Source organism: Streptomyces akebiae (genome assembly GCF_019599145.1).
Classification (GTDB): domain Bacteria; phylum Actinomycetota; class Actinomycetes; order Streptomycetales; family Streptomycetaceae; genus Streptomyces; species Streptomyces akebiae.
Genome location: NZ_CP080647.1, coordinates 5,966,331 through 6,427,703, shown reverse-complemented (window position 1 = coordinate 6,427,703; position 461,373 = coordinate 5,966,331). Strand labels below are relative to the sequence as shown.

Sequence of the window (461,373 nt, the reverse complement as noted above, 5' to 3'; positions counted from 1 at the left end):
GTGTCGGTCATGGGCATGGGCGACCTGGCGTTCAGCGGCAGCCTGGTGCGGCTGGCGCTCCAGGAGAGCGTGGAGATCTACGCGTATCTGCTGCTCATCTACTTCGTGATCGCCTTCCTGCTGACGCGGGCCATGCGGCTGCTGGAGCGGCGGCTGAAGGCCGGGGTGGGCAAGGCCCCGGCGCGGAAGGCGGCGGTGCCGTCGGCGCGTGTCCCCGAGGGCGCGGGCGCGGGAGGTGGTGCCTGATGAACTGGGACTGGAACGCGGTCACCGACTTCCTGCCGCACTTCCGGGACGGCCTGCTGGTCACCCTGCAGGCGCTGGCCCTGGGGTCGGTCGTCTCCTTCCTGCTCGGGCTGGTGTGGGCGCTGCTGGTGCGGACGCCGACCCGCTGGGTGAGCTGGCCGGTGGGCGTGGTCACGGAGTTCATCCGGAACACCCCCCTGCTGGTCCAGTTGTTCTTCCTCTTCTACGTGCTGCCGGAGTGGGGGCTGACCTTCTCGGCGCTGACCACGGGCGTCTTCGCGATCGGGCTGCACTACTCGACGTACACGATGCAGGTCTACCGGGCCGGTATCGAGGCGGTGCCGGTGGGCCAGTGGGAGGCGGCGACGGCGTTGAACCTGCCGGTGCGGCGCACCTGGACGGTGGTGATCCTGCCGCAGGCGGTCCGCCGGGTGGTGCCCGCGCTGGGCAACTACGTGATCTCGATGCTCAAGGACACACCGATCCTGATGGTCATCACGGTCCCGGAGATGCTGAGCGAGGCACGGCTCTACGCCCAGGAGACCTTCCGTTTCACCGAGCCCCTGACCGTCATCGGGGTGGCCTTCATCCTCATCTCCTATCTGGCCTCCCTGCTTCTGCGAACCCTGGAGCGACGCCTTGTCCGCTGACACCCCGCTGATGAAAGAACCCGAGTCGCCCGGCAAGCCTGTGGCGGACACGGGTGAACTGATCCGCTTCGAGAACGTGACCAAACGATTCGGCAGCAACACCGTCCTCGACCGGCTGGACTTCTCGGTCGACGCGGGCAAGCACGTCACGCTGATCGGCCCGTCCGGCTCCGGCAAGACGACGATCCTGCGGCTGCTGATGACCCTGACCAAGCCCGACGAGGGGACGATCACGGTCGGCGGGCAGCGGCTGTTCCCGGCGAGCGACAAGCAGTGCCGTGAGGTCCGCAAGAACATCGGGATGGTGTTCCAGCAGTTCAACCTCTTCCCCAACATGAAGGTGCTGCGCAACATCACCGAGGCGCCCGTCACCGTCCTCGGTCTCTCCAAGGACGAGGCCGAGGCGCGGGCCCGCGAACTGCTCGACATGGTCGGGCTCGCCGACAAGTGCGACGCCTATCCGACCCAGCTCTCCGGCGGACAGCAGCAGCGGGTGGCCATCGCGCGGGCGCTGGCGATGCGTCCGCAGGTGCTGCTGCTCGACGAGGTGACGTCCGCGCTCGACCCCGAGCTGGTCGCGGGCGTGCTCGACCTGCTCAGGGACATCGCCCGCACCACCGACATCACGATGCTCTGCGTGACCCACGAGATGAACTTCGCCCGGGACATCTCGGACCAAGTTCTGATGTTCGATTCTGGCCAGGTGATCGAGTCGGGCAGCCCCGAGAAGATCTTCGGCGACCCGTCGCACGAACGTACGCGGGAGTTCCTCGGCGCGGTCATCTGACTACACCTGGTGAGCGCCTGAACGCGTGGGAACATCCGAGGTCCATCGGCCGGGCCATACCTCTGGCATATGCCAGAGTGCTGGTCCGGCAGTTGGGAGGCCCGGAGGCACGGGGAAATTCTCGCGAACAACCCCTCCACGTACGACGCTTGGGCCGTATCGTGGGACACGGCAAGCTGTCCGAAAAACGGCCCGAGAAGCGCAGGGGGAAACCGTGGCGCTCAAGCACGAGCCGACCGCGCCGTACCACTCGGCCCAGGACGCCCTGCGCGTCCTGGAGACGGTGGCGCGGCACGCAGGTGGCGTCACCGACGCCGAGATCGCCCGTCGCACCGGCGTCGACAGTGAGCGGTTGACCGCGCTCCTGCGGATGCTGCGTCGCGAGGGGTATGTGGAACAGACCACCGACGGCGCCTACGTCAGTGGTGCCGCACTCGCCCGGCTGGGCTCCGCCCAGGGTCATGACCAGGCCCTGCGCGAGCAGCTCCAGCACACCCTCGACCGGCTCCGCGACTCCGTGGGCGCCGCCGTCTACGTCACCCGCTATCTGGACGGGGAGATCCAGGTCACCGGCTGGGCCGACAGCCCGGCCATGCCCGCGGTCCACGAGTGGGTCGACTTCCGCTCCTGCGCCCATGCCACCGCGTTCGGCAAGGGCCTGCTGGGCCAGCTCGACCTCAACGGCCGCCGCGACCACCTCTCGCGGCACCGCCCGGCCCGGCTCACCGCCCGCACGATCACCAACGAGAAGGTGCTGCTGAGCAAACTCGACGCCCAGACACCCACGGTCCCGGTCCTCGACCTCCAGGAGTACGCGCCCGGCACGGTCTGCGCGGCCGTCCCCATCACCGCGGGCTCCGCCGTCGGCTGCCTCGCGCTGTCGCTGCCGCTGAGGCACGCGCACCGGCTGCGGGCGGCGGCGAACACGCTGAACCGGGGAGCGGCGCCGGTCCTGCTGTCGTTGGCGATCTAGACATCCGGTGGACACCCCGCATCCCGCAGAGATCCAGCTCACGTTTAACCGGTCGAAGGCACCCGTCCGGACCAGGTAGTATTTTCTCTGTCGCCAGCCGCGAAAGCGGAAGAGCGACAGAGTCTGCGCCGCTAGCTCAGTTGGTTAGAGCAGCTGACTCTTAATCAGCGGGTCCGGGGTTCGAGTCCCTGGCGGCGCACATGGAGAAGGCCCCTCGCTTCGGCGGGGGGCCTTCCGCGTGCGCGGGCGCCGTCACGCCCGCAGGTACGCCAGCACCGCCAGCACCCTCCGATGGGTGTCCTCCGCCGGGGGCAGGTCCAGCTTTCCCAGGATGTTGCCGATGTGCTTGCCGACGGCCGCCTCGGTGACGACCAGCTCCCGGGCGACGGCCCCGTTCGACTTCCCCTCGGCGACCAGCGCGAGCACCTCCCGCTCGCGCGGGGTGAGCGCCGCCAGCGGATCGCGACGGCGCCGCAGCAGCTGCCGTACGACCTCGGGGTCGACGACCGTGCCCCCGGCCGCGACCCGCTCCACGGCCTCCGCGAACTGTTCGACCTGGCCGATGCGGTCCTTGAGCAGATAGCCGACGCCGGTGCCGTCGCCGGTGTCCAGCAGATCGGCGGCGTAGGCCCGTTGGACGTACTGGCTGAGGACGAGGACGGGCAGGGCGGGGTTCGCCGCGCGGAGTTCGAGCGCGGCGCGCAGTCCCTCGTCGGTGAGGCCGGGCGGCATGCGGACGTCGGTGACGACGAGGTCGGGGGCGTACGAGGACACGGCCGTGATCAGTGCGTCCGCGTCGCCGACCGCCGCGACGACCTCGTGTCCGAAGCGGGTCAGGACGCCGACGAGCCCTTCCCGCAGCAGCACGCTGTCCTCGGCGAGCACGATCTTCAGCGCTGCGGGCACGGGATCTCCAGGGACAGGACGGTCGGGCCGCCGGCCGGGCTGTGGACGGACAGTGTCCCATCGAGCACCGCGAGCCGGTCGGCGAGCCCCGTGAGGCCCGTGCCCCGCGCGGGGTCGGCGCCGCCCGTGCCGTCGTCCCGCACCTCCACCCGCAGCCGCCCGCCGGTGTACCGGCCGGCGATCCACGCCCGCCGGGCCCCGCTGTGCCTGCCGATGTTGGCGAGCGCCTCCCGGACCGCGAAGTAGGCCGCCGCTTCCACGGACTCGGCGAACCGGGGAAGGTCCACGTCCAGCTCCACGGGAACGACGGACCGGTCGGCCGCGTCGGCGAGGGCGTCCGGAAGACCGTAGTCGACCAGGACCTGGGGATGGATGCCGTGGATCAACTCCCGCAGCTCGCCCAGGACCTGATCGGCCTCCCGGTGGGCGGCGGCGAGCCGGTCGGCCAGGTGGGGCGGGGCGTCCAGCCGGGCCAGGCCCAGGGTCATGCTCAGCGACACCAGGCGCTGCTGGGCCCCGTCGTGCAGATCGCGCTCGATCCGCCGCCGCTCCGCCTCGAAGGCCGCCACCAGCCGGGCCCGCGACCGGGTCACCTCGCCCAGACGGCGTTCCGCCTCGGCCTCGCCCGGCGCGAGCAGCAGCCGGGCGAGCACGGCGCGGACCCGCGCGTACCGGACGAGGGGCCACAGCAGCGCGAGCAGGAGGGCGACGCCGGCGGCCGTGCACAGCAGGGCCTGACCGTAGGAGTCGATCAGCCAGAGCTTGACGATCCGCGCGTCACCGCTGGCACTGCTGGTCGTCGCCAGCTGCACGGGTGCCGCGATCATCGCGCCGGGCACGACCAACGCGACGAACAGCACGATCACGTCCAGCGGCCACAGCGCGAACGCGAGCAGGACGGTGTACGCCAGCTCCCGCCAGGTCGCCCGCTCGGTCAGCCGGAGCCGGGCCCACGCGGCGAGACCGGGCTCGGCCGGGGTGGCGTGCGGGTCGGGCGGCGGCGGGGTGCGGGTGAGGGCCAGCCGCCGCCGTTCGAGGGCACCGACGGGGATGCCCGACAGGACGGCCACGGCGAGCAGCGGCAGGCCCACCAGGATCGGGGCCAGGGCGAGTCCGAGGATGCCCAGGACCAGCAGCGCCACCAGCAGCGGGGCGCCGACGAGGACACCGCTCAGCAGGTAGGCCGCCGCGCGCGGCAGCTCCCGTACGACCGTTCGGATCATGGGGTCACGGTAGGCGGGGGCGGTCGGCGGCGGCCATACGCGCAGGTGGTGTCCGGGAGGTAGGCCCAGCCCTACCCCGTCAGCAGTTCCTCCCGTCCGCGCGCCCGGAACTCCGTCACCAGCCGCGCCAGATCCACCGCCGAGAACTTGCGGTACGCCCACTTCCCCGGCGGGCGCCACCAGACCGGGTCCGCGCAGCGGAAGCCCTCGCGGCGGAGGGTGGCGCGCTGGATCTTGTTGGTGGCGGTGACGGGCATGGACCGGACGACCCGTACGAAACGCGGCGTCATCTTCGTGCCCAGGTCGGGCTGGGCCAGCAGGAACTCGGCGAAGCGGCACGGGTCGAAGGTGCCGGCGACGGTCGCCATGACCTGGTCCCCGGCGACCGGGTCGGGGACCGCGTACACGGCGACGGCCTCGGCGCCCTCGTAGCGGGCGAGGATGTTCTCGATGACGGCGGCGGCGAGGTTCTCGCTGTCGACGCGGAGGCGGTCGTCGGTGCGACCGGCGAAGTAGAGGAAGCCGCCGGTGTCGCGGTAGAAGAGGTCGCCGGTCCAGTACCAGCCGTCGCGGCGGCGGGCGGCGTCCGCCTCCGGGTTGCGCCAGTAGCCCTCGAAGGGGTTGGGGCCCCGGTTGACCAACTCCCCTATCGCCTCCGTGCCGTTGAGCAGTCGGCCATCCTCGCCGAAGACGGCCGGCGGGCACTCCTTCCGGGTCTCCGGGTCGACCACCGCGAGGTCGTCGCCGGGTGCCGCCCGCCCGATCGCGCCCGGCGGCGCCCCGGGCGTGCGCTGGATCGCCGCCCCGCCCTCGGACGATCCGTACCCCTCCACGAGCCGCACCCCGAAGCGTTCCTCGAACGCCGCCGCGTCCACCGCGCCCGCCTCCGTGCCGAAGCCCGTGCGCAGCGGGGTGTCCCGGTCGTCGGGGCGGGGCTCGGTGGCGAGGAGGTACTGCACGGCCCGGCCGACATAGGTGAAGTACGTGGCCCGGTACGCCCGTACGTCGTCCAGGAACCCGGAGGCCGAGAACCGGCGGCGCAGGGCGACACCGGCCCCGGCGACCAGGGCGGGGGCCCAGTCGGCGATGACCGCGTTGCCGTGGAACATCGGCATGCAGATGTAGTGCACGTCGTCCCGCCGCACCCCGAAGCGGTCCACCAGGGCCCGCCCGGCCGCCGCGAGCCGTCCCTGGGAGCAGATGGCGGCCTTGGGCGCGCCGGTGGAACCGGAGGTGAAGTAGAGGAGGAGACGGTCGGCGGGAGTGGCCCGGGTGGGGTCGGGCTCGGCGCCCGTGTACGGGGCGAGGAGATCGGCGTACGGCTGGGTGCCGGTGACCAGGACGCGGACGCCGGGGAGTTCGAGGCCGTCGAGGAGCGGGAGGTGGGCCTGTTCGGTGATCAGCACCCGGCACTCGGTGTGCAGGATGTCGCGGGCCAGTTCGGGGCCCCGCCGGGTGGGGTTGACCCCGGCGACGGCCGCGCCCGCGAGGGCCGCCGCACTCAACCACATCGGGAATTCAGGGGTGTTGTCGAGGAGGACGCCCAGATGCGGGTGGGCCTTCGGTGGCAGGAGGTCGGTGAGCAGGGCCGCGCGGGCGGCGGCTGCGGCGGTGACCTCGTGGTGGGTCAGGACCTGCTCCTCGAACCACAGCCCGGGCCGGTGGTCGCCCCACCGGTCGGCGACGAGCTGTGCGACCGTGCGCCTCGTGGACTCCATGTCGGCGCACGGTAGTTGACAGACCGTCAGTTGTGGAGGGTCACGGCGTCGGGTACGAGGTGTCGGTCGAGAACTGGTGGAAGGTGACCATGAAGAAGACGCAGAACGCGAAGGCCACCCCGAGGAAGGCCAGCAGGCCGATGCCCGCCGCGGCCTCCTTGACCCGTCGGCCGGGCTGATGGGCGGTGGCGATCACCTTCGGTCCGTCGGTGTAGTGGACGGTGACGAAGTCGCCCTCGACCGTCGTCATCGGCCCGTCCTCCTCCTCGAAGCGGACGGATCGGCCGTCGTGGGTCCTGAACTCGTAGACGTGGTGGATCGTCGTGCGCACGGCGCTGTGCTCGCCCATGGTCTTGCTGACCGTGGTGAACGCCTTCAGACAGCGCGCCTCGGCCGTCAGGCCGCTGTTCCAGGCACTGCGGATCTGGAGCCAGCGGCGCAGCACGCGGTACGCCATGAAGGCGATGACGGTCATGATGACCACGGGAATGAGGTAGAAGAAGGCGTTCACGGTGTTCCCCCGGGGTTCGGTGTCCGCCCTGGCCGGCGGCGCGTGGGGAACGTACCCATGTGGGGGCCCCGCGCAGCTCAAGAGATGCTCAGAACTGGCGGGGCCGGAAGGGGAGCCGCTCAGAAGGTGACGTCCGAGCAGGCGTAGAACGCGTTGGTGGTGTCGGCGATCGTCCAGACGGCGACGATCACGTGGTGGCCGCTCAGCCCGGACGGCAGGCGTCCCGTGTGGGAGAGCGTGGACGGTGGGCGCTGGCCGTTGTACGGGACCGTGAGGAACGGGGTCAGGTTGAGGTCGGAGCGGGCGAGGGCGTGGTTCTGGTTCCAGCCCGCCTTGGTGACGTAGTACTTGAAGTCGGTGGTGGCGTGCATGGCCGTGAACTGCCAGCGGAACGTGTAGTTCTGACCGCCCGTCACCCTGGTGGTGGGCCAGGCGCCGCCGCCCGGCTTCGTGGACGCGTTGAGCTGGTTGAACCTGCTGTTGCCGCCGGAGCAGATCTGGCCGTCAGCCGGCCCTGAGCCCGGGAAGCCCTTCGGTCCCTCGACGCTCTGCGGTTCCCACTGGATGTCGCCGCAGTTGGTCACGGTGCCGTTCTGACAGAGCTTCTGCCGGCTGACGGGAAGATCGGTGTAGCCGTGGCCGGTGGCGCCACCACTGGAGAGGACGAGCGCTCCGGTGGTGGCCAGGCCGACGCCGGCGGCGTACCACTTGGTCCTGCTACGCGTGTGCTTGCGCATGCTGCCGCTCCCTGGAGTACGTGGGGGTGTTTCCAGGTCTAGACCAAGTCCCAGATTATGGGTGCCGGTTGAACATGTCCATACCAATTTCCGGGTTCACGGGGACACTTCGCGGCGCCCTGTATAGAACGCCACCGTCAGGTCCTTCACCAGCGCCTTGCGCTCGTAGTCGTCGAGTTCGACCAGGCCGCGCACGGTCAGCCGGGTCACCGTGTCCTCGACGGAGTCGACGACGGAGGTGAGCACGGTGTCCCGGTGCTGGGCGTCGAGCGCGGCGATCCGGCGGCGCTGCATCACGGCGGCCACCTCGGGCGCGTACTCGATCCGGATCGGCTGGACCGAGAACACCTCCATCCCGACCGGCGCCGCGTCCGCCGCCACCAGCCGGGTCAGCGCCTCGCCCACCGCCTCCGTGTTGCGCAGCGTCGAGTCCCGCACCAGCGCCCCCGGCGCCACGTCCGCCGGCAGCCGCGACAGCACCCGGGACACCGCCGCCTCCACGCACTCGCGCAGATACCGCTCATGGTCCTCGATCCCGAGCAGGGCCCGCGCGGTGTCCCTGACCCGCCACGCCACGAGGACGACGACCCGCAGCGCCACCCCGTTCGCGTCGACGGCCGCCATCGGCTCGCTCCGCCAGTGCCGCAGCCGTACGTCGACCCGGCGGCGCAGCACGAGCGGGTTCACCCAGAGCAGCCCGGTGCGGCGGACCGTCCCCCGGTAGCGCCCGAACAGCCCCAGCACCCAGGCCCGTCCGGTCCGTCCCCGCGCCAGCCCGCCGAACCCGAACATCGTCAGAGCCCCGGCCCCCGCGTACGCGGCCCACTGCGCCGGTCCGAGCCCGGCGCCCGCGTACGCGGTCGGCAGCCCGAGCGCCCGTACCGCGAGCCCCGGCAACACCCCGGCCCACCAGGAGGTGAGCACGCATCCGGCCACCCCGCACGCCCCGCCCAGCACACCCACCACCCCGGGCATCACCCGGGCCGGGCGCTCGACGAGTTCGGGGTCGACCTCGACCGCGGGGCGCGACTTCACGGAGGCGGGCCCCTGCCGCACCCTCGGCTGCTCGCCGGTGCCGCGCCGCCGGCCCACGACGGCGGGGGTGACCGGGACGGAGACCGGGGCGGGGTCGTCCCGGAACAGCAGATGGACGGGGATCTCGGTGGTCGTCTCGTTCTGGATGAGCCGGGCGGGCCGCGCGGCCCCCTCGGGCTCCGGGGTGTGTGAGGTGGTCGTACTCATACGTGCCTCCATGCCTCCGCGCAGGAAGAACCGTGGTGAGGGTCGGTGAGGGGGCGAGGGGTGAGGGGTGAGGGGTGAGGGGTGAGGGGGAGAGGTGGGGGGGGTGGGGGGGTGGACGGGTGGGGGGGCGAGGGGTGAGGGCGTCAGGAGAACAGGCGGCGCCAGGTCTCCGGGCCCGGGTAGCCGTCCGCCGCGCCGCCGCGCCACCCCTGGGCCCGCTGGAACGCCTCCACGTTCCGCCGGTCCGACTCACCCCAGCGCGGTCCCGGACCCGAGGTGTAGTACTTGCCGAACCCCTTCTCGACCAGCCGCCTCCCCAGACGGGTGACGAACACGTTGTCCGCGCCCGGCCGGAACATGGCGCGCCCCGGGTAGCCGAGGACACCGTGCGAGGCGGGTGTCACGGGGGCTGCCGGGGACTTCGGGGCCTCCGGGGCCTCCGGGGTGCCGGGCCTGACGGGCGAGCCGGTCGAGGCGGACGGGCCCGGGCCTCCCGGCCTCCCCGTCGGCCGGTGCACGACGGGGGGCCTCGGCGGGACCGCCGACGTGCCCTGGGGGCCGGGGCTCCCGCCCGGCGCCGGCGGGATGTCCCTGCCCCTCCCGGTGACCAGGTACGACCAGGTCAACGGGCCCGGAATCCCGTCGGCGTGACGGCCGGACCAGCCCTGCGCCCACTGGAACGCCCGGGTGGCCCTGCGGTCGGCGTCCGACCAGATCGGCCCCGGACCGCCGGTGTAGAAGCGGGCCCCGCCGCGCGCCACCAGCATCTGCCCCAGCCGGGCGACGTGCTTGTTCCGCGCCCCGGGGCCGAAGGCCGCGGCGCCGGGGAAACGGTCACCACCGGACGGCCCGGCGGACCCCTTCGCGCCGACGGTGTCTACCGGGGCGGCGGGTGCGCCGACGCCCTCGAAGCCGCCGGTGGAGCCGTCGGGGTCGTCGGAGCCGTTCGCGGCGTCCGTCCCGTCGCCGGAAGAGCCCGCGCCGTCCGGGATCAGCCCCTTGTAGCGGTACGGCACGTAGCGGGTCGCGTTGTTCCAGTACCCGTAGGGGGTGGCCTGCCTGCGGGCGTACGGGCGGGCCGACTCGTAGGCGATGTAGTGGGTCTCCGTGTGGTCCGTCCAGCCGCCGAAGAGGACGACGTGCGAGCCCCGGTGGGGGTCCTTCGGATTGTGGAAGAGCAGCATGTCTCCGGGTTCCAGCCGGTCCTTGGAAATCCGCTGTGCGAACGTGTCGAGACTTCCCGTCCATTCGTTTCCGGGGAGGTTCCAGGCCATCGACACAAACCCCGAGCAGTCCTGGCGATAACCGTCGGACCAGTACTCGCGCATGCTGTACGGCACCTCGTCGGCAATCCATTTCTCGGCCCGCTCGATGATCTCGGCGCGGGTGGTGGGCGGCGTCGTCACCCCCTTCGGCGGCTTCTCCCCGCCCGCCGGACGGCCGCCCGGGCCGTGCAGCGGAGCCTTCTTCCCCTGCGGGGTTTTCGGCTCCTCACCTGCGGGAACGGCACCGGGACCGGACGGGCCGTGGGCCGCCGCGACCGCGGGTACCGCATGCGCCGCGCCGAGTGCGGCACCGGCGGCGGTGGCCACCACGAGGGCGTTCCTGGCGGTCCTGGCCGCCGGGTGACTCAGATGGGCGTACTGGGTCGAGTACGGCATGACCCGCCGCCAGTGGACACAGCCGGGGCAATCGCAATCGGCCCCCGGATCGATCTCCTCGAATACCGGAGTCTCCATACGATTCCCCTCGCGAACCGACCGAAGAATTCCACGCTTCTGCACGCCCGTCAGTTTCTCAACTGTCATCCGGTGTCGCATGCTGACGGTCCAAATGATGTACCCGGCCCGGCCCGGCCTGGCCAGGCACTGCCCGCCCCGCCCCGCCCCGCCCCGCCCGGAGAGCCTCCCCTCGCCGACGCCGGCCCGGCGGGGTTCGGGCTCACCTCCGTCGGCGTCGATCGCGGGCCCCGCCGCCGACCGTTCGGCCGACGACCGCGGCACGTCGCGAACACCTGTTCCCCCCTCGTGACGGTTCATCAAGGAACGGTCAACTTCCTTTCTGTGGAGTGCAGTTACCGAGCGGTTTACTAATGTCGGTAAGTGACCCGCCGGTAGAGTTTCGTTCATAGAATCCGTTCACGCACGATCTTGACGGCCGGTCCCACCGGCTGCATGATCAGCGCTGAACCAGAGCCGCTTGACCACGAAGAAGTCTCCCCACAGGTCTTGACCAGTCCTGCATGACTTCTTCACACGAAAAAGCGGGGCACGGGGGTTTCGGGCAGGCACTCCAAAAGTGCCACCCGCCTTCGATGTCGCGCTTCTTCCGTCGTTGCCTTCTGCACGTTCACGGAACCATCTCCAAAGACCCCCCACCTTCTTTGGGAGCCGTTCATCACCCCCCATCCACTCCCGCTTCCTTCGCACGCCCAGCTTCCTCTTTCGTGACCCCTTTCCTCGCCTCATGCCGCTTTTCCGCAGGCGCGAAAGGGGCGCTCACGCCTGCCCGAAAAAGGAATGACCTCGGCACCCGGAAAAGCCTCCCGAGAAAAGTTCTTGAAGTCTTGACTTCGCCTCGGGGCGGCTCCATATTGATTGCCGACCACCCCCCACCTCGAATACCGCCCTCCCCGGAGGGCTGTTTTCGGGGACACCAAGGAGAGATCAATGGCGATTGCACTCCCGTTCAAGCGCAAGGCGGTCCTGGCCGCTCTTGTGATCACAGCGGCGGCGGCCACCACCGTCACGCTGCCCGGCACGGCCGAGGCCCAGTCGGGCTCCCGTATCTGCGGGAACTACTGGGAGGCCCGTGCCAACGGAAAGACCGTCGGGATCATGGCGAAGGTCCTGGAGGTGCCCAAGGTCGACTTCGGCATCTGCCTGCGCGTCATCGACAAGACGAACAGCATCAACGGCCGGGAGCTCCCGGGCTACGGCAAGGTGACCTGGAACCCCCGCCAGCCCATCCGGTCCTGGACCTGCGAGGACGCCGGCGATCTGTTCAACGACAAGTACGGCAACGACCCGTGCCTGAACATGAACCGGGTCGACCTGATCGGCCAGGTCGCGAACCGCACCCCCGTCGAGTGGTCGCAGGTCTACTGACCATGCGTCGTAGCGCCATGTGGCAGCGCGTTCTGATGTGCGGGGCGCTCGCCCTCGCGACGGTGGCGACGACCGAAGGTACGGCCAGTGCGGCCACCCAGTGCTTCAGCCAGAGTCATTCCGACGGCGCCCAGATCGTCCCCGGCACGGGCGGCGGCAACGTCACCCGCTCCATCACCCGGCAGCGGGCGGCCAACACCTGGGACGACTGGGTGTGGCGCGGCACGGAATTCCAGTGCCCCCGGGGTCGAACCTGCGAATACTCGTGGGACAGGTCAAAGACGACCACCACGGGCTGGGCGATCGGTGGCGGCACCAATCTGGGTAACACCAGTTCACCTTCCGGAAAGTGGTACAACTTCCTGATCCCGCTGATCGTGGGCTATCAGAAGACCACCCAGATCAACACCACTTTCTCGTGGACCGTCCATCTCAATGGCGGTGACGTGGCCCAGCCCATTCAGGTCGCGGTCCGCCGTTGGACCCAGGGCGATTTCTCCGGCGGCTGGGTCCGGACGAACCGGGGCTGCCAAGGCGGCACCGTCTACGAATGGAACGGGAATCTCAGGTTCGGCAACTGGACCCGGAACGTGTTCGAGAAAGAAAAGGTCGGCTACGCCGTCAACGGCCGTATGTGACCCGCCTGCGACCGATTCCATCTCCCCCAGTTCGCATTCACGCGGTAAATCATCCTCCAGGAAAGGACACGATTATGCCCGGTAAAGTGATGTGGCATCGCATGCTGATGTGCGGGGCTCTCGCCGTCGCCACGGTCGCCACGACCGAGGGCACCGCCAGCGCGGCCACCCAGTGCTTCAGCCAGAGCTACTCCGACGGCGCGCAGATCGTCCCCGGCACCGGCGGCGGCAACGTCACCCGCTCCGTCACCCGGCAGCGGGCCGGCAACACCTGGGACGACTGGGTATGGCGCGGCACCGAGTTCCAGTGCCCCCGGAACCGGACCTGCGACTACGCGTGGTCGAAGTCGAAGACCACGAACACCAGTTGGGCGGTCGGCGGCGGAACCGATCTCGGTAACGCCAGCTCGCCCTCCAAGAAGTGGTACAACGTCGTGATTCCGCTGGTCGGCGGTTATCAGAGGACCACGGAGATCAGCACCAACTTCACCTGGACCGTGCATCTCAACGGCGGTGACGTGGCGCAGCCCATTCAGGTCGCGGTCCGCCGCTGGACCCAGGGCGACTTCTCCGGCGGCTGGGTCCGGACGAACCGGGGCTGCCAAGGCGGCACCACCTACGAATGGAACGGAAACGTCCGCTTCGGCAACTGGACCCGCAACGTGTTCGAGAAGGAAAAGGTCGGCTACGCCGTCAACGGCCGTATGTGATCCGGCAGTTCACCCATCAAGGCACCCGCATCGAGACAAGGAGGCACCATGAGGATCACACGCGTGAAGCGACGCACGGCGAAGCTGGCGGCCGCCGCCGTGGCGGCCGGGGCACTGTTCGCGATCGCCGTCCCCGGCACCGCCGAGGCCCAGTCGGGTTCCCGTATCTGCGGGAACTACTGGAAGGGCTACTACAACAACGGCCAGCAGGAAGTGCTCTGGTCCAGGGTGATCGAGGTACCCAAGAGCGACGGCATAGCCTGCCAGCGCGCCATGGACCGGACCGACAAGGTCGGGAACCCGCCGAGCGAGCTCACCCGGCTCGGTGTGACGTGGGGCGCCAGGCAGCGGCTGCAGAACGTGACCTGTGAGTGGTACTCCCAGGACCTGTTCAACGCCAAGTACGGCGACGACGTCTGCCTGAGCATGCAGCGGGCGGACAACACGTTCCAGGTCAACGGCCGCACGATCAGTCAGTACTGGTACAAGTAGCGGCTCGGCGGGGGTGCTCCGTGGTCGGGAGCACCCCCGCCGCTCCGGTAAAGTTCTTCTCGCGCGCCGCTAGCTCAGTTGGTTAGAGCAGCTGACTCTTAATCAGCGGGTCCGGGGTTCGAGTCCCTGGCGGCGCACCATCCGGAGAGGCCCTTCGCGAGTGAATCGCGAGGGGCCTCTCCGCATGTGCGCAACACCCCACGCGCCCCTCTCGACTCCCCCGCATTCCTCGCGCACTCCCCCTCTCGCTTCCCACAGATCCTCCACCCATGCCCCATTGACCGCGTATGACCGGTAAACGCCGCGTTTCGCATCTTGCGATCAAGATGAACACCATAGAACCCTGGGCCGTAAGAGACTGCGGATACGCGGCAGTTGGGGGGCCTTGGGCGGTTTACGCCCTGGGGATGGGGATCGTGGGCCCTCACCTAAGCACACCATGCACGTATCCATGGAACAAAGATGCCAAGGGGGCATCAATGCAACCGGATGGTCGTCGTCCCGTGTCTCCATGGTGTAGATCACATGGTGACGATGACCCACTGATGCGTCCGTAACGGTCGAGGGGGACCGATTCGGACGAAAGACCGACGAACACACACTCGAAGTGTGTGCGGGGGGATGACTCATGACGTCGACGCCGACGGGCGCCCGGCATAACCACGACCCATCCGAAACGACCCGGCTCAAGGTGCCGTCGCACCGCACCGGAGCCTTTCGCAAACTCAGGAAGACACTTCCGAGATACGACTACGAGCACTACAGCCGCCTCGCCGGCCCGCTCACCCAGCCCGACCCGACCAAGCCGTACACGGTGCAGTACCGGTCGCTGATCTCCCAGGAGCCGCACCGCCTCAGGGTCGCCCTGATGCTGGCCGCCGCGCCGCTGCTCTCCCTGGTCCTGCTGGCCTGGCTGCTGCAGCAGGAGCACTGGACCAAGCGCGACTACGTCGAGTACGAGTTCCTGCCCGCCCTCGACATGGTCATGCTGGTCTCGATCGGCCTGATCGAGTTCTTCCGCTGCATGAACGTGCTGTCGAACGCGCACGCCACCCTGGTCGCCCGCGACCCGATCCCGGTGGTGCCCGAGACCGGCACCAGAGTCGCCTTCCTCACCTCCTTCGTTCCCGGCAAGGAACCGCTGGAGATGGTGACGAAGACCCTGGAGGCCGCCGTGAAGCTCCGCCACCGCGGGCTTCTGCATGTGTGGTTGCTCGACGAGGGCGACGACGCGGACGTGAAGGCGGTCTGCGCGCGCCTGGGTGTGCACCACTTCTCCCGCAAGGGCATCGCGAAGTGGAACCAGCCCACGGGCCCACACCGCGCCAAGACCAAGCACGGCAACTACAACGCCTGGCTCGACGCGCACGGCGACGACTACGACTTCTTCGCCTCGGTCGACACCGACCACATCCCGCTGCCCAACTACCTGGAGCGGATGCTCGGTTTCTTCCGGGACCCGAACATCGGCTTCGTCATCGGCCCGCAGGTGTACGGCAACTACGACAACTTCGTCACCAAGGCCGCCGAGTCCCAGCAGTTCCTGTTCCACGCGCTGATCCAGCGCGCCGGCAACAAGTACGGCGCCCCCATGTTCGTCGGCACCTCCAACGCCGTACGGATCAAGGCGCTCAAGCAGATCGGCGGGCTGTACGACTCGATCACCGAGGACATGGCCACCGGTTTCGAGATCCACCGCCACAAGAACCCGGTGACGGGCCGCAAGTGGCGCTCGGTGTACACCCCGGACGTCCTCGCGGTGGGTGAGGGGCCCAGCGCCTGGACGGACTTCTTCACCCAGCAGATGCGATGGTCGCGCGGTACGTACGAGACGATCCTCAAGCAGTACTGGAAGGGCTGGTACTCGCTGCCGCCGACCAAGCTCTTCAACTACACGATGATGATCATCTTCTACCCGATGTCGGCGCTCAACTGGATCCTGGCGGCGCTGAGTTGTGCCCTGTTCCTGGGTCTCGGCGCGTCGGGTGTGAACATCGACCCGGTGGTGTGGCTGATGCTCTACGGCAATGCCTCGGCACTCCAGATAGGCCTGTACGTCTGGAACCGCCGGCACAACGTCTCCCCGCACGAGCCGGAGGGCTCCGGCGGCGTGGCCGGCATGGTGATGTCCGCGCTGTCGGCGCCGCTCTACGCGAAGGCTCTGATCGACTCGGCGCTGCGCCGCAAGAGCAAGTTCGTGGTCACGCCCAAGGGGGACTCGGCGAGCCCCGACAGGTGGTTCGGCACCTTCCGGTACCACTGGTACTTCATCGGGATCTTCGGTGCCTCCATCGCCGCCGGGTTCGTCTTCGGCAACGCGCACCCCGCGATGATCATCTGGGCCACGTTCGCCATGATGATCACCGCCCTCCCCATCTTCGCCTGGCGCTACATGCTGCGGCAGGACAGGAAGAAGGCCGCCGCCGCGGCCGAACTGCAGGGGTCCATGGTGGCGCCGCCCGAGGCGGCTCCCGCACCGTTCGCGCCACACCCCGCACCGCACGCCCCACACACGCCCCACGCTCCCCGGCACAAGCCGAGTTGGGCGGCGTCCGGGTCGGGCGGCGGGGGTAGCGACCAGACCATGCAGATCGCCCTGGGCGGACTTGGGGGACGTAAGGAATGAAGGACCGTGCAGGCCGCCGCCGCGCCCGTCGCCTGGCGATCGGCGCGGCGGTGGTCCTCGCGCTCGCCGGGATGAACGGGCCGTGGGTGTACCGCTTCAGTACCGAGAAGTACCACGAGTACAAGATCAGCAGACCCGAGTACAAGGCGGACAACGGCCACTGGCAGATCGTGGAGTTCCCGGAGAAGTACCGGCAGAACACCATCCACGCCGCGCTGCTGCACACCGGCAAGATCCTGCTGATCGCGGGCTCGGGGAACGACGCCGAGAACTTCGACAAGAAGAAGTTCGACACCCGTGTCTGGGATCCGGTGAAGCAGACGATCAAGCGGGTGCCGACCCCGGCCGACCTGTTCTGCACGGGGCACACCCAGCTGTCCAACGGCAATCTGCTGATCGCCGGCGGCACCAAGCGCTACGAGAAGCTGAAGGGGGATGTCACCAAGGCCGGCGGCCTGATGATCATCCACAACGAGAACCCCGACAAGGGGATGAAGCTGAAGGCGGGGACCAGGTTCGTCGGCAAGGCGAACGGCAAGACGTTCGTCCTCAAGGACACCGTCGAGCTCAAGAAGGCCGTCAAGACCTTCGACCCCGACACCGGCAGGTTCACCGGCAACAAGCCGGGGATCGCCCGCGCCTATGTCGAGGCCGAGCGCAGCGGCAAGAGGTACGAGACGGGAACGGAGGACAACTACAAGGTCGTCGGCCTGAAGGGCGAGGACGCGCGGAACACGTACGGCATCGCGCAGAAACTCGCCCTCGACAAGAAGGACTTCCAGGGGATCAAGGACGCCTACGAGTTCGATCCGGTCGCCGAGAAGTACATCAAGGTCGACCCGATGAACGAGGCGCGCTGGTACCCGACGCTGACGACCCTGTCGGACGGCACCGTCCTGTCGCTGTCCGGCCTCGACGAGATCGGGCAGCTGGTCCCGGGCAAGAACGAGATCTACGACCCCGAGACCAGGAAGTGGACGTACACCAAGGGCGTCCAGCAGTTCCCGACCTATCCCGCGATCTCCCTGATGCAGAACGGCAAGCTGTTCTACTCGGGCGCCAACGCGGGGTACGGCCCGGACGACATCGGGCGGGACCCCGGGATCTGGGACCTGAGGAGCAACAAGTTCACCAAGGTCCCCGGTATGAGCGACAGCAAGCTGCTGGAGACCGCCGGGACCGTGCTGCTGCCTCCGGCGCAGGACGAGACGTACATGGTCATCGGCGGGGGCGGGGTCGGTGAGTCGGAGCGGTCCAGCAAGCGGACCCGGGTGATCGATCTGCTGGACGACCGGCCGCGGTTCGTGGACGGGCCGCGGCTGGCGAAGGGCACGCGGTACCCGCAGGCCTCGATCCTGCCCGACGACACGGTCCTCATCTCCGGTGGCTCGGAGGACTACCGCGGGCGCGGCGACTCGAACATCCTCGAAGCGCGGCTGTACGACGCGAAGACGGGCGAGATGCGCCGGGTGGCCGACCCCCTGGTGGGCCGGAACTACCACTCCGGGTCGATCCTGCTGCCGGACGGCCGGGTCGTGTTCTTCGGGTCGGACTCCCTGTACTCCGACAAGGCCAACACCAAGCCGGGGGAGTTCGAGCAGCGGATCGAGATCTACACGCCGCCGTATCTCTTCCAGGACGCGCGGCCGACGCTGACCGGAGGGCCGAAGACGGTCGCGCGGGGCGGGAAGACGACGTTCGGTACGCGGCACGGGTCGTCGATCGAGTCGGCGCGGCTGATCCGGCCGAGTGCGTCGACGCATGTGACCGATGTGGACCAGAAGTCGATCGAGGTGGACTTCGAGGTGACCGGGGACGAGATCACGGTGACCGTGCCGAAGAACCGGAATCTGGTGCAGTCGGGCTGGTACATGCTGTTCGTGACGGACGACGCGGGCACGCCGAGCGAGGCACGGTGGGTAAAGGTCCCGTAGGGGTTCGATCTCGGGTGCGGGTGCGTGGGGGCTGGTCGCGCAGTTCCCCGCACCCCTCCAGGGGCGCGGGGAACTGCGCGAGAAGCCCTCACCGGGCCGTCAGCCGGACGCCTTCGCCAGGTCCAGCGCGTACTCCGGCCACCACTGGCCCGCCTTGGGCCCGCCCTTGCACTCACCGTCGGACTCACCCGGACGCTTCACCCACAGATACGCGTCCACCAACGGGTCCGCGGTCTTCGTCGTCGGGGACTCCCCGAGGGCCCGCCCCGGCGGATTGCACCAGCGTTCGTCCTCGTCGCCCTCGTTCCAGGGGCCGTTGCCGTTGCGGCTGGTGTCGATGACGAAGGGCTTGTCCCCGATCTTCGAGGAGAGCTGCTTGCCGTACGCGATGGAGTCCTCGGTGGTGTAGAAGTTCGAGACGTTGACGGCGAATCCGTCGGCCTGTTCGACGCCTGCCCACTTGAGGGGGTCGTAGATCTCCTCGGGGTCGCCCCAGCCCGCGTTGCCCGCGTCCAGGTACACCTTCGTGTTCTCCAGCGCGCCCAGCGTCTCGATCGCGCCCGTCAACAGGTCGTACCGCTCCTCGTGGAACTCCTCGGGCGTACAGCCGTCCACCACGTGGAGCACCGCGTCGGGCTCCAGGACGATCGTGGCCGGACGGTCCCCGATGCCCCGGGCCACGCCGTCGATCCACGCCCGGTACGCGTCCCCGTCGGCCGCGCCGCCGCCGGAGTACTGGCCGCAGTCGCGGTGCGGGATGTTGTAGAGGACGAGGACCGCGTCCCGGTCGGCCTTCTCCGCGGCCTCGGTGAAGCCCTTCGCCTCCTGCTCCGGGTTCTCCGGGCCTATCCACTCGCCGGTCGGCTGCTCGGCGATCCGGCGGATCAGCTTGGCGTCCTTGTCCTTGCCGGCCTTCTCGTAGGCGGCGACCTGCGCCGCCGCGTTCCCCTCCGGATTGACCCAGAACGGGTCCGTGCCGTTCGGCTGTTGGGTGATGCCGGAACCGGAGGCCCGGTCCTTCTCGCCGTCACCGTCGTCCCCCCCGGAACAACCGGCGAGCAGTAACGCCACCCCCACCACCGCCACGGACGCCCGAACCCCGGCCCCCCTACTGCCGTACATCCAACTCCCCCTTGGGTGCACCGTGTCGTAAGCCCCAATCCTGACATAAGTCCCGCCTCACCCACGAGGTCGTCACCACCCGCCGAGCGCCAACACCCAGGGAGACAGGGCCCGGAGCACCCCCGTACCGCCACCACCTGACCCCATGACAGAGAGTGACGGTCTGTCGACTTGGCGTCAAACAACCTCTAGCCGGTGACGCCCCCACGCTCTAGAGTCGCAGTCGAACGGCCCCCGCCACCGGCCCCTCACACCCTTGCGCGGGCTCCTCACCCCCAGACCTCCCGCGTCGGTGCCGGGTTACTCCCGCGGCCCGGGCACCCGCGGTCGAGGACCGGCCCGGTCGGCGACCCCGGGGGGAGCGGGTCGCCGACCGGGCCGGGAGCACGCCGTATACACGGCGCCGCGGTCCTGTACCACCGAGGCCGCCGCGTTGGTCTCTTTCCGGTCAAAGTCCCTTGCGCGCGGACGGAGTTCGGGCTCTCACAGCGCTTTCAAGGCGCTGTGTCGGTCAGGGTCCCGTTCCGCTCAGGTAGGCGTTGACGACGACATTCGCCGTGTAGGTGCGGCTCGCCTTGTCGAAAGTGCCGCCGCAGGTGACGAGTCGGAGCTCGGCGCGCCCGGACTGCCGTACGCCGTAGGCCTGTCGGGCGTCGAACTCGTCGCGGCCCATGACCTGGACGTCGTCCACGGTGAACTCGGCCATCCGGCCGTCGCTGCGGGCCACCCGGATCTTCTCGCCGACGCGCAGCGCGCTCAGTTTGTAGAAGACGGCCGGCCGGGTCTCGGTGTCGACGTGCCCGACGAACAACGCGGCACCCGTCGCACCGGGACGCGCACCGCCCGCGTACCAGCCGACGACGCCCGGCTGGGCGTAGGACGGCGGTTCGACCGCCCCGTCCCGGTCGAGGCCGCGTGCCACCACCGGCGCCTGCACGCCCATCGAGGGGATGTCCAGCCGCTGTGGCCGCGCACCTCTCAACGGCTCGGCGGCGGGCGGCAGTTCGGCCTCGGCGGGCCGCCCCACGGCGGCCACGTCTCCGGTCGTCGGCGCGGAGCTGCCCGGCCGTACGCCGGTGACCTCGCGGCCCCACAGCCACAGCCCGAGCAGCAGTACGGCCCACGCGACACCGGCGATGACGCGACCGGTCCCGCCGCCGGACCCTCCCCCGAACCGGCCTTCGCCACCGTTGCCGTTGCCGCTGGCGCTGCCGTTGTCGGAATAGTCCCGTCCGTACACGGCGACCCCCTACTCCGTGCGGCGATCGCGGCCCCGGCGCGCGCCACGCGCCACGACCGCCACCGCCGCGACCCCGGCGAGGACCAGGCCGACCACCGCGTGGCGGGCGCCGGGACCGGTGTGCCGGGCGTCGTCCATGGAGTTGGCCGGGTCGTCCGAGCCCCGCGCGTCCACCGGATCGGCCGCCGCGAGCTGGGCCGCCGCTCCACCGCCGCCCGCGCGGACGGGGGCGACCGGGGAGGAGGGTGACGAGGGCCGCCGATCGGCCGACCGCTCGCCGGCCGGTCGCTCGCCGGCCGGCCGGTCGGCCGTCGACTGCGGGTCGGTCGAGTGCGGTTCGGTCAGGTGCGGTTCGGTCGACGCCGATTCGGTCGACGCCGGTCCGGGCCGCGCCGGTCCGGACCGCGACGGCTCGGCCGTCGGGGGTCTCGTGCCCGACGTGGGCTTCCCGTCGCCGACCGCGATCGTGCTCGTGATCTTGTCCTGCCTGCCGTCGCAGGTGACCCGCACCTCGTAGGTGCCGGGATCGAGCGAGGAGCGGACGCGGGTCTCCCCGGCGAGCGTGCCGGGGGTCCTGCCGGTGATCTGGGTGAGCCGCGCGTCCGTGACGAACGCGGTCGAGGCGGCCGTTCCCGTCCTCCCGCCGCAGCCCCTGGCCCGCACCTGGATGTCGGTGCCGGGGGCCGGTGAGGACGGCACCACCGACACGTTCCCCGAGACTTTCCGCGAGACTTTCCCCGAGACGTTCCCCGAGTCCGTCGCGTGAGCCGAGGGCGCCCACGCGGCCACCGCCGCCGCGACCACCGCCCCGGCACAGAGAGTGACTCGTACTGAGCCCATGGTGAACCTCCAGACACACCCGAGACTCCCCCGCCGAACGCCGGGACGCATCCGGGGAGGCGCCCCTGCTGCTCCGTACGGGTGTCAGGGGGTTTATGCGGCCGAGCGTCTCAGCGGCCTCGCCCGAGGATCAGACGCGGTCCACGAGATCCGCGATCGAGTTCACGACCGTCGAGGGGCGGTAGGGGAACTTCTCGATCTGCTCGGGGGTCGTCAGACCGGTGAGGACGAGGAAGGTCTCCATCCCGGCCTCGATGCCCGCGAGGACGTCGGTGTCCATCCGGTCGCCGATCATCGCGCTGGTCTCGGAGTGCGCGCCGATCGTGTTGAGGCCGGTGCGCATCATCAGGGGATTGGGCTTGCCCGCGAAGTAGGGCTTCTTCCCGGTCGCCTTGGTGATCAGCGCGGCCACGGCTCCGGTCGCGGGCAGCGCGCCCTCGGCCGAGGGGCCGGTCTCGTCCGGGTTGGTGGCGATGAACCGGGCGCCGTCGTTGATCAGCCGGACCGCCTTCGTCATGGCCTCGAAGGAGTAGGTACGCGTCTCGCCCAGGACGACGTAGTCGGGCTCGTGGTCGGTGAGGACGTACCCGATGTCGTGCAGCGCGGTCGTCAGGCCCGCCTCGCCGATGACGTACGCCGTGCCGCCGGGCCGCTGGTCGTCCAGGAACTGCGCGGTCGCGAGGGCGGAGGTCCAGATGTTCTCCACGGGCACGTCCAGGCCCATGCGGGAGAGGCGGGCGTGCAGGTCGCGCGGGGTGTAGATCGAGTTGTTGGTGAGCACCAGGAAGGGGCGGCCGGAGTCGCGGAGCTTCTTTATGAAGGCGTCGGCGCCGGGGATCGGCACGCCCTCATGGATGAGCACCCCGTCCATGTCGGTGAGCCACGACTCGATGGGCTTGCGCTCTGCCATGTGCGATCTCCTGCCGGCCTCTGTCGATACCTGCCGTACGTCCGTACATCCGTACGTCGGGGTCCGACCCACCCTAGTGAGCCCTGGCCGAAAAGAGGAGGCCGATCTTGGCCGCTGAGATTGGGGTTGCTTCAGGTCAGCGGGGGTGTGGGTGGCGGGCAGGGGGCGGGGCCAGGGGGGCAGGACCAGGGGGCGGGCGTGGCGGTCAACGGGCTCGTCTGCGGACCGTCGCCGTCAGGAGGCCGCCGACGGCCAGGAGCAGGAGTCCGGTCACGTAGGGGAGGGCAGCGCGCATACCCGAGGCGGCCAGTTCGTCGGGGTACGGCCGCCGCTCGGCGGGTACGGCCGCGCCGCCGCCCTCTTTCGCCTCGCGGCCGCCCCCCTCCTTCGCCGCGCCACCGCCCTCTTTCGCCGCGCCACCGCCCTCCTTCGCCGCGCCGCCGCCGTCCTGGTCGGCCTCCGCCCCCTCCTCCTCCCCGTCGGTGATCCGGAAGCGGTAGTCGTTCGACTCCCCCACCCACGTGCCGTCGTCACCGCGTCGCTCGACCACGGCCGCCTTCGCCACGACCTCGTTCGGCACGGCCGCGTCGGAGGTGAGGGAGAGGCGGACTTTGACGGCGAGGGTGCGGCCGGGCGGCACGGCGAAACCGGTTCCGCCGCCGTCCCCGTCCCCGCCGAGAACGCCGACCAGTTCGTCCGCGTCGGTCCGTTCGAAAGTCACCGGCCGGGAGGTGGTGCCCTCGGCGTCGTCGTAGAACTCCAGCTGCGGCTGTGTCCGCTTCAGGGTGCGCGCGTCGTCGACCAGCACGACCACCGGGTGGATGTTCCCGCAGGTCCGGGAGGTGGTGTTGGTGAGCTCCACCGCCCAGGTGTGGAAGCCGCCGCCGGCGACGTAGGTGGCGGGGCCGCCGCGGATCCGGGCCCGGATGGGGAAGGCGCCGCTGTCGTCACCGACGCAGCTGGGCCGCCGCGGGTCCGCCTCGGGCGCGGGCGCCGCCGCCGCGGGACCACTGACGAGCGCGCCTGCGGCGGCTAGGGCAAGGGTCAGGCATGTACACAGTCGCATGAACACATGACCATGCCACTCACCCGCGCGGGGAAGCCCCGCCACGCCCTGGGGCGATGGGATCAGGCCCGAATCTCCGCTCGATCAGCGCAGCGCCGGCTCACTCAGGACACGGGTGACGACCGGTCTCAGGGGCGCGGGAAGCTGGGGCCCGCTTTCAAGGCCGGGGCCCGCCCCGTCTTTCAGGGGCGCGGGGAACTGCGCGAGCAACCCCCCGCAAACCCGCAGCCGCCCACCAACCCGTCCCCCAAGGCGCCCCCGCGCGCACCCGGGCCCCCGCACACCCGGCCCCCCGCACACCGGAGCCCCCCGCGCCCCGCGCCCCGCGCCCCGGCCCCATCTCACCCGTCCTCCCGCCCGAACAACGGCGCGAGCAGCAACTGAGCCGCCCCCTCCGCCACCCCCGACGCCCCGCCCCCGGCAATGCGCACCGGCACAGCCGGATCCTCTCCCTGCAGCCGAGCCCACTCGTCCAGCACGAACCCGACGCCCCGCACGAACACCTCGGGCTGGGCCTCGATCGTGCGCCCGCCCAACAGCACGAGCTCGATGTCGAGGAGCCCCACGAGGTTGGCGACCGCCGTCCCGAGCACGCGCGCCGCCTCCTCCACGTCCCCCCGCGCCACCGCGGCGAGGCACAGCGCCTCGACGCACCCCCGGTTCCCGCACTCGCACATCGGCCCGTCCAGCTGGACGACCTGGTGCCCGAACTCCCCGGCCCGGGTCCGGGCACCCCGGTGGACGGCGCCGTTGATCACGAGCCCGGCGCCCAGTCCCGTACCGAGGTGGAGATAGGCGAAGGACCCGTGCGCCCCGGCGGCCGCCGCGAGCCCCAGGGCCGCCGCGTTGGTGTCCTTGTCCACCACCACCGGCACCCCCAGCCGCCGCGCCAGCGCCGCCCGCAACGGAAACCCGTCCCACTCGGGGAACCCGGTGACCCGGTGCAGCACACCGTGCAGGTGATCGAGAGGCCCGGGCAGGGCGACTCCGACACCGAGGACGGGGAGGAGAGGGGGGCGGCGGGGATCGGGTGCGGATGCCGTGTCGGCGGCGGGATCGGCGGCGGGAGCGGCACCGGACTCGAACGACTCGGCACCGTGCCCTGCCCCGTACCAGGGCTGGGGAACCGCACCGCCCCCGGTACCGCCCCGATAAGCGGCGCTCGCCCCACCCGGCCCTTCACTCGCCCCGGCCAACAGCGCCTCCACCTCGCGCGCCGCGCCCTCGACCACGTTGTCCGCCCCGGCACCCAGGTCCAGCGGGGCCCGTCGCCGGGCGACGACCGCGCCGGTCAGATCGCAGAGCACGGCCCTGAGCTCGTCGCGGTCGAGGTGGAGGCCGACCGCGTGCCCGGCGTCGGGCACGAGCCGCAGTACGGTGCGGGGCTTGCCGCCGGTGGATGCCCGGTACCCCGCCTCCGTCACCAGCCCGTCCGCACGCAGCCGGGCAGTGATCTTGCTGACGGCCTGCGGCGTGAGCCCGGTCCGATCGGCCAGCTCCAGCCGGCTTATCCCGGCCGCCCCGGCCCTGCGCAGCAGATCCAGAACCACCGCCCCGTTGTGACTGCGCAACGCGAGCAGATTCACCCCGGCCACTCCGGCGGTACGCCCGAGACCGACGCCGTTCCCAGCACCATTACCGGCCCCATTACCTGCACCATTACCGACGTCGTTCCCGACGCCGTTCCCGACGTCGTTCCCGTTCCCGTTCGCGCGCCCTCGACCGATGCCGCCGCCGTTGCCGCCGCCGACGCCGCCGAACCCGTCACCGATCCCGTTGCCGTCCACACCCCCATTGTCCCTCGTGCTTGCACTTTGGCAACAGCGTTGCTTAAGTGGGTGTCATGACAGGCACCAGCACAGACAGGCCCCTCCGCGTCGCCCTCGTCGGCTACGGCCTCGCCGGCTCCGTCTTCCACGCCCCGCTGATCGCCGCGACACAGGGCCTGACCCTCGACACGGTCGTCACGTCGAACGCGGAGCGACAGGCACAGGCCCGCGCCGAGTTCCCGGACGTACGGTTCGCAGCCACGGCGGACGAGCTGTGGGCCCGGGCGGACGAGTTGGACCTGGTCGTCGTCGCCTCCCCGAACAAGACGCACGTCCCGATCGCCACCGCCGCCCTGGAGGCGGGCCTCGCGGTCGTCGTCGACAAGCCCGTGGCCGGTACGGCGGCCGAGGCGCGCGAGCTGGCCGCTCTCGCCGACGCGCGCGGCCTGCTCCTGTCCGTCTTCCAGAACCGCCGCTGGGACAACGACTTCCTGACCCTCCGCGGCCTCATCGCCGACGGCGAACTGGGCGAGGTCCGCCGCTTCGAGTCCCGCTTCGAACGCTGGCGGCCCCAACTGAAGGGCGGCTGGCGCGAGTCCGGTGACCCCGCAGAGATCGGAGGTCTCCTCTACGACCTGGGCAGCCACGTCGTGGACCAGGCCCTCACCCTCTTCGGCCCCGCCACCCTGGTGTACGCCGAGTCCGACCTGCGCCGCCCCGGCGCCGAGACGGACGACGACACCTTCATCGCCGTGACGCACACGAACGGCGTCCGCTCCCACTTCTACGCCTCCGCCGTCACCCCCCAACTCGGCCCGCGCTTCCGTGTGCTGGGCTCCGAGGCGGGTTACGTCAAGTACGGCCTCGACCCTCAGGAAGCGGCTCTCCGCGAGGGCGAGCGCCCCACCCCCGGCGCCCCCTGGGGCCAGGAGCCCGAGGACCTCTGGGGCCGTGTCGGCGCCGGCGACTCCCCCCTGACCGGCGGCGGCCGCCCCGTCCCGACCCGCCCCGGCGACTACCCCGCGTACTACACGGCCGTGGCCGCCGCCCTGCACGGCACGGGCGCCAACCCGGTCACGGCGTACGAGGCCGCCGCCGCGCTGGACGTGCTGGAGGCGGCCCGGAAGTCCGCGGCCGAGGGCACGGCGGTGAAGCTGTGACAACCCACGACACCCCGACCATCGAGGAACTGGAAGCGCAGGAGCGCCAGTTGGTGCTCCCCCGCTTCACCCACGAGGACGCCTGGGCCCTGGGCTCCCTGCTGGTGGAGCTGGCCCGCGAGCGGAACGCCCCCGTCGCCATCGACATCCGCCGCGGCCCCCAGCAGCTCTTCCACGCCGCCCTGCCCGGTTCGGCCGCGGACAACGACGCCTGGATCGACCGCAAACGCCGGGTCGTGGAGCGCTACGCCAGCTCCTCCTACCTCGTCGGCGCCCGCTTCCGCGCCAAGGGGACGACCTTCGAGGACTCCTCGCGCCTGGACCCCGACCGGTATGCCGCGCACGGCGGTTCCTTCCCCCTGGCGGTCGAGGGAGCAGGCGTGATCGGCACCGTGACGGTCTCGGGCCTCCCCCAGCTGGAGGACCACATGATGGTGGTGGAGGCCCTGGAGCGCTTCAAGGGCGCCATGTAACCGCCGGTCCCCAAGGGGCGCGGGGAACTGCGCGACAAGCCACACCGCACCCGCGGCCGCCGACAAACCGCGGTCCCCCGCCCCTTACGCGCTTCCGAACTCCTGCCGCTGCCGCCCGAGCCCGTCGATCTCCAGTTCCACCACGTCCCCGGCCTTCAGGAACGGCTTCGGCTCGGGCTCCCCCAGAGCCACGCCCGCCGGCGTCCCCGTATTGATGACGTCCCCGGGGTACAGCGTCATGAACTGGCTGACGTACCGCACGACTTCACTCACCGCGAAGATCTGCTCCCCGGTCGTGCCGTCCTGCTTCAGCTCCCCGTTGACCCACAGCCGAAGCCCCAGCTTCTGCGGGTCCGGCACCTCGTCGGCGGTCACCAGCCACGGGCCCAACGGGTTGAACGTCTCGCAGTTCTTGCCCTTGTCCCACGTCCCCCCGCGTTCCAGCTGGAACTCCCGCTCGGACACGTCGTGCGAGACGGCGTACCCGGCGACGTGCTCCAGGGCCGCCTCACGCGACTCGACGTACCGCGCGGTCCGCCCGATGACGACGGCGAGTTCGACCTCCCAGTCGGTCTTCGCCGACCCGCGCGGCACGAGCACCGTGTCGTGGGGCCCGACGACCGTGTCCGCCGCCTTGAAGAAGATCACCGGCTCGGCGGGCGGCTCGGCACCCGTCTCGCGCGCGTGGTCGTGGTAGTTGAGCCCGATGCAGACGATCTTGCCGATCCGGGCGAGCGGCGGCCCGATCCGCAGCCCCGCCGTGTCCAGGACGGGCAGCGAACCGGCCTCGGCCGCCTCGCGTACCCGCCCGAGCGCCGCCTCGTCCGCGAGCAGCGCGCCGTCGATGTCCGGCACGACCTCCGAGAGGTCCCGCAGGACCCCCTCGGCGTCGAGCAGCGCGGGCCGTTCCGCACCCGCCGTACCGACTCGCAGCAGCTTCATGGTCGTCTCTCCCTCGATCGTCCGCCGCGCCCGACCGATGGGTGCAGCCATCGGAGGACTGATCGATCGTCCAAGGTCACGGTCCACTCCGCAAGAGCCGGTTCACGGACTGGACCGTGAACCGGGCGACCGCGAACCGGGCGACCGCGAACCGAGCGACCATGAACCGGTCGCGCGGCCCTCGACCCGAGCCCCCCGCCGTCGCCGCTGCCATCGCCACAACCACGGCCACCGCCACCGCCACCGCCACCGCCACCGCCACCGCCACCGCCACCGCCACCGGCGTCCAGGCTCGCCGGCCTACCGGGTGGCGGCCGCCGTCGACGTACCGGGGGCGGCCTCGGCGGAAGGCAACGGATAGAGCAGCGCCCGCTCCACCGCGCTCCACGTCGTGCTGGTCACCACGTACAGCGCGGCCGCCAGCGGCACCACCGCCACGCTGACCAGGGTGAAGAAGGACATGAACGGCATGAACTTGCTGACCGCCCCCATCCCCGCCGCCATCCCGGGCAGCTGCTCGTCCGACACGGCGGGCATCCCCGCCGTACCCGCCGCCAACATCCGCTTCGTACGCCAGAAGTTGAAGGTCGCGACAGCGGCGACGATCACGAACAACCCCACGTAGACCAGCCCCTGCGACCCGAACATCCCGCCCTCGCCGAGCGCGTCGAACCAGCGGTCGCCGAGCGGGGCGGCGAAGAGCCGGTGGGTGAGGAGGGCGTTGGCCTCGCCGCCGATCGTGGTGTTGGAGAACAGGTGGTAGAGGAGGAAGAAGGCCGGCAGCTGGCAGAGGCTGGGCAGGCAGCCGGACAGCGGTGACACCTTCTCCTTCGTGTGCAGCTCCAGCAGTGCCTTCTGCAGCTTCTCGGGGTTCTTCGCGTGCTTCTTCCGCAGCTCCGCGATCTGCGGCTGCAACGCGACCCGCGCGCGCTGCCCGCGCGCCGCCGCCCGCGACAGGGGGTGCACGAGCAGTCGTACGAGCGCCGTGAACAGGACGATCGCCACGGCGGTCGCGGAGGCGTGGAACAGGGGGTGCAGCAGATCGGCGAGGTGCGCGACAAGGTCGGCGAAAACGGACATGGGTGTGAGCCCTCCAGGGGTCTCGTCGTGCCGGTGAGCAGGGGTCGGATGACCGGACTCGGCGCGACGGCCCGCGTGCGGAGCACAGGCCTCAGCCGACGGAGAGAGGTCTCAGCCGGAGAAAGTGGAAGTGGAGAAGTGGAGGCGGTGTGCCCTACGCGGTGGCCGTCAGGAGGGCACGTCCAGGCGCGCGGGGGCGCGTACGCCCGCGTGCGTCGGGATCGCGTTGAGGCAGGAACGCCGTACGTCGCTCACGGTCCCGGATGGCCGTACGGACGCGCGTACGCGGCACGACGGGCGCGCAGCGCGAGGCGATCAGCGCGCAGGCGGCGAACGCGGAGCCGGCCGCGGCGGTCGCGGCGAAGGCGACGGCGGCGGAGAGCGTGCCGGTGTCGAGGACGGCGACCTCGAAGAGGAACAGCAGCAGCATCGCGGCGGGGCGAAGGCCGACCCAGCGACGGATCACGGCTTCCCCTCTCGGACGGCTCCGGTGCGTGGCTCCGGGCCCGTCGGACGACGGCGACCTCGGGGCCGGTCGCACACATGCTCTCATCTGAGGCGCACCGAGCGCAGCTTCCCCCAGACCACGAGCCGGTACGTGGAGGTGTACGCGGGCGTGCAGGTGGTGAGCGTGAGGTAGTGGCCGCGCTCGCGATACCCGTACGACGGCCGCACGTCGCTGCGCGGGACGGGCCGCAGGACCCCGCTGTCGCCGGGCGCGGTCTGCGGGAGCGTGCTGTCGACGACGTAGGTGTGGACCGCGTCACGCGTCTCGACGCGGACCTCGTCGCCGGCTTCGAGCCGGTCGAGGTGGCGGAAGGGCTCGCCGTGGGTGGTGCGGTGCCCGGCGAGCGCGAGGTTTCCGGGCCGCCCCGGCCGCGCGGTCCCCGGGTAGTGCCCGACGAACCCCTTGTCGAGGACCTCCGCCCGTCCGACCCCTTCGACGACGGGCGCGCGGAGCCGGAGACGGGGGATGACGAGGACGGCGTGGGCCCGGTCGGGCCCCGGGCCCACGGCGGCTCCCTCCGCCCACGCGCGCTCCAGCGCGGACACCTCCCGGGCCGCTCCCTGCTGGGCCTGCCGGTTGGTCCACCACAGCTGATGGGCGACGAAGAGGAGGAGGACGAGCCCGAGGGTGACGGCGCACTCCGCGGCGACCCAGAGCGGACGAACGCGGCCCGACACCGCCCCGGGGACTTTCATCTCCCCTTCTCACAACCCTTGAAAGAAATAGCAGAAAGCGCTGTCACACCTCTCGACAACCTCACCACTCACCCCTGACTCTTCCGATGTCCCCACTCGGCAGTTCGGAAGGCGACCGCTCCCCGTCCGTCTCCTTCCCCTCCCCGCGGCACCCGCATCCCCCGGAGCTGACATGACTGCATCCCCCGACCCCACGAACGACCGGCCGAGGCCTACGGCGGAGTCCCCGACGCCCGGGAGGGCCTCGGGCCCCCCGGCGGCCTTCGGCCGCAGAGCGCTCCTGGCGGCGGCCGGCGGCGCGGTCGTCGGCACCGCCCTCGGCACGGGCACGGCGAGCGCGGACGCGACGATCGCCATCAACCCGGCCACCAAGTACGGCACCTGGGAGGGCTGGGGCACCTCGCTCGCCTGGTGGGCCAACGTCTTCGGCGCGCGGGACGACTTCGCCGACCTGTGGTTCACCACGAAGACGACGACGTACAACGGCACGGCCCTGCCCGGCCTGGGCATGAACATCGCCCGCTACAACCTCGGCGCCTGCAGCTGGAACTCGATCAACGGCGAGTCGATGGTGAAGTCCCCCAACATCCCCGCCTTCAAGCAGATCGAGGGCTTCTGGCAGGACTACACCAACGAGAACCCGGCCTCCTCGGCCTGGGACTGGACGGCGGACGCGAATCAACGCGCGGCCCTGACTAAGGCGGTGGCCCGAGGCGCCACCACCGAACTCTTCGCGAACTCCCCCATGTGGTGGATGTGCTCCAACCACAACCCCTCGGGCGCCTCCGGCGGCGGCAACAACCTCCAGACCTGGAACTACCGCCAGCACGCCTCGCACCTGGCGGCGACGGCCCTGTACGCGAAGAACAACTGGGGCGTGAACTTCGCGACGGTCGACCCCTTCAACGAGCCGGCGGCCTCCTGGTGGACGGCGACCGGCACCCAGGAGGGCTGCCACATGGACCCGGCGGTCCAGGCGGCCGTACTCCCGTACATGCGCAGCGAGTTGGACGCCCGCGGCCTGACGTCGGTCCGCATCGCGGCCTCCGACGAGACGAACTACGACACGGCCCGCTCCACCTGGAACTCCTTCAACGCCTCCACGAAATCCCTGGTCAGCCAGGTGAACGTGCACGGCTACCAGGGCGCGGGCGGCCGCCGCGACCTCCTCTACACGGACGTGGTGACGACGTCCGGCAAGAAGCTGTGGAACTCGGAGACGGGCGACAGCGACGGCACGGGCTGGACCCTCGCCCGCAACCTCTGTTACGACTTCCGCTGGCTGCACCCCACGGCCTGGGTCTACTGGCAGGTCATGGACCCGACGGCGGGCTGGGCGATGATCGCCTACGACGCGAACACGCTGCAGCCCACCACGGTCCAGACCAAGTACTACGTGATGGCCCAGTTCAGCCGCCACATCCGCCCGGGCATGACGATCCTGGACGCGGGCTCCAGCTACACGGCGGCGGCGTACGACGCGGCGGCGAGGCGCCTGGTGATCGTGGCGATCAACACCGCCACCACCGCCCAGACCTTCACCTTCAACCTCTCGGGCTTCACGACGGTGACCGGCGGCTCGGGGGGCCTGGTCCCCCGCTGGAACACCCACACCTCGGGCGGCACCGACCGCTACCGCGCGTACTCGGACACGCGCCTGAACGGCAAGTCGGTGGCGGTCCCGTTCGCGGCCGGGGCGGTGCAGACGCTGCAGATCGACGGGGTGACGATCTAGAAGCGGTGGAGTCGGGAGGTGGGCGCGCCCCCGGCCCGCCCCCTCCCGCCTCCCCACCTCCACCCGCGCGTCACCTCCGCCCCCCTCGGTCCCCCATCGGCAGTACGGTGTCGTCCATGCGCCCCGACACGCCTGCCGAGAACGTCGACCACAACGCCGAAGCGGCACGCCTGGAGCGGACCGCCGACCTCTACCCGGAGGACGCCGAGCACCTGCTCCTGCAGGCCGCGGCCCACCGGGAACTGGCCGGCGACCGCCCCACCGCGACAGCCCTCTACGACCGCCTGCTGTCGTCGTCCGCCCCTCTCGACAACCCCCACCTCGTACGCGCGCTGAAAGCCGCCAACCTCTGGGAGTACGGCCACGAGGCCGAGGCCCGCGCGATCATCGACGGAGTCCGCGCGGCCGCTCCGCGCGACCCGGCCCCCTGGGTGATCGTGGCGGAGGCCCTGGAGGCCCACGACGAGCTGGAGGCGGCCCAGGACACGTTCACCTCGGCCGTGACCCTCCTCCTGACGGACGTGGCGGAGCCCCCGTACTCCACCCGCCCCCTCCTCTTCGGCCGCCACCGGGTCCGCCGCATGCTGGGCGCGACGCACGACAACTGGGACGCCGTGGCGGACACCCTCCACTCGTCCTCGATCTCCCTGGACGAACTCCACGACCCCAAGCGCGTCTGGTCCCTGGGCTCGGACAACCCGGCGGAACTCCAGGCCGAGATCTCCCGCCTACGAGCGGAACTGGGCGCCTACCGCGAAGCCCTGTCCCGCCCCTTCCCGGTGGCGGTCCTGCACTGGCCGGCGGCCGAGCTGTCGGAACTCGTGTCGGCCTACCCCGGCCTGACCGCCGAGTACCCGTCCCACGAGGAACACCTGGCGACGATAGAGGCCTCGCTCCGGGAGCTGGCGTCTTCGGGCACGCCGAACCTGGGCATCGTGACGGGGACGGTCCCGTCGTACGAGGCGTTCGCGGCATCGGAGGGCGCGTCCCCGGACGACACGACGCTGCTGCCGCAGTACGCCACCACGCTGGCGGCTCGGGGGTTGGCTGTGGAATGGCCGCCGCAGCGGGAGGCTGAGTGTTGGTGTGGATCGGGGCGGGGCTACGGGGAGTGTCACGGAGCCTAGGCACGTGGGGCTCGGTCTGAGGGCCCAGCCCCACCCCTTCCGATGGGTGTTCCGCTGCACTGCGCGATGAAGTCCTTCGGCCAGAGTGTCAGTGGGCTCTGTTACGCATGGGCATAGCCGTCTGAGCGATCGAAGGAGCGTGCGTGTCTGAGTCGGGAGCCCTGTCACAGCCTGTCGCAGGTGTGTACGAGGAACTCATCACGCTGAGGTGCGAGGAGCGACTGAAGGAGCTCGCGAGCCTCGGATGGCGTCCGGTGAGCGACAAGCTGGGAACAGAATCGGTACCCCACGTGTTGGCCAGACACGTCGCAACGACCGTACGACGCGTGCTGCACGGCATTCCTCCCGAAGAGCGAGTACACGCGGCGAACCACATTCTGGAGTCCATCAGCACCCTCAAGGGGGCGCAGGAGTGGGTGGACTTGGTCGCGTCCGGCCCTCGTCAGCTGCTGGCGCTGACGCGGCAGGAGGCCCCCGGCGTCTTCGCCGTACGCCCCGGTATCCCGTTGTCCGACACCGCACTCATCACCAATTCGCCCGAAGACCCGAGCCTCGGCTTCGAGTTGCGTGCCGAGCTCGCCACCGCTGACCACGTCGACCTGCTCTGTGCCTTCGTGAAGTGGCACGGTCTGCGCATCATCGAGCAGTCCCTACAGGCCGCCCGTGAACGGGACGTGCCGATACGGGTCATCACCACGACCTACATCGGGGCGACCGAACGGCGTGCGCTGGACCGGCTGGTGCGAGAGTTCAATGCCGAGGTCAAGGTCAACTACGAGACGAGGTCGACTCGCCTTCACGCCAAGGCATGGTTGTTCCGTCGACAGAGCGGCTACGACACCGCTTACGTCGGCAGCTCCAACCTCTCGAAGGCCGCGCTGCTCGATGGGCTGGAGTGGAACGTCCGGCTTTCCTCCATCGCCACACCCGACGTAATGCGAAAGTTCGGCGCGACCTTCGAGGCCTACTGGAGCGACCCGTCCTTCGAGCTGTACGACCCGGACACCGACGGTGCGCGACTCCAGGAGGCATTGGCGATCGCCGGGGGCTCTTCGAATACCTCGGGCACGGATCGCAGGATCACCCTGTCCGGTCTCGAAGTACGCCCCTATGCCCATCAGCGGGACATGTTGGAGCGCCTGGAAGTCGAACGTGAAGTGCATGACCGGCACCGAAATCTGCTGGTCGCGGCGACAGGCACAGGTAAGACCGTGATGGCGGCACTTGACTACAAGCAGTTGCGCCGGAAGCACGGCCGTGACCTACGCCTGCTGTTCGTCGCTCATCGTAAGGAGATTCTCCAGCAGTCTCTGCGGACCTACCAAGACGTCTTGGTGGACGCGAACTTCGGTGAATCCCTCCACAGCGGGGAGATTCCGGAGCGCTGGACGCATGTCTTCGCCAGCGTGCAGTCACTCAACGCGCGTGCGTTGGACCGGCTTGCCGCTGATCACTTCGATGTGATCGTGATCGACGAGTTCCACCACGGGACCTCCCCGACATACCGGAAGATCCTCGATCACTTCGAGCCGCTGGAACTGCTGGGACTGACCGCGACTCCCGAGCGCATGGACGGCAAGAACATCCAGGACGAGTTCTTCGATGGGCGCATCGCTGCCGAGATGCGGTTGTGGGAGGCCTTGGAGAACGACCTACTCAGCCCCTTCCACTACCTCGGCATCAGCGACAACACCGACCTGAGTGCGGTGAAGTGGCATCGCGGGGCGTACGACGCAAGCGAGCTGAGCGATGTGCTTTCCGCCAACCACGCGCGGGCGCTACTGGTCTTGAAGGCCGTGGAGGAGAAAATCGCCGACCCGAGCGCCATGCGAGCCTTGGGCTTCTGCGTTTCCGTCGCACATGCGCGCTTCATGGCGGAGTCCTTCCGTAAAGCAGGACTCAACGCCGTTGCCCTATCTGCCGGAACCCCTGCCGATGAGCGCAAGCAAGCCCTGGCCGACCTCACCTCTGGCACATTGCAGGTAATTTTCTCGGTCGACCTCTTCAACGAGGGTCTTGATATCCCTGACGTAGACACCCTGCTCTTGCTGCGCCCCACCTCCAGCGCCACGGTGTTCTTGCAGCAGCTCGGACGAGGCCTTCGGCGTACCGACAACAAGGCCGTGCTGACCGTGTTGGACTTCATCGGCCAGCACCGCAAGGAGTTCCGCTTCGAGAACCAGTTCCGTGCCCTCACGAACCTGACTCGCAAGCGGCTCTTGGACAACATCGAGCACGACTTTCCACACCTCCCTTCCGGCTGCCAGATCATCCTTGAGGAGAAGGCGAAGAAAGTAATTATCGCCAACATCAAGGATCAGATCGGCGTCAACGTCACGGCGCTGGCTCGCGAGGTGGCGGGCTACGCAGAGCCGAACCTCAGCCGCTACCTCGACGAGAGCGGACGCGAACTCAAAGAGCTCTATCGGGGCAATGGAAACTCGTGGACGGGCCTACTCCGTCGCTCCGGCCTGCTGAAGGGCGAGGCTCCCGAAGGCGAGGCCGCGCTACTCAAGCGCGTCTCCGCTTTCCTCCACGTGGACGATCCGCTACGAGTCGCTGCGTACACAAGCATGTTGGAAGACGACGCCCCTGCCTACAACGACCTTGACGAGCAGGGACAGGCCTACGCCCGTATGCTCTTCTTCCAGTTGTGGCCACTCGGCGGCATCGTGCGCAAGGGGTATGCCAACTACGACGCCGGATTCGCAACCCTGCGCAAACAACATGCCGTCCGCAGCGAGCTGCGTCAGGTGCTGGAATACAACCTCGCCCACACCGAGCACGTACCGATCCCTCTCTTCGGCTTGGGCGGCCCGCCAGGCGTCCCCCTCACCGTGCATGCCTCATACAGTCGCGAAGAAATCCTGCCCGCTCTGGGACAGTCGTACATCGGCGGCTTCATGCCCGCCGACTTCCGTGAGGGCGTGAAGTGGTGCGACTCGATTAAGACGGACGCGCTCCTCATCACGCTGGAGAAGGACGAGAAGGACTTCTCCCCGCAGACCAGGTACCACGACTACGCGCAGAGCGAGACCCTCTTCCACTGGGAGTCTCAAAACCAGACCTCCGCGACTTCCCCCACCGGCCTGCGCTATCAGAATCATGTCGCCGAGGGCAGCCACGTCTTGCTCTTCGTCCGCCGCTACAAGAACACCGACATAGGCGGCGCACAGCCGTGGATACTGCTCGGCCCGGCGGAGTACGAGGATCACACGGGGAGCAAACCGATGGCGATCACGTGGAAGCTGAGGCAGGAGCTTCCGGCGGACGTCTGGACGTACTCGACTATCAAAGCCGGGTAGCGCCGCGCATCAAGCACCCACCACCCCTGCTTCCACTTCCGCTTCGAAATGCATCTGGGCTCGGTCCAATACGTCATCCGCATTACGACCGTGCACCCGGAGCCAGTGGAGAAGATCAGCAATAGCAATGATCGCCGCCTCTTCTCCCATGACTGCGCTCAGCCGCCCTGAGTTGTGGGCGGACGAGTGCTTCACCTGGCTGTAGAGGTCGAGCACCTCACCCGCCCTTGTTACGTGAGGTCCGCCGCAGTGGCTGTCGGGCGTGGTCGGCGTGGTGAGGAGCTCGCACCACGTCATCTTGCGATCAGCGAGGAGTTGAACGCCCCAGCGGTCGGTAACGGCATCCACGAGCGCCATGCCGCGCCCGCCCTCCGAGTCGGAATCCGCAGCCGTGAGCGTGGGCAGGGCCCGGGTGTCGGGGTCATGCACCTCGATGCGCAGGTACGTGCCGTTCATCGCAACCGCGAGGGTGGCCGGAGTGCCGTGACCGACGTGCGTGATGACGTTCGACACGAGTTCACTGACGCAGAGTTGAGCCTCGTCGACAACATGATGCAGACCCCAAAGTCCCAGGTGAAGCCGCACGATGCGGCGCAGGGCGGCCACTTCCTCGGGCTCTGCCAGAAACCGAAGGTCCCAGGGCTTCCTTGGCATGCAGGTCGCGCAGTCCACGCTCAACTCCTTCTCGCCCACTTCCGGTTACACATGCGAGTTGCTTGCACACCAAGAGTTGCATTGAAACTCTCAAAATGGAACTCTCACCAAAGGGGGCAAGGAGCGCGCTGCCGCATCTCACGCCCCCGGCGCACACCACCTTGCCGACCCACCTGGACAGCCAGGACTATCTGATGGATCAACACGAAGGGCTGCACAGATGCCAATTGGACCCACCACACGAAGGCGCCAACTGGGTGCGGACCTGCGCCGCCTCCGCGAGCTCAAGGGACTGACCCTTGAGGAAGCAGGTGCCCGCGTCGGCATCTCCAAGGCGACCTTGAGTCGCTACGAGACGAAAGAGGGCGCAGTCAAGTGGCCGGCCGTAGATGCCCTCTGCCGCGAGTACGGCGCCGTTGACGAAGAACGTCTAGCCCTGGTCGAGCTTGCAAAAGGGGCGAGGATCCAGGGCTGGTGGCGGTCACTCGCCGACCCGATCCCCGACTCCATGAACCTCATGCTCACACTTGAGGACGAGGTCGTACGTGAAGACCACTACGCCTGCATGTACATCCCCGGCCTACTCCAGACGCGCAAGTACGCGGAGGCCGTTCACCGGGCTTCAGAGGTCGAGTGCACAGAGCGAGAAGTCAAACACATGGTCGACATTCGGATGAAGCGACAGGAACTTCTCGAACGAGATGAGCCACCGCACATCTGGTGCGTGATCGACGAGGCAGCCATCCGACGCAGCGTCGGCGGACGCGAGGTGATGCGCGAGCAACTTACCCACCTGCTCACGATGTGCGAGCGCCGGAACATCACTGTCCAGGTACTGCCCTTCTCAACAGGCGCGCACGCCGCGGCTGTCGGCAGCTTTGCCGTCCTGCGAGGCCCTACACCCGAATTGGACGTGGTCTACGTCGACCTGCTCGGAGGCGGACTCTTCATGGAGAAGCCTCAGGAACTGGACCGGTACAGGTTGGCGTTCCAGTACCTGAGCGCACAGGCCCTCGACCTAGAATCGTCGGCCACCCTGATCAAGCAGCTAAGCAAGGAGCCGCAATGACCCAAATACCCACGCCCTCTTGGTTCAAGTCTTCTCACAGCGGCGGAAGCGGGACAGAATGCGTCGAGTGCGCACACACTGATAACGGCACTCTCATACGCGACTCAAAGTGCCGCGAAGGGGATCTCATCCTTGTTCAAGGGAAAGCGTGGCGCGAATTCACAGAAGCACTAAAAAATGTAGGCCTATAATTCCACGAGAGGGACCCTTAGGATACTTGAACGATCGCTATTTACTCTCCATTATTCTGTCGAGTCCACGAAAGCCGTCCAGCACGTCAGTTACCGCCTTGAGCTCCATCTGCGGATCAGTCCTGACCTGCACCTTGGCCCCTTTGTGGGCAGCGTCACCACGTGCGGTTGCCCAAGCTTCCGTTACGTCTAGCCAAGCAGAGTTTATTTCGGCTTCCTGTAAGCCAACCGACAGTAGCAATCGCAGGAGATTCTTCTCTTTGATCCCATGATTCTGCTTCCACACGTAGCGATGAAAGTCGGTTCGGGCAGCCTCAATCCGGGCTTCTAGAGTGGGATACTTTGCCGGACGCGTCGCCGCTTCGCTCAAGGATTCAGGGATCGACGGGGTATTTGCCCGAGTAGAAGGGACGGTCGGCGGCGATCCGGTCGATCGGCAGAAGCGTCCCGTCCAGAATCAGATACGCCTTCATCGACGCGGCCCGCATGACTTCGGCAGCGTGGGGGCGAGGGCGGCCAGGAGCCCGACGGCCTCGGTGATGTAGCGGTAGACGGTGGTAGTGCCGATCCCGAAACCAGCCGCGAGCTAGGCATACGGCTGGCCGTTGCGGAGGGGGACGAGGGTGAGCAGGGCCTGCCGACCCGCGCTCAGGCGCCGCCATCGGGTGCCGAGGACACGACGGTGTTCCCTCAGTCGGGCAGTGAGGAAGCGCAGGTCAGAGCTGAACACGTCGACGCCGGACGGGTAGACAAGCATACGAAGCCTCTGGTGGAGGCGGTTCTCTTGGTCGAAACCCATCTACCAGGGGCTTCATCCGTCCGTCAGGCCAACTACCCATCCGACAGGTGAGATTGACAATGGCTCACGGTACGGCTGGCCGCAGCCCCGCCCCGGCCGGTGAACCTACGTATGCGACTACGTAATTCTACTGGCGCCTCCGGAAGGCAGCGTTGGGAGACTCGCCCCACGAGCTTCCTGACGGAGCCGTGGTGTCACGCCGGGGAGCTTGCGGCCTCCCTGCTGGGCAACCGTCGCCAGCGGTCCAACAGGGAGCGAACGCTGTCTGGTCAATAGAGCCCAGCTGAACATTGGAGAATCATCCGTTGGTTTCCAAGATTCGTGTCCTTCTGGGCATGCTCGTACTCCTGGCGCTGGCCATCGGCTCCATCGCCCTGCTCGCGGCCATGGAAGCCGATGCCACCTGGTTCACGATCGTTCCTCTCGGCATCCTCTTTATCGGCGCGTCCGTCGTCCAGTCGCTCGGATGGTTCAACAAAAAAGGCCGGTGACTGATCTGGCGGCTCGCAGGGCACACAGTTCTATTACGGCGCCCTGCTCGCGGGGCAACGGCAGGTCCGCCCGCCCTGCTCATCCGGGTGCCGTCGAGCAGTGAGTCTGCATCCTTCCTGCTCAACTGATCGCGGCCATGGCTGACCGCCGCCGCCCATGTCGGACGGCAGTTCATGGGAGGGAGAGGCACGCGCGAGGTGTGCCGGGACGACGAACCGGTGGGGCGGCGCGGTCTCCGCGGCCCCCGGTCATGCGATGTTCCCGGGGTCGGGTACCGGGCCGTAGTCCTCGGAGTGGTGGCGGGTCAGCGCGGCCAGGAGTTCCGGGTCGGAGTAGACCTCGGCGGTGTGCTGCCAGGCGATGAGCAGCTGGGCGACGGAGGCGCTGTTGCCGACCGAGTCGGCGGCCCGCATGGTGTCGACCAGTTCGACGGCGAAAGCGTGAAGATCGGGCTCGGGCAGGAAACGGACCCAGGGGAACGCCTCCGGCAGTATGTCGAGGAGCAGTTCCATGCTGCCGGGCTCCCGGCGAGCCATCGCGACCAGCATCCGAGTGGCTGCGGACACCACCGTCTGGTCCTGCTCGGCCCGCGCCGCGGTCGTGAGAACCAGATCTTCTCCGTCCCGGCGGTGCAGGAGCAGTCTCGGTGATTCCTGGAGCCGGGCGAGTGTCTGCTTGTTCTTGTTCACCAGCTCGGAGAAGTTCACGGCGGCGCTCTCGGTACCCATAACTTTGAAAGTACTTCGAAGTTCGCGCGATCGCCATCACTCGGAGGAGTGGTGGAGCGAGAGACTGCGGGGAGCAGGGCCCCGTCAAGCGGCGGGGAGTACGCGCGTCTCCGACGTGTCCGGGAGTGGCTTGGTCCACCAGTGGTCGTAGCGGCGGTACGGGGTCGGGTCCGATCGGGTGGTGAGGAGGGTCTGTAGGGCCGTGGCCTCCTGCGTGAGGGCTTCCCAGGTGGGGGTGGGGAGCGGGTGGAAGGCTGTGGCCTCGATGGCGTTGCCGAGGGGGCGCCAGATGCCGGCCACGTGGCCGTCCACCAGGAGGGTCGGGAGGACGTCGCCGTTCATGCGGGTGACGTACGTGCGGTACTCGGGCGGGAGGAGGCGGCCCCGGTCGGCGTAGGCCAGGAGCGTGCTGTCCCACATGGCCATGAGGCGAGGTGGGGCCGGGGTGTCCTCCGGGGGGCGTGGGGCGCCCGGGATGTCGTACAGGGTGTGGCCTGTGTCGGTGGCTTGCAGGGTTTCGAGTTCCTCCGACATGGCGGACAGGGCCGTTTTGATGCGGCGCTGTTGGACCAGTGCGAACTGGGACATGTCCGCGACCGTCGCCGGGCCGAAACCCTGGAGGTAGCGGCGGATGAGGGTGCGTAGGCCTTCGGCGGCCGCGTCCGGGTCGGTGAGGGACGGGCGGGGGGACGCCGCGACGTAGCACTGGCGGGTATCGAACGACCAGGGGCCGCCGGTGGGGGCGTGCCACAGGGGCGCGTAGTGGCGGAGCATGCGGTGGGCGCCGGTGTCCGGGGTGGCGGTGTCGCCGAGGTGGTCCTCCAGCCAGGTTCGGAGTTCGGCGGCCGTGCGCACGGTGCGGTCGGCGTGGTCGAGGAGGGGTGGGAGGAAGGCGTCCGCGTCGGCGGCTGTCAGGCCGGAGGCGCGGTAGCGGGGGTCGCCCAGGCGGGAGCCTCGCAGGGTGGGTTCCATCGCCTCGCGGAACGGGGTGTAGTCGTCCGCGTGGACGGTGTGGACGGTGATCCGCATCAAGGTCGCCCGGACGAGGCGGTGGTCGGTGAGCGCCGCGTCCAGGGTGGTGGGGTCGAAGGGGGACAGGCGGTTCCACAGGGCGATGTACGGGGACGCCGGGTGCTGGGCCTGGAGGGCCACGATGCGTCGTATCGCCGTCGGCACGTCCAACTCCGCACGGGTGAGGAGGAGTTGGCGGGCGAGTGTCGCGCGGTTGAGGGCGCGGGCGGTGAGTTTCGTGGTCCCCATGCAGGGGATTCTCTCCCGTCGCCCTTCGCGGTTCCTCAAGCCTTCGAGGTTCCTTCGACTTCACGGTTCCTTCGGCTTCGCGGTTCCTTCGCCCTCCGCGGTTCCTTCGCCCTCCGCGGTTCCTTCGCCCTCCGCGGTTCCTTCGGCCTCCGTAGTTCGAGCCGCAGGCCCTGCCCTGCCTCGCGGGAGGAGGGCAGGGCCTGCGGTGCACGAGGTGGCGGGGTGCGCCCTACGGCGTCTTCGCCTCGCCCTTCGTCAGGAGCCACTCCTCGTGCAGGGCACCCAGCGGGATCTTCTTCTGGAAGATCGGTGTGCCGAAGATGGAGAGCTGGAGGTTCAGGGTTCCGGTGAGGTCGATGCCGCCGTACAGGGCCCAGGAGCCCTGCGCCGAACCCGTGCCGTTCGCCGAACCCTCGGCGGTCGCGTCGGCCTCCGCGCGGAGGTACGGGGCGATGTCGGCGGTGACGCCGACCGTGCCGTAGAGGCCGACCGTCGCCTCCGCGCCCATCGCGGCCTTGACGTCACCGACGGCCGTGACCGTCGTCTTCAGGGGCTCTCCGCTCATGTGGGACTCGCTCACGCCCTGCCAGCCCTTGGCCCAGGTGAAGTTGCCGCCGACGCGGAAGTCCCCCTTGAGGTCCTGCTCGACGTCGACCGTGACGCGGCCGTCGGCATCCACCTGGAAGTAGCAGACGAGGTCCAGGTTGACGACGATCGGGACGGGGCCGACCTGGATGACGGGATCGGCGTGCAGTTCGGCGAAGGGGATACGGATCGGCTTGCCGTCGGTCGAGCCGGCCGCGCGGCCCTTCAGCGACCACTGGGAGGCCCAGTCGCCGGTCAGCCCCAGGAACGCGCCGCCCGGCGACGAGCCCGTGCCGGCGCCTGAGCCGTCGTACGAGAAGGCGACCTCGGGGGCGAGTTGGACGAAGCCCTCGACCGAGGCCGCTGCCGACGCGGGGGCGTCCGGCGCCGCCTCCACGGCCGCGCCCACGTCGATGCGCAGGCTGCCGAGCGGGAGCTTCGCGCCCTCGGGTCCGAAGGTGAGGTCGCCGGTCTTCGCCCAGGAGACCTTCACGCCCTGGACGAGCGGGTCGACGTCCAGGGTGGACGGGTCGACGGGGACCGTGCCGTCCGCCTTGCCCTCACCCAGGACGGAGTTGAGCTCGGCCGGCTCCGTCTCGACGGTCGTGCCGCCGTCCGCCGCCGTGTCGACGATCTCCGTCACCTCGGCCAGCACGCCGTCGGGGGCGCCAGGAGCGGGGGCGCTGGCTATGACGTCGCCGACGGCCACAGCCGGCTTCGGCTTCGGCTTCGGCTTCTCGCCTGTTCCGGTGCCGGTGCCGGTGCCGGTTCCGGTTCCGGAGTCGGCGCCGGTGTCGGTGTCGGAGTCGCTGCCGGTGTCGGCCTCGTCGGGGTCCTGGGAGGCGGAGGCCGTCCTCGACGGAGTCGCGGACGGTTCGGCGTCCGACCCGGACGCCGGTGCCGCGATCACCGCCCGGCCGCTCTTGCTGTCGTACGACGCGACCTTGAGCGCGGACCGCTTGGCCTTGCCCGGGTCGGCCGCGTTCGCGTCGGCCACGGCGGTGGGGGTGGCGTCACCGGTCGGGGCGGACACGACGGCGAGTTGTTCCTCGGCCGCGCCGGACGCGGGCGACTCGGCCGTCGTGGCGGCCGCCTTGTCGGCGGTGGAGGGGGAGTCGGTGGAGCAGCCGGTGACCAGCAGGGTCGCGACGGTGATCGCCGACAGTGCCGACAGCAGGGTGTGTCTTCTGAGCTTGTGCACGCGTGGGTCCTCGGGAGCGGTGACAGGGGGGTGCGCTTCAGGAGGGAGAGAGAACGCGGCTGCGGAGGGCGGGCCATGGCGGCACACCTGCCCTCACGGCAGTGCGCACGCGGTGGTTACCCCCCAGTAGCCATGCATGAGCATGCCAGGCTCGGGGGATGCCGTGGACCACTTCCCCCTCGCCTGACATGTGACGTGACTCACTCCCCCCAGCCCTCGCTGTGCGCCCAACTGCCTTTTCAGGCAATGGAGTTGATGAATTCGGACATCGCCGCGTGCAGGCTGCGCGGCTGGTCCAGATGTACGTCGTGGCCCGCCTCCTCGACGACGGCGAGGTCGGTACGGGTGCCCGGGGAGCGACCGCTCGGCATCCTCGCGGCGTCGGCGGCCGACATGGTGCCGTTGGCCCCACCGACCACCAGGGCGGGGCAGGCGACGGCGGCCCACTCGCGCAGGTACGACGTTTCGGCCACCTCCTCGATCGCGGCGAGCATCGTGGCGCGGTCCACCCGGGGGTACCAGCCGTCGGCACGGCGCTCCAGGTTGCGGGACCAGGCGACGTGACCGAAGAAGTCGGCTGCCCGGGGCGGCGAGTCGAACGGGGTGGGCCAGCTGTCCAGCCAGGCGGCTATGTGGGCGGGCAGGGTGGGGTCGGGGGCGCCGGGGCCCGCCTCGATCAGGATCAGGGAGTCGAGGAGTTCCGGGTGGGCGGACGCGGCGAGGAAGGCCGTGTGACCGCCGAGGGACTGGCCCACGAGGGTCAGAGGGGGATGAAGGGGCTGGGGCGGCTGGGGCGGGTGGGCCGGAGGTGTCTGTCCGGGGCGGGGCGCGGGCGGCTGGTCCGGATGCGCCAGGCCCAGTTCACGGATCACCGTCACCGCGTCCCGTACGCACGCCGCCCGGCTCATGTCCGCCGGGCGCCGCGTGCTCGCGCCGTGGCCCCGGGCGTCGTACGTCACCACGCGGTGACCGTCCGCCAGGAGCAACGGGACGAGATCGTCCCACTCTCCCTGGTGGCCGGCGAGCCCGTGCAGCAGCAGGAGGGTGCGGCCGTGCCCGTGGGGCGGGACGTGTGCGCGGAGGGCGAGGCGGATGCCGTCCGGGGTGGTGAGGTGGGTGACGGTGGGGGTCATCGCACGATGGTGGCGGCTGGTGTGCGGCGGCGTCAGCGGGGTCGCCCCCCTGCTACCTACGTGGGGCGCCACTCGGCGTCGCGGCGTCGCGGGGTCGCGGGGTCGCGGGGTCGCGGGGTGGAGAACACCTTGGAGGAGCCGTACTCCGCCCCGCTCGGCGTCGCCGCACACGGTCGACGCCCGGTGTCACGTCGAGCGTCACGCCGCACGTCACCTCGCGCATCACGCCGCACGTCACCTCGCGCATCACGCCGCACGTCATGTCGCGCGGAACGTCGTCCGGTAGGCGCTCGGGGACGTGCCCAGCGTCTCCTGGAAGTGCCGACGCAGGTTGGCCGCCGTGCCGAGGCCCGTGCGCGCCGCGATCTGGTCGACCGGCAGGTCCGACTCCTCCAGCAACTCCCGTGCCCGCTCCACGCGTTGCTGGGTCAGCCAGTTCATGGGGGTCGTCCCCACCTCGTCGCGGAACCGCCGGTTGAAGTTGCGCACGCTCATCGCCTCCCGGGCCGCCAACTGCCCCAGGGTGACGGGCTCGTGGAGGTGCCGCAGCGCCCATTCCCGGGCGGCGGAGGTGGCGGGCGCCGCGAGGGCGGGCACGGGGCGGCGTACGTACTGGACCTGGCCGCCCTCACGGTGCGGGGGTACGACCGTGCGGCGGGCCACGTCGCCCGCGACGGCCGTACCGTGGTCGCGGCGGATCATGTGCAGGCACAGGTCGATGCCGGAGGCACAGCCGGCCGAGGTCAGGACGTCACCGCCGTCGGTGTAGAGGACGTCCGGGTCCAACTCGACCCGGGGGAACAGCCGGGCGAACAGGTCGGTGTACCGCCAGTGCGTGGTGGCGGTGTGCCCGTCGAGCAGTCCGGCGGAGGCGAGGACGAAGGCGCCGGTGCAGATGGAGGCCATCCGGGTGCCGGGGCGGATCCGGGCGAGGGCGTCCGTGAGCGGGGCGGTGAGGTCGGGGGTGCCCTGGACGTAGTCGTCGTGGGAGGAGAGGACGATGACGGTGTCCGCCTCGGCCAACGCCTCCGGGCCGTAGGGGACGTTGACCGTGAAGTCGCCGTCCGTGCGGGTGACACCGGCGCTCAGCCCACAGGTGACGACCTCGTACAGCGGCTCCCCGTCCGCCGTCGCACCCTCTCTCGCCTGACCGAACAGCTGGTGCACGATTCCCAGTTCGATGGGCAGGAGCATCTGGCGGGCCAGTACGGCGACGCGGTGGCGTCCGGGGTGGGCGAAGACAGGCATGGCCACATTCTTGCGCACATGGTCCATCTGGCCACTCGTGGGGGCGGCTGCCGCCCACAAGGCTGGCCCCATGGCTGAGCTGACGACCCGGACCACGCCCCCCGAGCACGAGCACCCGCACTCCCCGGACTCCCAGAACTCCCCCGGCCCTCGCTTCCACCGCGCCTGGGCCGTGGCAGTCGCCGCCGGGGCGGCCATCGTCACCGCCGGGGCATTCACCACCGTCCCCGGGCTGCTGGTGACCCCGCTGCACGAGAGCTACGCCTGGGACCGGGGCCAGATCGCCCTCGCCGCCTCGGTGAACATGGTGCTGTTCGGTCTCACGGCCCCCTTCGCCGCCGCGTTGATGGACCGTGTCGGCATCCGGCGCGTGGTCGTCGGCGCCCTGCTGCTCGTCACGGCGGGCGCGCTGCTCACCAGCGTGATGGCCCAGCCCTGGCAACTGACCGCGTACTGGGGCGTGTTGATCGGACTCGGCAGCGGATGCCTCACCATGACGTTCGCGGCGAGCATCACGAGCAGCTGGTTCGAGCGGCGGCGCGGACTGGTCACCGGAGTGCTCAGCTCCTCAAGCCACCTGGGCCAGCTTCTCTTCCTGCCGCTGCTCGCCCGGGGCGTCGACCGGCACGGCTGGCGCCCGCCGGTGGTGACGCTGGCGTTCGTCGCCCTCGCGGTGGCCGCCCTCGTCCTCCTGCTGCTGCGCGACCACCCGGCGGACGTGGGCACGAAGCCGTACGGGGCGGAGGAGTTCGTACCGAAGCCGCCGCCCGCGTCGGGGGCGGCGCAGCGTGCCCTGAAGGTGCTGTTCGACGCCGCGCGCACCGGGCCGTTCTGGGTCCTGGCCGGGATGTTCGTCATCTGCGGTGCCTCCACCAACGGGATCATGTGGAGCAACTGGGCGCCGGCCGCCCACGACCACGGCATGCGCGCCACCGCCGCCGCGTCGCTGCTCTCGCTGATCGGCGTGTTCTCCTCGCTGGGCGCGGTCTTCTCCGGCTGGCTGACCGACCGCTTCGACCCGAGCCGGCTGCTGTCCGCGTACTTCGCGGTCCGCGCGCTCACCCTGCTGGCGCTGCCGATGGTGTTCTCGTCCACCGTGACCCCGACGATGATCGCCTTCGTCGTCGTCTACGGCCTCGTCGACGTCGCCACCGTCCCACCGGTCATCGCCCTCATCGACCGCGTCTACGGCGAGGACGGCCCGATCGTCTTCGGCTGGGTCAACTCCGCCCACCAACTGGGCGCGGGAGCCTCCGCGTTCCTCGGCGCCACGGCCCGGGATCTCTTCGGCGCGTACGACGTCGTCTGGACCGGCCTCAGCGTGGTCTGCCTGGCCGCGTCCCTGCTGGCCGTGGCCGTACGGGGGCCTCGGGGAGTCCGGCGGGTGGCGGCGCAGTAGCCTCGGGCGCGACGGACCTGGCGTAGGACGCGGGAGGCAGTGATGGCGAGGGTTCCGACGGCGGCGGTGGCCGCGAGCGGACTCATCGGCGGGTACGGGGTGGCTCGCTGGACGAAGAAGCGGCCCCTGGGCGGGGCGGTGCTCGCGGTGGCGGGCGCCGCGGCGGCCCAGCAGTGGCAGAAGGCGGCGGGCGGCAAGGCCGCGGGGGCGCTGACCGCCGGGTACGTGGCCGCGTTCGCCGGGTCGCATCCGCTGGCGAAGAAGGTGGGGGCCTGGCCGGCGGTGTTCGGGGTCGCCGGGGTGGTGGCGCTGGCGTCCTGGGTGGTGGCCGACCGGAAGGGGTAGCCGCCCCCGGAAGGGGGGTGGGGGTCCGGCCGGTCGGGGGCCGCGGGTCGTGCGTGGTTGCCCGCGCAGTTCCCCGCGCCCCTTACGGCGCGTGGCCCCGAAGCGACGCGGCCATAAAGAACTCCGCCCCCTCTAACGCCCCCGCGCCCCAGCCCTCTCCCCCCGGAACGCCCGCCGGTACGCGTACGGGCTCGTTCCCACCACCTTCTTGAAGCGGTCGCGGAAGGCCGTCGGGGAGCCGAAGCCCGCCTGGGTCGCGATGCGGTCGACGGTGTGGTCGGTGGACTCCAGCAGGTACTGGGCCCGACGGACCCTCGCCCGGTGCAGCCACTGCAAGGGCGTCGTGCCCGTCTGTTCGCGGAAGCGGCGGTTCAGCGTGCGGGTGCTGGTCCCGGCGTGGAGGGCGATGTCGTCCAGGGTCAGATCCCGCTCCACGTTCTGCTCCAGCCAGCGCAGCAGGGGCTCCATGGTGGCGCCGGCGGGCGCCGGGGGCTGGTCCTGCACGATGAACTGTGCCTGCCCGCCCTCCCGTTCGAGGGGCATCACACACATCCGCGCGGTGAACGCGGCGACCGCCGAGCCGTGGTCCTTGCGGATCATGTGCAGGCACATGTCCATGGCCGCGGCTGCGCCCGCCGAGGTCAGGAACTGGCCGTTGTCGACGTAGAGGACGTTCGGGTCGACGGTGACCTCCGGGTGACGGGCCGCCAGGTCGGGGGCCGCGATCCAGTGCGTGGTGGCGCGCAGCCCGTCCAGCAGCCCCGTCGCGGCGAAGAGGAACGCGCCCACGCAGATCGACGCGATCCGCGTCCCGCTCGCCGCCGCGGCGTGCAGCGCTTCCGTGACCCCCGGCGGCAACGGCAGGGTCGGGTCGGCCGTCCCCGGCAGGATGATGGTGTCCGCCTCGGCCAGCGCCTGAAGCCCGTACGGCGCGCGGACGCTGAACGGCCCCGCCTTGACCACCCCGTCCGCCGTCGCCGAGCAGACCCGCACCCGGTACGCCTCCCGCCCGTCCGGCAGCCGCGCCCAGCCGAAGGTGTCGACGGGAGCCGACATGTCGAAGGGGATCACGTCGTCGAGCGCCAGTACGGCCACGGTGTGCATGGCGGGAGCGTAGGCCCACACCGGGATCCGGCCAACGGGAGGCGGGCTTCTCCCACCCTGCCGTGGGGGCGCTGGCGAGAATCCGTTGGGGCATGGCAATCCAGCCGCTCCTCTGTGATCCTCCCCCGCCCTACCGTCCCCCTGTGACCAAGTTCCTTCTCTCCCTCCACGTCCTCGCCGCGATCATCGCCGTCGGGCCCGTCACCGTCGCGGCCAGCATGTTCCCGCCGAGCGCCCGCAAGGCGCTGGCCGAACCCGACAGCGAGCGGGCGGTGTCGGCCGTACGGCTGCTGCACCGGATCTGCCGGGTATACGGCGGCGTGGGCATCGCCGTGCCCGTGCTCGGGTTCGCCACGGCGCTGAGCATGGGGGTGCTGAAGGACGCCTGGCTGATCGTGTCGATGCTGCTGACCGCCCTCGCGGCGATGGTCCTGCTGGCACTGGTGCTGCCCCGGCAGGAGGAGATCCTGGAGGGACTCGGCGGCACCGCCGTCGGCACCGGCACCGGAGCCGCGGCCGGAACCGGCACCGTCACCGTCACCGACGCCGGCACCGCGGCCACCGCCCGACTCGCCATGTTCACCGGTGTGTTCAACCTCCTGTGGGCGACCGTCACGATCCTCATGATCGTGCGACCCGGTTCGACCACCGGAGCCTGACGTCCCGAAGCCTGACGTCCCGAAGCCGCCCCCGGGTTCACACGCGCCCACCGGCGGGTGCATGATCCGGCCATGCATCCTCAGCAGACGCCCGCCCAGACCTACCTCGCCTCCGTGGCCGCCCGTCTCGCCGCCGACGAATGCCGTACCTGGTGGGAGGAGTGGGCCGGGGTGCCCGTGCTCGTCGGGCGCCGGGCCGACTTCCGGTGGAGCTGGATGGGGACGAAGCTGCACCTGTTCACGGTCGCGGCGGCGGTCCAGGAGATAACCATCCCGACCATCGAGACCTTCACCGACCAGGTGCTGACGTACGCGAAGAAGACCAAGGGCGGTCTGCCGGCCGGGATCCAGAACGGCATCGGCGCGTTCCCGGTGCTGGTCAGCGACCGGGTGGACCCGGCGGCCGTCCGCTGGGCGGAGGCCCAGCAGCGCAACAAGTGGGCGTGCATGGCCCGCCCCGTGGTGGTCGACAGCACCCAGCAGTACGTGGGCTCGTACCGCGGCACCCCGGCCATCGGCCTCGCCTACTCGTCGTTCTTCGAGCAGAAGGCCCGGCAGTACTTCTACGGCTGACGGTTCTACGGCTGACGGGCGCCCGCACGGCGGCCCGGCTGCGGCTGCTCGGCGAACCGGGCGGTGACCGAACCGTCCTGGGACCGGCTACCGTCCTGGGACCGGCTGTGGATCAGCCACCGCTCGTCCACCGGATCCGTCCGGAACCGGCGCGCCACCGAGGACACGACCAGCACCCACGCGCCGAGCACCAGCGTGAAGAAGGCCCACGACAGCGGCCATACGTCCGCGTCCGGAGGCTCCGGGGGCGCGTGGAAGGACACGTACATCAGCGCGGACGGCGGCACGGCGACCAGGAGCAGCGGCCAGGCCAGGGCGTCCCGGTGGCCGAAGTAGGCCGCGAGGAGCAGCAGGACGAGGGCGAGGACGACGACGCCCGTGACGGTCACGGGCGTCGTCTCCGTGAGGGAGCCCTCCAACTCGGGGCGGTCGCGAAGATCCCACGGCAGGCACAGACGGTACGCGGCCGCGGCGAGCGCGGCGCCGAGCAGGCGGGTCAGCCAGCGTTCCGGCCAGGGGCACGTGCGCAGGGGGCGGAGCAGCTTCTCGGTCATGCGTACGAGGTTTCCGGCACGGGAGCCGACCCGACAGAGTACGAATACTCAGACCGCCCTACTCCCCCATACCCAGAAGACGCCGACCGGAGCCGCGGCCCAAAGGGGCGCGGGGAACTGCGCGCCCAGCCCTCACTGAGCGCCGGCCGACGAACAACCCCACCCGGCCCCTGGGCGGAGCCCTACGCGGAGCCCTTCGCCGACAACGGCTCCGCGATGTCCTCCAGCGACCGCCGCTCCGCGCGCACCGCGAGGAGCGCCGCCACCAGCCCGGCCGCGCACATCAGGCCCGCGCCGATCCGGAAGGCGAGAACGGTGTCGGAGACGACGCCGGACTTCGTCAGCTCGGCGAAGATCAGCGGCCCGCTGATACCGCCGGCGGCCGTGCCGATGGCGTAGAAGAAGGCGATGGCCATGGCCCTGGTCTCCATGGGGAAGACCTCGGAGACGGTGAGATAGGCGCTGCTCGCCCCGGCCGAGGCGAAGAACAGCACCACGCACCAACAGACCGTCAGGGTCACCTCGTCGAGCGAACCCCGGTCGAACAGCCAGGCCGTACCGAAGAGCAGCAGACCGGAGAGCAGATACGTCCCCGAGATCATGATCCGGCGGCCGACCGTGTCGAACAGCTTGCCGAGCAGCAGCGGGCCGAGGAAGTTGCCGGCGGCGATGAAGGCGAAGTAGTAGCCGGTGTCGGAGGTCGGGACGTCGTAGAACGTGGTGAGGATCGCGCCGAAGCCGAAGGTGATCGCGTTGTAGAGGAACGCCTGGCCGATGAAGAGGGAGAAACCGAGGACGGCACGGCGGCGGTAGCGGGAGAAGACCGTACGGGCGATCAGACCGAAGCCGACGCCGCCGCGCTGATGGATCGTCATCTCCCGGTCGGCCGACGGCAGCGGGCGCCCCTTCTCCTCCTCGACCCGCTCCTCCACCTCCGCCACCAGCCGTTCGGCCTCCTGTTCCCGGCCGTGGATCAGCAGCCAGCGGGGGCTCTCGGGGACGTTCCGGCGCACCAGCAGGATCACCAGGCCCAGCACCACGCCGAGGGCGAAGGTCAGCCGCCAGCCGACGTTCGCCGGGAAGAGGTCGGTGTTCAGGGCGACGATCGACAGCAGCGAGCCGCCGATCGCGCCGAGCCAGAAGCTGCCGTTGATGACGATGTCGACGCGGCCCCGGTACTTGGACGGGATCAGCTCGTCGATCGCGGAGTTGATGGCCGCGTACTCGCCGCCGATGCCGAAGCCGGTGAGGAAGCGGAAGACGAAGAACCACCAGGAGGAGAAGGAGACGGCCGTCAGCGCGGTCGCAGCGAGATAGACCGCCAGCGTCACCATGAACAGCTTCTTGCGCCCGAACCGGTCGGTCATGTGGCCGAAGAAGAGGGCGCCCGCACAGGCGCCCGCCACATACAGGGCGGCCGCTATGCCCGTGACCTGAGCGGACGTGATCGGCAGCCCGCTGCCCTCCTCGGAGAGCCGACCCGCGATGTTGCCGACGACGGTCACTTCCAGACCGTCGAGGATCCACACGGTGCCGAGTCCGATCACGATCGTCCAGTGCCAGCGCGACCAGGGCAGACGGTCCAGGCGCGCCGGCACGGCGGTGGTGATCACACCCGGTGACTTCGGGGTTGTGACGGACATGGGTTCGGGCTCCCTCCACATCGAGCGAACTCGCCCCGAGTGCCCTGCCGAACAGCGGTTACGCCCCCAGCGCCCGCGACACCGTGTAGATGAGCAGCCCGGCCAGCGAACCCACGACCGTGCCGTTGATCCGGATGAACTGCAGGTCACGGCCGATGTTGGCCTCGATCTTCTTCGTGGTGTGCTCGGCGTCCCAGCTCGCGACGGTCTCGGTGATGAGGGAGGTGATCTCGGCGCGGTAGGTGGTGACGACGTGCACGGCGGCGCCCTCGACCCACTTGTCCACCTTGGCCTGCACGCTCGGCTCGGTGGCCATCCGGGCCCCCAGCGACAGCAGCGACGCGCGGACCCGCAGCCGCAGTTCGCTGCGCTCGTCCTCGGCGGCGGACACGATCATCGACCGTACGGCCGTCCAGGCGGAGGCGATCAGGTCCTGGACCTCGCCCCGGCCCAGCACCTCGCCCTTGAGTCGCTCCACCCGCGCCCGGGTGTCCGTGTCGGACTGGAGGTCGGTGGCGAAGTCGGTGAGGAAACGGTCGAGGGCGCCGCGCGCCGGGTGCGTGGGCGAGTCACGCATCTCGGTGGCGAAGCGGAGCAGTTCCTTGTAGACGCGCTCGCCGACCTTGCGGTCCACGAAGCGGGGGGTCCAGCCGGGGGCGCCGCCCTCGACGGCGTCCATGACCTGCGTGTCGTGCAGCACCAGCCAGTCGTGGGCGCGGGTGCAGATCAGGTCGACGACCCGCCGGTGGCCGCCGTCGGTGACGACCTTCTCCAGCATCTTGCCGATACCGGGCGCGATCTCCTGCGCGTTGGCCCGCCGGGTGATCGCCTCCCCCACCACGGCCTGCACGTCCGAGTCGCGCAGCACGGTCAGCGCGCCCCGCAGCGCGGTCGCCAGTTCGGCCGTCACCCGGTCGGCGTGCTGCGGCTCGGCGAGCCACGCGCCGAGCCGGCTGCCGATGCCGACGGCCCGCAGCCGCTGCCGTACGACGTCCTGGGAGAGGAAGTTCTCACCGACGAACTCACCGAGTGTCACGCCCAGTTGGTCCTTCTTGGTGGGGATGATCGCGGTGTGCGGGATGGGCAGCCCGAGCGGATGCCGGAACAACGCGGTCACCGCGAACCAGTCGGCCAGCGCGCCCACCATGCCCGCCTCGGCCGCCGCCGCGACATAGCCCGCCCAGGCACCCGCACCCTCGTGCGAGGCCCACTTGGCCAGCACGTAGACCAGCGCCACGAAGAGCAGCAGCCCGGCCGCGATGAGCTTCATCTGCCGGACGCCGCGCTGCTTCTCCTCGTCGGCGGCGCTGAAGGTGGTCATGGTGCGGTGCGAGGCGCGCGCCCCGGCGCCCACCGCCGCCTCGGGCTGCGCTTCTTCCGCTTTCGTACGGTCCATTCACTCCACCCGTTCCCTGTCCCCCGTACACATTGTCCCGTTCCTCATCTCTTCACCGCTTGGTGACGTGACCTACTCCATGACGTACTCCCGGAACGGAACAGGAGTTCCCCGCGTCTGTCCGGGCGGGGGAACCGATGGGGGTTCTCGCAAGCAACCCCCATCCCATGACGCATCATGGGGTGATCACATCGGAGCCTCGGGGCTCCACAGCCCGAGGAGTAACACACCGCATGACCAAGCAGCACGGTTATGCACTTCTGGCGGCCATGACCGCCCTGATCGTGGCCGTCTCGGCCGCGATATACGTCGGCGTCGGCATCGACGACGGCACCCCGCGGCAGGAGACCTTCGCCCGCGCGCCCCGCAACAGCGCCGCCCCCGCCTCCACGGGCGTCTGGGTCGGCGCCTGGGCCGCCTCGCCGAACGGGTCGGAGCCGGGCACCGAGCGGGACGGCCTCGCCGGCCGCTCGGTGCGCAACGTGGTGCACACGACCGCCGCCGGTACGAGTGCCCGCGTCACCCTGTCCAACCTCTACGGCCAGCAGCCGCTGACCATCACTCACGCCTCGCTCGCCGTCGCCGCCTCGACCGACACCCCGGCCGCGGCGGCCGAGACCATGCGCCGCCTCACCTTCGCCGGCAACCCGACGGTCGTCATCGCGCCGGGTCGGCAGGTGGTGAGCGACGCCGTACGGGTGCCGATCCCGCACGACAGCGACGTACTCATCACCACCTACTCCCCGACCCCCTCCGGCCCGGTGACCTACCACACGCACGCGCGGCAGATCTCCTACACCGCCGAGGGCGACCAGGTCGCGGACGTCACCGGTACGCCGTACACGACGCAGTCACTCCACTGGCGGTACGTCACCGCCCTGGACGTGCTGAGCAACGAGTCCGAGGGCACGGTCGTGGTCCTCGGCGACTCCCTCACCGACGGCGTCTCCTCCACCGTCGGCGAGAACCGGCGCTGGACGGACGTCCTCTCCGGGCGCCTCCGCGCGGCCGCCGGCTCCTCCGACACGCCGCGCTACAGCGTCGTCAACGAAGGCATCAGCGGCAACCGCGTCCTGACCGACGGCAACGGACGGCCCGCCGAGAACCCCAGCGGCCTCTCCCGCTTCCAACGCGACGTACTGGGCCGTACGGGTGTCAAGGCCGTCGTCATCGACCTCGGCGTCAACGACATCCTCAAGAACCCGCGCCGCGCCGACCCCGAGGCCATCACCGAGGGTCTGCGTCGGCTCGTCGACCAGGCCCACGCCCGGGGCCTGCGCGTCGTCGGCGCCACGCTCATGCCCTTCCACGGCCACCGCGGCTACTCCGACCAGCGCGAGTCCGTCCGCCAGGCCGTCAACGCCACCATCCGCTCGGGCAACGTCTTCGACACCTACGTCGACTTCGACAAGGCCCTGCGCGACCCCTACGACCCCCGCAGCCTCCGCCCCGACTACGACTCCGGCGACCACCTGCACCCCAGCGACAAGGGCTACGCCCGCATGGCGGAGGTCTTCGACCTGGAGAAGCTGAAGGGGTCGGCACCGGCGAAGCTGTGAAGGTCACCCCGGTTCAGGGGAGCGGCCCGTAAGGGGCGCGGGGAACCGCGCGAGCAACCACCCGCACCCGCGCCCGCACCCGCGCCCGCACCCGCACCCGCACCCGCACCCGCACCCGGCATGCGACCTACCGCTCCCCACCCCTACGCCGCTCTCTCTCCCTGTCCCGCTCACGCCGCATCCCGTGCACCTGATCACGACGGGAGGCATGCAACTCGCGCCGGGCTTCACGCCGCTCCAACCGCTCCTGCCGCCGCGCCTCCTTCAGCCGCTGCCGCTCGGCCTTGGGCACCTTCCGCTCCACCCCGACCCCGCCCCAGAAGGCGAACCCGGTGAGAACCACCCGCGGGGCGCCCGGCTCCCCCGGCACCCCCTCCTCACTGTGGTCGAACCCGCCCATGACCCCGATGCCCCGGACCACGACCTCGACCCCGGGCGGCACGATCACGTTGATCCCACCCATGATCGCCACGCAGTTGATGGTGACCTCACGCTGCGCGAAGTACGCGTCCCGCAGGTCCAGTTCCCCGCCGCCCCAGAACGCGAAGCAGTCGAACCGCTCGGGAACGGTCCACCGCCCCTTGCGCTCGAACCCGGACATGATCGCCACGCCCCAGGTGGAACTGCCGATGCCGCCGACGATCCGCTCCGGCCAACTCGCCTCCTCCGCAGGTCCCTTGACCAACGACACGGACGGCTGCGGCACGACGGCCGGCGGCGCCACGGCTCCCGCACCGGGCAGGTCCCGGGTGATCGGCGCCAACTCACCGTACGTCCGGGCCTTGTACGTCGCGTCCAGCCGCTCCTCGAACTCCTCCAGGTCGAGCCGCCCCTCCGCGAGCGCGTCCCGCAGCTGCTCGGAGACTCGTTCACGATCGGCGTCGGAGGCACGAAGATCCGCGGCGGCCGGAAGATCCGGCATGTCGTCCGTCATACGAATCAGCGTACGAGGAACCCCGTACGGGGTGCTACGACACGGCCGGGCCCGGCTCCCCCACCTGTCCGCCCACCCGCTCCGCCTGCTGCGCGTACATCTGGGCGATCACGGCCTCGATGTCCGGCTCCCGCACGGAGAGGTCCACCAGCGGATACGCGGACGCGATCCGCGCCACCAGCGGGGCCGCCGACTCCGACGCCGGGAACGCCAGCCACTGCCGGGGCCCCTCCACCCGTACGACCCGGGCGGGCGCGGCCTCGATCGGCGGCAGCTCCCGCTCCAGGTCCACGACGAGCGTCCGCTCGCTCTCACCCACCTCGTGCAGCCCGGCCAGCGGGCCGTCGTACATCAGACGCCCGTGGTCGATGACCATCACCCGGCGGCACAACTGCTCGATGTCCTGGAGGTCGTGCGTGGTGAGCAGCACCGTCGTGCCCCGCTCGGTGTTGAGGTCCTTGAGGAACTCGCGGACCTTGGCCTTGCTGATGACGTCGAGCCCGATCGTCGGCTCATCCAGGTACAGCACCTCCGGGTCGTGCAGCAGAGCCGCCGCGATGTCCCCGCGCATCCGCTGCCCGAGCGACAGCTGCCGCACGGGCACGTCCAACAGCGCTCCCAGGTCGAGGAGTTCGACACACCGGTCGAGGTTCTCGCGGTAACGGGCGGCCGGGATGCGGTACATACGGTGCATCAGCGCGTACGAGTCGATGAGGGGCAGGTCCCACCAGAGGGTCGTCCGCTGGCCGAAGACCACCCCGATCCGCCGGGCCAGCCGCGTCCGTTCACGGGAGGGGTCGATGCCGGCGACCCGCAGCCGGCCCCCGCTCGGTGTCAGGATCCCCGTCAACATCTTGATGGTGGTCGACTTCCCGGCACCGTTCGGCCCGATGTAGCCGACCATCTCGCCGCGCGCCACCGTGAACGAGATCGAGTCGACCGCCCGCACCTCACGCCGCTCCCGGCGCAGGAACCCGGTCTTCCTGCGGACGTCGAAGACCTTCTCGACGTGGTCGAGTTCGATGAACGCGCTGTCTGCCACGCTTAGCTCCCTGTACTCCGATACGAACGCAGCCCCGCCCGCCAGGCCACCCCCGCCAGCGCACAGCACGCCACCCCGACCAGCGGGGGCGCGAAGGCCAGCCAGGTCGGCAGGTCGAGGGGGTAGGGGCGGCCCAGGACGTACAGTCCGGGCACCCAGTTGACGAAGGCGAGCGGCAGGACGAAGGTCACCCCGCGCACCAGGTCCTTGGCGAAGAGGGCCGGCGGGTACTGCAGGAGGGTCGCGCCGCCGTACGTGAAGGCGTTCTGCACCTCGGAGGCGTCCTGCGCGACGAACTGGAAGGCCGCGCCCCCGACGAACACCGCGGCGAAGATCAGCCCGCCGCCGCACACCATCAGCGGGATCATCAGCACCTTGAGCGGGGTCCAGGTGATGTCGAGCGTGACCAGGGCGTATCCGAGGACGGACAGCCCCTGGGTGATCCGGCCGAGGCGGCGCAACGCGAACTTGTCGGCGGCGACCTGGGCGAGCACCGGCACGGGGCGTACGAGGAGGGTGTCCAGCGTGCCGTCGCGGACCCGGCGCCCGAGCCGGTCCATCGAGCCGATCATCAGATCCGCGAGGCCGAAGGCGACGGCTGAGGTGCCGTACAGGAGGGCGATCTCGGACAGGCCGTAACCGCCCAACTCGTCGACCTGGGAGAACATCAGCAGGATCGCGACGAAGTCGAACGAGGTCGCCGCGAAGTTCCCGAAGGTCGTCATGGCGAAGGAGGCGCGATAGGCCATCGTGGAGCGGATCCACATGGCGGCGATCATCCGATAGGCGCGCAGCCCGTCCCGTACGCGGCTGCGCACGCCGTACTCGCCGAAGGGGTGCTGCTCGCCCGCCGTTTCTCCGGCCGTCCCACCGGCCGTCCCACCGGCCGTCCCATCGGCCGTCCCATCGGCCGTCCCATCGGCCGTCCGTCCGGCCGTCCGTCCGGCTCTCGTGACCTGCGGCACTTCGTCGAGGTCAGCCACCCTGGACCACCACCTTCCGTGTGGCCGCCGACTGGATCAGCCGTCCGACCGCGAGCAGGACCGCGGCCCAGGCGAGCTGGAAGGCGTACGTCCCCAGCGGGTCGGCCTCGCCCAGCAGGACGTCCGCCGGGGCCTGGAGCAGCGCGGACCAGGGCAGGACGCGGGCGAGGTCGCCGAGCGCGCCGGGGAAGACGTTCAGCGGGAGGAGCATCCCGGAGAAGAAGACTCCGGTGAGCCAGGTGATCTGCATCGCTCCGGCGCCGTCGAGGAGCCAGAAGGCCCACAGCGCGACGATGTAACGGATCGCGAAGCTGACGAGCGCGCCGAAGGCGACCGCGACGAGACAGGCGATCCACGGCAGCGGGCCGGAGGGCAGGGCCAGGTCGAAGAAGAGGGCACCGCACACCATGGGCACGACACCGCGTCCCAGCAGCTGGAACAGGGCGCGGCCCATGTCCGCGGCGAGCCACCACAGCTGGAGGTCGACGGGCCGGTACAGGTCGACCGCGATGTCCCCCGTCCGGATGCGCTCGATCAACTCCTCCTCGAAGCCGACGCTTCCCAGCACCATGACCGCGAACATGGCCTGGCCGACCCATACATAGGTGAGGGCCTGCGCCTGGTCGTAGCCGCCGAGGTCGGGCTTCTCGTGCCAGAGGGCCAGGTACGTGTATGCGAGGATGAAGCCGAAGACGGTGTTGGTGAACACCCCCGCGGCGGTGGCCACCCGATATGTCGCGTACCGCCTGAAACCACCGGCGGCGACGGCGGCGTACAACCGCCCTGTGCCCACGAGGAAACCCCCATCCGCTGCGAAGAGTTAGGCGAAAGGCCGAGGCCTGGACCGATTCGGGCCGAAGCGAAGAAGCCTAGTCCGCGGCCGGAGTGGCCTGCCACGCGTTTTCGGGGCGGACCGCGGGGCGGACGGTGGCGCTCATGGGGCGCGCGGGGCACGTGCCGTGATCCGGGAACGGATCGCACGGTGCGAGAGTCTTCACTCAGGGGCACAGAACCGGCCCGGAGTGGGCGCAAAGCGTACGAGTCCGTACGGAAATGAACGTACGACGCGGAAACAGGAGCACGGCAGCACGATGAGCGACGAGCCGCAGCCGAAGCGGAACGGCCCGGGCTGGGCACCGAGAGACCCGGAGCCACGCACTCCGGGCACACCTCCGGGGCCCGGCGCCAACGCCGCCAGGAAAACGCCCACCGGCAACCCCGGCCCGGCCTCCGGCAAGGGAGCCGCGTCCGACGGGCAGCCGAACGGAAGGCCTCCGGCGTCCGGCACGCATTCGGGCACGCATTCGGGCACGGCTTCCGGCGACGACGGAAAGCCCGGCGAGGGTACGGGCGGACAATCGGGCCCGGCGCCCGACCGAGAGTCCGGCACGGGCTCCGGCCGACAGTCCGGCGCGGGCTCCGGCGGACGGCCCGGCCCCGCGTCCGGCGCGCGGCCGGACGGCCGTCCCGGAGCGGCGTCCGGCGACCGCTCGGCGGCAGCGCCCGGCGCCCGCCCCGGAGCACCCTCCGACGGCAACCCCGCCCCGGCTCCCGGCGCGCGTTCCGGTACGGCTTCCGGTGGCGGTGGGCGGCCCGACGCCGGTCCCGGTGGGCGGCCCGACTCGGCATCCCCCGGCAAGCCCGGCCCGGCATTCGGCGGAAAGCCCGGCCCCGCGTCCGGCGCGCGGCCGGACGGACGGCACCAAGCGGCATCCGGCGGCGGCCGACCTGAGGCAGCGCCGGGCGGCACGCCCGGTGGGCGGTCCGGCGCCGAGCCCGGCTCCACTCCTCCCGGCTCGGCACCCGGTGGGAAGTCCGGTGCGACGGCCGACCGGGCCCCGCAGGCCGAGTCGGCGGCGCCCGCCGACCGCAAGTCCGCCCAGACTCAGGACGGTCGGACCGGCGGCGTGCGCGGCGGTGACTCCGCCGGAGTCCGTGACGCCGGGCGCGACGGCAAGCCGGCCGGGGTGCCGGACGCCAGGGCTGCGAGGGCGGCCCGCGCGGCCCGCGCCGCCAAGGCCGCCGGGATCACCGGGGCCGCCGGTGCGCAGGGCGGCGACCCGGCCGGACCCCGCGAGGGCAACACCAGCGCGGCCTCCGTCACCAAGGCCACCGGCCCCCACGCCCCCCGTACGCCCGGCGCGGCGTCGGGCGCGGCCGCCGGCGCCGCCGACGACACCCCCACCACCACCCTGGGGATCACACCGGCCCGGAAGCCGGCCCCCGCGCCCACCCGGCCCGCCGCCGACACGCCCACACAGGCACTCGGCGTCATCTCCGCCGAGAAGGCCGCCCCCGGGACGACCCCCACGACCGCTGCCGCGACAGCCTCCGCCGCCGCGCCCGCCGCCGCGCCCGACATCACCCCGGCCCCCGCGGGCGGCGGCAAGGGCAAGAAGCCCAAACGGCCCAAGCGCACCGGCTTCAAGCGGCTGATCCCCACCTGGCGCATGGTGCTCGGCGCCTTCGTGGTCGGCATCATGCTGATCGTCGGCGCCTTCGTGCTGGGCTACAACATGGTCCACATCCCCAAGGCGAACGCGTTCGCGACCAAGCAGAGCAACGTCTACCTGTACGCGGACGGCACCCAGATCGCCCGCGACGGCGAGGTCAACCGCGAGAACGTCCCGCTGTCGAAGGTCTCCAAGGCCGCCCAGCGCGCCGTACTGGCCGCCGAGGACCGCGACTTCTACTCCGAGCCGGCCATCGACCTCAAGGCCATGGTCCGGGCCGGCTGGAACACCGCGACCGGCAAGGGCAAGCAGTCCGGCTCCACCATCACCCAGCAGTACGTGAAGAACTACTACCTGGCCCAGGACCAGACCGTCACCCGCAAGGCCAAGGAGTTCTTCATCGCGATCAAGCTGGACCGCGAGGTCACCAAGGACGAGATCCTGGAGGGCTACCTCAACACCAGCTTCTTCGGCCGCAACGCCTACGGCATCCAGGCCGCCGCCCAGGCCTACTACGGCGTCGACGCCGACAAACTCACCGCCGAACAGGGCGCCTACCTCGCCGCCCTGGTCAACGCGCCGAGCATGTACGACGTCGTCGCCCACCCCGAGAACAAGGCCGCCGCGGTCGCCCGCTGGAACTACGTCCTCGACGGCATGGTCAAGGAGGGCTGGCTCAAGCAGTCCGAGCGGACCGGCGCCAAGTTCCCGATGCCGAAGCAGGCCACCACGTCGACCGCCTTCTCCGGCCAGCGCGGCTACCTCGTCGAGGCCATCAAGTCGTACCTCTACGACCACAAGATCATCGACGAGGAGGCGCTGGAGAACGGCGGTGGCTACCGCATCACCACCACCATCCAGCCCAAGATGCAGGACGCCTTCATCAAGGCCGTCGACGACCAGCTGATGGACAAACTCGACAAGAAGAACCGCAAGGTCGACAACTACGTACGCGCCGGCGGTGTCTCCATCGACCCGAAGACCGGCAAGGTCATCGCGATGTACGGCGGCATCGACTACACCAAGCAGTACGTCAACAACGCGACCCGCCGCGACTTCCAGGTCGGCTCCACCTTCAAGCCGTTCGTGTTCACCTCCGCCGTGGAGAACGCCTCCAACACCCAGAGCGGGCAGGCGATCACCCCGAACACCGTCTACGACGGCACCAACAAGCGCCCCGTGGTGGGCTGGCCCGGCCCGGTGTACGACCCCGAGAACGAGGACTACGTCAACTACGGCAACATCTCCGTCCGCCAGGCCACCCAGAGCTCGGTGAACTCGGTGTACGCGCAGATGGCCGTGGACGTCGGCCCCGAGAAGGTCGAGAAGACCGCGATCGACCTCGGACTGCCCAAGAACACCCCGGACATGAACCCGTACCCGTCCATCGCCCTGGGCACCGCCACCGCGAGCGTCCTCGACATGACGGAGGCGTACGCCACGCTGGCCAACCACGGCAAGCACGGCACGTACACGATGATCGAGAAGATCAGCAAGGACGGCGAGGTCGTCAAGCTCCCGACCACGGAGTCCACGCAGGCCGTCAGCCGCAAGGCCGCCGACACCACCACCTCCATCCTGCAGAGCGTCGTGCAGAGCGGCACCGCCACCGCCGCGCAGGCCTCCGGCCACCCGGTCGCCGGCAAGACCGGCACCGCCGAGGAGGACAAGGCGGCCTGGTTCGCGGGCTACACCCCCGACCTCGCCACCGTCGTCTCCGTGATGGGCCAGGACCCCAAGACCGGCGCCCACAAGCCGCTCTACGGCGCGATGGGCCTGCCCCGCATCAACGGCGGTGGGGCGCCCACCGAGATCTGGGCGCAGTTCACCAAGGCCGCCCTGAAGGGCAAGAAGGTCAAGGAGTTCGACCTCGACCTCCAGGTCGGCGCGGACGTCGTGATCACCCCGCCCAGCACCCCGGCCGAAGAGCCGGGCGCCACCGGCGACGAGGAGACGGGCGGCCCCACGGGCGACGAGGAGACCGGCGGCCCGACGGACGACAGCACCGACAACGGCACCACCGCCGGCGGCGGCACACCCACGACCGACGGCGGCGCGTCCGCCACGGGCGGCACGGCGACGGACGGCGGAGCCACCGCCGACGGAGGAGCCACCGCCGACGGCGGGGCGGCGAACGGCGGCGCCACGGCCGACGGAGGAGCGACGGACGGCGGCGCCACGGCCGACGGAGGAGCGACCGAGGGCGGAGGGACCTCGGAGGGCGACACCTCGGTGGGGCCGTTCGGATAGCCGCGGCTGCTCAGTGACCGGAGGTGGCCTTCAACCCCACCACGGCCACGAGCAGCAGACAGACGAAGAAGATCCGGGCGGCGGTGGCCGGCTCCCCCAGCCACACCATGCCGAACACCGCCGCCCCGGCCGCCCCGATGCCCACCCACACGCCGTACGCGGTACCGATGGGCAGCGTGCGGGCGGCGTGGGACAGCAGCACCATGCTGGCGACGATGCCGACGCCGGTCAGCACACTGGGCAACGGCCGGGTGAACCCGTCGGTGTACTTCATCCCGATCGACCAGCCGACTTCGAGCAGTCCGGCGACGACGAGCAGAACCCAGGCCATGACGGCACCTCCGTGATCCATGCGAAGAATCGGGGGTGCGTCGTCTTTTCCTGGCCCGGTACGGCGCGTCTCGTCGGGTCCCGCAAAGGTAGCAAGCAGAAGGCGGTGGGGGCTGGTGACCATGGTCACCAGCCCCCACCGCCTCTCACCGCCTGCGAATCAGAGATAAAGGCCCGTCGAGTCCTCCGACCCCTCGAACCTGTCCGCAGCCACGGCGTGCAGATCGCGCTCCCGCATCAGGACATACGCCACACCCCGGACCTCCACCTCGGCACGGTCCTCGGGGTCGTAGAGGACCCGGTCACCGGGCTCCACGGTACGGACGTTCTGGCCGACCGCGACGACCTCGGCCCAGGCAAGACGCCGACCGACGGCCGCCGTCGCGGGGATCAGGATGCCGCCGCCGGAACGCCGCTCGCCCTCGGCGGTGTCCTGCCGCACGAGCACACGGTCGTGCAGCATCCGAATGGGCAACTTGTCGTGCTGGGTCTTCTCGCTCACACCCCGAACCTACCTGTCCCCGTCAGACCCGACGACGCCGCGTGCCGAGGGCGAGGAGCCCCACGACCGCGACGACCACGAGGGCGACGGGCACGATGCGCTCGACCCGGGGCGCGCCGTCGTCGTCGACGAACTGGCCCCGGACGTCGCTGACCACACGGTTGACCGAGACGTACGCCGCGCCGAGGGTGTGGTCGATGTTGGAGACGACCTTGGCCTTGGCGTCGCCCACGATGGTCCTGGGGTGTACCCGGACGCCGATCTCGTCGAGCGTCTCGGCGAGGTTGTCGCGGCGGCGCTTGATGTCCGCCTCGATCTCGGCCGGGGTCCTGATGTCCGAGCTCTCCGCCACCGCGGGGCCTCCCGTAGTCGGTTGTCCCTGAAATCCCTTGGTTCCGCACAGTCTGTCAGCTCCACCCGGCACGGCACCGCCAGGGCCCGCCATTACGCTGGACCGATGAGCGAGCGACTCCAGCCCGGCGACGTGGCCCCCGCCTTCACCCTCCCGGACGCCGACGGCAACGAGGTGTCCCTGTCCGCCCACAAGGGCCGCAAGGTCATCGTCTACTTCTACCCGGCCGCCCTGACCCCCGGCTGCACCAAGCAGGCCTGCGACTTCACCGACAACCTGGAGCTCCTCGCGGACGCCGGGTACGACGTCATCGGCATCTCCCCCGACAAGCCCGAGAAACTCGCCAAGTTCCGCGAGAAGGAGTCCCTGAAGGTCACCCTTCTCGGCGACCCCGACAAGACGGTGCTGGACGCCTACGGCGCCTTCGGGGAGAAGAAGAACTACGGCAAGACCTACATGGGCGTCATCCGCTCCACGATCATCGTCGACGAGGAGGGCAAGGTCGAACACGCCCTCTACAACGTCCGCGCGACAGGCCACGTGGCCAAGATCATCAAGGACCTGGGCATCTGAGACCCGTTTGATCGTTTGAGAACGGCTCGTACCGAAGTGATCCGGTACGAGCCGTTCCGCATTTCAGGCGTGACTGTCCGATCAGCGGTTCGTTACTCCATACGAGCCACGAACAGGTGGCCGGGAGGGAGAGGAACCGATGAGAGCCAGTGCGTACCCGAAGGAACGGCTGGAGACAAAGGGGATCCTTCAAGAGGCTGTTGCGGCGTCGACGAACATGTGCGAAGTCCTTCGGCGTCTCGGGCTTGAGGTCGTCGGTGGACACCACACGCACATCAGTCGCCGGATCAGGGCGTACGGCATCGACACCTCGCACTTCCAGGTGCCGACCCAGCGGGGCAAGGCATGGCGTCCCCGAACGCCAGAAGGCCTGCTCGTCGAGCAGCAGACCGGCCAGGCTCGACGCCTCCCGAGCGATCGGCTCAAGTGGGCGATGACGACCACGGGCGTACCGGAGCGATGCGCCATGTGCGGTACGGACGCGGTTTGGCGAGGGCACCCGCTTCCCCTGGAGGTCGACCACATCAACGGCAACTGGCGCGACAACCGCATCGAGAACCTGCGATTCCTGTGCCCCAACTGCCACTCGACGACGGACACTTACCGGGGGCGCGGCAAAGGGCGCACCTCATGAGCAGCGGCGTGCAGTACACCCGGGAGCGGCTGGAAGAAGCAGCAGCGCAGTGCTCCGACATCGAGGAAGTCATCTCCTTCTTCGGCACCCGGCCATACGACCAACTGCGCCGCCATCTCTTTCGGCGCTTCGATCACTTCGGGATCGACGTGTCGCACATGCCCCGTCAGAGGCGAGCGAGGGCAGCGCCGGCCAGACCAGCCGCCGACGAGCTGCGCCGAGCGGTCGAGGGAGCAACCTCCATTGCGGATGCGCTCCGTACGCTGGGGATGGAGCCCTACAACAGCAGGTTGCGCGCCCAGTTCCGCTGCTGGGTGATCGAGGACGGTCTCAACACTTCCCACTTCCTGGGGCAGGCCCATCAACGAGGTGGGCCGGGCACCACACCTCTCAGGCAGGCCGGAGACATCCTGGTCCAGCACGAAGGCACCCGTCGGACGAGAACGCACCTACTACGTAGGGCGCTCTCGGAAGTGGGCGAACCCGAGGAGTGCGCCGAGTGCGGAATCGGACCCACGTGGCTCAGCAAGCCCATGACGCTGGAGGTCGATCACATCAACGGGGACTGGAGCGACGACCGGCGCGAGAACCTGCGGTTACTGTGCCCCACTTGCCACGCGATCACGAGCACGTGGTGCCGGGGTGGACGTCGACAGCGAAGCTAGCCCGCTACGATGGCTGACAGCCAGCGGCCGTTGCTGAATGGTATAAGCAGAGGTTTTAGGTGCCTCGGGGCATTTGCCCATGTGGGTTCGACTCCCATCGGCCGCACCACCAGAGGGGCCGCCTGACGGGGCGGCCCCTCTTCTCTTGGCTCAGCCCAGCAACTCCCGCACCACCGGCACCAACCCCCGGAACGCCTTCCCCCGATGGCTGATCGCGTTCTTCTCCTCCGCCGTCAGCTGGGCGCAGCTCCTCGTGTCGCCCTCCGGCTGCAGGATCGGGTCGTAGCCGAAACCGTTCGTGCCCACCGGCGCATGCCGCAGCGCGCCCCGCAGCTGCCCCTCGACCACCCGCTCCGTGCCGTCCGGCAGGGCCAGGGCCGCCGCGCACGCGAAGTGAGCCCCCCGGTGTTCGTCGGCGATGTCGCCGAGCTGGGCCAGGAGCAGTTCCAGGTTGGCCTTGTCGTCGCCGTGGCGGCCCGCCCAGCGGGCGGAGAAGATGCCGGGGGCGCCGCCCAGGACGTCGACGCAGAGGCCGGAGTCGTCGGCGATGGCGGGCAGGCCGGTGGCGCGGGCGAGGGCGTGGGCCTTCAGCAGGGCGTTCTCGGCGAAGGTGACGCCGGTCTCCTTGACGTCGGGGATGTCCGGGTAGGCGTCCGCCCCGACGAGGTCGTGGCTCAGGCCGGCGTCGGCGAGGATGGCCTTGAGCTCGGTGAGCTTGCCGGCGTTGCGGGTGGCGAGGATCAGGCGGGTCATGCCCACCAGTATCGCGATCCCCGCCGCCCGGTTCGCTCGGGTTACGACGTGCAGACCTTCGTCAGTTCGCCCGCCGCGTCGGTGATGCCGCTGATGTCGGGGGTGGTGTCCCCGTTCTCCACGGCCGTACGCGTGTCGGTGACGGCCTTCTGGAGCGAGTCCACGGCCTTGTTGACGTCGGCGTTGTCGGTCTTGTCGCCGATCTCGTCGAGGTTCTTGTCGATGGAGGTGAGGGACTCCTCCAGCTGCGTGGGGTCGTCCGCCGCGTTCTGCACGGCCTGCTGGAGGTCGTTCACGCTCTGGGCGATGGCATCGGCGGTCTGGACGCAGTCCAGGGCCTTGTTCACGGCGTCGCAGCCGGTGGTGAGCCCGGCCGTCAGGGCGACGGCGGCTACGGCTCCGGCTATGGCGGTCATACGACGTCGGCGGCTCGCGGCCATGGAACGGTCCTCCTGTTGGATGCAGGCCTGACGGCCCCGGGGTACGGCAACTGCCGATGTGGCCGGGTGCCCGGTGGTGTGCCGTGCACCCGTATGTGCAAGGACGCGGGCGGGGCCGCCGTGGTTGCCACCGGCGGGCCGTCGCTCTTGGTGCGTCCTTTACCTTTCGAGGACCGTATCAAGCGCCTTGCGCTGCAGGAGCGCCAGCTCCGTGCAGCCGGAGACGGCGAGGTCCAGCAGGGAGTTGAGCTCCTCGCGGGCGAACGGCTCGGCCTCGGCGGTGCCCTGGACCTCGACGAAGCGGCCGTCGCCGGTGCAGACGACGTTCATGTCGGTGTCGGCCTTCACGTCCTCCTCGTAGCGGAGGTCGAGGAGGGGGACGCCGCCGACGATGCCGACGGAGACCGCCGAGACGGTTCCGGTGAGGGGCTGCCGGTTGGCCTTGATCAGCTTCTTGCCCTGGGCCCAGGAGACGGCGTCGGCCAGCGCGACGTACGCGCCGGTGATGGCTGCCGTACGGGTGCCGCCGTCGGCCTGGAGGACGTCGCAGTCGAGGACGATGGTGTTCTCGCCGAGCGCCTTGTAGTCGATGACGGCGCGCAGGGAACGGCCGATGAGGCGGGAGATCTCGTGGGTGCGGCCGCCGATCCTGCCGCGTACGGACTCCCGGTCGCCGCGGGTGTTGGTGGCGCGGGGGAGCATGGAGTACTCGGCGGTCACCCAGCCTTCGCCGCTGCCCTTGCGCCAGCGCGGGACGCCTTCGGTGACGGAGGCGGTGCAGAAGACCTTCGTGTCGCCGAAGGAGATGAGGACGGAGCCCTCGGCGTGCTTGCTCCACCCGCGTTCGATGGTGACCGGGCGGAGCTGTTCGGGCGTGCGGCCGTCGATTCGAGACATGCCGCTGAGCTTAGGGGGTGTCGCAGGACACCCCCTCACCGCGTTCGGGGCCTCGGGGCCCCGGGGCTCTACATCATGTCCTCGATCTCCGCGGCGATGGGGTCGGCGTCGGTGCCGATGACGACCTGGATCGCGGTGCCCATCCTGACGACGCCGTGGGCGCCGGCGGCCTTGAGGGCGGCCTCGTCGACGAGGGAGGCGTCATGGACCTCGGTGCGCAGCCGGGTGATGCAGCCCTCGACCTCGTCGATGTTGTCGAGGCCGCCGAGCCCGGCGACGATCTTCTCAGCCTTGGTGGCCATGGCGCTTCTCCCTGATGACCGTGTGGAGCGTTCCGAATCGTTCGCGACTGGTCTACACCACGCGGGGGTCGCCCGCCAAGCGGGGGTCTCGCCGGGCGGGGAACGGGAGGCGAAGGCCCGGTGACATCACGAAGGCATAAAACGGGAATCGCGGGTTCCTTGGCCGACCCCTCGCGTGCTACAACAGGTCTACACCACTGAATGGTGTAGACCTCTCCCGTGCTGCCCTCCCCCACACTCCCGTCCCCGGGCGGCGCCCTGCTCTCATGGAGGAAGTTGTGACCACGGCCAGCGCCGCTCCCGCGGCCGCAGACAACAAGGGCCCCGGCTGGGGCTCCCGCACCATGGCTGTGCTGCAGCGCATCGGCCGCAGCCTGATGCTGCCGGTCGCCGTTCTGCCGGCCGCCGCCCTGCTCGTGCGGCTCGGCACCACGGACATGCTGGGCAGCGAGTCGCTCCCCGGCTTCGTCACCAAGTTCGCGGGCTTCATGGCCGCCGGCGGCGGCGCCATCCTCGACAACATGCCACTGCTGTTCGCCGTCGGCATCGCGATCGGCTTCGCGAAGAAGTCGGACGGCTCGACCGCCCTCGCCGCGGTCGTCGGCTACCTCGTCTTCCAGAAGGTCCTCGGCACCTTCACCGACCCGAACCTCCCGCAGGTGGCCACCGCCGTCGACGGCAAGGTCGTGATGGTGGACAAGGCGGTCAACGCCGGTGTCCTCGGCGGTGTGGTGATGGGCCTGGTCGTCGCCCTGCTCTACCAGCGCTTCCACCGCACCAAGCTGCCCGACTGGGCCGGCTTCTTCGGCGGCCGCCGCCTGGTGCCCATCCTGGCCGCCTTCGCGGGCCTGTTCATCGGCATCGTCTTCGGTTACATCTGGCCGGTCCTCGGCGCGGGTCTGCACCACTTCGGCGAGTGGCTGGTCGGTTCCGGTGCGGTCGGCGCGGGCATCTTCGGCATCGCCAACCGCGCGCTGATCCCGGTCGGCATGCACCACCTGCTCAACTCCTTCCCGTGGTTCCAGGCCGGTTCGTACGAGGGCAAGAGCGGTGACATCGCGCGCTTCCTGGCCGGTGACCCGACCGCCGGACAGTTCATGACCGGCTTCTTCCCGATCATGATGTTCGGCCTGCCGGCCGTCTGTCTCGCGATCTACCACACGGCCCGTCCCGAGCGGCGCGCGGTGGTCGGCGGCATGATGTTCTCCATGGCGCTGACCTCGTTCATCACCGGTGTCACCGAGCCGATCGAGTTCACGTTCATGTTCATCGCGCCCGTCCTGTACGCCATCCACGCCGTGCTCACCGGTGTCTCCATGGCCCTGACCTGGGCGCTCGGCATGAAGGACGGCTTCGGCTTCTCGGCCGGCGTGATCGACTTCGGCCTCAACCTGGGCATCGCCACCAAGCCCTGGGCGCTGCTCCTGGTGGGCCTCTGCTTCGGCGTCCTCTACTACGTGATCTTCCGGTTCGCCATCGTCCGCTTCAACCTGCCGACCCCCGGCCGGGAGTCGGACGAGGAGCTGGCGGAGCTGCAGAAGGCGGAGGCCAAGTAGCCGCCACGGCTCCCCCGAGCACGCGGAAGGCCCCCGGAGTCCGCTCCGGGGGCCTTCCGCGTACGTCGTGCTCGGATCACCTACGTCGTGCTCGGACCCGCGTACGCCGTCTCCGATCGCGTACGCCGTCTCCGATCGCGTACGGCGTCTCAGATCTCGTACGACACCCTGGGCACCGCCAGCTCCACCGGGCCGTCGTACACCGCGCGGGCGTCGACGAGGTTGACCTGGGGGTCCGTCCACGGCGGGACGTGGGTGAGGACGAGACGGCGGGCGCCTGCCCGGGCGGCCGTCTCACCGGCCTCGCGACCGTTGAGGTGGAGGTCCGGGATGTTCTCCTTGCCGTGCGTGAAGGCGGCCTCGCACAGGAACAGGTCGGCGTCGCGGGCCAGTTCGTCGAGGGTGGAGGTGACGCCGGTGTCCCCGGAGTACGTCAGGACCCGGCCGCCGTGTTCGATCCGGATGCCGTAGGCCTCGACGGGGTGGGCGACCCGTTCCGTGTGGACGGTGAACGGGCCGATCTCGAACGTGCTCGGCTTGACCGTGTGGAAGTCGAAGACCTCGCTCATGGAGGAGGCGGACGGGGTGTCGGCGTAGGCCGTGGTCAGGCGCTGCTCGGTGCCCTCGGGTCCGTAGACCGGGATGGGGTCGCAGCGGCCGCCGTCGTGGCGGTAGTACCGTGCGACGAAGTACGCGCACATGTCGATGCAGTGGTCGGCGTGCAGATGGCTGAGGAAGATCGCGTCGAGGTCGTAGAGACCGCAGTGGCGCTGCAGCTCGCCCAGGGCACCGTTGCCCATGTCGAGGAGCAGCCGGAAGCCGTCGGCCTCTACGAGGTAGCTCGAGCAGGCCGATTCCGCGGAAGGGAACGACCCCGAGCAGCCGACGACGGTGAGCTTCATGAGAGCTGGAACCTCCGCGCTGGCGTGAAGTCGTGACAGTCGTGTCAGTCGTGACGTGCAGACGGGTTGCGAATTGCAGTTGGCGGGGTTGCGAAGGACGGACATGGGTGCGGCACGAGTGGTGCGGTCCGTTGAGCGTAAGGCGCAAAAGGGTGGGTCGCTCCTCCGCCAGGGGCCGTTGTGGGCGAACTCACCTGTGCTGTCACCGGTTCGGCTGGTGGTGGGGGCGTCGGAGCGCGCGCGAGCCGGGGTGAGGTGGTGCGGGAGGGCGCGGGGGGCGTGCGGGAGGGTGCGTTGTCGGGTGCGGGTGCGTGGGGCTTCTCGCGCAGTTCCCCGCGCGCCTGAAAAAGCTGGGCTGTGCCCCTGCTTTTTCAGGCGCGCAGGGCCTGTCGCAACCGCAGCCGACAACACGGCCGGCAGAGCCCCCGCACTCCAAGCACTACGCCCAGAGCTGGCCCTGCAGCGTCTCGATGGCCTCTTCCGTCGTCGCGGCCGTGTAGACGCCCGTCGAGAGGTACTTCCAGCCGCCGTCGGCGACGACGAAGACGATGTCGGCCGGCTCGCCGGACTTCACGGCCTTGTTGCCGACGCCGATCGCGGCGTGCAGCGCGGCCCCCGTGGAGACGCCCGCGAAGATGCCCTCCTGCTGCAGCAGCTCCCGCGTACGTGTCACCGCGTCGGCCGAGCCGACGGAGAAGCGGGTGGTGAGGACGGACGCGTCGTAGAGCTCCGGCACGAAGCCCTCGTCGAGGTTGCGCAGGCCGTACACGAGGTCGTCGTAGCGCGGCTCGGCCGCGACGATCTTGACGTCCGGCTTCTGCTCGCGAAGGTAGCGACCCACGCCCATCAGGGTGCCGGTGGTACCGAGACCGGCGACGAAGTGCGTGATGGAGGGGAGGTCCGCGAGGATCTCCGGGCCCGTCGTCGCGTAGTGGGCACCCGCGTTGTCCGGGTTGCCGTACTGGTAGAGCATCACCCAGTCGGGGTGCTCGGCGGAGAGTTCCTTGGCGACGCGTACGGCCGTGTTGGAGCCGCCGGCGGCCGGGGACGGGATGATCTCGGCGCCCCACATGGCGAGCAGCTCACGCCGCTCCTGGGAGGTGTTCTCGGGCATGACGCAGACCATGCGGTAGCCCTTGAGCTTGGCCGCCATGGCGAGGGAGATGCCCGTGTTGCCCGAGGTGGGCTCCAGGATCGTGCAGCCGGGGGTCAGCCGGCCGTCCTTCTCCGCCTGTTCGATCATGTGCAGGGCGGGCCGGTCCTTGACCGAACCCGTGGGGTTGCGGTCCTCCAGCTTCGCCCAGATCCGGACGTCGGCGGACGGCGACAGCCGCGGCAGGCACACCAGAGGGGTGTTGCCCACCGCGGCCAGCGGGGAGTCGTAGCGCATGGGTGATCAGGCCATGCCGCCGGCCACGGCCGGCAGGATCGTCACGTTGTCGCCGTCGGACAGCTTGGTGTTGATGCCCTCCAGGAAGCGGACGTCCTCGTCGTTCAGGTAGACGTTGACGAAGCGGCGCAGTTCACCGCCGTCCACGATGCGCGCGTGGATGCCCGTGTGACGGCTCTCCAGGTCGGTGAACAGCTCGGCGAGGGTGGCACCGGCCCCCTCCACCGCCTTCTGACCGTCGGTGTACTGGCGGAGGATGGTGGGGATGCGGACCTCGATGGCCATGGTGTGCGGCTCCTGTCGGGAGTGGTCGGGTCGGTGGGCGCGCGGCGGCGCGACGCGCATGGTGCGTGGTGCGTGGTCACACGGATGAGGGCGCCGCGGCTCACGGCCGTACGGCGGCAGGATCGGCGTCAACAGATGGCGCTGGCAAGCCTGCACAGGTCGACGTGCAGCCGCGCCACGAGCAGTGCGCCCGGCGTCTTCTCGCTCACGTCGTCAAGAACCATGGGCTCATCGTATCGATTCCCGGTCCGGGTCCCGGAATGTGATCCCACATGCCGGACGGTTTCGGGCCGGGGAGTGAGACGGCGCACCTCAGCGGCGGCACGGTCATGTGCTCGACCGCCGCCCGGCTGTGCGACGGTGCCCCCTCGACGCCTGCTTCAGGCGGATCGCCGTACGACGAGCCGGGTCGGGGTGACCACCGACGACCGGGGGCCGGGCGCCGTCGCCCGGCCGTCCGCCGGGCCGTCGTCCGTGTGGCTGAACAGCAGCCGGGCCATCAGCCGGCCCATGCCCTCGATGTCCTGGTGGACGGTGGTCAGCGGCGGGTCGGTGTGTTCGGCGATGGGCGCGAGGTCGTCGAAGCCGACGACGGCGACGTCGTCCGGCACCCGTCGGCCCCGCTCGCGCAGCACCTGGAGCGCGCCGGAGGCCATGAGGTCGGAGGCGACGAAGACGGCGTCCAGGTCGGGGCGGCGGTCGAGGAGCGCGGCCATGGCGTCGACGCCGCCCTGCCGGGTGTAGTCGGAGTGTTCGACGAGGAGGGGCGACGCGTCCGGCAGGACGTCCCGGTAGCCGTCCAGGCGGTCGAGCGCCGAGGCCTCCTGGCTCACGGGTCCGGTGATGGTCGCGACGCGTTCCCGGCCCAGCGCGACCAGGTGGCGGACGGCCTCGCGGGCGCCGCCCCGGTTGTCGGCGTCGACGTACACGCGGTCGTGCGCGGGCTCGCCGTGGCGGACCAGCGGCCGGCCGCCGAAGACGGCGGGCAGGCCGAGCCGGTCGATCATGCCGGGCAGCGGGTCGTCGGCGCGCAGGGAGAACAGCAGGGCGCCGTCGACGTGGCCGCCGCCCAGGAAGTCGCCGACCCGCGGGTACTCCTCGGGCTCCTCCAGGAACAGGAGGACGGGCTGGGCGCCGTGCGCCACCAGTTCCTTGCGGATGCCGCGGAGGTGGAGGTCGAAGAAGGGGTCGATGAAGAGCCGGTTCTGCGGCTGGCTGGCGACGACGGCGATGGCGTTGTTGCGGCGGGTGACCAGCTGGCGGGCGGCGGAGTTCGGTACGTAGCCCAGTTCGGCGATGACCTCCCGGACCCGTTCGACGACCTCCGCGCGCACCTTGTCCTCGCCGTTGATCACCCGCGACACGGTGGACTTCGAGACCCCCGAGCCACGTGCCACGTCGTCGAGGGTGGGGCGCCGGCCGGGCAGTCGTCGCGTCTGTTGTGTCAACACCGTCTCCGTCGCGGGCCGTTGGGTGCGTGCGCGAGCGTACGCGTGGGCACGACCACCGTAGCCGCGAACGTGGCCCGCCGACGGCTCAGTACGCGTCGACGATCTTCACTTCCTCCTCGGTGATCTCGCCCTCGACGATCCGGTACGAGCGGAACTGGAAGTCTCCGAGGCCGTCGGTGTCGGCGGTGGAGACGAGGACGTAGTGGGCGCCGGGCTCGTTGGCGTAGGAGACGTCGGTGCGTGAGGGGTAGGCCTCGGTGGCCGTGTGGGAGTGGTAGATGACCACGGGCTCCTCGTCGCGGTCGTCCATCTCGCGGTAGAGCTTGAGCAGGTCGCCCGAGTCGAATTCGTAGAACGTGGGCGACATGGCCGCGTTCAGCATCGGGATGAAGCGCTCGGGGCGGTCCGAGCCCGCCGGTCCGGCGACGACGCCGCACGCCTCGTCGGGGTGGTCCTTGCGCGCGTGGGCGACGATCTGGTCGACGAGGGCCTGGGTGATGGTCAGCATGTTGGTCAGGATAAGCAGAAGGGCTGTTCCGTACCGGGGGGTGATACGGAACAGCCCACATGCTGGGACCAGGGGCGCGGGGCCCTTGGGGTGTCGGGTCAGCCGACCTTCTCGAACTCCGTGTCGCGGCGCCCGGTGACCTCCGGGTTGCGGGTCTTCAGCACGGCCCAGCCGATGCCGAGGGCCGCGGCCCAGCCCGCCATGACGTAGAGGCAGACGCGGGAGTCGGCGTCGTAGGCGATGAGGCCGGTGACGAAGAGCAGGAAGACGATGGCGACCCAGCTGCACTTCGCGCCGCCCGGGGCCGGGAAGGACGAGGCGGGCAGGCGGCCGGCGTCCACGCCGCGGCGGTAGAGGACGTGGCTGATCAGGATCATCAGCCAGGTCCAGATGCCGGCGGCGGTGGCGACGGAGACGACGTAGCCGAAGGCCTTCTCGGGGACGATGTAGTTCAGGATCACGCCGATGCCCATGAAGAGCACCGAGATGGTGATGCCGAACGCCGGGGTCTTCGTCGACGACAGCTTGCTGAAGACGCGCGGGGCCTCGCCGTTGTCCGCGAGGGTGCGCAGCATGCGGCCGGTGGAGTACATGCCCGAGTTGCAGGAGGACAGGGCCGCCGTCAGCACCACGAAGTTGACGATGGCGGCGCCCGCCGGGATGCCGATCTTGGCGAAGGCCTCGACGAAGGGGCTCACGCCCGGCGCGAACTCGGTCCACTTCACCACGCAGAGGATGACGGTGAGGGCGCCGACGTAGAAGAGCGCGATCCGCCAGGGCAGGGTGTTGATGGCCTTGGGGAGGGTCTTCTCCGGGTTCTCGGACTCACCGGCGGTGACGCCGACCAGCTCGACGGCGAGGTAGGCGAACATCACGCCCTGGAGGGTCATCAGGGAGGAGCCGATGCCCTTGGGGAAGAAGCCGTCGTAGGCCCAGAGGTTGGAGACGGCGGCGGTGTCGCCGGCGGCGCTGAAGCCGAAGGTGAGGACGCCGAGGCCGATCACGATCATGCCGAGCAGGGCGGTGACCTTGACCATCGAGAACCAGAACTCGATCTCGCCGAAGAGCTTCACCGAGATCAGGTTGGCGCCGAAGAGGATCACCAGGAAGACCAGGGCGGTCACCCATTGCGGGATCTGGGGCCACCAGTAGTTGACGTAAATCGCGGCGGCCGTGAGTTCGGCCATGCCGGTGACGACCCACATCAGCCAGTACGTCCAGCCGGTGAAGTAGCCGAAGAACGGGCCGAGGAACTCGCGGGAGTACTCCGCGAAGGAGCCCGACACCGGGCGGTACAGGAGCAGCTCGCCGAGCGCCCGCATGATGAAGAAGATGATGACGCCGGCGAGGGCGTACATGAAGATCAGGCTGGGGCCGGCCTTGGCGATGTTCGCCCCGGCTCCCAGGAAGAGGCCGACGCCGATGGCGCCGCCGATCGCGATCATCTGGACCTGGCGGCTGCCGAGCCCGCGCTCGTACCCCTCTTCGGGTGCGTCGCCGCGCACGGCTTCGTCGCTGCTCTTGTTGACCTGAGCGGAGGTCATGTGTGGTGCGCCTTTCTCCACGCTGGGCCGATCCGAGCCGTTCGTCGACCCCGGATCGGGTTCCGATCCCCCCGGATGTGATGGAGCAGTGCCTGGTCGGCGATGGCCGACTCGGTGGCGCACCCGAGCGGACATGGGTGGCGTCCGTCGGGCGGTCGTGAAGATTTAACACGGCCGCCATAGTGATCGACTGGACGTCGTGTGGCGCACGGCACAGGGAGAAGCGGACAAAGAACACCCGCGAGGGCATCCCTCACGGGTGCGGTGACACGATCGTTATCCGGATTTGAGTGTCCTCTGAGCGAACACGAGACGAATCCGGGAGGGCCCGAAAAGGCGGCAAAGGGGACTTACGGCATCAACGTCGCGACGAGCGAGTCCTGGAGACCGCCCAGCCACAGATAGGCCATCACCATCGGCTTGCGCGGGTCCTCGTCCGGGAGGCGGTAGAGGAGGTCGGTGTCCTCCTCGTCGACGACGTCGAGCCGGGAGCCGATGGCCAGACGCAGGTCGTTGAGGCAGCCGAGCCAGTGCCGGGACTCCTCCGCCGACAGCTTCAGCACGGCCCCGCCCTCGCCGGTCGCGGCCAGCGCGTCCAGGGAGTGGATCACCGCGAGGGCGTTGTCGCGTTTGCCGGCCCGCAGGTCGTTCTCGGTGAAGCGGCGGAACTCCGAGGAGTACGCCCGCTGCTCCTCGGCCTGCTGGGCCGTCGGGGTGCCCTCGGGGTCGCTGTAGGCGTCCGGGAACAGCCGGAGCAGGACGGGGTCCTTGGGCGGTTCGCTCGGGCCCTCGGCGAAGAGTTCGGCGAGCGGATCGTCGGAGGCGTCCTCGGCCGAACCCGGACCGATCAGCTCCAGGAGCTGCACCGCCAGCGAGCGGATGATGGAGATCTCGACCTCGTCGAGCGCGACGGCCGCGCCGCCGCCGGGGAGCGATTCGAATTGTCCTGGCATCAGGTGCGTCGCTACTTCCGGTCCTGCTGGAGGGTGGCCCACAGACCGTAGCCGTGCATGGCCTGCACGTCGCGTTCCATCTCCTCGCGTGTTCCGCTGGAGACGACCGCGCGGCCCTTGTGGTGGACGTCGAGCATGAGCTTGGTGGCCTTGTCCTTCGAGTACCCGAAGTACGTCTGGAAGACATACGTCACATAGCTCATGAGGTTCACCGGGTCGTTGTGGACGATCGTCACCCACGGCACGTCGGGCTCGGGTACGGCGAAGACCTCCTCCGCCGACTCGGTCTTCTCGATCTCCATGGGTACGGCTGCCGTCACACGGCCCATGCTGCCACCACAGGGGGGTGCCCGCACAAATGCGGGCCCGTGACCAGGGCGGACGAGAAACGGTTCATCGGGAGATCACCAGAAATCGTCAGACTGACGAAATGGGAGTACGATCCCTTGCCATGAACACAGCGGACCTTGGTTTGCCGGTCGACGTCCCCTCGACCGCGCTCTTCACGGACCACTACGAACTCACGATGCTGCAGGCCGCGTTGAAGGCGGGCACGGCCGAGCGGCGATCGGTGTTCGAGGTCTTCACCCGGCGACTGCCGGAGGGACGCCGGTACGGCGTGGTCGCCGGCACCGGCCGGGTGCTGGACGCCGTGGAGAACTTCCGTTTCGACCCGGGTGTCCTCGGCTTCCTGCGCGAACACTCCATCGTCGACGCCGAGACCCTCGACTGGCTCGCCGGCTACCGCTTCGGCGGGGACGTGTGGGGCTACCAGGAGGGCGAGGTGTACTTCCCGGGCTCGCCGATCATGCGGGTCGAGGGCACCTTCGCGGAGTGCGTGCTCCTGGAGACCGTGATCCTGTCCATCCTCAACCACGACTCGGCGATCGCGGCCGCCGCCTCCCGGATGTCCAGCGCCGCCGGGGGGCGCCCGCTGATCGAGATGGGCGCCCGGCGCACGCACGAGCTGGCCGCCGTGGCCGCCTCGCGCGCCGCGTACGTCGGCGGCTTCACCTCCACCTCGGACCTGGCCGCCGGCTTCCGCTACGGCATACCGACGGTCGGCACCAGCGCCCACGCCTTCACCCTGCTCCACGACCGCGAGCGGGACGCCTTCCAGGCCCAGGTGGACTCGCTGGGCCGCGACACCACGCTGCTCGTCGACACGTACGACGTCGCCGAGGCCGTACGGACGGCCGTGGAGATCGCCGGGCCCGAGCTCGGCGCCGTGCGCATCGACTCCGGTGATCTGCTCCTCGTCGCCCACCGGGTGCGGCAGCAGCTGGACGAGCTGGGCGCGACGAACACCAGGATCATCGTGACCTCGGACCTCGACGAGTACGCCATCGCCTCGCTGGCGGCGGCGCCCGTGGACGCGTACGGCGTCGGGACGCAGCTGGTGACCGGCTCGGGGCACCCCACCTGCTCGATGGTCTACAAGCTCGTCGCCCGGGCGGAGTCCGCGGACCCCACGGACCCGCTGGTCCCGGTGGCGAAGAAGTCCAGCGGCGGGAAGACGTCCGTCGGGGGCCGCAAGTGGGCGGCCCGGCGGCTGGACGAGCACGGCGTGGCGGAGGCCGAGGTGGTCGGCACCGGGCCGGTGCCGGACGACCTCCGGGAGCGTCAGCTGCTCGTCCCCCTGGTCGAGGACGGCCGGGTGCTCTCCCGGGAGCCGCTGGACGTCGTACGCGAACGGCACGTGCGCGCGCGGGCCAATCTGCCACTGTCGGCGACACAGCTGTCGCGCGGCGAAGCGGTCATTCCGACGGAGTACGTCTGAGCCGCTCGACTCCGCGCGGGCGGGCGGCGGGCGGGGGCACGCTGGGGGTGGGCCGGAGTGAATGTGGCCGGCGCGCTCTGCCGCGAGCCCCCGAGCGCCCGCGTGGTGGGCCTGTGCCCCGGTCCGCGCATCGGGCGAGCGCCGGATGCCCCCTCCCGAACAGGCCTCGAAGTCTCTAGGCTCGGAAGTTCGTAGTTTCGAGTGCCGAGAAGTACCGAGTCGTACCGAGAAGTGCCGAAGTGACGAGTCCTGCCGCCCGTACCCGCACCCCACCCACACCCGAGAACCGAAGAGTCTAAGGACACCGACACCATGCGCCGCGCCTTGATCGTCGTCGACGTGCAGAACGACTTCTGCGAGGGGGGCAGCCTCGCCGTGGCCGGCGGTGCCGATGTGGCCGCCGCCATCACCGAGCTGATCGGCCAGGCGGCCGGCCCCGGCTACCAGCACGTGGTGGCCACCCGTGACCATCACATCGCACCCGGTGGCCACTTCTCCGACAACCCCGACTACGCGCACTCCTGGCCCGCGCACTGTGTCGCCGGCACGGAGGGGGTGGGGTTCCACCCGAACTTCGCCCCGGCGGTCGCCTCCGGCGCGGTGGAGGCCGTGTTCGACAAGGGGGCGTACGCGGCGGCGTACAGCGGCTTCGAGGGGGCCGACGAGAACGGCGTCTCCCTCGCCGACTGGCTCCGCGCCCGTGACATCAGCGAGGTCGACGTCGTCGGCATCGCCACCGACCACTGCGTACGCGCCACCGCCCTGGACGCCGCCCGCGAGGGCTTCCGCACCCAGGTCCTCCTGGACCTCACCGCCGGCGTGGCCGAGGAGACCACCGAGCGGGCCCTGGAGGAGCTGCGCGAGGCGGGCGTGGAACTGTCGGGCAAGCCGGTGGTGTAGGCCAGGACCGCACCCGCCACGGGCCGCACGTCCCGTCCCCGCCCCAAGCGGCGGGCGGGCGGGAGGGTGGGCGCGGGCGGCACCTGACAGGCACCGGCGGTCACTGCGGTCGGCGGTCGGCGGTCGGCGATCAGCGGTCACACCCGCACGGTCGGCCTCCTCAGGAGTGCTCTGATCGGGTGCCACAGTTCCGGCGTCGTCGAGGCCGGGCAGACCGCGGACGTGCGCCATATCAGGCCGTCCGGGTGGTGCAGGACGGCCGTGATCTCGTCCGGGGTCGGGGGCGCCGCGTTGCCGCGGAGGTAGATCGCCCGCATGCCCAGGTTGCGCAGCCGGGTCAGGGCCCGGGCGCGGTTCGCGGCCAGGACGAGAACCCGCACGGAGCCGTCGTCCTGCGGAGCCCACGACGTGCCCGGAGTGGTCGCCCCGGGCAGGTTCAGGGCGACGACGACATTGCCGTCCGGCAGTTTGCAGAAACCTCCAGCGGCCATGCAGGTCACACCCCCGTGAGCGTCAGTGTCAATAAGAAAACCACACCACGCACCTAAACACGTCCGGCCGCGACCCGCCAAGAGGGTCACGGCCGGACATGCTCTGACCTGCATAAATGCTGTTTACTTCACTGCGGGGCCCACCTGGACCGAGATCGTGGAGCCGTCCTTGGCCTCCTTGACGATCTTGATCTTGGTGTTGGTGTCAGTGATCTTGACACCGGCGAGCGGGCTCGCCTCGTCGTAGTAGGTGCTGGTCCGGTCGTTGAACGTGGACACACCCTTCGACGACGGGATCTTCGTCAGGACATCCGCCTTGTGCAGCTTCAGACCGTCCGTGCGGTAGAGACTGAAGGGCGAGTCGTAGGACTGGATCCGGCTGCGCATCACCGTGCCGTCGGCCCACTTCAGCGCCGCCGGGTGCGAGTCGACCGGCAGGACGAGACCCGTACCGGGGTGCACGCTGGTGTTGTTGTCCGCCTGCGAGGTGTCCCACTTCCAGATCAACAGACCGTTCTGGTAGGGGAAGTGCTCCACCCAGGACGGACGCGTGGTCGAGAAGCCGAAGTTGTACGGGCCGACCTTCAGCGTCTTGTCGTACGACACGTACTGACGGTTCTCGGCGATGTAGTACTGCGCGTAGTCGTCCGTGATCGACGCGCCCACCCGGGAGAAGCCCTTGGCGGTCCAGGCCGCGTCCGCGCTCTCCGCGTCGTCCGAGAAGAGGACGGCGCCGTCGGCGGTCACCGCGATCGAGTCGGCCGTGAAGCCCTTCGGGGCCACGCCGCCGTCGGTCTGGTAGCGGAAGCGGAGGTCGAACTTCTGGCCCGCGTAGGCGTCCAGGGAGTACGACAGCTTCTTGTACGCGGCGGAGGAGCCGGTCAGCGCGGGCTTGCCGCTGGCGTCGCGCGGGATCGCCGCGCCGTCCACCGTGCCGTCGATCGCGGTCCAGTTGGCACCGCCGTCGGTCGACACCTCGGTGTAGAGGTAGTCGTACTCGGCCTCGATGTCGTACCAGCCGTCCAGGGTCAGCGCGGCCGAGGACTTGCCCGTGAGGTCCACGGAACGGGTCAGCGTGTTGGCGAGGTTGTCACCGCTGCCGCTCCACCACTGCGTCGAACCCTGCGCCGGCTCGACGATCTCGGTGGTGACCTTCTTCTTCGGCAGCTCGACCACCAGGGCCTGCTTGTCCTTGGTGTTGTACTCCGCGACCCCCAGCTTGTGCTTCGACTTCGTCGCGGCCTTCGCCGTGTCGTAGTCGAGCCAGCCCAGCTGCAGCTTGTCCCAGGCGGTCATGTCCCCGGGCAGGTCGCCGATGGCTTCCTTGCCGGTGCCCAGCCAGGAACCGGAGGACATCAGGGTCCAGAAGCCGGTGGAGTTGTCGCCGCCCTGGGTGTCGTAGTGGTCCGGCAGACCGAGGTCGTGGCCGTACTCGTGGGCGAAGACACCGAGGCCGCCGTTCTCCGGCTGGATGGTGTAGTCGCCGACCCAGATGCCGGTGTCACCGATCTTGGCGCCGCCGAGCTTGTTGCCGGCCGGGCCGGTCGCGCCGGCGTCCGAGCCGAAGGCGTACCAGCGGTGCGCCCAGATGGCGTCCTCGCCCTGCGCGCCGCCGCCCGCGGACTCGTCCTCACCGGCGTGCACGATCTGGAAGTGGTCGATGTAACCGTCGGACTCGTTGAAGTCGCCGTCACCGTCGAAGTCGTAGCGGTCCCACTGGTCGAACTCGGCGACGTCCGCCTTGATCTCCGCGTCGGTGCGCCCCGCTGCCTTCTGCTGGGCGACCCAGGACGTGAGACCGTCGCTGACCACGTTCCACACGCTGGAGCAGGTGGACTGGCCGCAGTAGTTGGAGCCGTAGCGGGCCTCGTTGTAGGGGACCTTGACCCAGTCCGAGACCTCGCCCTCGATCGAGTAGCGGCCCGAGGACTGCTTCTCGTAGTACTTCTTCATCGACTCGGTCTTCTTGCCGGTGCCGAAGTACAGGTCCTGGAAGTGCGCCTGGTCGTAGTCCGCCTGCCAGGCCGTGGAGTTGTCCTGGGTGCGGTCCGGCTCGGCTATCTGGTTGTGCAGCGGGCCGGGGGTGCCGCCGTAACGGCTGTCGATCTCGTCGCCGAACTCGACGAGGATCGTGAAGATCTTGTCGGTCTTCTCTCGGCCGAGCTCGACGTACTTGCTCTTGCCCTTCTTGCTCTGCAGCTGCACGACCTGCGAGCCCTCGCGGTTCTTGACCGTGGCGTCGCCGGATATGACCTGCTGCAGGGCCTCCTCGCGCTGGGCCTCCTGCGTCTTGCTCAGGGGGCCTTCGAGGTCGTGGTCGTCGGCGTGCTCGTGGTCCGCCGGGTCGTGCCGGTCGACGGACGCCGCCGGAGCGGTGTCCGCGGCCTGCGCCACGGTCAGGGCGGACATGGTCGCCGCCGCCGTGGCGAGTGCGACGCCGATCGCCGCCGCTCTGAACGTCCAGGGTCTACTGGTCACTTGAGTTCCTCCCCCGCGTACCGTTCGCGCGGAAGGGGGATGGCCCCGATCGTGGAGGAGTCCGCGCGCGGTATACGCGTGTAGTCAAGTGGCGCCATTCGACCGGAGTTTCGACATAAAAAACAGATCTTGACTTGGACAGGTCAAGTGGATTATCGGCGTCCAGGGGAAGCGCTTGTTCGTTATCCGGTCGTTACGCGCGCGGCACGCCCGCCTCTCGCCCGCCTCTCGAACCGGCGCGCATATGCGTCCACTTGCCGGACCCCATGAATCCGTGCGCCCCCTGTGCACCCGGCACCGTGTGTCAGGTCACGCTTACCCGTCGTTCCACTCGGGCACCCTGGCGAATAGAGTCGATTGGCGGAGCGCCGGAGGTCGGCAGAAGCCAAGCCGACTGCACTGCTTTACCTTTGATTCCCACCCGAGGACACGATTGCCATGCCTCGTCCGACGACCGCACAGCTCGCCTACGGCTCCTGCACCGTGATCTTGTCGACCCTTGCCATGCTGCTGCTGTCACAGACGAGTTCCGGCGCGGGCATCGCGGTGATCGCGCTGTCCGCCCTGGCCCTCGGCCTGCTCGTCGCGCTGACGGTGCCGCTGCCCAAGTCCGCGAGCGGCGCCGCCGCCCGCCCGAGGGCCTCCGCCGCCGCCCCGGCCCGGAGCCGGGTGGCCGCGCGGTCCGAGCCGGTACGGGAACCCGTGCACGAGCGAATGAGTTCCTGACCCTGCACTGGGTGACAGTTTGCTGAAACGCTTCGGCGGGCCCGTGGACCACGGACCCGCCGTCGTCGTGCGCCCCCCGTGCTCGACCGGCCCGCTCGACCGGCCCGCTCAACCGGTGCTGACCACCACCGTCTTGGCCGCCTTGTCGTGCAGACCCTGCTTGTAGGGCTTGTCGAAGAAGCTCCAGCCGCCCGCGATCGCCGTCCAGATGCAGGCACAGCAGAAGGCGAAGGGGATCCACAGCACGGCAGCCCGGATCAGCGCGGTCTGCGCGGAGGGCGTGGAGCCGTCGTTGAGGTTCGCCACCCGCAGTCTCATCAGCTTCTTGCCGAGGGTCTGGCCGTTCCTGACGGTGAGGAACGTGTCGTAGGCGATGTAGAGGACCGCCGCGAGCACCTCCTGGCCCAGGGACTTGCCGAACTCGAAGTCGTCCGAGTCCACCGTGTACTGGCTGATCCTGAACGCCCACGCCAGCAGCACCACCACGATCCCCACCAGGATCATGTCGATGATCCGCGCGAGCACCCGCTTCCCGCTGTCGGCGAGCGGCGGCATGCCGGAGAGCGGGTCGTTGGGGTACGGCCCACCGCCATAGGGGTCACCACCGTAGGGACCGCCGCCATAGGGAGGGGGCTGGTCACCGGGCGGCCGGCCGCCGGGCGGCGGTTGCCCGGCGCCGCCCCCGTACGGCGGTTGCCGGGGCGGCGGGTCGTACGGGGAGCCGCCGTCCTGCCGCGGCGGGGGCTGCTGCTTCCTGAACGGGTCCTCGTCCGGGGACTGACCGGAGCCGAAGGGCGGCGGTTCGGTACTCATGGCCCGAGTCGACCGCGAACCCCCCGGCGCCGCATCCGGCACGGGGCCGTCCGGGGTACGGGGCGTCCGGGGTACGGGACGTCCGGGGTACGGGACGTCCGGGGTACGGGGGCGAGGGCCCTAGTCGCCCGCCACGAACGTGCGGGCCGCCTTGTCGTGCCAGCACTGGCGCCACGGCTTGTCCCACACGCACCACAGGACGCCGATCACACCGATGCCGAGCAGCCCGGAGACGGTGTGGACGAGCCAGCGGCGCAGGGAGCCCGCGAACGACGGGGGTTCCAGGCCCTCGATGTCCCGGACCTCGATGCCGAGCAGCCTCTTGCCGAGGGTGCGGCCCCACCTGGCGGTGGGCAGCACCTCGTAGAGGGCGCTGACGAGGAACAGGACGCCCAGGACGATGCCCAGGTAGACGGAGGTCGTGCCGTCGACCAGCCAGACGGTGACCTTCTCGCCGGAGAGCTTGGCCGCGTCGATCTTCTCGTCGATGTGGTCGACCGCCTTGGTGCCGAACGGCACGGCGGCCACGGCCGTGACGCCGCCGACGACCAGGCTGTCCACCAGCCGGGCGGCCAGCCGTCTGCCGAGCCCCGCGGGCCTGGCCTCGGACTGCCGCCGGGCGGCCGCCTGGAAGGGGTCCTCGACGACCGGCTTCCACGGCGCGACCGGCTGCTCCCCGTCGCCCCCGGCCAGCCGGTGCACCTGCTGGGCCCAGGAGGGCTGCCCGCCGCCGATGCCGACGGCCATCGGGGTGTCGGCGGACTGCGGGGCCGCTGACTGCTGGGGCACGCCCGGAGCGAGTTGCGGGGCGGGCGCGGCCTGCGGGGACTGGGCGGAGTGCGGGGCCGGTGGGAAGCCGCCACCGAACGCGGGCTGTGGCTGCGGGACCGGGACGGCGGGGGTGGCGGGGGCGACCGCCGAGGGGCCGGGGGCCGGAGCGGAGGCCGCTGCGGCCGGGACCGTGCCGCCCGTCTGCGGGCCCTGCTGCGGCACCGAAGGGTCCTGCGCACCGGGCGGAGTCTGCGGGCCCTGCTGAGGGCCGGACGGTGCCGACGCGGGCGCGGAGGACTGCGGGGCGAGGCCCAGGGCCTGCTGGGCCGCGACCTGGGCCGGGGTCAGGGGCACGCCGAAGGGGGCCGGGGCCACGGGGGCGGCCCCGTCCTGCTCCCCCGTGCGCGAGGGCGACGGACGGAACGTCATGGTGCCGTCCGACGGCGGGGTTTCCACGCTGCCGGCCGCCTCCGGGCGCCCGGAGGTGTTCGGGCGCCGGAAGACCACCGTGCCCGGCGTGGCCCCGGCCTCGTCGTCGGAGTCCGCCGGCGGGATGGTCGCCGTGCCGTCCGTGCGCGCCGTACGCCCGGGATCACCGAGGCCCGCGGCACCGGTGGGGCCGGCTGGGACGCTGTCGTCCGCGGTGCCGCCCGTGTCCCCCGTACCACCCGTGCCGGCCGAGAGGGAGAGACGAGGGTCGGCGCCGGGGGCGGAACCCCAGGACACCCGGCGGTCCTTGTCGCCGCCGAACCCGGTCTGGCGGGAGCGGTCGGCGCCCCACGCGGAGGCGGGCTCGGGGCGGGAGCCGTGCAGGGTGTTGTCGGCGGCCGGCCTGGCCGTGTCGCCGTCGCTCGCGGGGTCCTCGTCGAAGAAGTGCGGGCCCGTCTCCTCCACGGCGCCGGGCGGGCCGGAGCCGGGCGGCGGGGCGAGCGGCTCACCGTCGGAGGGCGCCGGACGGCTCGTACCCGGCACCCAGGCGGCGCCGTTCCAGTACCGGACATATCCAGGAATGGACGGGTCCGGGTAATACCCTTCGCGGGGCCTGTCGTCGCCGGGGGCCGGGGTTGGGGCGCTCATGTCCGTCGTCCCGTATCTGCTCGTGGGTTTGGTGGAGGCATCCAGATCTACCAGACGTCGGCACGGTCCATGACCGCTGCCTCCGGACCCGCCCCATTCGCGCACGGATCTGCTACGGGCGGAGCGGGCCGCCTGGTGCCGGTAGCCGGTCGGTGGACTCGCCGGAAAAAAGTTTCGCGAATCCGCGTAATGCTTCGTGGCCCACGCCCCTCTCACTCGTACGGGCCCGCCGACGGGCCCTCCAGGAGAGAGGAACGATCACCATGCGGCACACCGTCGTGGAGCGCGAACTGGAGCTCAGACTCGTCCTGTCGCCCGAGCGCAGCATCCCCGTGCCGGCCAAGCTGGGCTACCGCAGCGACGACCCGTACGCCGTCCACATCACCTTCCACGTCAACTCCGACCGGCCGGTGCACTGGACGTTCGCGCGGGAGCTGCTGGTCGAGGGGGTGTTCCGGCCGTGCGGGCACGGGGACGTGCGGGTGTGGCCGACGAAGGTGTCGGGCCGGAGCGTCGTCCTGATGGCGCTCAGCTCGCCGGACGGGGACGCGCTGCTCGAAGCGCCCGCCGCCGCCGTGTCGGCCTGGCTGGAGCGGACCCTGCGGATGGTCCCGCCGGGCTCGGAGTTCGACATGCTGGGCATCGACGACGGCCTGGCCGAACTCCTCGCCCAGTGAGGCGGGTGCCTCGGGAACGACGGCGTCAGAACAGCTTGCCCGGGTTGAGGATGCCCAGCGGGTCGAAGACGGATTTCACCGCCCGCTGCATCTCCATGCCCACCGGGCCGAGCTCCCGCGCCAGCCACTCCTTCTTCAGGATGCCCACACCGTGCTCGCCGGTGATCGTGCCGCCGAGTTCCAGACCGAGGGCCATGATCTCGTCGAAGGACTCGCGGGCGCGCCGGGACTCGTCGGGGTCTGCCGCGTCGAAGCAGACGGTGGGGTGCGTGTTGCCGTCGCCGGCGTGTGCGCAGACCCCGATGGTCAGGTCGTACTTCTCGGCGATGCGGTCGACGCCGTCGAGCAGCTCGCCGAGCTTCGAGCGCGGCACGCACACGTCGTCGATCATCGTCGTGCCCTTCACCGCCTCCAGCGCGGTGAGCGACAACCGCCGTGCCTGGAGGAGCAGTTCGGACTCCGCCTCGTCGTCCGCCGGAACGACCTGGGTGGCACCCGCGGCCTCGCACAGCGCGCCGACGGCGGCGAGGTCGGCGGCCGGGTCCGGGGTGTCGAAGGCGGCGAGCAGCAGCGACTCGGTGGTCTCCGGCAGTCCCATGTGCGCGAGGTCGTTGACGGCCTTCACCGTCGTACGGTCCATGAGTTCGAGCAGTGACGGGACGTGCCCGCCGGCCATGATCCGGCACACCGCGTCGCAGGCGGCGGCCGCCGAGGCGAACTCCGCCGCCAGCACCAGCTGCCGGGGCGGCCGCGGCTTGAGGGCGAGGGTCGCGCGGACGACGATGCCGAGCGAGCCCTCCGAGCCGACGAAGAGCCGGGTGAGGTCGTAACCGGCGACGCCCTTCGCGGTGCGCCTGCCGGTCGACATCAGCCGGCCGTCGGCGAGCACGACGTCCAGACCGAGGACGTACTCGGCGGTCACCCCGTACTTCACACAGCACAGGCCGCCGGAGGCCGTGCCGATGTTGCCGCCGATCGTGCACATCTCCCAGCTGGAGGGGTCCGGCGGGTAGTGGAGACCATGCTCGTTGACCGCCCGGGAGAGGGCCGCGTTGACGACGCCGGGTTCGACGACGGCGATGCGGTCGACCGGGTTGATCTCAAGGATCCGGTCCATCTTCGTGAGGGACAGCGCGATGCAGCCCTCGGAGGCGTTGGCGCCGCCGGACAGCCCGGTGCGGGCGCCCTGCGGGACCACCGGGACGCGCAGTTCGGTGGCGGTCCGCATGACGTGCTGCACCTGTTCGACGGTTCGGGGCAGGACGACGACCGCCGGGACGGCCGCCTCGCAGAAGCTCGCCATGTCGTTCGCATACGAGGCGGTGACGTCCGGGTCGACGAGGACCGCCTCCGGTGGCAGGCCGCTGAGCAGTCGGTCGACGAGGTTGCCGGTCGTCTCGTCGGACGGGGCTTGGATACGGCTCATGATCACAGGTTCGCACTCGCGGCCATCGGTGTGAACCCGTCGGCGCGAGCGTTCGGGTGCCGGATGTGGTCGTCGTATTGACGCACAGTGACGGCATGTCTGTGGAGAACGAGGAGCGGGCGGCGCGGGCGGTACGGGCGGTGCGGGCGGCACTCGCGGCGCGGTGGCCGGGGCGGGTGTCCGGGTGGGGGCGGTACCGGGGGCGCGGTGGTGGGGTGGCGGGGGCCGTCGTCGGGTGTTTCGTGCTCGGGGGTGTGCTGATGGTGGCGCCGCCGGACGGGGGCGACCGGGGCGGCCCCGGTGAGGCGCGGGTGGTGGGCGCGGCCGGGCCCGGGCGTGAGGGGCGGCGGGCGGCGGTCGTTCCGGGGACCGGGGTGTCCGCCGGAGTGTCCGCCGGGGTGCCGGCCTCGCTGCCCGATGTGGTCGCGACCGTGCGGCAACGGGAGGCCCGGGTGCGGGCCCGTCCGCGTGACCACGTCTCGTGGGCGGTGCTCGGCGTGGCGTACGTCGAGCGGGCCCGCCGGACCGGCGGTGTCACCGACTACCCCCGGGCCGAGCGCGCCCTGCGTACCTCGCTGCGGCTCCGGCCGAGCCGCAACGCGGACGCCCTCGAAGGCCTCACCGCCCTCGCGGTCGCCCGCCGCGACTTCCGGGCGGCGGAACATTGGGGCGAGGAGGCCGTACGGGTGGCGCCGGGCCGCTGGACGTCGTACGCGCTGCTCATCGACGCGTACGACGGGCTCGGCCGGTACAAGGCCGCTCGCGCGACCCTGGGCAGGATGCTCGCCGTCGACTCCGGGCCGGCGGCCAGGGCGCGGGCGGCGCGGGTCCACTGGGACCAGGGGGCGCGCGAGGACGCGGCGGCGGCGCTCTCGGACGCTGCGGCCACCGAGACCTCGGCCACGGGGCCGTCGGCCGCGGGTGCGGCGTGGTGGGTCAGGGCCGGCGAGCTGGCCTGGGAGCGGGGCGAGGCGGAGCAGTCGTTGCGGTACTGCGAGGCCGGGTCCGCCTCCGCCGGTGGTGGTGAGCCGGAGGCCGGGCCGTGCCGGGGGCGGGCGCTGGTCGCGCTGGGGCGGACGGCGGAGGGGGTGCGGGCGTACCGGGTGGCGCTGTCGAAGCGGCCGTCCGCCGAAGTGGCCCTGCGACTGGGTGAGGTGTACGAGTCGCTGGGGCGGGCGAAGGAGGCGCGGAAGCAGTACGGCGTGGCGCGGGCGCTGGTGGCGCGGTCCGCCGCGGCCGGGGTGAACGAGTCGCTGGTCCTCGGGGCGCTGGAGGCGGACCACGGGGATCCGGCGGAGGCGGTGCGGGTGCTCCGTACGGAGTGGGAGCGGCAGCCGGGGTTGCGGGTGGCCGATGCGTTGGGGTGGGCGTTGCATCGGGCCGGGGAGGACCGGGAGGCGCTGGGGTTCGCGCGACGGGCGACGGACCGGGCGCGGGGTGGGGAGGTGCGGAGTGCGGCTTACGCGTATCACCGGGGGGTGATCGAGCGGGCGGTGGGGTTGGAGGCTGCGGGGCGGCGGCATCTGGAGGAGGCGCGGCGGTTGAATCCTTACTTCGCGGGGGGTGGGGGTGGGTGATGCGCGTGAGGGGGGTGGGGGTGGGGGTGCGTTGGCGGGTGCGGGTCCGGTGGGGGTTGCTCGCGCAGTTCCCCACGCCCCTGAAAAGCAGGGGCTGCGCCCCGTGCTTTTCAGGCCCGCAGGGCCTGGGCTTTCAGGGGCGCGGGGAACTGCGCGAGAAGCCCCACCCAGGCCGCACCCGCCGACGCACTCGAACCCCCGAGCTCCAAGGCGCCCTCACAAGTTGCCCCTCTTCTCCTGCTCCCTCTCGATCGCCTCGAACAGCGCCTTGAAGTTGCCCTTGCCGAAGCCCATCGACCCATGCCGCTCGATGATCTCGAAGAAGACCGTCGGCCGGTCCTGGACCGGCTTGGTGAAGATCTGCAGCAGATACCCGTCCTCGTCCCGGTCCGCGAGGATCTTGAGTTCGCGGAGGGTGTCGACGGGGACGCGGGTGTCGCCGGCCCACTCCCCCAACGTGTCGTAGTAGGAGTCGGGCGTGGCGAGGAACTCGACACCGGCCGCCCGCATCGTCCGTACCGTCCTGACGATGTCGTTCGTGTTGAGCGCGATGTGCTGGACGCCCGCGCCGCCGTAGAACTCCAGGTACTCGTCGATCTGGGACTTCTTCTTGGCGATGGCGGGCTCGTTGATGGGGAACTTGACCTTCAGCGTGCCGTCCGCCACGACCTTCGACATCAGCGCGCTGTACTCGGTGGCGATGTCGTCGCCCACGAACTCCTTCATGTTGGTGAAGTCCATGACGCGGTTGTAGAACTCCACCCACTCGTTCATGCGCCCGAGTTCGACGTTGCCCACGCAGTGGTCGATGGCCTGGAACGTGCTCTGGGCGGGCGGCTCGACGAGGGGGTCGGCGGGGACGTAGCCGGGGAGGTACGGGCCGTCGTAGCCGGTGCGTTCGACGAGGGTGTGCCGGGTCGTGCCGTAGGTGGCGATCGCGGCCAGGACGACCGTGCCGTGCTCGTCCTTCAGCTCGTACGGCTCGGTGACGGAACGCGCGCCGTGCTCGACGGCGTAGGCGTACGCGCGGCGGGCGTCCGGGACCTCGATGGCGAGGTCGATCACACCGTCGCCGTGCTCGGCGACGTGCTCGGCGAGGAAGTGGCCCCAGGTGGTGGCGGGTTTGACGACCGAGGTGAGGACGAACCGGGCCGAGCCGTTCTCCAGGACGTAGCTCGCCGTCTCGCGGCTGCCGGTCTCGGGGCCGGCGTAGGCGACGAGGCGCATGCCGAACGCCGTGGAGTAGTAGTGGGCGGCCTGCTTGGCGTTGCCCACGGCGAAGACGACCGCGTCCATTCCCTTGACCGGGAAGGGATCCGCCTGCCGTGCGGTGCCGGGGACGTCGTGCGTGCCGGGTGTGTGCGCGGAGGTGGCTGCCATGACCGCAGAGTCCTCCCGCACCACAAGGTGTGCAACAGTTGGCGTGTCAGCTGGACAATCTGTTCAGCGACATATGCATCATGCGGCTCGTTCTGTGCAGCATAACCAACTCGGGAGGCCTGGTGGCGATCGATCATCTGGACGGGCGGTTGATCGTCCTGCTCGCGCGCGAGCCCCGGATCGGGGTGCTGGAGATGTCCCGGCGGCTGGGGGTCGCGCGGGGCACGGTGCAGGCCCGGCTCGACCGGCTTCAGTCGAGTGGCGTCATCCGCGGGTTCGGTCCCGAGGTGGATCCGGCCGCGCTCGGCTACCCGGTCACGGCGTTCGCGACCCTGCAGATCCGGCAGGGGCAAGGGGCGGACGTACGGGCGCACTTGGCGACCGTGCCGGAGGTGCTGGAACTGCACACGACGACCGGCAGTGGGGACATGCTGTGCCGGCTGGTGGCCCGGTCGAACGCCGATCTCCAGCGGGTGATCGACCGGGTCGTCGGTTTTGACGGCATCGTCCGGGCCGCCACGGCGATCGTCATGGAGAACCCCGTACCGCTGCGGATCATCCCGCTGGTGGAGCAGGAGGCGCTTCGCGAACGTACCGAAGGGCACCGGGAGACGACGGCCTAGCCGACAACCCTGGGGCACGTACCGGTGAGCTTCCGGGAGTACACCGGGAGTAGGCCGGGATTACGCCGGCAATTACCGCGAGAAACCGCTGTTCGGCGCTTTCAGCACGCCGGCGCGGTGTTCCCGTCAGCAGCTCGGTACGGAACCCTTGCCCGTCTCCAGCGCGACGAGGGAGCCGACCGCGCCCTTCAGGGTCGTCACCGGGATGAGACGCAGCCCCTTGGGCAGTTCGGCCTTGGCGTCGGAGCACTCGGCCTTGGGGACCAGGAACACGGTGGCGCCGTCGCGACGGGCGGCCTGGGTCTTGAGGGCGACCCCGCCGACCGCGCCCACCTTGCCCGAGGTGTCGATGGTCCCCGTACCGGCGATGACGCGGCCCCCCGTGAGGTCGCCGCCGCTGCCGTCGCCGTCGAGCTTGTCGATGATGCCGAGGGAGAAGAGCAGGCCCGCGCTGGGGCCGCCGACGTCGGCGAGCCGCAGCGTGACCTCGACGTCACCGGAGTCCTCGCCGAGGTAGGCGAGCGCGGCCTCGGTGGCGGTGTCCTGGGACTGCTTCATCTCGGCCGCGTTGTGCTCCTGGATCTCCTCGGTGGTGTCGCCGCTGGGGTAGACCGCCTCGCGCGGCATGACGGCCTGGTCGGTACGGAACCAGCCGTCGAGCACATCGCCGAGGTGGATACGGGCGTCCGGTCCCGTCGCCTCGATCGTCGTCATCCGCAGCTGGCCGCTGGTCTCGCGGGCCTCCGCGCCGCTGATCGTGATCACCGGCTCGCCCTTGTTCTCGCCGAGCACGTTCGCCGTCATCCCCGGCTGCGCCACGGAGAACGGCAACGGCGCGAACGTCACCGTGGCGAGCAGCCCCACCACCGGCAGCGCGCTTATGGCTACGGCGACGGGACGCGAAAGGCTGGAGAGACGAGAGAGCACGGAGTCAATCTAACGTGAGGGACACTTCCGGCCAGGGGGCGGTGGTGCCCCGGACCGCAGCCGAGGCCGGGGCGGCGCGTCTCAGTTGACGTCCACGTCCTCGAAGAGGGCGAGGAGCTGCGTCAGGACCCGCACACAGGAATCGACGTCGGCCGTCGTCAGATCGCCTCCGGCCTGCTTCAGCAGCGCGCTCTCCCGGGCGACCAGCGCGTCGATGGCCGTACGGCCGGTGTCGGTCAGCCGGATCAGGGAGGAGCGCTGGTGCGCGGGGTTGGGGATGGCCTCGACGAGGTCCCGCCCGGCCGCCTCGTTGACCATCCGCTGCACGAACTGCCTGCTCAAGGCCAGCGTCCGCCCCATCTGCGGCACGGTCATCGGACGCTCGGCCATCCGCAACAGCTCCAGGACGGCGCGTACGCCGACAGGGAACCCCTCCTTCCGTTCCTTCAGCTCCAGCGCGCGGGTCGTCCGCCGGTAGAGGGGCCCCAGGACGGCGAACACCTCGGACAGCCGCCCGGCGAGCGCGTCGGGCGGCAGCGGCTCATTGGTCTCTGTCACCGGCTCATTGTCTGCCACTCCCCCACCGCACCAGAGAATGACAACTGGGTTGTCATCTTTCCCTCAACATGACACCTTGGTTGTCATGACTGATGCCTCGCAGGTCCTCACACGCACTTTCCGGTCCGACGACGGCCCCCTCGCCTACCAGGACGCCGGTTCGGGCACCCCGCTCGTGCTGCTGCACGGTGGCTTCACGGACCACACCATGTGGCGCGACCTGGTGCCCGCCCTGACGGCGGCAGGTCACCGGGTCATCGCCCCGGACGCGCGAGGGCACGGCGCCTCCGCCAACGCGAGCAAACCGTTCCGCTTCACCGACGACCTCGCCGCACTGCTGCGCCACCTGGACACCGGCCCGGCGGTCCTGGTCGGCATGTCGATGGGCGGAGCCACGGCGGTCGACACGGCCCTGGAGCATCCCGACCTCGTACGCGCCCTCGTCGTCAGCGGTGTCGGCACCAGCGAGCCCGAGTACACGGACCCCTGGACCAAGGACAGCGTCGCCCGGTACTACGGCACGCTGATGTCGGGCGACATCGAGGGCTGGCTCGACGTGGTCGGCGAGGCCGTCGCCGGCCCGTACCGCACGGTCGAGGACGTGGACCCCGACGTCGTCCGGCGGGTACGGGAGATGAGCCGCGCCACCGCCCTCAAGCACACCGCCGGCGAGACGGACTGGCACGTCCCGGTCACGGACACCTGGGCCCGCGCCGCCGGCATCACCGCCCCCACCCTCGCCGTCAACGGCGCCCTGGACGCCCCGGACCTCATCGCCATGGCCGAACGCCTGGTCGGCACGGTCGCCACGAAAGGCCACACCCTCACCATCGAGGGCGTCGGCCACTACCCGAACATGGAGCAGCCGGAGACCTTCACCACACACCTGCTGGACTGGCTGGAACTACACCCCTAGCAGGAGGCACCCGTGTCACCGAAGCCGGAGTCCGCGGCACCGCGGCCCGAGTCACCGGGCCCCGCGTCCCAGCCCCTGTGTCACCGGCCCCTGCGTCACCGGAGCGCGTCGGCCACTTCCCGTGCCGCGTCCATCACCCGCGGGCCCACCCTCTCCGGCACCGCGTCGGCCAGCATCACCACGCCCACGCTGCCCTCGACCCCCGTCACCCCGAGCAGCGGCGCGGCGGCTCCACTCGCTCCGGCCTCCAGCTCACCGTGCGTGAGCGCGTACCCCGGCCAGTCCCCCGGCTGCTGCCGCCCCGACAGGATGGCCCGCCCCGCGGCCCCCCGGTCCAGCGAGTGCCGGAACCCGGCCCGGTACGCCACGTGGTAGTCCGTCCACGTCGGCTCGACGACGGCGACGGCCAACGCCTCGGTGCCGTCGACGAGCGTGAGGTGGGCGGTCGCCCCTATGTCCTCGGCCAACGAGCGCAACGCGGGCAACGCGGCCTCCCGCACCAGCGGATGCACCTGCCGCCCGAGCCGCAGCACACCCAGCCCCACCCGGGCACGTCCGCCCAGGTCACGACGGACGAGGGAGTGCTGCTCCAGGGTGGCGAGCAGGCGGTAGACAACAGTCCGGTTGACCCCGAGCTTGTTGGACAGTTCGGTGACGGTCAGCCCGTGGTCGGTATCGGCGAGCAGCTTGAGGACGCGCAGTCCCCGGTCAAGCGTCTGAGAGGTCTCCGCGGTCACGACGCCCACTCCTTCTTGGGTGAGGGCGGCGACCCCTGTCACGGCTGATGCGTCACCGGTCCCGTTCGGCGACGCGCTACAGAGGCCGCCGATCGGCTGAACCCGGATGATCCGGGCGGAGTCGCTTCACGGCTGCGCTCCGCGGCGGCGCTGCCACGGGGCGTGTGCGTAGCGGGACAGTAGACGAGCGGGTTCGCTAAGCGGAAGACTCCGTCCAGAATCCGGGCAGTGTCCGGTACGGACTACTTCGTTTTGTCGCGAAATGTACGAGCGCACCACGCACGGCACACTCCCCGCCACGCTCCCTGGAACACACCCTCACGCACCTGCACGCACCCCCGGAGCGCGCTCTCGGTATGGGCCCACGGAGTGCGCTCCCCCGGCGTCACTTCATCCGGGTCGCCCACTCCTGCACCTTGGCGATCCGCTGGCGCAGCTGCCCCGCCGTGGCCTCGGCGCTCGGCGGTCCGCCGCACACCCGCCGTACCTCGGTGTGGATGACCCCGTGCGGCTTGCCGCTCTGGTGGGAGTACGCGCCGACCATGCCGTTGAGCTGTTTCCGCAGCTCAAGGAGTTCCTTGTGGGTGACCACGGGCCGCCGGTCGGCCGGCAGCTCCACCAGGTCGGCCTCGGCGTCCGGCTTCTTGCGGCTGTGCGCGATCTGCCGCGCCTGCCGCTTCTGCAGCAGCAGCTGCACCTGGTCGGGTTCCAGCAGCCCCGGAATGCCGAGGTAGTCCTGCTCCTCCTCGCTGCCGGGATGGGCCTGCATGCCGAACTCGGCGCCGTTGTACATGACCCGGTCGAACACGGCGTCGGATTCCAGCGCCTCGAACGGCAGCATGTCCTGCTCGCCGGTGTCCTCGTCCTGCTGCTTCTCCGCCTCCGCGAGGAGCTTGTCCTCCTCGGCGTACGGGTCCTCCTCGCCCGCCTTCTTCGGCTTGTCGAGGGCGTGGTCCCGCTCGACCTCCATCTCGTTGGCGAAGGTGAGCAGGTCGGGCACGGTCGGCAGGAACACGGACGCGGTCTCGCCGCGCCGCCGGGACCGTACGAAACGTCCGACAGCCTGGGCGAAGAACAGCGGGGTGGAGATGGTGGTGGCGTAGACCCCGACGGCCAGCCGGGGCACGTCGACCCCTTCGGACACCATGCGCACGGCGACCATCCACCGGTCGGTGTTGCGGCTGAACTCGTCGATACGGTCCGAGGCACCGGAATCGTCGGACAGGACGACCGTCGCGCTGGTCCCCGTGATCTCCCGGATCAGCTTGGCGTAGGCGCGGGCGGAGTCCTGGTCGGTGGCGATGACGAGAGCACCGGCGTCCGGGATGGCCTTGCGGACCTCGGTGAGTCGCTGGTCGGCGGCGCGCAGCACGCTCGGCATCCACTCGCCGCGCGGATCCAGTGCCGTACGCCAGGCCTGGCTGACCGCGTCCTTGGTCATGGGCTCGCCGAGGCGCGCGGCGATCTCGTCCCCCGCCTTGGTCCGCCAGCGCATGTTGCCGCTGTAGGAGAGGAAAATGACGGGCCGCACGACGTTGTCGGCGAGCGCGTTGCCGTAGCCGTAGGTGTAGTCGGCGGAGGACCGCCGGATGCCGTCCGCCCCCTCCTCGTACGTGACGAAGGGGATGGGGTTGGTGTCGGACCGGAAGGGCGTACCGGTGAGCGCGAGCCGGCGGGTGGCGGGCTCGAACGCCTCCAGACAGGCCTCGCCCCAGGACTTGCTGTCACCGGCGTGGTGGATCTCGTCCAGGATCACCAGGGTCTTGCGCTGCTCGCTGCGGTTGCGGTGCAGCATGGGCCGCACACCCACACCCGCGTAGGTGACCGCGACCCCGTCGTACTCCTTGCTGAGCGGTCCCGCGCTGTACTCGGGGTCCAGCTTGATCCCTATCCGCGCCGCGGCCTCCGCCCACTGCTTCTTCAGGTGCTCGGTGGGCGCCACGACCGTCACCTGCTGCACGACATGGTGGTGCAGCAGCCAGGACGCGAGCGTCAGCGCGAAGGTCGTCTTACCGGCGCCCGGGGTCGCGACCGCGAGGAAGTCCCGCGGCTGCTCCTGGATGTACTTCTCCATCGCCCCCTGCTGCCAGGCGCGCAGCTTGCTGGCGGTACCCCAGGGGGCACGGCCGGGGAAGGCGGGCGAGAGGTGGTGGTTCGAGGAGGAGGTGGCGGTGGTAGTCACGGTCTCCGGTCTGGGTGGAATCGAAGGGCCGCGCGTAGCGCGTCGAGTAGGGCGGTGGTGGGCGACGGGCGGGCGGCTCGGCGGGTAGCCCAGGGCGACTCGCGCAGCGACTCGGACACCTCGGCTACGTATGACAACCGGGCCACCCTACCGGCGCCCGGACCGTGTCAACGCGCGTACGACACCCCCTCCCCCGGCGATGGGATCCACCTCACAACCCCCGCAACCGCTCGGCGATCGCACCGACCTCGCTCTCCCCACCGGGCGCCACATCGATGACCAGGTCGTACGCCCGGTCCTGGTCCACCGCCGCGAGGTCCACCCCGTTGACCGCCAGGAAGGTGGCCGCCGCGAGCCAGGCCGTTCGCTTGTTGCCGTCCACGAGGGGGTGGTTGGTGGCGAGAGCGTGGAGCAGGGCGGCGGCCTGCTCGTAGCGGTCGGTGTAGGCGGCGGTGCCGAACATCCGGGCACGCGAACGGTGCACGGCCGACTCCAGCAGCCCCGCCTCGCGCGTCTCGGGCTGCCGCCCGCCGAAGGCGATCCCGGCGATGGCCGTCACCTCGGCCACCGTCAGATGACGGCTCATCTCCCGCACCTCCGCGCTCACTCGCCCAACCTCCGCAGCAACTCGGCATGCTGCGCGGCGAGCCGCTCGGCCCGCGCCCGCACGCTGCCCGCCTCCGTCCGCAAAAGCATGGCCACGGCTTCTTCCGCAACCTCCTCCGGCCGTCGCCCCTGGGCATCGGCGAGGTCGGCGAGGGCACGATGGCCCTCGGGGTCGAGGCGGAGGGTGATCTCGGTCATGGGGCGAGACCAGGGGCAGCGTTCACCCGATAACCACCGGTTTACGAACCTCGCCGAGACCCCGAGCCCCCGCCCCGCCATCCCTCACCGCGCCCGCAACCGCGTAGTCACCCAGGCCCCCACCAACGCCACCCCCGCCATCGGCAGGAACACCGCGACGAAGGCGGCCGGGTGGGAGGCGGCTTGGGCGGTCGTGGTGGCCGTGTGGCCGACCGCGCCTCCGCCCAGCGCGGCGAACGCGGCGCCGCCCGCCGCGAGGAGGAGCGCGTTGGACAGGCCGTCGGAGATCTGCAGGGAAGCGGAGTTGGTGCCGGCCTGCTCGGGGGCGGAGAGCTGGAGCAGGAGGACGCCGGTGGAGGAGATCACGAGCCCCGTCCCGAAGCACCCGTCCCAGGCGACGGCCACGATCCACACCGGGATGGAGTCGACCACCGAACAGGCTCGTCGTCACCTTCTCGGCCGTGAACGGCCGAGCTTGTTGGCTCGGTCGTTCACACCTTGTCGCGCTCCCGACTGCCCCCTACGACAGGACGGTCACGGGTCGCATCTCCCTCTCCGGTCGGACCGGGTGTGGAACGGGCATGGTGACGAATGCCCACGCCGAGCGAGCGCGGTCGCGCACGTTGACCCCGGCGACGACGTCGGCGGGGCCAGCGAGCCCGCACCTACGGCAGCGGAAATGGTCCCGGGTAGGCCGGTTGGCCCGCTCGGTGTGACCGCAGCGCGGGCAGCGCTGCGAGGTATGGCGCGCATCCACTTCCAGGAACGGCACCCCAGCCTTACGCGCTTTGTAGGCGAGGTGGTGTCCGAGCTGGTGGAAGGGCCAGGAGGAGAGGGTGCCCCGCTGGTCGCCGCGTAGCCGTACCCGTTCACGGATCCCGCCGAGGTCCTCGACGGCGATGCCACGACCGGTGCGTTGGGCAACGGACACGATCTCCTTGCTGATCCGATGATTCACCTGGGCGGCATGGCGGCGTTCCTTCTGCGCGCGGCGGGCGAGGCGGCGCGTGGCCGAACGGGTCTGCCTGGTCTGGAGTTCGGCGCGTTTGCGGGCCTGCCAGCGCCGGTAGCGGGACAGGCGGCGGCCCTGGTGGTTGGTGCCGTCGCTGGTGGTGGCCAGGTTCACGATGCCGCGGTCGACCCCGATCCAGTCGGCGGGCTCGTACACCTCCGGGTCGGGGATGTCGCAGGTGGCGATCAGGAACCACTTCCCGCCGCGCTGGACGAGGTCGCTCTCGCCCTTGCGGTACTGCACGAGGGTCTTGAACTGGTCGGAGGAGCAGGCGAAGCGGATGCCCTTCATCCGCCCGGCGGCGGTCCAGACGGACACCGTGCGTGCGTCGTACTGCCACGACAGGCAACGGTCGTCGAACGGCTGGGCCGCCTGCGGGCGGAAGACGATGGGTGAGCCGACCGCCCTGCGGTGCCGCTTGCTGGTGGGCGGGCCCAGATTCCCGGCCCGCAGATTGGCCTTCAGGGCGGCGTAGGCGTCGACGACCTTCTTCACCGCCCGCACCGCCGGCTGCGCCGACAGCCCGAAGGTGGTCTTCAGGTCCGCGTACACCTTCTTCTGCAGACCGTTGCGGTCCTTGAGGTTCTCGGCGAAGGCAACCCGCGAGGCGTAGGTGGCGGCCCGGTTGCAGGCGCGCAGGGTCGCCTCGAGTGCCGACGCCTGCTCGGGCGTCGGCAGCAACTTCACCTGCACGACCAGCTTCATGGCATCGGACCGTAGTACGACCTCCGCACACACAACCGCCATTCGCCCGGCACTCATCACAGCAGGTGACCAGCGGGACGACTGTTCGCATTCACCTGCTTCCGCCGGGCAGCCGCAGGCGCTCCGCGCCGGACGAAGAACTGACGCGGCGACGCTCCCCGTCGCAGCCGGCAGGAGGCAAATCCTCCCCGGCGTGAACGCCGGCGCATCCCCGCCGGAAGCAGGTGAAATACGCCGAGAACGCGAACCCGTACACCGGGATAGACCTTCACCCACCCGAGACCTTGGTCGTACGACCAGCCCCGCACCCACCCCACCCATTCATGAACGGCGTATGGCAGTCCCGTTGCAGCACCCCCACCACCCTTGAGACCCCCACCCGCCCCCGCCTACGGTCGACTCATCGAGTTCGGAGGACCAGCCCCACCGGTCCCCCGCTCCGACCCGGCCGTGTGCCCGAGTGGTTCAGGGACTCGCCTGCAAAGCGAGTTACGCGGGTTCGATTCCCGCCACGGCCTCCGTACGTCGACGGGCCGACCGCCTTCTCAGCGGTCGGCCCGTCGTCATGTGCCGGTGGCCGGGTCCGTGGGGTCCGGCGGGTTGGGGTCCGGCGGGGTCAGAACTCCGCGCACGCCTCGTTGCGCAGGCGGTCCACCCAGCAACCCGTCGCCGTCTTCTCGTGCTTCTCACGGTGGAGGAGCCAGAGGGTGAAGGCGAGGGTGGAGAGGTCGGCGTCGAGGGGGCAGAGGGTCGACTCGGGCTCGCTCCAGTTGAGGATCGCGCCGGTGGTGCCGTCGACGACGAGGCTGTTGCCCTCGACGAAGTGGCCGAGGCGGATCAGGTGGGCCGCTCGGGAGGGGAGTCGGTCGGGGGAGCACGCGCCGGCGTGGATGTGCGCGTAGTACTCGGCGAGGGTCGGCAGCGGGATGTCCGTGTCGAGGTGGAAGAAGCCGTGGTCCTCCGGCAGGCCCATGTCCCGCAGGAAGCGGCGGGTCGGCTCGTGGGTGAGCGTGGCCGGGAAGTCGAAGTCCTCGAAGCGCCACACCCTGCTCGGGCCGAACTCCTCGTCCAGCAGCCGGGGCGGCAGGTCCAGCGCCAGTCCGGAGCGGCTGACCGGTCCTCCGGTCAGCACCGCCAGGTCGTTCAGGTAGGTCGGATCACGCAGGTCGCTCAGGTCCGTCAGGCCCATTGTCCCCATCGTCATTGTGCTCATGGCTCCCCCCGGCACATGGTTCTCAGTGTGCTTCCCCCAGTGGGGTCCCCGCACCGCCGAGCGGTCGTCGTTCCCACTTCCCAGAACCATACGCCGCCCCACTGACAACGCCCGCCGTACGCGCGAACACACACGTCGAAGGCTGTGCCGGAGGCCGCCGCGGGCGCCTCCCCCGGCCCTACGCCCCCGTCACCACCGCCGCCTGCGGACGGATCGGCAGGCGGTTCACCGGGCGGCCCGTGGCCGCCCGCACCGCCGCCGCGATGGCCGCCGGTGAGGTGACCACCGGCACCGCGCTGGCCGCCTTCGCGCCGAAGGGGGCGACGACGTCCCGCTCCTCCACCAGTTTGACGAGCTGGATGTCGGGGGCGTCGAGGGCGGTGGGCAGGGCGTAGCCGGTCAGGTCGGGGTGGCGGACCAGGCCCCGCGGGGTGCGCAGGTTCTCGGTCAGCGCGATGCCCACGCCCTGGGTGACGCCCGCCTCGATACGCGCGGTGAGCTGGTCGGGGTTGAGGATCCGGCCGACGTCCTGGGCGACGGCCAGCTCCACGACCCGGACCGAGCCGAGTTCGATGTCGACGTCGACGACCGCGCGGATCGCGCAGAAGGCGAGGCCCACGAACGCGTCGCCCTGGCCGGCCTCGTCCAGCGGTTCGGTGGGGTGCGGGCGGCACTGGGCGGTGGCCCAGAGTTCCTTGCCGTCCATCGCCTCCGCGACCGTGGTGGACAGCACCCCGTCGTACGACGTGATCTTGCCGTCGGTGATCTGCAGCAGCTCCGTGGACATGCCGAACTTGTGCGCCAGGGGCTGCAGCAGCTGGGTGCGGACCATCTTCGCCGCCCGCTCCACCGCGCCGCCGGAGACCCACGTGTGCCGGCCTCGGCAGCTCGGGCCCGCCGGGGGCTGGTCGGTGTCGACCTGGGCGATGTGGACCTCGTCGATGCCGAGGGTCTCCTGGACGATCTGCCGGGCGAGGGTGGAGAAGCCCTGGCCGGTGTCGACGGCGGCGCACAGGACGGTCGCGATGCCGTCGTGGACCTTCACGGTGGCCGTGGAGACCTCGTCCGCGCCCTCGGCGCCGAGCATGTGGACCATGCCGAGGCCGTAGCCGACGCCGCGCCGCACGGCACCCGGCTCGCCCGCACCCTCGGGACCGCCCGGGAGCAGCCACTCCTCCTCGGGGGTGTCCTTGGGCAGGGCGGGCAGGGGGAACTCCTGGACGGCCTGGAGGAGTTCGGCGACCGGTGCCGGGCAGGTCACCGACTGGCCCGTCGGCAGCACGTCGCCCGTGGACATCACGTTGCGCATGCGCAGTTCCGCCGGGTCGATGCCCAGCTTCTTCGCCAGCTTGTCCATCTGCGCCTCGTAGGCGGCGCAGACCTGCATCGCGCCCTCGCCGCGCACATGGCCGGAGGGCGGGTTGTTGGTGCGGACCGCCCAGCCCTCGATGAAGGCGTTGGGGACCACGTAGGGGCCGCAGGCGAACGAGACGGCGGCGGCCAGCGCCTCCGAGGAGGTGTCGGCGTAGGCGCCCGCGTCGAGCAGGATCTGCGCCTCGACCTTGACCAGCTTGCCCTCGGCGTCCGCGTGGTGGCGGTAGCGCAGCAGGGTGGGGTGGCGGTGGGCGTGGCCGAGGAAGGACTCCTCGCGGGTGGCCGTCAGCTTGACCGGGCAGCCGGTCTTCAGGGCGAGCAGGCCGAGCGGGAGCTGGAAGCCCTGGTCCTCGCGGTCGGCGGTGGCGCCGGGGACACCGGTGACGACGATCTTGACGCGGTCGGGGGCCAGGCCGTAGCAGGCGGCGGCCGCGTCGCGGTCGGTGTGCGGGTCGGTGGAGGCCACGTAGAGCTCGACGCCGCCGTCGGGGCGGGGCACGGCGAGGCCGGCCTCGGCGCCGATGGGGGCCGGGTCCGCGCGGCCGATGCGGTACTGGCCCTCGACGACGATCTCGCCGGCCGCGTTCGGGTCGCCGTGGCGCAGCGGGATGTGCCGGATGAGGTTGCCGTCGGGGTGCAGGGGCTCGGCCTCGAAGGCCTGCTCCGGGTCGATCACCGGGTCGAGCACCTCGTACTCGACGATGACGGCGGCGGCGGCCATCCGCGCGGTGTCGGGGTGGTCGGCGGCGACGGCCGCGATGGGCTCGCCGTGGTGGCGTACGACCTCGGAGGCGAACAGGGGCCGGTCGGCCTTGCCGCGGCCGTGCAGGGCGACGCCCGGCACGTCCTCGTGGGTGACGACGGCCCGTACGCCGGGCATCTCGCGCGCGTGGGACGTGTCGATGGACACGATGCGCGCGTGCGGGTGCGGCGAGCGGAGCACGGCGGCCCACAGCAGGCCCTCGGCCCACAGGTCGGCCGCGTACGGGAAGGTGCCCTCGGACTTGGCCCGGGAGTCGGCGGACGGCAGGGACGCGCCCAGGCCGTGCGGCAACTGCTCGGGAGCGGGCGCGGTCTCGCCGGGGCCCGCGGGCGTCGCGATGACGGTTTCGTTGCTCACGTCTGGCCTCCGTCCTGGCCGAACGACCGGCCCTGACCGCCGTACGAGTCGTCCTGACCGCCGAACGACTGCCCCTGGCCGCCGTACGTGTCACCCTGACCGGCGAAGGACTGGCCCTGGCCGCCGTAGGTGTCTCCCGGACCGCCGCCGAACGACTGGTCCTGCCCCCCGAAGGACTGGTCCTGCCCTCCGAACGACTGGTCCTGCCCTCCGAAGGACTGGTCCTGGCCCCCGAACGACTGGTCCTGACCTCCGAAGGACTGTCCCTGGCCGCCGTACGAGTCGTCCGGGCCGGTGAACGACAGCCCCTGGCCGCCGTAGGACCGGTCGGGGTCGTGCGGGGCGGGTGGGGGTGTCTGCTGGGCGTCGTACGCCGCCGGGTTGACGCCGCCCGCGCCGGGACCGGCCTGGTGCGGGATGCGCGCCTCGTCGGTGTCCGGGGCCTCGTTCTCGGCGGCCGTGTGCGCCTCGCGCTCGGCGACGACGTCACGGACGGCCGCGAGGACGCCCCGGTAGCCGGAGCAGCGGCAGAGGTTGCCGCAGAGCGCCTGGCGGGTCTCCAGGTCGGTGGGGGCGGGGTTGCCCTCCAGGAGGTCGTGCACGGTCATCGCCATGCCGGGCACGCAGAAACCGCACTGCACGGCACCGCACTTGGCGAGGGCCCGCTGCACGTCCGAGGGCTGCCCGTCGGCGGCGAGGCCCTCGACGGTGCGCACCTCGCTGCCGGCGGCGGTGACCCCCGGCACCAGACAGGACGCCACGAGCCGCCCGTCGACCTGCACGTTGCAGGCGCCGCACTCGCCCTGCGAGCAGCCGTCCTTGGCGCCGGCGAGGCCGAGCCGCTCGCGCAGCACGTAGAGCAGCGACTCGCCGATCCAGGCGTCGCTGACGGGCCGCTCGGTTCCGTTGACGCGCAGGACGTAGGAGGCGAGAGGGTGGTCGTCGTGCGGGGGCGGGGTCGGGGCGGACTCCTCGGCCGCGGCCGGGTCGCCCTCGGCCCCGGAGGGCTCGGCGGACTCGCCCGGCTCGGCGGCCCCGGATGCGTCGGCGGCCGTCTCCGGCTCCTCGGTCCGCTCGGGGTCCGTACCGTCCGTGGGCTCCGCATCGGCCCCGCCGACCGGCCCAGCGGGCTCCTGAAGGCCTTCCGTGGCCTCCCCGGCGCTCTCGGGACCCTCACCGGGGTACGCGCCCCCAGAGGCCGCGGAGGGCACGCCGGAGGCGTCCGGGGCCGTGCCCGGCGCACCGTCTCCCGCCGGGCGGCCCGCGGCCGAGTGCTCGTCGCCCGGGCGTTCGTCGGCCGGGTGCTCGTCGGCGGGGTGCTCGTCGGTCCGGGCGGGCGGCGGCGCGGTCCACGCCGTGCCGATCTCCTCCGTCGCCCAGGGCGCGGCGGCTCCGCCGGGGAGCGTGGCGGGCGGGGTGCCGCCCCACTGCTCGACCAGGGCCGAGGTGCTGAACTCACCGGATTCGTCCGGAAGATCACCACCGGCGACCGGAATCGACCACTCGCCGGTCACATCGTGACCGGGAGCGGCGCCTTCCGGTGCGGCCGGCTCCCCGAACGTCCACTGCCCGGTCGAGCCCGGGTTGTACGTGAACCCGTGCTGCGTCGGCGGCGAGGGCTGCCCGGCGTTCGGGTCGTGCCACTCGGCACCCCCGGCCGGCATCGCCCAGGTACCCGGGACGGACGGGTCGGTACCGGCGGTGTGGGCCGTGTCACCGACCTGCCCCGGGTGCGCCGGGGCCGGGTCGGCCGCGTTGACGGAGTTCGTCGCTATCTGCGGCGGCACATAGCCGTGGCCGGGCGCGGCCAGCGGGGTGTCGGCGGCGAGCAGTGCGTCGATGCCCCCCTCGGGGAGCTGGACGAACGTGGTGGCGCCGTCGTCGTAGTCGCCCTGCGGCAGCCGCTCCCAGCCGCCCTGGCCCCCCTGCTGCGGGGTGCCCTCTCCGTGCTGGTCGTCGGTCACGACAGTGCCCTCCCCAGTGCTCGTCGGGCCAGCGCGGCGACGGTGCGCCGCAGGTGCAGTACGGCGGGCGGAAGCGGTGTCACGGAGCCGTCGACCTCGGGGGCCGGGTCCGGGATGCAGGCGGCGGCGACGTACTCGCCGAAGGCCTGGAGCGCCTCGGGCACCAGGGTGCGCTCGCCGTCCCAGTCGATCAACTGACCGACCCACGCCTCGGCGTCCAGCGGGCGCAGCGGCATCGGCGCTATGGCTCCGACGGCGCACCGCACCCCGCGCCGGGCGGGGTCGAGGACGAGGGCGACGGAGGCGACCGCGCGGCCGGGGCCGGTGCGCCCGGTGGCCTTCAGGAAGACCTGGGGGGCGTGCAGCAGCGGCACGCGCACGAAGCCGATGAGTTCACCGGGGCGCAGCATCTCCATGCCGGCCAGCAGGTGGGAGACGGGCATCTCACGGCGGGCCCCGCCCGGGCCCGCGATGATCAGCGTGGCCTCCAGGGCGGCGAGCACGGGCAGCGCGTCCCCGGTGGGGGCGGCCGTCGCGATGTTGCCGCCGAGGGTGCCGGCGTTGCGGATCTGCGGTGGTCCGGCGGCGCGCGCGGCGGCGGCGAGCGCCGGAATGAGCGCCGCGAAGTCCGGGCGCCCCATCCGGGCGTGCGTCAGTCCCGCTCCCAGGAGGGCATGGCCGTCCTGGTACTGCCAGCCGCGGATCTCGCTGATCCGGCCGAGCCCGACCAGCGCGGCGGGCCTGAGCTGCCCGGAGTTGACCGCGGCCATGAGGTCCGTGCCGCCCGCCACCGGAACCGCCCAGGGCATGGCGGCGAGGGCCGCCACGGCCTCGTCCAGCGAGCCGGGCAGGGTCACGGCCTGCGCCGCCTGCGGTGCGTGCGTGGTCAAACCGGCTGCCCCTTCCCGCTGCCCCACCGTAGGGTCTGTCGTTCGGATCACGCCTGGGACGCGGGGCCTGCCGAGCACATCTGCGGCGTTGTCGTCGGTCGCCGACGCTCCGCGTCGACGCCCTCCTCCGCCTTGCAGCTGCACGCAGCAAGTCCCGCTCACCGGCCATCATCCGGCACCGTTGCCCGAAGCCGGCATGATCCGAGCGGCAGACCCTGGTCCGCCTGTGTTGCCGTACCGTACGTGCTGACAGGGCGGACGTGGCAACTCTGGCACATTCTCGCGAGGCCCGAACGCGGGGGTCCGCTAGGAGGCATTCGCCCACCTCACCCGAGAGATGGTCCGTTTTGGCACGACATCTCCCGTAGGCATGGATTGACCTCTTCCGGGGGCTCTCACACCTCTTGTCTCACTCGTGTCCCGTGCGGCCACCGTCGCAGGGCACGCGCTTTCCGTCCTACGCCTTCGCGGCCGCCTCACACGTTCGGGGGCGCCCCCTCGATCGGACGTCCGAGCACACCGGGTCGTCGCTGCCACGGACGGGGGCCCGAAGGCGGCCGATAACCGACCCCCAGGGCGTCAAGTCGCGCGCGGTGGACCGTCATCCGCCGCTCGAAGTCGCCGAAGTCACGTTCGGCGGGGGCCGGCAGCCGACTCCAGGCCACCTCGGCGAAGGCCGCCAGGCGCGGAAACGTCTGGTAGTCCACGCGCGCCTGATCCTCCATCACCTCGGTCCACACATTGGCCTGGGTGCCCAGCACGTGCCGAGCCTCGTCGTGCGTCAACTCCGGTGGAACGGGCTCGAACCGGAAGACGTCCTCCAGGGTGCGCACCCAGCCGATGGGCACCGGCTCGTCGGGGCCGTCGTCCTGCCGGTGGTCCAGATACACCTGCTGCTCGGGACACATGACCACGTCGTGACCCATGCGGGCCGCCGTGACACCGCCCGCGTACCCCCGCCAGGACGACACCGCGGCCCCCGGCGCCAAGCCACCCTCCAGGATCTCGTCCCATCCGATCAGGCGACGCCCGCGCGCGGTCAGCCAGTTGTCGAAGTGCCGGACGAACCAGGACTGCAACGCGTCCTCGTCCGCGAGCCCCAGCTCCCGCATCCGGGCCTGCGCGGCGGCCGACTCCCGCCACTGGTCCTTGGGGCACTCGTCGCCGCCGATGTGCACGAACGCCGAGAACGGGGCGGCATCGGCCGGAAACAGCTCCAGGACCTCCTCGAACACCCCCTCGTAGAAGCGCAGGGTGTGGTCGGTGGGGGCGAGTACGTTCTTGTTGACGCCCCAGGTGTCCCAGACGGCGAGGGAGGCCGTGTCGACGACGTCGGTGTTGCCGAGTTCCGGGTACGCGGCGACGGCGGCCTGGCTGTGTCCCGGGACGTCGATCTCGGGGACCACCGTGATGTGCCGCTCCGCCGCGTAGGCGACGATCTCGCGGAGGTCGTCCTGGGTGTAGTGACCCCCGTGCGGCTTCTCCTCCCACAGGGGTGAGGCGCGGTGGCCGAATTTCGTACGGGCCCGCCAGGAGCCGACCTCGGTCAGCCGGGGGTACCGCTTGATCTCGACCCGCCAGCCCTGGTCGTCGGTCAGGTGCAGGTGGAGGACGTTGAGTTTGTGCGCGGCCATCAGGTCCAGATAGCGCAGGACCCCGTCCTTGGGCATGAAGTGCCGGGCGACGTCGAGCATGAGGCCGCGCCAGCGGAAGCGGGGGGCGTCCTCGACGGTGACGTACGGCACGGTCCAGGCGCGGTCGCGGTGGATCGGGGCCCTGCGGTACGCCTCGGGGCCGAGGAGTTGACGCAGGGTCTGCGCACCCCAGAAGACACCGGCCGCGCCGCCGCCCTCGACGAGGACGCCGGAGGGGTCGCTGACGAGGCGGTACTCCTCGGAACCGAGTCCGGGGTCGAGCCGGAGCCCGATGCCGTCCCCCTCCGTGTCGTCGAGTTCCCGTCCCTCGCGCAGCGGCAGGCCGGTGGCGTCCCGCAGTACGGTGCCCAGCCAGCGGCCGACGCCCTCCGTCCCGTCGCAGGCGAAGAGCCGGGAGTGCGCGGTCAGCCGTACCTCGCCGGCACCGGCGGCGACGCCGCAGGGTGCCGGGATCAGGGGGGAGTTCCTCACATCAGTCCTTCACCGCGCCGCCCAGTCCGGAGACCAGCCGTCGCTGTACGAGTACGAAGAAGATCAGCACCGGGACGGTCATCACGGTGGACGCCGCCATCACGCCGCCCCAGTCCGGCTCTTCCGGCTTGTAGAAGACCAGGAGGGCCATCGGCAGGGTGGACTGGGAGGTGTCGCTGATGATGAACGACTTGGCGAACAGGAAGTCGTTCCACGCCGAGATGAAGGAGAAGACACTGGTGGCGACCAACCCCGGGAAGACGAGGGGGAAAAGGATCTGCCAGAGGAATCGGGAACGGCTCGCCCCGTCGAGTTGGGCGGCCTCCTCCAGCGCCTCCGGTACGGCCTTCACGAAGCCCCGCAGCATCCAGATCGCGAACGGCAGCGAGAAGGCGATGTGGGGCAGGATCAGCGCGCCCAGCGTATTGAGTTGACCGAAGTCCCGCATCTGGAAGAAGAGAGGGATGGTCAGCGCCTCCACCGGAACCATCTGGGCCACCAGGAACATGATCAGCAAGGTGGTCCGGAATCGGAAGCGGAATCGCGTGACCGCCGTCGCGGCGAGAAACGCGATGAGCGCGGAGGCGACGACCACCGTGCAGGCGACGACAAGGCTGTTGGCGAAGTAACGGCCGAATTCCTGCTGCCCGAAGACGCGGCGGAAGGAATCCAGGGTCGGCGCGAGGGTCCACGGCCGGGGCTCGGACGACTCGATCTCACCCGTCGGCTTGAGGGCGCTCAGCACCATCCAGTAGAGCGGGAACGCCACCACGACCGCGATGACCAGGGCGGACGCCTCCGCGGCGAGCCGCCAGGGCCGTCGCGGGAAACCCGGTGAATTCACAGCTCCTCCCCTTGCCCGCGCAGCAGTCGCACATAGACGAGGGTGACCGCCAGCAGAATCACCAGCATCACCACGCCGATCGCCGAGCCGAGGCCGTACTGCGAGGACGCGAACGCCTTCTGGTAGGCGTACACGTTCAGGACGAGGTTCTGGCCCGCTATACCGCCACCACCCGTCATCACATAGATCTGGGTGAAGACCTTGAAGTCCCAGATGATCGACTGAATGGTGACGACGACGAGGATCGGGCGGAGCATCGGCGCGAGAATCGACCGCCAGATCCGCCACTGCGAGGCGCCGTCCAGAGCCGCGGCCTCCAGGACCTCCGCCGGTACGGAGCGGATGCCCGCGTAGACGGTCACCATCACGAACGGGAAAGAACACCAGACCACTTCGAGCAGGACGAGGAAGAAGGCGCTGTACCGCCCGTACGTCCAGGAGTGGTCGCCGAGCCCCAGGACGCGGTTGACCGGCCCGAAGTCCGGGTCGAACAGCAACAGCCAGACCGTGGAGCCGGTGATCGCCGGGGTCGCCCAGGCGCCGAGCGCCGCCAGCATCAGCGCGAGCCGCGGCACGGCCCGTACTCGTGTCAGCAGCACGGCGAGCGCGCATCCGACGGCGAGCGTGGACACCACACACGCCGCCGCGAACACGACGGTGGCGAGCAGCACCTGCCAGAACTGCCCGTCCCCGAACAGCTCGGCGTAGTTCCCCAACCCCTGGAACGTGGCTGGTTCCCCACCACTGACCTGAGCCTGCGTGTACTCGAAGAACGAGATCAGCCCAAGCTGATAGACGGGATAGACGAACAACCCACCGAGGACGACAAGCGCCGGGGCGAGATAGAGCCAAGGGGTCGCGCCCCGAAAGGGGCGCGGGGAACCGCTTGACAAGCCACGACGAACCCGAGGCCGCCCACGCTCAGCACCCCCCCACCCCACTGGGCGCCCCCCGCTCAACCGGCGGAGCCGAACGCATCGTTCATCCGCTTCGCCGCGTCCTTCGACGCCTCCGCCACGTCCTTCTTGCCGCTGACGACCTCCTGGAACATCGTCGGCAGCACCAGCGACGCGTCGATCTGCGCCCACGCCGGGGAGGCGGGCACGAACTTCGTACCGGAGGACAGCGTCTTGACGAAGGGCTCGATGAACGGCTCCTCCTCGGCCGCCTCGGCCCGCACGTCCGTGTACGTCGGCAGGAAGCCCATCGCGTCGAAGAGTTCGCCCTGGGTCTCCTTGGACGCCAGCCGCTTCATCAGGTCGACGGCGAGGGTGCGGTGCGTGGTGCTCTTCAGGACGCCGATGTTGTTGCCGCCCGCGAACGCGGGTGCCACCGAGCCGGACTTCACCCCCGGCAGCGGCACGACCGCGTACTTGCCCTTGACCTTGCCGGCCTCCACCGCCGCGTGACTGAAGTCACCGCCGATCGCCATGCCCGCCTTGCCGGCGGCGAACGCGGTGACCGTGTCGTTGCCGCCCATGCTCGCGCACTTGGCGGCCGGGCAGTTGTCGTCGCCGAACAGCGAGGTGTAGGCCTCGATGCCCTTTTGGGCGGCCGCGCTGTCGATGGTGGAGGCGTACGAGCCGCCCTTGCCCTCGGCGATCTCGCCGCCGTTGGCCCAGACGAAGGGCATGGCGCCGTAGGTGTAGGCGCCGCCGACGACGAGCCCGTACAGGTCCGGCTCGGCGGCGCGGATCCGCTTGGCGGTGGTGGCCAGCTCGTCGAGGGTCTTCGGGGGTTCGAGGCCGAGTTCCTCGAAGACGTCGGTGCGGTAGTACAGGGCGCGCACGCCCACGAAGAACGGCGCCCCGTAGACCTTTCCGTCGACCGTCACGGACGTCTTGGCGGTCGGGTCGGAGTCCTTGGCCTCGGACCAGGCGTTGAACTCCGTGGTGACGTCGGCGAGTCCGCCGTCCTTCACGTAGCCGGCGGTGTCCGTGTTGCCGTACTCGATGACGTCGGGCGCGCTCTCGGGATCGTTGAAGGCGGCCTTGATGCGCTGGGCGCGGGTCTCGACGGGGATGTACTCGACCTTCACCTTCGCGCCGTCGTGCGCCTTCTCGAAGGCGGCGACCACCTTGTCGACGACCTTCTGCTTCGGCTCGTTGCTCACCTCCTGGAAGAGCCACACCCGCAGGGTGCCGGTCTTCTCGTCCTCCCCGGAGGAGGAGTTGTCGGAGGTCTGAGGGGCACAGGCGGTCAGCCCGGCGAGGGCCAGTGCCGCTAGGGGCGCGGCGAGTCGGGCGGCGAGCTTCATCGAGCGAATCCTCCGGAGGGGGGAGCGGAGCGTTGCATTCTCTGCAACGGGCGTTCTGCTCTACACAACACACCGGAGGCTATGGAGTACATGAACATGACCACAAGAGGTCTCAACCACCTTGTGATCCGAAGAAGCGTCCCCTGCAACGAGGTTCAGTACAAAGGGCGCGACAAAGCTCGGGAGCACCCGCCGACAGCGCTCCCGAGCCGATCGCGCCCTGATTACTTCTTGCCGTCGCCCTGGTCGTCGCCGCCCGCGCCGAGGGACTCGAAGATCTCCTTGCACATGGGGCACACGGGGTACTTCTTCGGGTCGCGGCCCGGGACCCACACCTTCCCGCACAACGCCACGACGGGCGTGCCGTCGAGGGCGCTCGCCATGATCTTGTCCTTCTGGACATAGTGGGCGAAGCGCTCGTGGTCACCATCGCCGTGCGACGTCTGCGGCGTCGGCTCGACGAGGGTCCCCGTACCAGTACCGCGCTCGGGCTCAAGAGTGCTCATGACGCCAAGGGTACTGAAGCGCACTCGCATCAGTTGAGCGAAGGGTCGTCCGGGTACGTGGCCACCATCGCGAGTTCGCTGCGCTGGCGGCGCAGGACCTCGCGCCAGAGCCGTTCCGGGCAGGGGGAGGACACGTCGCCGGGTTCGGACTCGACGACGTACCAGGCGCCCTCGGCCAGTTCGTCCTCCAACTGGCCGGGGCCCCAGCCCGCGTACCCGGCGAAGATGCGCAGCGAGCCGAGCGCGGAGGCCAGCAGCTCCGGCGGGGCCTCCAGGTCGACCAGGCCGATCGCGCCGTGCACGCGCCGCCAGCCGAGCGGGGTCCGGTCCACGGAGCCGCCGCCGGGGATCACCGCGACCCCCAGCGCCGCGTCCAGTTGCACCGGGCCGCCCTGGAAGACCACCCCGGGTTCGCCGGCGAGATCCGCCCAGCCCTCCAGGATGTCGCCGACGTCCACCGGGGTGGGCCGGTTGAGGACCACGCCGAGCGAGCCCTTCTCGTCGTGGTCGAGGAGCAGCACGACAGCGCGGTCGAAGTTCGGGTCCGCCAGGGCGGGCGTGGCCACGAGCAGCCGCCCTGTGAGCGAGGACACCTCGGTCATGCCAGACATGATCCCGCATCCCGCCCGCGTACGGGGAGTCAATGCCCCTAGCGGTGTGCGCGCGGCCATGAATCCAGGCCAGCGGCCCGCGGCAGCTCCGGCGGGGCGGTGAGGGGAGACCGGCGGGCGCCGGGGTCGCACGGGTCCGCGCGGTGACCCCCCGTGGCCGGTGGTGAACGGTTCGTGTTGTGGCGAATCCATGACGTGGCTGAGAAGCACTTGGGCTTACGGAAGGGGGGTGGGCGGCGATTACGCTAGCTCTCCGGCTCGCGCCGCGCCGGCCCCCGCACAACGGGTCCGTCGGCCGTCCGCCCACGCCGCACACGCCTCTGCCCAACTCCACGGAACGCGAGATCCATGACCGTCAACGGCTCTGACGACGTACTGCTTGTACACGGCGGCACCCCGCTCAGTGGCGAGATCCGTGTCCGCGGTGCGAAGAACCTCGTACCCAAGGCCATGGTCGCCGCGCTGCTCGGCAGCGGTCCGAGCCGGCTGCGCAACGTGCCCGACATCCGCGACGTACGGGTCGTGCGCGGACTGCTGCAGCTGCATGGCGTAACGGTCCGCCCCGGCGACGAGCCGGGCGAGCTGGTGATGGACCCGACGAACGTGGAGAGCGCGAACGTCGCCGACATCGACGCCCACGCGGGCTCGTCGCGCATCCCGATCCTCTTCTGCGGCCCCCTCCTGCACCGCCTCGGCCACGCGTTCATCCCCGGCCTCGGCGGCTGCGACATCGGCGGCCGGCCGATCGACTTCCACTTCGAGGTGCTGCGGCAGTTCGGCGCGAAGATCGAGAAGCGGGAGGACGGCCAGTACCTGGAGGCGCCGCGACGGCTGCGGGGCACCAAGATCCAGCTGCCGTACCCGTCGGTGGGCGCGACCGAGCAGGTGCTGCTCACGGCCGTCCTCGCGGAGGGCGTGACGGAACTCTCGAACGCGGCGATCGAGCCGGAGATCGAGGACCTCATCTGCGTCCTGCAGAAGATGGGCGCCATCATCGCGATGGACACCGACCGCACGATCCGCATCACCGGTGTGGACTCGCTCGGCGGCTACAACCACAAGGCGCTCCCGGACCGCCTGGAGGCCGCCTCCTGGGCGTCCGCCGCGCTGGCGACCGAAGGCGACATCTATGTCCGGGGCGCCCAGCAGCGCTCGATGATGACGTTCCTGAACACCTACCGGAAGGTGGGCGGTGCCTTCGAGATCGACGACGAGGGCATCCGCTTCTGGCACCCGGGCGGCCAGCTGAAGTCGATCGCGCTGGAGACGGACGTCCACCCGGGCTTCCAGACCGACTGGCAGCAGCCCCTGGTCGTCGCGCTGACGCAGGCCACCGGCCTCTCGATCGTCCACGAGACGGTCTACGAGTCCCGGCTCGGGTTCACCTCGGCGCTGAACCAGATGGGTGCGCACATCCAGCTCTACCGCGAGTGCCTCGGCGGCTCCCACTGCCGCTTCGGCCAGCGCAACTTCCTGCACTCGGCGGTCGTCTCCGGCCCCACCCGCCTCCAGGGCGCCGACCTGGTCATCCCCGACCTGCGCGGCGGCTTCTCGTACCTCATCGCCGCCCTCGCGGCCCAGGGCACCTCCCGGGTCCACGGCATCGAGCTGATCAACCGCGGCTACGAGAACTTCATGGAGAAGCTCATGGAGCTCGGCGCGAAGGTCGAGCTGCCGGGCAAGGCGCTGGGCTAGGGGCCCGCGCCCCGTAAGGGGCGCGGGGCTGTGACATATGCGGGTCCGGTGGGGCGCGACCAGCCCCCCCACCGGACCCGCACCCGAAATCCCTACGACGATGGGGGCGGCACCTGGAAGACCAGGTGCCGCCCCCATCAGGCGTTCTACGCGCCGCGCACCATCCCGTGCGAGACAGCCGGCAAGGTTACTTGCCCTTGGCCGCTTCCTTGAGCTTGCTGCCCGCGGAGACCTTCACGCTGTAGCCGGCCGGGATCTGGATCGGGTCGCCGGTCTGCGGGTTACGAGCGGTGCGAGCGGCACGGTGGGTGCGCTCGAAGGTCAGGAAGCCGGGGATGGTGACCTTCTCGTCGCCCTTGGCGACGATGTCGCCGACGACCTCGGCGAACGCGGCCAGCACGGCGTCGGCGTCCTTACGGGTCACCTCGGCGCGGTCGGCCAGGGCGGCCACCAGCTCACTGCGGTTCATGTTGTTACTCCCGTGTTCTTCTTGCCGTTGAGGCGGACCCGGGTCCGTCGTCAGACCCTCGCGCCCAGAAACGCATCCTGCACTCACCTGCGGCGGGAAAGCCAATCCGGCACCCCTGGGGAGTCACACGAACACCCTTGGGAGTCACACGAGCGCCCATGGGGCGTCGCGGCAGGCCTGAGCTTGGCCGCCACACTAAAGGGCGGCGCAAGCCCTCCGGCCCCGCGACGCGCCGAGGGCGCGGGGCCGTGGCCACCGTCACAGCAAGGGCTCAGGCCGTGGCCGCCGCCTTCGCGGCCTCGCGGACCGCCCCGGCGACCGCGCCCGCGACCTTGTCGTTGAAGACGCTCGGGATGATGTAGTTCGGGTTCAGCTCGTCCTCGGTGACGACGTCCGCCAGGGCGGTCGCGGCAGCCAGCATCATCTCGGTGTTGACGGTGCGGGACTGGGCGTCGAGGAGACCGCGGAAGACACCCGGGAAGACCAGCACGTTGTTGATCTGGTTCGGGAAGTCGGAGCGGCCGGTGGCCACGACGGCCGCCGTCAGCCGGGCGACCGCGGGGTCGACCTCGGGGTCCGGGTTCGCGAGCGCGAACACAATGGCGTTGTCCGCCATGGCGGCCACGTCGTCGCCGTCGAGGACGTTCGGAGCCGAGACGCCGATGAAGACGTCGGCGCCGCGCACGGCCTCCTTGAGGGTGCCGGTGAGGCCCTCGGGGTTGGTGTTGTCCGCGATCCAGCGCAGCGGCGAGTCGGTGGCGGCGTCCACCAGGTCGTCGCGGTCGCAGTGCACGACACCGTGGATGTCGGCCACGACGGCGTTCTTCACACCGGCGGCGAGGAGCAGCTTGAGGATGGCCGTACCGGCCGCGCCGGCGCCCGACATGACGACGCGGATGTCCCCTATCCCCTTGCCCGCGACGCGAAGTGCGTTGGTGAGGGCGGCGAGGACGACGATCGCGGTGCCGTGCTGGTCGTCGTGGAAGACGGGGATGTCGAGGGCCTCGCGCAGGCGGGCCTCGATCTCGAAGCAGCGGGGCGCGGAGATGTCCTCCAGGTTGATGCCCGCGAAGCCGGGGGCGATGGCCTTGACGATCTCGACGATCGCGTCGGTGTCCTGGGTGTCCAGGCAGATCGGCCAGGCGTCGATGCCGGCGAACCGCTTGAAGAGGGCCGCCTTGCCCTCCATGACGGGCAGCGCGGCCTTGGGGCCGATGTTGCCGAGGCCCAGCACGGCGGAGCCGTCCGTCACGACCGCAACGGAGTTGCGCTTGATGGTGAGGCGGCGGGCGTCCTCGGGGTTCTCGGCGATCGCCATGCAGACGCGGGCCACACCGGGGGTGTAGATCATCGAGAGGTCGTCACGGTTGCGGATGGGGTGCTTCGACGCCATCTCGATCTTGCCGCCGAGGTGCATCAGGAACGTACGGTCGGAGACCTTGCCGAGCGTCACGCCCTCGATGTGGCGCAGCTGCTCGACGATCTCGTCGGCGTGCGCGGTGGAGGTGGCGGCGATGGTGACGTCGATGCGGAGCTTCTCGTGGCCGGACGCGGTCACGTCGAGGCCGGTCACCGAGCCTCCGTGGGACTCGACGGCTCCGGTGAGCTGGGAGACCGCGGTTCCGCTCGCGGGCACCTCCAGCCGGACCGTCATCGAGTAGGAGACGCTGGGCGCCGTTGCCATGGCCGACTTCCTCTGCTTTCGCGTACTTCTGCTACTGCGTTTGCTGCGTTTTGCCGTCCGATCGTCGCACCTACCGCCGGGTAGGCGTTAGCCGTCCGGGGTTGAGAACGTTTTGTTCTCAACAAGAAGAGGTCCACGTCACATTCGACGTGGACCTCTTCCTACGTTCAGTGGCACCGACCCGCCATGCTCGCCTCGCGGCAAGTGGTCGCTCTGAGCGACGAAGGTTGGGCCCGGGGGCTTGGATCGGGCCGGTGCCACACCCAGGCTAACAAACAGATCCCGTAAGGCCATTCCCGTACGGGAGTTGTTTTTGGGGCGCCTTGGAGCTCGGGGGGTCGGGGGTGCGCCGGCGGTGCGGTCCGGTGGACTCCTCGCGTCAGTCCCGCAACAGGTCGGGGACTCCGTTCGCGTCGGGGTCGTCCCTCTCCGCCGACACGACCGTCAGCTGCTGTGTCGCCCGGGTCAGGGCCACGTACAGCACGCGCAGCCCCGCCGGGGACTCGTCCGCGATCTCCGCCGGGGAGACCACCACCGTGGCGTCGTACTCCAGGCCCTTCGCCTCCAGGCTGCCGAGGGCCACCACACGGTCACCGAGGCCGGCCAGCCAGCGGGCGGCCTCCTCCCGGCGGTTCATGGCGACCACCACGCCCACCGTGCCGTCGACGAGGTCCAGCAGGCGGGCGGCCTCCGCGCGGGCCGTGCGGGCGAGGGTGTCTCGGGCGGCCGTGACGAAGCGGGGCTCCACCCCGGTGGAGCGGACCGCCGAAGGGGACTCGGAGCCCGGCATGGCCAGGGCCAGCACCTTCGCCGCCAGTTCGGCGATCTCGGCCGGGTTGCGGTAGTTGACGGTGAGGGTGAAGCGGCGGCGGGGGCGGGTGCCCAGGGCCTCGTCCCTGGCCTCGGCCGCCTCGTCGGGGTCGGACCAGGAGGACTGGGCGGGGTCGCCCACGACCGTCCAGGTGGCGTGGCGGCCGCGGCGGCCCACCATCCGCCACTGCATCGGCGTCAGGTCCTGCGCCTCGTCGACGATGACGTGCGCGTACTCGGTGCGCTCCTGCGCCAGCCGCTCGGCCCGTTCCCGCTGGGTCTCCTCGCGTACGGGCATGAGTTCCTCCAGGCCCGTGAGCTGGTCCAGCGGGTCGAGTTCGCGCTTCTTCCTGGGGCGGGCCGGGAGGCCGAGGATCGCCTGGAGTTCGTCGAGCACGGCGACGTCGTGCACGGACAGACCGTCCCTTTTCAGGGAGCGGGCGACGCGGCGGACCTCACCCGGGTTGAGGATGCGGCGGGCCCAGCGGCCGAGGCGGCGCTCGTCCGCCATGGCGGCGAGCACGCCGCGCGGGGTCAGTTCGGGCCACCAGGCGTCGAGGAAGGCGATGAACGCGTCCTCGCTCGTGATGTCCTCGTCGAAGGAGGAGCGCAGTTCGGCGGCCAGCTCCGGATCGGTGTGGCGGCCGGCCGCGCCCGACCGGGACCACAGGGCGTCCAGGAGCAGCTTGCGCGCCCGGGGGCGCAGCAGGTTGACCGGGGCCGTGCCGCTGAGCGCGTTGCGGCGGATGCGGTCCAGTTCGGGGGCCTCCAGTTCGAGGCGCCGGCCGAAGGCGACGACCCGGAGGCGGGTGGGCGCGTCGCTCGACTCCAGGGCGCCCCGGGCGGCCTTCCGCAACACCTTGAGCATGCGGTGAGAGCCCTTGGCGCGGGCCACGGCCGGGGAGTCGTACAGCGTGGCCTCGGCGCCGTCGACCAGGGAGCCGATGGCGCGGATGGCGACCTGGCCCTCCTCGCCGAGGGAGGGCAGGACGCCTTCGGTGTAGGCGACCAGCAGCGGGGTCGGGGAGACGATCAGGATGCCGCCCGCGTACCGGCGCCGGTCCTGGTAGAGGAGGTAGGCGGCACGGTGCAGGGCGACGGCCGTCTTGCCGGTGCCGGGGCCGCCCTCGACGTACGTCACCGAGGCGGCGGGGGCGCGGATCACCAGGTCCTGTTCGGCCTGGATGGAGGCGACGATGTCGCGCATGGTGTGGCTGCGGGCCTGGCCGAGGGCGGCCATGAGGGCGCCGTCGCCGATGACGGGCAGCTCGTGGCCGTCGAGGGAGGCCTTCAGCTCGGGGCGCATCAGGTCGTCCTCGACGCCGAGCACCTTGCGGCCCTTGGAACGGATGACCCGGCGGCGGACGACCCGGCCGGGGTCGACCGGGGTCGAGCGGTAGAAGGGGGCGGCCGCCGGGGCCCGCCAGTCGATGACCAGCGGCGCGTAGTCGGAGTCCAGGACGCCGATGCGGCCGATGTGGAGGGTCTCGGCGATGTCGGCGGTCCGGTCGGGGCGGACCGCGCCCTCGGCCGGTTCGACGGCGGTGTACGCGCCGTCCGGGCCCTTCTTGCCGTCCTTGCCGAGCAGCAGGTCGATCCGGCCGAAGAGGAAGTCCTCGAACTCGTTGTTGAGGCGGTTCAGGTGGATGCCCGCCCGAAAGACCTGGGCGTCCCGCTCGGCGAGCGCGCCCGGGGTGCCGACCTGACCGCGCTTGGCCGCGTCGTTCATCAGGAACTCGGCCTCGTGGATCTTCTCCTCGAGACGCCGGTAGACCCGGTCCAGATGTTCCTGTTCGACGCCGATCTCCTTCTCACGTACCGAGTCGTGAGCGGAGTCGAGCGTTTCCTGCTGAACCTGAGCGGCCACCCGGGCCCCCTTCTGACGTGCTGGGCAGCCGTCCACCGTACGCGAAAAGGACCCCGCCAGGCTATGTGCCCTACCGGGGTCCGTCCGCTGCTTGCCGCGAGGAGTGGCGTTTCGCCTCGACGGGTTACGCCTTGACCGAGACGAGCTTCTTGCCGCTGAAGGTCAGAACCTCGAAGTGGTCGATCTCGTCGGGGGTGAAGGCAGCGCCGCCGTGGACGTAGAGCGGGTTCCTCGCCTGCTCGGTCTTGGCGTTCTTGATGCCGTAGCCCCACTCCGGGACGGACCAGGAGGTGACCGTCTCACGCTCGCCGTTCTTGCCGACGGCGATCAGCGAGCACTTCTCCGGACCCTTGACGTTCTTCAACTCCAGGACCGCGTGCGTGCCCCAGGCCTTGGACTCCATGCCGACCGTGGCGCTGACCTGGGTGGACGCGTCGGTGGAGGAGACCTTGTCCGACGCCTTCATGTGCGTGAAGGACTCCTGTGCCGCGCTGAAGGTCTGGCCCTCCTTCGGCGCCTCGTCCCCGCCGCCGCCCGTCGTCGCGAACACCGCCGTCGGGCCGCCGACGATCAGGGCCACGCCGGCCGCCAGCATGAAGAAGTTCCGTCGGCTCTTCTTCGCGCGGTGCTGGACGACCTCGACGACCAGGCGGTCCGCGAGGCCCGTGGTCGGTTTCGCGGACAGCGACTCGCCGATGGCGGGCGTGCCCTGGGCGGCGGGCAGGTCCGCGAGCGCGGCCAGCATCGGTTCCATACCGGCCAGCTCGTCGAGCTGTTGTCCGCACCACTCGCACGTGGCGAGATGCATCTCGAACTGTGTGGCCTCGGCGTCGTCCAGTATCCCGAGGGCGTACGCGCCGACGGTCTCGTGGATGTTGTCGCCGGAACCTTGGGCTCCTTGCACAGATCCGGGCATTCCCGGTCCATACCCCCCGTAGATGTTGCTCATGCCGTCACCCCGCGCTCCTCTAGAGCCAGCTTCATCGACCGCAGGGCGTAGAACACCCGGGAGCGGACGGTGCCACTGGGGATGCCAAGCGTCTCGGCCGCCTCATTGACCGTACGCCCTTTGAAATAGGTCTCGACCAGGACCTCCCTGTGGGCAGGGGTCAGGTCGTCCAGCGCGTCCGACAGTGTCATCAGCCACAACGCCTTGTCGATCTCGTCCTCCGCGGGGATGACCTCCAGCGGCGACGGGTCGACCTCCTGCGGCCGGGCCTGCCGGCTGCGGTGGCCGTCGATGACGATGCGGCGTGCGACCGTCACCAGCCAGGGGCGTACCGATCCGGTCGCTCGATTGAGCTGACCGGCGTTCTTCCAGGCCCTGATGAGAGTTTCCTGCACAACGTCCTCGGCACGCTGGCGGTCGCCCGCGACCAGACGCAGCACGTACGCGAGCAAGGGTCCAGCGTGCTCGCGGTACAGCGCGCGCATCAGCTCCTCGTCTGGCTCTGAGGGCTGTGATGCGCGATGTCGGGCCCTGTGCGGGCGTTCATCGGCCACAGCGGAATCCTTGCGCACGGCTACCTCCGGTGTCCGGGGGTTCCCCCAGTCGGTCGCTCACATCGGGATACGTAGGTAACCAGTTGTGTGTTCAGAGTTGAGCCACAACTTTCTCGATTCAACGCGGGAAAAGTGAGGCAGGTGGGGGACAAGTGGTCCCATATCCACGCTTAAACCGGCACGCATGGACGGGAATTGTGAAGACACCCGCGTCGCGATGTGAAAAACAGCACTGCTGCTTCTTTACGGCTACCCGGGGTTTGCCCAACTTCCGGACTGGGTAAGGCGGGTGGGCATTTCGGTGCCAACTACGCGCGGGCGCGGGCCAGATCGGCCCGGCGGCGGTGTCGGGCCACGCGTTCGCGGTTGCCGCAGATCTCGCTGGAGCACCAGCGGCGCCGCCGGCCGCGGGAGGTGTCGACGTACACGACGGGGCAGTTGTCGCCGGCGCACTGGCGCAGGCTCGCGCAGGCGTCGGGGTCGGTGAGCAGCTCCACGGTGTCGCGGGCGAGCAGGGCGAGCAGGGCTGCGCAGTCGGGGGTGCGGTCGAGTGCGCGGGTGAGGGTGCCGTCGGCGCCGCGGACGGCGCGGAGGACCGGAGTCGCCGCGCGGGCCAGGTCGTTGACCCTCGCCAGGGAGAGGTCGAAGGCGCGGGGGTCCGGGGCGCGGTCGGGGACGGTGCGCACCAACCGGGCGATGTGGCCGCGCAGTTCTCTGAAGCCGACGAGCCAGTGGGGGGTGACGTGGTCGAGGGGCGTGCCCTCGGGGACCAGGTGGGCGGCGGTGATCCAGGTGCGCAGGCCGGTCGGGGAGTCGAGTTGTTCCTCGGGGTGGGTGGTGGTGAGGAAGTCCAGGCAGAGGTGGCCGCAGTCGAAGCGAGGGGGTTGGGGATGTGCCATGCGCCTGTCACCGCCCTTGGGTTGCCGGCCGGCAGGGGTGCGTTTGAGAGGTACGTACCCCTTACAGTGCCTGGGCGCACCCGGTGAGGGGAACCTGCGGTGCTCGGGCGGGTCGGGTCGCCCCCGCCGCCCCTTCCCGTCCCGTCCTGAAGGGGCTGCGCCCCTTCGACCCCCAGCCGTCCGTCCGGTGGGGGCTGGTCGCGCAGTTCCCCGCGCCCCTTTCGGGCCTTCGGCCCTCAGGGCCGCGGGCGACTCCTCACGCGTCGTACTTCGCGTCCGCCGCCGGGTCCAGGGCAAGGCGGTAGCCGCGCTTGACCACGGTCTGGATGAGTTTCGGGGTGCCGAGGGCCGTGCGGAGGCGGGCCATCGCCGTCTCCACGGCGTGTTCGTCGCGGCCCGCGCCGGGGAGGGCGCGCAGGAGGTCGGAGCGGGGGACGACCCAGCCGGGCCTGCGACAGAGCGCGCGGAGCAGGGACATGCCGGCCGGGGGCACGGGGCGCAGGGCCCCGTCGACGAGGACCGCGTGGCCGCGGATCTCCACATGGTGGCCGGCGACGGGCAGCGTGCGGGCGCGGCCGGGGAGTTCCTGGCACAGGAGTTGGACGAGGGGGCCGAGGCGGAAGCGTTCGGGCTGGACCGTGTCCACGCCGTGCGCCTGGAGCGGCAGGGCGGTCACCGGGCCCACACAGGCGGGCAGGACGTCGTGGTTCAGCGCGTTGAGCAACTCCGGGAGCAGGCCCCGGTCCTCGGCGCGGGAGAGCAGGGACGCCGCCGCGGGAGCGCTGGTGAAGGTGAGGGCGTCGACGCCGCGGCCGACCGTCGCATCGAGGAGGCGGTCCACGGGGGTGATGTCCTCGGGCGGCATCCAGCGGTAGACGGGGACGCCGACCACCTCCGCTCCCCCGGCGCGCAGGGACTCCACGAAGCCGGGAAGCGGTTCGCCGTGGAGCTGGACGGCGATGCGGCGGCCCTCGACCCCCTGCTCCAGCAGACGGTCGAGCACCTCGGCCATGGACTCCGAGGAGGGGGACCACTCCTCCGTGAGACCGGCGGCGCGGATCGCGCCCTTCACCTTCGGTCCGCGGGCCAGGACCTCGACACCCCGCAGCCGGTCGAGCAGGGCCTCGCCGAGGCCCCAGCCGTCCGCCGCCTCGACCCAGCCGCGGAAGCCGATGGCCGTCGTCGCCACCACGATGTCGGGCGCCTGGTCGAGCAGGCCCTTGGTCGCGGCGAGCAGTTCGCTGTCGTCGGCGAGCGGCACGATGCGCAGCGCGGGGGCGTGCAGGACCGCGGCGCCGCGGCGCTGGAGCAGCGCCCCGAGCTCGTCGGCCCGGCGGGCGGCGGTGACGCCCACGGTGAAGCCGGCGAGCGGCCCGTGTTCGGTCTGCGCCACCCGGTCCGCTCGGTCGGTGCGGTCAGTCCGGTCCGTTCGATCTGTCCGGTCCATCCGATCCATCAGAACCGTCCTGTCTGGTCGATCGGCTCGATCTGATCGCTCGGGTCGCTGCTGTTCGTCGTACATGGCTCTCGTCCCGCAGTCGAGTCGTTGCACTCAGTCGAAGCTCTGTGCGGGTGCACCGATTGGTGCGCCCACATGCCGAACGAGCCTGTCAACGGCGCGTGACAGGCTCGGTTCGGCTTGATGTCGCTGGTGTTACGTCGCACGTGTCACGGCATGGGCGATGTCACACCTCGGCGTAGCTGAGCTGCGGCTTCGCCTCCGTCGCGGCCGTCGTCGTAGAGGCGTTCGAGGCCGAGCGGCGAAGGTATACGGCCCAGGTCACCGCGAAGCAGAGCCCGTAGAAGGCGAGGAAGGCGATGAAGGCGCCGGTGCCGGAGCCCACGGAGAGGAAGGACTGCCGGAAGGCCAGGTTGATGCCGAGGCCGCCGAGGGCGCCCACCGCGCCGATGATGCCCATGGAGGCACCGGAGAGACGGCGTCCGTAGGCCGCGGCCTCCTCGCCCTCCAGGCCCTTGGCGAGGGCCTTGGCCTGGAAGATGCCCGGGATCATCTTGAAGGTGGAGCCGTTGCCGAGTCCGGTGAGGACGAAGAGCGCGATGAACGCGGTGGTGAAGAGCGGCAGCGACTTCTGCATGGAGGCGATGACGATGATTCCGGTGGCGGCGGCCATGCCGACGTAGTTCCACAGGGTGATCTTGGCGCCGCCGTACTTGTCGGCGAGCGCGCCGCCGAGGGGCCGGATCAGCGAGCCGAGCAGCGGGCCGATGAAGGTGACGTAGGCGGACTCCAGGGGCGTACGGCCGAACTGGGTCTGCAGGACGAGGCCGAAGGCGAAGCTGTAGCCGATGAAGGAGCCGAAGGTGCCGATGTAGAGGAAGGACATGATCCAGGTGTGGGCCTCCTTCACGGCGTCCTTCGCGGCACCGGTGTCGTTCTTCACGGACGCGATGTTGTCCATGTAGACGGCGGCGAGGACCGCGGCGATGACGATGAAGGGGATGTAGATCCCGAGCAGGACGCGGGGGCCTCCGGAGGCGCCGATGACGGCGAGACCGATGAGCTGCACGACCGGGACGCCGATGTTGCCGCCGCCCGCGTTGAGACCGAGCGCCCAGCCCTTCTTACGCAGCGGGAAGAAGGCGTTGATGTTCGTCATGGAGGAGGCGAAGTTGCCGCCGCCGATGCCGGCGAGCATCGCGCAGATCAGGAATGTGTTGAACGAGGTCCCCGGCTCCATCACGACGAAGGCCGCGATGGTCGGGATCAGCAGCAGGCTCGCGGAGACGACCGTCCAGTTGCGTCCGCCGAAGATCGCCACCGCGAAGGTGTACGGGATGCGGACGATGGCGCCGACCAGCGTGGCCATCGAGACGAGGAAGAACTTGTCGGCCGGGGTGAGCCCGTACTCGGGGCCCATGAAGAGCACCATCACCGACCAGACGGTCCAGATGGAGAAGCCGATGTGCTCCGAGAGCACCGAGAAGAAGAGGTTGCGGCGGGCGACCTTCTCGCCTGTCTCGTTCCAGAAGGCTTCGTTCTCAGGGTCCCAGTGCTGAATCCAGCGGCCTCCCCTGCTCGATGCGGGGGCAGTGCTCGGGGCTGTCATGACGCCTCCACGTTCTCCGGGCTCCGGTGTCGCGATGCGGTGATGAGGGGTGATGAGTCCCGAAGGTAGGGAGAGCGCGTTTCCTGCCTGTGGCACCGGGTGACCGGAAAGGAACTTTGCTCTCACGTGCGGGCGGACCGGCCGGTGAGGAATCGGTGAGCAGGGCGTCATACCGGGTGGACACCTGGCGGATACCCGGTGGTCACGCCACTTTCGGCGCGGCCCTCATGCCAATGTAGGCGCACCGGGTGCCGTCGCTGAGCGTGGCGAAGACCACAGGCATCCAGTCCTCCGCGAACGAGGCACCGCCGCCCGCCCCGGCGAACACCGTGTCCGACAAGGGCACGAGTTCCATCTCCAGGTCCGGCGAGTAACCGACCATGCCGTCCACGAAGGCGTACGTGAGGTGCGGTGTGCCGTTCCTCTCGCCGATCGTGATGACGACTCCCTCCCTCTTGTACGTACCGGTCCAGGGCGTGATGTCGACGGTGGGCGGCTCGGCGGGCGGGGCGAACGGGGCGGGCAGCGTGATTCCGGCCAGCTCCGCCAGCAACTCGCGCAGCAGGTCGGCGTAGAGGAGGCGGGAGGAGCCGCCGTTGGTGAGCAGCGCGACGGCGACGCCCTCGGTGGGCACCACGCGGAGGAAGGCGTACTGGCCGGTCGCGGCGCCGTCGTGGCCGTAGCCCGGCACGCCGTCCCAGTCGTACAGCGTCCAGCCGAGGCCCCAGCCGTCGGCGCTGACCGTCCACTTGTCCGGGACGTCGGTCTCGCGGGCCTGCATGGCCGTCACCGTCTCGGGGCGGAGGATGCCGGCGCCCCCGTCGAGGTGGGCCTTGGCGTACCGGACGACGTCCCCGGCGGTGGCGAGCACCCGGGCGCCCGGTCCGGCCGCGCGCGGCATCAGGTCCCAGACCGGGGCCGGGGTCTGCGCCCCGTCCTCCCCCGCGAGGTGTCCCATCGCCACGCGGAACGGCAGCGCCTCCTCGGGCAGGGTCATGGAGTGCGCCAGCCCGAGCGGCGCGAACACCCGCTCCTTGAGCGCCTGGTCCCAGGTGAGCCCGGTCAGCACCTCGACGATCCGGCCGAGGACGACGTATCCGATGCCGCTGTACGACACCGCCGTACCCGGCGGGCAGTCCATCGCCACGCCCTTCGCGGCCTCGACGTAACGGGCGATCGCGTCGTCGCCGCGCCCGGTGTCGATGTGGAAGTCGCAGGTCAGACCGCTGGTGTGGGAGAGCAGCATGCGGGGCGTGATGACCTCGGTGGCGGCCGGGTCGACGGTCGCGAACTCCGGCAGCACCTGCACCACCGGGACGTCCAGGTCGAGTTCGCCGGACTCCACCAGCTGCATGACGAGGGCGGCGGTGTAGACCTTCGCGATCGAGCCGAGCTGGAAGACGGAGTCGGTGGTGGCCTCCACGCCGGTCGCGCGGCTGAGCACCCCGCTCGCGAGTTCGTGGACCTCGCCGTCGACGACGAAGGCGAGGCTCGCGCCGGGCACGTCGTGGGTGGCGCGGAGGGTGTCGAGGCGACGCTGCCAGTGGGCGAGGTCGAGGGCGGGGGTACGGGCGGGGGCGGTGGGCCGGGACATGGCGGATCCTCCGGGACGTGTGCGGGCGGGGCCGCCGCCGTGCGTTGCGCGGCGACACGGAACACCGTACGCATTGCGCACAGTGTGCGCAAGCACGAACGGCGTTCCGGGCTGAGCGCGCGAAGGCCGCGTACGGCGACTGCCGCACGCGGCCTTGGATCGGGGAGGGCTTCGGAGACGGGGGTGGCTGGGGCAGAGGGCCGTCAGGGAGCAGGTGCGCGTCAGGTCACCCGGGCGGCGGTGGTCAGTTGCCCGCCTGGTCGTCCGCGGCGGCTTCCGGGGCGTGGGGGACGCCGAGTCTGAGCTGTTCGGTGATCTGGACGAAGGCTGCCCGGAGGTGTTCCGGGATGCCGAGAGCGGTGGCCGCCTGCTCGGCGGAGAGCGTGTGGTCGCCGGGAGCCGTGCCGGTCCCGGGTGGCGTGGGGGTGGAGGGCAGGTCCTGCTCGGTCAGCTTGCCCGAGCGGATCAGAACCTCCCGCACCGGGACGCCGAGCGCCCGGGACAGACCGCGCATCGTGTCCAGATCGGGCATGCTCTGCCGCTGCAGCAACCGGGTGATGGCCGCCCGGTGCACCCCCGCGTCCTCGGCGAGCTTGGTCTTTCCACCGCCCCGGGGGCTGTCGATGTCGTACCCGCGCGCCCGCATCACGCCTTGTATCCAGGCCGCGAACTCGTCGATGTGTGCGGCATCGCTCTTCATGGTGGACGCTCCTTCCCTCCCCCTCAGTCGCCACCGCCCCACCGCTTGGTTGCCCCGGCCCTCACGGTGGGACCGGCGACGAGCGGGAGACAGGGACACAGCGGTGGGGGTGGGCCGAAACCCGGCCCACCCCCCACCGACGTACCGGAGCGCGTCAGCTCGACGACTCGCCCACATAGCTGAGCGTGTCCGTGCCGCCGGCCTCCCAGGTGATGACCACGTCGTCGCCGGAGCGGCGGACCGTGGCGAAGGTGACGTCCTCGTCGCTGACGTCCTTCGAGGCCATGGGGGTCAGGGCCATACGGAAGTTGTTCTCGTCGCGGTAGGCGCCGACACCGGTCATGATGCCCTTGCCGCCGACCATGTCTATGTAGGAGAGCGGGTGCTGGCCCTTGCCGTCACCGCTGGTCTGCTCGGCACCGATGGTCAGGGTCCGGGCCTCGTCGTCCTGCCACTGGCCCTCGACGCCCCTGGCGGGCGCGGTGCTCGCGCCGCCGTCGTCCAGTCCGCCGTCGGGCGTTCCGGTGCCCTCGTCGGTGGTGTCGTCCCCGGTGGCCTCCTCCGTCGGGGTCGCGGAGCCGGTCTCCGTGGCCGAGACGCTCTGCTCGGGCTTGGCCGTGGTGTCGTCGTCCCCGTCGGCGGTGAGGAGGAAGACTCCCCCGCCGATCACCGCGAGCGCCGCCACGACGGCCACGATGATCAGCGCGACTTTGCCACCGCTACCACCGGAGGGCGGGGGCGGCGGCGGATAACCGCCGTACTGGGGCCCGTAGTTCGGTGCCCCCGGCACCCCCGGCGCCCCGTACGGCGGCTGCCCGCCGGCCCCGTACGGCTGCTGCGGAGCCGTCGCGTACGGGTTCGGCGGCTGGCCGGGCACCTGGCCCGGAGGCGGGTACGACCCCGGGTACGGCTGCTGCGGCGGCTGGGTTCCATAACCGTCGTACGGCGGCTGGCCGGGAGGCTGGGTCATCGGCGGGTGTCACTCCTTGAGTCGCTCCGACGAGGCGAGCAGTGCGAGGAACACCTGCCTCAAGCGAGCCCAACATCCAACACCCGGCCAGTCGTACGCAAGTGCGTATCCCGGTTGGTTACCGGGTCAGTACACGACGGGCCGGCCACCACCGCGGCCTGCGCCGGGCCGCCAGATCCTCCGCCCAGCCGAAGGCGACGACACAGACGGCGATCAGCAGCCAGGTCACGACCAGCACGGGCCAGACGCTCTCCAGCAGCCACGGGACGTGCTGTTCGAGGAACACCACGTCCCACAGCCGGTCCCACTGGGTCGCGGCGATCAGGATGCAGGTGTTGTGCCAGAGATAGATCGTCACCGCACGGGCGTTGAGGAGGGTGATCAGCCCGTCCCAGCGGCGCAGCCGGTCCGGCCACTCCTGCCACGACGGGCTGATGTGCAGCAGCAGCGCCACCGTGCCGACGGACCAGAGCGCCTGGGCGAACGGCATGCTGTCCAGGTCGTTGCCGGTGCCGAAGTCGTGGTTCAGGGCGTACCAGAGGCCGACCAGGGCGACCGCCGGGGCCACGGAGGGGACGAGATAGCGCGGGAGGCGCGCGAGGATGCCCTCCTGGTGGGCCATGCCGAGGATCCAGCAGGCGCCGAACGTGCTGAAGTCCGTCAGCCCCGACGCGAACCGCTCGCCCGGCAGCTGGAGCAGGCCCAGCTCGAAGACCCCGGCCAGCGCGATCGGCGCGAGGACCGTCACCGCCGGTACCGCCCGCAGCGCGCGGAGCAGCAGCGGGGAGAGGACGACGTACCAGAGGTAGGCGCGGACGTACCAGAGAGGTCCGGCGAGTTCCCCGGCCCAGTCGGCGCCGACGAGGCCCTGGACCGCGGGCAGGCCCTCGGCGTAGGGCGGGTCGCTGATCGGGAGGATCCAGAAGGTGAGGTGGAACCACCACCAGGCGGGATGCCCGTCCGCGTCCGGTCCCCATCCCTGGACCACCATCGCCGTCACGCCGACGACGCCCAGCAGCCACACCGGCGGCAGCAGTCGGCGGAGCCGGCCCCGGACGACCCCCAGGGCCGGGCGCCTCAGCGAGCGTGCCATGAGGTTGCCGGCGAGGGCGAACATCACGCCCATGGAGGGGAAGAGGAGCGGCAGCCAGGCCCAGCCGGTGAGGTGGTAGAGCACCACCCGGAAGAGGGCGAGGGCCCTGAGGAGGTCGAAGTAGCGGTCCCGGCCGGGGGCGCGGGCGGGACCGTCCTGCGGTCCGGCGCCGGCCTGCGGGGGCACGCCCGGCGCGGTGGAGCCGGCCTGTGAGCCGGGTTGCGAGGAGTCGGGCGGCGTGGAGCCGTGCGCGAGGGTGCTCATCCGACCGGCCTCCGCTCCCCCGTCTGCTGCTGGGGCACGGCCCCCTCCGGCGGCGCGCCGGGCAGCCCCACGGCCCCCGTCCGCCGCAGCTTCTGCCAGCGCAGCCGGCCGCCGGTCAGCGCCGTGATCCACGACTGGAGCAGGACGACGTACATGAGCTGGCGGTAGAGGAGCTGCTGGAGCGGGAGGGAGATCAGATGGGTCATGCGCTCCTTGTCCAGGTGGAACGCCAGGGCCGCGCAGACCACCTGGACGGCGAGGACGCCCAGCCAGGCGCCGATCGTCTTCTCCGTGGGCCCGAAGATCAGCCCGTAGAGCAGGAACACGTCGATGAGCGGGGCCAGCAGGGGCGCCACCACCATGAACAGCGAGACCAGCGGAAGGCCCACGCGTCCGAAGCGGCCGGAGGGGCCGCGGTCGAAGAGCGAGCCACGGTGCTTCCAGATCGCCTGCATGGTGCCGTACGACCAGCGGTAGCGCTGGGACCACAGCTGCTGGACGGATTCCGGGGCCTCGGTCCAGGCGCGCGCGTTCTCCGCGTAGACGACGTGCCAGCCGTCGCGGTGCATGGCCATGGTGATGTCGGTGTCCTCGGCGAGGGTGTCCTCGCTCATCCCGCCGACGCGTTCGAGGGCCTCGCGGCGGAACGCCCCGACCGCGCCGGGGATCGTCGGCATGCAGCGCAGGATGTCGTACATGCGGCGGTCGAGGTTGAAGCCCATCACGTACTCGATGTGCTGCCAGGCGCCGATGAGGGTGTCCCGGTTGCCGACCTTGGCGTTGCCGGCGACCGCGCCGACACGGGGGTCGGCGAAGGGCTGGACCAGTTCGCGGACGGTGGACGGTTCGAAGACCGTGTCGCCGTCCATCATGACGATGATCTCGTGCCGGGCGTTGGCGATGCCCCGGTTGAGGGCGGCGGGCTTGCCCGCGTTGAGCTGCCGTACGACGCGGACGCCCGGCAGGTCCTTGCCCAGCTCCTCGACGATGCCGGCCGTGCCGTCGCTGGAGCCGTCGTCGATGACCAGCACCTCGATGGGGTGGTCGCTCGCCACCAGGGAACGGACCGTCTTCTCGATGCACTTGGCCTCGTTGTACGCGGGGACGAGCACCGAGACGGGTTCCGTGATCGGCCCGTTCGGGCCCCAGCGGAAGGTGCGGCGGCGGACCTTGCGGGCGTGCGCGACCGACAGGATCAGCATCAGGCCGAAGCGGGCGAGGACGAGGACGCCGACGACCGCGAGGGCGACGACGAGGACGCTCGTGGTCCTCTCCGAGACCTGCACCAGGGTGACCCAGACCTTGCCCTTCACCAGGCCGAGGCCGGTGACCGGGGTGTGGGCGCTGGGGGCCTTCAGGGCGCCGGTCAGGGTGTCGAACTTGTAGCCCTTGACCTGGAGCTGGGGGATGTAGCGGTCCAGCGCGGCGACGGTCTGGGAGCGGTCGCCGCCGGAGTCGTGCATCAGCACGATCGCGCCGTCGCCGCGCTCGGGCGTGGACCGGCGGATGATCTCGGCGACGCCCGGCCGCTTCCAGTCCTGGCTGTCGGTGTCGCTGACGACGGTGATGTAGCCGCGGCTGCCGATGTACCGCGTCACCGGCCACGTCCGGTTGTCCATGCGCTCCGAGAACGACGAGTACGGCGGCCGGAACAGCGAGGTGCGGATACCGGCGGCGCCCGCGAGCGCCAGCTGGTTCTGGGAGAGCTCCCAGTCGATGCGGTCCTTGGTCTGCAGCGAGAGGTCCGGGTGGTTGAAGGTGTGCAGACCGATCTCGTGGCCCTCGTCGACCATGCGCCGGACCAGGTCCGGGTAGCGGGAGGCCATGGTGCCGGTGATGAAGAAGACGGCCTTGGCGTCGTGCTTCCTCAGCATGTCGAGGACCTTGGGGGTCCACCGCGGGTCCGGCCCGTCGTCGAACGTCAGGACCAGCTCGTAGTCGGGGACCTCCAGGCTGCGCCGGCGTTCCGAGCGGGTGTCGATGACGGGCCCGCCCTTCAGTATGTCCTTCGGCACCCGGTCGTTCGAGACGGGCGGCCGGACCCGGTGGTCCGCGAGGATCTCGCTGTGCACGTAGCCGCGCAGCATGAGCATGGCCATCAGGGCGAGGAGCAGGACGCAGGGCAGCAGATGGCGCAGCGGCACCCGCCGCCCGGAACGCTTCTTCGGGCTTCTGCGCGCACGCTTCGCGGAGCCGTTCCCCGTGGTGTCGTCGGTGCCGCCCGTACCGCTCGTCGAGGAACGCGGCGAGCGGGTGGGGCGCTTGGCGGCACGCGAGGGCGTGCCGCCGCGCTGGGAGCGGGTCATCAGGCGGGTGTCTCCGGGTTCTGCGGGTCCTGCGGGCTCGACGGCTCCTGCGGGCTCTGCGAGCCTTCCGAGGTCGCCGGGGCGGGCTCGACGGGCGCCGGGGAGGCCGGACCGCCGGCGACGGTGTCCGTGCCGCCGTCCGGAGCGGGGCCGGGGTCGGTGGTGTCCGAGGGCGTGGGCGACGGCGAGCCCGAGGGGCTGGGGTCGACCTTCGGCGGCTCGGACGCGGAGGCGGACGGCTCGGGGTCCTTGGCGCTGGTGCTCGGCTTCGGCTGTGGCACCACGCCGGCGCTGGGCCGGGCCGAGGGCTCGGCACCGTCGGACGACTCGGGCTGCCGGGCCCGTCCCGACGCGCCGGTCGGCGACTTGGCGCCGGGCGAGACCGTCGCTCCCGCGCGGCCGCCACCCGGACCGGCGTCGGGTACGAAACCGTCCGCCGTGTCGGACCGCTCGTCCGACTCGGCCGGCAGTGGAGGTGTGTCCACCTTGCTCGCCGGCTTGTCGTCCTTCTGCATCGGCACCGGCAGCCAGGGGGCGTCGGAGTTGCCCGACACCAGGGTGCCGACGATGACCACGGCGTACGCCGCGCAGGCGGTGCCGACGGCGATACCGAGCCGCCGGTAGAGGTTGCGGCGCCGCCCCGACTCGTCGACGAAGACCGGCCCCTCGGAGTCCTGACCGGCACCCGCCGCGTCCCCGTTCTTCCCGGCGTGTCTGCCGGTTCCCTCCTCCACCTCACGCCCGACGCCGTCGAGTTGGACGGTCACCTCGTGCGGATCGTGGTTGCGCCCGGGCTGGTCGGGCCGCTCCCAGGGCGCGGCCTCCACCTGGGAGACCGCTCCCGTCCTGCCGGCGGCGTCGGGCCAGACCACCTCGTCCCCCGAGTCACCACCACTACCACCACGGCCCGGACCCGGGCCCTCGCCCTCGGTCCGCTTCGGCTGAATGCCCTTGGGCCAGTTGTCGACGTGCACGCACTTCCCCCCACGGGATCGTTCCAGGTGCGTGTTCGATGCCGGGCTGTCGCACTTTCCTGTACCGGACCGGGCCCCCACCCGATCCGGGGCGCCCCACCCATTCACACGCACCCGGGCCAACGAATGTATGGGCGGGAAAGATGTGCATGTGTGGGACGTCAGGTGAAGGTCATCATGATGAGTGCATCTGTGGGCGGAATCCACCCGTCCGCCGGATGTGACAGCCATACTTCCGCCCGCGCCAGCTCGGCGGCGGCCCGCCGCAACGCGTCGAGCCCGGGATGGCGGAGCCCTTTCCGCCACACCAGCGAGACCGGGGACAGCGGCACGGGATCGACGAGCGGCCGCGCCACCGTGCCCGGCATGGGCGGGAAGTCCACCACCGCCAGCACCGGTGACCTGGTCTTGGCCATCATCCGCTGGAACTCCTCCTCCCCCACGGCCAGCGGGGCGGGCGGCGCGACCTCGATCCCCCGCCCCTCGAAGAGCCGCGCCGCCAGATCCGTCCACTCCGGCGTACGGGGGTTCCCGGCCCCCGCGTACACCCGCTCGCCCGCGAGCTCCGCCAGCGGTACGGCGTCCAGTGCGGCCAGCCGGTGGTCCTCGGGCAGGATCACCGTCATCGGCGTGTACCGCACCGGCTGCTGTGCGAGGCCGGCCCGGACCGCCGGTCCGAGCCCCGCGAACCTCCCGAACGACACGTCCAGCCGCCCCGCGAGGATCTCGGCCGCCGCGTACGTCAGCCCGCTCTCGTAGCGGGCCATCAACTCCAGCTCCGGCGCGAGCTCCCGGGCCCGCCGCAGCACCCGTGCGCCGGTGGCCAGCCCCGGCGAGTTGAGGTCCACCAGCAGGGGGCGGGCCTGCCGGAACGCGGCCACCAACTCCTCCTGTGCCGCCAGCACCCGCCGCGCGTGGGGCACCAGCCGCTCCCCGTCCCCCGTCAGCACCACCTGCCGGGTGCTGCGCACGAACAGCTCCACCCCCAACTCCCGCTCCAGCCGCCGGACATCCCGGCTGAGTGCCTGCTGGGCGACGTAGAGCCGAGCGGCGGCCCGGGTGAAGTGCAGTTCCTCGGCGACGGCGAGAAACCCCCGGAGCAACCGGGGGTCGACGGCAAAGGGCGTGGTGGACATCCGCCGAATTTACAACCGGGGTGCGTGAATCACCACGGAGCAGGTGTTGGACGGTGGATCATGAACGGGGCGACGGTATCCCCATGCCGCACCGCGAACCCGCCGAGCAGCACGGCCCACTGCTGACCGTCACCGCCGACACCCTCGTGGCGGCCGACTTCACCTCTCGTCGCACCTCGGGGGCCACGCCCCGAAAGGGGCGCGGGGAACCGCGCGAGAAGCCCCACCGGACCCGTACCCGCCGACGCACCACCACCCCCACCCCCTACCGCGCCCTCTTCCAGCACCCCGGCACCCTCCGCTTCGCCGCGGCCGCCCTCCTCGCCCGCCTCCCCATGGGCATGTTCAGCGTGAGCGCGATCCTGATGATCGCCGGCGCCCGCGGCTCCTACGCCCTCGCCGGCGCGGTCGTCGCCACCGGCCTCGGCGCCACCGCCCTGGTCGCCCCCTGGACCGCCCGGCTGGTGGACCGCCACGGCCAGGCCAGGATCGCCGTACCCGCCACCGCCGTCGCCCTCCTCGGCGGCCTCTCGCTGATCGCCTGTGTCCGCTGGAACGCTCCGGACTGGACCCTGTTCGCCTCGTACGCGGCCACCGCCCCGGTCCCCAACACCGGCGGCATGTCCCGCGCCCGCTGGGCCCATCTCCTGAAGGACGACCCGGCCGCCCTGCACACCGCCAACTCCTTCGAACAGGCGGCGGACGAACTCTGCTTCATGCTCGGCCCGGTCCTCGCCGCCGTCCTGTGCACCACCCTGTTCCCCGAGGCCGGCACCCTGGTCGGCGGCCTGCTCTGCATGACGGGCGTCCTGCTCTTCGCCGCCCAGCGCGCCACGGAACCGCCGCCCACGGGCCGCACGACCGCGAAGTCCCCCCTGCGCGCCCCCGGCATCCCGCCGCTCCTCGCCGTCTTCCTCGCCACCGGCGCGGTCTTCGGGTCCCTGGAGGTCGTCACCATCGCCTACGCGGACGCCCGGGGCCACGCCTCCTGGGCGGGTGTGATCCTCGGCCTCCAGGCGGCCGGCTCCTGCGCGGCGGGGCTGGCCTACGGCGCGCTGCGGGTGACGGGCCCGGCGGAGCGCCGCTTCCGCCGGTGCCTTGCCGCGATGACCGCCCTGATGGCCCTCCCCTGGCTCACCGCCGCCGGCACCGGGTCCCTGCTGTTCCTCGCCCCGGCCCTCCTGCTCGCCGGCATGGCCACCGCCCCCACGATGGTCACCGCCATGGCCCTGGTCCAGCACCGCACCCCGCAGGGCCGGCTGAACGAGGGCATGACCCTCGCCGTCACGGGTCTGCTCGGCGGGATAGCGGGCGGCTCCGCCCTGGGCGGCTGGGTCGCGGAACACGCCCCGGCGGCGGGCACCGGCTTCGCCTCCGGCGCGACCGGCTTCGCGGTACCGGTGGCCGCGGCGGCCCTGGCTCTGCTGATCGCGATGATCCGGACGAATTCCCGCGCACCCATTGACGCACTCTGAGCCCACCCTTACCTTCCGTCGAAGCGCTTCGACGTCCGGCGTCGAAGCGATTCGACCACACCGTTCGACGATCCATCCGACTCCCCTGGAGGCACAGGATGTCAACGGCACGAAGGCGTATGACGGCGGTCGCGGCGGCGGCCCTGAGCGGGGCGCTGCTCCTGACCTCCTGCGGCGGCTCGGACGGCGGCGGGGGCGGGGACGGCAGGACGCTCCGCCTCTGGCACTACGAGGGTCCCGACAGCGCGATGGGCGTGGCGTGGAACGCGGCGATCGAGGAGTTCGAGAGGACACATCCGGGCGTCGAGGTCGAGTTCGAGGAGAAAGGCTTCGAACAGATCCGCAAGACGGCCCCGATGGTCCTCAACTCCTCCGACGCGCCCGACCTGATGGAGTACAACAAGGGCAACGCGACGGCCGGGCTCCTGTCCAAGCAGGGCCTTCTCACCGACCTCACCCCGGAGGTCACCGCGCGCGGCTGGGACAAGAAGATCGGCGCGGGTGTCCGCACCACCAGCCAGTACGACACCGACGGGGTCATGGGCTCCGGCAAGTGGTACGGCGTGCCGAACTACGCCGAGTACACGATGGTCTTCTACAACAAGGACCTCTTCGCGGAGCACGGCATCGCCGAGCCCACCACGCTCGCCGAACTCACCGCCGCCATGGACGAGTTCGTCGAGGCCGACATCACCCCGCTGGCCAACGCCGGTGCCGAGTACATGGCACAGCAGTACCTGTACCAGCTGGCGCTGAGCAAGGCGGACCGTGCCTGGGTGAACGCCTACGAGCTGTACCAGGGCGAGACCGACTTCCACGACGCCGCGTGGACGTACGGGGCGCGGACCTTCGCCGACTGGGTGGAGAAGGGGTACATCAGCGAGAAGTCGACGGGGACGAAGTCCGAGGACGCGGGCGTCTCGTTCATCCAGGGCAAGGCGCCGATGCTGTTCTCGGGAAGCTGGTGGTACGGCCGCTTCCAGGCGGAGAACCAGTTCGACTGGGGCACCTTCCCGTGGCCGGGCACCGACCTCACGCTCGGCTCGGGCGGCAACCTCTGGGTCGTCCCCGAGGGGGCGAAGAACAAGGAACTCGCCTACGACTTCATCGACATCACCATGTCGGAGAAGATCCAGAACCTGCTGGGAGAGAAGGGCGGGGTCCCGGTGGCCGCCGACCCGACCGCCATCACCGACCCACGGGCCAAGGAGCTGATCGCCGACTTCAACACCCTCTCCGAGAAGGACGGTCTGGCCTTCTACCCCGACTGGCCCGTGCCCGGCTTCTACGACGTCCTCGTCTCCGAGACCCAGAAACTGATCACCGGCGGCTCGGACCCGGACGCCTACCTGGACGCGATCGGGGAGGCGTACGAGAAGGACGCGCCGAAGCGATGACGGTGACCGTCGAACGGGGGTCGGCGGCCGGTGGGAAGCGCCACTCCGGCGGCGCCGCCCACCGCCCCCGCCGCCCCGGTGACTCCTACGCCCTGTTCCTCCTGCCCGGTGCCCTCGCGTTCCTCGCCGTCGTCGTCGTCCCGTTCCTGATGAACACGGGGGTGAGCTTCACCGACTGGCAGGGCGTGGGCGGCCCCGAGTGGTCCGGCCTCGCCAACTACCGGGAACTGGCGGGCGACGAGGACTTCTGGGCGTCGTTCCGGCACAGCCTGTTCATGGTGGTCGCCATGGCCGCCGTGCCGACCGCGCTCGGGCTGGTCCTGGCCGCCGCCCTGTTCGACTTCGTCGGCAAACACTTCGGCGGCCGGGTCACCGCCGTGCTGCGCGCCTGCTTCTACCTGCCCCAGGTGCTGCCGATCGCGGTCGCCGGCATCGTCTGGAGCTGGATCCTCGCCCCGGAGAACGGCTCCCTGAACGAGTCGCTGAAAGCGGTCGGGCTGGGCGGATGGCAGCAGGACTGGCTCGGCGACCCGGACCTCGCCCTCTACACCGTCATGGCCGTGATGGTGTGGGTGCAGCTCGGTTTTCCCCTGGTGGTCTTCATGGCGGGCCTGCAACGCGTCGACCCGGCGCTGTACGAGGCGGCCGAGCTGGACGGCGCCGGCTGGTGGCGCCGCTTCCGCCACATCACGCTGCCGCAGATCCGGCCCGAGATCCACGTCGTCCTGCTCTGGTGCACGATCGCCGCGCTCAAGGTGTTCGGCGCGGTGTACGTGCTGACGAAGGGCGGCCCCGGCGGTGCCACGGACGTGCCGTCCTACTTCTCCTTCACCACGTTCTTCGAGAAGACCCAGGTCGGTTACGGCGCGGCGATCTCCACCGTCCTGACCGTGCTCGTCCTCGCCCTGGCCCTGGTCGGCCTGAAGCTGCAGGAGAGGACCGACGCGTGACCACCGCCCTGCGCCGCTACCCGGTGCTGATCGCCCTGTGCGTCGCGGCCCTGTTCATGATCGTGCCGTTCCTGATCGTCGCGCTCAACGCGGTCAAGTCCCCTGCGGAATATGCCCAGAACGGCCCCCTCAGTCTCCCCGAGGGCTTCCACACGGACGGCGTGAGGGACTTCTGGGAGCGCGTCGACTTCGGCCGGAAGCTCGTCAACTCGGTGCTGATCAGCGGCTCGGTGGCGCTGCTCGCCGTGGTCCTGTCCGTCCTGAACGCGTACGCGATCGGCATCGGCCGGATCAGGGGCCGGACCTGGGTCCTCGCCTTCTTCGTCCTGGCGAACGTGCTCCCGCAGGAGGCGCTGGTCTACCCGGTCTACTACCTGAGCAAGGAGGTCGGCCTCTACGACACGAGGCTCAGCGTGATCATCGTCTTCACGGTGATCCAGGCGGCCTTCGGCACCTACCTCCTCTCCTCGGTCCTCGGGCAGTTCCCCCGCGAGATCGTCGAGGCGGCCCGGATCGACGGCGCGACCAGGTGGCAGGTGCTGTGGCGGATCGTCGTCCCCGTGAGCCGACCCACCCTGGGCGTGCTCCTGGTCTTCTTCTTCATCTGGACCTGGAACGAGTTCCTGCTCCCCCTGGTCATGCTGATCTCCAACGACAACCAGACCGTGTCCGTGGCCCTCGGCGTCCTCCAGGGCCAGCGTCTGATGGACGCCACGATGACCAACGCGGCCGCCCTGCTCGGCCTGCTCCCCGCCCTGGTGTTCTTCCTCCTCTTCCAGCGCACCCTCACCCGCGGCATCGCCGTGGGAGCCGTGAAGTAGGCCGTGACGTAAGGAGATCCCCCCACATGAAGTTCACCGACGGCTACTGGCTGCTCCGCGAGGGCGTCACCGCCGCGTACCCGGTCGAGGTGCTCGACGTCACCGCGACGGAGGGCGGCGCCCTGGAGGTGCACGCCCCGACCCAGCCCATCCGCCACCGCGGCGACCTGCTGAAGGGACCGGTCGTGACGATCAGCGCCCACGCCCCGATGCCCGACGTCATCGGTGTCACGTTCACCCACTTCGAGGGCGAGCGCCCACGCGGCCCGCGCTTCGAGCTGACGAGCGAGGAGTTCACCCCGCACGCCTCCTACGACGACGAGCACGCCACCCTCACCGCCGGAGAACTGTCGGTCCGTGTCTCGCGCGGCGGCCCCTGGCACGTCGACTTCCTCGCCCACGGCCGCACGCTCACCACCAGCGGCCCCAAGTCGATGGGCATCATGCGCGAGGCGTCCGGCGCCCACTACCTCCGTGAACAGCTCAACCTGGGCGTCGGCACCAGCGTCTACGGCCTCGGCGAGCGCTTCGGCCCGCTGGTCAAGAACGGCCAGGTGGTGGACATCTGGAACGCCGACGGCGGCACGGCCACCGAGCAGGCCTACAAGAACGTGCCGTTCTATCTCACCGACGCGGGCTACGGCGTCTTCGTCGACCACCCCGGCAAGGTGTCCTTCGAGGTCGCCTCGGAGGTGGTGTCGCGGGTCCAGTTCAGCGCGGAGACCCAGCAGCTCACGTACTACGTCATCTACGGCCCCACCCCGAAGGACATCCTCCGCAAGTACACCGCCCTCACCGGCCGCCCGGCCCTCCCGCCCGCCTGGTCGTTCGGCCTGTGGCTGTCGACCTCCTTCACCACCTCCTACGACGAGGAGACGGTGACCTCCTTCATCGAGGGCATGCGGGAGCGCCGGCTGCCCCTGTCCGTCTTCCACTTCGACTGCTTCTGGATGCGCGAGTTCCAGTGGTGCGACTTCGAGTGGGATCCCCGGGTCTTCCCCGATCCGGAGGGCATGCTGGCCCGCCTCAAACGCCGGGGGCTGAGGATCAGCGTCTGGATCAACCCGTACATCGCCCAGCGCTCCCCGCTCTTCGCGGAGGGCAAGGCCCTCGGCCATCTCCTGCGCCGGCCGGACGGCAGCGTCTGGCAGTGGGACCTCTGGCAGCCCGGTATGGCGCTGGTCGACTTCACCAGCCCGGCGGCCCGCGAGTGGTACGCGTCGAAGCTGGAGGCGCTGCTCGCCCAGGGCGTCGACTGCTTCAAGACCGACTTCGGCGAGCGGGTGCCCCTGGACGTGGCCTGGTCCGACGGCACGGACCCGGAGCGGATGCACAACTACTACACCTACCTCTACAACCGCACCGTCTTCGACGTCCTGCGCAAACACCGGGGCGAGGGCGAGGCGGTCCTCTTCGCCCGCTCGGCGACGGTCGGCGGCCAGCGCTTCCCCGTCCACTGGGGCGGCGACTGCGAGTCCACGTACGAGTCGATGGCCGAGTCGCTGCGGGGAGGTCTGTCGCTCGGCCTGTCGGGCTTCGGCTACTGGAGCCACGACATCGGCGGCTTCGAGGGCACCCCCTCACCCGCCCTGTTCAAGCGCTGGATCGCCTTCGGCCTGCTCTCCTCGCACAGCCGTCTGCACGGCTCGTCGTCGTACCGGGTCCCCTGGCTCTTCGACGACGAATCGGTCGACGTGCTCCGGAAGTTCACCCACCTCAAGCTCAGCCTCATGCCCTACCTCTACGAGGCCGCGCGCACCGCCCACACCGAGGGGGTGCCGTTGATGCGGGCGATGGTGCTGGAGTTCCCGGACGACCCGGGCTGCGCTCATCTGGAACGCCAGTACATGCTCGGCCCCGACCTCCTCGTGGCGCCCGTCTTCAACGACGAGGGCGACGTCACGTACTACGTCCCCGAGGGCACCTGGACCCGCTTCCCGGACGGCGGCACGGTCACCGGCCCCCGCTGGGTCCGCGAACGGCACGACTTCACCAGCGTGCCGCTCCTCGTCCGGCCGGGCGCGGTCGTCCCGGTCGGCGCGGCGGTGGACCGCCCGGACTACGACCACGCCGACGGGGTCACCCTGCACGCGTACGGCCTCGAACACGGCGCCCAGGTGACGGTCCCGGTGGGCGGGGTGACGTTCACCGTCGTACGGGAGGGGAACGTGCTGCGGGCGTCCTGCGGTGAGCCGCGGGCGGCCTGGGGGCTCGCGGCGCACGGGCGTGAGGTGCGGGCGGAGGCGGGCACGGGGTTCCTGACGCTGGAACTGGACGGGGAGTCCGCTCCCCCGGGAACGAGGGCGATGTGACGGTGAAGATCACGGACGTGGCCCGGCACGCGGGCGTCTCCCCGAGCACCGTCTCGTACGCGCTGAGCGGCAAGCGCCCGATCTCGGCGGAGACACGGGCGCGGGTCGAGGCGTCCATCCGCGAGCTGGGGTACCGCCCGCACGCGGGCGCCCGCGCCCTGGCCAGCAGCAAGTCGAACGTGTTGGCGATGGTGGTGCCGTTACGGGCCGGGATCCATGTGCCGGTGGTCATGCGGTTCGCGGTCTCGGCGGTCACGACCGCCCGCGAACACGACCACGACGTCCTGCTGTTGACGCAGGAGGAGGGCGAGGAGGGCCTGCGGCGGGTGGCGGACTCGGCCCTGGTGGACGCGTTGATCGTGATGGACGTCCAACTCCACGATCCGAGGCTGCCGTTGCTGCGCACGCTGGACCGTCCCTCGGTCCTGATCGGCTTTCCCGCCGATCCCTCCGGCCTGACCTGCATCGACCTGGACTTCAGGACGGCGGGCGAACTGTGTGTGGAGCATCTGGCCGGTCTGGGCCACCGCGTGGTGGGCCTGATCGGCTCGCCGCCCGAGGTCTACGTCCGCCAGACGTCCTTCGCGCAGCGTGTCGTCCAGGGCTTCACCTCCGCCGCCACCCGCAACGGCATGTCCTCCACGGTGCACCCCTGCGAGGCCACCCCGGCGGCGGCCCGCGCGGTCGCGGAACGCCTGCTGCGCGAACAACCGGCCCTCACGGGTGTGGTGATCCACAACGAGGCGGTCCTGGAACCCCTGGTCGACGCGTTCGAGCACCTGGGCCTACGCGTCCCCGCCGACCTCTCGATCACGGCCCTGTGCCCGGACGACGTCGCCGCGGCCCTCCCCGTGCCCGTCACCTCGATCGCCATCCCGGCGGCGGAGGTGGGCGAACAGGCGGTGGCCCTGCTGATGAGGAAGCTCTCCGGCACGCCCGTCCCCGAGGCCACCCTGCTCCCGCCCCGCCTGACCGTACGGGCGAGCACGGCCCGCCGGGTGACGGGATGACCGGGGGCGGGTGACCTGCTGAGAAAAGACGAAAGCCCCGCTGCCTTACGGCAGCGGGGCCTCGCCCACATGGGAATTGTGGAGATGGCGGGAATCGAACCCGCGTCCAACGGTGCAGAACCAGGGCTTCTCCGTGTGCAGTTCGCTGCGATTTTCTCGGCCCCGGCGATCACGCGAACAAGTCGCCGACGGGCCCAGTCACTGTTTGATTTCCCATCGAACCCCGTGACCGGGCTCAATGGTTTAGTTCCCTAGATTATGCCAGGATCCGGGCCGGGAACACTCCCGGGCTGACACCCATTAGGGCCTTCGATCACTGCTTATCAGGCAGCGAGAGCGAAGGTCTGGGAATCGCGCTTGGTGTTGGCGATTATTGGTTGCGACATATGGTTAACGAGATCATTGCCGCTTCCTCGACACGCTTCCCCTGCCTCAACAGCCGCTGTCGAAACCGATCATCCCCATGTTTGCCACTCTTGAATTGAATACCGCTCAATGCCCTCCGGGGAGGACATCCACACCCGCTGTGGGGTGCAGGTGCCATCGTACGTGACCAACGCGAGCCGATGCCACCGTATTCCCGGCGGCCTAGCCCTACTGGCCCCGCTGCTTCCGCTTCGCCGCCGCGATCGCCCGGTCCGACTCCCGCCGGTCCTGCTTCTCCCGCAGCGTCTGCCGCTTGTCGTACTCCTTCTTGCCTCGCGCGAGCGCGATCTCGGCCTTGGCCCGGCCGTCCTTGAAGTACAGGGCGAGGGGCACGATCGTGTGGCCCGTCTCCTGCGCCTTGGACTCCAGCTTGTCGATCTCCTCGCGGTGCAGCAGGAGCTTCCGCTTGCGGCGCGCGGAGTGGTTGGTCCAGCTGCCCTGGTGGTACTCGGGGATGTGGGCGTTGTGCAGCCACGCCTCGCCCCCGTCGATCTGGACGAAGCCGTCGGCCAGCGAGGTCCGGCCCTGACGCAGCGACTTGACCTCCGTGCCCGTCAGCACGAGGCCGGCCTCGTACGTGTCGATGATCGCGTAGTCGTGCCGGGCCTTCTTGTTCTGGGCGACGATCTTCTTCTTGCCGCCCTTCTCGCCGTCCCGGCCCTTGACGGCCGCCCCGCCCTGCTTGGGCTGGGACTCTTTCGGTACGTACATTCCCTTGCTCATAGTGCCGTCCATTTTCGCACCACGGAGGGGGTGCGAGGGAAGCCGATTAACGAGGGCGGCTCATTGCCCGAGACCGCTCAGCACCGTCTCGGCCCGCTGCAGGGCGTCCTCGTCCGCTTCGAGGTCGGGGGTGATGCCCCGGCCGTCGACGCCCCGGCCCGAGGGGGTGCGGTAGTGGCCGACGGTCAGTTCGGCGACGGAGCCGTCGGGGAGGCGGCTGGGCATCTGCACGGAGCCCTTGCCGAAGGTGCGGGAGCCCACGACCACCGCGCGTCCCCGGTCCTGGAGGGCTCCGGTGAGCAGCTCGGCCGCGCTCATCGTGCCGCCGTCGACGAGCGCGACCAGGGGTCTGGTGGTGTCGCCGCCGGGTTCGGCGTGCAGGGCCCGCTGCCTGCCCTTGACGTCGTACGTGGCGACGAGGCCCCCGTCGAGGAAGACGGAGGCGGCGGTGACGGCCTCGGAGACCAGACCGCCGGAGTTGCCACGGAGGTCGAGGACGAAGCCTGCGGCGTCGGGGGACTGCTCGACGGCGGCTCGTACGAGATCGCCGGAGCCCTTGGTGAACGCGTCGACGGTGATGACGCCGACCCCGCCGGCGGTGCGGCTCACGGTCACGTCCTCGGTGGAGAGGCGGGCCCGGCGCAGGGTCGCGGACCAGGTCCGGCCGGCGCGCTCCAGCACCAGCGTCACCTTCGTACCGGCGGCCGCGCTCTTCGGGGCCCCGGCGTTCCCGGTGCCCTCGTCGATCGCGTCGCCGCGGAGTAAGGAGACGACCTCGGTGACCGGGCGGCCGTCGACCTTCTCGCCGTCGACGCCGACGAGGCGGTCCCCCGCGCGGATCCCGGCGCGGGCGGCGGGTGAGCCGCCCTGCACCCGGGTCACCTCGATCCGGCCGTCGCGCTCCAGCCGGGTCCAGAGGCCGACGCCGGTGTACTCGCCGTCGAGGGCCTCCTCGAACTGCTCGTACTCGCCCTCGGAGTAGACCGCGCCCCACCGGTCGCCGCTGCGGCTGACGGCACGCTCGGCGGCCTCCACGGGGGACTTGCCCTCGGCCATGGCCTCGGCGGCGGCGTCGGCGACGTCCTGCTCCTTGTCGGCCGGGGCGGAGCGGGAGGGGTTCGTGACGGGCGTGGTCCCACCGCGCGGGCCGTCGAAGGAGCCGGTCGCGGCGCCGGTGGCGAGCACGCTCGCGAAGACCAATGTCAGGGCTGCCCCGCGGCCGATGCGGCGGGGCTGGGAGAACAGGTCTCGGCCTGACATGTCGGCGAGTCTAGGACAACGCGAAGGGCCGTACCGGCCCTTGCCGGTACGGCCCCAGGGGCATTGGTCACACCTTCAGGTACTTGCGCAGCGCGACGAACGCGGCCAACGCCGGCATCAGGAAGCTCACCGTGAGGATGAGCGGCAGCTTGATGAGGACCGCGTCCCAGCCGACGAAATTGATCAGGGGCAGGTTCTGGGACAGCGCCACTCCGTTGTCGATCACGAAGTACTGGCCGAGGCCCAGGAAGACGCAGGCGATCACTCCGCCGATGACACCGGCGACCGCCGCCTCCATGATGAACGGCGCCTGGATGTAGAAGCCCGAGGCGCCCACCAGCCGCATGATCCCGATCTCACGACGACGGCTGAACGCCGAGACACGCACGGTGTTGACGATCAGCAGCAGCGCCACGACCAGCATGACCGCCATCACACCGCGCGCCGCGAGGTTCAGGTAGCCGAGGAGCTTGAAGAGGTTGTCCAGGATGCCCTTCTGGTCCTGCACCGACTGGACACCGTCACGGCCGTTGAAGGCGCTCGCGATGACCTGGTACTTCTCCGGGTCCTTCAGCTTGATGCGGTACGACTCCTGCATCTGGTCCGGGGTGAGGCTGCTGGCCAGCGGGGAGTCGCCGAACTGCTCCTTGTAGTGCTTGTACGCCTCGTCCTGCGACTCGTGGGCGACGTTCTCGACGACCGCCATCTTGCCCAGGTCGGACTTGATCTGGTTCTTCTGCTCGGTCGTGACGGCGCCCTTGGCGCAGTTGGGGTCGGACTCCGCGTCGCTCTTGTTGCAGAGGAAGATCGACACGTTGACCTTGTCGTACCAGTAGCCCTTCATCTGGCTGACCTGGTCGCTCATCAGCAGTGAGCCGCCGAACAGGGCGAGGGAGAGGGCGACGGAGACGATGACCGCGAAGGTCATCGTGAGATTGCGGCGGAGACCGACACCGATCTCCGACAGGACGAACTGGGCGCGCATGGCGTCTCGATAGGCCTTTCCGTGGACGGGGCGGTCAGTGCTGGTAGCCGTAGACGCCGCGCGCCTGGTCGCGGACGAGGCGGCCCTTCTCCAGCTCGATGACGCGCTTGCGCATCTGGTCCACGATGTTCTGGTCGTGGGTCGCCATCACCACGGTCGTGCCCGTCCGGTTGATGCGGTCGAGCAGCTTCATGATGCCGACGGAGGTCTGGGGGTCGAGGTTGCCGGTGGGCTCGTCCGCGATGAGGAGCTTGGGCCGGTTCACGAAGGCCCGTGCGATGGCCACACGCTGCTGCTCACCACCCGACAGTTCGCCCGGCATCCGCTCCTCCTTGCCGCCGAGGCCGACCAGCTCCAGCACCTGGGGCACGGACTTGCGGATCTCGCCGCGCGACTTGCCGATGACCTCCTGCGCGAAGGCGACGTTCTCGCCGACCGTCTTGTTCGGCAGCAGCCGGAAGTCCTGGAAGACCGTCCCGAGCTGGCGGCGCATCTGCGGCACCTTCCAGTTGGACAGGCGCGCGAGATCCTTGCCCAGGACGTGCACCTGCCCCTGGCTGCACCGCTCCTCCCGGAGGATCAGCCGCAGGAACGTGGACTTTCCGGAGCCGGAGGATCCCACGAGGAACACGAACTCGCCCTTTTCCACCTCCAGGGAGACATCCCTGAGTGCGGGGCGGGTCTGCTTGGGGTAGACCTTGGACACGTTGTCGAATCGGATCACGGATGCACCACAAGCCGTCGGGGATGGATGGACGAGACTGTACCGTCCCCAGCACCGTGAGGGGCGCGGGGAACCGCGCGGCAAGCCCTCACCGGCCCGCGGCCGCGCCACAACCGCCCCCACCCCTTTCCGAGGCCCCCGCGCAACCTCCGGAGGAACCTGGCACAGTGGAGTAGAGGAACGGTCCGGTTCCGCGAAGCGTTGAGGTATGTGTGAGGCCATTGCAAGGAGGGCGAGGCGCATGACGTACGACCGGTTGGTGTGCGCGAACTGCGCGTCCCCCGTCGCCGAGGGCCGTTGCCATGTGTGCCGGGCCAGCCGCGAGCGGCTCCAGCAGGAGAACCCCTTCGCGGGCCTGAGCCCCATGACCCTGATCGCCCTCCTGGCGATCCTCATAGCGGCCGTGGCACTGCTGGCTCACCAGACGGCATAGGCATAGGGACGCCCGACGACACAGGGCGTGCGGGGGGACAGGACGTACGACGAAGGCCCGGGGCTGGCTGCCCCGGGCCTTCGTCGTACGTGTGCGGTGCTGTGTCCGACCGTCTACGGTCAGGCGGCGGCGCCGCGGCCGACCATCAGGCGCGGCAGCAGACGGAAGCCGATACCGCCGACGATCATCGTGGCGGCACCGACCAGCAGGAACGTGGTCTCGGCGGCACCGGTCTCGGCCAGCTCGCCGCTGCCGGCGCCCTGAGCCTCGGTCTCCGAGCCGGTGTCGGTGAGGGCCGAGGAGCCCTCCTGCTGGACGACCTCGTCGTTGCCGCCGTCGGGCTCGGTCCCACCGGAGGTGGAGCCGCCGTCGGTGGAGCCGCCGGAGGTGGAGGAACCGCCGGTGGAGTCCTCGTCACCGCCGGTGGTGCCGGTCGTACCCGTGGTGCCGGTGGTACCCGTGGTGCCGGTGGTACCCGTGGTGCCGGTCGTGCCCGTCGTACCGGTCGTACCGGTCGTACCGGTCGTGCCCGTGGTACCGGTCGTACCAGTGGTACCGGTCGTGCCCGTGGTACCCGTGGTGCCCGTGGTACCGGTCGTACCAGTCGTGCCCGTGGTACCGGTCGTACCAGTAGTACCGGTGGTACCGGTCGTGCCCGTCGTGCCGGTGTCGCCCGTGGTACCGGTCGTACCGATGGTGCCCGTCGTGCTGACGCTGCCGGTCGTGCCGGTGCTGGTGGTCTCGCCGGTCGTGGTCTCACCGGTCGTCTCGCCGGTGGTCGCACCGACGTTGGTGTTGCCCTCGGTGTCGTTGCCGGTCTGGACCGAGACATCGGCCTCGATGGAACCGCCGTCGTCGGTGCTGACGCCGACGCCGACACCGAGGTCCAGCGCGGAAGCGGCGCCCGCGGCGGTCAGCGACGCGCCGGCGGCGATCACGGCACCCGCGGCTATTCGCGCCACGCGGATCCGCGTCTTCTTCGTCATATGGCTGCTACCCCCAGTAGCTATCAGTAAATGGAGCAGCGCCCGGGGCCGCGATCAACGGGAGCAGTCGGTTGGGTCGAAGTCCCCCGGTTCACATGCGCCCCAGTAATGCGCATGCCATACGCCAGCTTCTCAGTTTTCCCAGCAACGTCAAGGTCGTTGCGTACGCGATGTCCCGTTCACCGCATTTGACCTCGTCACCAACATGTGAGTGTGACGTAAGACCCAGACATCCCCACACAGACAAGGCAACTGCCTTCCGGTGGAAGGCAGTTGCCTTGTCGACAAAGCGCCGAATTCGGCGGGCCTACTTCTCCTGCTGCTTGCGCCAGCGAATTCCGGCCTCCAGGAAGCCGTCGATCTCGCCATTGAACACGGCCTCGGGGTTGCCGACTTCGTGCTCGGTGCGGAGGTCCTTGACCATCTGGTACGGGTGCAGGACGTACGAACGCATCTGGTTGCCCCAGGAGCTGCCGCCGTCCTTGAGGGCGTCCATCTTGGCCCGCTCCTCCTGGCGCTGCCGCTCCAGCAGCTTCGCCTGGAGAACGTTCATCGCGGTGGCCTTGTTCTGGATCTGCGACCGCTCGTTCTGGCAGGAGACGACGATGCCGGTGGGAAGGTGGGTCAACCGCACCGCGGAGTCGGTGGTGTTGACGCCCTGGCCGCCGGGCCCGGACGACCGGTAGACGTCCACGCGCAGCTCGGACTCGTCGATCTCGATGTGGTCCGTCGTCTCGACCACGGGCAGGATCTCGACACCGGCGAAGGAGGTCTGCCGCCGTCCCTGGTTGTCGAACGGCGAGATACGGACGAGCCGGTGGGTGCCCTGCTCCACGGAGAGCGTGCCGTAGGCGTACGGCACCTGCACGGCGAAGGTGGTGGACTTGATGCCCGCCTCCTCCGCGTACGAGGTCTCGTACACCTCGGTCTTGTAGCCCTTCTGCTCCGCCCAGCGCAGGTACATCCGCTGCAGCTTCTCGGCGAAGTCGGCGGCGTCGACGCCACCGGCCTCGGCGCGGATGTTGACGAGGGCCTCACGGGAGTCGTACTCGCCGGACAGGAGGGTACGGACCTCCATCTCGTCCAGCGCCTTCCGGACGGAGGTCAGCTCCGACTCGGCCTCGGCGCGGGTGTCCGGGTCGTCCTCCTCCTCGGCCATCTCGAAGAGGACACCGAGGTCGTCGATCCGACCGCGCAGCGCCTCCGCCTTCCTGACCTCGGCCTGGAGGTGGGAGAGCTTGCTGGTGATCTTCTGCGCCTCGTCCGGGTTGTCCCACAGGGACGGCGCGGCCGCCTGCTCCTCGAGCACGGCGATGTCTGCCCTCAGCTTGTCGAGGTCCAAAACGGCCTCGATCGACTCCATGGTCGAGGAGAGGGACTTCAGCTCTTCGGATACATCGACGACTGCCACGCCCCCAGCCTAACGGCTCCGCCGGGTGACCATGGTGGGGCGCCCTCGGCCAGGGGGTGCAGCGGCGTTCGTGCAGCTGGTTCGCCTACGGGTGGGTGGGGGCCGGTCTCACAGGCCCCCACCTCGTCCCTCACCCTCCGACCACCACCCCCTCGTCCTCGGTTCTGGTCGGGTTGACGGCGTCGAAGAGGATCTTGTTGGAAGCGCGGTCGACATGGAACGACGTCACGGCGATGCCGGCGTGGAGTTCTTCATGTCCGGGGACCCGCCGCCCGAGTCGCCTTGCGATGTCGCCGCCCAGGTGCCCACACCCGCCGCGACCACCAGCGCGACCGCCGCGGCTCCGAGGGTGATCCGTCGGCGACGGGCCATCGCCCGACGGCGGGCCGAGCCCGGCCGGGGCGCCCCCGAGGCCCTGGGCACCCGCGCCGTCCCCCGGGCCCCGCCCGCCAGCTCGTCCGGCCCGGGCACCCTCATCGACGTGTGCGTGTCCCGGTTGGAGTCCGGCTTCGCCCCGGGGACCAGCGGTACGGCCCCTCGCCGCACCCGCTCCCTGGGCGCCACCGGCGCGGTCTGCCCCTCGGCCGGCTCCTCCGTCTCCGACCCGGGCTCGTCGACGTCCAGCGGTGGCATCCCGGCCAGCAGCGGCAACTGCTCCCGCAGCCGCGCACCCAGCTCCGACGCGCGCAGTCGCGAGGCCGGTGCCTTCGCCAGGCACTGGACGAGGAGCTGCCACAGTTCCTCGGGGATACCGGGGAGGGGAACCACGGTCTCGGTGACATGGCGGCGCAGCACGGCGCCGGGGTGGCCGCCGCCGAACGGGGTGAAGCCGGCCAGCAGTTCGTACAGCACGGTCGCGAGGGCGTAGATGTCCACGGCCGCGCGGGGCGGCAGGCCCTCGACGATCTCGGGGGCGAGATAGTCCGGGGTTCCGATGATCTTCGTGGCGCGGGTGCGCTGAGGAGAATCGATCAGCTTGGCGACGCCGAAGTCGGTGAGGAGGGCCGGGTGCGCGCCGCCGGGGCCCAGCGGGCCCTGCATGTCCAGCAGCACGTTCTCCGGCTTCACGTCCCGGTGGACGACGCCGACCGCGTGCGCCGCCGCCAGGCCGTCGGCGATGTCGGCCACTATGGCGACCGCGGCCTCGGGGGCCATGCGCCGCTCCCGGTCGAGGCGGGTGCGCAGATCCGTGCCCCGGACGAGGTCCATGACGAGGGCGAGGTCGTTGCCGTCGACGACGAGGTCGCGCACGGAGACCACGTTCGGGTGGTCGAGGCCCAGCAGCGCGGTGCGCTCCTGGACGAAGCGGCTGACGAGTTCCTGGTCGGACGAGAGGTCCTCGCGCAGCAGCTTGATGGCGACGGGGCCCTCCGGGCCCTCACCCAGCCACACCGTGCCGGCGCTGCCCCGCCCCAGAATCTGGTTCGCGGTGTACCGGCTTCCGATCTTCCGTCCCAAGACTGCTCCTACAGGCCGCGTGTTGGCGACAAAGCTACGCGCCCGGGGACCCAACCTTCACCGCCGAGGCGGAAATCACCCCTCAGATGTCGACAAGTCCCCAAGGAAGCCCCGCGGGCAGGAAAGACCACAGTCGTGCGGGCCTGGAGAGCACGGGGCGCGGCCCCGCTTCTCAGGGGCGCGGGGATGCGTGAGAAGCCCCACCGGAGCCGCACCCGCCGACGCGCCCGCACCCCCGAGCCATGAGGCGTGCTACTGCCCCGAGCCCCCGGAACCCGACCCGTTGTCCAGCTCGCCGATCCACTTGCCCACTTCGCCGACCCAGTCGGAGAGCTGAGCCCACCAGCTCTTGCCGGTGCCGACCCACTCCTGCAGCGGCGTGAACTCCCAGATCAGCCAGCCGCCGACGACGAGCAGGACGATCATGAACAGGCAGCCCTTGAGGCAGCCGAGCCCCGGGATGCGCATCGGGTTGGCGCTGCGCCTGCGCGGCTCACGGGGCGGCCGGGGCTCACGCTGGGGCCGGGGCGCCGGCTGCTGGGGCTGCGGCGCGGGCGCGTACCGCTCCGGCTGCCGGTGCTGCGGCTGTCGCGCGGGGGCGGGCGCGTACGGCTGTTGCTGCTGCGGATGGCCGTACCCGGGGCCGGGGCCGCCCTGCGCCGGGCGCTGCTGTCGGCGCGGCTGCTGGGGCTGTTGCGGGGGCTGCTGCGGACGGCCCGCCTGCCGCTGGGGGCGGCGGCGCAGCGGGTCCTCGCTGGGGTCGAGGTACTGGACCTGCGTCTGCTCGTTGCGGTCACGGGCCGCGCGGAGCTGGTTCTGCCAGGGGTGCGGCTGGTCGGGCGACTGCCCGCCTGGGTCGTGCGGCGGAACCGGCGGCATGACGGACGTCGGGTCGGCGCCGCCGGTGTGCGGGAGCACGGTGGTGGGGTCGCCCGAGCCCGCTGGGCCCGAGGTGTGCGGGAGGACGCTGGTCGCCGCATTGGGATCGTGACCGTCGTACGAGCCCGCGCCGTGCGGCAGCACCTGGGTCGGGTCGGCCGAGCCGAACGGCTCCGGGGCGCCCGGCACCCGCGCGGGCGCCGGGTCGGGGGCGAGGATGTGGCCCACGCCCTCGGCGGCCGCGATCTGCATGGAGTTCGCGTGCACGCCGACGCCCTCGGCGACGATGCGGAGCGCGCGGGCGAGGTTGACGGCGCTGGGCCGCTCGCGCGGGTTCTTGCGCAGGCAGCGCTCGATGACCGTCCACAGCGGGTCGGGGACGGTGGAGGGGCGGCGCGGTTCGGCGCTGAGGTGCTGGTGCAGCACTTCGAGCGCGGACTGGCCGTTGAACGGCGGGCGTCCGGTGACCAGTTCGTACATCAGGATGCCGGCGCCGTAGATGTCGACGGCGGACGTCTGCGGCTGGCCCTCGGCGGACTCGGGGGCGACGTACGCGGGCGTGCCGACGAACTCGCTGGTCCGGGTCAGGCCCGGGGAGTCGGCGAGACGGGCGATGCCGAAGTCCGTCAGCATCGGGTGCATCTCGCCGCCGTCTTGCTTGAGCAGGACGTTCGCGGGCTTCAGGTCGCGGTGGACGACGCCGTCGGCGTGGCTGGCGGCGAGCGCGTCGGCGATCTGGGCGGTGAGCAGGGCCGCGCCGACGGGCGAGAACGGGCCGTTCTCCCGGAGGTAGCGGTGCAGGTCGGGGCCTTCGATCAGGTCCATGACCAGGGCCAGCAGATCGCCCTCGACGACGAGGTCCCGCACGCGCACGATGTTCGGGTGGGTGAGCCGGAGCAGCACGGAGCGCTCCCGCAGGAACCGCATCACGATGTCCGCGTCGCTCGCGAGCTCCTCCTTGAGGACCTTGATCGCGACGGTCTCGCCGGGGTGACCGGGCACGGCCGCCTCGGCCCCGGCGGTCTCCCGCTGGCGGGCGCGCCAGACCGTGCCTGTGGCGCCGCGTCCAATCGGCTCCTCAAGGAGGTACTTACTGCCTACCGGCCGCACGTCATGCGCTCCCTGTTGCTTGCTTGCCTGGTCACGCCCTGGCCTCTCGCGGACGTTCCGACCACTGTAGTGCGGCCGTCCACGGGACCGGGCTGTTCACTTCCCGACTCTTCCTGCCCACTCTGTCCGCTTGCTGTGGCTTGAGTACGTACGGGTACCCGTATGCGTTCGGTGGAAAGACGCTCCCTCATGGGCGGTTGGTTGCCGTGCGGGGGTCTGTCGGGTTCCGGATGCGGACGTGACCGATCCCGAATGCGGCCGCGATACGGACGTGACCGATCTCAAGTGATCAAATGGCGGGCACTGGTCAGGCATTTTTGGGGGCAGAGCCGACCAATCAAGATCACTTGACGCTGGGCGGCGGGCGCTTCGTCAGTGGCAGGTGCGAGGATGCCTCCAGTACTGGCCGACGTGCCCGTGAAGCGGTGGGGGAAGTCTGCGGTGGGGACCGCGCAGTCTCGTCCTCGTGCTCGCGGGTGCCCGCGCGGAAGGGACCGCTGACGGCGATGCAGATCCGGCTGACCGTCGTAGACCCGCTGGGACCGCCCTCCGAGCCGCGAGGACGTGCCACGGCCTGCGACGTGCTGGTCACGGCGCCCGCCGGGACGGCCCTCGCCGCCGTGGCCTCGGGCCTCGCCTCCGCCGTCGGGGAGGGCGGTGCGGAGCGTCTGGAGCGCAGCCGGGAGGTCGGCGGCGGGCAGGTCGTGCTGTACGCCGGTGCCGAGCGCCTCGACACCCAGCGCTGCACCCTGGGCGAGCCGCCCCTCATCGACGGCGCGGTGCTCTCCCTGGGCGCCCCCTCCGAGCCGGGCCCCGAGGTCGACGAGGCCGCCGCACAGCTGCACGTGGTGGCCGGTCCCGACGCCGGCGGCGTCCATCTGCTGCACGGCGGCAGGATCCACATCGGCCGCTCCGCCGACGCCGACGTCCCGCTCGACGACCCGGACGTCTCCCGCCTCCACTGCGCGGTCACCCTCTCCACCGACGGCCGGGTCTCCGTGGTCGACCTCGGCTCCACCAACGGCACCACCCTCGACGGCGCGCGCGTCGGCGACCGCCCGGTCCGCCTGGCCCCGGGCGCGCTCCTGCGCATCGGCGAGTCCGCCCTCCTGCTGGCCTCGTCCTCGGGAGCGCGCGGGGTCGGTACGACACCCGACGGTGAGGGGCATGTCCGGATCGCGGTGGGGACAGGGACACCCGGGGGTGACAGCGGCTCCGGCTCCGGCTCCGGTGCTGACTCCGGCTCCGGCTCCGGCGGAGCGGCTCGTGGGGGTGCGGGAGCGCCGGGGGCCGAGGGTTCCGGGCACGGGCGTGTCGAGCGGCGGACGGTGCCGGGGCAGGGTGGGGTGCCCGGCATCGAGCGGACGACGGGGACGGCGGGGACGACAGGGACGACGGGGAGTGCGGGGTCCGGCACGGCCGGGGGTACGGGCCGAGGGGCCGCGCCCGGTGTCGGCCGAGGGCTCGTACACGAGGGTGTCGGCGAGGACGGCGGGGGCGCGCTCGGGGCGGAGGCCCATGACCGTCCCCGCGATGCCCACGATCCCGGCGGTGCCCCGGGCTCGCGCGGAGCAGGTGAGCCCGGCGGTTTCGGGCACGGCGGGTCCGGTGAGGGCCGCTTGGGTGACGGCGGTTTCGGGAACGGCGCCGAGGGCCCCGAGTCCGGTACGCGCAAGGGCACGCCCCTCCGGGGGACGGAGGTGCCGCGTGGGGTGCGCAAACGAGGTGGGCTCGGAGCCTGGGCACGGCGGCTGACCGGGGGGCGGGCGCAGTCGGGGGACGAGTACGACCCGTACGAGTACGACGCGGAGTACGACGAGGACGAGCGCGGGGCGCTGGCCTCGGTGCTCGCGGCGGCCGGGGAGCGGCTGCCGGAGACCTGGCCGGACCTCGCCGCGCTGCTGCTCACCGCGCTCGGGCCCGGCGCCCGGCTGTGGGAGCGGGGGCCGGGGCACCCGGAGGCGCTGACGGTGCGGCTCGGCACGACGGACCGGGCCGCGCCGGACGGATCCGGCCTGCTGCCGGCGGTGCCGGTGACCACCGGGCTGCGGGAGGTCGGCGCGCTGGGGCTGGCCGGACCGCGCCCCCGGCTGATGGGGCTGACCCGCGCGGTGGTGGCCCAGCTCGCCGCGCTGCACTCCCCCGACACCCTGGAACTGGTCCTGATCAGCGCGGACCGCGACCGTTCCGCCGAGGAGCGCACCACCGACTGGTCCTGGCTCGGCTGGCTCCCCCATCTCCGCCCCGCCCACGGCCAGGACTGCCGCCTCCTCCTCGCCTACGACCGCGAGCAGACGACGGCCCGGCTGGACGAGTTGCTCCGCCGCGTGGAGGACCACGCGGCGGACACGGCGGGCCGCGCGCCCGGGAGCACACCGGGCGCCGACGGCGGACGTACGACGACGGCCGGGTCGACGAGCCCGGCCGAGGGCGGCTCGGAGCGCCGGGGCGCGCGACGGCCGTCGTGGGCCCGGGAGGACGGACCGGCGGGCGGCGGCTTCGCGGGGCCCTACACGGTGGTGATCGTGGACGGGGACCCCGGGGGCGCGGATGTGCGCGAGGCCGTGGTGCGGCTGGCGTACGAGGGGCCCGTCGCCGGGATCCATGTCGTGTGCCTCGCCGAGACGGAGTCCGCCTCGCCCGCCTCACCGGTGACGGAGACGTACACGGCGGCCTGCGAGGTCTCCCCCGCGTTCCGCGCGTGCGGGGCCGTCGCCCTCCTCAGCGGTGACGTCGCCACGGCGCTGCGCCTGCTGCGCGTCACCTCCGCCGGGTACGGCGCGGTGAGCGGTTCCGGTGCGGCCGGTGCGACCGGTGCGACCGGTGCGGTGGGCACGGCGAGGACGGCGGATACGGCGGTGGGCCCCAGGTCCGGACGTGCGGGAGCGGGCCCGGTGTCGGGGCCGGTGTCGGGGCCGGTGTCCGGTGGGCCCGCCGGGCGTTCGGGAGCGGCGCACGTCGGTGCGGGCGGGCGAGGCGTGGACTCCGGTCCTCCGTCGCGGGAGCCCGTGGACCACGCGCGCGGTACGGCGTCCGACGCCTCGCCGGGTCGCCCCCGCCCCGACCACGTGGAGCGTCCCGGGCGGCCCGACCGCGCCGGCGGCTCCGCTCCGGCGGACTCCGCCGTGGTGAGCCGTACGCACATCGCCATCGACCTCTCGGGCAGCCCTCTCTCCGGTGCCGACGAGCGGGCGCATCCCGGCACCCGGAACCTTCCTCCGCTCGACGCGCGGGATGCGCCCGGCCTGCTGAACCAGGGCACGGTGGCCACGCTGGACGCGGTGTCGGCGGCGTGGGCGGAGCGGTTCGCACGGGCGCTGGCGCCGTTGCGGACGGACGGGGCGCCCGGCGACCGGCAGGCGCGGGTGTCGGCGCCGTTGCCGCAGTCGGCGCGGCTGCTGGACGAGCTGGGGCTCGCGCGGGCCACACCGGCGTCGCTGATGGCTCGCTGGGCCGACGCGGGCGACGACACGACGGCGCTCGGGGGGCGCGCCTGGGCCGTGCTCGGCGCCGGGCCGCGCGGGCCCGTCTCCGTGGACCTCGTCGCCGAGGGCCCCCACCTGCTGATCGAGGGACCGGTCGGCAGCGGCCGTACGGAGCTGTTGCGGGCGGTCGCCGCGTCGCTCGCCGCCGCCGAGCGGCCCGACCGGCTGGGCGTCGTCCTCGTCGACGGGCGGGACGGCGCCGCCGGTGCCGGCGGGGGCCGGGCCGGGGAAGGGCTCGGGGTCTGTACGGACCTGCCCCATGTGGGGACCCATCTGACGGCCAACGACCCTGTCCGGATGCGGGAGTTCGCCCAGTCCCTGATCGCCGAGCTGAAGCGACGCCACGAACTGCTCGGCGGGCTCGGGTTCGTGGAGTGGCACACGCGGCGTGAGGTCTCGGGCCGTATCGTCCCGCAGCGCTCGGCGACCTCGACGACGGCGACGGCGGCGACGACGACGGCGGCGGCGGGGTACGGGTCGGCGAAGTCCGCGGCCCCGGGGGCGGGACCCTCCGGGACGGGGGCGCCGGGGCGCGGGTCCGCGCAGGCGGCCGCATCGGCGGGGGCCGCCGACCTCGACTCGTCCTCCAGCTCCACCCTGCGGCTGCGGCCGAGCCGGAGGAACACCGAGCAGGACGGCAGGGGCGGGGCCGGGAAGAGCTGGGCCTCGGAACTCCCCCGGCTCGTCGTGATCGTCGACGACCTCGACGCGCTGCTGTCACCTCCCCTGGGTTCCACGGGGCGGCCGGCGGCGGGGTCGGTCGTCCGGGCCCTGGAGGCGGTGGCCCGGGAGGGCGAGCGGCTCGGGGTGCATCTCGTGGCCACGACCGGTGAGGGCGGGCCGAAGGGCGAGAGCGAGCTGGGCCGGGCGGCCGGCGGGCGGGTCGTGCTGAGCGCGCCGGTGCCGGGGCCCGACGAACCGGCGCCGGGGCGCGGTGAGTTGCGGGGCGAGGGGGGTCGTACGACCGCGTTCCAGGCGGGCCGGGTGACGGGGCGCATCCCGCGCACGGCCACCCTCCGGCCGACCGTCGTCCCGCTCGACTGGACGCGGATGGGCGACCCGCCCGCACGCCGTCCGGTACGGGAGTTGGGCAACGGCCCGACGGATCTGGCTCTGCTGGCCAGCGCGTTGGACCGCGCGGCCCGGGAGGTCTCGGCGGCGGGGGTACCGTCCCTGCTCTGATGGCCGCATGCCCAGCAGGGGGCGCGGGAAACCGCGCGGGGAACCGCGCGAGCGACCACAACGGACCGGCCACCCGCCACCGACGAGACGCCCCACGGCGCAGAGGCACCCCGGCCCCACGGCTCGCACGCACCGGGCCCCACGACGCGCACGCACCCGGCTCTCCAGGGCGGAGTCATGGTCACGACGCGGTCACGATCAAGACGTTGACACGGCAGGCGCTCTTGCCGCCCCCGAGCACCCGGCGTAGACCAGAGCGCACGGGACAGCGCTCTACGTTCGACGACGCACGGAGAACGGGGTCAGAGATGCGCAACATCCACCGCATTGGTCGCATGGTTCGCACACGCAAGCCCAATCCCCTTGGCAAGCCCACCCATCCCCCCACGTCCAGGGCCCTCGCGGTGCTCGCCGCAGGCGTCCTCGCCCTCTCCCTCACCGCGTGCGGCGGTGACGACGACAAGGGTGACGACGCCGGCACCGGCAACGACGGCGGCAACGAGGCCACCGTGGACCTCCCCAAGCTGGACGGCCAGAAGCTGGAGGTCGCGGCGGTCTTCACCGGCCCGGAGCTGGACAACTTCCAGAAGGTGCTGGACGAGTTCGAGAAACGCACCGGCGCCTCGGTGACGTTCGTGCCGACCGGCAACAACACCTCCACGTTCCTCGGTACGAAGATCGAGGGCGGCAAACCGCCGGACGTGGCGTTCCTGCCGCAGGTCGGCGTGTTGCACCAGTTCGCCGAGAAGGGCTGGGTGAAGCCGCTCGGCAGCGCGGCCCAGGCTCAGCTGGACAAGAACTTCTCGGACGGCTGGAAGGACCTCGGCGCGTACGAGGGCAAGCAGTACGGCGTCTACGCGAAGGCCGCCAACAAGTCCCTCGTCTGGTACAACACCGCCGCCTTCGAGGCGGCCGGGATCACCGAAGAGCCGAAGACCTGGGAGGAGTTCCTGCAGACGGCGCAGACGCTCTCCGACGCCGGCTCGCCCGCCGTCTCCATCGGCGGCGCCGACGGCTGGACGCTCACCGACTGGTTCGAGAACGTCTATCTGTCGCAGGCGGGACCGGAGAAGTACGACCAGCTGGCCAAGCACGAGATCAAGTGGACCGACCCCTCGGTGAAGGAAGCCCTCACCAAGCTCGCGGAGTTGTGGGGCAAGGACGAGCTGATCGCGGGCGGGGCGTCCGGCGCGCTGCAGACGGAGTACCCGAAGTCGATCACGCAGACCTTCACCGGGGACGCCCCGGCCGGCATGGTCTTCGAGGGTGACTTCGTGGCCGTCACCATCAACGGGGACACGGACGCCGAGATCGGCACGGACGCCAAGGTCTTCCCGTTCCCGGCGGTCGGCGACGAATCCCCCGTGGTCACCGGCGGCGACGCGGCCGTGGCACTGAAGGACGGCGAGGGCGCGCAGGCGCTGCTCACCTTCCTCGCCTCGACCGACGCGGCGGAGATCTGGGCGGCACAGGGCGGCTTCCTGTCTCCCAACAAGGAGATGGACCAGGGCAGTTACAAGGACGACGTGACCCGGGAGATCGCCAAGGCGCTGCTCGCGGCGGGTGACGACTTCCGCTTCGACATGTCCGACCAGGCCCCGGCGGCGTTCGGCGGCACCCAGGGCGTCGGTGAGTGGAAGGACCTTCAGGACTTCCTGAAGAACCCCGACGACGTGGCCGGTGCCCAGAAGCAGTTGGAGACCGACGCGGCCAAGGCCTACGGGAACGGCTGACGGCGACCTCATGTCGTCCCCCGTGACGAAGACGGCGGGGGGCGCCGGCGCGCTGCCGACGCCCCCCGCCGCACCGCGCAAGAGCGTGACGGGTACCCGGCTGTGGGTGGCGGTGCTGTTTCTGCTGCCCGCGCTGGTGCTGCTCGGCGCGCTCGTGGTCTACCCCATCGGGTACTCGGTCTGGCGGAGCCTGTTCGACGCGGACGGCTCGGGCTTCGTCGGCCTCGACAACTACGCGGAGATCTTCTCCGACGACTCCACCCTCGTCGCCGTACGCAACACCGCGATCTGGGTCGCGGTGGCCCCGGCCCTCGTCACCGCGCTCGGTCTGATCTTCGCGGTGCTGACCGAACGGGTGCGCTGGGGAACGGCGTTCAAGCTGATCGTCTTCATGCCGATGGCGATCTCGATGCTGGCCGCGGGCATCATCTTCCGGCTGGTGTACGAACAGGATCCGGACCAGGGCGTCGCCAACGCGGTCGTGACGTCCGTGCACGACGTGTTCGTGGACGAGTCCGTGTATCCGAAGGCACGGCCCAACGCGCAGGTCAGTGATCTACGGCCGTCCGGCGGCGGGGCGTTCACCACGGAAGGGGCCGTCCGGGCGGGCACCCCGGCGCTCCTTCCGCTCGTGGGCATCGCGCCGGGCCGGCTGCCCGGGGACGCGCAGGACGCGAAGACCCCCGGGGCCGGCGCCGGGAGCGGTGTCACCGGGACCGTCTGGCTGGACTTCCGGCTCGGGGGCGGTGGCGAGAAGGGGGCCGTCGACCCGGGTGAGAAGGCGCTGAAGGGCGTCGAGGTCGAGGCGGTGAAGGACGGCGAGGTCGTCGCCACCGCGACCAGCCGCTCCGACGGCACCTTCAGCCTGCCGGAATCCGCCGACGGGGCTCGGCTGAGGCTGCCCGGCTCGAACTTCGCGGCTCCCTACAACGGCATCGACTGGCTCGGCCCGGCCCTGGTCACCCCGGCCGTCATCGGGTCGTACGTCTGGATGTGGGCCGGCTTCGCGATGGTGCTGATCGCGGCCGGGCTGGCCGGGGTGGACCGCAATCTGCTCGAAGCGGCCCGGGTGGACGGGGCGAACGAGTGGCAGGTGTTCCGGAAGGTCACCGTGCCGCTGCTCGCGCCGGTCCTGGTGGTGGTCCTCGTCACGCTGATGATCAATGTGATGAAGGTGTTCGACCTCGTCTACATCATCGCGCCGCAGCCCACCCAGGACGAGGCCAACGTCCTGGCCCTCCAGCTCTATCTGGTGTCGTACGGCGGCGGGGGCGACTTCGGTCTCGGCAGCGCGATCGGTGTGGTCCTGCTGCTGCTCGTGCTGCCGGTGATGTGGGTCAACATCCGGCGTCTCAGGAAGGAGCGCCAGCGATGACGACTGTCGAAACCCCCGCCCCGGCCCCCGCGCCGGGGACTCCGGCGCACGAGGCGCCCGACGGCGCCAAGCGCTCCCTCGCCGCCCGGCTCGCGAGCGGCGCGGCGGGCGGCGCACTGCGTGTGTTCCTGCTCCTCGTGGCGCTGTTCTGGCTGGTGCCCACCTTCGGACTGCTGGTCTCGTCGTTCCGCGACCCGACCGACATCTCCACCTCCGGGTGGTGGAAGGTGTTCTCGGCCCCGGCCCAACTCACCACCAAGAGCTACGAGTCGCTGCTCGAGAACGACGGCATCACGGACGCCCTGTTCAACACGGTCTGGATCACGGTCCCGGCGACACTGCTGGTCGTCCTGATCGGCGCGATGGCCGGATACGCCTTCGCCTGGCTGGACTTCAAGGGCCGCGACTGGTGGTTCATGGGCGTGGTGGGGCTGCTGGTGGTGCCGGTGCAGGTGGCGCTGATCCCGTTGTCCGGGCTCTTCCGGGACCTCGGGATCTTCGGCGACATCATCGGTGTGGTCCTCTTCCACGTCGGCTTCGGACTGCCGTTCGCGATCTTCCTGTTGCGGAACTTCTTCGCGGAGATCCCGAGGGAGTTGCTGGAGGCGGCGCGGCTGGACGGAGCGGGCGAGGTACGGCTGTTCACGACGGTCGTCCTGCCGCTGGCCGCACCGGCGTTGGCCTCGCTCGGGATCTTCCAGTTCCTGTGGGTGTGGAACGACATGCTGGTCGCGCTGGTCTTCTCCAGCTCCGACTCCCAGCCGCTGACGGTCGCACTCCAGCAGCAGGTACGGCAGTTCGGCAGCAACATCGAGGTGTTGGCGCCCGGCGCGTTCATCTCGATGGTGATCCCACTGGCCGTGTTCTTCGCGTTCCAACGGCAGTTCGTGTCGGGGGTGATGGCGGGCGCCGTGAAGTGACGGCCGTCAACTGGGGGCGTGCGCACCGCGGAACGCATCCGTGCGCCCCCAACTCCCTTGAGAATCCCCCGTATGGAACACGCACCGTAACCAAATCATCCGATCGGCCGTTTCCGGGCAGTATGCCCGCGCCGACCCATGGATGTCCTCCTTGCCCAGGTTCAGTGTCATCGTTCCCGCGTACAAGGTTCAGGCGTACCTGCACGAATGCCTGGATTCTGTGCTGTCCCAGTCCTTCACCGACCTCGAACTGATCGTCGTCGACGACGCCTCGCCCGACGACTGCGGGGCCATCGCCGACGAGTTCGCGGCCCGCGACCCGCGCGTGCGGCGTACCGTGCGCCTGCGGGAGAACGCGGGGCCCGGCGCCGCTCGCAACACGGGAATGGAGTACGCCAGGGGCGACTACCTCCTCTTCCTCGACGGCGACGACACCTTCACACCGGGCGCGCTCCAGGCGATCGCCGACCGCGTCAAGGAGACCGGCGAACCGGACGTCCTCGTCCATGACTTCGCACGGGTCTCCTGGTCGGGCGAGCCGGTCCACGACGCACGTGACCGTCGGCTCACCGAACAGGGCCCTGCCCCGTTCCGGCTCGACGACCGCCCCGGCCTGCTCACCGTCCGCCCGGCGGCGTGGAACAAGGCGTACAAACGGGAGTTCGTCGAGGACCACGACTTCCGGTTCCCGCCCGGCATCTACGAGGACACGGCCTGGACGTACCCCGTCCTGATGGCGGCCGAGTCCGTCGCCACCCTCGACCGGGTCTGCGTCCACCACCGCCGGCGCCGCCACGGCAGCCTCCTCGGGGCGACTACGCACGGTCACTTCGACGTGTTCGAGCAGTACGACCGGGTGTTCGCCTACCTCGACGAGCGGCCGGAGCTGGCCCAGTGGCGTCCGGAGCTCTTCCGGCGCATGCTCGACCACCTCACCTCGGTGTTCTCCCGGCGCCACCGGCTGCCGCGCGAGGCGCGCGCCGAGTTCCTGCGCACGGTCCGCACGCACTGCGCCCGCTACCGCACCCCCGGCGCGCCCCTCCGCGCCCGCGCCCGGCTCCGGCACGCGCTCCTGCGGCTGGGCAGCCCGCGCCTCTACGGCGCCCTGTGGGCCGGAGCGCGGCTGGGCCGGGGCGTCGGACGTCTGGTGCGGGGCCTGGCCGGGCTGTTCCGCTCTGTCGGCCTGCGCCTCCACTACCGCGTCCAGCGTCTGCTCCCGCTGCGTGCGGACCGGGCGGTGTTCGCCGCGTACGGGGGCCGGGGCTACGAGTGCAGCCCGGCCGCGCTGGAGAACGCGTTCCGGACGTACGTCCCCGGGATGCGCACCTCGTGGGTCGCGCGCCCGGAGCACCACCACACGCTCCCGGTGGCGACCCGGCGGGTGCTGCCCGGCTCGATGGCGTACTGGACGGCGCTCGCCCGCTCCAAGTACCTGGTGAACAACGTCGACTTCGACAGGAGGCTGGTCAAGCGGCGCGGCCAGGTGCTGCTCCAGACCCAGCACGGCACCCCGCTCAAGCACATGGGGCTCGACCTGCGGGACCGGCCGGCGGCGGCGCGCGGCACCGACTTCGAGGACGTACTGCGCGGCAGCGACCAGTGGGACTACGTCCTGTCCGGCAACCGCCACTCCACGCTCGTCTGGGAACGGGTCTACCCCTCCCCGTTCACCACCCTCGAATACGGCTCGCCGCGCAACGACGTCTTCCTGAGGGCGAATTCGACGGACGTGGCCCGGGTGCGCGAACACCTCGGTGTGCCCGAGGGGGCGGTCGCCGTCCTGTACGCCCCGACGCACCGCGACTACCGGCACTCGCAGCGCGCCCATCTGGATCTGGAGCGGGTGCTGCGCAAACTCGGGCCGCGCTTCGTCGTCCTGGCCCGGGCGCATCACGTGTACGACTCCCCACTGAGCGATCTGGCGCACGGCCGGCTGCTGGACGTCACCGGGTACCCGAGCGTGGAGAACCTCTGCCTCGCCTCCGACGCGCTGATCACGGACTACTCGTCCCTGATGTTCGACTACGCCAACCTCGACCGGCCCATCGTGATCCACGCGGAGGACTGGGAGGCGTACGAGGCGGCGCGCGGTACGTACTTCGATCTGCGGTCGTGTGCGCCGGGGGCGGTCGCGCGCAGCGAGGACGAGCTGATCGACATCTTCGCGACGGGCCACTGGCGGGGGTCGCGGTCGGCGCAGTTGCGGGCGGCGTTCCGGGAGCGGTTCTGTCCGTACGACGACGGGCGGGCGGCGGAGCGGGTCGTGCGGCGGGTGGTGCTGGGTGAGCATGTGCCGCCGGGTGATGTCGTGCCGTTGGGGGATCGGCGGCCCGTTCCGTCTGCCGCGAGTGTGCGTGTGGGGGCGGACGATCTGCTGGGCACGTAGGCGTTTTCCTCGCCCCCGCCGCCCCTACCCGCCCCTCCCCCACTCTCGGCTTCGCTCGAGCGGGAGGTGCCCCCACCCAGGGGCTGCGCCCCTTTGACCCCCACCTGCCGGCCCGGTGGGGGCGGGTCGCGCAGTTCCCCGCGCCCCTTGAGGGCCTGCGGCCACTCAGGGGAGAAAAGCACGGGGCGCCGCCCCTGCTTTTCAGGGGCGCGGGGAACTGCGCGACCCGCCCCCAACCCACCCGCACCCGAACGACGCACCCGACGACGCACCCCGAAAGGAAAGAATGCCCCGCTTCAGCATCATCGTCCCCACGTACGGCGTGGAAGGGCGGCTGCCGCTCGCTCTGGAGTCGGTTCTCGGTCAGCCGTTCGGTGATTTCGAGCTGATTCCGGTGCACGAGGCGGCGGCAGGCTCACCGGCCGGGGCGATCAGCGCCGCGTACGCCGTCAGGGACACCCGCGTCGCCCCGGTCGAGTCGCCGCCGGCGGGCGGGCTGAGCGCCGCCCGCAACGCGGGACTGGCCGCGGCGCACGGGACGTACGTCCTCTTCCTGGACGGGGACGACACGCTCGCGCCGGGCGCGCTGCGGGCGATCGCGGACCGGCTCGACGAGACGGACGACCCGGACGTCCTGCGCTTCGCGCACGAACGAACGCACTGGTGGGAGGGCGCCACGACCGTCGTGCGCCCGTCCGGACGCCTGGACGCCCCCGCGTGGAGCGCGGCCTACCGGCGGGATTTCCTCGGCGAACGCCAACTCATCTTCCCCATCGGTCATTTCACCGACCTCGGCTGGAACGGCCTGGTCGCCCTCGCCGCCGACCGCACGGCCGAACTGCGGGACACGGTCTGCGTACGCCATCTGCTGCGCCGACAGGGCAGCCGCCTGTACGCGCCCGGCGAGAGCCATCTGGAACTCCTCGACCAGGTGGAGCTGGTGCTCGCGCGGGCCGCGGCCGGGCAGGGGCTGTCGGAGGCGCTGTTCGGGCAGCTCTTCGCGATCGTGCTGCGGAGTCTCGCGCACCCGGAGCTGCTGCCCGCCCACCACCGCCGCGCCTTCTTCCGCCGCGCCGGCCACCTCTACGGCCTCCACCGCCCGACCGGCCTCCAGCTGCCCGCCGGTCACCTCGGGCTCCAGCACCGCCTGCTGGCGAACGGCTCGTACGCCGGGTTCCGGGGCCTGCACGCCGCCCGACGGGCCGCCACCGGAGCCCTGGCCGCGCTCCCCCGCCCCCGCACGCCCCTGGCCCGCGCCCTGTACGCCGTCCAGCGCCGTCTGCCGCTGGACCGGAACCTCGCCGTGTACCGCGCGCACCGGGGCCGTGGCGTCGGCGGCGACCTCACCGCCCTCCACGCGAAGGTCCGCGAACTCGTCCCCCGGGTCCGCTCGGTGTTCCTCGTCGCGGCCGACGCGGTGGACCGGGTCCCGCAGGGCGCGGAGCACGCCGTCCTCGGCACCCCGCGTGCCTGGCGGATGCTGGCCCGCGCCACGTACGTCGTCGACGACGCCGCCTTCGCCGACACGGTCGTCAAGCGTTCCGGGAGCGTCCACCTGCGGATCCAGCGCGGCACGCCGCTGAAGGCGACGGGCCTGGACCGGTCCGCGTATCCGGTGGTGGCCGCCGGATCCGACGGTGTCGCCGGTTCGGCCGCTCTCCTCGGGCGCGTGGACCGCTGGGACTTCGTCCTCTCCGCCAACCGGCACTCCACCGAGACCTGGGAGCGGGCCCTGCCCGGGAGGTACGAACAGCTGGAGTACGGCTGTCCGCGCAACGACGTCCTCTGCGCGGCGACGGCCGAGGACGTGGCGCGCGCCCGGCGCGCACTGGGCGTGCCCGAGGGCAGGAAGGCCCTCCTCTACGCCCCCACCCACCGCGGACACGCCCCCGGCCACGAGACGCGGTTCGACCTGGAGGCGTTCTGCGAGGCGGTGGGCGAGGAGTTCGTGGTGCTGCTGCGGGCGCACCACCGCTCCGCCGTCGGCGCCCCTCGCGGCAGCGGCGGGCGGATCATCGACGTCACCGCGCACCCTTCCGTCGAGGAGGTCTGTCTCGCGGCCGACGCGCTGATCACCGACTACTCGTCCCTGATGTTCGACTACGCCCACCTCGACCGGCCCCTGGTGATCCTCGCGGACGACTGGGAGGTGTTCCGGGAGACCCGGGGCGTCTGCTTCGATCTGCCGGCCGCGCCGCCCGGTCATGTGGCGTGCACCGAAAGGGAGTTGGCGGAGCTGTTCCGGGACGGCTCCTACGCGGACGTGGAGGCCGACGCGCTGCGGGCGGTCTTCCGGGAGCGGTTCTGCCAGTTCGACGACGGACGGGCGGCGGAGCGGGTCGTACGGCGGGTGTTCCTCGGTGAGCGGCCGGAGGCACTGCCGCCGGTCGTGCCGCTCGCCGGGCGCACCCCGGCCCCGGCCCCGACGGCGACCGCCGCGACCCTCGTGAGGAGCTGAGGACATGCCCCGTTTCAGTGTCGTCGTCCCCGTCTTCGAGGTCCGGGGCCATCTGCGCGAGTGTCTCGACTCGGCCCTGGAGCAGTCGTACGGGGACGTGGAGGTGATCGCCGTCGACGACTGCTCACCGGACGGCGGCGGCGAGATCCTCGACGCGTACGCCGCCCGCGATCCGCGGGTACGGGTGCTGCACCTGCCCGCGAACGTGGGACCGGGCCGCGCCCGCAACGCCGGACTGCCGTACGCCGGCGGTGACTTCGTCCTCTTCCTCGACGGTGACGACACGCTCGCGCCGGGCGCCCTGCGCGCGCTGGCGGACCGGCTGGACGAGGCCGGGGACCCCGATGTGCTGGTCTTCGACCACGCCCGCACGTACTGGTGGGGCGAGACGCGCCGCGACGCCCACGCGCACCTGCTGAGCGCGGCGGGCGAGGGCACCTTCACCCTCGCGGAGCGTCCGGAGATCCTCGGCCTGCCGACGGTCGTGTGGAACAAGGCGTACCGGCGTGAGTTCCTGGAGGCGCACAGCTTCCGGTTCCCGCCGGGCCACTACGAGGACACGGCCTGGACGTTCCCGGTGCTGCTCGGCGCCGGGCGGATCGCCACGCTGGACCGGATCTGTGTGTCCTACCGGCAGCGGCCTCGGGGCACCCTCCTGTCCACCACCGGCCGGGGGCACTTCGATGTGCACGACCAGTACGAGCGGGTCTTCGCCCATCTGAACTCCCGCCCCGACCTGGCGAGTTGGCGTACCCGGGTGCGGAACGCGATGGCGGGCCACTGCCTGGACATCCTCGCCGCGCCGGACCGGGTGCCGTCCGGCGACCAGGCCGAGTTCTTCCGGCGGACGGCGGCGCTGTACCGGAAGCACCGGTCGGGCGACGACTCCCCGGCCCCCGCGTACCGGGTGTTGGAGGGCGGCTGGGCCGCCTACCGCGCCCGGCGGTGCGCGGTCCGCGCCCGTACCGCGCTCGGCGTACGCGGGGAGCGGCTGTGGGCGGCCGGCGCCGAGTGGGTCGGGCGGGGCTGGTCGCTGGCGCACGAGCGGTTGCCGCTGGACCCGAATCTGGCCCTGTACTCGGCGTTCTCCCATCGCGGGGTGCTGGGGGACCCGGCGGCGGTGTACCAGGCCGCCCGGGAGTTCGCGCCGCACGTCCGGGGGGTGTGGGTGGTGCGGCCGGAGCGGGTGGCGGCGCTGCCGCCGGGCGTGGAGTACGTGACGCCGGGCTCGCCCGAGTATCTGCGGCTGGCCGCGCGGGCGACGTACTTCGTCGGCAACGCCGACTGGCCGGGCGCCCTCACCAAGCGGCCGGGCAGCGTGCACGTCCACACCCACCAGGGGACCCCGCTCAAGTTCATGGGCGCCGACCTGCTGCACAAACCGGGTGCCCGGCTCGGCGTGGACGTGCCGGAGCTGCTGCGGCGGGCCGACCGCTGGGACCACAGCCTCGTCGCCAACCGCCACTCCGAGCTGGTGTGGAGCAGGGCGTACCCGTGCGGTTTCACCTCGCTGCGGACCGGCAGCCCGCGCAACGACGTCCTCGTCAACGCCGGGCCGGGCAGCGGCGCGGCGGTCCGTGAGCGGCTGGGCGTCCCGGCCGGGCACACGGTCGTGCTGTACGCGCCCACACCCCGCGACTACCGGCGCGGCGGCCACGTCGAACGCCTCGACCTCGCCCGGTTCGCCGCGGACCTGCGGCGCAGCCTGGGCGAGGCGCTCACCCTCGTGGTCCGGCTGCATCCGTCGCTCGTGGACGGCCCGGCGCGCGGGTTCGGGCTCGCCGAGCTGCACCGGCGGGGTGTCGTCGTGGACGCGACCGACGAACCGCATGTGGAGGAGCTGATGCTCGCCTCGGACGTCCTGGTCACGGACTACTCGGCCCTGATGGTCGACTACGCCAACCTGGACCGTCCGATCGTCGTCCACGCCGACGACCTCGACGCCTTCGCCGCGAGCCGGGGCATGTACGTCGACCTCACCGCCGACCCGCCCGGCCATGTCTCGCGCTCCTACCGGGAGCTCGCCTGGCTGTTCGACTCCGGACAGTGGCGGGACAGGGAGTCGGCGCGGCTGCGGGCGGGATTCCGGGAGCGGTACTGCGAGTTCGACGACGGGCGGGCGTCCGAGCGGGTCGTACGGGCCCTGATGCTGGGCGAGACGGCGGGCACGGTGCCGGCGCCCCGACCGAGCCCGTCCTCGACGGCTGCCGCCGCCTTCCCGCTGTCGTCATGAGGGCTCCCACGGTCGACGGGCGGGCGCGGGGCTTCGCGACGCGCGCGCGGGCGTGGGTGCTGCTGCTCGCCGCCGTCTTCGCGCTGCTCCAGCTGGCGAGCGTCACCGGGCGCGCGACCCCCGACACCAAGAACTACGTCTCGTACGCCCTCACGCTGGGCGGCGCCGGCGTGCGCGAGTCGGCGGCCGGGACCATCGACCACTACTGCGGGAGCCGGGCGGCGGCGGCCGAGCGGAAGCAGCGCGTGGACGTGGTGCGGTTCCGCGCGCCGAGCCCGGCCGCGCGGGTGGCCGAGGAGTGCCGGCGGGAGCTGTGGCGCAGGGTGGACCGGCGGCTGGCGGCCGGGCAGTCGGGCGTCCCCATCGCGCCGTTCACCTCGGAGCGGTTCCTGCGGATCTTCGAGGTGCGGCCCGGGTACCCGGTTCTGCTGGCCCCGTTCGTCGCGGTGTTCGGGGTCCTGTGGGGTGTGTGGCTGGCGAGCGTGCTGATCGCGACGGCCGGGGGCGTCCTCGCCTTCCTGGTCCTGCGTGCCGTACGCGCGCCGGTCCCCGTCGCCCTCACCGGACAGGCCCTCTACTACGTTCTCCCCTGCGGCGCGACCGCCATGCGGCCCATGACCGAGGGTGTGCTGCTGGCCCTGACGCTGACGGCGCTCTGGGGGTGCGCCCTGGCGGGGGAGGGTCGGGTGCGGGCGGGGGTGCTGCTGGTCGCCGGTTCCCTGGCGGCGCTGTTCACGGTGAAGCACTCGCAGGCGCTGTTCCTGGGGGTGTGTCTGACGGGGGCGTGCGTGGTGGTGGCCGCGCGGCACGGACTCGGTGGTGAACGGCGCGCACGCGGTGGTGAACGGGCGGGGCGCGGGCCCGGCGAGGTGGGGCCGCGGGCGGACGAGCCGTGGGGGCAGGCCGTCGAGCCATGGGTGCGGGCCGTCGAGCCGTGGCTCCTGGCGGTCGGGACCGTGTCCGCGTGCGCGGTGGTGGGTACGCCGGCGCTCGCCGCCCTGCTGCACTACCCGGCGTCCGCGGAAAGCCTTCAGGACCTGCTCACCGATCACTTCACGCGCCCCGACCGGGCCCGGCCGTGGCCGGAGTTCCTGCGCCTGGAAGCGAACTTCTGGGCGGAGTGGGGTCGTCGGCAGCTGACCCAGCCGCTGTTCCTCGCCGCACTGGTGGCGGGCGCGTGGGGCGCGCTGCGCCGGCGGCCGGTGTTCGGCTGGTTCGTGCTCGCGGCCGCGGGCACGGGGATCCTCAACCAGGCCGGGCATCCGGACATCACCATCTGGGGCGACCGGCTGATCGTCGTGGCGTGGCTGCTGCCGGTACTGGGGCTGCCGCTGCTGCTGGAGCGGATCACCACCACCCGCGACTCACTCGATGTGGTGACCGCGAGCTGAGCCGTTGACCCGTGCGGTAATACCGGGAATACACGGCAAATGCCCCGTACAGCCCATACTTCTCACGCTTCTCCTGATTCCGGTGCGCAACCACGCGTCCGGCGCCGTCGGCATGGCGCGCTCGGGGCCACCGCGCTGCGCGGCGGCCGTACCCGGCTGACCCGCCGGCCCACCCCGTACGTCGTCATGGGTGGGCTGTTCTGGCTGGTCATGACACTGGCGTACTGGCGGGTGCCCCTGTGCTGCGACGCCGGTCAGCACGCGGCGGTCGTCGAACGGCTGCGCTGGGACCTGCTGCACCCGGCCCACCCGACCGCCGATCTGCCGGGCGCGGGCAGCCCGTACTACTCCCCGTACGCCGTCGCTCAGGGTGTGCTGGCGCGGCTGACCGGGCTGAGCGGCTGGTCCCTGGTGAAGCTCGCCGGGCCGGTGAACCTGCTGGTGCTGCTCACCGGGATCGGCCGTTTCGTGCGCGTGCTGACGCCCCGGCCGTGGGCGCCGGTCCTCGCGGTGCTGTTCATGACGCTGCTGTGGGGCACCGAGCGGGTGCTGTGGAGCGGCTTCCTCGGGCTGATGTCGCTGACCGTGAACCTCGGCTATCCGTCGGCGTTCGCCACCGGGCTGACGTTCTGGGCCTGGGCGTGGACGGGGGCACGCGCGCGGGGCGGCGCTTCCTCCGGACCGGTGCGGTACGTCGGGCCGAGCGGCCTCGGCAGCGTCTGGGCGTACGCCGGACTCGGGGCGCTGTACGGGCTGATCACGCTGGTGCATCCGATCACGGCGGTGGCCTCCCTGGTCGGGGCCGTGGCGATCGTGGCGGCCTGGCAGCGCGGATGGTCGCGCCCGGTGGCGGCCCGGTGGGCGTCGGCGGTCGCGGCCACCCTCGCGGTGGCGGTGTCCTGGCCGTACTACGCCGTCCTGTCGCTGGCCGGGCACCCGGGCGTGGACGGGATCCACCGCCTTCTGTACGAGAGCGTGGCGGGGAACCTCTGGCTGGCCCTGCTCGGGCTGCCGGCGCTGTGGGCGCGGGGACGCCGGTCCCCGAGGGACCCGCTGGTGCTCATGTGCGCGGCGCAGTGCCTGACGGTGGCGTACGGCTGGGTCAGCGGGCACTACACGTACGGGCGGGTCCTGGGGCTCGCCGCGGTGCCGGCTCAGTTCGCCCTGGCGGTGGAGCTGGCGGCGCCCCGGCCGTGGGGCTGGGCCCGGCGGGTCCTGGGCGGGGCCGCCGCCGCAGGGGCCTGCGTGGGTCTGCTGACCGTCCAGGCGGGGGCGGTCGTGCCCCGGGCGCTGGACCCCGTCGGCTTCGAGCAGCCGCCGCGCTGGCCCTCGTACGACTGGGCGGCGCGGCATGTGAGGGCGGGCGAGACGCTGATCACCGACGGGTACTCCGCGGCCCGCGCGCTCCCCGGGTACGGGGTGAACATGGCGGCGCCGACCTGGCCCGATCCCGCACTGGAGGAGGAGGACCGGGTCCGGCGGCACGCCGATGTGCGGGCCTACCTGGATCCGGCGTCCACGCGGGAGCGGCGTGCGGTCGTCGCACGGCGGTACGGGGTGCGGTGGCTGTTGCTGACCCGGCGGCAGAAGGTGCCGCGGGAGGCGGTCGTCGTGGACTGGAGTCCGCGGACCGGGGAGGTGCTGGCGCGGATCGCTCCGCAGGGAGGTACGGAGCGATCCGCGTGACGGCCCGGCGGGCCTGTCACGCCCACACGGCGCAGCCGCGCGGGCGTACCTACTCGACGACCAGCTCGACCGGCATGTTGCCGCGGGTGGCGTTGGAGTAGGGGCAGACCTGGTGGGCCTGCTCGACGAGCTTGCGGCCGGTGGCCTCGTCGACGGTGTCGGGGAGTTCGACGCGGAGGGTGGCCTTCAGGGCGAAGCCCTCGCCCTCCTTGCCTATGCCGACCTCGGCGGTCACGGCGGCGTCGCTGACGTCGACCTTGGCGGCACGGCCGACGAGACCGAGGGCGCTGGCGAAACAGGCGGCGTAGCCGGCGGCGAAGAGCTGCTCCGGGTTGGTGCCCTGGCCGTTGCCGCCGAGCTCCACCGGGAGGGCCAGGTCGAGGTCGAGCTTGCCGTCGTTGGTGACGGCGCGACCATCGCGGCCGTGGGTGGCGGTGGCGACAGCGGTGTAGAGCGCGTCCATGGGAGAACCATCCCTTTCACAGGTCTTGTCACGTCCGGCGGTCCGGTCCGACCGCCGTTCACGGCCCCAAGTAGAGCACACAATTCAATTGCCCACAACTAAATGGCGGGCAGGAGTTACCCTGGATCCATGACCACGAGCCCCGTCCCCGCGCCCGAGGGGACCTCCGAGGAGGTCTCCGGGCAGGTCTCCGAGGAGGACTTCCTCCGCCTCGACCGGCAGATCTGCTTCTCCCTGCACGCCGCCTCGCGCGCCTTCAACGGCGTCTACCGCGTGGTCCTCAAGGACCTCGGGATCACCTATCCGCAGTATTTGGTGATGCTGGTTCTGTGGGAGCAGGGCGAGCTGCCCGTGAAGAAGCTGGGCGAGCACCTCCGACTCGACTCCGGGACCCTCTCACCGCTGCTCAAGCGCCTGGAGGCGGCCGGTCTCGTCCGGCGCGAACGCAGCGCGCGCGACGAGCGCTCGGTGGTGGTGCGGCCGACCGAGAAGGGCTCTGACCTGCGGGAACGCGCGCTGGCGGTGCCGCGCCGAATCGTCTCGGCGACGACCCTCGACCTCGACGACATCCGCGATCTGCGCGACCGCCTGGACCGCCTGACGGCCGCGCTGGACGAGGCGGCGCTCGCGGAGCCGGCCGGATAACCCTCGGTACACCCACAGAATCCGACAACCCCACGCGGAACCCCAGCCTCCCGCGTGCCATCTTCCCCACGGGGCCGCGAAGCCGCCCTTAGGGGAAGATTTGCACACATACCTCTCACAGGTGCGGGGCAACCATGGCTCTTCAGCAGGCGCAGGTCTCCGTCGTCGTCATCGGGTACGACGACGCGGCCCATGTCGGGGACGCCGTGCGCTCGGCCCTCGCACAGGGACCGGCCGTCCGTGAGGTGATCGCCGTCGACGACTGCTCGACGGACGGCAGCGCGGAACTGCTGGAGCGGCTCGCCGGGGAGGAGCCCCGCCTGCGGGTGGTCCGGCGCCCGGTCAACAGCGGCGGCTGCGGCACCCCGCGCAACACCGGGCTGGACGTCGCGACCTCGCCGTACGTGATGTTCCTGGACAGCGACGACGTACTCCCGCCCGGCGCCGTGGACGCGCTGCTGGGGGCGGCCCTGGAGCACGACGCGCCGGTCGCGTCGGGGCTGTGCGTGCGCAAGGAGCTGCCGTCCGGCCGGGAGACCCCCTGGCAGCCCGAGCTGTACGCCCAGCGCACGCTGGTGGAGCACTCGTCCCAGCGCGCACGCCTGGTGCCCGACACCCTCTGCGTCAACAAGCTCTACCGCGCCTCCTTCCTGCGCGAGCGCGTCATCCGTTTCCCCGAGGGCCGCTTCCCGTACGAGGACTTCGTGTTCGGCGCGCGCGTCCTGGCCGCCGCGCCGCGCGTCGCGCTCGTCCCCGACCCGGTGTACGTCTGGCACGTGCGCCGGTCCGCGACCCGGCTGTCCATCTCCCTGGACCGCTCCGACATCGCCAACTGGCGGGCCCGTCTCGACGCCGACCGGCTGTCGTACGACATCCTGCTGGGCGCCGGCGAGAAGGGCCCCGCACGGGCCACACGGACGCGTTTCCTCGACCACTCCCTGCGGATGTACGCACGCGAGCTGGAGCTGCGCGGCGCGGAGTACCGGCGCGAGTGGTGGGCGCTGACCCGCGCGCACCTGGCCACCTTCGACGAGGGCGACTTCGCGCCGGCGCCCGCGCCCGGCCGGGTCGTCGCCCGGGTGATCCTCGCCGCCGAGGAGCCGCGCGACCTGCCCCGGCTCAAGGAGATGTCGGCCCGCCCCGCCCGGCTGACCCCGCCCTACGCGCGCGGGGGCGACGGTTCGCCCGTCTGGTCCGCCGACCTGCCGCAGGTGGAGCTGGACCATCTCCTCGTCCGCCCCATGGAACTGCTGCCCGCCGCCGTCGACGCGGAACTGCGGCCCCGCGCGCGGGGCACGGTGCTCCGGCTGCGGCTCCACGAGCTGTACGGGCGGATGGCGGAGGCGGGGCCCCGGACCGTGGAGGCGGAGTTCACCGAACGCGACGACGGACGCGTGGGCTTCACCGGCACGGCGCCCCTCCTGGCCGAGGCGGAGGGCGACAGCGGGACGGACGCCTCGGACGTCGACAGCTGGACGGCGGAACTGCCGCTGGACCTGACCGCGCTGGGCAACGGCACGTGGGACCTCCGGCTACGGCTGCGGTTCGCGGACGGCAGCCGTCGCGAGACCACCGCGCACGCTGTCGCGGGCGCCGGGCTGCTGCGCCGGAGCGCACTGCCGAGCGCGCGCCACGGAGTGCTCCTCGTGCAGCCGTACGCGACCCACGCCGGGGCGCTCGCGGTGCGACTCGCGCCCGGTTGGCGAGGATTGACCGAAGTCGTCCGCCGTCGCCTCAAACGCCTGCTTCACTGAGAGCCGACCCGATTTCACCAGCATCATCGTCTTGACCAAGAGGGGACGGTCGTCCATGACCTGGCTGATCACCGGTGGCGCCGGATACATCGGGGCGCACGTCGTGCGCGCGATGCGCGACGCGGGCGAGGAGGCCGTCGTCTACGACGACCTGTCCACCGGTCTCGCCGAACGGGTGCCCGAGAGCGTCCCGTTGGAGATCGGCTCCACCCTCGACGGGGAGCGGCTGGCCCGGGTGATCCGGGACCGGCGCGTCACCGGCGTCGTCCACCTCGCGGCGAAGAAGCAGGTCGGCGAGTCCGTCGAACTGCCGCTGCACTACTACCGGGAGAACGTGGAGGGCCTGCGCACCCTGCTGTCCGCCGTGACGGACGCCGGGGTCGCGTCCTTCGTCTTCTCGTCCTCCGCCGCCGTGTACGGCATGCCGTCCGCCGCGCGGGAGGGGGCCCTCGTCACCGAGGAGGCCCCGTGCGCGCCGATGAGCCCGTACGGCGAGACCAAGCTGGTCGGCGAGTGGCTGGTACGGGCCACGGGCCGGGCGACAGGCCTGTCGACGGCCTCCCTGCGCTACTTCAACGTGGCCGGCGCCGCGACCCCCGAACTGGCCGACACCGGCGTCTTCAACCTCGTCCCCATGGTCTTCGAGAAGCTCTCCGAGGGCGCCCCGCCACGGATCTTCGGCGCCGACTACCCGACCCCCGACGGGACCTGCGTCCGGGACTACATCCATGTCGTCGACCTCGCGGAGGCCCACGTGGCGACCGCACGGCGGCTGCGCGAGGCGCCGGGCACGGACCTCACCCTCAACATCGGGCGCGGGGAGGGCGTCTCGGTGCGCGAGATGATCGACCGGATCAACGCGCTCACCGGCCACGACCTGGCGCCCGTGGTCGTCGACCGGCGCCCCGGCGACCCCGCGCGCGTCGTCGCCTCGGCGGACCGGATCGCCACCGAGCTGAGCTGGAAGGCGCGGTACGGCGTCGAGGACATGATCTCCTCGGCGTGGGCCGGATGGACCCGGCGGTCGGCGCGGCGGTAGCGCCCCCGTAGTGGCTGTGGCGCCCGTACCGGCTGTAGCGCCTGTGACGGAATCGACGAGAAGCGGGAACTGTCCGGTGCCGTTTGCTCGTGTGTACTAGGGGAAGCCGCCGAGGAGTTGCTCGGCGGCGACGAGGAACTCCTCGGCGAACGACGTACGTACGACGTGTCCGACAGGGCGTTACGGGGGTAGCGACGGTGCCGGCTTGGGACATCGATCCGATCAACGTGCAGACCACGCTGAACTCGACCGGTGAGGCGGCCGGCGGTCTGGAGAAGGCCGCCAACTCGCTGGTGACGAACATGGCGAGCGCGGCCGAGTCGGCCGGGACGGCCGTACCGGGCGGGCAGTTCAACGGACCCATGATCGGACCGGTGGCCGCGGGCACCCCGCGGGTGCCGGTCGGACCGGTCGCGGCGGCGCTGAGCCAGTACCTCCAGGAGCGGCAGCAGAAGCTGTCGTACATGGCGCAGCGGACCATCGACTCCGTGCAGGGCGCGGCCGATGCCACCAACGCCTACGTCACCGGCGACCTGGACATGGCCGCCACGCATCAGGCCAACGCGCTCAAGGCGACGGTCGTACCGCCACCGCCGGGTGTCGACGGGAACGGCGGGCAGGGGCCGAAGTGAGCGACGACATCCCCGTCATCCCGGAGGAAGTCCCCGAGTTCACCGGCAACCTGGAGCAGCTGGACCTGAGCATCGCGGGCGTCCGCTCGGCCGGCACCTCCCTGAAGGACTCGGGCTCGGCGATCCACACCCGCTTCGGCGGCCTCTCCGCGTACTACAAGGCGCCCGAGGCGGAAGCGCTGTTCGCCACGACCGCGCCGGTGGCGGCCAAGGGCGAGGAGTTCGCCACCGAGTTGGAGACCGTGGCCTCGGCGCTGGACACGTACGCCGCCGCCGTCGGCCCGCTCAAGCAGAAGTTCGACCAGCTCCGCCGGGACGCGATCGCGTTCCGCGCGAAGATCGAGGGCGACGACGAGTGGCGCGCCGACGGCGACCTCGTCGAGGAGAACAACAACCGCCGCTCGGACATCAACGCCGCGTACGCCGCGTTCCAGGCCGCCGAACGCGACTGCTACAACAAGATCGTCGCGCTGGTCGGGGGCGAGGCGCTGGTCGTCAACGACGGCTCGAACAAAGAGAACATGTACGGCTACCGGGGCGAGGACCTGAACAACGCCGGCGGTCTGCCCTGGGGTGACCCGGTCGAGGAGTCCAACCCCTGGTACTACATCCACGAGCACGCCTGGGACTTCACGGTCGGCTTCGTCGTGGACGGCGTGTGGGGCACGATCAAGGGCCTGGGCACCCTGGTCGGCTTCAACGGCTGGGACGCGGCGGGCCAGGCGTGGGTCGGCCTCGGCAAGCTCGCCACGGGCATCGTCATCACGGCCGTACCGGTGGTGGGCGCCGCGTACTGGCTGGCCCCCGACGACAAGCTGCCGTCCTGGCTGCGTGACTCCCGTACGGCCGTGGTGGAGACCGGCAAGGCGCTCATCGCGTACGACGAGTGGGGCAAGAACCCGGCCCGGGCGGCCGGGGCGGTCACGTTCAACGTCCTGACCACGATCTTCACGGGCGGCGCGGGAGGAGCGGTCGCCGGTGCGGGCAAGGCCGGCGCCATCGCCAAGGCGATCTCCTTCGCGGGCAGGGCCGGCAAGATCGTCGACCCGATGACGTACCTCACCAAGGGCGTCGGCGCGACGGCGGTGAAGATCAGCGACGTCATGGCGAGCCTGCGCGGCATCACCGACGGCACGCACATCAGGCTCGGCGAGGGCACGTACCAGATCGCCGACCCGCCCACCATCGCCGACGACCTCCCGGCCGGCCTCACCCCCGAGAACAGCGTCCGCATGGAGACGCCCCAGGGCGAGGTCGTCTACCTCGACACCCGGACCCTCGTCGTCCACAACGCCGACGGCACGGTCCGCGAGTCCCTGGACGCCATCAGGCACGAGGGCACGGCGGCCGAGCGCGGCGTCGACGTCCCACGGCCCGAGACCGAGCTGGTGGGCGCGGGGGCGAAGGTGGGCGACGGCGGCACGGCTGTCGGACGCGTGGGCGACAACGGCTCGCCGGGCGGACGGGCGGACGACCTGCCGGGCGGGCGGGCCGATGACCTGGGCCGGGGCCCGGCGGGAAGTCATGAGACGCCGGGCGGTGGCGGTGGCGGCGAGACGCCGCGCGGCGGCCCCGCGGAGACCCCTGCGGGTCATGGGCACGGCGGGACACCGGGCAGCGGCGGTGCAGACGGACCCGGCGGTGGCGGTGCCGACGGACCCGGTGGCGGCGACGGCCCGGGCAGTGGGCCTCCGCAGGATCCCCCGGGCGGTACGGGTGCCGGCGACGACGGGGTGAACGACCCCGGCGGCTGGGAGCGGCCGGACGGCGACCCTCAGCCGTTCGAGCGCGGCGGTCACCTGGAGGATCAGGTCCGTCAGCAGATGCGGGGGACGAAGGTCAAGCCGGGCGACCTGGAGCGGGTGCTGGACAACCTGGCTGGTCACCCCGCCGGCCGGGAGATCGCCGAAACCATCGCGTCCGGCCGTTTCGACGGTGCCGCGGGCTTCGACCAGACGGTCTCCAGCCTGGCCCACGCGGACAAGATGTCCGGCGGCATCGAGCAGCTGCGGCTGGGCAACCGGCTGTACGAGAGCGGCGTCCGCGACATCTCCTTCGAGGTCAAGGGGGGCTTCGAGATCAAGCCCGGGGTCAGGACCGGCGAGGGCACGGACCTGGACGTCATGGCCCGCGACGCGGCCGGAAACGTCCACGGCTACCAGTTCAAGGAAGTCGCGAACCCCAAGAAGACCGTCAAGAAGATCTTCGACAACATGCAGCAGTTGGCGCAGTCCGGTGCCGACTTCAAGACGTTCGTGGTCGACACGAAGGGCACGATGGCCGACCATGCGGCCATGCGGACGGCACAGCGGCTCACCGACGTGTACGGGAAGACCGACGTGCAGTTCATCATCCGTGTCGAGGACGGGGTCATGCGGATCCCGCCCGACGGTACGTTCATGCCGGAGGCAGCACTGTGATCGCCAGTACCCCTGTCGCCCGCTGGACCTGGGGACGCGACACCGACGGCGGAAGCGATGTCGTGGAGTGCCTGCGGGCCCTGCTCGGCGCCCATGCCGTTCTCGCGCGGCACCGGCTGGCCGTCGGCCCGCCGACGGTCCATGTGTCCGTCCACGAGGCCGGCGGCTCGAACAACCGGCTCTACGAGGGCGGCCTCCCGCTCGGCGGGGTACGGTCCGCCGACGACGAGATCCGGACACTGGCCGCCCGGATCGAGGGGGAGCTGCGTCCCGGCGAGATCGGCGCGGTGTACGCCGACATCGTCTGCCGCGGTGTCGTGCGGATCCCGGGCACGGGTGGCGAGAGCCACGAGGAGCGGCTGTTCGTGCTCGGCGCCTCGGCCTTCCTGGACTACGTCACCACCGACCTCAGGACCTTCTCGGACGCCTGGATGCCGTACGACCTGGAGGGGCGTCCCCAGGCCGACGTGCACGCCGCCAACTACCCACGGCTGGCCGCGGCGCTGCGCGACCTCTCCGAGGCGCTGGAAGCGGAGATCGACCCGGACGACCCGACGAACTTCGGCAGGCCGACCGAGACGGGCGTCGACAACTTCTTCGAGCCGGACGGTACGCCTTCCGACGTGTGGTCCCGTTTCGAGATCCCGAGGCGTACCGAGGTCTTCCGGCACGGCCCCGTCTTCGACTCCGTGGGCTACAGGCGGTCCAGGGCCGGGCAGGTCCGGTACGTCCCGGTCGTCGCCGACCGGGGCGATGTCCTCGGCTACCTCTGGGCCTCCGACGCCGATGCCGCAGCGAGCTTCGAGCCCCGCGACGCCGCGGGCGAGGACGGGTACAAGGCGGGCCTCGTCTGGCTCGACCGCCTGCACGAGTGGTACGAGCGGGGCCTGACCCCGACCGAGGCTCTCACCACCTGCGCCCGCACCCCCGCCGATCCGGTCGCGGGCCACGTCTCCCCGACCGCCGAACCCCGCGCCCTCACACTGGACGACCTGCGGGAACTCGCCGCCCACGGCGACTGACACGATGTCGACCCTGGTCCGCTCCCCCGGCGCCTGCGCGTCCTGGACGTGGGAACTCGACGATGTCTCACCCCATGGCGCGGAACCTTTGAGTTCCGCCCTGTCCGTGGCGGCCCGGATGTCCGCCGTGCTGCGCGCACACGAACTGCTCGTACCCGACAGCCTCGAATGGGACTGGGTCGTGGACGGCAGCGGCGGCACCGGTCTCGTCACCCGGATGTCGCTCCTCGGACCGCTGGACGACGAGGACGTACCCCGGCGCGTCGAGCGGAGCCGCCCCGTCGGCTTCCCCGACGCCTCGGTCGGGAGCATCCTCGTCGTGGGTGCCGGAACGTGGATCGACGCGACGGGCGAGAAGCGCGGGGAACACCGGCTGGTCGAACTCACCGTGGCACCGGACGCGCCCGGCATCTGGGCGGAACTCGCCGTCTTCCACGACATCTGGGGCCCCTTCGACTTCCACGGCGACCCGCACCCGGACGTCGAGCGGCGGAACGCCCCACGCCTCGCCGCCGCCCTCCGGTCCCTCGACGCCCTGCTGCGCGTCCCCGCCGAGCCGGGTGACCCGACGTACTTCGGCACCGCCGAGGGCCACGGCGTCAAGCGCCCCGACGTGATCGACGGCCGGGGCCCGGACCTGACGGACCTCCTCCGACCATGACCGCCCGCATCGACATCGACGCCACCACCCGCCTCACCACCACTGCCACCCACCTCCACGCCCTCCACGCCCTCCTCATCCCCCTCAAGGCAGGCCCCCTTGAAACCAGTTGATCCACAGCGCGCCCTCGGCGCGGTTCTCGGCTCCGCCGTCGGGGACGCGCTCGGCGCGCCCTTCGAGTTCGGGCCCGAGGGGGCCTTCTCGGCGCGCTTCCCGAAGGCCGGGCACGGTGGGGAGATGTGCGGAGGCGGCGGCTGGGACCCGGGTGAGGCGACCGACGACACACAGATGGCCGTGCTCGTCGGGGAGTCGCTCCTCGAACGCGGTGGGCTCGACCTGCCCGACGTCTTCCGGAGGTTTCAGCGCTGGGCCGTCTCCGACCCCAAGGACATCGGCATCCAGACCGAGGAGGTGCTGAGCGGCGGCGCCCCCTGGGACCGCGCCGCCGCCCTCCACTTCCAGGTGAACCTGCGAGCCGCGGGCAACGGCGCGTTGATGCGGGCCGCCACCTCGGCCGTGTACTTCGCGGGGCACGGGCGGGACCGCACCATGGAGGCGGCCCGGCGGCTGTCCGCGCTCACGCACGGCGACCCGGCCGCCTGGGAAGGCACCGCCGCCTTCCACGAGCTGCTACGGATCGCGCTGGACGGCGGCGACCCGCTCGCCGCCGTCCCCGACACCCTGGCGGCGCTCCACCCCGACCACCGCGCCCGCTACGCGGTCGTCCTCGCCCCCGACTGGCACCCGGACGACGCCACGGAGTTCAACGGCGCCGTCTGGCCCTGCCTGGGCTCCGCCGTCTGGGCCGTACGGACCACCGACTCCTACGAGGACGCCGTACGCGCGGCCGTGGACCTCGGTGGCGACACCGACACGGTCGCGGCGGTCACCGGCGGGCTCGCGGGCGCGGTGTACGGCGTCGAGGCCGTCCCGGAGCGCTGGCTGGAAGCCCTGCACGTACCCCTGCCGGGGTTCGGGGAGCGGGTGCTGCGCACCCGGGAACTCAGCGCCCTGGCAACGGAGTTGGCGACCCGGAACGCCCACTGACCCTCGGCCTCAACCGGCGCCCGGCTCGTAGCCGGTGATGACGTACTCGGCCTCGTCGTCGATGGCGTTCTCGTCCACGTCCAGGGTGATCCGCGCGGGGTGCCCGCCGACGGCGTACTTCACCTCCGCCGTGTCCGCCTGCTCCTCCCAGGCCTTCTCCACCATGTCCAACAGGTCACCGATCGTGGGGATGCGGCCGGGCCCCTGCTTCACCAGCCACCGACTGTCCTCGTCGAGGCCGACGGCGTCGGCCACCTCGCCGTCCCGGACCGTCACCCGGAACTTCCCCGCCAGGGCCTGCGAGGTCGACGTGAGGGTGTAGACGTACGAAGCGGGCTCCCGCCACATGACGGTGTTCCGTGCCGTGGTCTGCTTCGGCGAGGCTCGTCCCTTCGGTTCGGGAGCCGTGTCGCCGTCACAGGCGACGGTCGTCCCCACCGTCCCCGCGATCAGCGCGGCGAGGAGCACGGAACGAGCACGGGAGCATAAGCGAGTCACGGCGACCCCATTCCTGAGCGGCTGTGACTAGGACGCCATCCGCCTACGGAACGTTCAGCCCTCCGCAAGGTTCAGCCCTCCGGAACACCGCCGCCCGACGGCCCACCTACAGCGCCCGCAACGCCCCCGCCGTGGCCCGCGTCAGGCTCTCCAGATACCCCTTCGGCAGCTTCGGCGCCCGTACGACCACCGACCGCCAGTACAGCGGACCGGAGATCACGTCCAGGGCAAGGTCCTCGTCCACCCCCGCACGGACCTCGCCCCGGGCGACCGCCGCGGCGACGATCCCCGTGGCGACGCTCTGCTGCCCCTCCCGCAACGCCTTCTGCATCGCCTCGGCGATCTCCGGGTTGCGGGCGGCCTCGGCCTGGAGGTCGGGGATGATCTGGCCGGCGACCGGGTGGCGCAGCGCGCGGGACGTGACCTCGTAGAGCAGCCGGAGGTCGCCCTCCAGCGAGCCCGTGTCCGGCATCGGCAGCCCCTGGACCGCCACCGCGGAGACGAGATCCAGCACGAGGTGCAGCTTGGAGCGCCAGCGGCGGTACACCGCCGTCTTGCCGACGCCCGCGCGGCGCGCGATGCCCTCGATGGACATCCGGGCGTAGCCGACGGCCGCCAGTTCCTCGAAGACCGCCGCCCGGATCGCCTCCGTCACGTCCTCGCGGAGCACGGCCGCCCCCGCGGGGGCCCGGCGGCGCGGCCGTGGCGGCGGCTGCCCCTCGGAGGGGTCGGCGTTCGTCGTCATGGCCCACAGCATAGGCCGTGACGACGAAACGGTTGCGTTCCGACGTCGAATCGGCTTACTCTCACGTTGCGACGATACGGTCCCGTCCCGACGTAAGAGCAGGGCAAGGGCGACGCGAGAAGCCACGAGAGCGCGGCCGAGCACGAGGCCGGGTACGCGGGACGCCCCCCACCAGCGACCTCACTAGCGAAAGCAGCGGATGTGAGCCAGGTCCTCCACACACCGCCCCCGACCACGGCGGACACCCCCCGAACGGCCCGCGCCGCCGAGACCCCGGCACAGCTGGCCGAGCGGTACGGCCTCAGCGTCAGCGGGGCCCGCCCCTCGCTCGCCGCCTACGTACGGCAGCTGTGGGCCCGGCGGCACTTCATCACCGCGTTCGCCACGGCGAAGCTGACCGCGCAGTACAGCCAGGCGAAGCTCGGCCAGGTCTGGCAGATCGCGAACCCCCTGCTGAACGCGGCGGTCTACTACCTGATCTTCGGCCTGCTCATGGGCACCAAGAAGGGCGTGCCGGACTACGTCCCGTTCCTCGTGACCGGCGTGTTCGTGTGGACCTTCACCCAGAGCTCGATCATGGCGGGCACCCGGGCCATATCCGGCAGCCTCGGCCTGGTCCGGGCCCTGCACTTCCCCCGCGCCTCGCTCCCCCTGTCGTACTGCCTGCAGCAGCTCCAGCAACTGCTCTTCTCGATGGCGGCGCTGGTCGTGATCCTGCTGGCCTTCGGCGTTCCGCTCGCCCCGTCCTGGCTGCTGATCGTCCCCGCGCTGACGCTGCAGTTCGTGTTCAACGCCGGCGTCGCGATGGTGATGGCGCGGATCGGCGCCAAGACCCCCGACATCGCGCAGCTGATGCCGTTCGTGCTGCGCACCTGGATGTACGCGTCGGGCGTGATGTTCAGCATCGACCACATGCTCGCCGACCGGAACATCCCGGCGTTCGTGCATCTGCTGCTGGAGTGCAATCCCGCCGCCGTCTACATCGATCTCATGCGGTTCGCGCTGATCGACAGCTTCCACGCGGGCCACCTGCCGCCGCACGTCTGGGCGATCGCGGCGGGCTGGGCGCTCCTCGCGGGCGTCGGCGGGTTCATCTACTTCTGGAAGGCTGAGGAGACGTACGGCCGTGGCTGACACCGTCATCAACCCCACCGTTCCCGGCACCCGGCGGGAGGCCGACCAGGTCACCGGCGGCGCCGCCCCCGAGCCCGTCCCGACCGTCGTCGTCGACGGCGTCGACATCGTCTACCGCGTCAACGGCACGGGGGCCGGGCGCGGCACCGCGACCGCCGCGCTCAACCGCATCCTGCGGCGCGAGAAGGCCGAGAAGGCGGCCGGCGTCCGCACGGTGCACGCCGTGCGGAACGTGTCCTTCACCGCGTACCGGGGCGAGGCCATCGGGCTCATCGGGACCAACGGCTCCGGCAAGTCGACCCTGCTCAAGGCCGTCGCCGGGCTCCTCCCCGTGGAGAACGGCCGCATCTACACCGACGGCCAGCCGTCGCTGCTCGGCGTCAACGCGGCCCTGATGAACGACCTCACCGGTGAGCGGAACGTCCACCTCGGCGGGCTCGCCATGGGCATGTCCCGCGAACAGGTCAAGGAGCGGTACCAGGAGATCGTCGACTTCTCGGGCATCAACGAGAAGGGGGACTTCATCACGCTCACCATGCGTACGTACTCCTCCGGCATGGCGGCCCGCCTGCGGTTCTCCATCGCCGCCGCCAAGGACCACGACGTGCTGCTGATCGACGAGGCCCTGGCGACGGGGGACCGCTCCTTCCAGAAGCGCTCCGAGGCGAGGATCCGTGAGCTGCGGAAGCACGCGGGGACGGTGTTCCTGGTCAGCCACAACAACAAGTCGATCCGGGACACGTGCGATCGGGTGCTGTGGCTGGAGCGGGGGGAGCTCCGCCTGGACGGGCCCACCGACGAGGTGCTGAAGGAGTACGAGAAGTTCACCGGCGGGAAGAAGTAGGGCCCCTGCGGGGCGCGGTGCCGTTCACCTTTCCAGGAAGGTGAACAGCGCCTCCCACCTGTCCACGATCTCCTGCGTCCCGTAGCGGCGGATGTTCTCCCTCGCCGTGTCGCCCATCCCGTCCCGCAGGGTCTTGTCGCTCATCAACTGGTCCAGTTTGCGGGCCAGTTCACCCGTGTTGCCGGGGCGGACCAGGAGGCCGTCCTCGCCGTCGCGCACGATCTCGTGGACGCCGGGCGCGCAGTCGAAGGCGACACAGGGGACGCCCATCGCCATCGCCTCCATCAGGGCGAGCGGGAAGCCCTCGCCCCGGGAGGACAGCGCGAAGACCGAACCGCCGCGCAGCGCGCCCGGGACGTCGTGGGTACGGCCCATCCAGGCCACCGAGTCGTCGAGACCGAGGGCCGTGCACTGCTTCCTGAGGAGTTCCTCGTCCTCGCCGGAGCCGTAGACGAGCAGCGTCCAGTCGGGGTGACGGGGCGCCACCTCGGCCCAGGTGTCGAGGAGCATGTCGACCCCCTTCTCGTCGCTGAGCCGGCCGATGCTGATGACGGCCTTCCCGGTGCGCGGCGAGGGCACCTCCGGCACCCACGGCACCGCGTTGGGCAGGTACGAGGCGTTGTTGAGACCCGCCCCGATCCACAGGTCGGCGTCCTCGCGGGTGAGGACGAGCATGCGGTCGACGTCCCGGTAGTAGGTGAGCACCCGCCGGAAGCGGGAGGAGCGGCGCGAGGTCTCGAAGGACTCGTGGCTCATCCCGATGACGGTCAGCCCACCGGTGTCGGCGAGCCGCACCCACTCCATCGCCCACACCTGGGTCACGATGACGACCCCGCCGGGCCGCGCGGCCCGGAACAGGCCGGTGAGCACGGTCGCCCTGTCCCGCATGCTCGCGTCCCGCGCCCGGCCGGGCGCCGGCGGCTGGCCGTCGTACAACCGGGTGGTGCGGTACGGGAGTTCACCGAGGGGGTGCGGGTCCTCGGGGGTGGTGATCCCGATGACGTGGACGCGGTGGCCCCGCTCGGTGAGCAGACGGGCCAGGTGATGGGACCAACTGGTCACACCGCCCGTCTCGTCCACGCTGTTGGACACCAGGAAGACGTCCCGCGCCCCGGTCACGTGCGCCTCCACTCGGAGAAGAACTGGTCGACGACGCTGCGGGCCGCCGTCCCCTTGTCGTACTCGCCGAAGTCGGCCGTGAACCGCTCCCGCGCGGCGGCGTACTTGAGGGTCTGCTCGTCCAGCGAGGAATCACGCAGGACGGTGTGCAGCTCGTCCTCCGTGCGCACGATCGGGCCCGGCGCGCGTTCGAGGAGGTCGAAGTAGGTGCCTCGGCCCTCGTGGACGTACTCCTCGTAGTCGTAGGTGAAGAAGAACATCGGGCGGTCCAGCAGCGCGTAGTCGAACATCACCGACGAGTAGTCCGTGATCAGCGCGTCCGCGAGGGCGAGGACGGGGGTCACGTCGTGGTGGCCGGACACGTCGACGACCCGGCCCCGGACCGACGGCGGGAGCACGACGTGGTTGAGGTAGTGGGCGCGGACGAGCAGCACGTACTCGTCGCCGAAGGTCTCGGCGAAGCGCTCCACGTCGAAGGGGAGGGCGAAGCGGCGCTGCCCCTGGTGGCGGAAGGTGGGGGCGTAGAGCAGGACCTTCTTGTCCGCCGGGACGGGCGGGATGCCCAACTCGGCGGCGAGCAGCGCGCGCCGGTCCATCCGGTCCGTCCCGTCCTTCCCGTCCTTCCGGTCCTTCCGGTCCTTCCGGTCCTTCTCCCGGGCCCGTACGAGCGCGTCGTTGCGCGGATAGCCCACCCGCAGCAGCACCTTCTCCCGCAGCCGGAAGGCCTTCGCGAGGGTGCGCACGTCGTGCTCCGAGCGGATCAGGAAGTGGTCGAAGCGGTCGAGGGTGCGCTGCTGTTCGGCCTGCTCGGCGCGGGACTTGAGCTTCCAGCCGGGCTCGTCGAAGCCCATGCGCTTGAGCGCGGAGCCGTGCCAGGTCTGGAGGTAGGTCGTGCCGGGACGCTTGGTCAGTTTCAGCGGGAAGCTCTGGTTGTCGATCCAGAACTCGGCGCGGGCCAGCGCCCGCAGATACGGCAGCGACCAGCGCCGGACGAGGGCCGCATCGGCCGGGAACCCCTCGGGGCGGCCCGCGTAGGACCACACCGCCTCGAAGTCGAGACCCTGGCGGCGCATCTCCTCGTAGATCGCCCGGGGGCTGTCGCTGTACTGCCGGCCGAGGTGACTTTCGAACACCACCAGACGCCGCTGCCTCGGCATGCGCTGGAAAACCTCGTGATAAAGGCGGATTTTGGTGTCTCCGGAGGTGACCTTCTTGCGCAGCGCCTTCGTTTTGCGGTAGCCGGACTTGGCGAGTTTGCCGGGCGTGCCCCGAAGGCCCCGGGTGACGAGGACGGTGGCCTTCTTGTCGGGGACCAGGCGGAACGCGAGGTGGCCGCGGGCGGAGACCTGCGGCTCGACCCGGTCGGCGACCAGCCGGGTGAGCCGCGGCCGGACCGGCAACTCGCCACCCGTCAGCCCCGGTTCGGCGGCCGTCAGCCGACTCGTCGTGCGCTCGCCGTCGACGTCGAGGTGGAGGCGTACGTCCCACACGGCGTCCACGATGCCCAGCGGGCGGAGCGTCCTGGAAACGTCGACGCCGGCCTGCCATGTGAGGTACGGACCGTCGTGCCGGACCCACGCGACCGGCACCCGGAAGGTCTGGAAGCGCACGCCGGGGCGGCGGGCGTAGAACTCCAGCGAGGCGGAGAGCCGGGCGTCGGCCGGGACGACCCCGAGGGGATTGGTGACGCGCCCGGCGAGACGGATGCGGCCACCGCCCCTGCCCGCGTCCGTCGACTCCTCGTACTCCGTCAGCTCGTTGCGCAGGAAGAGCTTCCCGACCGGTCGGGCGTGGTAGCCGAGTTCGGTGACGTCCAGGATCCGGCGCGCGAACTCCCCCTCCTCCCCCGGGGCGTCCAGGTGCTCGGCGCACCAGTAGATCCGCCCGTCGCGCTCGACGAGGGGCGCGGAGACCTTGTCGCGGTTGGTGAGCGTGTCCACGGCCGGCAGCAGGTTGTCCCAGTCGCCCATCCGCAGCAGATACGCGCAGACGGCGTGGATGGGCTCGACGTCGTCGTACGCGGCCGGGTCGATCGACGCCAGATAGGCGCGGGCCAGTCCGGCGAACTCCTGACGGTAGGCCGCGTCCCGGAAGGGCAGGTCACGCAGGTGCAGCACCAGGTCGTGCTTGAGGAACTTGACGTCCTTGTGGAACTTCAGCTCCGCCATGCCCTTGTCGGCGAGGAGCCGGTCCACCCGGCGGTGGATCTCCATCCGGTGCGCGAAGTTGGCGATCTCGGCCCGCCGGTTGCTGATCGACTTGGACTGCGCCTTCTCGACCACGTTCCAGTCGTAGACCCGGTTGGGGATCAGGGCGATCCGGCGGGCGGCCGCGTACGCCTGGGCGGAGAAGAAGAGGTCCTCGTAGTGGATGCCGACCGGGAACAGCAGCCCGCCCTCGACCAGGAAGTCCCGGCGGTAGCACTTGTTGGTGGACAGGGTGTCGTAGACCAGCAGGTCGGGCAGCTCGGAGACGGAGTCGAGGGTACGGGTGCGGGTGTACAGCCACGGGTACCACGGGACCTCCTTCCGGTTGCGTGTATCCACGTGGACGCGGACGCAGAGTCCGGAGACGAGGTCGGCGCCGGTGCTCTCGGCGGCCTCCAGCAGGTTCCGGCAGGCGTTGCGCTCCAGGACGTCGTCGCTGTCGAGGAAGACGACGTACTCGCCCCGGGTCTCCCGGATGCCCGCGTTGCGGGGCGCGCCGCAGCCGCCGCTGTTCTCGGGCAGCCGGTACGCGCGCACGCGGCCCGGGTGCTCGGCGGCGAGGCGGGCGGCCACCTCGTAGGAGCCGTCCGTGCTGTGGTCGTCGACGATCACGACCTCCACGCTCCGCAGCGTCTGCTCCAGCACCGAGCGGACGGCCGTGGGCAGCCTGGCCTCGTCGTTGTAGACGATCACGACGACGGATACGGCGGGTCGCTGGTCCACGTCCGCGTTCACCCCATCAATCCCGTTCGTTCCGTACATCCCTGCTTCTGCCTTCTACCCTCTATAGACCGTGGTGCGGTCGAGGGCCACTCGGGTAGATGTCGTCGGCGGTACGCCGGTTGCCTCATCCGCCTCTGACGGGTCGTTACCGCGATACGCTCCGGAGACGGGCTGAGCGGAGGGGGCGGTCGATGCGTGGGGTGGTACCTGAGCCGCTGCGGACGGAGGATCCGCGGGAGATCGCCGGGTATCCGCTGTACGCCCGGATCGGTGAGGGCGGCATGGGAACCGTCTATCTCTCCCGCAGCCGCGGCGGCCAACCGGTCGCGCTGAAACTGGTCCGTCCGGAGTACGCGAGCAGCCCCGCCTTCCGTGAACGGTTCGCCCGCGAGGTGGCCGCCGGGCGCCGGGTCTCCGGCTACCACCTGGTGCCGATCGTCGACCACGACGCCGGTGCCGAGCGCCCCTGGCTGGCCACGCACTACGTTCCGGGTGTCCCCCTCGACCAGGCACTGGAGACCCACGGCCCGCTCCCCGTCGCCACGGTCCTGCAGTTGCTGGCCTGCGCCGCGTACGCGCTGGACGCCGTGCACACCGCCGGAGTGATCCACCGCGACGTCAAGCCCGCCAACCTGCTGCTGGCCGCGGACGGGCCCTGGCTGCTCGACTTCGGTATCGCCCGGGCGGCGGGCGCGGCGACCCTGACCACCGCCGGACGCCTGATCGGCACCCCGCGCTACATGTCCCCGGAACACGCGCTCGGCCGCCGGGTCACCTCCGCGTCCGACGTGTTCGCGCTGGGCCTGATCGCCGCGGTCGCCGCGACGGGCAGCCATCCCTACGGGCGCGGCAATCCCCTGGCCATCGCCACGCGCATCGCAGCCACGGACGTCACCCCACCCGCCCTGGACGGCATCGACCGCCCCCTCGTCGACGTCATCCGCCGCTGCCTCACCGCCGACCCGGGCTCCCGCCCCTCCGCGGCCGCCGTCGCCGAGCACTGTGCCGGGGCGGCCCGCCGGGACGTCCGCGACTTCACGGGCTGGCTGCCGGCTCCTGTCGCCACCTCGGTGACCATCATCGAGACCGCCTTCCGCACGCTGTCCCTGACGGAGGCGCCGACGACCCCGACCCCTCATATCTCGGAGGCCCCGACGGCCCGCCGCCTCCCGCCGACGGCCCCGATCACGGTGAGGGACGAGGAATGGCGCCGCCGGGTGCGCCGGGAGCCGTGAGTCGGGGGGTGCGTTTGAAAAGCACGGGGCGCAGCCCCTGCTTTTCAGGGGCGCGGGGAACTGCGCGAGAAGCCCCACCGGACCCGCACCCGCCGACGAAACAGGCACCCCCGCCCCCTGCCGCGCACACAATCTCCCGGGAACCGCAACACCCACCCCAAGTGTCATAAGTGCCGTATAAGCTTCGGACCGCTCCAAGTGCCCGCACCGGCACCGGAGTTCGGCACCCGCACCGGGGGAGGCTCCCATCAGCAGCAGCACCGGCGACATCCTGAGCCCTCTGGGACCGCAGGACCCACGAGAGACGGCCGGCTACCACCTTCAGGCCCGCATCGGCGAGGGCGGCATGGGCACGGTCTACCTGTCGCACACCCGCGGCGGCCAGCCCGTCGCCCTCAAGGTCATCCGCCGCGAGTACGGCCAGGACGCCGACTTCCGCCGCCGTTTCGAGCAGGAGGTCCAGGCAGCCCGCCGCGTGCAGGGCTACCACATCGTCCCGGTCGTCGACCACGACACCACCGGCGAACTGCCCTGGCTGGCCTCGGCGTTCATCGCGGGCATCTCCCTGCACGACGCCCTCGTCGCCTTCGGACCGCTCCCCCTGCCCGCCGTGTTCCAGCTCGTCGGCTGCGCGGCCCGCGCCCTCACCTCCATCCACGCCGCCGGGGTCATCCACCGCGACCTCAAGCCCAGCAACATCCTGCTGGGCTCCCAGGGCCCGTACGTCATCGACTTCGGCATCGCCCGCGCCGCCGACGCCACCCACCTGACCCAGTCCGGCGGCCTGATCGGCACCCCGCAGTACATGTCGCCGGAACACGCCCTCGGCGAGCAGGTCACCCCGGCCACCGACGTCTTCTCGCTCGGCCTGATCGCGGCGGTCGCCGCCACCGGACGCCACCCGTACGGCGACGGCGGCGCCATCACCATCGCCGCGCAGATCGCCAACACCGCGCATCGCCCGCCCAGGCTCGACGGCTACGACGACCGGTTGCGCCCCCTGCTGGAGCGCTGTCTGACCGCCGACCCGGGCGAGCGCATCGGCACCGAGGAACTGGCCGCGCTCTGCCAGGAGTCGGCGGACCGGGGCCTCAGCGACTTCACCGGCTGGCTCCCGGAACCGCTCACCGCCGAGATCGCCCGCCGCGAGCTGTCCGCCCAGGCCCCGCCCCGGCCGACGGCACCCCAGATGCCGGCCGGGCCCCCGGTCACGCCCCCGGCGGCTCCCCCGACCGCCGCCCCGACGCCTCCCGCGGCCCCGCTCCACGACCCGGCGGCCCAGGGCCACGCGTACGCCCAGGGCACCACCCAGGGCGTGCCCCAGTCGGCTCCGACACCGCCGCCGACCGGCTTCGGCCCACCGGCCCAGGGCCAGACCCCGGCCCCTACCCCCGGCTACGGCTATCCGCCCCCGGCCACCGACACCTACAACCTCACCCCGCAGGCCCCCGCCCCCGCTCCGGCCGCGCCCAGGAAGGGCCGCCGCGGCCTGAAGGCGGCCCTGGTCGCCCTGGCTCTCGTGCTCGTGGCCGGCTCGGGCGCGGCCGCGGCCGTGTACGTGCTGGACGGAGGCGACGACGGCGGCACCTCGGCGAGCGGCGCCACCGAGGACGGCGGCAAGAGCGATGACAAGACCGACGACAAGGCGGTCTCCTCGCCGAGCCCGTCCCCGACCGGCACCGGGACCGGCGCGGACTCCGGCTCGGGCGACCAGGGCGGCGAAGGGAACGGCACGGACCCGAGCGCGTCCCCCACGATCCCCGCGAACGCCCAGTACACAGCCATCTTCGAGGGCAAGTCCTTCACGCTCCGCACCCCCGCGGGCTCGTCCTACGTCAACGTCGACTTCGACAAGCCGGAGGTCGACACCGAGGACGAGATGGTCGACACCCTGAAGGACATGTACCTCGACAACAGCTTCTGGTACTTCGACACGACGATGGGCAAGAGCGCGGGCACGACGCCGCAGGAGTGCGCCGAGGGCACGGGGACGGACGTGCTGCCCTCCAGCATGGACTCCGGTGCCTTCGGCGAGGACGCGGAGATCGACAAGGGCGTCAGGCTCTGCACGGTCACCAAGCAGGGCAACCTCGCCATGTACGAGATCACCGGGCTGACCCCGGGCGAGTACAGCTGGGAAGTCCCCACGGTGCAGGGAAAGCTGACCCTCTGGGAGATCACCGAGTAGCTCCGGCGACACCACGCACGCGGAAGGGGGCGCCCCAGCAGCTGGGGCGCCCCCTTCGCCGTACCCCTAGGAGTGCGAGCGCAGCAGTGTCCGCATCGTCCGCATCGCCACCGACAGGTTGGCGAGGTCGAACGCGTCGGAGCCCTGGATCTCCTCCAGGGTCGTGCGCGCCCGGCCCAGCAGCGCCGCGTTCTTCTGCTCCCACAGCTTGAAACGCTGCTCCGGCGTGGAGGAGCCGTTGCCCGCCGAGAGGACCTCGGCGGTGAGGGAGGCGTGGGCCGCGTACAGGTCCTCGCGGATCGCCGCGCGGGCCATGGACTGCCAGCGGTCGGCGCGCGGCAGCTCGATGATGCGGTCCATGAGCTGGGCGATGCGCAGCCGGTCGGCGAGGTCGTAGTACACCTCGGCGACCTCCATCGGCGTCCGGCCGACCCGGTCGGCGACGGCGACGATGTCGAGCGTGGGGAACGCCGACGAGAAGCCCGCGACCCGCGTGGCCAGCTCCTCGGGGACCCCGGCGCCCGTCAGCTCGTCGTAGATCTTCTGGTACCACTCCAGGTCCGCGCCGCGCAGCAGCTTGGGCAGCTCACCCCAGACCAGCTGCACACCCTCCTTGAAGAAGGCGATGGTCCCGCTGAGCTCCAGCGGCTGCGGCCGGTTGTTGAGCAGCCAGCGCGTGCCGCGCTCGACCAGGCGGCGGGAGTGCAGCCGGATCCGGGTCTGGACGGCCGCGTCGACCTTGTTGTCCAGGCCCTCGACCGCGTCCCACACCGCACCCGAACCGAAGATCGCACGGGAGGCGGTCTGCGCCCGGACGATCTCCTCCAGCGAGGCCCCGGTCTCCTCGCGCAGCCGGTGCAGGAAGCTCGTACCGCCTGTGTTGACCGTGTCGTTGACCAGCAGGGTCGTGACGATCTCCCGGCTCAGCGGGTGGCTTTCGACATGCTCGGGGAACCGTTCGTGCAGCGCGGTCGGGAAGTACGCGTGCAGCAGCTTGCGCAGGTACGGGTCGTCCGGCAGCGAGGTGTGCAGCAGTTCCTCGGCGACTGTGATCTTCGTGTAGGCGAGGAGGACGGCCGTCTCGGGGCCGGTGAGGCCGTGCCCGGTGCCGAGGCGCTCGCGGATCTGCCGGTCGGTGGGCAGGAATTCGAGCGCCCGGTCGAGGTGGCCCTCCCGGACCAGGTGACGCATGAAGCGCTGCTGGGCGTGGAGCATGTCCGAGGACTGGGCGAGGGCGTTGGCGATCGCCGTGTTCTGCGCGTAGTTGTTGCGCAGGACGAGCCGGCCGACCTCGTCGGTCATCTCGGCGAGCAGCTTGTTGCGCTGCTTGACGGTCATGTCGCCGTCGGTGACCAGGCCGTTGAGCAGGATCTTGATGTTCACCTCGTGGTCGGAGGTGTCCACGCCCGCGCTGTTGTCGATGGCGTCGGTGTTGACCCGCCCGCCGTTCTGCGCGAACTCGATCCGGCCCAGCTGGGTCAGGCCGAGGTTGCCGCCCTCGCCGACGACCTGGACCCGCAGATCCCGTCCGTCGACGCGGATGGCGTCGTTGGCCTTGTCGCCGACATCGGCGTGCGACTCGGTCGACGCCTTCACATACGTACCGATGCCGCCGTTCCACAGCAGGTCGACCGGCGCCTTCAGGATGGCCTTCATCAGGTCGGCCGGGGTCATCTTGGCGACCTTGTCCTCGATGCCGAGGGCGTCCCGGATGTGGGCGTTGATCGGGATCGCCTTGGCGGTGCGCGGGAAGACGCCGCCGCCGGTGGAGATCAGATCGGTGTCGTAGTCGGCCCAGCTGGAGCGGGGCAGCTCGAAGACGCGGCGGCGCTCGGCGTAGGAGGTGGCCGCGTCGGGGCTGGGGTCGATGAAGATGTGCCGGTGGTCGAAGGCGGCGACGAGCCGGATGTGCTCGCTGAGCAGCATGCCGTTGCCGAACACGTCACCGGACATGTCACCGATGCCGACGACCGTGAAGTCCTCGGCCTGCGTGTTCACCCCCAGCTCCCGGAAGTGCCGCTTGACCGACTCCCAGGCACCGCGCGCGGTGATGCCCATGCCCTTGTGGTCGTAGCCGGCCGAGCCGCCGGAGGCGAAGGCGTCCCCGAGCCAGAAGTTGTAGCTCTCGGCGACCTCGTTGGCGATGTCGGAGAAGGTCGCGGTGCCCTTGTCCGCGGCGACGACGAGATAGGTGTCGTCCTCGTCGTGCCGTACGACGTCCGCCGGCGGTACGACCTCGCCCGCGACCATGTTGTCGGTGATGTCGAGCAGCGCGGAGATGAAGGTCTTGTAGCTGCGGATGCCCTCGGCCAGCCAGGCGTCCCGGTCCACCGACGGGTCGGGCAGTTGCTTGGCGACGAAGCCGCCCTTGGCGCCGACGGGCACGATGACGGTGTTCTTGACCATCTGCGCCTTGACCAGGCCCAGGATCTCGGTCCGGAAGTCCTCGCGCCGGTCGGACCAGCGCAGCCCGCCTCGGGCGACCTTCCCGAACCGCAGGTGTACGCCCTCGACGCGCGGCGAGTACACCCAGATCTCGAACGCCGGCCGCGGCGCCGGCAGGTCGGGGATGGCCTGGGGGTCGAACTTCATGGAGACGTAGTCGTGCGGCTTGCCGCCGGCCGCCTCCTGGAAGAAGTTCGTGCGCAGCGTCGCCTTGATGACGGTGAGGAAGGACCGCAGGATCCGGTCCTCGTCGAGGCTGGCGACCTGGTCGAGCGCGGCGTCGACCTCTTCGAGGAGCGCGTCGACGATCTCCCGCCCGGCGCGCTGGCGGTCCGGCGACATCCGCGCCTCGAACAGCGACACGAGCAACCGGGTGGTGTGGACGTTGTTGCGGAGGGTGTCCTCCATATAGTCCTGGCTGAAGGTGGACCCGGCCTGCCGCAGGTACTTGGCGTACGCGCGCAGCACCATGGCCTGCCGCCAGGTGAGGCCGGCGCTCAGCACGAGCGCGTTGAACCCGTCGTTCTCGGCCTGCCCGGTCCAGGTGGCGGCGAAGGCCTCCTGCACCCGCTCCCGGGCGTCGTCCCCGGCGTAGTCCACGCTCCCGGCCTGCGCCCTCGGCATACGCAGCCCGAAGTCGTAGATCCACGCGGTCGTCCGGTCCGCGCAGCGCAGCTCGTACGGCCGTTCGTCGATGACCTCGACGCCGATGCGGTTGAGGACGGGCAGCACCGCGGAGAGCGAGACCGAGCCGCCCTTGCGGTAGATCTTGAAGCGGCGCTCGTCGGGCGCGGCGCCCACCGGCTCGTACAGGCTGAGCTCGAAGTCCTCGTCCTGGTCGAGCGCTTCGAGACGGCAGAGGTCCGCGACGGCGGCGCGGGGGTTGTGGTCGGCCTTGTACCCCTCGGGGACGGCGTTGCCGTACTTGCGCAGCATCTCGGCGGCGCGCTCCTCGCCGACCTCGGCGTTGAGCGCCTCGGCGAACCCGTCGGACCAGGACCGGGCGGCCTCGACGAGTTTGGCCTCCAGGCGGTCCTTGTCGGCGTCGCTGAGGTGCGGCAGTTCGGTGCCCGGCTGGACGCGGACCACGAAGTGCAGCCGGGAAAGGATCGACTCGGTGTTCCAGGCGGTGAAGTCGACGCTGATACCGCCCAGTTCCTCCTTCAGGATGTCGATGATCCTGAGGCGTACGCCGGTGGTGTAGCGGTCGCGCGGGAGGTAGACGAGGGCGGAGTAGTAGCGCCCGTACTCGTCCTGGCGCAGGTAGAGCCGCAGCCGCCTGCGCTCCTGGAGGTAGAGCACGGACGTGACGATGGACCGCAGTTCGTCGGCCGGGGTCTGGAACAGCTCGTCGCGCGGGTAGGTCTCCAGGATCTGGAGCAGGTCGCGGCCGTCGTGGCTGTTGGGCGAGAACCCGGCGCCGACGAGCACCTCGTCGACCTTGCGGCGGATGACGGGCACCCGGCGCACGGACTCGGTGTACGCGGCGGAGGAGAACAGCCCGAGGAAGCGCCGCTCGCCGATCACGTTCCCCTTGGCGTCGAACTTCTTCACGCCCACGTAGTCGAGGTAGGACGGCCGGTGGACGGTGGCCCGGCTGTTGGCCTTCGTCAGGACGAGGATCTTGTGCTCACGGGCCTTGGCGCGGGCGTCGGCGGGCAGCCGCTCGAAGGAGGAGCTGACGGGGTGGTCGTCGGGGCCGGCGTGGTGCGGGTCGGAGCGCAGGATGCCGAGCCCGGTCCCGGCGACGGCGGCGAGCGAGTCGTCCTCGCGCAGCTCGTACTCCCGGTAGCCGAGGAAGGTGAAGTGGTCGTCGGCGAGCCAGCGCAGCAGCTCGCGGGCCTCTTCCACATCCTGTTCGCGCAGGTCGTCGGCGGTGTGCTCGGCGGGCAGCCCGTCGGCGATCCGGACCGCCGCGTCCCGCATCTTCTCCCAGTCCTCGACGGCCTCGCGGACGTCGGACAGGACGCGCAGCAGATCGTTGGTGATCTGCTTGAGGTCCGCGCGGTCTGTCTCGCGGTCGATCTCGACGTGGATCCAGGACTCGATGTGCGCGTCGTGCGGCAGTGTCTCCCCGGCAGCCACGGCGGCGGACGCCGCGGCGACGGCGGCGGGGTCGATGATCAGCTCGACGAGCTTGCCGGTGACGTCCCGCCGGACGACGACCTGGGGGTGGATGACGACATGGATCCCGCGTCCCTGCCGTGACAGCTCGTTCGTCACAGAGTCGACGAGGAAGGGCATGTCGTCGGTGACGACCTCGACGACGGAGTGGCTGGACGTCCAGCCGTTCTCCTCGACGGTCGGGGTGTGGACCCGCACGTTGGCCGTGCCCTGGGGGCGGTTCTCGGCCAGTCGGTAGTGGGAGTGGGCGGCTCCGAAGACGTCGACCGGGTCGCGGCCGCTCAGGTCCTCCGGGGCGGTGTGCAGGTAGTAGCGCTGGAGGAACGCGAGCACGGTCTCCCGGTCGGGGATGTCGGACGTACTCTCGCTCGTCGTCCCAGTCGGTAGATACCCCCCGACCGGGCTGTTCTCAGCTACCCGGGCGGCCCGTTCGAGCAGCTCGGCCTTGGCTTCGTCCAGCTTGGTCTGCATTGTCCTCTGGCTCCTGTCGCGCGCCGTTGCGTGACGTAGAAGGAAGTACGAACTCGTCCCCTCCGAAGCGCCACCACGACACGGGGTGTCCGGTCTGGTTCGACGCTATGCCGCAGGGTGAGATGAGCGGGGGGTAATCAGCCATTCTCGGCACCCGGCAGGGGTGTGACGCTGCTCTCGGCACCGTCCGTCCCATGGGTGCGCCCGGCGTCCCGGGAGCCCTGGTGACTCCCTCCCGCCCGCGAGGACCAGCGACCGCCGCCCGGACACGGATGTCGTCCGTGCTCACCGGGCGCAGGGCAGGGACGACGACGTCCCCGCGAACTATCGCGCTGATCACGCCACAAGGCTATCCCTCCGGACGGGGGGCACGTCATGAGCCGTATGTGTACAAAACAGGGGGGTGAACTTTGACGTTCTGCACAGTACCCGTCGCGCACTTTTGAGCTTACCTCCGCGCAACCGAGCTTATACGCGCTTTCGCCGCACTCCGCATCAGCACACCCCCTTGGCAAACCTCCACCCCGGATGCACGTTGCCCAGGAAGCCATAGCCTGACGAAGGAAGCCCTGCGGTACCGAGGGGAGCCCCACCATGACGGCCAAGATCCTGATCGTGACCGGCGACGCGGCGGAGTCGCTGGAGGTCCTCTACCCCTACCAACGCCTTCGCGAGGAGGGGTACGAGGTCGACATCGCCGCCCCCAGCCGCAAGACGCTCCGCTTCGTGGTCCACGACTTCGAACCGGGCTACGACACCTACACCGAGAAGCCCGGCTACACCTGGCCCGCCGACCTGGCCTTCTCCGAGGTCGACCCCGGTCAGTACGTCGCCGTCGTCGTCCCCGGCGGCCGGGCCCCGGAGTACCTCCGCAACGACCCCGAGCTGCGCAAGATCCTCAAGTCGTTCTTCGACACCGACAAGCCGGTCGCCCAGATCTGCCACGGCCCGCTGCTCACCGCCGCCGTGGACGCGCTGTCGGGGCGCCGCGTCACCGCGTACCCCGCCCTCGAACTCGACATGCAGGCAGCCGGCGCCACCTTCCAGGACGCCGAGACCGTCGTCGACGGCACCCTCGTCTCCGCCCGCGCCTGGCCGGACCACTCCGCCTGGATGCGGGAGTTCCTCGCGGTGCTGCGGGCGAAGGCGCCGGTGACGTAGACGGGGCGCGCCGGGGCGCCGGGGCGCCGGGGACGGGCTACGCGGCGAGCCGCTCGGCCTCGGCGACGGCCTCCTCCAGGGTGTCCACGACGGGTACGCCGACCCCCTCCAGGCTGGCGCGGCTGTGGGAACCCCCGGTGTAGAGCACGGCCTGCGCGCCGACGTGCCGGGCGGCGACCGCGTCGTCGGCGGCGTCCCCGATCACCACGGTCCGTCTCGGTTCCACTCCCACGAGCCGGCGCAGATGCCGCACCATGTGCTCGGTCTTGCTGCCGCCGGAGGGACCGGTGCGCCCGTCGACCCGTACGAAATGCGGCTCGATCCCGAACCCCCGCACCAGCGGCACCAGTTCCTCGTGCACATACATGCTGAGGATCGACTGACTGCGCCCCGCCGAAAGCCAGTCGGTCAGCAGCCCCGGCACACCCTCGGTCAGCCCGCAGCCGACCCGGTGCTCCGCGTAGTACCGGTGGAAGACCACATCCATGGCCTCCCACTCCTCGTCCGTGGGCAGCCGCCCGATCAAGCGCTCGTAGAACTTCGGCACCGGTACGCAGTACAGCTCCCGGTACCGCTCCAGTGTGATCGGCTCGATCCCCAACTCCGCGAAAGCCGCGTTCGTCGCCCCGATGATCGCCTCGTTGTCATGGAACAGGGTCCCGTTCCAGTCCCAGACGATATGTGCCCCGATTCCGTTCATCCCCATACCGAGAACGTACCCGTCACCACCGACAACGCAGTCCTGCCCACCCACAGCCCCTCCTGGGGGCAGTCGTGCCGCTGGGGCGGCACGGGTGGGCGCGGCGGCACCCGGCGAGCGCCGGTGAGCCAGGTCAGCCCCCCAACCCCACCAGGTTCGGAATCTCCTGAGTCGCGTACCAGAGCAGCTCATGATCATCGGCTCCGTCCACGATGAACTGCGCGTCGTCGTCCCCCTGATCCGCCGCCCCCAACGCGTCCGCGGCCTCCCCGATCTCCCCCTCGGCCTCCACCGAGTCGACATGCACGGCCGCGGCCTTGCTCAGCGGCACGGGCCCGGCCACCCGCACCTCCCCGAGCGCCACCGGATCGAGCCCCCGGTCAGGGTCGGCCACCGCATCCCGGTCGGCCACATCCACGGCCACCACGACCCGCCGGCGAGCCGCCCCCGGATCCACGGCCACCAGCCGCAACGACGCGAGCGCCGCCCGATTCAACGCCGCGTACTCCAGCTCCTCGATGTCGTCGGACAGATACCACTCCCGCAGTGCGGGCGTGACGGCGTACGCGACGAACGCCCCTTCCCCCAGCTCACCCGTCTTGTACGCCTCGGCGAGCCCGGGAAGGGTCAGGGGGACGTAGACGCGCATGGCAGTCCGCTTTCGTAGTCGTGTTCTCGGATCGCCTCGGAGCACCTCGGAGCATGTCGACGGCCCCCGCGAAGCCTTTGAAGGACCTTCAGGATACGTGCGGGCGTCCCCTTTCGAGCCCCCACCCGACCCCCTGCACACGTCCACCCCGGGCCCACCACCTCACCCGGTACACCCTTGCCCCGCCGGGCCCGATCCCCGTCCCCATCACCCTGATAGGTGAACATTTCGCGGCCCCCGCCGGCCCCGCACGCTCCCTTGCGAGCGCCCCCTCCGTCCTCGTACAAGATCCCCAACGCCAAGTTACCGACTGGTACCCGGCGGCCTCACCGACGAACGGGGATCCCCGATGAACAAGGTCATGACCAGGACCAAGCACCACCCCGGCACCCGCCCGCCCGTCCGCCACGACCCCCGCCGCCCCGGCCGCACCCCGGCCCGCACGGCCCCGGGAGGCGGCCGCCTCGCCGCACCCCAGCGGCCGGTTCCCACGGCACCCACGCCACCCCCGAACCAGCCCCTCACCGGCCTCGTCCCCCAGCCCCGTCCCACCGACCGCTTCGCCGACCTCCTCCTCGCCGTCCTCAGCGGCGGCCGCCCGGTCCACAGCATGCTGCGCCACACCGCGGGAAGGGCCTACGACGAACTGGCCTGGCTCGCCGAACGCGGCCCCCTGCGCAGGCCTCACGGCACGCGCCCGGTGGTCCGGGACATCGGCTACTACGTGGCGGGCCAGGGCGCCCTGGAGGTCTTCGCCCGTATCGGCGCGGGCGAGCGCATCCTCGCCATGGCCTTCCGCCTGGAACACGGCCCCGACCACCGCTGGCGCTGCACAGCGGTGGAACTCGGCGGCCCGAGGCTCCCCCACCCGGACGACGACTGAGCCACGCCCCCGGCAGCCACAGCCCCGCAGCGGGCCGAGCCGCAGGAGCCGCCGCAAGGGCCGCCGCAGGGGCCGCTGCAGGACCCGCGACCACGACCGAACCCTCACGGCCCACGCCGAGACACACGAAGGGCCAGGCACCCGAAGATGCCCGGCCCTTCACAGCCTCACGGCCCGCTGCTCACCGCACGCCGCACACGGAACGCCCTCGCAGCACGCGCTCGCCCCTCCCGGAGCGAATGCTCACTTCTTGCGGCGGCGGCTCGTCTTCCCCTGCTGCTTGCGGCGCTCCGCGCGAGTGAGGCCGTCGGCCTCGGAGCGGATCGGCTCGTCCTCGGGGAGGTCGCCCTCGACGATGCCGCCCTCGCCGTCGACGGTGGGCGCGGAGAAGTGCAGACGGTCACGCCGCTGCGGAGCCTCCAGGCCCTTCGCCCGGATCTCGGGGCGCGACACACCCGCCTGCGCCGGCACCGCGTCGCTCTTGTCCAGGGACGGCTTCGCGTCCTCGACCGGCACCTCCTCGACCTGCTGCTCGACCTGGACCTCCAGGTTGAACAGATAGCCGACGGACTCCTCCTTGATGCCCTCCATCATGGCGGTGAACATGTCGAAGCCCTCACGCTGGTACTCGACCAGCGGGTCCTTCTGGGCCATCGCGCGCAGGCCGATGCCCTCCTGGAGGTAGTCCATCTCGTAGAGGTGCTCACGCCACTTGCGGTCCAGCACGGAGAGGACGACCCGGCGCTCCAGCTCACGCATGATCTCGGAGCCGAGCTGCGCCTCGCGCGCCTGATACTGCTCGGTGATGTCGTCCTTGATGGACTCGGCGATGAACTCGGGGGTCAGTCCGGCCCGGTCACCGGCCGCCTCCTCCAGCTCCTCGACGGTGACCTTCACCGGGTAGAGCTGCTTGAAGGCGCCCCACAGCCGGTCGAGGTCCCACTCCTCGGCGAAGCCCTCGGCGGTCTCGGCGGTGATGTACGCGTCGATGGTGTCGTCCATGAAGTGCTGGATCTGCTCGTGCAGGTCCTCGCCCTCCAGCACGCGGCGGCGCTCGCCGTAGATGACCTCGCGCTGCCGGTTGAGGACCTCGTCGTACTTGAGGACGTTCTTCCGCGTCTCGAAGTTCTGCTGCTCGACCTGCGACTGGGCGGACGCGATCGCCTTGGTGACCATCCGGTTCTCGATCGGCACGTCGTCCGGGACGTTCGCCATGGACATCACCCGCTCGACCATCTGGGCCTTGAAGAGCCTCATCAGATCGTCGCCCAGCGAGAGGTAGAAGCGGGACTCGCCCGGGTCGCCCTGACGGCCGGAACGACCGCGCAGCTGGTTGTCGATACGGCGGGACTCGTGCCGCTCGGTGCCGAGGACGTAGAGCCCGCCGAGCTCCTTGACCTCCTCGAACTCCGCCTTCACGGCCTCCTCGGCCTTCGCGAGCGCCTCGGGCAGGGCCTGCGCCCACTCCTCGATGTGCTCCTCGGGGTCGAGGCCGCGCTGCCGCAGCTCCGCCTCGGCGAGGTCCTCGGGGTTGCCGCCGAGCTTGATGTCCGTACCACGACCGGCCATGTTCGTCGCGACGGTCACGGCGCCCTTGCGGCCGGCCTGGGCGACGATCGTCGCCTCCCGGTCGTGCTGCTTGGCGTTGAGCACCTCGTGCTGCACACCGCGCTTGCTGAGCTGCTGCGACAGGTACTCGGACTTCTCGACCGACGTCGTACCGACGAGGATCGGCTGGCCCTTCTCGTGCTTCTCGACGATGTCGTCGACGACCGCCTCGAACTTCGCGACCTCGGTGCGGTAGATCAGGTCGGACTGGTCCTTGCGGACCATCGGCCGGTTGGTCGGGATCGGCACCACACCGAGCTTGTAGATCTGGTGGAACTCGGCGGCCTCGGTCATCGCCGTACCGGTCATGCCGCAGAGGCCGGGCCGTTCCTTGCCGTTGTGGTCGTGGCGCTTGTAGAGGCGGAAGAAGTTCTGCAGGGTGATCGTGGCGAGCGTCTGGTTCTCGTCCTTGATGTCCACCCCTTCCTTCGCCTCGATCGCCTGGTGCATGCCCTCGTTGTAGCGGCGGCCGGCGAGGATACGGCCGGTGTGCTCGTCGACGATCATGACTTCGCCGTCCATGACGACGTAGTCCTTGTCCTTCTTGAAGAGCTCCTTGGCCTTGATGGCGTTGTTCAGGTAGCCCACCAGCGGGGTGTTCACCGACTCGTAGAGGTTGTCGATGCCCAGCCAGTCCTCGACCTTGGCGACACCGGACTCGTGGATGGCGACGGTGCGCTTCTTCTCGTCGACCTCGTAGTCGCCGGTCTCCTCGATGCCCTTGAGCGGGTTGCCGGGCTCGCCCCTCTTCAGGCGCGTGACCAGCTTGGCGAAGTCGCCGTACCACTTGGTGGCCTGGTCGGCCGGGCCGGAGATGATCAGCGGCGTACGGGCCTCGTCGACGAGGATGGAGTCGACCTCGTCGACGATCGCGAAGTTGTGGCCGCGCTGGACGAGCTCGTCCTTGGACCACGCCATGTTGTCGCGGAGGTAGTCGAAGCCGAACTCGTTGTTCGTGCCGTAGGTGATGTCGCAGTTGTACTGCTCGCGGCGCTGGGCCGGCGTCATGTTGGCGAGGATGCAGCCGACGCTCAGACCCAGGAACTTGTGGACGCGGCCCATCATCTCGGAGTCGCGCTCGGCCAGGTAGTCGTTGACCGTGATCAGGTGCACGCCCTTGCCCGCCAGCGCGTTCAGATACGCGGGCAGCGTGCCGACGAGGGTCTTGCCCTCACCGGTCTTCATCTCGGCGACATAGCCGAGGTGGAGGGCGGCGCCGCCCATGATCTGCACGTCGTAGTGGCGCTGGCCGAGAGCGCGCTTGGCGCCCTCGCGGACGGTGGCGAACGCCTCGGGGAGCAGGTCGTCGAGGGTCTCACCGTCGGCGTACCGCTGCTTGTACTCCTCGGTGAGGGCTCGCAGCTCGGCGTCGGAGAGGTCGACGAAGTCCTCTTCGATGGAGTTGACCTGGTCCGCGATGCGGTGCAGCTTGCGCAGGATTTTGCCTTCGCCTGCACGCATGATCTTCGAGAGGACGGACACGGGGGTTTGTCTCCTTGCCGGTCGGGCCTGGGACGGTCGGTTTCAATGACAGTTGGCAGTTTTCAATCACAGCTTGAGCAACGGCCATCGTAAGCGAGGACCCCGCCGTGCCGGGAGGTCTGGCAGTGACAGCTACCAGGACAACGGGCGGGCGTTGCGGATGGTGCCGCCTTCCACCCCCGAAATGCGCGAATTGTGACCGTCCTTTCAGCACCCCGTGCCGCACGCCTGCCCCGCTGCCACAGCCACAGCCACAGCCACTGCCACAGCAGCTGCCGCAATGGCGTGGCGCCCTTCCGTTCCGCCGAGCAGAATCGCCCGATGGACCCCGTCACCCTGACCACCGAGCGCCTGCTGCTGCGCACCGTGGACCGACGCGACACCGACACCGTGTACGCGGCCGCGCAGGACCCGGACATCCAGCGGTGGACCACGATCCCCTCCCCCTACCTGCGTGAGCACGCGGAGAGTTTCGTCGAACGCGCCGTTCCCGAGGGCTGGGCCACCGGCACCATGTTCACCTTCGGCCTCTTCCTGGCCTCGGGCGAACTGGCGGGCATGCTCGGCATCACGATGCGCTCCCTCGGCACCGGCGAGATCGGCTTCTGGGCCACCAAGGAGCACCGGCGCCACGGTTACATCACGGAGGCCACCCGCGCCGTCGCCCACTGGTCCTTCACGACCCTCGCCCTCGACCGCCTCGAATGGCGTGCCGAAGTGGGCAACACCGCCTCCCGCTCGGTCGCCGAACACACCGGCTTCACCCTCGAAGGCACCCTCCGCTCCGCCCTGGACAACAACGGAGTCCGCCGCGACTGCTGGATAGCCTCCCTGCTCCCCTCAGACCTGAACCTCCCGTCCACAGCGCCCTACCTGCCGGCCCGCCCCTGACGGACCCACCTGCGGGCAGTCGTGCCGCCGGGTCGGCCGTTCCCGCAGCTCAGCGCCACCTGTCAGTCCCCTCCCCTACCCTGCGGAGCATGACCTCCCTCCCGCGCCCCACCACAGAACTCACCGCAGACGAGGCCCGCCGCATCGCCCTACGGGCACAGGGCTTCCTCGGTGCCCCGGACCGCAGATCCGGCGTCCGCGGCATCCTGCGACACCTGGGCGCGGTCCAACTCGACACCATCTCGGTCCTGGCCCGCTCCCACGAGCTCGTCCCGTACGCCCGCCTCGGCGCGGTGGGCCGCGCCACGGTCGACAAGGCCTACTGGTCGACGGTCTCCACCGGCACCTCTCCGGCGCGCCCCCACGCCTTCGAGTACTGGTCCCACGCCGCCTGCATCCTCCCGATCGAGGAATGGCCCCACTTCGCGTTCCGCCGCCGCGCCTACCGGGCCCGCCCCCACTGGGGCCACCAACTCCCGGACGGCGCCTACGACCGCGTCGTCAAACAGCTCCGCGCCGAGGGCCCCCTGACCGCCACGGAACTGGGCGGAGCCAAACGCACCAGCGAGTGGTGGGACTGGTCCGGCGAGAAGGTCGCCGTCGAACGCGCCCTGATGTACGGCGAGGTGGTCTGCGTGGAACGCCGCGGCTGGAAGCGGGTGTACGACCTCGCCGAGCGCGCGATCCCGGCGGACCTCCTCCACGACGAGTTGGACGACACGGAGTGCGTACGCCGCCTGGTCCGCCTGGCCGGCGAGGCCCTCGGTGTCGGCACCCGGGCGGACATCGCCGACTACCACCGTCTCAAGGGCGAGCAGTTCGACGCGGTCGTCGCCGACTCGGGTCTGGTCCCGGTGACGGTGGAGGGCTGGGCCAAGCCCGCCTGGGCCGACCCGGCGGCCCTGGCCACGCCCCCGCGCGGCCGCCACCGCACCACACTCCTGTCCCCGTTCGACTCCCTCGTCTGGGAACGGGCCCGCACGGAACGCATCTTCGGCTTCACCCACCGCCTGGAGGCCTACGTCCCCAAACAGAAGCGCGTCCACGGCTACTTCGCGATGCCGGTCCTGTCCGGCGGCCGTCTGGTGGGCCGCGTCGACCCCGCCCGCGACGGCCGCACCCTGGTCGCCAAACAGGTCACCCTCGACGGCCCCAAGGCGATCCCGGCGGTCGCCCGGGCGCTCCTGGAGGCCGCGACCTGGGTCGACTGCACCGACGTACGGGTGGAACGAGTGGACGCCCCTGAACTGCGCGAGCCCCTTCAGCGAGCGCTCGCCTAGCGGATCTCCAGGATCTTCTCCCGCATCGCGTACACCACGGCCTCCATCCTGGAGTGCAGCTGCAGCTTCTCCAGGATGTTGCGCACATGGTTCTTCACGGTGTTCTCGGAGATGAACAATTCCTTGGCGATGTCCCGGTTGTTCATCCCGGTCGCCACGAGCTTGAGCACTTCCAGTTCCCGGTCGGTCAGCCGGGGCGCCGGCACAAGTCGCCGCTCGTCGGTTCGCTGGATCATGGACTTGAACTCGGTGAGCAGCTTCGACGCCATCGAGGGGCTGATCTGCGACTGCCCGTCGGCCACCGCGCGAATGGCCGTGGCCACCTCGTCCGTGGAGATCTCCTTGAGGAGATAACCGGTGGCCCCGGCCTTGATCGCGTCGTAGAGGTCGGCTTCCTCGTCGCTGATCGTCAGCATGATGATCTTCGCGCTGGGGGCCACCTCCTTGATGGAGGTGCACGCCTCGATGCCGCCGCGCTTGGGCATCCGTACGTCCATCAACACGATGTCGGGCAGCAGATCCGCGGCCTTGTCGACCGCCTCCGCCCCGTCACCGGCCTCGCCGACGACCTGGATGTCCTCCTCGGCGGCGAGCACGATCTCCAGACCGCGGCGGAAAAGCGCGTGGTCGTCCACCACGAGAACGCGGATCGGTTCCTTGCGCGGGGAGCCCGCGGCGGATCCCATGCCGACGGAGCCTTCGTCGGCACTCTCGTCACGCATCGGTCCAAAACTGCTGTCCGCCATCGTTCCTCCCCCTGAAGGCCGTGGCCTGTGTTTCTGTGCCATCGCCAATCCAAGGCAACGGCCCGCCGGTTGGGGCCGGTTCGGCCATGATTTCATGCCTGGCCGACACTGCGGTGACAGAGCGGGCCACGAGGGGTCGCACACCGATGCCCCTGGGGGCGCACAAGCGCTCCAGGGGCACCGGCTCAGCTGTCACCCGGCGCGGTCAGCCGCCGAGCGCGCCGCCCGCGGCGTCCGCATGCGCCTGGGCGACCATCGGGTCCGTGCTGAGGTGGATGACGCCGTAGTCGTAGGCGTGCCGCCGGTAGACGACACTCGGTTCCTTGGTCTCGGAGTCGACGAAGAGGTAGAAGTCGTGCCCGACCAGCTCCATCTCGTAGAGAGCCTGGTCGAGGGTCATCGGGGAAGCGACATGGGTCTTCTCGCGGACGATGAGGGGGCCTTCGCCCTTCACCTCCAGCGAGCCGATCTTCTTGGTGGGCACACCGTCCGACTGCTCCTCGTCGGCGACGTACCCGTTGCCGTTGAGGGTCGCCACGCCGGGGACGTGGTCGGCCACCTCCGCGGCCGTGAGCCTGCGCGCGCCTCGGCGCGTGTAACGCTTGTCGTGCTGCTTGCGCAGCCGGGCCTCGAGCTTGTCCGCCGCCAGGTCGAGCGCCGCATACGGATCGCTGGCCGCTGCCTCCGCCCGGATCACCGGTCCGCGGGAGTGGAGCGTGATCTCCACCCGGTCACTGCGGTCGGCCTGTCGAGGGTTGGGCTCCTTGGACACCTCGACGTCGAGGCTGATCACCTTGCCGTCGAGCTTCTGGATCTTCTCCAGCTTCAGCTTCTCGGCCACGTGCTTGCGGAACCGCTCGGGCACCTCGGTCTTGCGGCCCTTGACGACGATGTCCACGCAGAACTCCGTTCCCGGATCGCTCCGCTCCACTGGCGGAGCATCTCCCTTGTGCACCAGGTTCCGGTGACTCCCGGAACCGCGGACTCGGTGACTTCCACCTCCTCCTCCCCCGTGGGCAAGATCTCCACCCCACCGGCGCGGGGTGATTCAGAAAACCCGCAGCGCAGCATTCGGATATGTGGTGAACGGCCGGGGCCATTCCCTCACAACCGAACATATCTCGCTCGGACGGATGTCGTCACCCTCTACTGGGACGTACCTCCGTTCAGGTGAATTGACCCTGTCATTACCTGCAACGATGCAAGTCAGCGGTCAGTTCCGGTTTATTTGGAAAGAGTCGGGAGGCGCGGCGACCACCGCCGCCCGGATCCCGTCCCCGGCACTGTCGGTGCCGTCCGAGCTCGCCCTTCCGGTCACCCCTCGTGTTCGCTCAGCCTCCCTTGTCTCCGGTCCCGCTCCTCGGTCTCCCGACACCGCTGCCGCCCGCCCGTCCCTCGCCGCCCGTACCGCCCGGGCCGCCTCCGCGAGCGAGGCACCGGTCGTCATCAGGTCGTCCACGAGCACGACCGCCCCATCGCCCAGCAGCCGTGCACCCCCGGCGGGCACCTCCAGAGCGCCGGCGAGGTTGTCCAGCCGCTGCCGGGAGTCCAGCCCCGACTGGTCGGCCACGGCACGCCGCTGCCGCAGCACCCCGGCCACCCGAGCCGGTGTCCCGGTGCGCCGCAGCACCCCGGCCGCCGCGAGCGCGATCCGCCGCGCCGGGTCGTGCCCCCGCGCCCGCACCGCCCGCCGCGCCGACGGCACCGGAATCAGCAGCACCGGCCCCTCGCCGCCGCCCGCCCGTACGGCCCCCGCCAAGGCCGAGCCGAGCGGTCCGGCGAGCGCCAGTGCACCCCGTTCCTTGTGCGCGATCAGCGCCGCCCGCACCGCGTCCTCGTACGGCGCCGCAGCGTGCACCACGGGCAGCCCGGACGGCTCCGGGTCCGGTCGCACCCGACCCGGCCCGGCCCCGGTCAGAGCCGCACGGCACCCAGGACAGAGCACCGCGCGAGGCCTCCCGCAGCCTCCGCACTCGGCCGGCAGCACCAGGTCCGTGAGGTCCTGCCACCACCCCCGCATGCCCACCACTGTGCCAACGCATGCGGTCCCCTGCCACCCCTGTGGACAACCACCTGTGGACAACTCACCGCGACAACAGAGGGGTTGTCACCCACACGAACGACGGGTGCCCAAAGAAGACCGAACGCCACCACAAAATGACCGGAAGCCCTCAAAAAAACGGAGTGCAGTCAACCCGCCTACGAGAGAACCGGCCCTGGCACGGACCGACCGGCCACGCCTCCGCAGGACACGGAAACACGAGCGGGACATCCCGGAGCCCCCGGCCACCTCAGCGAACTCGGCGAACTCGGCCACCTCGGCGACCCGTCACCGTGCCCTTGCCGGAGCCCCCGACCCGCACAGCACCACGCGCCCCCCGAGCCCCACCAGCCACCCCACACGCACCGCGGCCCCGGGCGTCATCCCGGATAGACCGGCGCCGACCCTTCCTTGACCACCGTCTGCCACTGCTGCCCCGGCGACAGCCGCACGATCCCGTCGGCCGAGTGCGCCACCAGCGGCTGGCTCTCGTCCTCGGACGCGGCGATCTCCTCCACGCCCGTGAGCGCGGAAGGCCCGGAGCCCGGTATCGGGGAGCCGTCCACCCGGACGTACCGCATCTGCTGCACGCCACCGGGTTCGCGCCCCACGACCACGAGTTGGCTGTCCCCGGCCCACGACATGGCGGTGACGTCCTCCAGGTCCGGCGTCACGGACCGCAGTTCGACGATCGAGACGGTGGTGCTCTCCGCGTCGGCGTCCCGTTCGATGCGCCCGATGTACAGCGCCCGCTTGCCCTTGCTCTCCAGGATCAGCGCGACCCGCACACCGTCGGCGGCCACTCGCACCGCCTCGATACGCCCGTCGAGGTTGGGCGTCCGGACCTCCAGCGGCTCACCCATGCCGTCCGCCAGGACCAGCAGCCGCGGCTTCTCGGGATTGCGGTCGGCCACCCACAGGTCTCCCCGCCCGTCCCAACTGGGCGTCGTCAGCCGGTCCTTCGCGGTGGCGCCGGCGCTGCGCAGCGCCGGGTCGCCGAGCGTGCCCCCCGCCGTCAGCGGTGTCACATACAACTCGCTCCCGTCGGCCGACACACCGGCCGCCCGGTCCTCGCCACGCGACACGGCGGCGGACCTCAGATGCTTCTCCCCCTCCCCGAGCGCCCCGGGGACGGGCGACGGTGTCGTCACCGGATCCCGCTCGGACAGCCGCACGAGCTTGCGGTCGCCGTCGATGAGGTACTCGTACCCCGCGCTCCTGTCGAGGCCGTGCGAGGCGACCACGCCGGCCTCGTTCTCGCCGAGCAGACACAACTGGGCGCCGGTCGATCCCTGCAGCTCCACCTCGTTCACACCCGTGGGCATGTAGTCCTGGAGCGTGAAGAGGAGTTGGGCCGCCATCTCCCTGCACCTGCTGTCCGAGACGCGGTCGGCCTTCTTGTTCAGCGGCACGACCAGCCTGTTCTGGTCGTCGGGTGTCAACGCCTTCGTGCCCTTCAGCAGGGCCGTACCGGACGGGAAACTCGTCCTCGCAACCGGGTTGAGCCAGCTGGTGGGGCCCTTCAGCAGATCCCGGACCACCTGCGTGACCGGGTCCACCTGGCTGCGCACATAGACGGGATCGGCGACCGTCCCCGGCTCACCGGACTGCGCGGCGGAGGTGAAGTAGTACTTGTTGATGGACTTGTAGTTGCGCTCGAAGTCCGACCTGCCGAGCACCACGCCCTGCGGCAGCTCGTCGATGCGCCACTGCCCGGTCTCCTTCACACGCGTGAGGTGAACGGGCTTGCGGTACTGACCGCCGGTGGGCCTGTACGCGTGCTGCCCGTCGACCCGGGCGACGTTCTTCCCGGACAATTCGAACCCGTACTCGTCGGCCTCCGACCGCTCCCCCGTGACCTGCGTGTAAGCGGTGGGCGCCTCGACGAGGACCGTGGTCGACTCACCCGGATCCCAGGTCTTCAACGCATCACCGGTGAGGTACTTGCGGGCCGTCTCGTAGTTCAGGTCGTCGCTGGTCAGAGCCTCAAGGAAGCCCCGCACGATCTCCTGCGGCTCGGCGTCCTCCGCGGGCGGCAGCGCGAAGACCCGCACCTTGGCGTCCTGCCTGGGCGTGGACTCGACATCACGCATGTCCCCGCTGTCCGGCATCGAGGCGCACCCCGCCAGCAGCACGGCACCGATGCCGACGTACGCCGTCGCCCGCATCGGACGCCCACGCCCGCGTTTCGCACGGTCAGCGCCCACGGAATGCCTCCCCCTGCTCGTGCCGCCGCTGCGCGTCGCTCTCGCTCGGCCTCTCCTCGACCGGTCCTGCGCGTCCCTCGCCGTCCTCGGTCCGACGCGCGGGCACTGCCGGGGACGGGGTCGCGGACGGCGCGGAGGGCCGGGGCACCACACGCGCGCCGTTGCCCGGCAGCGCCGTCGGGTCCGCCGTGGGGGCCTGTCCGGCGCCCGGCCGGGGCCCTATGGCCGCTCTCGCGCCACCGCGCTCACCGGCCTGCACCGGCACCGTGGCGAGCTTGCCGCCGCCGGACGGCAGACCGGCGTCGTTGAGTCCACGGTTGCGCCGGGAGTCCTTCGGCTCCAGCGGTATCGGGGACCCCCGCAGCGGCTCGTCCGCCGTCCTCGGCAGCGTGAGCCGGAACTGTGAGCCGCCGCCCGGCTCCCCCCACGCCTGCAGCCAGCCCCCGTGCAACCGGGCGTCCTCCAGGGCGATCGACAGCCCCAGTCCCGTACCGCCGGTGGTACGCGCGCGTGCCGGGTCCGCCCGCCAGAAGCGGCTGAACACCCGCGTCGCCTCGCCCGGCTTGAGCCCCACTCCGTAGTCCCGCACCGCGACCGCCACCGCGCCACCGGCCGCCGCGAGCTTGACCACGACGTCCCTGCCCTCGCCGTGCTCCACGGCGTTGACCACTAGGTTGCGCAGCACCCGCTCCACTCGTCGCGCGTCGGCCTCGGCCACGACGGGCTGCTGGTCCCCCAGCACCCGTATCCGCGTCCCCTTCCGCTCGGAGAGCGGTTCTGCCCCACTGACGACCTTCCGCACGACCTCACGCAGATCTATGGGCTCGGCCTCCAGGGCCGCCGCGCCCGCGTCGAACCGGCTGATCTCCAGCAGGTCCGCCAACAGCGACTCGAACCGGTCCAGCTGATCGGCGAGCAGCTCGGCCGACCGCGCGGTCACGGGGTCGAAGTCCACGCGCGCGTCATGGATGACGTCCGCCGCCATCCGTACCGTCGTCAGCGGCGTCCGCAGCTCGTGCGACACGTCGGAGACGAACCGCCGCTGCATCCGCGACAGGTCCTCCAGCTGCTGGATCTTCAGCTGAAGGTTCTGCGCCATCTTGTTGAAGGCCTCGCCGAGCCGCGCGATGTCGTCCTCACCGCTGACCTTCATCCGCTCCTGAAGACGCCCCGCGGACAGCCGCTCGGCGATACCCGCAGCCATCCGCACAGGCGTGACCACCTGCCGCACCACAAGCCAGGCGATGGCCCCGAGCAGCACGACGACGAACAGCCCGGCCGTCGCCAGCGTCCCCTTGACCAGGCTCAGGGACTTCTCCTCCTGGGTGAGCGGGAAGAGGTAGTACAGCTGGTACGGCTTGCTGTTGGGGTCACTGACCTGCTTGCCGATGATCAGCCCCGGCTGGGACTCCTGGCCGTTGTCGTAGTGGATCCGCGTATAGCTCTGTACGGCGCTCGTGCCCTCGTCGACCCGTTCACGCAGCTCCACGGGCACACTGAGGTCCCATTGCACGCCTCCGGAGGCACGCGGCCCGAGCCCCCCGGTGTCGCCGTCGGCGGAGGCGGGGCTGAGCGTCACGACGTCGAACGCGCCCTGACCACCGCTGGAGAGCGAATTCACCAGGGTGGTCGTCCACTCGACGACGTTCTGCACCTGGTCGCCGCCCGGCTCCGTGCTGTCGTTCCCAGCGGCGCTCGCCTCACTGACCGCCTTCTGCTCGGCGACCGTGAAACCGCCGGTCGCCTGGCTCTGCGAGGCCTTGACCTTGGCGTCCAGCAGTCCGTTGCGAACCTGCCCGATGACGACGAAGCCCAGCAGCAGCACGACGCTGAGCGACATCAGCAGGGTCGTCACCACGATCCTGAGCTGGATGTTGCGCCGCCACAGCCGCATCACGGGCAGCAACGGGCGACGCACCCAGCGCATGAACAGCCTCAGGACCGGGCTGCCCTGGACCCCGCCCTGCAGCATCCCGCCCTCGAGGAGACGCCCCCAGCGGGAACCCGACGACTTCCGGCCGACAGGCCGCTCCGCGCGGGTCCCCGGCTGGCCGGGCGCCGAAGCGGCACTGTCACCGGACATGTCAGCTGGGCCCTGCCTTGTATCCGACACCACGGACGGTCACCACGATCTCCGGCCGTTCCGGGTCCTTCTCGACCTTGGAACGCAGCCGCTGCACGTGCACGTTCACCAGACGGGTGTCCGCCGCATGGCGGTACCCCCAGACCTGCTCCAGCAGGACCTCCCGAGTGAACACCTGCCACGGCTTGCGCGCCAGCGCGACCAGCAGATCGAACTCCAGCGGCGTCAGCGCGATGGACTGCCCCTCACGCTTCACCGAGTGCCCGGCCACATCGATGACCAGGTCACCTATGGCGAGCTGCTCGGGCGCCGGCTCCTCCGACCGCCTCAGGCGCGCCCGGATCCGGGCCACCAGCTCCTTCGGCTTGAACGGCTTCACGATGTAGTCGTCCGCGCCCGACTCCAGACCGACCACCACATCGACGGTGTCGCTCTTGGCCGTGAGCATCACGATCGGCACCCCGGACTCCGCCCTGATCAGACGGCACACCTCGATCCCGTCCCGGCCCGGCAGCATCAGATCCAGCAGCACCAGATCCGGTTTGGCCTCACGGAACGCGGCCAGCGCCTTGTCGCCGTCGGCTACGAAAGACGGCTCAAAACCTTCACCACGCAACACAATGCCGAGCATCTCGGCCAGTGCGGTGTCGTCGTCGACGACAAGGACTCGTCCCTTCATGAATGCCATCATCCCATTAACTAAATCGTTACCTGGCGTGACCTGTCACACAGCTCGGCAAGCGCATCAGCGGTCACGGGCGACACAGCCCCTTCCTCGGTGACGATCGCCGTCACCAACTCGGGCGGCGTCACGTCGAACGCCGGGTTGTACGCCTGGGTCCCCAGGGGGGCCACCGCGATCCCACCTCCCGCCTCTGCTCCCGCCATCGGCACCTGAGGTGCCGTGATCTCCGTCACCTCATGACCCGCGCGCTGCTCCACCTCGATGGACGCCCCGTCCGGGGTGCCCAAATCGATCGTCGTCACCGGCGCCACCACGATGAAAGGCACGTGGTGGTACCGGGCGAGCACCGCGAGCGGATAGGTCCCGACCTTGTTCGCCACCGAACCGTCGGCGGCAATCCGGTCGGCCCCCACCAGCACCGCGTCCACCTCACCCGCGGCGAACAACGAGCCCGCGGCATTGTCCGTGAGCAAGGTGTACGCCATTCCGCTGCGCGCCGCCTCATAAGCGGTCAGCCGAGCACCCTGCAGCAACGGCCGCGTCTCGTCCACCCACAGTCGCCGCAGCCGCCCCACCCGGTGTGCCGCGAGCGCCACCGCGAACGCCGTGCCCTCACCCCCTGACACCAGCGCCCCGGTGTTGCAGTGCGTGAGCACCCGGTGTCCACCACCCGGCAGCAACTCGTCGAGCAGCACCAGCCCGTGCGCGGCCATGCGGGAACTGGCCTCGGCGTCCTCACGGTGCAGCGCCCGCGCCGCGGCGAGCGCCGCCTCCGCGGCCTGCTTCCGGTCCCCCGAGCGGCCGAGCTCGGCCCGGTGCGCGGCCCGCGCCCGGCGCACCCCGACCGCGAGGTTCACCGCGGTGGGCCGGGCGCCTTCCAGCGCGTCGGCGGCCTCCTCCACGTCGAACCCCCGCGCGGCGGCGAGCGCGACGCCGTACGCCCCGGCGATGCCCAGCAGCGGCGCCCCGCGCACGGCGAGCGAACGGATCGCCTCCACCAGCGCGGGCGCGTCCGTACACACCAGCTCGACCTCCTCGGCCGGCAGTCTCGTCTGGTCGAGGAGGACCAGGACGGGGCCTTCGGGTGGCTCGTCCCAACGGATCGCCGGTATGCCGGTCGGCCCGATGTCGTCGCCGGATCGCGCGTACTGATCAGCCATGCGGTCAGTCTGCCCCGTATCCGTCGGACAATTGAAGGTGCGCAGCGCATACGGCCCCCGGTCACTTCCCGGACACCGCGTGGCACGATGGGCGCCAACCTGCCGCCGCGACCGCGGACGAGCACCGTGAAGGAGCGACGATGAAGGACACTCCGGGCTGGGCCTCGCCCGGATCCGCCCCCTCGGGCGGCCAGCAGCCGGACCAGCAGGGCTCCGCACAGCCGACGGACCCGACCGGGGCCGGACAGGCGCAGCCGACGGATCAGCCCGGCGCGGACCAGGCGCAACCGCCGTCCAAGTGGTCCAAGGACCAGCCGCCGCCCGCCCAGTGGTCCGCTCCGAACCCGCAGGCCCCCGGCCAGACCGCGCCACCACCGCCCGTCCCGGGCCGGGGCGGCCACCCCGGCCCTCAGCCCCCCGGCCCCGGCGGCTACGGCCCGCCCGGCGGCCCGGGAGCCCCCGGCGGCCACCCCGGCTACGGCGCCCCCGGCCCGGGCTACGGCACTCCCGGCTGGGGCAGCGGCTGGGGCGGCCCCCCGCCCGCCGCCAAACCCGGCGTGATCCCGCTGCGCCCGCTCGGCATCGGCGAGATCCTCGACGGCGCCGTCTCCACCATGCGCACGCACTGGCGCACGGTCCTCGGCATCTCCCTGACCGTCGCGGTCGTCACGCAGATCGGGGTCATCCTGCTCCAGGGCCTCGTCCTCAACGACACCGCGAGCACCGACGCCCTCAACGACCCGACCGCCACCCCCGGCGAACTGCTCCGCGCCCTGGGCGACACCCTGCTGAGCACCTCCGTCGTCATGGTGATCTCCCTGCTGGGCACCATCATCGCGACGGCCCTGCTCACGACCGTGACCAGCCGCGCCGTCCTCGGCAAGTCGGTCACCACCGCCGAGGCCTGGCGGGACGCCCGCCCGCAACTGCTCCGCCTGGGCGGCCTGACCATCCTGCTGCTCCTGATCGCCTTCCTGATCTTGACCGTGGGCGTGACACCCGGCATCCTGCTCGCCGCCGGAGGCTCCACCGAAGCCGGCGTACTCCTCGCCCTCCTCGGCGGACTCGGCGCCTTCGTCCTCACCGTGTGGCTGATGATCCGCTTCTCGCTCGCCTCTCCCGCCCTGATGCTGGAGAAGCAGGGCGTCCGCAAGTCGCTGAGCCGCTCCGTCAAGCTGGTGCGCGGCTCGTGGTGGCGGGTCCTCGGCATCCAGCTGCTCGCCACGATCATCGCCTACGTCGTCGCGTCGATCGTCGTGATCCCCTTCTCCTTCGCGGGCGCGGCCCTCGACGGCGACGGCATCTCCGGCCTCCTCGCCACCGGCGGAACCGCACTGGGCTGGACCTACCTCGTCATCAGCGGCGTCGGCGCGGTGATCGGATCCACGCTCACCTTCCCGATCAGCGCCGGTGTCACCGTGCTCCTCTACATCGACCAGCGCATCCGCCGCGAGGCCCTCGACCTCGAACTGGGCCGCGCCGCAGGCCTCCAGGGCTACGGCGACGCCCCGGGCGCCACCCCGGGGAGCTGATGGGGTGACACGGTCGGGGGGAGCGCTGACAGCCGTACCGATGTCGTGGCGCTCGGCGGACGAGCCACCCATCACCCTCCCGCGCGATCCCGCGCGGGAGGCGGCCCGTCGTGAGCTGTCCAAGGGCATGTACCACCAGAACGACCCCAGCTGGTACGAGCGCGCCCTCGACGCCTTCTGGGACTGGCTCGACAAGGTGTTCGGCGCCGCCTCGGCCGCCACCCCCGGCGGCACACTCGGCCTCGTCGTCATCGTCCTGGCCGTCCTCGCCCTCCTCGGAGCATTGTGGTGGCGCCTCGGCACCCCGCACCGCACCCCGACCTCCTCCGCCGTGCTCTTCGACGACCGTCCGCGCAGCGCCGCGGAACACCGCGCGGCCGCCGAGGCACAGGCCGCCCTGGGCCACTGGAACCAGGCCGTCCAGGAACGCATGCGCGCCGTCGTCCGCTCCCTGGAGGAACGCGCCCTGCTCGACGTACGCCCCGGCCGCACCGCCGACGAGGCGGCCTCCGAAGCGGGCTCGGTGCTCCCCGCGCACGCGGACCGACTGCACACCGCCGCCCGGGACTTCGACGACGTCACGTACGGCGGCCGATCCGCCGCCGAAGGAACGTACCGCCGCCTCGCCGCCCTCGACACCGACCTCGAGCGCAGCAAGCCCGCGCTGGCGAGCAGCACCCCCAGCACCACGAGCAGGGCCCCGAGTACCCACCCGGGAGCCGCCGAATGACCACCGGGACCACGCTTCCCTCCACCTCGGTCTCGCCCACCGCCCGCCAGGTGTGGACCCGCGCGCGCGGTGTCGTGCTCGCGGCCGTGATCCTGCTGGCGGCAGCCGTCGTGATCGCCGTGATCCGCTCCGGCGCCGAACGCGGCCGCCTGGACCCACGCGCCGCCGACACCGACGGCAGCCGCGCCGTCGCCGAACTGCTCGAAGACCGGGGCGTGTCCACCCGGCTGGTCACCACCCTCGACGAGGCAAGCGCAGCCGCCGGCCCGGACACCACCCTCCTGATCGCCGTCCCCGACCTGCTCACCGACTCCCAGCAGAGCCGCCTGCACGAGGCGACCGAGGCCTCCGGCGGCCGCACGGTCCTCGTCGCCCCCGGCCCCCCGTCCGTGAGCGCCCTCGCCCCCGGAGTCACCGCCGACGCGGCACTCAGCCTCGACTCCACCCTCACGCCACGCTGCGAGCTGCCCGCCGCCCGCCGCGCTGGCAGCGCCGACACCGGCGGGCTCCGCTACCACGTCACCGCCCGCGCCGCCGACACCTGCTACCCCGAGGACGGCCTGCCCACCCTGGTGCGCGTCCCGGCAGCCACCGGGGACGGCGACACCGTCGTCCTCGGCGCCCCCGACATCCTCCTCAACAGCAGCCTCGACGAGCAGGGCAACGCCTCCCTCGCCCTCCAACTCCTCGGCTCGCGCCCCCATGTGGTCTGGTACCTCCCCTCACTCGCCGATGACTCGGCCCCCGACTCGGGCAACCGCAGCTTCTTCGAACTGCTCCCCTCGGGCTGGTTCTGGGGCACCCTGCAACTCTTCGTCGCCGGCGCCCTCGCCGCCCTGTGGCGGGCACGCCGACTCGGCCCCCTGGTGCCCGAGAAACTCCCCGTCGCGATCCGCGCCTCCGAGACCGTCGAAGGCCGCGCCCGCCTCTACCGCAAAGCCAACGCCCGCGACCGCGCGGCCGCCGCTCTTCGCTCCACCACCCGCACGCGCCTCGCCCCCCTCGTAGGTGTCCCCGTCTCCCGGGCCCACACGCCCGAGGCACTGCTCCCCGCCCTGTCCGCCCACCTCCACGGCGACGGACAGCCCCTGCACACCCTCCTCTTCGGCCCGCCGCCCGGCGACGACAAGGCCCTCATCGCCCTCACCGACCAACTCGACGCCCTCGAAAGAGAGGTACGCCGTTCATGATGGACCCGACCACTGACAACGCCGGGACCACCGGGGACCCGGGCGCCGCCCGTGCCTCCCTGGAGGCCCTGCGCGCCGAGATCGCCAAAGCCGTGGTCGGCCAGGACCCCGCCGTGACCGGCCTCGTCGTCGCCCTCCTCTGCCGCGGACACGTCCTACTGGAAGGAGTCCCCGGGGTGGCCAAGACGTTGCTCGTGCGGGCCCTCGCGTCCGCGCTCGATCTCGACACCAAGCGCGTCCAGTTCACCCCGGACCTGATGCCGAGCGACGTCACCGGCTCCCTCGTCTACGACACCCGCACGGCCGAGTTCTCCTTCCAGCCCGGCCCGGTCTTCACCAACCTCCTCCTCGCGGACGAGATCAACCGCACCCCGCCGAAGACCCAGTCCTCCCTGCTGGAGGCCATGGAGGAACGCCAGGTCACCGTCGACGGCACCCCCCGCCCGCTCCCGGACCCGTTCCTGGTCGCGGCGACCCAGAACCCGGTCGAGTACGAGGGCACCTACCCCCTTCCCGAAGCCCAACTGGACCGTTTCCTCCTGAAACTGACGGTCCCACTCCCGTCCCGGCAGGACGAGATCGACGTTCTCACCCGTCACGCCGACGGCTTCAACCCCCGCGACCTGCGCGCCGCCGGCGTGCGCCCCGTCGCGAACGCAGCCGACCTCGAAGCCGCCCGCGCCGCCGTGGCCAAGACGACGGTCTCCCCCGAGATCACCGCCTACGTGGTGGACATCTGCCGCGCCACCCGCGAATCCCCGTCCCTCACCCTCGGCGTCTCCCCCCGGGGCGCCACGGCTCTCCTCGCGGCCTCCCGCGCCTGGGCCTGGCTGACGGGCCGCGACTACGTCATCCCCGACGACGTGAAGGCGCTCGCGCTCCCAACCCTCCGCCACCGCGTCCAGCTCCGCCCCGAGGCCGAGATGGAGGGCGTGACAGCCGACTCGGTCATCAACGCGATCCTCGCCCACGTCCCCGTGCCCCGCTGATGGCCCCCACCGGACGCGCCGCGCTCCTCGCGGCCCTCGGCACCCTCCCCGTCGGCATCTGGGAACCCAGCTGGGCGGGAATCCTCGCCGTGAACGCTCCCCTGGCCCTGGCGTGCGCCTGCGACTACGCCCTCGCCGCACCCGTGCGCCGCCTGGGGCTCCTGCGCTCCGGCGACACCTCCGCACGCCTGGGCGAGGCCGCGGACGTCACCCTCACGGTCACCAACCCCTCCAACCGCCCCCTGCGCGCTGAACTTCGCGACGCCTGGCCCCCCAGCAGCTGGCTCCCCGGCACCGAGGTGACCGCATCCCGCCACCGCCTCACGATCCCTCCGGGCGAGCGCCGTCGTCTCACCACCCGCCTACGCCCGACCCGTCGGGGTGACCGCCAGGCCGACAGGGTCACGGTCCGCTCGTACGGCCCCCTCGGCCTCTTCGCCCGCCAGGGCAGCCACCGAGCCCCCTGGACCGTACGCGTGCTCCCCCCGTTCACCAGCCGCAAGCACCTGCCGTCCAAGCTGGCCCGTCTGCGCGAACTGGACGGCCGCACCAGCGTCCTGACCAGAGGCCAGGGCACGGAGTTCGACAGCCTTCGCGAATACATCCCCGGCGACGACACCCGCTCCATCGACTGGCGCGCCACAGCCCGCCAGTCCTCAGTGGCCGTGCGGACCTGGCGTCCCGAACGTGACCGGCACATCCTCCTCGTCCTGGACACCGGCCGGACCTCGGCGGGCCGCGTGGGCGACGCCCCCCGGCTCGACGCCTCCATGGACGCGGCTCTCCTCCTGGCCGCCCTCGCATCCCGCGCCGGCGACCGCGTGGACCTGCTGGCCTACGACCGCCGTGTACGAGCTCTCGTGCAGGGCCGCACAGCGGGTGACGTCCTTCCGTCACTGGTCAACGCCATGGCCCTGCTCGAACCCGAGCTCGTCGAAACGGACGCCCGAGGCCTCACCGCCACCGCGCTGCGCACGGCACCCCGCCGGGCCCTGATCGTCCTCCTCACCAGTCTTGACGCGGCCCCCGTCGAACAGGGTCTACTCCCTGTCCTGTCCCGCCTCACCCAACGCCATACGGTTCTGGTGGCCTCAGTGGCCGATCCGCGCATCGCCCGCATGGCGAAGTCCCGGGGCACCACGGATGCCGTCTACGAGGCCGCCGCGGCCGCCCAGTCCCAAGCGGACCGCCACCGCACCGCCGAACAACTTCGTCGGCACGGAGTCACAGTCGTCGACGCGACGCCGGACAACCTGGCGCCGGCTCTGGCAGACGCCTATCTGGCGCTGAAAGCAGCCGGACGCCTCTGATTCCCAGCCCAATTCCCCGGGAGGGGCAAGGCTCCCCAAAACGCAGAAGACCCCTGCCGGTCACCCGGCAGGGGTCTTCTCAAGAATTGTTCGGCGGCGTCCTACTCTCCCACAGGGTCCCCCCTGCAGTACCATCGGCGCTGTAAGGCTTAGCTTCCGGGTTCGGAATGTAACCGGGCGTTTCCCTCACGCTATGACCACCGAAACACTATGAAACACTCAACCGCACCACGCTCTGTGACAGACGTGGGGTTGTTCGTGGTTTCAGAACCAACACAGTGGACGCGAGCAACTGAGGACAAGCCCTCGGCCTATTAGTACCAGTCAACTCCACCCGTTACCAGGCTTCCATATCTGGCCTATCAACCCAGTCGTCTACTGGGAGCCTTACCCCATCAAGTGGGTGGGAATACTCATCTCGAAGCAGGCTTCCCGCTTAGATGCTTTCAGCGGTTATCCCTCCCGAACGTAGCCAACCAGCCATGCCCTTGGCAGAACAACTGGCACACCAGAGGTTCGTCCGTCCCGGTCCTCTCGTACTAGGGACAGCCCTTCTCAATATTCCTGCGCGCGCAGCGGATAGGGACCGAACTGTCTCACGACGTTCTAAACCCAGCTCGCGTACCGCTTTAATGGGCGAACAGCCCAACCCTTGGGACCGACTCCAGCCCCAGGATGCGACGAGCCGACATCGAGGTGCCAAACCATCCCGTCGATATGGACTCTTGGGGAAGATCAGCCTGTTATCCCCGGGGTACCTTTTATCCGTTGAGCGACGGCGCTTCCACAAGCCACCGCCGGATCACTAGTCCCGACTTTCGTCCCTGCTCGACCCGTCGGTCTCACAGTCAAGCTCCCTTGTGCACTTACACTCACCACCTGATTGCCAACCAGGCTGAGGGAACCTTTGGGCGCCTCCGTTACCCTTTGGGAGGCAACCGCCCCAGTTAAACTACCCATCAGACACTGTCCCCGATCCGGATCACGGACCCGGGTTAGACATCCAGCACGACCAGACTGGTATTTCAACGACGACTCCACCCGAACTGGCGTCCGAGCTTCACAGTCTCCCAGCTATCCTACACAAGCCGAACCGAACACCAATATCAAACTGTAGTAAAGGTCCCGGGGTCTTTCCGTCCTGCTGCGCGAAACGAGCATCTTTACTCGTAGTGCAATTTCACCGGGCCTATGGTTGAGACAGTCGAGAAGTCGTTACGCCATTCGTGCAGGTCGGAACTTACCCGACAAGGAATTTCGCTACCTTAGGATGGTTATAGTTACCACCGCCGTTTACTGGCGCTTAAGTTCTCAGCTTCGCCCACCCGAAAGTGAGCTAACCGGTCCCCTTAACGTTCCAGCACCGGGCAGGCGTCAGTCCGTATACATCGCCTTACGGCTTCGCACGGACCTGTGTTTTTAGTAAACAGTCGCTTCTCGCTGGTCTCTGCGGCCACCCCCAGCTCACCGAGTAAATCGGATCACCAGTGATGGCCCCCTTCTCCCGAAGTTACGGGGGCATTTTGCCGAGTTCCTTAACCATAGTTCACCCGAACGCCTCGGTATTCTCTACCAGACCACCTGAGTCGGTTTAGGGTACGGGCCGCCATGAAACTCGCTAGAGGCTTTTCTCGACAGCATAGGATCATCCACTTCACCACAATCGGCTCGGCATCAGGTCTCAGACTATTGCCAGGCGGATTTACCTACCTGACGTCCTACACCCTTACCCCGGGACAACCACCGCCCGGGATGGACTACCTTCCTGCGTCACCCCATCACTCACCTACTGCAAGTCTGGTTCGTCGGCTCCACCACTCCCCTTTGCCCGAAGGCTCCGGGGCGGCTTCACGGACTTAGCATCGCCTGGTTCAATGTTTGACGCTTCACAGCGGGTACCGGAATATCAACCGGTTATCCATCGACTACGCCTGTCGGCCTCGCCTTAGGTCCCGACTTACCCTGGGCAGATCAGCTTGACCCAGGAACCCTTGGTCAATCGGCGCAAACGTTTCTCACGTTTGTATCGCTACTCATGCCTGCATTCTCACTCGTGAACCGTCCACAACTCGCTTCCGCGGCTGCTTCACCCGGCACACGACGCTCCCCTACCCATCCCAGCGGGCGTTGGCCCTCATGCTGGAATGACACGACTTCGGCGGTACGCTTGAGCCCCGCTACATTGTCGGCGCGGAATCACTAGACCAGTGAGCTATTACGCACTCTTTCAAGGGTGGCTGCTTCTAAGCCAACCTCCTGGTTGTCTGTGCGACTCCACATCCTTTCCCACTTAGCGTACGCTTAGGGGCCTTAGTCGATGCTCTGGGCTGTTTCCCTCTCGACCATGGAGCTTATCCCCCACAGTCTCACTGCCGCGCTCTCACTTACCGGCATTCGGAGTTTGGCTAAGGTCAGTAACCCGGTAGGGCCCATCGCCTATCCAGTGCTCTACCTCCGGCAAGAAACACACGACGCTGCACCTAAATGCATTTCGGGGAGAACCAGCTATCACGGAGTTTGATTGGCCTTTCACCCCTAACCACAGGTCATCCCCCAGGTTTTCAACCCTGGTGGGTTCGGTCCTCCACGAAGTCTTACCTCCGCTTCAACCTGCCCATGGCTAGATCACTCCGCTTCGGGTCTTGAGCGCGCTACTGAATCGCCCTGTTCGGACTCGCTTTCGCTACGGCTTCCCCACACGGGTTAACCTCGCAACACACCGCAAACTCGCAGGCTCATTCTTCAAAAGGCACGCAGTCACGAGAACAAGGCAAGCCTTGTTCCGACGCTCCCACGGCTTGTAGGCACACGGTTTCAGGTACTATTTCACTCCCCTCCCGGGGTACTTTTCACCATTCCCTCACGGTACTATCCGCTATCGGTCACCAGGGAATATTTAGGCTTAGCGGGTGGTCCCGCCAGATTCACACGGGATTTCTCGGGCCCCGTGCTACTTGGGTGTCTCTCAAACGAGCCGCTGACGTTTCGACTACGGGGGTCTTACCCTCTACGCCGGACCTTTCGCATGTCCTTCGTCTACATCAACGGTTTCTGACTCGTCCTGTTGCCGGCAGACAACAGAAGAGAGATCCCACAACCCCGCATACGCAACCCCTGCCGGGTCTCACACGTATACGGTTTAGCCTCATCCGGTTTCGCTCGCCACTACTCCCGGAATCACGGTTGTTTTCTCTTCCTGCGGGTACTGAGATGTTTCACTTCCCCGCGTTCCCTCCACATACCCTATGTGTTCAGGTATGGGTGACAGCCCATGACGACTGCCGGGTTTCCCCATTCGGAAACCCCCGGATCAAAGCCTGGTTGACGACTCCCCGGGGACTATCGTGGCCTCCCACGTCCTTCATCGGTTCCTGGTGCCAAGGCATCCACCGTGCGCCCTTAAAAACTTGGCCACAGATGCTCGCGTCCACTGTGCAGTTCTCAAACAACGACCAACCACCCGTCACACACCATCTGCATGGTGCTTCACCGGGGTCGGCACTGAAGGCAGCCATACGGCCATACCCTCAGACACCCAACAGCGTGCCCGGCCGGCTCCCGCCCGGAGATCATGCTTTCCACACTCTTGCGAGCAGTACTAACAGCCTCCGGCCCGTGAAAACCAGCCGAATAATCAACGTTCCACCCATGAGCAACCACCGCAGAACACTCGCCTGCGTTATGGCCCTGGATCCCTTGACGGGACCTAGATGCTCCTTAGAAAGGAGGTGATCCAGCCGCACCTTCCGGTACGGCTACCTTGTTACGACTTCGTCCCAATCGCCAGTCCCACCTTCGACAGCTCCCTCCCACAAGGGGTTGGGCCACCGGCTTCGGGTGTTACCGACTTTCGTGACGTGACGGGCGGTGTGTACAAGGCCCGGGAACGTATTCACCGCAGCAATGCTGATCTGCGATTACTAGCAACTCCGACTTCATGGGGTCGAGTTGCAGACCCCAATCCGAACTGAGACAGGCTTTTTGAGATTCGCTCCGCCTCACGGCTTCGCAGCTCATTGTACCTGCCATTGTAGCACGTGTGCAGCCCAAGACATAAGGGGCATGATGACTTGACGTCGTCCCCACCTTCCTCCGAGTTGACCCCGGCAGTCTCCTGTGAGTCCCCATCACCCCGAAGGGCATGCTGGCAACACAGAACAAGGGTTGCGCTCGTTGCGGGACTTAACCCAACATCTCACGACACGAGCTGACGACAGCCATGCACCACCTGTACACCGACCACAAGGGGGCGACCATCTCTGGCCGTTTCCGGTGTATGTCAAGCCTTGGTAAGGTTCTTCGCGTTGCGTCGAATTAAGCCACATGCTCCGCTGCTTGTGCGGGCCCCCGTCAATTCCTTTGAGTTTTAGCCTTGCGGCCGTACTCCCCAGGCGGGGAACTTAATGCGTTAGCTGCGGCACCGACGACGTGGAATGTCGCCAACACCTAGTTCCCACCGTTTACGGCGTGGACTACCAGGGTATCTAATCCTGTTCGCTCCCCACGCTTTCGCTCCTCAGCGTCAGTAATGGCCCAGAGATCCGCCTTCGCCACCGGTGTTCCTCCTGATATCTGCGCATTTCACCGCTACACCAGGAATTCCGATCTCCCCTACCACACTCTAGTCTGCCCGTATCGAATGCAGACCCGGGGTTAAGCCCCGGGCTTTCACATCCGACGCGACAGACCGCCTACGAGCTCTTTACGCCCAATAATTCCGGACAACGCTCGCGCCCTACGTATTACCGCGGCTGCTGGCACGTAGTTAGCCGGCGCTTCTTCTGCAGGTACCGTCACTTTCGCTTCTTCCCTGCTGAAAGAGGTTTACAACCCGAAGGCCGTCATCCCTCACGCGGCGTCGCTGCATCAGGCTTTCGCCCATTGTGCAATATTCCCCACTGCTGCCTCCCGTAGGAGTCTGGGCCGTGTCTCAGTCCCAGTGTGGCCGGTCGCCCTCTCAGGCCGGCTACCCGTCGTCGCCTTGGTGAGCCGTTACCTCACCAACAAGCTGATAGGCCGCGGGCTCATCCTTCACCGCCGGAGCTTTCCACCACCAACAGATGCCTGCAGTGGTTGTATCCGGTATTAGACCCCGTTTCCAGGGCTTGTCCCAGAGTGAAGGGCAGATTGCCCACGTGTTACTCACCCGTTCGCCACTAATCCCCACCGAAGTGGTTCATCGTTCGACTTGCATGTGTTAAGCACGCCGCCAGCGTTCGTCCTGAGCCAGGATCAAACTCTCCGTGAATGTGTACCCGTAATCGGGTGCAAACCACGAGAGCGGAACCACCGGAGGAATGATCCGATGGTTCACAGCGTCCTCGCTGTGTTTGTTTCAAAGGAACCTCGCCCCAACCGATGACCGGCCGGGAACGGGGTATCAACATATCTGGCGTTGATTTTTGGCACGCTGTTGAGTTCTCAAGGAACGGACGCTTCCTTTGTACTCACCCAAGCTACTCTCGGGCTTTCCTCCGGGCAGTTTCCCTTCGGTCTTGCGTTTCCAACCTTACCAGATCCGTTTTCCGTTCCGTTTCCGGTCGGAATTCATTTCCGGTGGCCGTTGGAAGGCCTAACCAATTGATTGCCTTGCGGCTTTCTTTCGGTGAGTCCGACTTTATCAGAAGTTTTTCACCGGCCTGACCGGCTGTTCGTTTCTGATTCATCGGGTGGACTCGCTCGGGACATCTCATTCGCGAGGAGTCGATAGATTCTTACTGCGGCCCTGGGGTATGTCCACCTCTAGGCAACTGTGCAAATCTACCTCCCCACATGGGCCGTGTCAACAGCTCTTGCGGGAACGAAGAGGAGACTAACAGCCCGACGGGGGTGAACGCACATCAGGCCGCTGTGGGGACCGTCGCGCTGCGTTCGTGTTCCTCGACATCGCCCGTGTCACCAGCTCGTGCGGCTCGTCCGCCCAGGACATAGACGTACGCGAGGAAGCCGAGTTCGGCGAGGACGCCGATGCTGATGCGGGCCCAGGTGGGCAGGCCGGACGGGGTGACGAAGCCTTCGATGGCGCCGGAGACGAAGAGGACCAGCGCCAGGCCTATCGCCATGCCCAGGGCCGCTCGCCCTTCCTCGGCCAGGGCCGACCGGCGGGTGCGGGGCCCTGGGTCGATGACGGTCCAGCCGAGCCGCAGACCCGTTCCGGCGGCCACGAAGACGGCGGTCAGTTCCAGCAGGCCGTGCGGGAGGATCAGGCCGAGGAAGACGTCCAGGCGGCCGGCCGAGGTCATCAGGCCGATGCCGACGCCCAGGTTGAGCATGTTCAGGAGCAGGATCCAGAGGACCGGCAGGCCCAGGAAGATCCCCAGAACCAGGCACATCGCGGCGGCCTGGGCGTTGTTCGTCCACACCTGGGCCGCGAAGGACGCGGCGGGATGGCTCGAGTAGTACGTCTCGTACTGACCACCGGGGCGGGTCATCTCGCGGAGCGCCTCAGGGGCCGCGATGCCGGCCTGGACCTCCGGGTGGGTGCCGATCCACCACCCGAGGAGCACGGCGACGAGGGTGGAGAGCAGCGCTGTGGGGACCCACCAGTGACGGGAGCGGTAGACCGCCGCGGGGAAGCCATGGGTCAGGAAGCGGGTGACGTCACGCCAGGAGGCCCGTCGGTTGCCCGTGACGGCGCTGCGCGCGCGTGCCACCAGTTGGCTGAGTCGACCGGTGAGCTGCGGGTCCGGAGCGCTCGACTGGATCAGTGAGAGGTGGGTGGCGGTGCGCTGGTAGAGGGTGACGAGTTCGTCGATCTCGGCTCCGTCGAGACGGCGCTGGCGGCGGAGCAGGGCGTCGAGGCGGTCCCACTCGGCACGATGTGCGGACACGAAGACATCGAGGTCCATCGGGTGTGCTGCTCCTCGTCCCTCTCGCACTGCGTGCCGGCTTGTCATATTGATCGCACAGGTCGTACTGGTCGTACGGGTCGTACTGCGGTGCGATATGACCTCAGCTTGGCAGACTGGCCACTCTCGGGGCAGGTCAGGGGATGAATCCGGAAGGGACTACGGGTGTGAGTGAGCTAGTGACGGGCGAGGCGGTGGCGCTGGAGCTGCGTCCCGCGAAGCTGCCGAGCCGGGCGCTGGCCGTGCTGCTCGACCTGGTCGTGGCCGTGGTCGTCTACCTCGCGGTGGTTCTGGTCCTGGTGCTGTCGACGGCCGGGCTCGACGAGGCAGCGCAGACGGCGATATCCATCGCGAGCTTCCTGCTCGTCCTGGTGGGCGGGCCGATCGCGGTGGAGACGCTGAGCCACGGGCGTTCGCTGGGGAAGCTCGCCTGCGGGCTGCGGGTGGTGCGGGACGACGGCGGACCGATCCGGTTCCGGCACGCGCTGGTGCGCGGGGCGGTCGGGGTGGTCGAGATCCTGATGACCTTCGGGGTCGTCGCCTGCATCGCCTCGCTCGTCTCGGCGCGGGGGCGTCGGCTGGGTGACGTGTTCGCCGGGACTCTGGTCGTGCGGGAGCGGGTTCCGGCCGGGCGGGCGGCATTCGTGCCTCCGCCCCCGCCATGGCTCGCGGGACAGTTCGCCGCGCTCGACCTGTCCGCTGTGCCGGACGGGCTGTGGCTGGCCATCCGCCAGTACCTGACGCGGATGCGGCAGCTGGACCCGCACGTCGGCGCGGCCATGGCGGAACGTCTCGCCTCGGACCTCGCGGCCCGTACCGGGGCTCCGGCGCCCTACGGGGTGCCGCCCGGCGCGTATCTGGCCGCCGTGGTGCACGAGCGGCAGGCCCGGGAGGCCCGTCAGGCTTTCCAGGGCGCGGTCGGGGCGGGTGCGGCCGGGGCGGGTGCGGCCGGCTTGCCGGCCGCTCAGCCTCCCTCCGTGCAGTCTCCCTCCGTGCAACCGCCCGCCGCTCCTGCGTATGCGCCGCCCGGGGGGTATGTGAGCCCGGCCCCGGCCACGGGCGGCTCCGGGTACGCGCCGCCCTCGGCAGCCGCAGGTGCCGTGCCTGGGGCCGGTGTCGCCGCCGACGTTCCCGGCCCGGCCGCGCCAGGTACCCCACCCTCCCCCGAGCCGCCGCACGCGCCGTCCACCGGGCGGCCGAGCACCGGGTTCGCCCCACCCGCCTGAGTCGTGCGGCCGCCGGTGGTGCGCTGCCGGCAGGGCACGGCTCGACCTCACCGTCGGTGCGGGCCGGACCGGGGTGTCGCCGGGTCTCAGTCGAACGTGGACGGCGGCGTCTCCAGGTGCTCCAGCTCGATTCCGGGTGCCGCCAGAACGACGTCGCCCGCGATGTGAACGGAGTGCCGCTCCCCCGTGTCCAGGGCTGTGACCTGGTATTCGTCCACGGTCAGGGGGCCGTTGTCAGTGGCGTGTGCTTCTCTGTCGATCAAGGCCCAGGACTGGTCGAGGGTGCGCGGGGCCAGGACCGGGTCGGTGAAGGCGACGAGGCGTACGCGGGTGGCCGGGGCGGAGGGGGTGAGGCGCAGCAGACGGGCGGTGGCGATGAGGAACGCCGGAGAGGTGCCGGTGAAGGCGTGGGCGCGGACATTGCCTTCGGTGGCTTCCGTGCCGGTGGGGTCGGTGCGGACCCAGGTGACGCCGTCGAGGGCGGCGCCGCGGACCTGCCAGCTCGCGGCGTGGAGTTCGAGGCGGATGGGGCGGCCGAGTTCGTCGAGGGCCAGATCGACGGAACCGGCGTGGTCGCCGGAGGGGGCGGTCAGTTGCGAGACGTAGCGCCAGCCGGACGGGCCGGGCGCGCAGTGGAAGTGTTCCTCGGCGAGGAGGGTGTGGTCGTGCGGGTCATGAAGCGAATACCGGCCGCGGGGCATGGGGGTCCTGGGTCTTGACGGGCTGGTCCGGCCGACGGGCCTGAAGAGGAGCCGAACGGGCAGGCCCCCGGCACGGGGGTGCGGGGGCCTGCCTGGGTGCTGCTGCCGAGGCGGATGCGTCGACGGTCGCCGTGCGACGCATCCGACGCGTCCACCGCCGGGTGGATCAGTAGCGGTAGTGGTCCGGCTTGTACGGGCCCTCGACCTCGACGCCGATGTACGAGGCCTGCTCCGGACGGAGGGTCGTAAGCTTCACGCCGAGCGAGTCGAGGTGGAGGCGGGCGACCTTCTCGTCGAGGTGCTTGGGCAGCGTGTAGACGCCGATCGGGTACTCGGCCTGCTTGGTGAACAGCTCGATCTGGGCCAGGGTCTGGTCCGCGAACGAGTTGGACATCACGAACGACGGGTGACCGGTGGCGTTGCCCAGGTTCAGCAGGCGGCCCTCGGACAGGACGATGAGCACCTTGCCGTCGGGGAACGTCCACGTGTGGACCTGCGGCTTGACCTCGTCCTTGACGATGCCCGGGATCTTCGCGAGACCGGCCATGTCGATCTCGTTGTCGAAGTGGCCGATGTTGCCGACGATGGCCTGGTGCTTCATCTTGGCCATGTCCGAGGCCATGATGATGTCCTTGTTGCCGGTCGTGGTGATGAAGATGTCGGCCTTGTCGATGACCTCGTCGAGGGTCGTGACCTGGTAGCCGTCCATCGCCGCCTGCAGGGCGCAGATCGGGTCGATCTCGGTGACGATGACGCGGGCGCCCTGTCCGCGCAGGGACTCCGCGCAGCCCTTGCCCACATCGCCGTAGCCGCAGACGACGGCCGTCTTGCCGCCGATGAGGACATCGGTGGCGCGGTTGATGCCGTCGATCAGGGAGTGGCGGCAGCCGTACTTGTTGTCGAACTTCGACTTGGTGACGGCGTCGTTCACGTTGATCGCCGGGAAGAGGAGGACGCCGTCGCGCTGCATCTCGTACAGGCGGTGCACACCTGTGGTGGTCTCCTCGGTCACGCCGCGGATCTCCGAGGCGAGCTGGGTCCACTTCTGCGAGCCGTCGGTGATGGTGCGGTTCAGGAGTTCGAGGATGACGCGGTGCTCCTCGTTCTCTGCGGTGTCGACCGCGGGGACCTCGCCGGACTTCTCGTACTCGACGCCCTTGTGGACGAGGAGCGTGGCGTCACCGCCGTCGTCGAGGATCATGTTGGGGCCGCCGGTGGGGCTGTCCGGCCAGGTCAGCGCCTGCTCCGTGCACCACCAGTACTCCTCCAGGGTCTCGCCCTTCCAGGCGAAGACCGGGACACCCTGCGGGTTGTCCACCGTGCCGTTCGGGCCGACCGCGATGGCGGCGGCAGCGTGGTCCTGGGTGGAGAAGATGTTGCAGGAGGCCCAGCGGACCTGGGCGCCGAGGGCGACCAGGGTCTCGATGAGGACGGCGGTCTGCACGGTCATGTGCAGGGAGCCGGTGACGCGGGCGCCGGCCAGGGGCTGGGACTCGGCGTACTCCTTGCGGATCGCCATCAGACCGGGCATCTCGTGCTCGGCGAGGGTGATCTCCTTGCGGCCGAACGCGGCCAGCGAGAGGTCGGCGACCTTGAAGTCCTGTCGGTTTTCGACAGTCGTCATTGCGAACTGCTCCTCGGTGTCGGGTCGAGGGTGGGTAGGGCTGGTCTGCGCGGCGGCGGACACAGGGGTGCCCCGAAGAGGACACAGGCATGCCCGCGTGCGCGCAGCGCAGTCCGTCGGAGGCCCTCTCTCCCTCGGTCGGTCCGCGGTGGGACCGCCCGACCGCCATCAGCAGCGACGTCTGGCTCCGTCCCAAGCTACACCGGTGGGCCCGGCCTGCCCCAGTCCGCCTGAGCACAGATCCAGCCGAAGGGAGAGGTGTGTGTGGCGTGCGGGGTGCCGACGGCGGGCTGTTCGGCAGCGGAGGGCGTACGGGGACGGAGTCGGCACGGGCCGGGGACGGGCAGGGGCCCGTCGCGTCCGTTCGCGCGACGGGCCCCTGTGCTCGGTGCCTGGTGGGGTGGCCCGAACGGGCCGGTGGATCAGTGCTCGGCGGGGGCGGCCGGTCCGCCGGGGGCGGCCTCGGGGTCGGGGCCCTTGGCGGCTTCGGCTTCGCTGTAGATGTCGGGTTCCAGGTAGATGACGCGGGCGATCGGGACGGCCTCGCGGATGCGGGCCTCGGCCGCGTTGATGGCGTTGGCGACCTCGGTGGCCGTTTCGTCGTGCCGGACGGCGATCTTGGCGGCGACGAGGAGTTCCTCGGGGCCGAGGTGGAGGGTGCGCATGTGGATGACGCGGGTGACGGTGTCGCCGTCGACGACGGCCTGCGCGATCTTCTCCACGTTCTCGGTGCCGGCGGACTCGCCGAGGAGGAGGGACTTGGTCTCGGCGGCGAGGACGATCGCGATCAGGATGAGCAGGACGCCGATGCAGAGGGTGCCGATGCCGTCCCAGACGCCGTCGCCGGTGAGCAGGGCGAGGCTGACGCCGCCGAGGGCGAGGATCAGGCCGACGAGGGCACCGAGGTCCTCCAGGAGGACGACGGGCAGCTCGGGGGCCTTGGCATGGCGGACGAACTCGGTCCAGGACTTGTTGCCCCGCAGGACGTTGGACTCCTTGATGGCGGTCCGGAAGGAGAACGTCTCGGCGATGATCGCGAAGACGAGGACACCGACCGGCCAGTACCAGGCCTCGATCTCGTGCGGGTGCTTGATCTTCTCGTAGCCCTCGTAGAGGGCGAACATGCCGCCGACGGAGAAGAGGACGATGGAGACGAGGAAGGCGTAGATGTAGCGCTCGCGGCCGTAGCCGAAGGGGTGTTCGGCGGTCGCCTCGCGCTTGGCCTTCTTGCCGCCGAGGAGCAGCAGGGCCTGGTTGCCCGAGTCGGCGAGCGAGTGCACGGACTCGGCGAGCATTGACGACGAGTTACTGAAGAGGAACGCCACGAACTTCGCTACCGCGATCGCGAGGTTGGCGGCGAGTGCCGCCACGATCGCCTTGGTGCCGCCTGACGCGCTCATGTCTCCGAGGTGTCCCTTCGCCTACGCATATGCCTGTGCGTGGGGATGGGTACCCACGCTTCCGTCCGTCACCGGCCGGGCTTTGCCCGCCTTTTGCAGGGGGCATTGTTGCAGCCCGGCCCGGTGTCGGTGCGTCGGGTCGTGGATCAGGAGGTGTCAGGCCGTCACGCGATCACGGTGGCCCGGAACAGCGTGCCCGGTCCGGACACCTCGGCCTTCTCGTCCGCGGGCACGAAGACGGACTCGCCGGGGGCGAGCGTGTGTTCGCCCGCCCGGACCGAGCCTGCGGTGCAGAGAAGGATCTGCGGGGTGGCGCGGGTGAGGTCGTGCGGGGCGGTGGCCTCGGGAAGGACGAAGCGGGAGAGGCGGAACTCGTCGATGGGCGTCTCGTAGACCTCCTCGCCGTCCGGGGACGCTTCCGGGCGCAGCACGCCCGGGTCGGTCGCCTCGAAGCGGACGATGCGCAGGAGTTCGGGGACGTCGACGTGCTTGGGGGTGAGGCCGCAGCGCAGGACGTTGTCGGAGTTGGCCATGATCTCGACGCCGAGGCCGTTGAGGTAGGCGTGCGGGATGCCGGCGCCGAGGAACAGGGCCTCGCCGGGCTGCAGGCGTACGTGGTTGAGGAGCATGGCGGCGATGACGCCGGGGTCGCCCGGGTAGTGGTGGGCGATGTCGGCGTAGGGGGCGTAGGCACCGCCGAGGCGGGCGCAGGCGGCCGCGGCCTCGGTGACGGTGTGGGCCGTCTCCTCGGGGTCGGCGCCCAGGACGGCGGTCAACACCTCGCGCAGCGCGGCCTCTTCGGGGTGGGCGTGCAGGAGGTCGACGTACGGCTTGAGGGAGTCGACGTCGAGGGCGGCCAGCAGTTCGGCGGCGCGGAGCGGTTCGCGGAAGCCGCAGAGGCCGTCGAACTCCGTGAGGGCGCAGATCAGTTCCGGCTTGTGGTTGGCGTCCTTGTAGTTGCGGTGGCCCGCGTCGATCGGGATGCCGCGCCGCTCCTCGTCCTCGTAACCCTCCCGGGCCTGTCGGAGGTCGGGGTGGACCTGGAGGGAGAGGGGGGCGCCGGCGGCGAGGAGCTTCAGCAGAAAGGGGAGGCGGGGGCCGAACTTCTCGACCGTCCGGATTCCCAGCTCGCGTTCAGGTGCCGCGTCGATGACCTCGGTGAGGGGACCGCGCCCGGTGCGCGAGGGGGCGCCGGGGTGGGCCCCCATCCACATCTCCGCCTGCGGCTCGCCGGTGGGGGCCACTCCGAGGAGCTGCGGGATGGCGGTGGTCGAGCCCCAGGCGTAGGGGCGGACGGTGTTGTCGAGGCGGTCCATGGTGTGTGTTTCTCCGTACGTGGGGAGCCGGCCGGGGCCCCGGTCGAGGTCGGGCCCGGTCGGGGTCGGGCTCCGAAAGGTTCAGGCTCCGGAAGCGTCCGAAAGGTTCAGGCTCCGGAAGCGAGCGACAGGTAAACGGCGGCGAAATCGGTGATGGCGATCATCTCCGCGAGGGTCTCCAGCTCGCTGCCCTCCTCGGGTTCCAGCTCGCTGATCGCGGTGTCGTGGCCGAGGGCCAGCTCGCGCGCGGCCGGGGCGGCGGTCAGGCCGCCGGTCGGACGGTCGCGGAGGAGCACCACGCGTGCGTGGAGGGCGGGTGCTTCCTCGACGCGGTCGCGGAAGAAGTCGTCGGGGTCGGCGCTCGCGGCGAGCGGACCGGACAGCAGCACCGTGTGCGAGGCGAGCGCCTCCGGCAGCTGGGCGGCGAGGGCAGGGCGCCCCGCGAGTTCGGCGAGCGCGGAGGCGAAACGCCGGCCCACGGGCCCTGCGGCCTGGCCCTCGGTCCAGATCAGCGGGAGGGAGTCGGCCAGCTCGGCGGCGAGCGTCTTGGCCGGGTTGTTGTACGTGGCGATGGCGGGTCCGCAGCGCTCGGCGACGCGGTCGAGGCGGTCGGCGACCTTCTGCAGGGCGTCCGGCCCGGCGGCGACCAGGCCGGTGCGTTCCAGCAGTGCGAGCATCGGGGTGAGCAGCGCCCAGAGCACGCCGGGGGCGGCGGCGCCGAGGGGCACCTCCTGCTCGTACGGGCTGGTCGCCATCGGTACGAAGAGTCCGTGAGCGCCTTCCACGGCCTCGGCGACCGGCGTGCGGGGCGGGGCCACGGCGACGACCGTGCAGCCGCGTCGGTAGGCCTGGTCGACCAGGAGCGACAGGCCGGGTTCGGCGCCGTCGGCGGTGGCGATCAGGAGGAGGTCGACGGAGCCGGCCCAGCCGGGGAGTTCCCAGCGGAGGGCGCCCGCCGCGGGGGCCACGCCGGTGGGGTGGAGGCGGGTGATGGGGCAACTGGATCCCGCGAGGGCGCCGAGCAGGTCGGCGACGCCCGCGGAGGCCATGCCGGGGCCCGCGATCATGAGGGCCCGGGGGCGGCCGTCCGGTTTCAGGTCCGGGATGCCGGCCTCGGTGCCGAGACGGATGGCCGTGCGGACCCGGGCGCCTGCCTCGGCGGCGCCGCGGAGCAGGTCGCGGCGGTCCGCCTCCGACAAGGCGTCGGGAGTGTCTAGCAGCGATTCGTCGAGCATGGGCGGCAGCCTCCGATCGCCGGGTGCCCTGATGCGCCTTTTCGCCGGGTTTCCGGCTCGTGCGGGGTTACGCCTCGCGCGGGAGCGTGATCGCGTGGATCACGCGGGGCGGCGGGCCTCGTCGACGAGGAGTACGGGGATGCCGTCCCGGATCGGGTAGGCGAGGCCGCAGTCCTGGCTCGTGCAGGTCAGCTCGGTGTCCTCCTCCGTGAGGGGGGCGTGGCACGCCGGGCAGGCGAGGATCTCCAGGAGGCCGGCTTCGAGCGGCATGTCGGGGGTCCCTTCGGGGGGCGGGTTCGTGCGGTGCGGCCTGGTCAGAGTACCGCTGTGCGCGGGTTGGCGCCGGGGTTGGGGGCGGGTGCGCTTTTCGCCCCCGCCGCCCCTACCCGTCCCACCCCCACTCTCCGGCTGCGCGCGAGCGGGAGGTGCCCCCAGCGAGGGGCTGCGCCCCTTCGACGCCCGTCCGCGGGTCCGGTGGGGGCTGGTCGCGCAGTTCCCCGCGCCCCTTCAGGGCGCGGCTGTGCTCACGCCCTGATGATCGCCAGGACCTCGTCCCTCACCTTCGCCATCGTCGTCTCGTCCCTCGCCTCGGCGTTCAGTCTCAGCAGGGGTTCCGTGTTGGAGGGACGGACGTTGAACCACCAGTCGGTGGTGGACACCGTCAGACCGTCCAGGTCGTCGAGGGTGGTGTCCTCGCGGTCCTCGTAGGCGGAGCGGATCGCGGCCAGGCGGCCCGACTGGTCGGCGACCGTGGAGTTGATCTCGCCGGAGCCGGCGTAGCGGTCGTACTGGGCGAGGAGGCCGGAGAGGGGGCCGTCCTGGCCCCCGAGGGCGGCGAGGACGTGGAGGGCGGCCAACATGCCCGTGTCGGCGTTCCAGAAGTCCGCGAAGTAGTAGTGGGCGGAGTGCTCGCCGCCGAAGATGGCACCGGATCTCGCCATCTCGGCCTTGATGAAGGAGTGCCCGACCCGGGTGCGCACCGGCGTGCCGCCGTTCTCGCGCACCACCTCCGGGACGGACCAGGAGGTGATCAGGTTGTGGATGACCGTGCCCTTGCCGCCGTGTCTGGCCAGTTCGCGGGAGGCGACCAGGGCGGTGATCGCGGAGGGCGAGACGGCGTCGCCCCGCTCGTCGACGACGAAGCAGCGGTCGGCGTCGCCGTCGAAGGCGATGCCGAGGTCGGCGCCCTCCTCGCGGACGCGCTTCTGGAGGTCGACGATGTTCGCCGGGTCGAGGGGGTTGGCCTCGTGGTTCGGGAACGTGCCGTCCAGCTCGAAGTACATCGGGACGAGGTCCAGCGGCAGGCCCGCGAAGACCGTGGGGACGGTGTGACCGCCCATGCCGTTGCCCGCGTCGACGACGACTTTCAGGGGGCGCACGGAGGTCAGGTCGACGAGGCCGCGCAGGTGCGCCGCGTAGTCCTCCAGCGTGTCCCGCCGGGTGATCGTTCCCGGCGTGGCGGCCGGTGTCGGCGCTCCCGACTCGCTCCAGCCCTCGACCAGCTCGCGGATCTCGGCGAGGCCGGTGTCCTGGCCGACGGGGGCGGCGCCGGCCCGGCACATCTTGATGCCGTTGTACTGGGCGGGGTTGTGGGAGGCGGTGAACATCGCGCCGGGCAGGTCCAGCGCGCCCGACGCGTAGTAGAGCTGGTCCGTGGAGCAGAGGCCGATCTCGGTGACGTCCACGCCGAGCGCCGCCGCCCCGCGGGCGAAGGCCCGGGACAGGCCGGGTGAGGAGGGCCGCATGTCGTGGCCGATCACGACGGCATCGGCGCCGGTCACCTGGGCGAAGGCCGCCCCGAAGAGCTCGGCCAGGGGCTCGTCCCACTGGTCCGGGACCACCCCGCGTACGTCGTACGCCTTCACGATCGTCGACAGATCAGCCGCCATGGCCACGCCCTCCTGAAGTCCCCACCGGATCACCCCAAACTACCCGGGCGGGCCGACGGCCGACGGTGGGACCTCCAGGTCGCCGCCGGGGACGGCGCAGGTCCGGCGGAAGAGCCTCAGAGCGGAGGAGCCTCAGAGCGGAGGCTCGGAACGGAGGAGCCTCAGGGAAGCATCCATTCCAGTACGGGCGTGCTCTGCCCCACCACGATCAGGCACATCACCAGCAACAGTCCCAGACTCCACGGCAGTACCTTGCGCAGCAGGTCGCCCTCGCGCCCGGCGAGGCCGACGGCGGCACAGGCGATGGTCAGGTTCTGCGGGGAGATCATCTTGCCGAGGACTCCGCCGGAGCTGTTGGCGGCGGCGAGCAGTTCCGGGGACAGGCCCGACTCGCGGGCCGCGCTCACCTGGAGGGCGCCGAACAGGGCGTTGGCCGAGGTGTCGGAGCCGGAGACCGCGACGCCGAACCAGCCGAGCACGGGCGACAGGAAGGCGAGTCCCGCGCCGGCCGCCGCCACGAAGTGGCCGATGGTGGCGGCCTGTCCGGAGAGGTTCATGACGTGGGCGAGGGCGAGCACGGACGTCACGGTGAGGATCGCGAACCGCAGTTCGTGGACCGTCGCCGCCCACTCCCTGACCGCCACGCGCGCGTGGACCCCCAGGACCACGGCCGTGCACACCCCGGCGAGCAGCACCAGTGTGCCGCCGGTGGACACGATGGGCCAGGTGAAGACGTTGCCGCCCACAAGGTCGCCCTCGGGGGCCGCGACGTTCAGGAAGGGCCAGTCGTACGTCCGGGTCGCCCCGGCCAGCCAGTCCTTCACCACGGGGATCTGGGCGACGGAGAAGATCACGACGATCAGCGCGTACGGGGCGTAGGCGCGTGCGACTTCGCGTGGCGGGTCCTGCTCGTCGAGGTCCTCGCTGCGTACGCCGGTCAGGGCGGCGGAGCGTACGGGCTCGGCGGCGGGTCGGCGGGCGTGCGGTACGGCGACGAGGGCGCCCGCGCCCAGCAAGGCGGCACCGATGTCGGCGAGTTGCGCGGAGACGTGGTTGGAGGCGATGAACTGGCCGACGGCGAAGGCGAGTCCGCACGCGAGGGCGGGTACCCAGGTCTCGCGCAGCCCGCGCCGCCCGTCGACGAGCCAGACCAGGACCAGGGGCACGACGAGGGCGAGCAGCGGTGTCTGACGGCCGACCACGGACGCCACGGTGTCCAGGGGCAGTTCGGTGACCTGGGCGAGGGTGACGACCGGGGTGCCCATGGCGCCGAAGGCGACGGGCGCGGTGTTGGCGACCAGGGCGACCACGGCCGCCTTCACCGGTTCGAAGCCGAGCGCGACGAGCATGACGGAGCAGATGGCGACCGGCGCGCCGAAGCCGGCGAGGGCTTCCAGGAGCGCGCCGAAGCAGAAGGCGACGACGAGCGCCTGGATGCGCGGATCGTCGGAGAGCCGTCCGAAGGAGCGGCGCAGGATGTCGAAGTGCCGGGTGTGGACGGTCATCCGGTACACCCACAGGGCGTTGACGACGATCCACATGATCGGGAAGAGGCCGAATGCGGCCCCCTGGGCGGCGCTGGACAGCGTCTGGCCGAGCGGCATGCGGAAGGCGATCCAGGCGACCAGAACGGCCGCCACAAGGCCGATCAGGCCTGCCAGATGGGCCTTCAGTCGCACCCCGCCGAGCAGCACCAGGACGGTGACGAGAGGCAGGGTCGCGACGAGGGCGGACAGGCCGAGAGAACCGGCCACGGGTTCCAGTTGCTGGACGTACACGGGAGCCTCCCGGAATTCCGCGATGCGGAAGCGGCTTCTCACGGCACGGGCACCCGGAATGATCGCGTCCGCGCCGACCCGACGTCAACAGCCGTGCGCCACCGAGCGGGACGGCGCGAACGGAAAGAGCCACGGCTGCAATCGGCGACGGGGCACGACGGCGGGCAGGGCTACGGGGTCACCACAACGGCCCCGCGCGTGAGGTCAGTTGTCGGGCGAGCGCAGGACCCGGAGATGGCCGCGGCGGGCGACCTCCATCGGATCGGCCGAACGCGCGCCCCCACCGGCCTCGGCCGCACGCTGCTGCGGACGGGCCGCCTCACGCACGGCGTTGGCGAGCGCCTCCAGGTCGTCACCGCTGGGGCGCGCGGGGGCCGAGGCGTCCAGCAGCCGTACGACCTCCCAGCCGCGCGGCGCGGTGAGGCGCTCGGAGTGCTCGGCGCACAGGTCGTAGCAGTGGGGTTCGGCGTAGGTGGCGAGGGGGCCGAGGACCGCGGTCGAGTCGGCGTAGACGTACGTCAGCGTCGCGACGGCGGGGCGGCCGCAAGCGGTGCGCGAACAGCGACGTACAGGGCTCACGACGTTGGACGGTACCGCACTCTTGAGCGGGCCGCGACGACTCTGCACCAGGTCACTCCACCGTGTCGTGCTGTGAAACGCCCCACACGCCCCTCCGAACCCACCGCGTTGACCTGCAAGTAACCCCGCGTCCGGGATGCCGAACGGCGCCGAGTCCGATCAATTTTCGGCATAAACCAGGCCAATTGGCGTGAGTTCGCCGGTTCGTGGAGTTACGGAAACGAGCCCAACCTTGGCCGGAATGGTCATCCCGCGACAGGCCGTACGGCGCGCCGGGGCACCGCCGCACGGCGAGCCGGTTGGACATGCCGGGTCAGTGGCCTCGGGTCGGAAGCGCGGTCGGGAGTGTGGAGCCGGGCGGGCGGACCACGCGGGGACTACGCTTCACAGGTGATGGACAACCTCGTACCGCCTCGTGCCGCCTCCGCACCCGGGCCCCGCCGCCGAGATCGGCACGGCAGGGGGATGCGCGGGCCCATCGCGCCGCCGCAGGTGCCGCTCGCGGCGAGTCGTGCGGACGTGTTCGCTGATCTCGTGCAGGACTCCGTGGAGCGGCTGGAGCGGCGGTGGCCGCAGCTGGCTGACATCGACTTCCTCGTGCTGGAGGTGCCGCGGCTCGACGGGCCCTCCGACGGGGCGTGGAACGACGAGGCGGTGCCGCTCGGGGGGATCGTGGTGGCGCGTGAGGGGCGGCCGGCCCGGGTGGTCGTGTACCGGCGGCCGGTGGAGATTCGTACCAAGGGGCGGGACGAGCGGGCCGCGCTGGTGCACGAGGTCGTGGTGGAGCAGGTGGCCGAGTTGTTGGGGCTGAATCCGGAGACTGTGGATCCGCGGTACGGGGAGGACTGACTGGCGTGGCGGGGGGGGGGGCGCCCGGGAGGGTCTCGCGCAGTTCCCCGCGCCCCTGAAAGGAGCGGGGCCGCGCCCCGAGCTCTTCCAGACCCGCGGGGCCTGATCAGCCACCCCCTAACGCTGCAAGATCGACAGGTCCTGGCGGGCCTCCGGGACGGCCACCATGCCTCGGTCGTCCGGGAGGGTCTGGATGGTGAAGGCGGGGACGCTGTCGAGTTTGGATTCGAGGGTGCGTGAGGCGTGGACGGGGCCGCCGGACGTGGACTCCACGGTGAGGGCGTAGGTGCCCTTGAGGCCGTTCGGCGCGGGCATCTCGACGTTCTGGGTGGTGCCGGCCTTGATCGTGAAGGTCTTCGTCGTGGCCTCGCCACCCCCGCTGCCCGCGGACGCGGTGACCTTGACCTTGGCCGCACCGGTGGGCGCGGTGAGGGCCAGGGTGGTGCCCTTGGCGCGGTTGTCGGCGACCGTGGCGCGCGCACCGACCGCGCGGGTCGCCGGGATGAAGGCCGTCTCCCGGGCGACGCCCTTGCCCCGGACGACGCGGAGGGCGGCCACCACCGGGACGGCCCGGTCGGTGGGGGTGAGGATGAGGGAACCGGGCTCGCCGCGCGTGATGTCGCCCAGGTCGGCGGTGGCGGTCATGCCGCCCTTGACGTGCAGCGTCTCGTTGCCGGCCGGGGTGATCGGGCCGTTGGGGGAGGCGAGACGGAGCTTCAGGTCGGCGTCGGTCTCGCCGGGGGCGAAGGCGACGAGGGTGACCGAGGTGGCGTCCCGCGGGATGCCGGGGAGGACGAGGCTGCCGGCGGGGTCGGCCGCGGCGGACAGCCAGTCGCCGCCCTGCTTGTCGTCGAGGGCCTGGACCGCGGCGGCGACCCGGCCGCTGCGGACGTTGACATGGACCGTGAGGTCGGCCTCCTTCGCCGTGGCGAGCGTCGACAGCAGGACCGGCTCGTCGGAGCTGGGCTGCACCGTGATGCCGTCGCCGACCGTGGACTTCAGGGCGCCGTCCTTGCCGAAGAGTTCGATGTCGACGACGGCGGCCGAGTCGTCCGGGTTGACGAGGTGGACGTAGTCGGTGCGGCCCGCGGCCGTGCTCGCGCCCGGGAACCAGAACTCCGTGTCGGGGGCGGTACAGCTGACGCCGAGCAGCCCGCGGCCGGTGCCGGCGGCGACCTCGGTGGTCTCCTGGACCGTCCAGCCGGGCGCGAACTTCCCCTCGGCCGTGCCGATCAGCGCGGGCGAGTCACCGCCGTCGGTGTCGTCGGCGACGGGCTTGCCGGGCTCCTTGGCCTCGATGACCGGCTTGGCGGCCTTGTCCTTGCCGCCCTTGTCGCCCTTGTCGTCCTTGTCGCCGTCGTCGCCCGTGTCGGGGGTTGTCGATCCCCCGCCCGCCGCGACGAGTTCGGCGCCGCCTTCGCCGCCGGTGCCCTCGGTGACGGGGGTGAAGGCGGTGTACGCCGTCTCCGCGAGGTCCGAGGTGCTCGGCTGGGGGCAGAGCAGGCTCGTGCGCTGCACGGGCAGTTGGGCGGCCGCCTTCGCCGTGGTCTCGCCGCCCGAGGTGTCGGGCGCGGAGAGCGTGGCGAAGCCGGTGACGGCGGCGAGGGCGGTCGCGCCGGCGATCAGGGACAGGGTCTGGCGGTTCACTGCTGGCTCCCGTCGGGGCGCTCGGTGTCGGCGCCGGTGCCGTGCGACGGGTCGTACGTCGCGTCGTAGCCCTGGGCGTACGTCTGGTCGTACGAGGCCGTGTTGCCGCCGTAGGTGGCGTACGGGTCGTACTGGCCGCCCTGGTAGGGGTCGCCCTGGTAGTGCTGCTGGTCGTAGGTGCCCGTCGGGTACTGCTGTCCGCCCTGGTAGGCCGGGTCGTAGTGGCCGTACTCGGCGCCCACTGGGTCCCCGGTCGCCCACTCCCCGTACGTCTGCTGCTGCGGGACAGGGGCCGCGACCGGGGCCTCCGGCACGGGGGCCGGCAGGCCGGCGTCGGCGGACTGTTCGGCCTCCGCCTCCGCCTGGGCGCGCAGTCGGCGGGCGCGTCGGCCGTCGCCGGTGAGGTCCTGGGCGGGCACGGCGACGGGCTCGTCGGGGAGGTCGTCGTCGACGTCACGGCGGCGGCCGGGCAGGGCGAGGACCACGAGGACGACGGCGAGCGAGCCCTGGGTCCACAGCCAGCCGGTGTGGGTCACCGGGGCGTCGAAGGTGACGTCCAGCCTGCCGCCGTCGACGGGCAGTTGGAAGCCCTGGGCCCAGCCGTCGACCGTGGTCGGCGTGAGCGGCTTGCCGTCGAGGGTGGCCGTCCAGGACTCGTCGGCGGTGTCGGCGAGACGCAGGACCCGGCCCGAGCCGCCGGACGGAATGGTGGTGTGCACCTCGACGGGGCCCGCGGCGACGGCCCTGGGTGCGCCGGAGGAGGACTCGACGGTGACGCGCGCGACCTGACGGTCCACCCGCCACAGGGCGCTGCCGTCCTGCTGACTGAGCCTGCTCAGGCCGGGCGTGGCGTCCAGGACCCGGCTGACCTCGCGGGGCGCGCCCGGCCTGACCAGGACGTAACGCACGGCGAAGCCACCGAGTTCGTCGGTCTGGTCGGCGCCGGAGCCCGCCACGAGGTTGGCGACGACCTTGTCGAGCTGCTCGTTCTCCCCGGCGCCGACGGTGAGTTCGGCGTCGCCGAGGCGGACGCCGGAACCGCGGACCAGGGTGTAGCCGACCTCGGCGGTGGAGTCGCTGTCGAGGACCAGGGTGCGGGCCTGGTCGCGGGTGCCGCTCTCCTCGGCGACGAACGCGGGCACCTGGACGGGGTCGCGGCGCTCCAGGGGCCCGTCGGCGCCGCCGATCACCCATCCGACGGCGGCCAGCAACGGGCCGACGGCGGCGGCGAGCGCGATGAGCACGGCCACGGGCTGGCGCCAGCCGAAGCTCTGCTCGGCCACCCGGTGGCGGGCCCCGTCGGCGCCCAGGGTGGCGGCGGCGAGGAGGGCGATGCCGTAGACCAGGGTCGCGGGGCCGGCCCAGGTGGAGCTGTTGGAGAGGACCGCGAGGACGAGGGCCACCAGGGCGGCCGTCCAGGCGGTCCGGATCGCCGGCTGCCGCTCCGACCGCAGGAGGGCGGCCAGCGCCGCCAGGACGACGCCGATGAGCGTCAGCCCGCCGACCGTGCCGGGTCCGCCGGGGCTGACGCCGAGCAGGTCGGTCGCCGAGGCCGTGCTCGGGGCGTACTCCAGGCCGGCCTCCTGGAAGAAGCCGAACGGCAGCAGGGTCAGCGACCAGGGGGCGAGGATCAGCAGCGGGGTGCCCAGCTGGGCGAGGAAGCGCGGGCCGTAGGCGGTGAGCTCGCGGCGGCGGACGACGAGGAGCCCGAGGCCGAGGAGCAGCGCGATGGGCCACACGATCGGGGTGAACGCGGTGGTGATCGTCAGCAGCAGCGCGTACGCCCAGGTGGCACGCCAGCTGCCGCGCGCCCCCGTGCTGTTCGCGAGCCCGGCGGCCGCGGTGCCCGCGCGGGCGATGAGGGGCAGCAGGATCGCGAGGACGGCGGTGCCCAGGCGGCCGGTGGCGAGCGCGCCGGTGACGGCGGGCAGGAAGGCGTACACGATCGCGGCCCAGGCGCGCAGCAACCGGGACTCGACCAGCGGGCGGGAGGCGAAGTACGCGGTGAAACCGGCCAGCGGCACGGAGGCCACGAGCAGGACGGTCACCGCGAGTCCGGCGGAGCCGAACAGCAGCGAGGCGAGCATGGCCACGACGGCCAGATACGGCGGAGCGGCCTCGGCGCCGCCCGCGCCGACCGGGTGCCAGGCGTCCAGGTAGCGCGACCAGAGCTCGGCGGAGTCCGCGGGCGCGGGCAGCAGGGTGCCACCGGCCAGCGCGCCGCCTCCGAGCAGTCCGCGGCAGGCGACGAGCGAGGCGAGCAGCAGCAGAGCGAAGAGCACGGGCCCGGGGGCGCGTGCGACGCGCTTGAGCCGTGCGAACTGCTCGACCTGGAGGAACTCGGCGTCGTCGTCGCCGGGGCCCGACTCGACCGCGCCGCCGTGCCGTCCGGCCGGGGAGGTCTCGGCGTCGGAACGGCCGAAGAGATCACCGGCGGCCTGTTCGACGGTGGCCCGGACGGTCGCTCCGGGAGGCGGGAACAGCGGCCGCAGCTCGCCCTTGTCCAGCTGCGAGCGGCCTCTCCTGCGCCGCCCGGCGATGATCCGCTCGGGCCGCAGCAGCACGCTCAGCAGGCCCCGGATCTCGTCGACGGCCTGTCCGGGGACCTTGCCGACGAGGTACGCGACGATCCTGAGCAGGGTGCCGAGGACGATGCGCAGCAGCACCCAGGGGAGCTGCGCGGTACGGGAGTTGACGAGGAGGGTGTAGACCGCGCCCGCCTTGTCGACCATGTGCGGGGAGGCGGCGCTGCGGCCCACGCAGTCGACGGTGCGGCGCTCGCGCGAGGAGGCCTCGGCGTGTCGGACGACCGCCTCGGGGGCGACGAGCACGCGGTGCCCGGCGGCGGTGGCGCGCCAGCACAGGTCGACGTCGTCCCGCATGAGGGGCAGTCGGCGGTCGAAGCCGCCCAGTTCCTCGAAGACGTCGCGGCGGATCAGCATGCCGGCGGTGGACACGGCGAGGCTGGGCTTGACGTGGTCGTGCTGTCCCTGGTCCTGCTCGCGGCGGTCCAGGCCGGTCCAGCGGCGGCCGGAGTGGGCGATGGTGACGCCGACCTCAAGGAGCTGACGGCGGTCGTACCAGCCGCGCAGCTTGGGTCCGACGACGGCGACGTCGTCGCGGCCCAGCTCGCGTTCGTTCTCCACGACCCTCAGCAGCTGGGCCAGGGCGTCGGGTTCGGGGGCGCTGTCGTCGTGCAGCAGCCACAGCCACTGGACCGGCTCCCCGTGGGGGAGTTCGGGCATGTCGTACGCGTCGTCGCGCCAGCTGCGGGTGACCGGGTCCCAGCCGCTGGGGCGCCGGAGGTACGCGAGGTCGTCCTGGGTGAGGACGCCCGCGGTGCGGTTGGCCTCCTCGACGGCCTGGCCGAAGCCGGTGCGTCGGGCGAGGTGCAGGACGCGGTCCGCGCCGAGTGCGTCGGAGAGGAGCTGGGCGGATTCGTCCGCGCTGCCGGTGTCGGCCGCCATGGCGCTCTGCACGGGGCGCTCCTGGCCGAGCAGCCCGGCGAGCGCGTCGGGCAGCCAGCGCGCGCCGTCGTGCGCGACGAGGACCGCGGTCACCACGTGGCGTGGGAACTCGGGAGTGGCAGCGTCGTGGTGAGCTGCGGTGTGGCTGTGCACGGACATCGAGGTACGGGCCCCGGTTCGATGGACTGCGGTGGACGTCTGTGTCCGGCGAGGACAGCGGGACGTCTCGGACGAGGGCCCACACTAACGGCTGAGCAGCAGGGCGGCCCGCCGCCTGTGGACAACCCACGCGCGACGGGCCGGACATGTTCGGTTGTTTCTGTTCGACTGTTCCCGGGACGGGTCGGATGTTCCGGGACGGGTCAGACGGCTGCCTTCTTGAGGCGCCGGCGCTCGCGCTCCGACAGGCCGCCCCAGATGCCGAACCGCTCGTCGTTGGCGAGGGCGTACTCAAGGCATTCGGAGCGGACCTCGCAGGCGAGGCAGACCTTCTTGGCCTCGCGGGTCGAGCCGCCCTTCTCGGGGAAGAAGGACTCGGGATCGGTCTGGGCGCACAGTGCGCGCTCCTGCCAGCCGAGTTCCTCGTCCGCGTCGTCGACCAGCAGTTGCTGCACGAGCTCGGTCATGTGCGCCCCTCGTCCGTCTTTCGCGTCCCCGTCGTGCGGCCGTTACCGATTTCGGCTGAACGACACGAGTGAAATTACAAGTGTGCTGCTACGGGCGAGTCAAGCCGAGATCTGCTATTGAGCCCCTTATTCACTCTGCGGAACCAAGGCTATGCGGAAAGTGTTCAAATCGGCATAAACCCTGACAGCAGTGCGGCCGCAGAGGGGAGTTCTCACCGGATCACCCTTCCTTACGAGGAAAGACGCCCAGGAGTTCGATCTCGTTCCGGCTCGATCCCACTCGCTCGTTGCGGGATGTGCCCCATGTGTCCCCGACTCCCCCGGCACAAACCTTTCACCTCGCGGATGCACCGGAAGAGGTGAACGGGCATCCACATACCGGACGCGAAGTTGACAGCGGAGGTGTGAACCGCTGTGCTTGTGGGCATGCTCGCGCACTTGGCACTCACCGCGACCCGGACCGCCGGGTCCCACGGTGCTGCCCGCTGCCGCTGTAGCTGTTGCTGTCCCAGCTGTTGAGCCTTCCACGCTCCGGCTGCCACTGAGCCCGTCCCGGCTCGGCTGCTGTTCCCGCACGTGAAACCCAGCCCTCTCCCACGCACTCATCGTCGAGGACACCTCTCTTCATGAACAGCGACAGCGACCTCCAGATCGCCGGCGATCTCCTCGAAGTACCGCACCTCCTCCAGACGCCGCGCCAACACCCGGTCACCGTGGCCGAGTTCGCCGGACTGGCCCGATCCCTCGCCGACGACCGCTCCCGGTGGGAGCACCTCGTCGAGTACGACGCGACCACTCGCTGGTACCACCGGCTGCAGACCGGCCCCGGGTACGAGGTGTGGCTGCTGTCCTGGGTGCCGGGACAGGGCACCGGACTGCACGACCACGGGGGCTCCTCCGGCGTACTGACCGTGCTCGACGGCACGCTGACCGAGCGCACCGACCGGGGCACGCGCGTGCTCGGCGCCGGCGCGCAGCGGGTGTTCGCGCCGGGATACGCGCACGAGGTCGTCAACGACACGCTGGAACCGGCCGTCAGTCTGCACGTCTACTACCCCGGCCTGACGGACATGCCGATGCACACGAAGGCCTGCACGGCGGGGGCGGCGACCGTCACGGCCTGAGCCGGGCGCCGGGGCCCTGCGGCCCACCGCCCGCCGGGTGCGTGAAACCGGCCGTGATCGCGGCCGGGCGCCCCGCTGTCGTAGCCGCCTGCGAGACTGAGTGCCATGCGCATTGTGGTTCTGGCAGGCGGCATCGGTGGTGCCCGGTTCCTGCGCGGTCTGAAGCGGGCCGTGCCGGACGCGGACATCACGGTCATCGGCAACACCGGGGACGACATCCACCTCTTCGGGCTGAAGCTCTGCCCGGACCTCGACACGGTGATGTACACCCTCGGCGACGGCATCAACGAGGAGCAGGGCTGGGGCCGGGCCGACGAGACCTTCCACCTCAAGGAGGAGCTCGCGGCGTACGGCGTCGGGCCCGAGTGGTTCGGGCTCGGAGACCGGGACTTCGCCACGCACATCGTGCGGACGCAGATGATCGGCGCCGGATATCCGCTGAGCGCCGTCACCGAGGCGCTGTGCGACCGGTGGAAGCCGGGCGTGCGGCTCATCCCGATGACCGACGACCGCGTCGAGACCCATGTCGCCGTCGAGCAGGACGGCGAGCGCAGGGCGATCCACTTCCAGGAGTACTGGGTGCGGCTGCGGGCCTCCGTGCCGGCCGAGGCGATCGTGCCGGTCGGCGCCGAGCAGGCGAAGCCGGCGCCCGGGGTCCTGGAGGCCATCGCCGAGGCGGACGTGATCCTCTTCCCGCCGTCGAACCCCGTCGTCTCCGTCGGCACCATCCTCGCCGTGCCCGGCATCCGTGAGGCGATCGCCGAGGCCGGGGTTCCCGTCGTCGGCCTCTCCCCCATCGTCGGCGACGCGCCCGTGCGCGGTATGGCCGACAAGGTCCTCGCCGCCGTCGGCGTCGAGTCCACGGCCGCCGCCGTCGCCGAGCACTACGGCTCCGGGCTGCTGGACGGCTGGCTCGTCGACACGGTCGACGAGGGCGTCGTCGAGCGCGTGGAGACCGCCGGGATCCGGTGCCGGGCCGTCCCGCTGATGATGACCGACCTGGACGCGACGGCTCAGATGGCGCGTGAGGCGCTGGCGCTGGCGGAGGAGGTGCGGGGAGCGTGAGCGGCGGGTTCGGGGATACCAGCAGTACCAGCAGTACCAGCAGTACCAGCGGTACGAGGGGCTCGGGGGATACGCGGGGCTCTGTGGACACGCCGGGAGTCCCCGCCTCCGACGGTCTGCCCGGTCCCGCCTACCGGGTCTGGGCGCCGACCGGGATCCCCGAGGTCCAGCAGGGGGACGATCTGGCCAAGCTGATCGCCGCCGCCGAACCGCGGCTGGCCGACGGGGACGTGGTGCTCGTCACCTCCAAGATCGTGTCCAAGGCGGAGGGGCGGGTGGTCGAGGCGGTCGACCGGGAGGCCGCGATCGACGCCGAGACCGTACGGGTGGTGGCCCGGCGCGGGGCGCTGCGGATCGTGGAGAACCGGCAGGGGCTCGTCATGGCCGCCGCCGGGGTCGACGCCTCCAACACCCCCGCCGGGACCGTGCTGTTGCTGCCCGAGGACCCCGACGCCTCCGCGCGTGCGATCCGGGACGGCATCAGGGACGCGCTCGGCGTCGAGGTCGGGGTCCTGGTCACCGACACGTTCGGGCGGCCCTGGCGCAGCGGGCTGACGGACGTCGCCATCGGTGCGGCCGGTGTGCGGGTCCTCGACGACCTGCGCGGCGGCACCGACGCGCACGGCAATCCGCTCAGCGCGACCGTCGTCGCCACCGCCGACGAGCTGGCCGGCGCCGGTGACCTGGTGAAGGGCAAGGCCGCCGGGCTGCCCGTCGCCGTCCTCCGCGGGCTGGGGCACGTGGTGGCCGAGGACGCCGGCGAGGGGACGCGGGCCCTGGTCCGGGGCGCGGCGGACGACATGTTCCGGCTCGGCACCTCCGAGGCCGTACGGCTGGCGGTGACCCAGCGGCGTACGGTCCGGGCGTTCACGGGCGAGCCGGTGGACCCCGGCGCGGTGCGGCGGGCCGTGGCCGCGGCCGTGACCGCGCCCGCGCCGCACCACACGACACCGTGGCGGTTCGTGCTGCTGGAGTCCGAGGAGTCACGGATACGGCTGCTCGACGCCATGCGGGACGCCTGGATCGCGGATCTGAGGCGGGACGGCAAGAGCGAGGAGTCCATCGCCAAGCGGGTGCGGCGCGGGGACGTGCTGCGCAACGCGCCGTATCTGGTGGTGCCGTGTCTCGTGATGGACGGGTCGCACTTCTACGGGGACGCGCGGCGGGACGCGGCCGAGCGGGAGATGTTCGTCGTCGCCGCCGGGGCCGGGGTGCAGAACTTCCTCGTCGCACTGGCCGGGGAGCGGCTGGGGTCCGCGTGGGTGTCGTCGACGATGTTCTGCCGGGATGTCGTACGGGAGGTGCTGGGACTGCCGGAGGGGTGGGATCCGATGGGCGCGGTGGCTGTGGGGCATGCGGCCGGGGCGCCTCCGGCTCGGGGTGAGCGGGACGCGGGGGCGTTCATCGAGGTTCGGTGACGAAAGGGGGCGGTGGGGGCCGGGGCGCCTATGGTTCGGGGTGGCTCGGGTGCGGGTGCGCTGAGCTTCTCGCGCAGTTCCCCGCGCCCCTGAAAACACCCCTAGGCTCATAGGGCGCCACCTCACTACCTAGGACCTCCTCGTGGCTGGACGCTTTCCTCAGCGGCCCACTCGTACGACCGTGCGGGGTGGGCATGTCGCCGTGCCCGGTGGGGTGCCTCGGCAGGGGGTGGTGGCCGGGCGGCGGCGGACCTGGGTGCCCGAGGGGGCGCTCGATCTGGGGCTCGTGCTGGGGCCACTGCGGCGGGGGCCCGGGGATCCGACCTTTCGGGCCACGCCGGACGGATCCGTGTGGCGGGCCAGTCGTACGCCGGTCGGCGCCGGGACGCTGCGGGTCGCGCTGCGGGGCGGGGTCGTCGAGGCGGAGGCCTGGGGGCCCGGGGCCGAGTGGCTGCTGGACCAGGTGCCCGCGGTGCTCGGCGCGTCGGACGAGCCCGAGGCCTTCGCACCCCGGCACCGGATCGTGGCGATGGCCTGGCGGCGGCGGCCGGGGCTGCGGCTGACGCGGACCGGGCTGGTGCTGGAGTCGTTGATTCCGTCGGTCCTGGAGCAGAAGGTCACGACGGACGAGGCGTATCGGGCGTGGCGGTTGCTCGTGCGGCAGTTCGGGGAGCCGGCTCCGGGGCCCGTGCCGGGGCGGATGAGTGTGATGCCCGGGGCGCGGGAGTGGGCACTGATCCCGTCCTGGGAGTGGCATCGGGCCGGGGTCGACGACAAGCGGGCCTCGACGATCCTGCGGGCGGTCCGGGTGGCGGCGCGGCTGGAGGAGGCCGTGGGGATGTCGCCGGTGGATGCGCGGGCGCGGTTGGAGGTCGTGCCGGGGATCGGGCCGTGGACCTCGGCGGAGACCGTGCAGCGCAGTCACGGGGCGGCGGACGAGGTGACCGTGGGGGATCTGCATCTGCCGGGGATCGTGGGGTTCGCGCTGGCGGGGGACCGGAATGCGGACGACTCGGTGATGTTGTCGTTGCTGGAGCCGTACGCGGGGCAGCGGCACCGGGCGGCTCGGTTGATCCTGTTGTCGGGGCGGGTGCCGGCGCGGAGGGTGCCGCGGATGCCTCGGGGGGACATCGGGCGGTTGTAGCGCCCCCGCCGCCCCTACCCGTCCCCTCTTCGAGAGCTGCGCCCCCCTTTGACCCCCCGCTGACGGTTCGGTGGGGGTTCTCCGCGCGGTTCCCCGCGCCCCTGAAGGGCGCGGGGAACCCTGCGGTCACTGGTCCGACGAGAAGCGGAGCGCCCCCGTGGGGATCTGGGCGTCGCACCAGACTCGGACGCCGGTGCGGAGTTCGTTGTCGGCGCCAATGATCGCGCCGTCACCGACGACCGTGCCGGTGAGGACGGACCGTTCGCCGATGCGGGCGCGTACGCCGATGAGGGAGTCGGTGATGACGGCGCCGGGTTCGACGACCGCGCCCGCCAGGACGGTGCTGCCGGAGACCCGGGCCCCCTCGCCGACGAACGCGCCCTCGCCGACCACCGTGCCGCCGGTCAGCTTGGCGTCGCCCGCGACCCGGGCGGTGGGAAGGACCAGGCGGTCGCCGCAGCGGCCCGGGACGGCGGGGGACGGGGCCCTGCCCAGGACCAGGTCGGCGGAGCCCCGGACGAAGGCCGCGGGGGTGCCGAGGTCCAGCCAGTACGTGGAGTCGACCATGCCCTGGAGGTGGGCGCCCGCGACGAGGAGGTCCGGGAACGTCTCGCGTTCCACCGAGACCGGGCGGCCCGCCGGGATCGTGTCGATGACCGAGCGGCGGAAGACGTAGGCCCCCGCGTTGATCTGGTCGGTGACGATCTCCTCGGGCGTCTGGGGCTTTTCGAGGAAGGCGAGGACGCGGCCCGTGCCGTCGGTGGGGACGAGGCCGTAGGCGCGGGGGTCGGTCACCTGGGTCAGGTGGAGGGAGACGTCGGCGCCGGTCGTCTCGTGGGTGGCGACCAGTCGGCGGATGTCCAGGCCGGTGAGGATGTCGCCGTTGAAGACGAGGACGGGGTCCTCGGGGCCGGAGTGGAGGTACGAGGCGGCGTTGCGGATCGCGCCGCCCGTGCCCAGGGGCTCCTCCTCCGTGACGTACTCGAGGTGGAGGCCGAGGGCGGAGCCGTCGCCGAAGTGGGGTTCGAAGACCTCGGCGAGGTAGGAGGTGGCGAGGACTATGTGGTCGACACCCGCCGCCCTGGCTCTCGCCAACTGGTGCGTGAGGAACGGGACTCCGGCCGCCGGGACCATGGGCTTCGGAGTGTGCACCGTGAGCGGACGCAGCCGGGTACCTCTGCCGCCGACCAGGAGGATCGCTTCTGTCACCTGTCGTCTCTGCTTCCTGCCGGGACCGGCCGAACTGTCATTCGACCGGCCAGTGTATGCAGACCGTTCCATGGCGCCTTCGCGGCCGTGCGAATAGGTGTTGACGTGCCATGGGGCACGTCAACGGTGGTGTCCGTCGAGGGCGCGGCGGGCGCGCCCTCGGCGTGTGCTGTGTGTCGTGTCGGCGAGACCTCCGGCCGGTCACCGGCCCTGATAGCGGGCGGCCTCCGAGCGTGCCGTACCGAGCTTTCCGTAAAGGCGCCCCCCCGGGCACTCGGTCGCGAACCCGTCACGGTGACCGGAGATCACGTTCAGTCGCACCTTCTTACCTTTTGGGTAGAGATTGCCGCCACCCGAAGTGAGGTATGTCTTTCCCTTCGGGTTCGCACCGTAAAGACCGAGTTTCCAGGCTGTTAGTTGCGCGATCGCCTTGACCGACGCGGCGGGCGGCTTGGTGGTGCTGAAACTGCCGATGACCGCGACACCCATGCTGTTCGTGTTGAAACCGAGGGTGTGGGCACCCATGACCGCCTTCGCGACACCACCCGCGCGCCCCTCGTAGATGTTTCCGCACTTGTCGACGAGGAAGTTGTAGCCGATGTCGCGCCAGCCACTGCTCACTACGTGGTAGCGGTAGATACTGCGGATGACGGAAGCGGCCTGCGCGCACTTGTAGTTGTTGCCCGAGGCGGTGTGGTGCACGAAGGCCGCGCTGACCCGGTTGGTGTAGCGGAAGTCGCGCTCGCGCAGCTTCTCGTCGGCGCCCCAGCCGGCCCGCGTGACGATGCGGGGACGCGGACCGATGTACGGCTTGGCCCCGGGCACCGCGGTCGCCAGCCGTTCCACCGTCTCCTTGCGCGACAGCGCCGGGATCGTGGTGGAGCCGAGCGGCGCGAGGTCGGCGTTGACGGCGGAGGCGGCGGCCGACTCGGCGGTCAGCACGCCCAGCCTCGGGGTGTCCACGGTGCCGACGGGCGGGGGCTCGGCGGCGTGCGCGGCCCCGGTCACGGCCGCCGCTCCCGCCGCACCGCCGGGGGCGCCCACGCCGGGGTCGACCAGTTCCAGACGTAGGCCGTCCGGGAGCAGTTGGACGCCCGGGGCGGCCGTACGGCCCCGGGTCTCGGCGCGGACGCGCACCTCGACGCCGTCCGAGTCGCCGACCCACAGCGGAGCGGTGGAGCCGCGCACCCGGCCCGAGGAGCGTTCGGCGGTGTCCGGGTCGGCGGCGTGCTCGTGGTTGTGCGTCTCGACGTCCTGCCAGCCGGACCACCGGGCGGTGTCCGTCGCACGGGTACGGACCTGGACGCGGCCCTCCAGTTCGGCGTCCGGGTTGTCCCAGACGACGCCTACCAGGGAGAACGAGCGCACGTCCCGCTTGCCGAGGCCCTGTTCGGGGGCGGCGGGACCGAGGTTCCGGTCCACTCCGAGGGGGACGAGAGGAAGCGACTGGGTGCTGCCGGACGCCCGGGCGAGCGCGAGCGGGCGGGTGGGGGTCGAGGGCTGCGCCAGGGCCTGGGTCGCCGCGGAGGACGAGTCCGTCGGGGTCGCCGCGGAGGCCGTCGCCGGGAGTGCCGCCGGGAGGGCGAGTGCCGCCGCGCAGGTGACGCCGATCGAGGAGGCGAGGAATCGTGATCTACGCATGCGTCTGATCCTGGACATAGTCATACATATCTGTCCATCGCGGAATTGACGGGCCGTCGGCTCCACTCCGCCGAACCGGTTAGCCTTCCGGTCCGCCCGGACCCACGGGCGAGGCGGTCCCCGCGTACGCTTACGCGGATGAACGCCACCGACCGCACCCCTGCCGACCTGCTGCGATCCGCGCTTGCCACGGATCCGGCGCGCCCGCTGGTGACCTTCTACGACGACGCCACGGGCGAGCGGGTCGAATTGTCCGTGGCCACCTTCGCCAATTGGGTGGCCAAGACCTCGAACCTCCTTCAGGGCGAGTTGTCGGCGGAGCCCGGCGACCGGGTCGCGCTGCTGCTGCCGGCGCACTGGCAGACGGCGGTGTGGCTGCTCGCGTGTTCGTCGGTGGGGGTGGTCGCCGACGTCGGCGGGGACCCGGGGGCGGCCGACCTCGTGGTGAGCGGCCCGGACACCCTGGACGCCGCCCGGGCCTGCTCCGGGGAGCGCGTCGCTCTCGCGTTGCGGCCGCTCGGGGGGCGGTTCCCGCAGGCCCCCGCCGGGTTCGCCGACTACGCCGTGGAGGTGCCCTCGCAGGGGGACCGGTTCGTGGCGTACACGCCGGTGGATCCGGAGGAGGCTGCCCTGGTCGTGGCCGGGCGGGAGTTCAGCGGGGCGGAGGTCGTCGAGCGGGCTCGGGCGGAGGCGGAGGGCCTGGGGCTGACGGGACCGGGGTCCCGGCTGCTCTCGGGGCTGGGGTACGACACGTGGGAAGGGCTGGCCGCCGGGCTGTACGGGCCGCTCGCCACCGGGGGGTCCGTGGTGTTGTGCCGGCATCTGGAGCAGGTGGGTGAGGACGCGCTCGCCAAGCGGATCGAGAGTGAGCGGGTCACTTCGGTCTCCCGGTGACGCGGTCGCATTGACCCGCTCGCGATGACGCCGTGGGGTGTGGGGCGGGCGGGCGGCTGCAGGTGCGTTCTGGTTGCTCGCGCAGTTCCCCGCGCCCCTTCAGGGCGCGGGCTGCCCTCGCCCACCGGCCACAGGGCACCGCCCATCCCCCGTTCGGCCTAGCCCCGGCCGCCCTCACGCCCCCTCTCGCGCCATCGTCGTAAGAGCAACGACTCGCTCGTACGCCGTGAGGGGTGGCCGGAAGTGGACGACGTCGGAGGGCAGGCGCGTGGGCTCGGGCCCGGTGCGGGCGGTTCGCCCACCGGGCTCGGGCCGCGGCGTCGGCGTCGGCGTCGATGGGTGCGGTGGGCGGGGAGCGGCGCTGTCCTGATGGTCGTCGGAGCCCTGGGGGTGGGGTGGGCGGCGTACCAGAAGCTGGACGGGAACATCACCTCGGACCGGACGGCGGCGGACGAGCTGGCACGGTACGAGAAGGAGCGGCCGACGGCGCTGGTGCGGGGCGCGCAGAACATCCTCGTCATCGGGTCGGACTCGCGGTCGGGGGACGAGAACGGCGAGTACGGGCGGGATTCGGGCACCGAGCGGTCCGACACGACGATCCTGCTGCACCTCGCGGCGGACCGACGGAGCGCGACGGCGGTGTCGCTGCCGCGGGATCTCATGGTGGACGTACCCAGTTGCCGGCGGCCGGACGGAAGCCGCACCGAGCCGGTGTTCACCATGTTCAACTACGCGTTCCAGAGCGGCGGTTCGGCCTGCACGATTCGGACGGTCGAGCGGATGACCGATATCCGGATCGACCATCACGTCGTGGTGGACTTCAACGGTTTCAAGGAGATGGTCGACGCCGTGGACGGGGTCGAGGTGTGCCTCGCCGAACCCATTCGCGACAAACAGGCCGAACTGCGTCTGCCCGCGGGCAGGGTGAAGCTCGACGGGGAACAGGCACTGGGATATGTGCGGGCCCGCAAGTCGCTGGGCGACGGAAGCGACACCGAGCGGATCGACCGGCAACAGCGGTTCCTCGCGGCGCTGGCGGCGAAGGTGCGCGGCAATGACGTCCTGCTGAATCCCGTGAAGCTGTATCCCGTACTCGACGCGGCCACCTCGTCGCTCACCACGGATCCGGGACTGGCGAGTCTGCGCGGGCTCTACGACCTGGTGCGCGGCCTGCGCACGATCCCCGTGGAAAAGGTGCAATTCCTCACCGTTCCCCGGAAGTCGTATGCGTACGACGCCAATCGTGACGAGCTCGTCGAGCCGGCGGCGCGGAGCCTTTTCGCACGGCTGCGCGCCGACGCACCCGTTGCGGTGGCACGAGAACTGCCGGAGGGGACGCGGGAAGGGCATTCGGGAGAGCTTTCGGGAAGCCTCTCCGGGACACCGGACCCGGTGCCGACTTTCCGCGGCAGTACGGCCGCCGAGGAGGACTGCGGATGACTCCGGAGGGGTTCCGCAGGTAAAGCACACGTCAACACCAGGAACAAATGCTCTAGGAAATGGGCGGATTGCCCGGTTGTAGGGACGTGCAATTTGTCACCGCCGTCGCTCGGCGCCTGATCGTGCGGCTAGTGTGAGCGATCCGGTGTGTCAGGCCTTCCGGTCACGCACCACTTGCAGCGAGACCCGAGCGTCTTTTGAGGGGGAAGGCGCCGCGTGGCCCCGACGGAGGAATCAGACAACCGTGGACGCGCAAGGCCGTGGGCGGGCGGACGACATCGACCCCGCAGACCAGTGGGTACTCAACCCGAGCACCGGTGAATACGAACTGCGACTGACCCCTTCCGCACCGCAGTCGGCGGTGCCGAGGCCGCGTCGCGCGACGCCCGCCGCGGCGGGGGCCAGGGCCGCGGGTGGCGGTACGTCCACGCGCTCCGCGTCGGCGGGCACGGACACCCGGGAGATCCCCGACACGCTGCCGGGACCCCGGCGCCGACGGGGCACGCCCGAGGAGGACCCGCTGCCGGGTCGCCGGGGCGGCCGGGGCAAGAGCAAGCCCAAGAAGTCGACCGGCAAGCGGATACTGGTGTGGACCGGCGGCACGCTGGCCTTCGTGCTGGTCGGGGTGAGCGCCGCGGGCTACCTCTACTACCAGCACCTCAACGACAACATCCAGAAGATCTCGGACGACGGCGCGAGCACCGGCGGCTTCAGCAAGGACCGGGCCATCAACCTGCTGGTGATCGGCACGGACAAGCGGACCGGCGCGGGAAACGGAAGCTACGGCGACAAGGACAGCGTCGGTCACGCCGACACCACGATCCTGCTGCACGTCTCCAAGGACCGTACGAACGCCACCGCGATGAGCATCCCGCGCGACATGATCGTGGACGTCCCGGAGTGTCCGACGACGCAGGAGGACGGCTCGACCAAGGACATCGCGGCCACGCCCAATGTCCGGTTCAACACGAGCCTCGGCCAGTACGGCCGCACGCCGAGCTGCACGCTGCGCACCGTGGAGGAGCTGACCGGGATCAAGTCGGACCACTTCATGGTGGCCGACTTCAACGCGGTGAAGACGCTCTCCACCGCCATCGGCGGTGTCGAGGTGTGCCTGGAGAAGGACATCAAGGACTCCAAGTCCAAGCTGGACCTCACCGCGGGCAATCACACCATCGAGGGCGAGGAGGCGCTGGCCTTCCTGCGCACCCGCTACAGCGTGGGCCTCGGCAGCGACCTGAGCCGGATCGAGCTGCAGCAGCAGTTCCTCAGCTCGATGATCCGCCAGATGAAGTCCAAGGACACGCTGACCGATCCGACGAAGGTGCTGGACCTCGCGGAGGCCGCCACCAGCGCGCTGTCCGTCGACGACAAGATCTCCGACATCAAGAAGCTGGCCTCGCTCGGCCAGGAGGTCGGCAAGGTGAAGACGAAGAACATCACCTTCACCACCGTGCCGGTCGTCGACAACACCGACGGCGCGACCGTGCTGCCCACACCGGGCAAGGCCGAGCAGCTCTTCGAGACCATCAGGAACGACATCTCGCTCACCGAGGTCAAGAAGCAGAAGAAGGAGAAGGAGGCCGCGAAGCTCAAGGGCACGCGCGCCGACGCCTCCGAGGTCCGGGTCAGCGTCTACAACGGCGGTGCCGAGGCCGGCAGCGCACAGGCCACTCTCAACTGGCTGCAGAATGATGTCGGCGTGACCAAGTCGAGCCAACTCGGCAACGCCGACAAGACGTTGTCGAAGACGACCCTCGCGTACGACCCGGACCAGGCCGACCAGGCGCGCAAGCTGGCCGACCTCATGGGCCTGTCCGCGTCCGCGCTGAAGCCCGGCAAGGGCAACAGCGAGACCAACTCCCAGGGCCTGCCCTCGATGGTGCTGACCCTGGGCGAGGACTTCAAGGGAGCCGGGGTGCCGATCAGCGGGGGCTCCGCGGCGGATCTGGACGTCCAGAAGAACACCGCGGACAAGGAAAAGTGCGCCAGTTGATGACCTGACGGGGTCGTGGCGCGTCTAACCGGACGCGAGCAGCGCAAGACAGTCGAGACAGTCGAGAGATCCGGTGGTGCACCGGGCGGGCGCGACGACGCGCCCGCCCGGTCGGTTCTGATGTCGTCGAAGTGCCGTGGGGCGGCCTGTGCCCCGCGCCGAACCGTGTCCGCATGTCATCCGGTCGGAACACATGACGCGTTCAACAGAACATGAGTACATCCAGGTTGGGTTCTCGACGGTCCAACAGGAGGCGGGGACGGCCCCGCCACGGCAGGGTGGGGAGGGGCAGGGAGATGGTACGGAGCGACGTGCGCGGGGACAGGGGGCGACCGCGTGTCGATGAACCCGGCGAGCAGGACGGTGACCTGGATCCGAAGGGCGACTCGTCCGGCTCGGACGGCGACACGGACGTCAGGGTCCCCGCGCAGGGCGGACGGAAGCGCCGCGACGGCGGAGGCAGCCGGGGGCGCGCGAAGGCCCCCGGGAGGCCCCGGCGCAGACGTGCGCTGCGCTGGTCGGCGACGGTTCTGGCGGTCGTGATACTCGGCACCGCCGGTGCCGGCTATCTCTACTACCAGCACCTCAACGGCAACATCAAGCAGGAGAAGCTGAACCTCGGCGACACGAAGATCGCCGAGCCGACGCCGAACGCGGCCGGCCAGACCCCGCTGAACATCCTGCTGATCGGTTCGGACGCCCGGGACACCGCGGAGAACCAGAAACTCGGCGGCGCCAAGGAGAACTTCAACGGACCGGCCCTCGCCGACGTCCAGATGCTGCTGCACCTGTCCGCTGACCGCACCAACATGTCGGTCGTCAGCATGCCCCGCGACACCCTGCTGGACATCCCCAAGTGCACCGACCCGGACAGCGGCGAGGTGTACGAGGCGCTGACCCACTCGATGACCAACCAGTCGCTGGAGCGCGGCGGCCCCGGCTGCACGGTCGCCACCTGGGAGAAGCTGACCGGGATCCGTATCGACCACTTCATGATGGTCGACTTCTCCGGTGTGGTGTCGATGGCCGACGCGATCGGCGGCGTGCCGGTGTGCGTGGACGCCAACATCCACTCGCACACCAGCGACGGCAAGGGTTCGGGGCTGAAGCTGGAGGAGGGCACCACCTACATCAAGGGCAAGCAGGCCCTGCAGTGGCTGCGCACCCGGTACGGCTTCGAGGACGGCAGCGACATAGCGCGCGCCAAGGCCCAGCACCAGTACATGAACGCGATGGTCCGCGAGCTGCGCGAGAACGCCACGATCACCAACCCGAACAAGCTGCGCAAGCTCGCCGAGGAGGCCACCGACGCGCTCACCGTCGACGAGGGCCTCGGTGACGTCGCCGAGCTCTACGACCTCAGCATGGAGCTGCGCAAGGTCGAGCCGGCCCGGATCACGATGACGACGATGCCGTACACGTACGCCGGCGCGCGCGTCGTACCGAAGGAGGGTGACGCGGAGAAGCTGTTCCGGCTGGTGCGCGAGGACATCGCCCTGGACGGCAAGGACAAGAAGAAGACCACCACCACCGAGGAGGCGACCTCCGACGACCCGGCGGCGGCGAAGGACGACATCGGGGTGCTGGTGCTCAACGGCACCATGACCTCCACCCTCGACCCGGTCGCCGGCCGCGCGCTCACGGTGTCGCGGCTGCTCGTCGAGGACGGCTTCGCCAAGGCCTCGTCGTCCACCACGACCGCGGTCGTCGAGGACAAGACCGTCGTGCGCTACCCGAGCGCCGAGCTGGAGGGTGACGCCCAGGCGGTCGCCAAGGCCCTCGGCGTCCCGCTGAGCCAGGTGGAGAAGTCCACGAACGTCAGTGGTGTCACGCTCGTCGTCGGCGCCGACTGGCGCGAGGGGAAGACGTACGAGGCCGAGAAGGACGACGACACGACTCCCGAGTCGGCGGACGCCCTCAACGGTGCGAACAAGAAGGCCTGCATGAAGGTCAATCCGGCGTTCACCTGGTGAAAGCCCCAAGGCCCGGCACGTGCAGGCGGGGCCCCTCCCGGCCATGGGAGGGGCCCCGCTCGCACGTGCTCCGTGCTCAGCTCTCGGTCAGTACCGCCGGGCGGCGGGAGGCGATGACCTTCTTCGCCAGCGACCTGGGGCTGGTGAGGAAGCCGAAGCCCCAGGACATGTGCATGGTGGCGAGGGCGACGGGGATCTGGAGGCGTGCCTTGAGCGGCAGCCCCTTGCCCGCCGGGATCGAGCCCGCCACGATCGCCGCGAGATAGCCGCCGGGGATGACGAAGCCCAGCGGGGTCACCAGGGCGCCCACCAGGGTGCCGGCCACGATCGCGCACACCGCGGTCGGCGGGGCGAGGTAGCGCAGGTTGATGGAGCCCTCGTGGTAGCGGGCGACGACATGCCGCCAGCGCCCGTAGTCCTTGTACTGTTTGGCGAGCGCCTTCACGCTGGGCCGGGGCCGGTACGACACCCGCAGCTCGGGCGAGAACCAGATGAGGCCGCCCGCCTCGCGGATGCGGAAGTTCAGCTCCCAGTCCTGGGCGCGGATGAACTCCACGTTGTAGCCGTCCTGCCGCTCCAGCGCCTCGCGCCGGAAGACACCCAGGTAGACCGTCTCGGCCGGGCCCGCCTCGCCGCCGGTGTGGAAGGCGGCGTTGCCGACACCGATCTTCGAGGTCATCGCGGCGGCGACCGCGTGCTCCCAGTCGTTCTCGCCCTCGGCGTGCATGATGCCGCCGACGTTCTGCGCGCCGGTCTCCTCCAGGAGCCGTACGGCGGTGGCGATGTAGTTCGGCGAGAGGATGCCGTGGCCGTCCACCCGGACCACTATCGGGTGGCGGGAGGCCTTGATCGCGGCGTTGAGGGCGGCCGGCGTACGCCCGGTGGGGTTCGGGACGGTGTGCACGCGCGGGTCCTCGGCCACGAGCTCGGCGGCGATCTCGTCCGTGCGGTCCGTGGACGGACCGAGGGCGATCACGACCTCCATCTCGCCGGCGTACTCCTGCGCGAGGATCGCTTGGACGGCTCCGCGCAGATGCCGCTCCTCGTTGAGGACGGGCATGATCACGGACACGGCGGGGAGCTGCACGTCGGGCTTGGCGTTCATAGGGGGCTCACGTTACCGCGAACGGGGGACACGAACGCGCGCCGCCCGGTCGCGTGCGCGGGGCGCGGAGGCCGGGACCCTACGGTGCTCAAGGTTCTCTGACTTCTCCCCTTCCCCTGACCGGTCTCGCGGAGGTGTCCCCCGTGTCCGCACCGCCCCGCCGTCCAGCCCGTCCGCAGCAGCCCCGGCCCCCCGTGCCTCCCCGGCGAGGGGGCTGGGCCATGCGGGCGGTGACCACGCTCTCGGTGGTGGTGCTGGCCGCCGCGGGCATCGGGCACGCGGTGGTGACCCGCCTGGACGGCGAGATCAAGCGGGTCGACGCCTTCAAGGACATGAAGAACCGCCCCGAGGCGGGCCACGGCATGAACGTGCTGCTGGTCGGCACCGACGGGCGCGACCGGATCAGCGAGGAGGAGCGGCGCAAGTACCGGCTGGGCGGGGCCCCCTGCCACTGCACGGACACGATGATGATCGTGCACATCTCGGAGGACAGGGAGCGCGCGAGCGTCGTGAGCCTGCCGCGCGACTCGTACGCCGAGACGCCCGAGCACACCGACCGCGCCACCGGCAAGGTCCTGCGCTCCCACCCGATCAAGCTGAACGCGGCCTACGCGGAGGGCGGGCCGCAGCTGACCGTGCGCACGGTCGAGCACATGACCAAGGTGAAGATCGACCACTACGTCGAGGTCGACTTCACCAGCTTCATGCGGACCGTCGACGTCCTCGGCGGCGTCGAGATCTGCACCACCCGCCCCCTCAAGGACTCCTACACCGGCCTCGACCTGGACGCGGGCACCCATGAGCTGGACGGCGGCGAGGCCCTCCAGTACGTCCGTTCCCGGCACGCCGACGGCTCCTCCGACCTGGGCCGCATGAAGCGCCAGCAGCGGTTCATGGCGTCCCTGATGTCCCAGGCCACCTCCTCCGGGGTGCTGCTCAACCCGATGAAGTTCCGCGACATCACCCAGGCCGTCCTCGGTTCCGTCCGCGCCGACAAGGAGTTCGGCACCGGTGAGCTGATCGACCTCGGCCGCGCGATGCGGAACCTCACCCCGGCCTCGTCGGAGTTCACCACCGTGCCCATCGGACGTATGGGGTACGCGGTGGAGGGCGTCGGCTCGACCCTGAAGTGGGACGACACCAAGGCCGCCCGTCTCTTCGACGCCCTGCGCGACGACCGCCCCCTCGCGCCCTACAAGGCGCGCGGCACGTACGCGCTCGTCGACGTGGCCCCGCAGCAGATCCGCGTGCAGGTCGAGAACGGCACCGCCGTCGTGGGCCTCGGCAAGAAGGTCGACCGTCAGCTGGCCGCCACCGGCTTCCGCACCACCAGGACCCCGGTCAACGCCCCGCAGCCGAACGTCACCCGCACCCTGGTCTTCCACGACCCCCGCTGGGACCGTTCCGCCCGCTCCCTCGCGGCCGCGCTCCCCGGCTCGGAACTCCGCCCCGTCCGCGCCCAGGGCCCCACCCTCAAGGTGGTCGTCGGCACGGACTTCGAGCAGGTCCGCAAGGTACGCGCCGAGAACCCGGAGCAGGGCGAATCGGGAGTGGTGCGGGGCGACCAGGTGTCCTGCGCGCCGTAGGGGCACGGGTCCGGGTCGACTCGCGGCTCCGCCGCTCGGTGGCGTGAGCAACCCCATGCTCCCCGCACTCGCGCTCAAACCACTCGCCACTGATCGACAGGCGCCCGGCCCCCTACAAAACCGTGCAATTTGTGTCGGCTTCGCAACAGCCCTGCCTTTGTTTTTCATCGACCCTTGTAAAGGGCACAGCCCGACCCGGCACACTGGGGCGCATGAACGATTGGCCCGAGGGATGGTCCGGCAACAACCGCGGCGGCGACTACGCCCAGCCCGACGGACCGCGCGTGATGCGCCAGGTCCGTCGCGGCCCGTCGGCACCCCCTCAGGGTGGTGTGCCCCAGCAGCCGTCGTACGGCGACGCGCACGGTGACGGCTACGGCAACACCGGCCCCGACCAGTACGGCGGCGGCTACCAGAGCGACTACAACACCGGCCAGGTCTACGGCGCCGGGGGCGTGGGCGGCGGCGGACACGGCGGCGGCCGGGGCGAGCGCGGGACACCGAACTGGGGGCGCCGCATCAAGCTCACGGCGATCACGGTCACCGTGGTGCTGCTCGCGACGACGATCGGCACGTACTTCTGGGCCGACTCCAAGCTGAACCGCGAGGTCGACCTGTCGAAGGTCATCGACCGGCCGGAGGCGGGCGAGGGCACCAACTACCTGATCGTCGGCTCCGACAGCCGTGCGGGCCTGTCCGACGAGCAGAAGAAGGAGCTCCACACCGGGTCCGCCGACGGCAAGCGCACGGACTCGATGATGATCCTGCACACCGGTTCGGGCGGCCCGACCCTGATCTCGCTGCCCCGCGACTCCAACGTCGAGATACCGACGTTCGTGGGCTCCGAGTCCGGCAAGACGTACAAGGGCACCGGCCGCCAGGTGAAGCTGAACGCGGCGTACGCGGAGGACGGGCCCGAGCTGCTCGTCCGTACCGTCGAGGCCAACACGGGGCTGCACATCGACCACTACGTGGAGATCGGTTTCGCGGGCTTCGCGAACATCGTCGACGCGGTCGGCGGGGTCGAGATCGAGATCCCGAAGGGCGGCATGAAGGACACCAAGTCCGGTGCCGACTTCGAGGCGGGCAAGCAGACCCTCAACGGCGAGCAGGCCCTCGCCTTCGTCCGGACCCGCTACGCCCTCGCGGGCAGCGACCTGGACCGTACGAAGAACCAGCAGAAGTTCCTCGCGGCCCTCGCCAGCCAGACGGCGACGCCGAGCACGGTGCTGAACCCGTTCAAGCTCTACCCGACGATGAGCGCGGGCCTGGACACCCTGATCGTCGACGAGGACATGAGCCTGTTCGACCTGGCCGACATGTTCTGGGCGATGAAGGGCGTGACGGGCGGCGACGGCAAGTCGATGAACATGCCGATCTCCGGCAACTCCGCCAACGGCAACCTCCAGTGGGACACCGCGAAGGTGAAGCAGCTGGTGGAGCAGTTGAAGAACGACGAGACGGTGACGGTGTCGGGCAACTGACCCGGCGGCAGCGTGACCGAGGGGCATCCCGCGGCGGGATGCCCCTCGGTCATTCGACGTTCGGACGTTCGGGTGTTCGCGTGACGGGTCAGGCGGTCGCGCCCGCCATCGACCGGCACATCTCGGAGCAGCGGCGACACGCCTCGGCACAGCGCATCATCTGCTGATCGTCCGGCATGGACATACACGCCTCGGCGCACATGTCACAGGCGCGGGCGCACATCGCGCACATCTCGGCGGACAGCGGCGAGCGGCGCATCATCATGTCCGCGCACATACGGGTCATCTCGGCGCAGTCCATCAGGGCGCGCATGATCTGCATCTGGGCCTGGCCGCCGGCCTGCATGCAGGAGCTCATGGTCTCCTCGCACACGCCGTGGCACGTCATGCAGGCGTTGACGCAGTCCTGCATCTCCTTGCTCATCGCGGTCATGTTCCCGGCCTGCTGCGTCATGGCTCCTCCTGGGGGTGGGTGGGAGAGCGGGGTCCGGGGCCGGACCCGCGCACCTTCCGTCCTACGCCTCCCCGCCCCGGCCCGCCATCGGGCGGACGGAAACAATCCGCCCCGTCCGTCCCGCACGACGACAGCCCCCGGCGGGGTGCCGGGGGCTGTGCACGGACTACGCCCGAGGGGTTACGGGAGGTTGCGCGCCATCACGATCCGCTGGACCTGGTTCGTACCTTCGTATATTTGTGTGATCTTCGCGTCGCGCATCATGCGCTCCACCGGGTAGTCGCGGGTGTAGCCGTAGCCGCCGAGGAGCTGGACGGCGTCCGTGGTGACCTCCATGGCGACGTCGGAGGCGAAGCACTTGGCGGCGGCGCCCTGGAAGGTGAGGTCCTTGTCGCCGCGTTCGGACTTGGCGGCGGCCTGGTAGGTCAGGGCGCGGGCGGCCTCGATCTTCATGGCCATGTCGGCGAGCATGAACTGGATGCCCTGGAAGTCGGCGATCGGCTTGCCGAACTGCTTGCGCTCCTGGACGTAGCCCTTGGCGTAGTCGAGGGCGCCCTGGGCGACGCCGAGGGCCTGCGCGGCGATGGTGATGCGGGTGTGGTCCAGGGTCTTCATCGCCGTGGCGAAGCCGGTACCCTCCTCGCCGATGATGCGGTCGGCGGGGATGCGGACGTTGTCGAGGTAGACCTCGCGGGTCGGAGAGCCCTTGATGCCGAGCTTCTTCTCCGGGGCGCCGAAGGAGACGCCCTCGTCGGACTTCTCGACGACGAACGCGGAGATGCCCTTGGAGCGCCTCTCCGGGTCCGTGACGGCCATGACCGTGTAGTAGTCGGAGACGCCCGCGTTGGTGATCCAGCGCTTGACGCCGTTGAGGATCCAGTGGTCGCCGTCACGGACCGCACGGGTCTTCATACCGGCCGCGTCGGAGCCCGCGTCCGGCTCCGAGAGACAGTACGAGAACATCGCGTCGCCCTTGGCGAGCGGGCCCAGGTACTTCTTCTTCAGTTCCTCGGAGCCGGACAGGATCACGGGCAGCGAGCCGAGCTTGTTGACGGCCGGGATGAGGGAGGACGACACGCAGGCGCGGGCCACCTCCTCGATCACGATGACCGTGGCGAGCGCGTCGGCGCCGGCGCCGCCGTACTCCTCGGGCACGTGCACGGCGTGCAGGTCGTTCGCGACGAGCGCGTCCAGCGCCTCCTGCGGGAAGCGGGCCTCCTCGTCCACGGCGGCCGCGTAGGGCGCGATCTTCGCCTCGGCGAGGGAACGGATCGCGTCACGGAGCATGTCGTGCTCCTCGGACGGGCGGTACAGGTCGAAATCAGCCGATCCGGCCAAGGTCTCTCACGCTCCTGACGCTAACTACCGTTAAGTAACTCAAATTTTAAAGGTCTGCACACCCGACCGGTACGTGAGTTTGACGACAGACCGCGCGAACCCCCGGGGAATCTGCCCGGTCAAGGGCTCGAACACGCCCCGACTATGCTCACGTGCACGCATGCACGCGGCTGTGCACGCGTGCACAGCCCCACGGCCGGACACCACCAGGAGCACCCATGGCCCTCAAGATCACCGTGATCGGCACCGGCTATCTCGGCGCGACACACGCCGCGGCCATGGCCGAGCTGGGGTTCGAGGTGCTCGGGCTCGATGTCGTCGAAGAGAAGATCGACATGCTCCGGCGGGGCGAGGTCCCGATGTACGAGCCGGGTCTTGAGGAACTGCTGCGCAAGCACGTCGCCGGGATCGAGGGGTCCAGCGGGCGGCTGCGTTTCACGACCGACTACGCCGAGGTCGCGGCCTTCGGCGACATCCACTTCGTCTGCGTGAACACCCCGCAGCGGCACGGCGAGTACGCCTGCGACATGTCGTACGTCGACGCGGCCTTCACCTCGCTCGCCCCGCATCTGACGGGCCCGGCCCTGGTCGTCGGCAAGTCGACGGTGCCGGTGGGATCCGCCGACCGGCTGGCCGCGTATCTCGCCGAGCACGCGCCCGCCAGGGAGGACGCCGAGCTGGCCTGGAACCCGGAGTTCCTGCGCGAGGGCTTCGCCGTGAACGACACACTGCACCCGGACCGGATCGTGGTGGGCGTCCGCAGCGAGAAGGCCGAGAAGCTGCTGCGCGAGGTGTACGCGACGCCGGTCGAGGAGGGCTCCCCGTTCGTCCTCACCGACTTCCCGACCGCCGAGCTGGTGAAGACCTCCGCGAACTCCTTCCTCGCCACCAAGATCTCCTTCATCAACGCCATGGCCGAGGTGTGCGAGGCCGCCGGGGGCGATGTCGCCAAGCTGGCGGAGGCCATCGGGCACGACGACCGGATCGGGAAGAAGTTCCTGCGGGCCGGCATCGGCTTCGGCGGCGGGTGTCTGCCGAAGGACATCCGGGCGTTCATGGCGCGCGCCGGCGAGTTGGGCGCCGACCAGGCCCTGACGTTCCTGCGGGAGATCGACTCCATCAACATGCGCCAGCGCGGGCAGATGGTGGAGCTGGCCCGGCAGGCGCTGGGCGGCGGATCCTTCCTGGGCAAGCGGGTCGCCGTACTCGGCGCCACCTTCAAGCCCGACTCCGACGACGTACGCGACTCCCCCGCCCTCAACGTGGCCGGGCAGATCCACCTCCAGGGCGGCCAGGTCACCGTCTACGACCCCAAGGGCATGGACAACGCCCGGCGGATCTTCCCGACCCTCGGGTACGCCGACACCGCGCTGGACGCCGTACGGGGCGCCGACATCGTGCTGCACCTGACCGAGTGGCGCGAGTTCCGCGAGCTGGACCCCGCGGCGCTGGGCGAGGTCGCGTCGACGCGGCTCGTGCTGGACGGCCGCAACGCGCTGGACCCGGAGCTGTGGCGCCGTGCGGGGTGGACGTACCGGGCGATGGGGCGGCCCACCGCGTAGGGCCGCGTCGGCGGGGGCTCCGGCCCCCGCGCAGGACAGCGGAAGGTGACGCCGTTCCGGCCGAGGCTCAGTCGGCCGGAACGGCGTCTGTTCCCATTGTCCACGTTCTGGCGCCCGGCGGGGGCGAAGCGCTTACTTCGCTCGGTAGCGGCGCATCTTCGCACGGGCGCCGCACACCTGCATCGAGCACCAGCGGCCGCGGCCGGCCGGGCTGCGGTCGTAGTACGCCCAGTGGCAGTCGGGGGCCTCGCAGGCCTTGAGGCGTTGCCAGGTGCCCGCCGTGAGGGCCTCGGCGACGGCCGCGGCCACGCGGGAGAGCAGGGGGGCCGGGTCGGCGGCGGGGCGCAGGCTCGCGGAGCCGTCCTCGGCGGAGACCGCGACGACGAGCGGTGCCGCGGCCAGGAGGGTGCCCAGCGGGGTCACCGGCCGGTGCGGGGCGTGACCGGCGTGGGCCAGCAGGGTCGCGCGGAGGGATTCCCGCAGCTCGCGCACGGCCGTGAGGTCCTCGTCCGCCGCCAGACGCAGACCGGCGCGGGCCTGCGGGGTCTCCAGGGTGTCGGCGCCGGTCTCCAGGTCCAGCGTGTTCACCAGGCTCTCGACGAGGGCCAGGCCGCCCGGGGCGGACGCTCTCTCACTCATGCCGGTGACGTTACCTCTTAAAGGGGTGCATGAAGTAACCGTTACTGGTTACCCTCCTCATCAGGTAACCGAACTTCTGATGAGCAGAGAACGAGCAAGGAGAAGGCCATGGCCATCGCCACGCTGGATGTCGTCGTTCTGGACTGTCCCGACCCGGCCGCACTCGCCGGGTTCTACGCCGAGGTGATCGGCGGGAAGGTCACCGGGGAGGGGGACTGGGTGGATCTGGAGGTGCCGGGGGTGGGTGCGCGGCTGGCGTTCCAGAGGGCGCCGGGGTTCGTGGCGCCCGAGTGGCCCTCGGCGGAGCGGTCGCAGCAGTTCCATCTCGACCTGAACGTGGAGGACATGGACGCGGCGGAGAAGCAGGTACTCGCGCTGGGGGCGACGGTGCTGGACGCGGCGGATCGTGAGCGCGGGTTCCGGGTGTACGCGGATCCCGCGGGGCATCCGTTCTGTCTGTGCGCGGCGTGAGTGCGCGGTAGGGGCGGGAGGGGTGCGGGGAATCGGGCGGCCGCGGGTCGTCCGTGGCTGGTCGCGCCCACGCGGCGGAGCCGCATCCGGATACAGCCCCGCGCCCCTCATGGGGCCCGGTCGGCCCCGTCAGCCGTCCAGCTCCGCGATCCTCGCCGTGGAGGCCTCTCGGCGGTCACGTGCCGCCCTGGCCGTGAAGTCGGCGGTGCGCAGGACGCGTTGGACGTTGCCCCAGGTCAGGAGGGCGAGGTCGGTTTCGGACCAGCCTCGGTGCATGAGTTCGGCGACGAGGCGGGGGTAGCAGGACGCGTCGGTGAGGTCCCGGGGATGGGCCGCGCCGGAGTCGTAGGTGCCGGAGAGACCGACGCACTCGGGACCGGCGATCGCGCGGACGTGGTCGAGGTGGTCGGCCACGTCGCGGACCGAGGGGCCTGTCTGCTCCGCGGTGAGCGGCACCATGCACAGGCCCCGCGCCTCGCCCAGGGCGGCGAGGAGGTCGTCGGGGAGGTTGGCGGGGTGGGACCGCAGCGCGGCGGCCGCCGAGCGGGTGCACACCACGGGGGCGCGGGAGACCGCGAGCGTCCGGCGGACGGTCTCCCCGGAGGCTCCGGAGAGGTCGGCGAGGACGCCGATGCGGTTCATCTCGCGGACCACCTCCTCACCGAACCTGCTCAGCCCGGACTCGCCCGCCCAGGACGCGCCGGCGAGGGTGAGGGCCTTGAGGCCGAGCGTGTGCAGGGCGCGCAGGATGCCGAGGGAGTCACCGATCGCCGGGGCTCCGGCGGGGCCCAGCAGGACGGCGACGCGACCGCAGTTGCGGGCGTCGGTGGTCTCTCCGGCGCTGTACGTGAGCCGCAGTCCCTCGGGATGCGCGTCGACGACCGTCCGGACCAGGTCCAGCTGCTCCAGCGTGGCTCCCACGGCCCGCTCGCCCGCGAGGCCGTCCGGGAGGTGCAACGACCAGAACAGCGCTCCGATGTGTCCCTTGCGCATGCGCGGCACGTCGGTGTCCACACTGCCCTCGCCCAGCTCCAGGTCGTACCGGGGCAGCTGACGCAGGACCCACGGCAGCCCGCTGTATCCGTCGGCGACGGGGTGCTCGACCAGGAAGGCGTCCGCCTCGGCCAGCTCGGAGGAAGGGGAGGAAGCCGAGGAGGGCTCGGCGGGTCCGGCCACCACGACGGCTTCGTCACCGGGGGCCTCGGGGACATCCGCTCCACCGTGGCGGACGTCGGCCGCTCCACCCTGGCCGCCGCCGGCCGCTCCACCGTGGCGGACGTCGTCCGCCTCGCCGTCGTCGGGGTGGCCGCCGTCGCCGGGGGCTATCGGCTCCGCCGCCGGTGGGCGCCCGTCGCGTTTCCGCTCGGGCCCGGTGCGGGTCGGGGTGGGAGGCGTGTCGAGCTCGCCGGCCTCCCCTGCGGCTTGCAGTTCGTCCTGCAGATCTGCCATGGCGGACCTCCGTAGCCGTTGGGTGATCGCAGTACTCGTCACCGTGGCACGGAGGCCGCTCGCCTTCCTGGTGGGTGGGGCGTTCGGGTTGAACGGCCGCCGCGGGGCCGTCACTACGCCACCCGGGTGAGGTCCGGACGGCGCCGGGTGTCACCCGTCCAGCTGTTCCAGCGTCGCGTTGGACGGGCTCGTACGGGCCTGGAGGTCCCGGGCCACGTCCTCCGCCGCGCCCAGCACCCGGACCGCGTTCCGCCAGGTCAGCTTGGCCAGGTCCGGACGGGACCAGCCCCGGTCGAGGAGCTCGGCGATCAGGTTCGGGTAGCAGGAGACGTCGCCCAGACCGTCGGGGGTGAAGGCCGTGCCGTCGTAGTCGCCGCCGATGCCGAGGTGGTCGATGCCGGCCACCTCGCGCATGTGGTCGAGATGGTCCGCGACCGTGGACACCGTGGCGACCGGGCGGGGGTTGCGCTCCTCGAAGGCGCGGTGGACCGCCATCCCCTCGGGGGTGGTGTCGAGGTGGTGCAGACCGTGGGCCCGCATGTTCTCGTCGGCGGCGGCCGTCCAGTCGACGGCGGCCTGGAGCACGAACTTCGGCACGAACGTCACCATCGCCACTCCCCCGTTGGCCGGGAGCCGCTCCAGGACGTCGTCCGGGATGTTGCGGGGGTGGTCGCAGACGGCCCGCGACGAGGAGTGGGAGAAGATCACCGGGGCCGTGGACGTGTCGAGCGCGTCCCGCATCGTCGTCGCGGCCACGTGCGAGAGGTCGACGAGCATCCCCTCGCGGTTCATCTCCCGCACCACCGCCCGGCCGAAGGCCGACAGGCCGCCGACGGCCGCCTCGTCCGTCGCGGAGTCCGCCCAGGCGATGTTGTCGTTGTGCGTGAGCGTCATGTAGCGGACGCCGAGCGCGTACAGCGTCCGCAGCGTGGCGAGGCTGTTGTCGATGGAGTGGCCGCCCTCGGCGCCCATCAGGGAGGCGATGCGGCCCTCGGCGCGGGCCGCCTCCATCTCGGCGGCGGTCAGCGCGGCCCGCAGCTGCGCCGGGTGACGGTCGATCAACTGCCGTACGCAGTCGATCTGTTCCAGGGTCGCGGTGACGGCCCCCGGCAGGACTGCCGCGTCCGAGGGGACGTACACCGACCAGAACTGCGCCCCCACGCCGCCCGCGCGCAGCCGCGCGAGGTCGGTGTGGAGGAAGGCGCTCTGGTCGTCGGCGATGTCCCGCGCGTCCAGGTCGTAGCGGACCTGCTCACGCAGCGCCCAGGGCAGGTCGTTGTGCCCGTCCGCGACCGGGAACTCCCGCAGCAGTTCCCGGGCCGCCTCCAGCGATGCCATGGCCATCTCCCCCGTGTCCCCCGTGATCCCCGTCATGTCGGTTACGTCTACTTCCCGAAGCCGAAGCCGCTGCCCGCTCCCTCGACCTTGGTGCGCAGGCGCTTGCCCTTCTCGGTCGCCTGGTCGTTCAGCTGCTGCTGGAACTCCCGCATACGGCCGAGGAGTTCCTGGTCGTGCGTGGCGAGGATGCGCGCGGCCAGCAGACCGGCGTTGCGGGCCCCGGCGACGGAGACCGTCGCGACGGGCACACCGGCCGGCATCTGCACGATCGACAGCAGGGAGTCCATGCCGTCGAGGTACTTCAGCGGCACCGGCACGCCGATGACCGGCAGCGGCGTCACGGACGCGAGCATGCCGGGCAGATGGGCGGCGCCGCCCGCACCCGCGATGATCACCTTGATGCCCCGGTCCGCGGCCTCCTCGCCGTACGCGACCATCTCGCGCGGCATCCGGTGCGCCGAGACGACGTCGACCTCGTACTCGATCTCGAACTCGTCGAGGGCCTGCGCGGCGGCCTCCATGACGGGCCAGTCGGAGTCCGACCCCATGACAATGCCTACGACCGGGCTCATTCGGTGATCGTGCCTCTCAGGTAACCGGCAGCGTGACGGGCGCGCTCCAGCACGTCGTCCAGGTCGTCGCCGTAGGTGTTGACGTGACCGACCTTACGGCCGGGCTTCACGTCCTTGCCGTACATGTGGATCTTGAGCTGCGGGTCGCGGGCCATGCAGTGCAGGTACGCGGAGTACATGTCGGGGTAGTCGCCGCCGAGGACGTTGACCATGACGGTCCACTTCGCGCGCGGGCGCGGGTCGCCGAGCGGGAGGTCGAGGACGGCCCGTACGTGGTTGGCGAACTGCGAGGTGATCGCGCCGTCCTGGCTCCAGTGGCCCGAGTTGTGGGGGCGCATCGCCAGCTCGTTGACCAGGATGCGGCCGTCGCGGGTCTGGAACAGCTCGACCGCCAGGTGGCCGACCACGTCCAGTTCCTTGGCGATGCGCAGGGCCATCTCCTCGGCGCGCAGGGCGAGCGCCTCGTCCAGGTCGGGCGCCGGGGCGATCACGGTGTCGCAGACGCCGTCGACCTGCCGCGACTCCACCACCGGGTAGGCGACGGCCTGACCGTGCGGCGACCGTACGACGTTGGCGGCCAGCTCCCGCACGAAGTCGACCTTCTCCTCCGCGAGGACCGGGACGCCGGCGCGGAAGGGCTCGGCGGCGTCCTCGACCGACCGGACGACCCATACGCCCTTGCCGTCGTAGCCGCCGCGGACCGTCTTGAGGATGACCGGAAACCCCTCGCCCTCGGCGGCGAAGGCGGCCACGTCGTCGGGGTCCGCGACGATGCGGTGCCGTGGACAGGGCACGCCGATCGCGTCGAGCCGCGCGCGCATCACGCCCTTGTCCTGGGCGTGCTGGAGCGCGTCCGGGCCGGGGCGCACGGGGATGCCGTCCGCCTCCAGAGCCCGTAGATGCTCGGTGGGTACGTGTTCGTGATCGAAGGTGATCACGTCGCAGCCCTGCGCGAACGCACGCAGCGTGTCGAGGTCGCGGTAGTCGCCGATGACGACATCGCCGACGACCTGCGCCGCGGAATCCTGAGGGGTGTCACTGAGGAGCTTGAACCTGATGCCGAGCGGGATGCCCGCCTCGTGTGTCATACGAGCGAGCTGGCCACCGCCGACCATGCCGACTACCGGGAACGTCACGCCCCCAGGGTATCGGCCACGGAATCGGCCACTCCCGGGTGCCCGATTTCCCCGCCCATTTCCCCACCGGACCGCCCCCGGACCTCCCCCGTCCCCCGGCTGTGAGCTTCTGCACAGGCATTGCCCAGGGGTGCTGGTTAGCATGGCTGAACCAGTGGATTTCGACCGAAGATCAACTCATTTCGGATCGTTCAGATCTTTTCGGACGGGACAGCGGCCGGCTGACCACCGGCACGACACCGACCGGAACCTAGCTACGGGGGCCACACACGATGGGAAGTACCAGCTCGGGGCCTGATACGAGGCCCCGTGGCGCCCTGCGCCGCCGGCTCGACCTGCTCGTGCGCGAGGTCGCCAAGTTCGGCGCGGTGGGCGGTGCGGGGCTGCTGGTGAACCTCGGGGTGTTCAACCTCGTGCGGCACACCACCGAGCTCCAGGTGGTCCGGGCCAGCGTCATCGCCACGGTCGTCGCCATCGCGTTCAACTACGTCGGCTTCCGCTACTTCACGTACCGGGACCGCGACAAGAGCGGCCGTACGAAGGAGCTCTCGCTGTTCCTGCTGTTCAGCGCGGTCGGACTGGTGATCGAGAACGGGGTGCTCTACACCGCCACGTACGGCTTCGGCTGGGACAGCCCGCTCCAGTCCAACATCTTCAAGTTCCTCGGCATCGGCGTCGCGACCCTCTTCCGGTTCTGGTCGTACCGCACCTGGGTGTTCCGGGCCCTCCCGGCGCGCGAGACGGTGTCCCGCGCGGAATCGTTCCTCGAAGCGGAGCCCGCCCACCCGCCGACGGTCACGGGCAAGCGCCGCTGAGGCCCGCGACGTCCTGAAGGGGCGCGGGGAGCGGGGAACGGCGCGAGAAGCCCCCACCGGCCCCGCAGCCGCCGTCATGCGCCCCGGAAGGCCCCGGCGCGTCCGCGAGCCCCTCGCACCGACCACCGCGAGCCGAGCACGGAGAGCCGAGAGCCGAGAGCCGAGCGACCGTCGGCCTACCTGACCGGCCGGTCCTCGCCGACAGGCGTCCGCACCGGCGTACGCGACAGGAACAGCCCGAAGACCGGCGGCTGGGCCTGGAGCATCTCCAGGCGCCCCCCGTCGGCCTCGGCGAGGTCCCGCGCCACGGCCAGCCCGATGCCCGTCGAGTTGCGCCCGCTGATCGCCCGCTCGAAGATCCGCGCCCCCAGCTCGGCGGGGACGCCGGGCCCCTCGTCGGTGACCTCGATCACCGCCTGGTTCCCGGTGACGCGGGTGCGCAGCGCCACGGTGCCGCCGCCGTGCATCAGCGAGTTCTCGATCAGCGCGGCCAGCACCTGCGCGACCGCGCCCGGCGTGCCGACGGCCTGGAGGTGCCGCTTGCCGGAGCTGACGACGGCCCGCCCGGCGCTGCGGTAGGCCGGCCGCCACTCCTCCAGCTGCTGCTTGATGACCTCGTCGAGCTCGAAGGAGACGGCGGAGCCGTTGCGGGGGTCGCGTGAGTTGGTGAGGAGCCGCTCCACGACGTCCGTGAGGCGCTCGACCTGGGTGAGCGCGATGTGCGCCTCCTCCTTCACCGTGTCGATGTCGTCGGTGAGGGTGATCTCCTCCAGCCGCATCGACAGCGCGGTCAGCGGCGTGCGCAGCTGATGGGACGCGTCGGCGGCGAGCCGCCGCTCGGCGGTCAGCATGCGGCCGATGCGCTCGGCGGAGGAGTCCAGCACGTCCGCGACCCGGTCCAGCTCGGGGACGCCGTAGCGCTTGTGGCGGGGGCGCGGGTCGCCGGAGCCGAGCCGTTCGGCGGTCTCGGCGAGGTCGGTGAGGGGGGAGGCGAGGCGATTGGCCTGGCGTACGGCGAGGAGGACGGCCGCGATGACGGCGAGCAGGGCGACGGCCGCGATGATCAGCAGCGTACGGCCGACCTCACGGCTGACCGCCGAGCGGGACTCCTCGACCGTGACGATCTCGTCCTTCTCGCCCGTGGCCTGGTGGCTGATGACGTCGCCGACGGGCTTCTCGCCGATCTCGATCGTGGACTGGCCGGGGATCTCGATACGGGCGTAACGCTCGTCGCCGACCTGGTCCCGGAGGACCTCGGCGGTGATCCTCTCGTCGCCGATGATCCGGCTGTCCACGATGCTCGTCAGCTGGACAGCCTCGGACTCCACGCGCTCCTGCGCGCTGCTGCTGATCGTGCGGGTCTCGACGATGACCAGGGAGACGCCGAAGACGGCGATGACCACGAGGACCACGGCGAGGGTGGACTGGATGAGACGGCGACGCACGGTTGCCCTCCGGGCGGGGCGGGTTGTTCTGGGACCATCGATTGTGCGGCACCCGCGGCGGGGCCGAGCGTCCGTGAAGCGCGCGGGGAGCCGGGCGACCGCGAGGGCCGCGGGGAGCCGAGCGATCGGCTGCGGCGCACGCCCGGCCGGCCACACCACGCCCGGCCACACCTCGCGCGGGCCCCCAGCCGCTGGGCGCCCGGCTCAGCCCCCGACAGGCCTCAGTTCTTCTCGAACCGGAAGCCGACCCCGCGCACCGTCGCGATGTACCGCGGGTTCGCCGCATCGTCGCCCAGCTTCTTGCGCAGCCAGGAGATGTGCATGTCGAGGGTCTTCGTCGAGGACCACCAGGTCGTGTCCCAGACCTCGCGCATCAGCTGGTCACGGGTGACGACCCGGCCGGCGTCGCGCACGAGCACCCGCAGCAGGTCGAACTCCTTGGCGGTGAGCTGGAGCTCCTCGTCCCCCATCCACGCCCGGTGGGACTCGACGTCGATCCGCACGCCGTGGGTGGCGGGCGGCTGCGCCGGTTCCGCCGAGCCGCGCCGCAGCAGGGCCCGGACGCGGGCGAGCAACTCGGCGAGCCGGAAGGGCTTGGTGACGTAGTCGTCGGCGCCCGCGTCGAGGCCGACGACGGTGTCCACCTCGTCGGCGCGCGCGGTCAGGATGAGGATCGGCACGGTGTGGCCCTCGGCGCGCAGCCTGCGAGCCACCTCCAGGCCGTCCATGCCGGGCAGCCCCAGGTCCAGGACGACCAGGTCGACGCCACCCTGCATTCCGGCGTCCAGTGCGGTGGGACCGTCCTCGCGGACCTCCACCTCGTACCCTTCCCGGCGCAGTGCGCGAGCCAACGGCTCCGAGATGGACGCGTCGTCCTCGGCGAGCAGTACACGGGTCATGCGCTGATGGTAGTCCGCCGAGAACCGCAGGTGGAGGGTGATCGGCAAGCACGATTCACACCTTTGTCCAAGGGTTCTCTTACTCTGGCGGGGCATGATCCACTGCGGTGGGCGTTTCGTCCGGCGCCGGTGAAGATCCGCGTCGCCACGTGGACATGACGGCCGGGTTCGGTGGGGATCGCGCGTCGATCCCGTGAACGGGGCGTCGCCGCGCCGCGCCCTGTGCGGTCACCTCCTGCGCCTGCCCGAGATGAACCCTTGATTGACCTTCGAATATGCGATCACCGGGGTCTTCTTACCTGTGATCCGCCTCTCAAGTCCTTCCGTTTCCTGCGACCCCCTGACGTATGGTGACGGAACACCTGTAGCTACACGTGGGGACCTTTGGCGTCATATATGCGCTGAAGGTCTCTTTTGCGTGCGGAACAACCCTGTGGGCGCGCCCCCCCACGTGCGCCGTCCCGACCAGCAAGGAACGACCATGGCGTCCAGCCTGACGAAGGACCCGGCCGGCCGGGGAACCCCCGGCGCCGAAGGCACCTTCTTCGGCCACCCCCGCGGACTGGCCACTCTCTTCATGACCGAGATGTGGGAGCGATTCTCCTACTACGGCATGAAGGCCCTCCTCACCGTCTACCTGCTCTCCGGCGGCCCCGACGCCGGCAAGGGGAGCATGGACGGCGGCCTGGCCATGGATCTGGCCACCACCACCACGATCGTCGCCGTCTACTCGGCGATGGTCTATCTGCTCGCCATGCCCGGCGGCTGGCTCGGCGACCGCGTCTGGGGCCCCCGCAAGACGGTGGCGATCGCGGCCGTCACGATCATGTCCGGGCATCTGGTGCTCGCCCTGCCGGGCGGTCAGGCACCGTTCTTCGCGGGCCTCGCCCTGGTCGCGGCCGGCTCCGGTCTGCTGAAGGCCAACATCTCCACCATGGTGGGCCATCTGTACGACGGCCCCGAGGACCCGCGGCGCGACGGCGGCTTCACGATCTTCTACATGGGCATCAACGCGGGTGCCTTCTTCGCCCCGCTGGCCATCGGCACCGTCGGCCAGGAGGTCAACTGGCACCTCGGCTTCGGCCTGGCCGCGGTCGGCATGGCCATCGGTCTCGCCGCCTTCCTCGCCGGCAGCCGCACCCTGAGCCCGAGGAGCGACGTCGCCCCCAAGCCGCTGGCGGCCGAGGAGCGCGCCGCCTGGCTGCGCAAGGGCCTGCTCTGGCTGGCCGTCGCGGCCGTCTTCTACGGCGCCGTGGGCCTCAGCGGCCACTTCACCCTGAACTGGGCGATGATCCCGCTGACGGTCATCGGTCTGGTCGTCCCGGCCGGTGTGCTGCTGCGCATCAAGCGGGACAAGGAGCTGACCACCGCCGAGCAGTCGAAGATGACCGGCTACATCTGGTTCTTCGTCGCCGCCGCCGTGTTCTGGATGATCTACGACCAGGGCGCGTCCACGGTCCAGGCGTTCGGCTCGAACGACGAGAAGGTGGCCGGCTCGCTGCTCGGCTTCGACTTCCCGACCTCCTGGTACCAGTCGCTGAACCCGCTGTTCATCATGGCGCTGGCCCCGGTGTTCGCCTGGCTCTGGCTGTGGCTCAACCGCCAGGGCCGGGAGCCCGGCACGGCCGTGAAGTTCGCGATGGCACTGGTGCTCATCGGTGTCTCGTTCTTCTTCTTCCTGATCCCGCTGGGGATGGCCGCGGACGGCACCCTGGCCAGCCCGATGTGGCTGGTGGGCATCTATTTCATCCAGACCGTCGGTGAGCTGTGCCTCTCCCCCGTCGGCCTGTCGGTGACGACGAAGATGGCCCCGGCCAAGTACGCCAGCCAGATGATGGGCGTCTGGTTCCTCGCGGTCACCGCGGGCGACTCGATCACCGGCCTGCTCTCCAACCCGGCCGTCGGCGGCTTCGACCTCAGCGGCACCGGCATGGTCGCCGTCGAGGCCACCCTCGCCGTCCTCGCCGGCTTCGCGATCTACATGTACCGCAAGAAGGTCAGGGCCCTCACGGGCGACGTCAACTGAGACCGACGCCCGACGACAGAGCGTGGGACGGCCGCCGCACCTGGGGGTACGGCGGCCCTTTGACGTCACGTGCTTCTACGCCACCTGTTTCGACGTCACCTGCCTCTACGTCACCTGCTTCGACGTCACCTGCTTCGACGGGCGTCTGTGGCCGTGTCCGTATCCGTATCCGGTGTGAACCACGGAAGCATCGAGGGTGTGCGAGGCGGGGGCGGGGTGCGGGGTTGGGCGTGGGCCGCGGTCGACGGGGGTGGTCCGGGGACCCAGGCGGGGAGATCGGGGACGCGTAGCCTCCGACGTTTCCGTTCGGGAGTCTCGCGCCCCGGCCGTACGCGGTCCACCACCGCCATGCCGATCCGGAACAGCGCGGCGGGTACGACGAGACAGAGCATCAGCCAGAAGAGGGTGACGCCCCAGGGGCGGCCCACGTTCCACGGCTGCTCGGTGAGGACCCTGCCGCCGTACTTGAGGGAGACGGTGTAGCGGCCGTGGGCCCCGGCCGCGAGGTCGACGGGCAGGGTGACACGGGCCTTGCCGCCGGGCGGGACCGTGCCGCGCCACCGCTGTTCCTCCCAGCGCGGCGCGAACACACCGTGGGAGGTGCCGACCTGGAACACCGGGTCCTTCACCGGGGAGGTCCCGACGTTGCCGACGGTGAGGACCAGTTCGCGGGTGGGCGGCGCCCCGAACCAGGTCAACAGCCCGCTGGAGCCCGTCAGTCGACCGTCCGCCAGGAGCGACAGCCGTCCGCCGGTCACCTCCTGCGGCAGCGGCTCGACCGAGTGCCCGGCGACCTGGAACGCCGCGTCGGCGTCGGCCTTCGGCCCCGTGATGGTGGAGACGTGCACGACACACGGGCACGGCACCGGCGGCTCCGCGACCGGCAACTCCCGGCGGAATCCGCCCTTGTCGTCGGCGGTCACGGCCCGCCCGTCGGCGTTGGCACAGGAGTCGGTGCCTCCGGGCACACCCCTCGACGGCGTCGACCGACCGCAGATCAGCACCATCAGGATCGCCTTCGGCCGCCAGCCGCTCCCCGTCACGGTGACCGAACCCCCGGTCCCCGCCTCCGACTTGGACACCTTCACGGTCGGCTCGGCCGCGGCCGCCCGCCCCTGCGGCTGGGCGGCCCCCTGCGTCCGCGACTGCGCCGTCGCCTTCGCGGTCCCGTCCGCGAGGGGCGACAGGAGCGCCAGGGCAAGGGCGAGTCCCACTCCCGTGAGCACCCTCAGCGAGGGCGCGTGGGAAGTCGCGTACGGGGTCGAGCCCGAGAGCGCGCACGACGCCGGGGTCCGCCGCCTTCTGATCACGTTCGGCTCCCGTCAGCGACGTACCGCCTGGTTCCTGCGCGTCACCCACAGCACCCCCGCCGTGCCCGCGAGCAGCACCGTGCCGCCGAGCGTGCCGAGTGCGACCGCCGAGTCCAGCGGGCCGGTCTGCGGCAGCTCATCGCCCGAACCACCCGTACTCCCCGATCCGTTCGAGCCGCCCGAGCCACCGGTGTCGGACCCGCCCCCCGAACCGCCCGAGGCGCTCCCGCCCGCGGCGGTGACGTCGAGGGTCAGCGACGGCCCGGGATCGTTGCCCGGGGTGCAGGTGGTCACCGTGCCGAGGGCCTTGATGGTGAGCACACCCGCGGTGAACTCGACCTTGCCGGTCTCCTTCGGCGTGTACGTGCCGCTCAGGTCGTTGATCTTGATCGGTGTGTTGGCCGGGATCGCCTCCTGGTTCGCCGGCCCCGTCACCGTGAGCGTGCCGCTCTCGGCCCCGCCCAGTTCGATCGTGGCGCTGGGCGTCATCGCGCCCTTGCCCAGCTCGACCGGGCTGGACGACACACCCTTCTGCCACGACATCGTGATCTTGTAGCCGTCGCCGCTCTCGACCCCCTTGATGTCGATGGGCGACACCGCGGACTTGTCCCCGATCGGCGTCTTGCAGTTGTACTCGACGTCCACGACCTCGGCATGGGCCACCGGGGCGGCCATCAGCACCGCCGAGCCGGCCAGGGCCGCGAGGGACGCGAGCGCGGCGGTTCGTTTCTGGTACGTCCGGTACGACACCTCGGCACCCCACATTCTGACGGAACATCAGATCGGCGGCTCAAGGTACGCCGGGGCTCTTGGAGAAGGAAGACACGCGCAAGTGTCGGATGTGTGTCGATGAACCTGGGGCGACATCGCGGCGACGGGCCCCGGCTGCCGGCAGCACGCGGGAGGACCGCGTCGACGGCGGCTCCGCCTCGCGGGCACGAAAGGCCGGGCATGAGGCCGGGCACGAGAGGCTCCGCCTGTCGGGCGCGAGAGCGCGGGTCGCCCGGCGGCGGGGTGCGGGTCGCCCGGCAGCGGGTGCGGCCCGCCCGGCGGAGTTCGGCTAAGCGGGTGCCCCCAGCTCCGCCCACACCGTCTTTCCGGACGCCCCGGGAGCCCGTACGACCCCCCAGTCCAGACAGAGCCGCTGCACGATGAACATCCCGTGCCCACCCGGCCGCCCGGCTCGATGCGGTGTGCGGGGCGCCGGGCTGCCCGTCCCCCGGTCGGACACCTCGATGCGCAGCACCTTGTTGTCGCACCCGATCCGCAGCTCGGACGGACCCCCGGCGTGGAGGCAGGCGTTGGTGACCAGTTCGGACACCACCAGCAGCACGTCCTCGGCCGCGGCCCGCTGGTCCGCGGTCGCGGCCGGCAACCACCCCCACGCGTACAACGCCTGGCGGGTGAAGTCGCGGGCGAGCGGCACCACCCCGCTCTCGCCGTCGAAGGCGAGCCGACGGGGGAGGCGGCTCGCGGCGGGGGCCTCGGGCGGGTCTCCGCCTGGCACCCCGGAAGCGCCGCCGGCACCCGGTTCCGGGCCGCGGTCGCCCGGCGAGAAAGGCCGGGTGGTGCTCATCAGCGCTTCACCTCACCGATTCACCAGTTCACGATTCAGGACTCATCAAGGGTGCGGGACGAAGACCCGCGGTACATGCCGTTTCAGCTGTCATCCGTTGCGCCATCCGTACTTCCGTCGCACCTCGCCGTAGCGCCGAGCCGCCGGGCCGGGACCCGGTCGTCTCCGGGTCACCACCGACACGTTCAGGATGTCTCCTGCCCGAGCGAACCGTCAGAACACCCACGTTTTCGGCACAGAACCTGTGACGCGAATAACCCGGCGGTCGGAGTGCGACACCTGAGGGACGACCCGGGGCGCACGACCGGCCGACGCCACCGACCCGACGCCGTCGCCGTGACCGACGCGACATCGCCGACCGGTCCGGGCGACGCCACCCGTGACGATGGTCACGGGCGGGTCGGCCACGGCCCTAGTCGCCCAGGGCGGCCTCAAGCGTGTCGTGGACGGTGAACACCGCGTCCGCCCCGGTGATCTCGAAGACCCGCGCCACCGCCGGGAGCATTCCCGCCAGATGGACACCACCGCCCGCCGACTCCGCCCGCAGCCGCACGCCCAGCAGGACGTTGAGCCCGGTGGAGTCGCAGAACTCCAGGCGTGAGCAGTCCACCACCAGACGTGTGAAGCCCTTGTCCAGGCAGCTCTCGAGTGGCTCACGCAACAGATCGGCGGTGTGGTGATCGAGCTCACCCGCCGGGGTCACGACGGCGCTGGGGCCCTCTTCCCGCACCTCGACCCGTAGTCGGCCCGACTGTGCGCTGCCGACCGTCCCACGGTCCATGCCGTCTCTCTCCCGACCGTCGTGACTGCTGACTCGCCCTCGAACACTACGCCTTCTCCACACTCCCCGACACCTGAACAATCGCCCGCAAAGGGACATTTCGCCACAGGAGGCACTTGCGACGACGTCAGGAAACCGGGTAGGGCTAGTACTGACACCAATCGACACGGCCGGCTTTGGAGGCGCCGCACACCGCAGTGCACGTATTGGCATCGGCGGCCATATGCCGAGAACGATGGAGGACATCATGTCACCCCGGCTCGACGCATCGCATACCCAGAGGGCGACGTCGGCATCCGCCCCGGAAGAGACGCAGGACGACCTCGCCCACAATCCGGGCGACGCGCTCGCCGATCTGCCGGAGATCCCCCCGTACGACGAGGTGGGACCGGTGGACGCACGAGCCCTGTCCAAGACCCTCTTCGAGCGGCTCGAATCCCTTGAGGAAGGCACGTACGAGTACTCGTACGTACGCAACACCCTGGTCGAACTCAACCTGGCCCTGGTGAAGTTCGCCGCCTCCCGGTTCCGCTCGCGCAGCGAACCCATGGAGGACATCATCCAGGTCGGCACGATCGGCCTCATCAAGGCGATCGACCGCTTCGAACTGAGCAGGGGCGTCGAGTTCCCCACGTTCGCGATGCCGACGATCGTCGGCGAGATCAAGCGTTTCTTCCGCGACACGAGTTGGTCCGTGCGGGTGCCGCGCAGACTCCAGGAGCTGCGGCTCGACCTGGCCAAGGCCGGCGACGAGCTGGCGCAGAAGCTCGATCGCGCTCCGACGGTGGGAGAGCTGGCGGAGCGCCTCGGGCTGACGAACGACGAGGTCGTCGAGGGCATGGCGGCGTCGAACGCGTACACCGCCTCGTCGCTGGACGCCCAGCCCGAGGAGGACGACTCCGAGGGCGCCCTGGCGGACCGGATCGGCTACGAGGACCACGGCCTCGAAGGCATCGAGTACGTCGAGTCCCTGAAGCCGCTGATCGCCGAACTGCCGCCGCGCGACCGGAAGATCCTGTCCCTGCGGTTCGTGGCCGGCATGACGCAGTCCGAGATCGGGGACGAACTGGGCATCTCCCAGATGCACGTCTCCCGACTGCTGTCCCGCACGCTGGTACGCCTGCGCAAGGGGCTGACACTGGAGGAGTGAGCGTCGGAGCTCTCGGAGATCCAAGTCGGCCGGGTGCGGTGGGAGTCACGACACTCCTCACGTACCCGGCCGAACCGTTCTCGTCCCGACCCCTGTCTCACTCCCTCTCACCCCCTTACCGCAAGAAACCCCTTCCCCCCGGTTCACCTTCCGCCACTATGGTCACGCGCCAGACTGTTCGGTATGCCAGAAGCCGACTGGCGGACACGGGGGTGCGAGGAGGCACGAGGATGACTCGGGCTCGGGACGAGCGCCCCGGCGGCGACGACGGCCATGAGGACCAGCAGGACACCGGTGCGCCGGGCGCACGCCCCGACGGTGGGTTGGAGCACCGGCACGCGAACGCGTCGGACGCGCGGCTCACCGCGCTGTTGCGTTCCGACTCGCCGACCGCGTACACGGCCCTGCGCGAACTGCGCGAGCGCCACCACGCCTCGGTCCTCGCCTACGCCCGACTGTGCGCCGCGAGCGAGTCCTCGGCACGGGAGTTGGCGACGCAGGCGTTCACCGTCGCCACCAAGGAGACGGCGCGGGGGATCGAGCCGACCGTCCCGTGGCGCCATCGGCTGCTCCTGCTGACCGCGCGGGTCGCCGCCGGCTGGTCCGCGGACGGTGGCGCGACCGGTCTCGCCCCCGCCCTGCGCGTCGTGCTGGACACGGCGGGCCCCGGCGGCCGCGTCCCGCCCCTGCTCGCGGCGTTCGAACTGCTGCCGCCCCGGCCGCAGGGCCTCATCTGGTACGGCGTCGTGGAGCGTGAACCGGACGCCCGCACGGCCGTGCTCCTCGGCGTCACGCCCGACGAGGTGACGTACAAGCGGGAGTCCGCGCTCCACGCCCTGCGCCAAGCCTGTCTGCGGGTGCGCCTGGGCGCCTCCGACGACCCGCGCTGCCAGGACTTCCGCCGACTGATCGAGGAGTCCGTACGGCCGGACACCCCGCGCCACAGCACCGATCTGCAAGCCCACATGGAGCACTGCCCGCATTGCACCGGCGCGTACGAGGAGTTGTGCGCCCTGCGCGACAGCCCTCGCGCGACCCTTGCGGAGGGGCTCCTGCCGTGGGGCGGTACGGCGTACGCGCGGGGTGGCGCGGGCACGCGGGCCGAGGGTGACGACGGGGCCCGGGACGGTACGGGGCCGTGGGACGGCACCGGAGGGCGCGACAGGGCCGGGGCGGAAGCGACAGGTGAGGGCGCGGAGCGGGGGCTTGGGGCCGGGAGGGGGACAGCGCCGGGGTCCGGGTCCGGGGCGGGAGGCTGGGCAGAAGCGGGGACGGGCTCGGCGGCTGCGGCTGCGGCTGCGGCTGCGGCTGCGGCTGCCCAGGCCTCTGCCTCTGTGGCAGCGGCCTGGGCGGGGACCGGCTTCGGCTCCGGATCAGGATCCGGCGGAGCAGGCGGCTCGGGTGGCGGCTCCGACGCCGGTGGCAGAGAGCGAGCGGCGAGCGGCACCGGAGCGGAGAACCCGGGTGGTTCGTCGGCCGGGGCGGAGGCGTGGCCGGGCCCCGGCGTCGACGACCAGGCCCGCACGCCGACCGGAGCGGAGCCATGGGCCGCCCCCGGCCCCGGCGACCGAGGCGGCACGGGGGGTGGCGCGGAGGCGTGGGACGAGCCCGGATCTGACGCGCGAGTCGGCAGGTCGGCCGGTCCCGGGCCAGGCACGGCGGGTGTGACCGGGCGCGTGGACCGGGCCTGGACGACAGGTTCCGCCGGGGTCGGTGGCCGGGCCGGCGGGGTCGGTGGCCGGGCCGGCGGGCGGGACGGGGCCCGGGCGTCGGGGGCCACATGGTCGTCGTCGCGTCGGGTCGCGCTGACGTCGGTGGCCCTGGGGGTGGCGCTGGCGCCGCTGTTGGCGTTCCTGGTGTTCTCGGGCTCGGTCGGCTCGTCGTCCGACGACGAGGCGGGTTCCGGCGGTACGCCCGCCGTACCTCCCTCGGGCGCTGTGACCCCGACCGTCCCGCCGAGCCCCGCACCGTCCCCGACGCCCTCGGAGACCGCGAGCCCCTCGAAGCCTCCGCAGAAGGAGAAGCCGACGAAGAGCCCGAGCCCGAGCCCCAGTCGGTCGACGTCCGGCCCCACGAAGCCGTCACTGCCGTACGGGCCCCCGTTGAACGGTGCCTACACGCAGGTGGTGAACGCCTCGTCCGGCCTGTGCCTGGACATCCGGGGCGAGTTGGAGAAGGGCACCGACGTCGTGACGGCCACCTGCTCCTCGCGCGCCACCCAGCGCTGGCGGCTGGACTCCCACCGGGACGCCCTGCAGTCGTTCGCCGATCCCGATCTGTGCCTCGACAGCCGAGGGGCGACCGACGACGGTGTGGGCATCTGGGACTGTGACTCGCTCGACGGGGACAACGGCGACAACCTGCGGTTCGAGGTCGACTCCCGCGGAATGATCCGCCCGGCGATCGCGCCGGGGCACGCCGTGACCCCGGACGCGCTCGGCTCCGTCTCCTTCGCCGAGGCGTCCGGACGTGACGGACAACGATGGCGCGCGGGCGCCGGGCCGGTCCACAGCTGAGACCGGTCCACGTCCGACGCGGTCAGAGCACGCGTACGCCCCTGCGCCACACGCCCGTGACCAGGGGGACGCCCGGCCGGTAGGCGAGATGGACGTGGCTGGGCGCGTCCAGCAGCGCGAGGTCGGCGTACGCGCCCGGCGTGAGGCGGCCGATGTCGTCGCGGCGGAGCGCCCTGGCGCCCCCGGCCGTGGCCGACCAGACGGCCTCGTCCGGCGTCATCCCCATGTCCCGCACGGCGAGGGCGACGCAGAAGGGGACGGACGAGGTGAACGACGAGCCCGGGTTGCAGTCGGTGGAGAGGGCGACGGTGACGCCCGCGTCGAGGAGGCGGCGCGCGTCCGGCCACTGGGCGCGGGTGGAGAACTCGGCGCCGGGGAGGAGCGTGGCGACCGTACGGCTGTGCGCGAGGGCGTCCACGTCCGCGTCGGTGAGGTGGGTGCAGTGGTCCGCGCTCGCCGCGTCCAGTTCCACGGCGAGTTGGACGCCGGGGCCGTACGACAGCTGGTTGGCGTGGATGCGCGGGTGCAGGCCCCTGGCCCTGCCCGCCGTGAGGATCGCGCGGGCCTGGTCGCCGTCGAAGGCGCCCTTCTCGCAGAAGACGTCGATCCAACGGGCGTACGGGGCGCAGGCGTCGAGCATCTCGCCGGTGACGAGGGCCACGTACGCGGCGGGGTCCTCGGTGTGGTCGGGGGAGACGATGTGGGCGCCGAGGTACGTCACCTCGTCCGTGTGCCGCGCGGCGATGCGCAGGGCCCGTGCCTCGTCCTCGACGGTCAGGCCGTAACCCGACTTCGTCTCGAAGGTGGTCGTGCCCTGGCGGAGTGCCTCGCGGAGGTAACGGGTGAGGTTGGCCTCCAGTTCCTCGTCGGTGGCGGCGCGGGTGGCGGCGACGGTCGTACGGATGCCGCCCGCGCTGTAGGCCCGGCCGGACATACGGGCGTTGAACTCGGCGGTCCGGTCGCCCGCGAAGACGAGGTGGGAGTGGGAGTCCACGAAGCCCGGGATCACCGCCCGCCCACCGGCGTCGACGCGATTGTCAGTGGCGGGTGCTTTGCTTTGATCACCGGTCCACGCGATGCGTTCACCGTCGATGACGACGGCCGCGTCCTGGATCAGTCCGAGGGGGGAACCGTCCCCGAGAGAGGGGTCGTTGGTGACCAGGGCAGCGATGTTGGTGATGAGCGTGCTGGCGGTGCTCGCCGAGTGGGCGGGGCTGTCGGTCGTCGGGCTGCTCATGGCGTCCTTGGTTGCCTGGTCGGCGGTCGGTTCGGAATCAGGGTCGGGGGCCGGGCGCGCGGGCGGGCCGGCGGGGGTCATCCGCGCAGTGCGGCGACGGCGTCCGCGAGGGCTCTCGGCACATCCGGTACGAGCGCGTGCGCCCCGTCCCGTACGACGTGCCGACCTCCCACCACCGTGTGCGACACGTCTGCCGCCGACGCGGCGAATACAGCCGTCTCCGCACCGAGCCGTGGAAGCGGCCCCGCTGTCCTGACGGAGTCGAGCGCGATCGTCGTGAAGTCGGCGAGCGCGCCCGTCTCCAGGGCACCGGCGTCGTCCCAGCCGATCGCCGCGTGTCCGTCGGCCGAGGCCGCCCGCAGGAGGGCCGCCGCCGTCCAGTGTCCGCGGGTGCGGGTGCGCAGCCGCTCGTTCAGCTCCATCGCGCGCGCCTCTTCGAGCAGGTCGACGACGGCGTGGCTGTCGGAGCCGAGGGAGAGCGGGGAGCCCGCCCGTTGCAGGGCGACGGCCGGTCCGATGCCGTCCGCGAGGTCCCGTTCGGTGGTGGGGCACATACAGGTGCCGGTGCCGCTGTCGCCGATGAGGGCGATGTCCTCGTCGGTGAGGTGGGTGTTGTGGACGCCGGTGGTGCGGGGGCCCAGCACGCCGTGCTCGGCGAGGAGCCGGGTGGGGGTGCAGCCGTGTGCCGCGTGGCAGGCGTCGTTCTCCGCCGTCTGTTCCGACAGGTGCACATGGAGCGGGGCCCGCCGTTCCTCGGCCCATCGCGCCACCGTCGCCAACTGCCCGGCCGGCACGGCCCGTACGGAGTGCACGGCCGCACCGATCCGCGCGTGATCCCGGTCCTTGAGAACTGAACAGCGTTCGGCCCAGGCCTCGGCCGTGCCGTCGGAGAAGCGGAGTTGGTGGTGGTCGGGCGCCTTGCCGAAGCCGGCGGAGAGGTAGGCGGTGTCGAGGAGGGTGATCCGGATGCCCGCCTCGGCGGCGGCCTCGATGAGCGCCTCGCCCATGGCGTTCGGGTCGGCGTACGGGGTGCCGCCGGGAGCGTGGTGCACATAGTGGAACTCGCCGACGGCCGTGATCCCGGCCAGTGCCATCTCCGCGTACACGGCGCGGGCCAGGGCGTGGTAGGTGTCCGGGGTCAGCCGGTCCGCCACCCGGTACATGACCTCGCGCCAGGTCCAGAAGGTGCCCGAGCCGACCTGGACGGTGCCGCGCAGGGCGCGGTGGAAGGCGTGGCTGTGGGCGTTGGCGAGGCCGGGCAGGGTCAGGCCGCGCAGGACGACCGCGCCCGGAGGCGGGGTGGGCGTCCCGGTGCGCACGGCGGTGACGCGGCCGTCGGAGCCGTCGGTGGTCACCGTGAGGGCCACGCCTGGCTCGACGTTCGAGCCGAGCCAGGCGTGTTCGAGCCAGTAGGTCGTCTCCGTCACCTGCGGGCCAGCCCTTCCAGTACGTCGGCGAGCGCGGTCACCCCGGCCAGGCAGTCGTCCTCGGCGGCGTGCTCGGCCGGGGAGTGCGAGACGCCCGTCGGGTTGCGTACGAACAGCATGGCGGTCGGGACGGTCCCGGAGAGGATCCCGGCGTCGTGTCCGGCGCCTGTCCCGAGCACCGGCACCTTCAGATCGGCCGTGTCCCGGCCCAGGATGCGGGCGAGCTCGTCCCGCAGGGCGTGTTCGAACTCGACGACGGGCGTGAAGGACTCCCGGACGACGTCCAGTTCGATCCCGTGCTCCTGGGCGTAGTCGCGGGCCGCCTCCTCGATCGCGCGGACGACCGTGTCCAGCGTCGTCTGGTCCTCGGCGCGGGAGTCGAGCCAGCCGCGCACGAGGGAGGGGATGGCGTTGACGCCGTTCGGCTCGACGGAGATCTTGCCGAAGGTGGCGACGGCGCCGGCCAGCCGTGCCTCCCGGCGGGCGGCGAGCACGGTCTCCGCGTACGACAGCATGGGGTCCCGGCGGTCCACGAGTCGTGTCGTGCCCGCGTGGTTGGCCTCGCCGCGGAAGTCGAACCGCCAGCGTCCGTGCGGCCAGATGGAGCTGGCGATGCCGACGGCGTCGCCCGACAGGTCCAGGGCCCGGCCCTGCTCGACGTGCAGTTCGACGAACGCGCCGATCCGTGCGAGCCGCTCCGGGTCCGGCCCGATGCCCTCCGGGTCGTATCCGGCGGCTTCCATCGCCTGCGGCAGCGTGACGCCGTCCCCGTCGGTCAGCCGCCCCGCCTGCTCGACGGTCAGCCGCCCGGCGGCCAGTCGGGATCCCACGCAGGCCAGCCCGAACCGGGCGCCCTCCTCGTCGCCGAAGTTGACGACGGCGAGGGGCTTGTCGAACCGGGCACCCCGGGCGCGGAGTTCGTCGAGCGCGGCGAAGGACGACACGACGCCGAGGGGGCCGTCGAAGGCGCCGCCGTCGGGTACGGAGTCGAGATGGGACCCGGTGACGACGGCGTCCCCGGCGGCGGGATCGCCGAGCCAGGCCCACTGGTTCCCGTTGCGGTCGACCTCGTAGTGCAGGCCCCGGTCGCGGGCCTGTTCCTCGAACCAGGCCCGGCATTCGGCATCGGCCCCGGTCCACGCGAACCGCCGGTACCCGCCGGAGTCGGCATGCCGCCCGATGGGACGGAGATCCCGCCACATCTCGTGGAAGGAGGCGCCGTGGACGGGCTGCCGCACGGTCTGCGGGGCGCCGCCCCGCCCGGCCTGAGCCGCGGACGGCGACGAGCCCTCGGCCTTCACCGGGGAGCCGCCGTCGCGTCCGCTCTCGCTTCGGGTCACGCCTCGCCGCCCTCGCGCATCGGTACCCGTACGCCCCGCTCGTCGGCGACGGACTCCGCGATGTCGTAGCCCGCGTCGACGTGGCGGATCACGCCCATCCCGGGGTCGTTGGTGAGGACCCGGCGGAGCTTCTCGCCCCCGAGCTTCGTGCCGTCCGCCACGGTCACCTGGCCGGCGTGGATGGAGCGGCCCATGCCCACGCCACCGCCGTGGTGCAGGGACACCCAGGACGCTCCGGAGGCCACGTTGACCATCGCGTTCAGCAGCGGCCAGTCGGCGATCGCGTCGGAGCCGTCGAGCATGGCCTCGGTCTCGCGGTAGGGGGAAGCGACGGAGCCGCTGTCGAGGTGGTCGCGTCCGATCACGAGCGGCGCGGCCAGCTCTCCGGAGGCGACCATGTCGTTGAACCGCTCACCGGCCTTGTCGCGCTCGCCGTAGCCGAGCCAGCAGATGCGGGCCGGGAGGCCCTGGAAGTGGACACGCTCGCCGGCCATCCTGATCCAGCGGTGCAGGGACTCGTTCTCGGGGAACAGGTCGAGGATCGCCCTGTCGGTCCTGGCGATGTCGGCGGGGTCGCCGGAGAGGGCCGCCCACCGGAAGGGGCCCTTGCCCTCGCAGAACAGCGGCCGGATGTAGGCGGGGACGAAGCCGGGGAAGGCGAACGCCCGCTCGTAGCCGGCGAGTTGGGCCTCGCCCCGGATGGAGTTGCCGTAGTCGAAGACCTCCGCTCCGGCGTCCAGGAAGCCGACCATGGCCTCGACGTGCCGGGCCATGGACTCGCGGGCGCGCGTGGTGAAGCCGGCCGGGTCCTTCGCCGCGTACGACGCCATGTCGTCGAAGTCGACGTCCACCGGGAGGTACGCCAGCGGGTCGTGGGCGGAGGTCTGGTCGGTGACGATGTCGATGGGGGCGCCCATGGCGAGGAGCCGGGGGACGAGGTCGGCGGCGTTGCCGAGGACGCCGATGGAGAGGGGGCGGCGGGCGTCACGCGCCTCGACGGCCAGCTGGAGGGCGTGGTCCAGGGAGTCGGCCTTCACGTCGAGGTAGCGGTGCTCGATGCGGCGCTCGATGGCGCGGGGGTCGCAGTCGACGCAGATCGCGACGCCGTCGTTCATGGTCACGGCGAGGGGCTGGGCGCCGCCCATGCCGCCGAGGCCGGCGGTGAGGGTGATCGTCCCGGCGAGGGTGCCGTCGAACTTCTTGGCGGCGACGGCAGCGAAGGTCTCGTAGGTGCCCTGGAGGATGCCCTGGGTGCCGATGTAGATCCAGGAACCGGCGGTCATCTGCCCGTACATGGTCAGCCCGAGCTGTTCCAGCCGGCGGAACTCCTGCCAGTTGGCCCAGTCGCCGACGAGGTTGGAGTTGGCGATGAGGACACGGGGGGCCCACTCGTGGGTCTGCATGACGCCGACGGGGCGGCCGGACTGGACCAGCATGGTCTCGTCCTGCTTGAGGGTCCTCAGGGTGCGGACCATGGCGTCGAAGGAGCGCCAGTCGCGGGCGGCCTTGCCCGTGCCGCCGTAGACGACGAGCTTGTCGGGGTGCTCGGCGACCTCGGGGTCGAGGTTGTTCTGGAGCATGCGCAGGGCTGCTTCCTGCTGCCAGCCCAGGGTGCTGAGTTCCGTACCGCGCGGCGCTCGAACGGGGCGGGGTCCTGACACGGTCTGCCTCCTCGTTTTACAGCAACTATTCACATCCTGACTTGATGAATAGAGCTAGTCAATACGGTCGTAGGGCCAGCGGCGGCGCGCCGTGGATGTTTGGCTGGACACACTGGCCGTATGGGGCCGGACGACGACACGACAACGGGGGACGAGATGGGAGACGTGACGAACGGGACGGGCGGGGAGAGGCCCACGCCTCGGCAGGACGAGGGGGACGCCGAGCGCACGCTGCGGCTGTTCGACACCGACGCCGAGCGGGCGGCGCGGCGGGACGAGGCCGTGCGGGCGGCGGTGGAGCAGGGGCTGCTGGGTCCCGGCGAGCCGGTCGTCGCGCTGCTCGACGTGACCGGGATCCGGGCCTCGGCGGGGGCGCTGCGCAGGGCGTTCGACGCGGTGACGGCGCCGGGGACGCCCGTGCTGCACGCGTTCGCGGTGAAGGCGACGCCGCTCGTGCCCGTGCTGCGGCTGTTGCGCGAGGCGGGGATCGGCGCGGAGGTGGCGAGTGCCGGGGAGCTGGCCCTGGCGCGGGCGGCCGGGGTGCCGCCGAAGCTGACCGTGCTCGACTCCCCCGCCAAGACGTCGGCCGAGCTGCGGGAGGCGCTGGCGCTGGGCATCGCCGTCAACGCGGACAATCCGCAGGAGCTGGACCGCATCGACGCTCTCGTCCGGTCGGCCACCACCCGCTCCCCCCTCGGCATCCGGGTGAACCCGCAGGTCGGCGCGGGTGCGATCGACGCGCTGTCCACGGCGACGGCCACCTCGAAGTTCGGGGTGGCGCTCCGGGACGAGGGCGCCCGGGAGTGGGTCGTCCAGGCGTATCTGGACCGGCCCTGGCTGAGCCGACTGCACGCGCACACCGGGTCGCAGGGGATCCCGCTGTCGCTGATGACGCGGGGGATCACGGAGACGTACGAGTTGGCGGAGGAGATCAACCGGCGGATCGGGCGGCGGCAGATCGACACGATCGACATCGGCGGCGGGCTGCCGGTGAACTTCGCGTCGGAGGCGGCGACACCGACGTACGAGCAGTACGCGCGGCTGCTGGCGGAGGCGGTGCCGGGGCTGTTCGACGGGCGGTACGGGCTGGTGACCGAGTTCGGGCGGTCGCTGCTGGCGAAGCACGGGACGGTCGTGGCCCGGGTGGAGTACACGAAGAGCGCGGGCGGCCGGGCCATCGCGGTCACCCACGCCGGGGTGCAGGTGGCGACCCGGACGGTGTACGCGCCGGGGTCCTGGCCGCTGCGGATCGCCGCGTACGACGCGAAGGGGCGGGTCAAGGAGGGGCCGGCGGTGACGCAGGACGTGGCGGGGCCCGCCTGTTTCGCCGGGGATCTGCTGGCGGAGGCGCGTGCGCTGCCGCTGTTCGAGCCGGGGGACTACGCGGCCGCACTGGACACCGGCGCGTACTACTTCGCGCACCACTACGCGTACAACTCCCTGCCCCGGCCCGGGATCTACGGGTACGCGCCCGGGGAGAGGGGGATGCGGTTCGCGGTGGTGCGGCGGGCGCAGACCGTGGAGGAGCTCGTGGCGGAGGCGGGGGGACCGGAGCGGTCGAGGCTGCTGGGGCTCTGAGCGGCGCGTTCCAGCTCGGGGGAACTGCGGTGGGGCGCCCGGGGAACGCTGATCGCGCGGTTCCCCGCGCCCCTGGACCGCCTGGGCTGCCTGGGGGCGCCCCGTAGCGGCATGCGCACCCGTTCGTACGCCCCTCGCTCCCCCCAGAATGGCTGACGGGCGTCGTCTCGTCCGGGCTCGCCATGCGGGTCCGCCGCATAGGCCCACCTCAGCGCCCCGGCCTCCTCCTTGACCCCAACAGCGTGGAAAAGCAGGCAAGTCGACCCACCTTAGTCACCTGTCCGCATGTTCCGCTGGAAAATGCCAGATCCCTCACCCCTCGCGCACACGTTGCGTAGCGTCTGCGTCACTCAGCCGAACCGCAGGCAGGAGGGGAGCCACGGTGCCCGGAATCGACGAGTGTCTGGTGGAGGCCATGAGGCTGCCCGGCGCCTTGGGCGCCGCGGTGGTCGACTGGACCAGCGGACTGGCGCTGGGCACGGTCGGGGAGGCGCCCGGCGGTGACCACGAGACGACCGCGGCCGAGGCGGCGGAGCTGGCGCGGCTCGCGGCGGAGCACCGGGCGTTCGCGCCGGAGGAGGGTTCCGACTGGTCCGGGGCGGATCTGCCGGTCGAGGACCTGATCGTCAGCAACCGGGACACGTACCACGTGCTGCGGTTCGTGCGGACGACGTTCGACAGCAGTGTGTTCCTGCACCTGTGGCTGACGCGTACGGACGGCAATCTCGCGCTGGCCCGGATCCGGCTCGGCGAGATGGCGGGACGGCTGGTGCTGGCATGAGCGTGATCACCACACCGGCGCCGCCGCTGCCCGTGCGCGGGGAGCACTTCCGGCAGGCCGTCACCCCGATGCTGAGCCGGCTCGCCGCCGAGCGGGCCACCGGCGTACTGCTGCGCGAGAGCGGGTCGCTGTACCTGTCCGAGGGGAAGGTCGTGCACGCCGAGAGCCCCCGATCACCGGGCCTCGACGTGCTGCTCACCACCGGCGGCATCCTGGACTCCGACGGCTGGCGGGAGGCGGTCGACACGGCCGGGGCCGGGCTGCGGGTCGGGCGGTTCCTCGTGGACAGCGGCAGGGTCGCCCGGGGCGCGCTGGAGCTGTGCCACGCGGGGGCTCTCTTCGACGCGGCGTACTTCGTCCTCGGTCCGAGCAGTGCGCCGGCCAGCTTCCGTTACGGGGCCGCGCACTGGCTGGGACCGATCCGGCCGGTGCCGGTGGCCACCGTGGAGCGCGAGGCCCGGCGCCGCCGTGACCTCCTGCACCGCATCTGGCCCGACCCGGCGACGGACGAGGCCCCGCTGATCAGGGCGGTCGGGCTGGACGCGCCGCCGGTCCCGGCCCGGCAGGGAGCCGTACTCGACCAGGTCGACGGCTTCCGCACGGCCGCCGAGATCTCCCTGACCCTGGGTCGCCCCGCCTTCCACACCCTCGTGGACGTGCGAAGACTGGCGGCGGCCGGCCTGATATCCACGGCCCGCCACAGTCCGGTCCCGGCACCGCCGGTCCCGACCGGTGCGGACCACGCCCCCGCCGCCCCACGGGGCCGCGCCCCCGCAACCCACCCGGGCCTCACCCCCGCCCGCCCCCCGGACCTCACCCCGCCCCCCGGCCCGGACCGCTCCCCACTGCCCGGCCCGAGCCGGCGCACACAGGTCGACCCGCACCTCCTCACACCGGCCGACCCCAGCCTCCTCACGCCGGTCGACCCGGGCCACCTCACATCGGTCGCCCCGGGCCACCTCGCATCGGCCCATCCGGCCCACCCCACACCGGCCCGCCCGGCCCACTCCGGCCGCCTCGCGTCGGCCGACCCTCACCACCTCACAGCGTCCGCCCCGGGCCGCGAGCCGTCGGCCGGGCTCACGGCCGGTGTCGAGGCGGCACCCCCCGCCCCACCTTGGCTCACCACCCCAGACCCCGACGTGGCTCTACTGCAAAGGCTCAGGGATGCGCTGGAGGCCCTTTGAGCGGCAGCGGGAGCGCCCCGCCGAGAGGAGACTGCTCATGGCCGCGGAGGCCGAAGTCCTCGACGAACTGCACCGGTTGAGGGCCCGTGTACCCCAGTTGACCGGCGCGCTGGCGGCCAGTGTGGACGGGCTGGTCCTCGCCCACGACACCCCCGGTGTGGAACCCGAGGGCCTGGCGGCGCTCACCGCGGCCGCGCTCGGTGTCGCCGTACGGATGACGGACGCCGCCGGCCGGGGCGAGCTTCGCGAACTGCTGCTGCGCGGCGACCAGGGCTATGTGGCGACGTACGCGGCGGGTTCCTCCGCCGTACTGACGCTGCTGACCCAGGACCGGGTCAACGTGGGCCGGCTGCACCTGGAGGGCCGCCGGGCGGGCGGCCGGATCGGCGAACTGATGGACGCCCTGCCCGGGCCCGACGAAACGGCCGCGACCACCGCCAAGGGGGTCGCCAGGAACGCGGCCCGGTCGGTGGCCAGGACCGCCGCCGGGATCCCGGCGGCGCCCACGCCCCAGCCACCGGCCAAGGCCACGGTCAGGTCGACCATGCCCCGCCGGACACCCCGTCCCGCCACCCCACGCCCCACCCCCCGAACCACTCCCAACACACCTACCACCAGTGAGAGTTGAAAGGACACCGCACATCATGGCCAACACCGAGACCGCGTTGAAAGAGGCCCTCGCGTCCATCGAGGGCGCGACCGGCGCCGCCCTGGTCGACTACACCAGCGGCATGGCGCTGGGCACGATCGGCGGCAGCAAGGGGTTCGACCTCACCGTCGCGGCCGCCGGGAACACCGACGTCGTCCGCGCCAAGCTCCGCACCATGGAACACCTCGGCCTCAAGGGCGAGATCGAGGACATCCTGATCACCCTGACCGACGCGTACCACCTGATCCGCCTGATCACCGGGCGCGGCGGCAACGGCCTCTTCCTCTACCTGGTGCTCGACGCCAAGCGGGCCAACCTGGCCATGGCCCGGCACCAGTTGAGGCGGATCGAGGCGGACCTGGAGGTCTGACCGCTCCGACACGACGGCTCCGGCGGCGCCCCCCACCCGGGGAGCGCCGCCCGCGCGCACCTCGGCTACCGTGTCCGGCCTCGAACGACAAGGGGAGGGTGACCGTGGCGAGAGCGGTACGGGGGACGGTGCTGGCGCAGCTGGCACTGCTGGCCGGAGTCCTGACAGGGTGCTCGGAATCGGCGGGGGACGGCGACGCGAAGCCCTCGGTGAGCAGCACCGAGGCGGCGACCGCCGACGCGAAGGACACTGCCGACGCGAAGGACACCGCCGAGGACGCCGCGAAGAGCGGCGGCAGTGTCGGCGCGACCGGTTCCGCCTGTGAACTTCCGGTCACCTTCGACACGGCCGAGAAGTGGCAGCCGGAGGCCGTCGAGACCGGCCCGCCCGTCGACGGCGGCGGTTCCGAGGAGGACGAGCTCGCGGCCGAGCTGGCCGAGGGGCTGCTCCGGCAGGGCCCGTTCACCGCCGCGTGCGAGATCGACGCCAAGCCGGCCGGGAACATCGGCTTCATCCGGGTCTGGACCGGCGAGAAGGCTGCCGCGGAGGGGGACGCGGAGGCGCTGCTCAGGGAGTTCGTGGCGGCCGAGGGGAACACGAGCGAGGCGAAGTACGGCGAGTTCACCTCCGACTCGGACGTCTCCGGCACCGAGGTCGAGTACCTCTACACCAGCGAGGCCCTGGAGGAGACCAAGAAGGAGCGGGCCTTCGTCGCGGTCACCCCGGACGGGCCGGTCGTCGTCCATCTCGGTGGCCTCGACACAGAGGAGCACGAGCAGATGCTCCCGGCGTACGAGCTGGCCAAGCGGACGCTGAGCACGGCCTGATCACGGGTGCCGTCGAACCGCTGACGAACTCCGCCGAACCGCTGACGAAGCGCTGACGAAGCTCCGAGAACCGGTCTCGCAGGCATCCACGGCCCGCGACCGGGCAGGAGTCCCCCGGACGGATCACCGACCGGGGGAGGTTCTCTTTGTCCACCACCGAAAGCACGGCCGCAGGGCCGACGCCCGCCGAGGAGACCGGCCTCAAGCGGGTGCTCGGCCCCAAGCTGCTGATCCTCTTCGTGATCGGCGACATCCTCGGCACCGGCATCTACGCGACCACGGGCAAGGTCGCGGGGAAGGTCGGCGGAGCGCTCTGGCTCCCCTTCGTGATCGGGTTCGTGGTGGCGATCCTGACGGCGGCGTCGTACGTCGAACTGGTCGGCAAGTACCCGAAGGCGGCCGGGGCGGCCCTCTACACGCAGAAGGCGTTCAAGCTGCCCTTCCTGACGTTCATCGTCGCCTTCATGGTGATGTGCTCCGGCCTGTCGTCCGCGAGCGCCGCCGCGCGGGCCTTCAGCGGTGACTACCTGGACGAGCTGACCAACGGTGCCCTGCCGCCCACCCTCGTCGCCATCACCTTCATCGTCCTGCTGGCCGCCCTGAACCTGCGGGGCGTCTCCGAGTCGGTGAAGACGAACGTGGTGCTGACCCTGGTCGAGCTGACCGGCCTGGTGATCATCCTCGCGATCGGTGCCTGGGCGGTGCTGAGCGGTGACGGCGAACCCTCCCGCCTCACCGAGTTCGAGGCGAGCGGCACCGGATACGCCCTGCTCACCAGCGTCCTCGGCGCCACCGCCCTCGGCTTCTTCGCCTTCGTGGGCTTCGAGGACTCGGTGAACATGGCGGAGGAGACGAGGAACCCGACCCGGACCTTCCCGCGCGCGATCTTCATCGGCGTGGCCGTGACGGGCACGATCTACGTGCTGGTGGCCCTGGTCTCGTCGCTCCTGGTCGACGCCGAGACCCTGGAGGGCTCCAGCGGCCCGCTCCTCGAAGTGGTGAAGGCCGGCGGGGTGGACTTCCCGCACGAGCTCTTCGCCCTGATCGCCCTCTTCGCGGTCACCAACTCGGCCCTGATCAACATCATGATGGCTTCCCGCCTCTGCTACGGCATGGCCAACGAACGCATCCTCCCGCGTGGCATGGCCCGCGTCCTGCCCCGCCGCCGTACGCCCGTCGTGGGCATCGTCTTCGTCACCCTGCTCGCCATCGGCCTGGTCTCCACCGGCGAGATCGAGGGCCTCGGCGACACCACCGCGTTCCTGCTGCTCTGTGTCTTCGCCGTGGTCAACATCGCGGTCCTGGTCCTGCGCCGTGACCGGGTCGACCACGCCCACTTCCGGACGCCGACGGTCCTGCCGGTGCTCGGCGCCCTGACGGCCCTGATCCTGGCCGGCCCGCTGGCCGACCGCCCGGCCGACGTCTACATCCGGGCGGGTGTCCTCCTGGCCATCGGCATCGCGCTGTGGGCGGTGAACAAGCTGGTCCTCCGCACGCGAGGCGAATGACCGGCGGGCGACGGGCCGCTGCCCGCCCGAGGGCCGTGGGGGGGGAGCAGCGGTCCTCGTCCGGCCGACGCGCGGCGGCGCTACCGCCGGCGCCCGCCTCCGGGTGCCGCGTCGCCCGCTTCGATGCCCGTCAGCCGGTAGCCGGGCACCCGCTTGCCCGTGGGCCGCCCCGCCCGCCCGGACAGCCAGTCCACGCGGACCCAGAAGAGCTGCCCGGCGTCGAGTTCGCGGCGGCCGAGCCAGCTCGCCTTGAGGCGGAGGCCGGTGCCGAGGCCGGCGAGGAGCATCCCGCCCGCCGCCGGGAGCGCGAAGGACGAGCCCAGGGCGGCCGCGAAGCCGAGCAGCAGCCACCAGCGGTGCCCCCGGCGCCAGGCGCGCAGGGTCACGGCACGGTCCTGGAGGACGTCGTGCTTACCGGCGCGCACGGCTTGGCGCGCCGGCGTGAGATACCGGCCACGCCCCGCCCACGCCGCCACGGCCGTCGCGACGATGAACAGCACAGCCCCCGCCAGCACCCCGATCCGCCGTCCGGTCAGCCCCGACGGCAGGGCACCGACCCCGGCCGCGATCACTCCGAGCCACCACAACGGCGCTGCCCCGGCCCGCACCACGACGGCCACCCGAGCAAGCCCCTGCCCTCCGCGTGTCACTTCCCCGCCTCCCGTAGTCACCGGTCGTACGACAGTCGCGGGCACGGTAACCAGAGAACGTGAAACGCGCCTGAGAATCGCGGATCTCCCCGTCCGCCACGGCTGCCGGGCCCCTCCAGGAGGGTTACGCGACGACTACTCGACGAACAACCCCCTCGTCGCGGCCTTCGCGTCGAACTCCTCCAGCCGCGCCTGGGCCTCCGGCAGGTCGTCGCACATCGCCTCCAGAAGCACCCGGCCCAGCAGCATGGGGGCGCAGGCCGTGTCGAAGGCGAGCCCGGTACCGACGGCGGCGGGCAGCAGCAGGTCGGAGACCTTGGCGACGGGCGCGAAGGCGGAGTCGGCGACGGTGACGACGAAGAGCCCCGCTTCCTTGGCGTACGCCAGGGTCTCGACGACCTCGCGGGGATGGCGGGGCAGCGCGAAGCAGAGCAGCGCGGTCGCGCCCCCGCGCACGGCCGCGTCGATGCGGTCGTGGAGCATGCTGCCGCCCTCGTGCAGCAGCCGCACGTCGGGGTGGACCTTGGCGGCGAAGTAGGCGAATCCGTACGCCTGGGAGGCCGCGGCCCGCAGTCCGAGCACCGGCAGCGGGCGGGACGCGGCCAGCAGCCGCCCGGCCCGCGCCACCGGGGCGGGGTCGGCGAGCACCTCGGCCAGGTGCCGCAGGTTCTCGATCTCGGCCTCGACGGCCTGCTGGTACTCGTTGTACGCGGTGGTGTCCGGGGTCGGCTCGGCGGGCCCGACGTCCCGCAGGTGCCGGCGCAGCGCCGGGTAGCCGTCGAAGCCCAGCGCCACCGCGAACCGGGTCACGGACGGCTGGCTGACCCCGGCCAGCTCGGCCAGTTCCACACTCGACAGGAACGGCACGTCGGCCGCGCGCCGCACCATGCTGTGGGCGATGCGCCGCTGGGTGGGCGTCAGCCGGTGCCCCTCGAAGAGCGTCTGCAGCCGCGCGGCGGGACTGTCCGTCACGCCCGTGCCCTTGTCCGCGCTCATGACACGCTCCCCCTCAGTGGGTCCGCCTGGACGTCCGTCCAGATCTCGGTGAACCGATCGAGCAGTGCGGCCGCCGCACTCACGTCTCCCGTCAGCGGCCGGTCCGCCGGATCCGGGTCGAGCACGGACTCCGCCAGTTCCAGTGCGCGCCCGACGGGCAGTTCCGGATCCGGCCGCAGGTCCCGCTGGCGCAACGCCCGCACCGCCGCGACGAGTTCGCAGCCGACGACGAGCCGGTACGCGCCGCACGCCCGCAGCGTCTGCCGGGCGGCGAGCGAGGCGAAGCTGGCCTGTTCCTCGACGCCCCGGGAGAGTACAGCGTGGCCGAGCGACGCGGGCGCGGAGAAGGCCCGCAGGTCACCGAGGGCGGCCCCGGCGGCGTACTCCAGGATCATCACGCCCGAGGAGGCGGGCTCGTGGTCGGCGAGGAAGGGCCGCAGCCGGGTGTACGCGGGCTCGTTGAGCGAGGAGAGCCGGGAGGTCGACAGCCGGGCGACCTGGGTCGTGGCGAGTCTGAAGTGGTCCAGGGCCAGGGCGAGTTGGGCCTGGTAGAAGCCGCCGTGATGGTAGGCGGCCATGTCCTCGGGGCAGATCAGCGGGTTCTCCGCCGCCGCGTTGATCTCGATCTCCAGGACGCCCTCCAGCGCGTCCGCCGCGTCCAGGGCGGGACCGTGGATCTGCGGCAGGCACCGGAAGCCGTACGGGTCCTGGATCCGCCCCAGCGGGGGCGTGGGCCGGTCGGCCGCCCCGATCAGCTCCCGCATGCGCCGGGCCACCTCGCGCGACCCCCGGTGGGCGCGCGCGACGTGCACGGGCGCCGCGTACGCCTCGTGCGAGCCGTCCACGGCGAGGAGCGAGAGCGCGGCGACGACCTGGGTGGCCGCGATCAGCCCCCGCAACTCGTGCAGCGCGAGCGCGGCCTGCCCGAGCGTGAGCGCGTTGCTGCTGATCAGCGCGAGGGCGTCGTTGTTGTCGAGCGGCTGTGCCTCGGGCGCGCCGAAGCCGGATCCGTCGCCCCCGGCCCCGCCGTCCCCGGAGCCGGACCGCGCCCCCGGCACCCGCCACGGATGCTCCCCCGCCAGTGCCAGCCCCACCTGGGCCAGCGCCGCGATGTCGCCCGTCCCCACCGAACCGAACTCGTTGACCACGGGGTACGCCCCGCTCTTCAGCGCCGTGCAGAGCGCGGTGACCACGGTCGGCCGGAGCCCCGCGCCGCCCGCGAGCAGCTGGTTGGCGCGTACGGCGAGCATGGCCCGCACCTGCCGGGCGGGCAGTTCCTCCCCGATGGCACCGGCGTGACTGCGCAGCAGCCGCAGGCCGTGCTCCGCGGCGGCCTCGCTCGGCACGTCCTCGTTGCGGTTGGCGCCGACGCCGGTGGAGCGGCCGTACACGCGCCCGGCCGCCGCGATCAGCCGGGCGGCCTCCCAGGACTCCTCGACCCGCCGTACGGCCGCGCCGTCGGGCACCGGTCGTACGGCACCGTCGGCGAGCCGGACGACGTCGGCGACCCCCAGCGCACGCCCGTCCAGGACGACGAGCCCGGCCGGCACGGTCGGCACGTCGGGCACGTCGGGCACGTCGGCGTCGGCGGGGGCGCCCGTCGTGCCCATGATCCGAGAGGACATCACCCGCAGCCTCCTCAGCCTCAGCGGACACCACATATTCAGACACTGAGAACTCTGCATGAGGCTATGCAGGACGGGCAAGGGATGCCGGACGGGAAACCAAGGGTGGGAGTCGGTGACTCAGGTGGCGATCCTGGTCGGCCCGCCCGCATCCGTGGGTGCCGTACCCGGCCGCGCGATCACAGCAGGGACAGATGCCTGGTCAGCCTGGACACCTTGCTCCTCGGGCCGTGCACGATCACGCCGAGGTATTCGAGGTTCTCGGCGTGCGTGGCCTTCAGCTCCGTCAGATAGTCCTCGTAGTCACGCGCCCTGCGTGCCGTCTCGGTGAGGGAGACCAGCCGCACCTCGTCGGCGGACCGCGCCCGCTCCAGCAGGACGGTCAACTCCTGTGCGGAAGCGGTCAGTACAGGGATGGGATGCGTGTTGAGACCCGGGTGGTCGCCACCCGAGGCGTCCTCGCCGTCCCGCCCGACGGAGTCGCCGATCCGACCGCCGAGCGAGAGCGCGAGCACGGCCGCGGTGTTCGCCGCGTGGGCTGCCGGCAGGTCGTCGCGGAGGACGAGGGCGACTTTTGTTTGCATGGCCTTTCCTCTCAATAGCTGCTGTTTGAACACAACTTGCCGCCGAGGCTATCCGGATGACCGATAACTGATCGCATCTGCCGAACGTTTGAAGAAGCTGTATGGCACAATGAACCGCATGGACGAACTTGATTCGGCGATCATCCGGCATCTCCAGCTGAACGCTCGGCAGTCCAACCGCGAACTCGCCCGTCAGATCGGAGTCGCTCCGTCCACGTCGCTCGAACGAGTGCGGTCCCTGGAGGAGCGCGGGGTGATCACCGGCTACCACGCGGAACTGGACCTCGCCGCCCTGAACAGGCACTACCAGGCGTTCATCGCCGCGCAGGTCAGGCCCCTCAGCCGTACGGTCATCACCGCCTTCCAGGAGGCGGTCTCCAAACTCCCGGAAGTCGTCGGCGTGTTCGTCGTCGCCGGTGGCGACGACTTCCTCATCCACGTCGCGGTCCAGAACAACGAGGCCCTGCACGCCTTCCTCATGGACCGCCTCAGTCAGCGGCGCGAGGTCGTCGGGTTCAGAACGATCGTGATCTTCCAGCACGCCCCCACCGCGTTGCTGTCCGCGCTGCCGGAAGCGAACGCCCAGCGCCCCGCCGCGCCCTCGTCCGGCCGCGGTCCCCTGCGGGCGAGGAGCGCGGGGCGAGCGCCCACCGACGGCTGACGCCCGTCAGCGGGCCGCCACCAGCCGGCCCACCGCTTCCTCGATCACGTCCCCGTCCTTGCAGAAACTGAACCGGGCGAGCCAGTCGGGCGCACCCGCGCTCTGGTAGAAGGCGCTGGTCGGCACGGCCACCACCCCTGCGCGCAGGGGTAGTTCACGGCAGAACCGGGTGCCGTCCTCGTAGCCCCAGGGGCGTACGTCGACCTGGACGAAGTAGCCGCCCTGTCCCGGGAAGAACGGCAGGCCGGCCTTCCGCAGGCCCTCACACAGCCGGTCCCGGTTCCGCTCCAGCTCGTCGCGCAGCCCGTCGACCCAGGACATCCCGGACGTGAGCATGGCGGCCACGGCCCCCTGGAACGGCGTACCGGACGCATACGTCAGGAACTGCTTGACCGAGGCCACCGCCGACACCAGGTGGGCCGGACCGCATGCCCACCCGACCTTCCAGCCGGTGACGTTGAGCGACTTTCCGGAGGAGGAGATCACCAGCGTGCGTTCGCGCATGCCGGGCAGCGAGGCGATGGAGACATGGCGGAGGCCGTCGTACACCAGGTGCTCGTAGACCTCGTCCGTGACGACCGTCAGGTCGTGTTCCTCGCAGACGGCGGCGATCTGCGCCAGTTCCTCGGGCGTGAAGACCATTCCGGTGGGATTGTGCGGCGAGTTGAGCAGCAGCACGCGGGTCCGCGGTCCGACCGCCCTGCGCAGCGCGACGGGATCAAGGGCGAACCTCCCGCCGGTGATCGCGAGCGGGGCCGCGGTCACCCGGGCGCCCGCCATCCGGGCGCCCGCCGGATACGCGTCGTAGCAGGGGTCGAAGGTGAGGACGGTATCGCCGGGGTCGCACAGGGCCAGGAGCGCCGAGGCGACGGCCTCGGTGGCGCCCGTGGTGACCAGTACCTCGTCGTCGGGACGGTAGGCGACCCCGGTGGTCGCGAACCGGTGACCGGCCACCGCCTCCTTCAGCTCGGGCAGCCCGGTCGCCGGAGGGTACTGGTTGCGTCCCGCCGTGATCGCGGCCGCCGCGTGCTGGAGGATCTCCGGCGAGCTCGGCAGCTCCGGCACTCCCTGGCCGAGGTTGATCGAGCCGGTGCGCTCGGCGAGACGTGTCATCTCGGTGAAGATCGACGTCCCGAAGCGGTGTGTTCGTTCCGCTGGTACCCAGCTCACGGCCATGACGGTGACACTCCTCGCGGTTGCGGGCCGCCGGCGGCCCGGGGTGGGAAAGGTCGGCAGGCGGGGCGCGCGGCCCTCGGACATGGGCGGCGGCGCCCCTGGCGGCGCCGCGACGGGCAGGCCGGGCCAGGGGGCTTCTGATGGATCTCCGTGGAAGAAGGAGCGGCGTTCGGTGCGTGCTCTCGGCGTGCCGGGCGGAAGTCCTCGTAGCGGAGCTACTTGGGCTTTCGTCCGGTGCGGCGAGAGTGCGTGCCGGGCGTCGCGACGCCGCGGAGATCCATCAGAAGCCCCCTAGTAGCTGATCGGAACACTCGCCCGGGCCCGCCCCAGGGGGCCCGTCCGGACCGGACGGCAGGTCCTGTCCGGACGGAGAGCCACAGGTGTTCCCCATGGCCCCGGGCTCCCCTGCTCCGGCGGCTCGTAGCCGTCGAGGTTCAGCGCAGCACGACGGGCATTCTGGTGATGCCCTGGATGAAGTTGGAACGCAGCCGCCGGACCGGTCCGGACAGACCGATGTTCAGGCCCGGGTCGGTCATCCGGCGGAAGAGGATGCCCAGTTCGGTCTGCGCCAGCATCGCGCCGACGCAGCGATGGATGCCGATGCCGTACGAGAGGTGGCGGTTGGGGGAACGGCTGATGTCGAAGTCGTCGGGGCGGTCGAACTGCGACGGGTCACGGTTGGCCGACGCGTTCCACAGCGTGACCGAGTCGCCCTCGCGCACCTCGCGGTCGCCGATCCACAGGTCCTTCGTGGCCACCCGCATCACATAGGCGTTGGTGGAGCTCCAGCGCAGGATCTCGTTGATCGCGCTGTCCATCAGCTCCGGCCGGTGCCTGAGCGACTCGAACTGGCCCGGGTTCTCAAGGAGGGCGAGCAGGCCGGAACAGGCGGTGTAGGAGGACGTCTCGTTGCCGCCGACGGCGACGTTCATGCAGTTGTAGAGGATGTCCTCCTCGGGCCACGGACGCCCGTTGCGCTCGGCCTCGATCAGGAAGCTGACCAGGTCGTCCCCGGGATCGCGCCGCCGCGCGCGGACGATCTCCGCGAAGTACTCGAAGATCTCGGCCTGCGTCACGGCGAGGAGCAGCCGTTCGTCGTCGGAGGTGTCGACGTAGACGGGATCACGGAAACCGATCATCTTGCGGGTCAGATCGATCAGTTCGCGTGCCTCCCGGTGGGAGACACCCATCATGGCCATCACCGCGCCGGCCGGCAGCTCCGGGGCGATGTCGGTGGCGAAGTCGCACCCCCCGTCGGCCAGCGCCCGCTCCACCGCGGCGTCCACCAGCTCGGTGACCTGGCGGGCGATCCGCCCCAGCATCCGGTTGGTGAAGGCGCGGTGCACCACCTGGCGGATCTGCCGCTGCCGCGGCGGATCGGAGGCCACCAGCATGCGTCCCGCCGACGGGTCGGCCTGGCTGCGGAAGGAGCCGCCCAGCATGGGGCCGCCTTCGGAGCTGAAGCCCACATGATCGGTGTAGAGGCCAGCGACGTCGTCGTAGCGGGTCACGGCCCAGAACCCGCCGTCCTCCGTGGCGTGCCAGTGGACGGGGTCGTTCTCCCGCAGCCAGGCCAGCATGTCGTGGTGCCGTTGCTCGACGAAGGCGTCGGGATCGGTCAGATCAATGGTCAGTACGGTGTTCATGCGGTCGCCGACTCCTCACGCCTCATGCGGACGATCCCGGCCAGGGCGCCCAGTTCGCTGGTGGTCAGGATCTCCCGGGCGCTGATGTCCACGGCCAGCTCGCGCACCAGCCGGCGCTGCATGCGGAACGCGAGCAGCGAGTTGCCGCCGAGGGCGAAGAAGTCGTCGTGGACGCCTATCTCCTCGACCGCCAGCAGCTCGCTCCACAGCTCCGCCAGGAACTTCTCCGTCTCGTCCCGGGGCTGCACATGGTCCGCCCGGTGCCGCAGATGGGCGTCGAGTATCTCGGCGAGGCGCCCGGTGTCCCGCTTGCCGTGGTCGTTGGCGGGGATCTCCGCCACCTTCACGAGTGAGCTCGGGACCATGTAGTCGGGCATCGCTTCCTGCGCGTAGGCCCGCAGTTCCCTGAGGGACACCTCGTCGTGCGGCACCACCAGCGCCACCAGATGGCGGTCGGTGCCGGTGCCCGCCGTGAGTACGGCGACCTCCTGCAGCTGCGGATGGCGGGTGAGGATCCGCTCGACCTCCCGGGGCTCGACCCGGTAGCCGCGGATCTTGACCTGGTCGTCGGCGCGTCCCACATACCGCAGCGCGCCGTCGGAGCCGCGGAGGACCAGGTCTCCGGTGGCGTACATGCGGTTGCCCGTGGAGTGCGGGTCGGGCAGGAAGCGCTCGGCGGTCAGGCCGGGGCGGGCCAGGTAGCCGCGGGCCACGCCGGCTCCGAGGATGTGCAGTTCGCCGACCGTCCCGTCGGGCACCGCTTCGAGGGAGGCGTCGAGCACGAGCAGTTCGGTACCGGCCAGTTCACGCCCGATGGGCACGTCGTCCTCGCCGTCGGGGACACCGGCGATGCGGTGCGCGGAACAGGCGGTCGTCCCCTCCGTGGGGCCGTAGAGGTTGTAGAACTCGCCGGAGAACGAGCCGGAGAGCAGCTGGCGGCAGGCCTCGGGCAGGATGACGTCGCCCCCGGTGTGCAGGACCCGGAGCGTGGCGAACGCGTCGCGGTCCTCCTTGACCACGTGATTGAGCGCCATCGTCGGCACGAGCATCGCCGTGACGCGCCGGCGCCGCAGTTCCCGGCCGATGTCACCGGTGAGCAGGTCCGGCATGGTCGGCAGTACCACGATCTCCGCGCCCGCGGCGAACGCGCACCAGGTCTCGAAGTGGAAGGCGTCGAACGACAGGCTGGAGACGTGCCCGACCCGGTCCTTCGGGGTCAGCGCGGGCAGCGCGGGATTGGTCGCGAAGTGCACGATGTTGCGGTGCTCCAGCATCACGCCCTTGGGGGTACCGGACGACCCCGAGGTGAACAGCAGGCAGGCGACGTTCTCGTGGTGGACGTCGGGCAGCGGCTGCCGAGGCTCCGCCAGGCCGTCGAGGTCGAACTCCCATACGTCCGTGCCCGCCGAGGCGACCCCGGCGCTCTGTCCGGGGTCGGTGATCACGAGCGTGGGGCGGCTCTCGGTCAGCATCAGGTCGCGGCGTGCGTCCGGATAGCGGGTGTCGACCGGTACGTAGGCGGCACCGGCCTTGAGGATGCCCAGCAGGGTGACGAAGACGGGGGCTCCGCGCCGCAGGTGGTAGGCGACGCGATGCTCCGGACCGACCCCTCGCTCGCGCAGCAGGGCGGCCACCATGGTGGACCGCCGGTCGAGCTCCGCGTAGCTCAGGGAGGTCGTGTCGTCGCTGACGGCGGGCCGGTCCGGGTGGCGGCGCGCCGTGTTCCGGAAGAGCTCGACCAGGGTGCCGGGACTGCCGGGCAGCGCGGCGGACCGGTCGTGCCCGTCGTCGGTGAGCTGGTCGGCGTGGGCGACGCACTCCTCGCGCGAGCCCTCGAAGCCGGTGGGATGCCACCCGGGGGGCAGCGGCCTGCCGGAGGGCCACATGCTCGGTGTGCCGTCGTCGGCGCGGACCAGGCGGTACAGGTCGGGGGCAGTCTCTGCCGTCACAGATTTCTCCTTGGAAGAACGATCGGCGGGGCACCCTGGCGGCTTGCTCGCGGGCGTCCCTACAGGCCGTCGGCCAAGCGGCGTTCGGCTTCCTGAAGCACGTCGGTGCTCTTGTTGAAGGCGATGCGGACGTGGCCGGAGTCGGCGGTGTGGTCGCGGAAGAAGCAGCGGCCGGGCACGACGAGGACGCGGCGCCGGGTGGCGAGCCGCCGTACGAAGGTCTCGCAGTCCTCATCGGTGATCCCGCGGATGTCGGCCATGACGTAGCAGCCGCCCTCCGGCGCCCGGCAGGGCAGCCCGGCAGCGGTGAACAGGGCGACCATCCGGTCCCGCATCCGTGCGAGCTCCGCGGCCGGGCGCCACGAGACGTCCTGGAGCACTCCGGACGCGGCGACCGCCCGTTGGAGCGGGCCGCTCGCGCTGAAGCTGGTGGCCAGATGTACCGCGCGCAGCCGCTCGGTGATCCGCGGGTGGGCGCGTGTGTGCCCGATCCGCCAGCCGCTGAGGGCGTAGGCCTTCGACAGGCTGCCGATCACGATGCTGCGGTCCCGCAGCGCCGGAATGTCGGCCGCTGACACGTGTCGCCTTCCGTCGTAGACGAACGGCGCGTACACCTCGTCGGAGATGAGGGTCACGTTCCACTTCTCGCAGAGCGCGGCCAGTTCCTCCAGCTCCGGCCGTGTGAGCGTCCGGCCGGTGGGGTTGGCCGGGGAGTTGACGACCACGGCACGGGTGCGGGGCCCGAACGCGGCCTCCAGTTCCTGCGGATCCCAGCGCCAGTCCGGGGCTCGAAGGCCGACGTAGCGGGGTACGCCGCCGGCCAGGGCGAGCGCGGCGAGGAAGTTCTCGTAGAAGGGTTCCAGGAGCACCACCTCGTCGCCGGGATCGATGGTGGCCAGCATGGCCACGCTCAGCGCCTCCGAGGCACCCGTGGTGATGGTCACCTCGGTCCGCGGGTCGGGGCGGCCCGGAAGGGTGCCCGCGATCTGCTCCCGCAGCAGGAGGTTTCCGCTGGTGTCCTCGTACTGGTTGTCGCCGCGCAGCAGCTGCTCGGCGGCGGCGTCGAGGACGGCCCGCGGCGGCCGGGGTGTGCCCGGTACCCCGCCGGCCAGGTCGAGGGCGCCCATCTCCCTGCCCAGATGCAGGAGCTGCGCGAGGGAGCCGGCGGGCAGGGCACCGACGCGTGCGGCGCCGCGGGGCCGGGCGTCGGTCGGCGCGGGCACTGTGGTCATGTCGCCTCCTGAGGGGTCCGGTCGCGCGCGGCGGCCCCGTCATCCGGACGGATCGAGGGCAGCCAGTAGGGCCGTGAGGTCTCGTACGCGGTGATGGCGTCCGCCTCGCGCAGAGTGACAGCGATGTCGTCGTATCCGTTGAGCAGCAGCCATCGGGTACGCCCGTCCAGGTCGAACTCCCAGCTGCCGCCGCCTCCCTCGACCGTGCCGGCGGCGACGTCGATGGTGACCTCCATCGACGGGTCCCGCTCCGAAGCGGTCGTCAGCGTCTCGATGGCAGGCTCGGGCAGGACGACGGCCAGCAGCTGGTTCTTGAGTGCGTTGCGGCGGAAGATGTCGCCGAACCGGGACGACAGGACCGCGACGAAGCCCCAGTCGCGCAGCCCCCACACCGCGTGCTCACGGGAGCTTCCGGTGCCGAAGTCGGGCCCGGCCAGCAGCACACTGGCTCCCGCCCGCTCGGGGCGTTCGAGGACGAAGTCGGGTTCGGCCCGCCAGCGGCTGAACACGGCGTCCTCGAACCCCGACTTCGTCACCCGCTTGCAGAACTCGGCGGGCATGATCTGGTCGGTGTCGACGTTGCCGCGCCGCAGCGGGACGGTACGGCCGGTGTGGCGTACGAGCGGCCGTAACCCGTTCGGTGTCGATGTCACGTCAGGTCCTTCGGAGTGGCGAGACGGCCGGCCACGGCGGTGGCCGCGGCGACCGCGGGCGAGACGAGATGGACCCGGGAGCGTCCGCCGAGCCGGCCTTCGAAATTGCGGTTCGACGTGGTGGCGACCCGCTCCTGTCCACGCGCCCGGTCCGGGTTGAGCCCGGGGCACATCGAGCATCCGGGCAGCCGCCACTCCGCTCCGGCCGCCTTGAACACCTGGTCGAGGCCTTCCTCCTCGGCCCGCAGGCGTACTTCGGCCGAACCCGGCACCACCAGCATGCGGGTGCCGTCGGCCAGCCGCCGTCCGTGCAGCACGTCCGCCGCGGCGCGCAGGTCCTCCAGCCGGCCGTTGGTGCACGAGCCGACGAAGACCGCGTCCACGGCCACGTCCCGCAGGGCGGTGCCGGGTGTGAGCCCCATGTATTCCAGGGCGCGGGCCGCCGCCGCCCGTTCCCCCGCGTCCTCGAACTCCTCCGGTGAGGGCACGGTGCCCGACACGGAGACCGTCTGCCCCGGATTGGTGCCCCAGGACACCTGCGGGGAGAGGGACGAGACGTCGATGGTGACGGTGCGGTCGTAGACGGCTCCCTGGTCCGTCGGCAACGACCGCCAGTGGGCGAGCGCGTCCTGCCAGGCCCGGCCGGACGGAGCGTGCGGCAGACCCGACAAGTAGGCGAAGGTGACCTCGTCGGGCGCGAACATCCCCGCCCGTGCCCCGGCTTCGATGCTCATGTTGCACATCGTCATCCGGCCCTCCATCGACAGCGTGCGCAGGCCGGCGCCGCGGTACTCCAGCAGGTGCCCCTGGGCACCTCCGGGGCCGATCCGGGCGATGAGGGCGAGGATGAGGTCCTTGGGGGTGACGTCGTCGGGAAGGGAGCCGGTGAACTCCGCCGCCATGGTCCGCGGTCGGGGCAGCGACAGGGTCTGCGTGGCCAGCACGTGCTCGACGTCGCTGGTGCCGATCCCGAAGGCCAGCGCGCCGAAGGCCCCCAGCGTGGAGGTGTGACTGTCTCCGCAGACGGCGGTCATCCCGGGTTGCACCAGGCCCAGTTGCGGGGCGATGACGTGGACGATGCCCTGCCGGGCGTGGCCCATCCGGTACAACTCGATGCCGTGCTCCGCGCAGTTGCGGCGCAGGGTCTCCAACTGCAGTCGGCCCACGGGGTCCTGCAGTTCCCCGGTGTCCGTCGGAACGTTGTGGTCCTCGACCGCGAGCGTCCGGTCGGGGCGCCGGACCGTGCGTCCGGTCAGCCGCAGCCCGTCGAAAGCCTGCGGTGACGTGACCTCGTGCATCAGATGCAGGTCGATGTAGAGCAGGTCGTCCGTGCCGGCCGGGCTGTCGGCCGGCCGGGCCACCACGTGGTGCTCCCAGATCTTCTCGGCCAGTGTGCGTGGGCGCCCCATCACACCCCCGTGGCGGTCGCGGGCGTCACGGCGAGCTCCCGCGCGAGCCGTTCCCTGACCACCGAGAGCTCTTCGCAGTCGCCTCCGACGCGTTCTTCGACATGGGCCCGGTACAGCTCGGTCAGCTTCTCCTCGCTCACCTCCACGCCGATGCCGTCGAGGAGGTGGCGCAGCACGGAACGCCCCGAGTGGCGGCCGATGAGGATGGAACGCTGTCGTCCGAAGCGCGCGGGCTCGACGTACTCGTACGTGGCCGGATTCCGCAGAACTCCCTGCTGGTGGACGCCGGCGGCCGTGCCGAAGGCATAGGTGCCGAAGATGGCCTTGTTCCGGGGCTCCTCCAGTCGGATCACGTTCCGCAGGGCCGTGTACGCCTCGTACATCCCCTCCGTCCTGATGTCCGTACGCAGGCCTAGCTGTTCGCCCTTGTAGGCGAGGAGGGCGGCGATCTCCTCGAGTGCGGTGTTGCCCGCCCGCTCGCCTATGCCGCCGAGGGTGGCCTGCACCTCGTCGGCTCCGGCCCGCAGGCCGGCGACGGCGTTGGCGAGTGCCAGGCCGAAGTCGTTGTGGCAGTGGGTGGAGATGCGCACCGGGGAGGGCGCCCACTCACGGAACGCGGCGATGAGGTCGCCGTACTCCTCGGGCGTGAGGCAGCCGGAGGTGTCGCCGATGACGAAGCAGTCGGCACCCGCCTCCACGGCGCTGACGGTGATGTCGCGGAGCAGGTCGTGCTCGCCGCGGCTGGCGTCCTCGATGGGCACGGAGACGGACGTGACGCCGAGACCGCGGGCGAAGGCGACCGCGTCGACGACCTCGTCGACGGCTTCCTTCCGGGTGATCTGCCGCTTGTGCCTCAGGTGCAGGTCACTGCCCGTGGCCATCACCTGCACCTCGTGGTTGTCGACGCCGCCGGCCTCGACGGCCGTCTCGATGTCGGAGCGCACCGCACGGCAGAACGTGACGAACTTCGCCGTGGTCAGGTGCCGTGCTATCAGCCTGGTGGCCTGGAACTCGCTCGGGGAGGAGGCGGGGAACCCCGTCTCGATGGAGTCCACGCCCAACGCCTCGATGCGCAGGGCCAGATCGAGCTTGTCCTCCGGGCGCATGGCGTTCGCGGGAGCCTGCTCACCGTCCCGGAGCGTGGTGTCGAAAACCGAAACGCGACGTACCGAGGTTTCCTGCTGCATAGGCGTCCTTCCATCCGATACCCGGCTCGCCCGACACCCCGCCCCTTATTTATTGCGCCGCAGGGCAGAGCACGGCGCAGCAAGGGGCCCAAAGGGATTCGATTCGGAATCGGCGAGGTCAGGTATGCCCGTTGGGAGATGTACGGCATACAGAGAGAGAAGCTCTCTCGGAAAACGGTCACTGCGAGGCTACCCCACACGGTTGTAGCGGTCTATCGGATTCCTTGATTCACAGACTTGTTCACGCTCTCGACAACAGCCCTTCAGGAGGGGGACCGACAGGAGATCGACCGAAGATGATCTACCCGATGTGAGTTCCGTCGCAGATGACGTACTGCCCGGTGCGGGCTTGGCCGCAATATTTCTCATCGATGGGCGATTCCGCCGAACGGGCGGCGAGTAACACCAAACATTCCGTGTCCCATGTCGAATACATTCAGCCACCATGGAACCTGCACCCTCCTGGAAGCATCGACGGGTTTCCCTGAACTCCTTGACATACCCGTCGGCAAAGATGGCAAAGTCCTGATCGACAGAGGAAGGAGTGCTGCATGCCGGCAGCCGAGAAGAGTTATCTGCGCACAGGGAATCGGAACGCCGCGATCCGCTTGCTTGCTTTTCATCACGGCGGTGGTTCCGCTTTATCGTTCCTACCGCTCGCCCGGAGTCTTCCCGAGGAGTGCGAAACGTTCATTTTCGAACTCGCCGGGCGGGCGGGCGACGCGGACCGGATAACGGCGGCCGATTACGAGGAGGCTTATACGCGTTTCGCCGCCGACGCCGTGGACGTCGTGGATCGCCCCGTCGTCGTCATCGGCCACAGCCTGGGCGCGCTGTTCGCCCACAATGTCGCCTGCCTGCTGCCCGACGCGCAACGGGAGCTGGTGCGGACGGTGATCGTCTCGGCCTCGCGCTCGGCCGCGGCCACCGCGGAGACCGCGCCGATGCCGGCAGAACCCTTTGTCGTCCGCAGCCGCGCGTCACTGCTCGGGGAGTTGCGGAACTTCGGCGGTGTGCGGCCCGAATTTCTGGAGGACGCGGACTTCGTGGACGCCGCCGTCACCCTGCTGGGGCACGACCTGCACCTGGCGGACACCTACACGCTCCCGCAGCCCGGCCCGACGTCCGTGCCGCACCAGGTCTGGTACGGGACGGACGACGCCACACTGTCCCGGGAGGAACGGGCGCGGTGGAACGAGAGCTGCCTCGCGCCCCCCGTGCACCGCGGCTTTCCCGGCGGTCACTTCTACCTGTACGAGCGGCCCGAGGCGGGGGCCGCGCTGGCCGAACTCGTGGCCGGGACCGTGGCGGCCGCGGCCGGCTCCTCGGCCTGAGCGGCGGGGGCGGCGACGCCGGGCCCGGACGCCGTCACGGGTCCGTGCCGGCGTCGGTACAGCACCGCGCAGCCGGCGACGACCAGCGGCAGCACCAGCAGCCAGCCGCTGAACGCCATCACCACCAGGGTGAAGACGCCGGAGGCGGCAGCGGCGTACCACAGGGGGGTGCGGCGCGGCAGCAGTCGTAGCGAGGCGGCCATCCCGGCGACGGTGACCGCGGCCAGGAACGCCGACGTGACACGCATCAGCGGGTCCAGCGGCACGGTCAGCAGCGCCGCGACGAGTGTCAGGACGCCGGTGAGCACCGCCTGTACGGTCAGACTGCGGCGCGGGACCTGACCCGCGCCGCCGCCCTTGGCCAGCCAGCCGGGCAGCGCGCCGTCCCGGCCCAGCGCCGCCCCCAGCCGTGCCGCGCCCGCGATGAAGGTGTTGACCGCGCCCAGGCTCAGGCACACGGCCGCGGCCGCGGCCAGCCCGCGCGCGCCGGAACCGACACCGCGCTCCAGGAGCAGCATCAGCGGAACGTCGGAGCTGCCCGCCTGCGCCCCCAGCACGCCGATGGTGACGACGGACAGACCGAGGTAGAGCACGCCCACGGTGGTCAGGGTGATCGCGGTGGCCCTCGGCAGATGCCGCCGGGGGTCGGCGAACTCCGCGGACAGATGGCTCGCCGCCTCCCACCCGCTGAAGGCGTAGAACAGCACCAGGGCCGCCGAGCCGATCGACATCCAGCCCTCCGGCGCGAACGGCGTGAAGTGGTCCGCCGTGACGTGCGGCGCGGCCAGGACCGTGGCGCACACGAGGAGCAGCACCAGCAGGCCGACGAGCACCAGTTGCATTCGCCCGGACACCTGCAGTCCGGCGTAGTTGGCGGCGACGGCGACCATCAGGATGGCCGCGGCCGCCCCGTATCCGGCGCTCTGCGACAGGCCCAGGACCTCGGCCACGTAGTTCCCGCCCGCCATGGCGCCGGCCAGCACCCCCGCCGGCACCGCCGCGTAGAACAGCCAGCCCACGCAGGCGGCGGTCCGGGGACCGAAGGCCCGGGCGACGAAGCCGGCGACGCCGCCACCGTCGGGGTAGCGCGCGCCCAGCGCGGCGAACGTCACCGCCACGGGGATGCTGAGCAGCAGCAGGACGGCCCAGGAGACCATCGAGGCGGGGCCCGCCGCGGCGGCCGCGAGCGCCGGCAGTGCCAGTACTCCCGGTCCCAGGACGGCGCCGACGTACAGAGCTGTGCCCTGCCCCAGTCCGAGGCGACCCCCGTGCATGTGCTTTCCCCCTTCAGCGCCGTTGATCGCGGCGCTGCCTAGACGTGCGGGACACGGCGATGCATGGCCTTCGCCGATCACCCGTTCGGAGTGTAGGCAGCGACCAAGGCGACGGGCACGGATGCCGTACGAACGTTCGGCGCACCCCGGAAATACGCGTTCCCGCGCGAACGAGATTCGGTAATCCTCGTTTTCCGCCAGCCATTTGGCCACCCTGTCCGGCGGTCACGATCGCCTGTCCCCCGATGCCCGCCGAGTGGAATTCAGCCGCCCCATATCACCCGGCGGGCGCTCTCGTACACCCACGCGGATCCAGGCCGTCCCGGGTCGGCCATTGTGCGGTCACCCCCTTCACCCGACTGGAATCAGCCATTCTTCCGAAGCCGTTCGGGCAGGCCCCAAATCGGACCAGGTCAAGCCAGAGCAGCGGTGCGGAATTAGTGATTCCGCCAGCCTGGCCGAGTCCCGACGGATGAGTAATTCCAAATCATGAGACCGCGAAGTCGGCGATGTTTCCGGCGTTCCAACGGGAGGTAACGTCTCTCCAGCAGGATTCACACCTCGCGTGCAGAGCGTGTTTTCTTCCTGCCTTCTGGGCCGAGGAGTACGGCGCCTATTGCCCGTCTCCTCCGAATGCCATACCTCGCTCCATCACACCGTCCGGGCCCCCGAACGGGGCTGCAGAGCAGAAGAGGACAAAACAATGGCACGTATGGACCGGCACCCCGATATCGAGGGCCGCAGCAAACGACTGTGGATCAACGGCGACGGAACCTGCGACATCGAACTCGTCCCGAGTCTGCGTAGCTACACGTACGAGCGGGACGAGATGATTCCGGAGACCGCACGGCTGCGGCTCGACTTCTACGAACTGGCTGCGGCCAGACTCGCCGACAAGGGATTACGGACGGTCTTCCTGGAACGGCTGGGCGACATCACCTACCGCGCGTCCTACATTCCGGCGCCGCCCTTCGAAGTGATCGTGAAGAACTTGGCCACGGGTTCGACGACCCGGAAGTATCCCGGGCTCTTTCCGGAGGGCCACCGCTTCAACCCGCCGGTGGTGAAGTTCGACTACCGCATCGACCCCGAGGACCAGCCGATCGGCGAGGACTACCTGAGGGCGACCGGGATCGACGTCGAGGCGTTCCGTGCGGTGGCCCTGGAGTGCAACGCCTCGCTGCGCTCCTGGCTGGCCCCGCTCGACCTGTGGGACTTCTGCCTGGTGATCGGCGTCGACGGCGAGGGCCGGCCGGTCGTCAACTCCGAGATCTCCCCGGACTGCATGCGGCTGCGCGACGACGTCGGCAACCCCCTGGACAAGGATCTGTTCCGGCAGGGCGCCGCCCCGGCGACGATCATCGCGACCTGGACCGACCTGGTCCGCCGGGTCCTGCGATGACCGAGGCCGGTGGCGGCCGCACGGTGCTGGTGACCGGAGCCAACCGGGGAACGGGCAGAGCGGTCGCCGAAGAACTGCGCGCGGCCGGCTGGCGGGTGTGGGGCCTCGGCCGGACCCCGGCCGACCTGCCCGGGGTGGAGAACGTCCACTGCGACCTGCGCCACCCCGAGGACGTCGGCCCGGCCGTCCGACGAGCGGGCGCCCTGGCCGGCGGTCTCGACGCCGTCGTCGCCAACGGCGTGGAGCGTGCCCTGGGCGACCTGGCCACGCTGCCCCTCGAACGCTGGCAGGAGGCCGTGGACGTCAACCTCACCTCGGTGATCGCCCTGGTCCAGGCCGCCCTGCCACAGCTGCGCGCCCGCGGCGGCCGGATCGTCCTGATGGGCTCGCACGCGGGGACGCGGTTCTTCGAGGGAGGGGCCGCCTACTGCGCGACCAAGGCCGCGCTCAAGGCGCTCACCGAGGTGCTGCTGCTGGAGGAGCGCCGCCACGGAGTGGGGACCACGCTCGTCAGCCCGGGCGCCATCGCGAACCTGCCCGGTGACACCTCACCGCTCAAGATGGCCACCTCCTCGGTGGCGAGGACGGTCCGGTGGGTGCTGGAGTCGCCCGAGGACACGGTGGTCGGCGAGGTCGAACTGCGTCCGGCCCGGCTGCCCGAGGAGGTTCCCGTGACCGGCCTGGACCGGCTGCAGGCCGTATGAAGGCGGAGGAAGCCATGAGCGAGCCCGGTACCACCTGTCCGTCGGTCGACTGGGACGCCGGCGTCGGCATGCTGACCATCAGGGCGGACGGCCTCGCACCGCGCGCCCAGCGGGCCACGGTCACCTTCCACTCCCGCATCTGGATCTCGCTCGACGACCACGCGGAGCCCACCGCCGTCGACATCCTGGACGTCCCCGAGATCATGGCGCGGGTGGTGCCCCGGGCCCGGCGCGCCCGCGACGGGGAGCCGGCCGCCCGGCCCGGCATCCCGTGGCTGCTCGACCCGGAGAGCGACTGGGCGTGGATCCAGCTGGACGGCGGGCCCGACCGGAGCCGACTGGTCCGCGAGGGCCGGGTGGAGGTCTGGCTCACCGGCGAGCTGCCGGTGCGGGTGCGCCTGTGGGTGCCGGTGAGCGGAACGGCGGACCGCGTCGACGGGAGACCGCGGTGAACGGCGTGAACGGCGTGAACGGCGTGGGGCTGGTCTGTACCGACCTCGACGGCACGCTGCTGAACCGGGCGGGGACCGTCGGCCCGGTCACCCGTGCCGCCTTGGCGGAAGCGGACCGAAGGGGTCTGCCCGTGGCGTACGTCACGGGCAGACCCCTTCGTGACGCGCTCTCGGCGGTCCGGGACCACGGGTTCCGGGGCCTCGTCGTGTGCAGCAACGGGGCGGTGACCGCCGAGGCGCTCACCGGCCGGGTGCTGGACAGACGGGGGTTCACCGCCGAGGGCGCCGCGCGACTGCTGGAGCGGCTGCGTGCCAGGGTCCCCGGTGTGGTGCTGGGGGTGGACACGGTGGCGGGGCTCCGTCTGGAGCCGGGCTTCGCGGAGTTGCTGTCCGACTGCTGGGCCCATGAAGCGGTGCCGGACGCCGCGGTGGCGCTGTCGGCGGACGATCCGCCGGTCAAGGTCCTGGCCGTGCACGCCTCGCTGCCGGCCGCGCCGCTGGGCGAGTCGCTGGTGCGGCCGGGCGACGCGGTGGAGACGACCCGTTCGACGCCGTACTTCCTCGAGATCTCGCCGCGCGGCGTCGACAAGGGCGCGGCGCTGCGCCGGCTGGCCGGCCACTACGGGGTCCCGGTGCCGGCCACCGCGGCCGTCGGGGACATGCCCAACGATCTGCCGATGCTGCGGGCCGCGGGGCTCGCCGCGGCCGTGGCGAACGCCCATCCCGAGGTGCTGGCCGCCGCTGATCTGGTACTGCCCGGCAACGAGGAGGAGGGGGTGGCACGGCTCATCGAGGCTGTCTGCGCCACCCTGCCCGCCCCGGCCGTCCGGCCGGTCCTTTGACGGTTCCGGTGCCGGTGGCCCGGGCCGTCCCCGGTCCGGGGACGGCCCGGGCCTCCGTCCGTTCAGCCGGGGATCCGCTTGCGCAGCGCCGCGACGTGGGCGGGCGTGCTGCCACAGCAACCGCCGACCAGGGACAGGCCGTACCGGTCGGCCCGCTCGGCCATGAGGTCCGCGAACTCCTCGGGGCCGTGGCGGACGGGCACGTACCGGTCCACCGGTGCCCAGTCCGCGATGCCCGAGCGGTCCTCCAGATTGGGGTAGGCCCCGAAGGGAACCGGGCAGTCGTGGGACCACCGGGCGAGCACCTCGTCGGTGCCTTCCAGCGTGGTGCAGTTGACGCTGACGAGCGAGGCACCCGCCGCCGCGACCGCGCGTGCCGCGACCGTCACGGACTCGCCGGACAGCAGGGCGCCGTCCGTACCGCAGACGAAACTCACCCACACGGCCAGTCCGTTGCGCGTACAGCTGTCGACGACGGCCTCGGCCTCACGCACGGTGTTCATGGTCTCCGCCACCACCAGCTCGACGCCCTCCGCGGCGAGCTGACGCGCCATCCAGGTGTGCTCTTCCCGCAGTTCGTCCCCGGACGGCACCAGGGACGGCTGGTAGCAGTCCTCCACCGGGATCACCGACGCCGCGAGCACCGGCCGCCGCTCGGCTCGTCCCGGCCGGGACGAGCCGCGGGCCAGCGCCACCGCCCGGCGGACCAGGACCTCGGCCGCGTACGTGTCGGCCCCGGCCCGCAGCAGGGTGCGCCGGTTGGTCCGGAAGGTGATCGCGGTGGCCAGGTCGGCACCGGCGGCGGTGTACTCCTGGTGAATCGTGGCCAGTTGCCGCTGCCCCTCCAGATCCAGCAGTGCGGCGCTCGTCCACCACGGCTCGGTGACGCTGATCCCGAGCCGTTGCAGTTCCGTCCCCTTCGCGCCGTCGATGAGCACGGGCGAACCGGGGGACGGCGGGGTCAGCCCGGTCACCGAGGTCACCATGCCTCTCGCGCTCCCCCGCTCACAGCGCCCGTTCCAGGTCCGCGGCGAGGTCCCGTACGTCCTCGATGCCGACCGCCAGCCTGATCAGGTTGTCGCCGATGCCCAGCCGGCGGCGGGTCTCCGCCGGGATGGGCCGGTGGGTCATCAGCGCCGGGCACTCGATCAGGGACCGCACACCGCCGAGGCTGACGGCCACGGCGAACCGCTCGACCTTCTCCAGGAGTTCCGCCACGTCGCCCAGGTACTCGAAGGTGATGATCGACCCGAAGCCGTCCATCTGCCGCGCGGCGATCTCGTGCTGCGGGTGTGCGGCCAGTCCCGGGTAGTGCAGGGCGCCGATCTTCGGGGACTCGCGCAGCAGCCGCACCAGGTGCTCGGCCGACTCGTTCTGCCGGCGGACACGGAGCGACATCGTCTTCAGCCCGCGGTGCAGCAGGTAGCAGTCCAGGGCGCCGGGCACGTTGCCGGCCGCGGTCCGGTACCGGAAGAACCGCGTGTGGAAGTCCTCACTGTTGTGGACCAGAGCACCGCCGATGACGTCCGAGTGGCCGGAGATGAACTTGGTGGTGCTGTACAGCGAGATGTCGGCCCCCAACGCCAGGGGGCGTTGGACGACCGGGCTGGCGAAGGTGTTGTCGACCAGCACGGGCACGCCGAGGGCGTGGGCCCGTTCGCTGATGGCCGTCACATCGGCGACCTTCAGCAGCGGGTTGGTCGGGGTCTCGATCCAGACCAGCCCGGTGTCGTCGGTCAGGGCCGCGTCGAGGGCGTCGAGGTCGGTCAGATCGACGTACTCCACGGTGATGCCGTACCGGCCCAGCAGGTCGAACAGTAAGAACGTGCCCCCGTACACGTCGTCGGAGGAGATCAGTTTCTGGCCGGGCGAGAGCAGGCTGAGGGCGGTCGTGCCGGCGGCCTGGCCCGAGGAGAACGCCAGGGCGTACGAGGCGTCCTCCAGCGAGGCGAGGCAGCGTTCCAGGCCCTCGCGGGTCGGGTTCTCGCCGCGGCCGTAGAAGTAGCGCAGGTCCTGCTGGGCCCGTTGTTCGAAGGTGGAGGCCAGATGGATGGGCGGCACGATGTCGCCGGTGCCGGGATGGGGTTCCTGGCCGATCTGGACCAGCTTGGTGTCGAATTCCATGAGGAGGTCTCCTTCGGAGTCTGGCGGTTCGCCTCAACGGGGCTTGACGGCCCGTACGCAGTGCGCGACGCAGGGAACCGCGAGGCCCCCGCCGTCCGTTTCGAAGTCCTTGGCCGCCGTGGCGACGGCCTGGACGGTCCGCTGGTCGCGCTCGTCACCGAAGGTCTCCGCCAGTCTGGCCCTGAGCCAGCCGGGCAGCAGGTCCCAGGAGAACTCCACGAACTCCTCGACGTCGCGCGGGGTGAAGACGATCCGGCACTCCTGATGGCTCACGTCCTGGAAACCGGCCTTGGTGAACCGTGCGGCCAGCGCCTCGGCGTCGGCCATGCTGAACGGCCCCGGGGCGCCCGGCGGCGGGGCCGGCAGCCCGAGCCGGGCCGCGGCGACCCCGAAGGCCAGACTGAGCATGGGGACCTGGGGCGGGGTGCCCCACACCGCGGCCGTGAACGTGCCGCCGGGGCTCAGCGCGCGGAAGGCCGTGTGCAGCACGCGATCGGCGTCCGGCAGGAACATCAGGCTCCAGCGGCTGAGCACCGCGTCGAAGTCGCCTTCCCCGACGTCCAGTTCCTCGGCGTCCTGGCGGCGGAAATCGATGTGGGTGAGTTCCTGTTCGACGGCCCGGCGCCGGGCCACCGCCAGCATGCCCTCGGCCTGGTCCACACCGACCACCCGGCCCCCGGGCACCCGCGCGGCGGCGGCGAGGGCCGGCTGGCCGGTGCCGCTGCCGATGTCCAGGACCGAGCTTTTGGGGCCGAGTCCGGCCCCGTCGAGGAGGAGGCGTGTGACCGGCTCGGCACCCCGCTCGAAGAGCTCGTACCACTTGTCCCAGCCGGCGCTCAGTTCGTGCCAGTTGCGTTCCTGCTGCGCCTTGAAGGCAGACGCCGCGTTCTCGTTGTCCGTCATCGGTCGGACCGTCCTTTCCCGTGGCACCGCGCTGTTCAGAGGCTGAGGAATCGCTGGGTGGGGTGTTCGTTCGACCAGAAGCCCTTCTCGGCGGTGGCGACCCGCTCGACGAGCCGGTCCACCTCCTCGGGGGTGTTGTAGACCCCGAACGAGGCCCTCACGGTGCCGACCACTCCGAGGCTGTCGACGAACGGCATGGCGCAGTGAACTCCTGTGCGCACCATGACGCCGTGGGCGCTGAGATGATTGCCCACGTCATAGGGGTGCAGGCCGTCGACGCCGAACGAGATCAGACCGCCGGAGGGCTGCTGGGCGCCGAACACCCGGACGCCGTCCAGGGCGCGCAGTCCGGCGGCGGCGCGCGCGGTCAGCTCCGCGTCGTGATCGCGGACCCGGTCCATGCCGAGGGCGGAGAGGTACTCGACCGCCGCGGCGAGCCCGACCGCTCCGGCGATGTTCGGGGTGCCCCCCTCGAACAGGGTGGGCGCCTTCGCGACGGCCAGCGGCCCCTCGACGGTGACCTCCTTGACCATTCCGCCGCCGACCAGCAGCGGATCCATACGCTCCAGCAGTTCCGCCCGTCCGTAGAGCACGCCGATGCCCATGGGCCCGTACATCTTGTGCCCGGAGAAGCAGTAGAAGTCCGCGCCGAGGGCCTGGACGTCGACCGGTCGATGCGCGACCGCCTGGGCCCCGTCGACCAGCAGCGGCACACCGCGGGCCCGGGTCGCCGCCGCGATCTCCCGCACCGGGTTGACCGTTCCCTGCACGTTGGACACGTGCGCCACCGCGGCGAACCGGGTGCGGGGGGTGAGGTGCCCGGCGAACGCCTCCGCGGAGAGTTCGCCGTCGGCGTCGGTGGGCACCACGCGCAGCACGGCGCCCTTGCGCTCGCACAGGCGGCGCCAGGGCAGCAGGTTGGAGTGGTGCTCCATACCGCTGACCACGATCTCGTCGCCGGCCGACACCATCTGGGCGGCGAAGCCCTCGGCCACCAGGTTCACCGACTCCGTGGTGCCCTTGGTGAACACGATCTCCGCCGCGTCGGCGGCGTTGACGAAGGCGCGTACCGTCTCGCGCGCGGCCTCGTACGCGTCCGTCGCCCGCATGCTCATCGCGTGCACGCTGCGCCCGACGTTGGCGTTCGACTCGGAGTAGTAGCGGACGACGGCGTCGAGGACCTGACGGGGTTTCTGGGTGGTGGCGGCGTTGTCGAGGTAGGCCAGCGCGTGGCCCTCCACCTGCTGGGCCAGGACGGGGAAGTGATCCCGGACGTCGGAGGTCATCAGTTCACCTGCTTGAAGAGAGAGCGGAAGGCGGACATCAACTCGTCCGGCATCGGGACGGTCTTCTGCGGGGAGTACGGCCGCTCGGACGGCGGTACGTAGTCGGGGTCGGAGGGACCGGGCACGACTCCATTGGGCCGGCGCACGTGCGGGCCGAAGTAGAACCAGCAGATCTGCCCGACGGTCTCCGACAGCAGCACGGAGTGGCAGGCCGGGCGGTACATCTTCATGTGGTCCCAGGCGGCCATGAACTCACCGCGCGCGGTGAAACGATTTCCGCGCGCCGCGTGACCGAACGCGTCGTGCACAGCACGGAAGAGGTCGTTGAAGAGAAGTCTGGTCCCGCAGGAAAATACCGGCGAGGGTTCCAGCATGGGGTGATCGCCCGGACGCCGATCGCCCTGTTTCCCCTTTATCTGACCGTGCCCGTTCGCCGTCAGAAACACATAGAGTTTCTTGGTGGCGTACAAACGGTCGGACAGGGCGGTGGAAGAAGTGTACGGCTGCCCCTCGGAGAGCCACGGTTCGATACTGACTCCTTCATCCCGCAACACCTCGAACTGATCGAGGGTGTCTTCCTTCAGTATTTGATACTGAAGGGCCTCCTCCTTCGTCCCGGAAGTGAGCGGGGCCTGGTCGTACCAATTGGCTATCGACCGGCACACCACTCCGTCGAGATGGAGTGAGGCATTCCAGGACGGGTTCTTGTCAAGAGACCGGGACACGATGTAGTGGCGGGAGAGCCGCTGAAGATCGAGCTTCACGCAGGACCTCCCGTGCATCCCTGTCCACGTCTGCCGGACCCTGAAACCCGCCACTTCCGAGAAGTTGGCGGCCGGCCGGCTGCGAGGTGAACGGGAGGACACGGGAGGGAATCAGACGTCGCGCAGGTCGACGGGAGGGTTCTCGATAACGGTGTGCCTAACGGAGCGATGGGCGCTGTGCGCGAGTCCCTACGACATCGAGTCGTTTCTATCGGAGACACAGTGGTTCCCCCTTTCAGCGGCCTGAACGTATCTCCGAAAAGCCCTCCCGACAAGGCGTGACCATGTCCACTGCTTGAGATATTCCATGGAATGTGGCTGAAACACCCGCGCCGCGATCCTCACCATGGGGCGCGTCGCAACCGAACACCGTTCAATGATTGTCCGAAAGTAGATGCCTCATACACGGTATTCGCACTGCCATTGCGGGCCGTTCCGCTAGGCTCGCCGAGACCGGACCGATCCCATCGCCTGAAAGGCTGTGCCCCCTCATGTCCGAAGCCGGAGCACTCGATCGGGAGAGCACAGGAAGCCAGGTGGTGGCGAACAGAAATCGGCCCGGTGCGCTGGTGCTGCTCTGCGGCGTGCAGCTGATGCTGCTCCTGGACTTCTCGATCGTGAATGTCGCGCTGCCCAGCATGGAGTCCTCCGTGGGGCTGGGCGCCCTCGGCACGCAATGGGTGGTCGGCGCCTACGCGCTCGGCTTCGGCAGTCTGCTGCTGCTCGGCGGCCGGCTGGCGGACCTGCTCGGCAGGCGGCTGACGCTGGTCGTGGGCATCGCGGTGTTCGGCGTGGCCTCCCTGGCCGGAGGCTTGGCCACGGCTCCGGAACCCCTCATCGCCATGCGTGCCGCGCAAGGCGTCGGCGCCGCGCTGATCGCGCCGGCCGCGCTCTCCCTGATCACCACGGGCTTTCCCGACGAGGCCGAACGCAACCGGGCCCTCGGCTGGTTCAGCGCCGCGACCGCCAGTGGCTTCGCCATCGGGGTGCTGCTCGGCGGCGTACTCACCGAACTCGCGGGCTGGCGTGCCGTGTTCTTCGTCAATGTGCCGCTGACGGGCATCGCCGTGCTCGCGGCGCTCCGGGTGCTGCCCGGGACACCCGGTGCGCAGGGGAAGCGCACCTACGACCTGCCCGGCGTCATGCTGTCCGCCGCGGGATTCGTGGCCCTGATCAACGGGCTGAGCCAGGTGCCCGACGACGGTACGCACGCGGCGATCAGCATCACCGCCGGCATCGTCCTGCTCGTCGTCTTCGTGGTGGTGGAGGCCCGGTCGGCCTCCCCGCTGATGCCGCTCGGCATCTTCCGCAGCCGCGCCCTGAGCGTCGCCAACGTCGCCAGCTTCCTGATCCCGGGCGTCATGGGCACCACGGCCCTGCAACTGTCGCTCTTCCTCCAGCAGGTCCAGGGCCGCTCGGCCCTCAACACCGGATTCGCCTTTCTGCCGCTCGGCCTGTCCGTCCTCGTGGCGGGGCCCCTGTCGGCCGTGGCGGCCGCGCGGTTCGGGCCGAAGGGCGTCTGTGTCACCGGCGGCGCCCTGGTGGCCGCCGGAGTGCTCCTGCTCTCCCGGATCGAGGCGGACAGCGGGTACGCCCGCGACGTGCTGCCGGGCACGCTCCTCATGGGGCTGGGATTCGCCGCGTTCTTCTCCACCGCCATGATGGCGGCGACCGCCGGGGTGCCGGAGCAGCTGCAGGGTCTGGCCGGCGGAGTGCTCAACACCTTCCAGCAGGTGGGTACGGCGGCCTTCGTCGCCATCATGGTGAGCCTGGCGACCGCCCGCACCGAGTCGCTCGGAGCCCCCACCGCCGACCACCAGGCCGCCGGATTCCAGACGGCGTTCACCGTCGGCGCCGTCGTCGTCCTGGCGACCACGCTGCTGGTCGCCGTCGGCCTGCCCGGGAACAAGGCTGTGGCACGCACGGAAGCCACCGCCTGACACCGACCTCGGCCCGTGACCGTCCGCACCCGAGGTGCGCCGGCCATGGCCGATATCCACCAAGCCAATGTGAGAGCGAGGCTAGCCTTCCGCATGTCTGAACTGCCGAAGCACGATGTCAAGGACAAGGATCTCAGCGCACAGGGCGTGCGTCGGATCGAGTGGGCCGAGCGCAACATGCCCGTGTTACGCCAGGTACGGGAGCGGTTCGCCAAGGAGAAGCCCTTCCAGGGGGTCCGGTTCGCGGCGTGTATGCACATGACCACGGAGACGGCCGTCCTGCTGCGCACGCTGCAGGCCGGTGGTGCCGAGGTCGCGGCGTGCGCCAGCAACCCCCTCTCCACCCAGGACGACACGGTCGCGGCGCTGGTGGCCGAGTACGGCATCTCCGTCTTCGCGGTCAACGGCATCGACCGCGACGGGTACTACCGGCACATCAACTCCGCCCTGGACATCCGTCCCGACTTCGTCTTCGACGACGGCTGCGACCTCGTGAACACCGTTCACACCGCCCGCACCGAACTCCTGGAGACCATCAAGGGCGGCTGCGAGGAAACGACGACCGGTGTCGTACGACTGCGGCAGATGGCCGAGTCCGACGCGCTCCGGTTCCCGATGGTCGCGGTGAACGACACGGACACCAAGCACATGTTCGACAACCGGTACGGCACAGGCCAGTCGTCGCTCGACGCGATCATGCGCGCGACGAATCTGCTCTTCGCGGGACAGACGGTCGTCGTCGCCGGGTTCGGCTACTGCGGTCAGGGAGTCGCCCAGCGTGCCGCGGGCCTGGGTGCGCAGGTCGTCGTGACCGAGGTCGACCCGACCAAGGCGCTCGACGCGCTGATGCAGGGCTACCGGGTGATGCCGATGGGCGAGGCGGCCCGGATCGGCGACGTCTTCGTCACGGTCACCAGCAACCGGGGAGTGCTGCGCAGGGAGCACTTCGAGGTGATGAAGGACGGCGCCATCCTCTCCAACGCGGGTCACTTCGACATCGAGGTGGATGTCGCGGCCCTGGAGGACCTGGCGGTGGAGAAGCGCTCGCGCATCCGTCACCAGACGGACGAGTACCGGCTCGCCGACGGCCGCAGGCTGCTGCTCGTCGCCGAGGGAAGGCTCGTCAACCTCGGCGCGGCGGAGGGGCACCCCGCCTCCGTGATGGACATGTCCTTCGCGGACCAGGCTCTGACCGCCGAGTGGCTGACGGCCCACCACGCCTCCCTGGAGCCCCGGGTCCACGAAGTGCCGACCGAGATCGACAAGTCCGTGGCCCGACTGAAGCTGGAGAGCATGGGCGTGTCGATCGACTCGTTCACCGCCGACCAGAACGAGTACATGAATTCCTGGGAATACGGCTCCTGACCCCACTCCGGGCCCGTAGAGCCGACCGCGGGCCGGCAGGCGAAATCCGCCTGCCGGCCCGTCCGTCGCACCCAAAAAGGCCCACAGCGTGCCCCGTCTCAGGTGACGAGATCCCTATTGCGGAGCGAATACCCCGTCACTAATCTCTTGGTTACGAGTTCAGACGGGGGTTTCTGGGTGCGTATAAGTTCCGCAATACTGCCCGAATCGGGAGCGCAGCGCACACTGGCTCTGGTTACGCTGGCCAGTTCCACCGGGAAAGGGATATTCCTTACCTCCGGTGTTCTCTATTTCATTCGAGTGGTCGAGTTACCGGCCCTCGACATCGGAATCATCTTCAGCATCGCCGGGTTCGTGTCCCTGGCCCTCGGGGTTCCGTTCGGCCATGTCGCCGACCGGCGCGGCCCCCGGGCGGTCTTCGTGGCCAGCCTCCTGGTGAGCGCAGTCGCCACGGCCGCGTTCCTCCTGGCCCATGTCTACTGGTCCGTCCTGCTCGTCGTCGTCCTCGCGACAACGGCCCAGGCCACGCTCCTGGTGGCACGCGGCCCCATCATCAACGACATCGCGGACGGGCGACCGCAGGAGCTGCGGGCCTACATCAGATCCGTCACCAATGTGGGCATCGCCGTCGGGGCGATGACGGCCGGCTGGGCCGCCCAGGCGGACACCGTGCAGAGCTATCACCGTCTGGTGCTGCTCAACTGCGGCTGCTTCCTGGTGGCCATGCTGCTCGCCTTCCGGGTTCCGCGGACGAAGCCCGTGGTGGCGCCGGAGCGGGGTGGCCGGTGGATCGCGTTGCGCGACCGCCCGTATCTGGCCGTGTCGTTGATCGACGGAGTGCTCTCCATCCAGTACCGCGTGCTCACCGTCGCCCTTCCGCTGTGGGTGGTCGGTGCCACGACGGCCCCGCGATGGGTGATCTCCGCGGCTGTCGTGCTCAACACCGCGATGATCATCGTCCTCCAGGTCACCTTCAGCCGACGGGTCGATACGCCCCGGCGTGCGGCTCTGGCTCTGCGCCGGTCGGGGTGGGCCTTCTGCGCGGCGTGCGCGGCCATCGCATGGGCGGCGGGTTCCCCGCCCTGGGCCGCCGTGGCCCTGCTGGGAGCCGCGGTCGTCATCCACGGCCTGGGCGAGCTGTGGCAGGCCGCCGGGGGCTTCGAGGTGTCGAACGTCCTCGCCCCCCAACACGCCATCGGCCAGTACCTGGGCGTCTTCGGCATCGGCATGGGGCTGGCCGAGTCGTTCGGTCCGGCCCTGCTGACCTGGCTGTGCGTCGGCTGGGGGAAACCCGGCTGGCACGTCATGGGCGTGCTGTTCCTCGCCGCGGGCCTCACCGCTCCGGCGGTCGTGCGCTGGGCCGAGTCGACGCGGACGCGCTACGCGCCGGAGGCCGGCCCGCCGGCCCCGAACCCCGCTCTCCGTACCGAAGCCGTCTGACCGGTCCTACGGTCCGTCGCGACCGTCGCACCGCTCCACACTCCTGTGCAGTCCGGATCAACCCGAAAGGGGGCGGTTCCTCCATGGCCTCTCATCGTGCGGAACTGACGCCGCAGATGCTCCAGTACGCCGAGAAGTTCGACGACCGCGGTGAGATCCGCTGGCTGCCGTATCTGATGTACTTCCACGCGGCGGAGCACCACTCGGAGGTGGTGAGCACCGACCGGCTCGGCTTCCGCCTGTCCGAGGGGCGGGGACAGCGGGCTTCCGTCGGCGGACGGGTGCCCGAAGGTCCGGTCCGCCTGATCGCCGGCAGTTCCAGCGTCTTCGGGATCGGCGCCTCCTCCGACGCCGCCACGCTGGCCTCCCGGCTGTGGGACCGGCACGCACCCGGTGGGCCGTGGCTGAACTTCGGCGGCCGGAGCTTCAACTCCGCCCAGGAACTGCTGCTCTTCGTGCTGTACCGCCACCTGGTGCCACAGATCGAGGAGATCGTCCTGTTCTCCGGGTTCAACAACCTCGGACTCGCCCGGCTGCCCCGCTGGATGCAGGGGGACAGCGGTGCCTTCTTCAACGGCCACGAGTACTTCGACCAGGTGGCGGAAGCGCGGGCCCGCAAGCACAAGGGGGCCGGACACCCCCGGTGGCCCCGGCGCCGGACGCCGGAGCGGTCGAGCGCGGAACTGAGCGTTCCGGACCTGGGCGGGCAACTGGACCTGGCGGTCGATCTGACCGTCCGGCACCTCGACAACTGGAATCTGCTCGCCCAGGGTCTGGGAGCGCGGCTCACCTTCGTACTGCAGCCACTCGCACCATGGGTGCGTGAGCGGCCGGCCCCCCAGGAGAAGCTCCTTTTCGACGAGCTGGACGGCATCGCCAATTTCAGCGAGGCATACGGCGACATCTGCACCATCGACGTGGGGCGGCGCTACGCCGACCGACTGCGCCGCGGCTGCGAAAAGCTGGGCATTCCCTTCCATGACATGAACCCCGTTCTGGGTGCCGCAATCAGCACCACGGACTGGATATTTGTCGACCGGATTCATTTCACCGACGAGGGACACGACATCGTCGCCGGCCTGCTCGCCGAGCAGCTTGCTCTTCGGTGACCTACCGAAAGGAATTCCATGGGTTTTCTGCGCAGAATCTTCGACGCCCTCTTCCGGCGCCGCCGCACGAAGCGGGGCGACGACGCCTCCATCTATCCCATGTTCTAGGCAGGGAGACGGAACCGATGTCTTCGACAGCCCTGCGGACGACGGAAACCGGGCAGCCCGTCACGCCGGCCCCCTCGTGGGCCAGGTCGTGGTACGCCGCGTTCTGTGATCCCGAGAGCCCTCGCGCCGACCGGGTACCGGTGACCGGCATCCGCGACGCGATCACCCGGGCGGTGCCGTCGTCCGGCCCGGGGCCCCGGGACCTCGCGGCACTGCGCCGGGAGGTCGGAGCGTGGTCCGCCGACGAGGCGCGGGCCTTCCAGGAGCTGGCGGGCCGGGCCCACGAACAGGCCGTCGACGAGCTCGCGGCCCAGCGACTGGCGCTCAACTGCGCGCCGTTGTCCCTGGTGTCGGGAGCGTGGCTGCAGTGGCTGAGCGGCATGGCCAACGCGGACGATCCCCCGGCCCTGAGCGCACTGGCGCTGTACGCGTCGGATGTCGGCGTCGGCCATCCGCGCACGTCCCGGGGCCACGCCTACCTGTCCCTCCTGCAGCGGCTACGGGTGGCCGAGCACGCGGTGCCCGCCGTACGGACCGCACTGGATCCGAGGATCCAGGAGGAGGCCTTCGTCCTCCCGGCACTGCTGGGCCTGATGAGCAGACGGCCGGAGGACTTCCATCCCGAGATCCTCGGAGCGGACCTCTGCCTCCGGCAGGCCGGCCTGCTTCCCGCGCTCACGCCGCTGAGGACCCTGGTGGACGGGGCGGTCGACTGGGACGCGCTGGATCCCGGCAAGCCCCGCCGGCAGGGGCCGCGGGGTGGGCTGGAGGGCTGTCTGGCGGCAGTGGGCGCCCTGCCGGCACCGGCCTCGCGGGAGGCGGAACGGCGCGTTCTGGCGGGCGCCCACTGGGCGTTCACGGTGCTGAAGGAGTGGCACGAGGTGCTGCGGGCCGAGCTGGCCGGTGTCCTCGACCCGCAGCGGCAGGCCGCCGAACTCATCCGCCGGCGCGCCCGTGAGGGGGCGGTCTACCACCGGTCCTTCCCACTGGCGGGCCGGCCGCTCGCCACGTGGCTCGGCGAGGCCCGCGACGATCCCTACCCCCTGCTCGCCGCGCTCGCCACCAGCTCACTGGTGCGCCCCGGCCGTCCGCACCGCAGTCCCCTGGTGAACGGGCTGGTCGGTGAGCACGGTGCCATGTTCCGCGTCTTCACCGAGGACGACCTGGTGATCTTGCGCCGCTGGATCGCTTCTCTCCCGGACGACGACCCGCGGGACACACCGCCCGGCCGGGCGACCGGGCCCGTCGTACGTCCGAGCGGGCCCTCCGCCCGCCCCTGGTGCTTCCTCGAACCCGCCTGGGACGAGGAGCCGTATGAGGACCGGGCGCCCACGGATCTCCGGGAGGCGTACGTCCTGCTCCAGAGGCGGAGCCAGAGCCCGGCGGTGCGCCGCTACGCCATGGAGTACGTCCACGGGTGGCTCGGCCGGGCACGGCACCGGATGGGCAGGCACGACATGCCGCTGCCCGAGAGCTGGCCCGCCGAGGGACTGCGGCAGTGGCTGTCCGAGCAGCACGACCGGCACGCCGCCGAGTTCGAGCGCACCTCCGACGCCGGGCTCCCGTCGAGGGAGCGGTTGATCGAGTCCACGCTCCAGCTGGCCCCGCTGACGATGATCGACGGCGCCTGGCTGCAGGGGTTCACCGACTACGGCCTGGCCTCCTCGGACATCGGCCACTCCCTGTTCGAAACGTACTGGGACGAGCTGGGCAATGGTCATACGCGGCTCAACCATCCCCTCATCTACCGGGAACTGCTCGTGGACATGGGGGTGGAGCTGCCGCCGACCGGTTCCGCGGAGTTCGCGCGCTGGCCGGGGTTCCGGGACGGTTCCTTCGAACTGCCCGTGTTCTGGCTGAGCATCGGCCGCTTCCCGCAGACCTTTCAGCCGGAGGTGCTGGGACTGAACCTCGCCATGGAACTGTCGGGCGTGGGCGGCAGTTACCGGCGGGCCCGGCTGGCGCTGCGTGAACACGGCTTCAGCACACGGTTCGTCGACATCCACAACACCATCGACAACGTCGCGACCGGTCATTCCGCTTGGGCGGCGGATGCCATCGACACCTTCATGTCCTCGTCCGCGGCGGGCAGCGGCGCCCCGGCCAGGGAGACGGCATGGCGCCGGTTGCGTGCGGGCTATCGCTCCCTCAACCCTCCGACCGGCGTACACGCCTGGCTGGCGGACAGGCGGGCCCGGCGTCTCAGCAGGAAGCGTTGAGCGGAAAGGGAACAGACATGGCGGATCTGATTCTGGGCATCTCGGCGTACTACCACGACAGTGCGGCCGCCCTCGTCGCCGACGGGGTCCCCGTCGCCGCGGCGCAGGAGGAACGCTTCACCCGCAAACGGCACGACCCCGGCTTCCCCAGCCGGGCGGTGCGCTACTGCCTGGCGGAGAGGGGAGTCTCGCTCGACGACGTGGCGGCCGTCGCGTACTACGAGGACCCGGCCCTGAAGTTCCGTCGGGTCCTCGCCACCTACCTCGGCGCGGCCCCGCACGGGGCCGCCTCCTTCCGCGAGTCACTGCCCGAGTGGCTGTCGTGGAAGCGGGACATCGTACGGACGGTGCACGACAACCTGGCAGAGCTGCGGTCCGGGCGTGTCCCCGAGATCCATGTTCGTCGGCACCACGAGTCCCACGCGGCGTCGGCCTTCTTCCCCAGTCCCTACGAGTCCGCCGCGGTCCTGTGCGTCGACGGAGTCGGGGAATGGGCCACCACCACTCTGTGGCACGGGCGAGGCACCCGCCTGGAACCCCTGTCCGAGATCAGGTTCCCGCACTCCCTGGGGCTGCTCTACTCCGCCTTCACCTACTTCTGCGGGTTCAAGGTCGACTCCGGCGAGTACAAGCTGATGGGGCTGGCGCCGTACGGCACGCCCCGGTACGCCGACCTGATCCGCGAGAAGCTCATCGACATCAAACAGGACGGCTCCTTCCGGCTCGACATGCGGTACTTCGAGTACCTGGCGGGCCGGGTGATGACGGGCCGGTCCTTCGAGCGGCTCTTCGGCGGTCCGCGCCGCGAGCCGGAGGCGGCGCTGACCCAGCGGGAGTTCGACCTCGCCGCCTCCGTGCAGGCCGTGACCGAGGAGGCCGTCCTGGGCCTGGCGCGCCGAGCGCGGCACGTGACCGGCGAGAGCCGGCTCTGCCTCGCGGGGGGCGTCGCCCTGAACTGTGTCGCCAACGGCAAGGTCGTCGAGGAGCGGGTGTTCGACGACGTGTGGATCCAGCCCGCGGCCGGTGACGCGGGCGGAGCGCTCGGCAGCGCCCTCGCGGTGGCGCTCGAACGAGGGGCCGGCCGTCCCCATGTCGGCAGCGGCCGGGACGCCATGTCGGGGTCCCTGCTCGGTCCTTCGTACGGCGCCCGGGAGACGCGCGCGTTCCTGGACGGCGTCGGAGCCGTCTACACGGAGCTGGATCCGCGGGACACCCCTGGCGTGGTGGCCGGCCATCTGGCGCGGGGAGCCATCACCGGCTGGTTCCAGGGGCGCATGGAGTTCGGGCCCAGAGCCCTGGGCGCGCGGTCGATCCTGGGCGATCCGCGGGATCCGGACATGCAGTCGGCGATGAACCTGAAGACCAAGTTCCGTGAGTCCTTCCGCCCGTTCGCCCCGTCGGTCCTGCGCGAGGATGCCAAGGACTACTTCGAACTGTCCCAGGACAGCCCCTACATGCTGGTGGTCGCGCGGGTGTCCCCGTCCCAGCGGCTGGCCGTCGAGGAGCCGGCCGAGGGCGTCTCGGGCCTCGAACTGCTCAAGGTGCGGCGGTCCACGATCCCCGCGGTGACCCACGTCGACCACTCGGCGCGGGTGCAGACCGTAAGCGAGCGGGACAACCCCGCGTACCACCGGCTGCTGTCGGCGTTCAGGGAGAGGACCGGCTGCTCCGTGCTGGTGAACACCTCGTTCAACGTCCGTGGCGAGCCGATCGTCAACTCACCGCGGGACGCCTACACCTGCTTCATGCGCACCAACATCGACGTGCTCGTGCTCGGTGACCTCCTGCTGGAGAAGAAGGACCAGCCCGCGTGGCGCGAATCGGAGGACTGGCGCGCGGCCATTCCCCTGGACTGATTCCGCCGCCCCTCGGCCCCACCGCCCCACCGCCGCCGGACGGACCACCGTCGCGCGGCACCACATGATGAAGGAACCGATGCGAAACCTCCTGCTGTCCATCGCCTACTTCGCCCTGGTCGTCCCGGCCGGCCTGCTCAGCCGCCTGGTCAGGGACCCGCTGTCGCGCCGCATGGACCGGAACGCCGACACCTACTGGATCACCGGCCCCGGCGTGGGCGGGAAGGCGGCTGTCCGATGACGGCTCCCGCCACCCGCCCCGGGGCGGACGGTCCGGCCCGCGCACTCGCCTTCGTCGAGAGCAACCTCACCGGTACGGGCATGCAGGCACTGTGCCTGGCCCGGTCCCTGGGACTGCGCACCCTCTTCGTGACCTCGGACCTCGACCGCTACTCCGTGGACCCGGACACGGCCCGCACGATCCGCGCGTACGCGGACGAGATCCTGCACTGCGACACACAGAGTCCATCGGCGGTCGAGAAGACGCTGCGCACCTGTGCGACACCGGTGGCCGGTGTGATGACCGTCATGGAGTACTACGTCCCCACGGCGGCCGCCACCGCGCACCGCATGGGACTGCCCGGCCTCGCGCCGAGCGCGGCGGACGCGGCCAGGGACAAACGGAAGACCCGCGTACGGTGTGCCGAACGCGGAGTGCCCGTGCCGGTGTTCCGTTTCGTCCAGGACGCCGCCGGGGTGGACGCCGCGCTGGCCGAGACCGGCCTGCCCTGCGTGGTGAAGCCGGTCGACGAGTCGGCGAGCATCGGCGTCGCCCTCTGCCGCACCCGTGAGGAGGCCGTCGAACGGGTCGCCGACATCGCCGGCCGGCCGACCAACTCCAAGGGACAGCCCCGCGTCCCCGGCGCACTGCTGGAGGAGTGCCTCTTCGGACACGAGGTCAGCGTGGAGACGTTCACGTTCGAGGGCCGTACGACCGTGCTGGGCGTCACCGACAAGCTGCTGGGCCCGACGCCGCACTTCGTGGAACTGGGTCACACGTTCCCGTCATCCCTGAACGAGGACGCGGCGAGGGCCGCGGAGCTGGCGGTGGCGGCGCTGGACGCCATCGGCTTCGACTTCGGCCCGGCTCATGTGGAGGCCAAGCTGACACGCCGCGGACCCGTGCTGATCGAGGTCAACGCGAGGACGGGCGGGGACTTCATTCCGGATCTGGTGGAACACGCGACCGGTGTCCCCCTGCTCCGGGAGTCGGTCATCGCGCACAGCGGGGGGCGTCCCGACCTCACCCCCACGCGTGCGAAGGGGGCCGCCATCCGCTTCGTCGCCGGGCGGTCGGGAACGGTGGGCTCCGTCCCCGACCCCGAGGTCATGACGCACTTCCCGTCGGTCGTCGCCTTCCGCGCGAAGGCCGTGCCCGGGCAGCGCACCACCTGGCCGTCGCACAGCCACGAGCGGCTGGGGCACGTGATGACCTGCGCGGCCACGGCCGAGCAGGCCGCGGCGGACGCCAACGCCGCGCTCGCCCACCTGGCGCCTTCCTACCAGGACTGACCTGCCCGACCCCGGAGCCGTCCACGACTTCGACCACGGAGCACATCGTGTGCGTGTGCCGACGCCTCACCGGAGGAAAGACTCCTTGATCTATCTCGACCTGCTGCGAAGGCCGTCCGTGGCGCGCGTGCTGGGAGGTTCGCTGATCGGGCGGCTGCCCACCGCGATGACGGCGCTGGCCACCACCCTCACCCTGCGGGCCCATGGAGCCGACTTCCGGTTCGTGGGCGTGGCCTCCGGGGTCCTTGCCGTGGCCATGGCTCTCGGCGGGCCGTTGCTGGGCAGGCTCGTCGACCGCTGGGGGCAGACAAACGTCCTGCTGATCAGCGGCATGCTGTCCTGCTGTGGCATGGTGCTGATCGCTCTGACGCCGACCGACGAACCGCTGGTGCTGGTCGGAGCAGCCGTCACCGGTGCGGCCACACCACCGCTGGAGCCCTGTCTGCGCACGCTGTGGCCCGGGTTGGTCGGCCAGGAGAACGTGCAGCAGGCCTACTCCCTGGACGCCGGCGCGCAGGAGCTGGTCTTCATCGGGGGCCCGGTGCTCGTCGCGGCGACGGTCGCCCTGGGGCCACCGGAACCGGCCCTGGGCCTTTCCGCGTTCCTGTGCTTCACCGGCGTACTGATCATGGCCACCTCGCGTCCCTCACGCGACTGGCGGGGGCAGCCCGGCCCCCGCGACTGGCGGGGGCCGCTGCGCAGCCGTGCGCTCCTCGTGCTCTTCCTCGGTCTGGCCGGGGTCGGCACCGCCATCGGAGGGCTGAACATCGTCGCGGTCGCGTACGCCGAGCGGCACTCGGTGGCGGGGGGCGCCGGCACACTGCTGGCCCTGTCCGCCGCCGGCGCTCTGGCGGGGGCGGTGGTGTACGGGCGACGCACCTGGCCGATGGCACCGACGAAACAGATGGTGCTGTTCGGAACGGGCCTGACGGCCGCCTATCTGCTGGTGGCGACGATGGCCCCACCGTGGGTCATGATGCTGATCTGTGTGGCCACCGGGGTCTTCCTGCCGCCTCTGCTGGTGGTGTCCTTCAAGCTGGTCGACGGCCTCGCTCCGGCGGGGACGGTCACTGAGGCGTTCGCCTGGCTGATCACGCTGATGACCGTGGGCACCGCCGTCGGCTCCGCCATCGGGGGGACGGTTCTCCAGGCGGCGGGGCCCGGCACAGCCGCCGTGTCCACCGCGCTCGTCGCCCTGCTGGGCACCGGGTTCCTGCTGCTGTGCCACCGGCTTCCGGAGACCCGGCGGGTCGCCGGACCCGCGGCTGTGCCCGGATGAGGGGACTGCCGCGGGCGGCTGTGGGTCCGCCTCTCGCCCGGCCTTGTCCGCACCGGTGCGAGGACCTTCCGGCCGGGACACCCGAGCCGCTGGACGCCCCTGGCCACGGCGGGTGTCCCGCCCCGGGCCCGCCGAACACTCCTGGCTGAGGAACCGTGACAACAGGGGGGCTATCCCCAGTGTCAGGCGGCCCCCGGCTCCCTACCGTGAACGGCATGACCGGTAGGGAAGCCCGTGACACACGGCTCGGGGACACCGAGCTGAAGAAGGAACTCGCCGCCACCCTGCACGCCCGCAGAGAGCTGGGCGAGGACTACGAGTCAGCGCTCGTCGACTCGTTCCTGGAGAAGGTCGACCAGCGCATCGACGGCGTGGTCGACCGCCGGGTCCGGCGTCAGGTGGCCGAGCAGCAGATGGTGGTGGCCCGTGGCAGCCGCTCCCCCGACAAGTCCAGCGACAGCTGGGGTGAACGCTACGGCTTCGGCGTGGTCTCCCTCGTCGTCGCCATCCCCCTGTCCGGCATCGGCGGCGGGGTGGCCGACCTCGCCGGCCTGTTCGTCACCTGGGCGGGCATCGTCGGCGTGAACGTGGCCTGGGCGCTGCGCCACTCACCGGCCCTGGGCCGACGCCGGGGCAAGAACAGGGACTCGGACTGGGAAGAGTGAACCGGGGACCCGGACCGGGAAGAGTGACGCCGGCGCTCCCGGCGTGCCCGACGGAGACCCTCACCGCGTCGCCGGAGGAGATATGCGCGGGGACCGCCGCACCCCCGTGTGACGGGGGGCGGGACGACGGCGGTCCCCGCGAGGGACGCGGGCCGGGTCGGGACCGGGCTGACGCGTCCTTGGCGTCCATGGAGGTCCGGGAGCCGCTCCGGAGGTCCTTGGCGCCGTTTCGGTCGTCGGCCGGGGCGGGGAGCCGCTCCCGCCCTGCCGACACCCACTAATGTGCCGGACCCGTGTTAAGCGGGTGCTGCGCGGACGTGACGCGCTCGTACCACTTCTGCGAAGTCACACCCTCGGCTCGGGCAGATCTTCGGCGAAGAAGGGCGCTTCACGGGATTTTTTCTCCCGAATCAGGCGCCCCTCCCGACGCACGGCATGCGCCCTACGGCTTGACCCCGCCCTTGGCGAGGAACGCGAGCAGGTCCTGCCGGCTGACCACACCGGTCGGCTTGCCCTCGACCAGCACGATGGCCGCGTCCGCCGAACCGAGCACGGTCATCAGGTCACCGACCGGCTCACCGGAGCCGACCTGCGGCAGCGGCGCGGACATGTGCTTCTCCAGCGGGTCGTCGAGCGAGGCGCGCTGGGTGAAGAGGGCGTCCAGCAGCTCGCGTTCGACGACGGAGCCGACGACCTCGGCGGCCATGACGTCCGGGTGACCGGCGCCCGGCTTCACGATCGGCATCTGCGAGACGCCGTACTCGCGCAGCACCTCGATCGCCTGACCGACCGTCTCGTCCGGGTGCATGTGGACGAGGGACGGAATGGCACCGTGCTCCTTGTGGCTGAGGACGTCGCCGACGCGCGCGCTCGGGCCCTCGTCCTCCAGGAAGCCGTAGTCGGCCATCCACTCGTCGTTGAAGATCTTGCTGAGGTAGCCGCGCCCGCTGTCGGGCAGCAGGACGACCACGACGTCGTCCGGGCCGAGCCGCTCGGCGACCTTCAGGGCGGCGACGACGGCCATGCCGCAGGAGCCGCCCACCAGCAGGCCCTCCTCCTTGGCCAGCCGACGGGTCATCTGGAAGGAGTCCTTGTCGGACACGGCCACGATCTCGTCGGCGACGGTCCGGTCGTACGCCGTCGGCCAGAAGTCCTCGCCGACGCCCTCGACGAGGTACGGCCGCCCGGAGCCGCCGGAGTAGACGGAGCCCTCGGGGTCGGCGCCGATCACCTGGACACGACCGTCACTGGCGTCCTTCAGATACCGGCCGGTGCCGGAGATGGTGCCGCCGGTCCCCACACCCGCCACGAAGTGGGTGATCCGGCCCTCCGTCTGCTCCCACAGCTCAGGGCCGGTCGAGTGGTAGTGGGAGAGCGGGTTGTTGGGGTTGGAGTACTGGTCCGGCTTCCAGGCGCCGGGCGTCTCGCGGACCAGCCGGTCGGACACGTTGTAGTACGAGTCGGGGTGCTCGGGGTCGACCGCCGTCGGGCAGACGACGACCTCGGCCCCGTACGCCCTGAGCACGTTGATCTTGTCGGTGCTCACCTTGTCGGGGCACACGAAGATGCACTTGTAGCCCTTCTGCTGGGCGACGATGGCGAGCCCCACGCCGGTGTTTCCGCTGGTGGGCTCGACGATCGTGCCGCCGGGCCGCAGTTCCCCGCTCTTCTCCGCCGCCTCGATCATGCGCAGCGCGATGCGGTCCTTCACGGAACCGCCGGGGTTGAAGTATTCGACCTTGGCCAGGACGGTCGCCTGGATGCCCTCGGTCACGCTGTTGAGCCTCAGCAGCGGGGTGTTGCCGACGAGGCTGATCATCGAGTCGTGGAATTGCACCGTTGTCTCCGGAGCCGCAAAAGGGATGGTCGTAATGTCCCGCCAGCCTATGCCCCTGCCTCTCTCTTCTCCTCCCTGTTCACCACCCTCCGGGATTGGCCGAGGGCCGGTACGGGGCAAGGAGTGGGTGTACGGGTACGAGGAGGTGGCGGCGACGCATGACGAGCATGTCCAGAGCAAGGGTGGCCCGCCGCATCGCGGCGGGCGCGGCGTACGGCGGTGGCGGCATCGGTCTGCTGGGTGCGGCGGCCGTGGGGGTGCTGCTGGCCGAGGTGCGGATGGCCAGGCGGGTCGTGGGCAACGGGCACAGCCCGCACCCGCCGAGCGCGGAGGGCGTGTACGGCCACACGCACGGCAGCAGGTACGGCCGCGCGTACGGCTACGGCTCGTACGGCAGTTCGTACGACGTCCCTGACGATCCCCCGCTCCGTCTCGTCATGCTCGGTGACTCCACCGCCGCCGGCCAGGGCGTCCACCGGTCCCGGCAGACCCCGGGCGCGCTGATCGCCTCGGGGCTCGCGGCCGTCGCCGAGCGGCCGGTGCTGCTGCGCAACGTCGCGCTGCCGGGCGCCCAGTCGGACGACCTCGACCGACAGGTCGCCCTGGTGTTGGAGGACCCGGCCCAGATCCCCGACGTCTGCGTGATCATGATCGGCGCGAACGACGTGACCCACCGGATGCCCCCGACCCGCTCCGTCCGCCACCTCTCCGCGGCCGTACGGCGGCTGCGGACCGCCGGGGCCGAGGTGGTGGTGGGCACCTGTCCCGACCTCGGCACGCTGGAGCCCGTGCAGCAGCCGTTGCGCTGGCTCGCCCGCCGGGCCTCCCGGCAGCTGGCGGCCGCGCAGACGATCGGAACCGTCGAACAGGGCGGCCGCACCGTGTCGCTGGGCGACCTGCTCGGCCCCGAGTTCGAACAGAACCCGCGCGAGCTGTTCGGCCCCGACAACTACCACCCCTCGGCCGAGGGGTACGCGACCGCGGCGATGGCCGTCCTGCCGACGGTGTGCGCCGCGCTGGGCCTCTGGCCGGAGGAGGAGCGGCCGGACGTCAGCCGCCGCGAGGGCTTCCTGCCGGTGGCTCGCGCCGCCGCCGAGGCCGCGTCGGAGGCGGGCACGGAGGTGACGGCCGCGATGCCGACGGGGCCTCGTGGGCCGTGGGCTCTGCTGAAGCGGCGGCGTCGGCGGAGGGTGCCGGCGACGGACCCCGCGCCGACCGCAGCGGCGGAGGCGCAGCCGGGCGCCTGACGGCTCGGGGGCGCTGCGGGTGCGTGGGGGTTGCTCGCGCAGTTCCCCGCGCCCCTGAAGAAGCAGGGGCTGCGCCCTCAGGCTCGCGGGCCCCGGCCCCGCAGGGGCGCGGGGAACTGCGCGAGCAACCACGAACCACCCGCAGTCGCCCGATCACAGTCCGCCCCGCCCCCTGAGGCGCCCGACCGAAAAAGCAAGCGCTTAGAAAAGTGCGGTCGGAGTCACACCCTCATGCCCGTGACCCGGACCATACGTACGGGTAACTTCCCCCACAGCCCTGCTTTCCGTACTCCCGCCCGTCGCCCGACCACCGCCCCTCAACGAGGCGCTGCGCGCCGCACCTTCTGAACATGGAGCCGTGATGCCCGAAGCCGTGATCGTCTCAGCCGCCCGCTCCCCCATCGGCCGCGCTTTCAAGGGCTCGCTGAAGGACCTGCGCCCCGACGACCTGACCACCACCATCGTCGCGGCCGCCCTCGCGAAGGTCCCGGAGCTGGACCCGAGGGACATCGACGACCTGATGCTGGGCTGCGGCCTCCCCGGCGGCGAGCAGGGCCACAACCTGGGCCGGATCGTGGCCGTACAGCTGGGCATGGACCACCTGCCGGGCTGCACGATCACCCGTTACTGCTCCTCGTCGCTCCAGACCTCCCGCATGGCCCTGCACGCCATCAAGGCCGGCGAGGGCGATGTCTTCATCTCGGCCGGTGTCGAGGTCGTCAGCAGCAGCGCGCGCGGCACCAGCGACATCCACACCGCCCGCAACCCGCTCTTCGCCGAGGCCGAGGCCCGCACGGAGGCGGTCTCCAAGTCGGTCGGCGCCTCCTGGCACGACCCGCGCGAGGACGGCCTGCTCCCCGACCCGTACATCGCGATGGGGCAGACCGCCGAGAACCTGGCCCGCCAGTGGGGCGTGACCCGGCAGGAGATGGACGAGTTCGGCGTCCGCTCGCAGAACCTCGCCGAGGAGGCCATCGGGAAGGGCTTCTGGGAGCGCGAGATCACCCCCGTGACGCTGCCCGACGGCACGGTCGTCAGCAAGGACGACGGCCCGCGCGCCGGCGTCACCCTGGAGGCCGTGCAGGGCCTGAAGCCGGTGTTCCGCGAGGACGGCATGGTCACCGCCGGCAACTGCTGCCCGCTGAACGACGGTGCCGCCGCCCTGGTGATCATGTCCGACACCAAGGCGCGGGACCTCGGGCTCACCCCGCTCGCCCGGATCGTCTCGACCGGTGTCTCCGGCCTCTCCCCCGAGATCATGGGCTACGGCCCGGTGGAGGCCTCGAAGCAGGCCCTGTCCCGTGCGGGCCTCACCGTCGACGACATCGACCTGTTCGAGATCAACGAGGCCTTCGCCGCGCAGGTGATCCCCTCCTACCGCGACCTGGACATCCCGCTGGACAAGCTGAACGTGAACGGCGGCGCCATCGCCGTCGGCCACCCCTTCGGCATGACCGGCGCCCGGATCACCGGCACGCTCATCAACTCCCTCCAGTTCCACGACAAGCAGTTCGGCCTGGAGACGATGTGCGTCGGCGGCGGCCAGGGCATGGCCATGGTCATCGAGCGCCTCAGCTGACCGAGCACCCCCGCGCGGAGCCGTGACGACACGGACGCGCACCGTGATGCTGTGGCCCGGAGTCCCGGAATCGGTGGGGCTCCGGGCCGTTTTGTGATCCAATCTCCCCCAGGATGTGACCTATCTCCCCCCGGAGAGCGATTTACGCAGCTCAGAGCCGTTTCACCACCAAACATCGGGGCAAGATTCCTGCCCGATTCGTGACGTTACGCACTGACAGCTGGTTAGTCCGCCCTTCAAGCTGATGTAGGAAGTCGGGGGTCGACTTTGAACCGGGAGTACGTCAGTGAGCGCCATGCCGATCGCCTTGCTGCTCACCACGGCCGCTACCGCCGCCGTGGGCGTCGCCGTCCTGCGCACCCTCGTGGGTCTGCGCCGACAGGTCGCTGCCTTGCGCACCGAGCTGGCCGAGAGCCGGACCGCCGGGCCGCGCGCCCTGGTGCCGGCCGCTCGTCCGGCCGCCGACACGGAGGAGATACGCGCGGCCGTCGCCGAGGCCCTCGCCGAGGAGCGGGAGCGTGAGCTCGCCGAGGCCCGGGCCTTCTGGGCCGCCCAGGAGTCCCGCGACGTCACGGACACACCGCCGTTGCTGGGTCTGGCCGAGAGCGAGCTGTTCCTGCCCCGGCAGTCCGATTTCGCGGGCCTGGAGCACCTGGAGCCGGTGATCGAGCCCGGTCTGGAGAGCGACGACTTCGCCGGGGACTCCGCCGAGCTGGCCGCGGCCCGCCGCCGCCACCCCTCGCACCCCGATTTCGTGCCGGTGCAGTCACCCGTCACCAATGACCACGAGCGCACGGTCGCCTGCCTGGAGGACCTCGCCGCGTCCCGCACGGAGCTGGCCGACGTCCGCCCCGGCCCCCTGGGCACCCTCGACGTCTACGTCTTCGCCGACGGCACCACCCTGTGCATGACCCCCGGCCACCGCGAGACCGCCGAGCGCCTCGCCACCGCCCTCCAGACCGGCGACACCCCCGTCCTCCTGGGCGGCTCGGGCATCTCGGGCGCCTACACGCTCACCTTCGAGTGCGGCGCCGACATGGTCTACATCCTGGCGGACCGCGTCATCGCGTCGCTGTAGCGGTGTCCGAGTGGGGCAGCGCCCCCGAGCCGGTGGGCGCCGGCCTCACACCCCGGCCCGCTTCTGGGCCTCCTCCACCAGCGTGACGGCCTCGGCCAGCTGGCCCTCGTCCGCCAGGACCAGCGCGAGATCGTTTCCGGCGACGGTCACCTGGTCGGCCGCCGCGAACATCCCCGCGTCCGGCATCTCGTGGAACGGCCCGTCGGGCGTCTCCAACCGCTGAGCGCGCAGTGCCAACTCCCTGGCCAGCGCCAGCGCCTCCGCGGCGGCGCTCCGCTGGAGCCGGCTCTGCGGGGCCGCCCGCAACCGGTCGGCGAAATGATCCACGGCACGGGTCAACGGCGTCGTATCAAGCACGCCGCGAGAGTACGCGCCTCGGCCGGACTGTTGCCAACAGGCCGCCACTCAGGCAACGTGACCTGAAGGACCGGCTTACATTCCCTTTCGTCCGGAGGCGCCGATGTCCCAAGTCTTCTCCGAGGAGACCCATCGCAACCTGCTCGCCCGCATCCCGCACTGCACCGGTCGTGAAGTCTCCGACTGGATCCGCAAAGTCGACGAAGGCCCCGCTCTCTTCAATTTCGAGGAGAAGGTCAGCTGGCTCCGGCACGAGTACGACCTCGCGTACGGCCACGCCAAAGCGATCATTCACGAGTACGACCTGAGGAGGGCCGCGCGGAAGCTCCGGTGAAGCCGCCGAGAACCTACGAAGGGCCCCCGAACCGCGAGGTTCGGGGGCCCTTCATCAGTGATCCGGTGCGATCCGCCCGGTCCGGTCGATCCGTCCGGTCGACCCGTCCGGTCTAGTCGTCGCCGCTGAAGATGGCGACGAGGCGGAGCATCTCGATGTAGATCCACACGAGGGTCATGGTCAGGCCGAACGCGGCCAGCCAGGCCTCCTCGCGCGGGGCACCGTAGGCGATGCCGTCCTGGATCTGCTTGAAGTCCAGGGTCAGGAAGAACGCGCCGAGCAGGATCGCCAGGATGCCGACGATCGCGCCGAGCGGGCCCATGCTGCGCAGTCCGCCGTCGGGGGCGAGCCCGAAGACGACGAGCAGCAGGTTGACGGCCATGACGAGGATGAAGGCGATCGCGATGGTCATCCCGATGCGGGCGTACCGCGCGGTGACCCGGATCCAGCCCGCCTTGTAGACCAGGAGGGTGGCTCCGGAGACGGCCATGGTGCCGAGCACCGCCTGGAAGGGCGCGCCCTCCCACTGCGAGTTGAACATCTCGCTGAGCACACCGAGGAAGACGCCCTCGAAGGCGGCGTACGCCAGGATCAGCGCGGGCGAGGCCTTGCGCTTGAAGGACTGCACCATCGCCAGGACGAAGGCGATCAGCGCGGCGCCGATGGCCAGGCCGTAGCTCGTGGGCGACACCGGCAGGAGGGCCCAGGCGAGGACCGCGCCGACGACGACCGTGCCGAGCGTCATGGCCGAGCGCATGACGACGTCGTCCATGGTCATGGCGCCCGTGCGGGCCGGGGCCTGCGGCGGGGCGCCGTGCTGCACGCCCTGCTGGGCGTACGGGTTCGTCGCGTACGGGTTGCCGCCCTGCTGGGCGTAGGGGTTGCCCTGGGTGCCGACAGCTGCTCCCCCGGCCTGCGGCGCGGTGTTGAAGCCCGCGTAGCCGTTGTCGCGGCTGAACCCCCGTCGCGAGAAGACCGGGTTGCTGCTCCTCATTTCACTCCTCCATGGCCACCCTGCGTGGCCTTGGCTCAAGAGTAATAGGTAGGCAAAGGATTGACCCTAGTGCTTGGGGAGGATCTTTCCCTGCCATGTCATCGAACACGCTACGCGTCTCCCTGATTCCCCGCCCCGCCCCCCTCAACCCGCGACCAACCCGGTACACCCCCGCGATCTCTCGGAGATCACCCACCGTCCCCGGGATCTCGTCGCCCGCGGGCTCCTCGGGAGGGCCGGCGCGGTCCTGGGCGCGGCGGGCGCTCGGCGAGCGGGAGGGGCGCACCTTGCCGCGGGGGCGGGGTGTGGGGGTTTGGGGAGAAATGTTCAGAGTTGCTCGGAGTGCCCGGAACCGGACTTGAACCGGTACGCCCGCGAGGGGCAGCGAGGTTTAAGCTCGCCGTGTCTGCATTCCACCATCCGGGCAGGCCATGGGCTCCGCACTGAGGTTCCGAGCCTATCGGGGCGCTTCCCCCGAACAGTCGAAGAGCGGACCGATGTTGTCTTATTTTATTGACGTCTGAGGGTGCATCAGCCCACGGAACACGCCATCCGCACTTGCCAACAGCCTTCCGGACGGCGCGACCGGCCGTGTGCGGAATGACGGAATTTCACCGCCCGAACGAGCGGTCCCACCCGGAACACGCGCGGTGACGCGGTGACTCGTGTCGGTCGGGCGCCCCACTCCCCGGTCGGATCCCACCGTCATCCCCAGGTATGACGCACCCCCCGCCGGTCCGTCAGAAGTCTGCCCCCGGAACCGGAACAGCGGCTGACTACACGGCGCTCCTCCGTCGAGACGATGGAGCCACTCACGAAACGACAAACGAACGGCCCCGGCATGCCCGGGGCCCACGCCGGGCACGCGCCGGGCGGAGCCCCCGGCCGTTCGCGAACACCACAAACGCCGTCGTCCCGACAGGAGTTCCCACCCGTGACCACCACGCCCCTCGCCGACCGGGCCACCGCCGTGGCCGCCCGCGCCACGGAACTGTCGAAGGTCTACGGACAGGGCGAGACCCGGGTCGTCGCGCTGGACCAGGTCACCGTCGACTTCCGGCAGGCCCAGTTCACCGCGATCATGGGACCCTCGGGGTCCGGCAAGTCCACGCTGATGCACTGCGTGGCAGGCCTGGACACCTTCTCGGCCGGCTCCGTCCGCATCGGCGAGACCGAACTGGGCTCGCTGAAGGACAAGCAGCTCACCAAGCTCCGCCGCGACAAGATCGGCTTCATCTTCCAGGCGTTCAACCTGCTGCCGACGCTGACCGCGCTGGAGAACATCACCCTCCCGATGGACATCGCGGGCCGCAAGCCGGACAAGCAGTGGCTGGACACCGTGATCCGGATGGTGGGCCTGGCCGACCGGCTGAGCCACCGGCCCGCACAGCTCTCCGGCGGCCAGCAGCAGCGCGTCGCCGTGGCGCGGGCGCTCGCCTCACGGCCGGACATCATCTTCGGCGACGAGCCCACCGGAAACCTGGACTCGCGTTCGGGCGCCGAGGTGCTGGGCTTCCTGCGCAACTCCGTACGGGAGTTGGGGCAGACCGTGGTGATGGTGACGCACGACCCCGTGGCCGCGGCGTACGCGGACCGGGTCATCTTCCTCGCCGACGGGTGCATCGTGGACGAGATGCACGAGCCGACGGCGGACCTGGTGCTGGACCGGATGAAGAGGTTCGACACCAAGGGGCGTACGAGCTGAGGGAGTTCGCCCTCTCCGCCCCTCCGTCCCCCCTCCGCCCCCCCTCTGCCCCGCCCCGGCCCGAACCCGCCCCGACCCCGAAACAGGGACCCCTTCATGTTCCGTACCGCCCTGCGCAACGTGTTCTCGCACAAGGCCAGGCTTCTCATGACCGTGCTCGCGGTGATGCTCGGCGTCGCCTTCGTGTCGGGCACGCTGGTCTTCACGAACACCATCTCGGACGCGCTCCAGAAGAGCTCGGCCAAGGGCTTCGACCACGTGGACGTCGCGATCCGGTCGGACTACCGGCCGGACGAGGGCGACACCGTCGCCGAACAGCCGAAGCTCACCCCGGAGTTGCTGAAGAAGGTCCAGCGGGCGCCCGGCGCCGAGTCGGCGATCGGCGTGGTGAGCGGGTTCACCGCCCTCGCCGGCAAGGACGGCAAGCTGATCGGCGGCGGCTTCCAGTCGCAGGGCGGGAACTTCTGGGGGACGGACGATCCGCGGTATCCCGTCCGGGACGGCGGCCGCGCGCCCGAGGGGGCGGACGAGGTCGCGATCGACTCCGAGACCGCGAAGCGGGCCGGGTACGAGGTGGGCGACACCGTGCGGCTGTCCGTCGACGGCCCGGTCCTCACCCCGACCATCAGCGGCATCTTCACGACGGACGACGGCAATGTCGCCGCCGGCGGCAGCCTCACCCTGTTCGACACGGCGACAGCGCAGAAGCTCTTCCACATGGAGGGCGAGTACGACACGATCAACGTGACGGCGGCGCGCGGCACCAGCCAGGCCCAGTTGCAGAAGGCCGTCGACGAGGTCCTGCCGAAGGACGCCGCGTACACCACCACCGGTCAGAAGCTCGCGGACGACCAGGCCACGCAGATCGCCGCCGAGATGAGCGGCCTGAAGAACGCGCTGCTGGTCTTCGCCGGGATCGCCCTGTTCGTGGGCACGTTCATCATCGCCAACACCTTCACGATGCTGGTCGCCCAGCGCACCAAGGAGCTGGCGCTGCTGCGCGCGGTCGGCGCCTCCCGCCGCCAGGTGACCCGGTCCGTGCTGATCGAGGCGTTCGTGGTGGGCGCGGTCGCCGCCGTCACCGGTCTCGCCGCCGGTGTCGGCATCGGCGCCGGGATGCGGGCCCTGATCGGCGCCCTCGGCGAGACGGTCCCCGACGGCCCGCTGGTGGTCTCCCCCGGCACGGTCGCCACCGCCCTGCTCGTCGGCGTGCTGATCACGATGCTGGCCGCCTGGCTGCCGGGCCGCCGTGCGGCGAAGATCCCGCCGGTCGCGGCGATGAGCAGCGTCCACGCCAAGGCGACGACCAAGTCGCTCGTCGTACGGAACACGATCGGCGCGCTGTTCGCCGGCGCGGGCGTGGCCACCGTGCTGTACGCCACCACCATGAGCGGCTCGGACGGACAGGCGCCGATGGGCATCGGCGCGGTGACGCTGATCATCGGTGTCTTCGTCCTCACCCCTCTCCTGTCCCGCCCACTGATCGCGGCCGCCTCGCCCCTCCTGCGGGTCTTCGGGATCTCGGGCAAGCTCGCCCGGCAGAACTCCGTACGCAATCCGCGCCGCACCGCCGCGACCGCCTCGGCGCTGATGATCGGCCTAACGCTGATCACCGGGATGACGGTGATGGCGGGCAGCCTCCAGAAGTCCATCGGCAAGATGGCCGCCGACGCCATCAAGGCGGACTACGTCGTCTCGATGGCCAACGGCAACTTCCTCTCCCCCGACGTGGAGAAGAAGCTCTCCGCCACCGAGGGCGTCACCGCCGTCTCGCCGCTGCGCAACGCCGAGTCCCGGATCGGGGGCGAGACGGAGTACCTGACGGGCGTGAACGGCACGGCCATCGGGAAGGTCACCGACCTGCCCCTCGACAACGGGGCGTTCAAGGTCGGCGGCGGCGAGGTCGTGGTGGACGCGGAGACCGCCGAGCGGCGCGGCTGGAAGACCGGATCGGAGTTCACCGCCGGGTTCGCGGGGGGCCAGAAGCAGAAGCTGACGGTCGCCGGGGTCTACGAGAGCAACGAACTGATCCGGGGCGTCCTGCTGGACAACGCGACGCTCACGAAGCGGCTGCCGGCCGACGTGGACCCGGCCGACATGATGGTCATGGTCAAGACCTCGGCCGGTGCCTCCGACGCCACCAAGGACCGGCTGGAGAAGGCCCTCGGCGAGAACCCGGCGATCAAGGTCCAGAGCGGGCAGGACCTCTCCGACGACATCGCGAAGATGTTCACGCTGATGCTGAACATGCTCTACGGCCTGCTGGCCATGGCCGTGGTCGTCGCCGTCCTCGGGGTGATCAACACCCTCGCCATGTCGGTGTTCGAACGCTCGCAGGAGATCGGCATGCTCCGTGCGATCGGTCTCGACCGGCGGGGCGTCAAGCGGATGGTCCGTCTGGAGTCCCTGGTCATCTCCCTCTTCGGCGGTGTCCTCGGCATCGGCCTGGGCGTCTTCTTCGGCTGGGCCGCCGGCGAACTCGTCGCCAGCAGGATGCCGACGTACGAACTGGTCCTCCCCTGGGCCCGGATGGCCGTCTTCCTCCTCCTCGCCGCCACGGTCGGCATCCTGGCCGCGCTGTGGCCGGCCCGCCGCGCGGCGAAGCTGAACATGCTGGCCGCGATCAAGTCGGAGTAGCCGCGCGGGAGGTGCGGGAGACACCCGGACGGGGGCGCGTACAAGGCCGTACGCGCCCCCGTCCGGGCGTTCAGGCGCCCCAGGTCCGGGCCCTGAGCGGGAGGCCCGCCGCACCCCCTTCCGGGGGCCGTACGGCCAGTACCTGGTTGACGCCGAGGCGGTTGCGTTCGAAGCCGAGGGCGGAGGCGGCCATGTAGAGGCGCCAGACGCGGGCGCGGCCGGGACCGACCAGGGCGACCGCGTGGGCCCAGCGGGCCTCGAGGTTGGTGACCCAGGCGCGCAGGGTGAGGGCGTAGTGCTCGCGCAGGGACTCCACGTCGCGGACCTCGAACCCGGCGCGTTCGAGCTGGGTGACGGTGGTGCCGATCGGGGCGAGTTCGCCGTCCGGGAAGACGTACGCGTCGATGAAGCCGTCGACGGAGTACGTGCTCTCGTCGCGCTGCGGCCGCCGGGAGATCTGGTGGTTGAGCAGCCGTCCGCCGGGGGCGATCAGCCGGTACAGATCCTCGGCGTACTTCAGATACCGGTCCGCGCCCACGTGTTCGGCCATGCCGACGGAGGAGATCGCGTCGTAGGGCCCGTCGGCGACGTCGCGGTAGTCCTGGACACGGATCTCGACGCGGTCGGTGAGGCCCTCGTCGGCGACGCGCTTGCGGGCGTAGGCGGCCTGCTCCTGGGAGAGGGTGACGCCGACGACGTGGACGCCGTACTCGCGGGCGGCGTGCACGGCCATGGAGCCCCAGCCGCAGCCGACGTCGAGGAGCCGTTGTCCCGGGCTCAGGTCGAGTTTGCGGCAGATGAGGTCGAGCTTGTCGTGCTGGGCGGCTTCGAGGGTGGTGGTGCCGTCGGAGGCGGACCAGTAGGCGCAGGAGTACACCATCGACGGGCCGAGGACGGCCTCGTAGAAGTCGTTGCCCACGTCGTAGTGGTGGCTGACGGCTCGTCTGTCGGTGCGTCTGGTGTGCAGGTGGCGGGTGCGGACCTCCTCGCGGGGCGGTTCGGGCGGGATCAGGACGGCGGGACCGGCCAGCTTCAGCAGACCCTTGACGGCCGCCCGCGCCTCCGGGTCGCGCAGGGTGTCGGCGAGGCCACGGGCGTCCTCGTCCCGCTCCCACACATGTGCCGCCACCAGGTCCAGTACGGCGTACAGGTCGCCGTCGACACCGAGGTCACCGGCGACCCAGGCACGGGCCAGGCCCAGTTCGCCCGGCTTCCACAGCAGTCGGCGCAGGGCCCTGCGGTTGCGTACCACGAGTACCGGGGCCTCCGGCGGCCCGGCCGTCGATCCGTCCCAGGCCCGCAGACGGACCGGGAGCGGGGCCCCTGACAGCTGCTCGAACAGGGTCTTCAGCCGCGACGCGGCGTCCTGCATGGCGCACACCTCCGTGACAACAGATCCCGGAATGTCCAACGTCACGGTAATCACTCGCGGGGCCGTGCCGTATTCCCGCCGGGAGGTGTGTTCTTCGGGTGCGAGTGGGCGGGGGTGGCTCGCGCCCGGCGCACCACCGTGCCCCCGAGCCGTCGGGGGCACGCAGAAGGACCTCCCGCACCACGGATGGCGGGAGGTCCTTCGGGTCGGACAGAGGGTGACCAGCGGGTCAGGAGGCCTTGGCCTTCTCCCCGGTCTTGGCCGGAGCGGCGGCGACCGGCGCGGGCTTGGCGGCCTCGTAGAACTCCTCGCGGGGAGTCTCGATCGCGCCCAGGGAGACGACCTCGCGCTTGAGGAACATCGCGAGCGTCCAGTCCGCGAAGACACGGATCTTGCGGTTCCAGGTCGGCATCGCGAGACCGTGGTAGCCACGGTGCATGTACCACGCGAGGCGCCCGCGCAGCTTGATCTTCATCTTGCCCATGACGATCATCGCGACGCCCTTGTGGAGGCCGAGACCCGCCACCGCGCCCTTGTTGGAGTGCGCGTACTCCTTCTGCGGGAAGCCCCGCATGCCGGAGACCACGTTGTCGCCGAGGACCCTGGCCTGACGCAGCGCGTGCTGCGCGTTCGGCGGGCACCAGGCGTTCTCGACGCCGGCCTTGCGGGCGGCGACGTCCGGGACCTGGGCGTTGTCGCCCGCGGCCCAGATGTAGTCGGTGCCGGTGACCTGGAGCGTCGGCTGGGCGTCCACGTGGCCACGCGGGCCGAGCGGCAGGCCGTAGCGCGAGAGGACCGGGTTCGGCTTGACGCCGGCGGTCCAGACGATCGTGTTGGAGTCGACCTCCAACCCGTTCTTCAGCACGACGTGGCCGTCGACGCAGGAGTCCATGGAGGTGTTGAGGTAGACCTCGACCCCACGGCCCTCCAGGTGCTCCTTGCCGTAGCTGCCGAGCTTCGGGCCGACCTCGGGGAGGATCTTGTCGGCGGCGTCGACGAGCACGAAGCGCATGTCCTCGCGGGACACGTTCTTGTAGTACTTCGCGGCGTCGCGGGCCATGTCCTCGACCTCGCCGATGGTCTCCGCGCCGGCGAAGCCACCGCCCACGAAGACGAAGGTCAACGCCTTGCGGCGGACGTCCTCGTCGGTCGTGGAGTCGGCCTTGTCGAGCTGTTCGAGGACGTGGTTGCGCAGGCCGATGGCCTCCTCGATGCCCTTCATACCGATGCCCTGTTCGGCGAGGCCGGGGATCGGGAAGGTGCGGGAGACCGCGCCGAGCGCGATCACCAGGTAGTCGAAGGGCAGCTCGTACGCCTCGCCGACCAGCGGGGCGATCGTGGCGACCTTGCGGTCCTGGTCGATGGTGGTGACCCGACCGGTGAGGACCTCCGCCTTCGGCAGCACGCGTCGCAGCGGGACGACGACGTGCCGGGGGGAGATGCTGCCGGCGGCGGCTTCGGGGAGGAAGGGCTGGTAGGTCATGTACGACCGGGGGTCGACGACCGTGACGGTCGCCTCGCCGTAGCGCATCTTCTTGAGGATGCGCCGAGCTGCGTACAGGCCTACGTACCCACCGCCTACTACGAGGATCCTGGGACGCTCCGTGGTGCTCATGCCATCGAGTATGTACCCGCCATACGGGGGTCGCTCGTGCGCCCCTTCACAAGCTTCCCCACCCCCTCTGCTACACTCCGCGACCCCTGTTTCCCGGACCACGCCCCACCAGGGGACCGACCGGGGGGTTTGACCGTTGTCAAGGCCGCGTGAACTGCCGTTCCGGCCGCTCGAAGGCTCTGGACCACCCTTCGGTTTCACACGGACGAGACCCCCGCGAAACCCCGGCGGGGACGCCTTGTTGACCCCTGGGACCGCCGGAACGCTCTGCGGAGCCTCAAAACATCGCTCAACAGGGGCGATTCTCTTGTGAAGAACTTCACGAAGTTTCTCGGCGGCGCATCGACGAGGGGTGCCGGAGCACCCCTCGGACGCGCTCATACGTTATCCGAACAGCTCAAGCGAGGCTACCGGCGAGTAGTAAACACTCCCTCACAGGAGCCCGCGACCCTCCGGGAGGACCCCGGGGGCCACCCGCGAGCTACGCGACGGACCAGGCGATTCCGTCCAGAATGTCGTGTTCGCTCACCACGACCTCCGTCGCCCCGATCCGCTCCATGATCGACAGGAGGACGAGGGCGCCCGCCGCGATCACGTCCACCCGCCCGGGATGCATCGACGGAACGGCCTCCCGCTCGGCGTGCGTGGACCGCAGCAGCCACTCGGTGATCTCCCTGACCCGGTCGTACGGGATCCGGGAGTGGTGGATGGCCACCGAGTCGTAGGCGGGCAGGTCCTGGGCGATCGCGGACAGGGTCGTGACCGAACCGGCGAGCCCGACCAGGGTGTGCGCCTCGCTCAGCGGCACGTCCCGCTCGGCGAGGTCGAGGGCCGCCTCGATGTCGGCACGGATCGCGGCGACCTGCTCCGGCGCGGGAGGGTCGACGACCGCCCCGTCCCGGACGAGGTGCCGCTCGGTCAGCCGGACGCAGCCGATGTCCACCGAGCGGGCGCCGCGCACATGATCGTCCCCGACGACGAACTCGGTGGAGCCGCCGCCGATGTCCACGACCAGGTACGGCCTGGTGAGGTCGGTGCGGCCCGCCAGTTCCCTGGTCGCGCCGGTGAAGGAGAACTCGGCCTCCGCGTCGCCGGAGATCACCTCGGGCTCGACGCCGAGGATGTCGAACACCCCGCGCACGAACTCGTCCCGGTTCTCGGCGTCCCGGGAGGCCGAGGTGGCGACGAAACGGAGCCGCTCGGCGCCCAGCTCCTTGATGACGGCCGCGTACTCACGGCAGGCCGCGAAGGTCCGCTCCAGCGCATCGGGGGCCAGTCGGCCGGTGCGGTCCACGCCTTGGCCGAGCCGGACGATGGTCATCCGCCGGTCCAGCTCCACCAGTTCACCGGTGGCCGGGTCGCAGTCGGCGACGAGGAGCCGGATGGAGTTCGTACCGCAGTCGACGGCGGCGACCCGGGTCACTGGTCGGCCTCCTCGGAGGTCTCCGGCGCGGGCACCACGCACGGGCCCTTCGCCCACCACTCCGGCAGCATCGCGATCGCCTCGTCGCCCAGCGGGTTGACGCCGGGACCGGCGGCCAGCGAGTGCCCGACGAGGACGTGCAGGCACTTCACCCGGTCCGGCATGCCGCCGGCGCTCGGGAAGCCCTCCAGGACCTCGATCTCGTCGCGGCGGGCGATGTAGTCCTCGTGCGCGGCCCGGTAGGCGGCGGCGAGTTCGGGGTCCGTCTCCAGTCGCCGCGTCATCTCCTTCATCACGCCGTTCGCCTCCAGCGTGCCGATCGCGGAGGCCGCGCGCGGGCACGTCAGGTAGTACGTCGTGGGGAAGGGCGTCCCGTCCGGCAGGCGCGGCGCCGTCTCGACGACGTCCGGCTGTCCGCAGGGGCAGCGGTGCGCGATGGCGCGCAGCCCGCGCGGCGGACGCCCGAGCTGCTGCTGGAAGGCCTCGACGTCGGCGTCGGTCGGCTCGGTGCGCGGGGTGGGCGGCGGAGGGGTCTGCATAACCTGCTACTCAAGTCCTCGGTGTGGCTCATCGGTTGACGGTCACGAAGGTGGCCGTTCAGCTGTCGGCGGCGTCGGCCTTGTCGACCCCGTCCCAGACATTGGTGTACCAGGGGCGGTCGGCCGCCCCCTGTGTCGTACGGGACTGCTTCGCCGCGTCCGGGTCGATCATCGTGTAACCGGTCTCGCCCGGCATCACATAGTGCAGCCGCTCCCGGATGCGCTGCTCGGCGTACGCGTCGTCCTGCCAGCGCGCCTTGAGGTCACGCAACTCCTCGACCCGCTCTCGCGCCTCCTCGCGCTGCCGCTGCATGTCGGCGATCTCGGCGCGCTGGGAGACGTACTGCCTTATGGGATAGGCGAGCGCCACGATCATCGAGCAGAGGACGAGGGCGAGGAGCGCGGCCCGGCCGGTCAGCCGGGAACGGCGGGCCTGGCGCTTGGTCTGGGAGCGGTAGACCCGGGCGGCCGTCTGCTCACCGAGCACCTTCAGCCGCGTCGCGGTGGAGAAACGGTCCCGGTCCCGGTCCTTCACGGCCATGTCCCGCTTCCCCTTCCGCTTCTGCCTTCTCCCACGCGCACGCGCGTACGTCCCCGCACACGGTACGGGACCGGTACGGGGACGTACGTACGACTGGCTCAGGCTTGGCCCTCAACGGGTCAGCCGACGGCTCAGCCCTTGAAGCGCGGGAAGGCGCTGCGGCCGGCGTAGACCGCGGCGTCGTCGAGGATCTCCTCGATGCGCAGCAGCTGGTTGTACTTGGCGACGCGGTCCGAGCGGGCCGGGGCGCCGGTCTTGATCTGGCCGCAGTTCACGGCGACGGCGAGGTCGGCGATGGTGACGTCCTCGGTCTCGCCGGAGCGGTGGGACATCATGCACTTGAAGCCGTTGCGCTGGGCCAGCTCGACGGCGTCCAGGGTCTCGGTCAGCGAACCGATCTGGTTGACCTTGACGAGCAGGGCGTTGGCGGAGCCCTCCTCGATGCCGCGGGCGAGGCGCTCGGGGTTGGTGACGAAGAGGTCGTCGCCGACGATCTGGACCTTGTCGCCCAGCTTCTCGGTGATGGTGTTCCAGCCGGCCCAGTCGTCCTCGAACAGCGGGTCCTCGATGGAGACGAGCGGGTACGACGCGACGAGGTCGGCGTAGTACTCCGTCATCTCGGCGGCGGAGCGCTCCTTGCCCTCGAAGGTGTAGACGCCGTCCTTGTAGAACTCGGAGGCGGCGACGTCCAGCGCGAGGGCGATCTGCTCGCCGGGGGTGTAACCGGCCTCCTTGATGGCCTCGAGGATGAGGTCGAGGGCGGCGCGGTTGGACTCCAGGTTCGGGGCGAAGCCGCCCTCGTCGCCGAGGCCGGTGGACAGGCCCTTGGTCTTCAGCACCTTCTTGAGGGTGTGGTAGACCTCGGCGCCCCAGCGCAGGGCCTCGGAGAAGGACTCCGCGCCGATGGGGGCGATCATGAACTCCTGGATGTCCACGTTGGAGTCGGCGTGCGAGCCGCCGTTCAGGATGTTCATCATCGGAACGGGCAGCAGGTGCGCGTTCGGGCCGCCCAGGTAGCGGAAGAGCGGGAGGTCGCTGGCCTCGGAGGCGGCGTGGGCGACGGCGAGGGAGACGCCGAGGATGGCGTTGGCGCCGAGGGAGCCCTTGTTGTCGGTGGCGTCCAGGTCGAACATCGCCTGGTCGATCAGGCGCTGCTCGGTGGCGTCGTAGCCGACGAGCTCCGGGCCGATCTGCTCGATCACGGCGAGGACGGCCTTCTCGACGCCCTTGCCGAGGTAGCGGTTGGGGTCGCCGTCACGGAGCTCGATGGCTTCGAAGGCACCGGTGGAGGCGCCGGACGGAACGGCGGCACGACCCGTGCTGCCGTCGTCGAGGCCGACCTCGACCTCGACGGTGGGGTTGCCTCGCGAGTCGAGGATTTCCCGGGCTACGACGACGTCGATGGACGGCACGAGCATCTCCTTCATGGGATGTGACGCGGAACTGCGGGGCCCGCGGGCCCTGCGACTAGAGCCTAACCGCCCCGGGCTCGTCGGCAGCCGACCGACCGTCCCGTGGACAGACAGACCGTACCCATTGTTTCAGGCCGGAACAAAGGGGGGTGGGCCGGAAAGTGAACAGAAAGGCGGAGCGGCGCGGAAACGGCCGGGCCCGGGCGGGGCGACCGGGCATGAAAAAACCCCGCCCCGGTGCGTACGGGGGAATGCGCACCGGGGCGGGGAGCCCGTGGGGACGGGGGGACGGCCCTCACGAGGTCTTCACTATGGAGGACACGGATGTGAGCGGGCTGTGGTTCAGCCGGGAAGCGGCCCGAATTCTCGGCCCGGCCGAACCGGCCCCGCCTGCCCGGCCGTGGGGGACGGCCGTGGGGGCGGCAGGCGTGTGGCGACCGTCGCCGACGCCGCGGGTCAGCTCAGGTGGAGCTGCTGGCCCGGGTAGATGAAGTCGGCGTCGTCGATGATGTCCTTGTTCAGCTCGAAGAGCTTCTCCCAGCCACCCTTGACGTTCTTCTTCGCGGCGATGCCACTGAGGGTGTCGCCGGTGACGACCTTGTACTCGCCGTCGCCCTTCTTGACCTTCTTGCCGGTCGGGGTCTCGACGGTGGCGCGCTCGGAGGAGCGGGAGGCGCGGGTGTCCTCGGTGCTCTTCTTGGTGCTCTGCTGCGAGGAGCCGGAGTCCGAGGAGCCGGAGGAGGCGGCGGCGCCGTCGTACGAGGCGCCGGACAGGCCCTTGCCGCAGACCGGCCAGGCACCCTTGCCCTGGCCCGCGAGGACCTTCTCGGCGATCGCGATCTGCTGGGCCTTGGTCGCCTGGTCGGCGGTGGAGGCGTACTGCGTGCCGCCGTAGCCGGCCCAGGTGGAGGCGGAGAACTGCAGGCCGCCGTAGTAGCCGTTGCCGGTGTTTATGGACCAGTTGCCGCCGGACTCGCACTGGGCGACGGCGTCCCACTCGGAGGCGGTGGCGGCGGAGGCGCTGCCGGCGGCCATCAGCGGGGCGGCGATGGCGGCGGCGCCGGTGACACCGGCGACGGCGATGGCGCGAGCAGACCGATGAAGAACGGCCGGACGACGGTGCTTGCCCTTGCTGGAAAACAGCATGGAGAGATCCCCTCACCGACGCCTGCGAGGTGAGCTGTCGGGTTCGGGCCGGTTGAGTTGCCCGGCCGCGCACGCTCGCCTCTCGGCTCACGTCGCGCGGCTTCACCCCGAGCCGGTTCCGGACGTACGCCCCCGAAGGGCCGCAACCACCGGACCCGGCACTTACCTTGGGTCCCCCGCTCCTGCCTACGGCGCTTGACGCGACGACTGTTCCTTGCGGCCGTTGGCAGGATTCGGCGTACCGACCGCAGGGGCCCGCTGTGGCGAGCGGTCACGACCGTAAACACGTGATTGCCCGGATTTCAAAGACGATCAGGGGGTCTGTGATTCATCTCCCACCTAGATCAAAACGGGCATTCAGGGGCGAACAGTGACCTGAACTGTCGCTACTTTTCGCCCGTTTCGGCACCGACTTCGAGGGTCTGACCGGGAAGGATGAGGTCCGGGTCGGTTCCTACCGTGCCCTCGTTCTCGGCGTACAGCTCGCGCCACCCACCGGTCAGGTCCAGCGAGTTCGCGATCCGCGTCAGACTGTCGCCCGCGCGGACGGTGTAGGCGCCGTCCGCGGCCTCCCGCGCCGCGTCGCCACCGCGGGAGGCGTGACGGCCGGAGGGGGTGGAGTCGGCGGCGCGCGAGCCGTCGGTCACGTCCGCGCCGACCTCCGCGCCGGAGGCGCTCTCGTCGGCACTGGCGCCGCGATGGCGACCGGTGCCGCCTTCACCCTCGTCAGCCGAAGAGCCATCACTCTGTTCCGACTTGTCCGCTTTTGAACCCTCGGAGGCCGTGGAGCCGTCCGAGTCACCCGAGTCGGCGTCGGCGCCCGTACCGGTCCTGGCCTTGGTGGACCCTTCGAAGGCGTCGGAGGTCGAGTCGCCCGAGGCGTCGGAGTCGGTGGAGTCGGCGGACTTTGCCGAGTCGGCCCCGTCGACCTTGCCGGAAGAACCGGATGGATCCGAAGAACTAGACGAACCCGATGTACCGGACGAATCGGATGAACCAGACGGGTCATCCGAATCCGTCGAGTCGCCCGCGACGCCCGTGTCCACGTCGGCGGAACCCGAGTCACCGCCGAGGTTGTGGAGCAGACCGCAGGTGGCCCAGACACCGACGCCCTGGTCGGCGAGCACCTTCTCGGCGACGGCTATCTGCTGCGAACGACTGGCCTGATCGGCGCTGGTCGCGTAGTCGAGGCCGCCGTACTTCTCCCAGTTCGCCTGGGTGAGCTGGAGGCCGCCGTAGCGTCCGTTCCCGGTGTCCGCGCTCCAGAAGCCGCCGCTCTCGCACTCCGCCACCTGGTCCCAGGTGGTTCCGCTGGCCGCGCTCGCGCCGGTGGCGCCGAGCAGGGGGATCGCGATGGCCGAGCCGGTCACTCCGGCCGCGACGAGGAGGGCGGGAGCCTGACGGGGGCGACGGTGTCGACCGTTCCCGGAGAGCATGCGGTTGCCTTTCACGCGACAGCGGTGACCGGTGCGAAGGGTGTGGGGTGACCCCTTCGCACTGACGTGTGAACGTAGCGGGAGTCGATCAGTTGTCACAAGTCAATGCAGCGCAGATCACGTGAAGATCACAGACTTGAGGGAGTGTCACTTTCCGTCGCGGAATGGGGTAGTGCTACGGGCTGCCCGGGTACTACTACGTACCGCTTACGAACCGCGTCACGAACCGCTCCCGGACCGCCCTTGCGGGGTGAATTCCACCGGAAGCGTGCGCAACCCCCGCATGATGAGCCCTCCGCGCCACCTCAGATCGGCTGGATCCACCGCGAGTCGGAGGTCGGGGAGACGGGTGAGGAGAGTCGCGAGCGCGGTCTGGCCTTCGAGGCGGGCCAGCGGGGCGCCGAGACAGTAGTGGATGCCGTGGCCGTAGCCGAGGTGCTGGTTGTCACGGCGGGAGAGGTCGAGGGTGTCGGGGTCCCGGAAGCGGGCCGGGTCGCGGTCGGCCGCCGCGAGGACGACGAGGACGGGGTCGCCCGGGGCGATGTCCTGCCCGCCGACGGTGAGGGGCCGGGTCGCGAAGCGCCAGGTGGCGAGTTCCACGGGGCCGTCGTAGCGCAGGAGTTCCTCGACGCCGGTTTCGAGCAGTGCCCTCTCCCCGGCGGCGAGGGAGGCCTGGAGGCGGGTGCGCTGCTCGGGGTGCGTGAGCAGGGCGTAGGTGCCGTTCCCGATGAGGTTGACGGTCGTCTCGAAGCCGGCGAAGAGCAGGATGAACGCCATCGCCGCGGCCTCGTTCTCGGTGAGGTGCTCGCCGTGGTCGGAGGCGCGGATGAGCCCTGAGATGAGGTCCTCGCCGGGGGCGGGGTGCTCGGTGAGGCCTTCCCGTTTGCGGTGGATGAGGTCGGCGAGATAGCCGCGCATCTTCTTGACCGACCGCGCGACACCGCCCCTCGGGCCGCCGCCGTGCCGGATCATCATGCCCGCCCAGTCCCGGAAGTCGTCCTGGTCCTCACGGGGGACGCCGAGCAGGTCGCAGATGGCGTAGATGGGCAGGGGAAAGGCGAAGTCGTGGATGAGATCGGCTTCGCCCGTCTCCGCGAAACGTCCGATGAGCTGATCGGTCAACTCCTGCACCCGGGGGGCGAATTCGGCGACCCTGCGGGGCGTGAACGCCTTCGAGACCAGACGGCGCAGCCGTGTGTGGTCCGGCGGATCGATGTTGAGCAGATGCGTCATCAACTCGGCCTTGCGCTCACCGGGGATGCCGGTCTTCCCCTTGGCGTGGGCGGGCTCGTCGTGGTGCGCGGGGTTCTTCGAGAGACGCGCGTCGGCGAGGGCCTGCTTGGCATCGTCGTAGCGGGTGACCAGCCAGGCCTCCACACCGCTGGGCAGCCGGGTGCGGTGCACCGGGGCGTGCTCCCGGAGCCAGGCGTACGCCGGGTAGGGGTCGGTGGCGAACTCCCAGGTGAACAGCTCGGGCGCGGGAGGTCCCGTGGGGGTGCCGGTGGGGGTGGGTGCGGGCTGGTTGGTCACGCGTCGACGGTATCGGGCGGACGGGAGGCCTCCGTCGCGGCCGGGGCCTGCTCCGTCAGTCCGCCTCCACTGATCTCGCCTCCACTGATGTCGGCGTGCTCAGTCACGCGGCACGCGGACGCGGTCGAGCACGGGGTCGTACCCGAGCACCGGGCGGTCGTACGCGCCTTCCGGGCACATCACGACCGGTTTGGCGAGGTGACGGCCGAGGCGGCGCAGGAAGTCACAGAACGCGTCGAGCCGGTCCTGGCCCTGGATCTCCCGCAGGTCGATGTCGAAGTCGATCTCCTCGTCCGAGAGGAACCGGAAGATCGCCAGCATGTCCTCCGCCGGCCAGACCCTCAGCTGAGGGCATTCGGCGTCGCGCGGTCGTGCGAGGACGTGTGCGGCGCTCGGTACGGCGCGGGGTGTCGTCCCTTCGATGTACTCGTGCTTCCAGTCGCTCTCCGCGACGAGGTCGAGCAGCGCCTGCCAGTGCTCCGTCGCGGTGTCCGGGACGTACAGGTCCGGCAGGGTGCCCATCAGTTCGGGATCGAAGCTCTCCGCGACCTCGTCCCACATCAGGTCGGGAGTGCTGTCGCTCCTGGTCATGTCAGCCCTCGTCCAGGCCCTCCGCGGCTCGGATCGCGTCGCGGTAGGCGCGGGCCGCCGCTCTCAGGGCCGCTTCGGGGTCGGTGCCCTCGGCTTCGGCCCGGGCGGCGAGGGTGAGGAGCTCGTAGCCGATGTCCTGGCCCTGGGGCAGCGGGACGGCCAGGTCGGCGGTGCGGACGCGGGAAGAGAGTTTGGCGGCCAGGGCCAGGCCGGGCTGACCCAGGGGGATGCCGTCGGTCACGGACTCCCGGCGTTTTTCTATGGCCTTCGTGCGGAGCCAGTGCGCCTTGACCTCCTCCGGGGTGGTGGCCGTCTCGTCGCCGAAGACGTGGGGGTGGCGGTGGATGAGCTTGGTGACGATGCCGGCGGCGACGTCGTCGATGGAGAAGGGGGTGTCGGGGTCGTCCTCGGCGATGCGGGCGTGGAAGACGACCTGGAGGAGGACGTCGCCCAGTTCCTCGCGGAGTTCGTCGCGGTCGCCCTCCTCGATGGCCTCGACGAGTTCGTACGCCTCCTCGATGCCGTACTTGGCGAGGCCCTTGTGGGTCTGCTGGGAGGACCACGGGCATTCGGCGCGGATGCGGTCCATGACCTGGACGAGGTCGAGCAGGCGCGCGCCGGGGAGGTCGTACGAGGCGGGGAGCAGCTCCAGGGACGGCATCCGGACGCGGCCCGAGCCGGCGAGGCGGGCGAGGCCGTCGGTGAGGCGGGGTTCGCCGTCGGCCGTGGCCACCACGACCACCGTGCGGTCGCCGGCGCAGGCGTCGACCAGGTCCTCGGCCGTCGGGGTCGCCCGCTCGACCGTGACGCCGGCCTCGCGCAGGTAGGGAAGCTGGGGGTGCGCCTCGTCCGCGCACAGGACGCGGTCCGCCCCGTGCAGTGCCTGCCAGGCGGGCCAGGACAGCAGGCCGGGCGCCACGCGGTGGCTGGTGGTGAGCAGGACGACTCGGCCGGGGTCGGAGGACGACGTCCCGGGGGCCGTGGAGGCGGGGTCGCCGTCGGGGCGGTGTGCGTTCACCCCACGAACGTAACCCACGTCACCGACGACCCCCGAAGTTGTCCACAGCCCCCGCGGAGAGTACGGACGGGACCGGTTCGGCTCGGCGTCACGCCGGCTCCTGCGACCCCGTTCCCGTGACGTCCTTCACCCAAGGTGTCTTGGCCTCCAGCAGGCCGACGCGGCCGGAGGCCTTGTCGACGCCCCAGCTGCCGTAGCGGGGGTTGAGGTCGACGTCGAGTTTCTCGGAGGCCTGCGAGAGGGCCTTCCAGAAGACGGTGCCGCCCTCCTGGCTGTTCAGGTCGGCGCCGAGGGCGGTGGCGAGTTTCTGCACCTCGACATCGCTGCGGAGGCTGTCCTCCAACTGCTCGGGGGCGACGCTGTAGCGCTGCAGGTAGGCCGCTTCGAGGGCCTCGGCGCCGCCGGCCTCCGTCTCCAGGCCGGAACGGTACTGCTGGACCTCCTTGCGGGTGACGGTCACACCCGCGTCCTCCAGCGCCTGGTCGAGGACCTTCTCCAGGACCATGCCGTTCAGGGTGTTGCGGGTGAGGGCGCTGCTCTGGGCGACGACCTGCTGGTACTGGCTCTCGTCCGTGCTGGCGGCACGCTGGGCGGCGCGCACCTCGTTCACCCGGTTCTCCAGTTGCGCGACGGTGATCCGGTCGTCGCCGACGACGGCCGCCGCGCCGGGATGCGCATCGCCTCCGCAGGCGGTGAGGAGCGGCGCTGCGGCGGTGATCGCGGCGGAGAGGAGGAGCGCGGTGCGACGGCGGCGGTGCAAGTGGGCCTCCCGAGGAGATTGTGCGGCGGAGCACAAGGTCTTGCGGTGATCGATGGTAGGCAGTGGCCCTGCTCTCGGCCAGCCATTCGACCAACGATTCACGTCGACTTCGGGCACCCTCGCACCGGCAGCGTGCCACCACCGGCCCACGCGGGGCGTCGGGAGGCGCGGGTCGCCCGGTTCACCCCGGGATGCGAGGTCCGTCGGTGGGGTCAGCCCCGCATCTGACCCAGCCACTGCAGCGTGCGCCGCACCTCGCCCGCCAGCGGATGGCCCGGTCCCCGCAGCCGTTCCACGTCGAGCAGCAGGCGGCCCAGGGTCTCGTGGGCGGCGCCGCGGTCGCCGAGGGCGAGGAGCAGGTGGCCTATGCGGCGGCGGACGTCGAGGGAGAGCTCGGGGTCGCCGCCGACGTACTGGTTCTCGTAGTACGGCAGCAGGGAGCGGTACTCGGCGAGGGCCGCGGCCGGTTCGCCGAGTTGTTCGAGGCACTGGGCGGAGTCGTAGCGGTAGCGCAGGGCCTGGGTGTCGGCCTGGCCGGCCTCGGCGGCGCGCTCGTCGGCGAGGCGGCGCAGCTCGGGCAGGGCGCGGCGGTACTGGCCGTCGTCCATGAGGGTGGCCGCGTACTGCTTGCGCAGGGTGCGGACGACCGGTGAGTGCTCGCCGTGCTGGGCGGCGGCGGCCGGGAGGATCGCGCCGAGGATGTCGACGGCCTGGGTGATGCGGCCCTCGCCGAGGAGCCGCTTGACCTCGTCGACGGCGCCCGCCACATCGGGCTTGTCCGCCGCGGGCGCCGGGTCGGGCGCGGCGGAGGGCTGTGGCGCGGGGATGCGGGCGCGATCCGGCCAGGGGGCGTGCGGGCGCAGGAAGGGGCGCGTGGGGTCGAGCGGGGAGCCGGTGGGCATACCGCGCGCGGGGAGCAGCGGGAGGAGCTGTTCGTACGTCTCCTGGGCGGAGGACGGACGGTGCTGCGGGTCCTTGGAGAGCAGCCGCAGGACCAGGGCCTCCAGGTTCTCGGGGACCTCGGGGCGCAGTCGGCGGACGGGGACCGGTGGCTCGTAGAGGTGGCGGTGGAGGACGCCGAGGGCTGTCGAGCCGGTGAACGGGACGTTCCCGCTGAGCAGTTCGTGCATCAGCACACCAAGGGCGTACAGGTCGGTGTACGGGCCGACCGCGCCGCCCATGGCCTGCTCGGGGGCCATGTAGGCGGGGCTGCCGATGGGTGAACCGGTGTGGGTGAGGCGGGTGGTGTCGGTGTCCATGACGGAGGCGACGCCGAGGTCGAGCACGGTGACCGTGCCGTCCTGCTTGACCATGACGTTCCGCGGCTTGAGGTCGCGGTGGATGATCGGCACCGCGTGCACGGCGGAGAGCACGGCGCACAGCTGGGCGGCGACCGAGACGGTCCACTGCCACGGGTAGGGGTCGTGCTCGGCGAGGTGGTCGGCGAGGTCGGCCCCGTCGACGTACTGCATGACAAGGAAGAGCTCCTCGCCCTCGCTGCCCGCGTCGTGCACGGTCACCAGGCCGGGGTGGTCGACCTGGGCCGTGACGCGGCACTCGCGCACGAAGCGGCGGCGCAGTTCGTCGGCCTCCTGGCCGGCCACCTTGTCCGGGCGCAGCAGCTTCACCGCCACCCGCCGGTCGAGGCGCTGGTCGTAGGCCGTCCACACCTGGCCCATGCCGCCCTGTCCGATGATCGTGGACAGTTCGTAGCGACCGGTGATCAGGCGTCCGGTCCCCTGCCCCTGGGTCACCTGTCTCCTTCGTGCTTGCGGAGATAGTCACTGAGCTCGTCGAGTTCGGCGCGCACCTGGTCGATACGGGCCGGCCCGGGACGCTGCGGGTCCGGGGCCGGCTGGTGCTGCGGCGGGGGCTGCTGCCCCGCGGGCGGCTGCGGGACCGGCGGGGTGGGGGTGTAGGGCTGCGGGACCTGGACCGGCGGGTAGCTGTAGCCGGACTGCTGGGGGTTGTAGCCGGTCTGCCCCGAGTACGCGGTGGTCTGGGCGTACGGCGAGGGCGGGGCCGTCCGGGAGCGGCTGGAGTGGCGTATGTCCGCGTAGAGGTAGTACGCGACGATCGCCGCCAGGCCGCCGAGGAGCAGCGACATGCCGACGTCACCGCGCCAGGTGGTGAACTCCTCCTCGCCCGGGTCGGTGCCGATGATGTACAGCGTCACGATGATGTGGATGATCGCCAGGGCGAACAGCCACCAGTCGCGGGGCCTGCGGGTCACCGAGGCGAGCCGCAGCAGGCACGCCCACGCGAGCAGGCCACAGCTCATGACCGCGACCACCACGAAGATCACACGGAGTGTGACCTGGCCCCCCTGATCGGGGCCGGGGGGCGGTGTCGGCGCGTAGCCGTGGCCTTGCATGGCTGCTCCTGAGGGCCTGGTGAGAGCGGACGTGCGATGTCGTCCCGAGGGTATCGGTCGACCACGACATGAGGTCCAGGGTTGTGGACAACCGTTGTAGTACTGCAGTGCTGGTCACGCCCGCCCCGGGCGGAGCGGTTCCGTCCGGTAGGCGTTCGGGGCGGGAGGCGCGGGGGAGTTGGCGGGTCCGGAACCGCCTGTCGTCGGCTCAGTCCGGGGCGACGGTGCCGTCCGTCAGGCCGTCGTACATGCCGCGCACCAGGCGTTCGCCGAGCCGGCCGGCCCGGCGCAGGGCGTCCTCGAAGGCGGCGAGGGCACGGAAGCGTTCGCCGTAGCGGCGCTGCTGGTCCAGGGGCAGGCGGGGCAGTTGGAGGCGGCGGACGTCGAGCCGGGTCGCGGTGGAGGCGTAGCTGCTGGCCTGGCGGCTGTTGGCGGTGGAGCGCAGGAAACCGGCGACGAACCAGGCGTCGAGCGCTGCCGCGTCGGGGCGCAGCAGGGTGAGGTTGCGGCCGAGGGCGGCGCCCGCGGTCTCCTCGTCGATCACACGCGCGATCCCTCCGCCGCCGAGGACGGGGACGACGACGTCGCCGGCCTCCACGAGCACGGCGGGCTCGCCCGTCTCCGGCAGCGTTCCCGAGGGTGCCGTGCCGGCCAGGACGTCGTGGTCGGTGAGCACGCGCGCGTGCGGGCCGTTCCCGCCGGTGCGCAGCACCAGGGCTCCCCCGCGCGCGAGTTCGCCGACCGTGGTGAGCGGCCAGCGCGCGGGCCGCGCCTCCTCGGCGAGCGGGGGCGTCAGGTCGGCGGCCAGCCGCAGGGTCTCGCCGAGGTGTTCGCGTACGGCGGTCAGCTCCGCGGCGCCGCCGCCCGCGGCCGGGGGCGGCAGATGCCGGGCGGGGGCCAGGTCCACGTCGTCGTCGAGCAGGTCGATGACCGGCAGCGAACGGCTGAGCCCCGGCCGTTCCGCGGTCTGGCCCGTCCGGTCGAAGGGCCGCCAGGCGTCGATCACGGCGGTGCGCACCGCCGCCCAGTCGAACCCGCTCCGCCCCTCGGGCACGAGCCGCCCGGCGTCGACGAGCAGCAACTGCGGTGGCACCGACGCCTTGCCGGGCCTGCGCAGCACCCACAGGTGCAGCGGGATGTTGTACGGGGGTGCCGCGCCGACCGGCAGGGCGATCACGGCGCGCAGCGCGCCCCGGCGCAGCAGGTCGGCGCGGATCCGGCGCCCCGAGCGGCGGCTCGCGGCGGCCGGCGGCATCAGCAGCACGGCGGTGCCGCCGTCCTCCAGGCGGGCCAACGCGTGCTGCACCCAGGCGAGTTCGGACTCCGTACGGGCCGGGAAGCCGTACTCCCAGCGCGGGTCGTAGGCGAGTTCGTCGTGCCCCCAGTTGCGCTCGTTGAACGGCGGGTGGCACAGGACGGCCTCGGCCCTGAGGTGCTCGTACGCGTCCGCGCGGAGGCTGTCCCCCGGGGCGGTGCGGACGGTGCTCCCGGTGCGCAGGGCGAGGCGGAGCGCGGTGAGGGCGGCCAGTTCGCCGGAGCTGTCCTGGCCGTACAGCTCCTGGTCGGGGCGGGTGGCGGCGGCGCGCAGGAGGGCGCCGGTGCCGCAGGCCGGGTCGAGCACCGAGCGGGCGGGCCCGGCGAGTTCGGCCATCAGCTCGGCGAGCTCGCCCGGAGTGAGCGTGTACTGGCGCGGGTTGGCGTCGAGGTGCCGGGCGAGGAGGAACTCGAAGGTCTGCCGTGCGCCCAGGTCGGCCGCGAGTTCGGTGGCGCCGCGCAGCAGCGGGACCGAGGGCAGGATCTCGGCGGGTCGCGGCCGGGGCACGGCAGGCCCACCGGGCGGGCCGAAGCGCGGGGTGAGGACCTCCCCCAGCGCCCCGGACAGGATCCCGGCCAGTTCCCCGTCGTCGGGGACGGCGCTCAACTCCAGCCAGGTCAAGGGTCGTTCATGGAGGAGGAGCAGGGCGCAGCCCGTGTGCACCAGGGCGGTGACGGGCCCCTCCGGGTGACCGGTGACCTGCTGCCAGACGCGCTCCTTCAGGGGCACCTCGGCGAGCTTGCCCTGATCGCGCAGCCACTCCTCGACCTCGCTGAGCGCGAAGGCCGGGCTGGTCTCGGTGCCGCCGACCGGTTTGGGGAAGTCGGCATGCCGACGGCGCCAGTTGCTGACGGCGGCGCGACCCACCCCGGCGAGCCGCGCGATGTCCGCGGCCGTGACCTCTGTCCCGTTCCCCTGCACGCGCCCGGCTCCCCTCGTACCTGGTGGTGTGACGTCGAGCATACCGACGCACGCAAGATCTACCCCTTCACGCCGTGTACGCACAAGGTTCTGTGAACCGTGTTGACTCGGTTCACAAGCTCTGCTGTGATTGACCCATCGAACGACCGACCACCCGATTCGGATGGTCACACGTCGGCTGCGCTGTGTACTGGCGCACGCCGCTCAGCACCGCTCATCGATTCCCAGGGGGGAACACCCATGCGTCGCACCGCACTCGCCGCTCTCTGCATCGCCGCCGCGGCCACCCTGTCGCTCACCGGCTGTCTGCCCGGCGAGGACAAGGCCGACGGTCCCTTCGCGGGCCTGACCGGCGGCGAGATCGCCGACAAGGCCGTGAAGGCCACCTCGGACGCCGAATCGCTCCGCATGAAGGGCGAGATCCAGGACGACTCCGCCGGCGGCACGGTCCAGATGGACATGGCGATGAACAAGAAGGGCGACTGCGCCGGCACCATGAGCATGGGCGGCGAGGGCGAGGCCGAGCTGATCAAGGTCGGCGACACGCTCTACATGAAGTACGACGAGGCCTTCCTGCGCGCCCAGTCCAAGGACTCCTCCAAGGAGGAGGCCGACATGGTCGTCGACATGCTCGCCGGCAAGTGGACCAAGACGTCCGCGACCGCCGCCGATTCCAAGGACATCGCGAGCTTCTGCGACCTCGACACCGTCCTCGCCGACTTCGAGGACGTCGACTCCGGCGCCACGCGCGGCAAGACCGCCGAGGTCGACGGCACCCCCGCGATCACCCTCGACGAGAAGGACGGCAAGGACAGGTACACCCTGTACGTCGCCACCGAGGGCAAGCCGTACCTGCTGCGGGTCGTCAGCAAGACCGCCGAGGAGCCCGGCGACCTCGTCTTCACCGACTACGACGAGCCCGTGCCGGCCAAGGCCCCCAAGGGCAAGGTCATCGACCTCGACGAGGACTTCAGCTGACCCCTGCCGCCGCCGGGCGGCGGCACCGCCGAGGCGTCAGTCCGCGTGGAAGCGGGCCGGCGCCTTGGTCGGGTTGCCGCCGGTGGGGAGCTTCTGTTCGGGGCAGGTGGTCAGGACGCGCTTCATGGCGTCCTGTTCGGCGGTGGTGACCCACAGGCCGTACTTCGCCTTCACCGCGACCTGGGCCGCCACATAGGTGCAGCGGTAGGCCTTGTTGGGCGGCAGCCAGGTGGCCGTGTCACCGTCGCCCTTGCCGCGGTTGGTGCCGGAGTCCACCGCCAGCAGGTTGAGCGGGTCGTTGGCCAGGGCTATCCGCTTGCTGTCGTCCCACTGCTGGGCGCCCTTCTGCCACGCGTCGGAGAGCGCCACGATGTGGTCCACGTCGATCTTGCTGCGGCCCCGGACGTACGGCACGTCCTCCCCGGTGTACGGGTCCGGGTCGAGCACCCCGGAGACCACCGTGCAGTCGTCGTCGCGGAACTTCACCTCGTCCAGGTCGCGTTTGAGTATGTCGTCGCGGGTGTCGCAGCTGTTGGAGTCGGTGTCGGCCCAGGGACTGCCGAACTCGCTCCGGTCGTAATCGGTCTTGGGTGCCCGGCCCTTGACGGTCAGCGCCTCCGCCGCGGCGAACGCGTCACCGCCCCCGCCGGGGTTCTCCGGCGGCCCGGCCGAGCCGCCCGCGTTGTCCAGTTCGCAGCCGGTCGCGGCGACCAGTACCAGAGCGACGGCGGCGACCCCACCCCTCAGACGCACCACGCGACACCCCTTCCTCTGTCCTGTGCACGCACGCGGTCCTGCGTGGGGTTCCCCGTCTCCCCTGCTCAACACCGTAGCGCCCAGGCACGGGAGAAGGTCGGTCAGCGTACGTCGGGACACCTGACGGCGATCGTGGGCGACCGGGATCCCGGAGGAGATATCCCGCACGGCCACGGAGTCGCCGAGGCGTGACGGCCGACTCGCGGATCGCAGGTCGGCACCCGCTCACCGCAGAGGGCGCCGAGACGAGGCCGAAACGCGACGTCGGAGAGCCGAAACTTCGAACAGAAATCGACTCGCTCAAACATTCCGCGAACCGGTCCCCCCTGGGCATTCGACCTGTCGCACATCGCCAGGTCGGCCATCTCGCCAGCGCAGGCAGGGCAATTCAGAACTTTACGGCGCTTGGATGACATCCGCGCGATTCAACACGTTCACACTCTTGACACGCATCTACCGCAAGCATTCTCATGCTGCACGTTGGTTTCAGCCAGCTTTTGGTTGTTCTCGTGCTGTCCTGTCGTGAATGGAAACCCCCGATGCGTCGTGTCTGGCTCTTCCTGCTTGCCGTGCTGATAGGTCTCCTCCCGCAAACCCTTCTGATGGGCACCGCGCACGCGGCCACCGTCACGATCCCCAACGCCACCCAGTTCACGGACACCACAGGTGCCGTCGTGCACGCGCACGGTGGTGGCGTCATCAAGGTCGGCTCGTACTACTACTGGTTCGGAGAGAACCGCAACGAGGACAACTCATTCCGGTATGTGTCCGCGTACCGCTCGACCGATCTGAAGACCTGGGAGTTCCGGCGCCACGTCCTGACCCAGGCCAGTGACCCTGAGCTGGCCTCGGCCAACATCGAGCGCCCCAAGGTCATGTACAACGCCTCCACCGGCAAGTTCGTCATGTGGATGCACAAGGAGCTGGCCACCGACTACACCCAGGCCCGCGCCGCCGTCGCCGTCTCCGACACCGTCGACGGCGACTACACCTGGCAGGGCAGCTTCCGCCCGCTGGGCCACATGTCCCGCGACATCACCGTCTACACGGACGACGACGGCACCGGCTACATGATCTCGGCCGCGCGCGAGAACCGCGACCTGCACATCTACCGCCTCAGCCCCGACTACCTCACCGTCGAAACCCGTGTGCAGCTGCTCTGGCCCGGCCAACTGCGCGAGGCTCCTGCCCTGTTCAAGCGCAACGGCGTCTACTTCCTGCTCACCTCCGGCGCCACCGGCTGGCGGCCCAACCAGCAGATGTACGCGACCGCCTCCAGCATCACCGGCACCTGGAGCGCCCTGCAGAACGTCGGAGACGCCACCGCGTACGGCTCGCAGACCACGTTCGTCCTTCCCGTGCAGGGCAGCACGGGCACCGAGTACCTCTACATGGGTGACCGTTGGGGCAACTCCTTCAACCAGAACGTCAACGCCTCGAAGTACGTCTGGCTACCGCTGGAGTTCCCCACCGACACCACGATGACCATGGACTGGTTCGCGCAGATCACCGTCGACACCGCGGCCGGGAAGGTCGACGGCGTCGGCGGACCCTGGGAGACGATCACCGCCCGCCACAGCAACAAGTGCCTCGACGTCCCCAGCCGGTCCCAGGACGACGGCACCCAGATCACCCAGTACACCTGCAACGGCGGCATGAACCAGGCATGGTGGTTCAAGGACATGGGCAGCGGATACGTCCAGGTCGTCGCCCGGCACAGCGGCAAGTGCCTCGATGTGGCCAACAACTCCACCGCCGACGGCAACCCGATCATCCAGTGGACCTGCGGCACCGGCAGCAACCAGCAGTGGCGGCTCCAGGACGCCGGTGACGGCTGGCTCCGCCTCGTCTCACGGCGCAGCGGCAAGTGCCTCGACGTGCTGGACAGGTCCACCGCCGACGGCGCCAAGCTCATCCAGTGGGGCTGTGGCAGCGGCACCAACCAGCAGTTCAAGCGCGGCGCCTGATCACGCGCGCAGCCCTGACGTTCGTGCCCGCGGCCCCGGCCGGACTTCTCCGGCCGGGGCCGCGGTACGGACGCCGGGTCGTTCCGCAAGCGGTCGACAGCGAGGGACGACGATGGACGGCGATCGCCATCGACCGGCGAACGTCCCCTACGCCCTCACGACCCCAGGATCGAAGCCAGGAACTCCCCGGTCCACCCCAGCAGATCCCGCCCGACCAGCGGCTTGCCGCCCACCTTCGCCGTCTTCGGGCGCGGCACCAGCACCTGGTGCGCGGCCGGCTTGATGACGGTGCCCGGGTACAGCCGCTTCAGGCGCAGCTCCTGCGACTCCCGCAACTCCACCGGCGCGAAGCGGATGTTGGTGCCCTGGAGGACGACCTCGCCGACGCCGCAGGCGCGGGCCAGCATGCGCAGCCCGGCCACCAGCAACAGGTTCTCCACCGGCTCGGGCAACTTGCCGTAGCGGTCGACGAGTTCCTCGCGCACGGAGGCGATGTCGGCCTCGGTGTTCACGGAGGCGATGGCCCGGTAGGCCTGCAGCCTCAGCCGCTCGCCCGGCGCGTAGTCGTGCGGGACGTGCGCGTCGACCGGCAGCTCGATCTTCACCTCGAGCGGCGGCTCCTCCTCGATCCCCCCGGTCTCCAGCTGACGCCGGTAGTCCGCGACGGCCTCGCCGACCATCCGCACGTACAGGTCGAAGCCGACGCCCGCGATGTGGCCGGACTGCTCGCCGCCCAGCAGATTGCCCGCGCCCCGGATCTCCAGGTCCTTCATCGCCACGTACATGCCGGCGCCCATCTCCGTGTGCTGGGCGATGGTCGCCAGGCGCTCGTGGGCCGTCTCGGTCAGGGGCTTCTCCGGCGGGTAGAGGAAGTACGCGTAACCGCGCTCCCGGCCCCGGCCGACCCGGCCCCTCAGCTGGTGCAGCTGCGACAGGCCGAAGGTGTCCCCACGCTCCACGATCAGCGTGTTCGCGTTGGAGATGTCGATGCCGGACTCCACGATCGTCGTGGAGACGAGGACGTCGAACTTCTTCTCCCAGAAGTCGACGACGACCTGCTCCAGGGCCTGCTCCGACATCTGGCCGTGGGCGGTCGCGATCCGCGCCTCGGGGACGATCTCCCGCAGCCGGGCCGCCGCCCGGTCGATGGACTCCACCCGGTTGTGGATGTAGAAGACCTGGCCCTCGCGCAGGAGTTCACGGCGGATCGCCGCGCCGATCTGCTTCTCCTCGTACGGGCCGACGAAGGTCAGGACCGGGTGGCGCTCCTCCGGAGGTGTCGTGATCGTCGACATCTCGCGGATGCCCGTGACCGCCATCTCCAGCGTGCGCGGGATCGGCGTCGCGGACATCGTCAGCACGTCCACGTTGGCGCGCAGCTTCTTCAGCTGCTCCTTGTGCTCGACGCCGAAGCGCTGCTCCTCGTCGACGATGACCAGGCCCAGGTCCTTGAACTTGGTCTCGGAGGAGAACAGCCGGTGGGTGCCGATGACGATGTCGACCGCGCCCTCGCGCAGGCCCTCCAGGGTGCCCTTGGCCTCGGTGTCCGTCTGGAAGCGGGACAGCGCCCGGACGTTCACCGGGAACTGCGAGTACCGCTCGCTGAACGTGCCGAAGTGCTGCTGCACCAGCAGGGTCGTGGGCACCAGCACCGCCACCTGCTTGCCGTCCTGGACGGCCTTGAAGGCGGCCCGCACCGCGATCTCCGTCTTGCCGTAGCCGACGTCGCCGCAGATCAGACGGTCCATCGGGACCGTCTTCTCCATGTCCTCCTTGACCTCGGCGATCGTCGTCAGCTGGTCGGGAGTCTCGGCGTACGGGAAGGCGTCCTCCAGCTCCCGCTGCCAGGGCGTGTCCGCGCCGAACGCGTGACCGGGCGCCGCCATCCGGGCGGAGTACAGCTTGATGAGGTCGGCGGCGATCTCCTTGACCGCCTTCTTCGCGCGCGCCTTGGTCTTCGTCCAGTCGGCTCCGCCGAGGCGGTGCAGGGTGGGCGCCTCGCCACCGACGTACTTGGTGATCTGCTCCAGCTGGTCGGTGGGGATGTACAGGCGGTCGCCGGGCTGGCCGCGCTTGGCGGGGGCGTACTCGACGACCAGGTACTCGCGGGTCGCGCCCTGCACGGTCCGCTGGACCATCTCGATGTAGCGGCCGACACCGTGCTGCTCGTGGACGATGTAGTCGCCCGCCTCCAGGGTGAGCGGGTCGATGGTCTTGCGGCGGCGGGCGGGCATCCGGGCGCCGTCCTTGCCGGCCGCCTTCTGGCCCGACAGGTCGGTCTCGGTGAGCACCGCGAGCTTGAGGGCGGGGTCGACGAAGCCGTAGTCGATCGAGCCGCACGCCACGTGCACGACCGACGGGGAGATCTCCCCCAGCTCTGCCTCCAGCCGGGCCGCGACGCCCTCGCCGCCGAGCACCTCCACCGTGCGGGCGGCCGGGCCGTGGGCCTCGGTCACGAACACCGTGCGCCAGCCGTCGGCCAGCCAGCCCTTGGTGTCGGCGAGCGCCTTCGCGATGTCGCCGCGATAGCTCTCCGGGGCGTGCATGCCGAGCTTCAGGGTGTCCGCGTCGAGCTCTTCGTCGGCGGCGAACGGCGACACCGACCACCACATCATGTCCAGCTCACGGGCCCGGTCGCGGACGTCCGCGATGGACCACAGGGAGGCCGCTCCGACGTCGATGGGCGCCTCGCCGCCGCCGGCCGTGGCCGCCCAGGACGCCTGGAGGAACTCCTGCGAGGTGGCCACCAGGTCCGCCGCGCGCGTGCGCACCCGCTCCGGGTCGCACACGACCGCCATCGAGCCCTTCGGCAGGACGTCGATCAGCAGCTCCATGTCGTCGACGAGGACCGGGGCGAGCGACTCCATCCCCTCGACGGCGATGCCCTCGGCGATCCTGCCCAGGAGTTCACCCAGCTCGGGGTGGCGTTCGGCGAGGTCGCGGGCGCGGGCGCGCACGTCGTCCGTGAGGAGGAGCTCACGGCAGGGCGGGGCCCACAGGCCGTGCTCGGCCACCTCCAGCGATCTCTGGTCGGCGACCTTGAAGTACCGGATCTCCTCGACGTCGTCACCCCAGAACTCCACCCGCAGGGGGTGCTCCTCGGTGGGCGGGAAGACGTCCAGGATGCCGCCGCGCACGGCGAACTCGCCGCGCTTCTCGACCAGCTCGACCCGGGAGTACGCGGCTGCCGCCAGCGCCTCGACCGTACGGTTCAGATCGGCCGTCTCGCCGGTGCGCAGGGCGACCGGCTCCAGGTCTCCGAGGCCCTTGACCTGCGGCTGGAGCACCGAACGGATCGGGGCTACCACCACCGACACCGGGCCGGTCTCCGGGTCGTCGGGGCGGGGGTGGGTCAGGCGGCGCAGGACGGCGAGGCGGCGGCCGACGGTGTCACTGCGCGGGCTGAGGCGCTCGTGCGGCAGGGTCTCCCAGGCCGGGTACTCCGCGACGCCGTCCGGGGGCAGCAGGGAGCGCAGGGCCGCCGCCAGGTCCTCGGCCTCGCGGCCCGTCGCCGTCACGGCGAGTACGGGCCGGCCGGCGTCGCGGGCGAGGGCGGCCACGGCGAAGGGGCGGGCCGCCGGGGGGCCCACCAGGTCGATGTGGGTGCGGTGGCCGTCGGACGCCGCCCTGATCGCTTCCGCGAGGGGGGCGTCCTTGACTACGGCGTCTAGCAGACCGTGGAGGCTCATTCGGGGCGTTTCCCGTCCGGGTGGGCAAGGTGGGGGCTGATGGCTCGGGGCTTGCGGTTCAAAGCTGCGGTTCAAAGCTGCGGTTCAGGGCTGCGGTTCGGAGCCGGCCGCGGGGCCGTGGCTGGGGCTGCTGGGGCAACACGAACGCCCGGACCTCGTGTGACGGGCCGGGGGTGTCCAGGGTACGACGCGCGGGGTGGGGGCCGTGGACGGGTTTGGTCTCGCCCCCGCCGCCCCTACCCGTCCCTTCCTCAAGGGGCCGCGCCCCTTCGACCCCCCGGTGCGGGTCCGTAGGGGTCGCTCGCGCAGTTCCCCGCGCCCCTGAAAGGCGGGGGCTGCGCCCCGCGCTTTTCAGGGGCGCCTAGTCTCTAGTGCACCCCCGTCCCCACCCGAACGTGAGCCCCCATGGTCCCGAGCGCCCCGTCCACGAATTCGTCGGCGCTCATACCCGGGCCGGCCGCGGCGTCGGTCCCGCCCGTTGTTCCCGGCCGCCGCTTCTCCCTCGCCGGCCGGGAGCCGTACGTGCTCGCGCTCGTGCTGTTCGTGGCGTACGCGGCGGTGTCGGTCGGGCGGTACCTGCGGATGGGGACCCGCTCGTACGACCTGGGCATCTACGAGCAGGCGGTGCGGGCGTACGCGCACCTCCAGGCACCGATCGTCGAGCTGAAGGGGCCGGGCTACAACGTCCTGGGGGACCACTTCAGTCCGGTCACCATGCTGCTGGCACCGTTCTACCGGGTCTTCCCCACCCCCGTGACGCTGCTGGTCGTCCAGGCCGCGCTGTTCGCGCTGTCGGCGGTCCCGGTGACCCGGGCGGCGACGCGGATGCTCGGGCAGGCCCGGGGACTCGCGCTCGGGGTGGCGTACGGGCTGTCGTGGGGGCTGCAGAACGCCGTGGACTTCGACTTCCACGAGATCTGCTTCGCGGTCCCGCTGATCGCGTTCTCCCTGGAGGCGCTGCTGCGCCGACGCTGGCGGGCGACGCTCCTGTGGGGACTGCCGCTGGTGCTGGTCAAGGAGGACCAAGGGCTGACGCTGGCGGCGATAGCGGTGGTCGTCGCGCTCCGGGCCCGGCGGGAGGGATCGTCCCGCGTGGTGCCGTACGCCGTCGCGGTCGCCTCGTTCGGCGCGGTCGCCACGCTGCTCACCTTCACCCTGGTCATCCCGGCCTTCAACACCGCCGGCGCCTCCGACTACCTGACCAAGGTCGGCGGCTCCGGCCCCCTCGACGGCCTGGACGTCAAGATCCGCACCGTTCTCTGGCTGCTGATCCCGACCAGCGGACTGCTCGCCCTGCGCTCCCCGGTCCTCATCGCCGTACTGCCCACCCTGGGCTGGCGGTTCGTCTCCTCCGACGACAACTACTGGGGCACGGCCTGGCACTACAGCGCCGTCCTGATGCCGATCATCACCCTCGCGCTCGTCGACGCGCTCCCGGCCGCCCGGCACAGCTCCCGGCCGTGGCTGCGCTCGTACGCGATCCATCTGCCCACCGCCGTCCTCGCGGCGTCGCTCGCGCTGACGACCGCGCTGCCGCTGGGCACCCTGACCAAGGCGGACGCCTATCGGGTGCCGGCGGACGTCAGGGCCGTCGAGAAGCTGCTCGGCACCATCCCCGACGGGGCGACCGTCGAGTCCAACATCGGCCCCATCAGCCGGCTGACCTCCCGCTGCCGGGTCTTCTGGATCGGCCGGGCGAAGGGGCTCGCGCCCGACTACATCGTCTTCAACAACCGCTCGCGCTGGGTGAAGGACGTCCCCGGGTACGCCCGTCAGCTGCACCCGCGCGACACGTACACGCTGCGGGGCGTCATCCAGGGGTACGTGCTGCTGCAACGTACGTCCCCCGACCGGTCCTGAGGGCATCCGCGCGCACGTCCGCCGGTGGGCGCCCGCCCGCCGGAACGGGTGGAGCCCGGCGCCCGGAAGCCTCCGCTTCCGGGCGCCGGGCTCTCCCCCGGTTCCCCCGTGTCCCCGTTCCCCCGTGTCCGGTGGCAGCCGGTGGCTACTCGGTGGCGATCGCGTTCAGGACGTTCATGCGGCCCGCCCGGAACGCCGGGACCAGCGCGGCGAACAGGCCCACGAAGGCCGAGCCGATGAAGACCCCGATGATCGTCGGCCACGGGATGTCGAGGACGTTCAGGCCCTCCAGGGCGAGGAGCTGCTGCGCGGTGGCGCCCCAGCCCATGCCGAGCCCCAGGCCGAGGAACGCGCCGAAGAGGGCGATGACGACCGACTCCAGGCGGATCATGCGGCGCAGCTGGCGGCGGGAGAGGCCGATGGCGCGCATCAGACCGATCTCGCGGGTCCGCTCGACGACCGACAGCGCCAGCGTGTTCACGACTCCCAGGATCGCGACGATGATCGCCAGGGCGAGCAGGCCGTAGATCATGTTGAGGAGCTGGTCGATCTGGCCCTTCAGGGCCTCCTTGTAGTCCGTCTGGTCGCGGACCTCGTACTGCGGGTAGTCGTGCAGCGCGTCCTTGAGGGACTTGTACGCGGCCGCCTCCTGCCCCTCCTTCGCCGAGGCGAAGAGCAGCTGGTCGAGGGGCATCTTCTCGGCCGGGACGTACCTGGCCATCGTGTCGATGGAGGTGTACATCGCCCCGGCGTCGATGACGACGTCGCTGCTGGTGATGGCGCGGACGGTCAGGTCGGCCGTGCGGCCGTCCTTGAAGTCGACGGCGATCTTCGAGCCGAGCTCGATGCCGTGGTCCTCGGCGAACTTCTCGTGGACGGACATCGAGTCGGGCTTGTAGGCGTCGGCCAGCTTGCCCGCGACGACCTCGGTGGCGAGGTCGGTGGCGTAGCTCGGGTCGGCGGCGGTGATCGCCGTCTCCTTGAGCGTCTTGCCGTCGGGGGTGGTGAAGTCGGCCTGGGTCCACTTGTACTCGGTGACGCTCTTGACGCCCTCGGCCGAGCGGGCGGCATCCACGGCCTGCGGGGTGATCAGCTGGCCGGTGTCGGACTGGATGATGAAGTCCGTGCCGACCGTCTTGTCGAGCTGCTCGGTGGCCGAGGCGACCATGGAGGAGCCGACGACGGAGAGACAGGCGACCAGGGCGAGGCCGATCATCAGGGCGGCGCCGGTGGCCCCCGTACGGCGGGGGTTGCGCAGCGCGTTGCGCTCGGCCATCCGGCCCACGGGTCCGAAGGCCCGCAGGACGACCGCGCCCAGCACCCGCACCACCACGCCGGCGAGCAGCGGGCCGATGACGACGAAGCCGATGAGGGACAGGACGACCCCGCCACCGAGCCACATCGAGCCCTCGCTCGCCTTGTCGGCGGCGGAGGCCAGGTACAGGCAGTAGCCGCCGGCGCCGGTCAGGAGCAGTCCGATCACGGCCCGTACGAGGCCGGCCTTGGCGTCCAGCGGGGCGCCGGCGTCCCGCAGGGCGGCCATCGGGGAGACCTTGCCCGCGCGCCGGGCCGGCACGTACGCGGCGAGGACGGTGACGACGATGCCGAGGAGCAGACCGACCGCCGGGGTGGTCCAGGCGATGGTGAGGTCGTCGGTGGACAGGTTCATGCCGGTGGCGCTCATCAGCTTCATCAGGCCGATGGCCAGTCCGACACCGCCGGCGACCCCGAGGACCGAGCCGAACACGCCCAGGAGCAGGGCCTCGACGAGGACCGACCGGTTGACCTGGCTGCGGCTGGAGCCGATGGCCCGCATCAGGCCGATCTCGCGGGTCCGCTGGGCGACCAGCATCGAGAAGGTGTTGATGATCAGGAAGATGCCGACCAGGAAGGCGATCCCGGCGAAGCCGAGCATGGCGTACTTCATCACGCTCATGAACTCGCCGACGTCCTTGGCGTTGGCGTCCGCGATCTCCTTGGCGGTCTGCACCTTGTAGGCGCCGCCGAGCTCGGCGGAGACGTTCTTCTTCACCTGCGCGTCCGTGAAGCCGTTCGCGGCGGTGATGTTGACGTTGGTGTACACGCCGGTCTCGCCGACGAGGGTCTTCTGCGCGGTCTCGGTGTCGAGGTAGAAGATCGCGGCGCCCGGGTTGGTGACCTGGAACTCGGCGATGCCGGAGATCTTCGCCTGGTGCGTGCCGACGGCGCTGATCACGCCGATCTCGTCGCCGAGCTTCAGGCCGTGCTTGTCGGCGGTGTCCGCGTCGACCACGATCTGGTCGGGGCCGCGCGGCGTGTTGCCGGAGGAGATCTTCATGGTGCGGGCGTCGTTGGCGTTCCAGTTGCCGACGATGGTCGGGGCGCCGCTGGTGGGCGAGAGGTTGTCCTTGTCGGCGTCGACGACCGTCACCGAGGTCGAGAAGACGGTGCCCTCGGCCGACTTCACGCCGTCCGCGCCACCCACCTTGTCGACGACCGACGCGGGCATGACCGGCGGCTTGCCGTTGTCGGACTGTGTCTCACCGCTGTCCGAGGCGCCCTTGGCGCTGACCGTGACGTCGGAGGAGGTGGCCGCGAACAGCTTGTCGAACGTCGTGCCCATCGTGTCCGTGAAGACCAGGGTCCCCGTCACGAACGCCACCGACAGCAGGACCGCGATGGCGGAGAGCGCCATCCGTCCCTTGTGCGCGAAGAAGTTGCGCATCGAGGTCTTCATGACAGTCATGACGTACGCCCCCGGGCGTCGAAGTCCTTCATGCGGTCCAGCACGGCTTCGGCGGTCGGCTTGTACATCTCGTCGACGATGCGGCCGTCGGCCAGGTACAGCACCCGGTCCGCGTACGAGGCGGCCACCGGGTCGTGGGTGACCATCACGATGGTCTGGCCCAGCTCGTCGACCGACTTGCGCAGGAAGCCCAGCACCTCGGCGCCGGCCCGCGAGTCCAGGTTGCCGGTCGGCTCGTCACCGAAGATGATCTCCGGCCGGGCGGCCAGCGCACGGGCCACGGCGACGCGCTGCTGCTGGCCGCCGGAGAGCTGGGTCGGGCGGTGCTTGAGCCGGTCGCTCAGGCCGACGGTGTCGACGACGCGCCCCAGCCACTCCTTGTTCGGCTTCCGCCCCGCGATGTCCATGGGGAGGGTGATGTTCTCCAGCGCGTTCAGCGTCGGCAACAGGTTGAACGCCTGGAAGATGAACCCGATCCGGTCCCGGCGCAGCCGCGTGAGCTTCTTGTCCTTGAGACCGGTGATCTCGGTGTCGTCGAGGTGGATCTGGCCCGACGTCACGGTGTCGAGCCCGGCGAGGCAGTGCATGAGGGTGGACTTGCCGGACCCCGAGGGGCCCATGATCGCGGTGAACTGACCCCGCGCGATGTCCACGTCCACGTGGTCGAGGGCGACGACGCGGGTCTCACCGGACCCGTACGCCTTCACGACCTGCCGCGCCCGCGCGGCAACGGCCGTAGTCCCTCCAGTACCCCCGTGCCTGGTGATGGTCACAGCCGATGTCACGGTATGTCTCCTAAGTCGGGCAGCGGATGCCGCTGGCGTTGCGGTGCGTGGTGATGCGAGGTGGTGCGCTGCGATGCGAGGTGGTGCGTCGAGCGGTACGTCGATGAGTCTGGTCCCCGGAGGGGGTCCGGCGCGCTGGTGCCCAGCGCAGTCTTCCGCTGGGGAAAACCCCACCCCCACCGCTCCGGTGCACCGCCCCCCAGCGGCGTAAAGCCAGGTTAAGGACGGGAGGCCTTCCGTCTCGTCCTCCGGCGGTACGAACCCGCCCCCGGCCGTAGTACGGAGGTCCCCCTAGGGGTTCTCGCCCGCCGGGAGGAGACGGCCTCGGGGTTCACCTCCTCCTTCCGGTGCGACCAGGCTGCACCCTGCCGTGGCGTCAGGGTCAATGGCATGGTGGTCGGCGGCAGATAGGTGCAAGGGGAAGGCATCCGGTGGACGAGAATCAGGTGGGCGGCGTAAGACCCGCGGCACACGACGCGGCACGGCACCCCGGATCCGGCCGCCGAAGAGCCGTCACCGCCGCGCTGATGCTGGCCATGGGCCTGGCCGCGCTGGACGCCACCATCGTCTCGATCGCCGTACCGCAGATCGTCGCCGACCTCGGTGGCTTCTCCGTCTTCTCCTGGCTCTTCTCCGGCTATCTGCTCGCCGTCACCGTCACCCTCCCCGTCTACGGCAAGCTCTCCGACACCTTCGGCCGCAAGCCGGTCCTCGTCGCGGGCGCCGCCCTGTTCCTGCTGGGCTCGCTGCTGTGCGCGCTGGCCTGGAACATGGGCGCCCTGATCGCCTTCCGGATCGTCCAGGGCCTGGGCGGTGGCGCCCTCCAGGGCACGGTGCAGACGCTGGCGGCGGACCTGTACCCACTGGCGGAGCGCCCCAGGATCCAGTCCAAACTGTCCACGGTGTGGGCGGTGTCGGCGGTGGCGGGCCCCGGAGTGGGCGGTGTCCTCGCCACGTACGCGGACTGGCGCTGGATCTTCCTCATCAACCTGCCGCTCGGCGCGGTGGCGTTGTGGCTGCTGGTCCGTCATCTGCACGAGCCGCCGCGGGAGTCGACGGGCGGCCGGCCCCGTACCGACTGGGCGGGCGCCCTGACGATCCTCGCCTGCGGAGGGGCCCTGCTGACGGCGCTGGTGCAGGGCGGGGTGGCCTGGTCCTGGTTCTCCTGGCCCTCACTGTGCCTGCTGGGCACGGGAGTCGCCCTGATCGGTGTACTGGTGCTGATCGAGCGCCGGGCCGCCGAGCCGATCATCCCGGGCTGGGTGTGGCGCCGGCGCACGATCGCGGCGGTGAACCTGGCGCTCGGCGCGCTGGGCCTGCTGATGGTGGCGCCCACGGTCTTCCTGGCGACCTACGCGCAAGCGGTGCTGGGCCTGGCGCCGGTGGCGGCCGGGTTCGTCGTCTCCGTCTGGACGCTGACCTGGCCGTTGTCGGCGGCCCTCAGCCAGCACGTCTACCGCCGCATCGGCTTCCGCAACACGGCGATCCTCGGCATCACGGGTGCGGCGCTCGTCCTGTTCTCGTTCGCCCTCCTCCCCTACCCCGGCGAAGCCTGGCAACCGACGCTGCTGATGCTCCTGCTGGGCGCCGCGCTGGGGCTCTTCCAGCTCCCCCTGATCATCGGTGTGCAGTCGTCGGTGGAGTGGGAGGAGAGGGGCACCGCCACCGCCTCCATACTCTTCTGCCGCCAGACCGGGCAGACCCTGGGCGCGGCGGCCTTCGGGGCGGTCGCGAACGGGGTCCTGGCGTCCCGGCTGGGCGGCTCGGGAAACCTCGACGCCGTGACCCACGGCCTCGGCTCCGGCCCGGCGTCCGAGCCGGTCCGCCGAGCGGTCGCGGACGCGGTCCACGCGGTGTACCTGGGGGCGGGGGGCGCGGCGGTGGTGGCGTTGCTGGTGCTGGTGGGGGTGGCGCCTCGGAGGTTTCCGGTGCTGAAGGGCTGAGCGCGGTGCGGGGCGGGCACGCCATGACGCGTGCCCGCCCCGCACCTTTCACTTCTGGTCCGTCGTCCCGAACTTCCCGGCTATTGCGCTCCCTTTTCGAGATAGGGGGCGAGATCCTCCACATAGTCCCGGTGCTCGACGTGAATGCGAGTGTCGGGAATATCCCGGAGCGGAGTCAGGTCCGCGCCACCTATCCGGTCGGCGGTGTCCAGCTCGGACAGGGCGTGGAGCTGAGCCTCCAGGCACTCCCGTGACTCCTCGAAGGACGCCATGAGCGCCAGTGTCTCGGCGATGACCCTTGCCTCCTTCGGGGAGTAGGAGTTCATCCAGTCCTCGACACGGTCACTGCCTCTCTCGCGTAGCCGTGCGTCGTCGCTGACCAGTTCCCTGATCAGCTCGGCCAGTCTTCTGTTGCCGATACCCACCGCGCTCTCTCCGATCAGTACGGCAGCTTGTGCTGACTGGGCCAGGGAATATGGGTCGCGTTCGCGGCGGCGGCGTTGTAATTCTCACTGGCCGGCTTGTGGACGTTCTTGTGGTAGAGCTTACCGGTGATGTCCTGGAACTGATTTCCGATCTGAATGCGGACGATGTCGCCCTTGGCCGCGTTGCTGCCGGCCGGGGCGCTGGGGTCCGAACTGTGCACCCTGAGTCGCACCGTCTTGCCTGTCACCGGATCCGTCCACTTCCATTTGGCGCCCTTCGCCGCACCGCCCGGAATCTGCGTCCACTTCTCCGAAGTCGCGTTCTTGGGAAGGATGCTGAGCGGATCGGCACCGCCCTGGAGGTCCCACCCTCCGTCCTTGATCCGGGTCGCGGCCTTCACCTGGGGCACGTCGCCCTTGGGTGCCTTCTTGCTGGTGGTCTTGAACAGCTTCTTCGCGAGCGACCTCAGGAAGCCGATGCCCCCCGTGGCGAAGCCCGCCGCCTCGGCCGCCTTGTCCCCGGAGTCGAAGGCCTGCGAGTCGGTGTCCACGCCATGCTTCTCGACGAAGTCGTCGTACATGTCGGTGCCACCGCTGCAGTCCTCGAACCAGCAGACGGGGCTGAAGTTGGACATGGCCTCGAAGCCCGACACCAGGTTGTGGCCTATGCCTCCCAGGCTGTCCTTGAACGAGCCCTCCGCGCGCGGGTCCTCCGGCTCCACATTGGTGTTGCAGCCGGGCTTGTACGCCGGATACGTGGCGGAACAGTCCGTGCCGGTTCCGCCGCTGCTCGCGTAGTTGGCGCTGCCCATGGTGGACATACCGCCGGACTGCGCGGACGAAGCGGCCCGCCAGCGCAGGTAGTTGATCACCGCGACGATGATGCGGACGATGGCCCGGATCAGGGCGAAGATCGCGCCGAAGAACTTGCCGTCGGGGTCGGCGAAGGTGACGGGGTTGTTGTTGCTGTACGCGTAGCCGTTGATCTGCTGCGGATCGGTGACGTCGGCCACGGGGTCGACGCTGATGAACCGCCCGGTTGCCGGGTCGTACTCGCGTGCCCCGAGATGTGTGAGGCCGGTCGGGTCCTGGGTGCCTCCCACGAACCCCCGTTCACCCACCCAGGACTTGGCCGCCGCTCCGCGGGCCTCGCCGAAGGGCGTCATGTGCCTGCGGGTGACGGCCTGGGTCGCTGCGTCGACCTGCACACTCGCCGTGCCGTTGTGGTCGCCGGCGATCCAGGTGAGCCCCGCCGTCGTGCGGACCGCCACCGGCTGACCGCCGTGGCTGTAGTAGCGGGTGGCCTCGACCTTGCCGCTCGCCTTGTCGAGGCGCAGTTCGGTCTCACCCAGGTAGAGCGTGGTACCGGTCTTGTCCCGGCGGATCAGCCGGTTGCCGCCGGCGTCGTTCAGGTACTCGGTGGTGGTGCCGTCGGCCTCGGTGACCTTGTCGAGCTTGCCCTCCGTGTTCCAGTCGAGTCGCTGGGTCTTCCCACCCGTCGTACGGGTGACGGCGTTGCCGGACGGGTCGTAGGTGTAGCCGGACTCGGCGGTGACGGTCCCGGCCGCGTTCTTGGTCTCGGTCGAGGCCAGCGCGTGCGGACGCGGCTGGTCGGTCGTCTTGTACTGGTACGACGTCGTCTGCGACGTCAGATGGTTGGTGACCGACTTGCGATTGCCGGCCGCGTCGAAGGAGAACGACTGCCAGTAGGCCGCCGGTCCGCCGACGTTGCTCTTGGTGGGAGCCGTGGCGCAGTCGGCGGTGGTGGTCCAGGCGGCCTTCAGCCGACGGTGGCCGTCGAAGGTGAAGCACTGCCGGTCACTGGGGCTGGTGGCCCTGTCCTCGACCTCCACCGGGTTTCCGGCGAGGTCGTAGCGGTAGTACACGTCCGAGTCCGTGCCGGAGTTGGTCTCGGAGACCACGCTCTGGCGGGCCAGCCGCTTGGTGCCCGTCTCGTAACTCCGGTTGATCTCGGTCCAGTTCGCCGTGGACGACACGCCGAGTGTGACCCGGATCTGTTCGCCGGCCGGCAGGTAGTCCGTGTTCTGGACGATGCCGGTGAGGCCCTGGAGGGTGTCGGGCGACCCCTTCTCGGTGTAGCCGTACTCCAGGACCTCCTGGGCCAGACCGCCCATGGCGGGGATGGTGCGCTTCTTCTGTGTGCCGTCGAGGTTGAACTCGTTGGCGATCGTGTACACACCACTGGCACCGGCGAGGTCGCCCTCGGCCTTGCTGACCGTGTACTGCTCGCTCAGGACGCGGTAGACCTTGTCGTACTTGGCGTTGGTGGACGCGTAGACGTTGCCGGACTTGCCGCCCACGTACCGGATCGACGAGGTGAGCTGCCCCTTGGCGATGGAGTCGTACGTCCAGCGCGCCAGGTACCTGGCGTCGTCGGGGGTCGGCTTGCCGTCCACCACGGGGACCTTGCCGTCGAGCTTGCCCGTCGAACGGCCCAGCAGGTCGTAGGTGTAGCCGATGGTCTTCTTCCGCGCGTCCGTGGTCGCGACGACCTGGTCGAGGTCGTTGTACTCGGAGGAGGTCGCTCCCGCGTCGGGGTCGCTCGCGCTGGTCTCACGGCCCAGGAAGTCGAAGCCGTACGTCCAGGTGTTGCCGTCGTCGTCCTTGACGCCGGTGAGCCGATCGGCGTGGTCGTATCCATAGGTGAGCCGGGTGAAGCCGCCGCCGGCCGTGTTGCCGTCGTACTCCAGCTTCTCCACGAGCCGGCCGCGGGCGTCCACCCGCTGCCGTACCGCTGACGCGCCGGCGGGCGGCTCGACGACGGTGGTGTCGCCCAGGTAGGTGTGCTTGGTGCGGGAGAACTCCTTGTCGTTGACGAGGATCTTCTCCACCACGGGCCGACCCGCTCCGTCGTACTCGACCGCGGTCCCGGCCGGTGCGGCGGTCAGCAGATCGGCCAGTGCTCCGGAGGGCGCCTTGGTGTCCACGTAGTCGGAGACGGCCGAGACCTCCAGGCCGCGGGTGTCGTACTTCGTCTCGGTGATCACCCGGCCCGCCCCCGTCGCGGCGGGCGTCTGGGTCTGCCGCAGACGCAGCAGCGAGTCGTAGATGGCGTAACGGGTGTCGTACGTCTTGCCGTCGTTGCGCAGCGCCTTGGTCGCGACCCAGGACGCGGCGGTGTTCTGGACCTTGTACTCGAACTTCTGGTTCGGTGCCTGGTCGGCGGACCGGTTGCGGTCGGCGAGCCAGACGTCGGTGAGGCGGCCGAGGGAGTCGTAGGCCATCTCGGTCCGATTGCCGTTCGGGTCGGTGGTGGAGAGGTTCACCCCCCACTCCGGCGCGAGGTCCGTGGTGACCGTGTGGTCCAGCGCGTTGGTCTCGACCGTCCTCGTGAGCGGTCCGCCGGTCGCCGGGGTGTACTCGGTGTGCTTCATCCTGGTGCCGTTGGTGTCCCAGGTGTCGGTCACCCGCCCCAGGGCGTCGTGCTTGCCGGTCGTGACCGTCTGGAGCACGGCGGAACCGTCGGCCTTGTAGCCCGTGACGCGCTCCTCGCGTGTCGGGAGCCCCTTCGTCGGGGCCTTGCCGTAGGCCTGGTCGTCGTAGGAGGTGCGGACGTCCGAGATCACATCGGTCGTCTTCGGGTCGTTCGTCCGCTTCGGTGTGGCGTCGCAGCCCGTGGAGACCTTCTCCACCCGCTTCGGCAGCGACAGGATCCACGCCGTGTCGTTGACGGCGTACTCCGTGACGACGCAGTCCTTCTCGCCCGCCGCGTCGGTCTCCTCCTTCAGGGCGAGACCGCTCGTCGGGTCGTACGTCGTCGACTTGGTGGAGGTCAGCGTGGTGCCGCCGGTCACCGGGGTGCGGGTGACGGTGGAGGCGGTGCGGACCATGTACGCGTTGACCGTGCCGTAGGAGTGCTTGTCCGTGGCGGTCGTGCGGGACCAGGGGGTGTTGATCGTGCCGCTGGTCTCCGCGCCGTCGACGCCGTTGTACGTGATCTGCTCGCGGGCCTGGCCGGCGAACTGCTCGGAGTCCGTCACCGCCTTGCCCGTGGAGTCGGTGACCGTCTCCTTGCGGGTGGTGTCACCGGACTGCTTGTCGCCGTCCATGCCCCGGTAGTAGAGGGTCGTCGACTTCGAGCGGGTGCCGGAGGGCTCGCCGGTGGTCGTGGTGACCTTCTGGTAGCCGCGCCAGATGTTCCAGGTGCGGTACTTGGCCTGGGTGATGGGCGACTCGTCGTCGTACGCCCACGCGCCGCCGCCGCTGTAGGTGTAGTCCGTCTGCTTCAGCGGGGCGCCGCCGTAGGGGTCGGACTCGGTGACCTGGGTGACGACGTACTTGTGGAAGAAGTCGGTGCGCGGCTTGGGGTCGGTGCCCGGCGTCGGGTTGGACGGCGGTATCCACTTGACCGGGTAGCAGCGGCGGGTGTTGGAGTCGAGGTCGGACGGGACATCGCTGCCGGCGACGCAGTCCTCCTTGGAGTAGTTGACGGTGAGCTTGGAGCCGGTCTCCGACAGGACCGAGCGGACGCGCCACTTGATGAAGGGGGCGACGTCGTCACCGGTGCGGTCGACGCGGTTGTGCAGCTGGATGCCGCTGAACGTGACCGCGGGCAGGGAGGCGTCGGTGCCCGCCTTGCCGGTGCGCTTGATGGAGTCCAGCCACAGGCCGGCGTCGGAGCCGTCGCCCGGGTCGGGGAAGGTCTGCCCGAGGTGCCAGGCGTTGACGGCGCGGTAGTCGGTGTCGGCGCCGCCGGAGCCGTCGTACACCTGGGTGGTGACGTCGGTCAGGCGCTTGCGGGTGAAGAACGACGGGCTGGGCTGGTCGGTGCAGGGCTTGTCGGCGGCGCAGATCTGGTCGAACGGCACGTCCGGCCAGGCGTTGCGGTTCGACGAGGTCAGCGAGCCGCAGCTCTCGCCGCCGGAGACGGGAAGGCAGCGCTCGGCGACGGTGAACTTCACGCGGGCCGCGGCGGGCTGGGTGGTGGAGAAGATGGTGTCGGTGCGCTGGCCGTAGTCGACGCGCTTGAGCCAGCCGCCGCGGACGTACTCGGTGCCGTTGCCGGTGGTGCCGTTCTTGGCGTAGTGGTTGAGCTCCTTGTCGTACCAGTACGTCATGACGTTGCCGCGGGGGTCCACGACGTAGTCGAGGTTCCACCGCCAGGCCTGCGTCTTGGCGCGACCGGAGAAGGAGTCGCCGGAGGAGAAGCCGGGCTCGCCCGAGTCGTCGCCGAAGACCGGCAGCGTCCACACCGAGTTGGTCTCCGGCTTGCCCGAACTCCAGCCGGGCAGACGGTTCTTGCCGAAGACGTACTGGGTTCCGTCGGTCGAGGTGACCGTCCAGAACTCGCCCTTGTCGCCGTTCTCCCCGGTGTCACCGTCGTCGCCGTTGACGGCGCCGGTGTCGTGGACGACCCGCTCACCGTCGTCGCTCTTGGGCCGCCACTTGCCGTCGGAGCCCTTGACCAGGGGCGTCGACTTGCCGTTGAGGACGAGGGAGGCGTTGTCCTCCTTCCAGCACTGGTCGTACTTCTTGTCCTGCCCGTCGTCCTCACAACTGCCGTACGCCCGCTCGACGTACGACGTCGACAGGTCGAAGCCCTCGCCGATCCAGGACGACTGCGCGCTGGTGGAGGAGGTACGGCCGTCCACGCTCTGCGCGGAGTAGCCGATGGACAGGTTGGGCGCCGGACCGGCAGGGGCCGGCGGGGTCTCCAGGGGGTAGTTCCAGGTGAAGTCGCCGTTGGAGCCGCCGGCCGACCAGGTGGACGAGGACGCCAGCGGCGTGGCCTCGTAGGTGCCCTGGTCGGAGCCGGCCGCCGCGGACAGCGCCATCACCATGGCGGCCGGCCGGGCCTTGCCCGTCTTGGCCTTGGGCGGGGTGACCTGGGCGGTCACGGTCTCCGCCTCGGCGTCGTTCTCCGACGCCACCGGGGTCGTTCTACGGCACTCGGCCTTCTCCGGCGTCGTCAGCGCGCACGCGGGGAGCTGGACGAGACGCAGGCGGGAGGACCAGTTGCCGCTGTAGGCGTCGGCGAAGGAGCTGTAGTCGACCGTGGTGGCGGTCCTGGCCCCGTCGCCGCCGGAGACGGTGAACACCAGGCCGTCGATGCCGAGTCGGCCGGTGGCCTTGCGGCCGAGGACGCGCACCTCGGGCACCGCGGTCGCCTCGGTTGCCTCAGCCGTCTTGGCCGTGGTGGTCGTGGTGGCCGTGGTGGCTCTCTTGGTCGCCTTTACCGCCTTCGACGGCTTGACCGTCACGGCCGACGCGTCCGGCCACGTCACCTTCGCGCGGGCCTTGGCGAGCGTCTCGCGCGCGGCGGCCACGGTCGGGTCCTTGACCTTGGTGACCTTCGGGTCGAAGGGCCGGGCGTTGCCGTACTTGGCCTTCTGCAGGGCGGTGTGGTCGCGGTCGTCGTCGGCGGCGAGCGCCGGTGCGGCGCTCAGCAGCGTGGCGACGATCGCCGTGGACACGGGCAGCACGACGGACGCCAGCCGGCGTCGGCCCGCTCTGCTCCATGCCCAGCTTTTGGGCAGCAGTGAGCTGTTCCTGGACAACACGTGGGGAGTTCTCCCGGATCGTGGGACGAGGGTGTGCCGGGCGGACGGCCCGGCACACCGCTGGAAGAGGAAGGAGGTGGTCGGCTACTCGATCGGCACCGGCGGCTCGTCCACCGTCGCCAGCTGTGTGATCTCCGCGTCGGACAGCACTCCGGCGTAGACACGCAGGTCGTCGAGGCGGCCGGGCAGCGGGTTGCCCCATTCGCCGTTGTCGTGGCGGCGCGAACCGCCGACCATCAGGGGCCCGGCGGGCTGGTAGGTGTCCTCGCTGGGCACACCGTCCTCGTCGCCCTGCCGCTGTCCGGAGACGTACAGCTTGATGGAGCTGTTCACCGAGTCGAAGACGGCGACGACGTGCACCCAGCCGCCGGGCGCGTTGACCTCGTCGGAGGTGACCGTGGCGGCCGGGCCGAGCAGGACGTCCGTCTCGTAGCGCCCGAAGTTCCAGTCGCCGACGCTCTGGCCCTCCGGCTGCCGGTACCAGAGGCGGAAGGAGTTCCGTTCGGCGCCCGGGTGGGAGAAGACGGTCGGCGAGTGGGCGATGGTGGTGTTCTCCAGCCGCGACTGGGCGGCCAGGTCGACCCAGCCGGCCAGGGTGTAGCTGCCGGACTCGTCCAGGGAGACGGGCGAGGTGGCCCGGGAGTACTGGGCGGCGTCGAGCTCCAGGACACTGCCGTGGGCGGGGTCGTCGGTGGTGCCGAAGGCCGCGCCCTGTTCGAGGGTCAGGCCGTGACCCCGGCCGGTGGCGTCGACGGCGACGGTGCCGGAGGTCTCGTCGAAGCCCCAGTTGGCGAGCAGCGCGGGCTGTGTCTGCCCGGTGGCCGGGTTCTCGGCGTTGGCGATCGCGCCCATCTCGTTGTCGAAGACCACCCGGTTCCAGACCTGGATGTGGTCGAGGTCGCCCTCGAACCACGACGAGTAACGGCCGCTCGCCTTCATCCGGCCGACCTCGAAGGTGCCCTTGGCGGCCCAGGGGGTGGTGAACTCGGTGGCCGCCTGGAGCTGTCCGTTGACGTAGAGCCGGATCTGCTTCTTGTTGTGGTCGTAGACGCCCATCACATGGGTCCACGCGCCCACCACGGGCGGCTTCTTGGACTGGGCGCGCACGATCGTCGGCGCGTCGGCGTCGGTGGCGTACCGGTTGAAGACCCAGCGGTCCAGCGACTGCGAGAAGTACAGCTGGAAGGCGCCCGCGCGGGTGCCGCTCTGGGTGGCGACGGTGGAGATGTGGTCCTTGGAGGTCAGCCGCACCCAGCCGCCGACGGCGAAGCTGTTGGTGGTGTCGAGCACGGTGGAGGCGGTGACACCGCCCTGTCCGCTGACGTTGGCGGTGCGCAGAGCGCCGCCGAGGCGGGCCTTGTCCGTCCAGGTCGTCGACGTCAGGGTGAGCGTGCGGTTGTTGCCGGAGGAGTCCGCGGCGGTCGTACCGCTGCCCTCGTCGAACTTCCAGCTCGCGACCGGGTCGGAGCCCTTGGCCACCCGGAACTGGTAGTCGGCGTGCGGGCTGGCGTTGCCCGCCCCGTCGTAGGTCTGCACGCGCAGGGTGTTGGTGAGCCGCTTGTCGGGCGCGGCCTCGATCTCGTACGCGGGGGTGTTGGCGGTGAACGACTTGCTGCCGAGCTTCACGCCGTTGAGCCACCAGTCGTAGCGGCGGACGTCGCCGGCGCCGCCCTCCACCTTGAAGCCGGCGGTCATACCGACGCTGCCCTGCTCCGGGTCGGCGGCGTCACAACTGGTGCCCGCGCACTCCTTGTAGACGGTCGAGGAGACCTTCGGCAGCAGCGGGCCCTTGGAGTCCACCGTGAAGTAGCAGTAGCCCGACCACGGCCCGTAGAGGGAGTGGGTGTCGCCCTTCCAGGTGTACTTGTACTCGGTGCGGGCCCGGAACTTGTACGTGACCTTCTCGTCCAGGGTCGCGGTGACGGAGGTGCCGGCCGTGCCGCTGTCCGTCCAGGTGGTCGGCTTCAGCGAGGTCGCCGTGGTCGCGCCGCCCCTGTAGAGCTCGAAGTGGGGGCGCAGCGAGGCGTTGGAGGCGTCGCTCGACGTGGGCGTCGCGGTCAGCCGGGGCGTGGCGTCCCGGATCTGCGCGGGTGCCGTGGAGGCCGAGCAGGCGATCTTCGGGTCGGACATCTTCACCGAGGACGGCTTGCTGTCCGGCGGGGTGACGTAGGTGATGGACAGCCGGGGCTTGCGTGCGGACGTGGCCTCCGGGTCCAGCGGCGACATGAACTGCTTCCAGGCGATCGGGTCGCCCTCGTCGGCCCGCAGACCGAGCGTGGTCAGCGTGTCCTTCGCCTTCGCGGTGTGCGCGACGGCGGCGGTGGCGTCGAACTCGATGTCACCGTCCTTGCAGTCCACGGAGTGGCCCTTGGCGGCGGAGACCGTGTCGACCTTCGCGTGCCACTTGAGCGACCTGTCCTGCGAGTTCCAGGTGGTGGACGAGGAGATCTGGCTCGTGCGGTACAGGTTGACGTCGCGCTTGTCGCAGTTCGCCGACCAGATCGCGTACGCCGTGAAGGTGGCGTTGAGGATCTTCTTGCCGGCCACCCTGCGGGTGTCGAACTGGAACAGCGAGCGGGACTTCTTGTTGTCCACGTACGCGTCGTAGCCCACGCCGAGGGCGTGCTTGGTCTTCCAGAAGCTGGTGCCCGGCGAGTCCGACCACAGCGCGGTCCAGCCCGTCAGGGTCGCCTTGACCGCGGGCGGGTCGATGACCACCGGGTAGGTGGTGTCCCGGTCGGTCAGGAAGTCCTGGTCCGGGACGACGGTCAGGGTGTCGTCGGTGACCGCCGTGTCCATGACGGCCGTACGCGAGGTGGCGTCGGCGCTGAGGGAGTCGGCGACGGCGGCGGCGCCGAGGGAGTGGGCGCCGTCCTCGGCGGCGGAGCCCGACAACGATGCCGACCGGACCGACGAGGCCTTCTTCACCGCGGTGTCCGCCGAGGGCTCGGCCCCGGTGCCCGCGTCCCACATCAGCGCCGAGCCGCTGGAGACGACCGCGTACCCCGAGGCGTCCACGAACGAGGCCGCGCCGGTGTCGTCCGTGCGCACGGAGAGCCCCTCGGTCTCGACGGGGAAGCTCACCTTCCTCAGGGCCGGGTCGGCGGCGGCCTCGCGGCTGTGGACCACCAGGTGGTACGTGAAGCCGTCCGGGTGGGCCTGCACGGCGAGGTCCACGTCGGGGAGCACCGACCGGTACACGGCCGACGAGCCGTCGACCTCCGGCTCCGGCAGCGCCCACGGGGACGACACCGCGTACTCCTTGCCCGCCAGCACCATCCGGGCCAGCGGTTCGTCGGTGCCGCCGCCGGAGAAGCGGATGTCCTCGGCGGCGCGCGGCGCCAGGCCGCCGTCCGGGCGGGCGACGAGCGTCGTGTCGATGTCCGTCCACGCGCCGTCCTTGCGGACGCGTTCGGGCGAGGTCGACGTCTCGGCGGTGAAGGTCCCGTCCGGATGGGCGACGACCCGGCTGGTCGAGGACGTCAACTCGTCGACGGCGACGGGCTTTCCGGACGCGACGGCCCGTGCGGAGGCGCGTGCCTCGGCCGTGGCGGCCGGCAGCTCGTCGTCCTCCCAGAAGTCCTTGCCCCGTGCCCCGTCGTCGGCCGTGCGGCCGGTGTTCCCCGTGTCCCTGTCCGTGCCCGCCGCCTGCGCCGGTGCGGCTTGTAGGCCGCCGGCCAGCACGAGCACCGCGGAAGCGACGGTCATCGCTCCGCGCATGGCTCGACTGCGACTGTGTGGTCGCACTCTTCCCCCCGCTTTTTTATTTTTGGTCGTGCACTTGGTCGAAGGGGAGGGTAACCAGTGTCGTTTTGTTGACCAAGTGGCGATCGGTGAGGCACATCTCACACGGTGCGCACAGCAACTCCACAAGCCCCTTCTGACCCTCGTTCAAAAACCTGAGTTAATCCGGGTAACACCCCAGGTCAGCGCCAGATCCTCCAAGTAAGCGCATACCGACCGATCAGTTTGTCGAAAAGCTCGCGCTCCGCCGAACCCACGAGTAGCGTTCACGCCCGCCCCCCTCCCTGCGGTCCGTACCCGGACCCGAGCCGCGCAAGGAGACCACGGGATGACCGACGCGTTCTCGTCACCCCCGCACCAACCCCCGTACACACCGCACACCTCGTCCCCCTCGTACCAGACCTACCCCTGGGCCCCCCGGGAACCGGAACCGCGGCCGAACCCGGCCACCCCCCGCCACCCCTCCCTCGGCCACCACAGCGACCTGCGGGTGCTGCGCGGCGCGTACCGCTGGCAGCGGCGGGTGGCGACCCTGACGGCCCTCGGCTACTTCGTGCTGTTCCTCCTCCTGTCCGCCTTCGCCCCGTCGTTCATGACGAGCGAGGTCAGCGGCGGACTCTCCACGGGCCTGCTGCTCGGCCTCCTCCAGGTACCGGTGACCTGCCTCGCCATCTGGCTCTACGAGCACACCGCGCGCGTGCGCGTCGACCCGCTGGCCGACCGCATCCGCGACCTCGCGGCGGTCGACGCGAGGCGGGGGACGGTTCGATGAGCGTCACCGCCACCACCGCCCTCACCGCCGACGCCCCCTCGACCACGGCCGCGGGCGGACTCGCCGAGTTCAGCGGGTCGGCACAGGCCATGTCCCTCGTCGGCTTCACGGCGGTCGCCACCATCACGCTCCTGCTGTGCGTGATGACGGGCCCCGACCGGGACGACCTCGACGAGTTCTACACCGGCTACGGCTCGCTCTCCCCCATGCGCAACGGCCTCGCCATCGCCGGCGACTACATCTCCGCGGCGACCGTGCTGGGCACCGGCGGAGTGATCGCCCTCTTCGGCTACGACGGTGTCGTCCTCGCCCTGAGCACGGCCCTGTCCCTGATGCTGCTGATGTTCCTGCTGGCCGAACCCCTGCGCAACGCGGGCAGGTTCACGATGGGCGATGCGCTGGCCCGGCGGATGCCCGGCCGGTCCGTACGCATCGTCGCCTGCGTCGTCACGATCGCCGCGCTGATGCCGATGATGCTCGTGCAGCTCGCGGGCACCGGCGACCTGCTGGCGTTCATCCTCGGGTTCTCCAGCGACAGTCTGAAGACCGGCGTCGTGGTGATCGTCGGCGCGCTCATGATCGGCTACGCGGCGATCGGCGGCATGAAGGGCACCGCCCTCATCCAGATCCTCAAGATCGTGATGCTGCTCGGCTCGGGCGCGCTCGTCGCCGTACTCATCCTGCACAAGTTCGACTGGAACCCCGGCCTGCTGCTCGGCGCGGCGGCGGAGAAGAGCGGTATCGGCACCGGCTACCTCCACTCCGGACTGCAGTTCTCGGGCGGCCCGTACCCCGAACTCGACATGATCAGCGCCCAGTTGACAGTCGTCCTCGGCGGCGCCTGCCTCCCGCACGTCACCATGCGCATGTACACCGCGAACAACGCCCGCCAGGTCCGCCGCTCACTGTCCTGGGCGGTCCCCTCCGTCGCCCTCTTCGTCCTGATCATCTCGGTGATCGGCTTCGGCGCGACGGCCCTGATCGGCCGCGAGGTGATCGCGGCGGCCGACCCCCAGGGCAACACGGCCTATCTGCTGGGGTCGATGGCGGCGTTCGGGACAGAGGTGTCCACGGCGGAGACGCTGCTCTTCACCACCGTCACGACGGCCGTCTTCCTGACGCTGCTCGCCTCCGTCGCCGGCATGATCCTCGCCTGCGCCAACTCCCTCGCCCACGACGTCTTCGCGGCCCGCGCCCGCGAACCGCTCACCCCCCGCCGCGAGATGACCATCGCCAGGCTCTCGGCCTGCGCGGTCGGCGTCACGGCGATCGTCCTCGCCACGATGGTCCAGCACCGCAACCTCCAGCCCCTGGTCACCCTCTCCTTCTGCCTGGGCGCCTCCGCCATCGCGCCCGCCCTCGTCTACGGCCTCTTCTGGCGCCGCTACACCCGTACGGGCCTGATGTACACCCTCATCGGCGGCACCCTCTCCGTCCTCGTCCTCATGACCGGCACCAACCTGGTCTCCGGCTCCCCCCACTCCGCCTTCCCCCGAGCCGACTTCAACTGGTTCCCCTTCACCACCACGGGCCTGCTCTCCATCCCCCTCGGCTTCGCCTTCGGCTGGCTCGGCACGACCCTCTCCGGCCGCGCCAAGGCAGACGAACAACGCAGACAGTACGAAGCGGTGGAGGGCTGGATCCTGGCAGGCGCGACAAGAAGGGGCGACTGACGACCGCGGCCGGAGCACCGCTCAGGAACGAGCGGGCCTCCGGCCACCCTGAAGCCGCCGGGCACCAACGCCTTCCAGGGGCGCGGGGAACCGCGCGAGAAGCCCCACCCACCCGCACCCGACAACGCACCCCCGTGCCCCCTCACCCCCCACCCCCGCACCTACTCGGTCAACGCGGACAGACTCTCCCGGATGCAATCCATGTGCGCCCGAACGTCGTCCCACCTCTCCCCGTGCTCCCGCAACACCCGCTCGGTCTCCCGAGCCACCCACTCCTCCCGCCGCCGAGCCTCCGCCAACGCCTCGGCGGCCCGCTCCTCCGCCTCCTCCTGCATCCGCGCCGCATCGGCCTCCGCGTCGGCGAGCCCCTGCTCGGCCGCGAGCAGCTCCGCCTCCGCACGGGCGACCCGTTCGGCCAGCGCCGCATCGAACGCGGCCTCCCGCTCGGCGGCCTCCCGCTCGATCCCGGCCACCCGCTCGTCGTACTCCTTCTGGAGCTCCGCGAGCATCCCCTCCGCCCGCTCCCGCGTCTCCCGCAGCGCGGCCAACGCCTCGCCCCGCCCCTCCTTCACCCCCCGCCGGGCCTCGATCCGCAGCTCGTCGGCCTCGGTCTGGGCCGCCAGCAACACCTGCCGGGCCCGCTCCTCGGCCTCGCCCCGCACCTCGTCGGCGTACGCCTGCGCAGCCCCCCGCAGCCGCTGCCCGGCCTCCTCCGCCTCGGCGACGATCCGCCGCGCGTCCTCACGCCCGCCCTCGCGAACGGCCGCCGCCTCCTCGACACCGAGCTCGAACAACTCCCGGGCGCGCCCACCGAGCGCCTCGTACGTCTGCGGGGTGAGCCCGGCGACCGTCTCGCGCAGCAGGTCGAGGTCCGCGCCCATCTCCCGGGCCAGCACGGTCAGCCGGGCGGCCCGCTCCCACGCGGCGTCCCGGTCCCTGGAGAGGGCCGCCGCGTGGGCGTCGACCTCGTCGGGACGGTAGCCACGCCGTACGACGTCGAACTCGAAGTCATGGGGTGCCGTCGGTGCGCTGCTCATGCTGGGCCCTCTCCGCCGGACGCACACGAAATGATGATTTCGCGCCACATCTTGATGGATCGGACCAAAGTGTTCATAACGCGACACTCCGTGCGAGGTCACGGGAGCAGACGGCCGGACACCCGCCGGGCCCCCGCCCCGGACACGCGCGAGGGCCCGGCCCGGATCACCTGCGTGTCCGGGCCGGGCCCTCGCGTCATGCGTATGGCGGACGGCCGACGTGGAGGTCAGCCGCGACGGGTCACAGCAACCCGTCCCACATCTGCTCCAGCAGCACCGACCACCAGCTCTCCGGCGAGGCGAGCGCCGCCGGGTCGAGGGCCGCGAGCTGCGCCTGGAAGTCGACGGTCCAGCGGCCCGCCTGCTCCTGGTTGAGACCGAAGCGCAGCCGCCACATCCGGCCGAGCAGAGCCAGACAGCGCGCGAACTCGGGCAGGCCCGTGTTCACGAACTGCGGCGGTACGGGCGCACCGCCCGGCCCCGCCTCCACCGGCACGGCCACGATGTTCGCCGTGCCGTACTGCACACAGAGCGCCTTGCCGAAATCGCTGCCCATCACCAGGTACGAGCCCGCGTCCGCCGCCGGCTGCACACCCCGCTCCTGCGCCAGCTCCGCCAGCGTCGGCACCGGACGGCCCGGCTGGGCCTGCGCCCAGAAGAACGGACCCATGTCCACCGGCAGTCCGGCCACGACCAGCGTGTGCGCCACGATCGGCGGAACACCCTGCCGCGACACCGCCTGCTGGTCGAACCGGAACACCCCCGGCCCGAACGCCGCCGCCAGCTCCTGCCCGATCGCCTCCGGCGGGACCGGCGGCGCCGGCTGCACCGGCGGCAACGGCGCCCGCACCGGCGCGGGCCGCGCCGGACCGTCCGCGACCTGGTGCAACTCACCCTGATGGGCGAGGAGTTGAGCCATACCCTGCTGCCTGCTCGCGTGGTCCTTGCCGTACGGGGCGATGGACGTGATGCGCGCGTTCGGCCACTGCTCACGGATCATCCGCGCGCAGTACGCCCCCGGCAGCTCGCACGACTCCAACTCGGTGTGCAGCTCCAGCACGGCCTCCGGCGGGATGTTCATCCCGCGCAGCTCGTGGAAGATCTGCCACTCCGGGTGCGGCGTACCCGGCGCCGAACGCCGGATCACCTGCTGCTCGGACCCGTCCGGCGCCCGGAAGCGCAGGACCGCCTGGTAGCCGGGGCCCACGGTCGGCTGCCCGGCCGGCGGCTGCGGGTAGCCGTACGCCGGCGGAGCCCCCATCGGCGGCCCCGGCTGACCGGGCATCGGCTGACCGGGCATCGGCTGTCCGGGCATCCCGTGGGGAGCCCCCGGCGGCATCCCGGGCGGCCCGGGCGGCTGCGGGGCCCCGGGCGCACCGGGCGCACCGGGCGCACCGGGTCCGCCCACGGCGGGCCCGGCCAGCATCGTCGCCGCGTGATGCACACCACCGGCGGGCGTACCCCCCGGCGGATTCGGCGCACCGGGAGCACCCGGGGCACCAGGAGCACCAGGGGCGTGCGGACCACCCGGCTGCCCCGGAGCGCCAGGAGGCCCCGGCGGCAGCGGCGCACCCGGTCCGCCCACGGCGGGCCCGGCCAGCATCGTCGCCGCGTGATGCACACCACCGGCGGGCGTACCCCCCGGCGGATTCGGCGCACCGGGAGCACCAGGAGCACCAGGAGCGTGCGGACCACCCGGGCCACCCGGCCCGAGGGAGGAGACCATCTGGGTCGGCACGTACCCGCCCGCCGGGGTGCCCGGAGCGCCGGGACCGGACTGCGGCGGAGGCGTGGCACCCGGACGGGCACCCGGCATCCCCGGGACCCCGGGCGGAGCCGGAGGCGGCGGCGCACCGGCCGCACCACCCCGACGCGGCGGCGGCGCGGCCTTGCTCGTCGCGGCGTCGGCGATGTCACCGGCGTGGGGCGCGGGCGAAGATCCCGGAGGCGGCGTACCGGGCCCCTGCGGCCCACCCGGGCCCTGCGGATAGCCGTACGACGGCGCCCCGGGCGGCGGGGTCCCCGGACCCTGCAGAGCACCGGGCCCCTGCGGGCCACCGGAACCCTGCGGGTACCCGTACGACTGCGAGGCTCCCGGCGGCGGGGTGCCCGGACCGGACGGAAGCTGCTGTGACGGCTGCGCGGGGCCACCCTGCACGCCCCCGCCAGGACCGGGACCGGGGCCACCCATGGCCGGCGCCACCGTCGTACGCGGAAGCTGGCTGCCGCCGGAGATCAGCGCCGTCTTGGCGTCCGGCAGCGCGCTGGGCGGCGGAGTGTCGTCCGCGTCGCTCACCTCGGACAGCTGGGGCGCGAACACGGTGTCCGGCAGCGGCACCGAACGGTCGTCCTCGGCCTCCGCGTTGGTGTCCGTCCCGGCCCACGGCGTCGCCCCCGCGGGCACCGCGTCGTGCGGCTCGGCGTCCCTCGGCGGCACGGCGTCCCGCACCTCGTCCTCCGCCGAGGCGGCGGCCGGCCACGGCGTGGCGTCAGCCGGGGCGTCGGGCGCCCCACGGCCGGCCGAGGGCGACTGCCCGACCGGCCCCGCCATCGTCTCGGGCAGCGAACCACCGCCCCCGGACACCCCGTTGGCACCCGAAGCACCGGAACCACCCGTACCGGAGCCGGAATCGGCGCCGCCGGCCGCGGCGGGACGGGACCCGGCACCATCGGACACACCGGCACCGGCCCCCGCGCGACGGTCCGGAATCCCCATCCGGTCCGCCGCGTCCTGCAACCACTCCGGCGGAGTCAGCAGGAACGACGTCTGATTCAGATCCACCCGAGCCGGAGGCGCCGGCGCGGCGGCCGGAGCCGCCTCCGTACGGCCGTACTCCTCCTCGAACCGGCGGATCACCTCACCCACCGGCAGCGACGGCCACAGCGTGGCCTCCCCACTGTCCCGGGCGATGACCAGCCGCTGCGCGCCACCGTCGGAACGCGGACCGTCCGCCCGATCCTCCGCCCACACCACGAACCCGAGCTCGAACTCCCGCACCCGCACCTCACGGTGCTGATAGCCCGGCAGATCGCCGTTGATCCACTCCTCGGCGCGCTCCTGCGCCTGAGCGAACGTCACCATCGAAAACTCACTCCCCCGCGACCGGCACGGCACGCGCGAAGCCACCGTCCACCATCAGGTTGGCCACCGTCTCCAGTTCCGGCGGATTGCCCGCCAGCCGGGACAGAAACGCGTCGAAGTCCTCACCGGCGGGGAGCAGCAACCGCTCCACCCGCGCGGCCGGCGACCACGACGGATCGACATCACGGGCGTCGTCGTACGCGCAGAACCAGACCGACCCGATCCGGTCACCCTTCACCTTCACCGCGAGGATCCCGCCCTGCGCGAACGCCACGGCCAGATAGTCCTTGGTGAGATGGTCCCGCAGACACTTGTTGACATACACCAGGTCGTTGACCGCCGCCTCGTCCCGCACCGTGAAGAACGGCTGGTCGACCAGCAACCCCAACTCCGCGTCCAGCGCCGCCCCCACGGGAGCACAACCGCCCGCCGCCTTCAGGAACGACCGGTACGCGCCCGGCAACCGGTACCCGAGGTCCTCCTCGACCCCCTGCACCTGCGTCTCCGTCACCGCGACCGCCGACGACTTCGGCAACCCGAAATGCGCCGGCCGGGTCTCCTGCAACGGCCGCGTACCGCGCTTGTGCTGGTCGACGCGCGCCGTCGCGATACCACCGTGATGCCGCAACAGCGCCTTCACCTCGACCGGCACCAGCTCCAGCCGCCGCCCACCCGGCGCGTGATGCCACGTCCAGCCGTGCGGCGTCGCCACCGGCGGGATCGTGTCCCACAATTCGTGTCCGGACGCCGCCAACGCCGCGTTCGCGGACACGTAGTCCGTCAACCGCAGCTCGTCCACCCCGAACCCCTCCGGGGGATCGGCGATCTCCGCCGCGGCACGCGCGTAGGGCGAGAAGTCCGGATAGCCGTGCGCGTCAACACGGACACCCCTCGGATGACGCGCCGCCCGGACCGGGTCCGGAAACTGCACGACCTGCCCGGCGTAGGCCGCGTTCGGCGGCGCGGCTTGCTGCCCGAGCCGACCTGTCGTCATGGCGGTAGCCCCCTGCGGCGTTCTGTGAGACCTGTTCTGGCTGCGTTGTTGCTGTGTCGTACTGCACCCCGACAACAGAAAAGGCCCTGGTACGGCCCGTTCTGTCCGCCCTCGATCGCAAGACCGAACGGATCGCGGTTGTCGACAGCCTATGCGGTACGGCGACACCGGTCATCGGGCCTCCGCTTCCGTGACCAGCCGTCACACCACCCTCACGCAACGCCGAAGAACGGGCGTGTCGTACTGCCCCAGCTTCCGCACCGGCCACGCCGTTTGGCACTCTGTGTCCCCTGGCGGGGGATGCAATAGGAGGGGATCACGATCATGAGCGCGACACAGGCGGGACCATCGGGCGACCCTCGCATCGGCTGGAGCACCGCGGAACAGCCACACACCCCCGCCCTCCTCCACCGCCGCGACGGCATCCTGCCGACCGTGGCCGCGGCCCTCTCCGTACGCGGCGAGACCCTCACCGGCACCGCCGCCCGCGGCGACCAGGCCCCGCCCCTGCACCCCCTGGTCCAGGAATTCCTCGACTCCCTCGCCACCGACCGGCGCGACCGCTTCACCGGCCGCTGCGCCGAAGCCATCCTCATCTCCCGCCACATCACCGGCGCCGACGCGGCCCGCAGCAAGCGCGCCGCCCGCAGACCCATGTCCAACGGCGAGGCCCGCAAAGTCCTCAAGCAGGCCAAGCTCACCACCCGCCACATCCGCGAGGACGGCGACCCCCTGCACGGCGCGTTCGCCACGCCCTGCCGCTCCTGCGCCGCCCTCAGCGCCCACTTCGGCGTCCGCATCGTCGACCCGACCCAGGAGAACTAGGAACCCGGGCACCCGAAGAACACGTCAGAGAACACGACCCGCACTCGCCCGGCCACCACCGACAACACCCACGAACGACCTACCGAACCACCCGCGAACGACCCACCGAACCACCTACGCACGACCTACGCACCACCGACGAACAAAGGGCAGATGCACACAGACCGCACCTCCACCACGCGCTTCTCCGTCCCCGTCGACGCCGCCCTGCGCGCCGCCGGATGGCAACCGGGCCGCTGGGACATAAAGCAGGCCGAGATCTGGGCCGACACCCTGCGCGAGCACACCTCCCCCGCCGGCCACCGCCACGCGGTCTTCCCCGCCGCGGTCGAAGCCTGGGCCGAATTCGGCGGACTCCGCCTCACCGCCCAAGGACCCGGCCGCCGACTCGCCCCCGCCGACCTCCACCTCGACCCGCTGCACGGCCTCCACATGGCCCGCACCCTCGGCGACCTCGGCCGCGCCCTCGACACCGAGGTCTGCCCCCTCGGCCACGAAACCGCCACCCGCGCCCTCATCGCCATCGACACCGAGGGCCGCACCTACGCCCTCGACCACACCGGCGACTGGTACCTCGGCGCCACCATCGACACAGCCCTCACCACCCTCATGACCGGCACATCCCCGACCCGCCTCACAGCAGGCTGAACTCCCCGCTCGCACAAAGCCGGGAGCGCGCACCCGCAGCCGCCAGCAGGAGCACCCGAAGCCGACAGCAGGGGCACCGGCAGCCACCCCGGCGCCACACGCCCCCTACGTCGCCGGAATCACCGCGGACACCCGAAACCCCCCGGCATCCGTGGGCCCGGACACGAAAACACCCCCCAGCTCGGCCACCCGCTCCTTCATCCCGAGCAACCCGTTCCCCCCGCTGGGCAACCGCGCGGCCCCCGCCGCCCCCGGCTCCGGCGGCGGCCCGTTCTCCACCTGCATCGCGATCTCCGCCGCCCGATGCGCCAACCGCACCCGCGTCTTCGCCCCCGCCGCATGCTTGTGGACGTTCGTCAACGCCTCCTGCACCACCCGGTACGCCGTCTGCTCCACCTCGGCCGCATACACCCGCACCTCCCCCTCCACCGACAACTCCACAACCATCCCCGCGGCCGCCGACTGCCCCACCAACACCTCCAGCTCGGCCAGACAAGGCCCCTCCGCCGCCTCGTCCTCGGCCCGCGAAGCCGCCGCCGCAGCCGCCGCCCCCACCGCCGCCAACGGAACCGGCACCGACGCCGATGCCGACGCGGACCCCGGCCGCACCGCCGCCATCGACGAGAACCCCTCCCCCGACCGCAACACCCCGAGCATCTCCCGCAACTCGGTCAACGCCTGACGCCCCATGTCCCCCACCAGCGCCGCGTTCCGCACGGCCTTCTCCGGATCCTTCCGCGCCACCGCCTGAAGAGCCGCCGCGTGCACCACCATCAACGACACCCGATGCGCCACGACGTCATGCATCTCCCGCGCGATCCGGGTCCGCTCCTCCCCCCGAGCCCACTCCGCCCGCTCCTCCGCCCGCTCCGCCAGCAGCTGCAGCTCCCGCTCCAACGAATCCGCCCGCTCCCGCAGACTCTCCATCAACCGCCGCCGCGCCCCGACATACAGCCCCAGCAGCACCGGCGGCGCGGTCAGCCCGATCGCCATCGTGGACGCCAGGAACACGGCGAACGCGTCCCCGCCGCCGACCGCCCCGTCCCCCTGCAGATTGCTCCGCGTCGCCTCCACGAACCACACGATGAACACACCGGCGAACGCCATCCCCGACAACGCCCCGATGATCCGCCTCGGCGCCTCCGACGCCGCCAGCGTGTACAGCCCGACGAGCCCCATCAGATACCCCATCTGAGCGGGCGCGACGGCGATGAAGACCAGCACCACGGCCACCGGCCACATCCGCCGCACCAGCAGCACGGACCCGGCCAGCGCCCCGAAGACGACCCCCACGGCCTCCGGCAACGCGGCGTTCCGGGCGAACTCGACACCCTCGATCGAACACTCGACGGCCGACACCAGCGCCAGCCCGCCGTCGAGGGCGGCGCTCCGCCACCGCTCCCACCACCACGGCCCGGCACTGTCCCCCGTCCCGGCCGCGGTGTGGTCTTCCCCCGTCGTGGTCATACACCCAAGCCTACGTTCGAGCGCCCCCGCTTTTCCGGCGAGTTTCCCGTACTGGCCTACACCACACGCCACATTCGAACAGAAGCGAAACCGCCCGGTATCCCTCGAACAGCTGAATCGCCGACCGTTCGACCCCGGAACCCCGCATTCCGCCCGGACGGTATGCCCATGGCACATTCACACAGCAAGTACGCCGACTTCGAGGGGCTGCGGGAGCGAGCAGTCGCGCTGCGCCGCGAGGGCCTCAGCCGCCGCCAGATCCGCGACCGGCTTCACGTCGACAACAACGACATCCTCAACCGCCTCCTGGAAGGCGAGCCGCCGCCGGAGTGGACCAAGCGCCCCAACGCGAAGGACGACCTCAGGGCAAGGGCGAGGGAGCTACGCCTCCAGGGCTGGACGTACGACCAGATCCAGGTGGAGCTGGGCTGCTCGAAGAGTTCGATCTCACTGTGGGTACGAGATCTGCCGAAGCCGGAGCCGCGTTACACCCCGGAGGAACAGCAGGCGCTCATGCGGGAAGGTCTGGCCGTCGTCCGCCAAGCCCAGGCGGCCGATCGCAGGAATGTCAAGGCAGGCGCCACCAAAGAGCTCGGCAACCTGACCGACCGTGAGCTGTTCGTCCTGGGCATCGGGCTCTACTGGGCGGAAGGCGCGAAGAGCAAGCCGTACGCGCGCCGCGAGACCGTCAACTTCGTCAACAGCGACCCTGACATGATCAACGCCTTCCTGGCCTGGCTCGATCTGCTGGGCGTGGAGCGCAGACGCCTACGCTTCCGCGTGATGATCCATGAAAGCGCCGACGTCCCCGTGGCCGAGAGCTACTGGGCGGATCTGGTGGGCGTCGACCCCGAGGTGCTCCAGCCGACCACGCTCAAGAAGCACAACCCGAAGACCGTCCGGAAGAACACCGGTGAGGACTATCGAGGCTGCCTTGTCATCAGGGTGCAGCAGGGAGGCGACTTGTACTGCCGAATCGAAGGCTGGTGGAAGGGGATTGCTGCGGACGTCGCGGTTCGGCTCGGGTAGGGTTTAGGGCAGCTATCCGCCGTAGTGTAATTGGCAGCACGGCATCCTTTGGAGATGTTCGGTCTAGGTTCGAGTCCTAGCGGCGGAGCTGCCTGGTTCGGGTCCTGACCCCAGCAACACGGGTCAGGACCCGCTCACATTTCCCCCTCACAACGCCCCGGTATCCTGCGGATGTCAACCCCCACCGCACCCACAGCCGAAGGGCATCCCCGTGAGCGCAACCCGCCCGGCAGCCGTCGTCGTCCTCGCAGCGGGTGAGGGCACCCGTATGAAGTCGGCCACACCGAAGGTTCTGCACAGCATCTGTGGCCGCTCCCTGGTGGGCCACGTCCTCGCCGCCGCGCGCGAGTTGGACCCCGAGAACCTGGTCGTCGTCGTGGGGCACGCCCGCGAGCAGGTCACCGCGCACCTCGCGGAGATCGACCCCGGTGTCCGTACGGCGGTCCAGGCGGAGCAGAACGGCACGGGGCACGCCGTACGGATGGGCCTGGAGGAGCTGGGCGGTGTCGTCGACGGGACCGTGGTCGTCGTCTGCGGTGACACCCCGCTGCTCACCGGCGCCACCCTCCAGGCGCTCGCGGCCACCCACTCGGCCGACGGCAACGCCGTGACGGTGCTGACCGCCGAGGTCCCGGACGCCACCGGTTACGGCCGGATCGTGCGTGACGGGGCGAGCGGTGCCGTCACCGCGATCGTGGAGCACAAGGACGCCACCGAGTCGCAGCGCGCGATCCGCGAGATCAACTCCGGGGTGTTCGCGTTCGACGGCCAGCTGCTCGCGGACGCCCTCGGGAAGGTCAGGACGGACAACAGTCAGGGCGAGGAGTACCTGACGGACGTCCTGGGGATCCTGCGCGAGGCGGGGCACCGGGTCGGTGCCTCCGTCGCCGGTGATCACCGTGAGATCGCGGGGATCAACAACCGTGTGCAGCTCTCGGAGGCCCGCCGCATCCTGAACGACCGGCTGCTGACCGGGGCGATGCTGGCCGGGGTGACCGTGATCGATCCTGCCACCACGTGGGTCGACGTCACGGTGACGTTCGAGCAGGACGCCGTCGTCCACCCCGGTACTCAGTTGCTCGGGGCGACGCATCTCGCTGAGGGCGCGGAGGTCGGGCCGAACTCGCGGCTGAAGGACACGCGGGTCGGGGCCGGCGCGCGTGTCGACAACACCGTCGCCGACGGCGCCGAGGTCGGGCCGCAGGCGACTGTGGGACCGTACGCGTACTTGCGTCCGGGCACGCGGCTCGGGCTGAAGTCGAAGATCGGCACGTATGTCGAGACCAAGAACGCGAACATCGGCGAGGGGACGAAGGTTCCGCATCTGTCGTACGTGGGTGACGCGACGATCGGTGAGTACTCGAACATCGGTGCGGCGAGTGTGTTCGTGAACTACGACGGTGAGAACAAGCACCACACGACCGTCGGCTCGCACTGCAAGACGGGTTCGGACAACATGTTTGTGGCGCCTGTCACGGTCGGGGACGGTGCGTACACCGCCGCCGGGTCCGTGATCACGAAGGATGTGCCGCCCGGTTCGCTGGCTGTGGCCCGTGGCCAGCAGCGGAATATCGAGGGTTGGGTGGCACGTAAGCGTCCGGGGAGCGCGTCGGCGAAGGCTGCCGAGGCGGCGTCTCGGGAGGGCGAGAGCGAAAGCTGACTGGAAACAGGTGCGCCAAGGACGTCGTACCGTGATAAGTGCATACCCGCACCCCAGCTGAGCCTGCGATGTCCGCCTGCCCGGCTGAGAACCTCTGAGGAGACAGTGCTGTGACCGGGATCAAGACGACCGGCGAGAAGAAGATGATGTTCTTCTCCGGCCGCGCCCACCCCGAGCTTGCCGAGGAGATCGCCCAGCAGTTGGGTGTCGGGGTTGTCCCGACGAAGGCCTTCGACTTCGCGAATGGTGAGATCTATGTCCGCTACGAGGAGTCGGCACGTGGTGCGGACTGCTTCCTGATTCAGAGCCACACGGCTCCGATCAACAAGTGGATCATGGAGCAGTTGATCATGATCGACGCGTTGAAGCGTGCGTCGGCCCGTTCGATCACCGTCATCGTGCCGTTCTACGGTTACGCGCGGCAGGACAAGAAGCACCGTGGTCGTGAACCAATCTCGGCGCGTCTGGTCGCGGACATGATGAAGACGGCGGGCGCGGACCGGATCCTGGCCGTGGATCTGCACACGGATCAGATCCAGGGCTTCTTCGACGGGCCCGTGGACCATCTGTTCGCGCTGCCGCTGCTCGCGGACTACGTGGGTGCGAAGGTGGACCGGAACAAGCTGACGGTGGTCTCGCCGGACGCGGGCCGGGTGCGGGTGGCGGACCGTTGGTGCGACCGTCTGGGTGCGCCGCTCGCCATCGTGCACAAGCGGCGTGACAAGGACGTGGCGAACCAGGTGACCGTCCATGAGGTCGTGGGTGAGGTCAAGGGTCGGGTGTGTGTCCTGGTGGACGACATGATCGACACCGGTGGCACCATCTGCGCGGCGGCGGACGCGTTGTTCGCGCACGGTGCGGAGGATGTCATCGTGACGGCGACGCATGGTGTGCTGTCGGGTCCGGCGGCGGATCGGCTGAAGAACTCGAAGGTGAGTGAGTTCGTGTTCACGGACTCGCTGCCGACCCCGGGTGAGCTGGAGCTGGACAAGATCACGGTGTTGTCGATCGCGCCGACGATCGCGAGCGCGGTGCGTGAGGTGTTCGAGGACGGTTCGGTGACGAGCCTCTTCGACGAGCACTAGGGGTCGCCGGCGCCGGCCGGAGATCGTTTTGGGTACGGCCTTTCTCTCCGAGTAGACTGCGCGAGTTGCTCGGCGAGGGAGGCCGTACGCGTTTCCGTCTCAGGACGGTGGTGCGGCTGTCCGTTATCGACGCGCTCTTCGTAGCAGGCCGTTCGTGGCCGGGTGACCACGTCCGTTCCTATGTACGAGGAGTGATCATGTCCGAGGTGAAGCTCACCGCGTCGACGCGCACCGAGTTCGGCAAGGGTGCCGCCCGCCGTATCCGTCGTGACTCGAAGGTTCCCGGTGTTCTCTACGGTCACGGTTCCGACCCGCTGCACCTGACGCTGCCGGGTCACGACCTGCTGCTGGCGCTGCGTACGCCGAACGTCCTGATCTCCCTGGACATCGACGGCAAGACCAGTGAGCTGGCGATCCCGAAGTCCGTGCAGCGTGACCCGATCAAGGGTTTCCTGGAGCACGTGGACCTGCAGCTGGTTCAGCGTGGCGAGAAGGTCAACGTCGAGATCTTCGTGCACACGGAGGGTGAGCTGGCCCCGGGTGGCAACCTGCTGGAGCACGTCCTGAACGCGCTGCCGGTCGAGGCCGAGGCCACCCACATTCCCGAGTCGGTCACGGTGTCCGTCGAGGGTCTGGCGGCTGGTGACTCCGTTCTCGCCAAGGACATCCCGCTGCCGTCGGGCACCAAGCTGGGTGTCGACGGGGACACCGTCGTTCTCCAGGTTCTGGCCGCTCAGGCGGAGGAGCCGTCGGAGGAGGCCGCCGAGGGCGACGAGGCCGCGCAGGCCTGAGCCTCGGCTCTGTCATCGGTTCGTCAGCCGCCGCTTCCCTCGTGGGAGCGGCGGCTGGCGCGTATCAAGGAGACATGGACGTGACGACCGATCCGAGTGCCCCGTGGCTGATTGCCGGGCTGGGCAATCCTGGGCCCGAGTACGCGGCGAACCGGCACAACGTGGGGTTCATGGTGGCCGATCTGCTGGCCGAGCGGATCGGGGGGAGGTTCAAGCGGGCCGGGAAGGCGCAGGCGCAGGTGGTCGAGGGGCGGATCGGGCCGCCGGGGCCGGGGAATCGTCGGGTGATCCTGGCCAAGCCGATGTCGTACATGAATCTGTCGGGTGGGCCGGTGACCGCGTTGCGGGACTTCTACAAGGTGCCGGTGGGGAACATCGTCGCGGTGCATGACGAGTTGGACATCGATTACGGCATGTTGCGGTTGAAGCTCGGCGGTGGTGACAACGGTCACAACGGGCTGAAGTCGATGACGAAGGCGATGGGGTCGGACTATCACCGGGTGCGGTTCGGGATCGGTCGGCCGCCGGGTCGGATGCAGGTCGCGGACTTCGTGCTGAAGGACTTCTCCGCCTCGGAGCGCAAGGAGTTGGACTACTTCGTGGACCGGGCGGCGGACGCGGTGGAGTGTCTGGTGATCGAGGGGTTGGAGCGGGCGCAGGGGACGTACAACTCCTGAGGTGTTGACGTACATATCCCGTTTCGTCCGTCATCGCGCGCTGGCCTGCGGGAGTTGACCGACTGCGGTGCCATGGCCAATGATCCCCGCCATGCCTGACCGCAAAGCCCCCGCTCACCGTTCGCGGCGCCGTGCGCGCCCGAGCGGCGGTGGTGCGTCGGCCGCGCTGCGGTACGGGCGGCTGGCGGCCATGGGCGGGCTGGTGGTGCTGCTCCTGATCGCCGGGGTCTGGGGTTCCTGGGGCTGTGCCCAGCACGTGATGCTGAGCAAGGGGCGCGAGCAGGGCACGATGACCGTGTCCCGGTGCCAGGGCGAGACCTGCTGGGGGCCGTACGAGCCGGTGTCGACGGGGTCGCGGTCCCGGGATCGGGTCGACATCGAGCGGTCGGTGGCGGTGGAGACGGGTGAGACGTACACCGTGGTCGTGAAGCCGGGCAGCAGTGATGTCGTACGGACGGGTCCGGCGGGCCTGCTGCATGCCTGGGTGCCGCTCGGTGGGGCGCTGTTGTTGGCGGCGGTGGTCGTGGCGGGTGGGTTGCGGATGGTGCGGTCGGCGTGGGTGCTGGGCGGGCTGGGCGTCGCGCTGATCACGGCGGCGTGGGTGGCGCTGTGAGGCCGGTTCGCGGCTGACGGCCGGTGGGGGCTGGTCGCGCAGTTCCCCGCGCCCCTAAGAGCCCAGGCCCTGCGGCCTGGAAAGCACGGGGCGCAGCCCGTGCTTTTCAGGGGCGCGGGGAACTGCGCGAGTAGCCCCACCGGCCGTCAGCCGCGTACGGACCCTCCGAAGTGGTCAGCCCGTGTTGCGCAGCCCGGCCGCCACCCCGTTGACCGTGAGCAGCAACGCCCGCGCGAGCAGCGGATCGGCTTCCTCTCCGGCGGCGGCGGCGTCGCGCTGGCGCTTGAGGAGGGCGACCTGGAGGTAGGAGATCGGGTCGAGGTAGGCGTCGCGGATGGAGAAGGTCTGCTGGAGGACGGGGTTGGCGTCGAGCAGTTTGTCCTCGCCGGTGATGCGCAGGACCTCGCGGACGGTCAGCTCGTGTTCGGCCCGGATGGTGTCGAAGACGTGCTTGAGCTCGTCGGGGACGAGGGTGTCGACGTAGTGCTGGGCGATCCGCAGGTCCGTCTTGGCCAGCGTCATCTCGACGTTGGAGAGGAAGTTGCGGAAGAAGTGCCACTGCTCGTGCATCTCGTCGAGCACGGTGTCCAGGCCGGCTTCGCGCAGCGCCTTCAGGCCGGAGCCCACACCGAACCAGCCGGGCACGATCTGTCGTGACTGGGTCCAGCCGAAGACCCACGGGATGGCCCGCAGTCCGTCGAGGGAGACGCCCGAGCCGGGGCGGCGGGAGGGCCGTGAGCCGAGGTGCAGGTCGGCGAGCTGGTCCACCGGCGTCGACGCGAGGAAGTACGTCGGCAGGTCCGGGTCCTCGACGAGCTTGCGGTACGCGGCGTGCGCGGCGTCCGACACGACGTCCATGGCCGCGTCCCAGCGGGCCAGGGCGTCCTCGGACTGGCGGGGGGCGGTGTGCAGGGCGGAGGCCTGGAGGGTGGCGGCGACCGTCAGTTCCAGGTTCTCGCGGGCCAGGGAGGGGACGAGGTACTTGTCGGAGATGACCTCGCCCTGTTCGGTGACCTTGATCTCGCCTTCCAGCGTGCCCCAGGGCTGCGCGAGGATCGCGTCGTGGGAGGGGCCGCCGCCGCGGCCGACGGTGCCGCCGCGGCCGTGGAAGAGGCGCAGGCGTACGCCGTAGCGGTGGGCGACGTCGCGCAGGCGGCGCTGTGCCCGGTGGATCTCCCACTGGCTCGTGGTGATGCCGCCGAACTTCGACGAGTCGGAGTAGCCGAGCATGACCTCCTGGACGTCGCCGCGCAGGGAGACGAGGCGCCGGTAGGAGGGGTCGGCGAGCATCTCCTCCAGGATCGTGTCGGCGGCCTTGAGCTCGTCGGTGGTCTCCAGCAGCGGGACGATGCCGATCTTGGCCCAGCCGGCGTGGAGGTCGATGAGGCCGGCCTCGCGGGCGAGGACCGTGGCGGCGAAGACGTCGTCGGCGCCCTGGCACATCGAGATGATGTACGACTCGATGACCTCGGGGCCGAAGACGGCGAGCGCCTTCTTGACGGTCTCGAAGACGCCGAGGGTCTTGGCGCCGGCGGCGTCCAGCGGTGCGGGCGTGGGGGCCAGGGGCCGCCTCGACCTGAGTTCGCGGGCGAGGAGCTTGTGGCGGTACTCGCGGGGCATGTCCTCGTAGCGCCAGGACTCCTCGCCGAGTCGGTCGAAGAGCTGGCCGAGGGCGTGGTGGTGGGCGTCGGCGTGTTCGCGGACGTCCATGGTGGCGAGCTGGAGGCCGAAGGCGGAGAGGGTGCGGATGGTGCGGTTCATCCGGCCGTCGGCGAAGAGGCCGCCTCGGTGTTCGCGCAGGGAGGTCTGGATGAGGGTGAGGTCGCGCAGGAGTTCGGCGGTGCCGAGGTAGTCGCGGCCGTCCTCGTGCGGGATGCCCTTGGCGAGGCGCTGCTTGGTGTTCTCCAGCTTCTGCCGGATGCAGGTGGCCTTGAGCCGGTAGGGCTCCTCGGCGTTGAGGCGCTTGTAGCGGGGGCTGATCTCGGGCAGGGCCTCCAGGTCGGCCTGGAGGGAGGTCAGCAGTTCCTCGGTCGCGCCCGTGTAGCGGATGCTGTTGGAGAGGAAGCCGCGCAGTTCGTCGATGAGTTCGAGGGCGTCGTTGATGCCGTGTTCGTGCTGGAGGATGAGGACGTCCCAGGTCACCTGGGGGGTGACGTTGGGGTTGCCGTCGCGGTCGCCGCCGATCCAGGTGCCGAAGGTGAGGGGGCGGGTGGCGTCGGGGATGGTGACGCCGACGCGTTCCAGTTCGGCGGTCAGGTCCTCCAGGACGTCGCCGACGGCGCCCGCGTGCAGTTCGTCGAGGTAGTAGATGGCGTTGCGGGCCTCGTCGGCGGGCTCGGGGCGGACGACCCGGAGTTCGTCCGTCTGCCACACCAGGTCGATGTTCTCGGCGAGCCGGGTGTCGTAGCGGCGGCGGTCGGACTCGATGACCGGGGTCTCCAGCAGCGCGGCGATGCGCCGGAGCTTGTTGAGGACCGACCGGCGTGCGGCCTCGGTGGGGTGGGCGGTGAAGACGGGGCGGACGTTGAGGTTCCGGACGGTCTCGCGCAGGTGGTCGGGGTCGGCGTCCTTCAGGCGATCGGCCGTACGGGAGAGGAGGCCTCCCTCGGCGGCACGCCGTGCCCTCAGCTCGCGGCCTCGGTGCACCTGTTCGGTGACGTTGGCCAGGTGGAAGTAGGTGGAGAAGGCCCGGACCAGCTTGGCGGCGGTGTCCAGTTCGGTGCCGCGCAGCAGGTCGGCGGCGGCTTCACCGTCCTCGCGGGTCAGGCGGCGGACGCGCTCGACGAGTTCCAGGAGTTCGGGGCCCTCCTGTCGTACGAGGGTCTCGCCCAGTAGGTCACCCAGGCGCCGGATGTCGGCGCGCAGCTCGCTGCTGACCGTGGTGGTCTGGTCGTCGGCACTGCTCACAGGTGCGGCTCCTTGCAGTGTTGAAGCTCGGCTGAGGGGAACCCGGGTGGGGGTCCGGCGGTGTGGCCGCGGTGGCGGCCCGGCGGCCGGGCAGGATTCAGAGCGGACCGCGCTGTCCGAACGAGTCCAGGATAGGCGTCCACCTGGGCGCCCTCGGCGACGGGTGCCACTTTTGCGGCACTGAGTGCCACCTGTCCACCCGGCCCGCGCGTTACACCTGGACGCGCAGACCGGCGGGCCCTTGCCGCCCGGCACCACGCTGCCATACTTACGATGCCGTAGGTTACGGAACCGTAGGGAGAGTCGACAGGTCTCCCCCGCACCCTGTGGCCGCAGGCATCTCCCCCCGCTCTCCACCCTCGACCCCCCAGGGGACGCCCCATGAGCTCAAGGTCCGATGTGATCGAAGACGCACCGAATGTGACCGTTTCTCCAGACTCCGCAGCGACCGACTCCCCCACCTCGTCGGCCACGCTGGGCGGCGAGCAGAAGCGTTCGATCGAGCAGATCACCCTGCTCCTCTTCATCACCGTCCCCTTCCTCGCCCTCCTCGCGGCGGTGCCGCTGGCCTGGGGCTGGGGCGTGAGCTGGCTGGATCTCGGCCTGCTGGTGTTCTTCTACTACCTGGGCTGCCACGGCATCACGATCGGTTTCCACCGGCACTTCACGCACGGTTCGTTCAAGGCCAAGCGCCCGTTGAAGATCGCCCTGGCGATCGCCGGTTCGATGGCGGTCGAGGGTCCGCTGGTGCGCTGGGTGGCCGACCACCGCAAGCACCACAGGTTCTCCGACGCCGAGGGCGACCCGCACTCGCCGTGGCGCTACGGCGACACGCTCCCCGCCCTGTTGAAGGGCCTGTGGTGGGCCCACATCGGCTGGATGTTCGACGAGGAGCAGACCTCGCAGGAGAAGTACGCACCGGACCTGATCAAGGACCCGGCGCTCCGGGCGGTCTCCCGCCAGTTCATCTTCTGGACGGCCCTCTCCCTCGCTCTTCCGCCGCTGATCGGCGGGCTGGTGACGATGTCGTGGTGGGGCGCGTTCACCGCGTTCTTCTGGGGCTCGCTCGTGCGGGTGGCCCTGCTGCACCACGTGACCTGGTCGATCAACTCGATCTGCCACGCGGTCGGCAAGCGCCCCTTCAAGTCCCGCGACCGCTCGGGCAACGTCTGGTGGCTGGCGGTCCTTTCCTGCGGCGAGTCGTGGCACAACCTCCACCACGCCGACCCCACCTCCGCCCGGCACGGGGTGGAGCGCGGCCAGTTGGACTCCTCCGCACGGCTGATCCGGTGGTTCGAGGTGTTCGGCTGGGCGTACGACGTCCGCTGGCCGTCACGCTCGCGTATCGATTCCAGGCGCAACATGGGTGAGGACGGCTCCCGGCAGCGGAAGGCGTCCGCCGAGGCGGCATGATTGACGCCGTGGCGACCGACTCCAGCAGCACCCCGAGCAACGACAAGCCGCGGCGTGTGCGCCGCACCCGGATGACGGGCGCCGAGCGCCGTGCGCAGTTGCTGGAGGTCGGGCGCGCGCTGTTCGCCGCGAAGGGCTTCGAGGCCACGTCGGTGGAGGAGATCGCGGCGAAGGCCGGGGTGTCCAAGCCGGTGGTGTACGAGCACTTCGGCGGCAAGGAAGGGCTGTACGCGGTGGTGGTGGACCGCGAGATGAGCCGGCTGCTGGACATGGTGACCAGTTCGCTGACGGCCGGGCACCCGCGTGAACTGCTCGAACAGGCCGCGTTCGCGCTCCTCGACTTCATCGAGGAGTACACGGACGGTTTCCGCATCCTGGTCCGCGACTCCCCGATCCCGCAGTCCACGGGTTCCTTCGCGTCGCTGATCTCCGACATCGCCACGCAGGTGGAGGACATCCTCGGCCGCGAGTTCAAGAGCCGCGGCTTCGACCCGAAGCTCGCGCCGCTGTACGCGCAGGCGCTGGTCGGCATGGTCGCCCTGACCGGCCAGTGGTGGCTGGATGTCCGCCGGCCGAAGAAGGCGGAGGTGGCGGCGCATCTGGTGAACCTGGCGTGGCACGGGCTGGACGGCCTGAACCAGAAGCCGCGGCTGATCGGCCACCGGAAGAGTTGAGCTTGGGGGTGCGTGGTCGGGTGCGGTGCGTGGTCGGGTGCGGGTGGGTGGGGCTTCTCGCGCAGTTCCCCGCGCCCCTGGAAGCCCAGGCCCTGCGGGCCTGAAAAGCACGGGGCGCAGCCCCTGCTTTTCAGGGGCGCGGGGAACTGCGCGACCGGCCCCCACTCACCCGCACCCGACCACGCACCCGGAACCCCCGCCCCCGCCCCCTCAGGCGCCCTCGTCCACATCCTTCGCACTGAGCGCCAGCTCGTTGTTCACGGTGAAGTACGGCCGCACCCGCGTCCACCCCCGCTCACCGTGCTCGAACACCTGCCCGGGCACCAGATCGGTCTTCCGCCGCTCCACCACGTCACCCCCGATCCGCCCCACCGGCACGTCCCCGGCTCTCCCGTCCCCCAGCCGCAGATCCCACAGATCGTGCTCGACGCTCCGCCGAGCCATGAGCTCGCCGTACGGGACGGTGAACCGGAACCCCCGCTCCCCCACGGCCCGGGCGGCCACGGTGAAGTCGTACGCGCTGTCGACCCGGGACGCCACACGCACCACGGCACCCTCCGCGACGGCGGCGGTCACGGACTCGGCGTCCCCGAGGACCGTCCCGGTCACGGTCACCGCTCCCTCCCCCACCTCGACGGCGTCGATCTCGGCGTGCGCGGGCCGCAGCCACGTCCGCAGCGCGAGGAACCCGTCGACGGTCGGGTACGGGATCCACGCCCCCACCCCCCGCCGGTCGACCCGCGGCGGCCGTCCGACCAGCGCGGCCTGTTCCACCAGCCGTGCGCTCAGCCGTACCCGCTTGTTCGTGCCGCGCGGCGCGACGTAGCAGTCCCAGCGGCCCTCGGCGAGGGTGTGCTCGGCGGGGTGCAGGGTCGCCCGCACCACGGTGTCCGGGGCGTCGGCGCTCGGCAGCAGCGGCACCCTCGCCTGCCGCTTGCCGGGGTCGCGGCGCAGCCGGGCGACGAAGTCGAGGGGCCCGGCGGGCAGCTCGGCCGGGTCGAGGAGGACGGTGAGGCCGCCGTCGCCGGTGGCGCGGGCGTGCGCGGTGGGTGTGGGAGCGCTCCCGTCGGCCTCGGCGGCGGGGGCGGCCTTCGTGGGGCGGGGACGTACGGCGAGGGCGGCGAGCCGTTTCAGCCGGGCGGCGCCGCCTTCCCATCTGCGGCGCCGGGACCTGGAGAGCTCCTCGAAGAGGGTCTCGTAGCGTTGGGCGATGACGGCCGGGGCGTAGCTCTCGGCCTTCGTGAGGGCCGCCTTGCCGAGCCGTTCGCGCAGGGCCTCGTCGGTGACGACGCGGTTCAGCGCGTCGGCGTAGGCGTCGACGTCCCCGTCGAGCGGGACGAGGAGGCCGTCCTGGCCGTGGGTGATGATCTCTCCGGGGCCGTGCGGGCAGTCCGTGGCGACGACCGGGACGCCGCAGTGCATGGCCTCGACGATGGTCATGCCGAAGGACTCCATGTCGGAGGAGACGGCGGCGACGGCGCCCTTGGCCCATTCGGTCTCGATCGGGGAGACCGCTCCCATGAGGAACACCCGGTCGTGCAGCCCGAGGCGGTCGATCAGCTCGCGCAGGTTCTGCTTCTGCGGGCCGCGTCCGTAGATCCGCAGGGTCCAGCCGGGGTGGTCGGCGGCGACCTTGGCGAAGGCGTTCACCAGCCGGTCGTACCGCTTGATGGGGATGAGCCGGCCTGCGGCGACGATGACCCGGGAGTCCAGGGTGGACCGCTCGACGGCGGGGGCCCGGACGCCGTTGGGGACGCACACGATGGTGGTGCCCACGTCGGGCAGGGCGGCGCGGTACTGGGCGGCGTCGGCCTCGGAGACGGTGACGTAGGCGTCGAGTCCGCCGATCGCCCGGTTCTGGTCGCCGCGCAGCGGCTCCCGGTACTGGTCGAGGCTGAGGTGCTCCTGGCCGACCCGCAGATAGCGGCGCCGGCCGTCGCGGGCGAGATAGCCGTTGAGGTCGGGGCGGGTGGCGATGACGACGTCGGCCCGGGTATCGGCGAGGAAGCCGCCGATGCGTTCGTCCTGGAGCCCGGTGTAGGGCAGGTTCCCGGTGGCCCCGGTGTACGGGAACATCGTGCCGGGCCGCTGGGTCAGCGGGTGGTCGCCCTCGAATCCGGGGCTGCCTTCGCGCAGGTCGATCAGCGAGGTCAGACGGACGCGCGGGTCGAACGGGAGGGCGGGTTCGTCGCGGGAACGGTGGACGCTGACGACCTCCACGTCGTGCCGGTCGGCGAACGCGGCCGACAGGTTGGCGGTCGAGCGGATCGTGCCGCCGATACCGAAGGCGTTGTTGATCAGGAATGCGATCTTCATATGTTTTCCCCCTGGAGACCGCCCGAGCGCGGGCGGCATCGCGCCCGCACCCCCTGGCGGTCAGGCAGGGGCTGCGCACGGGCACGGCTATATACGCGATATGTGGTCGACAATCAAGAAATGAATGATTCGGCGCAGCGGAAATCGGCCGATCGGGGAATCCGCGCAGAGATACGCGGGCAGAACTCCCGACCGGACGACAAAAAGCCTATGTGGCGCACGTCACAAATCCCGACAAGCGCGCCGAGCGGCTCAGCAGATACTCACTGGCCCAGATCCCCCCTGGTCACAGCACGAACTCCCGCTTCCCCGAACAGCCGGCGGGAGACAACAAAAAGTGAACCGAGAATATATCCATCACAAAGGAAAGACCAAGAACAATATCAGCCACACCCGCAGCAGAGGCATCGGCAAGCACCGCAGAAGCGCCGGGAGGCGGTGCGCCGCATGGAATGCAAAACTCCGTTTCGGCTACGGAATTTCGAGGGAAGCGGGCCGCAGCGGGGTCGTTTCCAGAACGTCCGCCGCCATCCGTCCGGCCGGTCCCGCCGTCTGCTCGGCGATGCGCCGGAAGGTGTCCTGGGCCTGCCGCGCGGGCCACCCGGCCGGCAGATGCTGCACGGGCAGGCGCGGGTCGGTACGGATGACGCGCAGCCATTCGGCGACGAGGCGCAACCGGGTGGCGATCGGGTCGGCCTCGGCGACCTCGGCGGTGGTCCACCGCTTGTCGAAGGCGACGTACCCCGCGGCGAGGGTCTCCAGGTCCCAGCTCTCGCGGATCATCAGACCGATGTCGGTGAACTCGTCGGCCTGCGCGTGGAACACCTTCACATGCGCGTCCAGGCCCAGCTCGGAGACGATCCCCCGGACGTCCACCCGCCCGGGGGCGATCCAGAGCCCGCTGTAGAGGGCGCCGAACCCGGACCAGGTGAGCCGGGAGCGCAGGTCGTGCCGCTGGCGCTGCCAGGACTCGGGGAGGGAGAAGCCGAGGAGGGTCCAGGTGCCGTCCCAGTCCTCGTGCACCGCGCCGTCGCGCCAGATGCGCTGGCCGCCGTCGCGCAGGATGTCCTCCGCGTGCGGGGTGAGGCCGAAGAACATCCGCCGGCCCTCGCGTTGGCGCCGCAGCAGCCCCCGGTTGACCATCCGCGTGAGCGTCGATCGCACGGCCTGCTCGCCCGTGCCGACGCGCCCGAGTACGTCGATGATGCTGCCCGAGTACACCCCGAGGCCGCTCTCCTCCCGGTCCAGCACGTGGTTGCCGAAGAAGGAGAGCACCAGCGACTGCGGCCGCGGCTGCGGCACGTCGACGACCTCGGCGTCCAGGATCTCGTCCTCCACAGCGCAAGGGTACGGGGGCGGTTGGGGCCCGGTCAGGGGGCGGGGGCCGGGGCCCCGGCCCCTCTCGACCGGGGTTCACGGCACGTGACGGGTGTCGCGACACCCGTCAGGAGGCCACCTCCTGCTTCCTGGCGCCTTCGGGGGCCGCCGCCTCGCCCAGCGTCTCCTGGTGCGTCTCGCGTACGAACCACACGGTCACGGCGGTGATCGCGGCGCCGCCGCAGATCAGCAGGGCGACCGGGGTGCCGGAACCGCCGTTGGCGGCGACCAGGCTTCCGGCGATCATGGGGGAGAACCCGGCGCCGATCAGCGTGGCGAGCTGGTAGCCCAGCGAGGCCCCGGTGTAGCGGACACGCGTGCCGAACATCTCGGTCAGCAGAGCCCCGAGCGGCCCGTACATCACCGACTGGGCGATGCCGTGGCCCAGCACGACCGCGAGGATCAGCAGGCCCGGCGAGCGGGAGTCCACCAGCGCCAGGACGGGGAAGGCCAGGGCGGCCGAGGCGACGGCGCCGGCCAGGACCACCGGGCGGCGCCCGACCCGGTCCGAGAGCGCCGACGCGCACGGCAGCACCACCAGCGCCACCGCCGCGGAGACCGTCAGCGCGGTGAGCACCTGCGGCCGGGGGTACCCGATCCCGGTCGCGTACGAGATCAGATAACTGGTCAGCAGCGACTGCGCGGTGAACGCGCCGATGCCCACGCACGCCGCCAGGACCAGCGCCCTGGGCCTGCGCACGACCTCCAGCAGCGGCAGCCGGGCCTGCCCCCGGTCCTTCTTCACGCGGGTGAACAGCGGGCTCTCCACGACCTGCAGTCGCACGAACAGCCCCACCCCGAGCAGCACCACACTCAGCAGGAACGGCACCCGCCATCCCCACGCGGCGAACTGCTCGCGCGGCATCGCCACGACCATGGTGACCACCAGCGAGGACAGCAGGGAGCCCAGCGGCGCTCCCATCTGCGTGAAGCTGGACCACAGCCCGCGCCGCCGTTCGCCGGCGTGTTCGACGACCATCAGCGTGGCGCCGCCCCACTCGCCGCCGATGGCGATGCCCTGCAGCACCCGCAGGGTGATCAGCAGTACGGGCGCCCACACGCCGATGGTCTCGTAGGTGGGCAGCAGGCCGATGAGGAAGCTGGCGCCGCCCATCAGTCCCATGGTCAGCAGCAGCATCGACTTGCGGCCGAGCCGGTCGCCGAAGTGCCCGAACACGATCCCGCCCAGCGGACGGGCGACGTATCCGGCGGCGAACGTGCCGAACGCGGCGATCGTGCCCACGGCGGGATCCGCACCGGGGAAGAACAGCTCGCCGAACACCAGCGCGGCGACCGTTCCGTAGACGAGGAAGTCGTAGAACTCGACAGCGGTACCGAGCAGTCCGGACAGCGCCACACGACGCAACTGCCTTGTGCGCAGGGCCTGTTCGGCCTGCTCGGTGGGGTTGGGGAGGGGGGACGGGGACATGTGGGTCTCCCTGGAGCTGAGGGGGAACGAGGGAGGAACACCGCGAAGGTAGGCGCACATTCGCCTGCCGTCAATATTCTGCACAACATCGACCGGCCGCCTCGCCCCGCGAGGACCCCGCCACCCCTGAGGACTCGCGACCTGAACGACGGGGCTCAGACCGGCTCCAGGAACTCCAGCCGATTCCCCACCGGGTCCTCGGAGTAGAAACGCCGATACCCGGGCAGGCCGTCGTCCCAGATGACGACGGCCCCACGCCCGGCCAGCCGGGCGGCGAACGCGTCGATGCCCCGCACCCGCAGTCCGGGGTGGGCCTTCCTCGGCGGCCGGAAATCCGCCTCCACCCCGAGGTGCAGCAGCACCTCCCCCGACGCGAACCAGCACCCTCCCCGCACGGCGAGCGCGGGCGGCTTCTGGATCTCCGCCATCCCGAGGACGCCGACGTAGTACGCCCGCAGCCGGTCCTCCATGCCGGGCGGGGCGGCGAGCAGGACGTGGTCGACGGCGGTGATCATCGGCCGGTCTCCGGCTTGTGGGCGACGGTGAAGATGCGGCGGAACGGGAACGGGGTGCCGTGGGCGGTGGCCGGATACGCCTCACGGAGGGCGGTGCGGTACTCGGCGACGAAGGGCTCCGCGTCCGGGCCCAGTTCGGTGAGGACCGGGCGCAGGCCCGTCCCCCTGACCCAGTCGAGCACCGGGTCCTCGCCCTGGAGGAGGTGGACGTACGTCGTCTCCCACGCGTCGACCTCGCAGCCGAGGTCGGCGAGGGCGGCGTGGTACTCGACGGGGGTGTGCACCGCGTCGGCGTGGCGGAGGGTGTCGCCGAGGCGGTTCTCCCAGCGCGCGGAGTGCGCCAGTTCGCGCATGAGGCGGTGGCTGGGCGAGTCGAAGTTCCCGGGGACCTGGAAGGCGAAGGTGCCGCCGGGGACCAGGGCGTCGACCCAGGCGGGGAAGCGGTCGAGATGCCCGGGCACCCACTGGAACGTGGCGTTGGAGACGATCAGGTCGTACGGCTCCGGGGGCACCCAGGTACGGACGTCGGCGGCGGCGAAGTCGATGCCGCCGCCGCCCGGGGTGGGCCCCTCGTGGTCGGCCCTGGCCCGGTCGAGCATCTCCGGCGAGCTGTCGTACCCGGTGATGCGCGCGGTGGGCCAGCGGTCGGCGAGGAGCCGGGTGACGTTGCCGGGGCCGCAGCCGAGGTCGGCGACGCGGGGGTGCGCGGCGGGCGGGTCGGGGATGTGGGCGAGCAGGTCCACGAAGGCACGGGCGCGGTGACCGGCGTGCCGCAGGTACTGGCGGGGGTCCCAGGTGGGGTCGGTGGCGGGCATGGGGACGTCCTCCTCGTCGTCTCGTCATCGCTGACCTGTCACAGGCATCCCCACTCTCGACCGCACTTATCTCGAAGTCAAGAGACTTGCTCCTAACCATCTCTACATCAAGAGACTTCACATCGACACAACCACTACACTGATCGCCATGGAGGACGAGGTCGATCGGCTGGTCGCAGCGTGGCGCCGGGAGCGCCCCGACCTCGACGTGGAGCCGCTGGAAGTACTCAGCCGGGTGAGCAGACTGGCCCGGCACCTGGATCGCGCGCGCCGGCTGGCGTTCGCCGAGCACCAGCTGGAGCCGTGGGAGTTCGACGTGCTGACGGCGCTGCGGCGGGCGGGCGACCCGTACCAGCTCTCGCCCGGTCAGCTGCTCACGCAGACGTTGGTGACGTCGGGCACGATGACCAACCGTATCGACCGGCTCACGAAGAAGGGCCTGGTCGAGCGCCTGCCCGATCCCAGTGACCGCCGGGGCGTGCTCGTCCGGCTCACGGACGAGGGCCGGGACCGGGCGGACCAGGCACTCGCCGGTCTTCTCACCCAGGAACGCGCGATCCTGGCCGAACTCTCCCGCGCCCAGCGCGGCGAGCTGGCCGGCCTGCTGCGCCAGTTGACCGCCCCGTTCGACAACATCCCCGGCTAGGGGGTGTCGTCGCCGAGCGGGCCCTGCCGAAGACAGCGGGGTCCTGCACGCATCGGACCCCGTTCACCGGCGGATGTCAGGCGCTGCTGCTCTCCTCCGGCATGATCCGGCCGGCGGGCCCCAGGTCGACGGGCCCCACGCCCGCGCGTCGGGCGAGGGCCACGGCGGCGAGGGTGGAGTGGACGCCCAGCTTTCCGAGGACGTTCTGCATATGCGTGCGGACGGTGTGCGGGGAGAGGAACAGGCGCTCGGCGACGGCCTTGCGCCCCAGGCCCGCCACCATGCACCGGAGCACTTCCCGCTCACGCGGGGTGAGGGACTCGACGAGCCGCTCGCTCTCCGTGCGGTGCTTGCGCGCGGCGGTCAGCTCCCGCAGGACGCCGGTGAGCAGCGCGGGCGGCAGATGTGTCTCTTCGCGCAGCACACCCCGGATGACGGTGAGCAGCCGGGAGAGCGAGCAGTCCTTGGCGACCCAGCCGGACGCGCCCGCCTGGAGGGCCAGCGCGGCCCGGCGCGGATCGTCCTTCTCGGCGAGGACGACGATCCGTACGCTCGGCTGTCCCGAACGCACGCCCGCGACGAGCGATATGCCGTCCACGAGCCCGTCCTCGCTGCCGTCCGGCACGGGTACGGCGGTCGGCCGCGCGCCCGGGACCTGTGCCTGGCCTCCCAGATCGGCGTCGACCAGAAGCACGTCGAACTTGCGTCCTTCCGCCGCCGCGCGGTCCAGACAGCGCAGCGCGGCGGGGCCGCTGCCGGCGGCGGACACGTCGACGTCCGGCTCGGCGGCCAGCGCCGCCGCGAGCGACTCGGCGAAGATGCGGTGGTCGTCGACGACCAGGACTCGGATGCGAACCACTGAAACCCCCACTGGTCGGGGGACGACCGGCGCGAGTACGGCGCCCGGAGCGTGCCCCGGTTTACACCTGGGACGGGGCGTCGCAGCCGCACGGCCGCCGCCGTGCTGAACCGCTACCCCCACACCGGGCGTCGTACCCGACTGTCTCGCCCCCTGATCAGCACCGGCCCCCACCGGCGCTGTTCATCAGAGTAAGGCCGGGGGGCAGGAGCGGAAGCTAATTTGCAGAACTGGTTGTCCAGCGCGTTTATCGTGTGCCGCATGTTTCGTATGGAGACAGAAGTCGACAGGGAACGTGGCCAATTGCTGCTTTCCCGGCTGCGTGCCAGCAATACCGCCGCTTCGCCGATCCTCCGTGGGCTGCGCGGTACCCCCGGTGAACGCGACGTCCCGCTCCATGTGTGGGTCATGGACGAGGCGGGTGGACTCGTCGGCGGCCTCGTCGGGCACACCTGGGCGACCTGGCTCCACGTCACCTATCTCTGGGTCGACGAGCGCCACCGGGGAGAGGGTCTGGGCTCGCGCATCCTCGCCCGGGCCGAACGGCTGGCCGCCGACGAACGCGGCGCCCGCTCCTGCCGTCTGGAGACCTGGGACTTCCAGGCGCCGGAGTTCTACCAGCGGCTCGGCTACGAGGTGGTGTGCGTGATCCCCGACTATCCGCCGGGGATCACGGAGTACACGCTGACGAAGAGGCTGGGGTGAGCCGAGACCGACGAAGCCCCGGCTGACGCCGCTGCTACGGGGTGCGTCCCAGGTTCGTGACGAGGATGCGGATGACGTCATCGTGGACCAGATAGAGAACGCGGTAACGGCCGACCCGCAGGCGCCTGGCCTTGGAGCCGTAGACAGTGGAGTTCGCGGGTCGAGGTGCTTTGGCCAGGGTGTCCACTGCCTCGTACACAGCGGCGAGGCCCACTGGGTCGTCCGCGAGAAACCGCGCAGCCGCGCTCGTAGCACCTGGTTCCCAGATGATGCGGTAGATCACGGGCGCAGCCCCAGCATCCGCCCGACTTCCTCGTGCGAGATGCCTTCTTCGAGGGCGCCCTCGGCCTTGCGCCGCTCATAGTCGGCAAGAGCCAGGGCGTCTTCGAGATCCTCTATCACCTGCGGTGAGACAAGAAGCGCGGCCACGTGCCCGTGGTCGGTGAGGGCGATGGTCTCGCGGCCGTGAGCGGCCCGCCGGACGAGGTCGCCGAGTTGAGAACGGGCCGCGCTGATCGCAATCTCGGTCATGCGCCGATGATGCCACAAGGTTCACCTTGTGGCATCATCATGCACGTTTCACGTCAGGAGACCCGCCGCGCCCCCGCCGAGGGCACCGCCACGAAGACGCGCGGGGCCGTGAACGCGGCGTCGGCGAAGGCCTCCTCGACCGCCTTGGTGACCGCGTCCGCGTCGGTCGCGTCGACGAGGACGATCGCGGAGCCGCCGAAGCCGCCGCCGGTCATCCGGGCGCCGAGGGCGCCGGCGGCGAGGGCGGTGTCGACGACGAGGTCCAGCTCGGGGCAGGAGATGCGGAAGTCGTCGCGGAGCGAGGCGTGGCCCTCGACCAGGACGGGGCCGATCGCGCGGGTCTCGCCCGACTCCAGGAGGGAGACCACGCGCTCGACGCGCTGGTCCTCGGTGACCACGTGGCGGACCAGGCGGCGGACCTCCTCGTCGTCGCCGAGGCGGGCGAGGGCCGCGTCCAGCTCGTCGTAGGCGACGTCACGCAGCGCGTCGACGCCGAGCAGGGCGGCGCCCTTCTCGCAGCCGGCCCGGCGCTTGCCGTACTCGCCCTCGCTGTGGGAGTGCTTGACCTGGGTGTCGACGACCAGGAGCTGCATGCCCTCGGCGGCCAGGTCGAAGGGGATCTGCCGCTGGGACAGGTCCCGGGTGTCGAGGAACAGGGCGTGGCCGGTCTCGCAGCACGCGGAGGCCGTCTGGTCCATGATCCCGGTCGGGGCGCCGACGTAGACGTTCTCCGCGCGCTGGCACAGGCGGGCCAGCTGCCAGCCCTTGAGGCCCAGGTCGTAGAGGTCGTTGAGGGCGAGGGCCACGACCACTTCCAGCGCCGCCGAGGAGGAGAGACCGGCGCCCGTCGGGACCGTGGAGGTCAGATGGATGTCCGCGCCGGTCACCGCCGTGTGGCCCGCCTCGCGCAGGGCCCAGACCACGCCCGACGGGTACGCCGTCCAGGCGCGGTCGGCCTCCGGGGTCAGCGCGTCGAGGGACAGCTCGACCACGCCGCCCTCGACGTCGTCGGAGTGCAGGCGCAGGACGCCGTCCGTGCGCCGGGAGACGGCCGCGACGGTGGTGTGCGGGAGGGCGAAGGGCATGACGAAGCCGTCGTTGTAGTCGGTGTGCTCGCCGATGAGGTTCACCCGGCCCGGCGCGGCCCACACTCCCTCCGGCGCCGCCCCGTAGAGCTCCTCGAACCGCTCGGCGACGACGACAGCCTCGCTCATCCCCTGACCCTGACCTTTCCGTACTCGACCGACGAACCGGCTCGGCCGACGAACTGGCCGAGCCGGCACACTACTTGGCGCGCGGGGTGCGGATCCGCGCCTCTGCGGCGCGTCACGCGACCCGCGCCGCGCCACCCGCGTGGACCTCTGGGCCCGCGCCCGCGCGGACCACCGCACACACGCCCGCGCGAACCACCGCACACACGCCCGCGCGAACCACCGCGCGCGTGCCCGTGTGAACTACTGGGCCCGCTCCTGCGTGAACCGCCACGCGTCGGCCACGATCTCCGCGAGGTCCGCGCGCGACGGGTTCCAGCCGAGCCGTTCGCGGGCCGTGGCGGCGGAGGCGACCAGGGTGGCGGGGTCGCCCGCCCGGCGCGGGGCGACGACCTCGGGGATCGGGTGGCCGGTGACCCGGCGGACGGTCTCGATCACTTCGCGCACCGAGAAGCCGTTGCCGTTGCCCAGGTTGCAGATGAGGTGTTCGCCCGGCCGCGCGGCGTCCAGCGCCAGCAGGTGGGCGTCGGCGAGGTCGGCGACGTGGATGTAGTCGCGGACGCAGGTGCCGTCGGGGGTCGGGTAGTCCTCGCCGAAGACGGAGATCGCCTCCCGCCTGCCCTGCGCGACCTGGAGCACCAGCGGGATGAGGTGCGACTCGGGGTCGTGGCGCTCACCGCAGGAGCCGTAGGCCCCGGCGACGTTGAAGTAGCGCAGCGAGACGGCGCCCAGGCCGTGGGCGGCGGCCTCGCCGGTGATCATGTGGTCGACGGCCAGCTTGGAGGCGCCGTACGGGCTGGTCGGCCTCGTCGGCGCGGACTCCACGATGGGGGTGGTCTCCGGCTCGCCGTAGGTGGCGGCGGTGGAGGAGAACACCAGCTTGCGGACGCCCGCCTCGCGCATCGCGGCGAGCAGCGCCATGGTGCCGCCGACGTTGTTGTCCCAGTACTTCTCGGGCTTCACGACGGACTCGCCGACCTGCGAGAACGCGGCGAAGTGCAGGACGGCGTCGAAGGAGCCGTCGAGCCACTTGCCGGCGTCGCGGATGTCGCCCTCGATGAAGGACGCGCCGGCGGGCACGCCCTCGCGGAAGCCGGTCGAGAGGTTGTCGAGGACGACGACCTCGTGGCCCGCCTCCAGCAGATGCTGGGCGACCACGCTGCCGACATAGCCCGCGCCACCGGTGACCAGGTACTTACCGCTCATGAACTCGCTACCTCTCGCAGTCGCTCGGCCGCGCGCTCCGGCGGCACGTCGTTGATGAACACGTTCATGCCGGATTCGGAACCCGCGAGAAACTTCAGCTTGCCGGTGGTGCGGCGAATGGTGAAGAGCTCCAGATGCAGCGCGAAGTCCTCGCGCTGGACACCCTCGAACTCCTCCAGCGTGCCGAACGGGGCCTGGTGCCAGGCCGCTATGTACGGCGTCGGAGGCTCACCCTCGCCGAAGATCCGGTCGAAGCGCCTCAAGAGTTCCAGATAGACCTTGGGGAATTCTGAGCGCGCGTCCTCGTCGAGGCCGAGGAGGTCCGGCACCCGGTGGCGCGGGTACAGGTGCACCTCGTACGGCCAGTGCGCCGCGTAGGGCACGAAGGCGACCCAGTGCTCGGTCTCCAGGACCACCCGCTCACCCGCGAGTTCGCTCGCCAGGACGGCGTCGAACAGGTTCTCGCCGCCGGTGGCGTCCTTGTGGGCCGCCAGTGAGCGCAGCATCAGCGCGGTGCGGGGCGTGGTGAAGGGGTACGCGTAGATCTGCCCGTGCGGGTGCCCCAGGGTCACGCCGATCTCGGCACCGCGGTTCTCGAAGCAGAACACCTGCTCGACGGAGGGGAGGTGCGACAGCTCCGCGGTGCGGTCGGTCCACGCGTCCAGGACGAGGCGGGCCTGCTCGTCGGTCAGGTCGGCGAACGAGGCGTTGTGGTCCGAGGTGAAGCAGACGACCTCGCAGCGGCCGGAGTCACCGGCCAGCGACGGGAAGCGGTTCTCGAACACCACGGCGTCGTACGAGGAGTCCGGGATCTCGCTGAGCCGGTCGCCCTCGGAGGGGCAGAGCGGACATTCGTTCGCCGGGGGGTGGTAGATGCGGCCCTGCCGGTGCGAGGCGATCGCGACGGAGTCACCGAGCAGCGGGTCCCGGCGCACCTCCGAAGTGGTGACGGTGCGCTCCAGGGGCCGCTTGTCCACCGCGTCGCGCACGGTGTCGTCGCGCAGGTCGTAGTAGATCAGCTCACGACCGTCGGCCAGCCGGGTCGAGGTCTTTTTCACGCCGGACTCCCCATCCCACCCATCAAACAGAACCAAACACATCAAAGCACAAGTTCCGACGTTCGTCACCATCACAAACAAACAAAGATCACCAGATTGGAACTATTGGCTTCGTCGCCGACCGACCGCCGGTCCCGGCGCGACGCAGTCGGCCCCCGCCGGGGCGACCGGCGGGGGCCGACTGCGTCGTCCGTCGTCCTACGTGGTGGTGCGGTAGGCGCGGTGGATGGTCTGGGTCAGGGTGTTGCCGTCGGCGTCGGTGAGGGTGACGCGAAGGGAGACGGGGCCGGGCTTGGCGGGGCTGCGCAGCTTGAGCAGCTTGCCGTTCACGGCGGTGGTCTTCTTCCAGGTCCTGCCGTCGTCGTAGGAGACGGTGAAGGCCAGCTTGCGCAGCGTGCCGACCTTGGTGGCCGCGCCTTCCAGGCCGAAGGGCACGGTGAGGGTCGTACCGGCCTTGGCGGTACTGGCCGTCGACAGCTTGGGCGTGTAGCGGACGACGGTCAGCGGGAGCCGCTCGGGGGTGTCACCGGGGACGTGGGCCGAGGTGAAGGTCCAGGCGGCGGTCGTACGGGTGCTGACCGCGTACCGCGCCGGAGCGCGGGAGACGTCCACGGCGAGCTTGTAGGTGCGCTTGCCCGCGGGAACCGTGTACGCGTCACCGTTCAGAGGATCGTTCACAGCGAAGATCTTCCGGCCGTCGGCGTGGAGCGAACTCCTGGCCTTGGTGTGGCCGGAGGTCCCCAGGTTGCCGACGCCGTCGGAGAACAGCGGGACGTACGCCGTGAAGGTGTCGCCGACGCGTACCGCTTCGGGCCGGTCGAGGACGGTAGCGAGGGGGCCCGAGGGGAGGGTCGGGCCGAAGACGCCGGTGTTGAAGCGCTGGGTGTGGTCCTTGCCCGCCGCGTACGCCCTGGGGACGCCGGCCTGCGTGCTCTCCCACGTCGGCTCGCCCTCGGCGTCGGGGGCGCCGTACTGGCTGGCCTGGTAGAACCACTTGATTCCGTTGGGCAGGACGTAGTCGGTGCCGGTCAGCGGCAGACGGCCCGCGGTCGAGTGCTGGTTGTAGAAGCCGCCGTACATCAGCGGTGCGGCGGCGATGGTCGTGGTCTTGCCCTTGACGGGCGCACCGACGACGACCTTGACCTTGGTGAGCTGTGAGCGCTTGACGTTCTTGGTGAAGCCGGACAGGTCGCCCGTACGGTTCCAGGCCAGCCGGTAGTTGACGGACTTGTGGGTCCAGATGCCGTGGTACATCGCGGACACCTCGGCGGCCGGCGCCGGGGCACCGAGCTGTCCGACGCGGATGCTGCCGAAAGAGGGGACGTCGTACACGGAGGTGTACGGCTTGTCGTTGACGTCGACGTGGAAGAAGAACATCGCGCCCGCGGGCCTGGCCGCGCCGTCCGGAACGGTGATCTTGACCGGCTTCGTCTTCCGGGCGTCCATGACCAGGGTCGTGTCCTTGGTCAGCGCGAACTTCGGGTACAGCAGCACGGACCCTCCGGTGCCGGCGGTGCGGAGCATGCCTTCCAGGGCGTAACGCCCCTTCGGCAGACGGATGGTGACCTCGCCGTCCTTCTCGTCGGAGGCCTCCGTCCAGACGTCGTTGTCCAGGCCGTAGATACTCGTCAAGGCGTCGCCGAAGGCCTTGCCCTTGAGGTCGAGGTGCTTGATGGTCAGGTCGTACGACTCGACCTCGCGGACCACGCCGAGGGAGGTGCGCGCGGTCGTCGTGCCGTCGGCGGTGGTGGCGGTCAGCGAGCCGCCGAAGCTTCCTTCGGCCGTTCCCACGCGGGTGTCGGTGGTCACGGTGGCGGTCGCCTCACCGCCCGCCGGGACGGTGAGCCGCTGCGGGGAGACCGTGAACAGGCCCTCGACGGCGGGCTTTCCGTCGTTGCCGTAGGCCTCGGTGGCCAGGTCGAGGGTGACCGGCTCGGTGCCCGCGTTGCGGTAGGTGACGTCCTTGGTGACCGGCTGGTCGTCGGTGTGGGGGTACGCCTGTGTCCCGAAGCCCAGCGCGGTCGGACTGCTGGTGAGCCGCTGGTCGATCGCCCTGGCGACGTCCACCCGGCCGGTGCCCTGCGTGTAGGCGGAGGTGGCGGCGGTCGGCTTCGCGGAGGCGGTGAGGGCGGCCTTGATCTGCCGGCCCGTCCAGTCCGGGTGCTGCTGCGCCAGGATCGCGGCGGCGCCCGCCACGTGCGGGGTCGCCATCGACGTACCGCTCATGGCGACATAGCCGTCGGCGGCGGGGTCGCCCATGGAGCCCTCGGCGGCCTTGGCGGCGACGATGTCCACGCCCGGCGCGGTGACGTCGGGCTTGAGGAAGCCGTCGGGCGTGGGGCCGCGGCTGGAGAACTCGGCGATGGCGTCCGGGCGGTCGACCGCGCCGACGGTGAGCGCGGCGGCCGCGCTGCCGGGGGTGCCGATGGTGCCCTCGCCCGGGCCCTCGTTGCCGGCGGCTATGACGAACAGGGCGCCGGAACTGGCCGACAGGTCGTTGACGGCCTGCTCGACGGGGTCGATGCCGGGGGTGTCGGTGCCGCCCAGGCTCATGTTGACGACCTTGGCGCCCTGTGCGACGGCCCACTGCATGCCGGCGATGACGCCGGAGTCGTCGCCCTCGCCGGAGTCGTCGAGCACCTTGCCGACCAGGAGCCGGACGCCGGGCGCGACGCCCTCGTACTTCGCGCCCGCGGGAGACGCGGCCCCGGAGCCCGCGATCGTCGAGGCCACGTGCGTGCCGTGCCCCGCTCGGTCGACGGTGTCCGCGGCGGTGGAGAAGTTCTTCGCCGCCGCGATCCGGTCCTTCAGGTCCGGGTGCGTGGCGTCGACACCGCTGTCGAGGACGGCGACCTCGACGCCCTTGCCGTCGTAGCCCGCCGCGTGGGCCGCGGGCGCGCCGATCTGCGGCACGCTCCTGTCCAGGGTCGCCTTCACCTTCCCGTCCAGCCAGATCTTCCTGACCTTCGCGGAGCCGGTGCCGCTGGTGAGGGTCTCCCACAGGTCCGCGCCCTCGGACTTGCGGGCGCGGACGGCGTCGCCGTTGATGCTCGGCAGGTCCCGCCGGACGGTCGCGCCCGAGCTGCGGAACGTACTCGCCGAGAGGGATGCGCCCTTGTCGTAGGTGACGATCAGCGGCAGGTCGGAGCGGCGGGCGTCGTCGTAGCGCGAACTCACCAGTTGCGTCACGTCGAACAGCCGCCGGTCGGCGGTCCCGTTCGCGATCAGCGGTTCGGCGTCGCGCGGCAGCACGTACGCGTGGCCCTGGGCCTGCTGGACGCGGAAGGCCATCCCCTCACGGCCCTCGGCAGCCACCACGCCGGTGACCTTGCCCTCGGCGTCGAGGGTCACCCGGTCGCCGGTGACGAGGGTGACGGTCCTCGCGGGGGCGCCGGTGCCGGTGGAGGGCGCGGCCTGGGCGCTGTCGGGCGTGCTCGCCAGCAGCCCGGCGCCGAGCGCCGCCGCCAGGGCGGCCGCCAACGGGACGGTGGTGACCACGCGTTTCCTGCGCTTGTGCGACTTCAACTCAGGCCTTTCGACATGGTTCATGGCGATGCGCTCACCGGTTCGGGGCAGCATCAGGGCGCGGCGGAGCGACACGGTGGCCGCTCGGCCGCGTAGGGGGCGGAAGACCGCCGGAGAATCGGGTCGGACGAGGCGCCTGCCGGACGGTCAGACGAGGCGCTTGCGACCCCAGAGGATGACGAACGCCGCGATGCCGGCGGTCAGGGCCAGCAGGATCGAGGCGCCGAGCCACTGCATGGACGCCATCTGGGAGAACGGGATGTAGTCGACCGACCAGCCGACGACCTGTGCCTTGTCCAGGCAGGCTTCGCGGGCCTTCTCCGTGGCCTCGGCACAGCTGCCCCAGCCGATGAGGTCACCGGAGGCCGTGAGGTAGAACTCGTCCAGGACGTAGGCGTTGTCGGGCAGGCTCGGCTGGCTGTTCTCACCCACACCGTTGTGGCTGGTGACCGTGACGACGTTCCCGAGGGACGTCCGGACGTACGACCACACCACCTGCAGCGCGACGGCGAAGCCCAGGGTGACGACCATGGCCAGCAGGGTCCGGCGCAGCAGCATGCCGATCGCCACACCACCGAAGACGGTGAGCAGGGTGAGCGCCACGGGCACGGGTCCGCTGCTGTCGAAGGCGCCGGCTTCGGCCCAGGTCAGGACGTAGGACGTCGACTTCACCGGCGACCACCACCAGGTGAACGCGGCGGAGACCGCCGTGGCGCACACCACGACCACGAGCGCGGTCATACCGAGCTTGGTGGCGAGCCAACGGACGCGGCTCACGGACTGCGCGTTGACCAGCTTGGCGGTGCCGCTCTCCAGGTCGCCGGCGAGCAGGGGCGGACCGAGGAGCACGCCGATCACGACGGGCAGGAGCCCGAGCAGACCAGCGGCCGCGTTGAGTGGCTTCTGGTCGAACTTGTCCTCCCAGCCGGACGTGAGGTGGGGATAGCCGTACCCGTCGAGGTACGTGATCATTTCCTGGCGTTGGTGGACGAGCACCGCGACGGTGACCGCGGCGGCGGCCAGCAGCGTCCAGTAGGCGGCGCGGTGCTGACGCCAGACGAGCCAGTTCATGCCGCTGAGCCGGAGGCCACGGCCACGGCCGGCCTCTGCGGCGGCGGAGTCGTAGGAGGTGCTGTCGGTGCTGGTCACCGTGCTCATGCCGCCACCGCCTGCGGGGCGACGTAGGAACTGGGACTGATCAGCGGCGGGGCCTCGGGAGAGCGCAGATAGGCCAGCAGGAGCTCCTCCAGGTTCGGGGTGCTCGCCTCCCAGGGGCCGCCGGTGAGCGGCCCGTCGGGGCGTATCAGTGAGGTGAACTGCCGTCCGCTGGTGCGGGTCTCGACCACGGTGTGGTACGCCAGCTCCGGGGGCGTCCGTCCGTCGGAGTGGACCCCGGTCAGCACGGCGTGGGAGGTGCGCAGTTCGTCGACCTCACCGGCCAGCCGCAGCCGACCGCCCGCGATGACCAGCAGGTAGTCGCAGGTGTTCTCCAGCTCGGCGAGCATGTGGGTGGACATCAGCACGGTGGTGCCGCGCTCGGCGGCCTCGGCCAGCAGGGTGCCCATCAGCTCGTGGCGCACCAGCGGGTCGAGGTCGGACATCGGCTCGTCGAGGAGCAGCAGGTCGGGGCGCTTGCCGAAGGAGACGGCGAAGGCCACCCGGGTGCGCTGGCCGCCGGAGAGCGTGCCGATCTTCGCGTCGAGGGGCACGTTGCCCGCGCGGACGATGTCCTCGGCGGCCCGCTGGTCCCAGCCGAGGTTCAGCTCTCGCCCCATCCGCAGGGTCTCGGCGACGGTGAAGCGCCGGAACAGGGGCTTCTCCTGGGCGAGGAACGCGGTACGCCGAGTGGCCTCCGCGGACTCCGGGGCCGCGCCGAACACGCGCAGGGTGCCGGTGGTCGGCTTCAGCAGGTTGGCGGCGATGGCCATCAGCGTGGTCTTGCCGGCCCCGTTGGGACCGACCAGACCGCAGATCCGCCCGGCCAGCAGCCGGAAGGAGCAGTCCCGCAGCGCCCAGCCCCGGCGGTACTTCCGGCCCACCCCGCGGGCTTCTATCGCGGACGTGTCCGCCGGCCCCCCGTAGCCCGTTTCGTAGCTCGTCATGCGTGTCCCCTTGTCCCCGTGGTTCCTGTGGTTCCTGTGGTTCCTGCTGGTGTTGTGGTTCCTGCGGTTCCTGCTGGTTCTTTCGTCCCTGCTGGTTCTTTCGTCCCTGCCGGTCCGGCTGGTCCCGCGTGCTCGGCGGCAGGCCCGGTCCCGGCGTACCGCTCCTCCATCACCGACGTGACCAGAGCGGTCACGTCGTCCTGCTCAAGACCCGCCTCGCGGGCCCGGTCCATCCAGCTCTCCAGCTCGCCGCGCAGCAGCGAATCCACCGGCGCCTGCGGACGGGCCAGCGACTGACTCACGAACGTCCCCAGCCCCGGCCGCGCTTCGACCAGCCCCTCCCGCTCCAGCTCGCGGTACGCCTTGAGCGTGGTGTTGGGGTTGACCGCGGAGGTCTGCGCGACCGCCTTGGCGGTGGGCAACTGGTCGCCGGGCCCGAGTACGCCGAGCCGCAGCGCCTGCTTGGTCTGCTGAACGATCTGCTGATAGGCGGCGACCCCGCTCCGCCTGTCGATGCGGAACTCCAACCCCTTCACCACCATTTCACTAGTCGACTAGTGAATTGATGATGGAGCACAGATCGCGAACCTGTCAAAGCCCACAGGTCGGGGCACCGGTGAGGGCGTGAGGGGGACGAAACGCGTCGCGCGCGACGGGGCGGGGGTCACCACCGGAAGGACCGGCGGGTGTTCAGGGGATCCGCTCCGGTGACCCGGCAGCGTCGAACGGTCACGCGAAACCCAGGATCAGGCCTGACCGACGTCGTCGACGACCTGCCGAAAGGCCGTTACGTCTTCTGTCTGACGTCCTGGCAGAAGGGGGATGACGGACCCGTCCACCGATGCGCGTCCGCGGCCACGCGCCTGGCGGGTGTCGCGGGTGTCACCGACGGGTCTCTGACGACATGTCCAGAGCCGGGGGCCGCCGAAGGCCTCACTCAGCTCAAGGATGGCGCCGCCGCCTCGAAGATCGCGGCGGCGGACACTGCCGCTGGTGCGCCCACGTCCGGGACGCACCAGTGAGCGAACACGCCGGCCGGGTCAGGCTTGGTCGTCGTCGAACAGCTCGGCGGCGTCGGTGACGTCGTAGGCGCGGTCCACCCAGATCTGGAGGAGGTCGGGATCGGTGCAGTTGCGTACGCGCTGTCGGACGACCAGTTCCGCGAACACCGACGCGGTGTCGGGGTCCACGGTCTTCAGAACCGCCGCGAAGTTAGAGCAGGCCGGGGGGGAGCGCCCGGAGTAGACCTTCCGCCTGTGCGGGGCGGGGACAAAGGACCGCCGCCCCGCACAGGCGCTCGACCCCGGTACGCACTACCCGATCAGCGGAACAGATCCTCGGCGGCGGTCACCCGAAGGGCTCGTTCCGCCCAGATCATGAGCTGGGCCCGGTCAGGACAGTCGGTGACTCGTTCGCGGACGTGGTCCGGCACCGGGATGCCGCGCCATTCGAGGGTCTTGAAGATCATCTCGATCTGCGCCTGGATCCGGCCTTCCTCCCTGCCTTCCTCACGCGTCTGCTCAGCGAGTGGGTGTCGCCAGAAGTACTGCGTATCCGTCATGAGGTCCCTCCAGATCTGCTGTGCCTCGGGGTCCTTCAGGCACGAGTCGACGAACTGCACGAAGACCGCGGCGCTCTCCGCGTCGATGGTATGCAGGGCGGCCACCAGGGATTCCAGTATGGCGGCAGCCTTGGGGCCCTTGCCATGCGTCATCGCCGAGAGCACCGCGAGAGAAACGTCCCGCTCGGCCGCCCGCTCGTCCGCGATGACCGGTACGTTGTCCGGGCCCAGCACGAGCGGCCGTACCGTCAGAGAGGGACGTCCACGCACTCCGAGATGGATGGGCTGCGCCGCCCAGCGCGCCGTGGCACGGCTCTGGGTGATCACGATCAACACCGGGTCGCAGTGGTACTTCGCATACAGGTAGCTGAGGTAGTACGGCCAACTGCGCTGCTTGGCCTCGTCCTTCTTGCCCTGGGACTCGACGACCAGCAGATACGTCCCCTCGTCGGTCTCCGCCCGTAACAGCGTGTCCACGCGCCGCTCGACCGGTTCGATCTCCGTGAGGTCGACGTTCATGGCGGCGAACTCGCGCGGCTCGGGGAAGGGCACGTGCAACACCCGCTGCAGGGTGCGGGTGAGCAGCGAGGGGTCCTTCTGGAAGATGCGGTGCAGCGCCTCGTGGGGCGAGCTGACCATCGGATCTCCTTTCTGTCGGGATGCTCAACGAGCTACGCGGTCATCAGTTCGCACCACACGTATTTGCCTGGGTGACCGAACCGGGACGACGGCTGCCAGCCCCAGATGTCCGTGCACGCGCGTACGAGAGCGAGGCCCCGGCCGGTCTCCGTGTCGGGCTCGGCCAAGTGGCACGGGGGTTCCGGGGGTTCGGGGTCGGCGTCCCAGGCTCCGATCCACAGGGTGTTGCCCGACCAGCGGACGCGCAGGGCCGCCGGGCCCTTGGTGTGGAGCACGGCGTTGGCGATCAGTTCCGTGGCGAGGAGTTCGGCGGGGTCGAGGAGGGCGGCCAGACCGTGCGCGGTGAGGATCAGCCGGAGGGTGCGGCGGGAGACGGTGACGGCTCGGGGGTCGTGGGGGATGTGGAGGACGTACTCCCAGGGTTCGGCCGGCGCTTCGGGCATGGTTGAACTCCGTTCGGGGGCGGGGAGCTGTTCGGGCGGGTGGTGGCATTGCCTCAGCCGTCGCGGCAGGACGGAGTGGTGCGCTTCCGGATGCCCGGCGATACCGCAGAGTGCGCGGCGCATCACGGACGGTAGGGTAGAAATTAATACCCTCGCAGCTGTCTGCCGTAATCTGCACCCGAACGAGGAGTCACGGAGAGGCAGTTACTCGGATGACCATGCGGAACCAGCCCACGGCACGACAGGTGCGCCTGGGATCCGAGCTGCGCAAGCTGCGGGAGGCGGCGGGCAAGCCCGCCAAAGAGGTGGCGGGGCTCCTGGGAGCGAGTTCGGCCCACATGAGCCAGATCGAGGCCGGCAGTTCGGCGATCAGCGAGGAACGGCTGCGCAGGCTGGCGGCTCACTGCGCCTGCACGGACACGGAACTGATCGAGGCACTCGTGGCCATCGCGGCCGACCGCACGCGCGGCTGGTGGGACGAATATCGAGGCGTCTTGCCCCAGGTGAATCTGGACGTCGCCGAGGCGGAGCACCACGCGACGTTCCTGCACGAGATCGCCATCACCTACGTGCCTGGGCTGCTCCAAACCGCCGACTACGCGCGAGCGGTATTCAGTTACACACGTCCGGAACTGCCCGAGAGCGAGCTGTCTCCCCGGGTGGAACACCGGATGCGCCGACGCGCGGTCATCGAGGGCGGGAATCCACTGCCGTACGAGACGATTGTTCACGAATTCGCGCTGCGGGTCCGAGTGGCTGATCGGCAGACCTCGGTCCTCCAACTCCGCCGCATCCTGGACGAGATCGAGCAGGGGCACGCGGCGGTGCGCGTCATCCCCCTCGACCAAGACGGCTTTGCCGGTGCGGCCACCTCGATGATGTACCTGGGTGGCCCGGTGCCCCAACTGGACACCGTGCTGCGCGACTCGCCCACGGGCACCCTGTTCATCGACGCGGAAGCGCAGTTGAAACAGCTCCGAACACTCTTCCGTAAGGTGGAGAACGCGTCGCTGGATCCCGTCGCGTCACGGGACTTCATCCACCGCCTGTTGAAGGAGCTGTGAGCTGCATGAATCACGCGCTGCGCTGGCAGAGGTCCACGTTCTCCGGAGGCGGCGAAGGCAACACATGCATCGAACTGGCCTCCATATCGACCCACTTGCTCGGACTCCGTGAATCCGACTCTCCGGCCACCCACCTCCGCACCACCCCCACCCCCCTCGCCGGACTCCTCCGTCACATAAAGGCCGGTGGGTTTCCGTACGACAAGCTGAGGTAAGCCCCCGGCGACACGCGGGGGTTCACTGCATGGCGGGTGGGGACGCCCGTTTCTACGGTGGCCCCATGACCACCCCCCGCGCCCTCTCGACCACCGTCCTCGCCCTCGCGCTCGCCGTTCTCTCCGCCCTCGCCCCGGCCCACGCCCAAGCGGCAGCGGACCCTCTCCAGCGCGACGCCGACGCCCTGCGCGACAGCGGCGTGACCGGGGTCGCCGTGCGGCTGGACGGGCCCCGGGGAACGCGGGCCGCCCGCAGCGGTGTCGGGGACCTCCGTACCGGCGCACCCGTACCCCCCGCCGGGTACATCCGTATCGGGAGCACCACCAAGGCGTACGTCGCGACCGTCGTCCTGCAGCTCGTCGGGGAGGGTCGGCTGTCGTTGGAGGACCGTGTGGAACGGTGGCTGCCGGGGGTGGTGAAGGGGAGTGGGAACGACGGCAGCCGGATCACCGTACGGCAGCTGCTGCAGCACACCAGCGGGCTGCCCGACTACATCGCCGACGTCGTGCCCGAGCTGAGCGCCGCCGGGTATCTGAAGCACCGGTCGACCACGTACACCTCGCGGCAGCGCGTCGCCTTCGCCATGACCCACCCGCCCGTCTTCGAGCCCGGCGCCCGCTGGGAGTACAGCAACACCAACTACATCCTCGCCGGAATGGTGATCGAGGCGGTCACCGGGAGGGGGTGGGAGGAGGAGGTGCGCGAGCGGATCCTGCGGCCGCTGCGGCTCACGCGCACCTACGCGCCGGGCAACGATCCGACACTGCCCCGCCCCCACGCCCGTAACTACCAGCAGTTCGAGCCGGGGGTCGACGCCCCGATGACCGACACCACGCTCGCCTACCTCCCCTTCGACGGGGACGCCGACGGGTCGATCATCAGTACGGCCGCCGACACCAACCGCTTCTTCTCCGCGCTGCTCGGCGGCAGGCTTCTCGCCCCCGCCCAGCTCGCCGAGATGCGCCGTACCGTCGCCGTGCCGGACGCGCCCGGTGAGGTGCCGGGGGCCCGCTACGGGCTCGGGCTGGAGTGGACGCCGTTGACGTGCGGCGGCGGCTACTGGGGCCACAGCGGCAGCAACTTCGGGTCCTTGACGTGGCCCGGGACGACGGCCGACGGCCGTACCTCCGTCACCGTCGCCGTCCACAGCCGGCCGGGTGAGGAGGAGACCGCCGCGCGGCAGATCCGAGGCATCACCGACCTCATCGACCACACCCTGTGTGGACAGGTCAAGAGGTAGCCGGCGGGCCGGAAGCAGCCGCCGGGCCAAGAAGCAGCCAGCCTCCTACCTCTCAACCCCCGGCCCCTGCCGCACCGGCCCCGCCCGGTCCAGCAACCCCGTGCGGGCCGCCAGTGCCGCCGCCTCCAGGCGGGAGCCGACGCCCAGCTTCATCAGGACCCGTTGGACGTGCGTGCGGGCCGTCGACGGGGCGATGCCCATGCCCGCCGCGATGAGGCGGGTGTCCTCGCCGTCCGCGACCCGGACCAGCACCTCGACCTCGCGAGGCGTCAGCATCTGGAGCAGCCGCTGGCCCTCGTCGTCCGGCTGGGCGGCGGGGTTCAGCAGTTCGCCGAAGGCGCTCTGCAGGAGCTGTGGTGCCACCGCCGCCTCGCCCGCGCGGGCCTTCATGATGGCCCGTTCGACCCCCTCGATGCGCTCGTCGTGCCGGACGTAGCCCGAGGCGCCGGCGGCGAACGCCGCCGCGATGCCGCGCGGGTTGGGCACCGGTCCGAGGACCAGTACCGCCACCTGCGGGCGTTCGCGCTTGATCTTCACCACCGGGTCGAAGATCCCCGGCTCGGCGGGCGTCGCCGTGCCGAGCAGGCACACCTCCGGTGCCCTGCTGATCACCAGCTCCGCCGCGCCCGCGGCGGGCGCCGCCGCCGCCAGCACCCGGTGTCCCCGCAGCTTCAAGGCCGAGGCCAACGCCTCGGCCAGCAGTCGGTGGTCGTCGACCACCATGAGCCGCACTCCCATCGAGCCACCCCACCCCCCAGTCCCCCACAGTCCCCCAGATGGTTGCCCACTATGGCCGCCCACCGGACCTCGCGGACAGAAGCCCCCCGACTTCCCGTCGACTCGCCCGTCGACGCCCGCTCTTCATGCCCCCGGAAGCTACACGCTTGTTCGACGTTGCGCTCCCCCTACGGGAGAGAAGTGCCCGGATTACCGAAATTCCCTCCGATTCGAGCGTGATGCGGGATACGTGCACGGCCCCGCCCCTGAGCTGGGGCGGGGCCGTGGAACGAGGTCGAGGGGGCGCGTGGGGTTACTTCGCCCCGAAGCCGAGCGCCGTGTACTCCTTCTCGTCGTCCGAGTACGGCTTGCTGACGAGTTCCGAGCCGATGAACCACCGTCCGTCGGTGTAGAGCATCTCGCTCATCGTCGGCGTCATGGCGCTGATCGCGCGCAGCACCGACTCGGAGGCCGGGGTCTCCAGGAGCTTGGTCTGCTTCAGCGTCTTGCCGTCGACGGAGACGATCTGGGCACCCTTGTCGTACGGGCCGTCCTTGTAGGCGATGATGTTCGGCCCGTCCATCCGGATCGGGAACAGCTCGTGGTCGTCGCCCGCGTCCACGCGGTCACCGGTGGACTTCCCCGTGGCCAGCGAGAAGGAGACGATCTCGTTGGTGGAGCTGTAGGCGCCGGTGCCGTCGTGGCTCTTGGTCGGCATGTACACCTTGTCGTTGCCGACGGAGATGCCCCGGCAGGCCCAGACACCGCGGACCGGGCACTCGTAGTCGTACTTGTCGTCCGGGATGGAGATCTTGGCGCGCAGCTTGCCCTTGCCGTCGAGGGAGAAGATGTCGGTCGTGCCGGTCAGCGGGACGTCGCTGCCCGTCACCACACCGAAGACGACGGGGTTGGTGGAGATGACCTTGGCGCGCTGGATGCCGGAGGGCACCTTGTACGTCCACTTGACGCTGCCCGACTTCGGGTCGAGCAGCTGGATCTCGAAGGTCTCGCTGCCGTAGTCGCCGCACTTGCGGACCGCGATCAGCTGGGCGCCGCCCGCGTAGCCCTCGTCGGTGCACTCGCCGGCCTTCGGCGACCACAGCACCTTGCCGGAGTTGACGTCGAACGCGGCGCCACCGGAGTAGCCGCCGGCCGCGGCGACCGTCGTACCGGAGATGGTGACCTCGCCGAACGGCACCTTGCTGCCGCTGAGGTCGGCGCTCTTGGTCCACACCTCCTTGCCGGTCTCGACGTTGAACGCGGTGACCTCGGTGCAGGGCTGGCGGTCGTCGTTGTTCTTGCGCTTGGCCGACTCGGTCACCACGACGGCGATGCCCTCGGTGGTGATCTCACGGGAGCCCGCGCAGGTCTGGCCGGTCAGGTCCAGCGTCCACTTGGTCTTGCCGCTGTCCGGGTCGTAGCCGACGATCTTGTTGAGCGCGGACTTGGCGTACGTGGTCTTCGTCAGCCAGGAGCCCTTGACGCTGTCGATCTGGAGCTTTTCCTTGACCTCGTGCGCGGGCACCTGGAAGAGGATCTTCGCGCTGGGGCTGGACGGTGCCTTCTCCTGCGCCGTGGTCGGGATCTCCACGCCGCCGGACGACGAACCGCCGGACGAGGAGGAACCGCCGTCGTCGTCACCCTTGGTGTCGTCCTTGCCGCCGGAGGTGCCCTCCGAACTGGCGGTGTCCTTCTTGCCGTTGTCGTCGTCGCCCTTGGAGGTGGCGATGTAGACGCCGCCGCCGACGATGAGCGCGATGGCCGCGACCGCCGCGGTGATGATGATCGCCGCGGAGTTCAGCTTCTTCTTGCCGCCGGGGCCGCCGGGGGCGTGCCCCACCTGCGGCTGCATCGGCATGGTCTGCGGCTGGTAGCCGTAGGGCTGCTGCCCGTAGGGACCTGGCTGCGGCGGCTGGCCGTACGGGCCCGGCTGCGGGTGACCGTAGGCACCCGGCTGACCGGGCTGGCCCGGGTAGCCGTAACCGGGCTGCGCCGGTGGGGGCGTCTGCGGGTAGCCGTAGCCAGGGGCCTGCGCGGGCGGGCCCTGCGGCGGGGGCGTCGGGGCGCCGAAGCCGCCGGCCGGCGGGGGCGTGGGCGCGCCGAAACCGCCCTGCGGCGGGGCGCTCTGCGGGGGCTGCTGGCCCGGGGCCGGGGGCTGCGCGGGCGGCTGGTCCTTGGACAAGGACGGGGCCGGCGGCTGGTTCTGGGGCTGGCCCGGCGGCTGGTTCGGCGGCTGGTTCGGCGGGGGCGGCGGCTGCGTCATGACGTGGATTCCTCGGAGCGGATCTCGGTGGTCGGGTGGAGGACGAGCGGGGCTGTCACTTGCCGTAGGCCAGCATCAACTTCTCCTTCGCTTCGTCGGCACCACTCAGCAGGGTCGAGGAGATGTAGAAGCGCCCGTCCACGTAGTCGATGGCCTTCGAGTAGAAGGAACTCTCGATCACCGCGGCGCTCGCCGGCATCTGCAGCAGCTCGGTGGCGGTGGGGCTGCCGCCCGTGGTCGGGAACGACACGATCCGGCCGCCCGCGTCCGACGACGGCGCGACGTACGCGATCAGCTTCCCGCCCTCGGTCCGCAGCGGCTCCACCGCCGCGTCGGCGGAGGGCGACTTGACGCGCCACTTCTCCTTGCCGGTGGCCAGGTTCAGCGCGACGATCTCGTTCGTGCCGTCCTTCTCCTCGGTCGGCAGGTAGAGCGTGTTCGCGTCGCTCGCGACACCGGTGCAGCCGGCCAGGTCCCCGGTGAGGATCCCGCCGTCGCAGTCGGGGGCGAACGAGGCGTCCGAGTCGACCTGCGAACGGGTCGATCCGTCGGCCTTGAAGGTGGAGATGTTCCAGGTGTTCTCTTCCTCGTTGGTGAGGTAGAGGACGAGCGGGTCCACGGAGTACGCGTTCTCGACCTTCCAGCCCTTGGGGATCTTCCGCGTCCACTTGGCCTTGCCGGTCCGCGGGTCGAGCTCCTGGACCTCGTCGTGCTCCTTCTCCGTGGTCACCGCGCAGGAGGAGACGACGACCAGCCGCGTACCGCCCGCGAACCCGGACGGGTAGCAGGACTGGCCGTAGGTCTTCTTGTCGAACAGCTTCTTGCCGGTGTCGATGTCGTACGCCGTCCCGGACTGCGAGCGGCCCACCACGAGCGTGTCACCGGCGACGGCCAGGGAGACACTGTGGGCGCTGTCGAACAGGTCGCCCTTCTCCAGCTGGGCCGACCAGCCCTTGGCGCCGGTGTTCAGGTCGATCTGCTGGAGCTGGTCGCAGTCGGCGTTCTTCGAGGTGCTCTTCTGGTACGCGACCACGGCCCGGTCGTCGGCGGTCTCCTGCGGCGTGACCGCGCAGATCTTGCCGGGGAACTCGATCGGGTCCCAGGCCGGGTCGCCGTCACCCACGTTGTAGGCGAACAGCTGCTTGTACGCGGGCTTCACCGCGACCTTGTCGGTGACCCACAGGCCGGGTGCGCTCGCGCCGGAACCGGGGGCGTCGGGTGCGCTCTTGTACCAGAGCACCTTCGCCTCGCCGTCCTCGCGGTCCGCGTTGAGGTCGGAGATGTCGAGGTCCTCGCCGCCGTCGCCGCTGCCGTCGCCCGGGTTGACGGGCGCGGAGGGCGCGTCGGAGGGCTTGTCGTCCTCGGACGGGCCGGTGCTCTCCTTGGCGACCGGCTTCTTCCCGCCGTCGTCCCCGAGCTTCGTCACGGCGAACACGGCGCCGCCCACCACGAGCAGGGCGGCCACGGCCGCCCCGACGACCATCGCGGGCCTGCCCTTGAAGGGGTTCTTCGACCCACCGCCACCGCCACCGCCACCGACCGGCGGGGGCGTGGGCGCGCCCGCGTACTGCGACTGCGGGTAGCCGTAACCGGCTTGCGACGCGGGGTTGTACGGGCCGGGCTGCGCGTACGGGCCGGGCTGCTGCGGCTGGCCGTACGGGCCGGGCTGGGTGTACGGACCCGGCTGCGCGGGCGGCTGCTGCTGGGGCGGGTAGCCGTAGCCGGGGCCCGGTGCGGGCGGGCCCTGCGGCGGGGGCGTCTGCGGGTAGCCGTACGGCTGTTGTGGTTGTTGTGGTTGTTGTGGTTGTTGCGGGTGCGACGGCGGTGGTGGGTTCTGCGGTACTCCGTAACCGCCCTGCGGCGGCTGATCGGGTGGCTGAACCATCAGCGCTTTCCCCCTGTTCGCTGCTTTCGAGCCACCCGTGTGACCGCGTGGTATCGCTTCTCAGACTGTTCTCAGACGGCTCTTTCTATCACTGCGACGCGCTCGCACATGGGGCCGGTCGCTCCCCTGTTCCCAAGGGAGAACCGGCCCGTGATGCCCCCGTTACGCTCCTTCACGCCCCCTTCACGGGACGCGCGCGAGGCCTTGGCCTCGCACACCAGCCCCAACGACGGGTGGCCGCCCGGCTCGACCGCTACGCGTCATCCGCCAGTTCAAGCCACCGCATCTCCAGCTCTTCCTTCTCCCCGAGCAACGCCCTCAACTCGGCGTCCAACTCCCCCACCTTCGAGAAGTCCGTCGCGTTCTCGGCAATCCGCGCATGCAACTTCGCCTCCTTCTCGGAGACCTTGTCCAACTGCCGCTCGATCTTCTGGAGTTCCTTCTTCGTGGCGCGGGTGTCGGCGGCACTCTTCTGCGCGGCGTCGGCAGCGGGCTTCACGGCGACCCCGGCGGCCGCGGCAGCTGCCTCCTCCATGGCGTGGCGCCGCTCGATGTACTCGTCGATCCCCCGCGGCAGCATCCGCAGCGCCGCGTCACCGAGCAGCGCGAACACCCTGTCCGTCGTCCGCTCGATGAAGAACCGGTCGTGGGAGATCACGATCATCGACCCGGGCCATCCGTCGAGCAGGTCCTCCAGCTGCGTGAGCGTCTCGATGTCGAGGTCGTTCGTCGGCTCGTCCAGGAAGAGGACGTTGGGCTCGTCCATCAGCAGTCGCAGCACCTGGAGCCGTCGCCGCTCACCACCGCTGAGGTCGCCGACCGGCGTCCACTGCTTCTCCTTGTTGAACCCGAAGGTCTCGCAGAGCTGCCCGGCCGTCATCTCGCGCCCCTTGCCGAGGTCGACGCGGTCGCGGATCTGCTGCACGGCCTGGAGGACCCGCAGGTTCGGGTCCAGCTCGGCGACCTCCTGGGAGAGGTACGCGAGCTTGACCGTCTTGCCGGTGGTGACCCGCCCGGCGGCCGGCTGCTTCTCCCCCTCGCTGCGCGCGGCGTCCGCCATGGCCCGCAGCAGGGAGGTCTTGCCGGCGCCGTTGACGCCGACGAGGCCGATCCGGTCGCCGGGACCGAGCTGCCAGGTCAGATGCTTCAGCAGCACCTTCGGACCGGCCTGCACGGTGACGTTCTCCAGGTCGAACACGGTCTTGCCCAGCCGGGTCGACGCGAACTTCATCAGCTCGCTGGTGTCGCGCGGCGGCGGTACGTCCGCGATCAGCTCGTTGGCCGCCTCGACGCGGAAGCGCGGCTTCGACGTACGGGCGGGGGCGCCGCGCCGCAGCCAGGCCAGCTCCTTGCGGACCAGGTTCTGCCGCTTGGTCTCCTCGGTGGCGGCGATCCGCTCGCGCTCGGCGCGGGCGAAGACGTAGTCGGAGTATCCGCCCTCGTACTCGAAGACCGAGCCCTTCTGCACGTCCCACATCCGGGTGCACACCTGGTCCAGGAACCACCGGTCGTGGGTGACGCAGACGAGGGCGGAGCGACGTTCCCGCAGGTGGTTCGCGAGCCAGGAGATGCCTTCCACGTCCAGGTGGTTGGTGGGCTCGTCGAGGACGATCAGGTCCTGCTCCTCGATGAGCAGCTTGGCGAGCGCGATGCGCCGCCGCTCACCGCCGGAGAGCGGGCCGATGACGGTGTCGAGCCCCTGGGGGAACCCCGGGAGGTCGAGCCCGCCGAAGAGCCCCGTCAGCACGTCCCTGATCTTGGCGTTGCCCGCCCACTCGTGGTCGGCCAGGTCCCGGATGACCTCGTGCCGGACGGTGGCGGCGGGGTCGAGGGAGTCGTGCTGGGTGAGGACGCCGAGGTGGAGGCCGCCGGAGTGGGTGACCCGCCCGGTGTCGGCCTCCTCCAGCTTCGCGAGCATCCGGATCAGGGTGGTCTTGCCGTCCCCGTTCCGCCCCACGACGCCGATCCGGTCCCCTTCGGAGACGCCGAGCGAGACCCCGTCGAGCAGGGCACGGGTGCCGTACACCTTGCTGACGTTCTCGACATTGACCAGGTTGACGGCCATTACTCTCCTGCCACGGGGACGATCGACCCTCCAGGGTAGTCGGCGGGGCGTACGGGTGTGACGGGGCGGCGGGGGTCGCACGCTGGCGGCGGCCACGCCTGGTGAGCCTCTGTACGGGCTGGGTGCAAGGCGGTGGCCGGGTGCGGGTCCGGTGGGGCTTCTCGCGCAGTTCCCCGCGCCCCTGGGAAGCAGGGTCTGCGCCCCTCGCTTTTCGGGCCCCCACGCACCCACAGTCACCGATGTTGAGCGCCCCGGAGTCATTTGGCGTCGAATTGACAAGGCCGTGCGCCCCGGGGACATCACCACCCGGGGCGCACGGCAGTCCCGTGCGGCTCTACCGCTGCCGCTGTTGCTGCCGGATCCGCGCCGACGCCGGGGCCGACGCCGGGGCCGGGAAGTGGCCGTCGTCGGCCGGCTCCTGGTGGACGGGCATGTCGTCGCGGATCAGGTTCTCGGGGATGAAGACGGCCGCCGCGACGCCTCCGTCGGTCGACTGCCGCAGTTCGACGCGCAGACCCTGACGGTCGGCGAGCCGGTTCACCACGAACAGGCCGATCTGCTTGGCGTCGAGGAGGTCGACCTTCTCCGACCGGAGCTTGCGGTTGGCCTCGGCCATCGCCTCCTCGTTCATGCCGAAGCCGCTGTCCTCGACCTCGATGAGGATGCCGTCGCGCAGCCGGGCCGCGCGCAGCTGGACCTTGGTGGAGGGCGGGGAGAACGCGGCGGCGTTCTCGACGAGTTCGGCGAGCAGATGGATGACGTCGGCGACGGAGCCGCCGTTCAGCGACACCTTCGGTACGGCCCACACCTGGATCCGGGTCGCGTCCTCGATCTCGGCGACGGCGGCCCGCAGGACGTCCGTCAGCGCGATCGGGTCGCGCCAGCCCCGGCCGGGCGCGATGCCCGACAGGATGAGCAGCGACTCGGAGTGGCGCCGCATCCGGGTGGCGAGGTAGTCGATCCGGTACAGGTCGTACAGCTCGGCGTCGTTCTGCTGTTCCCGCTGGCGCTGCTCCATGACGCCGAGCAGGTCGAGCTGGCGGTGGAGGAGCACCTGGCTGCGGCGGGCGAGGCTGACGTACACCCCGGAGATGCCGCTGAGGAGTTCGGCCCGCTCGGACGCCGCCTTGAGCGCGGCCCGCTGCACGGCCGTCAACGCGGTGCCCACCTGCGCGAGTTCGTCACCGGCGAGCCGTCGCATCGGGGCCTCGGCGTCGATGTCGACGCCCTGCCCGGCGTGCAGCTTGCGCATCGCCTGCGGCAGCCGGCGCCCGGCGACCTCCAGGGCGGAGTTGCGCAGGTCGAGGAGTTCGACGATGAGGCCGCGCCCGACGCCCACGGAGACCAGCAGCGACAGGAGCACACCGGCGAGGCCGAGGACGACGGCGACGCCGGACGCGCCGAGCGTGTCCCAGCCGAAGACGTCCGCCTTGGCCGCCGCGCCCGTTCCCGCGTCCTCCTCGGCCGCGGCCAGGCCCTTCAGCACGGCCGCCGAGGAGGCGTCCCAGTCCTGCAGCACGGCCGCGGACACCGGTCCCGCCCCGGCGTCGGTCACCCCGTCCTCGACCTTGACGAGGGCGGCGTAACTGTCGCCGTCCAGCAGCACGTCGTAGGCGGGCCGGTGCTCGGCCTTGAGGTCGGCGACGGCCGGCCTCAGCAGCTCGCGCTGGGTGGCGACGGCGCCGACGAACCGCGCGTACTGCTCCTTGCTCAGCGTCCCGGACGCGGTGGCGGCGGCCAGCAGTGCCTGCTCGCGGGCCACGGCGTCCCGGACCCGGGAGAGTTCGAGGACGACCCGCGCCTCGGAGGTCGCGTCGGTGCCCTTCTCGCTGGTGAGCGCGCCCGTCACGGCGAAGGCGTGGTCGATGACGGTGGAGTACTCGGTGTACGCCGTCGACACCGCGTCCCGCGTACCCGAGCCGGTGGTGCCCGCGCGCAGGGCGGCGAGGTCGCTGAAGTCGGCTTCCAGGGTCTCCAGGCGGTCGGGCAGCCCCGCGTCGATGAGGGCGGCGTCCGAACTGGAGGAGCTGATGCCCGCGCGGAGCGCCGTCACGGTCTTGTCGGTGGTCTGCTGATCGGCCCTCAGGTTGTCGAGACCCGTCTCGGTGCGCCTGGCGGCGTACCGCATGGCGGCCGTCCGCTCGCCCTGCAGCGCGGTCACGAACTCGGCGACCGGCGCCAGCAGTTCGCTGTTGACGTCCTTGGCCCGCTCGGTGTCGCCGATGACGGCCACGGTCGTCACGGCGGCGTAGCTCCACAGCGCCATCAACGACACGACGGGCAGCATCAACAGGGCGACGATCTTCGCCCGCACGGATCTGGGGCGCAGCAGGCGGGTGGTTGCACGGAAGATTTTCACTGGCGACCTCGCTAGGGGAGGGAGGATCGAGCGCCCCGTCAGGGGCGCGGGGAACTGCGCGACCAGCCCCCACGGGCCCGCAGGTCAAAACGGCGCTCGTGGCGGGGCGCGCACGCGCTCACGCCGTCGACAGCTCGACCTCACGCAACAGTTCGTCGGCGAACGAGGACTCCGCCCGCTTCCCCGTCGGCGACAACGCCACGTACGCCGAGGTCAGGAAGAGGAACGACCCCAGCAGCACGGCCAGCGGGAACAGGAACTCCGTGGCCGTCGCCCCCGCCAACCGCGCGGTGCTGGGCGTGAGATCGATGGTCACGGCGTACATCGCGGTGTAGTGCATGCCGCTCACCGCGAGCCCCATCACGAGCGCGGCGACCGCGGCGAGCACGCCCCCGCGCACGACCAGCGTCAGCGCCAGCGCGGCGGTGGCGGCGACGACGGCGATCACCACGGAGGCGATGACCAGGGACGGGTCGTAGCCGATCTCGCCGTGCAGGTTGAGCGCGGCCATGCCGGTGTAGTGCATCGCGGCCACGCCGAGGCCGGTACCGAGGCCGCCGAAGGCCACGGCGCGGATCCGGGAGCGGCCGTAACCGGCGGTGAAGACACCGGCGCCGACCGCGGCGATCGCCATGACCAGGCTGAGAACGGTCATCGGGACGTCGTAGCGGATCGAGGTGCCCCGCACGCCGAAGCCCATCAGCGCGACGAGGTGCATGGTCCAGATGCCCGAGCCGATCGCGAACGACGCCAGCGTGAGCCAGTTCCGCTTGGAGGCGCCCTCGGCCTCAAGTGCCCTCACGGTGCAGCACAGTCCGAGCGCGAAGCCGACGCAGGCCATGACGAAGGAGAGGACGGGGGTGACCCATCCGGCGCTGAAGTGGTCGATGTGTCCCATGAGGAACCCCTCTCGCCCGCCGCGGGGACGACACCCCGCACACGGGAAGTACCGCCGGTAGCGAGGCACCGGGGATCGAGATCATGCCACCCGAGAATGACCGGCATATCGCCCGAAGCGGACCAGAAGGGAATTCCGTGAACATTAAAATACTGTGGCATGGGTTACAAACCGAAGGGTTTGTCAGACCAATGCGTGACCTGCACATTCCCTCCACCGGACCACTCGGGTCAGGCGCTTGACCGTGTGCCGCGACCAATGAGTTCCACCAGCGACCACCCGGCGAGCGTCATGACCACGGCCACCGGAGCACTGACCTGGACGGCGATCAACAGGGCCGTACGCCCCTCGAACAGCCCGCCGAATCCGACCATGGACAGCCCCAGCACCCCGAACAGACACAGGGTCACCCCGAGGGCGGCAACCGGTCCGGAATACGCCTCCGACCTGCTGGAACGGCTCGGCCGGGACGGCCGCGAGGGGCGGGCCGCAGGCCGTTCGAAGCTCCGGAAGGCGGCGACGAGAACCGCCGTGAGGACCGCCGCGAACGCGATCCGCAGGGGCAGTTGGGCCCACCAGGCACCCGTCGCGGGCGTGGGCAGGTCGACATCCAGGGCGAGCAGTACGCCGTACACCCCGAGCATGGCCGAAAGATGCCACAGGAACGCGGTCATCGAGATGCCGTTGGCCGCCACGACCGTCCGCCACACCTTCGGCCGCTCCAGCCACCGCGCGACCGGCCCGCGCACCCACTCCACCGCGCCGACCAGCCACAGCCCGTGGCACAGCAGCGCGAAGGTCGGCGGCGCCATGTTCGACACCTTCTCGCCCGGCATCCCGACCATCGACAGCGGATACGGCCCGTACGCCACCAGCAGCGCGGCCCCCGCGAGCCCGGCGCCGGCGAGCAGATACGGCCGTGTCAGCCGCCCGTCGGCCCGCAGGAAGCCCAGTTGGTGGATCGCGAGCCACACGAAGGCGAAGTTGAGGAACTCCACGAACGGCACGCCGAGCGCGAAGCGCGACACGTCCACGAGCGCGGCGGCCGCGACCAGCCCCGCGAACGCGCCCCACCCCCATCGCTCGTGCAGCCGCAGCAGCGGCGGGGTGAAGGCGACCATCGCCAGATAGATCCCGATGAACCACAGCGGCTGCGCGACGAGCCGCAGCGCCACGTCGAGCAACCCGCCGCCCTGTCCCGCGAGATGGAGGAGCACGGCGGCGGCGCCCCACACCCCTATGAAGACCATGGTGGGCCGCAGCAGCCGCTGCAGGCGGGCCCGGAGGAAGGCGGGATAGACGGAACCGCCGTCCGACGCCTTCCGGCTGAGCGAGCGGTAGGAGAGGGCGTGCGAGAAGCCGCCGACGAAGAAGAACACCGGCATGATCTGCAGGGCCCAGGTGAGGATCTGCAGCCGCGGCTCGACGGCGAGCAGGTTGCCCACCTCGACCCCGCCGCCGTCCCCGGTGGTCACGGCCGCCATCAGCCAGTGGCCGAGGACGACGGTGCCGAGGGAGGCGACGCGGAGCAGATCGACGTACCGGTCCCTGGTGGCCGGGGTGGCGGCGGCGAGTTCTCTCGCGCCCACGCTCGCGATGACGGTCATGGGAGTACGGTCGCGCGGGCGGCCGGGCGGGCGGCAGCGCTCCCGTACTCAACTCACCTCTGAGTACCTACGGTTGTCGCCCCTGGACCACGGTCGCCCCCGGCGCGGGCGAGGCGGCCACCCGCGCGGACGCGCACGTACCGGACGCGAGGAGACCCTCGGCGACGGCACGGGCCGACTCGGCGTCCCGGGCGAGGAAGGCCGTGGTCGGGCCCGAGCCGGAGACGAGCGCGGCGAGCGCGCCGGCCGCACGGCCCTCGGCGAGCGTGTCGGCCAGCTTCGGGAACAGCGAGAGGGCCGCGGGCTGGAGGCCGTTGGAGCCCGGCAGGAACGCGGCGAGCGCGTCCACGTCACCCTTGGCGAGCGCGTCGAGCAGCACCTGGGAGGCGACGGGCTCGGGCACGACGTCGTGCTCGTGGAGCCGGTCGAACTCGCGGTAGACGGCGGGCGTGGAGAGACCGCCGTCGGCGACGGCGAACACCCAGTGGAAGACCCCGCCCACGTCGAGGGGTCGCAGCCGCTCCCCGCGCCCCGTCCCGAGGGCGGCCCCGCCCACCAGACTGAACGGCACATCGCTGCCCAACTCGGCGCAGATGTCGAGGAGTTCGCCGCGCGAGGCGTTCGTGCCCCACAGCGTGTCGCAGGCCAGCAGCGCACCGGCCGCGTCCGCGCTGCCGCCGGCCATACCGCCGGCGACGGGGATGTCCTTGACGATGTGCAGATGGACGGCGGGCTCGATCCCGTGCCGTTCCGCGAGCGCGAGCGCGGCGCGGGCGGCGAGGTTGCTCCGGTCCAGGGGCACCTGGCCGGCGCCGGGGCCCTCGCAGGTGACGGTCAGTTCGTCGGCGGGGGTGGCGGTGACCTCGTCGTACAGCCCGACGGCGAGGAAGACGTTGGCCAGGTCGTGGAACCCGTCGGGCCGGGCACCGCCGACCGCGAGCTGCACATTGACCTTGGCGGGAACGCGAACGGTGACGCTCACGACTGACGGGACTCCTCGTGGTGGGCCTTGTGGTCGGCCTCTTGGTGGGCCTTGTGGTCGGCCTCTTGGTGGGCCTTGTCGTCGGCCTCTTGGTGGGCCTTGTCGTCGGTCGTGACGCGGTTCTCGGCGATGGCCGCGAACTCCTCGACCGTCAGGGACTCGCCGCGGGCCTGCGGGGAGACCCCGGCGGCGACGAGGGCGGCCTCGGCTGCGGCCGCGGAACCGGCCCACCCGGCGAGGGCGGCCCGCAGGGTCTTGCGCCGCTGGGCGAAGGCCGCGTCGACGACCGCGAACACGTCCCGCTTGTCGGCGGTGGTCTTGATCGGCTCCGTCCGGCGGATCAGGGAGACGAGCCCGCTGTCCACGTTCGGCGCAGGCCAGAAGACGTTGCGCCCGATCTTCCCGGCCCGTTTGACCTCCGCGTACCAGTTCGCCTTCACCGACGGCACGCCGTACACCCGCGAGCCCGGCCCGGCGGCGAGCCGGTCGGCGACCTCCGCCTGGACCATCACGAGGGTGCGCTCGATGGTCGGGAAGGTCTCGAGCATGTGCAGCAGCACGGGGACGGCGACGTTGTAGGGGAGGTTCGCGACGAGGGCGGTGGGGGCGGGGCCGGGAAGCTCCGTCACGTCCATCGCGTCCGAGTGGACGAGGGCGAAACGCCCGGCGCGGGTGGGCATGCGGGCGGCTATCGTCGCCGGCAGTGCGGCGGCGAGCACGTCGTCGATCTCGACGACCGTGACCCGGTCCGCCACCTCCAGCAGGGCGAGGGTGAGCGAACCGAGACCCGGGCCCACCTCGACGACGGTGTCCTCCGGGCGGACGTCCGCAGTCCGCACGATACGGCGGACCGTGTTCGCGTCGATCACGAAGTTCTGGCCGCGCTGCTTGGTCGGACGCACACCGAGGGCGGCGGCGAGTTCACGGACGTCGGCGGGGCCGAGGAGGGCGTCGGGGGAGGGGCTGCTCACGGCACCAGGGTACGGGGCGGGGGGCCGCGTCCGGTTCCTGGGCGCCTCAGGGCTCGGGGGTGCGGGTGCGTCGGCGGGGCGCCTCAGAGCTCGGGGGTGCGGGTGCGTCGGCGGGCGCGGGTCCGGTGGGGCTTCTCGCGCAGTTCCCCGCGCCCCTGAAAAGCAGGGGCTGCGCCCCGCGCTTTTCAGGCCCGCGGCCCCGCGGTCTTCCAGGCCCGCAGGGTCGGGGTCTTCCAGGCCCGCAGGGCCTGGTCTTTCAGGGGCGCGGGGAACTGCGCGAGAAGCCCCACTCACCCGCACCCGCCGACGAGACACGCACCCCGAGCCGCCAAGCGCCCTACCCCCGCAACCGCGCCCCGCAATGCGGCCAAGGACTCGCCCCCCGCTGGACGTACAACTTCTTCGCACGCATCGTCTGCTCCGCCGCCGACGCGTCCTGCGGCCTCCCGCTCCCACCGAGACTCCGCCAGGTCCGGGTGTCGAACTGATACAGCCCGCCGTACGTCCCGGAGGGATCGACCGCATGGGGCCGCCCTCCCGACTCGCACGCGGCGAGACCACCCCAGTTCAACCCCTCCGCCCCCGCCACGGACGTGGGCATCACCCTCGTCCCGACCTTCACGACCTGCTCCTGCGGCTCACGAACGACCTCGGCACGCACCAGCCTCGGCCGCTCCCGGACCCCGTTGACCGTCCGGAGCGCGTACGTGACCCGACGCACCCCCGGACGGCCGGCCCGCTCCACGACCTCGGTGCCCCGGAAGAGCGAGGGATCCTCGGTACGGCGCACCCGGAACGGAATCGGCGTCTCCCGGATCTCCTCGGATCCGGTCACCCGCAACACGGTCACCGTCTGCCCGTCCCGGGGGAAACTCGACCAGTGGACCGAGGTGGTGTCCTCCCCGCGCAGGGTGATCCCGGCCTGCTCCACGGCCTCCCCCACGGTCGCCGCGTTCGTACGGATCGTCCGCGTCCGCCCGTCCGCCATGATCGTGACAGTGCGCTCGGTGCGGACGTCCAGCTGCAGGCCCTCACGCCCGATCCGCCGGGAGCGCGAGGTCGACACGTACGCGCCCTCCGCACGCACCCCGAGCTGCTGCAGCGCCCCGTCCACCGTGTGGGCGGTCGTCCAGACCTTGCGCCGCTGCCCGTCGAGGGTGAGGGCGACGGGCCGCCCGTAGTGCACGGCGACCTCGTCCCCGCTGCTCAACGCCGTACCGGGGGCGGGCGCGACGACATCGTGCGCGCCGAGGGCGACCCCTTCGTCGGCGAGCAGTTCGGTGACGTCGTCGGCGAAGGTGTGCAGCGTGCGGGGCCGGCCGTCGACGGTCAGCTCGATCGCCTTGTCCTTCGCCACGAACGCGGAGGTGCCTCCCGCGAGGAAGGCAACGACCAGGGCCTGTGGCACCAGCCGCCGCAGCGAGCCGGACCGGTCGGCGGCCCGTCTGCGCCGCACGGCCCGCCGCGAGCCACTCCGGCCGCCCCCGCGAGCCGAGGCGTCCACCCCGTCCGGACCCTCGCGCCCTCCCTGGGCCTCCCGGGCCTCCTGGACCTCCTGGGGGAGCCGATCCTCATAGGCGGGCCGATAGGTGTCCGCGTACCCCCCGCGGGGCAGCGTCTCGGCCTCGTACGGCGACTGCGCATTGCTCACGACGACACGCTCCAGAGGTGATCCGGGTCCGGGTCGGGCGACGTGAACCTAGCGGACTCCGGTCACCCTCCAAAGCAACGCGGTCACTCAGTGTCGCGACACGGGCCGCTGATCATCTTTTTGGGTCCCCCGGACGGCCGACGGAACGTGACCCGTCAGTAATCGAACGCCCTCGCCGTGTTCGCCGCGACCGCCGTCGCCAGCGCGTCCTCGTCGATGCCCCGCACCTCGGCCATCGCCCGGACCGTGACCGGAATGAGATACGGCGCGTTGGGCCGTCCGCGGTACGGCGCGGGCGTCAGGAAGGGCGCGTCGGTCTCCACCAGGACGAGTTCGAGGGGCGCGACGGCGAGGGCGTCGCGCAGCGGCTGGGCGTTCTTGAACGTCATGTTCCCGGCGAAGGACATGAAGTAGCCGTGCGCGGCGCAGACCGCCGCCATCTCCGCGTCGCCGGAGTAGCAGTGGAAGACGGTCCGCTCGGGCGCGCCCTCCTCCTTCAGGATCCGCAACACGTCGTCGTGGGCGTCACGGTCGTGGATGACCAGCGCCTTGCCGTGCCGTTTGGCGATCTCAATGTGCGCGCGGAACGACCGCTCCTGGGCGGCCTTGCCCTCGGGCCCGGTCCTGAAGTAGTCGAGCCCCGTCTCCCCGACGCCCTTGACCTGCGGCAACGCGGCCAGCCGGTCGATCTCGGCGAGAGCGTCGTCGAGCGCCGCGTCCCCGCCGGGCGTCCGCGCGCCCTGCCGGGACCAGCCGTCCGGGTCGCCGTGGACGATGCGCGGCGCCTCGTTCGGGTGCAGCGCGACGGTCGCGTGCACGGCCTCGTACCGCTCGGCCGTCTCGGCGGCCCAGCGCGAGCCCTTGATGTCACAGCCGACCTGGACGACCGTCGTCACCCCCACGGAGGCGGCCTTCGCAAGGCCCTCCTCGACGGTGCCGGACTGCATGTCCAGATGGGTGTGCGCATCGGCGACCGGCACCCGGAGGGGTTCGGGGAGCGGGGGCGCGGCGTTCTTGTCGTTCGAGGGCATGCCCCGATCCTACGAATCGCACGATCGGGGCATGCCCCACAGGCTCGCTGAGCGGGGGAGGGTCAGCTCGCCTTGCGGTGGAACGGGTGCAGGAGGTCGGACAGGTGCCAGTGGTGGTCCTCCGCGGGCTCCGCCGCTTCCGGGGTGTCGGTGTCCGCCACCACGCGGGGCTTCGGCAGGTGCCGTCGACGCTCGGCGTCCAGCGCCGACGACACCTGCCCCGCCCGCATGATCCGGACGACATGACCGTCGCAGTTCTGGCACGTGGGCCGGGACAGCGGGGACGGCACGACCGTGCCGTCGGCCACGTACATCACGAAGTCGCGCCCCTGGGCGTCGTTGTGGTGCTCTATCTCGTACGACTGCTCCCAGCCGTGCCCGCACCGCATGCAGGCGAACGCGTACGACTCGTGAACGACGGCGGTGGCGGTGTCGCGCAGCACTGCGCGCTCTGCGATCTCGGTCATTGCCAGCTCCTCTGGTCCGCTGGACGGTGGGGACGTGACGTGTACGTCCTCACCACCCAGTTGACGCCCTGGCGGACCTGGAGGGCACCCCATCTGCCGACTGTTGAAGGGCATTTGGCCTCCCCTTGTGCGAAGCCCGTCGATACGAGGGCCGCCCTTTGCGCAGCTTTACCCGGGCATGGGCTGGGCACCGCGGAGACCACGGAGACTTCGGAAGGGGGATCTCAGGCCCGCGGGGCCTGAAGCCCTTCAGGGGCGCGGGGAACTGCGCGAGAAGCCCCACACCCACCCGCACTCCCACCCACCCGCACTCCCACCGACTCGCCCCCCTGACGAGACCGGCCCCCCGACACCGAGGCGCCCGGCCCTTACTCCGCCCTCTTCGCCGCCACCACCGCGTCGAACACCTCCCGCTTCGGCACCCCGGCCTCCACCGCCACCGCGGCGATCGCCTCCTTGCGCCGCTCCCCCGCCTCCTCCCGCACCCGGACCCGCCGCACCAACTCCTCGGCGTCCAGCTCCTCCGGCCCCCGCTCCGGCGCCCCCTCGACCACCACGGTGATCTCCCCGCGCACACCGGCCGCCGCCCACTCGGCCAGCTCCCCGAGCGGCCCCCGCTTGACCTCCTCGTACGTCTTGGTCAGCTCGCGGCACACGGCGGCCCGCCGCCCCGCGCCGAAGACCTCGGCCATCGCCGCGAGGGTGGCGTCCAGGCGGTGGGGCGCCTCGAAGTACACGAGGGTGCGCCGCTCCTGCGCGACCTCGCGCAGCCGGGCGAGCCGTTCCCCGGCCTTGCGCGGCGGGAACCCCTCGAAGCAGAACCGGTCGACGGGCAGCCCGGACAGCGCGAGGGCCGTCAGGACGGCCGAGGGCCCGGGTACGGCGGTGACCCGGATGTCCTTCTCCACGGCGGCGGCGACCAGCCGGTACCCGGGGTCGGAGACCGACGGCATCCCCGCGTCGGTGACCAGCAGCACCCGGGCACCGCCCACCAGCGCCTCGACGAGTTCCGGCGTACGCGCGGCCTCGTTGCCCTCGAAGTAGGAGACGATCCGCCCGCCGGGCTGCACCCCCAGCGCCTGGGTGAGCCGCCGCAGCCGCCGCGTGTCCTCTGCGGCGACCACGTCCGCCCCGGCCAATTCCTCGGCGAGCCGGGGTGGCGCGTCCGCGATCTCACCAATGGGAGTACCTGCCAACACAAGGATTCCTGTCACACCCCCATCCTCCCAGCCACGCCGATGCCGGGGCGAAGCCGAGGGGCGGTCAGGGACACCGATGGCCCTGGACGGGGCGACGTCCCGAATGGGCGCCGGCAACCCCGCTGCCAGCCACGACCCGCCCCCGGCCGCCCCCGCCGCACGCGACCTCGCGTGACGAGGTCACCCGGCCACATCCTCATCCCACGGGACTCCCACAGCCGTGTTCCCTACGATGGCGCGGTGACCAGTACCGCGTCCTCCACGGACACCCGGCAGGACCAGGCCACCGAAGACCCGCGGCCGTCGTGGCAGCACCGCCTGCGCCGTTTCGGCTACACGGCACCGCCGAGAAGCGACGTCCGCAGCCGACTGGTGCCCCCGTACACCCGCCCCAGCGCGCGCTTCTGGGCCGTCCTCGGGGTGCGCGAGGAGGTCGCGAACCGCCTCGTCCGCTGGTCGGCCTGGGGCGGCCCCCTGCTGGTCACGCTGGTCGCCGGGCTGATGCGGTTCCACAACCTGGGCAGCCCCAAGGCGGTGATATTCGACGAGACGTACTACGCGAAGGACGCGTGGGCGATCGTCCACCGCGGTTACGAGGTCAACTGGGCCAAGAACGCCAACGAGCTGATCCTCCGGAACGACGGGAACGTCCCGATCCCGACGGACGCGGCGTACGTCGTGCACCCGCCCGTCGGCAAGTACGTGATCGGCCTGGGCGAGCTGATGTTCGGCTTCAACCCGTTCGGCTGGCGCTTCATGACCGCCCTGCTCGGCACGCTCTCCGTCCTGACGCTGTGCCGTATCGGCCGCCGCATCTTCCGCTCGACGTTCCTCGGCTGTCTCGCGGGCGGCCTGATGGCGGTCGACGGCCTGCACTTCGTGATGAGCCGCACGGCGCTGCTGGACCAGGTGCTGATGTTCTTCGTCCTGGCCGCGTTCGGCTGCCTGGTCATCGACCGGGACAAGGCACGCCGACGCCTGGCCGAGGCCCTCCCCCCGGACGGCGACGGAGTCGTACGCCCCAACTCCCTCGTCGCCGAGACCACCCGCCTGGGCTGGCGCCCCTACCGCTTGCTGGCCGGCCTCTGCCTGGGCCTGGCGCTCGGCACGAAGTGGAACGCCCTGTACTTCATGGTGTTCTTCGGGATCATGACGGTGCTCTGGGACTACGCGGCCCGCAAGGTCGCCGGCGCCCGTCAGCCGCTGATCGCGACGCTCCAGCGCGACCTGGGCCTGGCGTTCCTCTCCACGGTCCCGGTCATGATCGTCACGTATCTGGTCTCCTGGACGGGCTGGATCCTCTCCCCGGACGACGGCAGCGGCGGCTACTACCGCGACTGGGCCGCGACCGAGGGCAAGGGCGGCTGGTTCAGCTGGCTGCCGGACTGGCTGCGCAGCCTGTGGCACTACGAGCACGCGGTCTACGAGTTCCACGTCGGCCTGTCGTCCCCGCACACGTACCAGTCGAACCCGTGGAGCTGGATCGTCCTCGGCCGCCCGGTCTCGTACTTCTACGAGTCCCCGTCCCCCGGCAACGACGGCTGCCCGGCGGACACCGCCGACAAGTGCGCCCGCGAGGTCCTGGCCATCGGCACGCCCCTCCTCTGGTGGGCCGCCGCCGTCGCCGTCCTCTACGTCCTGTGGCGCTGGTTCTTCCGCCGCGACTGGCGCGCCGGCGCGATCGCCTGCGGCATCGCCGCCGGCTACCTCCCCTGGTTCCTCTACCAGGAACGCACGATCTTCTTCTTCTACGCCGTCGTCTTCCTCCCCTTCCTCTGCCTCGCCGTCACCATGCTGATCGGCGCCGTCCTCGGCCCCCCGGGCGCCCCGGAACGCCGCCGCGTAGCCGGCGCGGCAGCCGCCGGCGTCCTGGTCCTCCTCATCGCCTGGAACTTCATCTACTTCTGGCCCCTGTACACGGGCCAGCCGATCCCCATCGACAACTGGCGCTCGCGGATGTGGATGGACACCTGGGTCTGACACCTGGGTCTCAAGCCTGGTCTCACACCTGGGTCCAGCGGTCGCCCGCGCCTGCGGCCACGTGCCCAGGCGTGGCCGGATTCCGGGTCGTGGTGGCCTGAATCCGGTTCAGTGGGTGCCCTGGGCTAACAATCAGGGCACACACAGGAAGCATTTTTCCCACGCGTTACTCCCCCGTGTTTACAGTGAGCCTCGGCAAGCGGTTTCTGAACGTGTTCAAAGACGCGTTCGGGGCCGGACGGGAAAGCCACTACGGGGTAACGGGGAAGGGGAACGCGTCATGCGCAAGGGGGTCAAGGTCGCCATAGTCGGCGGGGTGTTCGCCGCGATGGTCGGGGGCGCCGGGTACGGCGGGTACAACGTCGTGACCGCTCTCAACGGGGGCGGCGGGGGCGTCGAGAAGCGCACCGGGCCGCCCAGTGCGGACGAGGTGCGGGAGACCACGGAGAAGTTCTTCGCCGCCTGGGAGAAGGGCGACGCGACCACGGCGTCCTCGTACACGAACGACGCGGCGGCCGCGGGAGCCGTGTTCGGCAGCTTCGTCGACGCCGCACGGATCGCGGACGTCGAGATCGAGCCGGGCGAGCCCACCGGAGCCGGCGACCGGACCGTCCCGTACTCCGTCGCGGCCACGGTGTCGTACGACGGGAAGAGCAAGAAGCTCGCGTACAAGAGCCGACTGACCGTCGTGCGGGGGAAGACCACCGGGCGGGCCCTCATCGACTGGCGGCCGTCCGTCGTGCACCCCGAGCTGAAGGCCGGCGACACCCTGTTCACCGGGGAGGCGGCCGCGCCGCCCATCGAGGCCGTGGACCGGGACGGCAAGGTGCTGACCAAGGAGAAGTACCCCTCCCTCGGACCGATCCTCGACACCCTGCGCGAACGCTACGGCGCCGACGCGGGCGGCACCCCCGGAATCGAGCTGGGCATCCGCCACACCACCACGAACGCGGGCGACACCACGCTGCTGACCCTCGCCGAGGGCAAGGCGGGCAAGCTGCGGACCACCATCAGCGCCCGCACTCAGGCGGCGGCCGAGGCGGCGGTCGAGAAGTACGCCGAGTCGTCCGTGGTCGCGTTGCAGCCCAGCACCGGTGAGGTGCTGGCGGTCGCCAACCACCGCGAGGACGGCTTCAACGCCGCCTTCCAGGGCGAACTCCCGCCCGGCTCCACGATGAAGATCGTCACCGCCGCGATGCTCATCGACAACGGCGTGACCTCCATGAACGGCCCCGCCCCCTGCCCCGACACGGCCACCTGGCAGAGCCAGACCTTCAAGAACCTGCCGGGCCTGAAGGCCGACGAGACACCGAACGCCACGCTCGCCAACAGCTTCCAGCGGTCCTGCAACACGGCCTTCATCAAGCTGATCGACGAAAAGCCGCTGACGGACGCGTCGTTGACCGAGGAGGCGCAGGAGCGGTTCGGGATCGGCCGGGACGACTGGAAGACGGGCATCGCCTCCATGGACGGCAAGGTACCGCCGTCCGGCGGGCCGAACCGGGCCGCCAACGCCATCGGGCAGGGTGATGTGCTGATGAACCCGCTGAACATGGCGTCGGTGACGTCCACGGCGATCACGGGGCGGTTCCGGCAGCCGTATCTGGTGTCGCCCGAGCTGGACGACCGGAAGTTGGCCACGGCGGAGGGGTTGCGGGCCAGTACCGCGTCGCAGTTGAAGCAGATGATGAGGCTGACCGCGACGCAGGGGACCGCCGCGACCGTCATGGCCGATCTGAGCGGGGACATCGGGGCGAAGACCGGGTCCGCGGAGATCGACGGGCAGGCGGTGGCGGACAGTTGGTTCACCGGGTTCCGTGGGGATGTGGCCGCGGCGGCGATGTCGGAGGGGGGTGGCCGTGGTGGGGAGGCGGCTGGGCCGATCGTGGTGGATGTGCTGAAGGCCGGGGGGTGAGTGTGACCCGGTCACAGGGACTGGGGGGTGAGTGTGACCCGGTCACAGGGACTGGGCGGGTGCGGGTCCGGGTCGCGCCGTAGAGGGTGCGGTTCGTTGCGGGGTGCGGGTGGGTGGGGCTTCTCGCGCAGTTCCCCGCGCCCCTGAAAAGCAGGGGCTGCGCCCCGTGCTTTTCACCCCGCAGCCCCGTCCGATTTCCAGGCCCGCGGCCCCGTAGCCACCCAACCCGCAACCCCGGCCGCTTTCCAGGCCCGCAGACCCCTCGCTCCCCAACTCCCAGCCCCCTCGCTTCCGAGCCCGCACGGCCTGGGGCTTCAGGGACCCGGGGAGCTGCGCGAGAGGCCCCCAGTCACCCGTGCATCCAACGGGCGAACCCACGGAGTGATCCGCGGGACTCTAGGGTGGTGGTTCTCGTTGAGGAACGAGAGGCAGCCGGGGGCAGCGGAAGGTCGGGAGCGTGGGTAAGAGAAGGCGTGTCGACGAGCGGAAGGCCGCGAAGTCGGGGAGGTCACGGCGGCATCTCGTGCTGGGCGGAGTGGCGGTCGCGGCCCTCGGCGGTGGCGCGATGGCCGTGTACACGGTGTTCGGCGCCGGCGCGGCGGCCGAGGACGGCTCGGCCGACGCCAAGGCCGTGAAGAGCGGCCCCCTGTCCGCCGGCGAGGTCCGCACGGCCGCGACCACGTTCCTCACGGCCTGGCAGAAGGGCACGGTCGCGAAGGCGGCCGCCGCCACGGACGACTCGGCGGCCGCCAAGACGGCGTTGACCGGCTTCGCCAAGGACGCCCACGTCAAGGACGTCACCCTCACCCGCGGCAAGCGCTCCGGCGACAAGGTGCCGTTCACGGTGAAGGGCACGGTCTCCTTCAAGGGCACCGAGAAGCCGCTGACCTACAAGTCCGCCCTCACTGTCGTACGGGCGGAGAAGGACGGCGAACCCGTCGTCGACTGGCAGCCCTCCGTCGTCCACCCCGAACTCGCCGAGGGCGACCGGCTGGTGACCGGCGAGGCGGGCACACCCCCGGTGAAGGCCCTCGACCGGGACGGCGGCGAGCTGACGACGGAGAAGTACCCGTCGCTGGGCTCGGTGCTGGACGGGCTGCGGGAGAAGTACGGCAAGAAGGCGGGCGGCAAGGCGGGCGTCGAGCTGCGGATCGTCCGCGCCGACCCGGCCGAGGGCGGGTCGGACGACAAGTCCTCCGCCGAGCCCACGAACTCCACCAGGTCCACGAAGGAGAAGGCCGCCGACAAGACCCTGCTGGAGCTGAGCGAGGGCACCCCGGGCGAGGTGACGACGACGCTCAGCCCGTCGTTGCAGGCCGCCGCCGAGGAGAAGGTGGCCGCCACGAAGCGGGCGTCGGTGGTCGTGATGCGGCCCTCGACCGGCGAGATCCTGGCCGCGGCCAACTCCAGCAGTTTCAACGTGGCGTTCCAGGGCTCACTGGCCCCCGGCTCCACGATGAAGATCGTGTCGTCCGCACTGCTCATCGACAAGGGCCTGGCCTCGGCGAACAAGGGCCACCCCTGCCCCAAGTACTCCTCGTACGGCGGCTGGAAGTTCCAGAACGACGACAAGTTCGAGATCAAGGGCGGGACGTTCAAGGCGAGCTTCGCCCGTTCCTGCAACACCGCCTTCATCTCCCAGGCGAAGAAGCTGGACGACGACTCCCTGACCAAGGAGGCCCAGCAGGTCTTCGGGCTCGGCCTGAACAACTGGGCCATCGGCGTCTCCAGCTTCGACGGCGCGGTGCCGGTGCAGAGCGACGCCCCGATGGCGGCCTCGCTGATCGGCCAGGGCGGGGTGCGGATGAACCCGCTGAACATGGCGTCGGTGGTCGCGACGGCCAAGACGGGCGTCTTCAAGCAGCCCTACCTGGTCCCGCCGTCCGTCGACGACCGCACCCTGGCCACCGCATCGCGGCCCATGTCCGCCACGGTCCGCTCCCAGCTCCGCGAACTCCTGCAGTACACCGCCGCGGCCGGTACGGCGGCCGAGGCGATGTCGGGCCTCGGCCCGGACTACGGCGCCAAGACCGGCTCCGCCGAGGTCGACGGGCAGAAGGAGCCCAACGGCTGGTTCACCGCCTGGAAGGGCGATCTGGCCTCCGCCGGAGTCGTCCAGCAGGGCGGCCACGGCAGCGAGTCGGCGGGCCCGATCGTGGCCGCGCTGCTCAAGGCGGGCAGCGGCGGCTGAGCGACGACGCGGGCCGGGCGGGGGGCGAGGCGGGCGGGTGATTCAGTCGCCGGTCGCGTCCGTCCGCTGCACGGGGCGCTCCTGGATCGGCATCTCCTCGTACGCGTCGGACGCCGGTCGCAGACACCAGTCGAGCATCGACGGCCAGGGGCCGTAACCCGAGTCGGGGTTGAGGTGGGCCTCGCCGGGCAGCACGTCGGCGGGCAGGCCGAGGGGCCGCGCGTACGCCGTGGCCGCGCCCGGCAGGCAGTACGGGTCGTTGTCACTGCCGACGACCCGGGTGTACGTGGCTGACTCGGCCAGCCGCTCCGGCGTCAGCGGCGGCGGGGCGAACTCGGCGATCTCCGGCTGCTTCAGAGCGAACTCGGGGGACGGCGGAGCCACGAGGAGGACGCGGTCGACGGGGCCGGACAGGATGCCATCCCGGGCGACCGCGTGCAGCCACAGCAGACAGGCCAGGCTGTGGCAGACCACCGTGATCCGCCGACCTGCCAACTCGCCGAGCAGTGCGTCCAGTTCCGCGAGCCAGCGCTCCAGGTCCGGGTCGTCCGCCTCCGGGAGCTGGGGGTAGGCGACCTCGTGACCCAGGTCGGTGAGGCGGTCGGCCAGCCAGTGCTGCCAGTGGGTGGGCGGCCGGTGGTTCTGCCAGCCGTGCAGGATGAGGAAGGCGCGGGTTTCGTCGGCGGCCGGGGTTTCTGTCATCCCCCGATCGTCAGCGAAACGGATCTGTCGGTCCAGTGCCGTCTCTGTGGCTGGATGGGGGATCGAGGGGGCGTAGGTGAGCTGGGTGCGGGCCGGTGGGGGTTGCTCGCGCAGTTCCCCGCGCCCCTGAAAGCCTCAGGCCCCGCGCCCCTGAAAGCCTCAGGCCCTCGGGCCTGAAAAGCACGGGGCGCAGCCCCTGCCTTTTCAGGGGCGCGGGGAACTGCGCGAGAAGCCCCACCGACCCGCACCCGACACACGCCCCCAGCCACCCCCGCCCCCACCCCCACCCCCACCCGACAACCCAACCCCCACCCGACAACCCAGTCGCATGGCCGCTACACACACCACTACCGTGCCGAACATGACCACCGACGCGCAGGACACCGAAGACTCCGCCGCCCACCCCCGCTTCGCCGAGGCACTCACCACCCTCGGACTGGGCGAACTGCACACCCGCATCCGCCGTTTCCCGGAAGCCACCCGCACCGCGGCGGAAGCGGCCGCCGCCCTCGGCTGCGAGCTGAGCGAGATCTGCAAGTCGCTGATCTTCGCGGCGGACGGCGTCCCCGTGCTGGTGCTGATGGACGGCGCCTCGCGCGTCGACGTGGAGTTGGTCCGGCGTGAACTCGGCGCCACGAAGGTCACCCGGGCCCGCGCCGACGTCGTACGGGAGACGACCGGTTACGCGATCGGCGGGGTCCCGCCCTTCGGGCACCGGACGAGAACACGCGTCCTCGCGGACCGCTCGCTCCTCGCCCACGCGACGGTGTGGGCGGCGGCCGGCACCCCGTACACCGTCTTCCCCATGGCCCCCAAGGCGCTGATCGCGCACGCGGGCGCCACCCTGGTGGACGTCCGCGAGGGCGAGCGCGAGGCGTGACACCCCTCGTCACCGCGGCGGTCCTGCTCGCCGCCGTCACCCACGCGAGCTGGAACGCGATCGCCCACAGGATCACCGACAAGCTCGTCGGGTTCACACTGATCGCCGGCGGCGGCGCGCTGATCGGGTTCGCGATGGTGCCGTTCGTCCCACTCCCGGAGGCCGCGGCGTGGCCGTATCTGATCGCCTCGACGGTCATCCACCTCGTTTACTACGTGCTGCTGATGACGTCCTTCCGGCTGGGCGACTTCGGCCAGGCGTACCCGATCGCCCGCGGCTCCGCGCCCCTCGTCGTCACCGTCCTCGCCGCGGTCTTCGCTCACGAGGTGCCGGACGGCTGGGCGACGGGCGGCATCCTGCTGAGCTGCGCCGGACTGACCGGGGTCGCGCTGTGGGGCCTGCGCGGCGGCCGGCCGCACTGGGCGGCGATCGGGGCGGCGCTGGCCACGGGCCTGTCGATCGCCGCGTACACGGTCGTGGACGGTCTCGGTGTCCGGGCCTCCGGGTCCGCCATGAGCTACATCGCCTGGCTGATGGCGCTGGAGGGACTCGCGATCCCGGCGTACGCGGTCTGGCGGTGGCGCGGGGAGACGGTCGCGCTGCTCCGGCCGTTCGTCGGTGTGGGCCTCCTCGGCGCCGCCCTGTCCGTGGCGGCGTACGGGCTGGTCCTGTGGGCCCAGACCAAGGCCGAGTTGGCGCCCATCGCGGCCCTGCGGGAATCGTCGATCATCGTGGGCGCGGCGATCGGGGCGGTGTTCTTCAAGGAGCGGTTCGGGGCGCCCCGGCT

Annotated in this window: 367 protein-coding genes, 6 tRNA genes, 3 rRNA genes, 1 other RNA gene, 5 pseudogenes and 2 riboswitches (2 of these 384 running past the window's edge); of the genes and pseudogenes, 152 read left to right on the top strand and 230 right to left on the bottom strand. The window is 70.9% G+C overall.

Annotated features, from left to right (window positions below; all coding sequences use genetic code 11):
* The 5 genes from ehuC to K1J60_RS27705 form a co-directional block, all read left to right on the top strand.
* Positions 1 to 246, top strand: the final stretch of a protein-coding gene (ehuC, locus tag K1J60_RS27725; protein ID WP_220648563.1) for an ectoine/hydroxyectoine ABC transporter permease subunit EhuC. 471 nt of this gene lie to the left of the window's left edge; only the last 246 of its 717 coding nucleotides appear in the window; the start codon falls outside the window, past its left edge; it ends in the stop codon at positions 244 to 246.
* Positions 246 to 896, top strand: coding sequence for an ectoine/hydroxyectoine ABC transporter permease subunit EhuD (gene ehuD, locus K1J60_RS27720; RefSeq protein WP_033531203.1), 651 nt, complete (start codon positions 246 to 248; stop codon positions 894 to 896). The genes ehuC and ehuD overlap by 1 nt, the downstream gene beginning before the upstream one ends.
* A gap of 10 nt (positions 897 to 906) precedes the next feature.
* Complete coding sequence (ehuA, locus tag K1J60_RS27715) at positions 907 to 1,683, top strand: ectoine/hydroxyectoine ABC transporter ATP-binding protein EhuA (RefSeq protein WP_220651727.1); 777 nt, start codon at positions 907 to 909, stop codon at positions 1,681 to 1,683.
* A gap of 214 nt (positions 1,684 to 1,897) precedes the next feature.
* Positions 1,898 to 2,656, top strand: a complete 759-nt coding sequence (locus K1J60_RS27710) for an IclR family transcriptional regulator (protein WP_220648562.1) — start codon at positions 1,898 to 1,900, stop codon at positions 2,654 to 2,656.
* Positions 2,657 to 2,781: 125 nt separating this feature from the next.
* A tRNA-Lys gene (locus K1J60_RS27705) sits at positions 2,782 to 2,855 on the top strand.
* Positions 2,856 to 2,908: 53 nt separating this feature from the next.
* On the opposite strand, the gene K1J60_RS27700 is transcribed toward K1J60_RS27705, so the two are convergent.
* The 7 genes from K1J60_RS27700 to K1J60_RS27670 form a co-directional block, all read right to left on the bottom strand.
* Positions 2,909 to 3,562 (bottom strand): response regulator, encoded by a 654-nt coding sequence (locus K1J60_RS27700; protein ID WP_220648561.1) that lies wholly within the window; start codon positions 3,560 to 3,562, stop codon positions 2,909 to 2,911.
* Positions 3,547 to 4,785: a sensor histidine kinase gene (locus tag K1J60_RS27695; protein WP_220648560.1), complete on the bottom strand. Its 1,239-nt coding sequence runs from the start codon at positions 4,783 to 4,785 to the stop codon at positions 3,547 to 3,549. The genes K1J60_RS27700 and K1J60_RS27695 overlap by 16 nt, the downstream gene beginning before the upstream one ends.
* A 71-nt stretch (positions 4,786 to 4,856) precedes the next feature.
* Positions 4,857 to 6,503: a long-chain-fatty-acid--CoA ligase gene (locus tag K1J60_RS27690; RefSeq protein ID WP_220648559.1), complete on the bottom strand. Its 1,647-nt coding sequence runs from the start codon at positions 6,501 to 6,503 to the stop codon at positions 4,857 to 4,859.
* 40 nt (positions 6,504 to 6,543) lie between these two features.
* Positions 6,544 to 7,014 carry a DUF3592 domain-containing protein gene (locus K1J60_RS27685; protein ID WP_220648558.1) on the bottom strand — a complete coding sequence of 157 codons (471 nt, stop codon included), beginning with the start codon at positions 7,012 to 7,014 and terminating at the stop codon, positions 6,544 to 6,546.
* A 119-nt stretch (positions 7,015 to 7,133) separates the two neighbouring features.
* Positions 7,134 to 7,751, bottom strand: a complete 618-nt coding sequence (locus tag K1J60_RS27680) for a lytic polysaccharide monooxygenase auxiliary activity family 9 protein (protein WP_220648557.1) — start codon at positions 7,749 to 7,751, stop codon at positions 7,134 to 7,136.
* Between the two features lie 96 nt (positions 7,752 to 7,847).
* On the bottom strand, positions 7,848 to 8,993 hold the full coding sequence (locus K1J60_RS27675; RefSeq protein WP_220648556.1) for an SPFH domain-containing protein: 1,146 nt from the start codon (positions 8,991 to 8,993) through the stop codon (positions 7,848 to 7,850).
* Between the two features lie 143 nt (positions 8,994 to 9,136).
* Positions 9,137 to 10,732 (bottom strand): peptidoglycan-binding protein, encoded by a 1,596-nt coding sequence (locus K1J60_RS27670; RefSeq protein ID WP_220648555.1) that lies wholly within the window; start codon positions 10,730 to 10,732, stop codon positions 9,137 to 9,139.
* A gap of 930 nt (positions 10,733 to 11,662) precedes the next feature.
* Here K1J60_RS27670 and K1J60_RS27665 point away from each other — a divergent pair.
* The 7 genes from K1J60_RS27665 to K1J60_RS27635 all read left to right on the top strand — a co-directional run bounded on the left by K1J60_RS27665 (position 11,663) and on the right by K1J60_RS27635 (position 18,500).
* The gene (locus K1J60_RS27665) at positions 11,663 to 12,100 is read left to right on the top strand and encodes a hypothetical protein (protein ID WP_220648554.1); all 438 of its coding nucleotides are present in this window, start codon (positions 11,663 to 11,665) and stop codon (positions 12,098 to 12,100) included.
* Between the two features lie 2 nt (positions 12,101 to 12,102).
* Positions 12,103 to 12,738, top strand: a complete 636-nt coding sequence (locus K1J60_RS27660) for a hypothetical protein (protein ID WP_220648553.1) — start codon at positions 12,103 to 12,105, stop codon at positions 12,736 to 12,738.
* Positions 12,739 to 12,812: 74 nt separating this feature from the next.
* Positions 12,813 to 13,448, top strand: coding sequence for a hypothetical protein (locus K1J60_RS27655; protein WP_220648552.1), 636 nt, complete (start codon positions 12,813 to 12,815; stop codon positions 13,446 to 13,448).
* Between the two features lie 48 nt (positions 13,449 to 13,496).
* Positions 13,497 to 13,940: a hypothetical protein gene (locus K1J60_RS27650; RefSeq protein WP_220648551.1), complete on the top strand. Its 444-nt coding sequence runs from the start codon at positions 13,497 to 13,499 to the stop codon at positions 13,938 to 13,940.
* Between the two features lie 63 nt (positions 13,941 to 14,003).
* A tRNA-Lys gene (locus tag K1J60_RS27645) sits at positions 14,004 to 14,080 on the top strand.
* Positions 14,081 to 14,568: 488 nt separating this feature from the next.
* The gene (locus tag K1J60_RS27640) at positions 14,569 to 16,566 is read left to right on the top strand and encodes a glycosyltransferase family 2 protein (protein WP_220648550.1); all 1,998 of its coding nucleotides are present in this window, start codon (positions 14,569 to 14,571) and stop codon (positions 16,564 to 16,566) included.
* Positions 16,563 to 18,500 carry a radical copper oxidase GlxA gene (locus K1J60_RS27635; RefSeq protein ID WP_220648549.1) on the top strand — a complete coding sequence of 646 codons (1,938 nt, stop codon included), beginning with the start codon at positions 16,563 to 16,565 and terminating at the stop codon, positions 18,498 to 18,500. The genes K1J60_RS27640 and K1J60_RS27635 overlap by 4 nt, the downstream gene beginning before the upstream one ends.
* Positions 18,501 to 18,599: 99 nt before the next feature.
* Here K1J60_RS27635 and K1J60_RS27630 read toward each other — a convergent pair whose 3' ends face one another.
* The 6 genes from K1J60_RS27630 to K1J60_RS27605 form a co-directional block, all read right to left on the bottom strand.
* A complete protein-coding gene (locus K1J60_RS27630) occupies positions 18,600 to 19,622 on the bottom strand; it encodes a glycoside hydrolase family 6 protein (protein ID WP_220648548.1) in 1,023 nt (340 codons plus the stop codon).
* Positions 19,623 to 20,133: 511 nt separating this feature from the next.
* Positions 20,134 to 20,862: a class F sortase gene (locus tag K1J60_RS27625; RefSeq protein WP_220648547.1), complete on the bottom strand. Its 729-nt coding sequence runs from the start codon at positions 20,860 to 20,862 to the stop codon at positions 20,134 to 20,136.
* A gap of 9 nt (positions 20,863 to 20,871) precedes the next feature.
* Positions 20,872 to 21,561 carry a hypothetical protein gene (locus K1J60_RS27620; RefSeq protein ID WP_398683375.1) on the bottom strand — a complete coding sequence of 230 codons (690 nt, stop codon included), beginning with the start codon at positions 21,559 to 21,561 and terminating at the stop codon, positions 20,872 to 20,874.
* A gap of 271 nt (positions 21,562 to 21,832) precedes the next feature.
* Complete coding sequence (locus K1J60_RS27615) at positions 21,833 to 22,612, bottom strand: HAD-IIA family hydrolase (RefSeq protein WP_033531183.1); 780 nt, start codon at positions 22,610 to 22,612, stop codon at positions 21,833 to 21,835.
* A gap of 205 nt (positions 22,613 to 22,817) precedes the next feature.
* Positions 22,818 to 23,678: a cell wall protein gene (locus tag K1J60_RS27610; protein ID WP_220648545.1), complete on the bottom strand. Its 861-nt coding sequence runs from the start codon at positions 23,676 to 23,678 to the stop codon at positions 22,818 to 22,820.
* A gap of 341 nt (positions 23,679 to 24,019) precedes the next feature.
* The gene (locus tag K1J60_RS27605; RefSeq protein ID WP_220648544.1) at positions 24,020 to 25,273 is read right to left on the bottom strand and encodes an ROK family transcriptional regulator; all 1,254 of its coding nucleotides are present in this window, start codon (positions 25,271 to 25,273) and stop codon (positions 24,020 to 24,022) included.
* On the opposite strand from K1J60_RS27605, the gene K1J60_RS27600 reads away from it, so the two are divergent.
* From K1J60_RS27600 to K1J60_RS27590, 3 genes are read left to right on the top strand one after another with little or no spacing between them, the layout of a single operon-like run.
* On the top strand, positions 25,238 to 25,525 hold the full coding sequence (locus tag K1J60_RS27600) for a hypothetical protein (protein WP_220652004.1): 288 nt from the start codon (positions 25,238 to 25,240) through the stop codon (positions 25,523 to 25,525). The genes K1J60_RS27605 and K1J60_RS27600 overlap by 36 nt on opposite strands.
* Positions 25,522 to 26,607, top strand: coding sequence for a Gfo/Idh/MocA family oxidoreductase (locus K1J60_RS27595; RefSeq protein WP_220648543.1), 1,086 nt, complete (start codon positions 25,522 to 25,524; stop codon positions 26,605 to 26,607). Before K1J60_RS27600 ends, K1J60_RS27595 begins: the two co-directional genes overlap by 4 nt.
* Positions 26,604 to 27,080 (top strand): heme-degrading domain-containing protein, encoded by a 477-nt coding sequence (locus K1J60_RS27590; protein ID WP_220648542.1) that lies wholly within the window; start codon positions 26,604 to 26,606, stop codon positions 27,078 to 27,080. Before K1J60_RS27595 ends, K1J60_RS27590 begins: the two co-directional genes overlap by 4 nt.
* Positions 27,081 to 27,164: 84 nt before the next feature.
* On the opposite strand, the gene K1J60_RS27585 is transcribed toward K1J60_RS27590, so the two are convergent.
* The 4 genes from K1J60_RS27585 to K1J60_RS27570 all read right to left on the bottom strand — a co-directional run bounded on the left by K1J60_RS27585 (position 27,165) and on the right by K1J60_RS27570 (position 30,305).
* Positions 27,165 to 28,022 (bottom strand): fumarylacetoacetate hydrolase family protein, encoded by an 858-nt coding sequence (locus K1J60_RS27585; RefSeq protein ID WP_220648541.1) that lies wholly within the window; start codon positions 28,020 to 28,022, stop codon positions 27,165 to 27,167.
* Positions 28,023 to 28,322: 300 nt separating this feature from the next.
* Positions 28,323 to 29,102 (bottom strand): YidC/Oxa1 family membrane protein insertase, encoded by a 780-nt coding sequence (locus K1J60_RS27580; RefSeq protein ID WP_220648540.1) that lies wholly within the window; start codon positions 29,100 to 29,102, stop codon positions 28,323 to 28,325.
* Positions 29,103 to 29,256: 154 nt separating this feature from the next.
* Positions 29,257 to 29,532: a DUF6412 domain-containing protein gene (locus K1J60_RS27575; protein WP_259408321.1), complete on the bottom strand. Its 276-nt coding sequence runs from the start codon at positions 29,530 to 29,532 to the stop codon at positions 29,257 to 29,259.
* Between the two features lie 119 nt (positions 29,533 to 29,651).
* Positions 29,652 to 30,305, bottom strand: coding sequence for a class E sortase (locus tag K1J60_RS27570; RefSeq protein WP_220648538.1), 654 nt, complete (start codon positions 30,303 to 30,305; stop codon positions 29,652 to 29,654).
* Between the two features lie 172 nt (positions 30,306 to 30,477).
* Here K1J60_RS27570 and K1J60_RS27565 point away from each other — a divergent pair, with 172 nt between their 5' ends.
* The 3 genes from K1J60_RS27565 to K1J60_RS27555 all read left to right on the top strand — a co-directional run bounded on the left by K1J60_RS27565 (position 30,478) and on the right by K1J60_RS27555 (position 36,472).
* Entirely contained in the window at positions 30,478 to 32,040 is a 1,563-nt protein-coding gene (locus K1J60_RS27565) for a glycoside hydrolase (RefSeq protein WP_220648537.1), read from the top strand.
* 116 nt (positions 32,041 to 32,156) lie between these two features.
* Positions 32,157 to 33,167, top strand: coding sequence for an SEC-C domain-containing protein (locus K1J60_RS27560; RefSeq protein WP_220648536.1), 1,011 nt, complete (start codon positions 32,157 to 32,159; stop codon positions 33,165 to 33,167).
* Between the two features lie 143 nt (positions 33,168 to 33,310).
* On the top strand, positions 33,311 to 36,472 hold the full coding sequence (locus K1J60_RS27555; protein WP_220648535.1) for a DEAD/DEAH box helicase: 3,162 nt from the start codon (positions 33,311 to 33,313) through the stop codon (positions 36,470 to 36,472).
* Between the two features lie 9 nt (positions 36,473 to 36,481).
* Here K1J60_RS27555 and K1J60_RS27550 read toward each other — a convergent pair whose 3' ends face one another.
* Positions 36,482 to 37,126 (bottom strand): ATP-binding protein, encoded by a 645-nt coding sequence (locus K1J60_RS27550; RefSeq protein WP_220651726.1) that lies wholly within the window; start codon positions 37,124 to 37,126, stop codon positions 36,482 to 36,484.
* Positions 37,127 to 37,346: 220 nt separating this feature from the next.
* Here K1J60_RS27550 and K1J60_RS27545 point away from each other — a divergent pair, with 220 nt between their 5' ends.
* Both K1J60_RS27545 and K1J60_RS27540 read left to right on the top strand, forming a co-directional pair.
* Entirely contained in the window at positions 37,347 to 38,195 is an 849-nt protein-coding gene (locus K1J60_RS27545) for a helix-turn-helix domain-containing protein (RefSeq protein ID WP_220648534.1), read from the top strand.
* Positions 38,192 to 38,386: a DUF397 domain-containing protein gene (locus K1J60_RS27540; protein ID WP_220648533.1), complete on the top strand. Its 195-nt coding sequence runs from the start codon at positions 38,192 to 38,194 to the stop codon at positions 38,384 to 38,386. Before K1J60_RS27545 ends, K1J60_RS27540 begins: the two co-directional genes overlap by 4 nt.
* Positions 38,387 to 38,423: 37 nt before the next feature.
* On the opposite strand, the gene K1J60_RS27535 is transcribed toward K1J60_RS27540, so the two are convergent.
* Positions 38,424 to 38,756: a hypothetical protein gene (locus K1J60_RS27535; RefSeq protein ID WP_220648532.1), complete on the bottom strand. Its 333-nt coding sequence runs from the start codon at positions 38,754 to 38,756 to the stop codon at positions 38,424 to 38,426.
* A gap of 19 nt (positions 38,757 to 38,775) precedes the next feature.
* Positions 38,776 to 39,143, bottom strand: a pseudogene (locus K1J60_RS27530) (transposase family protein); the annotation flags it as partial.
* A gap of 347 nt (positions 39,144 to 39,490) precedes the next feature.
* Here K1J60_RS27530 and K1J60_RS27525 point away from each other — a divergent pair.
* Positions 39,491 to 39,676 (top strand): hypothetical protein, encoded by a 186-nt coding sequence (locus K1J60_RS27525; RefSeq protein WP_220648531.1) that lies wholly within the window; start codon positions 39,491 to 39,493, stop codon positions 39,674 to 39,676.
* A 249-nt stretch (positions 39,677 to 39,925) separates the two neighbouring features.
* Here the strand turns inward: K1J60_RS27525 and K1J60_RS27520 are convergent, their stop codons facing one another.
* The 5 genes from K1J60_RS27520 to K1J60_RS27500 all read right to left on the bottom strand — a co-directional run bounded on the left by K1J60_RS27520 (position 39,926) and on the right by K1J60_RS27500 (position 45,832).
* Complete coding sequence (locus K1J60_RS27520; protein ID WP_220648530.1) at positions 39,926 to 40,405, bottom strand: hypothetical protein; 480 nt, start codon at positions 40,403 to 40,405, stop codon at positions 39,926 to 39,928.
* A gap of 84 nt (positions 40,406 to 40,489) precedes the next feature.
* Positions 40,490 to 41,665 carry a winged helix DNA-binding domain-containing protein gene (locus tag K1J60_RS27515; protein ID WP_220648529.1) on the bottom strand — a complete coding sequence of 392 codons (1,176 nt, stop codon included), beginning with the start codon at positions 41,663 to 41,665 and terminating at the stop codon, positions 40,490 to 40,492.
* Positions 41,666 to 41,894: 229 nt separating this feature from the next.
* The gene (locus tag K1J60_RS27510) at positions 41,895 to 43,451 is read right to left on the bottom strand and encodes a hypothetical protein (RefSeq protein ID WP_220648528.1); all 1,557 of its coding nucleotides are present in this window, start codon (positions 43,449 to 43,451) and stop codon (positions 41,895 to 41,897) included.
* A 239-nt stretch (positions 43,452 to 43,690) separates the two neighbouring features.
* Positions 43,691 to 44,584: an alpha/beta fold hydrolase gene (locus K1J60_RS27505; RefSeq protein ID WP_220648527.1), complete on the bottom strand. Its 894-nt coding sequence runs from the start codon at positions 44,582 to 44,584 to the stop codon at positions 43,691 to 43,693.
* Between the two features lie 258 nt (positions 44,585 to 44,842).
* The gene (locus K1J60_RS27500; RefSeq protein ID WP_259407941.1) at positions 44,843 to 45,832 is read right to left on the bottom strand and encodes a GlxA family transcriptional regulator; all 990 of its coding nucleotides are present in this window, start codon (positions 45,830 to 45,832) and stop codon (positions 44,843 to 44,845) included.
* A 70-nt stretch (positions 45,833 to 45,902) separates the two neighbouring features.
* Here K1J60_RS27500 and K1J60_RS27495 point away from each other — a divergent pair, with 70 nt between their 5' ends.
* Positions 45,903 to 47,231, top strand: a complete 1,329-nt coding sequence (locus tag K1J60_RS27495) for an MFS transporter (protein WP_220648525.1) — start codon at positions 45,903 to 45,905, stop codon at positions 47,229 to 47,231.
* A gap of 42 nt (positions 47,232 to 47,273) precedes the next feature.
* The gene (locus K1J60_RS27490) at positions 47,274 to 47,576 is read left to right on the top strand and encodes a hypothetical protein (protein WP_220648524.1); all 303 of its coding nucleotides are present in this window, start codon (positions 47,274 to 47,276) and stop codon (positions 47,574 to 47,576) included.
* A 132-nt stretch (positions 47,577 to 47,708) separates the two neighbouring features.
* Here K1J60_RS27490 and K1J60_RS27485 read toward each other — a convergent pair whose 3' ends face one another.
* The gene (locus tag K1J60_RS27485) at positions 47,709 to 48,680 is read right to left on the bottom strand and encodes a GlxA family transcriptional regulator (RefSeq protein ID WP_220648523.1); all 972 of its coding nucleotides are present in this window, start codon (positions 48,678 to 48,680) and stop codon (positions 47,709 to 47,711) included.
* A gap of 143 nt (positions 48,681 to 48,823) precedes the next feature.
* On the opposite strand from K1J60_RS27485, the gene K1J60_RS27480 reads away from it, so the two are divergent.
* Positions 48,824 to 49,339 (top strand): protease, encoded by a 516-nt coding sequence (locus K1J60_RS27480; RefSeq protein ID WP_220648522.1) that lies wholly within the window; start codon positions 48,824 to 48,826, stop codon positions 49,337 to 49,339.
* Positions 49,340 to 49,411: 72 nt separating this feature from the next.
* The gene (locus tag K1J60_RS27475; RefSeq protein WP_220648521.1) at positions 49,412 to 49,912 is read left to right on the top strand and encodes a levansucrase; all 501 of its coding nucleotides are present in this window, start codon (positions 49,412 to 49,414) and stop codon (positions 49,910 to 49,912) included.
* Positions 49,913 to 49,917: 5 nt separating this feature from the next.
* Here K1J60_RS27475 and K1J60_RS27470 read toward each other — a convergent pair whose 3' ends face one another.
* From K1J60_RS27470 to K1J60_RS27460, 3 genes are all read right to left on the bottom strand, one after another.
* Positions 49,918 to 50,466, bottom strand: coding sequence for a hypothetical protein (locus K1J60_RS27470; protein ID WP_259407940.1), 549 nt, complete (start codon positions 50,464 to 50,466; stop codon positions 49,918 to 49,920).
* Between the two features lie 182 nt (positions 50,467 to 50,648).
* A complete protein-coding gene (locus K1J60_RS27465; RefSeq protein ID WP_220648520.1) occupies positions 50,649 to 52,109 on the bottom strand; it encodes an MFS transporter in 1,461 nt (486 codons plus the stop codon).
* A gap of 58 nt (positions 52,110 to 52,167) precedes the next feature.
* A complete protein-coding gene (locus K1J60_RS27460) occupies positions 52,168 to 53,505 on the bottom strand; it encodes a DUF445 domain-containing protein (protein ID WP_220648519.1) in 1,338 nt (445 codons plus the stop codon).
* A gap of 233 nt (positions 53,506 to 53,738) precedes the next feature.
* Between K1J60_RS27460 and K1J60_RS27455 the strand changes: the two genes are divergently transcribed.
* Entirely contained in the window at positions 53,739 to 55,064 is a 1,326-nt protein-coding gene (locus K1J60_RS27455; protein ID WP_220648518.1) for an SGNH/GDSL hydrolase family protein, read from the top strand.
* 127 nt (positions 55,065 to 55,191) lie between these two features.
* Here K1J60_RS27455 and K1J60_RS27450 read toward each other — a convergent pair whose 3' ends face one another.
* From K1J60_RS27450 to K1J60_RS27435, 4 genes are read right to left on the bottom strand one after another with little or no spacing between them, the layout of a single operon-like run.
* On the bottom strand, positions 55,192 to 55,998 hold the full coding sequence (locus K1J60_RS27450) for a DUF1707 SHOCT-like domain-containing protein (protein ID WP_220648517.1): 807 nt from the start codon (positions 55,996 to 55,998) through the stop codon (positions 55,192 to 55,194).
* Positions 55,999 to 56,032: 34 nt separating this feature from the next.
* Positions 56,033 to 57,040: an ABC transporter ATP-binding protein gene (locus K1J60_RS27445; RefSeq protein WP_220648516.1), complete on the bottom strand. Its 1,008-nt coding sequence runs from the start codon at positions 57,038 to 57,040 to the stop codon at positions 56,033 to 56,035.
* A 2-nt stretch (positions 57,041 to 57,042) separates the two neighbouring features.
* Complete coding sequence (locus K1J60_RS27440; protein ID WP_398683359.1) at positions 57,043 to 58,023, bottom strand: ABC transporter permease; 981 nt, start codon at positions 58,021 to 58,023, stop codon at positions 57,043 to 57,045.
* Positions 58,016 to 58,816: an ABC transporter permease gene (locus K1J60_RS27435; protein WP_220648515.1), complete on the bottom strand. Its 801-nt coding sequence runs from the start codon at positions 58,814 to 58,816 to the stop codon at positions 58,016 to 58,018. The genes K1J60_RS27440 and K1J60_RS27435 overlap by 8 nt, the downstream gene beginning before the upstream one ends.
* 298 nt (positions 58,817 to 59,114) lie before the next feature.
* Between K1J60_RS27435 and K1J60_RS46930 the strand changes: the two genes are divergently transcribed.
* The gene (locus K1J60_RS46930; RefSeq protein ID WP_317619729.1) at positions 59,115 to 62,726 is read left to right on the top strand and encodes a transglycosylase domain-containing protein; all 3,612 of its coding nucleotides are present in this window, start codon (positions 59,115 to 59,117) and stop codon (positions 62,724 to 62,726) included.
* 10 nt (positions 62,727 to 62,736) lie between these two features.
* Here the strand turns inward: K1J60_RS46930 and K1J60_RS27425 are convergent, their stop codons facing one another.
* From K1J60_RS27425 to K1J60_RS27415, 3 genes are all read right to left on the bottom strand, one after another.
* On the bottom strand, positions 62,737 to 63,057 hold the full coding sequence (locus K1J60_RS27425; RefSeq protein WP_220648514.1) for a DMT family transporter: 321 nt from the start codon (positions 63,055 to 63,057) through the stop codon (positions 62,737 to 62,739).
* A 34-nt stretch (positions 63,058 to 63,091) separates the two neighbouring features.
* Positions 63,092 to 63,157: riboswitch (guanidine-III (ykkC-III) riboswitch) on the bottom strand.
* Positions 63,158 to 63,216: 59 nt separating this feature from the next.
* Positions 63,217 to 63,558 (bottom strand): GroES family chaperonin, encoded by a 342-nt coding sequence (locus K1J60_RS27420; RefSeq protein WP_033525031.1) that lies wholly within the window; start codon positions 63,556 to 63,558, stop codon positions 63,217 to 63,219.
* 22 nt (positions 63,559 to 63,580) lie between these two features.
* Positions 63,581 to 63,910, bottom strand: a complete 330-nt coding sequence (locus K1J60_RS27415) for a DUF3618 domain-containing protein (RefSeq protein WP_220648513.1) — start codon at positions 63,908 to 63,910, stop codon at positions 63,581 to 63,583.
* A 105-nt stretch (positions 63,911 to 64,015) separates the two neighbouring features.
* Here K1J60_RS27415 and bcp point away from each other — a divergent pair, with 105 nt between their 5' ends.
* The 4 genes and pseudogenes from bcp (at position 64,016) to K1J60_RS27395 (ending at position 65,891) form a co-directional block, all read left to right on the top strand.
* Positions 64,016 to 64,483 carry a thioredoxin-dependent thiol peroxidase gene (gene bcp / locus K1J60_RS27410; RefSeq protein WP_220648512.1) on the top strand — a complete coding sequence of 156 codons (468 nt, stop codon included), beginning with the start codon at positions 64,016 to 64,018 and terminating at the stop codon, positions 64,481 to 64,483.
* Between the two features lie 175 nt (positions 64,484 to 64,658).
* A pseudogene (locus tag K1J60_RS27405) lies at positions 64,659 to 65,117 on the top strand (HNH endonuclease); the annotation flags it as partial.
* The gene (locus tag K1J60_RS27400) at positions 65,114 to 65,782 is read left to right on the top strand and encodes an HNH endonuclease (protein WP_220648510.1); all 669 of its coding nucleotides are present in this window, start codon (positions 65,114 to 65,116) and stop codon (positions 65,780 to 65,782) included. The pseudogene K1J60_RS27405 and the gene K1J60_RS27400, both read left to right, overlap by 4 nt.
* A 23-nt stretch (positions 65,783 to 65,805) precedes the next feature.
* A tRNA-Leu gene (locus tag K1J60_RS27395) sits at positions 65,806 to 65,891 on the top strand.
* Between the two features lie 41 nt (positions 65,892 to 65,932).
* Here K1J60_RS27395 and rdgB read toward each other — a convergent pair.
* The 4 genes from rdgB to K1J60_RS27375 form a co-directional block, all read right to left on the bottom strand.
* Positions 65,933 to 66,535 carry an RdgB/HAM1 family non-canonical purine NTP pyrophosphatase gene (gene rdgB, locus K1J60_RS27390; RefSeq protein ID WP_220648509.1) on the bottom strand — a complete coding sequence of 201 codons (603 nt, stop codon included), beginning with the start codon at positions 66,533 to 66,535 and terminating at the stop codon, positions 65,933 to 65,935.
* A 41-nt stretch (positions 66,536 to 66,576) separates the two neighbouring features.
* Entirely contained in the window at positions 66,577 to 66,975 is a 399-nt protein-coding gene (locus tag K1J60_RS27385; RefSeq protein ID WP_220648508.1) for a hypothetical protein, read from the bottom strand.
* Positions 66,976 to 67,134: 159 nt separating this feature from the next.
* Positions 67,135 to 67,872, bottom strand: coding sequence for a ribonuclease PH (gene rph, locus K1J60_RS27380; RefSeq protein WP_220648507.1), 738 nt, complete (start codon positions 67,870 to 67,872; stop codon positions 67,135 to 67,137).
* Positions 67,873 to 67,940: 68 nt separating this feature from the next.
* Positions 67,941 to 68,174 (bottom strand): glucose PTS transporter subunit EIIB, encoded by a 234-nt coding sequence (locus K1J60_RS27375; protein WP_033525024.1) that lies wholly within the window; start codon positions 68,172 to 68,174, stop codon positions 67,941 to 67,943.
* 278 nt (positions 68,175 to 68,452) lie between these two features.
* On the opposite strand from K1J60_RS27375, the gene K1J60_RS27370 reads away from it, so the two are divergent.
* Positions 68,453 to 69,730: a PTS transporter subunit EIIC gene (locus K1J60_RS27370; protein WP_220648506.1), complete on the top strand. Its 1,278-nt coding sequence runs from the start codon at positions 68,453 to 68,455 to the stop codon at positions 69,728 to 69,730.
* A gap of 149 nt (positions 69,731 to 69,879) precedes the next feature.
* Here K1J60_RS27370 and K1J60_RS27365 read toward each other — a convergent pair whose 3' ends face one another.
* From K1J60_RS27365 to clpS, 9 genes are all read right to left on the bottom strand, one after another.
* On the bottom strand, positions 69,880 to 70,632 hold the full coding sequence (locus K1J60_RS27365) for an MBL fold metallo-hydrolase (protein ID WP_033525022.1): 753 nt from the start codon (positions 70,630 to 70,632) through the stop codon (positions 69,880 to 69,882).
* A gap of 439 nt (positions 70,633 to 71,071) precedes the next feature.
* Positions 71,072 to 72,022: a PLP-dependent cysteine synthase family protein gene (locus tag K1J60_RS27360; protein ID WP_045560656.1), complete on the bottom strand. Its 951-nt coding sequence runs from the start codon at positions 72,020 to 72,022 to the stop codon at positions 71,072 to 71,074.
* A 6-nt stretch (positions 72,023 to 72,028) separates the two neighbouring features.
* A complete protein-coding gene (locus K1J60_RS27355; protein WP_013003250.1) occupies positions 72,029 to 72,307 on the bottom strand; it encodes a MoaD/ThiS family protein in 279 nt (92 codons plus the stop codon).
* A gap of 128 nt (positions 72,308 to 72,435) precedes the next feature.
* Entirely contained in the window at positions 72,436 to 72,531 is a 96-nt protein-coding gene (locus tag K1J60_RS46925) for a putative leader peptide (RefSeq protein ID WP_309474684.1), read from the bottom strand.
* 156 nt (positions 72,532 to 72,687) lie between these two features.
* The gene (locus K1J60_RS27350) at positions 72,688 to 73,755 is read right to left on the bottom strand and encodes a LacI family DNA-binding transcriptional regulator (protein ID WP_220648505.1); all 1,068 of its coding nucleotides are present in this window, start codon (positions 73,753 to 73,755) and stop codon (positions 72,688 to 72,690) included.
* Between the two features lie 88 nt (positions 73,756 to 73,843).
* Positions 73,844 to 74,266: a Mov34/MPN/PAD-1 family protein gene (locus K1J60_RS27345; RefSeq protein ID WP_033525019.1), complete on the bottom strand. Its 423-nt coding sequence runs from the start codon at positions 74,264 to 74,266 to the stop codon at positions 73,844 to 73,846.
* A 98-nt stretch (positions 74,267 to 74,364) separates the two neighbouring features.
* Positions 74,365 to 75,810, bottom strand: coding sequence for an amino acid permease (locus K1J60_RS27340; RefSeq protein ID WP_220648504.1), 1,446 nt, complete (start codon positions 75,808 to 75,810; stop codon positions 74,365 to 74,367).
* Between the two features lie 350 nt (positions 75,811 to 76,160).
* Positions 76,161 to 76,763: a DUF2017 domain-containing protein gene (locus tag K1J60_RS27335; RefSeq protein WP_220648503.1), complete on the bottom strand. Its 603-nt coding sequence runs from the start codon at positions 76,761 to 76,763 to the stop codon at positions 76,161 to 76,163.
* Between the two features lie 11 nt (positions 76,764 to 76,774).
* On the bottom strand, positions 76,775 to 77,092 hold the full coding sequence (clpS, locus tag K1J60_RS27330) for an ATP-dependent Clp protease adapter ClpS (RefSeq protein ID WP_220648502.1): 318 nt from the start codon (positions 77,090 to 77,092) through the stop codon (positions 76,775 to 76,777).
* Positions 77,093 to 77,214: 122 nt separating this feature from the next.
* On the opposite strand from clpS, the gene K1J60_RS27325 reads away from it, so the two are divergent.
* Positions 77,215 to 78,543: a nicotinate phosphoribosyltransferase gene (locus tag K1J60_RS27325; RefSeq protein ID WP_220648501.1), complete on the top strand. Its 1,329-nt coding sequence runs from the start codon at positions 77,215 to 77,217 to the stop codon at positions 78,541 to 78,543.
* A 312-nt stretch (positions 78,544 to 78,855) separates the two neighbouring features.
* Positions 78,856 to 79,443 (top strand): isochorismatase family protein, encoded by a 588-nt coding sequence (locus K1J60_RS27320; RefSeq protein WP_033525012.1) that lies wholly within the window; start codon positions 78,856 to 78,858, stop codon positions 79,441 to 79,443.
* Positions 79,444 to 79,580: 137 nt separating this feature from the next.
* Here K1J60_RS27320 and K1J60_RS27315 read toward each other — a convergent pair whose 3' ends face one another.
* Positions 79,581 to 79,934, bottom strand: a complete 354-nt coding sequence (locus K1J60_RS27315) for a hypothetical protein (protein ID WP_220648500.1) — start codon at positions 79,932 to 79,934, stop codon at positions 79,581 to 79,583.
* A gap of 123 nt (positions 79,935 to 80,057) precedes the next feature.
* Positions 80,058 to 82,412, bottom strand: a complete 2,355-nt coding sequence (locus K1J60_RS27310) for an immune inhibitor A domain-containing protein (protein WP_220648499.1) — start codon at positions 82,410 to 82,412, stop codon at positions 80,058 to 80,060.
* Between the two features lie 438 nt (positions 82,413 to 82,850).
* Between K1J60_RS27310 and K1J60_RS27305 the strand changes: the two genes are divergently transcribed.
* Complete coding sequence (locus K1J60_RS27305; protein WP_220648498.1) at positions 82,851 to 83,138, top strand: hypothetical protein; 288 nt, start codon at positions 82,851 to 82,853, stop codon at positions 83,136 to 83,138.
* Between the two features lie 108 nt (positions 83,139 to 83,246).
* Here the strand turns inward: K1J60_RS27305 and K1J60_RS27300 are convergent, their stop codons facing one another.
* Both K1J60_RS27300 and K1J60_RS27295 read right to left on the bottom strand, forming a co-directional pair.
* On the bottom strand, positions 83,247 to 83,951 hold the full coding sequence (locus K1J60_RS27300) for an RDD family protein (RefSeq protein ID WP_220648497.1): 705 nt from the start codon (positions 83,949 to 83,951) through the stop codon (positions 83,247 to 83,249).
* A gap of 120 nt (positions 83,952 to 84,071) precedes the next feature.
* A complete protein-coding gene (locus tag K1J60_RS27295) occupies positions 84,072 to 85,799 on the bottom strand; it encodes an RDD family protein (RefSeq protein ID WP_220648496.1) in 1,728 nt (575 codons plus the stop codon).
* 263 nt (positions 85,800 to 86,062) lie between these two features.
* Here K1J60_RS27295 and K1J60_RS27290 point away from each other — a divergent pair, with 263 nt between their 5' ends.
* Entirely contained in the window at positions 86,063 to 86,476 is a 414-nt protein-coding gene (locus K1J60_RS27290; RefSeq protein ID WP_220648495.1) for an SsgA family sporulation/cell division regulator, read from the top strand.
* 25 nt (positions 86,477 to 86,501) lie between these two features.
* Here K1J60_RS27290 and K1J60_RS27285 read toward each other — a convergent pair whose 3' ends face one another.
* Positions 86,502 to 87,908: an FAD-binding oxidoreductase gene (locus K1J60_RS27285; protein ID WP_220648494.1), complete on the bottom strand. Its 1,407-nt coding sequence runs from the start codon at positions 87,906 to 87,908 to the stop codon at positions 86,502 to 86,504.
* Positions 87,909 to 87,997: 89 nt separating this feature from the next.
* Between K1J60_RS27285 and K1J60_RS27280 the strand changes: the two genes are divergently transcribed.
* Positions 87,998 to 89,479: a tetratricopeptide repeat protein gene (locus tag K1J60_RS27280; RefSeq protein ID WP_259407939.1), complete on the top strand. Its 1,482-nt coding sequence runs from the start codon at positions 87,998 to 88,000 to the stop codon at positions 89,477 to 89,479.
* A gap of 216 nt (positions 89,480 to 89,695) precedes the next feature.
* Here the strand turns inward: K1J60_RS27280 and hppD are convergent, their stop codons facing one another.
* Positions 89,696 to 90,859, bottom strand: a complete 1,164-nt coding sequence (gene hppD, locus K1J60_RS27275; protein WP_220648493.1) for a 4-hydroxyphenylpyruvate dioxygenase — start codon at positions 90,857 to 90,859, stop codon at positions 89,696 to 89,698.
* Positions 90,860 to 90,981: 122 nt separating this feature from the next.
* Between hppD and K1J60_RS27270 the strand changes: the two genes are divergently transcribed.
* Positions 90,982 to 91,482, top strand: coding sequence for an Lrp/AsnC family transcriptional regulator (locus tag K1J60_RS27270; RefSeq protein WP_220648492.1), 501 nt, complete (start codon positions 90,982 to 90,984; stop codon positions 91,480 to 91,482).
* Positions 91,483 to 91,608: 126 nt separating this feature from the next.
* Here K1J60_RS27270 and K1J60_RS27265 read toward each other — a convergent pair whose 3' ends face one another.
* Both K1J60_RS27265 and K1J60_RS27260 read right to left on the bottom strand, forming a co-directional pair.
* A complete protein-coding gene (locus K1J60_RS27265; protein WP_220648491.1) occupies positions 91,609 to 92,409 on the bottom strand; it encodes a S16 family serine protease in 801 nt (266 codons plus the stop codon).
* 81 nt (positions 92,410 to 92,490) lie between these two features.
* Complete coding sequence (locus K1J60_RS27260) at positions 92,491 to 92,967, bottom strand: MarR family winged helix-turn-helix transcriptional regulator (RefSeq protein WP_220648490.1); 477 nt, start codon at positions 92,965 to 92,967, stop codon at positions 92,491 to 92,493.
* An 85-nt stretch (positions 92,968 to 93,052) separates the two neighbouring features.
* Here K1J60_RS27260 and K1J60_RS27255 point away from each other — a divergent pair, with 85 nt between their 5' ends.
* Positions 93,053 to 93,883, top strand: a complete 831-nt coding sequence (locus K1J60_RS27255; protein ID WP_220648489.1) for an alpha/beta fold hydrolase — start codon at positions 93,053 to 93,055, stop codon at positions 93,881 to 93,883.
* A gap of 95 nt (positions 93,884 to 93,978) precedes the next feature.
* On the opposite strand, the gene K1J60_RS27250 is transcribed toward K1J60_RS27255, so the two are convergent.
* The 6 genes and pseudogenes from K1J60_RS27250 to K1J60_RS27225 form a co-directional block, all read right to left on the bottom strand.
* Positions 93,979 to 94,620 (bottom strand): IclR family transcriptional regulator, encoded by a 642-nt coding sequence (locus K1J60_RS27250; protein ID WP_033525002.1) that lies wholly within the window; start codon positions 94,618 to 94,620, stop codon positions 93,979 to 93,981.
* Between the two features lie 385 nt (positions 94,621 to 95,005).
* Entirely contained in the window at positions 95,006 to 96,802 is a 1,797-nt protein-coding gene (locus K1J60_RS27245) for a DEAD/DEAH box helicase (protein WP_033525001.1), read from the bottom strand.
* Positions 96,803 to 97,013: 211 nt separating this feature from the next.
* Complete coding sequence (locus K1J60_RS27240; protein ID WP_220648488.1) at positions 97,014 to 97,388, bottom strand: type II toxin-antitoxin system death-on-curing family toxin; 375 nt, start codon at positions 97,386 to 97,388, stop codon at positions 97,014 to 97,016.
* Positions 97,389 to 97,405: 17 nt separating this feature from the next.
* Positions 97,406 to 97,606 (bottom strand): hypothetical protein, encoded by a 201-nt coding sequence (locus K1J60_RS27235; RefSeq protein WP_220648487.1) that lies wholly within the window; start codon positions 97,604 to 97,606, stop codon positions 97,406 to 97,408.
* 84 nt (positions 97,607 to 97,690) lie between these two features.
* Positions 97,691 to 98,038, bottom strand: a pseudogene (locus K1J60_RS27230) (MFS transporter); the annotation flags it as partial.
* Positions 98,039 to 98,126: 88 nt separating this feature from the next.
* Positions 98,127 to 99,323, bottom strand: coding sequence for an RNA-guided endonuclease InsQ/TnpB family protein (locus K1J60_RS27225; protein WP_259407938.1), 1,197 nt, complete (start codon positions 99,321 to 99,323; stop codon positions 98,127 to 98,129).
* A gap of 446 nt (positions 99,324 to 99,769) precedes the next feature.
* Here K1J60_RS27225 and K1J60_RS27220 point away from each other — a divergent pair.
* Positions 99,770 to 99,841 (top strand) — tRNA-Cys (locus K1J60_RS27220).
* A gap of 98 nt (positions 99,842 to 99,939) precedes the next feature.
* Here K1J60_RS27220 and K1J60_RS27215 read toward each other — a convergent pair.
* The 10 genes from K1J60_RS27215 to K1J60_RS27170 form a co-directional block, all read right to left on the bottom strand.
* The gene (locus K1J60_RS27215; protein WP_259407937.1) at positions 99,940 to 100,536 is read right to left on the bottom strand and encodes an SUKH-4 family immunity protein; all 597 of its coding nucleotides are present in this window, start codon (positions 100,534 to 100,536) and stop codon (positions 99,940 to 99,942) included.
* A gap of 178 nt (positions 100,537 to 100,714) precedes the next feature.
* A complete protein-coding gene (locus K1J60_RS27210; RefSeq protein WP_220648485.1) occupies positions 100,715 to 103,030 on the bottom strand; it encodes a xanthine dehydrogenase family protein molybdopterin-binding subunit in 2,316 nt (771 codons plus the stop codon).
* On the bottom strand, positions 103,027 to 104,994 hold the full coding sequence (locus K1J60_RS27205) for a 2Fe-2S iron-sulfur cluster-binding protein (RefSeq protein WP_220648484.1): 1,968 nt from the start codon (positions 104,992 to 104,994) through the stop codon (positions 103,027 to 103,029). The genes K1J60_RS27210 and K1J60_RS27205 overlap by 4 nt, the downstream gene beginning before the upstream one ends.
* On the bottom strand, positions 104,991 to 105,884 hold the full coding sequence (locus K1J60_RS27200; RefSeq protein ID WP_033524994.1) for an FAD binding domain-containing protein: 894 nt from the start codon (positions 105,882 to 105,884) through the stop codon (positions 104,991 to 104,993). Before K1J60_RS27200 ends, K1J60_RS27205 begins: the two co-directional genes overlap by 4 nt.
* 476 nt (positions 105,885 to 106,360) lie before the next feature.
* Positions 106,361 to 108,010 (bottom strand): beta-N-acetylhexosaminidase, encoded by a 1,650-nt coding sequence (locus tag K1J60_RS27195; protein WP_220648483.1) that lies wholly within the window; start codon positions 108,008 to 108,010, stop codon positions 106,361 to 106,363.
* A 1-nt stretch (position 108,011) separates the two neighbouring features.
* On the bottom strand, positions 108,012 to 108,854 hold the full coding sequence (locus tag K1J60_RS27190) for a carbohydrate ABC transporter permease (RefSeq protein WP_220648482.1): 843 nt from the start codon (positions 108,852 to 108,854) through the stop codon (positions 108,012 to 108,014).
* Positions 108,851 to 109,747 carry a carbohydrate ABC transporter permease gene (locus K1J60_RS27185; RefSeq protein WP_259407936.1) on the bottom strand — a complete coding sequence of 299 codons (897 nt, stop codon included), beginning with the start codon at positions 109,745 to 109,747 and terminating at the stop codon, positions 108,851 to 108,853. The genes K1J60_RS27190 and K1J60_RS27185 overlap by 4 nt, the downstream gene beginning before the upstream one ends.
* A gap of 62 nt (positions 109,748 to 109,809) precedes the next feature.
* Positions 109,810 to 111,111, bottom strand: a complete 1,302-nt coding sequence (locus tag K1J60_RS27180; protein ID WP_220648480.1) for an extracellular solute-binding protein — start codon at positions 111,109 to 111,111, stop codon at positions 109,810 to 109,812.
* 224 nt (positions 111,112 to 111,335) lie between these two features.
* Positions 111,336 to 111,617, bottom strand: a complete 282-nt coding sequence (locus K1J60_RS27175; protein ID WP_005486786.1) for a DUF3039 domain-containing protein — start codon at positions 111,615 to 111,617, stop codon at positions 111,336 to 111,338.
* Between the two features lie 29 nt (positions 111,618 to 111,646).
* On the bottom strand, positions 111,647 to 112,219 hold the full coding sequence (locus K1J60_RS27170) for a YqgE/AlgH family protein (RefSeq protein WP_033524989.1): 573 nt from the start codon (positions 112,217 to 112,219) through the stop codon (positions 111,647 to 111,649).
* 357 nt (positions 112,220 to 112,576) lie between these two features.
* Here K1J60_RS27170 and murA point away from each other — a divergent pair, with 357 nt between their 5' ends.
* On the top strand, positions 112,577 to 113,923 hold the full coding sequence (gene murA / locus K1J60_RS27165) for a UDP-N-acetylglucosamine 1-carboxyvinyltransferase (RefSeq protein WP_220648479.1): 1,347 nt from the start codon (positions 112,577 to 112,579) through the stop codon (positions 113,921 to 113,923).
* A gap of 187 nt (positions 113,924 to 114,110) precedes the next feature.
* Here the strand turns inward: murA and K1J60_RS27160 are convergent, their stop codons facing one another.
* The 15 genes from K1J60_RS27160 to K1J60_RS27090 all read right to left on the bottom strand — a co-directional run bounded on the left by K1J60_RS27160 (position 114,111) and on the right by K1J60_RS27090 (position 133,260).
* A complete protein-coding gene (locus tag K1J60_RS27160; RefSeq protein WP_005486790.1) occupies positions 114,111 to 114,392 on the bottom strand; it encodes an HU family DNA-binding protein in 282 nt (93 codons plus the stop codon).
* A gap of 271 nt (positions 114,393 to 114,663) precedes the next feature.
* Positions 114,664 to 116,076 (bottom strand): NAD-dependent malic enzyme, encoded by a 1,413-nt coding sequence (locus tag K1J60_RS27155; RefSeq protein WP_220648478.1) that lies wholly within the window; start codon positions 116,074 to 116,076, stop codon positions 114,664 to 114,666.
* Positions 116,077 to 116,455: 379 nt separating this feature from the next.
* Positions 116,456 to 118,753 (bottom strand): HelD family protein, encoded by a 2,298-nt coding sequence (locus K1J60_RS27150; protein ID WP_220648477.1) that lies wholly within the window; start codon positions 118,751 to 118,753, stop codon positions 116,456 to 116,458.
* Positions 118,754 to 118,877: 124 nt separating this feature from the next.
* Positions 118,878 to 119,669: an anti-sigma factor family protein gene (locus tag K1J60_RS27145; RefSeq protein ID WP_220648476.1), complete on the bottom strand. Its 792-nt coding sequence runs from the start codon at positions 119,667 to 119,669 to the stop codon at positions 118,878 to 118,880.
* Positions 119,670 to 119,698: 29 nt separating this feature from the next.
* Positions 119,699 to 120,274, bottom strand: coding sequence for a sigma-70 family RNA polymerase sigma factor (locus tag K1J60_RS27140; RefSeq protein ID WP_013003188.1), 576 nt, complete (start codon positions 120,272 to 120,274; stop codon positions 119,699 to 119,701).
* A gap of 290 nt (positions 120,275 to 120,564) precedes the next feature.
* On the bottom strand, positions 120,565 to 121,155 hold the full coding sequence (locus K1J60_RS27135) for a CGNR zinc finger domain-containing protein (protein WP_220648475.1): 591 nt from the start codon (positions 121,153 to 121,155) through the stop codon (positions 120,565 to 120,567).
* A gap of 256 nt (positions 121,156 to 121,411) precedes the next feature.
* Positions 121,412 to 122,602, bottom strand: coding sequence for a uroporphyrinogen-III synthase (locus K1J60_RS27130; protein WP_220648474.1), 1,191 nt, complete (start codon positions 122,600 to 122,602; stop codon positions 121,412 to 121,414).
* A 238-nt stretch (positions 122,603 to 122,840) separates the two neighbouring features.
* Positions 122,841 to 124,223 carry a nitrate/nitrite transporter gene (locus tag K1J60_RS27125; protein WP_220648473.1) on the bottom strand — a complete coding sequence of 461 codons (1,383 nt, stop codon included), beginning with the start codon at positions 124,221 to 124,223 and terminating at the stop codon, positions 122,841 to 122,843.
* A gap of 202 nt (positions 124,224 to 124,425) precedes the next feature.
* Positions 124,426 to 125,817 (bottom strand): serine hydrolase domain-containing protein, encoded by a 1,392-nt coding sequence (locus K1J60_RS27120; RefSeq protein ID WP_259407935.1) that lies wholly within the window; start codon positions 125,815 to 125,817, stop codon positions 124,426 to 124,428.
* A 244-nt stretch (positions 125,818 to 126,061) separates the two neighbouring features.
* Positions 126,062 to 126,517 carry a helix-turn-helix domain-containing protein gene (locus K1J60_RS27115; RefSeq protein WP_220648472.1) on the bottom strand — a complete coding sequence of 152 codons (456 nt, stop codon included), beginning with the start codon at positions 126,515 to 126,517 and terminating at the stop codon, positions 126,062 to 126,064.
* A 154-nt stretch (positions 126,518 to 126,671) separates the two neighbouring features.
* Complete coding sequence (locus K1J60_RS27110; RefSeq protein WP_220648471.1) at positions 126,672 to 127,487, bottom strand: hypothetical protein; 816 nt, start codon at positions 127,485 to 127,487, stop codon at positions 126,672 to 126,674.
* Between the two features lie 118 nt (positions 127,488 to 127,605).
* Positions 127,606 to 128,844, bottom strand: coding sequence for an acyltransferase family protein (locus K1J60_RS27105; protein WP_220648470.1), 1,239 nt, complete (start codon positions 128,842 to 128,844; stop codon positions 127,606 to 127,608).
* Positions 128,841 to 131,150, bottom strand: coding sequence for a glycosyltransferase (locus tag K1J60_RS27100; protein ID WP_220648469.1), 2,310 nt, complete (start codon positions 131,148 to 131,150; stop codon positions 128,841 to 128,843). The genes K1J60_RS27105 and K1J60_RS27100 overlap by 4 nt, the downstream gene beginning before the upstream one ends.
* Positions 131,150 to 132,124 (bottom strand): hypothetical protein, encoded by a 975-nt coding sequence (locus K1J60_RS27095; protein ID WP_259407934.1) that lies wholly within the window; start codon positions 132,122 to 132,124, stop codon positions 131,150 to 131,152. Before K1J60_RS27095 ends, K1J60_RS27100 begins: the two co-directional genes overlap by 1 nt.
* Before the next feature lie 161 nt (positions 132,125 to 132,285).
* Positions 132,286 to 133,260, bottom strand: coding sequence for a LysR family transcriptional regulator (locus K1J60_RS27090; RefSeq protein WP_220648468.1), 975 nt, complete (start codon positions 133,258 to 133,260; stop codon positions 132,286 to 132,288).
* Between the two features lie 83 nt (positions 133,261 to 133,343).
* Here K1J60_RS27090 and K1J60_RS27085 point away from each other — a divergent pair, with 83 nt between their 5' ends.
* The 6 genes from K1J60_RS27085 to K1J60_RS27060 all read left to right on the top strand — a co-directional run bounded on the left by K1J60_RS27085 (position 133,344) and on the right by K1J60_RS27060 (position 141,225).
* Positions 133,344 to 134,735 carry an MFS transporter gene (locus K1J60_RS27085; protein WP_220648467.1) on the top strand — a complete coding sequence of 464 codons (1,392 nt, stop codon included), beginning with the start codon at positions 133,344 to 133,346 and terminating at the stop codon, positions 134,733 to 134,735.
* Positions 134,736 to 134,833: 98 nt separating this feature from the next.
* Positions 134,834 to 136,132: an ABC transporter substrate-binding protein gene (locus K1J60_RS27080; protein ID WP_220648466.1), complete on the top strand. Its 1,299-nt coding sequence runs from the start codon at positions 134,834 to 134,836 to the stop codon at positions 136,130 to 136,132.
* Positions 136,129 to 137,082, top strand: a complete 954-nt coding sequence (locus K1J60_RS27075) for a carbohydrate ABC transporter permease (protein ID WP_220648465.1) — start codon at positions 136,129 to 136,131, stop codon at positions 137,080 to 137,082. The genes K1J60_RS27080 and K1J60_RS27075 overlap by 4 nt, the downstream gene beginning before the upstream one ends.
* Positions 137,079 to 137,903, top strand: coding sequence for a carbohydrate ABC transporter permease (locus K1J60_RS27070; RefSeq protein WP_220648464.1), 825 nt, complete (start codon positions 137,079 to 137,081; stop codon positions 137,901 to 137,903). Before K1J60_RS27075 ends, K1J60_RS27070 begins: the two co-directional genes overlap by 4 nt.
* A gap of 26 nt (positions 137,904 to 137,929) precedes the next feature.
* Positions 137,930 to 140,215 carry an alpha-xylosidase gene (gene yicI, locus K1J60_RS27065; protein WP_220648463.1) on the top strand — a complete coding sequence of 762 codons (2,286 nt, stop codon included), beginning with the start codon at positions 137,930 to 137,932 and terminating at the stop codon, positions 140,213 to 140,215.
* Complete coding sequence (locus K1J60_RS27060; protein ID WP_220648462.1) at positions 140,212 to 141,225, top strand: LacI family DNA-binding transcriptional regulator; 1,014 nt, start codon at positions 140,212 to 140,214, stop codon at positions 141,223 to 141,225. The genes yicI and K1J60_RS27060 overlap by 4 nt, the downstream gene beginning before the upstream one ends.
* A 76-nt stretch (positions 141,226 to 141,301) precedes the next feature.
* On the opposite strand, the gene ssrA is transcribed toward K1J60_RS27060, so the two are convergent.
* The 5 genes from ssrA to ftsE all read right to left on the bottom strand — a co-directional run bounded on the left by ssrA (position 141,302) and on the right by ftsE (position 145,343).
* Positions 141,302 to 141,688: a transfer-messenger RNA gene (gene ssrA, locus K1J60_RS27055) on the bottom strand.
* A gap of 131 nt (positions 141,689 to 141,819) precedes the next feature.
* The gene (smpB, locus tag K1J60_RS27050; protein WP_259408318.1) at positions 141,820 to 142,362 is read right to left on the bottom strand and encodes an SsrA-binding protein SmpB; all 543 of its coding nucleotides are present in this window, start codon (positions 142,360 to 142,362) and stop codon (positions 141,820 to 141,822) included.
* A gap of 72 nt (positions 142,363 to 142,434) precedes the next feature.
* The gene (locus K1J60_RS27045; RefSeq protein ID WP_220648461.1) at positions 142,435 to 143,634 is read right to left on the bottom strand and encodes a S41 family peptidase; all 1,200 of its coding nucleotides are present in this window, start codon (positions 143,632 to 143,634) and stop codon (positions 142,435 to 142,437) included.
* Between the two features lie 67 nt (positions 143,635 to 143,701).
* Complete coding sequence (gene ftsX, locus K1J60_RS27040) at positions 143,702 to 144,619, bottom strand: permease-like cell division protein FtsX (protein ID WP_220648460.1); 918 nt, start codon at positions 144,617 to 144,619, stop codon at positions 143,702 to 143,704.
* Positions 144,620 to 144,653: 34 nt separating this feature from the next.
* Entirely contained in the window at positions 144,654 to 145,343 is a 690-nt protein-coding gene (gene ftsE / locus K1J60_RS27035; protein WP_009320785.1) for a cell division ATP-binding protein FtsE, read from the bottom strand.
* Between the two features lie 241 nt (positions 145,344 to 145,584).
* Here ftsE and K1J60_RS27030 point away from each other — a divergent pair, with 241 nt between their 5' ends.
* Positions 145,585 to 145,776: a hypothetical protein gene (locus tag K1J60_RS27030; protein WP_033524968.1), complete on the top strand. Its 192-nt coding sequence runs from the start codon at positions 145,585 to 145,587 to the stop codon at positions 145,774 to 145,776.
* 119 nt (positions 145,777 to 145,895) lie between these two features.
* Here K1J60_RS27030 and K1J60_RS27025 read toward each other — a convergent pair whose 3' ends face one another.
* From K1J60_RS27025 to K1J60_RS27010, 4 genes are all read right to left on the bottom strand, one after another.
* Positions 145,896 to 146,762, bottom strand: coding sequence for a hypothetical protein (locus K1J60_RS27025; protein ID WP_220648459.1), 867 nt, complete (start codon positions 146,760 to 146,762; stop codon positions 145,896 to 145,898).
* Between the two features lie 307 nt (positions 146,763 to 147,069).
* Positions 147,070 to 148,173: a peptide chain release factor 2 gene (gene prfB / locus K1J60_RS27020; RefSeq protein WP_216589659.1), complete on the bottom strand. Its 1,104-nt coding sequence runs from the start codon at positions 148,171 to 148,173 to the stop codon at positions 147,070 to 147,072.
* 225 nt (positions 148,174 to 148,398) lie between these two features.
* On the bottom strand, positions 148,399 to 149,631 hold the full coding sequence (locus K1J60_RS27015; RefSeq protein ID WP_220648458.1) for a serine/threonine-protein kinase: 1,233 nt from the start codon (positions 149,629 to 149,631) through the stop codon (positions 148,399 to 148,401).
* Positions 149,632 to 149,883: 252 nt separating this feature from the next.
* Positions 149,884 to 151,620: a serine/threonine-protein kinase gene (locus K1J60_RS27010; RefSeq protein ID WP_220648457.1), complete on the bottom strand. Its 1,737-nt coding sequence runs from the start codon at positions 151,618 to 151,620 to the stop codon at positions 149,884 to 149,886.
* Between the two features lie 506 nt (positions 151,621 to 152,126).
* Here K1J60_RS27010 and K1J60_RS27005 point away from each other — a divergent pair.
* The 9 genes from K1J60_RS27005 (at position 152,127) to K1J60_RS26965 (ending at position 170,469) form a co-directional block, all read left to right on the top strand.
* Positions 152,127 to 156,287, top strand: a complete 4,161-nt coding sequence (locus tag K1J60_RS27005; protein ID WP_220651721.1) for an FHA domain-containing protein — start codon at positions 152,127 to 152,129, stop codon at positions 156,285 to 156,287.
* A 335-nt stretch (positions 156,288 to 156,622) separates the two neighbouring features.
* Positions 156,623 to 158,020 carry an ABC transporter substrate-binding protein gene (locus K1J60_RS27000; RefSeq protein WP_259407933.1) on the top strand — a complete coding sequence of 466 codons (1,398 nt, stop codon included), beginning with the start codon at positions 156,623 to 156,625 and terminating at the stop codon, positions 158,018 to 158,020.
* A gap of 10 nt (positions 158,021 to 158,030) precedes the next feature.
* Positions 158,031 to 159,395: a carbohydrate ABC transporter permease gene (locus K1J60_RS26995; RefSeq protein ID WP_259407932.1), complete on the top strand. Its 1,365-nt coding sequence runs from the start codon at positions 158,031 to 158,033 to the stop codon at positions 159,393 to 159,395.
* Positions 159,392 to 160,315: a carbohydrate ABC transporter permease gene (locus tag K1J60_RS26990; RefSeq protein ID WP_220648455.1), complete on the top strand. Its 924-nt coding sequence runs from the start codon at positions 159,392 to 159,394 to the stop codon at positions 160,313 to 160,315. The genes K1J60_RS26995 and K1J60_RS26990 overlap by 4 nt, the downstream gene beginning before the upstream one ends.
* A gap of 142 nt (positions 160,316 to 160,457) precedes the next feature.
* Positions 160,458 to 162,701, top strand: a complete 2,244-nt coding sequence (locus tag K1J60_RS26985; protein ID WP_259407931.1) for a bifunctional glycosyltransferase/CDP-glycerol:glycerophosphate glycerophosphotransferase — start codon at positions 160,458 to 160,460, stop codon at positions 162,699 to 162,701.
* 286 nt (positions 162,702 to 162,987) lie between these two features.
* Entirely contained in the window at positions 162,988 to 165,159 is a 2,172-nt protein-coding gene (locus K1J60_RS26980; RefSeq protein WP_220648453.1) for a bifunctional glycosyltransferase/CDP-glycerol:glycerophosphate glycerophosphotransferase, read from the top strand.
* A 4-nt stretch (positions 165,160 to 165,163) separates the two neighbouring features.
* Positions 165,164 to 167,392 carry a bifunctional glycosyltransferase/CDP-glycerol:glycerophosphate glycerophosphotransferase gene (locus tag K1J60_RS26975; RefSeq protein ID WP_220648452.1) on the top strand — a complete coding sequence of 743 codons (2,229 nt, stop codon included), beginning with the start codon at positions 165,164 to 165,166 and terminating at the stop codon, positions 167,390 to 167,392.
* Entirely contained in the window at positions 167,389 to 168,783 is a 1,395-nt protein-coding gene (locus tag K1J60_RS26970) for a hypothetical protein (RefSeq protein WP_220648451.1), read from the top strand. The genes K1J60_RS26975 and K1J60_RS26970 overlap by 4 nt, the downstream gene beginning before the upstream one ends.
* A gap of 39 nt (positions 168,784 to 168,822) precedes the next feature.
* Positions 168,823 to 170,469, top strand: coding sequence for a hypothetical protein (locus tag K1J60_RS26965; protein ID WP_259407930.1), 1,647 nt, complete (start codon positions 168,823 to 168,825; stop codon positions 170,467 to 170,469).
* A gap of 49 nt (positions 170,470 to 170,518) precedes the next feature.
* Here K1J60_RS26965 and K1J60_RS26960 read toward each other — a convergent pair whose 3' ends face one another.
* Positions 170,519 to 170,932 carry an organic hydroperoxide resistance protein gene (locus tag K1J60_RS26960; RefSeq protein ID WP_060884502.1) on the bottom strand — a complete coding sequence of 138 codons (414 nt, stop codon included), beginning with the start codon at positions 170,930 to 170,932 and terminating at the stop codon, positions 170,519 to 170,521.
* A 129-nt stretch (positions 170,933 to 171,061) separates the two neighbouring features.
* Between K1J60_RS26960 and K1J60_RS26955 the strand changes: the two genes are divergently transcribed.
* The 8 genes from K1J60_RS26955 (at position 171,062) to K1J60_RS26920 (ending at position 180,152) form a co-directional block, all read left to right on the top strand.
* Positions 171,062 to 171,577, top strand: coding sequence for a MarR family winged helix-turn-helix transcriptional regulator (locus tag K1J60_RS26955; protein WP_220648450.1), 516 nt, complete (start codon positions 171,062 to 171,064; stop codon positions 171,575 to 171,577).
* A gap of 134 nt (positions 171,578 to 171,711) precedes the next feature.
* On the top strand, positions 171,712 to 173,331 hold the full coding sequence (locus K1J60_RS26950) for a glycosyltransferase family 2 protein (protein ID WP_220648449.1): 1,620 nt from the start codon (positions 171,712 to 171,714) through the stop codon (positions 173,329 to 173,331).
* Positions 173,332 to 173,386: 55 nt separating this feature from the next.
* Positions 173,387 to 174,370 (top strand): UDP-glucose 4-epimerase GalE, encoded by a 984-nt coding sequence (gene galE / locus K1J60_RS26945; protein ID WP_220648448.1) that lies wholly within the window; start codon positions 173,387 to 173,389, stop codon positions 174,368 to 174,370.
* Positions 174,371 to 174,567: 197 nt separating this feature from the next.
* On the top strand, positions 174,568 to 175,002 hold the full coding sequence (locus K1J60_RS26940; RefSeq protein WP_220648447.1) for a DUF6507 family protein: 435 nt from the start codon (positions 174,568 to 174,570) through the stop codon (positions 175,000 to 175,002).
* Positions 174,999 to 177,422, top strand: coding sequence for a hypothetical protein (locus K1J60_RS26935; protein WP_220648446.1), 2,424 nt, complete (start codon positions 174,999 to 175,001; stop codon positions 177,420 to 177,422). The genes K1J60_RS26940 and K1J60_RS26935 overlap by 4 nt, the downstream gene beginning before the upstream one ends.
* Positions 177,419 to 178,444, top strand: a complete 1,026-nt coding sequence (locus K1J60_RS26930; protein WP_220648445.1) for a hypothetical protein — start codon at positions 177,419 to 177,421, stop codon at positions 178,442 to 178,444. Before K1J60_RS26935 ends, K1J60_RS26930 begins: the two co-directional genes overlap by 4 nt.
* Before the next feature lie 4 nt (positions 178,445 to 178,448).
* Positions 178,449 to 179,105, top strand: coding sequence for a hypothetical protein (locus K1J60_RS26925; RefSeq protein WP_220648444.1), 657 nt, complete (start codon positions 178,449 to 178,451; stop codon positions 179,103 to 179,105).
* Positions 179,106 to 179,204: 99 nt separating this feature from the next.
* Entirely contained in the window at positions 179,205 to 180,152 is a 948-nt protein-coding gene (locus K1J60_RS26920) for an ADP-ribosylglycohydrolase family protein (RefSeq protein WP_220648443.1), read from the top strand.
* A gap of 9 nt (positions 180,153 to 180,161) precedes the next feature.
* On the opposite strand, the gene K1J60_RS26915 is transcribed toward K1J60_RS26920, so the two are convergent.
* Together K1J60_RS26915 and K1J60_RS26910 are read right to left on the bottom strand one after the other, a co-directional pair.
* Positions 180,162 to 180,650: a DUF6174 domain-containing protein gene (locus K1J60_RS26915; protein WP_220648442.1), complete on the bottom strand. Its 489-nt coding sequence runs from the start codon at positions 180,648 to 180,650 to the stop codon at positions 180,162 to 180,164.
* 106 nt (positions 180,651 to 180,756) lie between these two features.
* The gene (locus tag K1J60_RS26910; RefSeq protein ID WP_033524948.1) at positions 180,757 to 181,395 is read right to left on the bottom strand and encodes a TetR/AcrR family transcriptional regulator; all 639 of its coding nucleotides are present in this window, start codon (positions 181,393 to 181,395) and stop codon (positions 180,757 to 180,759) included.
* Between the two features lie 201 nt (positions 181,396 to 181,596).
* Between K1J60_RS26910 and K1J60_RS26905 the strand changes: the two genes are divergently transcribed.
* Together K1J60_RS26905 and K1J60_RS26900 are read left to right on the top strand one after the other, a co-directional pair.
* Positions 181,597 to 182,529, top strand: coding sequence for an ABC transporter permease (locus tag K1J60_RS26905; protein ID WP_220648441.1), 933 nt, complete (start codon positions 181,597 to 181,599; stop codon positions 182,527 to 182,529).
* Positions 182,522 to 183,373, top strand: a complete 852-nt coding sequence (locus K1J60_RS26900) for an ABC transporter ATP-binding protein (RefSeq protein WP_220648440.1) — start codon at positions 182,522 to 182,524, stop codon at positions 183,371 to 183,373. Before K1J60_RS26905 ends, K1J60_RS26900 begins: the two co-directional genes overlap by 8 nt.
* A gap of 24 nt (positions 183,374 to 183,397) precedes the next feature.
* Here K1J60_RS26900 and K1J60_RS26895 read toward each other — a convergent pair whose 3' ends face one another.
* Positions 183,398 to 184,492, bottom strand: a complete 1,095-nt coding sequence (locus tag K1J60_RS26895; RefSeq protein ID WP_220648439.1) for a glycosyltransferase — start codon at positions 184,490 to 184,492, stop codon at positions 183,398 to 183,400.
* Complete coding sequence (locus K1J60_RS26890) at positions 184,489 to 187,461, bottom strand: bifunctional glycosyltransferase/CDP-glycerol:glycerophosphate glycerophosphotransferase (protein WP_220648438.1); 2,973 nt, start codon at positions 187,459 to 187,461, stop codon at positions 184,489 to 184,491. The genes K1J60_RS26895 and K1J60_RS26890 overlap by 4 nt, the downstream gene beginning before the upstream one ends.
* A 152-nt stretch (positions 187,462 to 187,613) precedes the next feature.
* Between K1J60_RS26890 and K1J60_RS26885 the strand changes: the two genes are divergently transcribed.
* Positions 187,614 to 188,657 (top strand): serine/threonine-protein kinase, encoded by a 1,044-nt coding sequence (locus K1J60_RS26885; RefSeq protein WP_220648437.1) that lies wholly within the window; start codon positions 187,614 to 187,616, stop codon positions 188,655 to 188,657.
* Positions 188,658 to 188,928: 271 nt separating this feature from the next.
* A complete protein-coding gene (locus K1J60_RS26880) occupies positions 188,929 to 190,845 on the top strand; it encodes a serine/threonine-protein kinase (RefSeq protein ID WP_398684292.1) in 1,917 nt (638 codons plus the stop codon).
* Between the two features lie 66 nt (positions 190,846 to 190,911).
* Here the strand turns inward: K1J60_RS26880 and K1J60_RS26875 are convergent, their stop codons facing one another.
* On the bottom strand, positions 190,912 to 195,885 hold the full coding sequence (locus tag K1J60_RS26875; RefSeq protein ID WP_220648435.1) for an NAD-glutamate dehydrogenase: 4,974 nt from the start codon (positions 195,883 to 195,885) through the stop codon (positions 190,912 to 190,914).
* Between the two features lie 594 nt (positions 195,886 to 196,479).
* On the opposite strand from K1J60_RS26875, the gene K1J60_RS26870 reads away from it, so the two are divergent.
* Positions 196,480 to 197,046 carry a DJ-1/PfpI family protein gene (locus K1J60_RS26870; protein ID WP_220648434.1) on the top strand — a complete coding sequence of 189 codons (567 nt, stop codon included), beginning with the start codon at positions 196,480 to 196,482 and terminating at the stop codon, positions 197,044 to 197,046.
* 37 nt (positions 197,047 to 197,083) lie between these two features.
* Here K1J60_RS26870 and K1J60_RS26865 read toward each other — a convergent pair whose 3' ends face one another.
* Entirely contained in the window at positions 197,084 to 197,752 is a 669-nt protein-coding gene (locus tag K1J60_RS26865) for an HAD family hydrolase (RefSeq protein WP_220648433.1), read from the bottom strand.
* 127 nt (positions 197,753 to 197,879) lie between these two features.
* A complete protein-coding gene (locus K1J60_RS26860) occupies positions 197,880 to 198,395 on the bottom strand; it encodes a DUF6912 family protein (protein ID WP_220648432.1) in 516 nt (171 codons plus the stop codon).
* Positions 198,396 to 198,744: 349 nt separating this feature from the next.
* Between K1J60_RS26860 and K1J60_RS26855 the strand changes: the two genes are divergently transcribed.
* Positions 198,745 to 199,278, top strand: coding sequence for an Rv3235 family protein (locus K1J60_RS26855; RefSeq protein ID WP_220648431.1), 534 nt, complete (start codon positions 198,745 to 198,747; stop codon positions 199,276 to 199,278).
* A 243-nt stretch (positions 199,279 to 199,521) separates the two neighbouring features.
* On the opposite strand, the gene secA is transcribed toward K1J60_RS26855, so the two are convergent.
* The gene (secA, locus tag K1J60_RS26850) at positions 199,522 to 202,368 is read right to left on the bottom strand and encodes a preprotein translocase subunit SecA (protein ID WP_220648430.1); all 2,847 of its coding nucleotides are present in this window, start codon (positions 202,366 to 202,368) and stop codon (positions 199,522 to 199,524) included.
* A gap of 321 nt (positions 202,369 to 202,689) precedes the next feature.
* Between secA and K1J60_RS26845 the strand changes: the two genes are divergently transcribed.
* Positions 202,690 to 203,259: a GNAT family N-acetyltransferase gene (locus tag K1J60_RS26845; RefSeq protein ID WP_220648429.1), complete on the top strand. Its 570-nt coding sequence runs from the start codon at positions 202,690 to 202,692 to the stop codon at positions 203,257 to 203,259.
* Between the two features lie 89 nt (positions 203,260 to 203,348).
* Positions 203,349 to 204,539, top strand: coding sequence for a winged helix-turn-helix domain-containing protein (locus K1J60_RS26840; protein ID WP_220648428.1), 1,191 nt, complete (start codon positions 203,349 to 203,351; stop codon positions 204,537 to 204,539).
* Here the strand turns inward: K1J60_RS26840 and K1J60_RS26835 are convergent.
* From K1J60_RS26835 to mtnA, 7 genes are all read right to left on the bottom strand, one after another.
* The gene (locus K1J60_RS26835) at positions 204,536 to 205,285 is read right to left on the bottom strand and encodes a response regulator (RefSeq protein ID WP_220648427.1); all 750 of its coding nucleotides are present in this window, start codon (positions 205,283 to 205,285) and stop codon (positions 204,536 to 204,538) included. The two genes, K1J60_RS26840 and K1J60_RS26835, sit on opposite strands and share 4 nt — an antisense overlap.
* Positions 205,286 to 205,490: 205 nt before the next feature.
* Positions 205,491 to 206,183, bottom strand: coding sequence for a ribosome hibernation-promoting factor, HPF/YfiA family (hpf, locus tag K1J60_RS26830; RefSeq protein WP_398683335.1), 693 nt, complete (start codon positions 206,181 to 206,183; stop codon positions 205,491 to 205,493).
* 315 nt (positions 206,184 to 206,498) lie between these two features.
* Positions 206,499 to 207,305: a ComF family protein gene (locus K1J60_RS26825; RefSeq protein ID WP_220648426.1), complete on the bottom strand. Its 807-nt coding sequence runs from the start codon at positions 207,303 to 207,305 to the stop codon at positions 206,499 to 206,501.
* A 401-nt stretch (positions 207,306 to 207,706) separates the two neighbouring features.
* Positions 207,707 to 209,494 carry an LpqB family beta-propeller domain-containing protein gene (locus K1J60_RS26820; protein WP_398684291.1) on the bottom strand — a complete coding sequence of 596 codons (1,788 nt, stop codon included), beginning with the start codon at positions 209,492 to 209,494 and terminating at the stop codon, positions 207,707 to 207,709.
* Between the two features lie 28 nt (positions 209,495 to 209,522).
* Complete coding sequence (gene mtrB / locus K1J60_RS26815; RefSeq protein ID WP_220648424.1) at positions 209,523 to 211,616, bottom strand: MtrAB system histidine kinase MtrB; 2,094 nt, start codon at positions 211,614 to 211,616, stop codon at positions 209,523 to 209,525.
* Between the two features lies 1 nt (position 211,617).
* Positions 211,618 to 212,307: a two-component system response regulator MtrA gene (mtrA, locus tag K1J60_RS26810; protein ID WP_189823911.1), complete on the bottom strand. Its 690-nt coding sequence runs from the start codon at positions 212,305 to 212,307 to the stop codon at positions 211,618 to 211,620.
* Positions 212,308 to 212,315: 8 nt separating this feature from the next.
* Complete coding sequence (gene mtnA, locus K1J60_RS26805; protein WP_220648423.1) at positions 212,316 to 213,461, bottom strand: S-methyl-5-thioribose-1-phosphate isomerase; 1,146 nt, start codon at positions 213,459 to 213,461, stop codon at positions 212,316 to 212,318.
* A gap of 140 nt (positions 213,462 to 213,601) precedes the next feature.
* Here mtnA and K1J60_RS26800 point away from each other — a divergent pair, with 140 nt between their 5' ends.
* From K1J60_RS26800 to K1J60_RS26780, 5 genes are read left to right on the top strand one after another with little or no spacing between them, the layout of a single operon-like run.
* The gene (locus K1J60_RS26800) at positions 213,602 to 214,993 is read left to right on the top strand and encodes a glycerophosphoryl diester phosphodiesterase membrane domain-containing protein (RefSeq protein WP_220648422.1); all 1,392 of its coding nucleotides are present in this window, start codon (positions 213,602 to 213,604) and stop codon (positions 214,991 to 214,993) included.
* 40 nt (positions 214,994 to 215,033) lie between these two features.
* Positions 215,034 to 215,723, top strand: coding sequence for a DUF4129 domain-containing protein (locus K1J60_RS26795; RefSeq protein ID WP_220651718.1), 690 nt, complete (start codon positions 215,034 to 215,036; stop codon positions 215,721 to 215,723).
* Positions 215,720 to 216,913, top strand: coding sequence for a DUF4350 domain-containing protein (locus tag K1J60_RS26790; protein WP_220648421.1), 1,194 nt, complete (start codon positions 215,720 to 215,722; stop codon positions 216,911 to 216,913). The genes K1J60_RS26795 and K1J60_RS26790 overlap by 4 nt, the downstream gene beginning before the upstream one ends.
* Entirely contained in the window at positions 216,913 to 217,902 is a 990-nt protein-coding gene (locus K1J60_RS26785; protein WP_220651717.1) for an AAA family ATPase, read from the top strand. Before K1J60_RS26790 ends, K1J60_RS26785 begins: the two co-directional genes overlap by 1 nt.
* Positions 217,902 to 219,212, top strand: coding sequence for a DUF58 domain-containing protein (locus tag K1J60_RS26780; protein ID WP_220648420.1), 1,311 nt, complete (start codon positions 217,902 to 217,904; stop codon positions 219,210 to 219,212). The genes K1J60_RS26785 and K1J60_RS26780 overlap by 1 nt, the downstream gene beginning before the upstream one ends.
* 88 nt (positions 219,213 to 219,300) lie before the next feature.
* Here the strand turns inward: K1J60_RS26780 and rrf are convergent.
* From rrf to K1J60_RS26760, 4 genes are all read right to left on the bottom strand, one after another.
* A 5S ribosomal RNA gene (gene rrf / locus K1J60_RS26775) occupies positions 219,301 to 219,417 on the bottom strand.
* Between the two features lie 89 nt (positions 219,418 to 219,506).
* Positions 219,507 to 222,625 (bottom strand): 23S ribosomal RNA (locus K1J60_RS26770).
* A gap of 308 nt (positions 222,626 to 222,933) precedes the next feature.
* Positions 222,934 to 224,460, bottom strand: a 16S ribosomal RNA gene (locus tag K1J60_RS26765).
* Together the 16S, 23S and 5S rRNA genes form the textbook arrangement of a ribosomal RNA operon.
* Before the next feature lie 592 nt (positions 224,461 to 225,052).
* On the bottom strand, positions 225,053 to 226,060 hold the full coding sequence (locus tag K1J60_RS26760) for a stage II sporulation protein M (RefSeq protein ID WP_220648419.1): 1,008 nt from the start codon (positions 226,058 to 226,060) through the stop codon (positions 225,053 to 225,055).
* A 167-nt stretch (positions 226,061 to 226,227) separates the two neighbouring features.
* Between K1J60_RS26760 and K1J60_RS26755 the strand changes: the two genes are divergently transcribed.
* Entirely contained in the window at positions 226,228 to 227,286 is a 1,059-nt protein-coding gene (locus tag K1J60_RS26755) for an RDD family protein (RefSeq protein WP_220648418.1), read from the top strand.
* A gap of 86 nt (positions 227,287 to 227,372) precedes the next feature.
* Here K1J60_RS26755 and K1J60_RS26750 read toward each other — a convergent pair whose 3' ends face one another.
* The 9 genes from K1J60_RS26750 to K1J60_RS26710 form a co-directional block, all read right to left on the bottom strand.
* Entirely contained in the window at positions 227,373 to 227,987 is a 615-nt protein-coding gene (locus tag K1J60_RS26750; protein WP_220648417.1) for a hypothetical protein, read from the bottom strand.
* A 166-nt stretch (positions 227,988 to 228,153) separates the two neighbouring features.
* Entirely contained in the window at positions 228,154 to 229,611 is a 1,458-nt protein-coding gene (gene ahcY / locus K1J60_RS26745) for an adenosylhomocysteinase (RefSeq protein ID WP_220648416.1), read from the bottom strand.
* A gap of 422 nt (positions 229,612 to 230,033) precedes the next feature.
* Complete coding sequence (locus K1J60_RS26740; protein ID WP_220648415.1) at positions 230,034 to 231,011, bottom strand: cation diffusion facilitator family transporter; 978 nt, start codon at positions 231,009 to 231,011, stop codon at positions 230,034 to 230,036.
* A 164-nt stretch (positions 231,012 to 231,175) separates the two neighbouring features.
* On the bottom strand, positions 231,176 to 232,327 hold the full coding sequence (gene manA / locus K1J60_RS26735) for a mannose-6-phosphate isomerase, class I (RefSeq protein ID WP_220648414.1): 1,152 nt from the start codon (positions 232,325 to 232,327) through the stop codon (positions 231,176 to 231,178).
* A 107-nt stretch (positions 232,328 to 232,434) separates the two neighbouring features.
* Positions 232,435 to 233,562, bottom strand: coding sequence for an SIS domain-containing protein (locus K1J60_RS26730; protein ID WP_220648413.1), 1,128 nt, complete (start codon positions 233,560 to 233,562; stop codon positions 232,435 to 232,437).
* Between the two features lie 99 nt (positions 233,563 to 233,661).
* A complete protein-coding gene (locus K1J60_RS26725) occupies positions 233,662 to 233,832 on the bottom strand; it encodes a Trm112 family protein (RefSeq protein WP_005485663.1) in 171 nt (56 codons plus the stop codon).
* A 254-nt stretch (positions 233,833 to 234,086) separates the two neighbouring features.
* Positions 234,087 to 235,451, bottom strand: a complete 1,365-nt coding sequence (locus K1J60_RS26720) for a phosphomannomutase/phosphoglucomutase (RefSeq protein ID WP_220648412.1) — start codon at positions 235,449 to 235,451, stop codon at positions 234,087 to 234,089.
* 161 nt (positions 235,452 to 235,612) lie between these two features.
* A complete protein-coding gene (locus tag K1J60_RS26715) occupies positions 235,613 to 237,229 on the bottom strand; it encodes an L-lactate permease (protein WP_220651716.1) in 1,617 nt (538 codons plus the stop codon).
* A gap of 204 nt (positions 237,230 to 237,433) precedes the next feature.
* Positions 237,434 to 237,856, bottom strand: coding sequence for a DUF3499 domain-containing protein (locus K1J60_RS26710; protein WP_220648411.1), 423 nt, complete (start codon positions 237,854 to 237,856; stop codon positions 237,434 to 237,436).
* 345 nt (positions 237,857 to 238,201) lie between these two features.
* Here K1J60_RS26710 and K1J60_RS26705 point away from each other — a divergent pair, with 345 nt between their 5' ends.
* A complete protein-coding gene (locus K1J60_RS26705; protein WP_107072191.1) occupies positions 238,202 to 238,657 on the top strand; it encodes a metallopeptidase family protein in 456 nt (151 codons plus the stop codon).
* 117 nt (positions 238,658 to 238,774) lie between these two features.
* Here the strand turns inward: K1J60_RS26705 and K1J60_RS26700 are convergent, their stop codons facing one another.
* The 3 genes from K1J60_RS26700 to K1J60_RS26690 all read right to left on the bottom strand — a co-directional run bounded on the left by K1J60_RS26700 (position 238,775) and on the right by K1J60_RS26690 (position 244,397).
* Positions 238,775 to 240,304 carry a DUF5719 family protein gene (locus K1J60_RS26700; protein ID WP_220648410.1) on the bottom strand — a complete coding sequence of 510 codons (1,530 nt, stop codon included), beginning with the start codon at positions 240,302 to 240,304 and terminating at the stop codon, positions 238,775 to 238,777.
* Positions 240,301 to 243,930, bottom strand: coding sequence for a glycosyltransferase (locus K1J60_RS26695; protein WP_220648409.1), 3,630 nt, complete (start codon positions 243,928 to 243,930; stop codon positions 240,301 to 240,303). The genes K1J60_RS26700 and K1J60_RS26695 overlap by 4 nt, the downstream gene beginning before the upstream one ends.
* Positions 243,931 to 244,133: 203 nt before the next feature.
* Positions 244,134 to 244,397: a WhiB family transcriptional regulator gene (locus tag K1J60_RS26690; protein ID WP_003975777.1), complete on the bottom strand. Its 264-nt coding sequence runs from the start codon at positions 244,395 to 244,397 to the stop codon at positions 244,134 to 244,136.
* A 626-nt stretch (positions 244,398 to 245,023) separates the two neighbouring features.
* Here K1J60_RS26690 and K1J60_RS26685 point away from each other — a divergent pair.
* From K1J60_RS26685 to K1J60_RS26670, 4 genes are all read left to right on the top strand, one after another.
* Complete coding sequence (locus K1J60_RS26685) at positions 245,024 to 245,521, top strand: cysteine dioxygenase (RefSeq protein ID WP_220648408.1); 498 nt, start codon at positions 245,024 to 245,026, stop codon at positions 245,519 to 245,521.
* 105 nt (positions 245,522 to 245,626) lie between these two features.
* Positions 245,627 to 246,586: a 2-phospho-L-lactate transferase gene (gene cofD / locus K1J60_RS26680; protein WP_220648407.1), complete on the top strand. Its 960-nt coding sequence runs from the start codon at positions 245,627 to 245,629 to the stop codon at positions 246,584 to 246,586.
* Between the two features lie 83 nt (positions 246,587 to 246,669).
* Complete coding sequence (locus tag K1J60_RS26675) at positions 246,670 to 248,004, top strand: coenzyme F420-0:L-glutamate ligase (RefSeq protein ID WP_259407929.1); 1,335 nt, start codon at positions 246,670 to 246,672, stop codon at positions 248,002 to 248,004.
* 142 nt (positions 248,005 to 248,146) lie between these two features.
* Positions 248,147 to 249,148 (top strand): DNA-3-methyladenine glycosylase family protein, encoded by a 1,002-nt coding sequence (locus K1J60_RS26670; RefSeq protein WP_220648406.1) that lies wholly within the window; start codon positions 248,147 to 248,149, stop codon positions 249,146 to 249,148.
* A gap of 126 nt (positions 249,149 to 249,274) precedes the next feature.
* Here K1J60_RS26670 and K1J60_RS26665 read toward each other — a convergent pair whose 3' ends face one another.
* A complete protein-coding gene (locus tag K1J60_RS26665; protein WP_220648405.1) occupies positions 249,275 to 250,357 on the bottom strand; it encodes a mannose-1-phosphate guanylyltransferase in 1,083 nt (360 codons plus the stop codon).
* 201 nt (positions 250,358 to 250,558) lie between these two features.
* Complete coding sequence (locus K1J60_RS26660) at positions 250,559 to 252,016, bottom strand: peptidoglycan recognition protein family protein (protein WP_220651714.1); 1,458 nt, start codon at positions 252,014 to 252,016, stop codon at positions 250,559 to 250,561.
* 120 nt (positions 252,017 to 252,136) lie between these two features.
* Here K1J60_RS26660 and K1J60_RS26655 point away from each other — a divergent pair, with 120 nt between their 5' ends.
* The 4 genes from K1J60_RS26655 to K1J60_RS26640 all read left to right on the top strand — a co-directional run bounded on the left by K1J60_RS26655 (position 252,137) and on the right by K1J60_RS26640 (position 258,301).
* Positions 252,137 to 252,892: a TIGR03089 family protein gene (locus K1J60_RS26655; protein WP_220648404.1), complete on the top strand. Its 756-nt coding sequence runs from the start codon at positions 252,137 to 252,139 to the stop codon at positions 252,890 to 252,892.
* A gap of 243 nt (positions 252,893 to 253,135) precedes the next feature.
* Positions 253,136 to 254,332, top strand: a complete 1,197-nt coding sequence (locus tag K1J60_RS26650) for an LCP family protein (protein ID WP_220648403.1) — start codon at positions 253,136 to 253,138, stop codon at positions 254,330 to 254,332.
* Positions 254,333 to 254,576: 244 nt separating this feature from the next.
* Positions 254,577 to 256,328, top strand: coding sequence for an LCP family protein (locus K1J60_RS26645; RefSeq protein WP_220648402.1), 1,752 nt, complete (start codon positions 254,577 to 254,579; stop codon positions 256,326 to 256,328).
* 296 nt (positions 256,329 to 256,624) lie between these two features.
* The gene (locus K1J60_RS26640; RefSeq protein WP_220648401.1) at positions 256,625 to 258,301 is read left to right on the top strand and encodes an LCP family protein; all 1,677 of its coding nucleotides are present in this window, start codon (positions 256,625 to 256,627) and stop codon (positions 258,299 to 258,301) included.
* A gap of 76 nt (positions 258,302 to 258,377) precedes the next feature.
* Here K1J60_RS26640 and K1J60_RS26635 read toward each other — a convergent pair whose 3' ends face one another.
* Positions 258,378 to 259,406, bottom strand: coding sequence for a glycosyltransferase family 2 protein (locus K1J60_RS26635; protein WP_220648400.1), 1,029 nt, complete (start codon positions 259,404 to 259,406; stop codon positions 258,378 to 258,380).
* Positions 259,407 to 259,540: 134 nt separating this feature from the next.
* Here K1J60_RS26635 and K1J60_RS26630 point away from each other — a divergent pair, with 134 nt between their 5' ends.
* Complete coding sequence (locus tag K1J60_RS26630; RefSeq protein WP_259407928.1) at positions 259,541 to 260,992, top strand: LCP family protein; 1,452 nt, start codon at positions 259,541 to 259,543, stop codon at positions 260,990 to 260,992.
* Positions 260,993 to 261,204: 212 nt separating this feature from the next.
* Complete coding sequence (locus K1J60_RS26625; protein ID WP_220648398.1) at positions 261,205 to 262,476, top strand: LCP family protein; 1,272 nt, start codon at positions 261,205 to 261,207, stop codon at positions 262,474 to 262,476.
* 88 nt (positions 262,477 to 262,564) lie between these two features.
* Here the strand turns inward: K1J60_RS26625 and K1J60_RS26620 are convergent, their stop codons facing one another.
* Together K1J60_RS26620 and K1J60_RS26615 are read right to left on the bottom strand one after the other, a co-directional pair.
* Positions 262,565 to 262,930, bottom strand: a complete 366-nt coding sequence (locus tag K1J60_RS26620) for a four-helix bundle copper-binding protein (protein WP_220648397.1) — start codon at positions 262,928 to 262,930, stop codon at positions 262,565 to 262,567.
* A 180-nt stretch (positions 262,931 to 263,110) separates the two neighbouring features.
* Complete coding sequence (locus K1J60_RS26615) at positions 263,111 to 264,268, bottom strand: acyl-CoA dehydrogenase (protein WP_259407927.1); 1,158 nt, start codon at positions 264,266 to 264,268, stop codon at positions 263,111 to 263,113.
* Positions 264,269 to 264,486: 218 nt separating this feature from the next.
* On the opposite strand from K1J60_RS26615, the gene K1J60_RS26610 reads away from it, so the two are divergent.
* Positions 264,487 to 265,830, top strand: coding sequence for a UDP-glucose dehydrogenase family protein (locus tag K1J60_RS26610; RefSeq protein ID WP_220648395.1), 1,344 nt, complete (start codon positions 264,487 to 264,489; stop codon positions 265,828 to 265,830).
* Positions 265,831 to 265,962: 132 nt separating this feature from the next.
* Here the strand turns inward: K1J60_RS26610 and K1J60_RS26605 are convergent, their stop codons facing one another.
* Positions 265,963 to 266,469: a CGNR zinc finger domain-containing protein gene (locus tag K1J60_RS26605; protein WP_220648394.1), complete on the bottom strand. Its 507-nt coding sequence runs from the start codon at positions 266,467 to 266,469 to the stop codon at positions 265,963 to 265,965.
* A 108-nt stretch (positions 266,470 to 266,577) separates the two neighbouring features.
* Between K1J60_RS26605 and K1J60_RS26600 the strand changes: the two genes are divergently transcribed.
* On the top strand, positions 266,578 to 266,940 hold the full coding sequence (locus K1J60_RS26600; protein ID WP_220648393.1) for a VOC family protein: 363 nt from the start codon (positions 266,578 to 266,580) through the stop codon (positions 266,938 to 266,940).
* Between the two features lie 129 nt (positions 266,941 to 267,069).
* Here K1J60_RS26600 and K1J60_RS26595 read toward each other — a convergent pair whose 3' ends face one another.
* From K1J60_RS26595 to K1J60_RS26580, 4 genes are all read right to left on the bottom strand, one after another.
* Entirely contained in the window at positions 267,070 to 268,389 is a 1,320-nt protein-coding gene (locus K1J60_RS26595) for a dipeptidase (protein WP_259407926.1), read from the bottom strand.
* Positions 268,390 to 268,539: 150 nt separating this feature from the next.
* Complete coding sequence (locus K1J60_RS26590; protein WP_220648392.1) at positions 268,540 to 269,727, bottom strand: dipeptidase; 1,188 nt, start codon at positions 269,725 to 269,727, stop codon at positions 268,540 to 268,542.
* A gap of 47 nt (positions 269,728 to 269,774) precedes the next feature.
* A complete protein-coding gene (purE, locus tag K1J60_RS26585) occupies positions 269,775 to 270,299 on the bottom strand; it encodes a 5-(carboxyamino)imidazole ribonucleotide mutase (protein WP_220648391.1) in 525 nt (174 codons plus the stop codon).
* Positions 270,296 to 271,435: a 5-(carboxyamino)imidazole ribonucleotide synthase gene (locus K1J60_RS26580; RefSeq protein WP_220648390.1), complete on the bottom strand. Its 1,140-nt coding sequence runs from the start codon at positions 271,433 to 271,435 to the stop codon at positions 270,296 to 270,298. Before K1J60_RS26580 ends, purE begins: the two co-directional genes overlap by 4 nt.
* 272 nt (positions 271,436 to 271,707) lie before the next feature.
* Between K1J60_RS26580 and K1J60_RS26575 the strand changes: the two genes are divergently transcribed.
* Entirely contained in the window at positions 271,708 to 272,250 is a 543-nt protein-coding gene (locus tag K1J60_RS26575; protein ID WP_220648389.1) for a GtrA family protein, read from the top strand.
* Between the two features lie 176 nt (positions 272,251 to 272,426).
* On the opposite strand, the gene K1J60_RS26570 is transcribed toward K1J60_RS26575, so the two are convergent.
* A complete protein-coding gene (locus K1J60_RS26570) occupies positions 272,427 to 273,695 on the bottom strand; it encodes an ATP-binding protein (RefSeq protein ID WP_220648388.1) in 1,269 nt (422 codons plus the stop codon).
* 221 nt (positions 273,696 to 273,916) lie between these two features.
* On the bottom strand, positions 273,917 to 274,594 hold the full coding sequence (locus tag K1J60_RS26565) for a response regulator transcription factor (protein ID WP_184893268.1): 678 nt from the start codon (positions 274,592 to 274,594) through the stop codon (positions 273,917 to 273,919).
* A 481-nt stretch (positions 274,595 to 275,075) separates the two neighbouring features.
* Here K1J60_RS26565 and K1J60_RS26560 point away from each other — a divergent pair, with 481 nt between their 5' ends.
* Complete coding sequence (locus K1J60_RS26560; protein ID WP_220648387.1) at positions 275,076 to 276,620, top strand: peptide MFS transporter; 1,545 nt, start codon at positions 275,076 to 275,078, stop codon at positions 276,618 to 276,620.
* A 125-nt stretch (positions 276,621 to 276,745) separates the two neighbouring features.
* Here the strand turns inward: K1J60_RS26560 and K1J60_RS26555 are convergent, their stop codons facing one another.
* The 4 genes from K1J60_RS26555 to K1J60_RS26540 all read right to left on the bottom strand — a co-directional run bounded on the left by K1J60_RS26555 (position 276,746) and on the right by K1J60_RS26540 (position 280,287).
* Positions 276,746 to 277,930: a hypothetical protein gene (locus K1J60_RS26555; RefSeq protein WP_398683326.1), complete on the bottom strand. Its 1,185-nt coding sequence runs from the start codon at positions 277,928 to 277,930 to the stop codon at positions 276,746 to 276,748.
* A 12-nt stretch (positions 277,931 to 277,942) separates the two neighbouring features.
* Entirely contained in the window at positions 277,943 to 278,695 is a 753-nt protein-coding gene (locus K1J60_RS26550; protein WP_220648386.1) for an LPXTG cell wall anchor domain-containing protein, read from the bottom strand.
* Positions 278,696 to 278,990: 295 nt separating this feature from the next.
* Positions 278,991 to 279,506, bottom strand: coding sequence for an ATP-binding protein (locus tag K1J60_RS26545; protein WP_220648385.1), 516 nt, complete (start codon positions 279,504 to 279,506; stop codon positions 278,991 to 278,993).
* A gap of 412 nt (positions 279,507 to 279,918) precedes the next feature.
* The gene (locus tag K1J60_RS26540; protein ID WP_033524849.1) at positions 279,919 to 280,287 is read right to left on the bottom strand and encodes an STAS domain-containing protein; all 369 of its coding nucleotides are present in this window, start codon (positions 280,285 to 280,287) and stop codon (positions 279,919 to 279,921) included.
* Between the two features lie 247 nt (positions 280,288 to 280,534).
* Between K1J60_RS26540 and K1J60_RS26535 the strand changes: the two genes are divergently transcribed.
* Together K1J60_RS26535 and K1J60_RS26530 are read left to right on the top strand one after the other, a co-directional pair.
* Positions 280,535 to 281,437 (top strand): RNA polymerase sigma factor SigF, encoded by a 903-nt coding sequence (locus K1J60_RS26535; RefSeq protein WP_220648384.1) that lies wholly within the window; start codon positions 280,535 to 280,537, stop codon positions 281,435 to 281,437.
* Between the two features lie 230 nt (positions 281,438 to 281,667).
* Positions 281,668 to 283,953: an RICIN domain-containing protein gene (locus tag K1J60_RS26530; protein WP_220648383.1), complete on the top strand. Its 2,286-nt coding sequence runs from the start codon at positions 281,668 to 281,670 to the stop codon at positions 283,951 to 283,953.
* A gap of 22 nt (positions 283,954 to 283,975) precedes the next feature.
* Here the strand turns inward: K1J60_RS26530 and hutI are convergent, their stop codons facing one another.
* From hutI to hutU, 4 genes are all read right to left on the bottom strand, one after another.
* Positions 283,976 to 285,271 carry an imidazolonepropionase gene (gene hutI / locus K1J60_RS26525; protein WP_220648382.1) on the bottom strand — a complete coding sequence of 432 codons (1,296 nt, stop codon included), beginning with the start codon at positions 285,269 to 285,271 and terminating at the stop codon, positions 283,976 to 283,978.
* On the bottom strand, positions 285,268 to 286,617 hold the full coding sequence (locus K1J60_RS26520) for a formimidoylglutamate deiminase (protein WP_220648381.1): 1,350 nt from the start codon (positions 286,615 to 286,617) through the stop codon (positions 285,268 to 285,270). The genes hutI and K1J60_RS26520 overlap by 4 nt, the downstream gene beginning before the upstream one ends.
* On the bottom strand, positions 286,614 to 287,855 hold the full coding sequence (locus K1J60_RS26515) for an allantoate amidohydrolase (protein ID WP_263013089.1): 1,242 nt from the start codon (positions 287,853 to 287,855) through the stop codon (positions 286,614 to 286,616). Before K1J60_RS26515 ends, K1J60_RS26520 begins: the two co-directional genes overlap by 4 nt.
* 98 nt (positions 287,856 to 287,953) lie before the next feature.
* Positions 287,954 to 289,618 (bottom strand): urocanate hydratase, encoded by a 1,665-nt coding sequence (gene hutU / locus K1J60_RS26510; RefSeq protein WP_220648380.1) that lies wholly within the window; start codon positions 289,616 to 289,618, stop codon positions 287,954 to 287,956.
* A gap of 156 nt (positions 289,619 to 289,774) precedes the next feature.
* On the opposite strand from hutU, the gene K1J60_RS26505 reads away from it, so the two are divergent.
* The 7 genes and pseudogenes from K1J60_RS26505 to K1J60_RS26475 all read left to right on the top strand — a co-directional run bounded on the left by K1J60_RS26505 (position 289,775) and on the right by K1J60_RS26475 (position 296,518).
* Complete coding sequence (locus K1J60_RS26505; RefSeq protein ID WP_220651710.1) at positions 289,775 to 291,196, top strand: type III PLP-dependent enzyme domain-containing protein; 1,422 nt, start codon at positions 289,775 to 289,777, stop codon at positions 291,194 to 291,196.
* A 382-nt stretch (positions 291,197 to 291,578) separates the two neighbouring features.
* On the top strand, positions 291,579 to 291,977 hold the full coding sequence (locus K1J60_RS26500; RefSeq protein ID WP_045556318.1) for a hypothetical protein: 399 nt from the start codon (positions 291,579 to 291,581) through the stop codon (positions 291,975 to 291,977).
* Positions 291,974 to 292,705, top strand: a pseudogene (locus K1J60_RS46085) (hypothetical protein); the annotation flags it as partial. The gene K1J60_RS26500 and the pseudogene K1J60_RS46085, both read left to right, overlap by 4 nt.
* Before the next feature lie 496 nt (positions 292,706 to 293,201).
* Positions 293,202 to 293,792, top strand: a complete 591-nt coding sequence (locus K1J60_RS26490; RefSeq protein WP_220648378.1) for a roadblock/LC7 domain-containing protein — start codon at positions 293,202 to 293,204, stop codon at positions 293,790 to 293,792.
* Between the two features lie 16 nt (positions 293,793 to 293,808).
* Positions 293,809 to 294,183 (top strand): roadblock/LC7 domain-containing protein, encoded by a 375-nt coding sequence (locus tag K1J60_RS26485; protein ID WP_220648377.1) that lies wholly within the window; start codon positions 293,809 to 293,811, stop codon positions 294,181 to 294,183.
* Positions 294,184 to 294,287: 104 nt separating this feature from the next.
* Positions 294,288 to 295,010: a lipoprotein gene (locus K1J60_RS26480; protein WP_220648376.1), complete on the top strand. Its 723-nt coding sequence runs from the start codon at positions 294,288 to 294,290 to the stop codon at positions 295,008 to 295,010.
* A 146-nt stretch (positions 295,011 to 295,156) separates the two neighbouring features.
* A complete protein-coding gene (locus K1J60_RS26475) occupies positions 295,157 to 296,518 on the top strand; it encodes an APC family permease (RefSeq protein WP_220648375.1) in 1,362 nt (453 codons plus the stop codon).
* 80 nt (positions 296,519 to 296,598) lie between these two features.
* Here K1J60_RS26475 and K1J60_RS26470 read toward each other — a convergent pair whose 3' ends face one another.
* From K1J60_RS26470 to K1J60_RS26455, 4 genes are all read right to left on the bottom strand, one after another.
* Complete coding sequence (locus K1J60_RS26470) at positions 296,599 to 297,168, bottom strand: hypothetical protein (protein WP_220648374.1); 570 nt, start codon at positions 297,166 to 297,168, stop codon at positions 296,599 to 296,601.
* A gap of 135 nt (positions 297,169 to 297,303) precedes the next feature.
* The gene (locus K1J60_RS26465; protein ID WP_033524861.1) at positions 297,304 to 298,164 is read right to left on the bottom strand and encodes a MurR/RpiR family transcriptional regulator; all 861 of its coding nucleotides are present in this window, start codon (positions 298,162 to 298,164) and stop codon (positions 297,304 to 297,306) included.
* Positions 298,161 to 299,789 (bottom strand): aromatic amino acid ammonia-lyase, encoded by a 1,629-nt coding sequence (locus K1J60_RS26460; protein ID WP_259407924.1) that lies wholly within the window; start codon positions 299,787 to 299,789, stop codon positions 298,161 to 298,163. Before K1J60_RS26460 ends, K1J60_RS26465 begins: the two co-directional genes overlap by 4 nt.
* A gap of 179 nt (positions 299,790 to 299,968) precedes the next feature.
* Positions 299,969 to 300,373: a DUF2000 domain-containing protein gene (locus K1J60_RS26455; RefSeq protein ID WP_220648373.1), complete on the bottom strand. Its 405-nt coding sequence runs from the start codon at positions 300,371 to 300,373 to the stop codon at positions 299,969 to 299,971.
* A 118-nt stretch (positions 300,374 to 300,491) separates the two neighbouring features.
* Here K1J60_RS26455 and K1J60_RS26450 point away from each other — a divergent pair, with 118 nt between their 5' ends.
* Entirely contained in the window at positions 300,492 to 301,034 is a 543-nt protein-coding gene (locus tag K1J60_RS26450) for an Lrp/AsnC family transcriptional regulator (RefSeq protein ID WP_220648372.1), read from the top strand.
* Between the two features lie 6 nt (positions 301,035 to 301,040).
* Here the strand turns inward: K1J60_RS26450 and K1J60_RS26445 are convergent, their stop codons facing one another.
* The 7 genes from K1J60_RS26445 to K1J60_RS26415 all read right to left on the bottom strand — a co-directional run bounded on the left by K1J60_RS26445 (position 301,041) and on the right by K1J60_RS26415 (position 310,286).
* A complete protein-coding gene (locus K1J60_RS26445) occupies positions 301,041 to 302,210 on the bottom strand; it encodes an aminotransferase class I/II-fold pyridoxal phosphate-dependent enzyme (protein WP_220648371.1) in 1,170 nt (389 codons plus the stop codon).
* Positions 302,211 to 302,644: 434 nt separating this feature from the next.
* Entirely contained in the window at positions 302,645 to 303,856 is a 1,212-nt protein-coding gene (locus K1J60_RS26440; protein WP_220648370.1) for a cytochrome P450, read from the bottom strand.
* Positions 303,853 to 305,805 (bottom strand): amino acid adenylation domain-containing protein, encoded by a 1,953-nt coding sequence (locus K1J60_RS26435; RefSeq protein ID WP_220648369.1) that lies wholly within the window; start codon positions 305,803 to 305,805, stop codon positions 303,853 to 303,855. The genes K1J60_RS26440 and K1J60_RS26435 overlap by 4 nt, the downstream gene beginning before the upstream one ends.
* A gap of 59 nt (positions 305,806 to 305,864) precedes the next feature.
* Positions 305,865 to 307,037: a pyridoxal phosphate-dependent aminotransferase gene (locus K1J60_RS26430; protein WP_220648368.1), complete on the bottom strand. Its 1,173-nt coding sequence runs from the start codon at positions 307,035 to 307,037 to the stop codon at positions 305,865 to 305,867.
* Positions 307,034 to 307,690, bottom strand: coding sequence for a 3-isopropylmalate dehydratase small subunit (gene leuD, locus K1J60_RS26425; RefSeq protein WP_220648367.1), 657 nt, complete (start codon positions 307,688 to 307,690; stop codon positions 307,034 to 307,036). The genes K1J60_RS26430 and leuD overlap by 4 nt, the downstream gene beginning before the upstream one ends.
* Positions 307,687 to 309,099, bottom strand: a complete 1,413-nt coding sequence (leuC, locus tag K1J60_RS26420) for a 3-isopropylmalate dehydratase large subunit (RefSeq protein WP_220648366.1) — start codon at positions 309,097 to 309,099, stop codon at positions 307,687 to 307,689. Before leuC ends, leuD begins: the two co-directional genes overlap by 4 nt.
* Positions 309,099 to 310,286 carry a LeuA family protein gene (locus tag K1J60_RS26415; protein WP_220648365.1) on the bottom strand — a complete coding sequence of 396 codons (1,188 nt, stop codon included), beginning with the start codon at positions 310,284 to 310,286 and terminating at the stop codon, positions 309,099 to 309,101. Before K1J60_RS26415 ends, leuC begins: the two co-directional genes overlap by 1 nt.
* 551 nt (positions 310,287 to 310,837) lie before the next feature.
* Here K1J60_RS26415 and K1J60_RS26410 point away from each other — a divergent pair.
* The gene (locus K1J60_RS26410; protein WP_220648364.1) at positions 310,838 to 311,620 is read left to right on the top strand and encodes a thioesterase II family protein; all 783 of its coding nucleotides are present in this window, start codon (positions 310,838 to 310,840) and stop codon (positions 311,618 to 311,620) included.
* On the opposite strand, the gene K1J60_RS26405 is transcribed toward K1J60_RS26410, so the two are convergent.
* Positions 311,533 to 312,894 (bottom strand): APC family permease, encoded by a 1,362-nt coding sequence (locus tag K1J60_RS26405; RefSeq protein ID WP_220648363.1) that lies wholly within the window; start codon positions 312,892 to 312,894, stop codon positions 311,533 to 311,535. The two genes, K1J60_RS26410 and K1J60_RS26405, sit on opposite strands and share 88 nt — an antisense overlap.
* Before the next feature lie 703 nt (positions 312,895 to 313,597).
* Between K1J60_RS26405 and K1J60_RS26400 the strand changes: the two genes are divergently transcribed.
* From K1J60_RS26400 to K1J60_RS26385, 4 genes are read left to right on the top strand one after another with little or no spacing between them, the layout of a single operon-like run.
* Entirely contained in the window at positions 313,598 to 314,296 is a 699-nt protein-coding gene (locus K1J60_RS26400; protein ID WP_220648362.1) for a phosphoribosylaminoimidazolesuccinocarboxamide synthase, read from the top strand.
* Positions 314,293 to 315,000, top strand: a complete 708-nt coding sequence (locus K1J60_RS26395; protein ID WP_220648361.1) for an SDR family oxidoreductase — start codon at positions 314,293 to 314,295, stop codon at positions 314,998 to 315,000. Before K1J60_RS26400 ends, K1J60_RS26395 begins: the two co-directional genes overlap by 4 nt.
* A gap of 14 nt (positions 315,001 to 315,014) precedes the next feature.
* On the top strand, positions 315,015 to 315,452 hold the full coding sequence (locus K1J60_RS26390; protein WP_220648360.1) for a hypothetical protein: 438 nt from the start codon (positions 315,015 to 315,017) through the stop codon (positions 315,450 to 315,452).
* Positions 315,449 to 316,294, top strand: coding sequence for an HAD family hydrolase (locus K1J60_RS26385; RefSeq protein WP_220648359.1), 846 nt, complete (start codon positions 315,449 to 315,451; stop codon positions 316,292 to 316,294). Before K1J60_RS26390 ends, K1J60_RS26385 begins: the two co-directional genes overlap by 4 nt.
* Before the next feature lie 62 nt (positions 316,295 to 316,356).
* Here the strand turns inward: K1J60_RS26385 and K1J60_RS26380 are convergent, their stop codons facing one another.
* Genes K1J60_RS26380 through K1J60_RS26360 form a run of 5 tightly spaced genes read right to left on the bottom strand, consistent with a single transcriptional unit; the run spans position 316,357 to position 321,371 of the window.
* Entirely contained in the window at positions 316,357 to 317,280 is a 924-nt protein-coding gene (locus tag K1J60_RS26380; protein ID WP_220648358.1) for a homocysteine S-methyltransferase family protein, read from the bottom strand.
* A 19-nt stretch (positions 317,281 to 317,299) separates the two neighbouring features.
* On the bottom strand, positions 317,300 to 318,418 hold the full coding sequence (locus tag K1J60_RS26375) for a trans-sulfuration enzyme family protein (RefSeq protein ID WP_220648357.1): 1,119 nt from the start codon (positions 318,416 to 318,418) through the stop codon (positions 317,300 to 317,302).
* 33 nt (positions 318,419 to 318,451) lie between these two features.
* Complete coding sequence (locus K1J60_RS26370) at positions 318,452 to 319,321, bottom strand: class I SAM-dependent methyltransferase (RefSeq protein ID WP_220648356.1); 870 nt, start codon at positions 319,319 to 319,321, stop codon at positions 318,452 to 318,454.
* A 35-nt stretch (positions 319,322 to 319,356) separates the two neighbouring features.
* Entirely contained in the window at positions 319,357 to 320,607 is a 1,251-nt protein-coding gene (locus K1J60_RS26365; RefSeq protein ID WP_220648355.1) for an aminotransferase class V-fold PLP-dependent enzyme, read from the bottom strand.
* A complete protein-coding gene (locus K1J60_RS26360) occupies positions 320,607 to 321,371 on the bottom strand; it encodes a hypothetical protein (protein ID WP_220648354.1) in 765 nt (254 codons plus the stop codon). Before K1J60_RS26360 ends, K1J60_RS26365 begins: the two co-directional genes overlap by 1 nt.
* 539 nt (positions 321,372 to 321,910) lie before the next feature.
* Between K1J60_RS26360 and K1J60_RS26355 the strand changes: the two genes are divergently transcribed.
* The 10 genes from K1J60_RS26355 (at position 321,911) to K1J60_RS26310 (ending at position 334,864) form a co-directional block, all read left to right on the top strand.
* The gene (locus K1J60_RS26355; RefSeq protein WP_220648353.1) at positions 321,911 to 323,311 is read left to right on the top strand and encodes an MFS transporter; all 1,401 of its coding nucleotides are present in this window, start codon (positions 321,911 to 321,913) and stop codon (positions 323,309 to 323,311) included.
* 93 nt (positions 323,312 to 323,404) lie between these two features.
* The gene (locus K1J60_RS26350; RefSeq protein ID WP_220648352.1) at positions 323,405 to 324,676 is read left to right on the top strand and encodes an adenosylhomocysteinase; all 1,272 of its coding nucleotides are present in this window, start codon (positions 323,405 to 323,407) and stop codon (positions 324,674 to 324,676) included.
* A gap of 177 nt (positions 324,677 to 324,853) precedes the next feature.
* Entirely contained in the window at positions 324,854 to 326,116 is a 1,263-nt protein-coding gene (locus K1J60_RS26345; protein ID WP_259407923.1) for an MFS transporter, read from the top strand.
* 83 nt (positions 326,117 to 326,199) lie between these two features.
* Positions 326,200 to 327,225: an SGNH/GDSL hydrolase family protein gene (locus K1J60_RS26340; RefSeq protein WP_220648351.1), complete on the top strand. Its 1,026-nt coding sequence runs from the start codon at positions 326,200 to 326,202 to the stop codon at positions 327,223 to 327,225.
* A gap of 125 nt (positions 327,226 to 327,350) precedes the next feature.
* Positions 327,351 to 329,552: an iron-containing redox enzyme family protein gene (locus K1J60_RS26335; protein WP_220648350.1), complete on the top strand. Its 2,202-nt coding sequence runs from the start codon at positions 327,351 to 327,353 to the stop codon at positions 329,550 to 329,552.
* 17 nt (positions 329,553 to 329,569) lie between these two features.
* Positions 329,570 to 331,408, top strand: a complete 1,839-nt coding sequence (locus K1J60_RS26330; RefSeq protein ID WP_220648349.1) for a carbamoyltransferase family protein — start codon at positions 329,570 to 329,572, stop codon at positions 331,406 to 331,408.
* 79 nt (positions 331,409 to 331,487) lie between these two features.
* The gene (locus tag K1J60_RS26325) at positions 331,488 to 331,649 is read left to right on the top strand and encodes a hypothetical protein (RefSeq protein ID WP_220648348.1); all 162 of its coding nucleotides are present in this window, start codon (positions 331,488 to 331,490) and stop codon (positions 331,647 to 331,649) included.
* Positions 331,646 to 332,920, top strand: coding sequence for an ATP-grasp domain-containing protein (locus K1J60_RS26320; RefSeq protein WP_220648347.1), 1,275 nt, complete (start codon positions 331,646 to 331,648; stop codon positions 332,918 to 332,920). The genes K1J60_RS26325 and K1J60_RS26320 overlap by 4 nt, the downstream gene beginning before the upstream one ends.
* 85 nt (positions 332,921 to 333,005) lie before the next feature.
* On the top strand, positions 333,006 to 334,199 hold the full coding sequence (locus K1J60_RS26315; RefSeq protein WP_220648346.1) for an MFS transporter: 1,194 nt from the start codon (positions 333,006 to 333,008) through the stop codon (positions 334,197 to 334,199).
* Between the two features lie 215 nt (positions 334,200 to 334,414).
* Positions 334,415 to 334,864 (top strand): hypothetical protein, encoded by a 450-nt coding sequence (locus K1J60_RS26310; protein WP_220648345.1) that lies wholly within the window; start codon positions 334,415 to 334,417, stop codon positions 334,862 to 334,864.
* 442 nt (positions 334,865 to 335,306) lie between these two features.
* Here the strand turns inward: K1J60_RS26310 and K1J60_RS26305 are convergent, their stop codons facing one another.
* Positions 335,307 to 336,701, bottom strand: a complete 1,395-nt coding sequence (locus K1J60_RS26305; protein WP_220648344.1) for a cystathionine beta-synthase — start codon at positions 336,699 to 336,701, stop codon at positions 335,307 to 335,309.
* Positions 336,702 to 336,859: 158 nt separating this feature from the next.
* Here K1J60_RS26305 and K1J60_RS26300 point away from each other — a divergent pair, with 158 nt between their 5' ends.
* The 3 genes from K1J60_RS26300 to K1J60_RS26290 all read left to right on the top strand — a co-directional run bounded on the left by K1J60_RS26300 (position 336,860) and on the right by K1J60_RS26290 (position 340,605).
* Positions 336,860 to 337,948 (top strand): SGNH/GDSL hydrolase family protein, encoded by a 1,089-nt coding sequence (locus K1J60_RS26300; RefSeq protein ID WP_220648343.1) that lies wholly within the window; start codon positions 336,860 to 336,862, stop codon positions 337,946 to 337,948.
* 361 nt (positions 337,949 to 338,309) lie between these two features.
* The gene (locus tag K1J60_RS26295) at positions 338,310 to 339,527 is read left to right on the top strand and encodes an acetyl-CoA C-acetyltransferase (RefSeq protein WP_220648342.1); all 1,218 of its coding nucleotides are present in this window, start codon (positions 338,310 to 338,312) and stop codon (positions 339,525 to 339,527) included.
* Positions 339,528 to 339,822: 295 nt separating this feature from the next.
* Entirely contained in the window at positions 339,823 to 340,605 is a 783-nt protein-coding gene (locus K1J60_RS26290) for a hypothetical protein (RefSeq protein WP_220651707.1), read from the top strand.
* 45 nt (positions 340,606 to 340,650) lie between these two features.
* On the opposite strand, the gene K1J60_RS26285 is transcribed toward K1J60_RS26290, so the two are convergent.
* Complete coding sequence (locus K1J60_RS26285) at positions 340,651 to 340,962, bottom strand: hypothetical protein (protein WP_220648341.1); 312 nt, start codon at positions 340,960 to 340,962, stop codon at positions 340,651 to 340,653.
* A gap of 103 nt (positions 340,963 to 341,065) precedes the next feature.
* Between K1J60_RS26285 and K1J60_RS26280 the strand changes: the two genes are divergently transcribed.
* Positions 341,066 to 341,296, top strand: a complete 231-nt coding sequence (locus K1J60_RS26280) for a DUF4287 domain-containing protein (RefSeq protein ID WP_033524870.1) — start codon at positions 341,066 to 341,068, stop codon at positions 341,294 to 341,296.
* A 112-nt stretch (positions 341,297 to 341,408) separates the two neighbouring features.
* On the opposite strand, the gene K1J60_RS26275 is transcribed toward K1J60_RS26280, so the two are convergent.
* On the bottom strand, positions 341,409 to 342,290 hold the full coding sequence (locus tag K1J60_RS26275) for a Bax inhibitor-1/YccA family protein (RefSeq protein ID WP_220648340.1): 882 nt from the start codon (positions 342,288 to 342,290) through the stop codon (positions 341,409 to 341,411).
* Between the two features lie 343 nt (positions 342,291 to 342,633).
* Positions 342,634 to 342,716 (bottom strand) — tRNA-Leu (locus tag K1J60_RS26270).
* 508 nt (positions 342,717 to 343,224) lie between these two features.
* On the opposite strand from K1J60_RS26270, the gene K1J60_RS26265 reads away from it, so the two are divergent.
* On the top strand, positions 343,225 to 343,995 hold the full coding sequence (locus K1J60_RS26265; RefSeq protein WP_220648339.1) for an ABC transporter ATP-binding protein: 771 nt from the start codon (positions 343,225 to 343,227) through the stop codon (positions 343,993 to 343,995).
* A 96-nt stretch (positions 343,996 to 344,091) separates the two neighbouring features.
* Positions 344,092 to 346,632 carry an ABC transporter permease gene (locus K1J60_RS26260; protein WP_220648338.1) on the top strand — a complete coding sequence of 847 codons (2,541 nt, stop codon included), beginning with the start codon at positions 344,092 to 344,094 and terminating at the stop codon, positions 346,630 to 346,632.
* A 70-nt stretch (positions 346,633 to 346,702) separates the two neighbouring features.
* Here K1J60_RS26260 and K1J60_RS26255 read toward each other — a convergent pair whose 3' ends face one another.
* The 15 genes from K1J60_RS26255 to K1J60_RS26185 all read right to left on the bottom strand — a co-directional run bounded on the left by K1J60_RS26255 (position 346,703) and on the right by K1J60_RS26185 (position 364,625).
* On the bottom strand, positions 346,703 to 348,004 hold the full coding sequence (locus K1J60_RS26255) for a class I SAM-dependent methyltransferase (protein ID WP_220648337.1): 1,302 nt from the start codon (positions 348,002 to 348,004) through the stop codon (positions 346,703 to 346,705).
* A gap of 229 nt (positions 348,005 to 348,233) precedes the next feature.
* On the bottom strand, positions 348,234 to 349,619 hold the full coding sequence (locus tag K1J60_RS26250; protein ID WP_220648336.1) for an NAD(P)/FAD-dependent oxidoreductase: 1,386 nt from the start codon (positions 349,617 to 349,619) through the stop codon (positions 348,234 to 348,236).
* 481 nt (positions 349,620 to 350,100) lie between these two features.
* Positions 350,101 to 351,042, bottom strand: a complete 942-nt coding sequence (locus K1J60_RS26245) for a Ppx/GppA phosphatase family protein (RefSeq protein ID WP_220648335.1) — start codon at positions 351,040 to 351,042, stop codon at positions 350,101 to 350,103.
* Entirely contained in the window at positions 351,039 to 351,581 is a 543-nt protein-coding gene (locus K1J60_RS26240) for a DUF501 domain-containing protein (RefSeq protein WP_220648334.1), read from the bottom strand. The genes K1J60_RS26245 and K1J60_RS26240 overlap by 4 nt, the downstream gene beginning before the upstream one ends.
* 58 nt (positions 351,582 to 351,639) lie before the next feature.
* The gene (locus K1J60_RS26235) at positions 351,640 to 352,122 is read right to left on the bottom strand and encodes an FtsB family cell division protein (protein WP_033524878.1); all 483 of its coding nucleotides are present in this window, start codon (positions 352,120 to 352,122) and stop codon (positions 351,640 to 351,642) included.
* 131 nt (positions 352,123 to 352,253) lie between these two features.
* A complete protein-coding gene (gene eno, locus K1J60_RS26230) occupies positions 352,254 to 353,534 on the bottom strand; it encodes a phosphopyruvate hydratase (RefSeq protein ID WP_086784875.1) in 1,281 nt (426 codons plus the stop codon).
* 456 nt (positions 353,535 to 353,990) lie between these two features.
* Positions 353,991 to 354,680, bottom strand: coding sequence for a LysM peptidoglycan-binding domain-containing protein (locus tag K1J60_RS26225; protein ID WP_220648333.1), 690 nt, complete (start codon positions 354,678 to 354,680; stop codon positions 353,991 to 353,993).
* A gap of 4 nt (positions 354,681 to 354,684) precedes the next feature.
* Positions 354,685 to 354,884, bottom strand: a riboswitch (cyclic di-AMP (ydaO/yuaA leader).
* A gap of 182 nt (positions 354,885 to 355,066) precedes the next feature.
* Positions 355,067 to 356,116 carry a LysM peptidoglycan-binding domain-containing protein gene (locus K1J60_RS26220; protein ID WP_220651706.1) on the bottom strand — a complete coding sequence of 350 codons (1,050 nt, stop codon included), beginning with the start codon at positions 356,114 to 356,116 and terminating at the stop codon, positions 355,067 to 355,069.
* Positions 356,117 to 356,335: 219 nt separating this feature from the next.
* The gene (locus K1J60_RS26215) at positions 356,336 to 357,646 is read right to left on the bottom strand and encodes a cytochrome P450 family protein (protein WP_220648332.1); all 1,311 of its coding nucleotides are present in this window, start codon (positions 357,644 to 357,646) and stop codon (positions 356,336 to 356,338) included.
* Positions 357,647 to 357,745: 99 nt separating this feature from the next.
* Complete coding sequence (locus K1J60_RS26210) at positions 357,746 to 358,237, bottom strand: hypothetical protein (RefSeq protein WP_220648331.1); 492 nt, start codon at positions 358,235 to 358,237, stop codon at positions 357,746 to 357,748.
* Position 358,238: 1 nt separating this feature from the next.
* A complete protein-coding gene (locus K1J60_RS26205; protein ID WP_220648330.1) occupies positions 358,239 to 359,255 on the bottom strand; it encodes a nucleoside triphosphate pyrophosphohydrolase in 1,017 nt (338 codons plus the stop codon).
* A gap of 88 nt (positions 359,256 to 359,343) precedes the next feature.
* On the bottom strand, positions 359,344 to 360,015 hold the full coding sequence (locus K1J60_RS26200) for a SurA N-terminal domain-containing protein (protein ID WP_220648329.1): 672 nt from the start codon (positions 360,013 to 360,015) through the stop codon (positions 359,344 to 359,346).
* Between the two features lie 212 nt (positions 360,016 to 360,227).
* On the bottom strand, positions 360,228 to 361,721 hold the full coding sequence (locus K1J60_RS26195; protein WP_259408315.1) for a serine/threonine-protein kinase: 1,494 nt from the start codon (positions 361,719 to 361,721) through the stop codon (positions 360,228 to 360,230).
* 44 nt (positions 361,722 to 361,765) lie between these two features.
* Positions 361,766 to 362,389 (bottom strand): hypothetical protein, encoded by a 624-nt coding sequence (locus K1J60_RS26190; RefSeq protein WP_220648327.1) that lies wholly within the window; start codon positions 362,387 to 362,389, stop codon positions 361,766 to 361,768.
* A gap of 208 nt (positions 362,390 to 362,597) precedes the next feature.
* On the bottom strand, positions 362,598 to 364,625 hold the full coding sequence (locus K1J60_RS26185; RefSeq protein ID WP_220648326.1) for an N-6 DNA methylase: 2,028 nt from the start codon (positions 364,623 to 364,625) through the stop codon (positions 362,598 to 362,600).
* Positions 364,626 to 364,865: 240 nt separating this feature from the next.
* On the opposite strand from K1J60_RS26185, the gene K1J60_RS26180 reads away from it, so the two are divergent.
* Positions 364,866 to 365,603: a hypothetical protein gene (locus K1J60_RS26180; RefSeq protein ID WP_220648325.1), complete on the top strand. Its 738-nt coding sequence runs from the start codon at positions 364,866 to 364,868 to the stop codon at positions 365,601 to 365,603.
* Between the two features lie 36 nt (positions 365,604 to 365,639).
* On the opposite strand, the gene K1J60_RS26175 is transcribed toward K1J60_RS26180, so the two are convergent.
* Entirely contained in the window at positions 365,640 to 366,359 is a 720-nt protein-coding gene (locus tag K1J60_RS26175) for an HNH endonuclease family protein (protein ID WP_220648324.1), read from the bottom strand.
* A 539-nt stretch (positions 366,360 to 366,898) separates the two neighbouring features.
* On the opposite strand from K1J60_RS26175, the gene K1J60_RS26170 reads away from it, so the two are divergent.
* The gene (locus K1J60_RS26170) at positions 366,899 to 368,326 is read left to right on the top strand and encodes an RICIN domain-containing protein (RefSeq protein WP_220648323.1); all 1,428 of its coding nucleotides are present in this window, start codon (positions 366,899 to 366,901) and stop codon (positions 368,324 to 368,326) included.
* Between the two features lie 155 nt (positions 368,327 to 368,481).
* On the opposite strand, the gene mfd is transcribed toward K1J60_RS26170, so the two are convergent.
* Positions 368,482 to 372,015 carry a transcription-repair coupling factor gene (mfd, locus tag K1J60_RS26165; protein ID WP_220648322.1) on the bottom strand — a complete coding sequence of 1,178 codons (3,534 nt, stop codon included), beginning with the start codon at positions 372,013 to 372,015 and terminating at the stop codon, positions 368,482 to 368,484.
* 405 nt (positions 372,016 to 372,420) lie between these two features.
* On the opposite strand from mfd, the gene K1J60_RS26160 reads away from it, so the two are divergent.
* Entirely contained in the window at positions 372,421 to 373,875 is a 1,455-nt protein-coding gene (locus K1J60_RS26160) for a DUF2079 domain-containing protein (protein ID WP_220648321.1), read from the top strand.
* 145 nt (positions 373,876 to 374,020) lie between these two features.
* Here K1J60_RS26160 and K1J60_RS26155 read toward each other — a convergent pair whose 3' ends face one another.
* Together K1J60_RS26155 and K1J60_RS26150 are read right to left on the bottom strand one after the other, a co-directional pair.
* Positions 374,021 to 376,600, bottom strand: a complete 2,580-nt coding sequence (locus tag K1J60_RS26155; protein WP_220648320.1) for an ABC transporter permease — start codon at positions 376,598 to 376,600, stop codon at positions 374,021 to 374,023.
* Entirely contained in the window at positions 376,597 to 377,385 is a 789-nt protein-coding gene (locus K1J60_RS26150) for an ABC transporter ATP-binding protein (protein WP_220648319.1), read from the bottom strand. Before K1J60_RS26150 ends, K1J60_RS26155 begins: the two co-directional genes overlap by 4 nt.
* Positions 377,386 to 377,912: 527 nt before the next feature.
* Between K1J60_RS26150 and K1J60_RS26145 the strand changes: the two genes are divergently transcribed.
* A complete protein-coding gene (locus tag K1J60_RS26145) occupies positions 377,913 to 379,328 on the top strand; it encodes an MFS transporter (RefSeq protein WP_220651705.1) in 1,416 nt (471 codons plus the stop codon).
* A gap of 80 nt (positions 379,329 to 379,408) precedes the next feature.
* Here the strand turns inward: K1J60_RS26145 and K1J60_RS26140 are convergent, their stop codons facing one another.
* From K1J60_RS26140 to K1J60_RS26130, 3 genes are all read right to left on the bottom strand, one after another.
* On the bottom strand, positions 379,409 to 379,753 hold the full coding sequence (locus tag K1J60_RS26140) for a hypothetical protein (protein ID WP_220648318.1): 345 nt from the start codon (positions 379,751 to 379,753) through the stop codon (positions 379,409 to 379,411).
* A gap of 14 nt (positions 379,754 to 379,767) precedes the next feature.
* Positions 379,768 to 386,187, bottom strand: coding sequence for a polymorphic toxin type 30 domain-containing protein (locus tag K1J60_RS26135; RefSeq protein ID WP_259407922.1), 6,420 nt, complete (start codon positions 386,185 to 386,187; stop codon positions 379,768 to 379,770).
* Positions 386,188 to 386,358: 171 nt separating this feature from the next.
* Positions 386,359 to 389,982 (bottom strand): LamG-like jellyroll fold domain-containing protein, encoded by a 3,624-nt coding sequence (locus K1J60_RS26130; RefSeq protein ID WP_259407921.1) that lies wholly within the window; start codon positions 389,980 to 389,982, stop codon positions 386,359 to 386,361.
* A gap of 364 nt (positions 389,983 to 390,346) precedes the next feature.
* Here K1J60_RS26130 and K1J60_RS26125 point away from each other — a divergent pair, with 364 nt between their 5' ends.
* Together K1J60_RS26125 and K1J60_RS26120 are read left to right on the top strand one after the other, a co-directional pair.
* Positions 390,347 to 390,790: a DUF485 domain-containing protein gene (locus tag K1J60_RS26125; protein WP_220648315.1), complete on the top strand. Its 444-nt coding sequence runs from the start codon at positions 390,347 to 390,349 to the stop codon at positions 390,788 to 390,790.
* 89 nt (positions 390,791 to 390,879) lie between these two features.
* Positions 390,880 to 392,463 (top strand): sodium/solute symporter, encoded by a 1,584-nt coding sequence (locus K1J60_RS26120; RefSeq protein ID WP_220651704.1) that lies wholly within the window; start codon positions 390,880 to 390,882, stop codon positions 392,461 to 392,463.
* A gap of 161 nt (positions 392,464 to 392,624) precedes the next feature.
* Here the strand turns inward: K1J60_RS26120 and K1J60_RS26115 are convergent, their stop codons facing one another.
* The 3 genes from K1J60_RS26115 to K1J60_RS26105 all read right to left on the bottom strand — a co-directional run bounded on the left by K1J60_RS26115 (position 392,625) and on the right by K1J60_RS26105 (position 397,576).
* Positions 392,625 to 393,500: a cellulose-binding protein gene (locus tag K1J60_RS26115; RefSeq protein WP_220648314.1), complete on the bottom strand. Its 876-nt coding sequence runs from the start codon at positions 393,498 to 393,500 to the stop codon at positions 392,625 to 392,627.
* Positions 393,501 to 393,741: 241 nt separating this feature from the next.
* Entirely contained in the window at positions 393,742 to 396,582 is a 2,841-nt protein-coding gene (locus tag K1J60_RS26110; RefSeq protein ID WP_220648313.1) for an SUKH-4 family immunity protein, read from the bottom strand.
* A 7-nt stretch (positions 396,583 to 396,589) separates the two neighbouring features.
* Positions 396,590 to 397,576, bottom strand: a complete 987-nt coding sequence (locus tag K1J60_RS26105) for an SMI1/KNR4 family protein (RefSeq protein ID WP_220648312.1) — start codon at positions 397,574 to 397,576, stop codon at positions 396,590 to 396,592.
* A 324-nt stretch (positions 397,577 to 397,900) separates the two neighbouring features.
* On the opposite strand from K1J60_RS26105, the gene K1J60_RS26100 reads away from it, so the two are divergent.
* Positions 397,901 to 398,401, top strand: coding sequence for a YwqJ-related putative deaminase (locus K1J60_RS26100; RefSeq protein WP_220648311.1), 501 nt, complete (start codon positions 397,901 to 397,903; stop codon positions 398,399 to 398,401).
* 153 nt (positions 398,402 to 398,554) lie between these two features.
* Positions 398,555 to 399,049 (top strand): SUKH-3 domain-containing protein, encoded by a 495-nt coding sequence (locus K1J60_RS26095; protein WP_220648310.1) that lies wholly within the window; start codon positions 398,555 to 398,557, stop codon positions 399,047 to 399,049.
* A 105-nt stretch (positions 399,050 to 399,154) separates the two neighbouring features.
* Here K1J60_RS26095 and K1J60_RS26090 read toward each other — a convergent pair whose 3' ends face one another.
* Positions 399,155 to 400,516, bottom strand: coding sequence for a sensor histidine kinase (locus tag K1J60_RS26090; RefSeq protein WP_220648309.1), 1,362 nt, complete (start codon positions 400,514 to 400,516; stop codon positions 399,155 to 399,157).
* Between the two features lie 168 nt (positions 400,517 to 400,684).
* On the opposite strand from K1J60_RS26090, the gene K1J60_RS26085 reads away from it, so the two are divergent.
* The 7 genes from K1J60_RS26085 (at position 400,685) to K1J60_RS26055 (ending at position 406,371) form a co-directional block, all read left to right on the top strand.
* A complete protein-coding gene (locus K1J60_RS26085; RefSeq protein ID WP_220648308.1) occupies positions 400,685 to 401,545 on the top strand; it encodes a helix-turn-helix domain-containing protein in 861 nt (286 codons plus the stop codon).
* Between the two features lie 15 nt (positions 401,546 to 401,560).
* A tRNA-Gln gene (locus tag K1J60_RS26080) sits at positions 401,561 to 401,633 on the top strand.
* 123 nt (positions 401,634 to 401,756) lie between these two features.
* On the top strand, positions 401,757 to 403,205 hold the full coding sequence (glmU, locus tag K1J60_RS26075) for a bifunctional UDP-N-acetylglucosamine diphosphorylase/glucosamine-1-phosphate N-acetyltransferase GlmU (protein WP_220648307.1): 1,449 nt from the start codon (positions 401,757 to 401,759) through the stop codon (positions 403,203 to 403,205).
* A gap of 110 nt (positions 403,206 to 403,315) precedes the next feature.
* Complete coding sequence (locus K1J60_RS26070) at positions 403,316 to 404,290, top strand: ribose-phosphate diphosphokinase (protein ID WP_033524907.1); 975 nt, start codon at positions 403,316 to 403,318, stop codon at positions 404,288 to 404,290.
* A gap of 197 nt (positions 404,291 to 404,487) precedes the next feature.
* Positions 404,488 to 405,081 carry a 50S ribosomal protein L25/general stress protein Ctc gene (locus tag K1J60_RS26065; protein ID WP_220648306.1) on the top strand — a complete coding sequence of 198 codons (594 nt, stop codon included), beginning with the start codon at positions 404,488 to 404,490 and terminating at the stop codon, positions 405,079 to 405,081.
* A 74-nt stretch (positions 405,082 to 405,155) separates the two neighbouring features.
* The gene (gene pth, locus K1J60_RS26060; RefSeq protein WP_220648305.1) at positions 405,156 to 405,758 is read left to right on the top strand and encodes an aminoacyl-tRNA hydrolase; all 603 of its coding nucleotides are present in this window, start codon (positions 405,156 to 405,158) and stop codon (positions 405,756 to 405,758) included.
* 79 nt (positions 405,759 to 405,837) lie between these two features.
* Positions 405,838 to 406,371 (top strand): hypothetical protein, encoded by a 534-nt coding sequence (locus K1J60_RS26055; RefSeq protein ID WP_220648304.1) that lies wholly within the window; start codon positions 405,838 to 405,840, stop codon positions 406,369 to 406,371.
* Positions 406,372 to 406,545: 174 nt separating this feature from the next.
* On the opposite strand, the gene ppc is transcribed toward K1J60_RS26055, so the two are convergent.
* A complete protein-coding gene (gene ppc, locus K1J60_RS26050; protein ID WP_220648303.1) occupies positions 406,546 to 409,278 on the bottom strand; it encodes a phosphoenolpyruvate carboxylase in 2,733 nt (910 codons plus the stop codon).
* Positions 409,279 to 409,659: 381 nt separating this feature from the next.
* Between ppc and K1J60_RS26045 the strand changes: the two genes are divergently transcribed.
* Positions 409,660 to 410,691, top strand: coding sequence for an acyl-CoA desaturase (locus K1J60_RS26045; RefSeq protein ID WP_220648302.1), 1,032 nt, complete (start codon positions 409,660 to 409,662; stop codon positions 410,689 to 410,691).
* Complete coding sequence (locus K1J60_RS26040) at positions 410,688 to 411,365, top strand: TetR/AcrR family transcriptional regulator (RefSeq protein ID WP_033524913.1); 678 nt, start codon at positions 410,688 to 410,690, stop codon at positions 411,363 to 411,365. The genes K1J60_RS26045 and K1J60_RS26040 overlap by 4 nt, the downstream gene beginning before the upstream one ends.
* A gap of 210 nt (positions 411,366 to 411,575) precedes the next feature.
* Here K1J60_RS26040 and K1J60_RS26035 read toward each other — a convergent pair whose 3' ends face one another.
* The 5 genes from K1J60_RS26035 to K1J60_RS26015 form a co-directional block, all read right to left on the bottom strand.
* Positions 411,576 to 413,681 carry a glycosyltransferase family 4 protein gene (locus K1J60_RS26035; RefSeq protein ID WP_220648301.1) on the bottom strand — a complete coding sequence of 702 codons (2,106 nt, stop codon included), beginning with the start codon at positions 413,679 to 413,681 and terminating at the stop codon, positions 411,576 to 411,578.
* A 471-nt stretch (positions 413,682 to 414,152) separates the two neighbouring features.
* Positions 414,153 to 415,019: a PaaX family transcriptional regulator gene (locus K1J60_RS26030; RefSeq protein WP_220648300.1), complete on the bottom strand. Its 867-nt coding sequence runs from the start codon at positions 415,017 to 415,019 to the stop codon at positions 414,153 to 414,155.
* Positions 415,020 to 415,125: 106 nt separating this feature from the next.
* Positions 415,126 to 416,487: an MFS transporter gene (locus K1J60_RS26025; protein WP_220648299.1), complete on the bottom strand. Its 1,362-nt coding sequence runs from the start codon at positions 416,485 to 416,487 to the stop codon at positions 415,126 to 415,128.
* 155 nt (positions 416,488 to 416,642) lie between these two features.
* Positions 416,643 to 417,002 (bottom strand): VOC family protein, encoded by a 360-nt coding sequence (locus tag K1J60_RS26020; RefSeq protein WP_220648298.1) that lies wholly within the window; start codon positions 417,000 to 417,002, stop codon positions 416,643 to 416,645.
* Positions 416,999 to 417,817: a trans-aconitate 2-methyltransferase gene (locus K1J60_RS26015; protein WP_220648297.1), complete on the bottom strand. Its 819-nt coding sequence runs from the start codon at positions 417,815 to 417,817 to the stop codon at positions 416,999 to 417,001. The genes K1J60_RS26020 and K1J60_RS26015 overlap by 4 nt, the downstream gene beginning before the upstream one ends.
* A gap of 148 nt (positions 417,818 to 417,965) precedes the next feature.
* On the opposite strand from K1J60_RS26015, the gene tamR reads away from it, so the two are divergent.
* Positions 417,966 to 418,463 carry a MarR family transcriptional regulator TamR gene (gene tamR / locus K1J60_RS26010; protein WP_220648296.1) on the top strand — a complete coding sequence of 166 codons (498 nt, stop codon included), beginning with the start codon at positions 417,966 to 417,968 and terminating at the stop codon, positions 418,461 to 418,463.
* 76 nt (positions 418,464 to 418,539) lie between these two features.
* Here the strand turns inward: tamR and K1J60_RS26005 are convergent, their stop codons facing one another.
* Positions 418,540 to 419,322 carry a LuxR C-terminal-related transcriptional regulator gene (locus tag K1J60_RS26005; RefSeq protein ID WP_220648295.1) on the bottom strand — a complete coding sequence of 261 codons (783 nt, stop codon included), beginning with the start codon at positions 419,320 to 419,322 and terminating at the stop codon, positions 418,540 to 418,542.
* Positions 419,323 to 419,583: 261 nt separating this feature from the next.
* Here K1J60_RS26005 and K1J60_RS26000 point away from each other — a divergent pair, with 261 nt between their 5' ends.
* The gene (locus K1J60_RS26000) at positions 419,584 to 420,027 is read left to right on the top strand and encodes a GNAT family N-acetyltransferase (RefSeq protein WP_259407919.1); all 444 of its coding nucleotides are present in this window, start codon (positions 419,584 to 419,586) and stop codon (positions 420,025 to 420,027) included.
* A gap of 34 nt (positions 420,028 to 420,061) precedes the next feature.
* Here K1J60_RS26000 and K1J60_RS25995 read toward each other — a convergent pair whose 3' ends face one another.
* From K1J60_RS25995 to K1J60_RS25940, 12 genes are all read right to left on the bottom strand, one after another.
* Positions 420,062 to 420,310 (bottom strand): type II toxin-antitoxin system RelE family toxin, encoded by a 249-nt coding sequence (locus K1J60_RS25995; protein WP_220648294.1) that lies wholly within the window; start codon positions 420,308 to 420,310, stop codon positions 420,062 to 420,064.
* Positions 420,307 to 420,558, bottom strand: a complete 252-nt coding sequence (locus K1J60_RS25990) for a type II toxin-antitoxin system Phd/YefM family antitoxin (RefSeq protein ID WP_220648293.1) — start codon at positions 420,556 to 420,558, stop codon at positions 420,307 to 420,309. Before K1J60_RS25990 ends, K1J60_RS25995 begins: the two co-directional genes overlap by 4 nt.
* A gap of 53 nt (positions 420,559 to 420,611) precedes the next feature.
* The gene (gene galK / locus K1J60_RS25985) at positions 420,612 to 421,772 is read right to left on the bottom strand and encodes a galactokinase (protein WP_220648292.1); all 1,161 of its coding nucleotides are present in this window, start codon (positions 421,770 to 421,772) and stop codon (positions 420,612 to 420,614) included.
* Positions 421,773 to 422,012: 240 nt separating this feature from the next.
* Positions 422,013 to 422,975: a UDP-glucose 4-epimerase GalE gene (galE, locus tag K1J60_RS25980; protein ID WP_220648291.1), complete on the bottom strand. Its 963-nt coding sequence runs from the start codon at positions 422,973 to 422,975 to the stop codon at positions 422,013 to 422,015.
* Positions 422,972 to 424,033 (bottom strand): galactose-1-phosphate uridylyltransferase, encoded by a 1,062-nt coding sequence (gene galT, locus K1J60_RS25975; RefSeq protein ID WP_220648290.1) that lies wholly within the window; start codon positions 424,031 to 424,033, stop codon positions 422,972 to 422,974. Before galT ends, galE (K1J60_RS25980) begins: the two co-directional genes overlap by 4 nt.
* A gap of 198 nt (positions 424,034 to 424,231) precedes the next feature.
* Positions 424,232 to 427,612, bottom strand: coding sequence for a S8 family peptidase (locus K1J60_RS25970; protein WP_220651702.1), 3,381 nt, complete (start codon positions 427,610 to 427,612; stop codon positions 424,232 to 424,234).
* Positions 427,613 to 427,705: 93 nt separating this feature from the next.
* The gene (locus tag K1J60_RS25965; RefSeq protein WP_220648289.1) at positions 427,706 to 428,716 is read right to left on the bottom strand and encodes an ABC transporter permease subunit; all 1,011 of its coding nucleotides are present in this window, start codon (positions 428,714 to 428,716) and stop codon (positions 427,706 to 427,708) included.
* On the bottom strand, positions 428,713 to 429,660 hold the full coding sequence (locus tag K1J60_RS25960) for an ABC transporter ATP-binding protein (RefSeq protein ID WP_220648288.1): 948 nt from the start codon (positions 429,658 to 429,660) through the stop codon (positions 428,713 to 428,715). The genes K1J60_RS25965 and K1J60_RS25960 overlap by 4 nt, the downstream gene beginning before the upstream one ends.
* A complete protein-coding gene (locus tag K1J60_RS25955) occupies positions 429,657 to 430,202 on the bottom strand; it encodes a GntR family transcriptional regulator (RefSeq protein ID WP_220648287.1) in 546 nt (181 codons plus the stop codon). Before K1J60_RS25955 ends, K1J60_RS25960 begins: the two co-directional genes overlap by 4 nt.
* A gap of 498 nt (positions 430,203 to 430,700) precedes the next feature.
* Positions 430,701 to 430,850 (bottom strand): hypothetical protein, encoded by a 150-nt coding sequence (locus K1J60_RS25950; protein ID WP_220648286.1) that lies wholly within the window; start codon positions 430,848 to 430,850, stop codon positions 430,701 to 430,703.
* 131 nt (positions 430,851 to 430,981) lie between these two features.
* Positions 430,982 to 431,860, bottom strand: coding sequence for a hypothetical protein (locus K1J60_RS25945; RefSeq protein ID WP_220648285.1), 879 nt, complete (start codon positions 431,858 to 431,860; stop codon positions 430,982 to 430,984).
* Positions 431,861 to 431,892: 32 nt separating this feature from the next.
* The gene (locus K1J60_RS25940; RefSeq protein WP_220648284.1) at positions 431,893 to 432,303 is read right to left on the bottom strand and encodes an ATP-binding protein; all 411 of its coding nucleotides are present in this window, start codon (positions 432,301 to 432,303) and stop codon (positions 431,893 to 431,895) included.
* A 212-nt stretch (positions 432,304 to 432,515) separates the two neighbouring features.
* Here K1J60_RS25940 and K1J60_RS25935 point away from each other — a divergent pair, with 212 nt between their 5' ends.
* From K1J60_RS25935 to K1J60_RS25925, 3 genes are all read left to right on the top strand, one after another.
* On the top strand, positions 432,516 to 433,367 hold the full coding sequence (locus K1J60_RS25935) for a helix-turn-helix domain-containing protein (RefSeq protein ID WP_220648283.1): 852 nt from the start codon (positions 432,516 to 432,518) through the stop codon (positions 433,365 to 433,367).
* 5 nt (positions 433,368 to 433,372) lie between these two features.
* Entirely contained in the window at positions 433,373 to 433,582 is a 210-nt protein-coding gene (locus K1J60_RS25930) for a DUF397 domain-containing protein (RefSeq protein ID WP_220648282.1), read from the top strand.
* Between the two features lie 65 nt (positions 433,583 to 433,647).
* Positions 433,648 to 434,823, top strand: a complete 1,176-nt coding sequence (locus K1J60_RS25925; protein ID WP_220648281.1) for a serine hydrolase domain-containing protein — start codon at positions 433,648 to 433,650, stop codon at positions 434,821 to 434,823.
* A 45-nt stretch (positions 434,824 to 434,868) separates the two neighbouring features.
* Here K1J60_RS25925 and K1J60_RS25920 read toward each other — a convergent pair whose 3' ends face one another.
* From K1J60_RS25920 to rsmI, 14 genes and pseudogenes are all read right to left on the bottom strand, one after another.
* Positions 434,869 to 435,561, bottom strand: coding sequence for a helix-turn-helix transcriptional regulator (locus tag K1J60_RS25920; protein WP_220648280.1), 693 nt, complete (start codon positions 435,559 to 435,561; stop codon positions 434,869 to 434,871).
* Positions 435,562 to 435,853: 292 nt separating this feature from the next.
* Positions 435,854 to 437,803 carry an outer membrane protein assembly factor BamB family protein gene (locus K1J60_RS25915; RefSeq protein ID WP_220648279.1) on the bottom strand — a complete coding sequence of 650 codons (1,950 nt, stop codon included), beginning with the start codon at positions 437,801 to 437,803 and terminating at the stop codon, positions 435,854 to 435,856.
* 55 nt (positions 437,804 to 437,858) lie between these two features.
* Positions 437,859 to 439,688, bottom strand: a complete 1,830-nt coding sequence (locus K1J60_RS25910; protein WP_220648278.1) for an outer membrane protein assembly factor BamB family protein — start codon at positions 439,686 to 439,688, stop codon at positions 437,859 to 437,861.
* Between the two features lie 253 nt (positions 439,689 to 439,941).
* Positions 439,942 to 441,165, bottom strand: a complete 1,224-nt coding sequence (locus K1J60_RS25905) for an ABC-F family ATP-binding cassette domain-containing protein (RefSeq protein WP_450167278.1) — start codon at positions 441,163 to 441,165, stop codon at positions 439,942 to 439,944.
* 171 nt (positions 441,166 to 441,336) lie between these two features.
* Positions 441,337 to 441,753, bottom strand: a pseudogene (locus K1J60_RS47420) (ATP-binding cassette domain-containing protein); the annotation flags it as partial.
* 334 nt (positions 441,754 to 442,087) lie between these two features.
* Positions 442,088 to 444,112, bottom strand: coding sequence for a sensor histidine kinase (locus tag K1J60_RS25900; protein WP_259407917.1), 2,025 nt, complete (start codon positions 444,110 to 444,112; stop codon positions 442,088 to 442,090).
* 118 nt (positions 444,113 to 444,230) lie between these two features.
* Positions 444,231 to 445,010, bottom strand: coding sequence for an MHYT domain-containing protein (locus K1J60_RS25895; RefSeq protein WP_220648276.1), 780 nt, complete (start codon positions 445,008 to 445,010; stop codon positions 444,231 to 444,233).
* A gap of 230 nt (positions 445,011 to 445,240) precedes the next feature.
* Entirely contained in the window at positions 445,241 to 446,617 is a 1,377-nt protein-coding gene (locus tag K1J60_RS25890) for an acyltransferase family protein (protein ID WP_220648275.1), read from the bottom strand.
* 67 nt (positions 446,618 to 446,684) lie between these two features.
* Positions 446,685 to 447,599, bottom strand: a complete 915-nt coding sequence (locus K1J60_RS25885; protein ID WP_220648274.1) for a 4-(cytidine 5'-diphospho)-2-C-methyl-D-erythritol kinase — start codon at positions 447,597 to 447,599, stop codon at positions 446,685 to 446,687.
* A complete protein-coding gene (gene rsmA, locus K1J60_RS25880) occupies positions 447,596 to 448,570 on the bottom strand; it encodes a 16S rRNA (adenine(1518)-N(6)/adenine(1519)-N(6))-dimethyltransferase RsmA (protein WP_259407916.1) in 975 nt (324 codons plus the stop codon). Before rsmA ends, K1J60_RS25885 begins: the two co-directional genes overlap by 4 nt.
* A gap of 337 nt (positions 448,571 to 448,907) precedes the next feature.
* Positions 448,908 to 450,221, bottom strand: coding sequence for a resuscitation-promoting factor (locus tag K1J60_RS25875; RefSeq protein ID WP_220648273.1), 1,314 nt, complete (start codon positions 450,219 to 450,221; stop codon positions 448,908 to 448,910).
* 155 nt (positions 450,222 to 450,376) lie between these two features.
* Entirely contained in the window at positions 450,377 to 451,252 is an 876-nt protein-coding gene (locus K1J60_RS25870; RefSeq protein WP_220648272.1) for a TatD family hydrolase, read from the bottom strand.
* Positions 451,253 to 451,314: 62 nt separating this feature from the next.
* The gene (locus K1J60_RS25865) at positions 451,315 to 451,719 is read right to left on the bottom strand and encodes a hypothetical protein (protein ID WP_220648271.1); all 405 of its coding nucleotides are present in this window, start codon (positions 451,717 to 451,719) and stop codon (positions 451,315 to 451,317) included.
* A gap of 368 nt (positions 451,720 to 452,087) precedes the next feature.
* The gene (rsmI, locus tag K1J60_RS25860) at positions 452,088 to 452,933 is read right to left on the bottom strand and encodes a 16S rRNA (cytidine(1402)-2'-O)-methyltransferase (protein WP_220648270.1); all 846 of its coding nucleotides are present in this window, start codon (positions 452,931 to 452,933) and stop codon (positions 452,088 to 452,090) included.
* Positions 452,934 to 453,158: 225 nt separating this feature from the next.
* Between rsmI and K1J60_RS25855 the strand changes: the two genes are divergently transcribed.
* From K1J60_RS25855 to K1J60_RS25845, 3 genes are all read left to right on the top strand, one after another.
* On the top strand, positions 453,159 to 454,898 hold the full coding sequence (locus tag K1J60_RS25855) for a dolichyl-phosphate-mannose--protein mannosyltransferase (RefSeq protein ID WP_220648269.1): 1,740 nt from the start codon (positions 453,159 to 453,161) through the stop codon (positions 454,896 to 454,898).
* Positions 454,899 to 455,178: 280 nt separating this feature from the next.
* Positions 455,179 to 456,813, top strand: coding sequence for a penicillin-binding transpeptidase domain-containing protein (locus K1J60_RS25850; RefSeq protein ID WP_220648268.1), 1,635 nt, complete (start codon positions 455,179 to 455,181; stop codon positions 456,811 to 456,813).
* A gap of 457 nt (positions 456,814 to 457,270) precedes the next feature.
* Complete coding sequence (locus K1J60_RS25845) at positions 457,271 to 459,004, top strand: penicillin-binding transpeptidase domain-containing protein (protein ID WP_220648267.1); 1,734 nt, start codon at positions 457,271 to 457,273, stop codon at positions 459,002 to 459,004.
* A 42-nt stretch (positions 459,005 to 459,046) separates the two neighbouring features.
* Here K1J60_RS25845 and K1J60_RS25840 read toward each other — a convergent pair whose 3' ends face one another.
* Positions 459,047 to 459,706 carry an RBBP9/YdeN family alpha/beta hydrolase gene (locus K1J60_RS25840; RefSeq protein WP_220648266.1) on the bottom strand — a complete coding sequence of 220 codons (660 nt, stop codon included), beginning with the start codon at positions 459,704 to 459,706 and terminating at the stop codon, positions 459,047 to 459,049.
* Positions 459,707 to 460,067: 361 nt separating this feature from the next.
* On the opposite strand from K1J60_RS25840, the gene K1J60_RS25835 reads away from it, so the two are divergent.
* Both K1J60_RS25835 and K1J60_RS25830 read left to right on the top strand, forming a co-directional pair.
* Positions 460,068 to 460,586 carry a YbaK/EbsC family protein gene (locus K1J60_RS25835; RefSeq protein ID WP_220648265.1) on the top strand — a complete coding sequence of 173 codons (519 nt, stop codon included), beginning with the start codon at positions 460,068 to 460,070 and terminating at the stop codon, positions 460,584 to 460,586.
* Positions 460,583 to 461,373, top strand: partial view of a DMT family transporter gene (locus K1J60_RS25830; protein ID WP_220648264.1) — the 5' portion only. Its footprint extends 55 nt past the window's final position; only the first 791 of its 846 coding nucleotides appear in the window; its start codon is at positions 460,583 to 460,585; the stop codon falls past the right edge of the window. The genes K1J60_RS25835 and K1J60_RS25830 overlap by 4 nt, the downstream gene beginning before the upstream one ends.

Excerpts from the sequence above, each read along its gene's own strand:
- ehuD (WP_033531203.1), top strand. The coding sequence starts at position 246 with ATGAACTGGGACTGGAACGCGGTCACCGACTTCCTGCCGCACTTCCGG.
- ehuA (WP_220651727.1), top strand. The coding sequence starts at position 907 with ATGAAAGAACCCGAGTCGCCCGGCAAGCCTGTGGCGGACACGGGTGAA.
- K1J60_RS27695 (WP_220648560.1), bottom strand. The coding sequence starts at position 4,785 with ATGATCCGAACGGTCGTACGGGAGCTGCCGCGCGCGGCGGCCTACCTG.
- K1J60_RS27690 (WP_220648559.1), bottom strand. The coding sequence starts at position 6,503 with ATGGAGTCCACGAGGCGCACGGTCGCACAGCTCGTCGCCGACCGGTGG.
- K1J60_RS27680 (WP_220648557.1), bottom strand. The coding sequence starts at position 7,751 with ATGCGCAAGCACACGCGTAGCAGGACCAAGTGGTACGCCGCCGGCGTC.
- K1J60_RS27675 (WP_220648556.1), bottom strand. The coding sequence starts at position 8,993 with ATGAGTACGACCACCTCACACACCCCGGAGCCCGAGGGGGCCGCGCGG.
- K1J60_RS27670 (WP_220648555.1), bottom strand. The coding sequence starts at position 10,732 with ATGGAGACTCCGGTATTCGAGGAGATCGATCCGGGGGCCGATTGCGAT.
- K1J60_RS27665 (WP_220648554.1), top strand. The coding sequence starts at position 11,663 with ATGGCGATTGCACTCCCGTTCAAGCGCAAGGCGGTCCTGGCCGCTCTT.
- K1J60_RS27660 (WP_220648553.1), top strand. The coding sequence starts at position 12,103 with ATGCGTCGTAGCGCCATGTGGCAGCGCGTTCTGATGTGCGGGGCGCTC.
- K1J60_RS27655 (WP_220648552.1), top strand. The coding sequence starts at position 12,813 with ATGCCCGGTAAAGTGATGTGGCATCGCATGCTGATGTGCGGGGCTCTC.
- K1J60_RS27650 (WP_220648551.1), top strand. The coding sequence starts at position 13,497 with ATGAGGATCACACGCGTGAAGCGACGCACGGCGAAGCTGGCGGCCGCC.
- K1J60_RS27640 (WP_220648550.1), top strand. The coding sequence starts at position 14,569 with ATGACGTCGACGCCGACGGGCGCCCGGCATAACCACGACCCATCCGAA.
- K1J60_RS27635 (WP_220648549.1), top strand. The coding sequence starts at position 16,563 with ATGAAGGACCGTGCAGGCCGCCGCCGCGCCCGTCGCCTGGCGATCGGC.
- K1J60_RS27630 (WP_220648548.1), bottom strand. The coding sequence starts at position 19,622 with ATGTACGGCAGTAGGGGGGCCGGGGTTCGGGCGTCCGTGGCGGTGGTG.
- K1J60_RS27615 (WP_033531183.1), bottom strand. The coding sequence starts at position 22,612 with ATGGCAGAGCGCAAGCCCATCGAGTCGTGGCTCACCGACATGGACGGG.
- K1J60_RS27610 (WP_220648545.1), bottom strand. The coding sequence starts at position 23,678 with ATGCGACTGTGTACATGCCTGACCCTTGCCCTAGCCGCCGCAGGCGCG.
- K1J60_RS27595 (WP_220648543.1), top strand. The coding sequence starts at position 25,522 with ATGACAGGCACCAGCACAGACAGGCCCCTCCGCGTCGCCCTCGTCGGC.
- K1J60_RS27585 (WP_220648541.1), bottom strand. The coding sequence starts at position 28,022 with ATGAAGCTGCTGCGAGTCGGTACGGCGGGTGCGGAACGGCCCGCGCTG.
- K1J60_RS27580 (WP_220648540.1), bottom strand. The coding sequence starts at position 29,102 with ATGTCCGTTTTCGCCGACCTTGTCGCGCACCTCGCCGATCTGCTGCAC.
- K1J60_RS27575 (WP_259408321.1), bottom strand. The coding sequence starts at position 29,532 with ATGCTGCTGCTGTTCCTCTTCGAGGTCGCCGTCCTCGACACCGGCACG.
- K1J60_RS27570 (WP_220648538.1), bottom strand. The coding sequence starts at position 30,305 with ATGAAAGTCCCCGGGGCGGTGTCGGGCCGCGTTCGTCCGCTCTGGGTC.
- K1J60_RS27565 (WP_220648537.1), top strand. The coding sequence starts at position 30,478 with ATGACTGCATCCCCCGACCCCACGAACGACCGGCCGAGGCCTACGGCG.
- K1J60_RS27560 (WP_220648536.1), top strand. The coding sequence starts at position 32,157 with ATGCGCCCCGACACGCCTGCCGAGAACGTCGACCACAACGCCGAAGCG.
- K1J60_RS27550 (WP_220651726.1), bottom strand. The coding sequence starts at position 37,126 with ATGCCAAGGAAGCCCTGGGACCTTCGGTTTCTGGCAGAGCCCGAGGAA.
- K1J60_RS27545 (WP_220648534.1), top strand. The coding sequence starts at position 37,347 with ATGCCAATTGGACCCACCACACGAAGGCGCCAACTGGGTGCGGACCTG.
- K1J60_RS27540 (WP_220648533.1), top strand. The coding sequence starts at position 38,192 with ATGACCCAAATACCCACGCCCTCTTGGTTCAAGTCTTCTCACAGCGGC.
- K1J60_RS27520 (WP_220648530.1), bottom strand. The coding sequence starts at position 40,405 with ATGGGTACCGAGAGCGCCGCCGTGAACTTCTCCGAGCTGGTGAACAAG.
- K1J60_RS27515 (WP_220648529.1), bottom strand. The coding sequence starts at position 41,665 with ATGGGGACCACGAAACTCACCGCCCGCGCCCTCAACCGCGCGACACTC.
- K1J60_RS27505 (WP_220648527.1), bottom strand. The coding sequence starts at position 44,584 with ATGACCCCCACCGTCACCCACCTCACCACCCCGGACGGCATCCGCCTC.
- K1J60_RS27500 (WP_259407941.1), bottom strand. The coding sequence starts at position 45,832 with ATGCCTGTCTTCGCCCACCCCGGACGCCACCGCGTCGCCGTACTGGCC.
- K1J60_RS27495 (WP_220648525.1), top strand. The coding sequence starts at position 45,903 with ATGGCTGAGCTGACGACCCGGACCACGCCCCCCGAGCACGAGCACCCG.
- K1J60_RS27490 (WP_220648524.1), top strand. The coding sequence starts at position 47,274 with ATGGCGAGGGTTCCGACGGCGGCGGTGGCCGCGAGCGGACTCATCGGC.
- K1J60_RS27485 (WP_220648523.1), bottom strand. The coding sequence starts at position 48,680 with ATGCACACCGTGGCCGTACTGGCGCTCGACGACGTGATCCCCTTCGAC.
- K1J60_RS27475 (WP_220648521.1), top strand. The coding sequence starts at position 49,412 with ATGCATCCTCAGCAGACGCCCGCCCAGACCTACCTCGCCTCCGTGGCC.
- K1J60_RS27470 (WP_259407940.1), bottom strand. The coding sequence starts at position 50,466 with ATGACCGAGAAGCTGCTCCGCCCCCTGCGCACGTGCCCCTGGCCGGAA.
- K1J60_RS27465 (WP_220648520.1), bottom strand. The coding sequence starts at position 52,109 with ATGTCCGTCACAACCCCGAAGTCACCGGGTGTGATCACCACCGCCGTG.
- K1J60_RS27460 (WP_220648519.1), bottom strand. The coding sequence starts at position 53,505 with ATGGACCGTACGAAAGCGGAAGAAGCGCAGCCCGAGGCGGCGGTGGGC.
- K1J60_RS27455 (WP_220648518.1), top strand. The coding sequence starts at position 53,739 with ATGACCAAGCAGCACGGTTATGCACTTCTGGCGGCCATGACCGCCCTG.
- K1J60_RS27450 (WP_220648517.1), bottom strand. The coding sequence starts at position 55,998 with ATGACGGACGACATGCCGGATCTTCCGGCCGCCGCGGATCTTCGTGCC.
- K1J60_RS46930 (WP_317619729.1), top strand. The coding sequence starts at position 59,115 with ATGAGCGACGAGCCGCAGCCGAAGCGGAACGGCCCGGGCTGGGCACCG.
- K1J60_RS27425 (WP_220648514.1), bottom strand. The coding sequence starts at position 63,057 with ATGGCCTGGGTTCTGCTCGTCGTCGCCGGACTGCTCGAAGTCGGCTGG.
- bcp (WP_220648512.1), top strand. The coding sequence starts at position 64,016 with ATGAGCGAGCGACTCCAGCCCGGCGACGTGGCCCCCGCCTTCACCCTC.
- K1J60_RS27400 (WP_220648510.1), top strand. The coding sequence starts at position 65,114 with ATGAGCAGCGGCGTGCAGTACACCCGGGAGCGGCTGGAAGAAGCAGCA.
- rdgB (WP_220648509.1), bottom strand. The coding sequence starts at position 66,535 with ATGACCCGCCTGATCCTCGCCACCCGCAACGCCGGCAAGCTCACCGAG.
- K1J60_RS27385 (WP_220648508.1), bottom strand. The coding sequence starts at position 66,975 with ATGGCCGCGAGCCGCCGACGTCGTATGACCGCCATAGCCGGAGCCGTA.
- rph (WP_220648507.1), bottom strand. The coding sequence starts at position 67,872 with ATGTCTCGAATCGACGGCCGCACGCCCGAACAGCTCCGCCCGGTCACC.
- K1J60_RS27375 (WP_033525024.1), bottom strand. The coding sequence starts at position 68,174 with ATGGCCACCAAGGCTGAGAAGATCGTCGCCGGGCTCGGCGGCCTCGAC.
- K1J60_RS27365 (WP_033525022.1), bottom strand. The coding sequence starts at position 70,632 with ATGAAGCTCACCGTCGTCGGCTGCTCGGGGTCGTTCCCTTCCGCGGAA.
- K1J60_RS27360 (WP_045560656.1), bottom strand. The coding sequence starts at position 72,022 with ATGCGCTACGACTCCCCGCTGGCCGCGGTGGGCAACACCCCTCTGGTG.
- K1J60_RS27355 (WP_013003250.1), bottom strand. The coding sequence starts at position 72,307 with ATGGCCATCGAGGTCCGCATCCCCACCATCCTCCGCCAGTACACCGAC.
- K1J60_RS46925 (WP_309474684.1), bottom strand. The coding sequence starts at position 72,531 with ATGGTTCTTGACGACGTGAGCGAGAAGACGCCGGGCGCACTGCTCGTG.
- K1J60_RS27345 (WP_033525019.1), bottom strand. The coding sequence starts at position 74,266 with ATGCTGACCATCACCCAGGCCCTCGTCGACCAGATCGTCGCCCACGCG.
- K1J60_RS27340 (WP_220648504.1), bottom strand. The coding sequence starts at position 75,810 with ATGACCTCCGCTCAGGTCAACAAGAGCAGCGACGAAGCCGTGCGCGGC.
- K1J60_RS27335 (WP_220648503.1), bottom strand. The coding sequence starts at position 76,763 with ATGCCAGGACAATTCGAATCGCTCCCCGGCGGCGGCGCGGCCGTCGCG.
- clpS (WP_220648502.1), bottom strand. The coding sequence starts at position 77,092 with ATGGGCCGTGTGACGGCAGCCGTACCCATGGAGATCGAGAAGACCGAG.
- K1J60_RS27325 (WP_220648501.1), top strand. The coding sequence starts at position 77,215 with ATGAACACAGCGGACCTTGGTTTGCCGGTCGACGTCCCCTCGACCGCG.
- K1J60_RS27320 (WP_033525012.1), top strand. The coding sequence starts at position 78,856 with ATGCGCCGCGCCTTGATCGTCGTCGACGTGCAGAACGACTTCTGCGAG.
- K1J60_RS27315 (WP_220648500.1), bottom strand. The coding sequence starts at position 79,934 with ATGGCCGCTGGAGGTTTCTGCAAACTGCCGGACGGCAATGTCGTCGTC.
- K1J60_RS27305 (WP_220648498.1), top strand. The coding sequence starts at position 82,851 with ATGCCTCGTCCGACGACCGCACAGCTCGCCTACGGCTCCTGCACCGTG.
- K1J60_RS27300 (WP_220648497.1), bottom strand. The coding sequence starts at position 83,951 with ATGAGTACCGAACCGCCGCCCTTCGGCTCCGGTCAGTCCCCGGACGAG.
- K1J60_RS27295 (WP_220648496.1), bottom strand. The coding sequence starts at position 85,799 with ATGAGCGCCCCAACCCCGGCCCCCGGCGACGACAGGCCCCGCGAAGGG.
- K1J60_RS27290 (WP_220648495.1), top strand. The coding sequence starts at position 86,063 with ATGCGGCACACCGTCGTGGAGCGCGAACTGGAGCTCAGACTCGTCCTG.
- K1J60_RS27280 (WP_259407939.1), top strand. The coding sequence starts at position 87,998 with ATGTCTGTGGAGAACGAGGAGCGGGCGGCGCGGGCGGTACGGGCGGTG.
- hppD (WP_220648493.1), bottom strand. The coding sequence starts at position 90,859 with ATGGCAGCCACCTCCGCGCACACACCCGGCACGCACGACGTCCCCGGC.
- K1J60_RS27255 (WP_220648489.1), top strand. The coding sequence starts at position 93,053 with ATGACTGATGCCTCGCAGGTCCTCACACGCACTTTCCGGTCCGACGAC.
- K1J60_RS27240 (WP_220648488.1), bottom strand. The coding sequence starts at position 97,388 with ATGAGCCGTCATCTGACGGTGGCCGAGGTGACGGCCATCGCCGGGATC.
- K1J60_RS27235 (WP_220648487.1), bottom strand. The coding sequence starts at position 97,606 with ATGACCGAGATCACCCTCCGCCTCGACCCCGAGGGCCATCGTGCCCTC.
- K1J60_RS27225 (WP_259407938.1), bottom strand. The coding sequence starts at position 99,323 with ATGAAGCTGGTCGTGCAGGTGAAGTTGCTGCCGACGCCCGAGCAGGCG.
- K1J60_RS27215 (WP_259407937.1), bottom strand. The coding sequence starts at position 100,536 with ATGAGCACAATGACGATGGGGACAATGGGCCTGACGGACCTGAGCGAC.
- K1J60_RS27180 (WP_220648480.1), bottom strand. The coding sequence starts at position 111,111 with ATGAAGCTCGCCGCCCGACTCGCCGCGCCCCTAGCGGCACTGGCCCTC.
- K1J60_RS27175 (WP_005486786.1), bottom strand. The coding sequence starts at position 111,617 with ATGAGCACTCTTGAGCCCGAGCGCGGTACTGGTACGGGGACCCTCGTC.
- K1J60_RS27170 (WP_033524989.1), bottom strand. The coding sequence starts at position 112,219 with ATGACCGAGGTGTCCTCGCTCACAGGGCGGCTGCTCGTGGCCACGCCC.
- murA (WP_220648479.1), top strand. The coding sequence starts at position 112,577 with ATGACCGTCAACGGCTCTGACGACGTACTGCTTGTACACGGCGGCACC.
- K1J60_RS27160 (WP_005486790.1), bottom strand. The coding sequence starts at position 114,392 with ATGAACCGCAGTGAGCTGGTGGCCGCCCTGGCCGACCGCGCCGAGGTG.
- K1J60_RS27155 (WP_220648478.1), bottom strand. The coding sequence starts at position 116,076 with ATGGCAACGGCGCCCAGCGTCTCCTACTCGATGACGGTCCGGCTGGAG.
- K1J60_RS27145 (WP_220648476.1), bottom strand. The coding sequence starts at position 119,669 with ATGCCCGGATCTGTGCAAGGAGCCCAAGGTTCCGGCGACAACATCCAC.
- K1J60_RS27135 (WP_220648475.1), bottom strand. The coding sequence starts at position 121,155 with ATGGCACATCCCCAACCCCCTCGCTTCGACTGCGGCCACCTCTGCCTG.
- K1J60_RS27130 (WP_220648474.1), bottom strand. The coding sequence starts at position 122,602 with ATGGACCGGACAGATCGAACGGACCGGACTGACCGCACCGACCGAGCG.
- K1J60_RS27125 (WP_220648473.1), bottom strand. The coding sequence starts at position 124,223 with ATGACAGCCCCGAGCACTGCCCCCGCATCGAGCAGGGGAGGCCGCTGG.
- K1J60_RS27120 (WP_259407935.1), bottom strand. The coding sequence starts at position 125,817 with ATGTCCCGGCCCACCGCCCCCGCCCGTACCCCCGCCCTCGACCTCGCC.
- K1J60_RS27115 (WP_220648472.1), bottom strand. The coding sequence starts at position 126,517 with ATGAAGAGCGATGCCGCACACATCGACGAGTTCGCGGCCTGGATACAA.
- K1J60_RS27110 (WP_220648471.1), bottom strand. The coding sequence starts at position 127,487 with ATGACCCAGCCTCCCGGCCAGCCGCCGTACGACGGTTATGGAACCCAG.
- K1J60_RS27105 (WP_220648470.1), bottom strand. The coding sequence starts at position 128,844 with ATGAGCACCCTCGCGCACGGCTCCACGCCGCCCGACTCCTCGCAACCC.
- K1J60_RS27100 (WP_220648469.1), bottom strand. The coding sequence starts at position 131,150 with ATGACCCGCTCCCAGCGCGGCGGCACGCCCTCGCGTGCCGCCAAGCGC.
- K1J60_RS27090 (WP_220648468.1), bottom strand. The coding sequence starts at position 133,260 with ATGTCCACCACGCCCTTTGCCGTCGACCCCCGGTTGCTCCGGGGGTTT.
- K1J60_RS27085 (WP_220648467.1), top strand. The coding sequence starts at position 133,344 with ATGCCGCACCGCGAACCCGCCGAGCAGCACGGCCCACTGCTGACCGTC.
- K1J60_RS27080 (WP_220648466.1), top strand. The coding sequence starts at position 134,834 with ATGTCAACGGCACGAAGGCGTATGACGGCGGTCGCGGCGGCGGCCCTG.
- K1J60_RS27075 (WP_220648465.1), top strand. The coding sequence starts at position 136,129 with ATGACGGTGACCGTCGAACGGGGGTCGGCGGCCGGTGGGAAGCGCCAC.
- yicI (WP_220648463.1), top strand. The coding sequence starts at position 137,930 with ATGAAGTTCACCGACGGCTACTGGCTGCTCCGCGAGGGCGTCACCGCC.
- smpB (WP_259408318.1), bottom strand. The coding sequence starts at position 142,362 with ATGTACGTACCGAAAGAGTCCCAGCCCAAGCAGGGCGGGGCGGCCGTC.
- K1J60_RS27045 (WP_220648461.1), bottom strand. The coding sequence starts at position 143,634 with ATGTCAGGCCGAGACCTGTTCTCCCAGCCCCGCCGCATCGGCCGCGGG.
- ftsX (WP_220648460.1), bottom strand. The coding sequence starts at position 144,619 with ATGCGCGCCCAGTTCGTCCTGTCGGAGATCGGTGTCGGTCTCCGCCGC.
- K1J60_RS27030 (WP_033524968.1), top strand. The coding sequence starts at position 145,585 with ATGACGTACGACCGGTTGGTGTGCGCGAACTGCGCGTCCCCCGTCGCC.
- K1J60_RS27025 (WP_220648459.1), bottom strand. The coding sequence starts at position 146,762 with ATGACGAAGAAGACGCGGATCCGCGTGGCGCGAATAGCCGCGGGTGCC.
- K1J60_RS27005 (WP_220651721.1), top strand. The coding sequence starts at position 152,127 with ATGCAGATCCGGCTGACCGTCGTAGACCCGCTGGGACCGCCCTCCGAG.
- K1J60_RS27000 (WP_259407933.1), top strand. The coding sequence starts at position 156,623 with ATGGTTCGCACACGCAAGCCCAATCCCCTTGGCAAGCCCACCCATCCC.
- K1J60_RS26995 (WP_259407932.1), top strand. The coding sequence starts at position 158,031 with ATGTCGTCCCCCGTGACGAAGACGGCGGGGGGCGCCGGCGCGCTGCCG.
- K1J60_RS26990 (WP_220648455.1), top strand. The coding sequence starts at position 159,392 with ATGACGACTGTCGAAACCCCCGCCCCGGCCCCCGCGCCGGGGACTCCG.
- K1J60_RS26985 (WP_259407931.1), top strand. The coding sequence starts at position 160,458 with ATGTCCTCCTTGCCCAGGTTCAGTGTCATCGTTCCCGCGTACAAGGTT.
- K1J60_RS26980 (WP_220648453.1), top strand. The coding sequence starts at position 162,988 with ATGCCCCGCTTCAGCATCATCGTCCCCACGTACGGCGTGGAAGGGCGG.
- K1J60_RS26975 (WP_220648452.1), top strand. The coding sequence starts at position 165,164 with ATGCCCCGTTTCAGTGTCGTCGTCCCCGTCTTCGAGGTCCGGGGCCAT.
- K1J60_RS26970 (WP_220648451.1), top strand. The coding sequence starts at position 167,389 with ATGAGGGCTCCCACGGTCGACGGGCGGGCGCGGGGCTTCGCGACGCGC.
- K1J60_RS26965 (WP_259407930.1), top strand. The coding sequence starts at position 168,823 with ATGCCCCGTACAGCCCATACTTCTCACGCTTCTCCTGATTCCGGTGCG.
- K1J60_RS26960 (WP_060884502.1), bottom strand. The coding sequence starts at position 170,932 with ATGGACGCGCTCTACACCGCTGTCGCCACCGCCACCCACGGCCGCGAT.
- K1J60_RS26955 (WP_220648450.1), top strand. The coding sequence starts at position 171,062 with ATGACCACGAGCCCCGTCCCCGCGCCCGAGGGGACCTCCGAGGAGGTC.
- K1J60_RS26950 (WP_220648449.1), top strand. The coding sequence starts at position 171,712 with ATGGCTCTTCAGCAGGCGCAGGTCTCCGTCGTCGTCATCGGGTACGAC.
- galE (WP_220648448.1), top strand. The coding sequence starts at position 173,387 with ATGACCTGGCTGATCACCGGTGGCGCCGGATACATCGGGGCGCACGTC.
- K1J60_RS26925 (WP_220648444.1), top strand. The coding sequence starts at position 178,449 with ATGTCGACCCTGGTCCGCTCCCCCGGCGCCTGCGCGTCCTGGACGTGG.
- K1J60_RS26910 (WP_033524948.1), bottom strand. The coding sequence starts at position 181,395 with ATGACGACGAACGCCGACCCCTCCGAGGGGCAGCCGCCGCCACGGCCG.
- K1J60_RS26890 (WP_220648438.1), bottom strand. The coding sequence starts at position 187,461 with ATGTACGGAACGAACGGGATTGATGGGGTGAACGCGGACGTGGACCAG.
- K1J60_RS26885 (WP_220648437.1), top strand. The coding sequence starts at position 187,614 with ATGCGTGGGGTGGTACCTGAGCCGCTGCGGACGGAGGATCCGCGGGAG.
- K1J60_RS26875 (WP_220648435.1), bottom strand. The coding sequence starts at position 195,885 with ATGCAGACCAAGCTGGACGAAGCCAAGGCCGAGCTGCTCGAACGGGCC.
- K1J60_RS26870 (WP_220648434.1), top strand. The coding sequence starts at position 196,480 with ATGACGGCCAAGATCCTGATCGTGACCGGCGACGCGGCGGAGTCGCTG.
- K1J60_RS26865 (WP_220648433.1), bottom strand. The coding sequence starts at position 197,752 with ATGGGGATGAACGGAATCGGGGCACATATCGTCTGGGACTGGAACGGG.
- K1J60_RS26860 (WP_220648432.1), bottom strand. The coding sequence starts at position 198,395 with ATGCGCGTCTACGTCCCCCTGACCCTTCCCGGGCTCGCCGAGGCGTAC.
- K1J60_RS26855 (WP_220648431.1), top strand. The coding sequence starts at position 198,745 with ATGAACAAGGTCATGACCAGGACCAAGCACCACCCCGGCACCCGCCCG.
- K1J60_RS26845 (WP_220648429.1), top strand. The coding sequence starts at position 202,690 with ATGGACCCCGTCACCCTGACCACCGAGCGCCTGCTGCTGCGCACCGTG.
- K1J60_RS26840 (WP_220648428.1), top strand. The coding sequence starts at position 203,349 with ATGACCTCCCTCCCGCGCCCCACCACAGAACTCACCGCAGACGAGGCC.
- K1J60_RS26835 (WP_220648427.1), bottom strand. The coding sequence starts at position 205,285 with ATGGCGGACAGCAGTTTTGGACCGATGCGTGACGAGAGTGCCGACGAA.
- K1J60_RS26825 (WP_220648426.1), bottom strand. The coding sequence starts at position 207,305 with ATGCGGGGGTGGTGGCAGGACCTCACGGACCTGGTGCTGCCGGCCGAG.
- K1J60_RS26820 (WP_398684291.1), bottom strand. The coding sequence starts at position 209,494 with ATGCGGGCGACGGCGTACGTCGGCATCGGTGCCGTGCTGCTGGCGGGG.
- mtrB (WP_220648424.1), bottom strand. The coding sequence starts at position 211,616 with ATGTCCGGTGACAGTGCCGCTTCGGCGCCCGGCCAGCCGGGGACCCGC.
- mtrA (WP_189823911.1), bottom strand. The coding sequence starts at position 212,307 with ATGATGGCATTCATGAAGGGACGAGTCCTTGTCGTCGACGACGACACC.
- mtnA (WP_220648423.1), bottom strand. The coding sequence starts at position 213,461 with ATGGCTGATCAGTACGCGCGATCCGGCGACGACATCGGGCCGACCGGC.
- K1J60_RS26800 (WP_220648422.1), top strand. The coding sequence starts at position 213,602 with ATGAAGGACACTCCGGGCTGGGCCTCGCCCGGATCCGCCCCCTCGGGC.
- K1J60_RS26795 (WP_220651718.1), top strand. The coding sequence starts at position 215,034 with ATGTCGTGGCGCTCGGCGGACGAGCCACCCATCACCCTCCCGCGCGAT.
- K1J60_RS26790 (WP_220648421.1), top strand. The coding sequence starts at position 215,720 with ATGACCACCGGGACCACGCTTCCCTCCACCTCGGTCTCGCCCACCGCC.
- K1J60_RS26785 (WP_220651717.1), top strand. The coding sequence starts at position 216,913 with ATGGACCCGACCACTGACAACGCCGGGACCACCGGGGACCCGGGCGCC.
- K1J60_RS26780 (WP_220648420.1), top strand. The coding sequence starts at position 217,902 with ATGGCCCCCACCGGACGCGCCGCGCTCCTCGCGGCCCTCGGCACCCTC.
- K1J60_RS26760 (WP_220648419.1), bottom strand. The coding sequence starts at position 226,060 with ATGGACCTCGATGTCTTCGTGTCCGCACATCGTGCCGAGTGGGACCGC.
- K1J60_RS26750 (WP_220648417.1), bottom strand. The coding sequence starts at position 227,987 with ATGCCCCGCGGCCGGTATTCGCTTCATGACCCGCACGACCACACCCTC.
- ahcY (WP_220648416.1), bottom strand. The coding sequence starts at position 229,611 with ATGACGACTGTCGAAAACCGACAGGACTTCAAGGTCGCCGACCTCTCG.
- K1J60_RS26740 (WP_220648415.1), bottom strand. The coding sequence starts at position 231,011 with ATGAGCGCGTCAGGCGGCACCAAGGCGATCGTGGCGGCACTCGCCGCC.
- manA (WP_220648414.1), bottom strand. The coding sequence starts at position 232,327 with ATGGACCGCCTCGACAACACCGTCCGCCCCTACGCCTGGGGCTCGACC.
- K1J60_RS26730 (WP_220648413.1), bottom strand. The coding sequence starts at position 233,562 with ATGCTCGACGAATCGCTGCTAGACACTCCCGACGCCTTGTCGGAGGCG.
- K1J60_RS26725 (WP_005485663.1), bottom strand. The coding sequence starts at position 233,832 with ATGCCGCTCGAAGCCGGCCTCCTGGAGATCCTCGCCTGCCCGGCGTGC.
- K1J60_RS26720 (WP_220648412.1), bottom strand. The coding sequence starts at position 235,451 with ATGGCGGCTGATCTGTCGACGATCGTGAAGGCGTACGACGTACGCGGG.
- K1J60_RS26705 (WP_107072191.1), top strand. The coding sequence starts at position 238,202 with ATGGACAACCTCGTACCGCCTCGTGCCGCCTCCGCACCCGGGCCCCGC.
- K1J60_RS26695 (WP_220648409.1), bottom strand. The coding sequence starts at position 243,930 with ATGTCCGTGCACAGCCACACCGCAGCTCACCACGACGCTGCCACTCCC.
- K1J60_RS26690 (WP_003975777.1), bottom strand. The coding sequence starts at position 244,397 with ATGACCGAGCTCGTGCAGCAACTGCTGGTCGACGACGCGGACGAGGAA.
- K1J60_RS26685 (WP_220648408.1), top strand. The coding sequence starts at position 245,024 with ATGAACAGCGACAGCGACCTCCAGATCGCCGGCGATCTCCTCGAAGTA.
- cofD (WP_220648407.1), top strand. The coding sequence starts at position 245,627 with ATGCGCATTGTGGTTCTGGCAGGCGGCATCGGTGGTGCCCGGTTCCTG.
- K1J60_RS26660 (WP_220651714.1), bottom strand. The coding sequence starts at position 252,016 with ATGTCCAGGATCAGACGCATGCGTAGATCACGATTCCTCGCCTCCTCG.
- K1J60_RS26655 (WP_220648404.1), top strand. The coding sequence starts at position 252,137 with ATGAACGCCACCGACCGCACCCCTGCCGACCTGCTGCGATCCGCGCTT.
- K1J60_RS26640 (WP_220648401.1), top strand. The coding sequence starts at position 256,625 with ATGGTACGGAGCGACGTGCGCGGGGACAGGGGGCGACCGCGTGTCGAT.
- K1J60_RS26635 (WP_220648400.1), bottom strand. The coding sequence starts at position 259,406 with ATGAACGCCAAGCCCGACGTGCAGCTCCCCGCCGTGTCCGTGATCATG.
- K1J60_RS26625 (WP_220648398.1), top strand. The coding sequence starts at position 261,205 with ATGAACGATTGGCCCGAGGGATGGTCCGGCAACAACCGCGGCGGCGAC.
- K1J60_RS26620 (WP_220648397.1), bottom strand. The coding sequence starts at position 262,930 with ATGACGCAGCAGGCCGGGAACATGACCGCGATGAGCAAGGAGATGCAG.
- K1J60_RS26610 (WP_220648395.1), top strand. The coding sequence starts at position 264,487 with ATGGCCCTCAAGATCACCGTGATCGGCACCGGCTATCTCGGCGCGACA.
- K1J60_RS26605 (WP_220648394.1), bottom strand. The coding sequence starts at position 266,469 with ATGAGTGAGAGAGCGTCCGCCCCGGGCGGCCTGGCCCTCGTCGAGAGC.
- K1J60_RS26600 (WP_220648393.1), top strand. The coding sequence starts at position 266,578 with ATGGCCATCGCCACGCTGGATGTCGTCGTTCTGGACTGTCCCGACCCG.
- K1J60_RS26595 (WP_259407926.1), bottom strand. The coding sequence starts at position 268,389 with ATGGCAGATCTGCAGGACGAACTGCAAGCCGCAGGGGAGGCCGGCGAG.
- K1J60_RS26590 (WP_220648392.1), bottom strand. The coding sequence starts at position 269,727 with ATGGCATCGCTGGAGGCGGCCCGGGAACTGCTGCGGGAGTTCCCGGTC.
- purE (WP_220648391.1), bottom strand. The coding sequence starts at position 270,299 with ATGAGCCCGGTCGTAGGCATTGTCATGGGGTCGGACTCCGACTGGCCC.
- K1J60_RS26575 (WP_220648389.1), top strand. The coding sequence starts at position 271,708 with ATGGGAAGTACCAGCTCGGGGCCTGATACGAGGCCCCGTGGCGCCCTG.
- K1J60_RS26565 (WP_184893268.1), bottom strand. The coding sequence starts at position 274,594 with ATGACCCGTGTACTGCTCGCCGAGGACGACGCGTCCATCTCGGAGCCG.
- K1J60_RS26560 (WP_220648387.1), top strand. The coding sequence starts at position 275,076 with ATGGCGTCCAGCCTGACGAAGGACCCGGCCGGCCGGGGAACCCCCGGC.
- K1J60_RS26550 (WP_220648386.1), bottom strand. The coding sequence starts at position 278,695 with ATGTGGGGTGCCGAGGTGTCGTACCGGACGTACCAGAAACGAACCGCC.
- K1J60_RS26545 (WP_220648385.1), bottom strand. The coding sequence starts at position 279,506 with ATGAGCACCACCCGGCCTTTCTCGCCGGGCGACCGCGGCCCGGAACCG.
- K1J60_RS26540 (WP_033524849.1), bottom strand. The coding sequence starts at position 280,287 with ATGGACCGTGGGACGGTCGGCAGCGCACAGTCGGGCCGACTACGGGTC.
- K1J60_RS26535 (WP_220648384.1), top strand. The coding sequence starts at position 280,535 with ATGTCACCCCGGCTCGACGCATCGCATACCCAGAGGGCGACGTCGGCA.
- K1J60_RS26530 (WP_220648383.1), top strand. The coding sequence starts at position 281,668 with ATGACTCGGGCTCGGGACGAGCGCCCCGGCGGCGACGACGGCCATGAG.
- hutI (WP_220648382.1), bottom strand. The coding sequence starts at position 285,271 with ATGACCCCCGCCGGCCCGCCCGCGCGCCCGGCCCCCGACCCTGATTCC.
- K1J60_RS26505 (WP_220651710.1), top strand. The coding sequence starts at position 289,775 with ATGGGAGACGTGACGAACGGGACGGGCGGGGAGAGGCCCACGCCTCGG.
- K1J60_RS26490 (WP_220648378.1), top strand. The coding sequence starts at position 293,202 with ATGGCCGCGGAGGCCGAAGTCCTCGACGAACTGCACCGGTTGAGGGCC.
- K1J60_RS26485 (WP_220648377.1), top strand. The coding sequence starts at position 293,809 with ATGGCCAACACCGAGACCGCGTTGAAAGAGGCCCTCGCGTCCATCGAG.
- K1J60_RS26465 (WP_033524861.1), bottom strand. The coding sequence starts at position 298,164 with ATGAGCGCGGACAAGGGCACGGGCGTGACGGACAGTCCCGCCGCGCGG.
- K1J60_RS26460 (WP_259407924.1), bottom strand. The coding sequence starts at position 299,789 with ATGTCCTCTCGGATCATGGGCACGACGGGCGCCCCCGCCGACGCCGAC.
- K1J60_RS26455 (WP_220648373.1), bottom strand. The coding sequence starts at position 300,373 with ATGCAAACAAAAGTCGCCCTCGTCCTCCGCGACGACCTGCCGGCAGCC.
- K1J60_RS26450 (WP_220648372.1), top strand. The coding sequence starts at position 300,492 with ATGGACGAACTTGATTCGGCGATCATCCGGCATCTCCAGCTGAACGCT.
- K1J60_RS26445 (WP_220648371.1), bottom strand. The coding sequence starts at position 302,210 with ATGGCCGTGAGCTGGGTACCAGCGGAACGAACACACCGCTTCGGGACG.
- K1J60_RS26440 (WP_220648370.1), bottom strand. The coding sequence starts at position 303,856 with ATGAACACCGTACTGACCATTGATCTGACCGATCCCGACGCCTTCGTC.
- K1J60_RS26430 (WP_220648368.1), bottom strand. The coding sequence starts at position 307,037 with ATGACCACAGTGCCCGCGCCGACCGACGCCCGGCCCCGCGGCGCCGCA.
- leuC (WP_220648366.1), bottom strand. The coding sequence starts at position 309,099 with ATGGGGCGCCCACGCACACTGGCCGAGAAGATCTGGGAGCACCACGTG.
- K1J60_RS26415 (WP_220648365.1), bottom strand. The coding sequence starts at position 310,286 with ATGCAGCAGGAAACCTCGGTACGTCGCGTTTCGGTTTTCGACACCACG.
- K1J60_RS26410 (WP_220648364.1), top strand. The coding sequence starts at position 310,838 with ATGCCGGCAGCCGAGAAGAGTTATCTGCGCACAGGGAATCGGAACGCC.
- K1J60_RS26405 (WP_220648363.1), bottom strand. The coding sequence starts at position 312,894 with ATGCACGGGGGTCGCCTCGGACTGGGGCAGGGCACAGCTCTGTACGTC.
- K1J60_RS26400 (WP_220648362.1), top strand. The coding sequence starts at position 313,598 with ATGGCACGTATGGACCGGCACCCCGATATCGAGGGCCGCAGCAAACGA.
- K1J60_RS26395 (WP_220648361.1), top strand. The coding sequence starts at position 314,293 with ATGACCGAGGCCGGTGGCGGCCGCACGGTGCTGGTGACCGGAGCCAAC.
- K1J60_RS26390 (WP_220648360.1), top strand. The coding sequence starts at position 315,015 with ATGAGCGAGCCCGGTACCACCTGTCCGTCGGTCGACTGGGACGCCGGC.
- K1J60_RS26380 (WP_220648358.1), bottom strand. The coding sequence starts at position 317,280 with ATGGTGACCTCGGTGACCGGGCTGACCCCGCCGTCCCCCGGTTCGCCC.
- K1J60_RS26375 (WP_220648357.1), bottom strand. The coding sequence starts at position 318,418 with ATGGAATTCGACACCAAGCTGGTCCAGATCGGCCAGGAACCCCATCCC.
- K1J60_RS26370 (WP_220648356.1), bottom strand. The coding sequence starts at position 319,321 with ATGACGGACAACGAGAACGCGGCGTCTGCCTTCAAGGCGCAGCAGGAA.
- K1J60_RS26365 (WP_220648355.1), bottom strand. The coding sequence starts at position 320,607 with ATGACCTCCGACGTCCGGGATCACTTCCCCGTCCTGGCCCAGCAGGTG.
- K1J60_RS26350 (WP_220648352.1), top strand. The coding sequence starts at position 323,405 with ATGTCTGAACTGCCGAAGCACGATGTCAAGGACAAGGATCTCAGCGCA.
- K1J60_RS26340 (WP_220648351.1), top strand. The coding sequence starts at position 326,200 with ATGGCCTCTCATCGTGCGGAACTGACGCCGCAGATGCTCCAGTACGCC.
- K1J60_RS26335 (WP_220648350.1), top strand. The coding sequence starts at position 327,351 with ATGTCTTCGACAGCCCTGCGGACGACGGAAACCGGGCAGCCCGTCACG.
- K1J60_RS26330 (WP_220648349.1), top strand. The coding sequence starts at position 329,570 with ATGGCGGATCTGATTCTGGGCATCTCGGCGTACTACCACGACAGTGCG.
- K1J60_RS26325 (WP_220648348.1), top strand. The coding sequence starts at position 331,488 with ATGCGAAACCTCCTGCTGTCCATCGCCTACTTCGCCCTGGTCGTCCCG.
- K1J60_RS26320 (WP_220648347.1), top strand. The coding sequence starts at position 331,646 with ATGACGGCTCCCGCCACCCGCCCCGGGGCGGACGGTCCGGCCCGCGCA.
- K1J60_RS26310 (WP_220648345.1), top strand. The coding sequence starts at position 334,415 with ATGACCGGTAGGGAAGCCCGTGACACACGGCTCGGGGACACCGAGCTG.
- K1J60_RS26300 (WP_220648343.1), top strand. The coding sequence starts at position 336,860 with ATGACGAGCATGTCCAGAGCAAGGGTGGCCCGCCGCATCGCGGCGGGC.
- K1J60_RS26295 (WP_220648342.1), top strand. The coding sequence starts at position 338,310 with ATGCCCGAAGCCGTGATCGTCTCAGCCGCCCGCTCCCCCATCGGCCGC.
- K1J60_RS26290 (WP_220651707.1), top strand. The coding sequence starts at position 339,823 with ATGCCGATCGCCTTGCTGCTCACCACGGCCGCTACCGCCGCCGTGGGC.
- K1J60_RS26280 (WP_033524870.1), top strand. The coding sequence starts at position 341,066 with ATGTCCCAAGTCTTCTCCGAGGAGACCCATCGCAACCTGCTCGCCCGC.
- K1J60_RS26275 (WP_220648340.1), bottom strand. The coding sequence starts at position 342,290 with ATGAGGAGCAGCAACCCGGTCTTCTCGCGACGGGGGTTCAGCCGCGAC.
- K1J60_RS26260 (WP_220648338.1), top strand. The coding sequence starts at position 344,092 with ATGTTCCGTACCGCCCTGCGCAACGTGTTCTCGCACAAGGCCAGGCTT.
- K1J60_RS26255 (WP_220648337.1), bottom strand. The coding sequence starts at position 348,004 with ATGCAGGACGCCGCGTCGCGGCTGAAGACCCTGTTCGAGCAGCTGTCA.
- K1J60_RS26250 (WP_220648336.1), bottom strand. The coding sequence starts at position 349,619 with ATGAGCACCACGGAGCGTCCCAGGATCCTCGTAGTAGGCGGTGGGTAC.
- K1J60_RS26240 (WP_220648334.1), bottom strand. The coding sequence starts at position 351,581 with ATGCAGACCCCTCCGCCGCCCACCCCGCGCACCGAGCCGACCGACGCC.
- K1J60_RS26235 (WP_033524878.1), bottom strand. The coding sequence starts at position 352,122 with ATGGCCGTGAAGGACCGGGACCGGGACCGTTTCTCCACCGCGACGCGG.
- K1J60_RS26225 (WP_220648333.1), bottom strand. The coding sequence starts at position 354,680 with ATGCTGTTTTCCAGCAAGGGCAAGCACCGTCGTCCGGCCGTTCTTCAT.
- K1J60_RS26220 (WP_220651706.1), bottom strand. The coding sequence starts at position 356,116 with ATGCTCTCCGGGAACGGTCGACACCGTCGCCCCCGTCAGGCTCCCGCC.
- K1J60_RS26210 (WP_220648331.1), bottom strand. The coding sequence starts at position 358,237 with ATGACCAGGAGCGACAGCACTCCCGACCTGATGTGGGACGAGGTCGCG.
- K1J60_RS26190 (WP_220648327.1), bottom strand. The coding sequence starts at position 362,389 with ATGCAAGGCCACGGCTACGCGCCGACACCGCCCCCCGGCCCCGATCAG.
- K1J60_RS26180 (WP_220648325.1), top strand. The coding sequence starts at position 364,866 with ATGCGTCGCACCGCACTCGCCGCTCTCTGCATCGCCGCCGCGGCCACC.
- K1J60_RS26170 (WP_220648323.1), top strand. The coding sequence starts at position 366,899 with ATGCGTCGTGTCTGGCTCTTCCTGCTTGCCGTGCTGATAGGTCTCCTC.
- mfd (WP_220648322.1), bottom strand. The coding sequence starts at position 372,015 with ATGAGCCTCCACGGTCTGCTAGACGCCGTAGTCAAGGACGCCCCCCTC.
- K1J60_RS26160 (WP_220648321.1), top strand. The coding sequence starts at position 372,421 with ATGGTCCCGAGCGCCCCGTCCACGAATTCGTCGGCGCTCATACCCGGG.
- K1J60_RS26155 (WP_220648320.1), bottom strand. The coding sequence starts at position 376,600 with ATGACTGTCATGAAGACCTCGATGCGCAACTTCTTCGCGCACAAGGGA.
- K1J60_RS26145 (WP_220651705.1), top strand. The coding sequence starts at position 377,913 with ATGCTGGCCATGGGCCTGGCCGCGCTGGACGCCACCATCGTCTCGATC.
- K1J60_RS26130 (WP_259407921.1), bottom strand. The coding sequence starts at position 389,982 with ATGACCGTCGCTTCCGCGGTGCTCGTGCTGGCCGGCGGCCTACAAGCC.
- K1J60_RS26125 (WP_220648315.1), top strand. The coding sequence starts at position 390,347 with ATGACCGACGCGTTCTCGTCACCCCCGCACCAACCCCCGTACACACCG.
- K1J60_RS26120 (WP_220651704.1), top strand. The coding sequence starts at position 390,880 with ATGTCCCTCGTCGGCTTCACGGCGGTCGCCACCATCACGCTCCTGCTG.
- K1J60_RS26115 (WP_220648314.1), bottom strand. The coding sequence starts at position 393,500 with ATGAGCAGCGCACCGACGGCACCCCATGACTTCGAGTTCGACGTCGTA.
- K1J60_RS26110 (WP_220648313.1), bottom strand. The coding sequence starts at position 396,582 with ATGGTGACGTTCGCTCAGGCGCAGGAGCGCGCCGAGGAGTGGATCAAC.
- K1J60_RS26105 (WP_220648312.1), bottom strand. The coding sequence starts at position 397,576 with ATGACGACAGGTCGGCTCGGGCAGCAAGCCGCGCCGCCGAACGCGGCC.
- K1J60_RS26100 (WP_220648311.1), top strand. The coding sequence starts at position 397,901 with ATGAGCGCGACACAGGCGGGACCATCGGGCGACCCTCGCATCGGCTGG.
- K1J60_RS26095 (WP_220648310.1), top strand. The coding sequence starts at position 398,555 with ATGCACACAGACCGCACCTCCACCACGCGCTTCTCCGTCCCCGTCGAC.
- K1J60_RS26090 (WP_220648309.1), bottom strand. The coding sequence starts at position 400,516 with ATGACCACGACGGGGGAAGACCACACCGCGGCCGGGACGGGGGACAGT.
- K1J60_RS26085 (WP_220648308.1), top strand. The coding sequence starts at position 400,685 with ATGGCACATTCACACAGCAAGTACGCCGACTTCGAGGGGCTGCGGGAG.
- K1J60_RS26065 (WP_220648306.1), top strand. The coding sequence starts at position 404,488 with ATGTCCGAGGTGAAGCTCACCGCGTCGACGCGCACCGAGTTCGGCAAG.
- pth (WP_220648305.1), top strand. The coding sequence starts at position 405,156 with ATGGACGTGACGACCGATCCGAGTGCCCCGTGGCTGATTGCCGGGCTG.
- K1J60_RS26055 (WP_220648304.1), top strand. The coding sequence starts at position 405,838 with ATGATCCCCGCCATGCCTGACCGCAAAGCCCCCGCTCACCGTTCGCGG.
- K1J60_RS26045 (WP_220648302.1), top strand. The coding sequence starts at position 409,660 with ATGAGCTCAAGGTCCGATGTGATCGAAGACGCACCGAATGTGACCGTT.
- K1J60_RS26040 (WP_033524913.1), top strand. The coding sequence starts at position 410,688 with ATGATTGACGCCGTGGCGACCGACTCCAGCAGCACCCCGAGCAACGAC.
- K1J60_RS26035 (WP_220648301.1), bottom strand. The coding sequence starts at position 413,681 with ATGAAGATCGCATTCCTGATCAACAACGCCTTCGGTATCGGCGGCACG.
- K1J60_RS26025 (WP_220648299.1), bottom strand. The coding sequence starts at position 416,487 with ATGTCCCCGTCCCCCCTCCCCAACCCCACCGAGCAGGCCGAACAGGCC.
- K1J60_RS26020 (WP_220648298.1), bottom strand. The coding sequence starts at position 417,002 with ATGATCACCGCCGTCGACCACGTCCTGCTCGCCGCCCCGCCCGGCATG.
- K1J60_RS26015 (WP_220648297.1), bottom strand. The coding sequence starts at position 417,817 with ATGCCCGCCACCGACCCCACCTGGGACCCCCGCCAGTACCTGCGGCAC.
- tamR (WP_220648296.1), top strand. The coding sequence starts at position 417,966 with ATGGAGGACGAGGTCGATCGGCTGGTCGCAGCGTGGCGCCGGGAGCGC.
- K1J60_RS26000 (WP_259407919.1), top strand. The coding sequence starts at position 419,584 with ATGTTTCGTATGGAGACAGAAGTCGACAGGGAACGTGGCCAATTGCTG.
- K1J60_RS25990 (WP_220648293.1), bottom strand. The coding sequence starts at position 420,558 with ATGACCGAGATTGCGATCAGCGCGGCCCGTTCTCAACTCGGCGACCTC.
- galK (WP_220648292.1), bottom strand. The coding sequence starts at position 421,772 with ATGAGCGAGGCTGTCGTCGTCGCCGAGCGGTTCGAGGAGCTCTACGGG.
- galE (WP_220648291.1), bottom strand. The coding sequence starts at position 422,975 with ATGAGCGGTAAGTACCTGGTCACCGGTGGCGCGGGCTATGTCGGCAGC.
- K1J60_RS25970 (WP_220651702.1), bottom strand. The coding sequence starts at position 427,612 with ATGCTGCCCCGAACCGGTGAGCGCATCGCCATGAACCATGTCGAAAGG.
- K1J60_RS25965 (WP_220648289.1), bottom strand. The coding sequence starts at position 428,716 with ATGAGCACGGTGACCAGCACCGACAGCACCTCCTACGACTCCGCCGCC.
- K1J60_RS25960 (WP_220648288.1), bottom strand. The coding sequence starts at position 429,660 with ATGACGAGCTACGAAACGGGCTACGGGGGGCCGGCGGACACGTCCGCG.
- K1J60_RS25955 (WP_220648287.1), bottom strand. The coding sequence starts at position 430,202 with ATGGTGGTGAAGGGGTTGGAGTTCCGCATCGACAGGCGGAGCGGGGTC.
- K1J60_RS25945 (WP_220648285.1), bottom strand. The coding sequence starts at position 431,860 with ATGGTCAGCTCGCCCCACGAGGCGCTGCACCGCATCTTCCAGAAGGAC.
- K1J60_RS25940 (WP_220648284.1), bottom strand. The coding sequence starts at position 432,303 with ATGCCCGAAGCGCCGGCCGAACCCTGGGAGTACGTCCTCCACATCCCC.
- K1J60_RS25935 (WP_220648283.1), top strand. The coding sequence starts at position 432,516 with ATGACCATGCGGAACCAGCCCACGGCACGACAGGTGCGCCTGGGATCC.
- K1J60_RS25930 (WP_220648282.1), top strand. The coding sequence starts at position 433,373 with ATGAATCACGCGCTGCGCTGGCAGAGGTCCACGTTCTCCGGAGGCGGC.
- K1J60_RS25925 (WP_220648281.1), top strand. The coding sequence starts at position 433,648 with ATGACCACCCCCCGCGCCCTCTCGACCACCGTCCTCGCCCTCGCGCTC.
- K1J60_RS25920 (WP_220648280.1), bottom strand. The coding sequence starts at position 435,561 with ATGGGAGTGCGGCTCATGGTGGTCGACGACCACCGACTGCTGGCCGAG.
- K1J60_RS25915 (WP_220648279.1), bottom strand. The coding sequence starts at position 437,803 with ATGACGCAGCCGCCGCCCCCGCCGAACCAGCCGCCGAACCAGCCGCCG.
- K1J60_RS25910 (WP_220648278.1), bottom strand. The coding sequence starts at position 439,688 with ATGGTTCAGCCACCCGATCAGCCGCCGCAGGGCGGTTACGGAGTACCG.
- K1J60_RS25905 (WP_450167278.1), bottom strand. The coding sequence starts at position 441,165 with ATGTGGGACGTGCAGAAGGGCTCGGTCTTCGAGTACGAGGGCGGATAC.
- K1J60_RS25895 (WP_220648276.1), bottom strand. The coding sequence starts at position 445,010 with ATGGGACACATCGACCACTTCAGCGCCGGATGGGTCACCCCCGTCCTC.
- K1J60_RS25890 (WP_220648275.1), bottom strand. The coding sequence starts at position 446,617 with ATGACCGTCATCGCGAGCGTGGGCGCGAGAGAACTCGCCGCCGCCACC.
- K1J60_RS25870 (WP_220648272.1), bottom strand. The coding sequence starts at position 451,252 with ATGCCCTCGAACGACAAGAACGCCGCGCCCCCGCTCCCCGAACCCCTC.
- K1J60_RS25865 (WP_220648271.1), bottom strand. The coding sequence starts at position 451,719 with ATGACCGAGATCGCAGAGCGCGCAGTGCTGCGCGACACCGCCACCGCC.
- K1J60_RS25850 (WP_220648268.1), top strand. The coding sequence starts at position 455,179 with ATGCGCAAGGGGGTCAAGGTCGCCATAGTCGGCGGGGTGTTCGCCGCG.
- K1J60_RS25840 (WP_220648266.1), bottom strand. The coding sequence starts at position 459,706 with ATGACAGAAACCCCGGCCGCCGACGAAACCCGCGCCTTCCTCATCCTG.
- K1J60_RS25835 (WP_220648265.1), top strand. The coding sequence starts at position 460,068 with ATGACCACCGACGCGCAGGACACCGAAGACTCCGCCGCCCACCCCCGC.